At 58.1% G+C, this 461373-nt stretch carries 432 protein-coding genes, 1 tRNA gene and 2 riboswitches (2 of these 435 only partly in view); of the genes, 197 read left to right on the top strand and 236 right to left on the bottom strand.

What is annotated here, in order from left to right; genetic code table 11:
* The 6 genes from speB to AC1MEA_RS13665 form a co-directional block, all read left to right on the top strand.
* A protein-coding gene (gene speB / locus AC1MEA_RS13690; protein WP_480416478.1) for an agmatinase crosses the window boundary here: on the top strand, positions 1–279 show its final stretch. The gene continues 672 nt to the left of window position 1, outside the view; 279 of the gene's 951 nt are visible here — the last part of the coding sequence; its start codon lies off the left edge, out of view; it ends in the stop codon at positions 277–279.
* A gap of 9 nt (positions 280–288) precedes the next feature.
* Positions 289–693 (top strand): YybH family protein, encoded by a 405-nt coding sequence (locus AC1MEA_RS13685; protein ID WP_480416477.1) that lies wholly within the window; start codon positions 289–291, stop codon positions 691–693.
* Positions 694–735: 42 nt separating this feature from the next.
* Positions 736–2247, top strand: a complete 1512-nt coding sequence (locus tag AC1MEA_RS13680) for a purine-cytosine permease family protein (RefSeq protein ID WP_219063909.1) — start codon at positions 736–738, stop codon at positions 2245–2247.
* 100 nt (positions 2248–2347) lie between these two features.
* Positions 2348–3742: a sodium:solute symporter family protein gene (locus tag AC1MEA_RS13675; RefSeq protein ID WP_480416476.1), complete on the top strand. Its 1395-nt coding sequence runs from the start codon at positions 2348–2350 to the stop codon at positions 3740–3742.
* 72 nt (positions 3743–3814) lie between these two features.
* Positions 3815–4546 (top strand): MBL fold metallo-hydrolase, encoded by a 732-nt coding sequence (locus AC1MEA_RS13670; RefSeq protein ID WP_480416475.1) that lies wholly within the window; start codon positions 3815–3817, stop codon positions 4544–4546.
* Positions 4547–4683: 137 nt separating this feature from the next.
* Positions 4684–4944, top strand: a complete 261-nt coding sequence (locus AC1MEA_RS13665) for a hypothetical protein (protein WP_322181047.1) — start codon at positions 4684–4686, stop codon at positions 4942–4944.
* A gap of 129 nt (positions 4945–5073) precedes the next feature.
* Here AC1MEA_RS13665 and AC1MEA_RS13660 read toward each other — a convergent pair whose 3' ends face one another.
* From AC1MEA_RS13660 to AC1MEA_RS13650, 3 genes are all read right to left on the bottom strand, one after another.
* A complete protein-coding gene (locus AC1MEA_RS13660; RefSeq protein ID WP_306823067.1) occupies positions 5074–5196 on the bottom strand; it encodes a PA1414 family protein in 123 nt (40 codons plus the stop codon).
* Between the two features lie 210 nt (positions 5197–5406).
* On the bottom strand, positions 5407–6330 hold the full coding sequence (locus tag AC1MEA_RS13655) for a DMT family transporter (RefSeq protein WP_480416474.1): 924 nt from the start codon (positions 6328–6330) through the stop codon (positions 5407–5409).
* Between the two features lie 168 nt (positions 6331–6498).
* Entirely contained in the window at positions 6499–7863 is a 1365-nt protein-coding gene (locus tag AC1MEA_RS13650; RefSeq protein ID WP_449633781.1) for a DNA recombination protein RmuC, read from the bottom strand.
* A gap of 1129 nt (positions 7864–8992) precedes the next feature.
* On the opposite strand from AC1MEA_RS13650, the gene AC1MEA_RS13645 reads away from it, so the two are divergent.
* The 3 genes from AC1MEA_RS13645 to AC1MEA_RS13635 all read left to right on the top strand — a co-directional run bounded on the left by AC1MEA_RS13645 (position 8993) and on the right by AC1MEA_RS13635 (position 11487).
* The gene (locus AC1MEA_RS13645; RefSeq protein WP_219063914.1) at positions 8993–9217 is read left to right on the top strand and encodes a hypothetical protein; all 225 of its coding nucleotides are present in this window, start codon (positions 8993–8995) and stop codon (positions 9215–9217) included.
* Positions 9218–9578: 361 nt separating this feature from the next.
* Positions 9579–10058 carry a hypothetical protein gene (locus AC1MEA_RS13640; RefSeq protein WP_219063915.1) on the top strand — a complete coding sequence of 160 codons (480 nt, stop codon included), beginning with the start codon at positions 9579–9581 and terminating at the stop codon, positions 10056–10058.
* A 148-nt stretch (positions 10059–10206) separates the two neighbouring features.
* The gene (locus AC1MEA_RS13635) at positions 10207–11487 is read left to right on the top strand and encodes an OmpP1/FadL family transporter (protein WP_219063916.1); all 1281 of its coding nucleotides are present in this window, start codon (positions 10207–10209) and stop codon (positions 11485–11487) included.
* A gap of 108 nt (positions 11488–11595) precedes the next feature.
* On the opposite strand, the gene AC1MEA_RS13630 is transcribed toward AC1MEA_RS13635, so the two are convergent.
* From AC1MEA_RS13630 to cobO, 13 genes are all read right to left on the bottom strand, one after another.
* A complete protein-coding gene (locus AC1MEA_RS13630) occupies positions 11596–12147 on the bottom strand; it encodes a glutathione peroxidase (RefSeq protein ID WP_480416473.1) in 552 nt (183 codons plus the stop codon).
* 71 nt (positions 12148–12218) lie between these two features.
* The gene (locus AC1MEA_RS13625; protein WP_449633638.1) at positions 12219–12341 is read right to left on the bottom strand and encodes a hypothetical protein; all 123 of its coding nucleotides are present in this window, start codon (positions 12339–12341) and stop codon (positions 12219–12221) included.
* The gene (locus AC1MEA_RS13620) at positions 12338–13546 is read right to left on the bottom strand and encodes an MFS transporter (RefSeq protein ID WP_480416472.1); all 1209 of its coding nucleotides are present in this window, start codon (positions 13544–13546) and stop codon (positions 12338–12340) included. Before AC1MEA_RS13620 ends, AC1MEA_RS13625 begins: the two co-directional genes overlap by 4 nt.
* 145 nt (positions 13547–13691) lie before the next feature.
* Entirely contained in the window at positions 13692–14423 is a 732-nt protein-coding gene (locus tag AC1MEA_RS13615) for an adenosylcobinamide-GDP ribazoletransferase (RefSeq protein ID WP_480918141.1), read from the bottom strand.
* 2 nt (positions 14424–14425) lie between these two features.
* A complete protein-coding gene (gene cobC, locus AC1MEA_RS13610) occupies positions 14426–14995 on the bottom strand; it encodes an alpha-ribazole phosphatase family protein (RefSeq protein WP_480416471.1) in 570 nt (189 codons plus the stop codon).
* Positions 14992–16044, bottom strand: a complete 1053-nt coding sequence (gene cobT, locus AC1MEA_RS13605; protein WP_480416470.1) for a nicotinate-nucleotide--dimethylbenzimidazole phosphoribosyltransferase — start codon at positions 16042–16044, stop codon at positions 14992–14994. Before cobT ends, cobC begins: the two co-directional genes overlap by 4 nt.
* Positions 16041–16562, bottom strand: coding sequence for a bifunctional adenosylcobinamide kinase/adenosylcobinamide-phosphate guanylyltransferase (cobU, locus tag AC1MEA_RS13600; RefSeq protein ID WP_219063921.1), 522 nt, complete (start codon positions 16560–16562; stop codon positions 16041–16043). The genes cobT and cobU overlap by 4 nt, the downstream gene beginning before the upstream one ends.
* Position 16563: 1 nt before the next feature.
* On the bottom strand, positions 16564–18039 hold the full coding sequence (locus AC1MEA_RS13595) for a cobyric acid synthase (protein WP_480416469.1): 1476 nt from the start codon (positions 18037–18039) through the stop codon (positions 16564–16566).
* On the bottom strand, positions 18036–19043 hold the full coding sequence (gene cobD / locus AC1MEA_RS13590; RefSeq protein WP_480416468.1) for a threonine-phosphate decarboxylase CobD: 1008 nt from the start codon (positions 19041–19043) through the stop codon (positions 18036–18038). Before cobD ends, AC1MEA_RS13595 begins: the two co-directional genes overlap by 4 nt.
* On the bottom strand, positions 19036–19944 hold the full coding sequence (gene cbiB, locus AC1MEA_RS13585) for an adenosylcobinamide-phosphate synthase CbiB (RefSeq protein WP_480416467.1): 909 nt from the start codon (positions 19942–19944) through the stop codon (positions 19036–19038). Before cbiB ends, cobD begins: the two co-directional genes overlap by 8 nt.
* Positions 19941–20591 carry a 5,6-dimethylbenzimidazole synthase gene (gene bluB, locus AC1MEA_RS13580; protein ID WP_480416466.1) on the bottom strand — a complete coding sequence of 217 codons (651 nt, stop codon included), beginning with the start codon at positions 20589–20591 and terminating at the stop codon, positions 19941–19943. The genes cbiB and bluB overlap by 4 nt, the downstream gene beginning before the upstream one ends.
* Complete coding sequence (locus tag AC1MEA_RS13575; protein ID WP_449633629.1) at positions 20588–21883, bottom strand: cobyrinic acid a,c-diamide synthase CobB; 1296 nt, start codon at positions 21881–21883, stop codon at positions 20588–20590. Before AC1MEA_RS13575 ends, bluB begins: the two co-directional genes overlap by 4 nt.
* A 10-nt stretch (positions 21884–21893) precedes the next feature.
* Positions 21894–22505 (bottom strand): cob(I)yrinic acid a,c-diamide adenosyltransferase, encoded by a 612-nt coding sequence (gene cobO, locus AC1MEA_RS13570; RefSeq protein WP_322217519.1) that lies wholly within the window; start codon positions 22503–22505, stop codon positions 21894–21896.
* Positions 22506–22610: 105 nt separating this feature from the next.
* Positions 22611–22833: riboswitch (cobalamin riboswitch) on the bottom strand.
* Between the two features lie 220 nt (positions 22834–23053).
* Here cobO and AC1MEA_RS13565 point away from each other — a divergent pair.
* Positions 23054–24379 carry a PQQ-dependent sugar dehydrogenase gene (locus AC1MEA_RS13565; RefSeq protein WP_480416465.1) on the top strand — a complete coding sequence of 442 codons (1326 nt, stop codon included), beginning with the start codon at positions 23054–23056 and terminating at the stop codon, positions 24377–24379.
* Between the two features lie 51 nt (positions 24380–24430).
* On the opposite strand, the gene AC1MEA_RS13560 is transcribed toward AC1MEA_RS13565, so the two are convergent.
* From AC1MEA_RS13560 to AC1MEA_RS13535, 6 genes are all read right to left on the bottom strand, one after another.
* On the bottom strand, positions 24431–24976 hold the full coding sequence (locus tag AC1MEA_RS13560) for a C40 family peptidase (RefSeq protein ID WP_480416464.1): 546 nt from the start codon (positions 24974–24976) through the stop codon (positions 24431–24433).
* Between the two features lie 84 nt (positions 24977–25060).
* Positions 25061–25714 (bottom strand): C40 family peptidase, encoded by a 654-nt coding sequence (locus AC1MEA_RS13555; protein ID WP_449633627.1) that lies wholly within the window; start codon positions 25712–25714, stop codon positions 25061–25063.
* Positions 25715–25790: 76 nt separating this feature from the next.
* Complete coding sequence (locus AC1MEA_RS13550; protein ID WP_449633626.1) at positions 25791–26555, bottom strand: NAD-dependent deacylase; 765 nt, start codon at positions 26553–26555, stop codon at positions 25791–25793.
* 7 nt (positions 26556–26562) lie between these two features.
* Entirely contained in the window at positions 26563–27267 is a 705-nt protein-coding gene (hda, locus tag AC1MEA_RS13545; RefSeq protein WP_219063930.1) for a DnaA regulatory inactivator Hda, read from the bottom strand.
* Positions 27268–27419: 152 nt separating this feature from the next.
* Positions 27420–28493: an AI-2E family transporter gene (locus AC1MEA_RS13540; RefSeq protein WP_480416463.1), complete on the bottom strand. Its 1074-nt coding sequence runs from the start codon at positions 28491–28493 to the stop codon at positions 27420–27422.
* Between the two features lie 52 nt (positions 28494–28545).
* A complete protein-coding gene (locus AC1MEA_RS13535) occupies positions 28546–29598 on the bottom strand; it encodes a DUF2066 domain-containing protein (protein ID WP_480416462.1) in 1053 nt (350 codons plus the stop codon).
* A gap of 349 nt (positions 29599–29947) precedes the next feature.
* Here AC1MEA_RS13535 and purM point away from each other — a divergent pair, with 349 nt between their 5' ends.
* The 4 genes from purM to AC1MEA_RS13515 all read left to right on the top strand — a co-directional run bounded on the left by purM (position 29948) and on the right by AC1MEA_RS13515 (position 32851).
* Entirely contained in the window at positions 29948–31006 is a 1059-nt protein-coding gene (purM, locus tag AC1MEA_RS13530; RefSeq protein WP_219063933.1) for a phosphoribosylformylglycinamidine cyclo-ligase, read from the top strand.
* Between the two features lie 11 nt (positions 31007–31017).
* Entirely contained in the window at positions 31018–31668 is a 651-nt protein-coding gene (gene purN / locus AC1MEA_RS13525) for a phosphoribosylglycinamide formyltransferase (protein ID WP_219063974.1), read from the top strand.
* A gap of 8 nt (positions 31669–31676) precedes the next feature.
* The gene (locus tag AC1MEA_RS13520; protein WP_219063934.1) at positions 31677–32390 is read left to right on the top strand and encodes a DUF3108 domain-containing protein; all 714 of its coding nucleotides are present in this window, start codon (positions 31677–31679) and stop codon (positions 32388–32390) included.
* A gap of 281 nt (positions 32391–32671) precedes the next feature.
* On the top strand, positions 32672–32851 hold the full coding sequence (locus AC1MEA_RS13515; RefSeq protein WP_219063935.1) for a hypothetical protein: 180 nt from the start codon (positions 32672–32674) through the stop codon (positions 32849–32851).
* A gap of 69 nt (positions 32852–32920) precedes the next feature.
* Here AC1MEA_RS13515 and AC1MEA_RS13510 read toward each other — a convergent pair whose 3' ends face one another.
* The 5 genes from AC1MEA_RS13510 to cysM all read right to left on the bottom strand — a co-directional run bounded on the left by AC1MEA_RS13510 (position 32921) and on the right by cysM (position 38978).
* A complete protein-coding gene (locus tag AC1MEA_RS13510) occupies positions 32921–33460 on the bottom strand; it encodes a DUF2058 domain-containing protein (RefSeq protein WP_219063936.1) in 540 nt (179 codons plus the stop codon).
* Entirely contained in the window at positions 33457–34281 is an 825-nt protein-coding gene (gene mazG / locus AC1MEA_RS13505; RefSeq protein ID WP_480416461.1) for a nucleoside triphosphate pyrophosphohydrolase, read from the bottom strand. The genes AC1MEA_RS13510 and mazG overlap by 4 nt, the downstream gene beginning before the upstream one ends.
* A 34-nt stretch (positions 34282–34315) precedes the next feature.
* Positions 34316–36559 carry a GTP diphosphokinase gene (gene relA, locus AC1MEA_RS13500; RefSeq protein ID WP_219063938.1) on the bottom strand — a complete coding sequence of 748 codons (2244 nt, stop codon included), beginning with the start codon at positions 36557–36559 and terminating at the stop codon, positions 34316–34318.
* Positions 36560–36720: 161 nt separating this feature from the next.
* Entirely contained in the window at positions 36721–38076 is a 1356-nt protein-coding gene (gene rlmD, locus AC1MEA_RS13495) for a 23S rRNA (uracil(1939)-C(5))-methyltransferase RlmD (protein WP_480416460.1), read from the bottom strand.
* Complete coding sequence (gene cysM, locus AC1MEA_RS13490) at positions 38076–38978, bottom strand: cysteine synthase CysM (protein WP_322181102.1); 903 nt, start codon at positions 38976–38978, stop codon at positions 38076–38078. The genes rlmD and cysM overlap by 1 nt, the downstream gene beginning before the upstream one ends.
* Before the next feature lie 311 nt (positions 38979–39289).
* Here cysM and AC1MEA_RS13485 point away from each other — a divergent pair, with 311 nt between their 5' ends.
* The 4 genes from AC1MEA_RS13485 (at position 39290) to AC1MEA_RS13470 (ending at position 44000) form a co-directional block, all read left to right on the top strand.
* Positions 39290–42043 (top strand): response regulator, encoded by a 2754-nt coding sequence (locus tag AC1MEA_RS13485; protein WP_480416459.1) that lies wholly within the window; start codon positions 39290–39292, stop codon positions 42041–42043.
* Positions 42044–42129: 86 nt separating this feature from the next.
* On the top strand, positions 42130–43119 hold the full coding sequence (locus AC1MEA_RS13480; protein WP_449633620.1) for a 2-hydroxyacid dehydrogenase: 990 nt from the start codon (positions 42130–42132) through the stop codon (positions 43117–43119).
* Between the two features lie 42 nt (positions 43120–43161).
* Positions 43162–43599 (top strand): hypothetical protein, encoded by a 438-nt coding sequence (locus AC1MEA_RS13475; RefSeq protein WP_480416458.1) that lies wholly within the window; start codon positions 43162–43164, stop codon positions 43597–43599.
* Positions 43596–44000, top strand: a complete 405-nt coding sequence (locus AC1MEA_RS13470; RefSeq protein ID WP_219063944.1) for an META domain-containing protein — start codon at positions 43596–43598, stop codon at positions 43998–44000. Before AC1MEA_RS13475 ends, AC1MEA_RS13470 begins: the two co-directional genes overlap by 4 nt.
* Positions 44001–44104: 104 nt before the next feature.
* Here the strand turns inward: AC1MEA_RS13470 and AC1MEA_RS13465 are convergent, their stop codons facing one another.
* Entirely contained in the window at positions 44105–44572 is a 468-nt protein-coding gene (locus AC1MEA_RS13465) for a TlpA disulfide reductase family protein (protein WP_219063945.1), read from the bottom strand.
* A gap of 116 nt (positions 44573–44688) precedes the next feature.
* Between AC1MEA_RS13465 and arsC the strand changes: the two genes are divergently transcribed.
* The 3 genes from arsC to AC1MEA_RS13450 are packed head-to-tail and all read left to right on the top strand — an operon-like array spanning position 44689 to position 46053.
* Complete coding sequence (gene arsC, locus AC1MEA_RS13460; RefSeq protein ID WP_480416457.1) at positions 44689–45042, top strand: arsenate reductase (glutaredoxin); 354 nt, start codon at positions 44689–44691, stop codon at positions 45040–45042.
* Positions 45039–45644: an NAD(P)H:quinone oxidoreductase gene (wrbA, locus tag AC1MEA_RS13455; RefSeq protein WP_219063947.1), complete on the top strand. Its 606-nt coding sequence runs from the start codon at positions 45039–45041 to the stop codon at positions 45642–45644. Before arsC ends, wrbA begins: the two co-directional genes overlap by 4 nt.
* A complete protein-coding gene (locus AC1MEA_RS13450; RefSeq protein WP_480416456.1) occupies positions 45637–46053 on the top strand; it encodes a DUF2069 domain-containing protein in 417 nt (138 codons plus the stop codon). The genes wrbA and AC1MEA_RS13450 overlap by 8 nt, the downstream gene beginning before the upstream one ends.
* A 681-nt stretch (positions 46054–46734) precedes the next feature.
* On the opposite strand, the gene AC1MEA_RS13445 is transcribed toward AC1MEA_RS13450, so the two are convergent.
* On the bottom strand, positions 46735–47406 hold the full coding sequence (locus tag AC1MEA_RS13445; protein WP_480416455.1) for a DNA-3-methyladenine glycosylase I: 672 nt from the start codon (positions 47404–47406) through the stop codon (positions 46735–46737).
* Positions 47407–47493: 87 nt separating this feature from the next.
* Positions 47494–48318, bottom strand: a complete 825-nt coding sequence (ttcA, locus tag AC1MEA_RS13440) for a tRNA 2-thiocytidine(32) synthetase TtcA (protein ID WP_449633615.1) — start codon at positions 48316–48318, stop codon at positions 47494–47496.
* Positions 48319–48603: 285 nt separating this feature from the next.
* Here ttcA and AC1MEA_RS13435 point away from each other — a divergent pair, with 285 nt between their 5' ends.
* Together AC1MEA_RS13435 and AC1MEA_RS13430 are read left to right on the top strand one after the other, a co-directional pair.
* Positions 48604–49206, top strand: coding sequence for a Yip1 family protein (locus AC1MEA_RS13435; RefSeq protein ID WP_219063951.1), 603 nt, complete (start codon positions 48604–48606; stop codon positions 49204–49206).
* Positions 49207–49336: 130 nt separating this feature from the next.
* Positions 49337–49831 carry a SprT family zinc-dependent metalloprotease gene (locus AC1MEA_RS13430; RefSeq protein WP_480416454.1) on the top strand — a complete coding sequence of 165 codons (495 nt, stop codon included), beginning with the start codon at positions 49337–49339 and terminating at the stop codon, positions 49829–49831.
* A gap of 55 nt (positions 49832–49886) precedes the next feature.
* Here AC1MEA_RS13430 and AC1MEA_RS13425 read toward each other — a convergent pair whose 3' ends face one another.
* Positions 49887–51068 (bottom strand): CaiB/BaiF CoA transferase family protein, encoded by a 1182-nt coding sequence (locus AC1MEA_RS13425; RefSeq protein WP_480416453.1) that lies wholly within the window; start codon positions 51066–51068, stop codon positions 49887–49889.
* A 170-nt stretch (positions 51069–51238) separates the two neighbouring features.
* Positions 51239–52594: a dicarboxylate/amino acid:cation symporter gene (locus AC1MEA_RS13420; RefSeq protein ID WP_480416452.1), complete on the bottom strand. Its 1356-nt coding sequence runs from the start codon at positions 52592–52594 to the stop codon at positions 51239–51241.
* A 341-nt stretch (positions 52595–52935) separates the two neighbouring features.
* Here AC1MEA_RS13420 and AC1MEA_RS13415 point away from each other — a divergent pair, with 341 nt between their 5' ends.
* Positions 52936–53934 (top strand): AraC family transcriptional regulator, encoded by a 999-nt coding sequence (locus AC1MEA_RS13415; RefSeq protein ID WP_480416451.1) that lies wholly within the window; start codon positions 52936–52938, stop codon positions 53932–53934.
* Between the two features lie 52 nt (positions 53935–53986).
* Here the strand turns inward: AC1MEA_RS13415 and AC1MEA_RS13410 are convergent, their stop codons facing one another.
* The 3 genes from AC1MEA_RS13410 to AC1MEA_RS13400 all read right to left on the bottom strand — a co-directional run bounded on the left by AC1MEA_RS13410 (position 53987) and on the right by AC1MEA_RS13400 (position 56397).
* Entirely contained in the window at positions 53987–55333 is a 1347-nt protein-coding gene (locus tag AC1MEA_RS13410) for an ATP-binding protein (RefSeq protein ID WP_449633610.1), read from the bottom strand.
* On the bottom strand, positions 55330–56007 hold the full coding sequence (locus AC1MEA_RS13405; protein ID WP_219063957.1) for a response regulator: 678 nt from the start codon (positions 56005–56007) through the stop codon (positions 55330–55332). Before AC1MEA_RS13405 ends, AC1MEA_RS13410 begins: the two co-directional genes overlap by 4 nt.
* 126 nt (positions 56008–56133) lie before the next feature.
* Positions 56134–56397 carry a hypothetical protein gene (locus tag AC1MEA_RS13400; protein WP_480416450.1) on the bottom strand — a complete coding sequence of 88 codons (264 nt, stop codon included), beginning with the start codon at positions 56395–56397 and terminating at the stop codon, positions 56134–56136.
* A 181-nt stretch (positions 56398–56578) separates the two neighbouring features.
* Between AC1MEA_RS13400 and AC1MEA_RS13395 the strand changes: the two genes are divergently transcribed.
* Together AC1MEA_RS13395 and AC1MEA_RS13390 are read left to right on the top strand one after the other, a co-directional pair.
* Entirely contained in the window at positions 56579–57367 is a 789-nt protein-coding gene (locus AC1MEA_RS13395; protein ID WP_219063959.1) for a dienelactone hydrolase family protein, read from the top strand.
* Between the two features lie 191 nt (positions 57368–57558).
* Entirely contained in the window at positions 57559–58287 is a 729-nt protein-coding gene (locus AC1MEA_RS13390; protein WP_480416449.1) for a 4'-phosphopantetheinyl transferase family protein, read from the top strand.
* Between the two features lies 1 nt (position 58288).
* Here AC1MEA_RS13390 and AC1MEA_RS13385 read toward each other — a convergent pair whose 3' ends face one another.
* Positions 58289–59899 carry an ATP-binding protein gene (locus AC1MEA_RS13385; RefSeq protein WP_449633606.1) on the bottom strand — a complete coding sequence of 537 codons (1611 nt, stop codon included), beginning with the start codon at positions 59897–59899 and terminating at the stop codon, positions 58289–58291.
* A gap of 4 nt (positions 59900–59903) precedes the next feature.
* Positions 59904–60644, bottom strand: a complete 741-nt coding sequence (locus tag AC1MEA_RS13380; protein WP_219063962.1) for a response regulator — start codon at positions 60642–60644, stop codon at positions 59904–59906.
* A gap of 723 nt (positions 60645–61367) precedes the next feature.
* Here AC1MEA_RS13380 and AC1MEA_RS13375 point away from each other — a divergent pair.
* The 4 genes from AC1MEA_RS13375 (at position 61368) to AC1MEA_RS13360 (ending at position 67089) form a co-directional block, all read left to right on the top strand.
* The gene (locus AC1MEA_RS13375; protein ID WP_219063963.1) at positions 61368–64256 is read left to right on the top strand and encodes a ribonucleoside-diphosphate reductase subunit alpha; all 2889 of its coding nucleotides are present in this window, start codon (positions 61368–61370) and stop codon (positions 64254–64256) included.
* Positions 64257–64391: 135 nt separating this feature from the next.
* The gene (locus AC1MEA_RS13370; protein WP_480416448.1) at positions 64392–64562 is read left to right on the top strand and encodes a YhfG family protein; all 171 of its coding nucleotides are present in this window, start codon (positions 64392–64394) and stop codon (positions 64560–64562) included.
* Positions 64562–65161 carry a putative adenosine monophosphate-protein transferase Fic gene (locus AC1MEA_RS13365; protein ID WP_480416447.1) on the top strand — a complete coding sequence of 200 codons (600 nt, stop codon included), beginning with the start codon at positions 64562–64564 and terminating at the stop codon, positions 65159–65161. Before AC1MEA_RS13370 ends, AC1MEA_RS13365 begins: the two co-directional genes overlap by 1 nt.
* Positions 65162–65841: 680 nt before the next feature.
* Positions 65842–67089: a ribonucleotide-diphosphate reductase subunit beta gene (locus tag AC1MEA_RS13360; RefSeq protein WP_219063964.1), complete on the top strand. Its 1248-nt coding sequence runs from the start codon at positions 65842–65844 to the stop codon at positions 67087–67089.
* Between the two features lie 216 nt (positions 67090–67305).
* On the opposite strand, the gene AC1MEA_RS13355 is transcribed toward AC1MEA_RS13360, so the two are convergent.
* Positions 67306–68601, bottom strand: coding sequence for an McrC family protein (locus AC1MEA_RS13355; RefSeq protein WP_480416446.1), 1296 nt, complete (start codon positions 68599–68601; stop codon positions 67306–67308).
* A complete protein-coding gene (locus tag AC1MEA_RS13350) occupies positions 68598–69941 on the bottom strand; it encodes an McrB family protein (RefSeq protein ID WP_480416445.1) in 1344 nt (447 codons plus the stop codon). Before AC1MEA_RS13350 ends, AC1MEA_RS13355 begins: the two co-directional genes overlap by 4 nt.
* Before the next feature lie 340 nt (positions 69942–70281).
* Here AC1MEA_RS13350 and AC1MEA_RS13345 point away from each other — a divergent pair, with 340 nt between their 5' ends.
* Positions 70282–71535, top strand: a complete 1254-nt coding sequence (locus AC1MEA_RS13345; RefSeq protein WP_480416444.1) for a ferredoxin reductase family protein — start codon at positions 70282–70284, stop codon at positions 71533–71535.
* 108 nt (positions 71536–71643) lie between these two features.
* Here AC1MEA_RS13345 and AC1MEA_RS13340 read toward each other — a convergent pair whose 3' ends face one another.
* Together AC1MEA_RS13340 and AC1MEA_RS13335 are read right to left on the bottom strand one after the other, a co-directional pair.
* A complete protein-coding gene (locus AC1MEA_RS13340) occupies positions 71644–72087 on the bottom strand; it encodes a DNA-binding protein (protein ID WP_330200366.1) in 444 nt (147 codons plus the stop codon).
* Positions 72087–72677: a nucleotidyltransferase domain-containing protein gene (locus AC1MEA_RS13335; RefSeq protein WP_322181158.1), complete on the bottom strand. Its 591-nt coding sequence runs from the start codon at positions 72675–72677 to the stop codon at positions 72087–72089. The genes AC1MEA_RS13340 and AC1MEA_RS13335 overlap by 1 nt, the downstream gene beginning before the upstream one ends.
* Positions 72678–72827: 150 nt before the next feature.
* Here AC1MEA_RS13335 and AC1MEA_RS13330 point away from each other — a divergent pair, with 150 nt between their 5' ends.
* Positions 72828–73748 carry a restriction endonuclease gene (locus tag AC1MEA_RS13330; RefSeq protein WP_480416443.1) on the top strand — a complete coding sequence of 307 codons (921 nt, stop codon included), beginning with the start codon at positions 72828–72830 and terminating at the stop codon, positions 73746–73748.
* Between the two features lie 498 nt (positions 73749–74246).
* Here AC1MEA_RS13330 and AC1MEA_RS13325 read toward each other — a convergent pair whose 3' ends face one another.
* From AC1MEA_RS13325 to AC1MEA_RS13300, 6 genes are all read right to left on the bottom strand, one after another.
* On the bottom strand, positions 74247–75446 hold the full coding sequence (locus AC1MEA_RS13325) for a hypothetical protein (RefSeq protein WP_219064655.1): 1200 nt from the start codon (positions 75444–75446) through the stop codon (positions 74247–74249).
* Between the two features lie 137 nt (positions 75447–75583).
* A complete protein-coding gene (locus tag AC1MEA_RS13320) occupies positions 75584–75955 on the bottom strand; it encodes a cupin domain-containing protein (RefSeq protein WP_219064654.1) in 372 nt (123 codons plus the stop codon).
* A gap of 200 nt (positions 75956–76155) precedes the next feature.
* Positions 76156–76863 (bottom strand): hypothetical protein, encoded by a 708-nt coding sequence (locus AC1MEA_RS13315; protein ID WP_480416442.1) that lies wholly within the window; start codon positions 76861–76863, stop codon positions 76156–76158.
* Between the two features lie 362 nt (positions 76864–77225).
* On the bottom strand, positions 77226–77420 hold the full coding sequence (locus AC1MEA_RS13310; protein WP_480918140.1) for a LuxR C-terminal-related transcriptional regulator: 195 nt from the start codon (positions 77418–77420) through the stop codon (positions 77226–77228).
* 496 nt (positions 77421–77916) lie between these two features.
* Positions 77917–78387, bottom strand: a complete 471-nt coding sequence (locus AC1MEA_RS13305; protein WP_480416441.1) for a VOC family protein — start codon at positions 78385–78387, stop codon at positions 77917–77919.
* A gap of 209 nt (positions 78388–78596) precedes the next feature.
* Complete coding sequence (locus AC1MEA_RS13300) at positions 78597–79916, bottom strand: MFS transporter (protein WP_480416440.1); 1320 nt, start codon at positions 79914–79916, stop codon at positions 78597–78599.
* Positions 79917–80210: 294 nt separating this feature from the next.
* Here AC1MEA_RS13300 and AC1MEA_RS13295 point away from each other — a divergent pair, with 294 nt between their 5' ends.
* Positions 80211–82403, top strand: a complete 2193-nt coding sequence (locus tag AC1MEA_RS13295) for a methyl-accepting chemotaxis protein (RefSeq protein ID WP_480416439.1) — start codon at positions 80211–80213, stop codon at positions 82401–82403.
* A 45-nt stretch (positions 82404–82448) separates the two neighbouring features.
* Here AC1MEA_RS13295 and AC1MEA_RS13290 read toward each other — a convergent pair whose 3' ends face one another.
* Positions 82449–82943: a GNAT family N-acetyltransferase gene (locus tag AC1MEA_RS13290; RefSeq protein WP_480416438.1), complete on the bottom strand. Its 495-nt coding sequence runs from the start codon at positions 82941–82943 to the stop codon at positions 82449–82451.
* 201 nt (positions 82944–83144) lie between these two features.
* Here AC1MEA_RS13290 and AC1MEA_RS13285 point away from each other — a divergent pair, with 201 nt between their 5' ends.
* Complete coding sequence (locus AC1MEA_RS13285) at positions 83145–83450, top strand: PepSY domain-containing protein (protein ID WP_480416437.1); 306 nt, start codon at positions 83145–83147, stop codon at positions 83448–83450.
* 115 nt (positions 83451–83565) lie between these two features.
* Here the strand turns inward: AC1MEA_RS13285 and AC1MEA_RS13280 are convergent, their stop codons facing one another.
* On the bottom strand, positions 83566–84657 hold the full coding sequence (locus AC1MEA_RS13280) for a PQQ-dependent sugar dehydrogenase (RefSeq protein ID WP_480918139.1): 1092 nt from the start codon (positions 84655–84657) through the stop codon (positions 83566–83568).
* 65 nt (positions 84658–84722) lie between these two features.
* A complete protein-coding gene (locus AC1MEA_RS13275) occupies positions 84723–85094 on the bottom strand; it encodes a hypothetical protein (RefSeq protein WP_449633595.1) in 372 nt (123 codons plus the stop codon).
* Positions 85095–85342: 248 nt separating this feature from the next.
* On the opposite strand from AC1MEA_RS13275, the gene AC1MEA_RS13270 reads away from it, so the two are divergent.
* Positions 85343–86176, top strand: a complete 834-nt coding sequence (locus tag AC1MEA_RS13270) for an AraC family transcriptional regulator (RefSeq protein ID WP_480918138.1) — start codon at positions 85343–85345, stop codon at positions 86174–86176.
* A 6-nt stretch (positions 86177–86182) separates the two neighbouring features.
* Here AC1MEA_RS13270 and AC1MEA_RS13265 read toward each other — a convergent pair whose 3' ends face one another.
* On the bottom strand, positions 86183–86770 hold the full coding sequence (locus AC1MEA_RS13265) for a LysE family translocator (RefSeq protein ID WP_480416436.1): 588 nt from the start codon (positions 86768–86770) through the stop codon (positions 86183–86185).
* A 455-nt stretch (positions 86771–87225) separates the two neighbouring features.
* Here AC1MEA_RS13265 and AC1MEA_RS13260 point away from each other — a divergent pair, with 455 nt between their 5' ends.
* A complete protein-coding gene (locus AC1MEA_RS13260; protein ID WP_480416435.1) occupies positions 87226–88545 on the top strand; it encodes a methyl-accepting chemotaxis protein in 1320 nt (439 codons plus the stop codon).
* 51 nt (positions 88546–88596) lie between these two features.
* Here AC1MEA_RS13260 and AC1MEA_RS13255 read toward each other — a convergent pair whose 3' ends face one another.
* From AC1MEA_RS13255 to AC1MEA_RS13245, 3 genes are all read right to left on the bottom strand, one after another.
* A complete protein-coding gene (locus tag AC1MEA_RS13255; protein ID WP_219064643.1) occupies positions 88597–89034 on the bottom strand; it encodes a nucleoside deaminase in 438 nt (145 codons plus the stop codon).
* A gap of 87 nt (positions 89035–89121) precedes the next feature.
* Entirely contained in the window at positions 89122–89625 is a 504-nt protein-coding gene (locus tag AC1MEA_RS13250; protein ID WP_480416434.1) for a hypothetical protein, read from the bottom strand.
* A complete protein-coding gene (locus AC1MEA_RS13245; RefSeq protein WP_480416433.1) occupies positions 89622–90179 on the bottom strand; it encodes a GNAT family N-acetyltransferase in 558 nt (185 codons plus the stop codon). Before AC1MEA_RS13245 ends, AC1MEA_RS13250 begins: the two co-directional genes overlap by 4 nt.
* 473 nt (positions 90180–90652) lie before the next feature.
* Here AC1MEA_RS13245 and AC1MEA_RS13240 point away from each other — a divergent pair, with 473 nt between their 5' ends.
* Positions 90653–91072 (top strand): GNAT family N-acetyltransferase, encoded by a 420-nt coding sequence (locus AC1MEA_RS13240; protein ID WP_480416432.1) that lies wholly within the window; start codon positions 90653–90655, stop codon positions 91070–91072.
* 109 nt (positions 91073–91181) lie between these two features.
* Complete coding sequence (locus AC1MEA_RS13235) at positions 91182–92051, top strand: class I SAM-dependent methyltransferase (protein WP_480416431.1); 870 nt, start codon at positions 91182–91184, stop codon at positions 92049–92051.
* Positions 92052–92071: 20 nt separating this feature from the next.
* Here the strand turns inward: AC1MEA_RS13235 and def are convergent, their stop codons facing one another.
* From def to AC1MEA_RS13220, 3 genes are all read right to left on the bottom strand, one after another.
* Positions 92072–92611, bottom strand: a complete 540-nt coding sequence (gene def, locus AC1MEA_RS13230; protein ID WP_219064638.1) for a peptide deformylase — start codon at positions 92609–92611, stop codon at positions 92072–92074.
* 47 nt (positions 92612–92658) lie between these two features.
* Positions 92659–93621 (bottom strand): YihY/virulence factor BrkB family protein, encoded by a 963-nt coding sequence (locus AC1MEA_RS13225; protein ID WP_449633588.1) that lies wholly within the window; start codon positions 93619–93621, stop codon positions 92659–92661.
* Between the two features lie 246 nt (positions 93622–93867).
* Positions 93868–94059: a CsbD family protein gene (locus tag AC1MEA_RS13220; protein WP_480416430.1), complete on the bottom strand. Its 192-nt coding sequence runs from the start codon at positions 94057–94059 to the stop codon at positions 93868–93870.
* 257 nt (positions 94060–94316) lie between these two features.
* Here AC1MEA_RS13220 and AC1MEA_RS13215 point away from each other — a divergent pair, with 257 nt between their 5' ends.
* Positions 94317–94697, top strand: coding sequence for a hypothetical protein (locus AC1MEA_RS13215; RefSeq protein ID WP_219064635.1), 381 nt, complete (start codon positions 94317–94319; stop codon positions 94695–94697).
* 50 nt (positions 94698–94747) lie between these two features.
* Here AC1MEA_RS13215 and AC1MEA_RS13210 read toward each other — a convergent pair whose 3' ends face one another.
* The gene (locus tag AC1MEA_RS13210; RefSeq protein ID WP_219064634.1) at positions 94748–95149 is read right to left on the bottom strand and encodes a DUF2177 family protein; all 402 of its coding nucleotides are present in this window, start codon (positions 95147–95149) and stop codon (positions 94748–94750) included.
* Positions 95150–95269: 120 nt separating this feature from the next.
* The gene (locus tag AC1MEA_RS13205) at positions 95270–96106 is read right to left on the bottom strand and encodes a CvfB family protein (RefSeq protein ID WP_219064633.1); all 837 of its coding nucleotides are present in this window, start codon (positions 96104–96106) and stop codon (positions 95270–95272) included.
* 361 nt (positions 96107–96467) lie between these two features.
* Here AC1MEA_RS13205 and AC1MEA_RS13200 point away from each other — a divergent pair, with 361 nt between their 5' ends.
* The 3 genes from AC1MEA_RS13200 to AC1MEA_RS13190 all read left to right on the top strand — a co-directional run bounded on the left by AC1MEA_RS13200 (position 96468) and on the right by AC1MEA_RS13190 (position 98226).
* The gene (locus AC1MEA_RS13200; RefSeq protein WP_219064632.1) at positions 96468–96656 is read left to right on the top strand and encodes a hypothetical protein; all 189 of its coding nucleotides are present in this window, start codon (positions 96468–96470) and stop codon (positions 96654–96656) included.
* Positions 96657–96839: 183 nt separating this feature from the next.
* Positions 96840–97337 (top strand): hypothetical protein, encoded by a 498-nt coding sequence (locus tag AC1MEA_RS13195; protein WP_480416429.1) that lies wholly within the window; start codon positions 96840–96842, stop codon positions 97335–97337.
* Between the two features lie 163 nt (positions 97338–97500).
* Positions 97501–98226 carry a TorF family putative porin gene (locus AC1MEA_RS13190; protein ID WP_480416428.1) on the top strand — a complete coding sequence of 242 codons (726 nt, stop codon included), beginning with the start codon at positions 97501–97503 and terminating at the stop codon, positions 98224–98226.
* 56 nt (positions 98227–98282) lie between these two features.
* Here AC1MEA_RS13190 and AC1MEA_RS13185 read toward each other — a convergent pair whose 3' ends face one another.
* Positions 98283–98675, bottom strand: coding sequence for a transcriptional regulator (locus AC1MEA_RS13185; protein WP_219064629.1), 393 nt, complete (start codon positions 98673–98675; stop codon positions 98283–98285).
* A gap of 167 nt (positions 98676–98842) precedes the next feature.
* Here AC1MEA_RS13185 and AC1MEA_RS13180 point away from each other — a divergent pair, with 167 nt between their 5' ends.
* Positions 98843–99118: a hypothetical protein gene (locus AC1MEA_RS13180; protein ID WP_449633585.1), complete on the top strand. Its 276-nt coding sequence runs from the start codon at positions 98843–98845 to the stop codon at positions 99116–99118.
* Between the two features lie 94 nt (positions 99119–99212).
* On the opposite strand, the gene AC1MEA_RS13175 is transcribed toward AC1MEA_RS13180, so the two are convergent.
* Complete coding sequence (locus AC1MEA_RS13175; RefSeq protein WP_219064628.1) at positions 99213–100559, bottom strand: DEAD/DEAH box helicase; 1347 nt, start codon at positions 100557–100559, stop codon at positions 99213–99215.
* 201 nt (positions 100560–100760) lie between these two features.
* Between AC1MEA_RS13175 and AC1MEA_RS13170 the strand changes: the two genes are divergently transcribed.
* Complete coding sequence (locus AC1MEA_RS13170) at positions 100761–102014, top strand: mechanosensitive ion channel family protein (protein WP_480416427.1); 1254 nt, start codon at positions 100761–100763, stop codon at positions 102012–102014.
* A gap of 80 nt (positions 102015–102094) precedes the next feature.
* Here the strand turns inward: AC1MEA_RS13170 and AC1MEA_RS13165 are convergent, their stop codons facing one another.
* On the bottom strand, positions 102095–102694 hold the full coding sequence (locus AC1MEA_RS13165; protein WP_480416426.1) for an FMN-dependent NADH-azoreductase: 600 nt from the start codon (positions 102692–102694) through the stop codon (positions 102095–102097).
* Between the two features lie 166 nt (positions 102695–102860).
* The gene (locus AC1MEA_RS13160; protein ID WP_219064111.1) at positions 102861–103175 is read right to left on the bottom strand and encodes a 3-phosphoglycerate kinase; all 315 of its coding nucleotides are present in this window, start codon (positions 103173–103175) and stop codon (positions 102861–102863) included.
* Positions 103176–103223: 48 nt separating this feature from the next.
* Here AC1MEA_RS13160 and AC1MEA_RS13155 point away from each other — a divergent pair, with 48 nt between their 5' ends.
* The 4 genes from AC1MEA_RS13155 to AC1MEA_RS13140 all read left to right on the top strand — a co-directional run bounded on the left by AC1MEA_RS13155 (position 103224) and on the right by AC1MEA_RS13140 (position 107636).
* Positions 103224–104147, top strand: coding sequence for a LysR family transcriptional regulator (locus AC1MEA_RS13155; protein WP_480416425.1), 924 nt, complete (start codon positions 103224–103226; stop codon positions 104145–104147).
* A 14-nt stretch (positions 104148–104161) separates the two neighbouring features.
* Complete coding sequence (locus tag AC1MEA_RS13150) at positions 104162–104962, top strand: alpha/beta fold hydrolase (RefSeq protein WP_219064113.1); 801 nt, start codon at positions 104162–104164, stop codon at positions 104960–104962.
* Positions 104963–105119: 157 nt separating this feature from the next.
* A complete protein-coding gene (locus AC1MEA_RS13145; RefSeq protein WP_219064114.1) occupies positions 105120–105689 on the top strand; it encodes a peptidylprolyl isomerase in 570 nt (189 codons plus the stop codon).
* A 114-nt stretch (positions 105690–105803) separates the two neighbouring features.
* A complete protein-coding gene (locus AC1MEA_RS13140) occupies positions 105804–107636 on the top strand; it encodes an ABC transporter ATP-binding protein (protein ID WP_219064115.1) in 1833 nt (610 codons plus the stop codon).
* A 27-nt stretch (positions 107637–107663) separates the two neighbouring features.
* On the opposite strand, the gene AC1MEA_RS13135 is transcribed toward AC1MEA_RS13140, so the two are convergent.
* From AC1MEA_RS13135 to fadD2, 7 genes are all read right to left on the bottom strand, one after another.
* On the bottom strand, positions 107664–108788 hold the full coding sequence (locus AC1MEA_RS13135; RefSeq protein ID WP_480416424.1) for a GNAT family N-acetyltransferase: 1125 nt from the start codon (positions 108786–108788) through the stop codon (positions 107664–107666).
* Positions 108789–108891: 103 nt separating this feature from the next.
* Positions 108892–109131, bottom strand: a complete 240-nt coding sequence (locus tag AC1MEA_RS13130; protein ID WP_480416423.1) for an anti-sigma factor family protein — start codon at positions 109129–109131, stop codon at positions 108892–108894.
* A complete protein-coding gene (locus AC1MEA_RS13125) occupies positions 109125–109736 on the bottom strand; it encodes an RNA polymerase sigma factor (protein ID WP_480416422.1) in 612 nt (203 codons plus the stop codon). The genes AC1MEA_RS13130 and AC1MEA_RS13125 overlap by 7 nt, the downstream gene beginning before the upstream one ends.
* Positions 109737–109742: 6 nt before the next feature.
* Positions 109743–110864, bottom strand: coding sequence for a beta-ketoacyl-ACP synthase III (locus tag AC1MEA_RS13120; protein WP_480416421.1), 1122 nt, complete (start codon positions 110862–110864; stop codon positions 109743–109745).
* Between the two features lie 266 nt (positions 110865–111130).
* A complete protein-coding gene (gene hrpA / locus AC1MEA_RS13115) occupies positions 111131–115042 on the bottom strand; it encodes an ATP-dependent RNA helicase HrpA (protein ID WP_480416420.1) in 3912 nt (1303 codons plus the stop codon).
* 184 nt (positions 115043–115226) lie between these two features.
* Entirely contained in the window at positions 115227–116918 is a 1692-nt protein-coding gene (fadD1, locus tag AC1MEA_RS13110) for a long-chain-fatty-acid--CoA ligase FadD1 (RefSeq protein ID WP_219064121.1), read from the bottom strand.
* 347 nt (positions 116919–117265) lie between these two features.
* Positions 117266–118954, bottom strand: coding sequence for a long-chain-fatty-acid--CoA ligase FadD2 (gene fadD2, locus AC1MEA_RS13105; RefSeq protein ID WP_449633575.1), 1689 nt, complete (start codon positions 118952–118954; stop codon positions 117266–117268).
* A 201-nt stretch (positions 118955–119155) separates the two neighbouring features.
* Here fadD2 and AC1MEA_RS13100 point away from each other — a divergent pair, with 201 nt between their 5' ends.
* Together AC1MEA_RS13100 and AC1MEA_RS13095 are read left to right on the top strand one after the other, a co-directional pair.
* Positions 119156–120100 (top strand): alpha/beta hydrolase, encoded by a 945-nt coding sequence (locus tag AC1MEA_RS13100; protein WP_480416419.1) that lies wholly within the window; start codon positions 119156–119158, stop codon positions 120098–120100.
* A gap of 64 nt (positions 120101–120164) precedes the next feature.
* Positions 120165–120635 (top strand): MaoC family dehydratase, encoded by a 471-nt coding sequence (locus AC1MEA_RS13095; protein WP_219064124.1) that lies wholly within the window; start codon positions 120165–120167, stop codon positions 120633–120635.
* 113 nt (positions 120636–120748) lie between these two features.
* Here AC1MEA_RS13095 and ccoM read toward each other — a convergent pair whose 3' ends face one another.
* The 3 genes from ccoM to AC1MEA_RS13080 form a co-directional block, all read right to left on the bottom strand.
* The gene (ccoM, locus tag AC1MEA_RS13090; protein WP_306823069.1) at positions 120749–120859 is read right to left on the bottom strand and encodes a cytochrome c oxidase subunit CcoM; all 111 of its coding nucleotides are present in this window, start codon (positions 120857–120859) and stop codon (positions 120749–120751) included.
* Between the two features lie 154 nt (positions 120860–121013).
* Positions 121014–121232 carry a hypothetical protein gene (locus tag AC1MEA_RS13085; protein ID WP_449633790.1) on the bottom strand — a complete coding sequence of 73 codons (219 nt, stop codon included), beginning with the start codon at positions 121230–121232 and terminating at the stop codon, positions 121014–121016.
* An 86-nt stretch (positions 121233–121318) separates the two neighbouring features.
* Positions 121319–121657 (bottom strand): aspartate-semialdehyde dehydrogenase, encoded by a 339-nt coding sequence (locus AC1MEA_RS13080; protein WP_480416418.1) that lies wholly within the window; start codon positions 121655–121657, stop codon positions 121319–121321.
* Between the two features lie 218 nt (positions 121658–121875).
* Between AC1MEA_RS13080 and rapA the strand changes: the two genes are divergently transcribed.
* Entirely contained in the window at positions 121876–124722 is a 2847-nt protein-coding gene (rapA, locus tag AC1MEA_RS13075) for an RNA polymerase-associated protein RapA (protein ID WP_480416417.1), read from the top strand.
* 74 nt (positions 124723–124796) lie between these two features.
* Here rapA and AC1MEA_RS13070 read toward each other — a convergent pair whose 3' ends face one another.
* Positions 124797–126143: a spinster family MFS transporter gene (locus AC1MEA_RS13070; RefSeq protein ID WP_480416416.1), complete on the bottom strand. Its 1347-nt coding sequence runs from the start codon at positions 126141–126143 to the stop codon at positions 124797–124799.
* 601 nt (positions 126144–126744) lie between these two features.
* Between AC1MEA_RS13070 and AC1MEA_RS13065 the strand changes: the two genes are divergently transcribed.
* The gene (locus tag AC1MEA_RS13065; protein ID WP_480918137.1) at positions 126745–128826 is read left to right on the top strand and encodes a hypothetical protein; all 2082 of its coding nucleotides are present in this window, start codon (positions 126745–126747) and stop codon (positions 128824–128826) included.
* 228 nt (positions 128827–129054) lie between these two features.
* Here the strand turns inward: AC1MEA_RS13065 and AC1MEA_RS13060 are convergent, their stop codons facing one another.
* The gene (locus AC1MEA_RS13060; protein ID WP_219064129.1) at positions 129055–129360 is read right to left on the bottom strand and encodes a DUF2288 domain-containing protein; all 306 of its coding nucleotides are present in this window, start codon (positions 129358–129360) and stop codon (positions 129055–129057) included.
* A 339-nt stretch (positions 129361–129699) separates the two neighbouring features.
* Between AC1MEA_RS13060 and AC1MEA_RS13055 the strand changes: the two genes are divergently transcribed.
* The 5 genes from AC1MEA_RS13055 (at position 129700) to AC1MEA_RS13035 (ending at position 134701) form a co-directional block, all read left to right on the top strand.
* Positions 129700–130827, top strand: a complete 1128-nt coding sequence (locus tag AC1MEA_RS13055) for a branched-chain amino acid ABC transporter substrate-binding protein (RefSeq protein WP_219064130.1) — start codon at positions 129700–129702, stop codon at positions 130825–130827.
* Positions 130828–131052: 225 nt separating this feature from the next.
* Positions 131053–131982 (top strand): high-affinity branched-chain amino acid ABC transporter permease LivH, encoded by a 930-nt coding sequence (livH, locus tag AC1MEA_RS13050; protein WP_219064131.1) that lies wholly within the window; start codon positions 131053–131055, stop codon positions 131980–131982.
* Positions 131979–133235, top strand: a complete 1257-nt coding sequence (locus tag AC1MEA_RS13045) for a high-affinity branched-chain amino acid ABC transporter permease LivM (protein ID WP_219064132.1) — start codon at positions 131979–131981, stop codon at positions 133233–133235. The genes livH and AC1MEA_RS13045 overlap by 4 nt, the downstream gene beginning before the upstream one ends.
* Complete coding sequence (livG, locus tag AC1MEA_RS13040) at positions 133232–133999, top strand: high-affinity branched-chain amino acid ABC transporter ATP-binding protein LivG (RefSeq protein ID WP_219064133.1); 768 nt, start codon at positions 133232–133234, stop codon at positions 133997–133999. Before AC1MEA_RS13045 ends, livG begins: the two co-directional genes overlap by 4 nt.
* Positions 134000–134701 carry an ABC transporter ATP-binding protein gene (locus AC1MEA_RS13035; protein WP_219064134.1) on the top strand — a complete coding sequence of 234 codons (702 nt, stop codon included), beginning with the start codon at positions 134000–134002 and terminating at the stop codon, positions 134699–134701.
* 83 nt (positions 134702–134784) lie between these two features.
* Here the strand turns inward: AC1MEA_RS13035 and AC1MEA_RS13030 are convergent, their stop codons facing one another.
* Positions 134785–135693 (bottom strand): LysR family transcriptional regulator, encoded by a 909-nt coding sequence (locus tag AC1MEA_RS13030; RefSeq protein ID WP_480416415.1) that lies wholly within the window; start codon positions 135691–135693, stop codon positions 134785–134787.
* Positions 135694–135799: 106 nt separating this feature from the next.
* Between AC1MEA_RS13030 and AC1MEA_RS13025 the strand changes: the two genes are divergently transcribed.
* From AC1MEA_RS13025 to AC1MEA_RS13015, 3 genes are all read left to right on the top strand, one after another.
* On the top strand, positions 135800–136399 hold the full coding sequence (locus tag AC1MEA_RS13025) for a short chain dehydrogenase (protein ID WP_480416414.1): 600 nt from the start codon (positions 135800–135802) through the stop codon (positions 136397–136399).
* Positions 136400–136458: 59 nt separating this feature from the next.
* Positions 136459–137130 carry a COG3650 family protein gene (locus tag AC1MEA_RS13020; RefSeq protein ID WP_480416413.1) on the top strand — a complete coding sequence of 224 codons (672 nt, stop codon included), beginning with the start codon at positions 136459–136461 and terminating at the stop codon, positions 137128–137130.
* A 96-nt stretch (positions 137131–137226) separates the two neighbouring features.
* Positions 137227–138837: an NAD(P)/FAD-dependent oxidoreductase gene (locus tag AC1MEA_RS13015; RefSeq protein WP_480416412.1), complete on the top strand. Its 1611-nt coding sequence runs from the start codon at positions 137227–137229 to the stop codon at positions 138835–138837.
* 26 nt (positions 138838–138863) lie between these two features.
* Here AC1MEA_RS13015 and AC1MEA_RS13010 read toward each other — a convergent pair whose 3' ends face one another.
* Positions 138864–139958 carry a PLP-dependent cysteine synthase family protein gene (locus tag AC1MEA_RS13010; protein ID WP_480416411.1) on the bottom strand — a complete coding sequence of 365 codons (1095 nt, stop codon included), beginning with the start codon at positions 139956–139958 and terminating at the stop codon, positions 138864–138866.
* Positions 139959–140258: 300 nt separating this feature from the next.
* On the opposite strand from AC1MEA_RS13010, the gene nhaA reads away from it, so the two are divergent.
* Entirely contained in the window at positions 140259–141440 is a 1182-nt protein-coding gene (gene nhaA / locus AC1MEA_RS13005; RefSeq protein WP_449634687.1) for a Na+/H+ antiporter NhaA, read from the top strand.
* Between the two features lie 84 nt (positions 141441–141524).
* Here nhaA and AC1MEA_RS13000 read toward each other — a convergent pair whose 3' ends face one another.
* Entirely contained in the window at positions 141525–141989 is a 465-nt protein-coding gene (locus AC1MEA_RS13000; RefSeq protein ID WP_480416410.1) for an outer membrane lipoprotein, read from the bottom strand.
* A gap of 173 nt (positions 141990–142162) precedes the next feature.
* On the opposite strand from AC1MEA_RS13000, the gene AC1MEA_RS12995 reads away from it, so the two are divergent.
* Positions 142163–142429 carry a hypothetical protein gene (locus AC1MEA_RS12995; RefSeq protein ID WP_219064141.1) on the top strand — a complete coding sequence of 89 codons (267 nt, stop codon included), beginning with the start codon at positions 142163–142165 and terminating at the stop codon, positions 142427–142429.
* Here the strand turns inward: AC1MEA_RS12995 and pdxH are convergent.
* The 5 genes from pdxH to dinG all read right to left on the bottom strand — a co-directional run bounded on the left by pdxH (position 142426) and on the right by dinG (position 150232).
* A complete protein-coding gene (pdxH, locus tag AC1MEA_RS12990; RefSeq protein WP_219064142.1) occupies positions 142426–143073 on the bottom strand; it encodes a pyridoxamine 5'-phosphate oxidase in 648 nt (215 codons plus the stop codon). The two genes, AC1MEA_RS12995 and pdxH, sit on opposite strands and share 4 nt — an antisense overlap.
* 39 nt (positions 143074–143112) lie before the next feature.
* On the bottom strand, positions 143113–144231 hold the full coding sequence (locus tag AC1MEA_RS12985) for an OmpA family protein (protein WP_480416409.1): 1119 nt from the start codon (positions 144229–144231) through the stop codon (positions 143113–143115).
* A gap of 126 nt (positions 144232–144357) precedes the next feature.
* Entirely contained in the window at positions 144358–145503 is a 1146-nt protein-coding gene (locus AC1MEA_RS12980; protein ID WP_480416408.1) for a serine hydrolase domain-containing protein, read from the bottom strand.
* Between the two features lie 131 nt (positions 145504–145634).
* Positions 145635–147968 carry a beta-agarase gene (locus AC1MEA_RS12975; protein WP_480416407.1) on the bottom strand — a complete coding sequence of 778 codons (2334 nt, stop codon included), beginning with the start codon at positions 147966–147968 and terminating at the stop codon, positions 145635–145637.
* Positions 147969–148087: 119 nt separating this feature from the next.
* A complete protein-coding gene (gene dinG / locus AC1MEA_RS12970) occupies positions 148088–150232 on the bottom strand; it encodes an ATP-dependent DNA helicase DinG (RefSeq protein ID WP_219064146.1) in 2145 nt (714 codons plus the stop codon).
* A gap of 111 nt (positions 150233–150343) precedes the next feature.
* On the opposite strand from dinG, the gene AC1MEA_RS12965 reads away from it, so the two are divergent.
* Positions 150344–150808, top strand: coding sequence for a DUF2269 family protein (locus tag AC1MEA_RS12965; protein ID WP_449634684.1), 465 nt, complete (start codon positions 150344–150346; stop codon positions 150806–150808).
* A gap of 76 nt (positions 150809–150884) precedes the next feature.
* On the opposite strand, the gene AC1MEA_RS12960 is transcribed toward AC1MEA_RS12965, so the two are convergent.
* From AC1MEA_RS12960 to AC1MEA_RS12950, 3 genes are all read right to left on the bottom strand, one after another.
* On the bottom strand, positions 150885–151643 hold the full coding sequence (locus AC1MEA_RS12960) for a collagen-like protein (RefSeq protein ID WP_480416406.1): 759 nt from the start codon (positions 151641–151643) through the stop codon (positions 150885–150887).
* The gene (locus AC1MEA_RS12955; protein ID WP_480416405.1) at positions 151636–151911 is read right to left on the bottom strand and encodes a DUF1145 domain-containing protein; all 276 of its coding nucleotides are present in this window, start codon (positions 151909–151911) and stop codon (positions 151636–151638) included. The genes AC1MEA_RS12960 and AC1MEA_RS12955 overlap by 8 nt, the downstream gene beginning before the upstream one ends.
* A gap of 162 nt (positions 151912–152073) precedes the next feature.
* Positions 152074–152778, bottom strand: a complete 705-nt coding sequence (locus tag AC1MEA_RS12950; RefSeq protein WP_449634683.1) for a PA1041 family peptidoglycan-binding anchor lipoprotein — start codon at positions 152776–152778, stop codon at positions 152074–152076.
* A 170-nt stretch (positions 152779–152948) separates the two neighbouring features.
* Between AC1MEA_RS12950 and AC1MEA_RS12945 the strand changes: the two genes are divergently transcribed.
* Entirely contained in the window at positions 152949–153446 is a 498-nt protein-coding gene (locus AC1MEA_RS12945) for a DUF6231 family protein (RefSeq protein WP_449634682.1), read from the top strand.
* A gap of 3 nt (positions 153447–153449) precedes the next feature.
* On the top strand, positions 153450–153923 hold the full coding sequence (locus AC1MEA_RS12940) for a YchJ family protein (RefSeq protein ID WP_219064152.1): 474 nt from the start codon (positions 153450–153452) through the stop codon (positions 153921–153923).
* Positions 153924–153930: 7 nt separating this feature from the next.
* Here AC1MEA_RS12940 and AC1MEA_RS12935 read toward each other — a convergent pair whose 3' ends face one another.
* Together AC1MEA_RS12935 and AC1MEA_RS12930 are read right to left on the bottom strand one after the other, a co-directional pair.
* A complete protein-coding gene (locus AC1MEA_RS12935) occupies positions 153931–154467 on the bottom strand; it encodes a hypothetical protein (protein ID WP_480918078.1) in 537 nt (178 codons plus the stop codon).
* Positions 154468–154536: 69 nt separating this feature from the next.
* Positions 154537–155496 (bottom strand): cation diffusion facilitator family transporter, encoded by a 960-nt coding sequence (locus AC1MEA_RS12930; RefSeq protein ID WP_480918077.1) that lies wholly within the window; start codon positions 155494–155496, stop codon positions 154537–154539.
* Between the two features lie 491 nt (positions 155497–155987).
* On the opposite strand from AC1MEA_RS12930, the gene AC1MEA_RS12925 reads away from it, so the two are divergent.
* The 7 genes from AC1MEA_RS12925 (at position 155988) to AC1MEA_RS12895 (ending at position 163404) form a co-directional block, all read left to right on the top strand.
* Entirely contained in the window at positions 155988–156191 is a 204-nt protein-coding gene (locus AC1MEA_RS12925; RefSeq protein ID WP_330200383.1) for an SEC-C metal-binding domain-containing protein, read from the top strand.
* Positions 156192–156421: 230 nt separating this feature from the next.
* Positions 156422–158887 carry a penicillin acylase family protein gene (locus AC1MEA_RS12920; protein WP_480918076.1) on the top strand — a complete coding sequence of 822 codons (2466 nt, stop codon included), beginning with the start codon at positions 156422–156424 and terminating at the stop codon, positions 158885–158887.
* A 311-nt stretch (positions 158888–159198) separates the two neighbouring features.
* Complete coding sequence (locus AC1MEA_RS12915) at positions 159199–159981, top strand: transporter substrate-binding domain-containing protein (protein WP_219064157.1); 783 nt, start codon at positions 159199–159201, stop codon at positions 159979–159981.
* A gap of 81 nt (positions 159982–160062) precedes the next feature.
* On the top strand, positions 160063–160791 hold the full coding sequence (locus tag AC1MEA_RS12910) for an ABC transporter permease (RefSeq protein WP_322181388.1): 729 nt from the start codon (positions 160063–160065) through the stop codon (positions 160789–160791).
* Positions 160788–161498, top strand: a complete 711-nt coding sequence (locus AC1MEA_RS12905; protein WP_219064159.1) for an ABC transporter permease — start codon at positions 160788–160790, stop codon at positions 161496–161498. Before AC1MEA_RS12910 ends, AC1MEA_RS12905 begins: the two co-directional genes overlap by 4 nt.
* A gap of 10 nt (positions 161499–161508) precedes the next feature.
* Positions 161509–162627: a succinylglutamate desuccinylase/aspartoacylase family protein gene (locus tag AC1MEA_RS12900; protein WP_480918075.1), complete on the top strand. Its 1119-nt coding sequence runs from the start codon at positions 161509–161511 to the stop codon at positions 162625–162627.
* Positions 162628–162639: 12 nt separating this feature from the next.
* Entirely contained in the window at positions 162640–163404 is a 765-nt protein-coding gene (locus AC1MEA_RS12895) for an ABC transporter ATP-binding protein (RefSeq protein WP_449634677.1), read from the top strand.
* 70 nt (positions 163405–163474) lie between these two features.
* On the opposite strand, the gene AC1MEA_RS12890 is transcribed toward AC1MEA_RS12895, so the two are convergent.
* Together AC1MEA_RS12890 and dcd are read right to left on the bottom strand one after the other, a co-directional pair.
* Entirely contained in the window at positions 163475–163702 is a 228-nt protein-coding gene (locus tag AC1MEA_RS12890) for a hypothetical protein (RefSeq protein ID WP_219064162.1), read from the bottom strand.
* A gap of 108 nt (positions 163703–163810) precedes the next feature.
* Positions 163811–164377, bottom strand: a complete 567-nt coding sequence (gene dcd, locus AC1MEA_RS12885) for a dCTP deaminase (protein ID WP_219064163.1) — start codon at positions 164375–164377, stop codon at positions 163811–163813.
* 320 nt (positions 164378–164697) lie between these two features.
* Here dcd and AC1MEA_RS12880 point away from each other — a divergent pair, with 320 nt between their 5' ends.
* The gene (locus tag AC1MEA_RS12880) at positions 164698–164907 is read left to right on the top strand and encodes a cold-shock protein (RefSeq protein ID WP_014336857.1); all 210 of its coding nucleotides are present in this window, start codon (positions 164698–164700) and stop codon (positions 164905–164907) included.
* A 124-nt stretch (positions 164908–165031) separates the two neighbouring features.
* Here AC1MEA_RS12880 and apbC read toward each other — a convergent pair whose 3' ends face one another.
* Positions 165032–166126 (bottom strand): iron-sulfur cluster carrier protein ApbC, encoded by a 1095-nt coding sequence (apbC, locus tag AC1MEA_RS12875; protein ID WP_219064164.1) that lies wholly within the window; start codon positions 166124–166126, stop codon positions 165032–165034.
* A gap of 187 nt (positions 166127–166313) precedes the next feature.
* Here apbC and metG point away from each other — a divergent pair, with 187 nt between their 5' ends.
* The 8 genes from metG (at position 166314) to AC1MEA_RS12835 (ending at position 173157) form a co-directional block, all read left to right on the top strand.
* Positions 166314–168356, top strand: a complete 2043-nt coding sequence (gene metG / locus AC1MEA_RS12870; protein ID WP_480918074.1) for a methionine--tRNA ligase — start codon at positions 166314–166316, stop codon at positions 168354–168356.
* 128 nt (positions 168357–168484) lie between these two features.
* Positions 168485–169072, top strand: a complete 588-nt coding sequence (locus AC1MEA_RS12865; RefSeq protein ID WP_480918073.1) for an electron transport complex protein RnfA — start codon at positions 168485–168487, stop codon at positions 169070–169072.
* Positions 169069–169935, top strand: a complete 867-nt coding sequence (gene rsxB / locus AC1MEA_RS12860; RefSeq protein ID WP_480918072.1) for an electron transport complex subunit RsxB — start codon at positions 169069–169071, stop codon at positions 169933–169935. Before AC1MEA_RS12865 ends, rsxB begins: the two co-directional genes overlap by 4 nt.
* Positions 169922–170956 (top strand): RnfABCDGE type electron transport complex subunit D, encoded by a 1035-nt coding sequence (locus AC1MEA_RS12855; RefSeq protein WP_480918071.1) that lies wholly within the window; start codon positions 169922–169924, stop codon positions 170954–170956. The genes rsxB and AC1MEA_RS12855 overlap by 14 nt, the downstream gene beginning before the upstream one ends.
* A complete protein-coding gene (locus AC1MEA_RS12850; protein ID WP_480918070.1) occupies positions 170949–171572 on the top strand; it encodes an RnfABCDGE type electron transport complex subunit G in 624 nt (207 codons plus the stop codon). The genes AC1MEA_RS12855 and AC1MEA_RS12850 overlap by 8 nt, the downstream gene beginning before the upstream one ends.
* Positions 171569–172234 carry an Rnf-Nqr domain containing protein gene (locus AC1MEA_RS12845; protein WP_480918069.1) on the top strand — a complete coding sequence of 222 codons (666 nt, stop codon included), beginning with the start codon at positions 171569–171571 and terminating at the stop codon, positions 172232–172234. The genes AC1MEA_RS12850 and AC1MEA_RS12845 overlap by 4 nt, the downstream gene beginning before the upstream one ends.
* Positions 172231–172869: an endonuclease III gene (gene nth / locus AC1MEA_RS12840; protein WP_219064171.1), complete on the top strand. Its 639-nt coding sequence runs from the start codon at positions 172231–172233 to the stop codon at positions 172867–172869. Before AC1MEA_RS12845 ends, nth begins: the two co-directional genes overlap by 4 nt.
* Before the next feature lie 105 nt (positions 172870–172974).
* Positions 172975–173157, top strand: coding sequence for a PA3496 family putative envelope integrity protein (locus AC1MEA_RS12835; protein WP_219064172.1), 183 nt, complete (start codon positions 172975–172977; stop codon positions 173155–173157).
* Positions 173158–173333: 176 nt separating this feature from the next.
* Here AC1MEA_RS12835 and AC1MEA_RS12830 read toward each other — a convergent pair whose 3' ends face one another.
* Positions 173334–173960: a response regulator transcription factor gene (locus tag AC1MEA_RS12830; RefSeq protein ID WP_322181415.1), complete on the bottom strand. Its 627-nt coding sequence runs from the start codon at positions 173958–173960 to the stop codon at positions 173334–173336.
* A 1343-nt stretch (positions 173961–175303) separates the two neighbouring features.
* On the opposite strand from AC1MEA_RS12830, the gene AC1MEA_RS12825 reads away from it, so the two are divergent.
* From AC1MEA_RS12825 to AC1MEA_RS12815, 3 genes are all read left to right on the top strand, one after another.
* A complete protein-coding gene (locus AC1MEA_RS12825; RefSeq protein WP_480918068.1) occupies positions 175304–175849 on the top strand; it encodes a hypothetical protein in 546 nt (181 codons plus the stop codon).
* A gap of 367 nt (positions 175850–176216) precedes the next feature.
* A complete protein-coding gene (locus tag AC1MEA_RS12820; protein ID WP_480918067.1) occupies positions 176217–176837 on the top strand; it encodes a hypothetical protein in 621 nt (206 codons plus the stop codon).
* A 363-nt stretch (positions 176838–177200) separates the two neighbouring features.
* Complete coding sequence (locus AC1MEA_RS12815) at positions 177201–177479, top strand: hypothetical protein (protein ID WP_480918066.1); 279 nt, start codon at positions 177201–177203, stop codon at positions 177477–177479.
* 220 nt (positions 177480–177699) lie between these two features.
* Here AC1MEA_RS12815 and AC1MEA_RS12810 read toward each other — a convergent pair whose 3' ends face one another.
* Both AC1MEA_RS12810 and AC1MEA_RS12805 read right to left on the bottom strand, forming a co-directional pair.
* A complete protein-coding gene (locus tag AC1MEA_RS12810; protein ID WP_219064177.1) occupies positions 177700–178917 on the bottom strand; it encodes an argininosuccinate synthase in 1218 nt (405 codons plus the stop codon).
* 129 nt (positions 178918–179046) lie between these two features.
* Entirely contained in the window at positions 179047–179952 is a 906-nt protein-coding gene (locus tag AC1MEA_RS12805) for a flagellar protein MotY (RefSeq protein WP_449634670.1), read from the bottom strand.
* A gap of 127 nt (positions 179953–180079) precedes the next feature.
* On the opposite strand from AC1MEA_RS12805, the gene pyrC reads away from it, so the two are divergent.
* The 4 genes from pyrC (at position 180080) to bfr (ending at position 182945) form a co-directional block, all read left to right on the top strand.
* Entirely contained in the window at positions 180080–181126 is a 1047-nt protein-coding gene (gene pyrC / locus AC1MEA_RS12800) for a dihydroorotase (protein WP_480918065.1), read from the top strand.
* The gene (gene rnt, locus AC1MEA_RS12795; RefSeq protein ID WP_219064180.1) at positions 181123–181806 is read left to right on the top strand and encodes a ribonuclease T; all 684 of its coding nucleotides are present in this window, start codon (positions 181123–181125) and stop codon (positions 181804–181806) included. Before pyrC ends, rnt begins: the two co-directional genes overlap by 4 nt.
* Positions 181807–182055: 249 nt before the next feature.
* A complete protein-coding gene (locus tag AC1MEA_RS12790; protein ID WP_219064181.1) occupies positions 182056–182274 on the top strand; it encodes a bacterioferritin-associated ferredoxin in 219 nt (72 codons plus the stop codon).
* A 200-nt stretch (positions 182275–182474) separates the two neighbouring features.
* A complete protein-coding gene (bfr, locus tag AC1MEA_RS12785) occupies positions 182475–182945 on the top strand; it encodes a bacterioferritin (protein WP_219064182.1) in 471 nt (156 codons plus the stop codon).
* A gap of 143 nt (positions 182946–183088) precedes the next feature.
* Here the strand turns inward: bfr and AC1MEA_RS12780 are convergent, their stop codons facing one another.
* From AC1MEA_RS12780 to AC1MEA_RS12610, 35 genes are all read right to left on the bottom strand, one after another.
* Complete coding sequence (locus AC1MEA_RS12780) at positions 183089–183541, bottom strand: hypothetical protein (RefSeq protein WP_480918064.1); 453 nt, start codon at positions 183539–183541, stop codon at positions 183089–183091.
* Entirely contained in the window at positions 183528–184262 is a 735-nt protein-coding gene (locus AC1MEA_RS12775; RefSeq protein ID WP_480918063.1) for an oxygen-regulated invasion protein OrgB, read from the bottom strand. Before AC1MEA_RS12775 ends, AC1MEA_RS12780 begins: the two co-directional genes overlap by 14 nt.
* Positions 184234–184803 (bottom strand): protein OrgA, encoded by a 570-nt coding sequence (locus tag AC1MEA_RS12770; RefSeq protein WP_480918062.1) that lies wholly within the window; start codon positions 184801–184803, stop codon positions 184234–184236. The genes AC1MEA_RS12775 and AC1MEA_RS12770 overlap by 29 nt, the downstream gene beginning before the upstream one ends.
* Positions 184787–185518 carry an EscJ/YscJ/HrcJ family type III secretion inner membrane ring protein gene (locus AC1MEA_RS12765; RefSeq protein WP_480918061.1) on the bottom strand — a complete coding sequence of 244 codons (732 nt, stop codon included), beginning with the start codon at positions 185516–185518 and terminating at the stop codon, positions 184787–184789. Before AC1MEA_RS12765 ends, AC1MEA_RS12770 begins: the two co-directional genes overlap by 17 nt.
* On the bottom strand, positions 185515–185823 hold the full coding sequence (gene sctI / locus AC1MEA_RS12760) for a type III secretion system inner rod subunit SctI (protein WP_480918060.1): 309 nt from the start codon (positions 185821–185823) through the stop codon (positions 185515–185517). The genes AC1MEA_RS12765 and sctI overlap by 4 nt, the downstream gene beginning before the upstream one ends.
* A gap of 73 nt (positions 185824–185896) precedes the next feature.
* Positions 185897–186157: a type III secretion system needle filament subunit SctF gene (sctF, locus tag AC1MEA_RS12755; RefSeq protein ID WP_480918059.1), complete on the bottom strand. Its 261-nt coding sequence runs from the start codon at positions 186155–186157 to the stop codon at positions 185897–185899.
* 10 nt (positions 186158–186167) lie between these two features.
* Positions 186168–187352 carry a PrgH/EprH family type III secretion apparatus protein gene (locus AC1MEA_RS12750; RefSeq protein ID WP_480918058.1) on the bottom strand — a complete coding sequence of 395 codons (1185 nt, stop codon included), beginning with the start codon at positions 187350–187352 and terminating at the stop codon, positions 186168–186170.
* Positions 187353–187450: 98 nt separating this feature from the next.
* Complete coding sequence (locus tag AC1MEA_RS12745) at positions 187451–187915, bottom strand: transglycosylase SLT domain-containing protein (protein WP_480918057.1); 465 nt, start codon at positions 187913–187915, stop codon at positions 187451–187453.
* 47 nt (positions 187916–187962) lie between these two features.
* Complete coding sequence (locus tag AC1MEA_RS12740; RefSeq protein ID WP_480918056.1) at positions 187963–189321, bottom strand: winged helix-turn-helix domain-containing protein; 1359 nt, start codon at positions 189319–189321, stop codon at positions 187963–187965.
* A gap of 467 nt (positions 189322–189788) precedes the next feature.
* Positions 189789–190052, bottom strand: coding sequence for an acyl carrier protein (locus tag AC1MEA_RS12735; protein ID WP_480918055.1), 264 nt, complete (start codon positions 190050–190052; stop codon positions 189789–189791).
* Positions 190049–192343, bottom strand: a complete 2295-nt coding sequence (locus AC1MEA_RS12730; RefSeq protein WP_480918054.1) for a hypothetical protein — start codon at positions 192341–192343, stop codon at positions 190049–190051. Before AC1MEA_RS12730 ends, AC1MEA_RS12735 begins: the two co-directional genes overlap by 4 nt.
* The gene (locus AC1MEA_RS12725) at positions 192340–193140 is read right to left on the bottom strand and encodes a hypothetical protein (protein WP_480918053.1); all 801 of its coding nucleotides are present in this window, start codon (positions 193138–193140) and stop codon (positions 192340–192342) included. The genes AC1MEA_RS12730 and AC1MEA_RS12725 overlap by 4 nt, the downstream gene beginning before the upstream one ends.
* Positions 193141–193144: 4 nt before the next feature.
* Entirely contained in the window at positions 193145–194272 is a 1128-nt protein-coding gene (locus AC1MEA_RS12720; protein ID WP_480918052.1) for an IpaD/SipD/SspD family type III secretion system needle tip protein, read from the bottom strand.
* A gap of 9 nt (positions 194273–194281) precedes the next feature.
* Entirely contained in the window at positions 194282–195394 is a 1113-nt protein-coding gene (locus AC1MEA_RS12715) for a hypothetical protein (RefSeq protein WP_480918051.1), read from the bottom strand.
* A 28-nt stretch (positions 195395–195422) separates the two neighbouring features.
* Positions 195423–197198, bottom strand: a complete 1776-nt coding sequence (gene sctE, locus AC1MEA_RS12710; RefSeq protein WP_480918050.1) for a type III secretion system translocon subunit SseC family protein — start codon at positions 197196–197198, stop codon at positions 195423–195425.
* 5 nt (positions 197199–197203) lie between these two features.
* The gene (gene sicA / locus AC1MEA_RS12705) at positions 197204–197689 is read right to left on the bottom strand and encodes a type III secretion system translocator chaperone SicA (protein ID WP_480918049.1); all 486 of its coding nucleotides are present in this window, start codon (positions 197687–197689) and stop codon (positions 197204–197206) included.
* Between the two features lie 142 nt (positions 197690–197831).
* A complete protein-coding gene (locus AC1MEA_RS12700; protein ID WP_480918048.1) occupies positions 197832–198863 on the bottom strand; it encodes an EscU/YscU/HrcU family type III secretion system export apparatus switch protein in 1032 nt (343 codons plus the stop codon).
* A 1-nt stretch (position 198864) separates the two neighbouring features.
* Positions 198865–199647, bottom strand: coding sequence for a type III secretion system export apparatus subunit SctT (sctT, locus tag AC1MEA_RS12695; protein WP_480918047.1), 783 nt, complete (start codon positions 199645–199647; stop codon positions 198865–198867).
* A 7-nt stretch (positions 199648–199654) separates the two neighbouring features.
* Positions 199655–199909 (bottom strand): EscS/YscS/HrcS family type III secretion system export apparatus protein, encoded by a 255-nt coding sequence (locus tag AC1MEA_RS12690; RefSeq protein WP_480918046.1) that lies wholly within the window; start codon positions 199907–199909, stop codon positions 199655–199657.
* Positions 199910–199919: 10 nt separating this feature from the next.
* Positions 199920–200585 carry an EscR/YscR/HrcR family type III secretion system export apparatus protein gene (locus tag AC1MEA_RS12685; RefSeq protein WP_480918045.1) on the bottom strand — a complete coding sequence of 222 codons (666 nt, stop codon included), beginning with the start codon at positions 200583–200585 and terminating at the stop codon, positions 199920–199922.
* The gene (locus AC1MEA_RS12680) at positions 200582–201511 is read right to left on the bottom strand and encodes a FliM/FliN family flagellar motor switch protein (protein ID WP_480918044.1); all 930 of its coding nucleotides are present in this window, start codon (positions 201509–201511) and stop codon (positions 200582–200584) included. Before AC1MEA_RS12680 ends, AC1MEA_RS12685 begins: the two co-directional genes overlap by 4 nt.
* A complete protein-coding gene (locus tag AC1MEA_RS12675; protein ID WP_480918043.1) occupies positions 201508–202122 on the bottom strand; it encodes a SpaN/EivJ family type III secretion system needle length determinant in 615 nt (204 codons plus the stop codon). The genes AC1MEA_RS12680 and AC1MEA_RS12675 overlap by 4 nt, the downstream gene beginning before the upstream one ends.
* 298 nt (positions 202123–202420) lie before the next feature.
* Positions 202421–202879 (bottom strand): hypothetical protein, encoded by a 459-nt coding sequence (locus AC1MEA_RS12670; protein WP_480918042.1) that lies wholly within the window; start codon positions 202877–202879, stop codon positions 202421–202423.
* The gene (gene sctN / locus AC1MEA_RS12665; protein ID WP_480918041.1) at positions 202863–204152 is read right to left on the bottom strand and encodes a type III secretion system ATPase SctN; all 1290 of its coding nucleotides are present in this window, start codon (positions 204150–204152) and stop codon (positions 202863–202865) included. The genes AC1MEA_RS12670 and sctN overlap by 17 nt, the downstream gene beginning before the upstream one ends.
* Entirely contained in the window at positions 204149–204556 is a 408-nt protein-coding gene (locus AC1MEA_RS12660; RefSeq protein ID WP_480918040.1) for an InvB/SpaK family type III secretion system chaperone, read from the bottom strand. The genes sctN and AC1MEA_RS12660 overlap by 4 nt, the downstream gene beginning before the upstream one ends.
* A gap of 11 nt (positions 204557–204567) precedes the next feature.
* The gene (locus AC1MEA_RS12655; protein ID WP_480918039.1) at positions 204568–206622 is read right to left on the bottom strand and encodes an EscV/YscV/HrcV family type III secretion system export apparatus protein; all 2055 of its coding nucleotides are present in this window, start codon (positions 206620–206622) and stop codon (positions 204568–204570) included.
* 36 nt (positions 206623–206658) lie between these two features.
* On the bottom strand, positions 206659–207750 hold the full coding sequence (gene sctW, locus AC1MEA_RS12650) for a type III secretion system gatekeeper subunit SctW (RefSeq protein WP_480918038.1): 1092 nt from the start codon (positions 207748–207750) through the stop codon (positions 206659–206661).
* Between the two features lies 1 nt (position 207751).
* Positions 207752–209362, bottom strand: coding sequence for a type III secretion system outer membrane ring subunit SctC (gene sctC / locus AC1MEA_RS12645; protein ID WP_480918037.1), 1611 nt, complete (start codon positions 209360–209362; stop codon positions 207752–207754).
* Between the two features lie 64 nt (positions 209363–209426).
* Positions 209427–209987 carry a helix-turn-helix domain-containing protein gene (locus AC1MEA_RS12640; protein WP_480918036.1) on the bottom strand — a complete coding sequence of 187 codons (561 nt, stop codon included), beginning with the start codon at positions 209985–209987 and terminating at the stop codon, positions 209427–209429.
* 331 nt (positions 209988–210318) lie between these two features.
* Positions 210319–210867: a hypothetical protein gene (locus AC1MEA_RS12635; protein WP_480918035.1), complete on the bottom strand. Its 549-nt coding sequence runs from the start codon at positions 210865–210867 to the stop codon at positions 210319–210321.
* Between the two features lie 168 nt (positions 210868–211035).
* Positions 211036–211569 carry a hypothetical protein gene (locus AC1MEA_RS12630; RefSeq protein WP_480918034.1) on the bottom strand — a complete coding sequence of 178 codons (534 nt, stop codon included), beginning with the start codon at positions 211567–211569 and terminating at the stop codon, positions 211036–211038.
* A 171-nt stretch (positions 211570–211740) separates the two neighbouring features.
* Positions 211741–212205: a hypothetical protein gene (locus tag AC1MEA_RS12625; RefSeq protein WP_480918033.1), complete on the bottom strand. Its 465-nt coding sequence runs from the start codon at positions 212203–212205 to the stop codon at positions 211741–211743.
* Positions 212206–212753: 548 nt separating this feature from the next.
* Positions 212754–213095 carry a Grx4 family monothiol glutaredoxin gene (gene grxD, locus AC1MEA_RS12620; protein ID WP_219064183.1) on the bottom strand — a complete coding sequence of 114 codons (342 nt, stop codon included), beginning with the start codon at positions 213093–213095 and terminating at the stop codon, positions 212754–212756.
* 105 nt (positions 213096–213200) lie between these two features.
* The gene (locus AC1MEA_RS12615) at positions 213201–215312 is read right to left on the bottom strand and encodes a molybdopterin oxidoreductase family protein (RefSeq protein ID WP_480918032.1); all 2112 of its coding nucleotides are present in this window, start codon (positions 215310–215312) and stop codon (positions 213201–213203) included.
* A gap of 164 nt (positions 215313–215476) precedes the next feature.
* Positions 215477–215767, bottom strand: coding sequence for a hypothetical protein (locus tag AC1MEA_RS12610; protein ID WP_219064185.1), 291 nt, complete (start codon positions 215765–215767; stop codon positions 215477–215479).
* A 332-nt stretch (positions 215768–216099) separates the two neighbouring features.
* Between AC1MEA_RS12610 and argF the strand changes: the two genes are divergently transcribed.
* On the top strand, positions 216100–217020 hold the full coding sequence (gene argF, locus AC1MEA_RS12605) for an ornithine carbamoyltransferase (protein ID WP_322181438.1): 921 nt from the start codon (positions 216100–216102) through the stop codon (positions 217018–217020).
* Positions 217017–218081: an ABC transporter ATP-binding protein gene (locus tag AC1MEA_RS12600; RefSeq protein WP_480918031.1), complete on the top strand. Its 1065-nt coding sequence runs from the start codon at positions 217017–217019 to the stop codon at positions 218079–218081. Before argF ends, AC1MEA_RS12600 begins: the two co-directional genes overlap by 4 nt.
* A 16-nt stretch (positions 218082–218097) precedes the next feature.
* Here the strand turns inward: AC1MEA_RS12600 and AC1MEA_RS12595 are convergent, their stop codons facing one another.
* Positions 218098–218880, bottom strand: a complete 783-nt coding sequence (locus AC1MEA_RS12595) for a PhzF family phenazine biosynthesis protein (RefSeq protein ID WP_480918030.1) — start codon at positions 218878–218880, stop codon at positions 218098–218100.
* Positions 218881–218975: 95 nt separating this feature from the next.
* The gene (gene ybaK / locus AC1MEA_RS12590; RefSeq protein ID WP_480918029.1) at positions 218976–219446 is read right to left on the bottom strand and encodes a Cys-tRNA(Pro) deacylase; all 471 of its coding nucleotides are present in this window, start codon (positions 219444–219446) and stop codon (positions 218976–218978) included.
* Between the two features lie 386 nt (positions 219447–219832).
* Here ybaK and AC1MEA_RS12585 point away from each other — a divergent pair, with 386 nt between their 5' ends.
* The 13 genes from AC1MEA_RS12585 (at position 219833) to AC1MEA_RS12525 (ending at position 233493) form a co-directional block, all read left to right on the top strand.
* Complete coding sequence (locus AC1MEA_RS12585; protein WP_480918028.1) at positions 219833–220699, top strand: MIP/aquaporin family protein; 867 nt, start codon at positions 219833–219835, stop codon at positions 220697–220699.
* A gap of 30 nt (positions 220700–220729) precedes the next feature.
* Positions 220730–222235: a glycerol kinase GlpK gene (gene glpK, locus AC1MEA_RS12580; protein WP_219062057.1), complete on the top strand. Its 1506-nt coding sequence runs from the start codon at positions 220730–220732 to the stop codon at positions 222233–222235.
* Positions 222236–222348: 113 nt separating this feature from the next.
* Entirely contained in the window at positions 222349–223104 is a 756-nt protein-coding gene (locus AC1MEA_RS12575) for a DeoR/GlpR family transcriptional regulator (protein WP_480918027.1), read from the top strand.
* 292 nt (positions 223105–223396) lie between these two features.
* The gene (gene glpD, locus AC1MEA_RS12570) at positions 223397–224935 is read left to right on the top strand and encodes a glycerol-3-phosphate dehydrogenase (RefSeq protein ID WP_449634662.1); all 1539 of its coding nucleotides are present in this window, start codon (positions 223397–223399) and stop codon (positions 224933–224935) included.
* 320 nt (positions 224936–225255) lie between these two features.
* Positions 225256–226170 carry a glutamate/aspartate ABC transporter substrate-binding protein gene (locus tag AC1MEA_RS12565; protein WP_480918026.1) on the top strand — a complete coding sequence of 305 codons (915 nt, stop codon included), beginning with the start codon at positions 225256–225258 and terminating at the stop codon, positions 226168–226170.
* Positions 226171–226259: 89 nt separating this feature from the next.
* Positions 226260–227006, top strand: a complete 747-nt coding sequence (locus AC1MEA_RS12560; RefSeq protein WP_480918025.1) for an amino acid ABC transporter permease — start codon at positions 226260–226262, stop codon at positions 227004–227006.
* The gene (locus AC1MEA_RS12555; protein ID WP_480918136.1) at positions 227003–227671 is read left to right on the top strand and encodes an amino acid ABC transporter permease; all 669 of its coding nucleotides are present in this window, start codon (positions 227003–227005) and stop codon (positions 227669–227671) included. The genes AC1MEA_RS12560 and AC1MEA_RS12555 overlap by 4 nt, the downstream gene beginning before the upstream one ends.
* Positions 227668–228402, top strand: a complete 735-nt coding sequence (locus AC1MEA_RS12550; protein ID WP_219062062.1) for an amino acid ABC transporter ATP-binding protein — start codon at positions 227668–227670, stop codon at positions 228400–228402. Before AC1MEA_RS12555 ends, AC1MEA_RS12550 begins: the two co-directional genes overlap by 4 nt.
* Before the next feature lie 66 nt (positions 228403–228468).
* The gene (gene aauS, locus AC1MEA_RS12545) at positions 228469–230379 is read left to right on the top strand and encodes a two-component sensor histidine kinase AauS (RefSeq protein WP_480918024.1); all 1911 of its coding nucleotides are present in this window, start codon (positions 228469–228471) and stop codon (positions 230377–230379) included.
* Between the two features lie 24 nt (positions 230380–230403).
* On the top strand, positions 230404–231729 hold the full coding sequence (aauR, locus tag AC1MEA_RS12540; protein ID WP_480918023.1) for a two-component response regulator AauR: 1326 nt from the start codon (positions 230404–230406) through the stop codon (positions 231727–231729).
* Between the two features lie 511 nt (positions 231730–232240).
* A complete protein-coding gene (locus AC1MEA_RS12535) occupies positions 232241–232570 on the top strand; it encodes a GlpM family protein (protein WP_219062347.1) in 330 nt (109 codons plus the stop codon).
* 142 nt (positions 232571–232712) lie between these two features.
* On the top strand, positions 232713–233087 hold the full coding sequence (locus AC1MEA_RS12530) for a DMT family transporter (RefSeq protein ID WP_219062064.1): 375 nt from the start codon (positions 232713–232715) through the stop codon (positions 233085–233087).
* A gap of 7 nt (positions 233088–233094) precedes the next feature.
* Positions 233095–233493: an EamA family transporter gene (locus AC1MEA_RS12525; RefSeq protein ID WP_219062065.1), complete on the top strand. Its 399-nt coding sequence runs from the start codon at positions 233095–233097 to the stop codon at positions 233491–233493.
* 29 nt (positions 233494–233522) lie between these two features.
* Here the strand turns inward: AC1MEA_RS12525 and AC1MEA_RS12520 are convergent, their stop codons facing one another.
* Entirely contained in the window at positions 233523–234308 is a 786-nt protein-coding gene (locus tag AC1MEA_RS12520; RefSeq protein WP_480918022.1) for a MipA/OmpV family protein, read from the bottom strand.
* Between the two features lie 249 nt (positions 234309–234557).
* Here AC1MEA_RS12520 and AC1MEA_RS12515 point away from each other — a divergent pair, with 249 nt between their 5' ends.
* The 5 genes from AC1MEA_RS12515 to AC1MEA_RS12495 all read left to right on the top strand — a co-directional run bounded on the left by AC1MEA_RS12515 (position 234558) and on the right by AC1MEA_RS12495 (position 240826).
* Positions 234558–235256, top strand: a complete 699-nt coding sequence (locus AC1MEA_RS12515) for an MtnX-like HAD-IB family phosphatase (RefSeq protein ID WP_480918021.1) — start codon at positions 234558–234560, stop codon at positions 235254–235256.
* Entirely contained in the window at positions 235249–236643 is a 1395-nt protein-coding gene (locus AC1MEA_RS12510; protein WP_480918020.1) for an aspartate aminotransferase family protein, read from the top strand. The genes AC1MEA_RS12515 and AC1MEA_RS12510 overlap by 8 nt, the downstream gene beginning before the upstream one ends.
* Positions 236640–237515: an alpha/beta hydrolase gene (locus AC1MEA_RS12505; protein WP_480918019.1), complete on the top strand. Its 876-nt coding sequence runs from the start codon at positions 236640–236642 to the stop codon at positions 237513–237515. The genes AC1MEA_RS12510 and AC1MEA_RS12505 overlap by 4 nt, the downstream gene beginning before the upstream one ends.
* A 165-nt stretch (positions 237516–237680) precedes the next feature.
* Entirely contained in the window at positions 237681–239432 is a 1752-nt protein-coding gene (locus AC1MEA_RS12500; RefSeq protein WP_480918018.1) for an ATP-binding protein, read from the top strand.
* Positions 239429–240826 carry a sigma-54-dependent transcriptional regulator gene (locus tag AC1MEA_RS12495; RefSeq protein ID WP_219062071.1) on the top strand — a complete coding sequence of 466 codons (1398 nt, stop codon included), beginning with the start codon at positions 239429–239431 and terminating at the stop codon, positions 240824–240826. Before AC1MEA_RS12500 ends, AC1MEA_RS12495 begins: the two co-directional genes overlap by 4 nt.
* A 5-nt stretch (positions 240827–240831) precedes the next feature.
* Here the strand turns inward: AC1MEA_RS12495 and AC1MEA_RS12490 are convergent, their stop codons facing one another.
* The 3 genes from AC1MEA_RS12490 to metE form a co-directional block, all read right to left on the bottom strand.
* A complete protein-coding gene (locus AC1MEA_RS12490) occupies positions 240832–241488 on the bottom strand; it encodes a DsbA family oxidoreductase (protein WP_480918017.1) in 657 nt (218 codons plus the stop codon).
* A 72-nt stretch (positions 241489–241560) separates the two neighbouring features.
* On the bottom strand, positions 241561–242553 hold the full coding sequence (locus tag AC1MEA_RS12485) for an alpha/beta fold hydrolase (RefSeq protein ID WP_480918016.1): 993 nt from the start codon (positions 242551–242553) through the stop codon (positions 241561–241563).
* Between the two features lie 122 nt (positions 242554–242675).
* Positions 242676–244988: a 5-methyltetrahydropteroyltriglutamate--homocysteine S-methyltransferase gene (metE, locus tag AC1MEA_RS12480; RefSeq protein ID WP_480918015.1), complete on the bottom strand. Its 2313-nt coding sequence runs from the start codon at positions 244986–244988 to the stop codon at positions 242676–242678.
* A 107-nt stretch (positions 244989–245095) separates the two neighbouring features.
* On the opposite strand from metE, the gene metR reads away from it, so the two are divergent.
* Entirely contained in the window at positions 245096–246013 is a 918-nt protein-coding gene (gene metR / locus AC1MEA_RS12475; protein WP_219062348.1) for a transcriptional regulator MetR, read from the top strand.
* Positions 246014–246089: 76 nt separating this feature from the next.
* On the opposite strand, the gene AC1MEA_RS12470 is transcribed toward metR, so the two are convergent.
* Complete coding sequence (locus AC1MEA_RS12470) at positions 246090–247415, bottom strand: APC family permease (protein ID WP_480918014.1); 1326 nt, start codon at positions 247413–247415, stop codon at positions 246090–246092.
* 83 nt (positions 247416–247498) lie between these two features.
* The gene (locus tag AC1MEA_RS12465; protein ID WP_449634652.1) at positions 247499–248317 is read right to left on the bottom strand and encodes a carbon-nitrogen hydrolase family protein; all 819 of its coding nucleotides are present in this window, start codon (positions 248315–248317) and stop codon (positions 247499–247501) included.
* A gap of 136 nt (positions 248318–248453) precedes the next feature.
* Between AC1MEA_RS12465 and AC1MEA_RS12460 the strand changes: the two genes are divergently transcribed.
* Entirely contained in the window at positions 248454–249269 is an 816-nt protein-coding gene (locus tag AC1MEA_RS12460; RefSeq protein ID WP_219062077.1) for a helix-turn-helix transcriptional regulator, read from the top strand.
* A gap of 117 nt (positions 249270–249386) precedes the next feature.
* The gene (locus AC1MEA_RS12455) at positions 249387–251003 is read left to right on the top strand and encodes an FMN-binding glutamate synthase family protein (protein ID WP_480918013.1); all 1617 of its coding nucleotides are present in this window, start codon (positions 249387–249389) and stop codon (positions 251001–251003) included.
* Between the two features lie 66 nt (positions 251004–251069).
* Here AC1MEA_RS12455 and AC1MEA_RS12450 read toward each other — a convergent pair whose 3' ends face one another.
* The gene (locus AC1MEA_RS12450) at positions 251070–252662 is read right to left on the bottom strand and encodes a glycosyltransferase family 39 protein (RefSeq protein ID WP_480918012.1); all 1593 of its coding nucleotides are present in this window, start codon (positions 252660–252662) and stop codon (positions 251070–251072) included.
* A 243-nt stretch (positions 252663–252905) separates the two neighbouring features.
* Between AC1MEA_RS12450 and AC1MEA_RS12445 the strand changes: the two genes are divergently transcribed.
* Together AC1MEA_RS12445 and AC1MEA_RS12440 are read left to right on the top strand one after the other, a co-directional pair.
* Positions 252906–254033: an OpgC domain-containing protein gene (locus AC1MEA_RS12445; RefSeq protein WP_480918011.1), complete on the top strand. Its 1128-nt coding sequence runs from the start codon at positions 252906–252908 to the stop codon at positions 254031–254033.
* Positions 254034–254148: 115 nt separating this feature from the next.
* Positions 254149–254820, top strand: a complete 672-nt coding sequence (locus tag AC1MEA_RS12440) for a hypothetical protein (RefSeq protein WP_480918010.1) — start codon at positions 254149–254151, stop codon at positions 254818–254820.
* 151 nt (positions 254821–254971) lie between these two features.
* Here the strand turns inward: AC1MEA_RS12440 and AC1MEA_RS12435 are convergent, their stop codons facing one another.
* The gene (locus AC1MEA_RS12435) at positions 254972–256390 is read right to left on the bottom strand and encodes an amino acid permease (protein WP_480918009.1); all 1419 of its coding nucleotides are present in this window, start codon (positions 256388–256390) and stop codon (positions 254972–254974) included.
* A 532-nt stretch (positions 256391–256922) separates the two neighbouring features.
* On the opposite strand from AC1MEA_RS12435, the gene AC1MEA_RS12430 reads away from it, so the two are divergent.
* The 3 genes from AC1MEA_RS12430 to AC1MEA_RS12420 all read left to right on the top strand — a co-directional run bounded on the left by AC1MEA_RS12430 (position 256923) and on the right by AC1MEA_RS12420 (position 261484).
* The gene (locus AC1MEA_RS12430; protein WP_480918008.1) at positions 256923–260048 is read left to right on the top strand and encodes a transglycosylase domain-containing protein; all 3126 of its coding nucleotides are present in this window, start codon (positions 256923–256925) and stop codon (positions 260046–260048) included.
* 78 nt (positions 260049–260126) lie between these two features.
* Positions 260127–260714: a PadR family transcriptional regulator gene (locus tag AC1MEA_RS12425; protein ID WP_219062084.1), complete on the top strand. Its 588-nt coding sequence runs from the start codon at positions 260127–260129 to the stop codon at positions 260712–260714.
* On the top strand, positions 260714–261484 hold the full coding sequence (locus AC1MEA_RS12420) for a siderophore-interacting protein (protein ID WP_480918007.1): 771 nt from the start codon (positions 260714–260716) through the stop codon (positions 261482–261484). The genes AC1MEA_RS12425 and AC1MEA_RS12420 overlap by 1 nt, the downstream gene beginning before the upstream one ends.
* Before the next feature lie 55 nt (positions 261485–261539).
* Here the strand turns inward: AC1MEA_RS12420 and AC1MEA_RS12415 are convergent, their stop codons facing one another.
* On the bottom strand, positions 261540–262202 hold the full coding sequence (locus AC1MEA_RS12415; protein WP_449634646.1) for a Pr6Pr family membrane protein: 663 nt from the start codon (positions 262200–262202) through the stop codon (positions 261540–261542).
* Between the two features lie 30 nt (positions 262203–262232).
* On the bottom strand, positions 262233–262460 hold the full coding sequence (locus tag AC1MEA_RS12410; protein ID WP_219062087.1) for a VF530 family protein: 228 nt from the start codon (positions 262458–262460) through the stop codon (positions 262233–262235).
* 492 nt (positions 262461–262952) lie between these two features.
* On the opposite strand from AC1MEA_RS12410, the gene AC1MEA_RS12405 reads away from it, so the two are divergent.
* Positions 262953–265391, top strand: a complete 2439-nt coding sequence (locus tag AC1MEA_RS12405) for a glucose/quinate/shikimate family membrane-bound PQQ-dependent dehydrogenase (protein ID WP_480918006.1) — start codon at positions 262953–262955, stop codon at positions 265389–265391.
* Between the two features lie 69 nt (positions 265392–265460).
* Here the strand turns inward: AC1MEA_RS12405 and AC1MEA_RS12400 are convergent, their stop codons facing one another.
* From AC1MEA_RS12400 to AC1MEA_RS12385, 4 genes are read right to left on the bottom strand one after another with little or no spacing between them, the layout of a single operon-like run.
* A complete protein-coding gene (locus AC1MEA_RS12400) occupies positions 265461–265895 on the bottom strand; it encodes a group I truncated hemoglobin (RefSeq protein WP_449634692.1) in 435 nt (144 codons plus the stop codon).
* Complete coding sequence (locus tag AC1MEA_RS12395; RefSeq protein WP_219062089.1) at positions 265895–266758, bottom strand: DUF3034 family protein; 864 nt, start codon at positions 266756–266758, stop codon at positions 265895–265897. The genes AC1MEA_RS12400 and AC1MEA_RS12395 overlap by 1 nt, the downstream gene beginning before the upstream one ends.
* A 3-nt stretch (positions 266759–266761) precedes the next feature.
* Positions 266762–269116: a bifunctional diguanylate cyclase/phosphodiesterase gene (locus tag AC1MEA_RS12390; protein ID WP_480918005.1), complete on the bottom strand. Its 2355-nt coding sequence runs from the start codon at positions 269114–269116 to the stop codon at positions 266762–266764.
* Positions 269113–269796, bottom strand: coding sequence for a methylamine utilization protein (locus AC1MEA_RS12385; protein ID WP_449634642.1), 684 nt, complete (start codon positions 269794–269796; stop codon positions 269113–269115). The genes AC1MEA_RS12390 and AC1MEA_RS12385 overlap by 4 nt, the downstream gene beginning before the upstream one ends.
* 288 nt (positions 269797–270084) lie before the next feature.
* Between AC1MEA_RS12385 and lon the strand changes: the two genes are divergently transcribed.
* From lon to cmoB, 4 genes are all read left to right on the top strand, one after another.
* Positions 270085–272475 (top strand): endopeptidase La, encoded by a 2391-nt coding sequence (lon, locus tag AC1MEA_RS12380; protein WP_480918135.1) that lies wholly within the window; start codon positions 270085–270087, stop codon positions 272473–272475.
* A gap of 163 nt (positions 272476–272638) precedes the next feature.
* The gene (locus tag AC1MEA_RS12375; protein WP_480918004.1) at positions 272639–273031 is read left to right on the top strand and encodes a protease inhibitor I42 family protein; all 393 of its coding nucleotides are present in this window, start codon (positions 272639–272641) and stop codon (positions 273029–273031) included.
* A 116-nt stretch (positions 273032–273147) separates the two neighbouring features.
* Positions 273148–273891, top strand: a complete 744-nt coding sequence (cmoA, locus tag AC1MEA_RS12370; RefSeq protein WP_480918003.1) for a carboxy-S-adenosyl-L-methionine synthase CmoA — start codon at positions 273148–273150, stop codon at positions 273889–273891.
* Positions 273888–274847 (top strand): tRNA 5-methoxyuridine(34)/uridine 5-oxyacetic acid(34) synthase CmoB, encoded by a 960-nt coding sequence (gene cmoB, locus AC1MEA_RS12365; RefSeq protein WP_219062096.1) that lies wholly within the window; start codon positions 273888–273890, stop codon positions 274845–274847. Before cmoA ends, cmoB begins: the two co-directional genes overlap by 4 nt.
* Positions 274848–275164: 317 nt before the next feature.
* Here the strand turns inward: cmoB and pdxJ are convergent, their stop codons facing one another.
* From pdxJ to rpoE, 11 genes are all read right to left on the bottom strand, one after another.
* A complete protein-coding gene (gene pdxJ, locus AC1MEA_RS12360; protein WP_480435888.1) occupies positions 275165–275911 on the bottom strand; it encodes a pyridoxine 5'-phosphate synthase in 747 nt (248 codons plus the stop codon).
* A gap of 52 nt (positions 275912–275963) precedes the next feature.
* On the bottom strand, positions 275964–276647 hold the full coding sequence (recO, locus tag AC1MEA_RS12355; RefSeq protein ID WP_219062098.1) for a DNA repair protein RecO: 684 nt from the start codon (positions 276645–276647) through the stop codon (positions 275964–275966).
* A 109-nt stretch (positions 276648–276756) separates the two neighbouring features.
* Positions 276757–277659 (bottom strand): GTPase Era, encoded by a 903-nt coding sequence (era, locus tag AC1MEA_RS12350; protein WP_219062099.1) that lies wholly within the window; start codon positions 277657–277659, stop codon positions 276757–276759.
* Positions 277652–278341 carry a ribonuclease III gene (rnc, locus tag AC1MEA_RS12345; protein WP_219062100.1) on the bottom strand — a complete coding sequence of 230 codons (690 nt, stop codon included), beginning with the start codon at positions 278339–278341 and terminating at the stop codon, positions 277652–277654. Before rnc ends, era begins: the two co-directional genes overlap by 8 nt.
* On the bottom strand, positions 278338–278715 hold the full coding sequence (locus tag AC1MEA_RS12340; protein WP_480918002.1) for a DUF4845 domain-containing protein: 378 nt from the start codon (positions 278713–278715) through the stop codon (positions 278338–278340). The genes rnc and AC1MEA_RS12340 overlap by 4 nt, the downstream gene beginning before the upstream one ends.
* A 113-nt stretch (positions 278716–278828) precedes the next feature.
* Positions 278829–279683 (bottom strand): signal peptidase I, encoded by an 855-nt coding sequence (gene lepB, locus AC1MEA_RS12335; protein WP_449634639.1) that lies wholly within the window; start codon positions 279681–279683, stop codon positions 278829–278831.
* A gap of 5 nt (positions 279684–279688) precedes the next feature.
* Positions 279689–281488: a translation elongation factor 4 gene (lepA, locus tag AC1MEA_RS12330; RefSeq protein WP_219062103.1), complete on the bottom strand. Its 1800-nt coding sequence runs from the start codon at positions 281486–281488 to the stop codon at positions 279689–279691.
* Positions 281489–281667: 179 nt separating this feature from the next.
* On the bottom strand, positions 281668–283032 hold the full coding sequence (locus AC1MEA_RS12325) for a DegQ family serine endoprotease (RefSeq protein ID WP_480918134.1): 1365 nt from the start codon (positions 283030–283032) through the stop codon (positions 281668–281670).
* 369 nt (positions 283033–283401) lie between these two features.
* Positions 283402–284370, bottom strand: coding sequence for a MucB/RseB C-terminal domain-containing protein (locus AC1MEA_RS12320; RefSeq protein ID WP_480918001.1), 969 nt, complete (start codon positions 284368–284370; stop codon positions 283402–283404).
* Between the two features lie 8 nt (positions 284371–284378).
* Entirely contained in the window at positions 284379–284972 is a 594-nt protein-coding gene (locus tag AC1MEA_RS12315; protein ID WP_480918000.1) for an anti sigma-E factor RseA C-terminal domain-containing protein, read from the bottom strand.
* A 31-nt stretch (positions 284973–285003) separates the two neighbouring features.
* Entirely contained in the window at positions 285004–285585 is a 582-nt protein-coding gene (gene rpoE / locus AC1MEA_RS12310) for an RNA polymerase sigma factor RpoE/AlgU (RefSeq protein WP_219062107.1), read from the bottom strand.
* A gap of 508 nt (positions 285586–286093) precedes the next feature.
* Here rpoE and nadB point away from each other — a divergent pair.
* Entirely contained in the window at positions 286094–287710 is a 1617-nt protein-coding gene (gene nadB, locus AC1MEA_RS12305) for an L-aspartate oxidase (RefSeq protein ID WP_480917999.1), read from the top strand.
* On the opposite strand, the gene AC1MEA_RS12300 is transcribed toward nadB, so the two are convergent.
* The gene (locus tag AC1MEA_RS12300) at positions 287679–288146 is read right to left on the bottom strand and encodes a protein YgfX (protein ID WP_449634636.1); all 468 of its coding nucleotides are present in this window, start codon (positions 288144–288146) and stop codon (positions 287679–287681) included. The two genes, nadB and AC1MEA_RS12300, sit on opposite strands and share 32 nt — an antisense overlap.
* Positions 288130–288384, bottom strand: coding sequence for an FAD assembly factor SdhE (locus AC1MEA_RS12295; RefSeq protein WP_219062110.1), 255 nt, complete (start codon positions 288382–288384; stop codon positions 288130–288132). Before AC1MEA_RS12295 ends, AC1MEA_RS12300 begins: the two co-directional genes overlap by 17 nt.
* Positions 288385–288543: 159 nt before the next feature.
* Between AC1MEA_RS12295 and ygfZ the strand changes: the two genes are divergently transcribed.
* Both ygfZ and AC1MEA_RS12285 read left to right on the top strand, forming a co-directional pair.
* The gene (gene ygfZ / locus AC1MEA_RS12290) at positions 288544–289485 is read left to right on the top strand and encodes a CAF17-like 4Fe-4S cluster assembly/insertion protein YgfZ (RefSeq protein WP_480917998.1); all 942 of its coding nucleotides are present in this window, start codon (positions 288544–288546) and stop codon (positions 289483–289485) included.
* A gap of 106 nt (positions 289486–289591) precedes the next feature.
* Complete coding sequence (locus tag AC1MEA_RS12285; RefSeq protein ID WP_480917997.1) at positions 289592–290413, top strand: HDOD domain-containing protein; 822 nt, start codon at positions 289592–289594, stop codon at positions 290411–290413.
* On the opposite strand, the gene AC1MEA_RS12280 is transcribed toward AC1MEA_RS12285, so the two are convergent.
* On the bottom strand, positions 290407–291816 hold the full coding sequence (locus tag AC1MEA_RS12280) for a sensor histidine kinase (protein ID WP_480917996.1): 1410 nt from the start codon (positions 291814–291816) through the stop codon (positions 290407–290409). The genes AC1MEA_RS12285 and AC1MEA_RS12280 overlap by 7 nt on opposite strands.
* Positions 291809–292480 (bottom strand): response regulator, encoded by a 672-nt coding sequence (locus AC1MEA_RS12275; protein ID WP_449634634.1) that lies wholly within the window; start codon positions 292478–292480, stop codon positions 291809–291811. Before AC1MEA_RS12275 ends, AC1MEA_RS12280 begins: the two co-directional genes overlap by 8 nt.
* Before the next feature lie 227 nt (positions 292481–292707).
* Between AC1MEA_RS12275 and AC1MEA_RS12270 the strand changes: the two genes are divergently transcribed.
* From AC1MEA_RS12270 to AC1MEA_RS12250, 5 genes are all read left to right on the top strand, one after another.
* Positions 292708–294003 (top strand): OprD family porin, encoded by a 1296-nt coding sequence (locus tag AC1MEA_RS12270; protein ID WP_480917995.1) that lies wholly within the window; start codon positions 292708–292710, stop codon positions 294001–294003.
* Between the two features lie 47 nt (positions 294004–294050).
* Positions 294051–295031 (top strand): Bug family tripartite tricarboxylate transporter substrate binding protein, encoded by a 981-nt coding sequence (locus AC1MEA_RS12265; protein WP_449634632.1) that lies wholly within the window; start codon positions 294051–294053, stop codon positions 295029–295031.
* 64 nt (positions 295032–295095) lie between these two features.
* Positions 295096–295554, top strand: a complete 459-nt coding sequence (locus AC1MEA_RS12260; RefSeq protein WP_480917994.1) for a tripartite tricarboxylate transporter TctB family protein — start codon at positions 295096–295098, stop codon at positions 295552–295554.
* Position 295555: 1 nt separating this feature from the next.
* Positions 295556–297070, top strand: coding sequence for a tripartite tricarboxylate transporter permease (locus AC1MEA_RS12255; protein ID WP_219062118.1), 1515 nt, complete (start codon positions 295556–295558; stop codon positions 297068–297070).
* Positions 297063–298094 (top strand): AbrB family transcriptional regulator, encoded by a 1032-nt coding sequence (locus AC1MEA_RS12250; protein WP_449634630.1) that lies wholly within the window; start codon positions 297063–297065, stop codon positions 298092–298094. Before AC1MEA_RS12255 ends, AC1MEA_RS12250 begins: the two co-directional genes overlap by 8 nt.
* On the opposite strand, the gene AC1MEA_RS12245 is transcribed toward AC1MEA_RS12250, so the two are convergent.
* Positions 298024–298965 (bottom strand): LysR substrate-binding domain-containing protein, encoded by a 942-nt coding sequence (locus AC1MEA_RS12245; RefSeq protein WP_480917993.1) that lies wholly within the window; start codon positions 298963–298965, stop codon positions 298024–298026. The two genes, AC1MEA_RS12250 and AC1MEA_RS12245, sit on opposite strands and share 71 nt — an antisense overlap.
* A 102-nt stretch (positions 298966–299067) precedes the next feature.
* Between AC1MEA_RS12245 and AC1MEA_RS12240 the strand changes: the two genes are divergently transcribed.
* Together AC1MEA_RS12240 and AC1MEA_RS12235 are read left to right on the top strand one after the other, a co-directional pair.
* The gene (locus AC1MEA_RS12240; protein ID WP_480917992.1) at positions 299068–299940 is read left to right on the top strand and encodes an aspartyl/asparaginyl beta-hydroxylase domain-containing protein; all 873 of its coding nucleotides are present in this window, start codon (positions 299068–299070) and stop codon (positions 299938–299940) included.
* Positions 299941–299952: 12 nt separating this feature from the next.
* The gene (locus tag AC1MEA_RS12235) at positions 299953–300846 is read left to right on the top strand and encodes a DMT family transporter (protein WP_480917991.1); all 894 of its coding nucleotides are present in this window, start codon (positions 299953–299955) and stop codon (positions 300844–300846) included.
* A 197-nt stretch (positions 300847–301043) separates the two neighbouring features.
* Here the strand turns inward: AC1MEA_RS12235 and ung are convergent, their stop codons facing one another.
* Positions 301044–301736, bottom strand: a complete 693-nt coding sequence (gene ung, locus AC1MEA_RS12230; RefSeq protein WP_219062123.1) for a uracil-DNA glycosylase — start codon at positions 301734–301736, stop codon at positions 301044–301046.
* Positions 301737–301924: 188 nt separating this feature from the next.
* Between ung and AC1MEA_RS12225 the strand changes: the two genes are divergently transcribed.
* Positions 301925–303037: an enoyl-CoA hydratase/isomerase family protein gene (locus tag AC1MEA_RS12225; RefSeq protein ID WP_219062124.1), complete on the top strand. Its 1113-nt coding sequence runs from the start codon at positions 301925–301927 to the stop codon at positions 303035–303037.
* On the opposite strand, the gene AC1MEA_RS12220 is transcribed toward AC1MEA_RS12225, so the two are convergent.
* Positions 303026–303199, bottom strand: a complete 174-nt coding sequence (locus tag AC1MEA_RS12220) for a hypothetical protein (protein WP_480917990.1) — start codon at positions 303197–303199, stop codon at positions 303026–303028. The genes AC1MEA_RS12225 and AC1MEA_RS12220 overlap by 12 nt on opposite strands.
* 627 nt (positions 303200–303826) lie before the next feature.
* Positions 303827–303928: riboswitch (guanidine-I (ykkC/yxkD leader) on the top strand.
* 62 nt (positions 303929–303990) lie between these two features.
* Between AC1MEA_RS12220 and AC1MEA_RS12215 the strand changes: the two genes are divergently transcribed.
* The 13 genes from AC1MEA_RS12215 (at position 303991) to AC1MEA_RS12155 (ending at position 321395) form a co-directional block, all read left to right on the top strand.
* Positions 303991–305070: a putative urea ABC transporter substrate-binding protein gene (locus AC1MEA_RS12215; protein ID WP_374028641.1), complete on the top strand. Its 1080-nt coding sequence runs from the start codon at positions 303991–303993 to the stop codon at positions 305068–305070.
* A gap of 27 nt (positions 305071–305097) precedes the next feature.
* On the top strand, positions 305098–305913 hold the full coding sequence (locus tag AC1MEA_RS12210; protein ID WP_449634628.1) for an ABC transporter permease: 816 nt from the start codon (positions 305098–305100) through the stop codon (positions 305911–305913).
* A complete protein-coding gene (locus AC1MEA_RS12205; protein WP_480917989.1) occupies positions 305910–306674 on the top strand; it encodes an ABC transporter ATP-binding protein in 765 nt (254 codons plus the stop codon). Before AC1MEA_RS12210 ends, AC1MEA_RS12205 begins: the two co-directional genes overlap by 4 nt.
* A 24-nt stretch (positions 306675–306698) precedes the next feature.
* A complete protein-coding gene (locus AC1MEA_RS12200; RefSeq protein WP_480917988.1) occupies positions 306699–307424 on the top strand; it encodes an urea amidolyase associated protein UAAP1 in 726 nt (241 codons plus the stop codon).
* Positions 307425–307435: 11 nt separating this feature from the next.
* Positions 307436–308065 (top strand): urea amidolyase associated protein UAAP2, encoded by a 630-nt coding sequence (locus AC1MEA_RS12195; RefSeq protein WP_219062129.1) that lies wholly within the window; start codon positions 307436–307438, stop codon positions 308063–308065.
* 286 nt (positions 308066–308351) lie between these two features.
* Positions 308352–312071: an urea carboxylase gene (uca, locus tag AC1MEA_RS12190; protein ID WP_480917987.1), complete on the top strand. Its 3720-nt coding sequence runs from the start codon at positions 308352–308354 to the stop codon at positions 312069–312071.
* Positions 312072–312101: 30 nt separating this feature from the next.
* The gene (gene atzF / locus AC1MEA_RS12185; RefSeq protein ID WP_480917986.1) at positions 312102–313913 is read left to right on the top strand and encodes an allophanate hydrolase; all 1812 of its coding nucleotides are present in this window, start codon (positions 312102–312104) and stop codon (positions 313911–313913) included.
* Positions 313914–314082: 169 nt separating this feature from the next.
* Complete coding sequence (locus tag AC1MEA_RS12180; protein WP_480917985.1) at positions 314083–317433, top strand: dermonecrotic toxin domain-containing protein; 3351 nt, start codon at positions 314083–314085, stop codon at positions 317431–317433.
* A gap of 80 nt (positions 317434–317513) precedes the next feature.
* Complete coding sequence (locus tag AC1MEA_RS12175; RefSeq protein WP_480917984.1) at positions 317514–319001, top strand: sensor domain-containing diguanylate cyclase; 1488 nt, start codon at positions 317514–317516, stop codon at positions 318999–319001.
* Between the two features lie 7 nt (positions 319002–319008).
* Positions 319009–319251, top strand: coding sequence for a cysteine-rich CWC family protein (locus AC1MEA_RS12170; RefSeq protein WP_480917983.1), 243 nt, complete (start codon positions 319009–319011; stop codon positions 319249–319251).
* A 44-nt stretch (positions 319252–319295) separates the two neighbouring features.
* The gene (locus AC1MEA_RS12165) at positions 319296–319988 is read left to right on the top strand and encodes a pseudouridine synthase (RefSeq protein ID WP_480917982.1); all 693 of its coding nucleotides are present in this window, start codon (positions 319296–319298) and stop codon (positions 319986–319988) included.
* Positions 319989–320296: 308 nt separating this feature from the next.
* Entirely contained in the window at positions 320297–321181 is an 885-nt protein-coding gene (locus AC1MEA_RS12160; protein ID WP_480917981.1) for an alpha/beta fold hydrolase, read from the top strand.
* A gap of 140 nt (positions 321182–321321) precedes the next feature.
* Positions 321322–321395: transfer RNA gene (locus AC1MEA_RS12155), tRNA-Gly, on the top strand.
* 190 nt (positions 321396–321585) lie between these two features.
* On the opposite strand, the gene AC1MEA_RS12150 is transcribed toward AC1MEA_RS12155, so the two are convergent.
* The 3 genes from AC1MEA_RS12150 to yiaY all read right to left on the bottom strand — a co-directional run bounded on the left by AC1MEA_RS12150 (position 321586) and on the right by yiaY (position 325632).
* Complete coding sequence (locus AC1MEA_RS12150) at positions 321586–323724, bottom strand: methyl-accepting chemotaxis protein (RefSeq protein WP_480917980.1); 2139 nt, start codon at positions 323722–323724, stop codon at positions 321586–321588.
* A gap of 410 nt (positions 323725–324134) precedes the next feature.
* The gene (locus AC1MEA_RS12145) at positions 324135–324464 is read right to left on the bottom strand and encodes a DUF2025 family protein (RefSeq protein ID WP_219062138.1); all 330 of its coding nucleotides are present in this window, start codon (positions 324462–324464) and stop codon (positions 324135–324137) included.
* A 19-nt stretch (positions 324465–324483) separates the two neighbouring features.
* Positions 324484–325632: an L-threonine dehydrogenase gene (yiaY, locus tag AC1MEA_RS12140; protein WP_449634616.1), complete on the bottom strand. Its 1149-nt coding sequence runs from the start codon at positions 325630–325632 to the stop codon at positions 324484–324486.
* A gap of 182 nt (positions 325633–325814) precedes the next feature.
* On the opposite strand from yiaY, the gene AC1MEA_RS12135 reads away from it, so the two are divergent.
* A complete protein-coding gene (locus AC1MEA_RS12135) occupies positions 325815–326861 on the top strand; it encodes a DUF4917 family protein (RefSeq protein ID WP_480917979.1) in 1047 nt (348 codons plus the stop codon).
* A gap of 133 nt (positions 326862–326994) precedes the next feature.
* Positions 326995–327891 carry a DMT family transporter gene (locus tag AC1MEA_RS12130; RefSeq protein WP_480917978.1) on the top strand — a complete coding sequence of 299 codons (897 nt, stop codon included), beginning with the start codon at positions 326995–326997 and terminating at the stop codon, positions 327889–327891.
* On the opposite strand, the gene AC1MEA_RS12125 is transcribed toward AC1MEA_RS12130, so the two are convergent.
* From AC1MEA_RS12125 to AC1MEA_RS12110, 4 genes are all read right to left on the bottom strand, one after another.
* On the bottom strand, positions 327892–329109 hold the full coding sequence (locus tag AC1MEA_RS12125; protein WP_480917977.1) for a class I SAM-dependent methyltransferase: 1218 nt from the start codon (positions 329107–329109) through the stop codon (positions 327892–327894).
* A gap of 124 nt (positions 329110–329233) precedes the next feature.
* Positions 329234–329851, bottom strand: coding sequence for a TPM domain-containing protein (locus AC1MEA_RS12120; protein WP_219062143.1), 618 nt, complete (start codon positions 329849–329851; stop codon positions 329234–329236).
* 26 nt (positions 329852–329877) lie between these two features.
* Positions 329878–330597: a TPM domain-containing protein gene (locus tag AC1MEA_RS12115; RefSeq protein WP_219062144.1), complete on the bottom strand. Its 720-nt coding sequence runs from the start codon at positions 330595–330597 to the stop codon at positions 329878–329880.
* Positions 330597–331205, bottom strand: coding sequence for a LemA family protein (locus AC1MEA_RS12110; protein WP_219062145.1), 609 nt, complete (start codon positions 331203–331205; stop codon positions 330597–330599). The genes AC1MEA_RS12115 and AC1MEA_RS12110 overlap by 1 nt, the downstream gene beginning before the upstream one ends.
* A 273-nt stretch (positions 331206–331478) precedes the next feature.
* Between AC1MEA_RS12110 and bglX the strand changes: the two genes are divergently transcribed.
* From bglX to AC1MEA_RS12090, 4 genes are all read left to right on the top strand, one after another.
* The gene (gene bglX, locus AC1MEA_RS12105; RefSeq protein ID WP_449634612.1) at positions 331479–333767 is read left to right on the top strand and encodes a beta-glucosidase BglX; all 2289 of its coding nucleotides are present in this window, start codon (positions 331479–331481) and stop codon (positions 333765–333767) included.
* Between the two features lie 179 nt (positions 333768–333946).
* Positions 333947–335725, top strand: coding sequence for an ATP-binding protein (locus AC1MEA_RS12100; protein WP_480917976.1), 1779 nt, complete (start codon positions 333947–333949; stop codon positions 335723–335725).
* A gap of 5 nt (positions 335726–335730) precedes the next feature.
* Positions 335731–337068, top strand: coding sequence for a sigma-54-dependent transcriptional regulator (locus AC1MEA_RS12095; RefSeq protein ID WP_219062148.1), 1338 nt, complete (start codon positions 335731–335733; stop codon positions 337066–337068).
* A 178-nt stretch (positions 337069–337246) separates the two neighbouring features.
* Positions 337247–338569: an MFS transporter gene (locus AC1MEA_RS12090; RefSeq protein ID WP_219062149.1), complete on the top strand. Its 1323-nt coding sequence runs from the start codon at positions 337247–337249 to the stop codon at positions 338567–338569.
* A 122-nt stretch (positions 338570–338691) separates the two neighbouring features.
* On the opposite strand, the gene AC1MEA_RS12085 is transcribed toward AC1MEA_RS12090, so the two are convergent.
* Positions 338692–339447, bottom strand: a complete 756-nt coding sequence (locus AC1MEA_RS12085) for a COG4705 family protein (RefSeq protein ID WP_219062150.1) — start codon at positions 339445–339447, stop codon at positions 338692–338694.
* A 369-nt stretch (positions 339448–339816) separates the two neighbouring features.
* On the opposite strand from AC1MEA_RS12085, the gene AC1MEA_RS12080 reads away from it, so the two are divergent.
* Both AC1MEA_RS12080 and AC1MEA_RS12075 read left to right on the top strand, forming a co-directional pair.
* Positions 339817–340170 (top strand): hypothetical protein, encoded by a 354-nt coding sequence (locus AC1MEA_RS12080; protein WP_480917975.1) that lies wholly within the window; start codon positions 339817–339819, stop codon positions 340168–340170.
* Between the two features lie 135 nt (positions 340171–340305).
* Entirely contained in the window at positions 340306–340929 is a 624-nt protein-coding gene (locus AC1MEA_RS12075) for a flavin reductase family protein (RefSeq protein WP_480917974.1), read from the top strand.
* Positions 340930–340935: 6 nt separating this feature from the next.
* Here the strand turns inward: AC1MEA_RS12075 and AC1MEA_RS12070 are convergent, their stop codons facing one another.
* Entirely contained in the window at positions 340936–341166 is a 231-nt protein-coding gene (locus AC1MEA_RS12070; protein ID WP_480917973.1) for a hypothetical protein, read from the bottom strand.
* A 37-nt stretch (positions 341167–341203) separates the two neighbouring features.
* Positions 341204–341575 (bottom strand): putative quinol monooxygenase, encoded by a 372-nt coding sequence (locus AC1MEA_RS12065; protein ID WP_480917972.1) that lies wholly within the window; start codon positions 341573–341575, stop codon positions 341204–341206.
* Positions 341576–341922: 347 nt separating this feature from the next.
* Between AC1MEA_RS12065 and AC1MEA_RS12060 the strand changes: the two genes are divergently transcribed.
* Positions 341923–342852: an AraC family transcriptional regulator gene (locus AC1MEA_RS12060; protein WP_480917971.1), complete on the top strand. Its 930-nt coding sequence runs from the start codon at positions 341923–341925 to the stop codon at positions 342850–342852.
* Between the two features lie 28 nt (positions 342853–342880).
* Here the strand turns inward: AC1MEA_RS12060 and AC1MEA_RS12055 are convergent, their stop codons facing one another.
* The 6 genes from AC1MEA_RS12055 to AC1MEA_RS12030 all read right to left on the bottom strand — a co-directional run bounded on the left by AC1MEA_RS12055 (position 342881) and on the right by AC1MEA_RS12030 (position 350240).
* Positions 342881–343936 carry an ABC transporter ATP-binding protein gene (locus AC1MEA_RS12055; RefSeq protein WP_480917970.1) on the bottom strand — a complete coding sequence of 352 codons (1056 nt, stop codon included), beginning with the start codon at positions 343934–343936 and terminating at the stop codon, positions 342881–342883.
* Between the two features lie 19 nt (positions 343937–343955).
* Positions 343956–344813: an ABC transporter permease gene (locus tag AC1MEA_RS12050; protein ID WP_219062157.1), complete on the bottom strand. Its 858-nt coding sequence runs from the start codon at positions 344811–344813 to the stop codon at positions 343956–343958.
* Entirely contained in the window at positions 344810–345718 is a 909-nt protein-coding gene (locus tag AC1MEA_RS12045; RefSeq protein WP_219062158.1) for an ABC transporter permease, read from the bottom strand. The genes AC1MEA_RS12050 and AC1MEA_RS12045 overlap by 4 nt, the downstream gene beginning before the upstream one ends.
* Positions 345719–345809: 91 nt before the next feature.
* The gene (locus AC1MEA_RS12040) at positions 345810–346913 is read right to left on the bottom strand and encodes an ABC transporter substrate-binding protein (protein WP_480917969.1); all 1104 of its coding nucleotides are present in this window, start codon (positions 346911–346913) and stop codon (positions 345810–345812) included.
* Between the two features lie 223 nt (positions 346914–347136).
* Positions 347137–348606, bottom strand: coding sequence for an aldehyde dehydrogenase family protein (locus AC1MEA_RS12035; RefSeq protein ID WP_480917968.1), 1470 nt, complete (start codon positions 348604–348606; stop codon positions 347137–347139).
* On the bottom strand, positions 348600–350240 hold the full coding sequence (locus AC1MEA_RS12030) for a 5-guanidino-2-oxopentanoate decarboxylase (RefSeq protein WP_480917967.1): 1641 nt from the start codon (positions 350238–350240) through the stop codon (positions 348600–348602). Before AC1MEA_RS12030 ends, AC1MEA_RS12035 begins: the two co-directional genes overlap by 7 nt.
* A 160-nt stretch (positions 350241–350400) precedes the next feature.
* Here AC1MEA_RS12030 and AC1MEA_RS12025 point away from each other — a divergent pair, with 160 nt between their 5' ends.
* Complete coding sequence (locus AC1MEA_RS12025; RefSeq protein ID WP_219062162.1) at positions 350401–351291, top strand: LysR substrate-binding domain-containing protein; 891 nt, start codon at positions 350401–350403, stop codon at positions 351289–351291.
* Positions 351292–351298: 7 nt separating this feature from the next.
* Here AC1MEA_RS12025 and AC1MEA_RS12020 read toward each other — a convergent pair whose 3' ends face one another.
* Complete coding sequence (locus AC1MEA_RS12020; protein ID WP_480917966.1) at positions 351299–351913, bottom strand: NAD(P)-dependent oxidoreductase; 615 nt, start codon at positions 351911–351913, stop codon at positions 351299–351301.
* A gap of 102 nt (positions 351914–352015) precedes the next feature.
* Here AC1MEA_RS12020 and AC1MEA_RS12015 point away from each other — a divergent pair, with 102 nt between their 5' ends.
* A complete protein-coding gene (locus AC1MEA_RS12015; protein ID WP_480917965.1) occupies positions 352016–352921 on the top strand; it encodes a LysR family transcriptional regulator in 906 nt (301 codons plus the stop codon).
* A 129-nt stretch (positions 352922–353050) separates the two neighbouring features.
* Entirely contained in the window at positions 353051–354559 is a 1509-nt protein-coding gene (locus AC1MEA_RS12010) for an MDR family MFS transporter (RefSeq protein WP_480917964.1), read from the top strand.
* 59 nt (positions 354560–354618) lie between these two features.
* Here the strand turns inward: AC1MEA_RS12010 and AC1MEA_RS12005 are convergent, their stop codons facing one another.
* The 5 genes from AC1MEA_RS12005 to AC1MEA_RS11985 form a co-directional block, all read right to left on the bottom strand.
* Complete coding sequence (locus AC1MEA_RS12005; protein WP_219062166.1) at positions 354619–355467, bottom strand: cache domain-containing protein; 849 nt, start codon at positions 355465–355467, stop codon at positions 354619–354621.
* Positions 355468–355599: 132 nt separating this feature from the next.
* Positions 355600–356232 carry a CoA transferase subunit B gene (locus AC1MEA_RS12000; RefSeq protein WP_480917963.1) on the bottom strand — a complete coding sequence of 211 codons (633 nt, stop codon included), beginning with the start codon at positions 356230–356232 and terminating at the stop codon, positions 355600–355602.
* Positions 356233–356234: 2 nt separating this feature from the next.
* Positions 356235–356933 (bottom strand): CoA transferase subunit A, encoded by a 699-nt coding sequence (locus AC1MEA_RS11995; protein WP_449634600.1) that lies wholly within the window; start codon positions 356931–356933, stop codon positions 356235–356237.
* A gap of 115 nt (positions 356934–357048) precedes the next feature.
* Positions 357049–358179, bottom strand: a complete 1131-nt coding sequence (locus AC1MEA_RS11990) for a DUF3396 domain-containing protein (RefSeq protein WP_480917962.1) — start codon at positions 358177–358179, stop codon at positions 357049–357051.
* 332 nt (positions 358180–358511) lie between these two features.
* Positions 358512–359144 (bottom strand): TetR family transcriptional regulator, encoded by a 633-nt coding sequence (locus AC1MEA_RS11985; RefSeq protein WP_480917961.1) that lies wholly within the window; start codon positions 359142–359144, stop codon positions 358512–358514.
* Between the two features lie 250 nt (positions 359145–359394).
* On the opposite strand from AC1MEA_RS11985, the gene AC1MEA_RS11980 reads away from it, so the two are divergent.
* Genes AC1MEA_RS11980 through adeC form a run of 3 tightly spaced genes read left to right on the top strand, consistent with a single transcriptional unit; the run spans position 359395 to position 365156 of the window.
* On the top strand, positions 359395–360555 hold the full coding sequence (locus AC1MEA_RS11980; RefSeq protein ID WP_219062171.1) for an efflux RND transporter periplasmic adaptor subunit: 1161 nt from the start codon (positions 359395–359397) through the stop codon (positions 360553–360555).
* Between the two features lie 3 nt (positions 360556–360558).
* Complete coding sequence (locus tag AC1MEA_RS11975) at positions 360559–363699, top strand: efflux RND transporter permease subunit (RefSeq protein ID WP_480917959.1); 3141 nt, start codon at positions 360559–360561, stop codon at positions 363697–363699.
* The gene (adeC, locus tag AC1MEA_RS11970; protein WP_480917957.1) at positions 363696–365156 is read left to right on the top strand and encodes an AdeC/AdeK/OprM family multidrug efflux complex outer membrane factor; all 1461 of its coding nucleotides are present in this window, start codon (positions 363696–363698) and stop codon (positions 365154–365156) included. Before AC1MEA_RS11975 ends, adeC begins: the two co-directional genes overlap by 4 nt.
* A 76-nt stretch (positions 365157–365232) precedes the next feature.
* Here the strand turns inward: adeC and pcaD are convergent, their stop codons facing one another.
* From pcaD to pcaR, 6 genes are all read right to left on the bottom strand, one after another.
* Positions 365233–366021: a 3-oxoadipate enol-lactonase gene (gene pcaD, locus AC1MEA_RS11965; protein ID WP_480917955.1), complete on the bottom strand. Its 789-nt coding sequence runs from the start codon at positions 366019–366021 to the stop codon at positions 365233–365235.
* Positions 366022–366096: 75 nt separating this feature from the next.
* Entirely contained in the window at positions 366097–367410 is a 1314-nt protein-coding gene (locus AC1MEA_RS11960; protein ID WP_219062175.1) for an MFS family transporter, read from the bottom strand.
* A gap of 138 nt (positions 367411–367548) precedes the next feature.
* Positions 367549–368754 (bottom strand): 3-oxoadipyl-CoA thiolase, encoded by a 1206-nt coding sequence (gene pcaF / locus AC1MEA_RS11955; RefSeq protein WP_480917953.1) that lies wholly within the window; start codon positions 368752–368754, stop codon positions 367549–367551.
* Positions 368751–369530: a CoA-transferase subunit beta gene (locus tag AC1MEA_RS11950; RefSeq protein WP_480917951.1), complete on the bottom strand. Its 780-nt coding sequence runs from the start codon at positions 369528–369530 to the stop codon at positions 368751–368753. Before AC1MEA_RS11950 ends, pcaF begins: the two co-directional genes overlap by 4 nt.
* Positions 369531–370388 carry a CoA transferase subunit A gene (locus tag AC1MEA_RS11945; protein ID WP_219062178.1) on the bottom strand — a complete coding sequence of 286 codons (858 nt, stop codon included), beginning with the start codon at positions 370386–370388 and terminating at the stop codon, positions 369531–369533.
* A gap of 199 nt (positions 370389–370587) precedes the next feature.
* Positions 370588–371430 (bottom strand): pca regulon transcriptional regulator PcaR, encoded by an 843-nt coding sequence (gene pcaR, locus AC1MEA_RS11940; protein ID WP_219062179.1) that lies wholly within the window; start codon positions 371428–371430, stop codon positions 370588–370590.
* A gap of 901 nt (positions 371431–372331) precedes the next feature.
* Between pcaR and AC1MEA_RS11935 the strand changes: the two genes are divergently transcribed.
* Both AC1MEA_RS11935 and AC1MEA_RS11930 read left to right on the top strand, forming a co-directional pair.
* Positions 372332–372529 carry a hypothetical protein gene (locus AC1MEA_RS11935; RefSeq protein WP_219062180.1) on the top strand — a complete coding sequence of 66 codons (198 nt, stop codon included), beginning with the start codon at positions 372332–372334 and terminating at the stop codon, positions 372527–372529.
* 239 nt (positions 372530–372768) lie between these two features.
* Entirely contained in the window at positions 372769–374241 is a 1473-nt protein-coding gene (locus AC1MEA_RS11930; protein ID WP_219062181.1) for an inorganic phosphate transporter, read from the top strand.
* A gap of 53 nt (positions 374242–374294) precedes the next feature.
* On the opposite strand, the gene AC1MEA_RS11925 is transcribed toward AC1MEA_RS11930, so the two are convergent.
* Positions 374295–375785 (bottom strand): helicase HerA-like domain-containing protein, encoded by a 1491-nt coding sequence (locus AC1MEA_RS11925; protein WP_480917948.1) that lies wholly within the window; start codon positions 375783–375785, stop codon positions 374295–374297.
* Between the two features lie 161 nt (positions 375786–375946).
* Here AC1MEA_RS11925 and gpgS point away from each other — a divergent pair, with 161 nt between their 5' ends.
* From gpgS to gpgF, 3 genes are read left to right on the top strand one after another with little or no spacing between them, the layout of a single operon-like run.
* A complete protein-coding gene (gene gpgS, locus AC1MEA_RS11920; protein ID WP_480917946.1) occupies positions 375947–377059 on the top strand; it encodes an N-acetylglucosaminyl phosphatidylglycerol synthase in 1113 nt (370 codons plus the stop codon).
* On the top strand, positions 377052–377822 hold the full coding sequence (gene gpgD, locus AC1MEA_RS11915) for an N-acetylglucosaminyl phosphatidylglycerol deacetylase (protein WP_480917944.1): 771 nt from the start codon (positions 377052–377054) through the stop codon (positions 377820–377822). The genes gpgS and gpgD overlap by 8 nt, the downstream gene beginning before the upstream one ends.
* Entirely contained in the window at positions 377819–378814 is a 996-nt protein-coding gene (gpgF, locus tag AC1MEA_RS11910) for a glucosaminyl phosphatidylglycerol flippase (protein ID WP_480917942.1), read from the top strand. Before gpgD ends, gpgF begins: the two co-directional genes overlap by 4 nt.
* Here the strand turns inward: gpgF and AC1MEA_RS11905 are convergent, their stop codons facing one another.
* Together AC1MEA_RS11905 and purU are read right to left on the bottom strand one after the other, a co-directional pair.
* Positions 378815–378997: a hypothetical protein gene (locus tag AC1MEA_RS11905; RefSeq protein WP_449634984.1), complete on the bottom strand. Its 183-nt coding sequence runs from the start codon at positions 378995–378997 to the stop codon at positions 378815–378817. It lies immediately after the preceding gene.
* Between the two features lie 102 nt (positions 378998–379099).
* Entirely contained in the window at positions 379100–379951 is an 852-nt protein-coding gene (gene purU, locus AC1MEA_RS11900; protein ID WP_219062187.1) for a formyltetrahydrofolate deformylase, read from the bottom strand.
* Positions 379952–380313: 362 nt separating this feature from the next.
* On the opposite strand from purU, the gene mvaT reads away from it, so the two are divergent.
* Positions 380314–380691, top strand: coding sequence for a histone-like nucleoid-structuring protein MvaT (gene mvaT / locus AC1MEA_RS11895; RefSeq protein ID WP_219062188.1), 378 nt, complete (start codon positions 380314–380316; stop codon positions 380689–380691).
* 124 nt (positions 380692–380815) lie between these two features.
* Here mvaT and sbcB read toward each other — a convergent pair whose 3' ends face one another.
* The gene (sbcB, locus tag AC1MEA_RS11890; RefSeq protein ID WP_480917939.1) at positions 380816–382246 is read right to left on the bottom strand and encodes an exodeoxyribonuclease I; all 1431 of its coding nucleotides are present in this window, start codon (positions 382244–382246) and stop codon (positions 380816–380818) included.
* 191 nt (positions 382247–382437) lie between these two features.
* Between sbcB and AC1MEA_RS11885 the strand changes: the two genes are divergently transcribed.
* Genes AC1MEA_RS11885 through AC1MEA_RS11860 form a run of 6 tightly spaced genes read left to right on the top strand, consistent with a single transcriptional unit; the run spans position 382438 to position 389268 of the window.
* A complete protein-coding gene (locus AC1MEA_RS11885) occupies positions 382438–383163 on the top strand; it encodes an RDD family protein (protein ID WP_219062190.1) in 726 nt (241 codons plus the stop codon).
* Complete coding sequence (locus AC1MEA_RS11880; RefSeq protein ID WP_480917937.1) at positions 383160–384140, top strand: stage II sporulation protein M; 981 nt, start codon at positions 383160–383162, stop codon at positions 384138–384140. Before AC1MEA_RS11885 ends, AC1MEA_RS11880 begins: the two co-directional genes overlap by 4 nt.
* Entirely contained in the window at positions 384127–385716 is a 1590-nt protein-coding gene (locus AC1MEA_RS11875) for a DUF4129 domain-containing protein (protein WP_480917935.1), read from the top strand. Before AC1MEA_RS11880 ends, AC1MEA_RS11875 begins: the two co-directional genes overlap by 14 nt.
* Complete coding sequence (locus tag AC1MEA_RS11870; RefSeq protein WP_480917933.1) at positions 385713–386906, top strand: DUF4350 domain-containing protein; 1194 nt, start codon at positions 385713–385715, stop codon at positions 386904–386906. The genes AC1MEA_RS11875 and AC1MEA_RS11870 overlap by 4 nt, the downstream gene beginning before the upstream one ends.
* A gap of 11 nt (positions 386907–386917) precedes the next feature.
* Positions 386918–387928, top strand: coding sequence for an AAA family ATPase (locus AC1MEA_RS11865; protein WP_480918133.1), 1011 nt, complete (start codon positions 386918–386920; stop codon positions 387926–387928).
* Positions 387925–389268, top strand: a complete 1344-nt coding sequence (locus tag AC1MEA_RS11860) for a DUF58 domain-containing protein (RefSeq protein ID WP_480917932.1) — start codon at positions 387925–387927, stop codon at positions 389266–389268. Before AC1MEA_RS11865 ends, AC1MEA_RS11860 begins: the two co-directional genes overlap by 4 nt.
* Positions 389269–389314: 46 nt before the next feature.
* Here AC1MEA_RS11860 and AC1MEA_RS11855 read toward each other — a convergent pair whose 3' ends face one another.
* Entirely contained in the window at positions 389315–389674 is a 360-nt protein-coding gene (locus AC1MEA_RS11855) for a PilZ domain-containing protein (protein WP_219062195.1), read from the bottom strand.
* Between the two features lie 305 nt (positions 389675–389979).
* Positions 389980–390354 carry a tetratricopeptide repeat protein gene (locus AC1MEA_RS11850; protein ID WP_480917929.1) on the bottom strand — a complete coding sequence of 125 codons (375 nt, stop codon included), beginning with the start codon at positions 390352–390354 and terminating at the stop codon, positions 389980–389982.
* A 157-nt stretch (positions 390355–390511) separates the two neighbouring features.
* Between AC1MEA_RS11850 and pyk the strand changes: the two genes are divergently transcribed.
* Positions 390512–391963 (top strand): pyruvate kinase, encoded by a 1452-nt coding sequence (gene pyk, locus AC1MEA_RS11845; RefSeq protein ID WP_219062197.1) that lies wholly within the window; start codon positions 390512–390514, stop codon positions 391961–391963.
* A gap of 134 nt (positions 391964–392097) precedes the next feature.
* Here pyk and AC1MEA_RS11840 read toward each other — a convergent pair whose 3' ends face one another.
* Entirely contained in the window at positions 392098–393036 is a 939-nt protein-coding gene (locus AC1MEA_RS11840; RefSeq protein WP_480917928.1) for an iron-sulfur-binding ferredoxin reductase, read from the bottom strand.
* Entirely contained in the window at positions 393029–394135 is a 1107-nt protein-coding gene (locus AC1MEA_RS11835; protein ID WP_480918132.1) for a GGDEF domain-containing protein, read from the bottom strand. Before AC1MEA_RS11835 ends, AC1MEA_RS11840 begins: the two co-directional genes overlap by 8 nt.
* 484 nt (positions 394136–394619) lie before the next feature.
* Between AC1MEA_RS11835 and AC1MEA_RS11830 the strand changes: the two genes are divergently transcribed.
* Complete coding sequence (locus AC1MEA_RS11830; protein WP_219062199.1) at positions 394620–396143, top strand: fumarate hydratase; 1524 nt, start codon at positions 394620–394622, stop codon at positions 396141–396143.
* 70 nt (positions 396144–396213) lie between these two features.
* On the opposite strand, the gene AC1MEA_RS11825 is transcribed toward AC1MEA_RS11830, so the two are convergent.
* The 6 genes from AC1MEA_RS11825 to AC1MEA_RS11800 form a co-directional block, all read right to left on the bottom strand.
* On the bottom strand, positions 396214–396519 hold the full coding sequence (locus AC1MEA_RS11825) for a ribbon-helix-helix domain-containing protein (RefSeq protein WP_219062200.1): 306 nt from the start codon (positions 396517–396519) through the stop codon (positions 396214–396216).
* A 9-nt stretch (positions 396520–396528) separates the two neighbouring features.
* Positions 396529–397110, bottom strand: a complete 582-nt coding sequence (locus AC1MEA_RS11820; protein ID WP_219062201.1) for a DJ-1/PfpI family protein — start codon at positions 397108–397110, stop codon at positions 396529–396531.
* A gap of 113 nt (positions 397111–397223) precedes the next feature.
* Entirely contained in the window at positions 397224–398381 is a 1158-nt protein-coding gene (locus AC1MEA_RS11815) for a phospholipase D-like domain-containing protein (RefSeq protein WP_480917925.1), read from the bottom strand.
* A 1-nt stretch (position 398382) separates the two neighbouring features.
* Positions 398383–398976 (bottom strand): YceI family protein, encoded by a 594-nt coding sequence (locus AC1MEA_RS11810; protein WP_480917923.1) that lies wholly within the window; start codon positions 398974–398976, stop codon positions 398383–398385.
* Positions 398977–399066: 90 nt separating this feature from the next.
* A complete protein-coding gene (locus AC1MEA_RS11805; RefSeq protein ID WP_480917921.1) occupies positions 399067–399396 on the bottom strand; it encodes an amidase in 330 nt (109 codons plus the stop codon).
* Positions 399393–400514: a serine hydrolase domain-containing protein gene (locus tag AC1MEA_RS11800; protein WP_480917920.1), complete on the bottom strand. Its 1122-nt coding sequence runs from the start codon at positions 400512–400514 to the stop codon at positions 399393–399395. The genes AC1MEA_RS11805 and AC1MEA_RS11800 overlap by 4 nt, the downstream gene beginning before the upstream one ends.
* A gap of 219 nt (positions 400515–400733) precedes the next feature.
* Between AC1MEA_RS11800 and olsB the strand changes: the two genes are divergently transcribed.
* Together olsB and AC1MEA_RS11790 are read left to right on the top strand one after the other, a co-directional pair.
* Positions 400734–401489 (top strand): L-ornithine N(alpha)-acyltransferase, encoded by a 756-nt coding sequence (gene olsB, locus AC1MEA_RS11795; RefSeq protein WP_480917918.1) that lies wholly within the window; start codon positions 400734–400736, stop codon positions 401487–401489.
* Positions 401489–402274, top strand: a complete 786-nt coding sequence (locus AC1MEA_RS11790; protein ID WP_480917916.1) for a lysophospholipid acyltransferase family protein — start codon at positions 401489–401491, stop codon at positions 402272–402274. Before olsB ends, AC1MEA_RS11790 begins: the two co-directional genes overlap by 1 nt.
* Here AC1MEA_RS11790 and AC1MEA_RS11785 read toward each other — a convergent pair.
* The gene (locus AC1MEA_RS11785) at positions 402238–402831 is read right to left on the bottom strand and encodes an acyl carrier protein phosphodiesterase (RefSeq protein WP_219062208.1); all 594 of its coding nucleotides are present in this window, start codon (positions 402829–402831) and stop codon (positions 402238–402240) included. The genes AC1MEA_RS11790 and AC1MEA_RS11785 overlap by 37 nt on opposite strands.
* A gap of 161 nt (positions 402832–402992) precedes the next feature.
* On the opposite strand from AC1MEA_RS11785, the gene AC1MEA_RS11780 reads away from it, so the two are divergent.
* Genes AC1MEA_RS11780 through AC1MEA_RS11770 form a run of 3 tightly spaced genes read left to right on the top strand, consistent with a single transcriptional unit; the run spans position 402993 to position 405560 of the window.
* Positions 402993–403295 carry an ArsR/SmtB family transcription factor gene (locus tag AC1MEA_RS11780; protein WP_449634996.1) on the top strand — a complete coding sequence of 101 codons (303 nt, stop codon included), beginning with the start codon at positions 402993–402995 and terminating at the stop codon, positions 403293–403295.
* Between the two features lie 28 nt (positions 403296–403323).
* The gene (locus AC1MEA_RS11775; RefSeq protein WP_219062210.1) at positions 403324–404490 is read left to right on the top strand and encodes an MFS transporter; all 1167 of its coding nucleotides are present in this window, start codon (positions 403324–403326) and stop codon (positions 404488–404490) included.
* A 20-nt stretch (positions 404491–404510) separates the two neighbouring features.
* The gene (locus tag AC1MEA_RS11770) at positions 404511–405560 is read left to right on the top strand and encodes an alkene reductase (protein ID WP_480917913.1); all 1050 of its coding nucleotides are present in this window, start codon (positions 404511–404513) and stop codon (positions 405558–405560) included.
* A gap of 127 nt (positions 405561–405687) precedes the next feature.
* Here AC1MEA_RS11770 and AC1MEA_RS11765 read toward each other — a convergent pair whose 3' ends face one another.
* The 4 genes from AC1MEA_RS11765 to AC1MEA_RS11750 all read right to left on the bottom strand — a co-directional run bounded on the left by AC1MEA_RS11765 (position 405688) and on the right by AC1MEA_RS11750 (position 409633).
* Entirely contained in the window at positions 405688–406419 is a 732-nt protein-coding gene (locus AC1MEA_RS11765; RefSeq protein WP_480917911.1) for a hypothetical protein, read from the bottom strand.
* Between the two features lie 319 nt (positions 406420–406738).
* Positions 406739–407593: an ATPase gene (locus AC1MEA_RS11760; protein ID WP_480917909.1), complete on the bottom strand. Its 855-nt coding sequence runs from the start codon at positions 407591–407593 to the stop codon at positions 406739–406741.
* Between the two features lie 80 nt (positions 407594–407673).
* Positions 407674–408666 (bottom strand): NAD-dependent epimerase/dehydratase family protein, encoded by a 993-nt coding sequence (locus AC1MEA_RS11755; protein WP_449634999.1) that lies wholly within the window; start codon positions 408664–408666, stop codon positions 407674–407676.
* A 67-nt stretch (positions 408667–408733) separates the two neighbouring features.
* Positions 408734–409633: a LysR family transcriptional regulator ArgP gene (locus AC1MEA_RS11750; RefSeq protein WP_449635000.1), complete on the bottom strand. Its 900-nt coding sequence runs from the start codon at positions 409631–409633 to the stop codon at positions 408734–408736.
* 156 nt (positions 409634–409789) lie between these two features.
* On the opposite strand from AC1MEA_RS11750, the gene AC1MEA_RS11745 reads away from it, so the two are divergent.
* From AC1MEA_RS11745 to AC1MEA_RS11705, 9 genes are all read left to right on the top strand, one after another.
* Complete coding sequence (locus AC1MEA_RS11745; RefSeq protein WP_219062216.1) at positions 409790–410392, top strand: LysE/ArgO family amino acid transporter; 603 nt, start codon at positions 409790–409792, stop codon at positions 410390–410392.
* A gap of 276 nt (positions 410393–410668) precedes the next feature.
* Complete coding sequence (gene sodB / locus AC1MEA_RS11740) at positions 410669–411265, top strand: superoxide dismutase [Fe] (RefSeq protein WP_219062217.1); 597 nt, start codon at positions 410669–410671, stop codon at positions 411263–411265.
* Positions 411266–411578: 313 nt separating this feature from the next.
* Positions 411579–413630: a putative bifunctional diguanylate cyclase/phosphodiesterase gene (locus AC1MEA_RS11735; protein ID WP_219062218.1), complete on the top strand. Its 2052-nt coding sequence runs from the start codon at positions 411579–411581 to the stop codon at positions 413628–413630.
* A 171-nt stretch (positions 413631–413801) separates the two neighbouring features.
* Positions 413802–415136: an imelysin family protein gene (locus tag AC1MEA_RS11730; protein WP_480917906.1), complete on the top strand. Its 1335-nt coding sequence runs from the start codon at positions 413802–413804 to the stop codon at positions 415134–415136.
* 193 nt (positions 415137–415329) lie between these two features.
* Positions 415330–416715: a di-heme oxidoreductase family protein gene (locus AC1MEA_RS11725; protein ID WP_480918131.1), complete on the top strand. Its 1386-nt coding sequence runs from the start codon at positions 415330–415332 to the stop codon at positions 416713–416715.
* Between the two features lie 36 nt (positions 416716–416751).
* Entirely contained in the window at positions 416752–417816 is a 1065-nt protein-coding gene (locus tag AC1MEA_RS11720) for an imelysin family protein (RefSeq protein WP_480917904.1), read from the top strand.
* A gap of 1 nt (position 417817) precedes the next feature.
* Complete coding sequence (locus AC1MEA_RS11715; protein ID WP_480917902.1) at positions 417818–418930, top strand: DUF1513 domain-containing protein; 1113 nt, start codon at positions 417818–417820, stop codon at positions 418928–418930.
* Between the two features lie 132 nt (positions 418931–419062).
* Positions 419063–420214: an efflux RND transporter periplasmic adaptor subunit gene (locus AC1MEA_RS11710; protein WP_480917901.1), complete on the top strand. Its 1152-nt coding sequence runs from the start codon at positions 419063–419065 to the stop codon at positions 420212–420214.
* Positions 420215–420228: 14 nt separating this feature from the next.
* Positions 420229–423276: a multidrug efflux RND transporter permease subunit gene (locus tag AC1MEA_RS11705; protein WP_480917899.1), complete on the top strand. Its 3048-nt coding sequence runs from the start codon at positions 420229–420231 to the stop codon at positions 423274–423276.
* Between the two features lie 48 nt (positions 423277–423324).
* On the opposite strand, the gene AC1MEA_RS11700 is transcribed toward AC1MEA_RS11705, so the two are convergent.
* From AC1MEA_RS11700 to colR, 4 genes are all read right to left on the bottom strand, one after another.
* A complete protein-coding gene (locus tag AC1MEA_RS11700) occupies positions 423325–423552 on the bottom strand; it encodes a hypothetical protein (RefSeq protein WP_480917897.1) in 228 nt (75 codons plus the stop codon).
* Positions 423552–424268, bottom strand: a complete 717-nt coding sequence (locus AC1MEA_RS11695) for a lipopolysaccharide kinase InaA family protein (RefSeq protein ID WP_449635007.1) — start codon at positions 424266–424268, stop codon at positions 423552–423554. Before AC1MEA_RS11695 ends, AC1MEA_RS11700 begins: the two co-directional genes overlap by 1 nt.
* Positions 424269–424558: 290 nt before the next feature.
* A complete protein-coding gene (locus AC1MEA_RS11690; protein ID WP_449635008.1) occupies positions 424559–425839 on the bottom strand; it encodes a sensor histidine kinase in 1281 nt (426 codons plus the stop codon).
* Entirely contained in the window at positions 425829–426512 is a 684-nt protein-coding gene (colR, locus tag AC1MEA_RS11685; protein ID WP_219062228.1) for a two-component system response regulator ColR, read from the bottom strand. The genes AC1MEA_RS11690 and colR overlap by 11 nt, the downstream gene beginning before the upstream one ends.
* Positions 426513–426725: 213 nt before the next feature.
* Between colR and AC1MEA_RS11680 the strand changes: the two genes are divergently transcribed.
* Positions 426726–428675: an LTA synthase family protein gene (locus tag AC1MEA_RS11680; RefSeq protein ID WP_480917894.1), complete on the top strand. Its 1950-nt coding sequence runs from the start codon at positions 426726–426728 to the stop codon at positions 428673–428675.
* A 54-nt stretch (positions 428676–428729) separates the two neighbouring features.
* The gene (locus AC1MEA_RS11675) at positions 428730–429479 is read left to right on the top strand and encodes a phosphatase PAP2 family protein (protein ID WP_480917892.1); all 750 of its coding nucleotides are present in this window, start codon (positions 428730–428732) and stop codon (positions 429477–429479) included.
* Between the two features lie 134 nt (positions 429480–429613).
* Here AC1MEA_RS11675 and groL read toward each other — a convergent pair whose 3' ends face one another.
* The 4 genes from groL to AC1MEA_RS11655 all read right to left on the bottom strand — a co-directional run bounded on the left by groL (position 429614) and on the right by AC1MEA_RS11655 (position 433145).
* Positions 429614–431257, bottom strand: coding sequence for a chaperonin GroEL (gene groL / locus AC1MEA_RS11670; RefSeq protein WP_219062231.1), 1644 nt, complete (start codon positions 431255–431257; stop codon positions 429614–429616).
* A gap of 50 nt (positions 431258–431307) precedes the next feature.
* Positions 431308–431601 (bottom strand): co-chaperone GroES, encoded by a 294-nt coding sequence (locus AC1MEA_RS11665; protein WP_020292988.1) that lies wholly within the window; start codon positions 431599–431601, stop codon positions 431308–431310.
* A 263-nt stretch (positions 431602–431864) separates the two neighbouring features.
* Positions 431865–432347, bottom strand: a complete 483-nt coding sequence (locus tag AC1MEA_RS11660) for an FxsA family protein (RefSeq protein WP_449635011.1) — start codon at positions 432345–432347, stop codon at positions 431865–431867.
* A gap of 66 nt (positions 432348–432413) precedes the next feature.
* A complete protein-coding gene (locus AC1MEA_RS11655; RefSeq protein WP_219062233.1) occupies positions 432414–433145 on the bottom strand; it encodes a HugZ family pyridoxamine 5'-phosphate oxidase in 732 nt (243 codons plus the stop codon).
* Positions 433146–433288: 143 nt separating this feature from the next.
* On the opposite strand from AC1MEA_RS11655, the gene AC1MEA_RS11650 reads away from it, so the two are divergent.
* Entirely contained in the window at positions 433289–434047 is a 759-nt protein-coding gene (locus AC1MEA_RS11650; protein ID WP_480917889.1) for an SDR family oxidoreductase, read from the top strand.
* A gap of 104 nt (positions 434048–434151) precedes the next feature.
* On the opposite strand, the gene AC1MEA_RS11645 is transcribed toward AC1MEA_RS11650, so the two are convergent.
* Positions 434152–435159, bottom strand: a complete 1008-nt coding sequence (locus AC1MEA_RS11645; protein WP_480917888.1) for a DUF481 domain-containing protein — start codon at positions 435157–435159, stop codon at positions 434152–434154.
* A gap of 135 nt (positions 435160–435294) precedes the next feature.
* On the opposite strand from AC1MEA_RS11645, the gene AC1MEA_RS11640 reads away from it, so the two are divergent.
* A complete protein-coding gene (locus AC1MEA_RS11640) occupies positions 435295–435663 on the top strand; it encodes an MGMT family protein (protein WP_480917886.1) in 369 nt (122 codons plus the stop codon).
* Between the two features lie 42 nt (positions 435664–435705).
* Positions 435706–437265, top strand: a complete 1560-nt coding sequence (locus AC1MEA_RS11635) for an AmpG family muropeptide MFS transporter (protein WP_480917884.1) — start codon at positions 435706–435708, stop codon at positions 437263–437265.
* Positions 437266–437324: 59 nt separating this feature from the next.
* Here the strand turns inward: AC1MEA_RS11635 and AC1MEA_RS11630 are convergent, their stop codons facing one another.
* Complete coding sequence (locus AC1MEA_RS11630; RefSeq protein WP_480917882.1) at positions 437325–438167, bottom strand: mechanosensitive ion channel family protein; 843 nt, start codon at positions 438165–438167, stop codon at positions 437325–437327.
* Between the two features lie 12 nt (positions 438168–438179).
* A complete protein-coding gene (locus tag AC1MEA_RS11625) occupies positions 438180–438659 on the bottom strand; it encodes a YajQ family cyclic di-GMP-binding protein (protein WP_449635018.1) in 480 nt (159 codons plus the stop codon).
* A gap of 175 nt (positions 438660–438834) precedes the next feature.
* Here AC1MEA_RS11625 and AC1MEA_RS11620 point away from each other — a divergent pair, with 175 nt between their 5' ends.
* From AC1MEA_RS11620 to AC1MEA_RS11610, 3 genes are all read left to right on the top strand, one after another.
* A complete protein-coding gene (locus AC1MEA_RS11620; RefSeq protein ID WP_480917880.1) occupies positions 438835–439752 on the top strand; it encodes a putative 2-dehydropantoate 2-reductase in 918 nt (305 codons plus the stop codon).
* A gap of 79 nt (positions 439753–439831) precedes the next feature.
* Positions 439832–441868: a sensor histidine kinase gene (locus AC1MEA_RS11615; protein WP_480918130.1), complete on the top strand. Its 2037-nt coding sequence runs from the start codon at positions 439832–439834 to the stop codon at positions 441866–441868.
* A gap of 2 nt (positions 441869–441870) precedes the next feature.
* A complete protein-coding gene (locus AC1MEA_RS11610; RefSeq protein ID WP_480917878.1) occupies positions 441871–442446 on the top strand; it encodes a cob(I)yrinic acid a,c-diamide adenosyltransferase in 576 nt (191 codons plus the stop codon).
* Between the two features lie 78 nt (positions 442447–442524).
* On the opposite strand, the gene AC1MEA_RS11605 is transcribed toward AC1MEA_RS11610, so the two are convergent.
* The 4 genes from AC1MEA_RS11605 to secA form a co-directional block, all read right to left on the bottom strand.
* The gene (locus tag AC1MEA_RS11605) at positions 442525–443469 is read right to left on the bottom strand and encodes a Nudix family hydrolase (protein ID WP_480917876.1); all 945 of its coding nucleotides are present in this window, start codon (positions 443467–443469) and stop codon (positions 442525–442527) included.
* Positions 443466–444098, bottom strand: a complete 633-nt coding sequence (locus AC1MEA_RS11600; RefSeq protein ID WP_480917874.1) for a glutathione S-transferase family protein — start codon at positions 444096–444098, stop codon at positions 443466–443468. The genes AC1MEA_RS11605 and AC1MEA_RS11600 overlap by 4 nt, the downstream gene beginning before the upstream one ends.
* A 90-nt stretch (positions 444099–444188) precedes the next feature.
* A complete protein-coding gene (gene argJ, locus AC1MEA_RS11595; protein ID WP_219062243.1) occupies positions 444189–445406 on the bottom strand; it encodes a bifunctional glutamate N-acetyltransferase/amino-acid acetyltransferase ArgJ in 1218 nt (405 codons plus the stop codon).
* Between the two features lie 125 nt (positions 445407–445531).
* Complete coding sequence (gene secA / locus AC1MEA_RS11590; protein WP_480917871.1) at positions 445532–448267, bottom strand: preprotein translocase subunit SecA; 2736 nt, start codon at positions 448265–448267, stop codon at positions 445532–445534.
* A 306-nt stretch (positions 448268–448573) separates the two neighbouring features.
* On the opposite strand from secA, the gene AC1MEA_RS11585 reads away from it, so the two are divergent.
* A complete protein-coding gene (locus AC1MEA_RS11585; protein ID WP_219062245.1) occupies positions 448574–449029 on the top strand; it encodes a DUF721 domain-containing protein in 456 nt (151 codons plus the stop codon).
* A 216-nt stretch (positions 449030–449245) separates the two neighbouring features.
* Here AC1MEA_RS11585 and lpxC read toward each other — a convergent pair whose 3' ends face one another.
* The 11 genes from lpxC to AC1MEA_RS11530 all read right to left on the bottom strand — a co-directional run.
* Positions 449246–450157, bottom strand: a complete 912-nt coding sequence (gene lpxC / locus AC1MEA_RS11580; protein ID WP_219062250.1) for a UDP-3-O-acyl-N-acetylglucosamine deacetylase — start codon at positions 450155–450157, stop codon at positions 449246–449248.
* Between the two features lie 112 nt (positions 450158–450269).
* Positions 450270–451460 (bottom strand): cell division protein FtsZ, encoded by a 1191-nt coding sequence (ftsZ, locus tag AC1MEA_RS11575; RefSeq protein ID WP_219062251.1) that lies wholly within the window; start codon positions 451458–451460, stop codon positions 450270–450272.
* A gap of 66 nt (positions 451461–451526) precedes the next feature.
* Positions 451527–452780, bottom strand: coding sequence for a cell division protein FtsA (gene ftsA, locus AC1MEA_RS11570; protein ID WP_219062252.1), 1254 nt, complete (start codon positions 452778–452780; stop codon positions 451527–451529).
* A 14-nt stretch (positions 452781–452794) separates the two neighbouring features.
* Positions 452795–453661 (bottom strand): cell division protein FtsQ/DivIB, encoded by an 867-nt coding sequence (locus tag AC1MEA_RS11565; RefSeq protein ID WP_219062253.1) that lies wholly within the window; start codon positions 453659–453661, stop codon positions 452795–452797.
* Positions 453662–453665: 4 nt separating this feature from the next.
* Positions 453666–454625: a D-alanine--D-alanine ligase gene (locus tag AC1MEA_RS11560; protein ID WP_480917869.1), complete on the bottom strand. Its 960-nt coding sequence runs from the start codon at positions 454623–454625 to the stop codon at positions 453666–453668.
* A complete protein-coding gene (gene murC / locus AC1MEA_RS11555) occupies positions 454622–456082 on the bottom strand; it encodes a UDP-N-acetylmuramate--L-alanine ligase (protein WP_219062255.1) in 1461 nt (486 codons plus the stop codon). The genes AC1MEA_RS11560 and murC overlap by 4 nt, the downstream gene beginning before the upstream one ends.
* Positions 456075–457145, bottom strand: coding sequence for an undecaprenyldiphospho-muramoylpentapeptide beta-N-acetylglucosaminyltransferase (gene murG / locus AC1MEA_RS11550; RefSeq protein ID WP_480917868.1), 1071 nt, complete (start codon positions 457143–457145; stop codon positions 456075–456077). Before murG ends, murC begins: the two co-directional genes overlap by 8 nt.
* Positions 457135–458346 (bottom strand): putative lipid II flippase FtsW, encoded by a 1212-nt coding sequence (gene ftsW, locus AC1MEA_RS11545; RefSeq protein ID WP_219062358.1) that lies wholly within the window; start codon positions 458344–458346, stop codon positions 457135–457137. Before ftsW ends, murG begins: the two co-directional genes overlap by 11 nt.
* Positions 458346–459692 (bottom strand): UDP-N-acetylmuramoyl-L-alanine--D-glutamate ligase, encoded by a 1347-nt coding sequence (gene murD / locus AC1MEA_RS11540; protein ID WP_480917866.1) that lies wholly within the window; start codon positions 459690–459692, stop codon positions 458346–458348. The genes ftsW and murD overlap by 1 nt, the downstream gene beginning before the upstream one ends.
* 5 nt (positions 459693–459697) lie before the next feature.
* Complete coding sequence (gene mraY, locus AC1MEA_RS11535) at positions 459698–460780, bottom strand: phospho-N-acetylmuramoyl-pentapeptide-transferase (protein WP_219062258.1); 1083 nt, start codon at positions 460778–460780, stop codon at positions 459698–459700.
* Positions 460780–461373, bottom strand: partial view of a UDP-N-acetylmuramoyl-tripeptide--D-alanyl-D-alanine ligase gene (locus AC1MEA_RS11530; RefSeq protein WP_480917865.1) — the 3' end only. Its footprint extends 774 nt past the window's final position; only the last 594 of its 1368 coding nucleotides appear in the window; its start codon lies off the right edge, out of view — the gene reads right to left on this strand; its stop codon occupies positions 460780–460782. Before AC1MEA_RS11530 ends, mraY begins: the two co-directional genes overlap by 1 nt.

The raw sequence follows: 461373 nt of genomic DNA, 5'->3' as shown, positions 1-461373 counted from the left end.
GAAGTCCGTGAGAAAGTCGGCGGCGGCCCGGTGTACCTGAGCTTCGATATCGACGGCATCGATCCCGCTTGGGCTCCCGGTACTGGCACCCCTGAAATCGGCGGCCTGACCACGATTCAGGCGATTGAAATCATCCGTGGCTGCCAGGGCCTCGACCTGATCGGTTGCGATCTGGTAGAAATCTCGCCGCCTTACGACACCACCGGTAATACCTCGCTGCTGGGCGCTAACTTGCTGTACGAAATGCTCTGCGTACTCCCCGGAGTTGTGCACCGCTGAGGGATGACCATGAGCGACCGTGATGATGTCCTGCAAGCCGCCGCCGACCTGGTGACGGCGTTTGCCAAAAATGATCGCGAAGCCTACTTCGGTGCCTTCAGCACCGATGCGAGCTTCGTGTTTTACACCCTCGAACAACCGTTGTTGTCGCGCGATGCCTATCAGGCGTTGTGGGACAGCTGGCGGTTGGAGGGGTTTGAAGTACTCCGCTGCGTTTCCAGTAATGCTCACGTCAGCCTGCAAGGCGACGTCGCGATTTTTATCCATGACGTTGCCACCGAGCTGCGCATGCAAGGGGAGCAAAGCCTTAGCCAAGAGCGCGAAACCATTGTGTTCCGCCGACAACAATCCACTGAAAAACAACAAGAAGGCCGTTGGCTGGCCTGCCATGAACATTTGTCCGCACTCCCTTAAGGCTGCCACCTCCTTAGCCCAATGAAATGATCGGAGCAGATCATGAATAACAACAACAACGACCAAAGCATCAACAGCATCGAGACGTTCGGGGTTGAACAGATCCCCGATCACGCACGTACCGCGACACCCCGCGACCTGTTCCGGATGATTTTTGGTGGGTCCAATACCTTTGCGACCGCCGTACTCGGCAGTTTCCCGGTGCTGTTCGGCCTGTCTTTTCAGGCCGGCGTCTGGGCAATTGTGCTGGGCGTACTGGTCGGCTCGATCATCCTGGCACCCATGGGCCTGTTCGGTCCGATCAATGGCACCAACAACGCGGTCTCTTCCGGCGCGCATTTCGGTGTGCACGGGCGAATCGTCGGTTCGTTCCTGTCGCTGTTGACCGCTATCGCGTTCTTCTCGCTGTCGGTATGGAGTTCGGGCGATGCCTTGATCGGCGGCGCCAAGCGCTTGATCGGCCTTCCGGAAAACGACCTGACCCTGGGCCTGGCCTATGGTTTGTTCGCGATTCTGGTGCTGACCGTGTGTATCTACGGCTTCCGCTTCCTGCTGTGGGTCAACAAGATCGCTGTGTGGAGCGCCAGCCTGTTATTCCTGCTGGGCATCTTCGCCTTCGCCGGCCCTTTCGACATCAACTTTGCCGGCAGCGTCAGCCTGGGCAAAGAAGGTTTCTGGGCAGCCTTTATCGGTTCTGCACTGGTCGCCATGAGCAACCCGATTTCTTTCGGCGCGTTCCTCGGAGACTGGTCGCGTTATATCCCGCGCGAGACGTCGAAAACCAGAATCATGCTGGCCGTGATCATCGCTCAGGCTGCCACGCTGATTCCGTTTCTGTTTGGCCTGGCCACGGCGACCATCGTGGCAATCAAAGCACCTGATTACATTGCGGCAAATAACTATGTCGGCGGTCTGCTGGCCGTTTCACCGACCTGGTTCTTCTTGCCGGTGTGCCTGATCGCGGTGATCGGCGGGATGTCGACTGGCACCACTTCGCTGTATGGGACAGGCCTGGACATGTCCAGCGTGTTTCCACGGGCGTTGTCACGAGTCAAAGCCACCTTGCTGATCGGCGTGATGTCGATTGCCTTCATCTTCATTGGCCGCTTCGCTGCCAACCTGGTGCAGAGCGTATCGACCTTCGCCGTGCTGATCATCACCTGCACCACGCCCTGGATGGTGATCATGATCATCGGCCTGCTGGTGCGTCGCGGTTTCTATTGCCCGGACGATCTGCAAGTGTTCACCCGCGGTGAAAAAGGTGGCCGCTACTGGTTCACCCACGGCTGGAACTGGCGCGGCCTGGGCGCCTGGATCCCAAGCGCGCTGGTGGGCCTGTGCTTCGTCAACCTGCCGGGGCAATTCGTAGGCCCGCTGGGCAATCTGGCGCAAGGTATCGACATCAGCCTGCCCGTAACCCTCGGCCTGGCGTCGGTGATGTACTTCCTGCTGCTGAGCCTGTTCCCGGAAACATCGCTGGTGTATGCGCCCACCGACCCACGCCGCCAAGACAACAAAGCCGCTGATACCGCCACACTGCGACAAACCGTCTGATCCATCAACGCTCGCGGCGGGCCTGCCTGTGTGACCCTGCCCGCCGCGACGCCGCGTCAGATTTGCGCTTCAACATAAAAAAAATAATAGGAAACCCTCCATGGCTTTAGATATTTTCGTCGTCCTCATTTATGCCGCTGGCATGCTGGTGCTCGGCTGGTACGGCATGCGCAAAGCAAAAACCCACGAAGACTACCTGGTCGCCGGGCGCAATCTGGGCCCAACCCTGTACATGGGCACCATGGCAGCCACCGTCCTCGGCGGCGCGTCCACCGTCGGCACCGTACGTTTGGGGTATGTGCACGGGATTTCCGGTTTCTGGCTGTGCGCGGCCTTGGGTCTGGGGATCATCGCGCTGAACCTATTCCTCGCCAAACCACTGCTCAAACTGCGCATTTTCACCGTTACCCAAGTGCTGGAAAAACGCTATAACCCGATGGCCCGTCAGGCCAGCGCGGTGATCATGCTGGCGTATGCACTGATGATCGGCGTGACCTCGATCCTCGCCATTGGCACCGTGATGCAAGTGCTGTTCGGTTTACCGTTCTGGGTATCGGTATTGCTCGGCGGCGGTGTCGTGGTGGTGTATTCGGCGATTGGCGGCATGTGGTCGTTGACCCTGACCGACATCGTTCAGTTCGTGATCAAGACCGTTGGCCTGATGTTCATCCTGTTGCCGATCTGCCTGTACCGCGTTGGCGGCTGGGATCAACTGGTCGCCAAGCTGCCAGCGTCGAGTTTCAGCTGGACCACCATCGGCTGGGACACCATCATCACGTACTTCCTGATCTACTTCTTCGGCATCCTGATCGGCCAGGATATCTGGCAGCGTGTGTTCACTGCGCGCACTGACAAGATCGCCAAGTACGCGGGCTCCATCGCCGGGGTTTACTGCATTTTTTACGGTCTGGCCTGCGCGCTGATTGGCATGGCCGCTCATGTATTGCTGCCGGACCTGGACAACGTCAACAACGCTTTCGCCGCCATCGTTAAAGTCTCGTTGCCCGACGGCTTGCGTGGCCTGGTCATCGCCGCTGCCCTGGCCGCCATGATGTCCACCGCCAGCGCCGGTTTGCTCGCCGCATCGACGACCCTGACCGAAGACCTGCTGCCACGCCTGCGCGGCGGCAAACAGTCGAGCCTGGGCATCAACCGCCTGTTTACCCTGCTCACGGGCCTTGTGGTACTCGCCATCGCACTGGTCGTTAATGATGTGATCAGCGCCCTGACCCTGGCCTATAACCTGCTGGTGGGCGGCATGCTGATTCCATTGATCGGCGCAATCTACTGGAAGCGGGCGACCACCTCGGGGGCGATCACCAGCATGGCACTGGGCTTCCTGACTGCACTGGCGTTCATGCTCAAGGACGGTTTCGACGCCAACACCCCGATCTACTACAGCCTGTCGGTCGGTTTGATCAGCTTCGTGGTGGTCAGCCTGTTATCACCCCGCCCCATGACAATGGCTAATACGGTCAAGCCCCGCGCAGCCTGAATCTGGATTACCTTGAGCGGGTGGCACGCATGGCGTTCCACCCGTTTTTTTGGCGCAGAGGAAAAGACCTCGATGAAAATCGTCAGCCGCGACACATGGTTTGAAGTGAAGCCCCTGCATGATGGCGTCAGTCTGATTCATGAGCCCTATATCCGGCCCTTCTATCGCTGCAATCTGTGGCATATCCGGGGGCGCGACAAAGACCTGTTGGTCGACAGCGGCTCCGGACTGGTCAGCTTGCGTGAGCAGTTGCCGTGGCTGACAGAGCGGCCCTTGCTGGCCGTGGCCAGCCACTGCCATTTCGACCACATTGCCGGTCATCATGAGTTCGCTGAACGGCTGGTACACCCTGCCGAAGCGCAGATTCTCGCTGAACCCGATGGCGACAACACCTTGGCCACCGCCTTCGTCGGCGATGACATGTTCGAAGCACACCCCGACTGCCCGCTGTGCTACGCCGAATACCGGGTCAAAGCCGCGCCTGCCACACGTCTGATCGAAGAAGGCGACGTGCTCGATCTGGGCAACCGGGTCTTGCAGGTGCTGCACACGCCAGGCCATTCGCCGGGCGGCATCAGCCTGTGGGAAGCCGCAACGGGCACTCTGTTCAGCGGCGATATCGTCTACGACGGCCCGCTGATCGAAGACGCCTACCATTCCAACCTGGACGACTACGTCACCAGCCTGCAGCGCCTGCGTCAGTTGCCGATCCGCACCGTGCACGGCGGCCACTTCCCGAGCTTTTCAGGGGAGCGCCTGCGGGAGTTGATTGACCAGTGGATGCGTGACCACGCGACCAGGTAAATCTCCGACACCTGATACACCACGGATTGAGCTAGCCTGATGGAGTAGTGGCCTACCCACGCTATAGGCCGCGCACGATTCCCTGGTTTCGGCAGTACCGGGTTAACTCTCTGGACATCGCAGAAACAGGGGCTTTCATGGAGCGGCCAGACATTCAGCAGCGCGTCTACAACACCTTGGGTGTCATGCTGATCGATAAGTCCGAGATACGCGAAAACGCAACGCTCAGGGACTTGGCGCTGGACGATCTCGAGGTAGAGGATTTACTCGACCAGCTGGAATTTGATTTCGACATCATCTTCCCGGCCCGCATCAAAGACCGAATCTACAAAGTACCAGAGCATCTGACCCTGCAAATTCTGGTCGACGTGATCCTGGTGCTAAGCACAAACGACTGAAACTCAAAGGTTTTTTTGCGAGAGACAAGAACGTAGTGGCCTGGTTCTGCGATTGATTTAGTCAACAGCGAAACCGGGCCTTTTTAATGCCAGCAGATGAAGCACTGTAATAATGAAACCGTCGATAACTTACCGACGCGGGCGCCGCCGTTCATCATCAGTGCGGATAGGAATGGGCTGGAGTTTTGGCCGTTCGATCAGGCCCAAGGCAACTCCGAGGTCATGGAGCCATTCTTGCAATTTACTGTTCATCACGCCCCCCTTCAGGGAAATACTCAACGACTGACATCAGATAGCCGCGTCTTATTCATCATAGTGCCGGTATCTACTTTACGCCTGCTACAGAGCGTCGCGGAAAAGAATTTGTGACATATAAACTCATTTTACGTAGCGCTCGTCGTTTCACGGCCCAAGGAGGCTGTCACTGAGAGGTAAGCCCGGATTCTCTGATCATGTGGTCAATCAAGCCCTGGGCTTAAAACGGCGGCGTATCCACTGCTCGCCGCTGACCAGCGTAATCCCCAACAGCACCAATACTGCCCCGATCACGAAGTTGAAGCTCAACGGTTCATTAAGCAGAAGCACGCCGAAGGTCACGCCAAACAGCGGTGTCATGAATGAGAACACCGCCAGATTTGACGCCAGGTAACGGCGCAGCAACCAGAACCAGATCAAATAACTGAAGAAGGAAACAACCAGCGCCTGAAACAGCACGCTGGCGACTGCGACAGGCGTCAGGGTCACGTGGCTGACCTGACCATTGCTGACGGCAATCAGCAACAAGGCGACAAAGCCGACCATCAGTTGATAGAACAAGGTCAGCGTCACCGGCGTTTCAGACAGCCGCGACGCCCGCACCACCACCGTGGTTGCGCCCCACGCCATGCCCGCAAGAACACCCAGTGTGTCGCCGATCAGCATATTGCGGTCCATGCCACTCAATGACAGGCCGCCAACAAAGGCCGTGGTGATGCCTGCGAACGCGAGAAAAATGCCCATCCATTGCAGGGTGCGCAAGCGTTCGCTGGGCAGCAGCCAGTGCAGGCCCAACGCAGTGAATACCGGAGCGGTATAAAGAAAAACCGACATGTGTGCCGCCGAGGTCAATTGCAGGCCCTCGGAGATAAACAGGAACTCGAGTGCAAACAAGGCACCGGCGAGTAGACCGCCGCGCCAGGTACTGCTCATGTGCCGCAGACCACCACGCCAGACCATAAGAATGCCCACCAGCAGCGCGGCAATACCCGAGCGACCAGCAGCCTGCATGATGGGTGCTATATCCGGCGCAGCCCACTTGATCATCACTTGTTGCACGCCCCAGATCAGGCAGAGGCCCAGCATGACTTGCAAGGCAAAAGCATCGGCACTTTTACGCGGCGCACTCATGATTGAACGTGATACAGGCTGAACATGGCAGATCCAGATAGGCAAAATGTTGTGAATTATTGATCAATCGGTCGAAAAATGTGTGGGCAAAAGCGACATTGGTTTATTTAAAAGAATCAATTACGACAGGGAGAGGGTCTTCGCAAATGAATTCGCTTCCACTCAGGATCACTCAGGCAACTGCACCACCCCGTCGTCATCGGTCATCGCCCTTTCAAGCAGGTCCGCTGGCAGGTTTTTACTGGCGCGAGCACCCAGTAGCTTCAGTTGCTCGCTGCGGCTGACCAGGTTGCCGCGCCCTTCGGTGAGTTTGTTGCGGGCGGCCCCATAAGCTTTGTCCAGCTGTTGCAGGCGGTTGCCGACTTCGTCCAGGTCCTGGATGAACAACACGAACTTGTCGTACAGCCAGCCTGCCCGCTCAGCGATTTCCCGCGCGTTCTGGCTCTGACGTTCCTGCTTCCACAGGCTGTCGATCACGCGCAAGGTGGCAAGCAAGGTGGTCGGGCTGACGATCACGATGTTGCGATCGAACGCCTCCTGAAACAGGTTTGGCTCCGCTTGCAACGCGGCGGAAAAGGCCGCTTCGATGGGCACGAACAGCAACACAAAGTCCAGGCTGTGCAAACCTTCGAGTCGCTTGTAATCCTTGCCCGACAGGCCTTTGACATGGTTGCGCAAGGACAGCACATGCTGCTTCAACGCGGCTTGACCAATCACCTCGTCATCGGCGCTGACGTACTGTTGGTAAGCGGTGAGACTGACCTTGGCATCGACTACCACTTGCTTGTCGCCGGGCAACATAATCAGCACATCCGGCTGAAAGCGCTCGCCATCCGGGCCTTTGAGACTGACCTGCGTCTGGTATTCACGCCCTTTTTCCAGCCCTGCATGCTCAAGCACCCGCTCAAGAATCAATTCCCCCCAATTACCCTGGGTCTTCTGGCCCTTGAGTGCGCGCGTCAGGTTGGTGGCTTCATCGCTCAAGCGTTGATTGAGCTGCTGCAGACGCTCCAGCTCTTTGCCCAGCGAGAAACGCTCGCGAGCTTCCTGCTGATAGCTTTCTTCAACGCGTTTTTCGAAGGACTGAATCCGCTCTTTCAACGGATTGAGCAACTGCCCCAACTGCTGCTGGCTGGTCTCGGCGAACCGCTGTTCGCGCTCATCGAAGATCTTCCCGGCCAGCTCGGCAAACTGCGCACGCAATTCATCACGCGACCCTTGCAGATCGCTCAGGCGCTGTTGATGGCTTTCCTGCTGCTCGCGCAATTCGGCGCTCAGCGATGCACAGTGCGCGTCAAGACGGCGCAGCTCGGCTTCTTTGCTGGCACGCTCCAGACTCCAGCCTTGAGCGGTTTCGTGGGCGTTATCGCGCTCCTGACGCAGCAGTTCGACTTCCCGGCGCACCGCCGCGAGGTCAGCCTGTTTGGCCGCATTGGCGTGGCTCAGGTCACTGATTTCGTCACGGCTGGCGTCGAGCTGGGCGCCAAGGCCATCTTGAGCCAACTGCGCAGTACTCAGACGCTCGTCGAGCAGCGCCGCGTCGGCCTGCTGCTGCGCCAGCCGCCGCTGCAACTGCCAAGCCAAGGCCAGCAAGGGCAATGCCGCGCCAGCAAGGCCAAGCAGCAGGCTGGTCAGGTCAAATGCCATAAAAACTCCGGGGGTTATAACGTCTTTGCGCTGAGGGGCAGCGTGCCGGGCATTATGCTTAGAACAGCCCGCCAGGGCGACAGTCGGTGCCCTTATCCGAGCCGATTAATTCCAAAAAGAAATAGCGGGCGCCATTGATAAACGATCATTTCCACGGGGAATTTTGCGAATTTCCCTACGTCACCCATGGCACCCGCGGACTAGAGCAAGCGCTCGGGACAATCCACAGAAGCTGTGGATAACTCAGTGGACAACCCACCGTGAACCTTCGCAAACGCCTATAGAACGTGGCCTGCGTTCAAACTGACGCTTTTTTCACCAATGAAAAAAAACGATGTTTTTCATTGACTTAATAATTCACCACAAGAAATCAAGCGCTTGGGATCGGATGTGACAGTGGCATGACAGGTTGTCGCCCCAGTGTGTACAACTCGATCACTGGCGGTTATAACGCGACCCTCATTTTGACCGAACATTTGCATAGAACTCGGTAGACGGCATTACCCCTACCACAGCCAGCCACGCGCACCTGCAATTAATTTGATTAGCTGGCTTCCAATCCAGGACTCGATCCGCTATCATCGCGGCAGTTAGTACCAAGCTGAAAGTCAATTATGGTCGAAACAGTCCCCCGGTAAGCGCTTTTCCAATGTGAAAGTGTTGCCGACCACACGGGATCGACCACCTCGATGGTTTCCAGGCATGAACTCGACACACGGCCTTCCTCAATGACGGGAAGGGTGTAGCGCAGCTCTCGTGCCCTGACTCAACCAACCTGCAGATTGATCAGGAACTTCACCCCGGGCCTCGAACCTTTGCCCTTGTTGTGTTGCCTGCCCTCCTAAGTACCTACCAGTCAGCCCAAGCGCCATACGATAAAGCGCGCTTCAAACTGTCTGCTTTGTTCCAGTCAGGTTCTTCGCCCCGCCGTGCTTTGCACTGGCCCGCGTTTTACTGGAACGTTTTTATTTTGCACGGTCTTATACCGTGTCGTTTGTAGGAAACACCCATAACTATGACTACTCATATCCAGACTCAGAATGCCATTCGCACTCTAACCAGCGCATTTGCCCCAATGAATTGCCTGATCATGGCCGCTCGCAAAGGCTGCTTCAGCTTCACCATCGTCAACGAACACGGCATCGCTCGTCACAGCGAACGTCTGTACCCCGATCAGTATTCCAGCGCCGAGCCGCTGCAAGCCGTGATCGAGCGTACACGCCAGGCACTGGTTGCCTGACGGAATGCCAGCCGCTGGCTGAAACGCTCCACCAAAAAACCTCGCCCTTGCAAGCGAGGTTTTTTATTGCCTGCGATTTGCCGTGCGGCTGGACTGGCAGTTTCCAACGGCCTGCTTTGCGCCTGGATATTTGTTCCTTTATCACCCGAGCAATAAGCATGAGCTAAGCACAAAGGGATATATGCGCCAGAACCGGCTGGCACAAATATTTTAAAAACAGCCCTTTACGTTCGAAATATGACACTACACTTCAACTCAAGCGGCCTTGGCTGCTTCCGGCGAGCCTGATCCGATTCACCGCTGCCACGCGCCACGGCCTCGCCGGCCCTAATTGTTTTACAAGGGATGTAACGAGGGCTTTATGGGAATCGCCGCCAGTGAACTGTGTCGATATGTGATCCGCCCCACGCTGATCTATCTCGGCCGCTATTGCTCTACTGCCGAATCCTTGCTGCTCGGGGTCGCCGCCAGCCAATCGGCACTCGGCGAAGCACTGGACAGCCGGCGCGCTCATGGGCTGTACCGCATCACCGAAGTTCGTCACCAGCATCTCTGGGATGACTACCTGGCGCTGGACCCGGAACGAGCCAGTCTCGTTCGAGGCCTTGCCAGTCAGCACGCATTTCTCAAGGGGCCGCACTTGGAACTGACCGTTAATCTGCGTTATGCCACCGCCATTGCCTGGCTGTTGATCGAAGCACAAGGTAAACCCTTGCCCGCTGAAGACGACGTGCTGGCCATGGCAAGAATTTGGCGCCAAACCTTCCAGCCACAGGGTCGCTTACGCGATTTCACTGCGGCCTGGCACTCCTGCGTAGCCCCCCTTCATCACGTTGCCTGAGGTTTTTCTCCAGCTGCAAGATCGCTGCAGATCGACGCACTTGGGCAAATTGTCCTACAAGAAGGCTCTATCTCGGGCCATTCAGGCTATGGCGCTTAGGCGAAAATGTTGGTAATTTCCGCCCGGTGATCAACACGGAGTTCTAATAATGAAAAAAGTAATGCTCAAGACCACACTTAGCCTCGCCATCGGCATGGTATCCACTCAAGTTTTTGCCTCAGGCTTCGCGGTCAACGAGCAGAGCGTCAGCGGCATGGGCACTGGTTTCGCCGGTCGCTCCTCCTCTGCCGAAGACGCCAGCACTGTGTTCGGTAACCCTGCCGGTATGTCGCGCATCAAGCGTGAGCAGGTCAGCCTGGGCGCTGTAGTTCTCGACGCAAAAACCGATATCCATGACGGTGTCGGCCGTCCATTCGGCGGCAGCAATGATGGCGATATGGTTCCACTCATCGCCGTACCCATGGGTTACTACGTCAAGCCCATCGATGATCACTGGACCTTCGGTGTCGGCATTTACGCCCCATTCGGCCTGGTCACCCAGTATGAACATGGCTTCGCTGGTCGCTACTACGGTAAAAAGAGTGACGTGAAAGTCGTTACTTTGCAGCCTACCGTCAGCTACGCGTTCAACGACAAAATCTCCATCGGTTTTGGTCCGACCATCAACCGTATCGACGGCGAATTGACCTCGGCCACCCCGACAGTAACCCGTGCTGGCGTAGGCCCTGACGGCCAGGTCAAGATCAAGGGTAACGACACCGCCCTTGGTTACAACATCGGTATCCTCGCTCAAGTCACCGACCACACCCGTGTAGGCCTGACCTACCACTCGATGGTCGACTTCAAACTTGATGGCCACACCGAAATTGATGGCGCAGGCTTTGGTCCGTACAGCGGCAGCAAGTACGACGCTTCGCTCAGCCTCAAGACACCTGAATCCACGGACTTTTCGGTCACTCACGAACTGAACGACGACTGGACCCTCTACGCGGGTACCACCTACACCCGCTGGAGCCGTTTGCAAGACATCACCGTGAAGAACAGCGGTGTCGCAGCGGCATTGGGTGGCAGCGCAGGCCCGATCGGCACGATCACCGAAGAGCAGAACTGGCACGACACCTGGGCGCACGCTATCGGTGCCGCGTACAAGCTCAACAAGCAGTGGACCCTGCGCACCGGCTTCTCGGTTGACCAGTCGCCCACCAACGACACCAACCGCTCACCGCGCATCCCGACTGGCGACCGCAAAATCATCAGCTTCGGCGCTGGCTATAGCCCGACAGACGATCTGACCATCGACGTGGCTTACTCCTACCTCAAGGAAGAAGACACCACCGTCAATCTGGCCAGCCCGACCAAGGGCACCTACAGCTCCACCTACAACAACAGCGCCCACGGTTTCGGTACCTCTGTGACTTACCGCTTCTGATGAGCCCATTCGCGGCGAGCTGAACGGCTCGCCAGCCGAATACGCAAAAGCCCTGCATCTGTGATGGATGCAGGGCTTTTTCATGGTCGCGGCTTGAGGTTCAGGCCTTCAGGGTTTTGACGCGATGGCTTTCTCGACAGCCGCAATAAAAGCGGCATCATCGGGTTTGGTCAGGCTGGAAAAATGGGCGATCACGTTACCTTGACGGTCGATCACGTATTTATAGAAGTTCCAGCGCGGCTCGCTGCTCTGCTCCGCCAGCACTTTGAACAGGTGGGTGGCATTCGGGCCCTTGACCTGCTGAGGATCGGTCATGGTGAAGGTCACGCCGTAATTGACGTAGCAGACCTTGGCGGTTTCCGCATCGTCCTTTGACTCCTGCTTGAAGTCATTGGAGGGCACGCCGATCACTTCCAGACCTTGCCCCTTGTAACGTTGATTCAAGGCCTCAAGGCTTTTGAACTGCGGGGCGAAACCGCAGAAGCTTGCGGTGTTTACCACCACCAGCGGCCTGCCCTCAAAACGCTGACACAAGTCGATAGTCTCTTTGGCGCGCAATTTTGGCAGCTCGCCTTGCAGCAGTGGCGGGCACCCGGCAGCCAACACAGGACCGCCCATCATCAGCAGTAAAACGGGAATCGAACACCAGCGAATTGTCATCACAGCATCCCAAAACTTCGATAGAGGTCAATGTGTCTGAAAGGCAAAATTCGCGTCACCCGTGGTGATACCTAGCAAGTGCTCATGCCCAATTGCAGTGCCCCCAGCCCCATGTGCTGCCAGCCCCACCACACCAGCGCCAGCAGCAAAAACCCGAGGGTTATGCCACCAAGCCAAGGCCAGACGCTGTTCACAACACCACGCCCTGAACCTGCAACCGCGCCACCGGCCGCTCGCGCACCGGCCAGTTCAGGGCGGCAGCCATCAAGCTGAGCAGGATAGACACTTGCCAGATCAAATCGTAATTCCCCGTGCGGTCATACACCACGCCACCCAACCAGCCACCGAGGAAGGCACCCAATTGGTGGAACAGGAAGACGATACCACCGAGCATCGACAAGTTGCGCACCCCGAACAGGGTGGCGACCGTACCGTTGGTCAGCGGCACGGTGGACAGCCATAGCAGGCCCATGGCGACGCCGAACAGGTAAGCGGTGGTCTCACTCAGCGGAACCCACAAGAACAAGCCAATTACCACCGCGCGCATCAGGTACAGGCTGGTCAGCAAGCGCGGCTTGGACATGCGCCCGCCCAGCCAGCCGGCCGTGTAGGTGCCGAAGATATTGAACAGGCCAATCAGGGCCAGCACCGTGGTGCCGACTTTGGCGGGCAGGTGCTGATCAACCAGGTACGCCGGCAGATGCACACCGATGAATACCACCTGAAATCCGCAGACAAAAAATCCCAAGGCCAAGAGCCAGAAACCCGAGTGGGTACAGGCTTCATGCAGGGCTTCACGCAGGGTTTGTTCGCCTCCGGTGAGCGGCGTCGGCACGTCTTTGATCATCGCCACCAGCGGCAGGATCATCGCTACCAGCACGCTCAGCACCAGCAATGCCCCCGACCAGCCAAGCCAGCCAATCAGGCCGAGGGAGCCGGGTAGCATGGCGAATTGACCGAATGAACCGGCAGCACTGGCGATGCCCATGCCCATGCTGCGCTTCTCGGGTGGCAGCGCTCGACCGACCACGCCCAGAATCACCGAAAACGAGGTGCCGGACAAACCGATACCAATCAATACACCGGCGCTCAGGGACAGGGACAACGGCGAATCGGCCATGCCCATGCAGGCCAGGCCCACGGCATAAAAAATCCCACCGACAAACACCACTTTCGCCGCGCCGAAACGATCCGCCAGTGCGCCGGCGAACGGCTGGGCCAGGCCCCAGATCAGATTCTGGAACGCAATCGCAAAGGCAAATACCTCACGCCCCCAACCGAACTGGGCACTCATGGGTGCCAGAAACAATCCGAAGCCATGCCGCACACCCAGGGACAACGCGAGGATCAACGCACTCCCCAGCAAAATCCAACCACTGGTACGCCAGACCGATGTCATTTTTATTCTCCGGCTCGCTCATCAAGCCCTGCAAAGTAGGCGTCTATGCCCGTCATACAAACGAGCAAAACTACGCGCTGGGTGCAACGGGTGTCAATGAGAGGGAATATGGACAATACAAAGGGCCAATACACGCTTTGATACGTCAAACCAACGCCAACACCACCAGCACCGCCACTTCCAGCAATTCCAAAAGCGCGCCGGCGGTGTCGCCGGTAGTGCCCCCGAGTCGGCGCAGCATCAGGTGCCGTAGCCAGAAAAAGCAGACACACGCCACCAACAGAGCGATCAGCCCGCTCATGCCTGCCAGTAGCACGCACCCCACTGCGCTCGCCAGCAAAACCTGCTGGCCCAGCGTACGCGGCAGGTGATCGGCCAGCGCTTGCCCCAGCCCGCCCGCCCGCACATACGGCGTGCCCAGAAACAACGCGAGCATGGCGCTGCGCCCGATCAATGGGGCCAGCAATAAGGCCACGCTCTGCGGGTGTTCGATCACTGCCAGCAGGGCGCAGAATTTAAGCAGCAGCACCAGCACCAGGGTCACGACCGCAATCGGTCCACTGCGCGGGTCTTTCATGATGGTCAGGGTGCGTTCACGGTCACCAAAACCGCCGAGCCACGCATCAGCGCTGTCGGCAAGTCCGTCCAGGTGCATGCCACCGCTGAGCAACACCCAGGCCGTCAGCAGCAAGGCCGCGTGCAACATCGACGGCGTACCACTCAATAGCGCATTGAAGCCCATCAGCAGCAGCCCGAACAGCAGCCCCACCAACGGATAGAACAACAACGACCGCCCTAATGCTTGCGGCTCCGGCATGCCCGGCAGGCGAATGGGCAGGCTGCTGAGAAACTGCAGGGCAATCCAGAAGGGCGACAGGTTCATTCGCTCAACACGCAGCCGCTGCCGACCTGAAGCGTCAGCAGTGCGCCATGCCCGACTTCAACCTGAAGCAACTGCTCACGCGGTAAACCCCGGGCCTGAGCCAGCAACAGGCGCATCACCCCGCCGTGGCTGATCAGCAACACACCCTGACCGGCATAGGCCTGATGCAGTCGCTCGACCGCCGCCAATACCCGCGCGGAAAACGCCGTCAGCGGTTCAGCCTTGGGCGGGGTAAACGCATAAGGATTGGCCCAGAACAGCCCCAGGCTCTCAGCATCGGTCTCCATCAGTTGCGCAGCGCTGCGCCCTTCCCAGTCACCGAAGTGCAGCTCCTGCAGATCAGCGTCCATGTGCATCGGCAATGCCAACTGGTCAGCCAGCTCTTGGGCAAAGCGTGCACAGCGTTGCAGCGGCGAACTGACGATTCGATCCCAAGGGCCGGCCTCCGCCACCGCCGCGCGCATCTGCGCCCAGCCAGCGGCGGTCAGGGCGTCGTCCAGGCTGCCACGCAGGCCACCGCCGAGCTCGGTTTCGCCATGACGCAGCAGATCCAGACGCAAGGTCATGCCGGGCGATCCGCCACTGCTGCTTCGGCAAACGTCGCCATGCCGTTGTGCAGCTCACAGGCCAGACGCAGCAAAGGCACGGCCAACGCTGCGCCGCTGCCTTCACCCAGGCGCAAGCCAAGGTCGAGCAAGGGTTCGGCCTGCAAGGTTTCCAATAAATGCCGGTGACCCGGCTCGGCGCCACGGTGGCCAAACAACAGCCAGTCGCGACACGATGGATTCAAGCGCACTGCAACCAAGGCCGCAACACTGCAAATAAAGCCGTCGACCAGCACCGCGATACCTTCCTGAGCACAGGCCAGGTAGGCACCGACCAACGCTGCAATCTCGAAGCCGCCCAGACAGAACAAAGTGCGCAGCGGATCGCCGGCATGCTCAGCATGCAGCGCCAGCGCGCGCTCGATGACCAACGCTTTGTGCGTGACGCCCGCCGCATTGAGCCCAGTGCCCGGCCCGACCAGCAACTGCGCCCGGCATTCGAGCAAGGCGCACCCCAATGCGCTGGCCGCCGCAGTATTGCCGATGCCCATCTCGCCGCCAATAAACAGCTCCGCGCCCGCCGCCAATGCACGGCGAACACTGTCGCGCCCGGCTTCCAGCGCGAGCAAACCCTGCGCCTCGGTCATTGCCGGCCCTTCGACGAAGTTCGCGGTGCCCGCGCCCAACTGCAAATGCCGGACGCCCGGCAGGTTCAACGGCGATACCGTCCCCAGATCGACCACTTCCAGCTGCGCCGAAAGCTGACGCGCCAGCACGCTGATTGCCGCACCGCCGGTCACGAAGTTATGCAGCATTTGTCCGGTGACTTCCTGCGGAAAAGCCGAAACCCCTTCTGCAACCACGCCATGATCACCCGCAAAAATAGCGATCCACAGGTTATCGACGCAGGGTTTGAGTCGCCCCTGCAACCCGGCGAGTTGCACCGCTACCCGTTCCAGCTGCCCGAGGGAGCCAGCCGGTTTGGTCAACTGCTGCTGACGGGCCAGGGCCTCTTCACGCGCCTGACTATTGATTGCCTGCGCCGGTTTCAGCCACCAGGAATTGCTCATATTGCGGGTCCTTTCAAGGTCAAGGGCAGGCCAGCGACGGTCAACACCACGCGCTGGCAACGTTCGGCCAGGGCTTGATGCAGCCAGCCGGCTTCGTCGACATAACGGCGAGTCAGCTCACCGAGGGGCACGACGCCCATCCCGGTTTCGTTGCTGACAAAAATGATTTCACCGGGCAACCCGGCAAGGCAGTTCAACAACGTCTCGCGCTCGAGGGCCAGACGTTCAGGGTCTTCGAGCATCAGCAGATTGGTCAGCCATAAGGTCAGGCAATCCACTAACAGGCAACGCCCGGCACTGGCCTGCTCGACCAGTACACGGGCCAGTTCGAGCGGTTCTTCAATCAGGCCCCAGCTGTCAGGACGACGTTGGCGATGGATCGCCACGCGCTGGCTCATTTCGCCATCCAGCGGCTGACTGGTGGCGATATAGATGACGTCGAGGCCGCTCTGGGTGGCCAACTGCTCGGCCAATCGACTTTTGCCCGACCGAGCGCCGCCTAGAATCAGTTGCAGCATGTCAGTTGCCCTCCAAACCAGTGCTGTCCAAACCACACAGGGTTCGCAAAAGCACGCCATCCAAGTGGTTCTCCACCAGGTCCGCCAGTCGCTCGATGTCGCGTTCGCGCAGCGCGTGGTAGTCGACGTGCTGCGCGTTCTCCAGGCCCGCCCAGCGCAGCAATGCAGCACACGCTGGCGGCGACTCGAACAGGCCGTGCAGGTAGGTGCCGAGAATTTGCCCGTCGGCACTCTGTGCACCGTCATGGCGACCATCATCAAGGCGCACGGCGGCATACTCCAGCGCCGCGCCAGTGGTCACCCCCGCGTGAATTTCGTAACCGCTCACGGGCGCGTCTTCCAGTGCGAGATGGCCACGCACATTGCGCAGTTGTTTCTGTTCTTCCAGCACGGTATTGATGTCCAGCAAGCCCAGACCGGCACTGGAACCGGGCGCACCTTCGAGCCCCAGCGGGTCATGAAGGTGCTGGCCGAGCATCTGCAAACCGCCACAAATGCCCAGCACCTTGCCGCCATAGCGCAAGTGTCGGGCGATGGCGATATCCCAGCCATGGCTGCGCAAGAATGCCAGATCGCTGCGCACGCTTTTAGAGCCGGGCAGGATAATCAGGTCCGCAGCCGGGATCGGCTGACCGGGGCCGACAAATTGCAGATTCACCTGTGGGTGCAGGCGCAGCGGGTCGAAATCAGTGTGATTGCTGATGCGCGGCAATACCGGCACCACCACATTCAGCACCTGTTCGACCTTGTCGGTCTGGCGCTGATCGAGGCCATCTTCGGCCTCCAGGTGCAAATCCATCACGTACGGCAGCACGCCAACCACCGGTTTGCCGGTGCGCGCTTCCAGCCAGTCGAGGCCCGGTTGCAACAGGGCGATATCGCCACGAAAACGGTTGATGATGAAACCTTTGACCCGCGCCTGCTCACTCGGGGACAGCAGTTCCAGGGTGCCCACCAGATGGGCAAAGACCCCGCCGCGATTGATATCGGCAATCAACAGAACAGGGCAATCCACCGCTTCGGCGAAACCCATGTTGGCGATATCGCCTGCGCGCAGGTTGATTTCGGCAGGCGATCCGGCACCTTCGACCATGACCACCGGGTAGGCCGCACTCAAGCGTTGATGCGAGGCCAGCACCGCCTGCATCGCGATCTTTTTGTAGCCGTGATACGCCACTGCGTTCATGGTGGTCACCGCCCGACCATGGATGATGACCTGCGCGCCCGTGTCGCTGTTGGGTTTGAGCAACACCGGGTTCATGTCAGTGTGCGGTTCGAGGCCGGCGGCCTGGGCCTGCACCGCTTGCGCTCGGCCAATCTCGCCACCGTCCGCCGTCACTGCGCTGTTGAGCGCCATGTTCTGCGGTTTGAAAGGCACCACGCGAACGCCCTGACGGGTCAACCAGCGACAGAGCGCGGTCACCAGCGTGCTTTTACCGGCGTCTGACGTCGTACCCTGCACCATCAAGGTGGTCATGGTATTTCCTTGGTGTATTCGCTGAGGGCTTGTTCGAACCGTTGCCAGTCGACTTCTTCAGCCGGCAGGCCGAAACGCAGGCTGCTGTGATGGGGACTGCTGGTGTTCAGGAACAGCCGCAACAGAATCCCGCGCCGAGCACAGAACTCATAAATCCGAGCGGCGTGTGGGGTCGTCAGCCATTGAAACAGCGCGCAACCACCCTGAGGCTTCAAGCCATACCGGCTCAGCAGTTCAGCCAGGCGCTGGCTGGCGTGCTCGGTACGCAAGCGTTGCAGGCGATGACCTTCGACATCGCTCAAGCACACTTGCCCCAGCACGCGCGTTGGCCCACTGACGGCCCAAGGGCCAATCTGCCGCGCCAGCAATTTGAGCAACTGTGGTTCGGCAATGACAAAGCCCAGACGCACGCCCGCCAGCCCGAAGAACTTGCCGAACGAACGCAACACAATCAGGCCCACGCGCCAGGCTTCGGCGGTCAGGCTCAACTGCGGCGTGTTGTCCATAAAGGCTTCATCGACCACCAACCAGCCACCGCGCTGGGCAAGGTGCGCGTGCCATTCCAGCAAGCGCTCCGGGGCGATGCTCAGCCCGGTGGGGTTGTTCGGGTTGACCACCACCAACACGTCGAGGCTGTCGATGAAAAAATCCACTTCGTGCTCGAACACTTCACGCACCCGAAAACCATTGGCACGCCAGGCTTCGGCATGTTCGGCATAACACGGCGATAACACACCGACCTTGCCCGCACGACGCAAACGCGGTAACGCCTGAATCGCGGCTTGCGAACCGGGCACCGGCAGCACGCGGGGGGCACCGTAGTAAGCACAGGCCGCCAGCTCCAGGCCATCGTCGGTTTCCGGCAATCGCGCCCAGGCCCGCGCCGGGATTTCCGGGATCGGCCAGGGCCAGGGCGAGATACCACTGGACAGGTCCAGCCACTCGGCTTCAGCGATGCCGTAGTGCAACGCTGCACCGCGCAAGCGACCGCCGTGCTCAAGCATACAGTTCAGCCCCCGCGCACAGGACCAGCAACCACAACCAGACACCGCGCTGGACCAATTGCCAGCCACGATCGATCGACTGAGCATCAGCAGGCACGCCTTCGCCCAATTGCGGACGCTGGTGCAGCTCACCGTGATAAATCGCGGCCCCGCCCAACTCCACGCCCAGCGCGCCCGCACCGGCGGCCATTACCGGACCGGCATTCGGGCTGTCCCAGCCGGGCGCTTGAGAACGCCAGCAGCGCAGGGCCAGTCGGGTGTTGCCCAGCAGCGCGTAGGTCAACGCCACCAGCCGTGCCGGAATGTAATTCAAGACATCGTCGATCTTTGCCGCCGCCCAGCCAAACCGTTCGAAACGTTCATTGCGATAGCCCCACATGGCATCCAGGGTATTGCTCAAGCGATACAACACCACCCCCGGCGCCCCCGCGACAACAAACCAGAACAGGGCGGCGAACACTGCATCGCTACCGTTTTCCAGGACTGACTCGGTGGCCGCGCGGGCGACTTCGGTCGAGTCCAGCTCCGCTGTCTGCCGACTGACCAGATAGCCCACGCGACGACGGGCTTCGTCCAGGTCACCGCTGCGCAGGGCCTGCGCCACCGGCTCGACGTGCTCGCCAAGGCTGCGCAGACCCAGCGCGCAATACAGCGCCAGAACCTCCACCCACCCGCCTATATAGGGCAACCAGCTGAAAAGAGTCACCAGCAGCGTCAAGGGGATCACCGCAATGAACCAGGCGGTGACCCCATGACTGCGCCAACCGCGCCCGGCCGAATTGAAGCGCCGCTCAATCCGGTCGGCAAAGCGCCCGAACGCCACCAGCGGGTGCGCCCGTTTCGGCTCGCCCAGCAGCGCATCCAGCGCGACCCCGGCGACGCTCAGCAACGCCACGCTCATCGACTCACTCCCCACTGATTTTCATACAACAATTCGCTCAGCGGACGCGCCTGCGCCCACCCTTCAAGCACCAGCATGGGCGCCGGGTAAAACTCGGCCACCGGCCCCAGGCACAGTATCGCCAAGGGTTTTGCACCCGTCGGCATGCCCAGCAGGTCGGCCAGCGCTTGCGGCTCGAACAGTGAAACCCAGCCCATACCCAACCCTTCGGCACGTGCTGCCAGCCACAAATTCTGAATCGCGCAGGACAAGGACGCCATGTCCATTTCCGGCAAGGTGCGGCGCCCGAAGATATGCCGCTCGCGATCATCCATCAGCGCCGCGACCAGCACTTCCGCGCAATCGTTAATGCCTTCGACTTTGAGCTTCATGAAATCGTCGGAGCGCTCACCCAAGGCTTCTGCGGTCAGAATCCGCTCGGCCTCGACCTGCGCCTTGATGCTCTCGCGCAGCGACCGGTCGCTGATGCGAATAAAGCGCCACGGCTGCATCAACCCGACGCTGGGCGCCTGATGCGCCGCTTCGAGCAATCGCGCCAGCAGCTCTGGCGCCACGCTGCCACCGATGAAGTGGCGCATGTCGCGACGCTCGGCAATCGCTCGATACACCGCCGCACGTTCGTCGGGGCTGAACGCCTGATCATTCATGGTTTGAAAAGCGCCGCAACCGCTTGAGGGTTAGAAGGGAAATAGAAGTGCACGTAAGACGCCGTCATGCGCCCGTCACGATAAACCGCCTCGGCGCCGCGTCCACCGTTAGGGCTCAGGCCTCGGGCGATGGGCTGCAACTCGGTACTGGTCAGCGAGTGGTGATAGGTGTGCCCACGCAGCAAGCCTTCCGGCAGTTCGACCGCTTGCAAAGCCAGCGCGGCCAAACGTTTCTGCATCACGGCTTCGCCCGTCAGCAGCCCTACCAGCTCCGCACGCTGACCGTCGACATCGGTCAAGGCATCAAGCAGGTAAAGCATGCCGCCGCACTCAGCCAGCAGGGGTTTACCCGCGGCATGATGAGCGCGAATGGCGGCCAGCATCGGCAGGTTTTGACCCAGCGCGACGTGGTGCAATTCGGGGTAACCGCCAGGCAGATAAAGGCTGTCGGCATCGGGAATCAAGGTGTCGTGGATCGGCGAGAAGAACGACAACTCGGCGCCCATGGCTCGCAGCAGGTCAAGGCTGGCGCCGTAGGTAAAGGCAAACGCCTCGTCCCGGGCGATGGCAATGCGCACCCCCTCAAGCAAGGGTTCAGTGTTGACGATGTCGGGCGCGTCGAATTCGACTGCGGGCGGCAAGGACACCTCGCACGTGCTGCCCAGAGCGGTGGCGGCTGCGTCGAGGCGTGCATCCAGATCATTCAGTTCGCTGGCCTGCACCAGGCCCAAATGACGGCTGGGCAATTCGATCCCGGTTTCTCGCGACAACGCGCCGTACCAGCGCAAGCCCTCCGTCAGGCTGCCTTCGAGCAGTTGCGCGTGGCGCACGGTGCCGACGCGATTGGCCAAGACCCCGGCAAACGGCAGGTCCGGCTGATAGCGCGCCAGGCCCAGGGCCAGCGCGCCAAAGGTCTGGGCCATGGCGGTGCCGTCGATCACGCCCAGCACCGGTACGCCGAAATGGCGCGCCAGGTCTGCGCTGGACGGCGTACCGTCGAACAAGCCCATGACCCCTTCAATCAGAATCAAGTCGGCTTCGCCCGCCGCTTCCCACAACAGACGGCGGCTTTCATCCGCGCCGACCATCCACAGATCCAGCTGATAGACCGGCGCACCACTGGCGCGCTCGAGAATCATCGGGTCGAGAAAATCCGGGCCGCATTTGAACACCCGAACCTTGCGCCCTTGATTACGGTGCAGTCGGGCCAACGCGGCAGTCACGGTGGTCTTGCCCTGGCCTGAAGCCGGCGCGGCGATCAATACCGCCGGGCAGTGACGCGGCGCTCTCATGAAGGACTGCTCATAGCTCGATGCCTTTCTGCGCACGGATACCGGCCTGGAAGGCATGCTTGACCACAGCGATCTCGGAAACCGTATCGGCCAGATCAATCAGCTCGGGTTTCGCGCCACGCCCCGTCACCAGCACATGCTGCATCGGCGGACGGCTTTGCAGGTCACTGAGAACCTGCTCCAGATCCAGGTAGCCGTGCTTGAGGGCGATGTTCAGTTCATCGAGCACGATCAGGCCGATGCCTGGGTCGCGCAGCATTTCCCGGGACACTTCCCAGGCAGCTTCGGCGGCGGCGATATCGCGCTGGCGGTCCTGGGTTTCCCAGGTGAAGCCCTCGCCCATGACGTGATAACGCACCTGCTCGGGGAAACGACGGAAGAACAGCTCTTCACCGGTGCTGTTGCGACCTTTGATGAACTGCACGACGCCACATTGCATCCCGTGGCCCATGGCGCGGGCGAGCATGCCGAACGCGGAGCTGCTTTTGCCTTTGCCGTTCCCCGTCAGGACCAGCAACAACCCGCATTCATTCGGCGAACTGGCGATACGCTCGTCCATCACGGCTTTTTTACGCAGCATGCGCGCCAGGTGGCGTTCGTCACGTTCGGGGGATTCGTTCATCTCAGCTCTCCGTTTGAGCAGGGCACGCGAAAGCAAACGGAAGGCACAGGAATTGACTGCCAGCACGGTCAAAAAAGACCCTGCGCAGAGCATCGCCCGCCGTGATGCTGTTGGATGGATCAGGCCGGTCTCCGGACTCATGAGCGGGCTTTGCCCTCACTGCGCGCCTTCCCACATCCTTTACGATGCAGTGACTGAATGCGCAGCTTTGACTCATTTACCGTTGCGGGGGCAGCGCCGGAATCGGTCGCTGGACGCGCCCTCACCGGCTTCCCTGTTTCACTCAGCCCATCAGCGATGGCTGAGCACCTGAAACACGTCGCGAAGGGTAGAGGGTTGGGGGTAGAGCGTCAATCGAAGCGCCCTTTCCTTTCGTTTAATAAAGCTGTTTGCCCCGTGCGAGGCATATTGATTGATATTAAACGACAGCCCTCTCGCGCCACCTACTAAGCTTGCTAACTATCAACTCACCTGCAAAAGGTTGAACCTCGACAGCCCACCCTCCTCTACTGCTTTACGCGCACCTTTCGTTTTTCATGGAGATCCTCATGTTCACACTCAGACCTCAGTTGGCAGTACTGCTTGTACTGATGGCCGGCCTTGCTGCTTGCGGCGAGACCGCCCGCCTGCAAATAGCGGAAGGCACCGGCCCGCAACCGAAGCTGCCGGAACCGAACAAAACCCTGATGCCGACCGTGAACATCGCCCCTGCCGTGGGCTGGGCAAAGGGTGCGAAGCCTGTCGCTGCACCGGGCACCCAGGTGGCGGCGTTTGCCGAAGACCTGGATCACCCGCGCTGGCTGTACGTGCTGCCTAACGGCGATGTACTGGTCGCCGAAACCAACTCACCCGCCAAGCCCGATGACAGCAAGGGCATTCGGGGCTGGGTCATGAACAAGGTCATGGGCCGTGCGGGTGCGGGCGTAGCGTCCGCCAACCGAATCACCCTGCTGCGCGACAAAGATCATGACGGCGTTGCTGAAACCCGCACCGTGTTCCTGCAAAACCTCAATTCACCCTTTGGCATGGCCTTGGTCGGCAACGATTTCTATGTCGCTGACACCGATCAACTGCTGCGCTTCCATTATGAAAACGGGCAAACCTCGATTACCGGCGAGCCAAGCAAGGTGACAGACCTGCCCGCAGGGACACTCAATCACCACTGGACCAAGAACGTCATTGCCAGCAAAGACGGTAAAAAGCTGTACGTGACCGTGGGTTCCAACAGCAATGCCGGTGAGAACGGCCTGGACAAGGAGGTAGATCGAGCCGCGATCTGGGAAGTCGATGCCGCGACAGGCGCGCACCGGATCTTTGCCTCCGGCCTGCGCAACCCCAATGGCATGGACTGGGAACCGCAGACGGGCAAGCTGTGGACCGCCGTCAATGAGCGCGACGAAATCGGCAGCGATCTGGTGCCCGATTACATTACGTCAGTGAAGGATGGCGCGTTTTATGGTTGGCCGTTCAGCTACTACGGCCAGCATGTGGATGTGCGTGTCTCACCCCAGAACCCGGCGTTGGTGGCCAAGGCCATTGCACCGGATTACGCCGTCGGACCCCACACGGCGTCTCTGGGCCTGACCTTCAGTGACGGGAAATCGCTGCCGGCACCGTTCACCCAAGGCGTATTCATCGGCCAGCACGGCTCGTGGAACCGCAAACCCCACAGTGGTTACAAGGTGATATTCGTACCGTTCGCCAACGGCAAACCCAGCGGCGCGCCCGTCGACCTGTTGACCGGTTTTCTCAACGCAGACGACAAGGCCCAGGGCCGTCCGGTGGGCGTGATCAATGATCAGCATGGCGGCGTGCTGGTGGCCGATGACGTGGGGAATAAAATCTGGCGGGTGACAGCAGCGAAGGCGCAGTAAGCCCCGCTTTCGACGGGGCAGGATTTCCTGCGCGCTGCGATCACGTCAAAATCAGGGGGTATTACGCGCAAGATGCTCTGGCTGAATGACGCGCTTGGCGTTGAGATAGGTTTTTTGCCAATAGCTGTTGTCGAGGCTGTCCAGGCGCACTGTGCCGCCCGTTGCTGGCGCATGCACAAAGCGCCCTTCCCCCACGTAGATCGCGGCGTGGCTGACCTGCGAACCGCCTGAAGTGGCGAAGAACAACAGATCACCTGACTGCAAAGCGTTACGTCCGACGTCCGGCGCGTGCATCACAATCAACTCACGGGTCGAGCGTGGTAGCGCGATGCCGGCCGCGTCACGGTAGACATAACCAATCAACCCACTGCAATCGAAGCCCGAATCAGGCGTATTGCCGCCCCAGCGATAAGGCGTGCCGACCAGGCCCAGCGCGCGAAACAACACGTCTTCAGCGGCAGGCGAGGAATACTCGGAAGTCATAGGCGCAACAGGTCGAACAACCCGTGGCTTTGAAGGGGGTGGAGCGTGGCTTGCGCAAGCGCCAAGAAGCGCAGCGACCAATGTAATCAACCCTAGGCGTACCGTAATCGACATAAACACAACAACCTGATCTGGATGCGGCTTACTCTGCCGGGAGCCCGAACTGCGTGTAACTTGAGTTACACGCTCCGGTAATGACTAGCGTTGGGTTTGGATTGTAGTCGGCGCCATCGCTAACGCACGTTTAGCTTCGATGAAGGTCTTCTTCCAGTAGCTGTCGTCCAGGCTATCGACCCGAACACCACCGCTGCGGCTGCTGCTGGAATGGATGAATTGATCATCGCCCAAGTAGATGCCGGCATGGCTGACACGACCGCGACCTTTGGTACTGAAGAACAGCAGATCACCCGGCTTCAGGTTGTTGCGAGCAACCAGCGGAGCATTCAGGTTGATCATGTCGCGAGTTGAACGTGGCAACGTCATGCCCGCTTCTTCACGAAAAAGGTAATTGATGAATCCGCTGCAATCGAAACCGGCTTCCGACGTACCGCCTACACGATAACGGGTACCGATCAGGGACATGCCGCGTTCCAGGATGCTGTCGGCAAGGACTGGCATGCGGTAAGGCTTGCTGTCAGAAAACTCGGCCAGTTCTTTTTCAGTGATCAACTCTTCGGACAGCACGGAGTCAGATCCGTCGGCCATCTGGGAGGAGCGTGCAGACTGTGCAGTAATCGAGGTATGAGCCTGATTCTGGACGTGCTGCTGGTTCGAGGCAGGCATGTGAGCCGCGCAACCAAAAAGGAGTGAAACCAGTGCGAGAGGCACGAGGGGTGCGAAGCGATTTAGCATGGGCACGACCGTGGCTGATGATGTAAAGGAGGTGAGACTATGCCTTCTATCACCCTCATTTGCAAATTCAATCGATCTAAATGTGACTTACCAGTTCCTCCATAACTTCTAAGGCTCTACAGCCCAGGAAAACATCCATGCCTGCGCTGTGGTCGGTCGGCGTCGGATTTATCTCGGCGGTAAAGCCTCCCGACACCCGCGTCCGCAGGACCGGCTCGTGAATATACGGGAAGCTGGCGGTGGTGCCGATGCTCAATACAGCGTCGAAACCCTTGGCCATTTCTTCGTACAACGTTTCCAGCGCCCGCTCGGGCAACATTTCCTCGAACAACACCACTGGCGGGCGCAAGACCCCATGGCAGTGCTTGCACAAGGGCGGCAATGGCCGTTGCAGGTGCTCGCTCAGCTCCGGGTCGACCGCGCCACAGGATTGGCAAAACAACGGCGCCAACTGCCCGTGGATTTCGATCAAGCGTTCAGGTGGGCTGCCAGCGGCACGATGATAGCCATCGACGTTCTGCGTCAGAACCCAGCATTCAGGCTTGAGCCGCTGTAACTGAGCGATGGCGTAATGGGCGGCATTGGGTTGCGCACCAAGACAAGCCCTGCCCAACTCGGCGATATATTTCCAGCACAGCGCAGGGTCGCGGCGCAACATCGGACCGGACAGCGCCATTTCGATGGGCAGCCCGTCCGCCGTCTTTGCGTTATACAGCCCGCCAACACCCCGATAAGTCGGGAGGCCCGAGTCGGCCGACAAGCCAGCCCCGGTAATAATCAGAATGCGCCGGGCATGACGCAGCGCCGCCGCTGTTTGCAGCAACAGCTCGCGATCTACCACGGCCGCGCTACCAACCCAACGTTTCCTTCAGGAAAGGAATCGTCAGTTTGCGTTGCGCTTGCAGCGACGCCTGATCGAGACGTTCGAGCAGGTCGAAGAGCGCGCTCATGCTGCGGGTGCCGCGCGTCAGGATGAAATGACCGACTTCATCAGTCAGGTGCAGGCCACGGCGCGAAGCGCGCAGCTGCAAGGCGCGCAGCTTGTCTTCATCGGACAGGCCACGCATCTGGAACACCAGGGCCATGGTCAGCCGTGATTTGAGGTCGAGAAGTTTGACCGGCAATTCCCGTGGAGACTGGGACGCTGCGATCAACAGGCGACGGCCGCTGTCGCGCAGGCGATTGAACAAATGGAACAGCGCCTCTTCCCACTCCGGCTTGCCAACCACCGCTTGCAGGTCATCCAGGCAAACCAGTTCGTACTGTTCGAGATTATCGAGCAGCTCGACGCCTTGATCCATCACCTCTGCCAACGGCAGGTAAACCGCCAGTTCGCCCAACTGCTCGAAGCGCAGGCAGGCGGCTTGCAGCAAGTGCGTACGCCCGACGCCGTCCTTGCCCCAGAGATAAATCAGGCTTTCGGTCCAGCCAGCGTCGGCTTCGCACAGCCGCTCAACATAGCCGAGTGCTGCGGCATTGGCGCCTGGATAGTAATTGATGAAGGTGGCGTCATCACGCAGACGCACACCCAAGGGCAGCTGAATCGGTTTCATGCTGGCTGAACGGCTCAAGCGAGCCGCTAGGGGCCTCTGTGTAAAGTGGGCAAAGTTTATACCGGTGACGCCGGGCGCACAATGCGGCAGACCACAAGCAAAATCAAAGGTTTGCGATTGCTTCGCGTCATGCGGTGTAACAGACGGATCACCTACAGATCAGGATCTCCCATGCCACCGTAAATATCCGACTCTTTATAGAGGTCGTGCACATGGCGCACCAAAACCATGATGACGGCCGCCACCGGCAACGCCAGTAGCACACCCGTGAAACCGAACAGCTCACCGCCCGCCAGAATCGCGAAGATCACCGCCACCGGGTGCAGACCAATCCGGTCACCCACCAGCAACGGGGTGAGAACCATGCCTTCCAGGGCCTGACCGACCATGAACACCGCGACGATACCCATCATTGGGTACAGGTCGCCACCGAACTGGAACAGCCCGGCGATGACGGCAGCACCGATGCCAATTACAAACCCCATGTACGGCACAATCGCAGCAAGACCGGCAATCACGCCGATCAACAAGCCCAACTCCAGACCTACCAGCATCAAGCCGGCGGCATAGATAAAGCCCAGCGCAACCATGACCAATAACTGACCACGAATAAAGGCACCCAGCACTTCATGGCACTCGCCTGCCAGCTTGACGATCTGTCCTTCGCGATGGCGCGGCAACAGGCTGCGGACTTTGGCCATCATCACGTCCCAGTCGCGCAGCAGGTAGAAACACACCACAGGGATCAGCACCAGATTGGTCAGCCAGCCAATCAACGCCAGACTGGATGCGGTCGCCTGGGCCAGCACCACGCTGACAATATCGCCCGTCTGCCCCATGTGTTCGGAAATGGCGGCCTTGACCTTGTCGAACTTCCAGAAACCATCAGCCAGCCCCAGTTTGGCCTGGGTCCATGGCAATGCCGTGTGCTGCAACCAATCGAGTATCTGTGGCGCCAACTCATAAAGGCGGAACAACTGCTTGGCCAGCATCGGCACCAGCACCAGCAGCAGCGCCATGAGAATCATGGTGAACAAGCCGAACACCGCGACCACACCCAAGGTGCGCGACAGCCCGGCAGCTTCCAGCCGATCGACCAAAGGGTCGGCCATATAGGCCAAAAGCAGCGCAATCAGAAAGGGCGTCAGGATCGGATGCAGCAAAAACACAAACACACACAGCAGGACAACCCCGCCAATCCAGAACCAACGACGTGAGTCAGCCATTACCGCCCCTCAAACCCAAGAATAAAAACCAATCCGATGCGCCTTCCAGCCGTTACCAACGAAAGTGCAACTGCGGTGCAGAAGACGGTTGTGTCACGGGGGCAGCACCATCGACCGGAGGTTGCTGCGCCGGAACTGCAGCACTCACCTCGCCCGCAGGGACTTCCTGCAATTTGGCCAGGGACAATTGCGAACGAAGTTGATCGGCACTGCCGTTGACCTCATAGGTGATGCGATCACCGCTCACCGTTTTCAGCTTGGCGCCAAATGGATCGAGCAAGCGACTCAACTGAGCGTAACGTTCAAGGTTCATGCCCTGCACTTCCAGTACCAGCCCGGTCGACGCACCCGGCTTGACCACATAGCGCGGCGCCAGACGCTGGCTGACCGCCAGCAGTACAGCATCGGCCAAGGCTCCGCTGTCCGCGCCGGTGGCCGTGCCCTGCTCACTCTGCTGGCCCAGCCACAAACGCCATTTACCCTGCCATTGACCATTCTCTTCACGGGCATGCACCGCCAGCAAACCATCGGCGCCATATCGCTCGGAAGCGGCCTTCAACGGCGTGGAGTCAGTGCCTTCAAGATTCTTGGCCGTCGCGACGATCTGCTCGCTCAAGTCCGCCAAAGGCAGACGCAACGGCAAACCACGGTGCTGCGCCGCACGACGCAGGGGTTCGGCGGCACTCTGACCGTCACCCACCAGATTGGAGCCGTCAGTGGCGTCGCTCAACCACCAACCGAGAATCGTCGGACGGTTACTGCCCCACACAGGCAAGCCTGCCTGATGCAGCGAGCGCTCGGTGCTGGCGGGATCGAAATCAACCAGCAAGCTCTCTGGCGGACCCGCTTCGTAGCCGAACTGAGTGATAATTTGTTGCGGGTCTTTGCGCACCCCGGCCAGGCCAGCGCTTTGCAGGGCCTTGGGATCACCCGTCAGCCGCAGAATCAGGGTTTCCAACGCGCGTTGCGTGGCCTGAGTGCGCTCATCAGGGGTTTGCCCACTGACGGTTTCACGCACTTGATACAAGTTGCTCACGGTTTCAGCAACGCTGGGCAGGCTGATCAACGAAAGGCAGCCCACAAACAATAATTTAGAAAGACGCATGGAAGGTTCCCGACGGGCAAAAGCGGCATGAAAAAGGCCGCGTGAAAACGACTGACATGGTTCAGACCACACATCGAGCCGAATCATTCATACAAAATCATAGCGACACCTTATACAGCCGCCGACAAACGAGCCAGCTTGAGCGCATGCATCGATTATTTTGGGTTCTAATAAGCCTGCCCGTCGGCCTAAGGATGGCCGCTGCCCTGTAAGCCTGATAAAATCGCGCGCCTTCGCAGACTGGCGATGGCGGTGGCCCCTGAAAACGCAGCATTCCTTGTATGCAGCGTTTTTCGAGAGGCCCTGCCGACTTCGGTCGACCCCCCGAATCCCCTTAAAGGCCTGGATTATGAGCAAGCAACCCTCCCTGAGCTACAAAGACGCCGGTGTAGACATCGACGCCGGTGAAGCATTGGTCGAACGCATCAAGAGCGTGGCCAAGCGCACCAAGCGTCCGGAAGTCATGGGCGGTCTGGGTGGCTTCGGCGCCCTCTGCGAAATCCCGGCCGGCTACAAGCAGCCTGTACTGGTCTCCGGCACCGACGGCGTGGGCACCAAGCTGCGTCTGGCGCTGAACCTGAACAAACACGACACCATCGGCATCGATCTGGTCGCCATGTGCGTCAACGACCTGGTGGTTTGCGGCGCAGAGCCGCTGTTCTTCCTCGACTACTACGCCACCGGCAAACTCAACGTCGAGACCGCGACTCAGGTCGTGACCGGCATCGGCGCTGGCTGTGAGCTGTCCGGTTGCTCGCTGGTAGGCGGCGAAACCGCAGAAATGCCTGGCATGTATGAAGGCGAAGACTATGACCTGGCCGGTTTCTGCGTCGGTGTCGTGGAAAAAGCCGACATTATCGACGGTTCGAAAGTCGCCGCCGGTGATGCCCTGCTCGCCCTGCCGTCTTCCGGCCCGCACTCCAACGGTTACTCGCTGATCCGCAAGATCATCGAAGTGGCCGGTGCCGACATCGAAAACATCCAGCTCGACGGCAAACCGCTGACCGACCTGCTGATGGCGCCCACCCGCATTTATGTCAAACCGTTGCTCAAGCTGATCAAGGACACTGGCGCAGTCAAGGCCATGGCCCACATCACTGGCGGCGGCCTGCTGGACAACATCCCGCGCGTACTGCCAGCAGGCGCTCAGGCGGTGGTCGATGTCGCCAGCTGGCAGCGTCCTGCCGTGTTCGACTGGCTGCAGCAGCAAGGCAATGTCGCTGAAACGGAAATGCACCGCGTCCTGAACTGTGGCGTGGGCATGGTCATCTGCGTCGCTCAGGAACACGTCGAAGTGGCCTTGAACGTGCTGCGTGAAGCTGGCGAGCAACCTTGGGTCATCGGTCAGATCGCCACCGCTGCTGAAGGCGCTGCGCAGGTCGAGCTGAAAAACCTCAAGGTACATTGATGTCAGTGCAGATACCTGCAACGTGTGATGTGGTGGTGCTGCTGTCTGGCACCGGCAGCAACCTGCAAGCCATGATCGACAGCTTCAAGGGTGTCGACAACCCTGTCCGTATCCGCGCGGTGATCTCCAACCGCGCCGATGCGTTCGGTCTGCAGCGCGCCAGGGACGCAGGCATCGAAGCCCGCGTCCTCGATCACAAGGCGTTCGAAGGTCGAGAGGCCTTCGATGCCGCGCTGATCGAGCTGATCGACACCTTTCAGCCGAAGCTGGTGGTGCTCGCCGGATTCATGCGCATATTGAGTGCGACATTCGTCCGTCACTATCAGGGCCGCCTGCTTAATATCCATCCTTCTCTGCTGCCGCTTTATAAGGGCTTGCATACTCACCAGCGAGTGCTTGAAGCTGGTGACAGCGAACACGGCTGCAGCGTGCATTTCGTGACAGAGGAACTCGATGGGGGTCCACTGGTCGTACAGGCAGTAATCCCGGTAGAGTTGAACGACTCGCCAGCCAGCCTGGCACACCGGGTTCATGCTCAGGAACACGAGATTTATCCGCTGGCAATACGATGGTTTGCCGAAGGAAGACTAAGCCTCGGCGAACAGGGCGCATTACTGGATGGCCAGTTACTCCCGGCCAGTGGCCACTTGATTCGAATCTAGGAGATATTATGCGTCGCGCTTTGCTCTTCGCTTTCGCTCTGCTCGCACTGCCTGCTGTTCAGGCAGCAGACCTTCAGCCGTTTTCCGCCAGCTACACCGCTGACTGGAAACAGCTGCCCATGAGCGGCACCGCCGAACGCAGCCTCACGAAAAACGCGAACGACACCTGGACCCTGAGTTTCAAGGCTTCCATGATGATCGCCAGCCTGACCGAGGTCAGCACCCTGCGTGTCGACAAGGGCACCCTGCTGCCACAATCCTATAATTTCGAACGCGGCGGTCTGGGTAAAACCAAAAAAATCGACATGGCGTTCGACTGGAGCAGCAAGGTGGTAAGCGGCACAGATCGCGGTGACGTGATCAACCTGCCCATCAACCCCGGCGTGCTCGACAAGTCGACTTACCAGTTGGCGTTGCAAAAAGACGTGGCTGCCGGCAAGAAGAGCATGAGCTACCAGGTGGTCGACGGTGACTCTGTAGACACCTACGATTTCCGCGTATTGGGTTCGGAAAAAGTCGATACCAAAGCTGGCAAGATCGACGCCATCAAGGTCGAGCGTGTACGCGACCCGACGCAAAACAAACGCATTACCGTGATGTGGTTCGCCAAGGATTGGGATTACCTGCTGGTTCGCCTGCAACAGGTCGAAACCGACGGTAAGGAATACAACATCATGCTGTTGAACGGCACCGTCAATGGCAATGCGGTCAAAGGCAGCTAACAGGCCTGAGTTCGCCAGCAAGACCCAAGCCTCCGCTTTTTAGCGGGGGCTTTTTATTGCGCGCAGGACCAAGGCAAAACTGAACGTAACCTGTCTAAGACGCCAACACCACAAACCCCCAACCTCCGCGACCTCCATACAGCCTGCGCCCTGGAGCCATTCCTCCACTTTCTGCAAAGGTGTGTTACCGCTTTTAGTCATTTACTTAGATAGCTAGCTAACGATATAACAGGGACCTGCGACGTGTTGCCGCAGTTACCCAGAGTCAGGAGCTTACAAAGATGACCGTAAAAGTTACTGAACGCGACGCTTCCCATATCTCCCACGAAAGCAACGCCGCGGGCGTACAGATCTGGGATGTGCACCAGCAGGATTTGCTGGTCGGGATGTTCCATAACGAGACGGACGCTCATCAATACAAAGCAGAACTGGAAACACTGGAAAGCCAGCGCACTGCGTAAGACGTTATTTCGGAATCGCTGTAAAAACAAAACCCGCAGAAGCGGGTTTTGTTTGTCTGGGGCCAGGACTTACCACATCAAGTCGTCAGGCACCTGATAGGCCGCGTACGGATCATCGGCATCCGGTGCTTCGGTCGGTGTGTTAAGCAGCACGACTCGGCGTGGGTCGCGCTCCTGAATCTTCAGCGCCGCTTCACGCGGGATGATCTCGTAACCGCCGCCATGATGAACGATGGCCAGCGAGCCGCTGCTGAGTTTGTTACGCATCAGCGTGTTGACCGAGATGCGCTTGACCTTCTTGTCGTCGACGAAGTTGTAGTAGTCCTCGGTGGTCAGCTTCGGCAGCCGAGAGACTTCGATCAACTGCTTGACCTGAGCGGTGCGGGCTTTGAGCTCGACCTTTTCCTGCTGCTGGCGATTGAGCTCCTGATCACGCTTGGCTTTTTCGGCCATGGCGTCCTGCGCGGCACGCTTTTGCGAGTCATCGGCTTCGATCTGGCCCTTGTGCACCAGGCGTTGTTCTTTTTGCTTGTCTTTGCTGACCTGCTTGGCCTGCTTTTGGTTGACCAGACCTGCTTTGAGCAACTGGTCGCGAAGGGAAATGCTCATGATGCGTTCTTTTCCTGACGTTTGGCTTCGCCCCAGAGAGCGTCCAGTTCTTCGAGGGTGCAATTTTCAATGGGACGATGGGTCTGGCGCAATGCCTGTTCGATAAATCGGAAGCGTCTTTCGAATTTAGTGTTTGCCGCACGCAAGGCGCTTTCAGGATCGACCTTAAGGTGCCGGGCCAGATTCACCACCGCAAACAGCAGGTCACCGACCTCATCCGCGATGGCCGGGACGTCATTGTCCGCCATGGCTTCCAGCACTTCATCGAGCTCTTCACGCACCTTGTCGACCACCGGCAAGGCGTCTGGCCAGTCGAAACCGACCTGCGCCGCGCGCTTCTGCAACTTCGCCGAGCGGGACAAGGCTGGCAGCACGCAGGGGACATCATCAAGCAGGGACAATTGCTCAGGCACGTCAGTCTTGGCCGCTCGCTCTTCGGCTTTGATTTCCTCCCAGCGTTGCTTGACCTGGGCCTCGTCCAACTGCGGCGTTTCCAGCGGCGCATACAGATCGCCAGTAGGGAACACATGCGGGTGACGACGAATCAGTTTTCGGGTGATGCTGTCGACCACGCCATCGAACTCGAAGCGCCCTTCTTCACGGGCCAACTGGCTGTAATAAACCACCTGGAACAACAGATCGCCCAGCTCGCCCTGCAAGTGATCGAAGTCACCGCGCTCAATGGCGTCGGCGACTTCGTAGGCTTCTTCTAGCGTGTGAGGCACGATACTGGCGTAGGTTTGTTTGACATCCCACGGGCACCCGAACTGCGGGTCACGCAGTCGGGCCATCAGGTGCAGCAAGTCTTCGAGTGTGTACATCTATAGGTCTCATTCAAACCAAAGCCGCAGGTACTCAGGGTGTGCGGTTACGCCGCGTCTCGATGATGTTCGGCAACTGGGAGATCCGTCCCAGGAGCCGTCCTAGCGCATCCAGGCCCGGAATTTCGATGGTCAACGACATCAGCGCGGTGTTGTCTTCCTTGTTCGAGCGGGTGTTGACCGCCAGCACGTTGATCCGCTCGTTGAGCAGAACCTGAGAAACGTCACGCAGCAAACCGGAGCGGTCGTAGGCACGGATGACAATGTCCACCGGATAGGTGAGCACCGGCACCGGGCCCCAGTTGACCTGGATGATCCGCTCAGGCTCGCGACTGCCCAACTGCAGCACTGCCGCGCAGTCCTGCCGGTGAATACTCACGCCACGGCCCTGAGTGATGTAGCCCACAATGGCATCACCGGGCAGCGGCTGGCAGCAACCGGCCATTTGCGTCATCAGGTTGCCAACGCCCTGAATCTGGATATCGCCACGCTTGCCTGGCTTGTAGCCGGTGGCTTTGCGCGGGATCAACTCCAGCTGTTCGTTGCCGCGTTCCGGCTCGACCAGTTGTTGCGCGGCATTGACCAACTGCGTCAGACGCAGGTCGCCCGCACCCAGGGCGGCAAACATGTCTTCGGCGGTCTTCAGATTGGCTTTTTCTGCCAATTTGTCGAAATCCACCTGTGGCAATCCCACGCGCGCCAGTTCACGTTCCAGCAGGGTTTTACCGGCCGCGACGTTCTGGTCACGCGCCTGTAATTTGTACCAGTGGACGACCTTCGCCCGCGCCCGCGAGGTGGTGATATAGCCAAGGTTCGAGTTCAGCCAGTCGCGACTCGGCGTACCGTGTTTACTGGTGATGATCTCAACCTGCTCACCGGTCTGCAGGCTGTAGTTGAGCGGTACGATACGCCCGTTGATCTTCGCGCCACGGCAGTTGTGACCGATTTCGGTGTGCACGCGATAAGCGAAGTCCAGCGGCGTCGAGCCTTTGGGCAGGTCGATGGCATGACCATCCGGGGTGAACACGTATACCCGGTCGGGCTCGATATCGACCCGCAGTTGATCCGCCAGCCCGCCAATATCGCCCAGCTCTTCATGCCACTCGAGTACCTGCCGCAGCCAGGAAATTTTCTCTTCGTATTGATTGGAGCCGGATTTGACGTCGGTGCCTTTGTAGCGCCAGTGCGCGCACACGCCCAGCTCTGCCTCTTCGTGCATGGCGTGGGTGCGAATCTGCACTTCCAGCACCTTGCCTTCGGGGCCAATCACCGCAGTGTGCAAAGAGCGATAGCCGTTTTCCTTGGGGTTGGCGATGTAGTCGTCAAACTCCTTGGGGATGTGCCGCCAAAGCGTATGCACGATGCCCAGCGCGGTATAGCAGTCGCGGACTTCAGGCACCAACACGCGCACGGCACGCACATCGTAGATCTGGCTGAATTCCAGACCCTTGCGCTGCATTTTGCGCCAGATCGAATAGATGTGTTTGGCCCGACCGCTGATATCGGCTTTCACCCCAGTGCTCAGCAGTTCGTTTTCCAGTTGGCCCATGACATCGCTGATAAAACGCTCGCGATCGAGGCGGCGCTCATGCAGCAATTTAGCGATCTGTTTGTACTGTTCGGGCTCCAGGTAGCGGAAGGACAAATCCTCCAGCTCCCATTTGATATGCCCGATACCCAACCGGTGCGCCAGTGGCGCATAGATGTCGAACACTTCCCGGGCCACGCGGTTGCGCTTTTCTTCGTCGGCGTTCTTGACCGCACGAATCGCGCAGGTGCGTTCAGCCAGCTTGATCAGCGGGACGCGCACGTCATCGACCATCGCCACGAGCATCTTGCGCAGGTTTTCTACCTGGGCCTGAGACCCCATCACCAACGACTCGCGAGGGCTCAGACTGGCACTGATAGCCGCCATACGAAGCACGCCGTCGATCAGTTTGGTCACCGTCGGACCAAAACGCTGACTAACGTCCGCCAAGGGGATCTTGCCTTCGCGCACGCCCCGGTAGATCACGGCAGCGACCAGTGAGTCCTGATCGAGCTTGAGGTCAGCGAGGATCTCGGCGATTTCCAGGCCAGCCTGAAAACTGGAGGCCCCTTCTGCCCATAAATTCTTTGATGCATTGTCCTGTTGCTCGGCATGGCGGGCAAACTCGCAAGCCTCTTTCAAGGCCTGTCGGTCCAATGCAAGGTCGACGCTGACTATATGATCGAGCCATGCATCAAGATTGATACTGCCATCGGTGTTGATCGGCTGGTGCGCTCTCACCTGTACCATGTTGCTTACCTTCCCTACGGCGCGATAAAAAGCGCCTTCAGTCGCTGGGCTTCTTGGGCAAACGCTCCTTGCTGGGCAGGCAAGGGCTGTGCGTCCGCGGGCCAGTCGGATTAAACGAGATTCCCTGTGAGCGGCTGACTCATTTCCTTAAGCCGTGTCGCTCACTTACTCGCTTCAAATAAAGCCATCGCCTCGACATGAGCCGTTTGCGGGAACATATCGAGGATTCCGGCGCGTTTTAATCTATAGCCCTGCTTGATCAATTCGACCGTGTCGCGCGCCAAAGTTGCAGGGTTGCATGACACATAAAGCAACCTTTTGGCACCTAATGTCGACAGCTTGCGCACCACCTCAAAAGCACCGTCGCGCGGTGGGTCCAAGAGTACCGCAGAAAAGCCGTTTTCGGCCCAGCTCGCGCCTGCCAACGGCTGCATCAAATCGGCCTGAATGAACTGCACATTGTGCAGATCATTGCTCATTGCATTGCCCGTGGCACGTTCGACCATGGTCGCGACGCCTTCTACCGCCACCACTTCGCGGGCCTGTCTGGCCAATGGTAATGCGAAGTTACCCAGCCCGCAGAACAGGTCCAGAATCCGCTCGTCCGCCGTGGGCGCCAGCCAGTCCAGTGCCTGCGCAACCATCGCGGCATTAACCGCGGCGTTGACCTGAATGAAATCCCCAGGCCGGTAGGCCAATTGCAAATTCCACTGCTCCAGTCGATAACCCAATTGCTGACTTGGGTCGACCGGTTGCGGCTCGCCCTCGCCATGCAGCCAAAGCTGGGCGTCATGGGCCTGACAGAAAGCGATCAGAGTCGCCAGATCGGCCTCGGCCAACGGCGCGGTATGGCGCAGCAGCACGGCCGTCGACGAACCACTGAACAACTCGACGTGCCCCACGACCTGCGGCTTGCTGAAACGACGCAGCATGGCCGGCAACTCGGTCATGATCGGTTGCAAGGCCTGTACCAGCACCGGGCATTCGTCGATGGCGACGATGTCCTGACTGGACGCAGCCCGGAAACCCACATCAAGCCGTTTGGCCTTGGCATCCCAGCGCACGGCGATGCGAGCCCGACGTCGGTAGGCGAACTCTGGACCGGTCAAGGGGGCTGCCCACTCCTCGGGCTCGACACCCGCAACCCGGGTCAACTGCTCGGCGAGCATGCGCTGTTTCAGGGCAAGCTGTTCGCTATGGGGCAGATGCTGGACGCTGCAGCCGCCACACCGACCGAAATGCACACAGGGTGCCGGCCGGCGCAGAGGGCTGGGCTGGAATACGCGCTCAGTACGGGCTTCCACGACTTTGCCGTGGGCGTTGAGCACCCGCGCCTCGACCTCTTCACCGGCCAGACTGCCGGCCACAAACCAGGTGCGACCTTCGACGAATGCAATACCGCGTCCGTCATTGGCCAGGCGCTCGATGGTCAACCGCTGTTTCTTGCCTGTCGGCACCTGGGGCACCTTTGTGCCGCCAGTGGGCTGGAAGCGCAGGCCTCTCTCTTGCTTGGCCATCAGTTAGGCACATCGTAGACGCCGGTCGACAAGTAACGGTCGCCTCGGTCACAAATGATCGCGACCATGACTGCATTCTCGACTTCCCGGGACAAGCGCAACATGCCGGCGACGGCACCACCGGACGACACACCACAGAAGATGCCTTCTTCGCGGGCCAGTCGGCGCATGACGTCTTCGGCTTCGGCCTGGGCCATGTCGACGATCCGGTCAACGCGGTCGGCCTGGTAGATCTTCGGCAGATATTCTGTCGGCCAGCGACGGATGCCGGGGATGGAGGCCCCGTCCATCGGTTGCAGACCAATGATCTGCACCTTGGGGTTTTGCTCCTTGAGGTAACGCGAAACACCCATGATGGTGCCCGTGGTGCCCATGGAACTGATGAAGTGGGTGATGGTGCCGCCGGTCTGCTGCCAGATTTCCGGGCCGGTGCTGACGTAATGCGCTTCCGGGTTATCCCCGTTTGCGAATTGATCGAGCACCTTGCCACGGCCTTCGGCCTGCATGCGTTCAGCCAGGTCGCGGGCGCCTTCCATGCCCTCGTCCTTGCTGACCAGAATCAGCTCGGCGCCATACGCGGTCATTGCCGCCTTGCGTTCGGCACTGGAGTTATCCGGCATGATCAGAATCATCCGGTAGCCTTTGATCGCGGCAGCCATGGCCAGCGCGATGCCGGTGTTGCCGGAAGTCGCTTCGATCAGGGTATCGCCCTGATGGATCTGCCCGCGCAACTCGGCGCGAGTGATCATCGACAGCGCCGGGCGGTCCTTGACCGATCCGGCAGGGTTGTTGCCCTCAAGCTTCAACAGCAAGGTATTAGTAGTCTCACCCGGCAGGCGCTGCAAACGGACCAGCGGGGTGTTGCCGACGCAGTCGGCGATGGTTTGATACTGCAGGGTCATGACGTCTTCGCAATCCAGACTGCGGGGGCGCCTATCATAACGGCAAACGCCTAAACCCCATATCACGCAAAGTGCGTTGCATAGGGCGAAAAGATATAAGCAGTCAATCCGGGCTCAACTGCGTTATATAAATAGCCTTCGCGAATGATTTAGCTCACAGCGGGATTGTTGCCTGGAACGTGCCTCCGCTTTGGGCCGACGTAGACATGGGTAATTTGCCGAGATTGCCCGCGAGCAACTCGCTACACTGCCGGAATATCGATCGCTGGATGCGGTCTTGAACAAAGTGGCGTGGCTGCTGGAGAAATAGCGTGCTGAACAAGCTGGGTATCAAAGGCCGTGTGCTGCTGTTGACCATTGTCCCCGCTCTGCTGATGGCAGTGGTGCTGGGCGGTTATTTCACCTGGATGCAACTGTCCGACCTGCAAAGCCAGCTGCTGCAACGCGGTGAAATGATCGCCGAAGAACTCGCACCGCTGGCCGCCCCGGCGCTGGGCCATAGCGACCGCGCGCTGCTCGAACGCATCGCCGGGCAGGCGCTGGAGCAAACGGACGTGCGAGCCGTGTCCTTTCTCGGCCCCGACCGCGACCTGCTGGCCCATGCCGGGCCGAGCATGATCAACCAGTCACCCATCGGCAACAGCACTCACTTGCTGCAGCGCTCCGGGAACGACGCCACCCGCTATCTGCTGCCGGTGTTCGGTCGTCAGCGCCACCTGAGTGGCGATCTGATCCCCGAGGAGGCCGACCGTCTGCTCGGCTGGGTCGAGTTGGAGCTGTCCCATAACGGAACCTTGTTACGCGGTTATCGCAGCCTGTTCGCCAGCCTGCTATTGATCGTTACAGGGTTGGTGTTGACTGCGATTGTGGCGATACGCATGAGCCGCACCATCAACGAGCCGATCAGCCGGATCAAAATGGCGGTGGCGCAACTCAAAGACGGTAATCTTGAAACTCGCCTGCCGCCGCTGGGCAGCCTGGAACTGGATGAGCTCGCTTCCGGCATCAACCGCATGGCCGCGACCTTGCAGAATGCCCAGGAAGAATTGCAGCACAGCATCGATCAGGCCACTGAAGACGTGCGGCAGAATCTGGAAACCATCGAAATCCAGAACATCGAGCTGGACCTGGCGCGCAAAGAAGCGCTTGAGGCCAGCCGGATCAAATCCGAATTCCTCGCCAACATGAGCCACGAGATTCGCACCCCGCTCAATGGCATTCTCGGCTTCACTCATCTGCTGCAAAAAAGCGAGCTGACCCCGCGCCAACTGGATTATCTGGACACCATCGAAAAGTCCGCCGACAACCTGTTGGGCATCATCAACGAAATTCTCGATTTTTCGAAAATCGAAGCCGGCAAGCTGGTGCTGGACAGTGTTCCGTTCAACCTGCGCGACTTGTTGCAGGATGTCCTGACCATTCTTGCCCCGGCCGCCCATGCCAAACAGTTGGAACTGGTCAGCCTGGTGTACCGCGACACGCCGTTGTCGCTGCTCGGCGATCCGTTGCGGCTCAGGCAGATCCTGACCAATCTGGTCAGCAATGCGATCAAGTTCACCCGCGAAGGCACCATCGTCGCCCGCGCGATGCTCGAAGATGAGCAAGAAGACAGCGTGCAACTGCGCATCAGCGTGCAGGACACCGGCATCGGCCTGTCCAGCCAGGACGTGCGGTCGCTGTTTCAGGCGTTCAGTCAGGCGGACAATTCGCTGTCGCGACAACCGGGCGGCACCGGGTTGGGGTTGGTCATTTCCAAACGACTGATCGAGCAAATGGGCGGTGAAATAGGGGTCGACAGTACGCCGGGTGAAGGTTCGGAGTTCTGGATCAGCCTGAACCTGCCCAAAGCCCGCGATGACCTGGAAGACCTGCCATCCCCGCCCCTTCTCGGGCGTCGGGTCGCGGTGCTGGAAAATCATGAACTGGCACGCCAGGCCTTGCAGCACCAGTTGGAAGATTGCGGTCTGGAAGCGGTGGTCTTCAACAACCTGGAAAGCCTGATCAACGGGGTCACGGCGGCGTATCAAACAGCGCAGGCCATCGACTTGACAGTGCTGGGCATCACCGCCCACGAACTGCCGCCCGAACGGCTGCGTCAACATATCTGGGACCTTGAAAACCTCGGCTGCAAGGTGTTGGTGCTGTGCCCGACCACCGAACAGGCGCAGTTCCAGTTGGCCGTACCCAACGCCCACAGCCAGTTACAGGTAAAACCGGCCTGCACGCGCAAGCTGCGGCGCAGCCTGTCCGAACTGATCAGCCCCAAACAACAGCGCATCGATACCTCTACCCCCCTGTCCAGTCGGGCACCGCACTTGCTCTGCGTCGATGACAACCCGGCCAACCTGTTGCTGGTGCAAACACTGCTCGAAGACATGGGCGCCAAAGTGCTGGCCGTCGACAGTGGCTATGCCGCGGTCAAGGCGATACAGAAAGAAACCTTCGACCTGGTGCTGATGGACGTACAGATGCCCGGTATGGACGGGCGTCAAGCCACTGAAGCGATCCGGGCCTGGGAGGTCGAACAGCAACGTACCTCGCTACCCATAGTCGCCCTCACCGCCCATGCGATGGCCAACGAAAAGCGCGCCCTGCTGCACAGCGGCATGGACGACTACCTGACCAAGCCCATCAGTGAGCGGCAATTGGCCCAGGTGGTGCTCAAATGGACCGGTCTGGCACTGCGCAATCATGTGCCAAAACGTCACAGCGACAGCACACGTCACAGTATCGACCAACAGGTGCTCGACCCTGACGAGGGCTTGCGTCTGGCGGCGGGCAAGGCTGATCTGGCAGCGGACATGCTGGCGATGCTCCTGGCCTCGCTGGACACCGACCGTGAAGCCATCCGCTACGCCCGCGAGGCCCACGACAAACTGGCGCTGATCGAAAGGGTCCATCGCCTGCACGGCGCAACCCGTTATTGCGGGGTGCCGCAACTGCGCGCAGCCTGTCAACGCAGTGAAACCTTACTCAAGCAGGATGCACCCGAGGCCAACGCCGCCCTCGACGAGCTGGACATGGCAATCACACGACTGGCCGTCGAAGCACGCGTGAGCGTTTGAAGGGTGATCCCTTTGCATGAACGGCCTTCGGACGTTATCGCGGGCAAGCGGGCTCCTGCCAGGAAACATCGCCACAAGGAGATTTTATGCGGACCCTTTTATTCAGCAGTCAGAACTATGACCGCGACAGCTTTCTTGCGGCCCGCTTACCGGACGGCGTGGATCTGCATTTCCAACCGGCACGCCTGAACCTGGACACCGTTGCACTGGCCAACCACTATCCGGTGGTCTGCGCCTTTATCAATGACGACCTCAGCGCGCCCGTACTCGAACAACTGGCCGCAGGCGGCACGCGTCTGATCGCCTTGCGCTCGGCGGGTTATAACCATGTGAACCTGGCAACTGCGCACGCCCTCGGCCTCAAGGTCGTGCGCGTGCCGGCCTACTCGCCTCACGCCGTGGCCGAACATGCCGTGGCCTTGATTCTGGCCCTTAACCGTCACCTGCACCGCGCATACAACCGCACCCGCGACGGCGACTTCACCCTGCATGGGCTGACCGGCTTCGATCTGGTGGGCAAAACCGTCGGCGTCGTCGGCACCGGGCAGATCGGCGCGACCTTCGCCCGGATCATGTCCGGGTTCGGCTGCACGTTGCTGGCTCACGACCCCTACCCTAATCCGCAAGTCGAAGCTTTGGGCGCGCGTTACCTGAGTTTGCCGGACCTGCTGGCGCAGGCGCAGATCATCAGCCTGCACTGCCCGCTGACCGCGCACAGCAAACACCTGATCAACAGCGCGTCCCTGGCGCAGATGCAACCCGGCGCGATGCTGATCAACACCGGTCGCGGCGCGCTGGTCGACACACCGGCGCTGATCGAAGCACTAAAAAGCGGGCAATTGGGTTATCTGGGACTGGATGTGTATGAAGAAGAAGCGCAATTGTTCTTCGAAGACCGTTCCGACCTGCCACTGCAGGACGATGTGCTGGCCCGCCTGCTGACGTTTCCCAACGTGATCATTACCGCTCATCAGGCTTTTCTGACCCGCGAAGCGCTGGGGGCCATTGCGCAGACCACTCTGGACAATATTGCCGCCTGGGCCGAGGGTTCGCCGCAGAATCTGGTCGAGGGTTAATCACAGGCTGCATGATAGGATGCGCGCAGATTTGGAGGACCCATGGTCGAACACGATTTCCGCTATACCCTGTTTAACCCACAACACACGCTGATCGAATGCCGCGCGCTGGCCCCCGGTCGTTATCAAGTCACCGGCAACGGCGGCTCGATCCACGCTGATGATGTGCTTTTGGTCACGCTCAAAGGGAGCAAGGACTTGTCCATGCGCCTGACCGTGGAAAAAGTCAGGCACCTGATCAACCCTCGCGGCCAATGGGTCGCGGTGGCACAGGGGCCGGTCTTCGCTGAACTGGCGATTCATCAGTGGAAGGCCAATTGCAACGGTTGCGCGACCGAACTGAACGTAGAGTTCGCGGTCGATGCCAAGCTCGGCATCAAAGCGCAAAAGCCGGCTGCTGCCGCTCGCATTGCCGAACTGGGCTGGAAAACCGAGGGCGACAAACACTTCTGTCCGAAATGTCAGGAGAACGCCGCATGATTCGCGCCGTCCTGTTTGGCCTGCTCGGCAGCACCCTGATGGGCTGCGCCGCCAAGCCGGTAGAATTGACACGCGATCGGGGCTACATGCTGGAATGGATCGGTGAAAATCCGCTGGTCGACCGCAGCCACCTGACCATGACCCTTGGTGAGGACGGCCGAGCCTACGGCACTGCAGGCTGCAACCATTGGTTCGCACCGTATACGGTGGAAGACGACACGATCAGCTTCGGCATGGTCGGCAGCACCCGCAAGATGTGCGCGCCAGCGCTGATGGAGCAAGAACAACGCTTCCTCGACGCCCTGACCAAAGTGCAACGCTGGGACATCTCGCCGATCGACCAACTGCGCCTCTGGCCTGTCGAAGGCAAACCGCTACGGTTTTGGCTGGAAGACAGCTGATTTAATGGCGGCTGTACCGCCTTCACGAATGAATTCACTCCCACTGATACGCAATAGAGTGGGAGCGAATTCATTCGCGAATGGCTCGCGGTGACTGACCTGCGCTACCCCTCGCCCCGCAATACCGCCAACCGCTGACTCACACCGGCTGCGGTCTGCTCGCCGAGCAATTGCTCCCGTACCTTGCCCTTGTCATCAATGATGTACGTCACCGGCAGCGCTTCGCTATGGGGCAGGTCGTAACGTTCGGCCGGGTCCAGGGCCAGGACAGTGAACGTGATACCCAACGCGGCAGTGGCGGACTTCAGGTCTTCGCCTTGCAGGCCGTCGAAGTTGACCCCGAACACACTCACCTGCCTGTCTTTGAGCTGATTGGCCAACGCGTTGAGTTCCGGGATCTCCGTACGGCATGGCCCGCACCACTCAGCCCAGTAATTGATCACCAGCCAATGCTTGTCGACCCGCTCGCTGGCAACCTTCTGCCCGTTTTGATCAGGCCCCAGGTCTGCGCCACAACCACTGAGCAGCAAACTGCCGATGAGCGCTGCCATCGCTGCCAATCGCCTTGTCATGTGCCCTTCCTTCATCCAGATATTCACTTTAACTGCGACCAATCACCGCCCAAGGTTCAGGAGCGGACCTCACACAGGTAGAATAGCCGCCACCTTACGCAAGATGCGACCCGCAAATGACCGATCTGACGCTTTATCACAACCCGCGCTGCTCGAAATCTCGCGGTGCGCTGGAACTGCTTGAGGCCCGCGGCCTGACGCCGACCATCATCCGCTACCTGGAAACCCCGCCAGACGCCGCGCAATTGCGCGACCTGCTGGGCAAGCTGGGCATCGGCGCCCGGGAGCTGCTGCGGACCGGTGAAGAGGAATACAAAGCCCTGAACCTGGCGGACGCCAGCCTGAGCGACGAGCAACTGATCGCCGCGATGGCCGCCCACCCCAAGTTGATCGAGCGACCGATTCTGGTGGTGGGCGACAAAGCCATCATTGGCCGTCCACCAGAAAGCGTGCTGGAGATCCTGGCATGAGTGCCCCGTACATCCTGGTCTTGTTCTACAGCCGCAACGGCTCGACCAGCGAGATGGCTCGGCAGATTGCCCGGGGTGTCGAGTTGGGTGGCATGGAAGCGCGACTGCGCACCGTGCCCGCGATTTCGTCCGAAATCGAAGCGGTCGCGCCAAGCATCCCCGAGCAAGGCTGCTTATATGCCAGCCTCGACGACCTGAAAAACTGCTCCGGCCTGGCCTTGGGCAGCCCGACGCGCTTCGGCAACATGGCCGCGCCGCTGAAATACTTCCTCGACGGCACCAGCACCCTGTGGCTGACCGGCGCCCTGGTGGGCAAGCCCGCCAGCGTGTTCACGTCGACTGCGAGCCTTCACGGCGGCCAGGAAACCACGCTGATGTCGATGTTATTGCCGTTGTTGCACCACGGCATGCTGGTCGCAGGCCTGCCCTACAGCGAAGCCGCGTTGCTGGAAACCAGCGGCGGCGGCACGCCTTACGGCGCCAGTCACCATGCCGGTGCCGATGGTAAACGCGCGCTGGATCAACACGAAATCACCCTGTGTCGCGCGCTCGGTCAGCGCCTGGCTAAAACCGCTTTGTTGTTGGAGACGCCTCGTGGCTAAAAAGCCTAAAGTCCTGCCCGCGCTGGAATGGCTGGAGCCGCGAGTGCGCCTGAGCCGGATCGCCAGTCTGATCTGTTTTTTCGGCCTGATCCTGCTGCTGGCCGCGTATTACCTGATCTTCGCCGACCTGCATGGCGCGCGCCCTTGGGTGATCCTGCTCATCGAACTGGTGCCGTTGATCCTGCTCGCTCCGGGCATGATCAGCGGCAGCGCCCGCGGTCATTCGTGGACCTGCTTTGTGATCAACCTGTACTTCATCAAAGGCGCACTGGCCGTTTACGACCCGAACCGCAGCCTGTTCGGCGCCCTGGAGATGCTCGCGAGCCTGGCAGTGTTCGTCAGCGCTTTGCTGTATGTGCGCTGGCGTTTTCAGTACAACCGCAAGCTGGCGGGAGAAGGTCAGGCCTGAGATACCGAAGACATGTAGGAGATTTCGCCGCGTCTTCGACGCCGCGCTGTCTCGCAGCAAACTGGGTCCTGTAGGAGCTGCCGAAGGCTGCGATAAGGTCCGAAGGACCTTCAAGGCCCCTAAGCCAATCGCAGCCTTCGGCAGCACCTATCAAACAGACTTTTAATCTTTTAAAAACGATGTGTTGGCGCTGGTCTTGATGTGTATATCCGGCATTTGGGTGTGCTGGAATTACGGTTTCGCTCTTACAGCGAGGAACCTTTTTCAGACGCCAAAAAGGTACCCCAAAACGCTTGCCCCTCCATACGGATCCTCGCTTAGGCTCGGATTTCCCTCGCTCCGGCGTTGCTCCGGGGGTCGCCACAAGGGGCCGTCCCTGGCCCCGTGCGGCTTACTCGGCATCCTTGCCTCGTTACCCCCTGCGCAACGCCTGCATTCGGCCTCCTGGAAAAGGGGCCTTGCCGTAATTCGGCAGTCAATTCACACAAAATCCCCAAGGCAGATCAAAAACCTGTGTGAGAAGACTTGCAACTACGCGTCCCGCTGCGAAGGCGGCTTGTCTGACACACCACTAAACCATCACACCACGCAAATCAAAACCAGCTTGCTGCACGACAGCGTGGCGTCGAAGACGGGGCGGGCCCTCCTACAATGATTTCTTGATCAGGAACTGATGCGCTGTCAGTGGTTGACCGTATACGCCAGCATCAGCGACAGCTGACACATCGGTCGTCCACTCTCTGCGTGCCACTGATTGAACACACCTTGCACAGTGGCGAGGTCCTTGAGGCTGGTGGGCACTTTGTCGATGATGCCCTGCGCATTGAGCCCGGCGACCACGTCGTAGGTCGGGATGAACGTGTCCTTGCCGACCATGCGCAGAAAGCTCGGCGCTGACATCCCGCCCAATTGGTGCCCGTGTTTGGCCAGGTACTTCCACAGGCCGACGATATCGGTCACGGGCCAATCGGCGATGAAATGACCGAAGCTGCCCTTCTCCTTGCTGATGTCCAGAATCATCTGCGCATTGCGTGGCACACTTTTCAGCTTGCCCAAATGGCGAATGATTCGTGCGTCCTGCATCAGGCGCTCCAGGTGCTCGGCGCCCATCAGCACGACTTTCTCGGGATCGAAGCGAAAGAACACTTCTTCGAACATCGGCCATTTGGCGTCTACCAGGCTGTGCTTGAGGCCTGCGCGAAACACCCGCCGGGCGAGGGCCGACAGGTAACGGTCATTGCTGATTGCGCGAAGTTGCGCCGGGGAATTGGGAACAGGCAGATGCGCTTCGAGCGCCGAGGCCGAGCCAAAGCGGTTCAGGCAATATTCATGAAGCCATTTGTAATCGCGCATGCCCTTTCCTACTGACAATTGATAGAGGTCTGACACTTCGCCGAGGCCAGGTGTCATGCAACAAATAGAACAGAGTGTCGGGATCGATCAGAGGTTCACGACATTGACGAAGCGCGAGGCCGCGGTTTCATCAATACGCAGGTTGGCGAAGTCGAACAGAGTGCGGTCCGCCAGTTGCGACGGTTGCACGTTCTGCAACGCACGGAAGATGCTTTCGGTACGGCCCGGGGTGGTGCGTTCCCACTCCGACAGCATGTCCTTGACCACCTGACGCTGCAGGTTTTGCTGAGAACCGCAGAGGTTGCAGGGAATGATCGGAAACGCTTTCAGATCGGAAAAAGCCTGAATATCACGCTCGTTGCAGTACGCCAGCGGACGAATCACCACATTACGACCGTCGTCAGCCCGCAGTTTGGGCGGCATGGCCTTGAGCGTGCCCGTGAAGAACAGGTTGAGAAAAAAGGTCTCGATGATGTCGTTGCGGTGATGACCCAGCGCCATCTTGGTCGCGCCAATTTCATCGGCAAAGGTATACAGCGTGCCACGGCGCAGGCGCGAACACAGCGAGCACGTGGTCTTGCCTTCCGGGATAAGCTCTTTGACCACCGAATAGGTGTCTTTTTCGACGATGTGGTACTCCACACCCAGCGCTTCGAGGTACGCAGGCAGCACATGCTCGGGGAAGCCTGGCTGTTTCTGGTCCATGTTCACAACGACGATATCGAATTTGATCGGCGCCACTTTCTGCATATGCAGCAGCACATCAAGCAAGGTGTAGCTGTCTTTACCGCCCGACAGACACACCATGATCTTGTCGCCTTCCTCAATCATGTTGAAGTCGGCCACCGCTTCGCCCGCGAGCCGACGCAGACGTTTCTGCAGTTTGTTCTGATTGACTGAAAGGGTGCCCATGGCGCAGATATCCGCTAACGATGACTCGGTAAAAGGCCGGCATTTTACGCGACAAGGGTCATAGGCGTATGCCGATTTATTGCTGGCACTCAAATAGCGCATTGCGATTAACAGCAGTCTCTAGAGCACAATTTACTCTAAAGCGCCGCGTCTTCCCTTCCTATACTGCGTCATAGGGTCGCACCCATTCCTGTAGCGAGGCTGTGGCCTTACACCTGTCGTGGCACTTAGGCCCGACAGGCGCTCCGCTGGGGGGCGACGGTAAAACAAAAAGGAGTGACCGGCATGATCCATCACGTTATCGGACTGTTCACCCATCCTGATCAAGAATGGCAGCAAATACGTGGCGAAAAAGAAGAAAGCATCGGCCACATGTACCTCACGCATACCCTGATTCTTGCGGCGATTCCCGCAGTCTCGGCTTATATCGGCACCACTCAGGTGGGCTGGGTGATTGGCAGCCGAGCGGCGGTCATGCTGACCCCCGTAAGCGCGCTGTGGATGACCATCATGTCCTACCTCGCCATGCTGGCCGGCGTGGCTGTCATGGGAGCATTCATCCACTGGATGGCGCGCACGTACGACGCCAGTCCGAGCCTGGCGCGCTGTGTCGCCTTCGCCACCTACACCGCAACACCGCTGTTCATTGGCGGGCTGGCGGCCCTGTATCCGCATATGTGGCTGGGAATGATGGTCGGCCTCGCGGCCATTTGTTACACGGTCTACCTGCTATACGTCGGCTTGCCGACGTTCATGAACATCCCGTCCGATGAGGGTTTCATGTTCTCAAGCTCCGTATTGGCCGTGGGCCTGGTGGTGCTGGTCGCTATCATGGCGTTCACCGTCGTCCTGTGGGGCGTCGGTGTAGGGCCTGAATACACCAACTGATACGGTTAACCGTTGACCATGAGCCGCCTTTGAGGCGGCTCATGCGTTTTACCATGACCATTGGGCACCTTCAGTTTTCGGCAGGCCAGGGCTTTACGGCATACTGGCCACCTCTGGAGAGCCTTTAAGAATGCCCGAGCAGCTCAATACCCGCGTCGAAGTCTGTTATCAGCAAGCCGAAGCCTTTTTCAAACGCCCCTTCAAACGGCCGGTGGTCAGCCTCAAGCTGCGTGGTCAAAAAGCGGGCGTGGCCCATCTGCAAGAGAATCTGTTGCGCTTCAACCCACAGCTGTACCGGGAAAACAGTGAAGATTTTCTCAAGCAGACGGTCGCCCACGAAGTCGCACACTTGATCGCCCATCAATTGTTTGGCGAACGTATTCAGCCCCACGGCGAAGAATGGCAATTGATTATGCGCGGGGTATACGAACTCCCGCCCAATCGCTGCCACACTTACGCGATCAAACGTCGCCGCATGACCCGCTACATCTACCGTTGCCCCTGCGCCAACAGCGATTTCCCGTTCTCTGCCCAGCGCCACCAACTGGTCGGGAAAGGCCGACGCTATTTATGCCGGCGCTGTCGGGAGACGTTGGTGTTCAGTGGAGAAGTGCGGGTCGAGTGAGGACAGTGTCAGCGACACTGCGTCAAATCTCTCGCCCGCCCAGACAACCCCATAATCAGCCAATAACCCCAGACTTGCGCAACGCCACAATCTGATCAGGACCGTAACCCAGTTCAGTCAGCACTTCCTCGCTGTGCGCACCCAACGTCGCGCCGATATGCCGGGGCTCGGGCAGGCCGTCGGAGAACTTCAGCGGGCAGGCCATCTGCGCCTGTAGGCTGCCGTCTTCACGGGGCACTTGGCAGACCAGCTCACGCGCCTGCAACTGTGGATGCTCGACCGCTTCGGCAACGCTCAGCACCGGTTCGACACAGGCATCCAGACCGGAAAAGCACGCGCACAGCTCTTCGAAAGAGCGTTTCTCGAATTCAATTTTCAGCTCGTCCTTTAACAACGCCTGCACCTCGGGGCTCGACGACAGGCCGAGCGCGGCCAGCTCCGGTCGGCCCAGTGCGGCACATAGAGGTTGCATGAACGCAGGCTCCAGGCTGCCCACGGAGAACCAACGGCCATCGCGACAACAGTAGTAATCATAAAAACTACCGCCGTTGAGCATCTGGCTTTCCCGGGCCGGCTCCACGCCGCACGCCAGATAGCCCGCCCCGGCCATGGCATTCAGGCTGAACACACAGTCGGTCATGCTGACATCGACGTATTGCCCGAGCCCGGTTTGCTGGCGAGCGATCACGGCAGCCAGCAGACCGACCACCCCATGCAGCGACCCTCCCGCCACATCCGCCGCCTGAATGCCCAATGGCACCGGCCCACTGTCATGGCGCCCGGTATAGCTGGCGATGCCCGACAGTGCAAGGTAGTTGATGTCATGCCCGGCGCGATCCCGATAAGGGCCTGTCTGGCCGTAGCCGGTGATCGACACATAAATCAGCTTCGGGTTGATCGCCTTCAACGCCTCGTAGCCCAGCCCCAGCCGCGCCATGACACCCGGTCGAAACTGTTCGAGCACGATGTCGTATTCAGCCACCAGTTGCCGGACCACTTCGAGCGCCTGCGGTTGTTTCAGGTCCAGGGCGAGGCTGCGCTTGTTGCGATTGAGGTAGGCGTGGCTGGCAGACGTCCCGTGATCGTGAGGCGGCAACAGCTTCAGAAGGTCCATGCGCGTCGGCGACTCGATGCGCAACACGTCGGCCCCCATGTCGGCGAGCAGCAACGAAGCGAACGGTCCCGGCAACAAGGTGGAAAAATCGAGAATCTTGAGCGATGACAATGGCCCTTGCATGCTTACTCCCTTAGCAGTCCTGTATCCAGACCTTACACCTGAGGCCTTCAGAGTAAGCAACCCCAGGCCACCCTTCAATGGCCGCACCACTCATCGTCGCTGACTGATTCGATCAATTGACAGGCAAAAAAAAACCCATCCGGAGATGGGTTTTTTATCACTGCGCCGCGTTATGCAGTTTTAGGCGCGGTGCTGGTTACCGTCGCTGGAATCGGGCCTTCATTCACGCCCAGGTCATCTTCCGGGCCTGTGTTGGAGATCCCGCGACCACCGGAAGCCAGTTCGATTTGCAGCTTGTCTTCGTCCAGTTCTTTAACCCACTTGGCCACAACCAGGGTCGCAACAGCGTTACCAACCAGGTTGGTCAGCGCGCGGGCTTCAGACATGAAGCGGTCGATACCCAGGATCAGCGCCAGACCGGCAACCGGCAAGTGGCCAACGGCGGACAGGGTGGCGGCCAACACGATGAAGCCACTGCCGGTCACACCGGCTGCGCCCTTGGAGGACAGCAACAGCACCACCAACAAGGTGATCTGGTGAGTGATGTCCATGTGGGTGTCGGTCGCTTGGGCGATGAACACGGCAGCCATGGTCAGGTAGATTGCAGTACCGTCGAGGTTGAAGGAGTAACCCGTCGGAATAACCAGACCGACAACGGACTTCTGCGCGCCCAGGCGTTCCATCTTGACCAGCATGCGCGGCAAAGCGGATTCCGAGGATGACGTACCCAACACGATCAGCAGCTCTTCACGGATGTAGCGGATCAGCTTGAGTATGCTGAAGCCGTGAGCGCGAGCGATGCCGCCCAGCACAATCAGGACGAAGAGTGCGCAGGTGATGTAGAAGCACAGCATCAATTGACCGAGCTGCACCAGCGAACCGACACCGTAAGCGCCAATGGTGAAGGCCATCGCGCCGAACGCACCCAGCGGAGCCAGCTTCATGATCATGTTGATGATGTTGAACATCACGTGAGCGAAACGATCGATGAAGTCGAGCAGCGGTTTACCGTAGGCACCCAGGCGATGCAGGGCGAAACCGAAGATCACCGAGAACATCAGCACTTGCAGGATATCGCCGGTCGCAAACGCGCCAACGATGGTGCTTGGGATGACGTTGAGCAGGAAGCCGGTGATGCTCTGGTCAGCGCCTGCAGCAACGTAGGCCGCGACCTTGGAAGCATCCAGCGTTGCCACGTCGATGTGCATGCCTGCACCCGGTTGAACGACGTTAACCACGACCAGACCGATCAGCAGTGCGATGGTGGACACGATTTCGAAGTACAGCAGCGCATAACCGCCGGTTTTACCGACTGACTTCATGCTCTGCATGCCAGCGATACCGCTGACGACAGTGCAGAAAATGATCGGGGCGATGATCATTTTGATCAGTTTGATGAACCCGTCACCCAGCGGCTTGAGCGACACACCGGCTTGAGGATAGAAGTGGCCGATCAGAATGCCAATGACAATGGCTACGATGACCTGGAGATACAGGGATTTATACAGCGGCTGACGAGTCGTCATTGCAAGTTCCTCAAGAGCCTCGCCGGTCATCATCCATCTGATGCGAGCGATGCCATAAAGCGCTAACCCTCCTGCACTGGAGGGATTTGTTTTGGCGAGTTGCGCGGGCGGACCCATCGCAAACCTCTGCTGGTGTTATTGCAGGGCGCGTGCCACTTCCGACAAAACCGCTCTAGATCAACAAACTCGCTGACCTTCGCCTGAATTCCGGGGCGTTACCGGCCAGGAATGTGGCGGATTTCCGCCCATTACCGCAAAAATACCCCCTGCATTGGCGGGTATCCGCCTTGTCCGTTGCCCGTGCGATGACTACCATCGGCCGTTCACCGGATGAGCACCCTATGCGCCAACGCACGATCGCCAGTCACTTCGCCCGCGCTGCCCTCGGTGGCGTGCAACGGCGTGGCATCGATTGTTCGAACCTGCTGCAACAATCGGGGATCCAGCCTGAGCTGTTGAGCGAGCCTCGCGCCCGCATCGCTCCGGAACAGTTTGCTCGCCTGATTCAATTGGTCTGGCAGCAACTGGACGATGAATACATGGGCTTCGGCCATGGCCCGAGCACGCGCGGCACGTTCGCCATGATGTGCCATGCGCTGATCCACTGCCGCAGTCTGGAAAAGGCACTCGCACGCGGCCTGTTGTTTTATGGCTTGTTCCCCGACGCGCCGCGCCTGAGCTTGCGTCGCGAGGGGGATTGGGCGCGGCTGAGCCTGGACGACTCGGCGCTGCGGGACCCGGACCATTTTCTCAGCGAGTGCCTGCTGGTGATCTGGCACCGGCTCGGCAGTTGGCTGATCGGCCAGCGCATCCGCCTGGAGCAAGCGACATTCAGTTATGACAGGCCGGAGCACAGCGGCGAATACGACCTGCTGTTCCCGTGCCCGATCCTGTTCAATGCCGAAACCACCAGCCTGCTGTTTCACGCGCGCTACCTGAGCATGCCGCTGCTGCAGGACGAACGCACGCTCAAGCATTTTCTCGAACGCTCCCCCGCCGATCTTCTGGCCCGTCCCGACGATGGCGACAGCCTGAGTAACCAGCTGCGACGCTTGCTCAGCCGCGATTGCAACCGCTGGCCCGATCTGGAAAGCGTCGCCGAGCAGATGCACATCAGCCCGCAGACCCTGCGCCGGCATCTGCGTGAAGAAGGCACGAGTTTTCAGGGATTGAAGGATCAACTGCGCCGCGACATGGCGATTTATCACTTGAGCCGCGCCGAGCTGTCATTGCAACAGATTGCCGAACAGCTCGGTTTTTCCGAGCCGTCGGCCTTTCATCGCGCGTTCAAGAAGTGGACCGGACTGACACCGGGGGCTTACCGGGCTCAGGAGGTCTGACGGCCCCCATGATGGAGGTATGCCGGGTACGCCGCGAACACGACAGGACGCCTCAATTGGCCTGAAAATGAATCCGGAATGCTGCGCCGCCCAATGGAGAGTCCTCCAGGGTCAGGCGCGCGTTGTAACTTTCAATGATGTCTTTGACCACCGCCAGACCAATGCCCTGCCCCGGATTCTGCCGATCCAGCCGCTCACCACGCTCTAGAATCCGCGCCCGCTGACTCTCTGGTACGCCAGGGCCATCGTCTTCGACGCACAACTCGTCACCGGACAACGACGCGTGCAGGCTGATGCGTATTCGGCCCAGACAGAGGCGATAGGCGTTTTCCAGCAGATTGCCGAGCATTTCGAGCAAGGCGCCCTGCTCCATCGCCACTTGGCATCCGTCGGGCAGATCAAGGCAGACGTTGACCTGTTTGTCGCGATAGACCTTGTCCAGGGTATTGCACAGGCTTTCGACCACCGGTCGCAACACCACATGGTGCCGCACCAGTCCACTTTTGCGCAGGCTGGCGCGTTGCAGCTGGTAACTGATCTGCTGACTCATGCGCTCGATCTGCGATTGCAGGAGGCGGGCCTGTTCCAGGTCTTGCGGACGTTTGGCCATGGTTTCGCTGACGCCTTGCAGCACCGCCAGCGGCGTTTTCAAACTGTGGGCCAAGTCGCCCAGGGAATCGCGGTAACGGATGCGCTGCTCGCGTTCGCTGAGCAGCAGTCGGTTCAGTGAGCCGGTCAGGCGCAGCAACTCTAACGGGTGTTCCTCACTCAGGCTTTCCCGCTCGCCGGTTTCGACCTGATCCAGCTCCTGACTCAATCCCCTCAGTGCTTTAAGGCCCCAGGTCAGGCCCATCCAGAGCAAGGCCAGCAAGACCACCAAGGCGGCACCAAAGCCCAGATAGAGTTTCTCGCGCAGCGCGGAGATGATCACCTGATACTCGCGCACCGGCTGCAAGGCGACGATGCTGAACGCTGCGTTTCTGCCGCCCAGCAATTTGATTTCTACGTCATAGACGAAAAACTCTTCGCCATTGGCGTTCTTGATTTTACCGAACTGATTACCCGTCCCGTCATAACGCGGGCGGTAGTCGATACCGGCCAGTTCGGTGGCACGCGAACGCCACACCAGCTCGCCATTACGGTTGTAGATATAACCGAGGAGACGGCTGTCTGACAGATTGAATTGCTCGCCCGGCAACAGCAGGGGCATCAACAAACGATTGTCCTCGACCCGTGCCGCGGAAATCATTGTGGTCACGTCCGAGGCCAGGCGTTGCTCGATGGAGTCCTGCAGGGCCAGGCTGTAGGCGCCCTGCAACGCGGGCAACAGGGCCAGCATGAAGATCAACGCGAGCATCGCGGCAGCCATCATCAACCGCAGCCGCAGCGAACGAATCATCGACAACGCTCAGTGAACAGATACCCCAGGCCCCGCACCGTTTCGATAGGCTTGAAACCCAACGAGCCTTCCAGCTTGCGGCGCAAGCGCCCAACCAGCACCTCGATCACGTTCGGATCGCGCTCGTCATCGTCGGGGTAGAGCTGCTCCATCAAGCGCTCTTTGGCCACCACCTGCTGATGGTGGCGCATCAGGTATTCGAGAATCCGGTACTCATAGGCCGTCAACGCCAGCGGCTGTTCTTCAAGGGACGCCTGTTTGCGGTTCAGATCCAGCAGCAAGGGCCCGGCGGTGATGGTCGACTGGATAAAACCACTGGAGCGGCGCAACAGGGCATTAAGCCGAGCTTCCAGTTCTTCGAACTGAAACGGCTTGACCACATAGTCGTCCGCGCCGGCGGCCAGCCCTTCGACCTTGTCCTGCCAGTTGCCACGGGCCGTGAGGATCAGGATCGGGAATGCCTTGCCCTGGGAGCGCAGCTGGCGAATCAAGTCCAGCCCGCCCATGCCCGGCAAGCCCAGGTCGATCACCGCCAGGTCATGGTTGAACTGCCCCGCCTGATACAGCGCTTCCTCTGCATTGGCCACGGCCTCGACCACATGGCCGCTCTCGGTCAGTCGGGTTTGTAAGTGATGGCGCAACAAGGCCTCATCTTCAACCACCAGCAGTTTCATGAGGCTCTCCCAGGCAAAATCATTCCTCTCAAGATTAAGGCTAATACACCATGACCGGTTGAACAGCGCCCCGCCTGTTGAGTCTGCGGGCTGGGCGGAAAATGTCCAGCGTCAGTCTGTTAACGGTTAAAAAATGTAGTTGGAGCGCAGACCAGGGTCGAAGCTGCCGAGCAAGATGGCCTGGCTCAGTTGAATACCGTTATGCGTACCGGAGACGTTGGGATAACTCGAGTAATAGTGATCCGCGACGGCCCCCAGATAGGCGCCGTAGGCATCGACGCTCTCGCCGGTCTTGCCCTGAACGAGTTTGCTGCTACCGTCAGTGGCCTGCGCGGTGGCGCTGCCGCCGAGAAAAGCCAACGCAAAAAAGAGCTTATTTAAGGTGAGCATGGAAATTTCCTCTTGCGCCGGGCGCTGTTGGGGTACGCCACAAGACTAATCACCCGGCCCTGAACCCCCACTGAACGCGGCCTGAACCTAAGCTGAATGGACCCATCGCCTCAATGCCGAACAATCGTCTAGGCTCTTTTGATTAATCTACGTTCCCTATCAACCACAGGAGAAACCGACCATGCGTTTCTGGACAGCGTTAATCATGATGAGCCTGGCCGGGCTGACTCAGGCCGCGATCAAGACTGAAACCATCGACTATCAAAGTGCTGACGGCACCAAGCTGATCGGCTATTACGCCTACGACGACGCAATCAAGGGCCAACGCCCCGGTGTCCTGGTGGTGCATGAATGGTGGGGCCTGAACGACTACGCCAAACGCCGCGCCCGCGACCTTGCGGCACTGGGTTACAGCGCCATGGCCATCGACATGTACGGCGAAGGCAAGCACACCGAGCACCCAACGGACGCCATGGCGTTCATGCAGGAGGCGACCAAAGACAGTGCAGCCTCGGCCAAGCGTTTCGATGCAGGCCTTGAACAGCTGAAAAAACAAGCGCAAACCAATCCAGCCAAGATCGCTGCCATTGGTTACTGCTTCGGCGGCGCGGTGGTTCTCAATGCGGCGCGGCGTGGCGAACCGCTGGCCGGCGTGGTGTCTTTCCACGGTGCGCTGTCGACCCAGTCACCGGCCACACCTGGCAGCGTCAAGGCGCCACTTCTGATCGAGCACGGCAACAGCGACAGCATGGTCACCCCGGACAGCGTCATCGCCTTCAAAGCGGAAATGGACAAGGCCGGTGCCAACTATAAATTCGTCGGTATCGATGGCGCCAAACACGGTTTCACTAACCCCGATGCCGACCACCTGAGCCACGGCGACCATGCCCCCGACATCGGCTACAACAAAGCCGCCGACGAGAGTTCATGGGCAGACATGCAGGCATTTTTGAAGAAAGTGTTTGGTTAAATACCTGATCCTGCAAGAGATCTATGGCGGGCCTCAATCTGTAGGAGCTGACTTGTCTGCGAATAGCTTAACGCGGTGTATCTGACACACCGCCTTCGCGGACAAGTCCGCTCCTACAATTAATCTGTGCTCGACGCAGCCACAACGACACCCCCTACCCAGCCCGCCTCCGACACTGCAAAATGCCAGGCATGACTCAGCCCCCAGTACTCCCCGCCTGTTGCCCCGTGCTCGACACCCATTGGCCGCTGCCCCAAACCCTGCCCGGCGTGGTGCTGGTCAGTGGCGCGTTCAATCCGCACCATCTGGCTGATGGCGATTTTCAGCGTTGCCTGATCGAATCACCCGACAGCATTCAGCGCTCCGTCGCCAAGCGTCAGGCCGAGTTTCTGGCGGGACGCCTTTGCGCTCGAGAAGCCTTGCAGCAGCTGGACGGCCGGCACTATGTGCCGAGCATCGGCGAAGACCGCGCGCCCGTCTGGCCAACAGATGTCCGGGGCTCGATTACCCACAGCCACGGCTGGGCGGCGGCCATTGTCGGCCACCAGCAGCAATGGCGCGGTCTGGGTCTGGACATGGAGCCCCTGCTAGACCACGAGCGCGCCCAGCGCCTGGCCGGGGAGATTTTGACTGACGACGAATTGCAACGCATGGCCGCCGGCCCGGATGCGCAGATTGCACTGCTGGTCACCCTGACCTTCTCTGTGAAAGAGAGCCTGTTCAAGGCGATCTACCCCCTCGTGCAAAAGCGTTTCTATTTCAAAGACGCGCAAGTGCTGGAGTGGTCAGACAGTGGCCGTGCCCGCCTGCGTTTGCAGATCGACCTGTCCGGCGAGTGGCGCAACGGCACCGAACTGGACGCGCAATTTCGCGTGGACAATGGCAAATTGCTGAGCCTGGTCAGCGTCGCGGCCCTGTGACTCAGGGCTTCTCCTGCTGACGCGGCCACGCCAGACTGAAGCAGGCGCCGCCTAGATTTTTGCTTTTACTGATCAGCGCCCGACCGTTGTGCCAGTAAATGATTCGCCGCACGATCGACAAGCCCAGGCCATGCCCGCCCGACGCCCGGGTGCGACTGTCGTCCAGACGCATGAAGGGCGTGAATATCCGTTCCCAAGCACTTTCCGGGACGCCGGGGCCGTCGTCCTCGATGTCGATGCGACAGCGTAACTGACCGACCTGATAACTGACGCTGACCCTGGATTCGGCGTGACGCATGGCGTTGCTCACCAGATTCTGCAAGGCCCGATGCAAATAGCGCGGCTCAGCCTCGACCCACGCCCCGTCGTTATCGGCCGCAGCCAAGCATTGCCCGCGCGTGACCGTGACATTGGCGCGCAAGGGTGCCAGCTCGGCAATCACCTGATTGACCAGTGCATCCAGATCGACGCGCTGAAAATTAAGGGTTGGCGAACCCTGCTCCAATCGCGCGTACGTCAGCATCTCGTCCACCAACTTGTCGAGGTCCTGAATATCGCTGTCCATGCCGAGCCTGTACTTATCCCGAGCCTCTTGCGTGGAGGCCTGGCCGATCATTTCCAGGCCAAAGCGCAAACGCGCCACCGGCGTGCGCAGTTCATGGGAGACCGCACGTACCAGCTCTCGCTGCATCGCCAGCGAACGTTGCAAATGCTCGGCCATGCCGTTGAACGCTGCCGCCAGCCGCCCAACCGAGTCAGCCCCAGCAGTGGGCACGCGGGTTTCCAGGCTGCCCTTGGCGATGCGGGTGGCGGCCGATTCCAGGCCCAAAAGGCGGCGCTCAAGCCGACGCACCAACAGGTAAACCACCACCCCGATAAAACACAGGCCCAGAAACGCAATCAGCACCAGCAGCTCAGGCGGGTAAGGGTTCATTTGGTAAAGGGGGCCGATCTCCAAGACCCACGGCGTGCCGACCATGCCGGCGAACACGCGGATCGAGTCACCGCCCTTGCCCAGCGCCATCACGGTATCGCCTTCATCGACCCGACGTCGCTGGTCCTCGTCGACATCCGCCTGCTCCAGGCGGATCAGACTGATGTCGAAACCAAAGCCCTTGTCCCGTTTCAGGGCGGCCAGGCGACTGGGCTGTTCATCGATGGGGAAGCGCACCAGTTCGTCGGTCAGCAGATAAATCGTCGCCCGCGCCAATTGCTCACTGATCTGCTGCACCTCCCCGGTCAACACCCACGGTTCCGCGTCGCTGACCAGCCGGAACACCTTGGCCGCATGAGGCCCGGTTTGTTCGACCACCACCTGCCCGCGCAGCAGGCGACTCTGGTCACCGCTGTCGAGATGGGCTTCACCGAGTGTTTGCAGGGTCAACGGAATCCCCAGCAAACGCTCCCAGACCGCCAGCGAACGATTGCGATCAATCGCGTTCATCGGTTGCAGGTTGTCGGCCATCAGAGTGAACGTGCCGTGGGCCAGGCGCTCGCGGTACTGCTCGCCGCGCACCTGGTTGACCAGATGCAGGGCCAGCACGCCGAGCAACGCCACTAGCACCAACACACCAAGCATGCCGCCGTAGATACGCAGGAAGATGGAGTTCATGGCGTCAGGTGTTCAGCACGTAACACGTCAGGTCTTGCGCCGCTTCCGGAACGAACAGGTACCCTTTGCTACGAATGGTCTTGATCAGGCGCGGATGAATCGGATCGTCGCCGATCTTGGGTCGAATCCGTGAGATACGGACATCGATTGAGCGGTCCTGACCGTCATAACCAAAGCCGCGCAAGGCCGTGAAGATCTCTTCGCGGGAAAGAATCCGCCCTGCGTTGGCCACCAGCAGCCATAACAAGTCGAACTCGGCGCTGGTCAATTCGATGCTGTTGCCTTGCAACCAGGCTTCGCGCAGGGCGTTGTCGACCACCAGCGGGCCGAACACCAGGCGCCGCGGGTTCGTCGCCGCCTCAGGCTCAGGCCCTTCGCTGCGCCGTAACAACGCATGAATGCGCGCCAACAACACACGAGGGTGCACCGGCTTGCAGACAAAATCATCGGCACCCATGTCCAGCCCCTGAATTTGATCGGTGTCATCGGTGCGCGCCGTGAGCATCAGAATCGGTCCGTCATAGCGATCGCGCACCTTGCGGCAAATGCTCAGGCCATCTTCACCGGGCAGCATCAGGTCGAGAATCACCAGATCCGGCTGCTCGGCGATGATGCGCTCAGCGGCGCAAGCACCATCACCTTCGAGGGTTACCCGCAGGCCATTACTCTGAAGGTAGTCACGGGTCAGTTCAGCCAGACGCTGATCATCCTCGACAATAAGCACCTGCCAGGCTTCTTGCTCCACGGGTTACCTCTGCTGCCATTGTTCTTATTAATAGAGACATCTTTTGTCGAATCATCGCGCAAAACACCCTGTGTCAGGGCGAGATCGAAGGCGATTGTAGCAACCGCTCGCGCCAAGCACACGACATGCCAAAATACCCTTGTTATCTGTGTTTTTTGTGATAGGGTTCGCGCCCGCAAAAACCCGCGAAAACAGTAAAAAGCAGTGACAAGCGGTGCAGTCCAGCAGCGGCGCGGCCTACAGCCGACTTCCCCGTTTCATACACAATATACCCACAGCTTTATCCACAATGACCACGTTGCAATCCATCCCCAAAACGCTTTATCTTGTATGTCGCGGCGAAAAAAACCCTACATGTAGGGTTTTCGACCAAAAACCAAACACATTTCAATCGAGAAACTCAAGCAGTTTTCTTGTGTCAGTTTGGTTGAACTTAAGCATTTTTCAGTACACCAACCGCTGATGCGGATGGCCGCTGCTCTGCCTCAATCATCGGGGCAAAACGGCACACGTGTTGCAACAAATAGCGAGCATCCTCCAAAAGATTTCCGGTAGCGGGCATTGGCCCGAAACCATCGACTTCAAAGCCAGGGAATGGCGGCAAAAGCCTTCCTTATCCGTTTTGAAGTCTTTCTAGCTGGCGTTTGTCGGCTGACTGCCTCAAGACGGAACGGTGGGCACGTATTCAGTGCCCAAACAAACATAGAGAACGTGGAGACACCCATGCAAACCGACACAACCCGCGAGAACCCGCAGGCCACTGCGCCGCAGGCTGGCGAATCCCATCAGGATCTGTCCGCTACGGCACCTGGTCAGCTGCGCGTGATCAAGCGCAACGGCACTGTCGTTCCTTACACCGATGACAAAATCACCGTCGCCATCACCAAAGCGTTTCTCGCAGTTGAGGGCGGCACCGCTGCCGCCTCGTCGCGTATCCACGATACCGTTGCGCGCCTGACCGAACAGGTCACTGCCACGTTCAAACGTCGCATGCCTTCGGGCGGCACTATCCACATCGAAGAAATCCAGGATCAGGTCGAACTGGCCCTGATGCGTGCCGGCGAACAGAAAGTCGCCCGCGACTACGTGATCTACCGTGATTCACGTGCCAAAGAGCGTGCTGTTCGCTCTATCGACGAACCAGTACAAGCGCACCCGTCGATCCGCATCACCCGCGCCGACGGCAGCCTTGCGCCGCTGGACATGGGTCGCCTGAACACCATCGTCACCGAGGCCTGCGAAGGTCTGGAAGAAGTCGATGCGAACCTGATCCAAAGCGAAACCCTGAAAAACCTCTACGACGGCGTAGCGCTGAAAGACGTCAACACCGCCCTGGTGATGACCGCGCGCACCCTGGTAGAGCGCGAGCCTAACTACTCGTTCGTGACTGCTCGCCTGCTGATGGACACCTTGCGTGCCGAAGGCTTGAGCTTCCTGGAAGTGGCCGACAGCGCCACTCACCACGAAATGGTCGACCTGTACGCCAAGGCTCTGCCGTCCTACATCGCCAAAGGCATTCAGCACGAATTGCTGAACCCGATTCTGGCCACCTTCGACCTGGAAAAACTGGGCAAGGCGATCAACCACGAGCGCGATCAGCAGTTCACCTACCTGGGCCTGCAAACCCTGTACGACCGTTACTTCATCCACAAGGATGGCGTGCGTTTCGAACTGCCACAGATCTTCTTCATGCGCGTGGCCATGGGCCTGGCGATCGAAGAGAAGAACAAAGAAGATCGCGCCATCGAGTTCTACAACCTGTTGTCGTCCTTCGACTACATGTCGTCGACCCCAACCCTGTTCAACGCCGGTACCCTGCGTCCACAGCTGTCCAGCTGCTACCTGACCACCGTACCGGATGACCTGTCGGGCATTTACCACGCCATCCACGACAACGCCATGCTGTCCAAATTCGCAGGCGGCCTGGGTAACGACTGGACGCCGGTTCGCGCGCTGGGCTCTTACATCAAGGGCACCAACGGCAAATCCCAGGGCGTCGTGCCGTTCCTCAAAGTAGTCAACGACACCGCAGTAGCAGTCAACCAGGGCGGCAAGCGCAAAGGCGCGGTCTGTGCTTACCTGGAAACCTGGCACATGGACATCGAAGAGTTCATCGAGCTGCGCAAGAACACCGGTGATGATCGTCGTCGTACCCACGACATGAACACCGCCAACTGGATCCCTGACCTGTTCATGAAGCGCGTCTTCGATGACGGCCAGTGGACCCTGTTCTCGCCCTCGGAAGTGCCAGACCTGCACGACCTGACCGGCAAGGCTTTCGAAGAGCGTTACGAGTACTACGAAGCCCTGTCCCAGTACCCAGGCAAAATCAAACTGTTCAAGACCATCCAGGCCAAAGATCTATGGCGCAAGATGCTCTCGATGCTGTTCGAAACCGGCCACCCATGGTTGACCTTCAAAGACCCGTGCAACCTGCGCAGCCCGCAGCAGCACGTCGGCGTGGTCCACAGCTCGAACCTGTGCACCGAAATCACCTTGAACACCAACAAGGACGAAATCGCCGTTTGCAACCTGGGCTCGATCAACCTGCCGAACCACATCGTCAACGGCAAGCTGGACACCGCCAAGCTTGAGCGCACCGTCAACACCGCCGTGCGCATGCTCGATAACGTGATCGACATCAACTACTACTCGGTGCCGCAAGCGAAGAACTCCAACTTCAAGCACCGTCCAGTCGGCTTGGGCATCATGGGCTTCCAGGACGCGCTGTACCTGCAGCACATCCCGTACGCCTCCGACGCTGCCGTCGAGTTCGCCGACCGCTCGATGGAAGCTGTCAGCTACTTCGCGATCCAGGCTTCCTGCGATCTGGCCGACGAGCGTGGCGCTTACGAGACGTTCCCGGGCTCGCTGTGGTCCAAAGGCATCCTGCCGCTGGATTCGCAACAGATCCTGATCGAACAACGTGGCCAGAAGTACATCGACGTTGACCTGAACGAAACCCTGGACTGGGCGCCTGTCCGTGCCCGTGTACAGAAAGGTATTCGTAACTCCAACATCATGGCCATCGCACCGACCGCGACCATCGCCAACATCACTGGCGTATCGCAGTCGATCGAACCGACGTATCAAAACCTGTACGTGAAATCGAACCTCTCCGGCGAGTTCACCGTGATCAACCCGTACCTGGTTCGCGACCTCAAGGCTCGCGACCTGTGGGACTCGGTCATGATCAACGACCTGAAGTACTACGATGGTTCCGTACAGCAAATCGACCGCATCCCACAGGAACTCAAAGACCTGTACGCCACCGCGTTCGAAGTCGACACCAAGTGGATCGTCGACGCCGCCAGCCGCCGCCAGAAATGGATCGACCAGGCGCAATCGCTGAACCTGTACATCGCCGGCGCATCGGGCAAAAAACTCGACGTGACCTACCGCATGGCTTGGTACCGTGGCCTGAAAACCACTTACTACCTCCGTGCCCTGGCCGCGACCAGCACCGAGAAGTCGACCATCAGCACCAGCAAGCTCAACGCAGTATCAAGCGGCAACCACGGCGACGACTCCGTACTCGCCGCCCCTGCCGGTCCAGCGCCAGTGCCTAAAGCCTGCGCTATTGATGAGCCGGATTGCGAAGCCTGCCAATAAGCTAGACGCCAGTCCGAACGCCCCCTCGCTGGGGGCTTCGGCCCTGCGGACAGCCGAACTCTCCCATTCCGCGCCTCGTCGATAACCTCCCCTTTCAGCTATACTGAGCGCCTTCCGAGCCTGGAGGCAGCGACCATGCCCAACCCCTCCCTTGCAGCCAAAAAAGCCTACTGCGCCAAAACGCGCAAATCCAACTACGCAGCCAGCCTGCGCCTGGAAGGTTTCGATACCACGCCACTCGACGCCGAACGCCCCCTCGCGTCGCGCGAAGAACTGCTGAAAACCTACCGCAACAAACAGGCCTGATGCTCGATAAGTACGGTGTTGGCCAGGATTCCTACTGCTATCCCGGCACAGCGATCCTGCGCAATACTCTTGGCCTAACCCACGAGCAAACGCTGGCAGAAGCAGAGCGCGCCCTTTCTGAAGTCGCCGCAGACGCCATCGAATTTGCACCACCGCCCTACGATCTCTCCTACCTGCAAAGCATCCACCGCCGACTGTTTGCTGACCTTTACGAATGGGCGGGAGAGTTGCGCACGGTCGACATATCCAAAGGCACGACCCATTTCTGCACAACCAGCCGCATCGAGCCCGAAGCTCAAAAGCTTTTCAGTTCGCTGGCCAAATCTAATGGGTTTGAAGGCTTGGACCGTTCAGCGCTCGTATCGGCGACCGCTGAGCTATTTGGCGACTTGAACGTTGTGCACCCCTTCAGAGAAGGCAACGGAAGGGCCCAACGAATCCTGTTCGAGCACATTGTCGTAAATGCCGGATACGAGATTAGCTGGTGGGAAGTAGATGCACAGGAATGGATCCAGGCAAACATTGATGCAGTGGTGTGCGATTACAGAGCGCTGACAGAAATATTTGAGCGGTGTATTGGGCGCCTGATCGAGGGATAATCGGTTTCAAACGAAGACTGCGCATCATGTGTTGATTCGTTATGAAATTTAAATCGCCGCTTACCGTCTGTCAGGTACGTTGACGGCCACATAAAACGCGTCAAGAGCTTCTGATCGAAAAAACCACGTGATATGGGGCTTTTGAGCGGACAGGACTCGGGTAAGAGCGTCTCCAAAAACTGCCCCATGTCATCACGTGCAGTTTTAACCAAATCTGGTGTTGCAACGTCAACCCGAAAAACTATATCGTGTGCCTCAAGATTAGAGCAAGCACTACATATGGGATTTAGACCCTCATTAATCGCCTTTTCGTCAAGTGATGAATGGATGACGTTCATGAGTCAAAACGTTAATCAAAATACAAGACAGATGGGTCGTAAGACACACGGACAATGCAAATTTCCGTATACTTGCGCCCCTCAACGAAGGACAAGAACATGACCACATGCGCTCACCAAGCCGGCGTCATTTACTCGGCCCCAGTACGCACGTTTCGTCAGCATTTTGCTCCTTGCGCGCGCAGTGGCCCTGGCGCTTAAAAGCGGCCGCCACGCCCCTCCGAACAATCAGATTTTCAGAGAGAAACCTCTCGACCGATTTACTGCCTGAGTGTTCTCACATCGGTAACCTATTAATCCAACTGGCCGCCAAGGCGGCCCTCAAGCAGGAGCCTCATCACCATGCTGAGCTGGGACGAATTCGATAAAGAAGACGGCGAAGTAGCCGCCAAAGCAACCAACGCCGGTCACGCCAACGAAGCCAACATGGACCGCCTCGACAGCGCGGGTGGCGCCGCCGCCCTCGCCGCCCGTGCAGTCACAAGCACCGACTCGGCCGCGATCATCCGCGCCAAGGCCGCCCTGGACAGCCTCGACGTCGCCGAAGGTCTGGCTGAACTCGAAGGCGCCAGCGCCCGGGTTGCCGTTGACGAAAAGATGATGATCAACTGCCGCGCCGACCTCAACCAACTGGTCCCGTTCAAATACGACTGGGCCTGGCAGAAGTACCTCGACGGCTGCGCAAACCACTGGATGCCGCAAGAAGTCAACATGACCGCCGACATCGCCGTCTGGCGTGATCCGGAAGGCCTGACCGACGACGAGCGCCGCATCGTCATGCGCAACCTCGGCTTCTTCTCCACCGCCGACTCCCTGGTTGCCAACAACCTGGTACTCGCCGTATACCGCCTGATCACCAACCCGGAGTGCCGCCAGTACATCCTGCGCCAGGCCTTCGAAGAAGCGATCCACACCCACGCCTACCAATACTGCATCGAATCGCTGGGCATGGACGAAGGCGAGATCTTCAACATGTACCACGAGATCCCGTCGGTCGCCAAAAAGGCAGCCTGGGGCCTCAAATACACCCGCTCGATCTCCGATCCGAAGTTCGAAACCGGCACCGTCGACACCGACAAAGAACTGCTACGCAACCTGATCGCCTACTACTGCGTGCTGGAAGGGATCTTCTTCTACTGCGGCTTCACCCAAATCCTCTCCATGGGCCGTCGCAACAAAATGACCGGCGTCGCCGAGCAGTTCCAATACATCCTGCGCGACGAATCCATGCACCTGAACTTCGGCATCGACGTGATCAACCAGATCAAAATCGAAAACCCACACCTGTGGGACGCTGAAATGAAGGAAGAAGCCAGCCAAATGATCCTCCAGGGCACCCAACTGGAAATCGAATACGCCCGCGACACCATGCCTCGCGGCGTACTGGGCATGAACGCGGCAATGATGGAGGACTACCTCAAATTCATCGCCAACCGTCGTTTGAGCCAGATCGGCTTGAAAGAAGAATACCCAGGCACAACCAACCCGTTCCCATGGATGAGCGAGATCATGGACTTGAAGAAAGAGAAAAACTTCTTCGAAACTCGGGTTATTGAATATCAAACGGGTGGGGCATTGAGCTGGGATTGATTGCTCGATTTGCTTAACTGATGTTTGAAGTGGAAAAGCCAGAAGCGGTTGCTTCTGGCTTTTTTGTTTGGGCTGACTCGGCAGTGATACACCCGACGCAAATCCCCTGTAGGAGCGGACTTGTCCGCGAAGACTGAGTGACAAACGCATAAAATTTCAATGACTTGAAACGGATCGAGAACGCCCAACAGCTTGGTATAAAGGGGAAGGAGTTATTTAGGCAGTGTGAGCAATGCACTGCTGAATAGACAAAGGCAATCCCTCTCCCCCAGCAATCAAAACCCCCTGTTCCAAATCAAAAGGCAAGACCCAAAGTTTGAGCTGTGGCGAGAACTCGAAAATCTCCAGCGGTTCGTTGAAAGTCGAACGCCTCGGGTAGATCAATACCAACACACCCTTCCCACCCAGATATTTATGCCCGTAGGCAAATAGCTGATAAAAATCAGATTGGCTTAGCCCGTAATTTTTATCACGAGCGGCGCTGTCCAGACGTTTCCATTTGGTGTCCAGCACCCAAATTTTTCCCTGATGGTGAACTATCAGGTCAGGGCGCAGCTGGAAGAAGTTTTTACCCATGTACTGACATAGGCATTCACTTCGAGCCTGAGTAACCAGCTTGGCATCACTAGGTAATGTCCGCTGCAAGCTTGCTGCAACGTAACGCTCAAATAGTTTTTCCATCGGGAACAGCAAGCTCATACCCTGCCAGTCTCCCGCGACGGCCAAGGGCATTTGCTGGTTGATGATAAGTTCACACCACGGTTTGACAGCCCGGTAGTGGGCCATCAGTCGATCTGAACTCCAGCGTATTAAGTCCTGCGCAACATGACGGCTTGCCGGGACCTCCAACAAGAGCGCTCGCAGCTCGTGAGACAGTCGCCAGTTGCTGGGGTCTTGCGTGGTTTTGCAGACGACGTCCAAGGCCAGTTTCAACAGCCGATTTTCTGGTCGATCCGGCAGGAAGACGTCGTGGCGGATTTGAAAATGGTGCTGACGACCCAGAGGTTGGCGCATCTGTCGAGTGACGTCGAGTTGACCGCGCAGGAAGCGCTGCTCTTCCTCGATGCGTTGGTAGTCGAAACGTATGCCACGTTTGATCAGGTGATCCAGCGCCTCTAGAAAACGGCGCATGACCCATTCGCTCAAGGGCGCATCGAAACGTTGCAGGTCGGCAACGCCCACTTCTCGGGTAGGTAAATCAAGCGACGCCTGAATCATGCGTTGCAACAAGGTACGGCTCCGTGCGATGCAGTCGCCTTGTTCGAAATGTTTGGGGAGGATTTCTATACGCGTGCCGCAAGGGGTTTCCAGCACGCCGACGTAGTTATCGAGTTTGAGATGGCGTCGGTCTTCAAGTAAGACCAGAGCCGCACCCGCTTGGCTGAAAGATGCGCTGAGCCTGCACAACCAATCGAACGCCGAGGTCGAAACTTGGGCCAGGTCGGGTGAAGGATGCTCAACGTGACTGGTGGTCAGTCGAGCATATTCGCGGACCGTAATTGAGTGCTTCACCCGGCAAGGCTGCTCAGCGTCCGAGGAGTCTTCGCAACATGATCGCAATCAATCACGCCTAGGTACGCCTCAACTCGCATAAAAGCGTCCCGATTTAGCACCCAGCGCTCATTCTGCTGACTGATTGCAACTTGGTCGCCAAATAGCCAATCAAGATCCTGACTGGGTTGCAGTAGGAAACGATTCTCAGTGGACTTGCGCTGATCGTTCAGCACCCATTGAATGCGCTGCCAATCCTCAAAGAAGTACTCCTGAAGTAACGGCAGGACTTGCTCACGAAAGATCAGAGCCAAACGCTCTAGCGAATTGTCCTCTTTCAGCGGCATAAAATAGGCATGCCCTAAACAATGATCACGATCCAAAAGCACAGCGATGCGCTCGTTCATGATGTGTAGCAGTTGGGCAATGTCAATGCCCTCTACGCTCACGCCAGCAAGAAGCTCAGGCTCAGGTGGCACCTCGATAAAAGTGAAGCGGCGACGTAGCGCAATGTCTAACGCGGCAAGAGACCGATCAGCAGTGTTCATGGTACCGACTAGATAGACGTTGTCAGGTACGCTGAAGCACTTCTTCGAATACGGCAGCATAACTTCCAGTGCTTCGGCAGCCCCAGCGCGTTTGGATGGTTCAATGAGTGTGATCAGTTCGCCGAATATCCGCGAAATATTCCCTCGGTTGATCTCATCTATGATCAGGACTTTAGCGGGCTTTTTCTGCGATGGACTCGGCTCGAATAAGCCCGACTCTGACTGGCCAACCATGTGCTTAACCATAGAAGGCAAAAAATTCTTGTAACCGTTTACCAAGAACGGATCGAGCGTCGAGTCAGGCACTTTCTTGTCCCACGCGCTATTACCGAGATCCTCAATAGTTAACTTTTCGTCCCGAACATACGTAGCGAGCGCGTTCAGCATGCTCATACCGATGGCCAGATGCTTACCTTGAGGTTTCTCTAGTTCAACCGCGTCGACTGAGGCGTCAATAACGGTGTAGCCCGTCCCGAAACGATCTCCAACTTTGAAAGCTCGATAGCCGCCGTCCGCTGACTCACAAAGACTTTTGAAGACCCCGGAGACGACTTCGTATCGAAGCTGACCGTCCTTACCGCTTTCAGCGCGTAGTCCTTCGACAAAGTCCTCGTAGCTGAAGCTCTGGTGGAAGGTCACGAAACGGACATCACCTACGTTGACCAACTCGTCGAAACGCCTTTTCAGAGCTGCACGGTCAGTTCTATGGGCATCGAGAAATGATAGATCAAGGATCTGCAAAGCCGCTTCGACGGTCGCATAGGTTTTCCCCGTACCGGGTGGGCCGAAGAAAATCTGGTTGAGCGAAGCCATTGCGGACGGTCCTTGTAGGATATGTCCGACAACAGTATCTAGATTGCCATCATGGGTAAAGTCATAGAGGTCCGTTAGCAAAGAAGGACACCCGGCTAGTTGTTACGTAGCAGCCATCCGACTTGTCAAACCATTGAATCCGCCCTTCCACGCCCCATAAAGCCCGTTCCAGAGCCTCGCGCCGATTATGATGCCTGACTAAAGCGATGACCGAGGTCAGGGTCACACAGCACTCAATGCCGTAACATGTCCTACTTCAATTCTGCTTTCTCCCGGTTTTTGCCGGTCAGTATTTATTCAGAATTATCGTTAAAGCCGTAAATGGCTGGAGCATGCGTCCTTGAAAAGCTGGCACTGTATCGTTGGTATTCTGCTGATCACGGCAATGACCCTGCTCATCGAGATTCCCTCCGACACTTGGCTGACCTCGGCGACGCTTAGTCTGATTCTAGGCACTGCGGCGTTGGCCTATATGGCGGTTGCCGCCTTGCTGGCCAGTCGCTCGCGGGCCGTTGAGGTTTTGTTCGGGGGCCTGGATCGGGTCTATGAAACCCATAAATGGTTGGGTATTTGGGCGCTGGTGTTTGCCTCTTACCATTTTGTGTTCAAGGCCAATCTGGACGTCTGGCACAGCGTGCCGATCCTTGAGATGTCTAAATACTGGACGCGCCTGGTGCGCCAACTGAGTTACGTGGCGCTGGGCATGATTGTGTTGCTCGCCTTGAACCGGAATATCCCTTATGGCCTGTGGCGCTGGTGGCACAAGCTGTCGGGCCCGCTGTTTGTGATCGTCATCCTGCATTGGCTGAGCTTCAAGTCGCCTATGACGTTGAGCAATCCTGCCGGCCTCTGGTTGGCGCTGCTGTGTGGCGCGGGTGTACTCGCGGCGTTCTACAAACTGCTGCTTTACCCCTTCATCGCTACCGCTGGCGAATACAAGGTGTCGGCCGTTTCCCTCGGCAAGAATTCCCTGAGCCTGGAGCTTGAGCCGATCCATAGCGGCTTTACGTTCAGGGCTGGGCAGTTTGCGTTCCTGGCCATGAAGGAGAAAGGCTTGCGCGAGCCTCACCCCTTCACTATTGCTGCCGCCCATTCCGAGAGTGGACGTATCAAGTTTGTGATCCGCGCCTTGGGGGACTACACGCAGAAACTGCGCGAGCAGGTCAAGGTTGGGATGCTGGCGGATATCTATGCACCGTACGGACGCTTCAAGCGTCAGCCCGGTGCGCAGCGGGAAATCTGGATCGGCGGAGGTGTCGGTATTTCGCCATTTATCTCTTGGCTGCAGGACACGTCTGCCGGCCACTTCGACAATGCCACTCTGGTCTATTGCTTTAATCCGTCGCGGGCATTCCCGAGCGTCGAGCTTTTGCAAGGTATGGCCGAAAAGCGTGGGGTCCAGTTCGTTAGCAATGGCGGGGGTGCCGATCAGTTGGCTGAAACCGTGCGTCAGGCAGCCACCCAGACAGATCCGGCACAGATCCACGTTAGCTTCTGTGGTCCCAAGGGCTTGATGTCACGCGTCCGTGAACTGATGCGCGAAAGCGGGATTCCTGAAGGCAATCTCCACTACGAATTTTTTGAGTTCCGCTGAAGCGAAGTCATGGCTAAAAACCACCTCACTCGGCGATCTCTTCACCATCGCTGGCGAAGTCCCATGATGGGTGGACACAGTGATTGCTCAATCCATGCAACACGCCACTCACCCAACCAAATGTCGTTTGTTAGCGTTCAGCCAATGCTCAACCTGGACTAGCAAAGCCCGAGCATGAGCGATTGCTTCCAGCGCCATGCTTTCACTAACCGGATCTCCAGAGTAGTCACTGACATTGCGCTGCTTGCGAAGACCATCCAGGACGATCATGGTTTTCGCATCCAGACCAATAGTCAGAGGCAAGCTCTGGATCATCGTCTGATGATGTCCGGGCTTGCTCGTCAACGTTCGATACCCATTGGCCTGCAGAGCCGAGTTGGCAGCTTGCATGATGGCTTTGTACGCCATGTCGAAACGACCTTCGCTACTCATGTTCGTCAACTGAGCATCTGCCAGGCTGCGCCGTGCCGCATCCATCAAGCGGCTGATGCTCGCGGCATCAGGCTCGACCTTCTCCAGTGACAGTCCCAACAAATTCGCCAACGTCATCATTAAGCCTCATCAACCACCAGATCTTGCTGATGCCCAATCACAAATAGCTTTGGCTTGCTCAACACGTCCCGCACAAACGCGCCCTTCTCTTCTATTAGGCGGCGCCATTCACTGATCGAGTACTGCTTGGGATTAATCTCCCTGCCGAGCGCCTCCTGAAGCGGATAGAGGTGGGTAATCAAGTCGCTGAACCTTGCGTCACCGATAACCATCAGATCGATGTCACTGCTTGAACCCGCTTTGCCGCTGGCCATGGAGCCGAATACAAAAGCCACCTTGATAGAATCTGCCAGCGGTTCCAGCGCTTCTGCCAGCGACTGAATCCAACCCTCCGTTTTGCGAAGGATACTGGCTAACTCTTCGAAAACCGGACATTCCAGATTAGCTTTGTATTGCACTTGGTTACCGACACGCATTTTTTCCAGCAAACCCGCTTCCACCATCTTGGCTAGCTCACGACTCAGGGTGCCTGAAATGGTATCGGTGAGACGGGCAATCTCACGTTGGTGATAACGTTCGTCGGGGTGGAGCAACAACAACGCCAGCACCTTTCTGCGGTAATCGGAAAATAGAAACGTACTCAGCGACATGGCAACGCCCTTATATGCTGCTTTTAAGGCAGCAATTGAAGCCTAAAAAGCAGCAATATTCAAGCATTGCAGGACGAGACAGATCGCACTCCGTAGACACCGAATCACCCTGCACGTATCTTCAGATGGCCTTTCAATATCAGCGAAGTCATGGCTAAAAAAACCTCCCCATTCGAAGACCTCTTTTACATCGCCAGCAAACTCCCGTGGTGGATCAGTGCAATGATCGCCATTGCGTCAGGTATGTATCTGCATTCGATCGCCATCGCCTCGACACCGATCTATTCGGACCTGCAACACCTGGATTCAATGATCTTCAACACTGCCTTCAAAACATTCGCCACCTTCGGCCAGTACCTGGTCCCGCTGATTTTTCTCGGCGGTGCTGCGGCGTCGGTGTTCGGTCGACGTAAACGGCGTCGGTTGCTGGCGGCGGTCGCGATGCCGGGTGGCAAGACGCTTGAAGGCATTACCTGGCAGCAGTTCGAGCTGTTGGTGGGTGAGGCGTTGCGGCATCAGGGCTTTAGCGTTCAGGAAACCGGTGGGAACGGGCCGGACGGCGGGGTCGATTTGGTTGCTCGCAAGGACGGCGAAAAGTATCTGGTGCAGTGCAAGCAGTGGCGGTCGCTTCAGGTTGGCGTGCCGACGGTTCGCGAACTGTATGGGGCGATGGCGGCTGAGGGTGCGACGGGCGGATTTGTGATCACCAGTGGCCGCTTTACGGCGCCAGCGAAGCAGTTCGCTTCGGGACGGAACCTGCGGCTGGTCGATGGGGAGCTGCTGAACCAATGGGTCACAGCGACCAAGCGTCCAGGGCCGCGGCCTACTTCGGCTGTCGTAGAGGAACGGGTGGAACCGGTCATTGTTGCTGAGGTTGCAAAAGCGCCACCAGTCGCTGAACCTCCGGCCAAACCATCCCCAGCTAAACCGGTAGCGCCTGCTTGCCCTCATTGCAGGAAGCCGATGGTGATCAGAGTCGCCCGAAGTGGCGCTAATGCGGGGGGTGACTTCTGGGGGTGTTCTTCATATCCGGGTTGTAAGGGCATTCGTCCTATATTCCGGCCTCTGTAAGATGGCTCCTGTTAAACAGCTTATAAGCAATTGAAATGGCTGGATTCACCACCGCAGGAAGGTCCTTCGGACCTTATCGCAGACAAGTCAGCTCCTACCTGAACCGAGTTTGCTGCGCGATAGTCCTATCAAACAATCGATAACCATCTGAAATAAAACATTATTTGTAGGCGCTGACTTGTCTGCGAATAAGCCCGGCACGGGCTTCCGACAGGTTTGGGTTTGCCCCTGCAGCCATGATCAGCTGCTGGCGGGTGTTGGATCGAGTGCGGCAGGTGGTCCTGCGCTGGATGGTCTTCGCAGACAAGTCAGCTCCTACCTGAACCGAGTTTGCTGCGCGACAGTCCTATCAAACAATCGATAACCATCTGAAATAGAACATTATTTGTAGGAGCTGACTTGTCTGCGAATAAGCCCGGCACGGGCTTCCGACAGGTTTGGGCTTGACCCTGCAGCCATGATCACCTGCTGGCGGGTGTTGGATCGAGTGCGCGAGCCTTAGTCTGGTAAATCCAGCGCCATGCCGCCGGGGTGTTGTTTGATTTCGCTGTAAGGCACTACCGACCACTCCGGGCTTTCGCAGGCGCGCATCACGCGGGCGAAGGATGGACCGAAGTACAGGCCGCCGGGTTTGAAGTACCAGGCCGGGAAGCTCCAGATGTTCGGATCGCTAAAGTTGCAGTCCTGGTCTTTTGTTGCCGGTTTTTTCATTTTTTCCGGGGCGGAGATTTTCAGCTGGCTCACGATCCAGGGCGCGAACTGCTTGTTGCGGTAGTTAGAGAAGGTGTCAAAGCTCACGCTGGATGAGTCTTTTCCGTTAGCGTCCTCGCGATCATCGTAATGGAAGGCTTTGCCTTTACCAATCCAGAGCACGTCTTCCAGCGACAGCGATTTGCCCGTGTTCACATCGACGCTGATCGGCGAGTCGCCGAAGTCAGGATGTGCACCGCCACAGTTGTAGCGGGTGAAGATATTCACGCTGACGATGCCGGGCGACAGCAGCTCGGGCGTGACCGTTTGCTGAAAGTCGGCGCCGAAGCGGCTGCCCTGGAGCAGGCAGGCGTGGTAACTGACCACTTCATTCCACAGACGGGCGCGCAGTTGTTGATTGATGCGATCACGCTGCTCCGGTGTGTAGCCCGAGGTGATCTCGAACAACGAGAGCTTGGATTCCGGTTCCGTCCACCATTGCAGGGTGTAGCCCATGAAGGTCTGCATCCTGTCCGGCTGGAGCGGCAAGCCTTGCAGGCGCAGGTAATCGTAGGGTGACTGTTGATAGATCGTCTGCCAACCCGCCTCGGTACCTTCAGGCGGTGGCGGTACTTGTGTTTCGGTCAGTTCAACCATGAGGGTTTTACCCTCCGGGCCTCTCCATTCACCTTGCCAGTCTGATTGTGCGCCTTGATGCAAGAGCAGCTCGGGAAGCACTTTGCCGCTGTTGTCATCCAGACCCTCCTCGAGGGTGAGATCCTTCCCGCTCAAGACGCCGCTGAGTGGCAAGTCATTGTGGTACTCCTCGTAGAAGTACCGACCGCTGACCACCATCGGATCGCTCAGGTCCAGCTCCAGTACAATCGGCATATTGCCCAGTGTGCCTGTGAAGACGTGCAGGGGTTCGCTGGCGTGAAGGGTGAATGGCAGGAGTGCACAGAGGAGGATGGCGTACGCAGGACCGGGGCTGAACAATCCTTTGGTCATGAGGCAATCCTTTAGCAAAGGGATGGACGATCCTCGAACTCTAGATACAAAGCTCATTTCGTGCCCGAACAATTGCAAAAGGGGCTGACTCATTGATCATCAATGAACCGCCCCTTTTACCCTCGTTTCGAACAAGATCAAGCCTTCTTGGCGTAGTTGGTTGCGCCAAACCAGTCGACCAGCACGACCGTTTCGTTGCCAACGACCCAGGCATCATGGCCTTGGGGCAACGAGGTGATGTCTCCGGGTCCGGCGATAAACTCTGTGCCGTCATCCATGCGAATGGCGATTCTGCCCGCGACGTGGTACTGGAAATGCGGCGCCTGGCAGCTGGCTGTTTTGGCCAGAGGCTTGATGTCATTTGACCAGCGCCAACCGGGCTCGAAGGTATATCGGCCCACTTCTGCGTCGCCGATTTTGAGGATTTCAGCTTTGCCGTGACCAAACTCCCGGACTTCATCGGGTTTGGAGTAGGACTTGTGTTCGGTTTTTTGCTCGTGAGTGTGCATGACAGGGTTCCTTGATCGAGTGACTGGATAATCCCAAGCCCCGGAGCCGATGTCCCGACCGCTACAAGGCTTGGGGGGCGCCCCCAATAAAGTACCTAATCAGTCTAGTACCGAATTCTGGTCCCCCCATTGATTGATCTTGAGAACGGTGACGTTCGGTTGGCATTGGATAACGAGCGCTTGGTGTCAGTTGAATGCGTTCACCCGCGTGCACCCAGGCTTACCAGCAGACTTTCGGGTGTTTGTTCAGCAAAAATTTCACTCAGTGGTTTGTCCAGAGTCAGCGTGCCGTAGAGCCGCTCCTCGCGCTCCAGATAGCGTTGTTGCACGTCCCGATAGCCCTCCGGATAAATGCTCTGCTCTACTGGCAGCAAGGCGTCGAAATGTTCAAGCAGGCCTTTAAAGACCACCCTTCGCTCAACCGTTTCATGGGTTGTCGCGATCAAGCGGGCGAAAAACTGGCCATCGAAGGTCCGAAGTTCTTCACTCGCGGCATAACGCTCAGCAAGGTTATAGGGGCCTAAATCGTCATAAACGATGCAGCACAGCGAAGCCCTTGGCAGGTCGGCGAAAGGGTTCTCGCCAGACGCTCGACGCTGCTGGCAACCCAGTGCAAATTCCAGCGCTTTTTCAGCCAGCATCAGCCGCGTTGGGTCAGTGCTTTCAGGCAATATTTGAAGGTAGGGCGCCTGCCGCCCCTGCTCAGCCACCTGAATGGAAAAAGCGGCCAAAATACCTCGCGGACCCACGATTCTCCCTTGCAGGTCCTGCAGTTCAGGTTTCGACAACCTGGCCTGTCGAGCCGCCAACTGCGAACAGTCCATCGGCAAACACTCATCGATATTGCAGAAGTCGATCCATTGCGGGGTATAGACGGTTGCATCAGCCGCGGTCATGGAAACATTCACGAGGGTTACTCCACTTGTTATTAAGAAGACGTCCTGATTTTGTATTTCTTTGCATTCACTCATTGTCCCACTGCTGCCGACCAGCAAGGGAACACCCCCCGACCCTGCGAGCAAATAAGTCAATGCGAGTTCAATACACGCCATTATCGTTAGTCGATAATGTGAGCATTAACGTTTATTCAAGGCAGCCGAATGCCTGCCAAGACAAACACACTCCAAACAGTAAATTGATAACTAATATTGACGATCGTCAATGGCACCGATCCGCATTCAGTCCGTCACAACGCCCGATACGAACTCAGCGATTAGTATTATGAACACCCTGACTTCACACACAATCCTACAGATGTAGGGGGTCATGGTTATTTTGAATCTTGTTTGGACATATACTGCGCCATTAACGCCGCACGGGTCTTGACTCCATTTTTCTTCAACAGAGACGAGACATGGTCACGAGCGGTGTAGCCGCTGATACCCAGGGCCTCAGCGATTTGCTTGTTGGTGTTACCGCACAGCAGAAGGGACAGGACATCACGCTCTCTCCGTGTTACCCGCATAGGTTTCAAGCCTTTTATTATTGAGCATCCGACACACACAGGCAGACAGCTTCTTACTGCCTCCTTTCTTGACCTTAAACAGTAAGTCGGCACATCGGCCCATTTATTTAGAATGTTTTCACGCAAATAAATATCAGGCATTTTTTTACGATTGCTCGCTACAGCACTTGGCACTTAGAGAATATTCCTACAATAAAATAGGACCTAACACGTAGGTCAAACACTAACGCCGCACATAAAATCTGCGCAAAAAAATCCTCATCGATCATTTACCCCACCGGGTAAACCCTCAACGCGCAGAAGCATTTCGATATCAGTTGTATAGACAGGCAGAATAAACTTCAGGAATGATAATTACAATCATCTGTTACAAATAACGCTGTAACAAAACAGCACTTCTGTTGTCGAGCATGGCGGTTTGCCGAGGGATGTCGCAGACCAGCACGCCGAGCTGACGGAGGTCAGACTGGCGACGTGCTGAGTATCGCGGGGACCGTCAGGCCTGCATTTGTTTGAAGGCCACTTCGGCACGCTTGCCGATTTGCTCGGGCGTCAGGTCTTCCTTGTGGGTAGCGATGAACCACAAGTGTCCAAAAGGATCTCTCACCGCGCCAGAACGGTCACCGTAAAACTGATCCTTGACCTCACTCACGACCGTGGCCCCTGCCTCGACGGCGCGCTTGAATTGCGTGTCGACGTCGGGCACATACAGGTACATGCCGAATGAAGTTTTACTCATCGGATCGGCGCTGTTGAACCCGCCTTGATCACACGGATCGGCGAGCATCAGCCTGGAATCACCGATCTGAATGTCGGCGTGCCCGACTTTACCGTCGGGGTTATTGAGGTGGAAATTCTCAGTGGCGCCAAAAGCCTTTTTGTAAAACTCGATGGCCTTGGCTGCATCTTTGACGCCCATGTACACGGTCAGGCTATGGAAGCCCTCCGGGATTGCTTTGACGCTCATGTCCATTCTCCTTTTTACGAAGATAGGTTCGGCTTACAAAGACAGGTACGCCGGTTGGTCAACTGAAGACCAGGTCCGTTCGTTGCGGCAGATCAGACACAGCTGGCCGTCTTTAAGGAGGGCCTGTCGGTCGAGGCGGTTTCTGCCTCCCGACGTCGCTGCTCACTGATGCCTTATTTTATGACGCATTCGGTTGCCTCGAAAGGTCCTCAGCGTGCGGCTCTTACTGCCATGACACCATCAACTTCAACGCCTCGATGCAGGCCGAAAAAAGTCGCCGTCAGCACACCCACGACACCCATGATTGCGCAATAACCTACGCATACCCACGGGCTCCACGGCATCAGTGCGATCAACATCAACGGCGTTGTGCTGGCCCAGAGTGCGTAGGCAATATTGTAGGTGAAGGAAATACCCGACACACGGATATGCGCCGGGAACAGCCCGACCATTACCGACGGCACCACGCCGACGATGCCGCAGGACAACCCCGCGATGGCATAGGCAAGGCCGGGGGAGAGCCAGCCGCCGATCAGGCTGGCATACAACAACGTAATCCCCAGCGGCAACAGCAGGCTGTACAGCACAACGCCGCGCCAGGCGCCGAAACGATCCACTACCAGACCGGCCAGAACGCAGCCGATGTTCAGAAAAACAATCCCCAGAGCGCTCAGGGCGAACGTGTGGCTCGCAGTCATGCCGAATCGTTGCTGCATCACTGTCGGGGTGATCACCACCAGCACCACCACCGCAGAGGTCAGCACGCACGTCAGCAACGCCGCAGGTAATAATGCCTGGCGATGCTCGCGCAGCACCGCTCGCAACGGAAACTCGGGCTGGGCTTCACGCTGGGCCTGCAGGGCCATGAACACCGGGGTTTCGCTCAACCAGCGCCGAAGCCAGACACCCACCACGCCAAACACACCGCCCAGCAGAAACGGAATGCGCCAGGCGTAATCGAGAATTTCCGCAGGGCTGAACACCTGCGCCAGCCAGGTCGCCGTCAGCGCGCCCAGCAAATAGCCAAACGTCAGCCCGGCTTGTAGCACGCCCAGTGCATAGCCACGATGGCCTCTGGGCGCATGCTCGGCGACGAACACCCAGGCGCTCGGGACCTCGCCACCCACTGCGGCGCCTTGCAGGATACGCAGAGCCAACAGAATCAGCGGCGCCCAGTAACCGATCTGGGCATAGGTCGGCATCACCCCGATCAGCAGGCATGGCAGTGCCATCAATAAAATGCTCAGGCTGAACACGCGCTTGCGGCCCAATCGGTCAGCGAAATGCGCCATCAGGATGCCGCCCAGCGGCCGCGCCAGGTAACCGGTGACGAAAATGCCGAAGCTTTGCAGCAAGCGCAGCCATTCAGGCATGTCTGGCGGAAAAAACAGCTGACTCAAGGTCAGCGCGAAGAACACAAAGATGATGAAGTCATAGATTTCCAGCGCCCCACCCAGCGCCGCAAGGCCCAGGGTTGTGTAGTCCGCCCGGGACAGCGGCTGGAGGCGTGGTCGGATAATGGCTGTCATGAGCAATCCAGAACGTGAAGTGATTAAGGCTCGACCGTCACGACAGGCCGCTCCGTTGAAACTGTCACGCGACGCTTTTCGCCCGGACGCAGGACGCGAAGCATAGCAAAGTGCACTTGATGGGCTACGCCCTCTGACGGGCACGCTTATCAGAAAGCGCACTTCAATAGCGCACAAAAACGACATTTAAATAGGGTAAAACGCCAAAAAACGACTGATATGTCTGTATTTTTGTGAAAAAACGCACTTATTTTAGGGCATGGCTCGGTCCTTGCGTGTTCGCTGGCATCTTTGATGCCGTTGTTTAAGGAGTCCGGCATGACCTTGCACAGTGATTCAATGCAGCTATCCACCGCTGAAAAGCATTGGCTGCCCTGGTTCGGCAAGACAGGAAAACTGGCCATGAGGCGCTCCTGTCGCATGAACAAGTCCACTTACTCAGTGATCGAAGGCACGTTCGAATCAATCGCCGAAACCCGCGTCAAATTGCTCCAGCACTGGGCTCAAGAGTATTGGGAACACGTGAGCGAGCTGAGCACCAACGTCGCACGCGACCTCACCCGAATCGACACCACGGTACTGGTAGAGAAGCTCAGCCAGGCGTCGGACTTTTCCGAACTTTTTGTCGTCGATACTCAGGGCGAGGTGCTTGCCTCGACATGGCCGGCGCATTGCAAAGCCAAAGACCTGGACCCTCGCGCACTGGCAGAAGGCCTGAAAAAGCCTTTCTTGCACGGCCCCTACAGCGATCCACTGACCTTGAAGATTGGCCCGTCGTCCTCACGCTTCCATGACGAAGTCACCCTGATGTTCTATCAGCCGCTCTTGCTCGATGGCAAAGTGCTGGGGTGCCTGTGCGGACGGGTGCCGAACGATGTGCTTGGGGATTTGATCCAGCGCGAAGCCGGGCATATCTACCCTGAGTCTGGCGATAACTACCTGTTCATGGTCAAGGCCGGTTTCGACCGTACCTTGCAACCTGGCATCGCACTGTCCCGCTCGCGCTTCGAGGACAACGCATTTACCCACGGGGAAAACCTCAAGACGGGCGTACACACGGCTTGGGGCCCGGTGCAGATCCAGCGTCACACCGAACTCGAATTGCGCTTTATTGATCCCGCCACTCAACAATTGCACCCCGGCGTGCGCGAAACCATTCGCAGCGGTTCTAACCTGTTCGTCACCTATCCCGGTTATTCCGACTACCGGCACATCCCGGTGATTGGCAAAGGCGTGACCTTCCAGTTGCCCGGCTCGGCGGATCGCTGGGGCATGATGTGTGAAGCCGATCTGGAGGAAGTCTATCGGCGCCGCTCTCTGAGCTACGGCCTGATGAAACCCTATCTGGCCACCATGGGCGGCCTGTTCACCTGCAATTATCTGGTCCAGCACTACAGCGGCCTGGGTCAGTTGCAAATCGACGGCATCGAGATATTCAGCATGGCGATCACCGCCCTGCTGTTCTCGTCGTTCGGGCCCAAACGTCTGGCGGTGCGCCTGAGTGACATGACACAAGTGATTCGCACCATTGCAGAAGGCGAAGGCAACCTGCGTCAGCGCCTTGATACCAAGAAGATGGCCAACGACGAAACCGGTGACATGAGCCGCTGGATCAACAGCTTCATCGACAATCTGGATGCGGTGGTCGGCCAGGTGATTCACGCCTCCAAAAGCATGGGCAAAACTAACGCGCTCATGCTCGGCAGCAGCCAGGAAGCCGGTTTTACCTCCACCGAAGTGGCTGAAGCGGTAAACCGCATGATGCTGATCGTCGAGGGGCAACTGGGCGAAATCAACCAGGCGTCATTGACGGCCGAGCAGATGAAGCAGGCCATGGACGACGTGGTACGGCGTGCTCGCGAGCAGTTTGAGGCGGTCCGCGTCGGCACCCAGTCGATTCGCGACGTGGTCGAGCGCTCGGCTTCCAGTGTGCAGTTGCTCGACAGCAGGATGGCGCAGATCAGCAATATCGTCGGTCTGATCACCAACATCACCAATCAGACCAACCTGCTGGCGCTCAATGCCGCCATCGAAGCCGCTCGCGCCGGTGAGCACGGTCGTGGCTTTGCGGTAGTCGCCGATGAAGTACGCAGCCTGGCCATCCGTACCGCCAGTGCCGCCGATGACATTAAACACATGGTCGAGGGGCTGCAAAGCGAAACCCAACAAGCCGTGGCCTTCATGGAGAGCGGCGTGCAGGACGTCGACAACCACCTGCGCACGACCGAGGACGCTTCATCGGAAAACGCTCAGCTGCACCATGAGGTGGAAAGCATGATCAGCATCATCCAGCAACTCAGCGACCGCAGCCTGGATTATGGCAAGACCATCAAGCGTGTCGACTTGGCCTCAGGCGAGATGCGCCAGACCGTGGTTGTCCTGCAAAGCAGCGCGGAAACCGTGCGCCTGAATGCCAACAAACTGCAAAAACTGGTGGGCCAGTTTGAAGTCAGCAGCGCGCGGGAGAGAAGCGCTTTGGCTTCGTAGATACACGGCCTCACAGGCACTTCGACAAGGACGTCGTCCCCTCACTTACTGCCCAGGCGTGACCGCAGACTCTGGCAGCACCTTCTCCATATACAGACTGCGCAAGCTGATGCCGCTGGGGTGGACGTATTCCTCGTCCCTGATCGCGATAAAGCCAGCCGCCTGATAAAACGCAACAGCATTCAGCGAGGCAAACAGGTACAAGCGCCTGAATGCGTATTGCAACGCCAGTGCCTCGATGCCCAGCAGCAATTGTTTGCCGATGCCTTTTCCGCCGTGGTCCGGGTCGACGAAGATGGCATCGACTTCACCGGTTTGCAGGTCGAGGATCGCATAGCCCCGCAGTTGGCCATCCTCTTCGGCGATCAACGCGCCTTGGCTGGCAATCAGTCGGAGGTACGTCTCTGGCGCGGTCGTCGCACTCCAGATGTCGATCTGTGCCGGCGAATAATGGCTGGCGCAACTGACCCGCACCGCGCGGGTTCTGAGCGCCCACAGGCGCGGTATATCGTCGATGAATGCCGGTTTGAGTTCGATCATTGCCTTGTTCACACACCCTATCGAGAAGTCATTCAACTGCGAGCGGCTCGAGTGCGGCCGCTTGCCTTTGCACGGAAATATCCCTGTTACCGTCGTCATGGCAGGAAGGTATTTCCAGCGAACCGGAGACAATTAAGCCTGAATTAAGTCTGGGGGGTTACTCTGGACTCAATCAAACAGTTGAACCCAAAGGAAAATCCAATGAAAACCTTGAATGCCATGTTCGCCACCCTTGCCCTGACGGCTGTAGCGGGCCTCGCACAAGCGGATATCGGTCCCGATGAAATCGTGCGCTTGCACAAGGCTGGCACCGTAATGGACTTCGAAGTGCTGAACAAAGCAGCGCTGGTCAAACACCCTGGCGCAACCCTGCACAGCACCGAACTGGAAAACTCCTACGGTCGCTACATCTACCAAACCGAAATGGTCGACGCTAAAGGCGTCAAATGGGATGTAGACCTGGACGCCAAGACAGGTGAAGTACTGAAAGACAAGCAAGATACCTGAGTGAGCATCATTGCTGCCCGGCCAACTTTCTGCGCCTGACACAATGCTTCGCGAGTGAATTCGCGCCCACAGATTGTTCATAATTCTGTGGAAGCACATTCATTCGCGAAAAGGCTTACTCCAGCCCCACCTTCAACAACGCCCCGTCATCCGAGTCTGTCAGCACATACAGGTACCCATCCGGGCCCATCCGCACGTCGCGGATTCGTGCTTTCAACTCGCCCAACAAACGCTCCTCATGGACGACTTTGTCGCCATCGAATTGCAGGCGAATCAACGTCTCCGCTGCCAACGCACCAATAAACAGGTTGTGGTTCCAAGGCTTGAAGCGATCAGAATCGTAGAACGCCATGCCGCTGATGGCCGGGGATTTTTCCCAGACATGCCTGGGCGGCACGGTGCCTTCGACGGTTTTGCCTTTGGCTTCCGAGATCGGCTGCAAGGTGTAGTCGATGCCGTGGGTTGCTATCGGCCAGCCGTAATTCTTGCCGGCTTCGATGATGTTGATTTCATCCCCGCCTCTTGGCCCGTGCTCATGGGTCCAGAGGGCGCCGGTCCAGGGGTTCAGCGCCGCGCCTTGCGGGTTGCGATGGCCATAGGACCAGATTTCAGGTCGTACCCCTTGCTGCCCGACAAAGGGATTGTCCTCCGGCACTCTGCCGTCGGGGAAGATACGCACGACCTTGCCTTGCAGCTTGTCCAGATCCTGAGCCGTTGGACGGTCGTTGTTTTCGCCCAAAGTGATGAACAGATAGCCGTCGCGGTCAAAGACCATCCGCGAGCCGAAGTGATTGCCCGTCGACAGTTTCGGTTCCTGACGGAAAATCACGTTGAAGTTCTCCAGCCTGCTCATGTCGAGGGAGAGCCGGCCACGACCGACAGCCGTGCCAGCCGTCCCGCCCTCGCCGCCACCCTCGGCATACGAGACGTAAACCAGACGGTCATTGGCGAAGTCGGGGGACAGCACTACATCAAGCAAACCACCCTGCCCTTTCGCCCAGACCTTCGGCACGCCTGACAGCGGTTTCGACAGTTTGCCGTCTGCGGACACGATACGCAGATTGCCTGGCCGCTCGGTCACCAACATGCCCTGCTTGTTCGGCAAGAACGCCAACGCCCAAGGGTGATCCAGACCGTTCACCACCTCACTGACACTGACCGCCCCCAATTCACTGTTGAGCTTTTGCGGCTGAGCAGCGGACGCCATCAAGGGCACGCCGAACAAGACGCTGACGCAGAGTGTCGCGATCAATGTTTTCCGCGGCGTGCGGTTCAATTCAGGTCCCCGCGCTGGATTTTCTTCACGCCCCCGGAGGGTTGCTGGCGGGTCGGGTAACCATTGCCAATGCCGCCGTTCTCCAGGGTAGGAGGTCGCGGGTTGGGGACGGTATTCGGCCCGCGCACCGGAGGAGTACTGGATTCTGTGCCTTGTCGACTATTGGGGTTGGCGCGACGGATGGGGCTGTTGTAGGGGTTATTGTTGCTGTTGTTGAGCATGCCCGGTGAACTGGCACCCGCGAGCATCAGGTCACGATCCAGATCCATAGGGGCTGAAGCGCTTTGGGAGTGGGCCATGCTGGCCATGCCCATTCCCAGAAACCCACTCAGCGTCAGTGTTGCAATACTGCGCACTAGACTATTCATCGCTTACCTTCTGTTCGAAACGGTCACGACACAGGTGTTTGATAACCGTTGCGTCTCTAGGTTCGCCCTCAAACTGCAAACAGATCAACCTGTGCGGGAATCAGTGTGTAACAAAAATAGTCTGCGCCAATGGACGGCTCACATTCCAGTGGCAAAGCGTTTCTGCCACGCGCCGAGCTGACTGAATGCGGTTACAGTGATCGGCACGGATTATGATTCTGTCAGCCCGAGGTGAAGGAGCGGTGGCCATAATGGAAAAAGCAGCCGAACAAGAGGCCGTAGGTCCGCAGTTCTGGCGTGATGAACACCTGCCATTCATCGAAGCCCGGTCGATTCAGGATGGGCGGCAGATCTGCTATGACCGACACGCCCACGAAACTTTTTCCATCGGCGCGGTTACAGGCGGGCACAGCACCTACCTGAACGGACGCTCGCAGGAACGCATCGGAGCCGGTGTGGTAGTGCTCATGAACCCGGACGATGTTCATGCCTGCAATCCACTGGATGATCATCCGTGGTCTTATCGAATGATGTACGTGGATGTTGCCTGGCTGACGCGCCTTCAGCATGAACTGGGTTTTAGCGAAAATCAGGACTTCAGAGCGTTTTCGGCGATCATGAGCACGGAGCCCGCGCTGTATAGGGGGCTCAATCACCTGTACGCGGTGCTCACCGACACCCAAACCGATACGTTGCATAAGCACACTGCCGCTATCGAGTTTTTCACCCATGTACAGCAGACGCTCAACCCTGCTCCGGCCTTGGCCAAAGATGCCAACTTAAAACTCAAACGTGCCGCGGACTTCATCAGCGAGCACTGCACGCGATCATTGAGCCTGGAAGAGATCTGCGCGTCGGCTGATTTGTCGGCGTCCTACCTGATCCGCGCGTTCAAGCAGCACTACGGCATGACACCCCATGCGTACCTGATTAACCGCCGCCTGCAATTCGGCCGCGCACAGCTCAAGCGGGGTCATCGGATTGCGGATGTTGCCCTTGAGGCGGGCTTTGCAGATCAGGCGCATTTTCAGCGGGCATTCAAACGCTTCCATGCCGCCACGCCACGCCAGTACCGAGGCTGACGGGCATCAAGCGACCAGCAGGTACACGGCGCTGCCGGCCAACAACAATGCCATCGCACGATTAAACACGCGAACCCGCGCCGGCACCTGTAGATAACTGCGCAGGCAGGTGCCCGCATAAGCCCAGCAGGCAATCGAGGCGTAGCAAACCACGAAGTACACCCCCGCAAACTGCCAGATCAACAGGTCTGCGCCATTGGCCGCATACGCGCCCATGCCTGCCAGCGATGCCAGCCACGCCTTGGGGTTGAGCCACTGCATCGCGGCCCCGTATAAAAATGACGGACCTTTGACCTGCTTCCCGGCGCCCAACGTGCCGTTATCGACCGCCAGCTTGTAAGCCAGGAACAACAGGAAAGCCACGCCCGCCCACTGGATGACCCGGGTCAGGAACGGCCAATGGCTCGACAATTCATGCAACCCCAACCCAATCATCAACAGCAACACCGTGAAGCCCACCGTCGCACCACTCACGTGCGGCAGACTGGCACGAAAGCCGAACTGCGCGCCGGAGCTCAAGGCCACGATGTTCACTGGCCCCGGCGAAATAGACGACGCCAACGCGAACGCGGCCATGGAAATAAGCATGCTCATTGAGTACCTTCATTTTTTTGCGGCGTTTGAGAGATAGCCAAACGAAGGTAAAGGCTGAGTGGTCTCACTTATTGAACAAAATAACCCTGTGCCGGGACCAATACGGCAGGTGAGCGCGGATCTATCAGCGAAAACACACTCTTTCGGATAGTCACAACACTCGTTTGCATATATTTATTTATCTGCCTATGCTCTGAACAATGCTGACACGGACTGACGCAATAGCCTTATACACAGTTGATGCAGTTGTTTAGGACACGTACAGCATTGACCGCCAAATCAGCGCTCTGACAGCGTTCCCGTTATGCCATATACCGCCTTTTAAGTACCCTCTAAAAATACCTGCTGCCCCTTCAATTCAGGCCAACAACGGGCCATTTGATACGTCACAACACAATAAACAGGTGATTTTAATATCACCTTATTAAGCGACTATTACCTTGGGTGACAGCAACATGTTCAATTCTCAACGGAAAGCGGATAAAGCCAAGCTTGAAATATCCACTGCCGCGTTAGACAGCGCAAACGCCAAAATGGCCGCCATTAGCCGTTCCATGGCCATGATCGAGTTTTCGCCGGACGGCATCATCATCGATGCCAATGAGAATTTCTGTAAAACCATGGGCTATCGCGCCGAGGAAATTCGCGGCAAACATCACCGTATTTTCTGCGAAAAAGAATTTTACAGCAGCGAAACCTACGCCAAAATGTGGCGTGAACTCGGGCGTGGCGAGCCTCTTAGCGAAACGTTTCTACGCCTGGACAAGACAGGTCGTGAGGTCTGGCTGGAGGCCAGCTACATGCCCGTCATCGGCGCCAATAAACACGTCACAAGCGTGATAAAAGTGGCTTCCGATGTCAGCGCGGCCATGCACAAAGAACGGCAAAATCAGAGCATGATCAATGCGATCAGCCGTTCCATGGCGATGATCGAGTTTACGCCAGACGGTAAAATAATTACCGCCAATGAAAACTTCCTGAACAGCATGCATTATCAACTTAATGAAGTTGTCGGGCAGCACCACAGTCTCTTTTGCAAACGCGAGGAAACTGATTCCCCTGGGTATAAAGCATTTTGGGCGTCATTAAACCGAGGGGAATTTCATTCCCATCGATTCGAGCGGGTGGATAAACAGGGGCGCACGGTTTTCCTCGAAGCGTCTTATAACCCGTTGTTCGACGCCAAGGGCCGTCTTTATAAAGTGGTCAAGTTTGCCAGCGATATTACCGCGCAAGTCAGCGTGCAGCAGTCGGCGGCAAAAACAGCTCACGACACGTCCGTGCAAACCGACGCCTGCGCGCAAAAAGGTTCGGCGGTCGTGCAACAGACCGTACAGGTCATCGAGGAAATCTCCAGCGACTTGAGCGAAGCCGCACGCAGCCTCGATGCGGTCAACACCCAATCGGAAATCATCGGCAGCATCGTCCAGACCATCCGTGGCATTGCTGACCAGACCAACCTGCTGGCGCTCAACGCCGCCATCGAAGCCGCTCGCGCAGGGGAACATGGCCGAGGCTTCGCCGTGGTCGCCGATGAAGTCCGGAGCCTGGCGGCGCGTACCAGCAAGGCCACACTGGAGATTGTCGATGTGGTGCGGCAAAACAATGAACTGGCCCGTAACGCAGTGACCAGCATGCAATCCAGCTTGAGCCGGACCGGCGTCGGCGTCGAATTGGCCAACGAAGCCGGGGCGGTCATTCTGGAGATTCAGCAAGGCGCACGGCATGTGGTCGACGCTATCAGTCAGTTCAACTCGACCCTGCAACTTAAGTGATCGACAGCCTGCCCTCTCGCCAAGGGCACGCCGGCTCAATGCATGGCAGGCTTATTCGCCAATATCTTCGTTCCACAGTTCTGGCTTGCTGGCGATAAAGCCGCGCATCAACTCGATGCAGGTGTGATCCTGGACCACGTCGACCTCCACGCCTCTGGAGCGCAACAGTGCTTCCTCCCCCATGAACGTCTGATTTTCGCCCACCACGATTTTTTGAATGCCATACAGCAGGATCGCGCCGCTGCACATCGCACACGGCGACAACGTGGTGTAAAGCACTGACTCCTTATACGTACGCGCCGGCAAACGACCCGCGTTTTCGAACGCGTCCATCTCGCCGTGCTTGATCGCACTGCCCTCCTGCACTCGCCGATTGTGCCCACGGCCAATGATCTGCCCCTTGTGCACAATCACCGAACCAATCGGAATCCCGCCCTCGGCCAACCCCAGTTGAGCCTCTTCAATCGCCGCCTGCATGAATGGGTCCATGATTTCCCCTGCTATTGAACAGATAAAAAGAAAAGGTCCGACCACCGCTGTGCACCGACTATTTGCCTGAGCATGATGGCCTGAACGTTAATGACTGACAGTGTCCTGTGCATCAAGCAGTGCTTTGGAGACGAAGGTGTTAAGCAATTCGTCAGACTTTGCTTTCATGCTCATCCCGACATCCTTCTGTTTGGCGCGGAATTTATTGGCCAGTACAGAGGGGGGGCTTCCTTCATTCAGCTCGCGCAATTCTTCAGGGGTGAAGGACTCCGCATAAGCGGCGGCCATGTTGCTGTTCCACTGTTCCTGATAACGCGGCTGAAGATGCTGTAACGCATCCTGGACCGTGGTTTGCGCCTGGGTCTTGCCCACCTTTTGCACGAGGGTTGCAAAGGTCACGGTGCGCGAGGCGACCTGATAACCGAGCCAGGCCAGGCTGTCGCCCAAGTGGCGCTGCTGAACGAATGCCAAGGCGGCGTCATTGCCCTGCACAGCCAGCGCACCGCGCGGACCGCCCAGCAACACAAGGACCAGTAACCCGAGGATCACATTGCATGCCGACTGCGAAAACGACGTGCGGTATTTCGTCATGTCGCCCTCTTGGCAACAGCACTGGGTGAGTGCCAGTCCGGCAGCGTCATCCGATAGATTTTGACCCCGCGCCGATGGTATTGGCTGTGGATGAACGTGTTGAAGCCTAGCTTCTCAATCACATTCACCGACGCGATATTTTCCGGCTCGACAATCGCGATCACCGAATCAATGCTCAGCGTTTCGAACGCGTAAGTCAGAGTGGCCATGGCCGCCTCAGTCGCCAAACCTCTGCCCCAGAAAGTACGGCCCAGCCGGTAGCCGATTTCCACTTCCTCGGCACCGTCCACGGGTTCGGCATTCAGACCGCAGAACCCGACAAACGCCGACGAACACTTCTCGACCACCGCCCACGGACCGAAGTCATTGGCCTGATATGAAAAGATGCACCCGGCCACGAACTCACGCGTCGCCTTCTCGCTCAACACGCCCCTGACCGAATGCCGCATAACCTGTGCATCACCCAAAATCAACGCGAGCGCGGGCACATCCTCGGCCGTCAACTCGCGGATAATCAGTCTGTCGGTTTCTAAATGCAGTCCTGTCCTGCCCATTTGTGCCTCGTTGTCGCACGCATGGGTTGGATTTACGCACATCATCCAGCCCTTGTGCGAGCGCTTCGCACCGAGTCACCACGAGCCGGGTGCGACGCGACCTAATGGCTGAGCGTCTGGTTGAGGACATCGACGGGGAAATCGACTCTCGGGAAGAGTTGCACATAAAAACGGAGCCTGAGAAGGCTCCGTAGGGTTGGATCAATGACCAAAAGCACCGGCATCGGATTTTTTGGCTTTTTTATCAGCGCGTTTTTCATCGAGGGTTTTAGCCGGTTTCTTCTTTGCGGCTTTCTTTGATTCCATGCCTTTGCTCATGATGCGCTCTCCAGGGTGAGTGATCTGGCCTCAGTTATACACCTAATCGGTTGCCACACTGGTACCGATTGCCGCGCGCTATGATGCGCTGCCCGTAAGGCCGTCTTTATAGATTAGGCCTTCTTTGATTTGCTGCCGCCGCGCTATCGAGCCTCATGTCCGCCACTCAGTTCTACGTGTTGTCCGAGGTGTCCAGACCGCTGCTGGACAAGTTCTATCGAGCACACAAGTCACCGATGCGTGCGGGTAAAGACGCGCAACTGTGGGTGGCGAAACAGGCTGAAATCATCGGTGCAATGTGCCTGACGCCGGTCGCCAACGGGCATTGGCTGACCGGATTGTTTGTCGCCCCCTTATTGCGTGGCCAAGCTATTGCCAGTCGCTTGCTCGGCGAGGCCCTGTCGCACACTCATGGACCGGTCTGGTTGTTTTGCCATCCAGATTTGTTGGGCTTTTATCAGCGCGCGGGGTTCGAGGCGGTGTCGGTCTTGCCAGAACCGTTGTCGGATCGATTCGAACGCTACACACGCACCAAAGCCCTGATAGCGATGAGCCGATCAGACCTCCGGCCTTAGAACCTTTAGTTCAGTGGCGTGCGCAAAATGTGTGGTCGCGAGGGTAAATCTGCGTGGTAGCCTCCGAACTGAATGGGCTCGAGTCGGGCCTGGACGACAAGGACTGGTAATGAAACGTCAGCTTATCGCTTGCTCCCTCGCCACCCTGCTCGGGACCGCTCTGGCCCAGGCCGCCGAAAAGCCTGCAACCACACACCCTGTAACGCCGCCGGCCCTTGCTTCTACCGTCACGGCAGAGCAGTTTTCCAGGGTGTTATCGGGAACATGGCGATCACCGGAAAATCGCGCGAGGGATCAATACCGTCATCCGCAACAAACCCTGCAATTCTTCGGTTTTCGCCCCAATCAGACCCTGATTGAAATTACTCCTGGCAACGGCTGGTACAGCGAGCTGCTGGCGCCATTGCTCAAGGACGAAGGTCATTACATCGCCGCCGTACAGACACCCGCCAGCGGCGATTATTACCGTAAGGCCGCCGACAGTCTGAAGCAGAAGTTCGCCGCCGATCCAGCGCGCTACGGCAAGGCGCAGATCATTGAGTACGACCCGCAAGCACCGATCTTCGGCAAACCGGCATCTGCCGATACCGTGCTGACGTTCCGTAATGTGCATAACTGGGTCATGGCTGACGACGCGCCCGCGATGTTCAAGGCGTTTTACGCGGTACTGAAACCGGGCGGCACCTTGGGTGTGGTCGATCATCGGGCCAAAGAGGGAGCCTCGCTGGAGGCTATCAAACAGAGTGGCTATCTGCCCACCGCGTATGTGGTCAAGCTGGCCACAGACGCCGGGTTCACCCTGGCGGACGAAAGCGAAATCAACGCCAACCCTGCGGACACCAAGGACTACCCACAAGGGGTGTGGACCTTGCCACCGTCCTTGAGATTGGGGGAACAGGACCGGGCCAGGTACCTGGCGATTGGCGAGTCGGACCGAATGACATTGCGCTTCATCAAGCCGGTCCAGATCGCCCACTAAACATTCGCCGACCGGCCGATTCACTCGTCCGCGTCGGGGTCCATGTCCGGAAACAGCACTTCAGTGTAACCAAATTTACTGAAGTCGCTGATCCGCGACGGGTACAACCGACCGATCAGGTGATCGCATTCATGCTGCACCACGCGGGCATGAAAGCCATGAGCAATGCGCTGAATCGGGTTGCCATCCGGGTCGAAACCTTCGTAACGAATATGCTCGTAACGCTCCACCGCGCCGCGCAAACCCGGTACTGACAGACACCCTTCCCAGTCCTCTTCCAGGAATGGGCTGAGGGGTGTGATCAACGGATTGAGCAGGATGGTTTGCGGCACGGCATCCGCTTCAGGGTAACGCTCGCTGTGCTCGAAACCGAAGATCACCAATTGCAGATCGATACCAATTTGCGGTGCCGCCAGGCCGACCCCGCCGACGCTGTCCATGGTCTCGAACATGTCTGCAATCAGGGCCTCAAGTTCGGGCGTACCGAACAGGGCTTCAGGTACCGGGGGCGCGATTCGCAGCAAACGCTCGTCGCCCATTTTCAGAATTTCTCGAATCATAAAAAGCCTTATAGGTCAGCCAAGGGCACAATCGTGCCACATCATGCTCAGGATTCGTCAGCCTTCACAGGCATGGGGATGGAATGATCACGCCCGAGCCCGGAAACGTGATGCTTGTCATCAGGCTGATTGCTACCGTCCTTGAATGCTTTGTCCCCCGGATTCTTGCCCTCGGTGGACATATGTTCGATCACCGCATTCATTTCCGCACCGAGCAACAGCACTGCCGCCGAAATATAGAAATACAGCAACAGCACAATGATCGCGCCGATGCTGCCGTACATGGCGTTGTAATCGGCAAACGTTTTAACGTAATAACCAAAGCCCAGTGAAGCAACGATCCAAACCACCACGGCCAGGACCGAACCGGGAGTAATGAAGCGAAACTTCTGCTCCACATCCGGCATGACGTAGTAAATCAATGCCACCGCCACCATCAACAACATAATGATCAAGGGCCAACGCAGAACGGTCCACAAGGTGACGATAAAGTCTTCCATGCCGATCTGCCCGGCCAGCCAGTTCATCACTTGCGGTCCGGTGACCATGAACGCCGCGGCAGCCAGCAACATCCCGGCAATGCCCACGGTGTAGAGAATCGACAGAGGGAAACGCTTCCAGATTGGCCGCCCTTCCACCACATCGTAGGCAGCGTTCATGGCACTCATCATCAAGCGCACACCTGCTGAGGCGGTCCATAGCGCGATCACGATACCGACCGACAGCAACCCGCCCTTGGACTGCTGCAACTGATCAATCACTGGATTGACCTGCTCAAGCGCCTGTGGCGGCAACACCAGTTCCGATTGCAGGCGCAGCCAGGAGAAAAAGTCCGGCAGGTGCAGAAAGCCGATCAAGGCGATGAGAAACAACAGAAACGGAAAAAGCGAAAACAGCATTTGATACGCCAATGCTGACGCATAGGTCGACATTTCGTCATTAATGAACTCGTTGACGGTATGCACCATCACCTTACCCAATGGAAGCTGGCGCAACTCCGGAAAAATCATCGTATCTCCTTACCCTACAACTCAAGCCGACTTCGTTGATCGATAGGTGGGCGCTTCAACTGCTCAGCCTGTCTGTCCACAGGCAGGCGTTCTACCTTAAGGTAGCCCAATTGGCGACGCTAAAGAGGTCTCAATCCTTTCCCGGTTATTCGGCCCGTTACTCACGCCCTGTAAACAGCATGACCAGATAGAACAACGGCCATCAAAAGATGACCGTTGCGATTCACTGCAAGCCCACTTACACACTCAGATTTTATCGATACCCTTTTTCACCGCATCCTTTGCTTTGCCTACGGCTTCCTGGGTTTTACCTTTGATTTCCTGAGCCTTGCCTTCAGACTTGAGTTTCGAATTATCAGTGGCTTTGCCAATGCCTTGCTTGACGTTACCCACTGCTTCGTTGGTCATGCCTTTGATTTTATCGCCAGTACTGCTCATGGTGTTTCTCCAGAGTAGGAAAATAAGCGTCATAACCTCGACATAAGGATTGACCCACCTTCGTCGCGCAGAGTTTCAAAAATTTTCCCGGTCGGTCTTTCCGTTCGTCGCAGACTCAATCCTCTAAAACCCGGCGATTTCACCGGGTAATGCAGGTTTAACTTTAAGTTTGCGCAACAACCCCCGAGAATGCGCGACGCAGTCAGGCTGTGGTGGTCAAGGCCACCGCGCTGTACACACAGATCCACAGGAACGTTATGAAACTCGATAAAAAGCTGGCCATCGCTCGTAGGAACCAGGAACTCGGCGGTGCCGTGCTCGGTGTCAACAACACTCATTTCACGGTGCTGAACACCAACAAGAACATCTGGTGGTTTGACCTGCCCATGAGCCGCCTGAAGATCGGTCAATACGAATGGGTGCACTTGCTACTGCACACGCCAAGCACCGATGAACTGCTGCATTTGAAAGTGCCAACGGTGTATCTGCGCGATCATATGGAAGGCCTGGTGGTCCGTAACAAGGACAAACGCAACGCGAGCCTCAGCCTGGAGCTGAGCGCCGACAAGGACTCGTTCCTCAAGGATGTTCGCCCAGCGGGTGCCAATGTGCCGTTCGCGTCATTCGTGCAGAAATAGGCTTCCTGCCAAAGCAGATAGGCTGTCCTGGGGACATCACATCCCCAGGCTCACGCAAACCTGCGCGTCCACAGGAAACTTCCTGCCCCCGCCAGGCCCGACACCACGGTGCCCCACGCCAGATCAACCAGCGCCATTTGCGTCGGCCAGCCTTGCAGCGTCGCCCAGTTGGTCAAGTCATACGTACCGTAGGCAATCAACCCGAGCAACGCGCTACGTCCTGCTGCCTGCGCCAACCTCCCCCGCCGCAGGCCCGGCATGACGCCGAACACCACGATCCCCACGCCATACAGCATGTAGAAGGTCACGGCCGGCCCCCACAACGGTTGTTTCAGCATTAACGGCCCTAGCCATGCCTGGTAGGTAGGCCCCATCAACAGGCCAAGCCAGATCCCGTCGCACACAACGAACACCAGAAGGGCGCTGATATAGGCCGTGAGGTATTTTCCCATGAGACATCCCTGCGAGATTGAGCCGGCGGCGTGGGCTTTTTCCTTAAACGGACCGCGGATCGAACGCACTGCGGGGCCACACCCTGGCCTGTCGGCACTGCGTTCGGAAAGGCCGAGCCTTCAGACCAGCTCGATGCGGTCCGCGTGAATCACGATCTGGCCCTGCTTGTACAGCGCACCAATCGCTTTCTTGAAGTTACCTTTGCTGACCCCGAACAAGCCGCTGATCACTTGCGGATCGCTCTTGTCGCTCACCGGCAGCACGCCGTTGTTTTCCCGCAATTTGGTGAGGATCTTCGAGTTAAGACTGCTGGCCGCTTCCTCACCGACAGGCTGCAGGCTCAGGCTGATATTGCCGTCGGCGCGAATTTCTTTGATGAAGCCTTTCTCTTCTTTGCCCGGACGCAAGAATTTGAACACTTCGTTCTTGTGAATCAGGCCCCAATGCTTGTTGTTGATAATGGCCTTGAAGCCCATGTCCGTCGCTTCAGCCACCAGCAAATTGACTTCCTGTCCGACCTTATAATCGGCAGGCGTCTTGTCCAGGTAGCGATCCAGCCGGGCGGTGGCGGTGATCCGGCGCGTGTGTTTGTCCAGATAAACGTGGACCACGCAATAATCGCCGGCCTGCAACGAATGCTTTTCTTCGGAGTAAGGCAGCAACAGATCCTTGGACAAGCCCCAATCAAGGAAAATACCAATGCTGTTCACTTCAAGGACTTTCAAGCTGGCGAACTCACCGACCTGGACCTTTGGTTTTTCAGTGGTGGCAATCAGCTTGTCGTCACTGTCCAGGTAAACGAAGACATTGAGCCAGTCCTCATCTTCACTGGGAATATCTTTCGGGATATAGCGATTGGGCAGCAAAATTTCGCCGTCCTGAGCGCCGTCCAGATACAAACCAAAGTTAGTGTGTTTTACCACTTGCAAGCTGTTGTAGCGCCCGACTAAAGCCATTTCCAAATACCCTCATTGCGTGGGCGGCATTCTACCCGAGTTTGCCATTGTGTTCGCGGCTCCCGCCGACGAGGCGCGAGACCAATCAGAAAGGCTATAAAAATCAAAGATTTGCTCATGGCGCTGAGCGCCCAGCCGCTCCGCTCGTCAGATCAATAGAGGCCCTGGCCCCCAGCCCTATTCCAGAAGAATCCGCGCCTGAAATAACTTCTCAGTTAAAACAGTCAGTTGCGGCCCAATACCGTGACGGCCTGTCCGGCAGGAGAGGCCCAACCCCTATACGTTTCAGGGCTATATTTACCAAGCAATTGTCAAGCATTTCATATACAATTGCTGGCCGTATTGAATTTTACATAGGTTAATGGAAGCCATGCGCGTAAAAGCATCCAACTCGAAACCAAAGGCAGCTCCGGCCGTTGAGACCAGCGACTCGATCAATGCACAGATTGCTACGTTCCTGAAATCTGGCGGTCAGATTCAGGAGATTGCTAAAGGCGTCAGCGGCCAGACTTTCGGCCCGTCCAAGCAAATCACCCTCGGCAAGAAGTAATACCCCCGCCCCAATTGTCGATCTCTATGCGCTTTGTTTTTCAAGGCGCTAGGGCTATCGATCCTTCGTTGCATGATCTTTTTCTCGAGCGTTACCTGGCCCTTTGACACAGCTACGTTGCACAGCCGTAGCGGGACAGGCAGGATGATGACTTGACGGTCAGTTCCTTTCGCGGAATCCACAATGAACAAATGGATGTTTTTCTGCGCACTGCTTTGCCTGGGTGGTTGTGCATCACATCGTTGCGACACCTCAACCCGCTACGACGAACCGTCCGGCGACTCCCTCTGTCGCTCAACGCATCTGCTCTATCAGAACGACATGCTCCAGGCCAAGCTGATGATCAGCGCAGGCGGTAGCGACAATATCGAACTGGCCAAGGCATTGCTCGAGCGTGCTGCCAGCCAGGACAGAAGCGGTGAAGCCGAGTTTTATCAGGCTGTCCTCTTGATACGTGCGAACAGCGATAACGCTGAAGCCATTGACCTGCTCGAACTGGCAGCCAAGCGTAATCATCCACTGGCAATCGCCCTGCTCGCCCAGCAACTGGCCAGCAGCGACGCCAAAAAAGCCGAACAGTACCGCGCCAACTATGCCGACCTGGATGTCGCCAAGAGCGGTTACCCGTCGTTCGAGCAAGCCCTCCATGTCGCCAACGGCTTGATCACTCCGGTGCTCTAACCCCTCGGCAATTCGACCGGATCGACGAACGGTCCGCACCTCCCACATTTCACCGGTATCCTTGCAAGGCTCTATTTCGCGGGTTCTGCGTGATCCTGCGCGCAAATCCAGAGGCGCGCCAACGTCACCCCTGACACTCCGTCGCCTTCTTCAGGAGTGAAGCATGTCCACGTACACCTATCGAGCGCTGGCGCTCAGTGCCTTGCTGGTCTACCAGTCGGCCTCCGCGCAACTGCTGGAGCGCGACCTCGGCGACTTCGACCTCAAGCTCGGTAGCACACCGGCACGTAGCATGGCGCAAGGTTTGGTGCAGCCTACCGGTGTCGGCTCGTTCCATGGCGGGCTGGACCTGACCCACGACAGTGGCTGGTACGCGGGGCAATGGTCACCCAGCGTGGGCGCCACCTCCAGCGCTGCCCTGGAAGTCGATTCGTACCTGGGCTTCAAGAAACCCTTCGACAAAACCCTGGGCTATGAACTGGGGATGATCCGCTACACCTACCCGGACGCCAGCCAGACCGACAGCCACCAGTTCTACGCTGGGCTGACCGTGCTGGGCAGCCGCTTTGGCGCCGCACTCAGCAACGACCCCGGGAATCGCAACAGCACCTTGTTCGTTGACTTGGGCACGCTTCAGCCACTGGGTCTTGGCCTGCGGGTGCAGTACGCCAATCACCAGTTCGATACACCGCAAATGATCAGCGACGGCAGTGCGGTGAGCGCCTTCAATGACTGGTCGCTGAATGTCTCGCGCCCCTGGTTTGGGGTCGACCTCAACCTGACTTACAGCGACTCAAGCCTGAGCGGCAACAGTTGCAGTGCTTACACGGGGCATAACGCCCAGTGCGAAGGGATGTTCACCCTCAAGGCCGTGCGCTCGTTTTTCTGAGGGCGCGGCCGGGACACGTCGTGTTGCCTGCTAATGGCTCAGCGCGCCCTACTCATTCAAGCAATCTGCGCCTTGGCAGCGACTTGATCAAAGGTGTCGGGGTCCAACGCATCGGCCTGTTCGTCCAGTATCTGGCGCGGATGCTCACTGCCCGGAATGCTGCTATCAAGTAGCGCCAACAAGCTCGCGCCGCGCGGGGTCAGGACAAAATTTTCGCCATTGCCACCTTGCTCTTCAGGACGAGTCTCGATAAATCCGCGCTTGAGCAGCAAGGCTTCATAGTCCGCAGCCAACGTTTTGAGATGATCCAGATTGCCGGTGGGCTCGCCATCAGCCGCCTGAGCAGCCGCCTGGTCTTCGGCGTAAGCACGCGGGGCAAAACTTTTGTCTGCGCTATTCTGCACTTCGTGAAGCAGGCGTTCGATAAGGTCCCAGTTGTATTGCGTCATGATCCAACCTCCAGCCAGCATGGGTAATGTCCGTGGCCTCCCGCCATCGGGATTGGCACTCATAGGTTGTGACAGGTTCTCGCAGTGGTCGTTCAGCGTCCGTCAGGCGCAGAACTTTTGCCGGGCCCCACCCTCAATAAAGTAAGCCCATCGCAAAGAGACAGACCATGAAAACCCTGCTGAGCATCACCACCGCCCTGACCTTACTGACCGCCATCCCTACCTGGGCCTGTACCCCGGAAGAAGCCACGGCCAAGCGTGAGCAACTGGCCCAGGAAGTACAGAAAATCACTCAGAAAAATCCGACGAAGGCCAAGGAGATAAATCAGGAGATTAAAGACATGAACCTGGACACCGCCAGCAAGGACTTGCCAGACAAATGCCAGTTGATCGATCAGCGAATCAAGGATCTGGACCGCGCAGCGCAGAAGGCAGATGGCTGATCTGTCGCCTACAAGGCCTGCGCAACACAGATTTCGCCCACAAAAAAGCCCAGCGTCACGGGGGACGCCAGGCTTTTTTTGAATCGCTTACGGCTTATTCAGCAGCAGGCGCTTCTGGCTTGCGTTTTTTCAACGGAGCCTTGCCGTCTGCACTGACCAACGACAACGCGTCGGTTTTTGGCCGATTGGTTATCTTGCGTTTGGTCGGCGCCTTGGCGCTGCCTTTCTTGTCGGTTTTCTTGTCGCCGGTCTTTTTCTTCTTCACGCCGACAGCCTTGCCCGACGCCTTGACCTTTTTCGGCCCGCCGTAGGTGCCTTTGACTTCCTTGATCACACGACGCTCGAAGCTCTGCTTCAAATAGCGCTCGACGCTGGACATCAAGTTCCAGTCGCCATGGCAGATCAACGAAATTGCCAGACCTTCGCCACCGGCACGGCCAGTACGGCCAATACGGTGGACGTAGTCATCGCCACTGCGTGGCATATCGAAGTTGATCACCATGTCGAGACCTTCAACGTCCAGACCACGGGCCGCCACATCAGTGGCTACCAGGATCTTCACGCCGCCCTGCTTCAGACGGTCGATGGCCAGCTTGCGATCTTTCTGGTCCTTGTCGCCGTGCAGAACAAATGCCTTGTACTCCAGCGCGACTAAACGACCATAAAGGCGGTCGGCCATGGCGCGGGTGTTGGTGAAGATAATAGCTTTTTGATACGTCTCGTTGGCCAGCAGCCAATGGACGATCTTCTCTTTATGGCTGTTGTGGTCGGCAGTGATGATCTGCTGACGCGTACCCGCAGCCAGCTCACTCACGCTGTTGACTTGCAGGTGCTGTGGATCCGTCAGGATCTTGCTGATCATTTCGCGCAGGCCGGCACCGCCGGTGGTTGCCGAGAACAGCAGGGTTTGCTCGCGATTCTTGCACTCGCCGGCCAGACGTTCGACGTCTTCGGCAAAGCCCATGTCGAGCATGCGGTCGGCTTCATCAAGCACCAGCACTTCGACCTGCGACAGGTCCAGGTTACCGGCGTTGAGTTGCTCCAGCAGGCGCCCAGGGGTGCCGATCAGGATATCCGGAACCTTGCGCAACATGGCGGCCTGGACCTTGAAGTCCTCACCGCCAGTGATCAGGCCGGATTTGATGAACGTGAACTGGGAGAACCGCTCGACTTCCTTGAGGGTCTGCTGCGCCAGTTCGCGGGTCGGCAGCAGAATCACTGCGCGAATGTCGACGCGAACCTTGGACGGGCCCATCAGGCGATTGAGGATTGGCAGCACGAAAGCCGCAGTTTTGCCGCTGCCGGTTTGGGCAGTCACCCGCAGGTCATGCCCTTCCAGCGCCAGCGGGATGGCTGCTGCTTGCACAGGCGTAGGCTCGACAAATTTAAGCTCGGCCACGGCTTTAAGCAGGCGTTCGTGCAGGGCGAATTGGGAAAACACGGGTGCTACCTCGACGAAAAACAAAAAAACAGTCGCATAGCCTAACGGTTTCGAGCGCCGAGGCCGAGTTTCTTTACGACATAAGGGCTATTTCTTTAGTAAAAGGTGAGTTTTTTGTTACTCGATTTGCACACGACGGACGATTAGGGGGCAGGAATGTTCTAATTGCTGACCCTAATGACAGGACTATCACTCGCACCCATGGACATTCAAACGGTATGGCTACGCACCCAGGAACTCTGGGGCATGCTCGATCAACACCCTGCATTACACGCTGGTTTGGGGTTGGTGCTGCTGTTGGTTGTCGCGCTGGCGTTGGGCCGGGTGGCGCGTTTCGTCATCCTGCACATGGCCAAATTGCTGGGCCGACAACCGGCCATGCACTGGGTTGTCGATTTACTGCACAACAAGCTTTTTCACCGGTTAGCGCAGATGGTGCCTTCTCTGGTCATCCAGTTCGGGCTGAACCTGGTGCCGGAACTGAGCAAGACCAGCAACCACTTCCTCGGGAATGTGGCGCTGGCGTTCACCATCCTGTTCCAGGTGCTGGCCCTCGGCGCCCTGCTCAATGCTCTGCTGGATATCTACGCCCGCACCGCTCACGCCCGCACCCGTTCGATTAAAGGCTACGTACAACTGGCGAAGATGATTCTGTACATCTTTGGCGCAATCATTATCGTCGCGACCCTGATAGACCGGTCGCCGCTGCTGCTGTTGTCGGGCCTGGGCGCAATGTCGGCAGTGATTCTGTTGGTCTACAAAGACACCCTGCTGTCATTCGTCGCCAGCGTGCAGTTGACCAGCAACGACATGCTGCGGGTCGGCGACTGGATCGAAATGCCACAAGTCGGTGCCGACGGTGACGTGGTGGACATCACTCTGCATACGGTCAAAGTGCAGAATTTTGATAAAACCATCGTCTCGATTCCGACCTGGCGAATGATGTCCGAGTCGTTCAAAAACTGGCGCGGCATGCAGCAATCCGGCGGGCGCCGGATCAAACGCAGCCTGTTCATCGATGCCAGCGGCGTGCGTTTCGTGCGCGACGACGAAGAAATAAAACTCACTCAGATTCATCTGCTGACTGATTACATCGGCCGTAAACAGGCTGAACTGAAAAGCTGGAACGAAGCCCAGGGCAATGTCGCCGCACTGTCCGCCAACCGTCGACGCATGACCAATATCGGTACATTCCGCGCCTATGCGCTGGCCTATCTGAACAGCCACCCGGATATCCAGCCAGAGATGACGTGCATGGTCCGGCAGATGCAGGCCACCGCACAGGGCATCCCCCTGGAAATCTACTGCTTCACCCGGACCACCGCCTGGGCCGATTACGAGCGGATTCAGGGCGACATCTTCGATTACTTGCTGGCAGTGATGCCGGAGTTTGGGCTAAGCCAGTATCAGCAGCCCAGCGGTATGGATTTTCGGGCCGGATGGACAGGCAAATAAAAGCCCGATCATCACAAGGATGATCGGGCAGTACACCCAAGGAGCAAAAGGTGCCAAGGGAAGTCGGTGGAGCGCAGGGATCAGGCGACCTGGGCGAGTTTTGCTTTGGCCTGATTCAGGCCTTTCTCGAGGAAATCACCGCCCATGTTCAGGCCTTCGGCGTGAATGAACGTGACGTCGTGGATGCCGACAAAGCCGAGCACTTGACGCAGGTAGGGTTCCTGATGATCGAGGCTGCTGCCCGCGTAGATACCACCGCGAGCTGTCAATACATAGGCACGCTTGCCGATGAGCAGCCCCTGCGGACCTGTCTCGCCGTATTTAAAGGTCACGCCGGCACGCAGCACATGGTCGAACCAGGCTTTGAGGGTGCTGGGGATCGCAAAGTTGTACATGGGCGCGGCCAGCACCAACACATCGGCTGCGACCAGTTCATCCGTCAGTTGATTGGAGCGCTCAAGGGCCAGTTGCTCGATTTCATTGCGTTGCTCGGCCGGTTTCATCCAGCCTCCGAGCAAGGTTGAATCCAGATGCGGCACAGGGTTGATCGCCAGGTCACGCACGGTTATCTGATCCGCCGGATGCGCAGCCTGCCACTGGCTGATGAATTGCTGCGTCAATTGGCGTGAGACCGAGTCTTGCTGGCGGGCGCTGCTTTCAATGATCAGTACGCGGGACATGGGATGTTGCCTCCATCGAAGAGTGTCTTGAATCGATGGAGTTGAGGTTAGACAGGAACGTATCGATTAAAAAGCGTAAAAATCTGCTACAAACCATCTAATAAATTGTTTTATCGAAAACGGGGCACTATTCTCGTTTGAGAGCGAACCCGCCCCGTTCCGTCATTTATTTAGGCTCGCAGGTCAGCTTGATCCGCAGCTTGATGATGCTGCGACTGAACTTGGCGGAGACGTCCACGCTCTTTTTTGCAAGAACGCTGACCCGCCGGGTGCGCGGTGCTTCAGGGCCATTGCTGAACACCACCACGCACTGAGCATCAACGGTGCCGTAGTTGTTCAGCGTGATGGCGCCCATGTCGTAGTCGGTATCGTGGCTGGTGTAGTCGATCTGAACACCGGTGTATTCCTTTTCCACGTCAATCGGATACGCGAACGCACTGACGGGCAACAACGCCAACAACACACAACAGAATTTTTTCATTCGGCAGTCTCCAATTTGGAGTGCCAGCTTAGACAAGAGGAGCGAGTGATGAAAGCGCCCCGCGTGACCCTGGATCAATGGCGGACACTCCAAGCGGTGGTCGACCACGGTGGCTTCGCCCAAGCGGCCGAAGCGTTGCACCGCTCGCAGTCTTCCGTGAGCTACACCGTGGCCCGGATGCAAGACCAGCTTGGCGTGCCGCTATTGCGTATCGATGGGCGTAAAGCGGTGTTGACCGACGCTGGCGGGGTGCTCTTGCGTCGCTCCCGGCAGTTGGTCAAGCAGGCCAGTCAACTGGAGGACCTGGCCCACCATATGGAGCAAGGCTGGGAGGCGGAGGTGCGGCTGGTGGTCGATGCCGCCTACCCTAACGCGCGACTGGTGCGAGCCTTGACCGCGTTCATGCCGCAAAGCCGCGGCTGTCGCGTGCGGTTGCGCGAGGAAGTGTTGTCCGGGGTCGAAGAAGTGCTCCTTGAAGGCGTGGCCGATCTGGCCATTAGCGGCTTCAGCATACCTGGGTATCTGGGGACCGAAATGAGCGCCGTCGAGTTCGTCGCCGTCGCCCACCCGGAGCACCCGCTGCATCAAATGAATCGCGAGTTGAATTTCCAGGACCTGGAAAGTCACCTGCAAGTCGTGATCCGCGACTCCGGCCGTCAACAGCCCCGCGATGTCGGCTGGCTGGGCGCTGAACAACGCTGGACGGTAGGCAGCCTGGCAACCGCCGCGACCTTTGTCAGCAGCGGCCTGGGCTTCGCCTGGCTGCCACGGCACGTGATCGAGCGCGAACTCCAGGAAGGCACACTCAAAGCCCTGCCGCTGGATCAAGGCGGCAGCCGTCATCCGGTGTTCTATCTTTACTCGAGCAAGGACAAATCGCTGGGCCCCGCGACGCAGATTCTGATCGACCTGATCCGCACCTTCGACACGGCCCCGCTGAGCACCGCATTTGCGGCCCCACAACAAGCCTGACAGGGAAATCGACCATGGCCTTTTTTGAGCATGACGGCTGTTCATTGCACTACGAAGAATATGGTCAGGGTTCGCCGCTGCTATTGGTGCACGGCCTGGGTTCAAGCTGCCAGGACTGGGAATACCAGATCCCGACCCTGGCCGCGCACTACCGCGTCATCGCCATGGACATGCGCGGCCACGGTCGCTCCGACAAGCCCAATGAGCGCTACAGCATTCCCGGTTTTGCCGCCGACGTCGAAGCGCTGATTGAACATTTGCAGCTGGGGCCGGTGCACCTGGTCGGGCTGTCGATGGGCGGGATGATCGGCTTTCAATTGGCGGTCGATCACCCGACCTTGCTCAAAAGCCTGTGCATCGTGAACAGCGCGCCACAAGTCAAACTCAAAACCGCCAACGACGGTTTGCAATGGGCTAAACGCTGGGGCCTGGGGCGGCTGTTCAGCATGTCCGCCATCGGCAAGGGCCTGGGCCAGACCCTGTTCCCCAAACCCGAGCAAGCCGACCTGCGCAACAAAATCGCCGAGCGCTGGGGGCAAAACGACAAACGCGCTTATCTCGCCAGTTTCGATGCCATCGTCGGTTGGGGCGTGCAGGAAAAACTGTCACGAATCAGTTGCCCGACCCTGATCGTTAGCGCCGATCACGATTACACCCCGGTGGCCTTGAAAGAAGCTTACGTGGGCCTGATCCGCCAGGCTCGACTGGTCGTGATCAAAGACTCCCGGCACGCGACGCCGCTGGATCAACCTGAAGCATTCAACCGGGAACTGCTGGCATTTGTCGATGACGTTGAAGCGGCTTCAGGCCGATGAATGAATCGTAGGGGGCACCTCCATCCGGGCGCTATCCGTTCGGACAGTGCGCCCGGCACTGTCCAAAAAAACCCAAACGTGCTTACCTTGTGCCCTTGATCGCACCCGCATGAATTGCTTTTTTGCAGTCGAAACCACTACCCAGGATCACTGACCCATGCTGAAAAAAATCGTCCTCGCCGCCTGTTCCGTGCTGTTCGCCGCCAACCTGATGGCCGCACAACCGCCCGCCAAGCCGACCCACGTCCTGCTGACCACCGACATGGGCGAGATCGTCATCGAGCTTGAAGACACCAAGGCGCCGATCAGTACCCAGAACTTCCTGGGCTATGTCGACAGCGGCTTCTACGCCAACACCATCTTTCACCGGGTCATTCCGGGCTTCATGATTCAGGGCGGTGGGTTTAATCAGTACATGGTACAAAAACCGACCAAAGACCCGATCAAAAACGAAGCCAACAATGGCCTGCATAACGTGCGTGGCACCATCGCAATGGCGCGGACGTCGGACGTAAACTCGGCCACTAGCCAGTTCTTCATCAACCACAAAGACAATGACATGCTCGACAACGGCGCTCGCGACTTCGGGTATGCGGTGTTCGGTAAAGTCATCAAAGGCATGGACGTGGTCGACCAGATCGCCCAGACGCCTACCGGCACCCAAAAAGGCATGCAAAACGTACCCTCAACCCCTGTGTTGATTAAGTCAGCCAAACGTATCGACTAAGTCGATGCACATCGGACCGCCTGCAACCGCCGTGAGCAACGTCGGAGACAGGCGGTGTGATGAGGGAAGTTTTTCACCTGCAAGGAGAGCCTGCTGCGGCGGGCGTCAGAACCAATGTTCTATCGTCGTTTTGAACAACTGATCGATATTTTCCGCGACGCCCCCACTGCCGCCCCACCGAACAAAGTCCTGCCGTTTTATATTTATTACCTGCGTCAGGTGTGGCCGAGCTTCGTCGCGTTGCTGGTGGTCGGGCTGATTGGCGCCCTGATCGAAGTCGCGCTGTTCAGTTACCTGAGCCGGATCATCGACCTGGCCCAAGGCACGCCCAATGCCGATTTTTTCAGTGTGCACAGCACTGAGCTGATCTGGATGGCGGTGGTTGCGCTGGTGTTCCGACCGATCTTCGTCGGCCTGCATGACCTGCTCGTGCACCAGACCATCAGCCCCGGCATGACCAGCATGATTCGCTGGCAGAACCACAGCTATGTGCTCAAACAGAGCCTCAATTTTTTCCAGAATGACTTCGCCGGACGCATCGCCCAGCGGATCATGCAGACCGGTAACTCGCTGCGTGATTCAGCGGTGCAGGCGGTGGACGCCTTGTGGCATGTGCTGATCTACGCCATCGGCTCACTGGTGCTGTTCGCCGAAGCCGACTGGCGCCTGATGATCCCGCTGTTGGCCTGGATCGTCTGCTACATCCTCGCCCTGTGCTACTTCGTGCCGCGAGTCAAAGAACGCTCGGTGGTGTCGTCGGAGGCCCGCTCCAAGCTGATGGGTCGTATTGTCGACGGCTACACCAACATCACCACCCTCAAACTGTTCGCTCACACTAATTTCGAGCAGCAATACGCTCGGGAAGCGATCAGCGAACAGACTGAAAAAAGCCAACTGGCCGGTCGCGTGGTCACGGCCATGGACACGGTGATCACCTCCATGAACGGGGTGTTGATCGTCAGCACCACGGGCCTGGCCCTGTGGTTGTGGACCCAATCCTCGATTTCGGTGGGCGCCATCGCCCTGGCGACCGGGCTGGCGATCCGCATCGTCAACATGTCCGGCTGGATCATGTGGGTGGTCAACGGCATCTTCGAGAACATCGGCATGGTCCAGGACGGCCTGCAAACCATTGCTCAACCAGTCAGCGTCACCGACCGCGAGCCAGCGCCTGCATTGAAGGTCGAGCGCGGCGGTGTGAAGTTCGAGCATGTCGATTTCCACTACGGCAAAAGCAGCGGAATCATCCACGGCCTGAATCTGGACATCAAACCCGGCGAAAAAATCGGCTTGATCGGGCCGTCCGGCGCGGGCAAATCAACGTTGGTCAACCTGCTGCTGCGCCTGTATGACCTGCAAGGCGGACAGATTCTGGTCGATGGGCAGGACATTTCTCACGTTGCCCAGGAGAGCCTGCGCGAACGCATCGGCATGATCACCCAGGACACCTCGCTGCTGCACCGTTCGATCCGTGACAACTTGCTCTATGGCAAACCCGACGCCACCGATGCCGAACTGTGGGAAGCGGTACGCAAGGCCCGCGCCGATGAGTTTATTCCGCTGTTGTCCGACGCTGAAGGCCGCACAGGCTTCGACGCGCATGTCGGCGAGCGCGGGGTCAAGCTGTCGGGTGGTCAACGGCAGCGGATCGCTATCGCTCGCGTACTGCTCAAGGACGCGCCCATCCTGATCATGGACGAAGCGACCTCAGCCCTGGATTCGGAGGTTGAAGCGGCGATCCAGGAAAGCCTGGAAACGCTGATGCAAGGCAAAACGGTGATCGCCATCGCCCACCGGCTCTCGACCATCGCCCGCATGGACCGTCTGGTGGTCCTTGAAAAAGGCCAGATCGCCGAGAGCGGCACCCACGCTGAGCTGCTGGCCCATGGCGGCCTGTATGCGCGGCTATGGCAGCATCAGACCGGCGGGTTTGTCGGGATTGATTGAAGATGGCCCGATCAGGTGCCTTAAATCTCAATCCTGCCGATACGGCAACGCGGTCCGCGCCTCTTCGGCGTAGGCCAGGATGCCTTCGCGCTCCTGGTCGAGGAAGTCGCTGACCGCCGCCTTCAACCCTGGATGCGCCAGGTAATGCCAGGAGTGGGTGATGACCGGTTCAAAACCCCGAATCAACTTGTGTTCGCCCTGAGCGCCGGCATCGAAACGCTGCACCCCATGGGCGATCGCGTAATCCATGCCTTGGTAAAAGCAGGTCTCGAAGTGCAACCGGTCGAACTCGGCCAGGCACCCCCAGTAGCGCCCATAGAAACTGTCGCCGCCGATCAGGCTGAACGCCATCGCCACCGGCCTTGAGCCCTGCTTGGCCAAGACCACACGAATCGCTTCAGGCATGCGCTCTGCCAGGAGGCTGAAGAACTCGCGAGTCAGGTACGGCGTTTGTCGGCGTACGGCATAGGTGTTGGCATAACAGGCATACACGAAGTCCCATTGCGCTTCGCTCAGTTGATGGCCTTCCAGCCATTCGAACTCAATGCCCTGCCCCGCCACTTGTTCGCGCTCTTTGCGCATCTGCTTACGCTTGCGCGAACTCAAGGCGTCAAGAAAGTCCTGGAAGTCGCGATAACCGCGATTCTGCCAATGAAACTGGCAACCCAACCGCTGCAACCAACCCGGCTGTTCCGCCAGCAGGGCGTCGGCCACCGGATCGGTGAAGTTGATGTGCGCGCTCGACAGCTTTTCGATGTCGATGTAACCGGGCAGGCACGCCAACAGCTCAATCCCGGCTTCCGGGGTCGCCGACAGTAAACGCGGCCCGCTCACCGGGCTGAACGGCACGGCGACCAACAGCTTCGGGTAATAGTCGATACCGGCGCGTTTGCAGGCATCAGCCCACGCGTGGTCAAACACGTACTCGCCATAGGAATGCCATTTACGGTAGCTGGGCAGCGCCGCAATCAGCTGGCCATTTTCGTAGTGCAGCAGGTGTTCTGCTCGCCAACCTGAATGTGGCCCGAGGCTGCCGCTGTCTTCCAGTGAGCTGAGAAAGGCATGGCGTAAAAAAGGCTGGGCAGTGGGCACCAAGGCGTCCCACAGCTCAGGTGCCAGCGCTGAAAGGCTGTCCAAACGTTGTAGCGGCATCAGCATTCCCCACGCGTTATCGCACACAAGCCTGGCGAGTATCGCGCATCCGCCGAGTAAGCCGAAATAAAAAACCCCGACGAGGCGAGGCCTTTGCCATGTGCTAATCCTTGCCGAACATCTGCTGCTCATGCGCCAGGCGCAGGGCGATCTCATCCAGATCGGCAATCGGCGGTTCGCGCATCGCCCGCAACGTGGCGCGCATCAAGCGCATTTGCTTGATGAAACGTCGGCAATTAGGGCAGAACAGCAGATGATGGCGCGCCTGAAATCGCTCACGAACGCTCAACTGGCCGTCGAGAAAATCGCTGGATCGCGCTACCTGTTCCTTACACGTCAACATTCGCCCGTCTCCTCAAAATGCTCGACGGTCGCAAACACCTTCAAGCGCGCCCGATGCAGCAGGACTCGCGCATTAGAGAGCGATATCTCCAAAAGATTACAGATCTCTTCCACTTCCAGGCCCTGTCGCTCACGCAACAGCAATACGCTGCTCTGCAATTGGGGCAAGGTGAGCAAGGTGTGTTCGAGGCATTCGCGCAATTCGTTTTCGGTCAGCAGCGCTTCGGGCGTGTCCTCATGCCAGGCGAAGGGCGCCACGCGCCAGTGCCCGTCGCTGGCAAAACGCTCATCGCCAAGGGTGCCGTGAGGCGATGGCAGGTCGTCCAGCAGCACTTCGCGGCGGTTGTGTTTGTAGCGGGTTTTTGCCGCATTGGCAGTGATGGTCAGCAACCAGGTTTTCAGGCTAGAGCGCGCCTGAAATTTTGCCAGATTGCGCACCACGGCAAGCCAGGCTTCCTGCACCACCTCATCAGCGTGACGACTGCCGGCAATGGCGTACGCCACGGCCCGCATCGCACTCTGATAGGTGCTGACCAATTCGCGATACGCCCGCTGTTCGCCAGCCAGCAGGCGTTGAATCAGTAACGCGTCGTCAGCAGCAGACATCGTCGATCAATGCTTACGCAGGATTACGCTGCCGATTGAGTAGCCGGCACCGAACGAGCTGAGCACGCCCAGCGCGCCGCTCGGCAAGTCGTCCTGGTACGTGTGCAGCGCGATCACTGAACCGGCCGAACTGGTATTGGCGTACGTGTCGAGAATCACCGGCGCTTCTTCCAGCGAGGCTTCGCGACCCAGCAGTTTCTTCACAATCAAGTGGTTCATGCTGAGGTTGGCTTGATGCAACCAGAAACGCTTGATATCGCTGACGTTCAGGTTGTTTTCCTGCAAATGGGTGCCGATCAGCTCAGCCACCATCGGGCACACGTCACGGAATACTTTGCGGCCTTCCTGCACGAACAGTTTGTCCGGGGCACCGATGCCCTCTTCCCCTGCGCGGTTGAGGAAGCCAAAGTTGTTGCGAATATTGTTGGAGAATTTGGTCAGCAGTTTGGTGCTGACAATGTCGAACTGATGCGGCGAGGTCGCGAGGTCTGCACGCTCGATGACCACGGCCGTAGCGGCATCGCCAAAGATGAAGTGGCTGTCGCGGTCACGGAAATTCAAGTGGCCGGTACAGATTTCCGGGCTTATCACCAATACCGCGCGGGCCTGACCCAACTGAACGGTGTTGCACGCTTGCTGGATACCGAACGTCGCGGACGAACAGGCAACGTTCATGTCAAAGCCGAAACCCTGGACACCCAGCGCGTCCTGAATTTCGATAGAGATCGCCGGATAAGCACGTTGCAGGTTGGAGCAGGCGACAATCACGCCGTCGATGTCGGCAGCGGTTTTGCCTGCGCGTTGCAAGGCTTGTTCGGCGGCAGCGACGCCCATCTGGCAGAGGATCGACCACTCGTCATTGGAACGTTCTGGCAAACGCGGCGCCATGCGCAGCGGATCGAGTATGCCTTCCTTGTCCATGACGAAGCGGCTTTTGATGCCGGAGGCTCTTTCGATAAAAGCAGCGCTCGATTCTGTCAGCGCCTGAACGTCTCCGCGCTCAATCGCTGACGCGTTTTCGGCATTGAACAGGGCGACATAGGCATTGAAAGACTGCACCAGCTCATCGTTGGAAATGCTGTTGGCCGGGGTATACAGGCCAGTGCCACTGATGACGACGTTATACACGGTCGTTCCTCTCTTATTGATCGTTGCAAGCAACGACTTGCTGGGCTTGAAGATTGGCACAAACGTACCAATACGTACGGAAAGTTATCCCGTTAAGGCACGGGTTTCAGGTTGGATCAGTTGGCAGGCGGGCCGATCTCCGGCACCTGGGCTGGCGTCTTCGCGAATTCAATCGCGAAGACGTCGGCGCTGTCAGCGACAGCTCTATCAGACAGTCTGCGAACAATGACGCGAAGTGTGCCATATCGGCCCGATTTTCGCGCTATTCAGCCATCCACCTGGCTCCATTGCTTACTCAGACGCTTGTCCGAGACCGGAATTTTTGTCCCCAACTGCTGGGCAAACAGCGACACGCGATATTCCTCCAGCCACCAGCGATACAGCACCAACTCTGCGTCGCGCTTACCTTCCTGGGCATGCTTGCCGGCGCGGGCCTGATACTGAGCCCACAAGCCCGCCAGTTCGATGCTCCAGACCCGGTCTTTCTGCACTTGGCCGGGCAGTTTTTCCAGGCGCATTTCGATGGATTTCAAATAGCGCGGCAGCTCCTTGAGCCACTGCGCAGGCGTTTCGCGGACGAAGCCCGGATACACCAGATACTTCAGCTGCGACTTGATGTCGTTGAGCGCTACCGCCTGCGCCAGATCAATCTTGCCCTTGAAGCGCTTTTGCAGGCCATGCCACAGGGTAAGGATATCCAGTGTCAGTTTCGCCAGGCGCTCAGCATGCTCGGTCCAGCCGGCACGTTTGCGTTCGGCCAGTGCCGCCAGCCCGGCACCGTCACGCGGCAGGCTGTCTTCGCCATCAAGAATGCAGCTGTCGAGGCTGGCCAACAGAATGTCTTCGATCAACCCATCGACCCGGCCCAGTTCGCGGTGGAGCAACGCCAGTTCGGTCTGCCCCGGCAATTTGCTGCGCAGGAACTTGGCGGGTTCGGCGAGTTGCTGCAACAGCAGGCGCTGCAAGGCCCGACGGTGTTGATACTCCGCTTCAGCAGGCGTAGAGAAGCGCCCTTCCTTGACCGTGCCAGACTCTTCGACCAGCGCCGGGTAAACCGTCATCGACAGGCCCGCGATGTTTTGTTGGGTTTTTTCGGCCACAGGGGCGAAGATTTTGGCCTCGACAGGCAGTTGGCTTTTCGAGGTTTGCGGCGCGGCCAATGCCGCTTGGCTGGCCTCGGCGAAACGCGCCGTCAACTCGGCCAGCTCACGTCCTTCACCGAGGAACTTACCGCTGCCGTCGAGGATTTCCAGGTTCATCTTCAGATGGCCGTCGAGCTGCTGGGCCGCTTCGACCCAGGCTTCGTCCGTCACCCGTGCGCCAGTCATGCGCAGCAGCTCACGCCCCAGCGCATGCGGCAACGAGCCCTCGCCGAAGGTGATGCGCTGCAACGCGGCCTTGATGAAGTCAGGCACCGGCACAAAGTTTTTGCGAACCACCTTGGGCAGGTTGCGCACCAACGCGATGCATTTGGTTTCCAGCAACCCCGGTACCAGCCATTCCAGACGCTCGCCAGGCAATGCCGGCAGCAATGGCGCGGGCACCCGCAGGGTTACACCGTCGCGCGGATGATTGGGCTCGAAGTGATAACTCAGCGCCAGGGTCAGATCGCCCAGGCGCAGGGTGTCCGGGTAATACGCTGCCGTGATTTCGCTGGCTTCGCGGGCCAGCACGTCTTCTTCGCGCATTATCAGAAGCTGCGGATTTTTCTGGCTTTCGACCTTGTACCAACTGTCGAAGGTCGCGGTTTGATGAATCTCCGCCGGGACCCGTGCTTCGTAGAAACTGAACAGCGTGTCTTCGTCGGCCAGAATGTCACGACGGCGGGCCTTGGCCTCGAGCTCGTCGAGTTGTTCCAGCAACTGAGTGTTGGCGGTCAGGCACTTGGCCCGCGAAAGAATCTCGCCACGCACCAGCCCTTCACGGATGAACAGTTCACGGGATACCTGAGGATCGATCGGACCGTAATGCACCGGACGCCGACCGACCACAATCAGGCCGAACAAAGTGATCTGTTCGAACGCCACGACCTGGCCGCGTTTTTTCTCCCAATGCGGCTCGAAATGGTTCTTCTTGATCAGGTGCCCGGCCAACGGCTCGATCCAGTCCGCATCGATCTTGGCCACCATGCGCGCGTAGAGCTTGGTGGTTTCCACCAGCTCGGCGGCCATCAGCCATTGCGGGCGTTTCTTGCCCAGGCCGGACGACGGATGAATCCAGAACCGCCGCTGGCGCGCGCCCAGGTAATCACCGTCTTCGGTCTTCTGCCCGATCTGACTGAGCAAGCCCGACAGCACGGCCTTGTGCAACTTGGTGTAATCGGCCGGTTCCTGGTTGACCGTCAACTGCAGGTCGCGACAGATCAGGCTCAATTGCCGATGGGAATCGCGCCACTCGCGCAGGCGCAGGTAGTTGAGGAAGTTTTTGCGGCACCAGTTGCGCAGCGGGCTGGCAGTCAGGGCCAGGCGTTGCTCTTCAAAACCGCGCCACAGATTGACCAGCCCGGCGAAGTCGGAATCGATGTCCTTCCATTGCGCGTGGGCCTGATCCGCCGCCTGTTGCCGCTCTGGCGGACGTTCGCGAACGTCCTGCACCGACATGGCACTGGCAACGATCAAGACTTCCTGCAAGCTGCCTTGTTTGGCCGCCTCCAGCAACATGCGCCCCATGCGCGGGTCCACCGGCAAGCGCGCCAACTGGCGACCCAGCGGCGTCAGCTGGTTCTCGCGGTTGACCGCCGACAACTCTTGCAACAGGTTGAAACCGTCGCTGATGGCCTTGCCGTCGGGTGGCTCGATAAAGGGGAAGTCAGTGATCTCGCCCAGACGCAAATGCAGCATCTGCAGAATCACGGCCGCCAGGTTGGTCCGCAGGATTTCCGGATCGGTAAACTCCGGTCTGCCGTTGAAATCTTCTTCGCTGTACAGGCGCACGCACAGCCCCGGCTCGACCCGGCCGCAACGACCCTTGCGTTGGTTGGCGCTGGCTTGGGAAACCGCTTCGATGGGCAGACGCTGAACCTTGGCGCGATAGCTGTAACGGCTGATCCGTGCAGTACCGCTGTCAATCACGTAGCGAATGCCGGGCACCGTCAACGAGGTTTCGGCAACGTTGGTCGCCAACACCACACGCCGTCCCGGATGGGACTGAAAAATCCGTTGCTGTTCGGCAGGCGACAGGCGTGCGTACAACGGCAGGATTTCGGTGTGTTTGAGTTGAGCCTTGCGCAGCATCTCTGCGGCATCGCGGATTTCCCGTTCGCCCGGCAAAAACACCAGCACATCGCCGGGGCTCTTGCGTTCACTGCGCTCGAACGCTTCCAGCTCATCAAGGGTCGCCAGAATCGCCTGATCGACCGTCAAATCGTCTTCGACCGCATTGCCCTCCTCGTCCTGCTGGGACGTCAGCGGGCGGTACCAGGTTTCCACCGGGAACGTCCGGCCAGAGACTTCGACAATCGGTGCATCATTGAAGTGCTCAGAGAAGCGCTGCAAGTCGATGGTCGCTGAGGTGATGATGAGTTTCAGGTCAGGGCGACGCGGCAGCAGGGTTTTCAAGTAGCCGAGCAGGAAGTCGATGTTCAGGCTGCGTTCGTGGGCTTCGTCGACGATGATCGTGTCGTAGCGTTCCAGGTAGCGGTCGTGCTGGGTTTCAGCCAGCAGAATACCGTCGGTCATCAGCTTGATCAGGGTGTTGCTGTCACTTTGATCTTCGAAACGCACTTGATAGCCAACCAGCGCACCCAATGGCGTCCCCAGCTCTTCGGCGACCCTGCTTGCCACGCTGCGGGCAGCGATCCGACGCGGCTGGGTGTGGCCGATCAGGCCATGCTGGCCACGACCGATTTCCAGGCAGATCTTCGGCAACTGCGTGGTTTTGCCTGAGCCGGTTTCACCCGCAATAATCAGCACCTGATGCTTGAGCAACGCCGCCTTGATCTCGTCGCGCTTGGCGGCAATCGGCAGGCTGTCGTCGTAGCGAATCACCGGCAGGCTATCGCGCCGGGCCGTGACCTGGGCAAAAGACGCCTGCACGCGCGCCGACCACTGCGCGAGCTTGGCCTCGTCGGGCTTCTTTTGAAGCTCATGCAACTGACGACGAAAGCGATGACGATCAGAAATCATCGCGTGGTCGAGGTTTTTCAGCAGTTGGTCGATGGAGGGCGATTCGTCAGTCATCAGGTGCGCAGAGTCTTTTGATGGGTGCAAAGGCGGGGATTGTCGCACAACACAATCCCTGTAGGCGCTGCCGGAGACTGCGATTGGCCGCGAAGCGGTCATACGGACCTGATCGCGGGCAAGCGCGCCTGCAAAAACAATCAAGCCCCGCATCGGCGGGGCTTGGGGTGTAGCGCTGCTTGGCTTATTTTTTCAGGCCAAGTTTTTTCAGTTCTTCATCACGCAGTTCCCGGCGCAGGATCTTGCCGACGTTGGTCGTCGGCAACGCGTCGCGAAACTCAACCGACTTCGGCACTTTATAGCCGGTGACATTGGCACGCATGTGTTCCATGACCTGGTCTTTGGTCAGGGTCACACCCGGTTTGACGACGATGAACAGCTTGATCGCCTCGCCAGATTTTTCGTCAGGGATACCGATGGCGGCGCACTGCAGGACGCCGGGCAACATCACCAGCACGTCTTCAAGTTCGTTGGGGTAGACGTTGAAACCGGAGATCAGAATCATGTCTTTCTTGCGATCGACAATGCGCAGGTAACCGTCTGGCTGGATGATCGCGATGTCGCCGGTTTTCAACCAGCCCTCGGCGTCGAGCATTTCATCGGTGGCTTCCTGATTGTGCCAGTAGCCCTTCATGACTTGCGGGCCTTTGACACACAACTCACCAACCCCGCCCAATGGCAACTCATTGCCTTCGTCGTCGATCACGCGGCACAACGTGGATGGCACCGGAATACCGATGGTGCCCACCTGAATCTTCTGGATCGGATTGACCGTGGCCACCGGGCTGGTTTCGGTCATGCCGTAACCTTCACAGATCGCGCAACCGGTCACTGCTTCCCAGCGCTCGGCTGCGGCCAATTGCAGGGCCATGCCGCCGGAGAGGGTGACTTTCAAACCAGAGAAGTCGAGCTTGCGGAACGCTTCGTTATTGCACAGCGCCACGAACAAGGTGTTGAGGCCGACAAAGCCACTGAACTTCCACTTCGACAGTTCCTTGACCATCGCCGGCAGGTCACGCGGGTTGCTTATCAGGATGTTGTGGTTGCCGATCAGCATCATCGACATGCAGTGAAAGGTGAAGGCATAGATGTGATACAGCGGCAGTGGCGTGATCAGAATCTCGCACCCTTCATGCAGGTTGGAGCCCATCAGCGCCTTGCATTGCAGCATGTTGGCGATCAGGTTGCGGTGGGTCAGCATGGCGCCCTTGGCCACACCGGTGGTGCCACCGGTGTACTGCAACACCGCGACGTCGCTGCTGACAGGCGAAGCGTCCTTCACCGGCTGACCATGGCCCTTGCTCAGCACGTCATTGAATTTGATCGCCTTGGGCAAGTGATACGCCGGGACCATTTTCTTCACGTACTTGATCACGCTGTTGATCAGCAGACGCTTGAGCGGTGACAGCATATCCGCCACTTCGGTAACGATGACGTACTGAACCTCGGTCTTGGGCACCACTTTTTCGGCCAGATGCGCCATGTTCGCCAGGCACACCAACGCCTTCGCGCCAGAATCGTTGAACTGATGCTCCATCTCCCGCGCGGTGTACAGCGGGTTGGTGTTGACCACGATCAAGCCGGCGCGGATAGCTCCGAACACAGCGATCGGGTATTGCAGCAGATTGGGCAACTGCACGGCGATACGGTCGCCCGGTTGCAGGTTGGTGTGCTGTTGCAGGTAAGCCGCAAACGCACCCGACAATTCATACAGTTCACCGTAAGTGAGGGTCTTGCCCAGGTTGCTGAAAGCCGGTTTGTTGGCGAAACGCTCACAAGACTGCTTCAATACCGCCTGAATATTTGGATACTCGTCAGGATTGATATCGGCAGCAATGCCAGACGGATATTTATCCTTCCAGAAATTTTCGATCATGGAAGCCGACTCCTCAGCGACAGCGAATTCTACACACCGCTTGAATGCGATTATTTTTTTGTGTTTTGTTGCGGGCTTTTTGCTTACCAATGGGGCAAAAAGCGGGCCGAGAGTAGCAGCTTTGCCAGGGGTCGACTAGAGCCAATAGTGGCCCGAACAGTCACAATAGTGACTTATAAACATCTATTGGTCACATTTAGAGTAAAAATACTACTCAGCGAAAAATGGGGTGTCAGTGACTCCGTGTGGAGCCATTCGCAGACACGTCAGCGCCTGAAAATTGATCAAGGAGCTGACGTGTCTGCGAGAGCGGTGTGTCTGGCACAACGCTCTACGGAACTAATGACTCAGGCGATATCACGCAACTCACGACGCAGGATTTTGCCCACCGGGGTCATTGGCAATGAGTCGCGCAGCACGATGTGTTTGGGCACTTTGTAGGCGGTGAAGTTTTCTTTGCAGTAGGCCTTGAGCTCTTCAACACTCACGCCCGACTCCCGCGCCACCACGAACAGCTTCACCGCTTCGCCCGAGCGATCATCCGGCACGCCGATCACCGCGCAACTGGCGACCCGAGGGTGCGCCATGACGACATCTTCGATTTCATTGGGGTACACGTTGAAGCCGGAGACGATGATCATGTCCTTCTTGCGGTCGACGATGCGTACAAAGCCGTCCGGATCAATCACGGCGATGTCGCCGGTCTTCAACCAGCCGTCAGCATCCAACACTTCGGCGGTGGCATCCGGTCGGTGCCAATACCCCTTCATCACCTGTGGGCCCTTGATGCACAGCTCGCCACGCTCTCCAATCGCCAGCTCGACACCGTTGTCATCAATGATTTTCAACGCCGTACCGGGTACAGGAATCCCCACCGTGCCCAGCCGCGCCTGATCGCCGTATGGGTTGGTGCAGGCCACCGGGGAGGTTTCGGTCAGGCCATAACCTTCAACAATTCGGCAACCGGTAAGTTGCTGCCAGCGTTCGGCCGTGGCCTTGACCAGCGCGGTGCCCCCGGAGTTGGTGAGTTTGAGGTTGGAGAAGTCCAGGCTTTTGAAATCCGGGTGCTCCATCAAAGCCACGAACAACGTGTTCAGCCCCAATAACGCAGAGAAGCGCCACTTTTTCAGCTCTTTGATGAAGCCGCCGATGTCCCGTGGGTTGGTGATCAGCACGTTATGGTTGCCGCTGACCATCATGCACATGCAATTCGCGGTGAAGGCATAGATGTGGTAAAGCGGCAACGGCGCGATCATCACTTCGCTGCCCTGCTTGAAGAGTTGGCTACCGTCCGGGCCATGCTGCGACATGCAGGCATAGACCTGCTGCATGTTCGCCACCAGGTTGCCATGGGTGAGCATCGCGCCTTTGGGCAAACCGGTGGTGCCGCCGGTGTATTGCAACACCGCAATATCGTCACTGCCGACCTTGACCCCTTGCAAATGATGGCCGCGACCCAGCTTCAATACGCTCTTGAACGACACGGCCTGTGGCAGGCTGAACGCAGGGACCATCTTTTTGACTTTGTCGACCAGGGTATTGACCAGCCAGCCTTTGGCCGCAGGTTGCATATCGCCCATCTTTACTTCGATCAGGTACTGGATATCGGTGTCGGGCAGAACGTCCTGCACCAGCTTGCCGAAAATATTCAGGTAGACCAGTGCACGGGCACCTGAGTCCTTGAACTGATGGCGCATTTCGCGAGCGGTGTACAGTGGGTTGGTGTTAACCACGATCAGGCCGGCACGCAACGCACCAAACACCGCAATCGGGTATTGCAGCAGGTTGGGCATTTGCACCGCGATGCGATCACCCGGCTGCAAGTCGGTCTGTGTTTGCAGGTAGGCGGTGAACGCCGCCGAGTAACGTTCCAGCTCGGCGTACGTGAGGGTTACCCCCATATTGCTGAAGGCCGGGCGATCAGCGAACGTCTTGCAGCAGCGTTCGAATACCTCGTTCACTGACCTGTAAGCGCCGAGGTCCACCTCAGAGAGCACGCCTGCGGGCCGTTTGTCGTTCCAGAATTCAGGTTGCATTGTTTTTTTGTCCTTTTACCTGAGTGTGTCTGGCCCGCTGCATTAAAAGCGGGGCTTGCCGGACGTTAGCAGCTAACACCCACAAGGCAAATAGCGCGCAGTGCGTCATCAACAACGTGAATCTTACTGCTGGTCGGACTGCAATTTGTCGATGCGCTATACACTGCAAACAGTAGGTCACACAGGGCATAAGGAATCGCCATGAGTCATGATGCTTTCTGGCTTGATACCCACGATCACAGTCGCCTCTACGTCAGCCATTGGCAGCCCTCTGTCACGCCCAGGGCGGTAGTGATGCTGTCACATGGCATGGCCGAGCACAGCGCTCGCTACGAGCGGTTCGGCACAGCCTTGACTGCCGCGGGTTTCGAGCTCTACGTCCCTGATCAGCGGGGGCATGGTAAAACCGCCGCCCACGGCGTGCTCGGGCACTACGCCGATAAAAACGGCTGGAACAAAGTGGTGGGTGATCTGGCCTGTCTGAGGCAGTACATTGCCCAGACGCATCCAGGCCTGCCGGTATTCCTGATGGGCCACAGCATGGGCAGCTATATTGCCCTGGCGTATCTGTTGCTTCACAGCGCCGGCCTGCAAGGCGCAATTCTCAGCGGGTCGAACTTTCAGCCGGTTTCGCTTTATCGCAGCGCCCGCCTGATCGCCCGGCTGGAGTCCTGGCGCCAAGGGCCTACCGGGCGCAGCGCACTGATCGAATGGCTGTCGTTCGGTTCGTTCAACAAAGCGTTCAAACCCATGCGTACCGCGTTCGACTGGCTCAGCCGCGACCCGCAAGAAGTCGACCGCTACGTGAACGATCCGTTATGCGGCTTCCGCTGCACCAACCAATTCTGGCTCGACATGCTGGCCGGATTGCAGTACATCAGCAATCCGGAGAACCTCGAACAGATTGACCCGGGCATGCCGCTGCTGGTGATGGGTGGCGAATGTGATCCAGTCAGCAATGGCACGCGTCTCAAAGACCTTGCCGACGCCTTGATTTCGGCGGGCAATCTAGCGGTAGAGCTGAAAATTTACCCACAGGCGCGGCACGAACTGCTCAATGAAACCAACCGCGATGAAGTCACTCGTGATTTACTCACGTGGCTGGAGCACGCTCTGGCCAATCCACGACCACCGCGCACCGAATGAATGAATCGTTTTTTTCAAAACATCGATACGTAAATCGTCAACCAACACGCCACAGGATTATTCAATGACTCAAGTCACCAATACGCCTTACGAAGCTCTCGAAGTCGGCCAGACCGCCAGCTACAGCAAAACTGTCGAAGAGCGTGATATCCAGTTGTTCGCTGCGATGTCGGGCGATCACAACCCGGTGCACCTTGATCCTGAATTCGCAGCCCAAAGCATGTTCAAGGAGCGTATCGCTCATGGCATGTTCAGCGGCGCACTGATCAGCGCGGCAGTCGCGTGTGAGTTGCCTGGACCGGGCACTATTTATATCGGTCAGCAAATGAGCTTTCAGAAGCCAGTGAAAATTGGCGACACCCTGACCGTACGCCTGGAAATTCTGGAAAAGCTGCCAAAATTCCGCGTGCGCATCGCTACCCGTGTATTCAACCAGCGGGATGAACTGGTGGTAGATGGCGAAGCCGAGATCCTCGCCCCTCGCAAGCAACAGACTGTCACCCTGCCGACCTTGCCGCCTATCAGCATCGGCTGAGATCACCGCGCCCGCACTTTGGTGCGGGCACGACTAAAATCGAAGACGAAAAAAAGGCGACCGAAGTCGCCCAAAGTGCCTTGCGTGCTCATGTACCGAAACAACTCTCAGCCTTACTTGCGCTTGTGCGAGTCCTTCCAGATAAAAACTCCCAGGCCTGCGAAAAACAACACCATCAAGCCCACGGTGACAACACCGGCGATAACCACATTATCGAGAAACATAACCGCCTCCCCTGACCTGCCTTGTTCGATAGGGCTAGGTTAGCCAAGGTGACGGTGGGGGAAATTGACCCAGATCAAGCGCCACCGCGACAGCGCGCGGCAGGTGGCTAATAACTGATCTGTGTCAAATAACGGAAGGGGGGGAAGCGAGCGTTCAGGGCTTTTTCGGTTTGCCCTTGGGCTTTTTCTTGGCTTTGCCCATCGGCAGCGCCTGCTCGAAAGCCTTGCGCACTTCGTTGAGGCGCTTGTCATTGAGGTCATGCGTGCGCTTGGCGCGTTCAGCGCCCAGGTCTATCAATTTGTCGTCTTCGCTCATGGTCTGCACGTCTTGACTACGGGAGTGCTGCCAATAATGCGGGGTGACGGCGGCCATGACCAGTGGTGATCTGCCTTCTTACACGACAAAAACATTCAGCGCGACCAGGCATGCAGAGAACCTGTGAAGGACGCCTGAACAACTCATACCTCGACATCCACCCATAAGCCCTGCCTTGGCTCATCATCCATCAACGCCACCACCGGCACGGTGTTGTCGGCGTTCAATGAGTCGCCTGGAACGGCCAGGGGTTCGTCCTGCACATCCTGATGACCCTTGCCGCGTTGCCGTTCGTGCTGACGCCGCTGCTCTTCACGCAACATGATCGCGGTCTGTTCGGGGTTGCGCTTGCGCAGGTCGATAGTGCTTTCGTTGGAACTCGGCTGTACCGGCACCACAGGCGGGATTTCCGGCCTTTGCTTAACGGGGTCGAGTTGCGAGGTGACTGGCACTGCACTCAGCGGAATCATTGGTGGCAGCATGGTGGTTGTTCTCCTTATCAGCAGGCTGTCGGCTGCCAGTTCGTCGACTTGAGCCGCTTGACGCAGGACTTTCGACTCTGTTCTGGCCAACAAGTGCCTTGCACGGCCCTGTGCGAGGGCCCGTATCCAATGAATACGGGCTGTTTTGACGGGGCCCTTTGGTTTGGGTGCCCTGATCCGTTAATATAGTCGGCTTTTCACGGCGGGAGTCAGGCAGCATGGCGCAGCAGTATCAACCGGGGCAACGCTGGATTAGTGACAGCGAAGCCGAGCTGGGTTTAGGCACCGTTCTGGCGCAAGACGGCCGCTTGTTGACCGTGCTCTACCCGGCCACTGGCGATACACGCCAGTACGCACTGCGCAATGCACCGCTTACACGCGTGCGCTTTTCGCCAGGTGACGTGATTACGCACTTCGAAAGCTGGAAAATGACCGTGCGCGAAGTCGACGACGTCGACGGCTTACTGGTTTACCACGGCCTCAACGCCCAGAATGAACCTGTCACCCTGCCGGAAACCCAGCTGTCGAACTTCATTCAGTTCCGTCTGGCCTCTGACCGCCTGTTCGCCGGGCAGATCGACCCGCTGGCCTGGTTCTCGCTGCGTTACCACACGCTTGAGCACACCAGCCGTCAGTTGCAGTCCTCGCTTTGGGGCCTGGGCGGTGTCCGTGCGCAACCCATTGCTCACCAATTGCACATCGCCCGCGAAGTGGCTGACCGTATCGCGCCACGGGTTCTACTGGCCGACGAAGTAGGCTTGGGTAAAACCATCGAAGCCGGTCTGGTGATCCATCGCCAATTGCTGTCTGGCCGTGCCAACCGGGTGCTGATCCTGGTTCCAGAAAACCTCCAGCACCAATGGCTGGTGGAGATGCGTCGCCGTTTCAACCTGCAAGTGGCGTTGTTCGACGCCGAACGTTTTATCGAAAGCGATGCCAGCAACCCCTTCGAAGACACGCAACTGGCGCTGGTCGCGCTGGAGTGGCTGGTCGACGACGAAAAGGCCCAGGACGCGCTGTTTGCCGCGGGCTGGGATCTGCTGGTGGTCGACGAAGCTCACCACCTGGTCTGGCATGAAGAACAAGCCAGCCCTGAATACTCGCTGGTCGAGCAACTGGCGGAAGTCATACCCGGCGTTCTGCTGCTGACCGCCACCCCGGAACAACTGGGTCAAGACAGCCACTTCGCTCGTCTGCGCCTGCTCGATCCGAATCGTTTCCATGACCTGCACGCATTTCGCGCCGAAAGCGAAAACTATCGCCCGGTGGCCGAAGCCGTGCAGGAATTGCTCGATCAGGGCCGCCTGTCGCCTAAGGCACACGAAACCATCCACGGATTTCTGGGTGCCGAAGGCGAAGCCCTGCTGGGCGCGGTGGCTGATGGCGATACCGAAGCCAGCGCACGCCTGATCCGCGAGTTGCTTGACCGCCATGGCACCGGCCGCGTGCTGTTCCGCAATACCCGGGCTGCCGTGCAAGGCTTCCCGGAGCGCAAACTGCACCCGTATCCGCTGCCCTGCCCGGCCGAATACCTGGAGTTGCCGGTGGGCGAGCATGCCGACCTGTACCCGGAAGTCAGCTTCCAGTCGCAGCCAGACGTCACTGAAGAAGAACGCTGGTGGCGCTTTGACCCGCGCATCGACTGGTTGATCGACACCCTGAAAATGCTCAAACGCGTCAAGGTGCTGGTGATCTGCGCCCACGCCGAAACCGCGATGGACCTCGAAGACGCGCTGCGCGTGCGTTCCGGGATCCCGGCCACCGTGTTCCATGAAGGGATGAACATCCTTGAACGTGACCGCGCCGCTGCGTATTTCGCCGATGAAGAGTTTGGCGCGCAAGTGCTGATCTGTTCGGAAATCGGTAGCGAGGGCCGCAACTTCCAGTTCGCCCACCACCTGGTACTGTTCGATCTGCCGGCGCACCCGGACTTGCTGGAACAGCGGATCGGTCGTCTCGACCGGATCGGCCAGAAGCACATCATCGAGCTGCATGTACCGTATCTGGAAACCAGCCCGCAAGAGCGCCTGTTCCAGTGGTATCACGAAGCGCTGAACGCCTTCCTTAATACCTGCCCGACCGGTAACGCCCTGCAACACCAATTCGGCCCGCGCCTGCTCCCGCTTCTGGAAAGTGGCGATGACGACGAGTGGCAAGCCCTGGTCGACGCGGCACGCGAAGAACGCATCCGCCTGGAAGGTGAACTGCACAGCGGTCGCGACCGTTTGCTGGAACTCAACTCTGGCGGTGCTGGCGAAGGCCAGGCACTGGTTGAGGCGATTCTTGAACAGGACGATCAGTTCACGCTGCCGATCTACATGGAAACCCTGTTCGACGCCTTTGGTATCGACAGTGAGGACCATTCGGAAAACGCGCTGATCCTCAAGCCGAGCGAAAAAATGCTCGACGCCAGCTTCCCGCTGGGCGATGACGAAGGCGTGACCATCACCTACGACCGCAATCAGGCGCTCGCGCGTGAAGACATGCAGTTCATCACCTGGGAGCACCCGATGGTCCAGGGCGGCATGGACCTGGTATTGGCCGGTTCCATGGGCAACACCGCAGTGGCACTGATCAAGAACAAGGCGCTGAAACCCGGCACCGTATTGCTGGAACTGCTCTACGTCAGTGAAGTGGTTGCGCCGCGCTCGTTGCAGCTGGGTCGCTACCTGCCTCCTGCGGCACTGCGCTGCTTGCTCGATGCCAATGGCAACGATCTGTCGGGCCGTGTTTCGTTCGTGACCTTGAACGAGCAGCTGGAAAGCGTGCCGCGTGCCAGCGCCAACAAGTTCATCCAGGCACAGCGCGATGTGCTTAACCCACAGATCAATGCGGGCGAAGCCAAGATCGCACCGAAACACGCCGAGCGCGTGGCTGAGGCGCAACGTCGACTGGCCGCCGAGACCGACGAAGAGCTGGCACGCCTGACCGCTCTGCAAGCGGTCAATCCGACCGTGCGCGACAGCGAACTGGTCGCGCTGCGCAAACAACGCGAACAGGGCCTGGCCATGCTTGAGAAAGCAGCGCTGCGCCTGGAAGCCATTCGGGTGCTGGTAGCCGGTTGATCTGCTGACTGCTTGACCGACAAAGCCCGCTGATGCGGGCTTTGTTGTTTCCAGCGCATCACTAACGGGGGGTGTCAGGCCGTCACCGCAGGCATATCCGGCTCATCCGCCGCCATCCCCACTTTCATCCGCTCGGCATCTCGAGCGAAGCAGCGCGACGCCTGGAGCAGGAACAACAGCGTCAGGAACAGCGCCACCGGAATCAGATACATCGCGTCGTGCAAGCCATCGGCCTTGAACACTTCGCTCATCTGCCCGGCACCCGCCGACAACATCGCCGAATGGGCAAAATAATCGGACAGCAGTCCGACTACCACCGGCCCAAGCCCTCCTCCCAACAGATACAATCCGGCGAAGAACAACGCCATGGCGGTGGCCCGCAGGCGCGGCTCGACCACATCCTGGATCGCCGTGTAGACGCATGTGTAAAAGTTGTAGGAAAACAGCCAGCCCACGCTGAACACGCCGACGAACAGGCCGATTTCAATGCGTCCTGAATGCAGCGCGTACCCCGTAGCGATAGCCGCTACCAGCATGCTGACGGCGGCAAACAGCAGGCGTCCATTGGCGACACGCTGATGAATCTTGTCGGCAACCCAGCCACCAAGGGTCAGGCCGAACAACCCCGTCACACCCACGATCAGCCCGGTCGCCATGGCGGCGTCCTGCAGTGGCAGCAAAAAATAGCGCTGCAACATGGGCACCATGAACGAGTTGCAGGCGTAGGTGGCGAAGTTGAACGTCAGGCCCGCCAATACCAGCCAGCCAAAGGTAGGAATCGATAACACTCGACGAATCGGTTTGTCGATTTTCTCCTCAGAGATTCGCATGCTTTCGGCGGCACCGCGCTTGGGCTCGCGGATAAAAAACATGAATATCGCCAGGAGCAAACCGGGCACTGCCGCGATGAAGAACGGCGCACGCCAACTGCCGAATGCCTGGACCAACGCACCGGTGGTGAAGAACGCCAATACCAGCCCCAGCGGCAGACCGAGCATGAAAACGCCCATGGCCCTCCCGCGACGGTGGGCCGGGAACAGGTCCCCGATCAGCGAGTTGGCCGCCGGTGCGTAGCTGGCTTCACCGATACCGATGCCCATGCGCACCAGCAGGAACGCCCAAAAACTCCCAACCAGACCGTTGGCCGCCGTCAGCCCGCTCCATATTGCCAGGCCCCAGCCCATTAATTTGCGCCGCGAACCGGTGTCGGCGATGCGACCTAACGGCAGCCCGGCAATGGCATAAACCACGGTGAATGCGGTACCGATAATGCCGATCTGAAAATCGCTCAGGTGCCATTCCATACGGATTGGCTCGATGATGATCGCCGGAAGGGTGCGGTCGAAAAAATTGAACAGATTTGCCAGGAACAGCAGGAACAGAATGCGCCAGGCATTCTCCGCTTGGGTTGAGGTCTGCATGTGGGGTCCGTCTCTTTTATTGTTATTCAATTGGCTTTCAACACACCCAACCGACAACGAGCTTGCGAACTTCAAGCCTGCCGCAGCCGAGCGTGGAAGCTCCAATCTAGAACCCGCAAACACACCTGTCTGTAAACATTCGTCACGCTGATAGGGGGTAATGGGCAGAGCACGCAGAACACCCCAGACCTTGGTGGCTGGATGCGAACACCACCGAAAAACTGTTCACCAAGAACCCGAACGACCTCGCTAACGCATCGATTACGCACTCTGCCGACTGATCGTACCCAGTCAATCCCTACTACCCCGCTAAAATCCGCTCCGATTTTATTAAAGACCGCGATCATTCAGCCGACTATTCAGGTGCTTGAAACTACGATAAACCCTTGATTCACTATGGTTAAACCCTATCGCTCAAGCTCAAGACGCACTGTAAAGTCGTAATTTCTTTCTCTGTGATGGCCCGATAACACTAGTCGAGCAGCCATCCTTTCCAGACATATGGCGCACGATGACTAAAAAAAACGATCCGGCCAGCGCGGTATCAGAGTTCCTGTCTACGGCTCCTGTCGCCCCTCGCGGCGCTTACAATCCGCAGCCAATGCCAGCGCACCAGTACCTGTATTTCACCGAGACCGACACCGATCGTATCCTCGATAATCTGGACGGTCTGCGTGACATCGTTTTCCCGCCTTCGATTCACTTTGATGACCAAGACGAATTGCGCCGCGACCAACAGTTCCCGTCGGTATGCCTGATCGGTCTGGGTCGTTGCGGGTCGAACATCGCGCTGGATGTCGCTGAGTTGGTGTACAACGCACGCAAGTTCTACCTCAACCAGTTCAGCAATGAAGATCGTCTGGCAGACGAGAAAGGTTACAGCCCGGCCCGCTGGATTCGTAACAATCTGCGTCTGGTGCAAAACAAATCGGCCAAACCGGTTTTTCTGGTGGAGCCGCTGGTGATGCTGGGAGACCTGGACAAGGACATTGCCGGGCGCATCCGCTTCTCCCGCAAGGGTGAAAAAGGCGGCTTCATCAATGACTACAGCAAAATGAAAATCATGGACCTGTCCGAGGTTCATGCGGGCGGCGCTGGTAACGCGCCGATTCTCGGTCAGTACCTGGCCAAGATCATCCTGAACAAAGACACGCAAAACTTCTCCAGCACCGACTGGAAACTGATTCACTCGTACCTGATTGACTCCTGCGGAATCAAGGCTAACCAGTCGCGCCTGTACTTCTATATTTTCAGCGCCGGCGGTGGCACCGGTTCAGGCATGGCTTCAGAGTTCGGCCTAGCGCAGCAGTACTCGTACATGAACAAGACGTTTGACACCAAACCGATGGGTGAAAACGACGGCAAGCGTGGCCGCTCCTTCGTCTTTGAGCCAATTTTCACCAGCGGCATCTGCATCCTTCCGAACATTTCCGACCACCGCAGTGAAATGTCCGAAGCCCTGCACATCAATGCCGGACGACTGCTGTGCAAGTATCTTGCTGAAGAATGGGACTTCTCCTACAACTTCGAGAACGAAGACAGCAGCGAAGCCAGCGTCATGGGCCGTATCCGTCCGTGGAACGCGATGATGCTGATCTCCAACGACATCATGCGTTACGCCGAAGAAAGCGATGACGGCAATATCGAGAACATCGACGTCAACGCCATGGAGCGGCACGCCAACCAATACATCTCACAGCAGATTTTCAACATTCTGACCGCGCAGGCGGTCACTACCGACTACGATCAGAACTACTTCCGTCGCGCCGGGATCGATATCGGCGAAACCATTCGCCTGGATGCCAACGACCTGTTCATGAGTCTGGCCGGCCCCGTGGCGATTGCCTACGCCGAATCCGTCGTACCGGAAACACCGGCACCGAGCACGGACAAGTTGAAACTGTTCGAAAAAGAACCGGCACGGCTGAACATCGACGACCTGTTCTTCCGCTCCATCGACCTGCCGCACTTCAACAAAGTGACCCAGGCCATCGAAGGCATCAGCCTGCTACCAATCGAGTCCAAGCGTTATCGCGCGGCGCTGGAGCAGTACAAGGCCTCCGGATATGACGCGGCGGCCCTGCACGACCTGCACTTCTTCAAGAATTGCTCGTCGGTGGTCTCAATCGTTTCGTTACCCAAGGACTACAAACTGTCCTACATGGACCTGAACCGGCTCAAGACTCACCTCAACAGCCTGTTTCCCAACACCACGCTCAAGCGTTATGCGTTGGTGATCGGCGCTTCGGCCAACCTGTCGCTGACCACCCTGATCGCGAAAAGCCCGTGCCTGTCTGATGATTTCCTGACGCTGATCGTAGCCTTCATCAAGCGCTGCTTCGCCCGGACCGAATACCGTTTCGACGACACACTGGACAACGCCATTCTCGATTTCATCGTCAGCGACGAGTTTAACGAAGGGAACATCGACGCGTTGCTCAACGAATATGAAAACCCGGCGAAGATCCTCGACACCAACTGGTACGCGATCAAACCGATGTACGAGAAGAAGTACCGCGAGTTGATCGACGACAAATCCAAGTTCGTCTCGATCAACGACATCCGCCTCTCCCGCGATAGCGTAAAGAAAGCGGTCAAATACCTGCGCGAAATTTACCGTCACCGTATCGGAAAAACACGGGTCATTTCGCTTAACCGTCACACGGGCAAAACTGAGCATTGAGCCCAATTCGCCGGCAAACCTGCTCTCCCAAAGGAATGCACGCCCCTGTGCAGACTGTATGGGAGCAGGCTTGCCAGCGAACGGCTTGAGACGGCATGCCAGCCAGATCCCTAAATCAGAAATCAGATGGCAGATGGGATTTTTCGCTACGGCACTTCGCCATACTTTATCGCGCAGTTACCGAGCTACCCACTCGCCAGCCATTACGCACCAATAAAGAGCACTATATCAGGCCTGCGCCCTGTCCTGGATCAACACCCAAGGTGCCACGACAACCGCCCACAGAGGTGGATCTCGTTCAAGAAGATCCAGCGCCCGCGATTCAGCCACCTTGCTGACGTCCCCCGCAGCAAGCCAGGCAGCTACTTTATCGGCCTGATTTTCGGCCACTGCGTGCGCCACTTCGATCAAATCCAAGGGGGCTTCGACCCACAACAGGGCACCCCTCGCAAAGAATGGTTGCAATTCACTCCAGGTGATTGCGGCGGTTTCGCCAAGCAGTTTGGCATAGAGGGTGCTAGCTTCTTTCGTCATGGGTTTCACCAAAGAGAAAATCGGCGCAATCATAACGCCGCAATTTCGACAGACAAACCCAGATTTAAGTGGTTGATTGCACGACAGGTTCAGAAACGATCGGGGGTGCGGACGGACATGTGCAGCTCACATGCTCAAGAAGCCGGTTAGATTCTGTATCTTTCTTTCAATTAAGCGACATCATGCGGTTTTCCCCCCAGTAGCCAGCTTTTCAAGCGACAAACCGGCGCTCTACACTGTACCGGTACAGTTGCCAGGGGGATGACCGGGCGTTTCTAATCCGGTCCTGCAGCTTTGGCCGCCAGGATTATAAAAATTAAAACACAAGAGTGGAGCATCATGACTAAGGGTACTAAGCAGATTTCCAAGCTGTTTGCCGCATTGGTTCTGGCAGGGGTTGCCAGCCATTCGTTCGCTGCCGATACCATCAAGATCGGTATCGCCGGCCCTAAAACAGGTGCTGTTGCCCAATACGGCGATATGCAGTTCAGTGGCGCAAAAATGGCCATCGAGCAAATCAACGCCAAAGGCGGCGTTGACGGCAAGAAACTCGAAGCTATCGAATACGACGATGCCTGTGATCCGAAGCAAGCGGTCGCGGTTGCCAACAAAGTCGTCAACGATGGCGTGAAATTCGTTGTGGGCCACCTGTGCTCCAGCTCGACTCAACCGGCTTCGGACATCTACGAAGACGAAGGCATCATCATGGTGACCCCGGCCGCTACCAGCCCGGAAATCACCGCACGTGGTTATAAAATGGTCTTCCGCACCATTGGTCTGGACAGCGCCCAAGGCCCTGCGGCCGGTAACTACATCGCCGATCACGTCAAACCGAAAGTCGTTGCTGTCATCCATGACAAGCAACAATACGGTGAAGGCATCGCGACCGCAGTGAAGAAAACCCTCGAAAGCAAAGGCGTAAAAGTCGCCCTGTTCGAAGGCATCAACGCTGGCGACAAAGACTTCTCGTCGATGATCGCGAAGATGAAGCAAGCCAATGTCGACTTCGTTTACTACGGCGGCTACCACCCGGAATTGGGTCTGATCCTGCGTCAGGCGAAAGAGAAAGGCCTGAAAGCCGGCTTCATGGGTCCAGAAGGCGTGGGTAACGCGTCGATCTCCCAGATCGCTCAGGATGCGTCCGAAGGCCTGCTGGTGACCTTGCCTAAATCTTTTGACCAGGACCCTTCCAACAAGGCACTGGTAGAAGCATTTGCGGCGAAGAAAGAAGACCCAAGCGGCCCGTTCGTATTCCCGGCTTACGCAGCGGTTGAAGTGATCGCAGACGGCATCAAGAACGCCAAGAGTGAAGACACCGCCAAAGTCGCTGCAGCGATCCGTGCCGGCACCTTCAAGACCCCGACTGGCGACCTGAGCTTTGATGAAAAGGGTGACCTGAAAGACTTCAAATTCGTGGTCTACACCTGGCACAAAGACGGCACAAAAACAGAAGCTCCGCTGAAATAACCGGCACGCTTGTGACTCACCCAAAGCCCACTGCATCCACAGTGGGCTTTGTTTTACAAGGTAACGGGAAGAGCGCTGCGCTATAGCAACTCTTCCCCCCTGAAAATCTTGAAACCGTCACCAGTGATTCACTGGGCTCACGTGAAACGTGGACAAATACCACGACGCGCGGGCGGGAAACGACTTCACCAGTGGAACACTCAGTAGGTTTTTAGGAGCGCTGTAATGCCTGAGATAGATGTCTATCACTTTTTCCAACAGCTGATTAATGGCCTGACCATTGGCAGCACCTATGCCTTGATCGCCATCGGCTACACCATGGTTTACGGGATCATTGGCATGATCAACTTCGCCCACGGCGAGGTGTACATGATCGGTTCGTACGTGGCGTTCATCGCCATCGCCGGCCTGACCATGCTCGGTCTGGACAGCTTGCCGCTGCTGATCACCGCCGCATTCGTCGCAAGCATCGTCGTCACCAGTGCTTACGGCTACGCCATCGAGCGTGTTGCCTACCGCCCTTTGCGCGGCAGCAACCGGTTGATCCCGCTGATCTCGGCCATCGGGATGTCGATCTTTCTGCAAAACACGGTCTTGCTCGCTCAAGACTCGAAAGATAAATCGATCCCCAACCTGATCCCCGGCAACTTCGTGTTCGGCACCGCCAGTACCCATGAGGTGGTGATTTCGTACATGCAGATTCTGATTTTCATCGTCACCCTGGTCGCCATGCTCGCACTGACCTGGTTCATCTCACGCTCTCGTCTGGGCCGCGCCTGCCGGGCCTGTGCCGAAGACATCAAGATGGCCAACCTGCTCGGCATCAACACCAACAACATCATCGCCCTGACCTTCGTCATCGGTGCCGCGCTGGCTGCGGTCGCTGCGGTCTTGCTCAGCATGCAATACGGCGTGATCAACCCCAACGCCGGCTTCCTCGTCGGGATCAAGGCATTTACCGCCGCAGTACTGGGCGGCATCGGCAGTATTCCCGGCGCGATGCTGGGTGGATTGGTATTGGGCGTAGCTGAAGCCTTTGGTGCCGATATTTTCGGCGACCAATACAAGGATGTGGTGGCCTTCGCTCTTCTCGTCTTGGTGCTGTTGGTCCGGCCGACCGGCCTGCTTGGCCGTCCGGAGGTTGAAAAAGTATGACCAGGAATCTTAAATCGGCGTTTTTCAGCGCCTTGCTGGTGCTGGCAGTCGCCTACCCGATTCTCGGCCTCAAGCTGGAAATCGTCGGCGTCAATCTGGCCGTCATTGGCACCAGCAACACAACGTTGTTCGCTATTTTCGCCTGCGCTGTGGCGATGTTCCTGCGGGTGTTGTTCCACGAACCTATCGCCGCGGCCTGGCGTTCGACGCCAAGCATGCCGCTGATTCCAGCCAAAGCCAGCAACTTCCTGACCCTGCCTTCGACTCAGCGCTGGATCATCCTTGGCTTGATTCTGGTGGCACTGGTCTGGCCGTTCTTCGGCTCGCGCGGCGCGGTGGATATCGCCACACTGATCCTGATCTACGTGATGCTCGGCCTCGGCCTGAACATCGTGGTCGGTCTGGCCGGCCTGCTCGATCTGGGTTATGTCGGCTTCTACGCCGTCGGCGCCTACACCTATGCCCTGCTCGCGCATTACTACGGACTCGGTTTCTGGATCTGCTTGCCGATTGCCGGGATGATGTCAGCGCTGTTCGGCTTTCTCCTCGGTTTCCCGGTGTTGCGTCTGCGCGGTGACTACCTGGCGATCGTGACCCTCGGTTTCGGCGAGATCATCCGTCTGTTGCTGCGTAACCTGACAGGCCTTACCGGTGGCCCGAACGGCATCAGTAACATCCCGAAACCAACCCTGTTTGGCCTGACGTTCGAGAAAACGGCGGCTGAAGGCATGCAGACCTTCCACGAGTTCTTCGGCATTGCCTACAGCTCGGTGAACAAGGTGATTTTCCTGTATCTGGTCGCGCTGTTGCTGGCCCTGCTGGCGCTGTTCGTCATCAACCGCTTGCTGCGCATGCCCATTGGTCGTGCCTGGGAAGCGTTGCGTGAAGACGAAATCGCCTGCCGCGCATTGGGTCTGAACCCGACCATCATCAAGCTCTCGGCCTTCACCCTTGGCGCCTGCTTTGCCGGTTTCGCCGGTAGCTTCTTCGCGGCTCGCCAGGGTCTGGTGACCCCGGAATCATTCACCTTCATCGAGTCGGCGATCATCCTCGCCATCGTCGTGCTGGGGGGGATGGGCTCGCAACTGGGGGTAATCCTCGCCGCCGTGGTGCTGATCCTGATGCCTGAATTGATGCGTGATTTCAGTGAGTACCGAATGTTGATGTTCGGCGCCTTGATGGTGCTGATGATGATCTGGCGTCCACAAGGTCTGCTGCCCATGCAACGTCCCCATATGGAGCTGCAGCGATGACCCGTCCGATTCTGCAAGTCAGCGGCCTGTGCATGCGCTTTGGCGGCTTGTTGGCGGTCAATGGCGTCGGCCTGACCGTTAATGAAAAACAAGTGGTGTCGATGATCGGCCCGAACGGTGCCGGCAAAACCACAGTGTTCAACTGCCTGACCGGTTTCTACAAACCCACGGCGGGCAGCATCCTGCTCGACGGCGAAGCGATCGAAGGTCTTGCTGGCCATCAAATCGCCCGAAAAGGCGTGGTACGTACCTTCCAGAACGTGCGGTTGTTCAAGGAAATGACGGCTGTGGAGAACTTGCTGGTTGCCCAGCATCGCCACCTCAACACCAATTTCCTGGCAGGCCTGTTCAAAACCCCGGCGTTCCGCAAGAGCGAGCGCGAGGCGATGGAATACGCAGGGCATTGGCTGGAGCAGGTCAATCTCAAGGAGTTCGCCAACCGCCCTGCCGGCACCCTGGCCTACGGTCAGCAACGCCGTCTGGAAATCGCCCGCTGCATGATGACCCGCCCGCGCATCCTGATGCTCGACGAGCCGGCAGCCGGTCTGAACCCGCGTGAAACCGAAGACTTGAAAGCCCTGATCGGCGTGTTGCGCAACGAGCACAACGCCACGGTGTTGCTGATCGAGCACGACATGAAGCTGGTCATGAGCATCTCCGACCATATCGTTGTGATCAATCAGGGCTGTCCCCTGGCGGACGGCACGCCTGCACAGATCCGTGACAATCCTGAAGTGATCAAAGCCTACCTGGGGGAAGCGTAAATGCTGCAATTCGAAAACGTTTCCACCTTCTACGGCAAGATCCAGGCCCTGCACTCGGTCAACGTCGATATTCGTCAGGGTGAGATTGTCACCCTGATCGGTGCCAACGGTGCCGGCAAATCCACCTTGCTGATGACGTTGTGCGGTTCCCCGCGCGCTCACAGCGGCAGCATTCGCTACATGGGCGAAGAGCTGGTCGGCCTGGACTCATCGCAGATCATGCGTAAAAGCATCGCGGTGGTGCCCGAAGGCCGTCGTGTGTTCGCACGGCTGACCGTGGAAGAGAACCTGGCCATGGGTGGGTTCTTCACCGCAAAAGGCGACTATCAGGAGCAGATGGATAAAGTCTTGCACCTGTTCCCGCGCCTGAAGGAACGGTTCAATCAACGCGGCGGCACCATGTCCGGTGGTGAACAGCAGATGCTTGCCATCGGCCGCGCGCTGATGAGCAAACCCAAGCTGCTGTTGCTCGACGAACCGTCGCTGGGTTTGGCGCCGATCATCATTCAGCAGATTTTCGAGATCGTCGAACAACTGCGCCGTGATGGTGTAACGGTGTTCCTGGTGGAACAGAACGCCAACCAGGCCTTGAAGATCGCTGACCGTGCCTACGTGCTGGAGAACGGCCGTGTGGTCATGCAAGGCACCGGTGAAGAACTGCTGGTCGATCCGAAAGTGCGGGATGCCTATCTGGGCGGTTAACGTGTTGATGCTCTGAAAAACGGCCTGCGGGCCGTTTTTTATGCACGATGAGTTGTTGGGCACCCGCCACTCGGGCGGCTGCTTCAGAGCCGTTCCAATGCAGCGCTGCTGCGCTCGAACCAGCCCATGAGGTAATCCGCCAGTACTTTCGTGCGCCGGGGCAAACCGCCTTCATAGGGGTGTACCAGATACAACGGTGAGCTGCGCGTCTGATAATCGCGCAGCAGCCAGCGCAGGCGCCCGTCATTGATCTCGGCATGCACCATGTAGGAAGGCAGTCGCGCTATTCCTGCACCCACCAGCGCACCCTTCTTCAACAGGCTGTAGTGGTTACTGGCAAAAGGACCCGCCACCTCCACGCGCATCAATTGATGCTCTTGGTGATAAAGCCACTCCTCGCGCCCCCTGTAATGGCTGTTGAGCAGGCAACGGTGCTCGCTCAACGCCATGGGATGAGTCGGCTCCCCGCAACGCTCAAGATAGGCCGGGCTGGCACAGGTCAACTCCTGCATGGCCAGCAGCGGCTTGGCGACCAGCCGCTCATCACTGCCCACGCTGGAGCGAATGGCAAGATCGAATCCGTCCCGGTGCAGGTCGCGAAAACCGTTGTTCAGCTCCAGTTCGACCTGCACCAACGGGTACTCCTGGGAAAACTCCGTCAGCAAACCCTCGAAAAACGTTTCACCCAACGACACCGGCACCGTCATCCGCACTGCACCGGATACTTCATCCTGCAATCGGGCCAGTGCTTGCCGGGCTCGCTCGACCTGTGTGATCAGCGCCCTGGCTTGGGGCAGCAGGGCAGCACCCGCTGCGGTCAGGCTCAAGCGGCGCGTGGTGCGATGCAGCAGCACCACTGAGTAACTGGTTTCCAGGAACTTGATGCGTTTGGACAACTGGCCTTTACTGCACCCAAGCCGTTGTGCGGCCAAAGTGAAACTGCCCGCTTCGATCAGGACTGCAAACGCCGCCAGATCATCCATTTCACTCATTCAATTGTTTCCTTTTGAAAACCAAAGGTTGCCTATTAGCACGCTTATCGACGGGAAAAAGCCACCTTACACTGCAGCTTCATCCACTCACTTAAAGGACTGCACGATGAAAATTCTCTTGATTGGCGCCAACGGAACCATCGGCTCAGCGATCTACCAGGAGCTGGCCTCGCGTCACGAGGTCGTAAAAATCGGCCGTACTAGCGGCGATTTCCAGGTAGATATTAGTGACAGCGACTCAATCAGAAAACTATTCGAACGGACAGGTTCATTCGATGCGCTGGTGTGCGCGGCCGGGAATGTGAACTTCGTGCCATTGGCAAAAATGACTGAAAAAGACTTTGCATTGGGTCTGCAGGACAAATTGATGGGCCAGGTCAATCTGCTGCTGATCGGCCGCGACTTTGCCAACGACTGTGCCTCGTTCACCTTCACCACCGGCATTACCAGCCACGACCCGATCCGTACCGGCGCGTCGGCCAGCCTGGTCAATGCTGCAATCGATGGTTTTGTTCGCGCAGCGGCCATCGAACTGCCTCGCGGCTTGCGGGTGAACTCAGTCAGCCCGAACGTGGTGCTGGAGTCGATGGCGGGTTATGCGCCCTACTTCCGCGGCTTCAAGCCGGTTCCGGTAGCCGATGTGGCGCTGGCTTACGCGAAGAGTGTCGAGGGGTTGCAGACGGGGCAGACCTATCACGTCGGCTGAAGCCCTTGTGATCAGGCAGCAGGGTCAGTACCGTGGCGCAACTTGTCTGGAGACCCGCCATGTTCGCCGCCCGTTCCGTTTTGATGTTTGCCCTGCTGCCAGTCTTTGCCGGGTGCCAGATGTTCAACGCAAAGTCCGAGACACCTAATGCCGGTCTGCCTCGTATGCAAGGCGACCTGATCGGCGAAGGCGGTCAGTTGCTGTTCCAGCCGTGCAATGAACAGCGCCGGTTTGTGGTCAAGGACGGTGGCAATACTGGCGTCCTCCAGGAAGCCGCAGGTCTGGCGGCTCGCAAAGGCAAGCTGTTCGCTGACCTGCGTGGCAGTTTCGTTGCGGGCACAACGCCCGGCACCGATGGGCAACTTAATCTGCAACAACTCTATCGCGTCGAACGTTCGGGCGCGGCCTGTGACGATGCCAACTTCAAACGCCTGACCCTGCACGCCAATGGCAATGGCCCGGCGTGGAACGTCAACGTCAGCGGCAAGGGCATGGTCCTTGAGCGCGAAGGCAAAGAGCCGTTAGCCGTGCCCTTCCTTGAAGAGCAATTGCCGGATGGCCGTTTCAACCTGAGCAGCGAAGCCAATAACCAGCACATAGAGCTGTGGGTTGCGCCCCAGCGTTGCGTCGACCCTGTCGACGGTTCTGTGCAGCATTTAACCGCCGAACTGCGCATCAATGGGCAAATCCAGCGTGGTTGCGCCTATTACGGCGGCTTACGCAACGACTGATTCCGTCGGCCGACCGTTTTTTGCCTGACGGAAACCCCTCGAACCGGCTTATAATTGCCGGTTCGCGTAAAGCTGGCCCGGATACTGGACCCTGTCATGTTACGAATCACCGAATTCAAGCTGCCAATCGATCACCCGGAAGAAGACCTGCGACCTGCACTCTTGCAGCGCCTGGGCATCGACAGCGATGAACTGCTCGACTTCACCCTGTTCAAGCGCAGCTACGACGCGCGGAAAAAATCCTCTGAGCTGTGCTTCATCTACACCGTCGATTTCGCCGTGCGTGATGAAGCCGCTCTGCTGCACACGTTCGCCGATGATCGTCACATCGGTCCGGCGCCGGATGTCAGCTACAAGGTCGTAGGACACGCGCCAGAAGGCTTGAGCGAACGCCCGATCGTGGTCGGCTTTGGCCCCTGCGGGATTTTCGCCGGATTGCTGCTGGCACAGATGGGCTTCAAACCGATCATTCTGGAGCGCGGCACGGAAGTCCGTCAGCGCACCAAGGACACCTGGGGTCTGTGGCGCAAAAATGTGCTCAACCCTGAGTCCAACGTGCAGTTCGGTGAAGGCGGCGCAGGGACATTCTCCGACGGCAAGCTTTACAGCCAGATCAAGGACCCGAAATTTCACGGACGCAAGGTGCTGCACGAGTTCGTCAAAGCCGGTGCCCCCGAGGAAATCCTCTACGTCAGCAAACCGCACATCGGCACCTTCCGTCTGACCGGCGTGGTCGAACACATGCGCCATCAGATCGAAGCACTCGGCGGCGAAGTGCGCTTCCAGCAGCGAGTCACCGACGTCCTGATCGATAACGGACAGTTGCAAGGCGTGGTGCTCGGCAGTGGCGAGCACATCAACTCGCGGCATGTGATTCTCGCCCTGGGGCACAGTGCGCGTGACACCTTCCGGATGCTGCACAGCCGTGGCGTGTACATGGAAGCCAAACCGTTTTCGGTCGGGTTCCGTATCGAGCACCCACAATCGCTCATCGACCGCGCACGCCTGGGCAAATATGCAGGACACCCAAAACTGGGGGCGGCCGACTATAAACTGGTGCACCACGCCAAGAACGGTCGGTCGGTGTACAGCTTTTGCATGTGCCCTGGCGGCACCGTGGTGGCTGCGACTTCCGAGCCCCACCGCGTGGTCACCAACGGCATGAGCCAATACTCACGCAACGAGCGCAACGCCAACTCCGGGATTGTGGTCGGCATCACGCCGGAAGACTATCCAGGCGGCCCGTTGGCAGGGATCGAGTTGCAGGAGCGGCTGGAGTCCCACGCCTACATTCTGGGCGGCAGCACCTATGAGGCACCCGCGCAGCTGGTGGGCGACTTCATTGCCGGCAAGGCCTCCACCGCGCTGGGCAGTGTTGAACCGTCCTACAAACCCGGTGTGAAACTGGTGGACCTGGCCGACGCCCTGCCCGCTTACGCCATCGAAGCAATTCGTGAAGCGCTGCCGGCGTTCGACAAGCAGATCAAAGGTTTCTCGCTGCACGATGCGGTGTTGACCGGGATCGAGACCCGCACCTCGTCGCCACTGCGCATGACCAGAGACGCCACCCTGCAGAGTTTGAACGTCAAAGGCCTGTTCCCGGCCGGTGAAGGCGCCGGGTACGCTGGCGGGATTCTGTCTGCCGGGGTCGACGGTATTCGCATTGCCGAAGCGCTCGCGCGGGATATGTTGGGAATCGTGGAGTAAACACCCATACGGGGGCGGGTCTGGATTCAAATCCCCGCCCGCAACACCCCTTCCGGCAAGGCCTCGCCCCGTTCGGCGCAGGCCTTCACGCTGTCGATCAATCCGGCCAAATCATAGCCCTGAGCCTGCAACCAGTCCTGATCGTAATAGGTCGTTGCGTAGCGTTCTCCGCCATCACACAAAATTGCCACGATAGACCCGGACGCTCCTGCGCTGACCATTTCCCGGGCCGCCAACAGTGCGCCGATCAGGTTGGTCCCACTCGAACCTCCGACCCGTCGGCCTAAACGCTGCGCGAGGTAATGCATGGCCGCCAGTGACAAGGCGTCCGGCACCTTGACCATCGCGTCGATCACCTTGGGCAGGAACGAGGCTTCGACCCGAGGCCGGCCAATACCTTCGATCCGCGAGCCGCAGTCCAGGCGCAAGCTCGCATCACCGCTCTGGTAATAGTCAAAGAACACTGACCGCTCGGCATCCGCGCACAACACCCGCGTGCAGTGCTGGCGATAGCGCACGTAGCGCCCCAGCGTCGCGGTGGTGCCCCCTGTGCCAGGGCTTGATATCAACCAGCTGGGTTCGGGATAACGCTCAAAGCGCAGCTGCTGGAAGATCGACTCGGCGATGTTGTTATTCGCCCGCCAGTCGGTGGCCCGTTCGGCATAGGTGAACTGATCCATGAAGTGCCCGCCGCTTTCATGGGCCAGACGCTCGGACTCGGCATAGATCTGCGTCGGGTCCTGCACCAAGTGGCTTTTGCCCCCATAAAAGGCAATTTGCGCGATCTTTTCCTGAGACGTGCTGGCGGGCATGACCGCAATAAACGGCAAACCCAGCAAGCGCGCAAAGTAGGCCTCGGAAATCGCCGTGGAACCGCTGGACGCCTCGATCACCGGAGCCCCGGCCTTGAGCCAGCCATTGCACAACGCATACAGAAACAACGAACGCGCCAGGCGATGTTTGAGGCTGCCAGTCGGGTGACTGGACTCGTCCTTGAAGTACAGTTCGATGCCGGGCAAGCCGGGCAATTCCAGAGGGATCAAATGGGTGTCGGCGCTGCGCTGAAAATCCGCTTCGATAATGCGGATCGCTTCACGGGCCCAGTGACGGTTATCGCTCATTATCAGGTTCTCTTTGAGTCAAACATGTTCAAGGGCACACCAACACGTTGCACCTTGAGCCACAGAGTAAATGAAGTGGCTGCAGGCTGACTTACAACCTGAATCTGGACACTAATTCTAAGAAAGTTCCTACAAGCGCAACAGGTACAGTCGCGACGCAATTAGTTACATAACTGCTAGGCTTTTTTGACTTCCATTATCACGCACACATATATAACAAAAAAGAATATAACTTTTGTTTTAACAACTAACAGTAAGGGTTAGGGTGTCAGTCCTTTTGAACCATCATGGAGAGTGACCTTGCCTCTGCGTAGCACATTCACGCGTTTCTTTCAGATGGAAGCGGCCAGCGGCCTGTTACTGATCGCTGCGGCGGCGCTGGCCCTGATCATCAACAACTCACCCTTGGCCTGGTTGTACAACGGCCTGCTCGACGTACCCGTGGTTGCACAGGTCGGCGCACTGAAAATCGCCAAACCTCTGCTGCTGTGGATCAACGACGGACTGATGGCCCTGTTCTTCCTGCTGATCGGGCTTGAGGTCAAACGCGAGGTACTGGAAGGCCATCTGTCCAAAGCGTCGCAAATTGTCTTGCCGGGTGCGGCAGCGATCGGCGGCATGGTAGTGCCCGCCCTGATTTTCTGGGCCCTGAACAAGGATGATCCCTCAGCGCTCAGCGGGTGGGCAATCCCGATGGCCACCGACATCGCTTTCGCCCTGGGCGTGCTGGCGTTGCTCGGCAAACGGGTGCCGGTATCGCTCAAGCTGTTCCTGATGACCCTGGCGATCATCGACGACCTGGGGGCGATCATCGTGATCGCGCTGTTCTACTCTGGCGAAATGTCGAGCCTGTCGCTGATGTTGGCAGCGCTGTCCATCGTCGCCCTGATCGCGATGAACAGACTGGGGGTGATCAAGCTCGGGCCGTATCTGATTATCGGATTGCTGCTCTGGATCTGCGTACTCAAGAGCGGCGTGCACGCGACATTGGCCGGTGTGGTACTGGCTTTCTGCATCCCGTTGCGAACCAAAAATGCGGAGTCCTCGCCGCTGCTGACCCTGGAGCATGCGCTGCACCCGTGGGTCGCCTTTGGCATCCTCCCGCTCTTCGCCTTCGCCAATGCGGGCGTACCGCTCAGCGGCGTGACACTCGAGAGTTTCACCCATCACGTGCCAATGGGCATCGCTGCGGGCCTGTTGCTGGGCAAGACGCTGGGCGTGTTCGGCCTGACCTGGCTGGCGGTGAAAACCAGCATGGCCACGCTGCCGACCGGGGCGAACTGGGGGCAAGTGTTCGGCGTGTCGATTCTGTGCGGGATCGGCTTCACCATGAGCCTGTTTGTAGGCTCCCTGGCGTTCGCACCAGGCGCCAGCGAATACGCCGGCATGGACCGCATGGGTATCCTCACCGGCTCGATTCTCGCCGCGTTGATTGGTTACGCGGTAACCGCCATGGCCAGTGGTAAAAACCACAAAGCCTGATACCTGGCGTTCACCCGCTCAAAAAAAGACCCCGGCCAATAGCCGGGGTCTTTTTTTCAGGTCACATTAACAACGCTTCAATGCTTAGTGAGAAACACGGCTCGTGCCATTCACGCTCATGATGCGTACGCGCTCGCCGACCCGGAAAATTTCGTTTTCCGCAACGGCCTGCACATAGGCGCGCATGGTGCCGTCGTCTTCACGCACGGTGATTTCCACACCTTGCGTACGGGTCAGGCCCTCTTCCGAGGCCGCACCCAACAAACCACCGGCTACCGCACCAATGACTGCGGTAATAATACTGCCGCGACCACCACCGACCGCACTCCCTGCCACGCCGCCGACGACTGCGCCAGCACCCGCGCCGATTGGGGTTTTGGTGCCTTCGATTTTCACTGGGCGCAATGATTCAATGGTGCCCATACGCACGGTCTGTACTGTTCGGGCCTCATCGCGAGAGTAGGAATCCCCGGTCAGACTTGAGGAACAGCCGCCCAGTGTCAATGCCAAGGCAGTGAACGAAGCAACCAGCAGAACAGACTTACGCATAAGATCATCTCCAAAAGGACAGATAGCCATTAGACTCCGCGACAAGAACGCTGTCACGACCCCGCAGAGAGAAATTTACGTTCGTTCAGCGGGAATACAGTAACGCGCTGTTCCTGATTGATAGACGGCTGTGCTGACATTTAATTCAACGTACTACCGTGAGAAAGGATGTTATGGACTACTTCATCATCGCAGTCGCCACCGTGTCTGCCCTGTACTTCCATTGGTGGCTGCACAGACGTATCAAGCGCTGGATGGATCGCGATCTGGCGTTATCCCTGGCGGGCAGTGATCCCGAAAAGAGGACGCTTATGCTGCAGCGCCTGGAGCAGGCGCAGCAGCAGAAAATCAAACGCCGCGATTTAGCCGCTTGGCTGCAAGCGGCTGCCGGGCAGGCTCCAGAGGTCCAGGCGGCGCAGAAAACGCCGCAAGGCGATTAAGGGGCCAGTCGCTCGCGGATCCACTGCTGATTATCCAGACGATAATTCAGGCGGTCATGCAGACGGTTTGAACGACCTTGCCAGAACTCGATTCGTTCGGGCAACAAGCGATAGCCACCCCAGTGTTCGGGGCAATGCGGCTGACTGTCGCTGAAGCGTTGTTCGGTGGTCTTGAGCAACGCTTCAAGCTCGGCGCGATCGGCAATGACCCGGCTTTGCGGGGACGCCCAGGCGCCCAGGCGGCTACCCAGCGGGCGAACCTGGTAGTAAGCGTCCGAGTCTTCAGGGCTGACCTTGACCACACGGCCCTCGATGCGGACCTGGCGTTCCAGGGTCGGCCAGAAAAACGTCATCGCGCCAAAAGGACGCGCTGCCAATTGCTGGCCTTTATCACTGTCGTAATTGGTGAAGAAGGTAAAGCCCAGCTCATCCAGCCCCTTGAGCAACAGAACCCGACAATGCGGTCGCCCGTCTTCATCAACGGTGGCCACGGTCATGGCGTTGGCTTCCACCGGCGCCTGCTCGGTTTTCACCGCTTCGTCGAACCATTGGCGGAACAAGGTAAAAGGTTCGTCCGGTGCCTGGGCCTCGGTCAAACCATCACGGACATACTCACGGCGCATATCGGCCAACGCTCGGGTCATGACGTGCATCCTTCGCTAAAAAATCCTGGAACTGGGGCCTTAATTGGCCTTGGCTTGATCAGTCGGCTGAGTTTTCTTAACTGGCGCTACAGCTTTGGCTTTGGCCTTGGCTGGCGCGGCCTTGGCAGCCTTCTTCACCGGTGCTTTCTTGGCAGTCGGGGCTTTCTTCACCGGCACAGCTTTTTTGGCGGGTACATCGGCGTTGGCGACAAGCGCCACAGGCATCGGCTGCACCGTTTTAACCGCGATCCGGGTTGCAGCCGGCGCTGGCATATTGTATTTGCTGAGCAAGGCAAGCATGGTGTTTTGCGGGGTCATGAAGATTTCGACCCGACGGTTCAACGATCGGCCTTCCACGCTGTCATTCGCCGCTCGCGGCATCAACGACCCCATGCCACGCAGGTTCAGACGGTCACGTTCCAGACCACTCAGGCGAAAAATCGACGCCACTGACTGGGCGCGATCCTGACTCAATTTTTCACTCTCAGGCCCAGCGCCTACGGTATCGACATGGCCCAGTACCAGCACTGAGGTTTTAGGATCGCTTTCAATCGCTTTGGCTAGACGAGTAATCGGACCCAAGGTCACCGGCAGCAACATGGTCGGGCGCTTCGGGTTGAAGGAACTGTCCGCCGGTGCGGTAATCACCAGCACGTTGTCACGGCGCTCCAGCTCGAAGGGGCTGTCTTTGATGGCCAAACGCAGGCGTGGCTCGTAATCATCAAGCCAGGCCTGGGTGATTTTCGGGTCTGGCATCGGGATAGGGGCGAGCTTGGCCTCGTCCTTTTTACCTTCGAAAGGCCACCACCAATGGCTAGCGGAATCTGCCTTGGCAACGACGGGCGCAGCGTTCGCCTGGGCACCGGCCTTGGCCGCAGCAACGTCAGGTTTTGGTGCAACGGAGGCCGTCGGTGCGGCGACGCCGGAGGCGAATGGCCACCACCAATGAGTAGCACTGTCAGCCTGGGCTGCAGGTGCACTGGCAACCGCTTTCACGTCTGCTTTCGGTGCGGCGGCCTTGTCAGGGCCGGACTGAGCGACCTTGTCGGAACCAAAGGACCACCAGTGGCCGCCCTCGGCAGAATCATTCTGTGGCGATTGAGCACAGCCGGTGACAGCCAGGCACAGCGCGAAAGCGAGACTTTTGTTAGATGACATTGTTGACCCACAAAAATAATAATTAAGCAGAAATTGAGCTTTCGGAAGCCCGCTTAAACAGACGGTTTGATAACAAATACAGCCTTCAAGTTCCCTGAGCGCGGCCTTAACAGACAGTCGGCCGAGCTACAGGCATTCGCCCAACACGCGCGCCAGCTTCTGCGCACGAGGGTCCATCAATACGTAGGGGCCGAGCGTATTCGTCACGAAGCCGAAGGCCACCTCTAGCTCGGGGTCGGCAAAGCCAACGGAGCCGCCTGCGCCGGGATGGCCAAAGGCTTTAGGGCCCAGGCCAAACGTGGCATTCGGCACGTGCGGTTGGTCAAGCATGCACCCCAGACCGAAACGGGTCTGGGTCAACAAGGTCTTGTCTTGCCCGACACTGTGCTCGCGGGTCAACTCACTCAACAGTTCGGCTTCCAGCAAACGACCATCAAGCAGGCCGCTGTAGAAACCCGCGAGGCTACGGGCATTGCCATGGCCGTTAGCGGCAGGCTGTTGCATACGCCGCCATTCCGGCTTGTTGGTGCTGGTCATGATCGACGGTGGATTGGTGAAGGCCCGTGCGGTCATGGACGTCGGTTCGCGCATCACCGCGTGCAGCAAACGCTGGGCGGCTTCATCGCCTGCGCCGCCCTTGCCGCGAGCGATGTACGCGACACGGTGGAACTCTTCATCCGCCAGCCCGACATGAAAATCCAGACCCAACGGACGCGCAACGCGAGCCACGATCGACTCTCCCGGGCCGCGCCCGTCCGCACGGCGCAGCAACTCGCCCACCAGCCAACCATAGGTGATGGCGGCATAGCCATGGCCGTGGCCAGGTGTCCACCAGGGTTCTTCCGCCGCGAGCGCATCCGTCATGGCTTGCCAGTCGTACAGCGCTTCGGCCGGCATGATGTAGCGCAGCGCTGGCAAACCCGCCTGATGGCAGAGGAACTGGCGCAACGTGATTTTCTCTTTGCCAGCGGCAGCAAACTCGGGCCAGAGTTTGACCACAGGTTCGTCCAGACTCAGCTTGCCTTCGCCCACCAGTTGCAGAGCGGTGACCGCGGTGAATGTCTTGGTGCACGAGAACAGATTGGCGATGGTGTCGCTGTGCCAGGCCTCAGCGCCATCCCTGTCGGCCGTGCCAGCCCAGAGGTCGAGGACGGTTTCCCCGCCGATCTGAATGCACAATGCACCCCCGCGTTCCTGGGGATCATCGAAGAGCGCAGCGAAGGCTTCACGCACTGCTTCGAATTTAAGCTCGAAATGACCCTGAATCTGCACCCGCTCGCTCCCAGACAACTAAATCTACAAAGTGGCGTGCATTGTTCCAGCGATTGAGCGCTTTGGGAACAGACTCAGGCAAGAGGATGGCGTTTAGCAGCTAGCGAGTAGCCTCCTCCCCCCCTTGATCACTATTGCTTGCCGCCGTCGCCTTTATCGGACGCTGCCGGAGCCGAGGGTGTTTTGGCTTTAGCCGCAGCGCTGGCCCGAACCTCTTTCTTCAGGACGTCGGCCACCTGCCCGTTGCTTTTGCGCACCGCCTCGACAAAACCCTGAAACGGCACATCGGTGATGCCGACCAAGCCCACGTGACCATTCTCGCCATCGAGCAAACGGCCCGTGACGGGTTGATCGAGGTACTGGAACCAGTGCACGCCGACGATTGAAGGCTCTGCCAGCGCTTGTTTGAGGAAGTTGGCGTAAGCCGGACCGCGATCTTCTTCTTTGGCAACTTCCATCATGCCGCCCCAGAACGGGCCGCGATCACGCGAGCCAAAATGGAATTCGCCAACCAGCACAGGCTTGCCCAGTTCGCGCAGTTGGGCGAAGTCATAACCGTCTTGAGGTTTTGGCGTGTAGAAGTTGAAGCTCAGCACGTCGCAATACTGGGCGCACGACGCCACGGCTTCCGGGGTGCTGACACCAAAACGCCCGCCCAATAACAGGTGATTGGGCGCGTGCCATTTCAACGCATCGGAAATGGTCTTGAAGTACGTGTCGGCGAATACGCGCTGGAAGTATTTGAAGTCAGCTTCTATCTCGGGGTGTTCAGCGCTTGGCAGCGGCGGCTCGAACCCTGGGTCTTCCATCAGTTCCCAAGCGGGCAGTTCAACACCCCAGGCTTTGGACAGGCCCTGCTGATTGCGGTACTTGTCGCGCAGTTGCTTGAGAAATGCCCGTTTGGCCGGAGCATCGGTGGTCATTTTCAAGGTGCCGTACGCTAAGGCGTAGCGCGATTTCGGGTCATCGCCGGGGCCAGCCCAGGCCAGTTCATTATCGGCAAAATAGCCCACCAGCCACGGATCATCACGATGATCGCGGGCGGCGATGGCCACGGCACGCTCGGTGGCCATGGCGAAACGCGGATCGAACGGATCCGGCATGCCTCCCCACCAGTCCTTGCCGGTGCTGATACTGCTGTAATCGCCCACGATGGACAGCGGCAAGGTATACGGCACGCGTTCATTCACACCCAGTTCCGGAGCACTCCAGTTGCCGATCGTGTTAAAGCCCCAGGCTTGCAGACGATCCAGCGTGTGGTGGGTCCAGCGTTTGGCATCGACGGGCGGCGAAACGCAATCAGCAGGGGTCGCTGCGGCCACTGGCTGATCCTGCGCAACCCCGTGGGCGTCGACCTTGGCGCATTTTTCCTGGCCATACGTGCGTTGCAGGTTAGCGCCATAGAAATCGAACCAACGACCCTGATTGAAACTGCGGTCCTTGTTGGCACCTGTGTTACTGCGGTTGTCGGCCTTGCCATAAAATACGGCCAGGGGATCGGTATCTGCCGGCAAGCTCGAGAACATCCGCTCGCGGCCTTCAACGTAGGTCCGGCTGTCTTCCGCCGTCACGGCGTTCACACCCAGGGAGTAGAACGGATGACCTTCGGGGGTGACCAGGTACCAGCGTCCATCGAGTTTCTCGGTGCGGAAGAAGCCCTTGGCCTCAAAGGCCGGACCACCGAGCCAACCGCCAAACGTATCCTGCTTGGGCCTATCGGCCAGCCAGGTCTTGAGCTGCTGCTGTTCCTTGACCGATGAGGCTTTCAGTTGCTCATCGCTGACAATTTTTTCCGGCCATTTGGCCCGGGTGAACTGACCATAGGCATCGACGATATTGGCGTAGGCCGCTTTCTGAATCGCGTCACCTTCCTGCACGCCGAAACGCTCAAGCAGGATGCTTTGCGCAACGTTGGGGTGGCTCATCGCCACGGTAACCGAGACTACATGGCTGCGGTCCAACTCACCCGCCGCACTGGCCAAGAGCACGCGCTGCCCTTCGTAGGTCCACGGCATCGGCGGGCCGGCGCGCATGCCCTGACTCAGGGGCGAGCTGGTTTGCAGGGGAATGAATAAGGTCTGAGCAGGTCCGGCGGGCAAATCGACGCGACTGGTGATCACTTTGCCATCAGCGCTTTGAATCTGCACATCAAGGGTCAGCGCCCAATCCATAGCGTTCTGGATGCGCAGCGTCATGGCGCTGTCATCGGACCAATCCCACACGCCGGTCTGCGGCGTCAGGCTCAGGCTGGGGCGAGCCACTGGATTGAAGGTAACGCGACGCAACACTTCGCCTTCGGCCGTCTGCTCGGCGTTGGATTGCGGCAGGCTGGCATCCTGCGTTGCAACCTGAACCACATCGGCGGGACGAACGAAGTTGAATAACGTCTGTTGTCCATCCGTGGCCGCAAACAGCGGACCGGAACACAACAGCGCAAAAACCGTGGACAGCGAACGGCGAATCATTTGATTAAGTGCTCCTAAACGACCCGTTGATGGCCAGACTTCAGAGTGACAAACAACGTGGCAAACATGGACCGGACCGGGATAAGACCCGATCCGGTGCAAATGATGCCCAACAGCTGTCAGGAAATTTCGCGGCGGAACGGCGGCAGCGCGTTGAGGATCGCTTTGCCGTAACGCTGGGTGACGACTCGTCGGTCGAGCAGCGTGATGGTGCCTCGGTCTTCTTCAGTCCGCAGCAAACGTCCACAGGCCTGCACCAGACGCAACGACGCGTCAGGCACGGCGATTTCCATGAACGGATTGCCGCCACGGGCTTCGATCCATTCCGCCAGCGCCGCTTCCACCGGATCATCGGGGACCGCGAACGGGATTTTGGCGATGACCACGTGTTCGCAGTACGCGCCGGGCAAATCCACCCCTTCGGCAAAACTGGCCAGGCCAAACAGTACGCTGGACTCACCACTGTCGACCCGCGCCTTGTGCTTGTTCAGGGTTTCCTGCTTGGACAGGTTGCCTTGAATGAAAACCTGCTTACGCCAGTCGCGCTCAAGGCCGTCGAAGACTTCCTGCATCTGTTTACGCGAGGAGAACAGCACCAGGGTGCCGCGCGAGCCCTCTACCAGTTTCGGCAGTTCGCGAATGATGGCAGCGGTGTGCGCCACGGCATCGCGGGGGTCTGCCTTGAGGTCCGGCACGCGCAACACACCCGCATCGGCGTGATGGAACGGGCTTGGCACCACAGCAGTGACTGCGCCTTTGGGCAGGCCTGCACGCATGCGAAAACGATCGAATTTACCCAGTGCGGTCAAGGTCGCCGAGGTCACCAGAGCGCCATAGGCAACGTTCCACAGGTTACGCCGGAGCATTTCCGCCGCGAGAATAGGGCTGGCGTTGACTTCGATATCGAACAACGAACCGCTGTCGGCCAGGGTCAACCAGCGCGCCATGGGCGGGCTGTCTTCCGGGTCTTCAGCGGTAAAGGCCGTCCACAACTCCCAGTTGCCATGTGCGCGGGCCAGCAAGCTGCCGAACAGCGGGTACCACTCTTCGGCCTGATGGCTGGCAATACCAATGTTGACCTCGCCATCCATCCCTTCCTTGAGCAGCTCCGTCAGGCGCGTGAACAGGTCATCCAGGCGGGAAAAGCCCTTCTTCAACTCGATGCCCATGTCGCGCATGTGCTCGGGCACCACGCCACCGATGAAGCGGTGACGTGGGCGCTCGCGGCCTTCCATGTCTTCACCGGCCTTGAAATCGGCCAATTGCTCGCAGGCGGCGAACATGAACTGTTGCTGGGTCTTGATCTCACGGGCCAGCTCCGGCACCTGCTCGATCAACTTGCCCAAGTCGCCCGGCAAAGGGTGCTGGGCCAGCAGTTTGGCGAGGTTCTTGGCGGTCTGCTCCAGCCAGTCCGACGTCGAGCGCAGGCGCGTGTAATGGGCAAAGTGGCCGATGGCTTTATCCGGCAGGTGATGGCCTTCGTCGAATACGTACAGGGTCTCGCGCGGGTCGGGCAACACCGCGCCGCCGCCCAACGCCAGGTCGGCCAGCACCATGTCGTGGTTGGTGACAATGACATCGACTTTACTCATGCCCTCACGGGCCTTATAAAAAGCGCATTGGCCGAAGTTCGGGCAATGGCGATTGGTGCACTGGCTGTGGTCAGTGGTCAGGCGTGCCCAATCCTGGTCTTCCAGCGCTTGCGGCCAGCTGTCACGGTCGCCGTCCCATTTATTGCCGGCGAGCTTTTCGATCATGCTGGTAAACAGCTTCTGACTGGCCTCATCGACTTCGATTTTGAAGCCTTCTTCTTCGAAAAGCTGGGCAGTGGCGTTGGTTGCATCACCTTCCTGCAGCAGCATGTCGAGCTTGGACAGGCACATATAGCGGCCGCGCCCCTTGGCCAGGGCGAAGCTGAAGTTCAATCCACTATTGCGCATCAGGTCCGGCAAGTCTTTGTAGACGATCTGCTCCTGCAGAGCGACGGTGGCCGTGGCGATTACCAGGCGTTTACCCGCCGCCTTGGCAGTCGGAATCGCTGCAATGGCATACGCCACGGTCTTGCCGGTGCCGGTGCCCGCCTCGACGGCGACCACTGCCGGGTCGCCCGAACGCCGGCCTTCCTCGTCAGTGTCGATGTCGCCCAGCACTTTGGCGATCTCGGCGATCATCAAACGCTGGCCATAGCGCGGTTTGAGGCTCTTGGCTTCGAGGAAACGCGAATAGGCGCCCTGGATCTGGGATTTGAGTTCGTTACTGATCATTGGCTTAGGGCGCTACGAGTGCTGGATGAGGGTGCTGGATAAATTTTCAGTGTTTCTGAGAGGCCGCTATCATACCGTGCTAATTCCTCTCGCGCAGAATGGAGTACCCGAATGACCGCTTTCGCCCTTGTCTACACGTTGCACGTGCTGGCCGCCCTGATCTGGGTCGGCGGTATGTTCTTCGCCTGGATGGTCTTGCGCCCGGCAGCCGGTGTCGCTCTGGAAGGTCCTGCGCGCCTGAAATTGTGGGTCCAGGTGTTTCCGCGCTTCTTTCTCTGGGTCTGGGTGGCGGTGGTGGTATTGCCCGTCACCGGCGTAGGCATGATCCATCTGCAGTTCGCCGGTTTTGAACTGGCGCCGCGTTATGTGCAGGTAATGATGGGCTTGTACGTGGTGATGGTGGCGCTGTTTATCCGCATCCAGGCACTGCAATTGCCTGAACTGCGCCGTGCGGTGGCAGCCGAACAATGGCCAGAGGGCGCTGCTGTATTGGGCCGTATTCGCCGCCTGGTGGGGATTAATCTGATCGTGGGGCTGGTGCTGGTGGCCGTGGCTGCGGCTCGGTTCGGGTTTTGACCAGCAATCGGTGAAGCGCGCCTGATCAGAGGCTCAGCCTCGGGCGGTGTATCGGATACACCGCCCGAATACCGGCTTACAAACGCTGCAAGGTCAACGCACCATTGGGACCTGCCGCGCCGGGCTGGCCCGGTTGACCTGGCTTACCGGCTTTTCCGCCGTCAGCACGATAGACCACGCAGCCCTTTGAAGCGCCACCCTTGCCGGGACGGCCGCCCTCTCCTGCCAGACCACCCGCGCCGCCGTTGACCTGCACGTTCACACGCTCTGCCGGAAAGCTTTGTGGCAGTTCGATACGCACCTGCGCACCCGCTGCACCGTCGTGACCGTTGCCCCCATTGTCGCCATCATGCCCGCGACCCGCCTGACCCCAGGTGCAACCCGGAGCCTGACCATTCGCGCCGTCCAGGCCGACAAAACCGGGCGCGCCCGAACCACCACGGGCATCGACCGACAACGCTTCTGCCGTCAGGTTTTCCAGGCGCAAGGTCAGGTTACGGCCGGGCAATGCGGGTTTGAGGAATGTGCCGGGAGCGCCACGGGCAGTGATCTGGCTACCTGACGCCAACTGACCACGGCCTACCACGAGATTGAAGCCCTGTTCGCTGGGCACAATCGCAATCCGCGCTTCGTGGCCCAGTATCAATTCACCGACCTTTACTTCGACCAGGCTGGAGGGAATCAGCAAGGTGCCGTAATCGGCGACTTCCAGACGTTCCAGTTGCAAGACGCTGGTTTTACCGGGCAGACGCATCAGCGAATGCGACTCGACCGTGACCACTTGGGCGATGGCCATCGGGCTGCACAATAAGGCCAACAGGCAAAGCTTACGCATGAGCAACCTCCGCCGATGGGCGGGAAATGGACTGGATGTGAAAAATACCGAACACAAGAATTTGCAGGCGGTCGCGCCATGGATGAACACGCCCGCGCAGGTTGCTATTGAATAGCATCAGTTCAAGCAGGTGGGTCAGCAATGCCAGGCTGCCGGCCAGACTGAGCAACACATCGAAAGGACTTGGCAGCACAGTGACCCTATTGACCAGCACCATCAGCCAGAATCCCAGCGTCATCACCTTCCCCACCCCCCAAAACAGCTTCATACATGCCCCTGGCAATTATTCTTTCGCGCACAGTAACGGCTTCTGCGCGAGATTTGCCAGCGGCCATTTAAAAATGTTCGAGCGCCCCGATTAGAGGTGCTGTCTGCACCGTTAAAAATGTCGAGGCGACACACACGCATCGACCCGACATGTGTAAGCGCATCAACGGTTGATTTTAATTTCCACACGACGGTTCAAGGCGCGCCCTTCAGCCGTTTTGTTATCGGCAACCGGACGACTTTCGCCTTCACCCACTACGGAGACGAAGCTGCTGCGTGCAATGCCCGTACTGACCAGATAGTCAGTGACTGACATCGCCCGTTTTTTCGAGAGCTTATTGTTGTAAGCGTCACTGCCGACACTGTCGGTGTGCCCGCTGACATGCAGTTGAGCGCTCGGCGCTTCTCTTTTCAGTCGCGTACTGATGAGGTCGAGTTTCGATTTATCAGCGGGGGTCAGTTTCGCCGAGTCGAACTTGAAGTACACGTCGTTGATAACAATCGTTTCTTCTTTAGGCACAACCGCTTCTACGACGACCGGCTCAGGCGCCGGGGCCACAACAGGTGGGCAGCCATTGGCATCGACCTGCACGCCTTTAGGCGTACCTGGGCACTTGTCGCGGCTGTCCGGGACACCATCACCATCTTCGTCGCCATCGCCGTGCACCCAGCAATAAGCGGCTGCCACGCCGCCGCCGATCAACACACCATAGCCCGCGAAAGTGGCGTTTTGAATCGCCCCTAATCCCGCACCGGTTACGCCACCGACGGCGGCACACATAGGCCAGTCGGTTTTTTGCAAACCTGCACAACCCGTTAATACACTGGTCAGCAGAATAAGAGGTAACGCTACCCGAAACATGCTCATTGAGTTCATCTCCTATGGGATCGGTCCAGAACCGATGCATTTGGAGTAAAGACCCCACTTTCAGAGTGCGCCAACCCACTGCAATAAAAGCGTCCCGCAAACGTGATACGCATAGGACTAGGCCATCTCGCTACAGCAGGCTAGTCTTGCAACTCAATTGAGGATTTTCGATGACCGAAGGCTTTTCTGTGCGCACGCCCCAACAGGCGCTGGCCGCATTACTTGATCGTTACGCACCCAAGCGTTTGTTGTTGATCGGTGCCGGAAGTTTTCCTGCACTTGAGGCGTTTCAGGCTGCTCACCCGGAAACCGAACTGGCCCATGCCGCACCCGGCGCCTTGCCGGCCGAGCTGGCGGCGCAACGTTTCGATCTGGCACTGGTGGTCGATTGCCTGGAGCATTTGCCCAAACGCATCGGCCTGGAACTGCTGGGCGGGATCCGCAACCTGAACGCCAGCCGCATTGCCGTGCTGGCAGATCTGCACGCGTGCGGCTGGCAGGACACCGACTTTTATTCACTGGCACTGCAAGCCAGTGAACGCTTTGCTCGTGACGAGCAGATTCTGACCTTGTTCACTTACGACCTGCGTGAATACAAACAAGTCCCCGACTGGCTGAACGCCAAGTTCTGGGCCAATCCAGAGAATTTCGGCAAGTACTGGTGGTAGATCATGAGTAGTTCGATCTGCCCGTGTGGCAGCGGCAATTTACTGGACGCCTGCTGCGGGCATTATCACGCGGGCCTCCCCGCCCCGAGCGCGGAAGCCTTGATGCGCTCGCGCTACAGCGCCTATGTACTGGGCTTGATCGACTACCTGCTGGACACCACGCTGCCCGCGCAGAAGGAAGGTCTGGATCGCCAATCGATCAGTGACTGGAGCGCACACAGCACCTGGCTGGGCCTGACCGTCGAAAACGTGGAAGTGTTCGGCGGTAAACCCGAGCATGCGTTTGTAACCTTTGTTGCTCGCTGGCATGACGGCAGTGGCGAACACAGCCATCGTGAGCGCTCGGCGTTCGTGCAGAATGAGGGTCGTTGGTATTTCATCGATCCCACCGTGCAGCTCAAGGCCGGACGCAACGACGCGTGCCCCTGTGGCAGCGGGCAAAAATTCAAGAAATGTTGCGCCGGTTATCTGGGCTGAATCGGGTTCAACTCAACGATAGGTACGACGTGTCTGGCGCAGGCCCTGGCTTGGGCCTCTCTAGCTGGCCCATGTCACTGCCCACTGGCGCCAGGCTGATTTGTGACAAATCCAGACGCGGCGCTGGCGTCTCGGCTTTTGGGTCCTGCATATCGCTACCCACCTCTGCGATCGAGAAATCAGGGGCATCTACCGCCGAAAAAGCCGCCATGTAGGCGTCTCTTGGGACCACTTGTGATCGGTGACCAGGTTGAACCGGGCGGTTAAAGCCAGGCGCATCGGGCGGCGGCGCCAGTTCCACTTCCTCCATATCAACCTGCATGTCGACCTTTTCGACCAGGGCCCCGGCGCGCTCAAGCGTCGAGCGATATTTCTCTGCCGCAGCCTCATCGAGATTGTTCTTGAGCACCAGACGACGTCCGGAAAACAGCAGCTCGATGCGCTGGGCATCCGCTTGAAACAACTTCGCCAGGTTCGCCTCGACCCGCTCGCGCTGGGCGCCGGGGACCAATTGGCCCGTAAAGACAATTTCGTAAAGGTTCATTGGCCATACTCCTACTGCACATGCCCCGAGTATGGCGCAAGCCCACGCTCACAGGTCAAGAGGAAGTGCTCAGAGCCCTGCTGGCTTGGGGAGATCGACGTGATCGAGGTCTGGCTTGCTCCAAGGGTCGACATGCGTCATCAGGTTCAATACTCGATGACGTTGCATCACATTCTGACGCGCCTCAACTGCAATCTCATGCCCCTCTTCAACGGTAATCGAAGCGTCCACCTCTATATGGGCGTCAACAATGATCATGTCGCCCATTTTACGCGTGCGTATATCGTGAACACCCTTGATACCAGGCGTTTCAATGAGCGTATTGCGAATCATGGCGACTTCTTTCTCGTCCGCAGCGCGGTCCATCAGGTCATGCAACGCATCCCAGCTAAACGACCAGCCCATCTTGGAAACCATGCACCCGACAATCAGTGCCGCGATTGGATCAAGGATCGGATAACCCGCAAGGTTACCGACAATGCCAATCCCCACTACCAGCGATGAGGCGGCGTCTGACCGGGCGTGCCAGGCATTCGCAACCAACATGCTTGACTTGACCTTCTTGGCAACAGCCAGCATGAAACGAAACAGCAACTCTTTAGCGACAAGTGCTCCGGCAGCGACCCATAAAGCAATGACATGCACGGTTTGCACGGTCTCGGGTGCTTCGAGCTTACCGACGGCCGACCAAATCATGCCGACACCAACGGCCAGCAACAGTAAACCCAGCACCATTGATGCGGCGGTTTCAAAACGCAAATGCCCATAAGGATGGTCTTCATCCGCGTCCTTCTTACTGTTGTGGCTGGCGAACAGCACAACAAAGTCTGCCACCAGATCCGACAGCGAGTGAATACCATCGGCGACCAGGCCTTGAGACTTTGACAGTATCCCCACCGCAATCTGAGTGAAGGACAGAACAACGTTTACCCCAACACTTACCCATGTGCAGCGAGAGGCAGCCGCTGCCCGTTCAGCAGGGCTATGGAGCTCGTCCTCTGGATCGTCAGCGAACTCTGGATGACTCATGTGTAGCTTCTCCTGTATCGGTAGAGGACGGCGTGCTGCCCACGTTGAGTTCACTGTGAATTCAGGAGTCTCCAAAGCGGATATAACACGCGTTGAACGAACAGCGTGAATGAACAACGCATTCAATACTCAGGGCAGACCATTAAATAGGCATTTAACAGGGTGTACATGCGAACGATTCAAAGTATGCAAACATTCTTATTTAGCAGGGTGCTATTTTAGATGACCCGTTTCTGTTGAGACAAGCGCATTACTTCATACAAAGCTTAAGGTTTCCTGAACACACGTTAATTTTACATTCATAAGAGGGGGCTGTAATAACAGGTGTTGTTTATCAAGTTGCCGTCCCGCCAGGCGGCTCTTTTTACTTCAGCGTCCGGGCCTCTTTGACGCCCGCCTGACGCCACAAGGATGACCGCCCTCCGGGAAAATATGACGCTACGCAGGAATTGGGCGATAATTCCTGCCGATTTTATTCTGGAGCGACCTCGATGAACCAAGAAACCCACGTTCATGGCCCTGACTGCAACCACGACCATGATCACCACCACGACCACCAGCACGCACACGTCCATGGTCCGGACTGCGGCCACGCGCCCCAGGAGCCAGTGCGCAACACCTTGAAGGATGTTGGCCGCAACGACCCATGCCCTTGCGGCAGCGAGAAAAAATTCAAGAAATGCCACGGCGCTTAATGTAACCAGCGCATCGCCAACCGCGCTGCGAGCCAACGTGTGTATGCGTTGGTCTAAAAGGTCAATCCGCTGAAGCCTTGAATGCCCGGCGCCTGAAAGGGCGCCTTCGCAGGCAACGTAGTCCACATCCCTGGATAAATCCGCACATTAGCCGCGATGGCTGCTTGCGTGGCGCGTGCCTGCTCACTAACGTAGCGCCTTTCCACGCCAACCCCCGCAGGAGCTTTGCCATGGCCTCGCCAGCCCTCTCACATTTTCTACCCCGGTTCGGCGTTGCCGCAGCAGTCGCTGGAGCCCTGAGCCTGGCCGGTTGTCAGCTCAACGGCGGCGGTAGCGACACGCTGCCACCGACCTCTGGCGTGTACCCGCTCAAAGGGTTGGCGCAAAACGTTTCGGTACGCCGCAACAACCTCGGCATGCCGCTGATTGAAAGCAACACCTTTCACGATGCGCTCTTCACCCTGGGTTATGTTCACGCCAGTGACCGTATCAGCCAGATGGTCGGCATGCGTTTGTTGGCCCAAGGTCGCCTGTCCGAAATGGCCGGCCCCAGCGCGCTGGAAATCGACCGCCTGATGCGCTCGGTCAACCTGAAGAAAAGCGCCAGCGAGCTGTACAACGGTTCTTCGCCACGCCTGAAACGCTTCTTTGAAGTCTATGCGCGCGGCGTTAACGCCTACCTGTTCCGCTACCGCGACAAGTTGCCGGCGGATTTGGCTGCGTCTGGTTACCATCCTGAGTACTGGAAACCGGAGGACTCTGCGCTGATCTTCAGCCTGCTGAACTTCGGCGTGTCGAAAAACCTCCAGGAAGAACTGTCATCCCTGGTGTTGGCGCAAAAAGTCGGCGCGGACAAACTCGCCTGGCTGATCCCGACCTACCCCGATGAAGAGTTGCCGTTCGCAGAAGCCGACAAGCTCAAGGGTTTGAACCTTGGCCAGGTGTCCGGGCTGAGCGATCTGAATCGAGTCGCCAGCCAACTGTCCGACCTGAACATGCTCGGTGTGGCGGCCTCCAACAACTGGGCGATCTCGCCACAGCGCAGCAGGAGCGGCAAAAGCCTGCTGGCCAACGACATACACCAGAGCGCAAAACTGCCTTCGGCGTGGAACTTCGTGCAGATCCGCGCCCCGAAATATCAGGCTGCCGGCGTCTCCATTGCAGGCCTGCCCTTAGTGATGGCGGGCTTCAACGGCAAGCTGGCGTGGAGCATGACCGGGGTCATGGGCGACAATCAGGACCTGTTCATCGAGAAGCTCAAACGCGAAAACAACACACTGTTCTACATGGCCGATGGCAAATGGCAGCCCGCCATCGTTCGCAATGAAACCTTCTTCGTCAAAGGTGAACGCCCCGTTCGCGAAGCCATCTACGAAACGCGTCACGGGCCGCTGCTCAACAGCGCGCTGGGCGAACGAACAAGCCCGCAACAACCGGTGCAACTGAACAGCGGTTTTGGTTTGGCCCTGCAAACACCAGACTTCAAAGACGACAAAAGCATGGACGCGTTCTTCAGCCTGTCCCGCGCTCAAAGCGTCGAAAAAGCCTCCGATGCCAGCCGCGAAATTCGCGCCATAGCCCTGAACATGGTGTTCGCCGATGCGCAGAACATCGGCTGGCAAGTCACCGGCCGCTTCCCGAATCGCCGTGAAGGGCTTGGCTTGCTGCCGTCTCCGGGCTGGGACAGCCGTTTTGATTGGGACGGTTTCGCCGACCCGATGCTGCACCCCTACGATCAAGACCCGGTACAAGGCTGGATAGGCACCGCCAACCAGCGCACCGTGCCTAAAGGTTATGGCATGCAGCTGTCGAACTCCTGGAACTACCCGGAGCGCGCCGACCGCATCGCCGAAATGGCGGGCAGCGGTAAGCAGGACACCCGCAGCATGATCGCCATGCAGTACGACCAGACCACGACCTTCGCCGCCAAACTGAAAAAGATGTTCGAAACGCCGGGCATGGCTCAATCGCTGAAACAGGCAATCGAAGCTCTGCCTGCTGCTGATCGCGCCAAGGCACACGAAGCGTTCACGCGCCTGATGGCATTCGATGGCAAGCTCTCCGCCAACTCGGCCGATGCGGCGCTGTATGAGCTGTTCCTCCAGGAAAGTGCCAAGCAGATATTCCTCGACGAGCTGGGTTCTGAAACCAGTCCGGCCTGGAAAGCCCTGGTCGAAAGCGCCAACCTCTCCTACTCAGCCCAAGCCGATCACCTGCTGGGACGTGAGGACAGCCCGTATTGGGATGACACCCGAACGCCGCAAAAAGAAGACAAACCGACCATCCTCGCCCGTAGCCTGGCAGCGGCCATCACAGCAGGCGAAAGCCAGCTGGGCAGCGATCACAAGGCTTGGCAATGGGGCAAACTGCACCATTACACCTGGACCTCGGAAGGCAGCCAGCGCAGCCCCGTGCCCGCCGGCGGCGACCACAGCACGCTCAACGAATCGGCTTACAACTGGGGTCAGAACTTCGATACCCGGCTGATTCCGGCCACGCGCATCATCGTCGACTTCGGCCAGCAGGAACCGATGATGGGGCAGAGCACCGGCCAATCCGCCAACCCCGCCAGCTCACATTACGCCGATGGCATCGACCCTTGGCTCAAAGGCCAATACATGAGCATCCCGATGCAGCCGCAGAACTTCGACAAGGTCTATGGCAAGCAACGACTGACGCTGACACCCGGCAAATAATGGGATGCGGCGTGTCTGGCACGCCGCATCGCCCCACGATGGGGCGTCGTCCGCGCGTGTGCTCGACGGACGATTCCAGCGTGCTCGTTTTAGTGGCATATTGGCCCGCGAAGAAACTCGTCTATTCTGTAGCTCGTTCTGAGCTCGCAATGAGCGCGCATCGATCAAAGTCATCATTGCGACAACTCTGTACATTTAAAACGCACGTTCGTCTCTTTGGTTCAAAAATTGCTATCTTCTTCGGGTCTGGCGCTCGCCGGTAGCAAGCCTCGCGTGTTCCCAACGCTCATTTTGGTTTTAAGGACTGATCAATGAAAAAAGCATGGCTGACCCTTTCCGCATTGGCTATTTGTCTGGCCGCTGGTAATGCAATGGCCAAGGAATACAAGGAATTGCGTTTCGGCGTCGATCCTTCTTATGCGCCTTTCGAATCAAAAGCCGCCGATGGCAGCCTGGTGGGCTTCGATATCGATCTGGGCAATGCGATTTGCGCCGAGCTGAAAGTTAAATGCAAATGGGTCGAGAGCGATTTCGACGGCATGATTCCGGGCCTGAAAGCCAACAAATTCGACGGCGTTATCTCGTCGATGACCGTTACAGATGCGCGGATGAAGGTGATCGACTTCTCCAATGAGCTGTTCTCCGGCCCGACTTCGCTGGTGTTCAAGAAAGGCGCTGGCGTAACCGCCGACCCTGCAACACTCAAAGGCAAGAAAGTTGGCTATGAGCAAGGCACCATTCAGGAAGCCTACGCCAAGGCCGTATTGGACAAAGCGGGTGTAACAACCCAGGCCTATGCGAACCAGGACCAGGTTTATGCTGACCTGACTTCTGGCCGTCTCGATGCCGCAGTGCAAGACATGCTGCAAGCTGAACTGGGCTTTTTGAAGTCGCCAGCAGGTGCCGGCTTCGAAGTCAGCGAGGCTATCAACGACCCACTGCTGCCGGCAAAAACGGCAATCGGTATCTCGAAAGGTAACAAAGACCTCAAGGCACTGCTGGATAAAGGTATCAAAGCGTTACACGACGATGGCAAATATGCAGAAATCCAGAAAAAACACTTTGGCGATCTGAACCTGTACAGCGGTAAATAACATCCCAACGCCCGTCGATTTCAGGTGAAAATCTGTCACCCGATTCGATGGGCGTTTTTTTGACCGCAAAAGGTTTGATCCATGTTTGACGAAATGCTGCAAACCCTTGGATTGTCCGCCTTCAGCTTGAAAGGCTTCGGCCCGCTGCTGCTTCAAGGCACCTGGATGACCATCAAATTATCGCTACTGTCGCTACTGGTGAGCATCGTGCTCGGCCTGATCGGCGCCAGCTGCAAACTTTCGAGTCTGCGCATATTGCGCATACCGGCGCAGCTCTACACCACCTTGATCCGTGGCGTGCCCGATCTGGTGTTGATGCTGCTGATTTTCTACAGCCTGCAAACCTGGCTGACCGGTCTCACAGAAGCCATGGACTGGGACTACATCGAAATCGACCCGTTCGCGGCCGGGGTCATCACCCTCGGGTTTATCTATGGCGCCTATTTCACAGAAACGTTCCGTGGCGCGATTCTCTCCGTCCCACGCGGGCAGGTCGAAGCCGCCACCGCGTATGGTTTGAAACGCAGCCAACGCTTCCGTTTCGTGGTGTTCCCGCAAATGATGCGTTTTGCCCTGCCAGGCATCGGCAACAACTGGATGGTGATGCTCAAGGCCACCGCGCTGGTGTCGATCATCGGCCTCGCCGATCTGGTCAAAGCCGCTCAGGATGCAGGCAAAAGCACGTATCAACTGTTTTTCTTTCTGGTCGTGGCCGCACTGATCTACCTTCTGATCACCAGCATTTCCAATGTTGCTTTGCGCTGGGCCGAACGACGCTATGCCGCAGGTAGCCGGGAGGCACAACGATGATCGAACTTCTCCAGGATTACTGGCGGCCCTTCCTTTATAGCGACGGCTACCACATCACCGGCCTGGCCATGACCATGTGGCTGCTCAGCGCTTCGATCGCCATCGGCTTTGTGGTATCGATCCCGCTGTCTATCGCCCGGGTGTCGCGCAAGTTCTGGGTGCGCTTGCCGGTACAGTTCTACACCTACCTGTTTCGTGGAACACCGCTGTATATCCAACTGCTGATTTGCTACACCGGTATCTACAGCATCGCAGCCGTGCGTGCCCAGCCATTGCTGGATGCGTTTTTCCGCGACGCGATGAATTGCACGATTCTGGCGTTCGCCCTGAACACGTGTGCTTACACCACGGAGATTTTCGCAGGAGCGATTCGCAGCATGCACCATGGTGAAGTCGAAGCGGCCAAAGCCTACGGGCTCAGCGGCTGGAAACTCTATGCCTACGTGATCATGCCATCGGCACTACGGCGTTCGCTGCCGTTCTACAGCAACGAAGTCATTCTGATGCTGCACTCGACCACCGTGGCCTTCACCGCGACCGTGCCGGACATTCTCAAGGTGGCGAGGGACGCCAACTCGGCGACCTTCATGACCTTCCAGTCCTTTGGTATCGCCGCCCTGATTTACTTGACGATCACCTTTGCCCTGGTCGGCCTATTCCGATTGGCCGAGCGCCGTTGGCTGGCGTTCCTGGGCCCGGCTCACTAGGACTTTTTTCATGCGCCACCACACGCACGATCTGCTCGCCCCGCTGCCCGGGACCGCGCGGCAGATCCACAGTTTTCATTACGGCCCGGAAAACTCTGGCTGCAAGGTTTATATCCAGGCGTCCCTGCATGCGGACGAATTGCCCGGCATGCTGGTGGCCTGGTACCTGAAGCAGCGTCTGGCCGAGCTGGAAAGCGCCGGCCTGCTGTTGGGCGAAATCGTCATCGTCCCGGTCGCCAACCCCATCGGACTGGAACAAGTGCTGATGGACATCCCGCTGGGTCGCTACGAGCTGGAGAGCGGGCAGAACTTCAATCGCTGGTTTGTCGATTTGAGCCTGCAGGTCGGTGACGATGTCGAAGCGCGGCTCAATGATGACCCGCAGCACAACCTTGAACTGATCCGCAGCAGCCTGCGCGCGGCGCTGTCAGCTCAGGTCGCTGATACGCAGTTGCAATCGCAACGGCTGACCCTGCAACGTCTGGCGTGCGATGCCGACATAGTGCTGGACCTGCATTGTGATTTCGAAGCGGTGGAGCACCTTTACACCACTCCCGAGGCCTGGCCTCAAGTCGAGGCGCTGTCACGCTACCTGGGCGCTCAGGCCAGCCTGTTGGCCACCGATTCTGGCGGGCAATCGTTCGATGAATGCTTCACCCTGCTTTGGTGGCAATTGCAGCAGCGCTTCGGCGCACGCTTTGCAGTCCCCATGGGCAGCTTTTCGGTGACCCTGGAATTGCGCGGCCAAGGCGACGTCAATCACGCCTTGGCCAGCCGCGACTGTCAGGCACTGATCAACTATTTGACGCAGCACGGCGTGATCGCCGGAGATCCGGCCCCCCAGCCAGAGCTGTTGTACCCGGCGACACCGCTAGCCGGTGTCGAGCCGGTCGCAACGCCGGTCGGCGGTCTGCTGGTGTTCTGCGCCCAACCCGGTGAGTTTCTGGAAGCCGGGCAACAAATCGCCGAAATCATCGATCCGATCAGCGATCGGGTAACGCCGATCCACACTCTCAATCCCGGCTTGTTGTATGCCCGCTCCTTGCGGCGCATGGCGACCGCCGGCATGGTCATCGCTCACGTCGCAGGCACCGAAGCCTACCGTAGCGGTTACCTGCTTTCTCCTTAAGGACTGCACGGCATGTACAAACTGACCATCGATGGCCTGCACAAGTGCTATGGCGACAACGAGGTGCTCAAAGGCGTATCGCTCAAAGCAAGCACGGGCGACGTGATCAGCCTGATCGGTGCCAGCGGCTCGGGTAAAAGTACCTTTTTGCGCTGCATCAACTTTCTGGAAACACCCAATAGTGGCTCCATGACCCTGGACGGCCAGCCCGTGCGCATGGTCAGCGACAAGCGCGGCATGCACGTCGCCGACCCCGCCGAACTGCAGCGCATCCGCACTCGCCTGGCAATGGTGTTCCAGCATTTCAATCTATGGAGCCACATGACCGTGCTGGAGAACGTCAGCATGGCCCCGCGCCGTGTGCTGGGTGTTTCCAAACGCGAAGCCGAAGACCGTGCGCGCAAGTACCTGGACAAAGTCGGCCTGCCGGCACGCGTTGCCGAGCAATACCCGGCGTTCCTCTCAGGCGGCCAACAACAGCGAGTGGCGATTGCCCGTGCGCTGGCGATGGAACCGGAAGTGATGCTGTTCGACGAACCTACCTCGGCACTGGACCCTGAACTGGTCGGCGAAGTACTTAAAGTGATTCAAGGCCTGGCTGAAGAAGGCCGCACCATGATCATGGTTACCCACGAAATGAGTTTTGCCCGCAAAGTCTCGAATCAGGTGATGTTCCTGCACCAGGGCCTGGTCGAAGAGCAAGGGCATCCTGACGACGTACTGGGCAACCCGCAAAGCGATCGGCTGCGGCAGTTTTTGAGCGGGAATTTGAAATAGCGGGGGAAGCCCTCTCGCGCGGTAGTACGAACCGAGTACACACGCCACTCGCCACGTTCGGGCGTTGCATTCAAACGACGGGCTTGGGTGGCGCCTCATCTGGAAGGGTTGGCACACCAGGTTCCGTGGGCTCGGTCGGCTCTTCAGGCTGCTCGTTGGGTGAATCGGGGTCTGGTTGGCCGGGAATGCCACCGATCATGTTGATCTGGGGGAAAGCGAGCAATGACCACGCCAGCAGGCCCACATGGTTGTGCTTGCTGTCTGCGGCGGGGGCGATGCGTTTCGAACTTGACGTCATAGGGCACTCCTGAGTGTCGACTCCCCTCGCTCGGCGCGAGAGGGAACAGTCCAGTCAATAGAGTGCCAAAATGGCCACTAATTCCCCGAGCGCCCGATCAACGGCAAATCAAGTACGCGGCAACGTCACGCCGCGCTGACCCTGATACTTGCCGCCACGATCTTTATAAGAAATTTCGCACTCTTCGTCGGATTCCAGAAACAGCATCTGGGCCACACCTTCATTTGCGTAGATTTTCGCCGGCAAGGTGGTGGTGTTGGAGAATTCCAGCGTCACATGACCTTCCCACTCAGGCTCGAGCGGCGTCACGTTAACGATAATTCCGCAACGCGCATAAGTACTTTTGCCCAGACAGATGGTCAGCACATTACGCGGAATGCGGAAATATTCGACCGTGCGCGCCAAGGCAAACGAGTTTGGCGGGATGATGCAGACATCGCTTGTCACGTCGACGAAGCTCTTTTCATCGAAATTTTTCGGGTCCACCGTCGCCGAATTGATGTTGGTAAACACCTTGAACTCAGCGGCACACCGCACATCGTAACCGTAGCTCGACACACCGTAGGAGATCAGCCGGTTAGCGCCTTCACCGCGGACCTGGCGCTCTACAAAGGGCTCGATCATCCCGTGCTCTAGCGCCATGCGGCGAATCCACTTGTCCGATTTGATGCTCATGGCGGTGTCCTGAATAGCGAGGTGGAAAAAGATGTCTGGCATCTTACCGGGCCGGGCCTTCGGGTTCAAAGACTCTAGAGGTCACGGCCATCGATCCGGACCCGTCTTTAGGCGTGATTGAAAATAATCCTGAACAAGGCATTGGCACTTCTCGAAAAACCAGTTAAGGTGACGTCACTGTGTTGCTTGTGTCACTGAGAATCTCTACACGATGTTGAATTTCGATCCAACCATCTCCAAGAATTTTTCCTGCTCTTTGCACTCAGTCTCGGCCAGGGTTCTTCCTGTGTCGCAGTTAACTTTGTCCAAGGAGATACACCATGTCTAATCGCCAAACTGGTACCGTTAAGTGGTTCAACGATGAAAAAGGCTTCGGCTTCATCACTCCACAATCCGGTGACGACTTGTTCGTTCACTTCAAAGCTATCCAATCTGACGGCTTCAAAAGCCTGAAAGAAGGCCAACAGGTTTCTTTCGTCGCTACCCGCGGCCAGAAAGGTATGCAAGCTGAAGAAGTTCAAGTTATCTAACTTGTACTGAATCGCTTAAAAAAAGCCCCGCCCTCAAAAGCGGGGCTTTTTTACGCCCGTAGAAAATGTAAATGCGTTGCTGCGACAGCGTGAGCACCCAGCGGATGCCCACGGCAATACAAAATCAGTCGTCGCTAATGGTGATGTTCGGCATCGCCTGCGCCTGAGCTTCCTGCAAGACGATTCTCGCCCCAACGTGACGGGCCAGTTCCTGATAAACCATGGCAATCGGGCTTTCTGGATCAGCTATCACCGTCGGCTTGCCACCATCGGCCTGCTCGCGAATCACAATCGACAGCGGCAATGACGCCAGCAGCTCGACATCGTATTGCGCAGCGAGCTTCTCGCCGCCACCCTCACCGAACAGATGCTCCGCGTGACCGCAATTGGAGCAGATGTGCACGGCCATGTTTTCCACAACGCCCAACACCGGAATGTTGACCTTACGGAACATTTCGACGCCTTTCTTGGCATCCAGCAACGCCAGATCCTGCGGAGTGGTGACAATCACCGCGCCCGCCACAGGGACTTTCTGCGCCAGCGTGAGCTGAATATCCCCCGTACCAGGCGGCATATCGATGACCAGATAATCCAGGTCATTCCACGCCGTTTGCGTAATCAGTTGCAGCAGCGCACCGGAAACCATCGGTCCGCGCCAGACCATCGGCGTGTTGTCATCGGTCAGGAACGCCATGGACATGACTTCAATACCGTGCGACTCGATGGGCACGAACCACTTCTGATCCTTGATCTTCGGCCGCGTGCCTTCGGGGATGCCGAACATCACACCCTGACTCGGACCATAGATATCTGCATCGAGAATGCCGACCCGTGCGCCTTCGCGAGACAACGCCAGCGCCAGGTTTGCGGCGGTAGTGGATTTGCCCACGCCGCCCTTTCCGGAAGCAACTGCGACGATGTTCTTAACATTGGCCAAGCCCGGGATTTGCCCCTGAGCCTTGTGCGCGGTGATCACACTGCGCACCTCGACCTTGGCCGAGGACACACCCTCCATCCCCTCTATAGCCATTTGCAGCATTTGCGCCCAGCCGTTCTTGAACAGGGCGGCGGCATAACCCAACTCAAGCTGAACGCTGACGCGATCGCCTTGAATATCGATGGCACGCACACAGCCCGCGCTGACAGGGTCTTGATTCAAATAAGGGTCGGTATATTGGCGAAGCACGGCTTCCACCGCTGCGCGATTGACGGCGCTCATGGCTACTCCCGGTAAAAAGACTGAGTAAAACAGACGGCTATCCTACCCCTTCTGAAAGGTGCCGGCATGCTTTCACAGCATGCCGATCTGTTGGCTGATCACGGGCAATGCTCGCCAACGGGGTGAAATATATCGCCCAGACCTTTATAGTGACCGACCTCCGTTTCACTTCAAATAGCCGAGCCCCATGTCCGAGCCACGCAAGATTCTCGTCACCAGCGCCCTGCCCTATGCCAATGGATCGATCCACCTTGGCCATATGCTTGAGTACATCCAGACCGATATGTGGGTGCGCTTCCAGAAGCATCGCGGCAATCAGTGCATCTATGTCTGCGCGGACGACGCCCACGGCTCGGCAATCATGCTGCGTGCTGAAAAAGAAGGGATTACCCCGGAACAGCTGATCGACAACGTCAAGGCTGAACACAGCGCCGACTTTGCCGACTTCCTGGTGGATTTTGATAATTTCCACTCGACCCACTCCGACGAAAACCGTGAGCTGTCGAGCCTGATCTATACCCGCTTGCGCGACGCTGGTCATATCGCTACCCGTTCGATTACCCAGTATTTCGACCCGGAAAAGCAGATGTTCCTGGCCGACCGGTTCATCAAGGGCACCTGCCCTAAATGCGGCACCGAAGATCAGTACGGCGATAACTGCGAAAAGTGCGGCGCGACCTACGCTCCGACCGACCTGAAAGACCCGAAATCGGCGATTTCCGGGGCAACTCCGGTACTGAAAGAGTCCCAGCACTTCTTCTTCAAGCTGCCAGACTTCGATGCCATGCTCAAAAGCTGGACCCGCAGCGGCACATTGCAGGACGCCGTGGCGAACAAAATCGCCGAATGGCTGGATGCAGGCCTGCAACAGTGGGACATTTCACGCGATGCCCCGTATTTCGGTTTCGAGATTCCAGGCGAGCCGGGCAAGTACTTCTATGTCTGGCTGGACGCGCCAATTGGTTACATGGCCAGCTTCAAGAACCTTTGCGCACGCCGTCCTGACCTGGACTTCGATGCTTACTGGGCCAAAGATGCCAAGACCGAGCTGTACCACTTCATTGGCAAGGACATCATCAACTTCCACGCCTTGTTCTGGCCAGCCATGCTCGAAGGTGCAGGTTTCCGTAAGCCAAACGCAATCAACGTCCACGGCTACCTGACCGTCAACGGCCAGAAAATGTCGAAATCGCGCGGCACCTTCATCAAGGCCCGTACGTACCTGGACAACCTGTCGCCGGAATACCTGCGCTATTACTACGCGGCCAAGCTCGGCCGGGGCGTCGACGACCTGGACCTGAACCTGGAAGACTTCGTGCAAAAGGTCAATTCCGACCTGATCGGCAAAGTGGTCAACATTGCCAGCCGTTGCGCCGGTTTCATCCATAAAGGCAACGCCGGCGTGCTGGTCGCAGGCAATGCCGCGCCAGAATTGACCGACGCGTTCCTTGCCACCGCCCCCAGCATCGCCGACGCCTACGAAACGCGCGACTTTGCTCGCGCCATGCGCGAAATCATGGGCCTGGCCGACCGCGCCAACGCCTACATCGCAGAAAAAGCACCCTGGTCGCTGGCCAAACAGGAAGGCAAGCAAGACGAAGTCCAGGCTGTTTGTGCGCTGGGCATCAACCTGTTCCGCCAACTGGTGATTTTCCTCAAACCCGTCTTGCCGCTGCTGGCAGCCGACGCAGAGGCCTTCCTGAACGTCGCGCCGCTGACCTGGAACGACCACCAGACGCTCCTGAACAATCATCAGCTCAATCCGTTCCAGGCGCTGATGACCCGAATCGACCCCGTAAAAGTGCAAGCCATGACCGACGCCTCGAAAGAAGACCTGACCGCCAGCCAGACCTCCCCTGCCCCACAAGGTAATGGCGAACTGGTCAAAGAACCGTTGGCCGCCGAGATCGATTTCGGTGCATTCGAAGCAGTAGACCTTCGCGTGGCCCTGATCCTCAAGGCCGAACACGTTGAAGGCGCCGACAAGCTCCTGCGCCTGACCCTGGATATTGGCGACGAACAGCGCAATGTCTTTTCCGGAATCAAGAGCGCCTATCCGAATCCAGCCGAGCTGGAAGGTCGCCTGACCATGATGATCGCCAACCTCAAACCACGCAAAATGCGCTTTGGCATCTCCGAAGGCATGGTGATGGCGGCGGGTCCTGGTGGCGAAGAAATCTACCTGCTCAGCCCGGACAGCGGCGCCAAGCCTGGTCAACGCATCAAGTAAGCCCGACAAAAAGCCCGCGAACAGTGCTGTTCGTGGGCTTTTTTATGGAAGAAGTACGGCCTGCATCCTTGCCGGGTACTATCTTTCTTAAAGGCTCCCTCGCCTGATCGCTCACTCCCGGCATGACCATGACCGACTTCATCCTCACCCTCATCAGCGCCGCATTGATCAACAATCTCGTATTGCAATTGCCGCTGGGTGTCGACCCGCTACTCAAGGCCTCGCGCCACTCTGACTTCACCCGCTCGCAGGTGCATGCACTGGGTATCGCAACCGCCTGGATAATGCTTTCAGGCACGCTCATCAGTTACCTGCTGTATCGCTATCTGCTGATGCCGCTGGAGCTGACGTACCTGCGTTTGTTTGTATTCCTGCCGGTCAGCGTAGTGTTGATCACGCCCTGCTTATCCATGCTTTCTCGATTCTTGCCGCGATTGCCCTTCGACGGGCTGTGGCCGCTACTGCTGGGTAACGCCGGGATTCTCGGGTTGGCGTTGCTGAGCGCACAGGCCGATAAGGGAATTTTCTTTACGCTGGCGTTGAGCCTTGGGGCCGGACTGGGTTTCTGGTGGGTACTGAGCCTGTTTCACGATCTTCGTCAACGTATTCATACCCAGGATGTTCCACTGCCTTTTCGCGGCATGCCGATCGAACTGATCAGCGCCGGTTTGATGGGACTGGCCTTTCTCGGCTTCAGTGGGCTGGTCAAACCATGAACCTGATTCAACATATCGATGCGCTGCTGCCGCAGACACAGTGTGGCAAATGTGGGCATCCCGGCTGCAAGCCCTATGCAGAAGGAATCGCCAGCGGCGAAGCGATCAATAAGTGCCCGCCCGGCGGCGACGAAACCATCGCCGCACTCGCCCGGCTACTGGAAGTCCCTGTCGTACCACTGGACCTCGAGCGCGGCCCCGCGCCAGCGCAGATCGCCTTCATCCGTGAAGCCGAGTGCATTGGCTGCACCAAATGCATTCAGGCCTGCCCGATAGATGCCATCGTTGGCGCCGCAAAACTGATGCACACCGTCATCATCGATGAGTGCACAGGTTGCGATCTGTGCGTGGCGCCTTGCCCAGTGGATTGCATCGAAATGCACCCGTTGCCACTCAGCGTGATCCCCGTCGTTGGCGGCATGGCGTTTAACAGCGAAGCGCAACAAGCCCGCGCCAGCAAGCGTAACCATGCGCGCCGACGTTTCGAGCTGCGCAATGACCGGCTGCGCCGCGAAGAAGAGCATAAGCAGGCCGAACGGCTGGCCCGCGCTCAACGCCCAGCTCAAACACCCGTAACCGCAGCAACGCCTGCACTCAATCCCGTACAGGCCGCCATCGAGCGCATCCGGGCGCAAAAAGCTGCGGCCAATGACCAGGCCCTGAAAAAAGCCAAGATTGCCTTGGCAATGAGCCGGGCGCAGTTGAACAAGTCGCTCAAGGCTTTCGGCCATCCGCCCACCGCCGAACAGCAAGCGCAACTGGTCGTGTTACAGCGCGAATTCGAAGCCGCCGAACACACCTTGATCACGCTTGAAGCAAACGCCCAGACGCAACCCAAGGTCGACGCTCATGCCACCGCCTGAAGCAGCCGCCAGCCCGACCGAACAGGTCAGCGAGCGCCTGCAAAAGACCATGAGCCTGGTGTTACTGGCCACGGTACCTGGCGCACTGGTGCTCTTGTGGTTTTATGGATGGGGCGTTTTGATCAATTGGCTACTGGCGGCCAGCATGGCCTTGGCAGCCGAAGCCCTGGTGCTCACGTTGCGTCAACAGCCACTCAAGCCCTCGCTGAGCGACGGCAGCGCACTGGTCAGCGCAACGCTGCTGGCATTCGCCTTGCCGCCCTATTCACCGTGGTGGCTGACGCTGCTGGCCAGCGGCTTTGCGCTGCTGTGTGGCAAGCACCTGTTCGGTGGCGTGGGGAAAAACCCATTCAATCCGGCCATGCTTGGGTATGCCTTGGTGCTGGTGTCGTTTCCGCAACAGATGAACCACTGGCCCGCGCCTCACGGCCTGAACCTGATGGGCGGCCTGCAACAGATTTTCGGTTTCAGTCTCGGCTCGACGACGCCACCCGATGCCTGGGCTCAAGCCACTGCGCTGGACGCCTTGCGGATCAACAAAAGCCTGACCATCGACGAACTGTTCGCGGGCAATCTGTCATTCGGCCAATTCGGCGGCAAAGGTGCAGAGTGGGTCAACCTGGCATTTCTCCTGGGAGGTGTGTTTCTGCTGCAACGCCGGGTAATCGCCTGGCATGCGCCAGCGGGAATGCTCGGTAGCCTGTTTATCATCAGCTTGCTCTGCTGGAACGGTTCGGGGTCGGATTCCCATGGCTCGCCGCTGTTCCACCTGCTGACTGGTGCAAGCATGCTCGGCGCGTTCTTTATCGCGACAGAACCGGTGTCCGGCCCCAAAAGCCCGCACGCACGCCTCTTGTTTGGCGCCGGAGTGGGCGTGATCACCTACCTGATTCGCACGTGGGGCGCCTACCCTGACGGGGTCGCTTTCGCGGTGCTGTTGATGAACCTTACAGTGCCTGCGCTGGAGCGCCTGGAGCGAATGCGGCCTTCCGAAGAGAACCCGGAACCGCGTCATGAATAAACCCTCCAGAGCACTCAGCGTGTTGATCATTACCCTCATCGCCTGTGTCGGCGCGGGCCTGACGATCGCTCTGCAACACGGCGCAAGCGCGCGAATCATCGCGGCGCGTGAGGCGGCTCAGGCACAAGCGTTTCTATCGATTCTGCCACCGGACAGTTTCGACAATCACCCCTTGCAGCACCCTTTGACCTTGCCTGAGCGCACGCCTGCAACCCAGACAGTCATCGCCGCGTACCTTGCAACGCTAGGTGATCAGCCCAGCGCCATCCTTTTCCACAGCCAGACACAAGGCTACTCCGGGGCCATCGAGCTGCTGATTGGCGTTTCGACCACTGGCAAACTGATCGGTGTAAAAGTCCTCAAGCAAAGCGAAACACCGGGTCTGGGCGCGCGTATCGCGACCGAACCTGGCTGGCTGGCACGCTTTCTCGGCAAATCAACGAATGACCCGGCAGAGTCGGGTTGGGCATTGAAAAAAGACAACGGCCAATTCGATCAGATCGCGGGGGCGACGATTACGTCTCGAGCCGCCACCGGTGCGATCCATGAAACACTGCAATTCTTCGATGCCTATCGAGCGCAACTCCTGTCGCCATCCACAGGTAACCCGCCATGAGCGAGCGAGCGCAACAGAACAACGACTTCAGTCCCCTTCTTGGCCCGCTGAGCCTGACACCCCTCCTGGGTGTCACTGATTCGCTCGTACGGGCCATGGGGCTCTTGTTGGTCCTATGGATTGTCGGCGGCCTGCACAATGTATTGATCCGGTGGATGCGCCCGCTACTGAACCCCGGCTCGCACCTGCTCGCCAGCGCACTGCTGGCCGCCGCACTGGTCAGTTGCGCTGAACTGGTGTTGCAGGCCCAAGCGCTGGCGCTCTATCAGGGCCTGGGGATCTACCTGGCATTGATCGGCACTCATTGCGTGCTGAGCGAGTGCACAAGCGACGTGACTGACGACCGGACTCAGAATTATCCCACGCTGATCGTTCTGTTCAGCGTATTGATGCTGACCCTCGGGCTGCTGCGCGAGTTACTGGGCAACGGCACCCTGTTCAGCCATGCCCAGTGGCTGTTCGGCGCAAATGCGACACATTGGGAAGTGAATGTATTTTCAGGGGGGCTGCACCTTGCCCTCCTGACGCCAGGAGGGTTTATCCTGCTAGGAGTGCTCCTGGCTGCGAGAAACGTCTGGGCAAGCCGCTCAGGCCCAATTCGAACGCCTGATGCCGAGAACATCGATCGACTCTCCGCCTCCAAGGAAACGCTTCAGCCATGAATGCCGCAAAACGCCTGGAAATTTTCCGTCGCCTGCGCGAAGACAATCCGGAACCTAAAACCGAATTGGCCTACAGCTCACCGTTCGAACTGCTGATCTCCGTGATTCTTTCGGCCCAAGCGACAGATGTCGGGGTAAACAAAGCCACCGCGCGCCTGTATCCGGTGGCCAATACTCCTCAAGCGATTTACGACCTGGGCGTGGCGGGCTTGTCCGAGTACATAAAAACCATCGGCCTCTACAACAGCAAAGCAAAAAACGTCATCGAGACCTGCAGGATGCTGGTCGAACTGCACGGTGGTCAGGTACCGCAGACCCGAGAAGCGCTGGAAGCACTGCCGGGCGTCGGACGCAAAACCGCCAACGTCGTTCTTAACACCGCTTTTCGCCAACTGACCATGGCGGTCGACACCCATATCTTCCGCGTCAGCAATCGCACAGGCATCGCCCCCGGCAAGAATGTAGTCGAGGTGGAGAAGCAATTGATGAAGTTTATTCCGAAGGATTTCCTGCTCGATGCTCATCACTGGCTCATCCTGCATGGCCGTTATGTTTGCCAGGCCCGAAAGCCCCGTTGTGGCAGTTGCAGGATAGAAGACCTCTGCGAATACAAGGACAAGACGTCTGACGATTGAGCGATAGAGGTTCCAGGGGGCAATCGATTGAAAAAATCTTTTTTACCCGGTCAGGAATTGTCGCTATAAGGTGCGCCAATGACAGCCTAAGCCTGGAGTCACTTTATGAGCACTGGCAAAGAGCAACTGGACGCAGAAGACGACTTCGCTACCGTCGAAGCGGATGACGACGAGCAGGCGCCTGTGGAGCAGGCAAAGACCAATTTGAGCAAACGTCGCACCATCGACAATCTTCTGGAAGAGCGGCGCTTGCAGAAGCAACTAGCCGAGTATGACTTCGACCTTTAAAGCATCGAATCTACCCGACCTCAATGCCTGGCAGCCTCTTATTCCAAAGGGCTTGCCCGTATAAAGCCTCTCACTCGCGAGAGGCTTTATCGATGATGAGTTATCCATAACGACCACGGCAAAGCCCGTTCTCTCTCCAATATTCCTGCTATCCCCGAGCATGGCGAAACGATGTCTCAGACCAGCCCATTGCGCTGAGCGAGCTCAATCAAATCAACCAAAGAACGGGCGTTAAGCTTGAGCAACAGGCGCGTCTTGTAGGTACTGACAGTTTTATTGCTCAAAAACATCCCGTCAGCAATTTCTTTGTTGGTTTTACCGCGAGCCAGCTGCTGCAACACCATCATCTCTCGGCCAGACAGCCGATCGACCATATCCGCCTCACTGGCGTTCCCCAGGCTTGAGCGCACGGAATGAAGTGCCTGGTTGGGGAAATAACTGTAGCCCGACAACACTGCCTTGATCGCACTCAGCAGCTCAGTGAGATCCTGTTGTTTACAGACATAGCCGGCAGCACCGGCTTGCATGCAGCGCATGGAAAAATGCCCCGGAGCTTGCGAGGTCAGAATCAGAACCTTGAAAGGCAACGTCATGGCTGTCAGACGGGCGATAACCTCCAGCCCGTCCAGCTTGGGGATACCTATGTCAAGAATAACGATGTCGGGCAAATGCTCGCGAGCCAGTTGCAAGGCGTCCACGCCATTATCCGTTTCCGCGATGACCTCATAGCCATGGCGCTCCATTAGCATGCGTACAGCAAGGCGAATGACGGGGTGATCATCCACGATCAGCACTTTATTCATGGGCAAGTCCAATTTTCGCTGTTCGATTTTTTAGAGTCAGCACAATAGCCTAGTCGTTTAGTGCTTTGCATAGCGCCCCCCCCCCGAGGACCAACAGCCAGAGACCATTCCTACATATACGACAGATACGCCCTACAAAAGACGCCATGCGCGATGTACTTTTTGATCCTTTTGACAATCGGCAACCCTCAGTGGCGGATGAAATGGTTTCAGCTTCATTTGCTGATCTCCAGCATCGTGATTCACGTAATAGAATTATCACCGTTTGGTCAAGCACTGATCCGACACCTCGATAAACTATTCAATCCTGACCTCGATTTCATTTTCGAGCATGCGAGGAGTGAAACCGAGACCTGACACTTTCAGTGATCACTCAGGATCCTGCGCGGCACAAATATAGCCATAAGCCATATTCCCAACGCTTTCAACCCTCAGTCTGCGGTGCCGGAAACTAATCGTTGAACAGGGCATCAGTGAGCAATGAACGCACTGATGAAAGCGCGTGTCGACCCTCTGTTTATTCAGAGATATGTCGGATTGTCGGACACAATACAGAGCAACGGTCATAAATTATTACCGATTATATTGCGTGTGTCTCAGCAAGACCTACAAATATAGAATTTAAAATCCACGCACTTGCACAGCTTTTTTATTATCTTCATCCACTTTAGGAAAAAAGCCACACGGCATTCAGAAAAGTCCTAAAGCCCGCACACCCACTCAACCTGTCACCTACAGGAATACTTAACCCAATCGAACTGAATAGACAGTCCACATCACCGCGCAGGTTATTTTCGCCGCAGTCTTAAAAGCCCATTTAGTAAACAAGGTACGGCTCCGGAGTGCAGACCTGAAAAAGCCATCAACCTTACAACAAAATGCATATCTCCCTATACAAAGAGCTCATCCGACCTAGAGTTAATGCTATTCGTTGAACACTGGCCATACCTGGCGACACGAAGAGGAAACGTACTACATCACATTAAGAATACCGACACCGCCATTGTAAGGAACTCGCACAACTCGCCACGCAATTCATGCAAAGCACTTTTTTCACTTGCAAATTCTATTACCAGTCGTTACTTTTTATCAGCAGCGACTCTATTAGAACGTATACCTGCCCTGCTTATTCGAATCACTGAGTAAAGTTGCTCACCGAGCCTGCACACTATGCCGCCCGTGATTCGGCAATCTCATTGATTGTTGAGCGAACCCATTAAACTCGACAACTTAAAATCCGCCTTTTCAAGAGCCCTTGCTTTTCCGGCATAACCGGATAGAAGCGACTCACACCCTATGGTGTGCCCACTCCCCCAGCAGCATACAAACACAGGCCTATTACCATGAACAATAAAGACCCCCATTCCCGCCCTAAACATGCGCCTCTACTGGATTTGGCGACTGCCGTTGACCAGTTCATTCAGCGAGGAGGCGTTATCAATGTTATCCCGATTGGAGAAACCGCAGAGACTATCCTGGCGTCGGAAATCCCCACCCGCCTTGATATAGATCTGGAGGAAGACACCCATAAAAAGCTGGAACTATTGAAAAGTTTGGTGGCCAAGGGTGCTGGCGTCAATGCCCTCCAATACTCCCTGAGGATGAACAAGAAGGATGTGAGACGCATGGCTGGGGAGCACGGCCTGAAGATATCCTATAGCAGACCTATTCGCGGTATCCGGAATGAAAAGAAGGTAGAGCCTGCTACCGTTGATGACGACATTGCAGGCCACGCCATGCATTATTCCAGCCTGGGGTATACGGCATGGGAGATCGCTCAGAAATTGAACTTGAGCGTGCGTCAGGTATGGAAAATCGGGCAGGACTATCGATTTGAATTCAGACAAGCCCGCGACAGAACCGACTCACGCGACTTGCCTGAGGCGTAACACATTGAGCACCCCGACCTTCATCCGAGCCTGCTCTTGTGGGTAACGCAGCCTACCAAAACCGGTGTAAGCGTGATGACCGCATCACCGTCAGCCTTGATGCCTCGCAAGGACCGGTTTTGGACTTTTCAACCCTTGCCTGCCAGCGCCAGGCAACCTCAAGCCCGTTGCTAACCGACGTCATCGAAAAGCCCCACAGCGTCCCTCTCTAATAACTACAGAACTTAGTTATCTATCGCAATTTACTCTGACCCCGCTGCTACCGTTAAACATGCCCGCTCGGGCTTGCCTATTGCAAAAATTCCAGCAATCCGCTTAAACAATATTACTTACCCCACATCAACTGATGCTACCCCCAGGAACTAACATGAATAAAAACTCCATCACTGGCATGAACCCCGTGCGTATAATTGCGTTGTTCGCCGCGCTCTCCGAAGCCTCCGCCGCCACGGCGCTGCCCTTTTTACACGAGGACAACCAGGCTATTTATGTTTGGTTCCTCATTGCTTTCCCTTGCACCCTGACGTTTATGTTTTTTTTGACATTAAATTTCAACTACAAAGCCCTCTATGCCCCTTCTGATTTTTCCAATGAAAAAAACTTTATAAAAGTTTCAAAAAAAACCGATCCTTCTTCTAAAGACACTCCGCAGCATGCCGCACTCAAAGTGCCTGCCACCGGAAACAAGAAGAAATCATTCTCGAAACTCTTGCTCCACCCTGCCAATAGACTGGACGTTTTTTATGGAGGGCCCCTCTCCTGTCAGCGCGACTTAAAGAATATTCTATCCCTGCTCACTGCCCAGGACGGCCCCTCTCACAGCAGCGCATCTCAATCAACCCGGTGGATTCTAGTGCTCAAAGACTGGGACGAACCAATGCCCCACGATGAGCTCATTGAGTTAATTAACCACTGGACAACAAGCACGCCATATACCGATATTTTCGCCGTATGGGTGATTGAATCAAACACCGTTTCCTTTCTGTGAAAACGCCCAAAACTCTGGAACACAATTCAACTGCCCGCTGCCCACCGTAGGAACAACACGGCGGCCGTCATGGGTAACTCTAAAATTCACAATGCTCTATTTACTTTATTGCGTAGGCGCTCACCTTGAACAGACGCGGCTTTTTCTTCCAGCGCTGTCCGACCAACGATAACAGCCTTACATTCCTTGGATGAATCTGAAAGGAACCGCTTAAATTCAGACTCTTTTTTAGCCGTGTGACGCGGCACGTCTTTCTATAAAAACAGCTAATGTAATGAGAAGCCGAGTACACATATTTCCCGCCTTAAACGCACACGTAACCTACCCCAACAAGTTCGTACCTACGACCGAGAGAACACGACAATGACGCTATTAAAAGACTATCACGACACCCAAAAAGCGCTTGAACAACAACTGCTGTTGCTGGCGTCACTCAAAAAAAATTTATCGTTAACAAAGGAGCTGGAGTTCGAGAAAAAAATCAAAGCGTTGATGACGCGCTACAGCAAAACGCTGAAAGACGTCGTTACACTTTTTGACACCGCTGCACCGCTTACTAGCACGACTGTTCACGAACGTCCTGTCACGTACACAACGGGCGCCAAGAGACTGAAGAAGACACCCGAATCAAAGCGTCAGTGATCCATTTCACGAGCGTACCCGCGACGGCAGAGTTGAATCACAGGGCGACCTGGCAGCCCCTATGCGATGACCTGGCAGCGCTAAAAAGCGTTGCCAGACCAAATTCAACGCTGGCCCTTGACCCGCTTCCATTGGAAAGACGGGTCAAGGGTTCTATCGCTTCCGTGCACAAATACCGCAAAAAAACCCTGGTTTATTCAACGGCACCCGGCACCGGCCATCAGAACAACTTACGGCCTTTGTTTGCAGCGATGCGCATGCGCAGAGCATTCAATTTGATAAAGCCGGCCGCGTCCGCCTGGTTGTAAGCGCCGCCGTCCTCTTCAAACGTCGCAATGTTTGCATCGAACAACGACTCGTCAGATTTACGACCTGTGACGATGACATTGCCTTTATACAGCTTCAGACGCACAACACCGTTCACGTGGGCTTGAGACGCGTCGATCATCTGTTGCAACATCAGACGCTCAGGGCTCCACCAGTAGCCGGTGTAAATCATGCTGGCGTACTTAGGCATCAACTCGTCTTTGAGGTGAGCGACTTCACGGTCCAGGGTGATTGACTCAATGGCGCGGTGGGCGCGCAGCATGATGGTGCCACCTGGGGTCTCATAACAGCCACGAGACTTCATGCCAACATAACGGTTCTCGACGATATCCAGACGTCCGATACCGTTTTCGCCGCCGATGCGGTTCAGGGTGGCCAATACTGTCGCAGGCGTCATATCTACGCCATCCAGCGCCACGATATCGCCATTGCGATACGTCAGCTCAAGATACGTTGCAACGTTCGGCGCGTCCTCTGGGGACTTGGTCCAACGCCACATGTCTTCTTCGTGCTCAGTCCAGGTGTCTTCCAGCACGCCGCCTTCATAGGAGATGTGCAGCAGGTTGGCATCCATGGAGTACGGCGACTTCTTCTTGCCGTGGCGCTCGATCGGGATGGAGTGCTTCTCAGCGTAATCCATCAGTTTTTCGCGCGACAGCAGATCCCATTCACGCCACGGGGCAATCACCTTGACGCCGGGCTTGAGGGCGTAAGCGCCCAGCTCGAAACGAACCTGATCGTTGCCTTTGCCGGTGGCGCCATGGGAAATGGCATCAGCGCCGGTTTCGTTGGCGATTTCGATCAGACGTTTGGCGATCAGCGGACGCGCGATGGAGGTCCCCAGCAGGTACTCGCCTTCGTAGACGGTATTGGCACGGAACATCGGGAACACGAAATCGCGCACGAACTCTTCGCGCAGATCGTCAATGTAGATTTCTTTCACGCCCATGGCTTTTGCCTTGGCACGCGCGGGCTCGACTTCTTCGCCTTGGCCCAAGTCAGCAGTGAAGGTCACTACTTCGCAGTTGTACGTGTCCTGCAGCCACTTGAGGATTACCGAAGTATCCAAGCCACCGGAATACGCGAGAACTACCTTGTTTACGTCCGCCATGCCATCACTCCACCGGGTTGTACGGAAAACCGGTGATTCTACCGCTCAAACCTATCAATTTACAGAGGCGCGACAGCGTGTGACGACGAAGCGACAGTTAGTGTCGAGAGTACGACCGATTCATGCGGTTCAGGACGTGGCAGCCGCATTGCTCGCAGCCGCAACAGGTGCGGGCTCATCAGGCGCGACACGTTCCAGCTGGATGTTGACCCGACGGTTGCGCGCACGGTTGGCGGCATTGGTGTTGGGCACCAGCGGATAGCGCTCGCCATGAAAGCGCAGGGTTATCTGTTTTTCCTGCACGCCTTGAGTCTTGAAGAAGTCCATCACCGCCAACGCCCTGCGCCGCGACATATCGCGATTGGTCAGGCGATTACCGCTGTTATCAGAATGGCCATCGAGTTCGATGTGGTTAACGGTGGGATCGGCTTTGAGGAACTCAGCGATAACTTGCAGCTTTGCCCGCGCTGGCGCATCAAGATCGACGCCGTTACCCGGGAAACCTATTTGCGCCTGCTTGACCTGTTCGAAGTTCATCGGTAGCAATTTGGCGGTACAGGCCTGGTAATCACTGAACGCCTTGTTGAACCTGACCGGTAACAGCCGCACTTCCACGGCACTACCACCCTCTTGGGAGTAATGACGAATAACCGGACTGCGACCTTCAAGCAAGCCTGCCATCAGGCGCCCGGCCTGACCTTGAGAGCTATTGAAGGGAATGCCGCCATTGCTCATTTTGACCGAGCCCAGATTGATATCACCGCGCCCCGGCTGCCAGGGCGCTGCCGCCGCCAACAGGGTCGCAGAACCCGAGCCGAGCATACTGCCGCTAGCCTTGAGACGAAACGTGGCCTGCTCACCCGCGCGGCGCACGAATTCGCCCACACCGAAATCGGTGATAGGTTGGGTCAGGCGACACTCAAATTTGTCGCCTTCGACTTTCCATTCGATACTCTCCAGACGCGTCTGGAAAGTGATAGCCACTGCCGGCAGACTGGCAAACACGCTGAGCAAGGCTAGATAACGCTGGCGCACGGGAGGCTCCACTAGAAAACTGCATACGTCTGGCTATCGGTAACTTCCCGGAAAACTTGATAGCGAGTGCCTGGAAGAGTCTTTTCCGGTAGCATTCCCAGCGAGTTTGACCCGCCTGGAATCCCCAATGTCTGACCGCCTGACCCTTCTGCGTCCCGACGACTGGCACATTCACCTCCGTGATGGAGCTGTTTTGCCTCACACCGTCGCTGACGTAGCGCGTACTTTTGGACGCGCAATCATCATGCCGAACCTGGTGCCTCCCGTGCGTAATGCACAGGAAGCTGACGCCTATCGCCAGCGCATTCTTGCTGCGCGCCCGGCAGGCAGCCACTTCGAACCGCTGATGGTGCTGTACCTGACCGACCTGACCCAGCCGCAGGATATACGCGCGGCCAAGGCCAGCGGATTTGTCCATGCCGCCAAGCTGTACCCGGCCGGGGCAACCACCAACTCCGATTCCGGCGTCACCAGCATCGACAAAATTTTCCCGGCGCTCGAAACCATGGCTGAAGTCGGCCTGCCGCTTCTGGTCCACGGGGAAGTGACCCGTAGCGAAATCGACGTTTTCGACCGTGAAAAAATCTTCATCGATGAGCATTTACGTCGAGTGGTTGAGCGCTTCCCAGCGCTGAAGGTAGTTTTCGAACACATCACCACCCGCGAAGCCGTGCAGTTCGTGAACGACGCTTCGGCGAACGTCGGGGCGACGATCACCGCCCATCACCTGCTTTACAACCGCAACCACATGTTGGTCGGTGGCATTCGCCCACACTTCTATTGCCTGCCGATTCTCAAACGCAACACTCACCAGGAAGCATTGCTCGATGCCGCCACCAGTGGCAGCGCGAAATTCTTCCTCGGTACCGATTCAGCGCCTCACGCCCAGCAGGCCAAAGAAGCGGCGTGCGGCTGTGCCGGTTGCTACACCGCTTACGCTGCCATCGAGCTGTACGCCGAAGCGTTCGAACAACGCAATGCCCTGGACAAACTGGAAGGTTTCGCCAGCGTTCACGGCCCGGCGTTCTATGGCCTGGCACCCAACCGCGACACCATAACGCTGGTCCGTGATGAATGGACCGCACCTACCAGCCTGCCATTTGGCACGCTGTCCGTAATTCCGCTGCGCGCCGGTGAAAAACTGCGCTGGCGCCTGCTAGAGGAACACGCGTGAGCGAAGATCATTTCGACGACGAACAGGACGGTCATGGCGGCGGAGGCGGAGGCGGCTCTCGGCACCCGATGGCTGCCCGTTTCCGCGGCTATCTGCCGGTCGTTATCGACGTAGAAACCGGCGGGTTCAACTCGGCGACCGATGCGCTGCTGGAAATCGCCGCAGTCACGATCGGCATGGACGAAAAAGGCTTCGTGTTCCCTGAGCACACTTACTTCTTCCGTGTTGAGCCGTTCGAAGGCGCCAATATCGAAGCTGCCGCGCTGGAGTTCACCGGCATCAAGCTCGATCACCCGCTGCGCATGGCAGTCAGCGAAGAAACCGCGCTGACCGACATCTTCCGTGGTGTTCGCAAAGCCCTGAAAGCCAATGGCTGCAAACGCGCGATTCTGGTGGGGCATAACGCCAGTTTCGACCTCGGCTTCGTAAACGCTGCCGTCGCGCGCCTCGACATGAAGCGCAACCCTTTCCACCCGTTCTCCAGTTTCGACACCGCGACCCTCGCCGGTTTGGCATACGGTCAAACCGTGCTCGCCAAGGCCTGTCAGACCGCGGACATCGACTTTGATGGCCGTGAAGCACACTCGGCCCGCTACGACACCGAAAAAACCGCAGAGCTGTTCTGCGGCATCGTCAACCGCTGGAAACAAATGGGCGGCTGGGAAGACTTCAACGACTGAAGCCTGACCTGCTCTCTGAGAACCGGCCCACGTGGCCGGTTTTTTTTATGTTTGCTGACCTGCCCGGAACAAGGTCGACACATTCAAACCTGCCTACAGGACAAAACTGGCTTATCCGCCACCTCCCCATCGTTCCCTGCCCGTAGTCGACAGCTCTAATCCGGGCCTCAGATAAACTGCTTTGACAAGCATTCTCATTACCATTAGTATCTCCAGCACTGAGTCATCAACCAGCGACGGTTCTCACTTATGTATGTCTGCCTCTGCCAAGGTGTTACTGATGGGCAAATCCGGGACGCGATCCTTGAGGGTTGCTGCAGTTACCGTGATGTCCGCCAAACATTGGGCGTTGCCAGCCAATGTGGCAAATGCGCCACCGTTGCCAAAGCCGTCGTGCGTGAGACCCTGACTGAGCTGCAAAGCAGCCAGGTGATGCTGGCCTACCCCGCAGAATTTTCAGCTGCCTGAATATCGCCTTGTCAAAGGACCGGACCGTGTGTCCGGTTTTTTTATGTCTTTAATTCAAACGCTTAGCCCATAAATGCAGAACTAAAACGCTCTTATCAGCATTTAATTCGACTTATTATTCAATACCTTAGGTTTGACAGCCCCTATAGTGCGGCTCAGACTCCGAGCTTATCTACATCAGCCATAGACAGGACCTCGACATGAAAGGCGACATCACCGTCATCCAGCATCTCAACAAGATCCTCGGAAACGAGCTGGTCGCAATCAATCAATACTTTCTGCATGCCCGCATGTATGAAGATTGGGGCCTGAAAAAACTCGGCGCGCACGAGTACCACGAATCCATCGACGAGATGAAGCACGCTGACAAGCTGATCAAGCGCATTCTGTTCCTGGAAGGCCTGCCTAACGTACAAGACCTGGGCAAGATCCTGATCGGCGAGCACACCAAGGAAATGCTTGAGTGCGACCTCAAAATCGAAAAAATAGCACTGGCTGACCTCAAAGCGGCCATCGCTCACTTTGAAGTGGTTGGCGACTTCGGTAGCCGTGAGCTGCTCGAGGATATTCTCGAATCCGAAGAAGAGCATATCGACTGGCTTGAAACCCAGTTAGGCTTGATAGATAAAGTCGGGATCGAGAACTACTTGCAGTCGCAGATGGGCGACTGATTTGACGGCTGCGCATCAATAAAAACGCCCCGATTTTTCGGGGCGTTTTGCTAAGAGTGAGTGAATCAAAAAGGCCAGTTTCGCAGGATCCATCCTGTTCTCGCACAAAGAAACAGCCTGCATGCCAATTTTTTATAGCGGGATCACCACTCAATATTTTCCCGGCTATCCTCATCGTCCGAAGGGTTCATAGCGTCACGCATATACGCGGTGAGCATGAAGTTCATGCTAAACGCGCTACCAAATGCTTTCATGGCGCTTTTGTAGGCATTGCTGTCTATCTGCCCCTCTTCCTTGAGTCTGGCCATCGCCAGTTGCAGCACTTCCATCTGCGCAGCCGTAGTTCTGAACGTTTTTTCTCCGTCAGCACCGACATGGTTCTTCAAGAACTCCAACGCGTTGAAATTTTCATCCTGACGCATTAGCGCCGAATAGAAGTTGTCGAAGTCAGGCTGCGAGCGTGCGTCAACGGCATTGGCAGCGTCCTCCCCAGGCGCAATAGCGGTTTTCACGCGCGCCTCAAGGGCCGACACAGATTGCTGCCCGCCAGCACCTGAAAATTGCGTAATAGTTGAAAGCGCATCAATGGTCATCATCGCTGCAAGCTCCTGGTTGAAGGTGGGAAGCATCTAAAGGCGGCTCATCATCTTGATCGGTATAACCCGCAACCAGTTGCTTGAGCACGTGCACAGCCTGCTGATCCAGGCTGCGCACCGCAGCAGGCAAACCCTTAAGCTGCGTTAGTAATCGTGGGGCCAAGCGAGCCTGAATTGACTCAATGTCGAACTCCAGCACTTGGTCGGCCAGACGCAACAAATAACGCTCTTGCGCGTGGTACTCAATGGACACTGGCCCCGACCACAGCTCCCGTAAACGGCTGGCCAGCGACATGTCTTTTGCCCTGCAACGCTGGGGCAGTACCACCTGCAACGTGCACTGCGCGCTTCGGTCCTGGCCGTTCAACCACTGGCTCAGCACATCGTCAAGCCATTCGTCACGCTGAAGCAACGTGCGCAGCAGTTGCGCGGCGCTTTGCCCTAACTCGGTTCGTAACTGCTCGGTCAACGTGCAACTTTGCACCAGCATCCTTGCCATTTCCGTGCTGGCCTGCAGCATCGCCTGGGCATAACCCTCCTGAAACGCAAAGGCGCGAATCAAATCGACTTCGGCATTGGCCTCGGCAATACAGTCGCGAGCGCGTCGTTGAGCCTGTTCGAGCAACAAACGGCGATGGCGGGCAGCTACGATATCCTCACGCGAAAACCTCCCGTCATTGGGAGAGGGAACATCAGTGAGTGTTCGGATGGACTCGAGCATGTTGTACCGCCAATGTTAATAAAGCCGCATCGGGAATCACCGTTGGCATGAGTTGTTGCCATTCGACGACCTGAAGGGAGAATTGCAGGGGCAAGCACTTGACCAAGGCATCGGGCAGTTGTGCTCGCCAAGCCAGCAGCGCATTGAGGCCAATGGCCTGTAGCTGTTCGCCTAGCGCGCCCTGACACGCTACGAATGCCGACAAGCGCGGCGCCACCGAGCACGGAGCAAAGCCACGTTCGCAAGCCGTCAACTGTTGTACCCGCGCGCCCCTGGCAAGGTGCGGCCAAGCCGCTTGTGCGCCGATCAGGCTGGCGACCTGTGGCAACAGCGTCCAGTTATCGATGCACAGATCACCTGCCGCTGAGATCTGAGTCTGCAAACAACGCTCGTTCAGACCCAACCCCCGCCGCAGAATGCCATTGAGCACCTCACGGGCCTTCGGGCTATCCATCAACAGCGGCAGGCTCAGCCGTTGCGCATGAAGGTAGTCCAGAGGGTGGGCGACAATGCCCTGCAACCGCTCAGCGCGCGACGACATCGTCTGTTCCATCGCGTGGGCGATGGCGCTGCCACCAGAACACGCCCGTGCCTGCACTGATCAGTAGCACTAACAGCACCACCGACCAATACCAACCGACGTGGGTGCCACGAGGCTCCAACGAAGGTAACGCATGCTGGATCGCTGAACGTTTGGACAACACCACCGAGATATTATCGTAGGAGACCTCGGCAAAGCTGTTCTTCAAAAAACGCTTGATATCGCTGATCAACAACTGCGGTTCGACATCGGATTCGTAAACTACCAGCGCCGACAGATGAACAGGGGCAGTCTTGCGCCCGCCTTCTCCGGCATCCACGTCATAGCTGACGTGCACGCGCGCGGTGGCAATACTTTCCAGGGTCTTCAGCGACTGCTCAAGACGCTGCTCCAAGGCCGAATACAGCCGGGCTTTTTCGGCACGGGGCGACGCCACCAGTGAGTCTGCCGGAAACATCTGGGCGACTTCCACTCGAGGACTGGAGGGCAGCGAGTACAACGTGAGCAGGTCAACCGCTGCTGCAAAATCAGATGGGCGAACATTTACGCTGAAACCTGTCTTGCCGGTCGCTACCTTGTTGGCCGCAATGTTATTGCGCTGCAACACCGAAACCACTTCATTAGCCTGCAGTTGGTCGAGCCCCTCTAGAAGAGTCGGCTCGCGGCATCCCACCAGCATCAGACACAGCAGCGCCAGCGCTGCAAACTGCTTCATGATGACCGCAGCAAGGTTTCAGCAGTGCTCACGCCTTTACGCACCAAGGTGTTAATCATCGATACATCGACCGTGTACTCACCGATGCGTTGTTGCAATACGGCCAGAACTTCCGGATCAGTGATATCCGAACGCTTGGTCATCGCTTCGACCGTCGAAGCCTTGCGCCCCGTGTCAATCGCAGACTCCGCGAATGCCTGGAGAAGACGATCCTCAAGGTTCACCACTGACGCCTCACCGGGCACCTGCAATTGGGCGACCTGAGTCTGGTCAATACCCGGCGTTGAAATACTTTGAATAGACATAAAAATCTTCTCCGAAACGCTGGCGACGACGAATGTCTGACCGCCAGCCAAAATACCGTTGCCGATCTACCGATCAGCGGGCCGCCTGCACGATCGACATGTCGATGTCTTTAAACGCCTTAACCGTGTTGGTCTGAACGTTCCGGAACACCGTGTACGAACCCAACGCCGCCTGATAGGCAGCCAACAATCCTGGGTCAGAGGAGTTTGCTTGCAGATCTGTCAGGGCAGTGTTGAGCGCATCGTGCAGGTTGACTGCGCCATCCTCGAACGCCTTGGCTTGCTGGCCGAGAAAATCGGTATGAAAACCTGGAGCTGGATCGACTAATGCCATACATCACCTGTTAAATAGGTTTAGGAAAATACCAAGAGGACGGGGCCATCTTGACGTAGCCATTTGGGCCATATTGGAACGATTTGCCCTTGAGCCAGTCATCCTTCAACTCAATAGCGAAATGGACATAGCGATCACCCCACTGCTGATAGAAACCGCTCACATAAGCGCGAACCGCCTCGATTTCCGTGTCTTGCAGGCTGCCTTCAAGCGAAAAGGTCACGCCATCGGGACCAACCTGTCGGTGATACGAGACGGCCAGGCGTTCAAGACCCTGCTCAGCCTGACTGGCCAGCATCCAATCATCGCGACCTTCAACCACCACATCGCGGGCATAGGGCGCAGCTTTAAGCAATGTCTGCGTCAATCGCTGATGCAGCGCAGGCGTCAGCAAGTTACGTTGGTTACTGACTAACAATCGGGGCACGGCCGGATCGGAGAGATCAATACGGTGATAAGCCAGGGCTGGCTCGACGTCGAGCAAGAGCCACTCAAGGCGCTGGCTTTCGTTATTAGGCGTCATCAGCCGGGTGGACGACCCAACGGGATTACGCGCCAGGACCTGTCGCCCCCAGTTGGCATCTCGCTCGGAGGCGGCGAACACGTACACCCGATGATCGCTGCCGCGCAGCACCACATAATCCGCGCCAGCCCCGGCAATCAGTGCCTGGATATCGTCGACCGGATTTGGTCGGGTGAGATACCAGGCACTGGCTATCAAGGCGAAAACTACAACACCGGCCAGGCCCATTCCCCAACGGGGGAAAGCCGCAGGCGACAATATTGCGCCCGGCACAGGCTGAGGCGGCTCCGCTGAATTGAGAACCGATTCATCCCATGTTTCGTCGTCGGCACGTAGCGCAAAGCGCAATCCACCCACAGATTCGAGACATTGGGCCTTGCACACTCGCTCGTCTGCGGCGTCTTCGGCTAAAACTCTTAGAAACACGCCGTTGTCGACGTTATCTTTGATGTGTATTTCGAAGTTGAGCCCGTCGCGTTCCAAGGGAACATAAATCGCGTCTGCGGGTACAGACAGTGGATGTTCCTGATCGCAAAAGCGGCCCTGAGATCCAACCACGAATAAAGTGCGACGCTCGGTCAGCTGGAACTCGCACCCCTGCAATGGCCCGTTGAATATGCGCAGTACCCAAAGCTGGGCAGGCGAGTCCTGCATGCTGATGACCCTTTTCATTTAGTTTGTCTCTAGCGCACGGCGCCGGTTGACAAACATGCTAGGGAAACGCCTGCTCAAGTTCCTGATCGGACGTGACAATTATCACGATCATTCGATCAGATTCGTCCACCCTCGGCAGACTGAGCGACCAACTTGCGATAATGCCCCCACACCTTTCGTGCATAACGCAAACGCGCCTCCTGTTTATTAGCAGCGTTGCCAGCGTTATAGGCACCTACTGCCGTCCAGTTATAGCCATAACGAGACATGAACCCGACAAGAATCGAGGCGCCAACGTCGATCGATAAGCAAGGTTCATCAAGCAACCGCTGCTCGGTAATACCCCGCTTGTACAAGCCAGGCATGTGCATGCTGTTGATCTGCATCAAGCCTAAATCCCGCGATCCATTCTTGTTGGCGTTAGTCGCGTCCGGGCGCAGACCCGACTCGACGATGGCGATGGCATATAGCAACTCTGGCTCGACGGCATACTTGGCCCCGACCAGACTCCAACAGTCGGCACACGCAGAAACCTGCACACCTAACCCAATTACCAGACTCAAGATTGTTCGCACCTTCATGGCTGACATCGCTTACTCGCTGCTACTCGCCTGAACGGGCACACCTTTCAAAAGGGGGCCGTCGTGCAGACGGTTAGCCACTTTCCCAGGCAGACGCTTAATGGCCTCCTTGAAGACGGGACTAGCCAGCACGGGACAGGATCGAATGGCTTGTTCGCTGCGAGGCCCGAGTGGACAAACGCGTCTGTAACGGGATTCATGGCTGTGTTCGACGACAGAATAGCCTCGAACTTCAAAATGACAGGATGACCAGACAAGTCGTCCCGCAGCGCCTGCCGAATCATGATCAGAGCCGCGGCCGGGTCACTATGCCCGACAATGCGCAATTGCAAGATGCGGGCGCAGACCGATTCAGGATCATGCAGCAGCGAGGTCTCGATACTCTCCGCAGCTCGCGCCTCTCGTCCGTGAAACCATTGGTGCCAGGCATAATGGTAGTGAGCGTCGGCACAATCACCGCTGAGCAACGCCCGGTGGAACAAGGCCTCGGCGGCATCGACACTGCCCTGAAAACTTGTCAGTAATGCCAGACGCAGTAAAGCTGCATGATTACCCGGCTCCAGCGCGAGCGCTTTGTTGATCGCGATTTTAGCCTGCTCGATTGCCCGGTCTTCGGCACACAACCCCAGAGCTGACTGCGCCAGCCAGGCTTCTGCCAGCCCCACCCAAGGTGGCGCGTAGCTTTCATCCAGTCGCACGCATTGACGAAAATGCTGCAAAGCCTCAAGCAGACTTTGCGGGGTGTAGGTTTGCAGTCCCATACGGCCGTTCAGATAGGCCAAAGCCTGGGGATAAGAGGAGCAGGACTCGCTTTTGAAGCGTATGCCGGGAATCCGCTGCGCGACCAGATACACGATAATTTCAGCGGCCTCATCGACATCCCTGACAGTCATTGCCCGCGTGTGCATCACGACATGGTCGCTGGTTCGCACCAGCTCGACCGACAGCTCAAGGCTACCCTTGACCCGCGCGCACCGACCGCCCAGATAGAAATCAGGCGCCAACCGCTCGACTACCCCCAACGCATCTGTCACACACGGCTGATCCGCAGTCATACTGGCCGGCATGACTCGCAGAATCTCGGAGAAAGCATGCGTTAGCCGTCGGATCAGTTGATCATGCATGTCTGCGCTGAGGTCGGCTTCTGTGCTACGAAACGGCAAAACCACCAGCGAAGGCGCGAGTGGTTTGGCCTGTGAATCTTTCAACTCGACAACAGAACAGGTTAACCGGTAGCCCTTTCCGTACACGGTCGCGATGTAGTCTTTGTTGTCACCAAGCAACTTTCGTAATGAGTAAATACACCGTGTCAGAGACTCTTCTGCCACATCGCTGCCGGGCCACACGTTATCCAATAATGTATCTTTGCTGATCAGCGCACCATTGGCATCGAGCAACTGACGCAAGACTGCCAGTTCTTTAGGCGGCAGGTGTGCCCCGCGCCCCTCCTGCCCCGATAACCAATCACTGCGCAAGACTCTTGGCCCAAACGCATACGAACGCATCGACGATTTTTCATTGATTCGAACCATATATGGGACTCATCTCCAAATGCGGAACTGACACCTGATTTTTTCGTCAGGCGAACCAGAACGCAGTCAAACCCTTAAAACAAACTTATTGTCAGATAGATACCTGGTAATAGCAGACAGACATTAGTATAAGCGGGGGCGACCTACAGCCGCACCCCGTCAGGTCCTAAAAAACGCGACACATCTTGTAGGATATCTCCTACGAAGTAATTGCAACATCAAATGACAGAAGTACGGCATCAAATTTTCAACCCATTTATTCCAGCACGAGAAAAAAGCCCGGCGCCGAAACGTCGAGCTGTAAATGTATATCGGCTTAACGCCAAATAAAGCCTGTATTATTATTGATGCAATTGTTTCACCAAATGACAGAGGTCACTTACGGTACGAACACGCGCCAACGCCGGCTCGGGAATATCTACATCGAAGTAATCGTTCAGCGCCAATGTAATTTCGAGTATTTCCAGCGAGTCGGTACCCAGGTCTTCGACAAGGCGTGAACCAAGCACGATTTCTTTGCACTCCCGCTGGACGTAATCCGCTATAACCATAATCACGTGCTCGCCGAGAAGGTCCGACATACTTTCAAGCTGCTTTTTGCTCATCTATTCACGAGCGCCAACGAGCTTGGATTGAAGCTCAGATAGTGGTTACGACCTGCCGTTAAATTCACCTCTGGGGAATCAGCACCGTTGCGATCTGCTGAGTCATTACCCCGTTTACTGGCGTAGACCAAGCGATTGAGCCGGTTTTCAAGGGCCGGACTATGCATACACAAAGCTACATAAGCGGGATTCTCCCTCATTTCCACTTGTGATTTTCCCTCTCCGAGATCGGCCCTGATCTGTTCGAACGCAGGATGGACCGTGGCGTGCAATTGAAGCACCGACTTTATCTGCTTATTGAAATTAATAACGGCAGTGTTGTTCCCCTGCGCATCAACGTCGCCATTAAAATTGATTGGAGCCTGCCCAGGCAGGTTATTCAAAACCACACGAACCCCTGCATTGCCTGCATTGAGCATTGTCAGAAACTCCTCTGCCGTCGGCGTTCCTGGAGTTTCAACGATGGCTGGCTGCCCGCTGGCGGCCCCATTCACATAAGGAAGCTGACCCGGTTTAAATGCAGCTGGAATCGCAGCATTGTCGCGAGCATTCAGAAGCAGCGTCATACGTGATGCAAAGCTAGGATTGAATTCTGCCGCAGCTTGATATGCAGGGTCTTTTTGAAGATTCGCCAGGGACATTCCATTATCAAGGCTACTCTTCAAATCAATGAACGCTTGCATCGGATTTAAGCCAAACTGAATAGCTTCGCTCACCGACCTATTAAAGTTTTCATTCCGTTTGGATAAGGGGAGCCCAAAATCAATGACATAAGCAGCGGGCAAATTATTAGTACGGATGGATATATCAGCGCTGCCATTGCGCAACGTGCTGAGCAAGCGCGCTACATCGCTATCTTCTGACTGCGTTTCAGCAGCGGATACAAAAGGCTCAACGTCAATAGGTGAGCTCGCAATTGCGTCATCTATAACCGACGAGCCACTGCCAACGGCAACTTCCCGCACAAACCTCGAGGCAGCCAGCAATGGATTATTCTCTGGCCGGGGTGGTGGCGGCGGGATGCTGGAAGTGCTCGAAGCGCTGGTATTACTGACAGAGGCCAACGCTACTGGTTGCGGTACACAATCGCTATCCGCCACACCTCCCTCTTCGTTAAGCCCGTCACGTCCTTCAGTGTTTGATGACGAATCAGAGCGCTCGACAACATCAGTCTGCGTCGATTGGGACACTGTCTCTTTCACGGCACTTGAGATGAGGGCCGGGGGAATTCCATGACTAATCGTTGCGCGGGGTGTGTTTATGGAACGATCATTGTCAGCGACTGTGACATCCGCATCTTGCGAGTTATTCACCGCGCCGCCGTTATCTTGGCGTTGCATATCACGAATAATATCGCGGACCTGCGCTTCGGTAAGCCCCACGTTAACACCTCCGGTCGACATCGTTGGACTGACCGTAATGTTCGGCACACTCCCATGCCCCCCACAACAGCGTATTAACTGCTCGGGCAACATTGATCGTGGTTGATCGTCAGGGCGGCTGGCTTCGGGATCCGCTGCTCGTCCGGTCCTGTGCAGGTCCATGGTTTTGAGCGTCTGGCGGATAAACTCGCCAAGCGTCCGTCCAGTGCCACCTGCTTTAGCCACTTTCAGTTGCCCGTTCAATACTTTACCGGCGACGGCGGTGAAGTTGCCGTTCTCCATCACGGCGCGCGCATCTTGTGCGGTCAACGGCCCCCAATCGGACTCAACCCGCCCCCGCAAACCATCGACGACATAGGCCGACGTCAGTTGTAGTTGGATATTATCAAATACTTTGTCAGAGCCTCCTGGTGCTTCGCTCAACAACTTATCGATTTTTTGAGTCAGCGCCGCATAGTCGTAATAGCGAGTACGGTGAGAAAGATCAAGCCCCACCATAGACCTCGACGGTCGCTGCTGGAAACGCTCTGCGAGATGCTGAAGAGCCTCTTCAACAGGCTTTAGCGCCTGCGGGCCAACAAGGCCTGACTCTTTTATCAAGTGAACATTGACGGCGCACTCGAGCAATGCCAGAGCACTGGCGTCTTTGTTGCGCATAGAGGTTTTCTGCGCACTATTAAACACAAACTCACTCAGGCCGTCTTTGCTGAAACAGGCATCACTTGCCTGTTTTTGCAAGTTGGAATAAGCGTCCTTCGAGCTGATCAGCACTACACTCGATGCCCCCGCCGCCCGTGATGGCGCATCAGAGTTAGCTGCACGCCGAAGATTTTCAGCCAGGGAGCTTCCTGCAACATCCTGATTGATAGCGCGAGATGCAGATGCACCTGAAATATGAGTGATCGTCATTTCATTACCCCGACGGGGCTGCAACTGGAAAGCGTGGAGCGGATAAAACAGCCAAGCGACCGTCCATTGCCATTTGCTTTATACTGTCTCATTGGCAAGTTCAATACTCTACCGGTGACTTCGGTGAGGTTGCCATTTTCCATCACAAACCGGGCACCCTGTGCGCTCAGTTGCCCCCCATCGGACTCAACCCCCCGCCCTAGCAAACTATCGACGCTGTAGGCCGATATCAGTTGTAGGTTGATATTATCAAATACTTTGTCAGAGCCTCCTGGTGCTTCGCTCAACAACTTATCGATTTTGTCGATCAGGGCCTTATAGTCGTAATAGCGAGTACGGTGATTAAGATCCAACCCCACCATAGACCTCGACGGGCGCTGCTGGAAACGCTCTGCGAGATGCTGAAGAGCCTTTTCAACAGGCTTAAGCGCCTGCTGGCTAACAAGACCCGATGTTCTTATCAACTGAACATTAACGGCGCAGTCGAGCAATGCTAGAGCACTGGAGTTTTTGTCGTCCATAGAGCTCTTCTGCGCATTCCTAAACACAAGCTCACTCAGGCCGTTATTGCTGAAACAGGCTTCACTCGCTCGGCGTTGCAGGTGGGAGTAAGCGTCCTTCGAGCGGACCTCCACTATAGTCGACGCCCCCGCCGCCCGTGTTGGCGCCTCAACGTTAGCTGCACGATGAAGACTTTCAGACAGAGCGCTTCCTGCGACATCCGGATAAATAGAGCGAGGTGCAAATGCAGATGCAGATGCAGATGCAGATGCACCTGAAATATGAGTGATCGGCATTTCATTACCCCAAGGCAGCAGAAAAAGCTTTTAACATCTCAAACAACGCCGACAGCGTGGAGCTGATTACTTTTTGCACGTTGTCGTGGATAGAGTTGGCGTTACTGTATTTTTGCGTGTGTTTTTGCAGGGCGCTTTCCACCTCCTGCTGCTGTGCATTGAACGCTGCTTGCCAGGCCTGGAAAGCCGCAGGCAGTAGCGACGCTTTTCCATTACCGTTGCGCGCTGGCAGGCCGTCGATCATGTGCGACAACGGCGAGAGGTCCATCACGACACAATAAGAACCGTCTGGTAATTGTTTGAGACACGATGAGGGTAAGCCCATTGCCGCCAACCACTTCAACGCATCCTCTTTACTCGCACCCCCGACCGACCCGTCATCGCCCGGAACAGGAAACAAGACACTGTTCGGGTTCGGTAAGGAATATCTGGAAATCAACACTTGCAGCGCTTGCTCAAGTAAGCCGACATCCAAAACAATAGTGCCTTTGTCATCCCCTTGTGGAGAAACCCACTCAGCCAATTTCGCCAGAATATCTGCATTAAACTCTGAATACAGCTTGGCGTACGCTTCAACTAACCGCGCATACACATCAAGGTAATCATCTTTGATGACGCCTATCAGGTCTTGCAGCCCATCGAGAATATCGTCGAAAGAAGCACGCTCCCCTATCGGGTTCTTAATGCCGGAGTCGGACAATGCACCGTCAAGTTTTGGAGCGAGTTTAGGGGCAAGATCCTCGGCAAACTGCTCACAGTGTTCCGGCGAGAGCTTCTGGGCGACTGAACGGGCAAATTCCATTCCGGCGAGAGAGGCCTTGCTTGTCAGTTGCCCGGACAGTTTGCCATTTGAAATACGCTCGAGAAGCGCAAGGGCCGCTTTTACCTTGGGCGACGCATCCGCCGAACTTTCATTAAGCATGGCGCCGAGTTTGGCCGCTACCGTACGCGCCGCGGTCAGATTATCGCTGTGCGCGCGTAGCTTGTTTTCAAGATCATTGAACAGCGTCTCACTGAGATCCGGCAACGCTGCTGAGAGCCCCGCAGCGAGATTGTCGGATTGCGGTTTGACGACACGTTCAGATGGAATGGCGGAACGGCCTTGGCCGGAAATACCTGACGGACTAATCATAATATTTCCTTAAACCTTCATGCCGCTGGCGATAGAGCTGGAGGCGGCGTTGCGCCCTTGCATGATCTGCATAAATACTTCCATCAGCTTTTGCATCAGCGCATTGTCTTGAGCAACTTCCTGCGCCTGCTCCTCGGTCATGCTCCGGGCGATGGTTTGGGTCGACTGGTGTTCGACCTCGTTTTGCCGCTCGGCATATTCTTTCATGCGTACAACAGACGAAACCATGGTGCTCAAGACCATGGCGAGAGCACTAAACGTCTGGCCGACGGTGATGTTTCTGGAGTAGTTTTTTTCAGACAGCGCACTGTCTAAATCCATGTCATTGGCTTTTTTGTTAAGCAGGTCAATATTGTCACTCAGGTCTGCACGATCTTTCGGCGTCATTGTATTAGCACTTGGATCGAGCACGATTTCGCGAGTTTTGCCTCCTGGGTCAGTGACGGTGAAGGCTTTGACTGCCTCACTCGGGTTGGCAACAAAGTTATTCTGGGCAAGGGCGATCTCCTGTTCGGCGGCCGCCTTGCGCGCCTCCATCGCACCGTTTTTGTTGACAGTAATATCCGTGTGTTTCTGGCTTTGACCTTTCAAGCTCAAGGTCATACCACCCAGCGCCATGGTGCCGGCGACGGCCGCGGCGGTAAGCGCGCTATTCATAACCGCTTTGCCAGCCTCGATGATCGACATACCTTGAGCCCTGGCGCCTTCGGCAGCCATCACCGCATAGGTGCCCTTGAGACCTGCGCTGGTCTGGCGGGAAATATTCACCGCCATGATCGCGGCAACCAGAACACCTACATGCTTTTCCCAAGATGCCGGGTCGAATTTAAGCACCGACTCGAGGCCTTCTTTGCCGACGCGTTTCTCGACTTCATTTAATACCTTCTGGTTTTCAGCATCAGTGAAATCCGAGCTATCAGTCAGTTGTTCCAGCTGTTCCAGTGACGGTAACGGCACCCAGACCTTACCCAGCACCTGAGCGTTGACGCTGTTGTTCACAGCGGGCGAAGAGCCCATGTTCTTGAGCGTATCCAGTTTGACGATGCCGGTGGCGAGAGCAGTCTGTTCAGGTGTTTTTTGTACTGCCGTTGGCAAGAACGTAGCACTAGAAATAGTGGTCATTTAAGGACTCCTGTATCAACTCAATTAATTAAATATTGCGAGCGATGCTGAGATTGGTGGTCATGCTGTTTTGCATCTCCACGCCGAGCCGCTCGATCAACTGACTCTGCTTGTTCAGCGACTGACCGAACATCTCAACCGCTTCTGCGATGAAATTGCTCATGGCCTCCACAACGGAAGTGGCGATGACAACCGCAGCCAATTTTTCGGCAGCCCGGGCTTGATGCACACCGGATTTGACCTGGAAGGAGGACTGCGCACCGACTCCAGCGAATTCAGTAACCGCCACCCCGGCGTCAAGGCGTGTGGAGTATTTGGCCATCGAAACCGCATCGTTTTTGAGGCCAACCGAGCGGGCCATTTTGCCTACGAACTGGCTCGTAGCTTTGAAGGCTGCCTGGGAGCTTTGCTTGAGGACATCGGGCACAACCTTCGAGACGACGGAGCCGATCATCTTGCCCATTTGCGGGCCAATACGAGCAGCGGCACCTTTGCCGACGACAGCAACCACAACCATCACGACCACCATCAGCAGTGCGGCGGCAATCGCAGCCCCGATGCTGCCAATCATTTGTGCTTTTTCAGCTGAAACACCCAGTGACTCAAGCGCACTCGAAAGCTTGTCGGCCATGAACTTGATCAGCGGAGAAAGCACTTTATCCATCATTGGCTGCATGGCTTTCTCCATGAAAGAGACGCCTGTGATGGCCTTACCAACTACATCAGCGACCATCAAACCGATACCGATGACACCGATAGCCGCAGCGATAGGGCTGGCAGTGCCCAAGGAAGCGACAGTAATAATGACGCTGGCTACCATCATCAGACCGCCCAGAATTTTGCCAATGCAGCCTGCGGTTTTGGCTGCCGCTTCGGCCTTGGCAACCTGCTTTTCATGTTCGAGGGCTTCGGCCTGTGCCTTGGCCGCTTGCGAATCGCGCACAGCGGTCGCAATTTGTTTGTCGGCTTCCAGGCGAGTGTCGGCGGCGTCACCCATCAGTTCCGCGAACTTGGCCATGATCATGACCATCTGAGCCGCAGCACCCATTTGTTTTTTCTGTGCTTCCTTTAAAGACTCGTTTGCACGAACACCGCCGCTTTCCGCACGGTTGCCCAGCGTCTCCAGCTTGAGGTTGGCGGCTGCCGCCAGATCAACCGCCTTGGTGTGCGCGGTGACAGCCAGACCAAGACCTTGCTGGGCGGTTTGCAGGGTGGTCCTTGCTGCGTCGCGTGCGGTCAGAGCATCGGCGTATTCTGGCGAATCAGGGTCCAGGCCATCCAGCGCAACCTGCGCGGTGTCCAGTTTGCCTTGCGCAGCATTCACCCGCGCCTGGGCTACTTCAAGGGCTTGCTCAGTAATGGTTGCAGAGCCGAGTGCTTTTTCCAGCTCGGCGAGCGCCGCCTCAAACTCGGTTGCCAAGGCCTGATGGCCTTCGATAAGTGATTGAGAAAGAGCACGCATACCCGCCAGCCGGCTTTCCAGGCTGTTGATGCCTGCCTCGCCGATCAATCCCATGATTGTTGCCATGAGCCCAACGAATCGGCTGGCTGAATCTGGCTTTTTTGCATCGCTTTGCACTGTAGGTGGCGCTAAACGGGGACGTCCTGCAAGGCTCTTCGCGCCGGCGTCGCCGTCAGTTTGATAATTCACTTTGCCGATATCGATCAGTGCTTTTTTGGCAGCCAGCTGGAGTGATTCGGTCTTGGCTGCGCTGCGTGCCGCATCAGCGTAGTCGATTTTCAGGTCATTTCCCGGCGCCCGGTTGACCAGTGAAAGGGTATTAAGGGATAGAACGTAACTCATATTTCTCAGTCCTCTGAGCAGTCACTTTCGATATGTGCCAAAGCATCCAGGTAGACGCGCGCCTGCTGGCACAGATCGTCTTCCTGAACATGCTCGATCACATAGTCGAAGCACAATTTGGCTTTGCCGGCCTTGCCTAGCGCGAGCTGGCACTGGCCGGTGTAAAACATCGGACGGTAGTCATCATTGCCTTGGGCGAATGCCACGGCGTAGAGGTCCACGGCCTTCTGATAGTTCTGTTTGAGATGGTGTACAGCGGCCAGGCCCATCCAGTAATCGGCGTTGTAAAAGTCATAGATGCACAGGAAGTGGAAAAACTTTTCCGCGTCGTCCAGTCGGCCCTGCTCATAGAACTCATGAGCGAAGGCATACAGACTGTCCATCTGAGTGGCCGTGATGCCGCGCACGTCCTTGAGAGTGGCGCCATCCGTCACGGCCTGCGCGATTTGCTCGGCAATCCGATCCTCCTCTTTATGTTTTTTACGACTCATTGAACGCACTCCTTAGCATCGCCAGCTTTGCTGACCTGGGCATTTAGCCAAACTACGGATGCACGAACCGTCAAAAAGCGCTCATGCCTCAAGGTTTGGGCGAATTAGACAAATGAGGCGGCCCCGGATTGGCCGCCCGGCGTCAGGCCTGCTCGACCTGTTCGATCCAGATAAGCAAGCGCAGCACCTGCTCGATTTCCTGCTCTTGAATGAAGCTGTAGCGCCGATGCGTGCGCAATATTCTGCGCGCCAGAGCTACGTCGGTGATCACCGGCACACCAACCTTTGCCGCGTAGGCCCGCACGGCCAAAGCCCGCTGGTTGGTTTCCATAAGCGAGATAAATGGCATTACCGTGATTTCCGGGCGGAAATAGATGCCGATGGCGATGTGCGTTGGATTAGCGATAATGACCCGCGACCCCTTGATGTCCGACTTGACCTGCTCGGACAACAGCTCCATATGCAGGTCTCGACGCCGGCCTTTGATTTCCGGGCTACCTTCCTGCTCTTTGTGCTCGCGCTTGACCGACTCTTTGTCCATCTTCAGCTCTTTGATGTAGAGCCAGTACTCGCACAGCGCATCAAGCATCACGATCAATAAAATGCAGCCCAAAAACGTCAGCACCAGCACCAGCAACAAGTGAGCCCAGATCTGAAACAGCTCCAGTGGCTGGGCGAACAGTTGCGCAAACAGCAGTTGCCGCTGGGTCAACCAGACCACCCAGAACGCAAGCGCAAAACTGCACAGATAAAGCACTGCTTTGACGCCGTCCTTGACCGTGCGCAAGCTGAACAATTTCTTGAAGCCGTTGATGGGATTGAGCGCACCGAAGTTCAGCTTGAATGCCTCGCTGGCCAGCGCCAGACCTGTCTGCAACAGCGTCGGCACCGCACTGGCCAGCACGCAGATCAGCAAAATTGGTATGACCGTACGCAGCGCGATCCACATCAAGTCCATCAGATAAGGTTGCATCTGAAGATCAAAACCGCTGGCAATCACTCGTCGGTAAACCACCATGACTTCAATCAGGGTGGAGTTGGTCACCAGGAAGCCGATGCCACAAAGGACCAGGCAACTGGTCACCAGATCCTTGGCTTTGAATGTCTGTCCCTTTTTGGCCGCATCTCGCCGACGCTTGGGCGTCGGCATCTCTGTTTTGGATGAGCTGGACATATCAGTGAATGTCCTCCGTTATGAGCCAGGCACTTAACTGGTTTTGAGCCGTGGCTCCCATTCGTAGGATTTCGTCAGGCAAATAGGTGCCGAAGTACAGCAGCAACACCAACAGCGCGACGGCGCTTTTCACGGTCAGCGACACGGAGAAGGCATTCATTTGCGGCGCGAAACGAGCCAACAGCCCTAACAACGCTTCACTGAGCAACAAGGTGGCAACCACTGGCGCGCTAATAACCAGAATTTTGCTCATTAGCGGATCAAGCATCGTCAGCAAGGGTTGCAACGCCAACGCGCAATCTTGATACGGTGAACATAGCCGATAACTGTTTACGAACGTTTCGACCACGACACGCATCCCGCCGCCTTCAAGGAAGATGACAGCGGCGAATAGATTAAGAAAGTTGGCCAACTCGGAAGTATCGACGCCGTTGGCTGGGTCGATCGTATTACTGAGCATGGCACCGCGTTGGTTATCGATCAGGTTACCCATGCCGTGCAGCACCCAGAAAGGCCAACACAGCAGACAGCCAATGACCACGCCAATACTGATTTCCCGTAGTACCAACCCGTAAAACGCCAACGTATTCAAGGCTGGCAACAGTTGCTCGCCGGCCGGCCATAATGCCAAGGCAACCAGCATGATCACTGCAGCCCGCGGCGCACCACTGAGCACTCCGGTATTGAGAAAAGGCAACATGAAAAACACCGGTGCCAGCCGGGCAAAACCTAACGCGGCCGCCGCCATCCAGCTGTGCAGGTCGAAAAATAGCGCAAAAGGCATCAGGGCATCACTTCAAGGCCAGGCGCATGACTTCGCGACTGAAACCCAGCAGCGTGTCGCCATACCAGCCCGACAGCAAAAACAGGCACAGAGCCACCGAAAGCAGTTTGAAACCGAACGGCAGCGTCTGCTCCTGAAGTTGAGTAACTGTCTGAAACAACCCCACCAACAGCCCGACCACGGTCGCGACAATGATCGGCCAGGCGACCATCAACAGAATCAGGTAGAGCGTTTTATTGCCCGCGTAGACAAGATCATTCATCGACTTTTTCTCATGTGGCAAGGGTCAGGTATTGCTCGACCAGCCCGGTAGAAAGCAGTGCCCAACCATCCAGCGCCACGAACAACACCAGCTTGATGGGCACCGAAATGATCACCGGACTCATCATCATCATGCCCAGCGCCAGCAAAATGCTGGAGATCACCAGATCGACGATGACGAACGGCAAGTAGAGGTAGAAACCGATTTTGAACGCGGCTTTGATTTCGCTCAGGGCGTAAGCCGGCAGCAACGCGAACAACGACGGTTCAAGCTCTTCATCATCGACGACGCGCGGTGCAAAACCGTCCTCGACCTGCGAGGACTGGGCTCGCTCGAAAAACAGTGCCAGCTCGGGGTCGGTGTATTTGCGCAAGTAGTCCTTGTAACCGCCCAAGCCGTTATCCGCGAAGTCGACCACGGACTCAATGCTGGTAAAAGCGATCTGGTGTTCTTTGTAATAGCCATAACCTTGCTGCATCACCGGGGTCATGACGAAAACTGCCAGCATCAACGCCACTGCGTTAAGCGTCATGTTCGAGGGCACCTGCTGGAGCCCCAACGCGTTGCGCACTATCACAAACACGATGGAGAATTTGATGTAGCAGGTTCCGGCAGCGATCAAAAAGGGCAGCAATGAGGCAAAGGCCAGCAGGCCAATCATGGAAATATCGTTCATTCCCAGGCGCCTTGGCAGACCTTATGTAGCTCAACCCCCAAGCACTCGTCCCATTGCACCAACTCACCAAACGCGACCGTCTTGCCATTGGCACGTACTTCGACGCTATGTTGGGCCGCAGGTAATAATGGCAAGACTTGCCCTGTGCTAAATGCCGCCAGTTCGGCCAATGAGCACGTGCTTTGCTGCAGGACAAATTCAAGGCGTACCGGCAGATGACTCAATGCATCAATTGCTGTTGAGAGGTCCCCGTCCCCGGATTGATCGGCGGGGGTTGGCGGCATAGTAATTTCCATATGAAAACCTTCTTTATTCAAGGTAAAGCGGCCAACGTAACGATCAGCCAAAGACACATGCTGGCTGCGCTCGCTAATCGGCAGAACGTCACCACATGCCAGTCGCACAAGCTGGCCGGGGCCTAACAGACTAGTGCCCAGCGTCAAATTCAGGTGCAGCGGCAACTTATTGATCCAGGCCGGCAACGACATATGAGCAGCGCTGGACGCTGGCAATGCGTCCAGCAACCACAAAGGACCCTCTTGCGTGACGAGACAGGGCAGTCGAGCCTCCTGCAACAGGCTGCCATCGATCAATTCAAGCCCTGAAACAGACTGGTAATTCAGCTCGGTAACCGGGATCTGAAACGGCTGGCCATGTGCCTGGAACAAAGGCAGCACATCAACATCTGCACAGGCGGAGGGCAGCAACGTGCTCAATTGGGGCAACACAGCTTGCAACCACTGCTGCGCACCCATAAGCCCCCGCCAAGGACCCCGCGGCCCTTGGGCAACGAACGTCACATAGGCGTAATCCGGCGGCGGTGCGCTGACACAGGCTTCATGCCCCTGCGCTTGCCAACCTTGGGTCAGTTGCCGAGCGGTGCAGGCTCGGGGATCGACACGTCGCAGGACATTCAGGCGCGTCACCCCTTCCCTTCCTGATGTTTGCTCTGCACAACTGGCTCGTCTGGATCTTCGTCGGTATGGCCATTAGAATCACGGCCCTGCTGCTCAGCAGAGTCGCGCGAGTCGGTCAGTCGCCACGTCGGTTCAGCGCTGTGCAGATGCTGCGCCAAGTGTCGGGAAATATCGGAGTTACTGGCTGTCAGATTCAGCTGTGCAGGCAAGTCACCCGCAGGTTTACTCACGTTGACAAAGCCGACCGCGCCGTCCTTGGCGAACGGTAACCGCAGGTAGGCCTCGACGGTTTTGTCCGCCAGATCAGCCGGCGGCATCGGCAATCGCGTAAGCAGCGAAGCCGCTTTTTCCGTCCCGGACGAGAGATCGTGACGCGTGACCGGACCAGGAAGCGGGTTGCCAAAAATCACTTGCAACTGCGACGCCTTTTCTACCCGCTCGCTCGTGGTTGCACGCAGCTGCTCACCACCCGCAAGACGAGTGTCGGGACCCGCGCCGAGTGTCGGTCGTTGTTCGCTGGTGACCCGCTCAGCAACCTGGGTTATTTCGAGTTGTTTACCAACATGAACCGGCGTAGCTACGATCAGATTCCGGGTAATCGTTTCGATGGATAAGCTCACACCACGAGGCTCAGACCGCTCCCTGCTTTCAAGTCGTTCGGTTCGCCGAGCGGGTTGCCTCCCCTCCGGCAAGCGTGGCGCCGGGTCCGGGCCGACGGCATCGTGCCGCCCGCCGGACAAACTTAGCCGGGGGCTGATAAGTGGCAACTTCTGAGGTATCAACTGTTGGAGCAGGGACAACACTCCCTGGGGCATTTCCTCGTTCTCGTCACCGAATTCGCAATGTTTGTCACCTTCACCCAAGCCAACTTCGCTTTCGACCGGGGGAAGCGGAACAGCGCCGGATATTGCCGGGATATTACTCATGTCGGACCCTCGATAATTCTTCGATCTCGGTTTCTTCACGGCGCAGCAAACGTTGTCCATGCTCGCGGGACAGGCGTTGATGCAAGCCAGTGAATTTCACGTGTTTACGCAGTAACAGTTGTCTTGCCTGCTGCTGGACCTGAACCTCACGTTCCATCCGCGAGCGCTGTTCGTTGAGGCGCGCGCGCTCCAGCGCAATGTTGTGCAGCTTGCGTCGCAATAACGCCTGGCGACGCAGCAATGCCATCAGTTCAGGGTGGCTCAACACGCAGGCCGCAGCTCTCTGAGTGAGCATCAACTGCTGTAACTGCTCCTGTTCAATAGCCATCCCAGACAGTTCACCCGCAACCGGCAACAGACGGTTTTGCGCCTGCTGCAACGTCTGTTCGCAACGTTGCTGGCGATGGTTACTCAACCGCAAAAGACGGGCTATATCAGGCAAGGAGTTCATGCAGGCTTTCCAGAGTAAGGGCCGGGTCGGACGGCTCATCCATCGACTGACGAAGCCAATCACTAAGCGCATCGCGGCGCTCCATGGCGTGGTCGTTGGCGCGGTGATTGCCTGGGCTGTATTCGCCCAGATCGACAAACACCTGCAATTCTTCAAGACGTGACATCAACTCACGCGTATCGGAGGCCAAGCGCTGCGCATCCGGCCCAGTAACTTGCCGGGCAACCCGACTAGCACTACGCAAGACGTCGATGGCAGGAAAATGACTTTTGGCTGCAAGTTTGCGGCTCAGGTAAATATGCCCGTCCAGAATCGAGCGTATTTCTTCGGCAATCGGGTCCGGCTCGTCGTCACTTTCCAGCAAGACGGTGTAGAACGCCGTAATGCTGCCGTCGACTGTCACGCCCGGACGCTCAAGCAGCCGCGGCAATGCATCAAATACCGAGGCTGGATAACCGCGCCGCGCAGCAGCCTCTCCGGCGGCCAAGGCCAAATCGCGCCGAGCGCGGGCATAGCGGGTGATGGAGTCGATGAACAGCACCACCTGTTGACCCTGATCGCGAAAGTATTCGGCGATCGAGGTGGCCTGTAGCGCCGCATTGCAGCGGTCTATCGAAGAGAAATCCGCGGTCGCGTAAACCACAACACAGCGCGAGCGCTTGGGCGAACTACGTAACGACTCAACGAACTCGGTAACTTCACGTCCCCGCTCACCAATGAGGCCGATTACGAATACATCGGCCTGCGTGTGGTTGATCAACATATTGATCAACGAGGTTTTGCCCGATCCCGCGGCGGCGAAAATACCCACACGCTGACCAACACCGCAGGTCAGCAAGCCATCGATAGTTCGCACACCGGTGGTCAGCGGCTGATCAACGGGGCGTCGCTGGTGATAACCGGGAGGTGCCGCATCGACCTTGTAGTCTGCACCGCCGACACCCGTCGAAGGCGCCAGGCGCTCGACAGTTTCGCCATGCGGATTGATGACGCTGCCCAACATCGCCGCGCTGCAATGCAGCTCGAGCACCGCCCCGGTGGGCAACAGCAATGACTCCCGTGATAATCCATGAGCGTCACCCAGCAGACTGAGCAGCACCGCACCCGGTTTAAAGCCGATTACCAGGGCCCTGGCGGTGCATTGCGAGTCACGCCAATGCCTGCGAACTTCGCAGACCTCACCAATGACCACATCCGATAACGCAGCCTCGATCAGCGGCCCGCTAACGCGCAATGGGTGTGCCCCGCGTCTTTGCAGGGTAAACATGTTCATTGGCAAACAATGCCTTGTAAGCGCAGTGCATTTTCCAGAAACCCGTCCAGTGCATCCGCGAGAGCTTCTACGCTGGAAACCGCCTGAGCACTGAGCATGACGCGCAACTCGAGCCCGTTATTAGCCTCAGCGATTTGCATTTGCCCAGTGCGAGCAAAGTCGCAGTGCTGCAGCAAAAGTTGCAGTAAATCCGGTGCGCAGTGATGAAGCATCGAGGTACTCGACTGACTCACTGCACTCCACAGCCATATGTCCTCATCTATGTGCTCGACGTTGAGGTTCGGCAGGTCGTTCAGCTCCAGCTCGATGGGACTGTGGCCATCGAAATCCCCCACTTGTTCGCGACTGCAACCCCGGCTCAATAAGGCGCCACGGAGCAAGTCTGCAATATCTATGTGTTGCATCTGCGTCCCTCTTAGAGTGTCTTGATGACATGTACTGAAATGGTTTCGGAGACTTCACCGAACGAAATGACGTCCAACTCGCGGAAGCGGCCTTCGATGAGTTTCTTGATGTAGCGGCGCACATCCACTGACGACAGGATCACGATGTCTTTCTGGGGGATGTACAAACTGTCCATGCCCACGGCCAAACGATCGATGAGTTCTTCGGAATCGGCCGGTTCGAGGTTTAAAAAGTTGCCGCCTGAGGTCTGCCGTATGCCTTTGCGCACCACCTCTTCGAACTCGGCCGAGAGCAGTAACACGCGCAGATCGTTGCCACTGGCAAACTTGTTGCTGATATAGCGTGCCAGGCTGCCCCGGACGTGTTCGACCAAAGCAATTACGTCTTTTTCACGCGAAGCCCAGTGCGCCAGCGACTCAAGGATCAACTTCATATTGCGTACCGAAATCCGCTCGCCCAGTAGACGCTGCAAGACCTCGGCGACTTTTTGCACCGTGGCATGCCGGTAGACTTCTTTGAGCAAGTCGGGATACCGCCCCTCCATCTCGTCGAGCAGTGTTTTGGTTTCCTGCACGCCGAAGAATTCGTGGACGTTGCGCGCCAGCAGTGTCACTAGACAGCGGTAAAATTCGTCGTAGGCCGGGCGCAACTGGTATCCCAGATCCTCCAGCTTTTCCTGGTCGGAGCTACTGCCCCAGTGGCTTTCTTGCTTATTGCTGTCGAGCCCTGAACTGATTTCCAGGCCAATGCCTGCCAGCTCAGCTGCATAGTTGAGAATACGTAAACGACCGAAATGAATGTCGAACTGATCGGCACGCACCTCGTTGATCAGCACTGCAACCTGGTGCTCCGCAAGGGCATCACTACCGCGTAATTGCGGCTCGGGAATGCGAATCCCGTAATCAATAAAAAATTGGCTGCGGAACCGCTCGGCGATGCGTGCGTTGTTCAGCTCTTCGAGACGCGAGGCTGGCACCAGCAACATCAGTGGTACGGTCTCGGTCGCCAGGTCGTCGATATTTTCGATCAAGCCCAGTTCTCCGCTAGCCGGTTCGCCCTCTCCGACCACCAATTGACCATGGCCGCCAGTCCCCGCCTGCTTGGTCTTGGACCGGTGGCGCATGAAAAGCAGCATTCCTAACGATAAGGACAGGATCACGAACGTCATTAAAGGAAAGCCCGGCAGCACGCCGACCGCTAACGCCAATACGGCAGTGACACCTACCACGAAGGGGTTGCCGAGCATCTGAGTGATGATGTTGCGCCCCAGGTTTGCCTCATCGCCGTTGACCCTGGTGACGATGAAACCGGCACCGATTGCAATCAGCAACGCCGGAATCTGTGCCACCAGGCCATCACCAATGGTCAGCATCGTGTAGGTTTGCAACGCTGTGGGCATGTCCATGCCCAACTGGCCGACACCAATTGCGATACCGCCAATAAAGTTGACGAAAATAATGATGATGCCGGCGATTGCATCACCCTTGATGAACTTCATGGCGCCGTCGAACGAGCCATACAATTGGCTTTCACGCTCCAGAGTGCTGCGTCGCTCCCGCGCTTGAGTGGCGTCGATAACGCCGGCCTTGAGGTCGCCGTCGATACTCATCTGCTTGCCTGGCATGCCATCCAGAGAGAAACGCGCGGCGACTTCGGCGACCCGTTCCGAACCTTTGGTGATGACGATGAACTGGACGATGGTCACGATGGAAAAGATCACGAAGCCAACAATCAGGCTGTCGCCGATGACGAAATCACCGAACGACGCAATGATGTCGCCGGCGTCCGCTTGCGTCAGAATCAAACGGCTGGTGCTAATCGACAGCGCTAACCGAAACAAGGTCGTGATGAGCAGCACTGACGGAAATGTCGAGAAGTTCAGGATGCGTTCGATATAGAACGATCCCATAAAGACCAGCAGTGAGATAACGATGTTCAGACCGATCAGAAAGTCTACCAACCAGGTTGGTAACGGAATAATCAGCATGGCGATAATCGTCACCATGAGCGTCAGAATCAGCAGCTCCGGGCGCGACGTCACGTTCCGCAAAAGTGTATTGAACATGGGGTAGTTCCGAATCGGGAAAACGTTAAGGAGCACTCAAGAATCCGGGGTAGCTCGCCGCTCGATGGTCTCGTGCGCGAAAGCGATATCGGCCAACTGCGTGAAGCTCTCAGCCAATCGCTGCAGCGCTTCGAGATCGGGAAACAGCTCCGCAGGCAGGGCCAGGCAAGCCTTGCGCATGACCTGCAACACCCTCGAGCGCTCGCCGTGGGTGATCAGCAGTACGGTTTCACCGAACGTGCCGTGCAACAGCTGGTCAAGCTCATCCGGATAACGCAACAGCCCGAACAAAAACACCAACAGGTCCGATTCCTCGCGGTCGTGGCGACGGATCAGCTCATCAAGCAAAAGTGTCTTGATGAACGATTCATCAGCGGAACGCAGCTGTTTGAGTTGGGTCAACTTGCTCAGCAACTCGCCAAATTCGCTACGTGAACAACTGGGGTCCTGCGCGTCGATATCCGTGAGCAGGGCTGCCTCGATAAATGCCAACACTGTTGCCCGGTGCTGCTGGCCGTAAAGCGACACCCAGTCCGCATAACATTCAACAGGGCCTTCTTCAGCCTCCAGAAATGAGCGGTAGGTTTCACGCATCAACGTTGCGCGCAGGCCGAGGGTCTTGCCGAACAACCGGCTTTTGAGCGCGCTGTTGATTCCAGCTTTCAGGCGTTTGGGCGGCGCTTGGTCGATCACCGTTTGCAGGATTTTTTCCAGACGCTGCCGGGCCGCTTCAGGTAGCTGTTTCTGGCGCAGCAACTCACGCAGGACCAGTACCAGATCGCTATCGTCAGGAAACATCCCGCGGGCCATTTGCAACAACCATTCGACCGAACGATCGCCAGACTTAGCCAGTGCAAGGATCTGTTTCGCTTTGGGCACTGCGTCATCGTCGAGGATCTTTTCAAAGCCGCCGGCGAGGGTCTCGGTGTTAACTTCAAAGTTGCGCCGATTGCGAAACTGAGTCAGTGCGGCGGACATTTCGTCACTGCTCTGGACGAAGCGCTGAAGCGCACCCGCGGGCGATGCATCGTCGCCAGCGTCCTCAACCGCCTGCGGACCAGGATCGACTTTGGAGGTGTCCTGGAGCACTAACATAGGCGGGCGCGTAGTCGGACCGATGATCGCCATATCAGCGCTCGATCGCTTTGAGAACAGCTCGATCAGTCGCATCGTGCATGCCAAAGTCACTGGCCTTGATAGCGAGCGTACGAGCATCCACTTCCATGGGGCTCACGATTTCTCTCGGCTGAATCAGGAATACGCGAACTGTGTTGGCCTTGCGTGTCTGGCGATAGCTGAACAGACGACCCACATAAGGAATGGAACCGAGCAGGGGTATGCGGCCAATTTGTTCGCCGCTTTCGTCGCGGGTAAAACCACCCACCAACAGGCTTTTGCCTTGGGGAACGCGGGCCACAGTGCTGATTCTTGTACGACCTACGGTGGGCAATGTACCGGCTTCATTGTTTGCGCGATCAATAGTGGCTGCATCAACCTCGCTGCCGTCTTCGATACTCAACGACATTTCAATTTGATCGCCCAGGGTAAAGCGCGGCAAAACACTGACCATGGTGCCGTAAGTGACGTGCTGCAAATCGACGGCATGATCGCCAATTAATTGCGCGTAGAACGTGCGGTTGTTATCGAAGATAGCCGGCACGTTTTCCTGAGTCAGGATAATCGGCCGGGAAACCACGTTGGCGCGATTGTTACGTTCCAGCGCCATCACCTGCGCCATAAAAGAAGCACCATCAAGGGTAGTGGCTGACGTCCCGCCATTGAGGGATGCCGAGAACTGGCTACCCACCTTGACAGCCCCCTGCCAATTGACCCCCAATTGGTTGAGGTCGTCTTTTTGCAGATCAATGATCCACAGCGATAATTCGACGTGACGTTTGGCTTCGTCCAGGGCGAAGGCCAGGTTTTCGATGAAGCGCACCTGGTCCGGCAGCCCCTTGACCAGCAAGCTGTTAGTGTCCGGGTAGGCCACAACACGAATGTTGCCGGCACCCAACTCTCGGGCAATCGCTGTTGATTCGTTGCCGGTAGCACCACTCGACGCAGCGCTGAGGCCCTGCAGTGGAAAATCTGGCATCGCCATCGGACTTCCTGACGCCCCCACCCTACTTACGCTCGTGTCGACACTGCGTTTCTCGCCCCGTAGCAACGCCTCGATAACTGTCGCCATGCCCGGCACGGTGACGCTTTCGTCGCGCATTTCATATTTGCGGTCACCGACGAAGGTGTTTTGCAGGCGAATCACGCCGATGCGCTGCTGTCCCAGTTGCAGGTCGGAGCTTTGGTTGTCCATGAATTGCGCTGCTTGCATCACTAGATCGACGTAAATCGGCGGACCCGAGATGTAGAAGGTGCGCAGGCCATCGGTGCGCAACGGATAGCGCGCATCCAGCAATCCTGAACGGCGAAGAAAGCTCTGAAGTTTGTCGACGGTAATGGTGTTCAGCGCAATGACCGTGCTTTTTGCCTCTGCAGCGTCGTACAAGTAGACGGTCTGGCCATCGTCATAACGAATCAACCCCATCTGCCGGGTGATCTGCTCAAGCGTGCGCTGCGGCTGTTGCAGAGAAAAATCTCCAGTAATCGTTTTACGCGCAACAGCCTTGCTAACGACTATCGGTTTGCCTAGTGGGGCGGAAAGAGCGTCGAAGAACGTGCGCAAACTTTCCTGGCGAGCCATATACCCCTGGCCTTTTTGTGCCGGGGCGGCAATCACAGTCATCGGTATAACGCTGCAAACCAACCACAGCGTGAAAGTAGAAAAGCGACTTTTGGAAATCATTGAATCATTTGCTCGAAAGACGAGTGATATCGATCAGGCTGCTGGGTTTCACACCCACCAACTTCCGTATTTCTTTGGAAAAGTGCGAAGAAGAGGCAAAACCGAACTCCAGCGCGACATCTGTCAAAGATTGCTTGCCCTTGGTCATGGCCAGCAGTGCCTGCGCTGTACGCCATTCCCGCATCTCGGATTTGGCAGCGCCGCCAAGAGCGTGGTGGCAGAGACGGCGAAAATGCGAAACTGATACCCCGTAGCGGCGAGCCAAATCACCCAACTTCTCGCTGGAAGCTCCTTGCATCAATAAGAAGTGCACGAGGCGGTAGTTCTCGCCTTGCCGCAGCAGGCCAGCAAAGACCTGAGCATCGGGCTCACCGGATAACGTTCGGGCGATATACCAGTGTTCCAGCGCCTTATCGCAGCTCAGCGAGTCAGGGGGCACCACCAATGACGCCAGCGACTGACACGCCTGAATCACCGAAGACGGCATCGCCTGGTCGATGAACATTTGCAGCTTCACCAGACCAGCCAGCATCAATGGCAGTATTCGCGCGTTGCCTTCGATCACCGTGACACCCGTGCGAAATGCCAACAGGCCCTGCCATCCGGGCGGGTATACCTGTGGCTGCGCCTGATCACGATCAGCCACGCATAACGGCTGGTCGCCCACCGAGATGGCGATAACCTTCGACGTTAGTTGTGACTGACGAGAACAGTATTCCAACGTGAGACCAGGCATTGGCGCTTGATCAATAGGCATATCCGACGCACCCACAATAAGGTTGCTTCAAGGGATACGGATGATGAAGAGTCGGGGAAATACAATCTTGATGAGATACTGACGGCGCACTGCAGATTGTTGCGGCGAGCCGCACAGACGGTGCTGTGCGGCTTGATGTTTATTCCCAGGTACGGCTGTCGCTGGAGTCGCAGTCGGAGTATTGGCCAGAGGCGTAATCGTGTTCATTCACCCCAAGGGTTATGAAGTCGACCGGTTGATTGCGCGTCAAGTCATTTGGACAGTTACCGGAAGCCGGGACCATAGGTAGTGCAAGGCTTGGTATCTGATTTGCTTTACCAATATTAACAAGCGCCTTGGCCAGCCCATCATATTTTACCCACTGGGCGTCCAGGCGATGGAGCGTACGTTTACATTGCATTTGACCCTGCAGCCAATCCACTGACAGAGAAGCGGCTCGGGAGGCGGTAGCGCTTGAGCCCACGCCCCCACCGGCTAAGGTAATTAGCTGGTGCAGCTCGCCCGAGGTCGACTTGTAATATTCCAACGTTGACATCGCCTTGACCAGAGAAGACTCAACCTGAGCATTTTTTGCCAAAATCAGACGGTTGGCGAATGAAAAGTATTTGGCAGGGTTTTTCTCCGCCAGAGAGACTGCCGCCCTAGCACTGCGACAGACCAAGACTCGAATGGCTAGACCGATACTCATGTGTCAACTCCTGCTAATAGGATGCTGCGGGCCGTTAACCTCTTTTTACTGAGGGGCGCGATGCTGATCAATTTCAACAAGTCATTGAGATAAGTGTGCTCTTGAATCAAGCGTGCAGGTTGTTGAGGTTAGCCGCACAGACGACGCTGTGCGGCTAGTGATTAAGAGTTAAGAGTCAAATTTCCAGTTTTTGACGGACATATACTCCTTTTGGTGATTTGCCACGTCCCCCTCGTCCTTCCACGTCACATGCCTTACAACTTCACTGCGGCGCTCTGGCCCCCAAAACTCCGAGGTTTTTACTTGGGCTGATAGACCAAGGCTCCTGCCGCCGACAGCAGCGAGGGACTCAGCCAGACCGCTATATTTTCCCTGTTTAGCATTGAGGCGATTTACCTCGTTCTGACATTCCCAATGATCCTGATACCGGTCCATTAATGAAGACGCGGATCTTGAAGCTCCTGCACTCGAACCCAGGCTTCCCTTTTGTATATTTCCAACCTCACAGAGCTCGCTAGCCCCTAGCTGGCATCGCTTGAACTCAGTATTGGCTCTGCTCAGAGAGGACTCAATGTGGCTGTTTTTCGCCAAGATCAGCTTTTCAGCGAATGGAAAATACTTGGCGGGATTTATCTGCGCCAATTTGACGGCTGCCGTGGCACTGTGACAAATGTAGGCATGAAAGCGTGTACCGATATTCATGTGTTATCTCCTGCTAAATAGAATGACTCAGGGTTGTTATCCTCGCCGGCGAGTAGAACGTCGCTGCGGCAGTAAGAAATAAAACTGCTGAACCCGAGCATCGCCACGTACTTCCTTTATCGAGAGGCATGATTCTCTGATCATTTACAGGAACGCATTTTTATAATTCGCTCAACGATCTGGAGCCGCTGGCACTGGCACTGGCACTGGCACTGGCACTGGCACTGGCGTCAGGATGACGGAGCGGTTACTTTGCTTTGCAAGCGATACGAGTTCCCATTCCAGTTTTATATATCTAGCCTGTTTGTTTGTTAGCCAGTGTATCTTGAGTTCGCATGCCGGCTGATTTTTAAACCGCTCAACGATCAAAGATTCACTTTTTGATAATACGGTGCGCGAGAGTCGGGTTCGCTGGCATGAATCTACATACTTAAGCAGCTCCGGCCCCTTTAACTCGTTAATGATCAACTTATTCACGGCGTTGATCCTGGCAGAACTGACCTGGGAATTTTTGGCCGCGATTAATGCCTTGGCGAATGAAAGGTGTTTGGCGGGATTTTTCGTCGCCAGCGAAACCGCCGCCTCAGAACTGCGAAAAACATGCGCTCGAATGTAGGTACCCGCGTTAACTTTCATGTGGTATCTCCTATGGAATTCAATGGCGCCGGGGCGCTATCCTCGACAGGGAGCGAGTAGAAAGCGACGCCTGAATTTGCGATATTCGGCCTGCCCGTTGGACGCTTGCAGATCGCATGCACATAGCGAGGGGCCAGCTCTTCAGCAATCTGTCGTTGCCACTGGGCTGCGAATGGATAGACCCCTCTCGGTTCCCGATTGCTGACGCAGTAAAGGCATTTCGCGACATAGCCCTCTAGAAACTCCACAGTGGGCGCGGCGGCGACCGCCCCGTCGCAGGGACTATAAGAAATAAAATTGCTAAACAAGAGCATCGCCACGCACTTCCTGTATAGGGGGGGCGTGATTCTCTAATCATTTTCAGACGGTCATTTACACATTTCGCTCAAGGGCCAGGCGCACAGCCCAAAAAAACGAAAAAAGCCCCGCATCTCACGTTGAGAGCGGGGCTTTTTCATGCCTGTTGGTTGAAAACGGCGCATCAGCTACACCGTTTCAAGCCACTCCCAGGCAGACCTGCCGTGAACCGGGCAGGCTGACAACTGCAATCAAGCGTCGGCTTTATCAGCCGCTGCTTTGGCGGTCGCTTCTTTGACCTGCGTTTGCAGCTCACCACTGGCAAACAGCTCAGTGATGATATCGCTGCCGCCGACCAGTTCACCACCGACCCACAGCTGTGGGAACGTCGGCCAATTGGCATATTTAGGCAGGTTGGCGCGAATTTCCGGGTTCTGCAGGATGTCGACGTAAGCGAACTTCTCGCCACACGCCATCAATGCCTGGGAAGCTTTCGCCGAAAAGCCGCACTGCGGGGCATTCGGAGAGCCTTTCATGTAAAGCAGAATGGTGTTGCTGGCAATCTGCTCTTTAATAGTTTCGATGATATCCATGGAGCACCTCGGCTAAACTTTCCGACTCAGATGTCGGCACGGTGGCGCATTGTAACGGAATCCCGAGCACTGCGCTCGGGCTCTACTCAACCGCCGACGGGTTACTTACGCCGCCGCCACATGCACCGGCACCCCGTTCAGTACGGCGTTGCCTGACAGTGCGTCCAGTCGGTGCTCATCCGTCAGGTCGTTGGCGCTAACGCCCGGCTGCTCGCTGGCGATGCTCATGTGCACCCCTGGGCGCGCATGGCCCCACCCATGAGGCAGGCTGACCACTCCCGGCATCATCTCGACACTGCCCAGGACTTGCACCTCGACCACCCCGACCCGCGAACTGACCCGAACCCATTGCCCGTCAGTCAGCCCGCGGCTGGACAGATCATCCGGGTGCATCAGTAACTGATGACGCGGCTTGCCTTTCACCAACCGGTGATAATTATGCATCCATGAATTATTGCTGCGCACATGGCGACGGCCAATCAGCAGCAGCTCTCCTGCTTGTTGAGGCACCTGCATTGCAGAGAACCGCGCCAGATCGGCAAGGATCACAGCGGGTGCCGCCTGGATCCGCTGATTGGCCGTCTTCAGACGCGATTGAAGGTTGGGTTTGAGCGCCCCCAGATCCAACCCATGCGGATGATCGCGCAACGTCTCCAACGAGAGTTTGTGTTCAGTCGCATCGCCGTACAGCCCGGCGCGCAAACCCAGGTCAATCATGCGTGCTGGCGGGATTGTCGGCTTCAACTCGCGCCCAGCCTTTGCGGCAAATGCCTGGGCCAGGCCGACGAAAATCTCCCAATCGTGCAACGCACCTTGGGGCTTTTCGAGAATCGCACGATTGAATCGCGTGACATTGCGCACCGCAAACATATTGAACGTGGTGTCGTAATGATCGTTTTCCAGCGCAGAGGTCGATGGCAGAATCAGGTCGGCATAGCGCGTGGTTTCGTTGATGTACAAGTCGATGCTAAGCATGAATTCCAGGCCGTCCAGCGCCTGCTCCAGCTTGCGCCCGTTAGGGGTCGAGAGCACCGGATTGCCGGCAACCGTGATCAGCGCGCGGACCTGCCCTTCCCCTTCGCTTAATATTTCTTCAGCCAAGGCAGAAACCGGTAGCTCGCCCGCGTATTCCGGCAGACCCGAAACCCGGCTCTGCCAGCGATTGAAATGCCCGCCCGAGGTCGAGCTGACCAGATCTACCGCTGGCTCGGTACACAGCGCGCCACCGACACGGTCCAGGTTGCCTGTGACCAAATTGATCAGTTGCACCAGCCAATGGCAGAGCGTGCCAAAGGACTGTGTGGAAATCCCCATTCGCCCATAACACACCGCTTTATCAGCACCGGCGAAGTCACGCGCCAGCTGGCGAATCTGCTCCGCCGGCACGCCACAACGCGGGCTCATGGCTTCAGCATTCAGCTGCGCGATAGCCTGGCGCACCTCATCCAGCCCATCCACCGGCAGATGACTGTCACGCGTAAGGCACTCTTCGAACAGGGTATTGAGCATGCCAAACAACAACGCCGCATCCCCTCCGGGCCGCACGAAAATATGTTGATCGGCAATCGCCGCCGTTTCGCTGCGACGAGGATCAACCACCACCACCTTGCCGCCGCGTGCCTGAATCGCTTTAAGGCGTTTTTCAACATCGGGGACCGTCATGATGCTGCCGTTCGACGCCAGCGGGTTGCCGCCAAGAATCAACATGAAATCGGTGTGATCAATGTCGGGAATGGGCAGCAACAGACCGTGCCCGTACATCAAATGGCTGCTCAAATGATGAGGCAGCTGGTCCACGGACGTCGCAGAAAATCGATTGCGGGTTTTCAGCAACCCCAGGAAATAGTTGCTGTGGGTCATCAGCCCGTAGTTGTGCACGCTGGGGTTGCCTTGATAGACCGCCACCGCATTTTGCCCATGACGCTGTTGCAGGGCGAACAGACGGTCTGCGACCAGGTCAAACGCGGCTTGCCACTCGATAGGCTGCCATTCGCTGCCCACTCTGAGCATCGGCTGGCGCAGGCGGTCAGGATCGTTCTGGATATCTTGCAGCGCCACCGCCTTTGGGCAGATGTGACCCCGACTGAAGCTGTCCAGAGCATCGCCCTTGATCGACGTGATCCGGGCCCCGGCACCCTCTTGGGTCGTGGTCTCGATGGTCAGCCCGCAAATGGCTTCACACAGGTGGCAGGCACGGTGGTGGAGGGTCTTGGTCATTGCCAGCCTCATTTTGTTTTGGGCCACCTTACGGCAGCGGAAACAAAACTATGGCGGTTGAGGGGCGAGTACGCCAGAGAGGTTCGTCTTGTGAATCGGGGGGCATCAAGCGGGCCGATACGGCCCGCGCAGGTGTGCCGATGCGCGTCAGTTGATCCGCAGCATCAGGTTATCGGCGTGACTGACTTGTGCTGCATTTGCAACTCATCGACGGTTTCGATCTGCTCCTGAGCGACATGAACGCCGGTCAGTTCGCCGATCAGGCGCCAATGATCATCGAGGCCCACGCTGATGGTCGCCATGCGGTCAATCATGCGCCGCCCCGCCGACCGGGTAATCTCATCGTTGCTACGCAGCAACTCGAATGACATGGACGTTATCGACGCGGTGAGGTGCGTCAGAGTACGTGCCGTCAGTCCGAGTAATTCCGTAAGCTGCTGTTCTTTAGAATCCATTCCCCGCGGCTCCTGTGATGAGCAATTGCTATTTATACCTCAGCCTCGACATTTATGAAATGCTCAACCAGCCCGCTCAGGGCCGGGGCAGACAGTAATGTTATGGAACTGTTACATGATCGACATTAATTGCCAAGGTCTTGGACCCCAGTGTACAAATGCTTCTGTCTTTCCAGAAGTCAGCGAGCTATTGGCAATACGCGACATTTGCTTATAACATCGCGCCTTTCCCTATTCGTCGCCCCGTGCGGCTTTCGCCGCAGGTCTCGCCCGTTTTCCTGATAAAACCCGGCTTTGAGTATCTGCGGTCTGTTGCAAAAAGGTAGTTAATGATGAGCGCAAGGCACTTTCTCTCGATGATGGATTACACGCCAGAAGAGCTAGTCAGCGTGATTCGTCGCGGCATAGAGCTGAAGGACCTGCGTAACCGCGGCGTACTCTTCGAGCCACTGAAAAACCGGGTTCTCGGCATGATTTTCGAGAAATCCTCGACGCGCACGCGCATATCGTTCGAAGCCGGAATGATCCAGCTGGGTGGTCAGGCGATCTTTTTGTCGCCCCGCGACACCCAACTGGGTCGAGGCGAACCGATCAGCGACTGCGCCAAAGTCATGTCGCGCATGGTCGATGCGGTGATGATCCGGACGTTCGCCCACAGCAACCTGACGGAGTTTGCCGCCAACTCCCGCGTGCCTGTGATCAACGGCCTTTCCGATGACCTGCACCCCTGCCAGCTGCTGGCGGACATGCAAACCTTTCTCGAACATCGCGGTTCGATTCAGGGCAAAACCGTGGCGTGGATCGGCGATGGCAACAACATGTGTAACAGCTATATAGAAGCCGCGATCCAGTTCGATTTTCAGCTACGTGTCGCCTGCCCAGAAGGTTACGAGCCCAATGCCGAATTCCTCGCACTGGCCGGTGACAGGGTCAGCGTCGTTCGAGACCCTCGGCTAGCCGTGGCGGGCGCACATCTGGTCAGCACCGATGTCTGGACCTCAATGGGCCAGGAAGAGGAAACCGCCAAGCGGTTGGCCTTGTTCGCCCCCTTCCAGGTGACGCGCGAGTTGCTTGATCTGGCCGCCGAAGACGTCCTGTTCATGCATTGTCTGCCCGCTCACCGCGGTGAAGAAATCAGCCTCGATCTGCTCGACGACCCTCGGGCTGTGGCCTGGGATCAAGCCGAAAACCGTCTGCACGCGCAAAAAGCACTGCTTGAATTTCTGGTCGAGCCGGCCTACCACCACGCATGAGCCAGCCTTTACTGCTGAATCTGCGCAATCTGGCGTGTGGCTATCAGGATCAACGGGTGGTGCAGGACCTAAACCTGCACCTCAATACCGGCGATATTGGCTGCTTGCTGGGCTCCTCGGGGTGCGGCAAGACCACCACACTGCGTGCCATCGCCGGGTTTGAGCCGGTGTATGAAGGTGAAATCACGCTGGCCGGCGAAGTGATCTCGCGCCCAGGCTTCACCCTCGCGCCCGAGAAGCGCCGGATCGGCATGGTCTTTCAGGACTACGCGCTGTTTCCGCACCTGAGTGTCGCGGAAAACATCGGCTTCGGCATTCGCAAACACCCCCGCCTCAAGCAGGTCACCGACGAACTGCTCGAACTGGTCAACCTCGGCACGCTGGGCAAACGTTACCCGCATGAGTTGTCAGGCGGCCAACAACAGCGTGTCGCACTGGCTCGAGCCTTGGCACCGGAGCCTCAGCTGCTGTTGCTGGATGAGCCGTTTTCCAACCTCGACGGTGAGCTGCGGCGGCGCCTCAGTCATGAAGTCCGCGAGATCCTCAAGGTACGTGGCACCAGCGCAATTCTGGTGACTCACGATCAGGAAGAAGCCTTTGCTGTCAGCGATCACGTCGGCGTCTTCAAAGAAGGACGCCTTGAGCAGTGGGATACGCCCTACAACCTCTATCACGAACCGCTGACCCCCTTCGTCGCCAGCTTTATCGGTAAGGGCTATTTCATCCGAGGGCAACTCGTCAGTCCGGAATCGGTGCAGACCGAGTTGGGTCTGTTACGTGGCAATCGCGCCTACGTTTGGGCGACCGGCAGCGCCGTGGACGTGCTGCTAAGGCCAGACGACATCGTCTACGCGCCAGACAGCCCGCTCAAGGCGCTCGTTGTGAGCAAAACCTTTCAGGGCGCCTCGACACTGTATCGACTGCAAATGCCAACAGGCAGCCAACTGGAGGCGATTTTCCCCAGTCACGCTGACTATCGCGCGGGCGATGAGGTCGGGATTCGTGTGGCGGCTGATCACCTGGTGCTGTTCCAGGCAGCCGGCAGTCTCAGGCAAATCTAACTCCTCTACCGGGGCATCAACCGAGCAATAGCTTCCCGCTCGCCACCAAGGTTGCATGCCCACCGATTTTGACGCGCTCCCCCTCCAGTCGACAGAACAGCTCGCCGCCACGGGTCGAGCATTGGTAGGCGGTCAGCCCTTGTTTGCCAAGACGCTTCGACCAATAGGGAATCAGGCAGCAGTGGGTCGAGCCGGTCACAGGGTCTTCGGGGATACCGATAGCCGGTGCGAAGTAGCGGGAGACAAAATCATGCTGGGTGCCCATGGCAGTGACGATAACGCCTGGCCACGGTAAACGCGCCAACGCAGCCATATCGGGCGTGCAGTCGCGCACCGCTTGTTCGGACTCCAGAACCACCAGCAACTCGGTCGAGCCCAACACATCGACGATATCGATGCCCAGCGCGCGCTGAAGCTCGACAGTCACTCCCACTTCGTGAGGCACCAGGGCCGGAAAGTCCAGCAACAACCGATCGTTTTCGCGGGTGACGCTCATGACACCGGACTTGCCAATAAAATCTATCCGCTCGACCGGCTCTTTGTAGACCTCGAATAACACGTAAGCGCTGGCCAGGGTGGCGTGACCACACAGCGGGACTTCCATGGTCGGAGTAAACCAGCGGATGTGCCAACCCTGAGCTTCGCGGACCAGAAACGCGGTTTCCGCCAGATTGTGCTCGGCAGCGATTCGCTGCATCAACTCATCCGCTAGCCAGGCATCCAGTCGATAGACCATCGCCGGGTTGCCACTGAACGGGCGGTTACTGAAGGCGTCGACCTGATGAAATTCAAGCTGCATGAGCTGGCCCGTCCCTGACATTATTTGCCCCAGCATGCGCGTCTGCCGGATGCACCGCCAGTCACAGAACGTGTCGTTATCGACAATACAGAGCGCTAAGCGCGACCAATCCCGGAAAACGTTGCCTGGGTGAGCTCCGCCAGTACAGCAGCCGAAAGCTCCACCTCCAGGCCCCGGCGCCCGGCGCTGACGAAGACAGTGGCGAAAGACTGGGCCGATTGATCAATGAAGGTACGCAACCTCTTCTTCTGCCCTAGCGGGCTAATGCCGCCCAATAAATAGCCTGTGGCGCGCTGAGCGGCTGCGGGATCTGCCATTTCGACTTTTTTGGCGCCCGCTGAATGCGCCAACGCTTTTAGATCAAGACTTCCGACGACCGGGACCACCGCCACCAGCAATTCGCCTTTTTCAGTCACCGCCAACAGGGTTTTAAACACCTGTGCAGGCTCCAGACCAAGCTTCTCCGCAGCCTCCAGACCATAAGAGGCCGCCTTCGGGTCGTGTTCATAACTGTGCACACGGTGCTCTGCGCGAACTTTTTTCAACAAATCCAATGCGGGGGTCATGCAGCTCTCCGGGATGTCGCAGGGCGTTGAGATCAAAACGCCTACTTTAGGACATCTCCAGCCAAAACACCTTATTGGCAGCGATATTCAAGCTATGTCGCCGTCATGGCTGATACCAAAAATAAATTTAAGGGCAGCAATAAGACGTTTCCTACATAGAAATGGGCAACGAACTAAAGACTGGCGGTCCGATTATGGCCTACGGTTCACTTTCGACCTTTGACAGCATTCTTTCTTGTCTATATTTTTTCGATAACGAATATTTTCGGTTTGGTGGTGACTAAGGATCGTTGGCTGCTCGGAGACGGGGACTTCTCTGATGTGGAAAAAGATAAGCGCTGATGACTTTCCTTCAGCGCTTCAGAACAACAAAAAAAGAGGCTTCCATGACAACGGCTATACAGCAACCCCTGCAACAACCGACGCTGACGGGTCAATGCCTGGCTGAATTCCTGGGCACCGCGTTGTTGATTTTTTTTGGTACCGGTTGCGTTGCAGCGCTCAAGGTCGCTGGCGCCAGCTTTGGGCTGTGGGAAATCAGCATCATCTGGGGCATTGGCGTCAGCATGGCGATCTACCTGACCGCAGGCGTATCCGGCGCACACCTCAATCCTGCCGTGAGCATTGCGCTGTGCATTTTCGGTGACTTTGAAAAGCGAAAGCTGCCGTTCTATATTCTCGCCCAAGTGGCCGGCGCCTTTTGTGCGGCCGCTTTGGTGTACCTGCTCTACATCAGCCTGTTCTTCGAATTCGAACACGTGCACCACATGGTTCGCGGGACTCAAGCCAGTCTTGAGCTGGCTTCAATCTTTTCCACATACCCCAATCCCGCGATATCCACCGGGCAAGCCTTCTTGGTTGAAGTGGTGATCACCGCCATTCTCATGTGCGTGATCATGTCCTTGACCGACGACAACAACGGCTTACCCCGAGGCCCAATGGCGCCGTTGCTGATCGGCTTGTTGATCGCCGTGATTGGCAGCGCCATGGGCCCGCTGACCGGGTTTGCCATGAACCCTGCACGGGATTTCGGTCCTAAACTGATGACATTCTTCGCGGGGTGGGGTCCGATGGCGTTTACCGGCGGCCGTGAAATCCCCTATTTTCTGATCCCGATTTTCGCGCCAATCCTTGGCGCCTGTCTGGGTGCTGCAAGCTATCGCGGGCTGATCGCTCGCCACCTGCCCAGCGCCCTTGTTGTAGAGCAGAAGGACGCCAGCGTCGTGCGCAGCAAAGCTCAGGCTTCATCTTGAACCTCACCCATCCAGTGCAAGGCAATCGACATGACTGACACACAGAATAAGAACTACATCATTGCCCTTGACCAGGGTACGACCAGTTCACGCGCCATTATTTTCGACCGCGATGCCAACGTGGTCAGTTCCGCGCAAAGCGAGTTCGTCCAGCATTACCCGCAAGCGGGATGGGTCGAACATGACCCTATGGAAATCTTCGCCACCCAGACCGCGTGCATGACCAAGGCGCTCGCCCAGGCTGATCTGCATCATGATCAGATTGCGGCCATTGGCATCACCAATCAGCGTGAAACCACGGTCGTGTGGGAAAAAGAAACCGGCCGCCCTATCTACAACGCGATTGTCTGGCAATGCCGCCGCAGCACCGAGATCTGTCAGCAGCTCAAACGTGATGGCCTGGAAGACTACATCAAGGACACCACAGGACTGGTCACCGACCCTTACTTCTCAGGCACCAAGCTCAAGTGGATTCTCGATCACGTCGAAGGCAGTCGTGAACGCGCACGCAAAGGCGAGCTGCTGTTCGGCACCATTGATACCTGGCTGATCTGGAAATTCACTGGCGGCAAGGTTCACGTCACCGACTACACCAACGCCTCGCGCACCCTGCTCTTCAATATTCATACCCTGGAATGGGATGAAAAGATGCTGAAGGTGCTGGATATTCCACGCGAGATGTTGCCCGAGGTACGTTCCTCCTCAGAGGTTTACGGCCACAGCAAAAGCGGCATTCCTATTGCGGGTATTGCGGGAGACCAGCAAGCGGCCTTGTTCGGCCAGATGTGCGTCGAACCCGGTCAGGCGAAGAACACCTACGGCACCGGCTGCTTCCTGTTGATGAATACCGGAAAAAAAGCCGTGAAGTCGCAACACGGCATGCTGACCACCATCGCCTGCGGCCCACGCGGCGAAGTCGCTTATGCCCTTGAAGGCGCCGTATTCAACGGCGGATCCACCATCCAGTGGCTGCGAGACGAACTGAAACTCATCAATGACGCGCTGGACACCGAGTACTTCGCCGGCAAGGTCAAGGACAGCAATGGCGTCTACCTTGTACCCGCCTTTACCGGGCTGGGCGCGCCGTACTGGGACCCGTATGCCCGTGGCGCATTGTTCGGCCTGACCCGCGGGGTCAAGGTCGACCACATCATTCGTGCCGCGCTTGAGTCGATCGCCTACCAGACACGTGACGTGCTGGACGCCATGCAGCAGGACTCCGGCGAACGCCTCAAAGCCTTGCGCGTGGACGGTGGCGCTGTGGCCAACAACTTTTTGATGCAGTTCCAGGCCGACATTCTCGGGACGATGGTCGAGCGTCCGCAAATGCGTGAAACCACTGCACTGGGCGCCGCTTATCTCGCTGGGCTGGCCATCGGCTTCTGGGGCAGCCTGGACGAGTTGCGCAGCAAAGCGGTGATCGAGCGCGAATTCGAACCGCAGCTTGCCGAAGAGGAAAGAGAAAAACTCTATGCCGGCTGGAAAAAAGCCGTGAGTCGCACCCGCGATTGGGAACCGCACGAAGAAAGCAACTGATCGACGACTGCCCGCAAGGGCGGGGAGCGGTATGAGTTTCCGGCTGACAGCGCTATTGGGCTGCGGCATGATGGTCGCCATTTGTTTGGCAGCCCGATAGGAAAATCAAAACAATGAACCTGCCTCCCCGCCAGCAGCAGATCCTAGAGCTGGTACGCGAACGCGGCTATGTCAGCATCGAAGAAATGGCTCAGCTGTTTGTCGTGACCCCGCAAACCATCCGCCGTGATATCAATCAATTGGCGGAAATGAGCCTGTTGCGCCGCTACCATGGCGGCGCAGCCTATGACTCGAGCATCGAGAACACGGCCTACGCCATGCGTGCGGACCAGATGCGCGATGAGAAACAACGGATCGCCGAGGCCATCGCCGCGCAGATCCCGGACCACGCCTCGCTGTTCATCAATATAGGCACCACCACCGAATCCATTGCCCGTGCGCTGCTCAATCACAGCAACCTGAAAATCATCACCAACAACCTGCATGTTGCCTCGATCCTCAGCGCCAAGGATGACTTCGAAGTCCTGCTGGCTGGTGGCACTGTTCGCCGCGATGGCGGTGTGGTGGGCCAAGCCTGCGTCGACTTCATCAATCAATTCAAAGTCGACTTTGCATTGGTCGGCATCAGCGGCATCGATGAAGACGGCAGCTTGCTGGACTTTGATTATCAGGAAGTACGGGTGTCCCAGGCGATCATCGCCAACGCCCGGAAAGTGCTGCTGGCCGCCGACTCCAGCAAGTTCGGACGCAACGCCATGGTCCGCCTGGGACCGATCAGCCTGATCGACTGCCTGGTCACCGACGAGGCCCCCGTCCCTGCACTGATGCAGTTATTGACCCAGTACAAGATTCGTCTGGAAGTGGTCTGACCTCCCGACATCTATCTATTGCAGCTTTCATCGCGAATAAATTCGCCCCCCCCCCCCCAGAGACCACAAACGTTCTGCGGGAGCGAGTTCATTCGCAAGGAAAGCGACGTGCGCGTGCCTGACACACTGAATTAAAATGTTCGAATTTATTCACTTCCCTCCCATCAGTATTTTCAATGAATGCACGCTGGATGCGCGCTCTTTATTGCGCTATGATTTTCGAAATTGAACATAAATGTTCGGATTCGCCGTTCGAAGCCATGTTTTGAAGATCCAGACAGGAGGCCATCAAATGCCCCACACCACCTTGCCCGTGCCACCGCTTTCCGAAATCTACGACATCGCCGTCATTGGCGGTGGTATCAATGGCGTAGGGATAGCAGCGGACGCAGCCGGTCGCGGTTTATCGGTGTTCCTTTGCGAAAAGGATGACCTGGCTAGCCATACATCATCAGCCAGCAGCAAGCTGATTCATGGTGGACTGCGCTATCTCGAACATTATGAATTTCGCCTGGTACGAGAAGCACTCGCCGAACGTGAAGTGCTGCTGGCCAAAGCGCCCCATATCGTCAAGCCGATGCGCTTCGTGCTTCCTCATCGTCCGCATCTGCGCCCGGCGTGGATGATCCGTGCCGGCCTGTTCTTGTACGACCATCTGGGCAAGCGGGAAAAACTTCCCGCTTCGCGCAGCCTGCGCTTTGGCAGCGACAGCCCGCTAAACGCCACGATAACCCGCGGTTTCGAATACTCCGATTGCTGGGTCGACGACGCTCGCCTGGTAGTGCTCAACGCCATGGCCGCGCGTGAAAACGGCGCGCACGTTCATACCCAGACGCGCTGCATCAACGCCCGCCGCAGCAAGGGCCTGTGGCACATGAACATGGAACGCTCCGACGGCAGTCTGTTTTCCATTCGCGCCAAAGCGCTGGTCAACGCTGCCGGGCCCTGGGTTGCCAAATTCATTCGTGATGACCTGAAACTCGACTCCCCTTACGGCATTCGCCTGATTCAGGGCAGCCACCTGATCGTGCCCAAACTGTACGAGGGCGAAAACGCGTTCATTCTGCAAAACGAAGATCAGCGCATCGTCTTCACGATTCCGTACCTGGAACGCTTCACCATCATCGGCACCACGGACCGTGAATATCAGGGCGACCCGAACAAGGTGACGATTACCGAAGACGAAATCGACTACCTGCTCAAAGTGGTCAATGAACACTTCAAAAAACAACTGAGCCGCAGCGACATCGTGCGCACTTACTCGGGCGTTCGTCCGCTGTGCAATGACGAATCGGACAACCCTTCAGCGGTGACCCGCGATTACACTCTGTCACTCTCGGGCAGCGCTCAAGAAGCCCCGATCCTCTCGGTGTTCGGCGGCAAGTTGACGACTTATCGCAAGCTGGCAGAATCGGCGATGACCCACCTTGCGCCCTTCTTCCCGCACATGAAACCCAGCTGGACCGCCACTGCCAGCCTGCCCGGCGGCGAAGACATGAGCACGCCACAGGCCCTGAGTGGCGAATTGACGAAACGTTTCGACTGGCTGCCCAGCGACGTTGCCCAACGCTGGGCCCGCACCTACGGCAGCCGCAGCTGGCGCCTGCTCGAAGGTGTACAGAGCCTCGCCGATATGGGCGAGCACCTCGGAGGCGGCCTCTACACCCGCGAAGTCGATTATCTGTGCAGCGAGGAATGGGCCCTGAATGCCGAAGACATTCTTTGGCGTCGCAGCAAGTTGGGTCTATTCACCACGCCGAGCGAGCAGGTGCGCGTGCAGGACTACCTCAATACCGTCACGCGCAATAAAAGCAGCATCGAAGCCGCCTGACCCTCCCCACCAATAGCCTCCTCGCAAAGGGGAGGTTGTTGTGCAGCAGCCTCAAGTCATTCGGTTTTCCGAACGCGCCTCCCCGATTAGTTCGGACTGCCGGACGCGGCCAGATTCTCCTGCGCTCTAAATCCAAATAAATACCATACAAATCAATATGTTAATCCTTGTCACCGCTTTGGCATGAGTCATGCTCTACACTCCATGTCGAATGTGCCGACTGTAGCGTGCGCCTGATTGGGCCGCCGCTGAACGCACTCGTTTACCCAGAGGACCTCCACACGGGTCCCCATAAAAAAAACAAAGTCGAGGATTAACTGATGCGCATCGTTCCCCATATTTTGGGCGCAGCAATCGCTGCCGCTCTGATTAGCACTCCAGTTTTCGCTGCCGAACTCACCGGCACACTGAAGAAAATCAAAGAGTCTGGCACCATCACCCTCGGACACCGCGACGCTTCCATTCCGTTTTCCTATATCGCTGACGCTTCCGGGGTTCCGGTCGGCTACTCCCACGACATCCAGCTAAAAGTCGTCGAAGCCATCAAGAAAGACCTGGCCATGCCCGACCTGAAGGTCAAATACAACCTGGTCACGTCGCAAACCCGTATCCCGCTGGTGCAAAACGGCACTGTAGACCTTGAGTGCGGCTCCACCACCAACAACGCCGAACGCGGTCAACAAGTTGACTTCACGGTGGGCATTTTCGAAATCGGTACGCGTCTACTGGCCAAAAAAGACGCTCCGTACAAAGATTTCGCCGACCTGAAAGGCAAGAACGTCGTGACCACCGCGGGCACCACGTCCGAGCGCATCATCAAGTCGATGAACGCCGACAAGCAGATGGGCATGAACGTCATCTCTGCCAAGGACCATGGCGAATCCTTCAACATGCTCGAGTCCGGCCGTGCGGTCGCGTTCATGATGGACGATGCCCTGCTCGCAGGCGAAATGGCCAAAGCCAAGAAGCCTGATGACTGGGCAGTGACCGGCACCGCGCAGTCCTATGAAATCTACGGCTGCATGGTTCGTAAAGACGACGCCCCGTTCAAGAAAGCTGTCGATGACGCAATCAAGGCAACCTTCACCTCGGGCGAGATCAACACGATCTACGCCAAATGGTTCATGACGCCGATCCCGCCGAAGGGTCTGAACCTGAACTTCCCGATGAGTGACGAGCTGAAAAACCTGATCGCCAACCCTACCGATAAGCCAGCTCCCGACAAAGCCATCTAAACACTGGCTAATCTTTCACTTGAGCACGCAAACGCGCGCTCAAGTGAAATAAGGCGCCTGTGAATCGATCAAACTGAGGGGAGACCCTAATGAATTACAACTGGGACTGGGGCGTTTTCCTAAAGTCCACCGGCATAGGCAACGAAATCTATCTGGACTGGTACGTCACCGGTCTGGGCTGGACCATTGCCATCGCCATTGCTGCCTGGATCATCGCACTAACGCTGGGCTCGGTGCTCGGGGTCATGCGTACTGTGCCTAATCGCTGGGTGTCGGGCATTGCCACGGTCTACGTGGAAATCTTCCGCAATGTGCCGCTGCTGGTGCAATTGTTTATCTGGTACTTCCTGATACCTGACCTACTGCCTGACAATCTTCAGCAGTGGTACAAGCAAGACCTCAACCCCACGACATCGGCCTTTCTAAGTGTCGTGGTCTGTCTTGGCCTGTTCACTGCTGCACGGGTTTGCGAACAAGTGCGCACCGGCATACAGGCGCTGCCTGGCGGCCAGGAATCGGCGGCCAGAGCCATGGGCTTCAAACTGCCGCAGATCTACTGGAACGTGCTGCTACCCCAGGCATACCGCATCATCATTCCACCCCTGACCTCGGAATTTCTGAACGTCTTCAAGAACTCGTCCGTAGCCTCGTTGATCGGCCTGATGGAGCTGCTTGCGCAGACCAAACAGACCGCCGAGTTCTCCGCCAACCTGTTCGAAGCCTTCACCTTGGCGACGCTGATCTACTTCACCTTGAACATGAGCCTGATGCTGTTGATGCGCATGATCGAGAAGAAAGTTGCAGTGCCCGGGCTGATTTCCCTGGGAGGTAAATAATGGACTTCAGTGGAATTGTTCCCGCCCTGCCGGGCATGTGGAACGGCATGGTCATGACCCTGCAACTGATGGCGCTGGGCGTCATCGGCGGCATTGCACTTGGCACTGTCCTGGCGTTGATGCGCTTGTCATCTAGCAAGTTGCTGGCAAGGCTTGCCGGCGCTTACGTGAACTACTTTCGCTCGATCCCGCTGCTGCTGGTGATCACCTGGTTCTATCTGGCGGTGCCGTTTGTGCTGCGCTGGATCACTGGCGAAGACACCCCGATCGGAGCGTTCACCTCCTGTCTGGTGGCGTTCATGATGTTCGAGGCCGCGTACTTCTGCGAAATCGTCCGGGCCGGTGTCCAGTCCATCCCCAAAGGCCAGATGGGCGCAGCCCAGGCGTTAGGGATGAACTACGGGCAAATGATGCGTTTGATCATCCTGCCTCAGGCGTTTCGCAAGATGACCCCGCTGCTGCTGCAGCAGAGCATCATTTTGTTCCAGGACACTTCGCTGGTGTATGCCGTCGGCCTGGTGGACTTCCTCAATGCCACGCGCTCCAGTGGCGACATCATTGGCCGTTCCAATGAGTTCCTGATCTTCGCCGGTCTGGTGTATTTCACGATCAGCTTTGCCGCCTCGCTGCTGGTGAAGCGTCTGCAAAAAAGGTTCGCCGTATGATTTCCATCAAGAATATCAACAAGTGGTACGGAGACTTCCAGGTGCTGACTGATTGCAGCACCGAGGTCAAAAAAGGTGAAGTGGTGGTGGTTTGCGGCCCATCCGGCTCTGGCAAATCGACACTGATCAAGTGCGTGAATGCGCTGGAACCCTTCCAGAAGGGCGACATCATTGTCGACGGCACCTCGATCAGCGACCCCAAGACCAACCTGCCCAAACTGCGTTCGCGGGTAGGCATGGTGTTTCAGCATTTCGAACTGTTCCCACACCTGAGCATCGTCGAAAACCTGACCATCGCCCAGATCAAGGTCCTTGGCCGCAGCAAGGCCGAAGCCACCGAAAAAGGCCTCAAGCTGCTTGAGCGTGTCGGCTTGTCCGCGCATGCCAACAAGCACCCGGGGCAACTTTCCGGTGGTCAGCAACAACGTGTGGCGATTGCCCGTGCGTTGGCGATGGACCCAGTGGTCATGCTGTTCGATGAACCGACCTCGGCTCTGGACCCGGAAATGGTCAACGAAGTGCTCGACGTCATGGTGCAACTGGCCCACGAAGGCATGACCATGATGTGCGTGACCCATGAAATGGGCTTCGCCCGTAAAGTGGCGAACCGGGTGATCTTCATGGATCAGGGGCAAATCGTCGAAGATTGCGAGAAAGAAGAGTTCTTTGGTGATGTGACCGCACGCTCCGAGCGCGCCCAGCACTTCCTTGCCAAGATCCTGCAACACTAAGTAAGTCCAGCTGTCTGTGCCCAAGCTTATCGGGCACAGACAGCTGGTCGGTCCTGGACGACTGTGATGAAATGCGATTCCAACCTTTATCGCGCCGCGCCGCCATCACTTGCCGTGAAACCCCGCCTGATACGCCACCTGTTTCTGCCCCCGCTGGTCGTCTTGCTGATGGTCGCGCTGGGCTATGTCAGCTATCTGATCAGCGAGCACAACGGCGTTCAAGCCCTGAGCGAGAACGGTGAACGGCAGCTGGAGCTGCACGCCCGCACCGTAGAAAGCGAGATCAGCAAATACACCTACCTGCCAAGCGTGCTCGAGCTCGAAGCCAACGTCTCGCGTCTATTGAATGACCCTACGCCGGAGCTGCGTCAGGACGTCAACGAATACCTGGAAGGCCTGAATCGCCGCAGTCGCAGCCGGGCGATTTACGTCCTCGACACCACCGGTCGCGTGCTGGCCACCAGCAACTGGCGTGATGCCGACAGTTATCTGGGCGAAGACCTGTCGTTCCGCGCTTACTTTCAGGACGCGGTGCGCGGCCTGCCCGGTCGTTTCTACGGGATTGGCAGCACCACCGGAGAGCCCGGCTATTACCTGGCCCACGGCCTGGAACAGCAAGGCAAGATCATTGGCGTCGCCGTGATCAAAGTGCGCCTCGAAGCCCTGGAAGAGCGCTGGCAACGGGCTCGGCTGGAAGCCTTTGTCAGCGATGAGAATGGCATCATCATTCTGTCCAGCGACCCCTCGCGCCGACTGAAATCGGTTCGCCCGCTGACGCCGGAAACCAAGGAACGGCTCGCACGCAGCCTGCAGTATTACTGGTGGCCACTGAATGAACTGGTGCCACTGGCCCGAGAGCAACTGGCCGAAGGCGTCGAGAAGCTGACCTTCCCCGCCAATACCAGCGTCGATCACGACCCTACCGACGTCAGCTACCTGGCCCAGACCCGACGGCTGAACGATACGCCGTGGCACTTGACCCTGCTGACGCCCTTGCAAGAGTTGCGCAGCGAAGCCGCGCGCCAGGGAATGTTGGTCGCGGTGGCCTGCGCACTGGTCGCGTTTCTGCTGATCGCCTGGAATGAGCGGCGCAAAGTGATCGCCACTCGACTGGCTGCCCGCGAAGCCCTGCAAGAAGCCAACAATGAACTCGAGCGCAAAATTGCCGAGCGCACCGCCGATTTGCGCGCCAGCAACGAACGCCTCAAAGCGCAGATCCGCGAACGGCGCCTCGCCGAAGACACATTGCGTCGCGCTCAGGATGAACTGGTCCAGGCTGGAAAACTCGCCGCCATCGGCCAGATGTCCACCAGCATCGCCCACGAACTCAATCAACCCTTGGCCGCCTTGCGCACCCTGTCCGGCAATACCATACGCTTCATCGAGCGCGGCGCGCTGGACACCGCCAGCACCAACCTGAAAACCATCAATGAGCTGGTCGATCGTATGGGCCGGATCACTGCCAGCCTGCGCGCCTTTGCCCGACGTGGCGATGACAAAGGCCAAGCGTCGTTGCGCAAGGCTGTCGACGCCGCGCTGCAAGTACTCAATGGCCGACTGGAGAACTTCGACCTCACGCTGCATGAGCATTTTGAGGACGTGGCCTTACGAATCGATCAAACGCGCCTGGAGCAAATTCTGGTCAACCTCGTCGGTAATGCCCTGGATGCGATGCAGGCCCAGCCCTTGCCCGAGTTGTGGCTTGAAGGTGAAATCGCCGACGGCCGCTATCGCCTCTATGTGCGTGACAACGGTCACGGCATCGGTCCGGAAGCGCGCAAGCATTTGTTCGAACCGTTCTTCACCACCAAACCCGGTGAACACGGCCTTGGCCTTGGCCTGACCCTTTCTGCCAGCCTCGCTGCCGCAGCCGGGGGCAGTCTCAGCGCCGAGCATCCGTCCAGCGGCGGCACCGCTTTTATCTTGAGCCTGCCACTGCTCGATACACCCGCACCTCCTGAAGCCGAGCCGATATGAGCCGCTATTAATGAGCCGAACAGCATGAACAGCGACCTGACCGTTCTGATCGTCGAAGACGACCCTCATGTCCTCCTGGGTTGCCAGCAAGCCCTGGCCCTGGAAGACATTCCCAGCGAAGGTGTGGGCAGTGCCGAAGAGGCACTGGCGAGGATTGGCGAAGACTTTGCCGGCATCGTCATCAGCGATATACGCTTGCCGGGCATCGACGGGCTGGAACTGCTGACCCGCCTCAAGGCACGAGACCGCAGCCTGCCGGTGGTGCTGATTACCGGTCACGGCGACATCTCCATGGCCGTCAACGCGATGCGCGACGGCGCTTACGACTTCATGGAAAAGCCCTTCTCCCCCGAGCGCCTGGTGGACGTCGCCCGACGCGCTCTGGAGCAACGTGGCCTGGCGCGTGAGGTGTGGTCGCTGCGTCGGCAACTGGCCGAGCGAAACTCACTGGAAGGCCGAATCATCGGGCGCTCGCCAGCCATGCAAAACCTGCGGGCGTTGATTGCCAATGTTGCCGACACCTCAGCCAACGTCCTGATCGAAGGCGAAACCGGCACGGGCAAGGAGCTGGTTGCCCGCTGCCTGCACGACTTCAGTCGCCGCCATTCTCAGCAGTTCGTCGCGCTCAACTGTGGCGGTCTGCCGGAGAGCCTGTTCGAAAGCGAGATCTTCGGCCACGAAGCCAACGCATTTACCGGCGCAGGCAAACGTCGCATCGGCAAGATCGAACACGCCCACAACGGCACGCTGTTTCTCGATGAAGTCGAAAGCATGCCGATAACCCTGCAAATCAAGCTGCTGCGGGTGTTGCAGGAGCGCACGCTGGAACGCCTGGGCTCGAACCAGAGCGTCGCAGTGGACTGCCGCGTGATTGCCGCGACCAAGTCCGATCTGGATGAGTTGAGCAAGGTCGGTCAGTTTCGCAGCGACCTGTATTACCGGCTGAACGTGGTGACCCTGGAACTGCCTCCGTTGCGTGAGCGACGCGAGGACATTCTGCAGTTGTTCGAACACTTCTTGCAGCTCGCGTCGTTACGCTTCGATCGCGAAACCCCGGAGCTGGATCGTCAAACCCTGTCGAACCTGATGAGCCACGACTGGCCAGGCAACGTGCGCGAGCTGCGCAACGTCGCCGAGCGTTACGCCCTCGGCTTGCCGGCGTTCAAGAAGTCCGGCGCGAGCATCGCCGGCAACAGCCTGGACTTTGCCGAAGCGGTGGAAGCATTCGAAAAAAACCTGCTCGGCGATGCCTTGCAACGCAGCGGCGGCAACCTCAGCCAGGCCAGTCAGGAACTGGGCATGGCCAAGACCACGCTGTTCGACAAGGTCAAAAAATACGGGTTGGGTTGATCGATCCAACCCTGTGCCATCTGGACAAAAGGCCCCGCGCTGTCGCGCAGCAAACTAGGTTGCGATTTGCGTGTCGTGTTTGATGGCATATCAGATAAGTCGCCTTCGCGAATAAATTCGCTCCCACCGGGGTCTTGATTTGCCTTTAGTTCTTAAGTGAATTGACTGCCGAATCACGGCAAGGCCCCGTTTCCAGAAGGCCGAGCGCAGGCGTTGCGCAGGGGGTAACGAGGCAAGGACGCCGAGTTAGCCGCACGGGGCCATGGATGGCCCCGTGCGGCGGCCCCCGGAGCAACGCCGGAGCGAGGGAAATCCGAGCCTAGGCGAGGATCCGTATGGAGGGGCAAGCGTTTTCGGTTACCTTTTAGGCGTTTGTAAAAGGTGACCCGCTGTAAGAGCGGAACCGTAATTCCAGCACACGCCGATGCCGGATATACACATCAAAACCAGCGCCAACACATTGTTTTTAAAAAATTAAAAAGCAGTTTGACAGGAGACCATTGTGGACCTGATTTTCAAAGCCCTGCTGGGTGCTGCTGTGGTGGTGATCCTAGCTGCGCTGGCCAAAACCAAAAATTACTACATCGCCGGTCTGGTGCCGCTGTTCCCGACCTTCGCCCTGATCGCCCATTACATCGTCGGTAAGGGGCGTTCACTGGACGATTTGAAGACCACCATCCTGTTTGGCATGTGGTCGATCATTCCCTACTTCATTTACCTGGCAGCGCTGTACCTGATGGTCGACCGCTGGCGCCTGGAAGTCTCCCTTGCCCTGGCGGCACTGGCCTGGCTAGTTGCGGCGACCCTGCTGGTGACGTTCTGGATTCGATTTCACGGGTAACCGCGTCGACACATTCGCAGCGGGACGCGTAGTTGCAAGCCTACTCCCACAATGACTCAGTGGCCGTCGCATCCCTGCACTGGCCCATCCCTTGCATTCACCCGATGCACTTCCCCTCGGCCAATTGGCAGGAGCTGTTCCCTTGACCCCAACCGTGATCCTGCTGATCGCGCTGTGCATCGTGCTCGATGTGATTGGCCAACTCGCCTTCAAGCTCGGCCTGGATCGACTGCCGGAGCACGTCGGCGGCTTTCGCTTGCGCCATTTCTGGCGACAAATCGCCGGAGCCCCCCTGCTGTGGTGTGGGGTTGCCTGTTATTCCGTGCTTTTCGTTGCCTGGCTGGAGGTGCTGTCACTGGCGCCGCTGAGCCTGGTATTTCCAGCGATCAGCCTGAGCTATTGCGGGGTGGTGCTTGGCGGGCGTCTTGTGTTGGGCGAAACCGTCAGTCGCCGACGCTGGCTGGGCACTGTCGTCATCACTACCGGCGTCATGCTGGTTTGCGCCACGGGCGTTTGAGGCCTCTATGACAAAGAGTTGGATCGAAGGGCGCGGCGCAAGCATCGGCCTCTGGGCACTGTTGATCGCCTTTGAAAGCGGCGCGCAAATCTCGCTGAAAGTGGGCGGAGACGGGTTGGCCTCCATTCCGTTCGGTGTGGGCTGGCTACTGGCTGCGGTGAGCAATCTGGCGGTCATGGTCGCGATTGTCTGCTATATCGGCTCGTTCCTCAGCTGGATGCTGATCCTGCGCCGCAGCAACCTGTCGCTGGCTTTTCCCTTGAGTTCACTGGTGTTCGTGGTGGTATTGCTCGGCTCATGGCTGGGCCTGGGTGAAACCATCAGCCCGCTGCACTGGCTGGGGGTGTGCGTGATCATTGGCGGGATTGTGCTGCTGGCGGAAGGGCAACAACCAGCGGCCACGTAAAGGTCGGTGCTCGCTTCCAGCCGACGCTTCTAGAGGCCGTTGAAATGATAAGCCACGGCGACACTGACTTCGCCCTGATTATCATTGCCCCGTTGTTTGACGATTGAACTGTCTGCGGCTGAACCGACCAGATGCGTCCAGCTCGCGCTGGTCAGCAGCGACCAGCCTGGAGCCAGGGGAAACTGCGCGCTCTGGGTCAACGTGACGTTCTGCAGGCCGCCACTGGCGTCGTATTGGCGGATGCCCGAAGCCTGTGCCTCTTGTGCGCTGACGCCATAAAAGGTTTGAGCCTGCCGACCATCCGCATAGTTCGCCGTCACCGACGTATCGCCGATGATGCCCAGCCCCAATGGGTAACCCAGCTCGCCACCGATCCGTCCCAGCACCCCGCCCTGGCCGTCACTCCCCCCCGCCACACGACCCGCCTCGGCAAACACACGCCAGAAATCTTCAGGGCTGTATTGCACGAAGCCTCCCGCCTCGCCCATGCCCGACACATCACGCAAACCGCGCAATGAGCCATTGGAATTGCGGCCCGGAACATAGTTAAGGAACGGCCCGGCGCTCCAGCCGCCACCCTTCAGCACCTTCCAGGACAAGCCATCGTCCGAACTGAGACTGAGGTCACCCCAGGTCAGATCCATATAGGGCAAGGGTCGGACTTCGTAACGGCTGCCGCTGGGGTCATGGGGTTCATAACTGAGCGCCATACCAAGGTCGCCAACGATTGGCTCAGCCTGTCCAGGCGTGCTGAAACCGACAGCACACGCAAAACTTGCGAACAGAGCACAGCGATTGAACCTGGAAAGGGGCATTAAAACCATATCGAACAATGAAACATGCGCGCATCAACCCCCAAACAGGGGCTCCTGCGCAAGCACTGATGTTGTTTGTAGCAACCTACAAAAATTGTAGCTTGCAGGTCCGTTTTTTTTGACCGCCACCGCCAAGACCCACTGCCAGAAGGGTTCCGGCACTTTGGCACAGTCCATGCTCAACCCCACCGCAAGCGCAAAACGCGCTCTCTATTTACCTGATCGACCTTATCAAATAGGCACCTGCAGATGATGCACTGGCATATCGTGTGTGATTTCGATGGGACCGTCACCCGGACCGACGCTGTGGATAACATCCTCGAGCGTTTTGCCGATCCAAGCTGGGAGGCCATCGAAGACGAATGGCTCTCTGGCAAGATCGGCTCGCGAGAATGCCTGGGTCGGCAGCTCGCGCTGGTGAAAGCCTCACCCTCCCAGCTCCTCGACTATTTCGACAGCGTCGATATAGACCCGGCGTTTTCTGACTTCGTCGAACTTGTCCTGAGTCGCGGCGCGACGCTGGACATCGTCAGCGACGGCATCGAACAAGGCATCGCCCGCGTTCTTTCGCGGCATGAATGCCCGCTGCTGCCGATCATTGCCAATCGCCTGCGCCAGGTCGATCAGGACAGCTGGCGCATCGAGTTCCCGCATTCCAGCGATGCCTGCCGCGCAGCCTCCGGCAACTGCAAATGCAAGTCCGCCCCCAAAGGCAAGCGCATCCTGGTGATCGGTGACGGTCAATCAGACATGTGCGTGGCCGGGACCGCCGACTTCGTATTCGCCAAAGATCGCCTGGCCGAACATTGCGAACGCAGTGGCATTCCGTATGCCCGCTTCGACTCTTTCGCCGACTTACCCGCTTTGCTCGCCCGCTTGCCTCACAGCGATCCGGCCCACGCAATCAGCCTCCCTCTTGAACAGCAGGAACTCTTCCACCATGTCTGACATTCGTATCGCGAGCCCAGAAGACCAGATTCTTCTGGAGAAAGAAGCCAAGTATTGCTCGTTTGGCGACACCGTTCACTACATCGACCCGCCACGCATCTTCAATCGTTGCGAAGGTTCGTACGTCTACGACACCAGTGACCAGGCGTACCTCGACCTGCAAATGTGGTACTCGGCGGTCAACTTCGGTTACGCCAACCCACGCTTGAACAACGCACTCAAGCAACAGATCGACTCCATGCCGCAGATTGCCAGCCAATACCTGCACCGTGGCAAAATCGAACTGTCAGAAATGATCGCCGTAGACGCCAAGAAAAAATTCGGTCTCGACGGCCGCGTTCACTTCAACGTCGGCGGTTCGCAGTCCATCGAAGACTCCTTGAAAGTGGTACGCAACGCCAGCAACGGCAAAAGCCTGATGTTCGCGTTCGAAGGCGGCTACCACGGCCGTACCCTCGGCGCGTCGTCGATCACTTCCAGCTATCGCTATCGCCGCCGCTACGGCCATTTTGGCGAGCGCGCGCAGTTCATTCCTTTCCCTTACCACTTCCGTGGCCCGAAAGGCATGACCAAAGAAGAATATGGCAGCTACTGCGTCCAGCAGTTCGCCCGCCTGTTCGAGACTGAATACAACGGTGTCTGGGACCCGAAAACCAACCAGTGCGAATACGCGGCCTTCTACGTCGAGCCGATTCAAGGCACCGGCGGCTACGTTATCCCGCCAATGAACTTCTACAGCGAGCTCAAGCACGTACTGGATCAGCACGGCATCTTGATGGTGGTCGACGAAATCCAGATGGGCTTCTACCGCACCGGCAAGCTGTGGTCCATTGAGCACTTCGACGTCAAACCCGATGTGATCGTGTTTGGTAAAGCGCTGACCAACGGCCTCAACCCATTGGGCGGCATCTGGGCTCGCGAAGAACTGATCAATCCAAAAATCTTCCCGCCAGGCTCGACTCACTCCACCTTCGCCTCCAACCCACTGGGTACTGCGGTAGGTCTGGAAATGTTCAAAATGACCTCCGAAGTCGACTACGGCGCGATGGTCATGGAAAAGGGCAAATACTTCCTGGCTGGCCTGCAAGACCTGCAAAAACGCTATCCGATCATTGGCGACGTCGACGGCCTGGGTCTGGCACTGCGCGCAGAAATCTGCGGCCCGGATGGCTTCACCCCGGACAAGGCCACACTCGACTTCATGGTTGATGAAGGCATGAAAGGCGACATCGAAATCGACGGCAAGCGCCTGGGCCTGATCCTCGACGTGGGCGGCTACTACAAGAACGTCATCACCCTGGCTCCGTCGCTGGAAATCAGCTACGCAGAAATCGACTTGGGCATTGCCCTGCTCGACCGCCTGCTGCATCGAGCCATGAAGCGGTGAACCTGCCTGAGATCGATATGGGCGAAGGTAACGCCAGTTTCGTTCTCGGCAGTGGTCCGGTCGCGGTGTTGTTAATCCACGGCCTGACCGGCACCCCGACGGAGTTACGTCGGGTTGCCCAAGGCTTGGCCAAGCGGGGGTACACCGTGTACGTACCCACGCTTGCCGGGCACTGCGGCGATAACGCCGACCTGCAAGCCACGGGTTGGAAAGACTGGTACGAGAGCGCGCGCAAAGCCTTTGTCGGCATCCGCCAACGCCATGCACAGGTGTTCGTCGGCGGGCTGTCGATGGGCGCTGTGATGTCCATGCACATGGCTGCCGAGCATCCGGGGCAAATCGCCGGTTTGCTGCTGTATTCGACGACCTTGCGCTACGACGGCTGGAACATGCCGAAAGTAGCGAAATTGAGCCACTTGGTCATGGCGATCCCGTTTGGTGTGCACCTGTGCCGCTTCAACGAGACCTCGCCTTATGGCATCAAAGACAAGCGCTTGCGGGCTATCGTCGAACGCCAGATGAAAGCAGGCGAAAGCAGCAGCGCCGGGTTGCTGACCATGTCGGGAGTCAACGTTCGCGAGCTGCATCGATTGGTTGCGGTCGTGAAACGAGAAATGCCTTCGGTCACCACGCCTGCGTTGGTGTTGCACTCCATCGAAGACGACATCACCAGCCGCTGGAATGCTGACTATGTCGAGAAACACCTCGGCGGCAAGGTGACTAAAGTGCTGCTCGACAACTGCTACCACATGATCACCGTGGACCTGCAGTACCGTAAGGTGATCACGCTGAGCGCAGACTTTATCGACAACCTGACCGAGCAACTGCCCCTCCAGGCTGTTCCTCTGAATGATCGTCGGCAACTGGCCTGACCTCACCATGCTCATCCCACCTCCCTTCTTAGGCCTTTGGGTAAGCAGCGCCGCCTGCAATAATTGTTTTCCCGGGGCGCTGGAGGACTGTATTGAAACGGGGCAAACTCGCTGTACACCGGAGCGGTTCGACCCAGGCACGGCTGCTGCAATAAGCGAGCGTTGATGAGCGAAGAAAAAAGCCGCACCCGAAAAACGTTTACCCTTTCGCGCTGGACCGTACAGCGCAAGCTGGTCCTCGCGTTCTGGCTGGTCAGCGTCATTCCGACAATGATCGCCGCCGAACTGGCGGCGACCACCGTGTCGCAGATTTTTGAAAGTAACGTCAGTACTTGGCTCCAGGAATCGACCCGGATCGTCCAGGACGAAATCAGCGAAATCCTGCGGGTTAACACCAGGGTGTCCCGGCTGTTCCTGCAAAATACCCGCCCCTCGACACCCTCCACCGCCCGGCACAACAAGTTGACCTCCGATCTCGCCAATGCCATGGGCATCGACGTCGTCGCGCTGATCCGCAGCAGTGACCACAAAGTGGTGTTTTCCACCGTTGCCGACAACATCATCGAGCAGATCAGCATCGCGCCCAACGCCGTGCTGCAAACCATCCATAACGGCAGCGTGTTCACGGGCGTCGTTGTGTCGACCTATCAGTCAACTCAGGATGGCGTCGATTATGAGTTACTAGTCGGGACCTTTCTGGACAGCAGTTTCCTCACCAGCGTGGCTGATGTGCACTCCCTCGACCTGCGGCTGTATATGAAAGACACTGCTGGCTTCAGCGAGATTTTTTCAACACAGCGCTTCATGAACCACCCGGCGATCGTGCCGCCCGAAATCGAGCAGACATTGCGCGATACCAAAGAGCCCAGCGAGCAGTTCACCAGCAGCTACGCCGGTCTGTATACCCCGGTATTCAATGACACCGGAGAGCTTCAAGGTATCATTTTCAGTGGCCTGCTACGGCATGCCTCCCTGGTTGGACTGGTCAATCAGACCAACTTATTCCTGCTGATTCTGCTGCTGGGCTCAGCCCTGTCACTGAGCGTCGGCTGGTTGATTTCCCAACGCCTGACCAAACCGCTGCGCGGTTTGTCCGAAGGCGTACGGGCTGTGACCGCTGGCGATTACCGTCAGCACGTCGAGGTCATCGGCAACGACGAGCTGGCTGAGCTCAGCGTAACCTTCAACGACATGACCGAGCGCCTCAAAGAGCTTCAGCACCTGGAAGCACAACTGCGCCGCCGTGACCGCCTGCATACCTTGGGCGAAGTGGCCATGGGGTTGGCCCACGAGATCCGCAACCCGCTGGGCATCATCAAAACGGCCACCCAACTGCTGCACCGCCGTGCGCAGTTGCCGGAAACCGACATGCGCCACCTGGAGTACGTGATTTCCGAGGTTACCCGGATCAACGACCTGATCACGGAGTTCCTCGACTTCGCTAAACCCAGCCCTCCGATCCGCTCCACGCAACGGGTCAGACCCCTGCTGGATGACTTGCTGGGGTTTTGTGCCCCGGAATTGTCGACCCACAACATCGATGCGGTGATCATCGAGCACACCCCCAATGCCACGGTGTATGCCGACGCCCGGCAGTTGACCCAAGCCTGTCTGAATCTGGTCCTCAATGCGATCGACGCGATGCCCACCGGCGGGCGCTTGACGATGGGCATTGCAATTGTTCAAGACACCACGATCATCAGTATTTCCGACACCGGCCATGGCATTGAATCTGACATGACAGAACGCATTTTCAGCCCATTTGTCACGACCAAGGCATCCGGCACCGGGCTAGGCCTGGCGAAAGTATTTTCGATCATGGAGAACCACGATGGCCGGGTTGAATGCGTCAGCCAGCCGGGGGCCGGGGCGACGTTCAATCTGTACGTGCCCGCTTATGGAGGAGAGCGGTCATGAGCCATAACGTACTGGTCGTCGATGATGAACCCAAGCTCTGCGATCTGCTGGCTTCAGCCCTGAGCCAGAATGACATCCAGGTGTTCACCGCAGGCAACGGCCTGCATGCCCTGGCGGTGCTCGAGCGCGAAGAGATTGATCTGGTGATCACTGACTGGCGCATGCCAGGCATGGATGGTCCGCAATTGCTGGCTGAAATAAAACTCCGCTTCCCACTGCTGCCGGTGATCGTCATGACCGCCTACAGCACGGTGAAAAATGCCGTGCAGTCGATGCGCAACGGCGCGTATGACTACATCAGCAAGCCCTTTGATATCGATGAGCTCGACATCACGGTCAACAAGGCCCTGCAATTTCGCGACATCCTGCGTGACAACGCACGCCTGCGCGCCGAACTCGATCAGCATCAGCAGATCGACAGCCTGGTGGGCGAGAGTCCGGCCTTTCGTCGGGTGTTGCAGGCAGTGGATTCAGTGCGCGAAAGCAACGCCACCATCCTGCTGACCGGCGAAAGCGGGACCGGCAAAGAGATGGTCGCCCGGGCGATCCACAAACACGGCAACCGCGCGGACCAGCCCTTTATTGCGGTCAACTGCGCGGCAATCCCCGAAGGCTTGCTTGAGAGCGAAATGTTCGGCCACCGCAAGGGCGCCTTCACTGGCGCCGTGGCTGATCGCGTCGGACGGTTCATGCAGGCCGACAAGGGCACGCTGTTTCTTGATGAAGTCGGCGACATGCCACTGGCGCTGCAGGCGAAAATCCTGCGCGCCTTGCAGGAACGGGTAATCGAGCCCGTGGGTGATTCACGTGAGCGCAAGGTTGATGTGCGGGTGATTGCCGCGACCAACAAAGACCTGCTTGAAGCCGTGGCGAAAAAGGAGTTCCGCGAGGACCTTTACTACCGCCTGAATGTGTTCCCGATCCCCCTGCCCCCCCTGCGCGAGCGGGCCGAGGACGTCGCACCGTTGGCCATGCATTTTGCCCACACCCTGGGCGCCGCAGCGGGCAAGCGCATCACCGGTTTCAGCCCGGAAGCCATGCTGGCGATGGCCAATTACCCATGGCCGGGCAATATTCGCGAGCTACAAAACTGTGTAGAACGCGCCACCATCGTCGCCTCCAGCCACACCATTGAAGAAAGCGATCTACCGGCCTACCTGTTTGGCTCGCGCCCGGTAGACAGCAGCGTCATCAACCTGGTCAGCGAAGGGACAGCGATCCCGAAAGACCTGGAGGCGGCCCTCGCCGAAGTGGAGAAAGCCTACATCCTCGCCGCCCTGCATGAAACCCACGGCGTCCAGGCCGCTGCCGCGCACTTGATCGGGGTCTCCGAGCGCAGCCTGTGGTATCGCCTGAAAAAACTGGCCATCCACGTCGACAAAATTGTCCGGTAGACGTGTTATTGCTGCTCCGCAGCCTCAGTAATGATCTGACGAATGGCGTCGGCGAACGCTTCCACCGGTTGCCCGCCAGACACCGCATAACGGTCGTTGAAGACGATGGTCGGCACTGAGCTGACCCCGCGCGAAACCCACAGCTGTTCCAGTTCACGGACCTCCGCGGCGTACTCGCCTGACGCCAGAATTGCTTCGGCACGCTGGCGGTCCAAACCCACCTGTTCAGCCACGGCTGCCAGTACTTTATGATCCGAAGGGTTGGCGTGATCCGTGAAGTACGCGGCGAACAAGGCTTCTTTCAACGCTTGCTGCTTGCCTTCCAGCTCAGCCCAATGCAACAGGCGGTGGGCGTCGAAGGTGTTGTAGATGCGTCGGTCACCCTGCGAGAAGGTAAACCCCAGCTCGGCACCTCGCTGGCGAATCACTTCGCGACTCTGCCGGGACTGTTCGGGCGTCGAACCGTATTTCTCGAAGATATGCTCGTTGATGTCCTGACCTTCAGCGGGCATGTTCGGGTTGAGCTCGAACGGCTGGAAATGGATCTCGGCCTTGACCTCATCGCCCAGCCCGTCCAGCGCCTGGGTCAAGGCCCGCAGGCCGATCACACACCAGGGGCAGGACACATCGGAAACGAAATCGATTTTCAGGGGTGTGCTCATGGAACCCTCGCTCACGTATTGCAGTGGGAAAGCTCGCACCTTACACCTTCGTCGGCGTCCTTTTCACCTGAGCTACAACTGCGCGACGTGACTGCCATCGCGTTGATGCGCTTTCAGATACGGCAGAACCGCCGCCAGGAGCGGCGCCTTGAACGCCTCCTGAAAACGATGGGCCAGCCCCGGAATCAAGCGCAACTGACTGCCCTGAATATGCGCGGCCACATGAACGCCGTGCATCACCGGCAACAACGGATCGGCCGTGCCGTGCACCACCAGCGTCGGCAGGCGCAGACGATCAAGCAGTTCCACACGGCTGGACTCGGCCAGAATCGCCAGGATCTGGCGCTTTACGCCATCGGGATTGAAGGCGCGGTCATAAGAAGTCGCCGCCTGCTGCAACAGCACCTTGCGATCATCCAACACCTGCGGGCTGCCCAGTGCGGCAAGCAAGTCGGCCTGCTGTTCAATGGCCACCTCGCGACTCGGCGCACTGCGTCGGGCCAGCAGTTGCAGCAATGCCGGGCTCGGTGCAGGCAACCCCTGCGCGCCGGAACTGGTCATGATCAGGGTCAGGCTTTCTACGCGATCCGGCGCAATGTCCGCCAGGTGCTGAGCGATCATCCCGCCCATACTCGCGCCCAGCACATGGAATTGCCGAACGTGCAGCGCGTCCATCAAGCCCAGGGCGTCGTCGGCCATATCGGTCAGGCTGTAAGGTGCAGAAACCGGTAAGCCAAGCTTGTAGCGCAGGACTTCATACGTGAGGTTGGGACTGGCTGGCGCCTGTGTCCAGGTGGACAACCCCACGTCGCGGTTGTCGTAACGGATGACCCGAAAACCTTGCTGACAGAGCGCGACCACTACCTCGTCAGGCCAGTGAATCAACTGGCCACCCAGCCCCATCACCAAAACCAGAGCCGGATCGGAGTTACGCCCGATGCTCTGATACGCCAGGTGCACCTCTTTGAGATCGGCCACTTGCGTGGGGACGTTGACGTCGCATCGAGAAGCCGCAAAAGACGGCAGGCCGCATAGAAGTGCGACCCAAAAAATTAACACCCGCATGAAAAACACCAAGCCGCCTATCCCCAGTAGGTGCGAAGTTTGATGATGTTTTTCAAAGCGCGCTGCCACAGTTGCATGACAATTTGATGAATGCTGCCCGGTGGTCGGGGTTCAGTCCGCTCTCACGCCAATTCGCGCCGCAGTTGCCGCGCCGCCGCCACCATGTTTGCCAACGCGGCTTCTGTCTCGACCCAGCCACGGGTTTTCAGGCCGCAATCCGGGTTGACCCACAACCGTTCAGCAGGGATGTGCCGGACCGCCTTGGTCATCAGCTTGACCATCTCGGTGGTGTCTGGCACGCGTGGCGAGTGAATGTCGTAGACGCCCGGACCGATGTCGTTCGGGTAATCGAACGCGTCGAAGGCCTCCAGCAATTCCATATCCGAGCGAGACGTTTCAATGGTGATCACGTCGGCGTCCATCGCGGCAATGGATTCGATCACATCGTTGAATTCGCTGTAACACATGTGAGTGTGGATCTGGGTTTCGTCACGCACGCCAGAAGCACACAAGCGAAAAGCCTCCACCGCCCACTCCAGATACGCCTGCCACTGCGACCGACGTAGCGGCAAGCCTTCACGAAAAGCGGCTTCGTCGATCTGCACGATTTTAATCCCGGCCCGCTCCAGATCCAGCACTTCGTCACGGATTGCCAGCGCCAGTTGTTGCGCCTGAACCTTGCGTGAAACATCTTCACGCGGGAACGACCACGTCAGCATGGTCACCGGGCCGGTGAGCATGCCCTTCATGACCTTGTCGGTCAGGCTCTGCGCGTAGCACGTCCATTCAACCGTCATCGCCTGCGGACGGCTTATGTCACCGAATATCACCGCAGGCTTCACGCACCGCGAACCGTAGCTCTGGACCCAGCCAAACCGGCTAAACGCATACCCGTCCAACTGCTCGGCGAAGTACTCGACCATGTCGTTACGCTCAGCCTCGCCATGCACCAGCACGTCCAGGCCCAGACGCTCCTGAGTCTCCACCGCATGGCGAATTTCGCCGTGCATGGCTTCGGTGTAATCAGTGGCCGACAAGGTGCCCTGTTTGAACGCCTGCCGCGCCAGACGAATAGACGCTGTCTGTGGAAACGAGCCAATGGTGGTGGTCGGAAACGGCGGCAGATTCAGCCGCGCACGCTGCTGTTCAATGCGTTCGGCAAAAGCGGACTGACGTTGACTGTCAGCCGCAGTGATCGCCGCCAGACGTGCCTGGACCTGCGGTTTATGGATACGCGACGATTGCTCGCGGCTGAGCTGTATGGCCCGGCTCTCGGCCAGCGCGGCGTGCACTGTCGCCGCGTGCGGATCGTTCAACGCCGTACTGAGCACCGCGATTTCTTCGCACTTCTGCACCGCAAAGGCCAGCCAGCTTTTCAGTTCAGCATCGAGCGTGTCTTCGCGCTCGAGATTCACCGGGCTGTGCAACAGCGAGGACGAAGCGGACACCCACAGATTGTCGCCAAAGCGGACGTGCGCGTGTTGCAGTTGCTCCAGTGCGTTGTCCAGATCGCAGCGCCAGACGTTACGCCCGTTGACCACGCCCAGCGACAGCACTTTATAGGTCGGCAGGCGATCAAGTACCGCCGCCAGCTGTTCCGGCGCGCGCACCAGATCGATGTGCAAACCCGCCACCGGCAGCGCCACCGCCAGCCCAAGGTTGTCTTCCAGACCGCCGAAGTAAGTGGCCACCAGCTTTTTCAGCGGCGAGTATTGCAGGCTGTGATACGCCCGTTCGAACGCGTTTTTCCAGTCTTGTGGCAGGTCGAGGGTCAGGATCGGTTCATCGATCTGCACCCATTCAACGCCCTGAGCCGCCAGACGCCCGAGGATCTCACCGTACAACGGCAGCAGGCGTTCCAGCAGGTCAAGTTTGTCGAAGCTGTCACCCTTGGCTTTGCCCTGCCACAGATACGTCAAAGGACCGATCAATACCGGCTTGACCGCATAACCCAGCGCCAGGGCTTCGTCGACTTCCTCGAACAACTGCTCCCAGCTCAGTTGAAAACGCTGATCCTCAGTAAACTCAGGGACCAGATAGTGGTAGTTGGTGTCGAACCACTTGGTCAGCTCTTGAGCGTGTTGCGCCTTGCCGTGGCTATCGCCGCAGCAGTGATCGCTGGCGCCACGGGCCATGGCGAACAAGGTATCGAGGGTTGGCAATCCAGCGTCATTTTTAGCACCCGCGAAGCGCTCAGGGATCACGCCGAAGGTCAGCGAATGCGTCAGCACCTGGTCGTACCAGGCAAAGTCGCCGACTGGCAGCAGGTCAATCCCGGCATCTTTCTGTAGCCGCCAGTGAGTAGCGCGCAACTCACGACCGACTGCACGCAGACCCGCTTGATCAAGCTCGCCTTTCCAGTACGCTTCAAGCGCTTTTTTCAATTCACGGTCTGCGCCGATGCGCGGAAATCCAAGCGTGTGGGCCAAGGCCATGACAACGTCCTCCCAATAAAAGATGGCCCTATTGTCGACAGCCTGACCAACATGAGACAAACTCATTGTATTCGTGTTGATCACAAAATTTACTCATGGAGCTCTCTGTGCTGGAAATCCGCCACCTGAAAACCCTCCACGCCTTGCGCGAGGCCGACAGCCTTGTGGAAGCAGCCGAGCGCCTGCACCTGACGCAATCTGCCTTGTCCCATCAGTTCAAGGAGCTGGAAGAGCGGATGGGCATGTCGCTGTTCACACGCAAGACCAAACCCGTGCGCTTCACCAGTGCAGGGCTGCGCCTGTTGCAACTGGCGGATTCAGTCCTCCCGCAATTGCGGGGTGCCGAACGTGACATCGCCCGTCTGGCGGGCGGAACTGCGGGGCGCCTGCACATGGCTATCGAGTGTCACAGCTGCTTCCAGTGGTTGATGCCGACCATCGACCAGTTCCGCGACGCGTGGCCGGAGGTCGAGCTGGACCTGGCCTCTGGATTCTCATTCGCCCCTCTGCCGGCGCTGGCCCGTGGCGATCTGGACCTGGTGGTGACCTCCGACCCACTGGAGCTGGTGGGTATCACTTACGTGCCGTTGTTCACTTACGAAGCCATGCTGGCGGTCGCCAATCAGCATCCGCTGGCGAACAAGCCGTATATCGTCCCGGAAGACCTGCTCAAGGAAACCCTGATTACCTACCCGGTAGAACGTGACCGCCTGGACATCTTCACCCGCTTCCTGGAACCCGCCGATGTTGAACCGGCGCAAGTACGGACCTCGGAGTTGACGGTGATGATGATGCAACTGGTCGCCAGCGGACGCGGCGTTTGCGGCATGCCCCATTGGGCGCTGCATGAATACAGCTCGCGGGGCTATGTGAAGGCCAAGCGGCTAGGCGAAAAGGGCTTGTTCGCCACGCTGTACGCCGGTATTCGCGCCGACATGCTCGACGCGCCGTACATGCGTGACTTCCTGCTGACCGCCAAAGACACCTCGTTTTCCACGCTGGATGGGGTGAGTGCCGTTCGATAAGACCGGGCCGCCTGATTCGACCCGAGGCTTACGCAGCAAGCGAAGCGGTCTGTCTGGCAGACCGCATGCGTGTGGATCAGGCAGCTTCCTGAAAGTCGATTTCCGGTGGCTGACGACGGAAACCACCGGTAAGCCATGCCAGGTAGACGCAACCAATCGCCAACCAGCTCAGGCCCAGGATGATCGCCAGCTTGTCGAGGCTGACCATCAACCACAGGTCAGCGACCAGGCCGATCAACGGGAAGATCAGGAACAGCACCAGCTCGCGCAGGCCACGCTTTTCACCACCGATCCAGTAATGGAAGATCACTGACAGGTTAACCAGACTGAAGGCCAGGAACGCGCCGAAGTTGATGAAAGACGTCGAGGTAGTGACGTCCAGTTTCAACGCCAGCAGGGCCACCACTCCGCACAGCACAATGCTGTTAACAGGTGTACCGAAGCGCTCGTTCAGACGACCGAAGAAAGATTTCGACAAAACCCCGTCCCTGCCCATGGCGAATAACAGCCGCGAACCGCTGGCCTGTGCCGACAAACCTGAGGCGAACTGACCGACGATCAAACCGATGAGGAAGATCGACACAAACAGGTCGCCGCCAATGTTGCGGGCGATTTCATAAGCAGCCGAGTCGACATTTTCGAACACGAACGAGGGATGCGCCAACTGCACAAAGTACGACACGCCGACAAAGATCAAGCCACCGATCAGGGTAATCAACATAATCGCCCGAGGAATGGTGCGGCGTGGATCTTTGGTTTCTTCAGTCAGGGTACTGACTGCATCGAACCCGAGGAACGAATAACAGGCAATCGCCGCGCCGCTCATGATCAGCGGCATCTGCATGTCGCCACTGAAGAAAGGGGCCAATGTCCACAGAGGTTTGCTCGCATCACCGCCGATGTAATGAATGCTTAGCGCGACGAACGCCGCCAGCACCAGGAATTGCACGATCATCAGCAACGCGTTGATCGTATTGGCAAGCTTCAAACCAACCACGTTGATCACGCTGGTAATGACAATGAACGCCAAGACCCAGATCGGTTGCGGGATCGCCGGAAAGGCCGAACCGAGGTAGGCCGCGCCGATCAGCCAGATGGCCATGGGCAGAAACAAGTAATCCAGCAGCACCGCCCAACCGGCGATAAAGCCCAGTTTCGGGCTAATGGCTTTGCGCACGTAGCTGTAAGCCGACCCTGCGACCGGGAACGCCGAGGCCATGCGCCCGTAACTCATGGCGGTGAAAAACATCGCCACCAGAGCCGCCAGATACGCCGCCGGCACCATGCCTTGGGTAGATTGCGCGAGGATGCCGAAAGTGCCGAGAACGATGATCGGTGTCATATAGGCGATGCCAAACAGCACCACCGACCCCAGTGAAAGGGTGCGTTGCAAACGAGCCATGAGCGACTACTCCGGATTTATTGGTTTTATGGCAGAGAAAAGTTCGGCAGAACAAAAGCAGTTATTGTTATGAACATCTGTACTTATCGAGGAATCAACAGCTCACGCAGACCATCGGCGTGTTCGAGGACTTCGCCTGGTAAACGCAAGCGCTGGTCGTTCAAATAACGGTAATCGCGGCGCGCGGCAGCCAGTTGGCTGAGGTCCAGCTCGACGCTGAACTGGCTTTCTTCGCGCCCCGCTTCGTACAGCAGACTGCCAAACGGGTCGACCAACGCACTGCCTCCCGCAAACAGCAGGCCGCCATCGCCTTCGCCGACACGGTTAACCATCAGCGCAAACGCCTGGTTCTCCTGGGCTCTGGCCATGATTGCGGTGCGGTGCGTAGGGCCGTACGGGTCCATGTTGCCGTTGGTGACGATGATCAGATCAGCCCCCAACTGCGCGAGGGCACGGGCCGTTTCCGGAAACTCGATGTCGTAACAGATCAGCAGACCGACCCGTATGCCGTTCCACTCACAGGTGGCGAAGCGGTCGCCGGGGCTGAACACACCACGGTCCGACGCCCACAGGTGCGTCTTGCGATAGCGCAGGGCAATACCTTCAGGGGTGATCAGCAGCGTGGTGTTGAAATACTGGCCGTTATCATTTTCGGCGACGCCGATCACCACGGCTACATTGCGCTCGCGGGCCGCCTGTTGCACCGCTTGCACCGTCGGCCCATCCAGCGGTTCGGCGATCCGGGCCACGGTTTCGGCCGACGGAAAGCCCATCAGATGGGTTTCCGGAAAGACGATCAACCGGGTGTCGCTGGCGCAGGCGGCAATCGCTGCCAAGGCACGCCGCAGATTGTAGTCGGTGCCGTTATCCTGGCCTGCCAGTTGGGCGAGTTCGACCTTCATGGGTTCTCCTTATTCATTGTCGTGGCCGATCCGGCACAATAAATGCTGGCCTGGTCATCGGCTCTGCGGGCAGTATGCGCATCAGCAGCGTGCGCGGGGAATTACGCAGCTGTGGTAACCCAATAGGGGTAGAAGGATGACAATCGCATTACAGGACATCGCCTGGCATCGCTCGGTCGCGCAATTGATAGACGCGTTGGACAAGCCGAATTTCTGGGCGCAACTGGTCCGCATGCTCAATCAATACGTGAATTTCGATAGTTGGGTCGCGCTGCAGTTCAGCTCAGGGCAACGCCCGCTGGTGTTCGCCGAATGCCCCGGTGAAGATGGCTCGCCCGACCCGTTGTTCCAGGATTACCTCAAGGGTCTGTACCTGCTTGACCCGTTCTACATCGCCAGTCGCGAGCAGTCGCAGACCGGATTGTTTCGTTTGGCGCAAGTCGCCCCGGAACACTTCGAGCTGACGGAGTATTATCAGCGCTACTTTCGCCTGAACGTAGTGGCCGATGAGATTCAGTTCAACTGCCAACTCGATGCGGATCGCACTGTGTGCCTGTCACTGGGCTCGACCCAACGTTTCAGCACCGAACACATTGCCCTGCTTTCAATGATTCAACCCTGGGTGGTGGCCTTGCTCCGGCAACGCATGCCGTTCGAGCTGCTTGAGCCGGACGCCCAATCCGAGCAGCACGTACAGCCGCTGCAACCCGTCAATGATTGGCGTACCCAGCTGGAAGCATCGGTACAGCAAAGTAGAGGTGCACAATTAACCGCCCGTGAGCTGGATGTCGGGCGGCTGATGCTCAGCGGTTGCTCAAGCAAGGAGATCGCCCGCAAACTGGAAATCTCCGCCGAAACCGTGCGGGTGCACAAGAAACACATCTACAGCAAGCTCGGCATCAAGTCGCAATCTGAGCTGTTTTCGATTTTTCTTCAGGCGCAAAGCGCCTGAATCGAGGGAAGGTCTCATTACCGGTCCACAGAGACACGGAGTGAAACCACTGATTGATAGGCGCGGAACAGCGCCAGCGTTTTCGTCATTAACCGTCATAAAGCCCCAGGATTCCGCATGAGCCTGTCCCTCCTCAGTCGTTACGCTTTTTTTGTGTTTTGCGTATGTTTCACCTTCGCCAGCATTCCGTTCTGGCACCACGAGTGGCTCTGGCCATTCACCTTGGTCGCCGGCGTACTCAGCCTGATTGGTATCGGCGATCTGCTGCAGACCCCGCACGCGATACGCCGCAATTACCCGATCCTGGGCAACATCCGTTACCTGGTTGAAGGCATCCGCCCGGAGATCCGCCAGTACCTGCTGGAGTCCGACAGCGACGCCCTGCCCTTCTCTCGGGCCCAGCGTTCATTGGTGTATTCGCGCGCCAAAAATGAAACGGCGGACAAGCCTTTCGGCACGCTGATCGATGTCTACCAGACCGGTTTCGAATTCATCGGTCACTCGATGCGCCCGGCACCGTTGAGCGACCCCCATGCCTTTCGCGTGCTGGTCGGCGGTCCGCAGTGCAAACAACCGTACTCGGCCTCGGTCTTCAACATCTCGGCGATGAGCTTCGGTTCGCTTAGCGCCAATGCGATTCGTGCGCTGAATCAGGGCGCCAAACTCGGTAACTTCGCCCACGACACCGGCGAAGGCAGCATCAGCCCGTATCACCGGGAAAACGGCGGCGATTTGACATGGGAACTGGGCAGCGGTTACTTCGGCTGCCGGACATCGGATGGGCGTTTCGACCCGGTGCGTTTCGCCGCGCAGGCAAAGGATCCGCAGGTGCGGATGATTGAAATCAAGATGAGCCAAGGCGCCAAACCGGGGCACGGCGGCATCTTGCCCAAAGGCAAAGTGACCAAGGAAATCGCTGAAACCCGCGGCATCATGATGGGCGAAGATTGCATCTCACCCTCCCGGCACAGCGCATTTTCGACTCCTTGCGAACTGATGCACTTCATTGCTCAACTGCGCGAGCTGTCCGGTGGCAAACCCGTGGGCTTCAAGTTTTGCCTGGGCCATCCGTGGGAGTTCATGGGCATTGCCAAAGCCATGCTCGAGACCGGTATCCTTCCGGACTTCATCGTGATCGACGGCAAAGAGGGCGGCACTGGCGCCGCGCCGGTGGAGTTCACCGACCACATGGGCGTGCCGATGCGTGAAGGCCTGCTGTTCGTGCACAACACCCTGGTCGGCCTGAACCTGCGGGACAAAATCAAGCTGGGCGCCAGCGGCAAAATTGTCAGCGCGTTCGACATCGCCAGCGTGCTGGCGATTGGCGCCGACTGGGCCAACTCGGCACGCGGCTTCATGTTTGCGATTGGCTGCATTCAATCGCAAAGCTGCCACACCAACAAATGCCCGACCGGCGTTGCCACCCAGGACGCATTACGTCAACGGGCACTGGTGGTGCCAGACAAAGCGCAGCGGGTGTTCAACTTCCACCGCAGCACGCTTAAGGCATTGGCCGAAATGCTGGCTGCCGCCGGCCTTGATCATCCTTCGCAGCTTGAGGCCAAGCATCTGGTTCGACGGATGTCCGCCACAGAGATCAAACTGTTCTCCCAGTCCCACGTATTCCTCAAACCCGGCGAATTGCTGACGGGCGAAGTGGATGGCGAGTTCTACTCGAACATGTGGCAGATGGCGCGAGCCGACAGTTTTGAGCCCAACACTGCCGCAGCCTGAGGCAGACTAATGCGTTGAGCCCCGACGAGGAACGATGGTCGGGGCTCAACGTTACTAACACTGCACTTAGTTACTGGCTGCTCTCAACGGCCCACACACGGCCGTTGTGCAGACGGCATAAAGCCAGACTTGCGTGTCGCCCGTGGTCAATGCACTGACGGGCAGCCAGTTTTTCGGGACGGTCATGGCTTCGTCCGGCTCACTGCCCTGCACGACCCACACCCGCTTTGTCTCGGAAGGCAGTGAGCCGAGGTTGTCGACATACAGCGCGTCTGCATCTTGATACAGCAAAGCACCTTCGGCCTGTTCGCCCGGACGTCCGGACTCCCCCGTTGACAACGGCGGGGTGTAGAGCAACGGATTCGTCCCGGTTTTGTTGTAGTAGGCAACACTCAAGTACCAGTAAATATCGTTTACCACGATGCGGTCACCTGTAGCGAAGTGTTGATTAATGTAATCGGTCGTCCTGTCGATCTGATTGTTTGGCTGATTGACCGTGTCATTCAATTTATTCGTCTGGGTATAAACGTTGTAGAGCCCTACCCCCTCTCCACCGACTAAAACTGTCAGGCATACGATGGCAAGCGTTCGATACCGATGCGCCAGCCGATCAAGTGCGATGGCCAACATCAGCGGCAACCCAATCACAGCGAACATGAAATAACGGGGCACAAAGAATGAGTGTTTAAACGAAATTAAAAACACCACTCCTATTGGTACAAAGGTGTAGATGGCCAGTAATGCATGAAGTTTGTAGGTCCCCTTGTCGCGCAGGACACTCCATCCGGAAGCCAGCAACATCCACACAGGAAGGGCAATAAATATCGGCCAGGGCAGGTCCCTCCCATCATTGAGCGTTAACGATTCCCAGATAATGGAAGGCACGCTGAAGACCGTGACAGGTGGTATCCAGCCCACTTCCCCGGTCAGCGACAATTGATTGATTAAATGAGGGACCCAAGGCAAGTAAAGAACCACCACGGCAGCGTTGGCGATCCACCAGGCAGGTCGTGTAATAAGGTGGCATGTACGTGAGGGCTGGAAACGTAGCAACAGCAGATAGAGCCAATGCGAGACCACACACAGACCCGCGAAATAGTGGGTATAAAGCCCCGCGGTCATTAACAACGTGTAGACGATCAGGTATCGATGCTGCTGCGGATGTTTAATCCAGTAAATCAGGGCAATTGTCGCCCCCATCAGCCAGGCCCCCTGAAGTGCGTACATCCGCACCTCTTGGCTGTAACGCACGGCAATAGGCAGAAGTGCCAGAAGCAGCCCGGCCAACATTGCGGCTCGACGCGTTGCAATCAACCTCACCAGCCAGACACCCAACCCAACGGTCACCCCACCCGCCAACACACTCATGGCCCGAAGCGCAAAAACCCCGTTGCCAAATGCAGCCGTCCACCCATGCAGCAGCAGGTAGTACAGAGGCGGATGGACATCGTATGTGGTGTGAGACCAAATGAGAGGGAGCGAAAACTCACTCATCAGCACGCTGGCGGCTTCGTCGTACCAGATGGCCGGCCCGGTCATGTCATAAAAGCGCACCAAGGCCGCAAGGGCCAGGATGGGCAGCAGCACCCAGCGCTCCCGAAAAAACCATGCAACACGTTCAGCACTCGTCCTTTTTTGGGGCTGAAGTAGCTCCATCATGCGAATTTCCCCCGACTTGCGCTTAAGCTTCCAGACTGATCCTGAGCACTGCATACCCTGCAGACTGTGACCATTGCCTAAGGTTCCACCGCTGCAGCCCCCATGCTCCCGAGACATTAAGTAATAGCCTGTTTTTGCATTTATTCACCAATGACGCCACCCTGCGCGCGGCCGATGTGCGGCATGGAACCTCTAAGGCCGCGCACACCTCCTTATTGAATACCCGCTCAAGAGCCCGCCGGCATGACTAACGGACGCGATCCTCGAATCGACTTCTTTCGAGGTCTGGCGCTGATCTTCATTTTCTGGGATCACGTGCCTGGCAACCCCTTCGCCCAACTCACGGTGCGCAACTTCGGCTTCAGCGACGCGGCGGAGATCTTCGTGTTCCTCGCCGGTTACGCGGCAGTACTGGCCTATGGGCGCATCGCCCTGCGCGACGGGTTTGTCGTCGCCTGCGTCCGCATTCTGCGGCGGGCGTGGGTACTGTATGTGGTGCATATTTTCCTGTTGACCCTGCTGATGGGCATCGTGTTCGTCGCCAACAATCATGTCGAAACCCGCGACATGATCCAGGAGATGGGCTTGGGCTACTTCGTCAGAAACCCGCAACAAGCCTTGGCCGATGAGCTACTGCTGCGCTTCAAACCCAACCTGACTGACCCGTTGCCGCTCTACATTCTGCTGTTGCTGGCCTTGCCACTGATCCTGCCCTGGATGCTGCGCCGGACCGAATACGTGGTCGGCCTGTCCGTTGCGTTGTACCTGATGGTGCCGCTGTCTGGCTGGAATCTGTCGGCGTATGAAGGCGGCGTCTGGTACTTCAACCCCGTGGCCTGGCAACTGCTGTTCGTCCTCGGCGGCGCCTGCGCGATTCGTGGGCAACGACCGAGCGTCCAGCAACCACGCCCGCTGAAGCAGCAACCGTTGTTCATCATCTGCGCGACCTACGTGGTGATCTCCGGGCTGATTACCCTGTCGTGGAAATGGCCGGGGCTGCACGACATGTTGGTACCCAAAGCCATCTCCAACCTGCTGTACCCGATCAGCAAAACCGACCTCTCGCCGGTGCGCCTGGTGCACTTCCTGGCGCTGGCCTACTGCACCGCAAAATGCCTGCCGACGGGGCACGCATGGCTAAACAACTGGCCTGCCCAGCAAACCTGCCGCATGGGCCGCTATTCCCTGGAAGTCTTCTGCCTCAGCGTCCTGCTCGCGCCGCTGGCCGACATGGCCAACGCACTCGCTGGCGATACCTGGCCGATGCAAGTGTCTACCGCGCTGCTGGGTTTGGCCTTGATGATGCTCATGGCGAGCGGGTTGGAATTGAATAAACGGCTGGGGACGCCGGGCCGGGTGGCGGCAGTTTGAGAACGCCGTCTCACTGAAACGCACTCTCGGAAGTTTCCTACGGGTTTATCAGGCCAAGTTTTTTGAAGGTGGGTCGTTATGCAAGGAGAGTGAACGAATCAGAGAGGGAAGGATGATGGAAATCAAAGGTACTGGCGTTTGGGTGGGGGGATATCAGGCGGTTGAGGAACCACTGCAACCGCTGCCTGAAAATTGGAGTTGTCCGGAAGATCTAGCGGCAATGAAGCGCCCCAGGATGTATAGCCTAGAGGCGCTTTGGCCGAAAAGCTGTTTCCCTGTCACCGTGTCGGAAGACCAACTTTCAGAGGTCTACACGAGGGGGACCGATCCTTGGGGAACCCATATGGTCCCACTGACAGAAAAAGAATGCTGCTGGACATGCCGCGCGTTCGACACATGGAATGTGAGATGGAATGCCGAGCTGGAGCTGGAAAGCGTCAGATCCGAACTCCTCGCGTTCAGAAAAACACTCAGCTTATCGAATCCTGAGTTATCGAAAAAAGAGTTCAGTTTCACGCTGGACAAAGAAACCAGACTCCAAATTATCGACTTTAAAGAAACGCTCACATCGCAAGAAAAACCCCAGCTTTTAGAAGCCATAAATTTATTCAAACCCTTAGTCTCGGCTATCAACAGACACGCTAACTCGCTAGTGACGCTCGCCAGTTACTATAAAGACAAGGACGGCGCAGGCAAGCTGACAAAAGAAAACTTCAGCGCACTTATCAACTATCAAGAGTTACTGTCCAGCTCAAAGAAAAAAAAACACATACCCATCAACAACTGACTCATTGGCTGTTACCCCTTCGCAGCAAAAACTTATCAGCATCAAAGCCTAGACATCCTCGCGCCTCATAATAGGGGAGACCGTGAGGCGTATAAAAAAGCCCTGATCATAATGTGAACTGACCAGGGCTCTTGCGTTTCAAGCTGTATTATTACGCCGTACGTGCAGCACCCACTGCTTCGTTTTTCGGCGCCAGTTTGAATACGTAGAACAGTACCGTCAGCAGTATCAGGAACGCTGGCCCGACATACAACGCGATGCGGGTTTCTTCGAAGTAAGCCATCAGGCCTACCACCAGGATCAGGAACGCCAGCGCCAGATAGGAGCTGAGCGGCCATAGCCACATGCGGAATTTCAGTTGGTCGCGCTCGGTTTTGCTCAGGCCACGGCGGAACTTGAGTTGCGCCAGCAGGATCATGGTCCAGGTCCAGATCGCACCGAAGGTCGCGATGGCCGTTACCCAGACGAAGACTTTTTCCGGCACCAGGTAATTGAGGAATACGCCGATCAACAAGGCGAAAATCGACAGCAGCAGTGCACGACGCGGTACGCCGTTGCTCGAGGTTTGGGCGAAGCCACGCGGTGCCTGGCCGTTCTGCGCCAGGCTGTAGAGCATGCGTCCGGTGCTGAAGATACCGCCGTTGCAGGACGACAGTGCCGCAGTGATGACCACGAAGTTGATGATGCCGGCGGCGGTCTTGATTCCCAGACGCTCGAAGGTCATCACGAAAGGGCTGCCCTGGGTGCCGATTTCGTTCCACGGGTAGATCGACAGGATCACAAACAGCGCGCCAACGTAGAACAACAGAATCCGCCAGAATACCGAGCCGATGGCGCTGGGAATGGTTTTCTGCGGGTTCTTCGCTTCACCGGCGGTCAGACCGATCATTTCAACGCCGAGGTAGGCGAACATCACCATTTGCAGTGACATCAGGATGCCTTGCACGCCGTGGGGCATGAAGCCGCCGTGGCTCCACAGGTTGGCAACGCCCAGCGCGACACCGTCATTGCCGAAACCAAAGGCGATGACACCGATACCGCCGACGACCATGGCGATGATGGTGACGATTTTGATCAGGGCGAACCAGAACTCGAATTCACCGAAGGCTTTGACGGCGATCAGGTTGATGGAGCCCATGCTGATCAGTGCCGCCAACGCCCAGATCCAGCGCGGGACCTCGGGAAACCAGACGCCCATGTAAACGGCCACAGCGGTGATTTCCGCAACGCAGGTTACCAGCCACAAGAACCAGTAGTTCCAACCGGTAAGGAAGCCCGCCAAGGGGCCGAGATAGTCTTGTGCGTAGCGGCTGAAGGAGCCGGCGACCGGGTTGTGCACGGCCATTTCGCCGAGGGCGCGCATGATCACCAGGATGGCCAGGCCGCCGATGATGTACGACAGCATGATCGCGGGCCCGGCCATCTCGATGGCTTTGGCAGAACCGAGAAACAGACCGACACCAATACAGGCACCTAGAGCCATCAGGCGGATGTGGCGCTCGCCCAACTCTCGTTTCAGAGGCCCGCCTTGAGCGGTCTCTGTGTGCAAAGTGTGTTTGCCGACTGGCATAAATTTACAACCTCGTATTGTTATTGGATATGGAGTCAGTCGACGATTCAAAGCACTGGCGGGTAAGCCTGCGCGTCGCATTATCAGGTTCATCCTTATGAGTGAGCCCGTCATGCGCGAATAGTCCTACTGAAATCGGAGGCGAACCTCGCACAAAAAACGTGCGCACTGCGCCTCAAAAAAGAGCATCCATCGAAAAGGGTCAGGCACACACTCTCGCAATGGTCGCGCAGTATAAAAACCCACAGCTAGTGGCTTTCACTATATAAACACTTTTATTTGGCGATAATTCACGGCCAAAACGGCTTTAGAAGAGGGAAATATTCTGCCATAGGGTTTTAATCCATCAGGTACGCAAAGAGGGTTTCCATCGCCCACCCGCCCCGACCTGACGCACTGCTGGCGCCTCGATATCGAGCAGTGGGTTTTAAGGGATTTTTCCTACATGCGTCTTACAAAGTTTTCATCAATCGCGACCAGCGTCTAAGCTTGTGACAGGTGCGATTAACACGCTTAACCGGGCCAATCGACTATGGGCGCTTTGTGGCATTCCGATTCAAAGAAGACCGTGGTTCCTGCTGACGGTCCTGATGACGCTCCCCTGCCTAAACGTCCACGCCGTAAACGGTATGGCTGGCGTCTGTTCTGGTTGCTGTCGCTGATAGGGTTGGCCGCTCTAGGGCTTGCCATATCTGCCGAAACCCGCAGTTCCAAACTGCAAGCCCGGGAGTTCAGCCGCTTTGCCGCCACGCTCAGTTATTCGATGCAGCCCGGTCCCAGCAACTCGATCATGTACCCCGGCGAGGGCCCGTTTGATCGACGTCTGGGGTATTCGGCGCTGGATGAGTTTCTGCCGCGCCTGCTCAAGCGCGATTATCTAGTGACCCAGCAAACCCGGTTCTCTCCCGACCTGCTCGCCTATAGCCAGCGCGGTTTCTTCGTGCCCTATCAAGAGAAAATTCAGGCCGGGTTGTCGATTACTGATTGCCAGGGAGCTCCGCTCTATCAGTTCCGTTATCCGCAGCAGCTCTACCCCAGCTTTGCGGCGATCCCGCCCATGGTGGTGCACAGTTTGCTGTTTATCGAGAACCGCGACCTGCTTGACCCGCAACAACCCTTGGCCAACCCTGCGGTCGACTGGCCGCGCTTTGCCAAGGCCGCGTTCTCCCAGGTCGCCAAGCTTTTCGCCCTGCCCGGCCAATCCGCGGGCGGCAGTACCCTCGCCACGCAACTGGAAAAGTATCGCCATTCACCCGATGGCTTGACCCAGTCCGGTGCCGAGAAGCTGCGGCAGATGATTTCCGCCAGCGTCCGTGCCTATCAAGATGGCCCGCAGACATTGGAGGCACGGCAACGCGTGGTTCGTGATTACCTCAACAGTGTCCCGCTGTCCGCCGTGCCTGGGCATGGTGAAGTGCATGGCCTGGCTGAGGGGTTACGCGTCTGGTATGGCGCGGACTTCGACAAGGTCAATCAACAACTGACTGACACTGCCAGCGACCCAAAAAGCCTCGCTGAACGCGGTCTGGCGTTGCGTCAGGCGTTGTCACTGGTGATCGCCCAACGTCGGCCTTCGCATTATCTGGCCCGAGGTCGCGAAGAGTTGGCGCAACTGACTGACAGCCATATCCGCCTGCTGGCGCAGAACAATGTCATTGACCAGGCGCTGTCGAATGCGGCGTTGGCCAGCGCTGTGACTTATCGTGACTGGGCCCAGCAACCGACCCTTCAGCCCATCGAAACCAACAAGGGCATCAGTGTCGCCCGCAGTCGCCTGTCGACTCTGCTCAATCGCCCTCTGTATGACCTCGACCGTCTGGATCTGGCGGCGACCAGTACCTTGCAAGGCGAGTTGCAAACCAGCGTCAGTCAATACCTGCGGAACCTGGCAGACCCGGCCTTCGCCACAAAAATGGGCTTGATCGGCGAGCATTTGCTGACGCCGACCAGCACCCAGGAGGTGCGTTACAGCTTCACCTTGTTCGAACGCGACCCGGAGGGTTCTCGGGTGCGGGTGCAGACCGACAGCACCGACCAACCGTTCGACATCAACGAGGGCAGCAAGCTGGAACTGGGCTCAACTGCAAAAATGCGGGTGCTGACCACCTACCTGGAAATCATGTCTGAGCTGCATCAACGCTACGCCGGAAAAATGCCCTCCGAACTGAAAAAAGTCCCGGTCGAAGACCAGGATCGGCTAACCCGCTGGGCCCTCGATTACCTGATGCAGAACAAGGATCAAGACCTGTCGAAGATGCTCGCCGCAGCGCTGGATCGGCAGTACTCCGCCAGCCCCGGCGAAAGTTTTTTCACCGGCGGCGGGATGCATCACTTCAATAACTTTCGCAAAGAGGACAATGGCCGGAGCCCAAGCTTGCGCGATGCGATACGTGAGTCCATCAACCTGCCGTTCATACGTTTGATGCGCGACGTGGTGCGTTACAGCATCTACCAGTCGGCCAACAGCAGCGCCCTGTTGCTCAAGGATGACAATGACCCCAGACGTCAGGAATACCTGAGCCAGTTTGCCGACCGCGAGGGCACGGTGTTTCTTCTGCGCTTCTGGAAGCGCTACAAGAACAAGTCCACCCAGGACCGGCTGGATACTTTCCTCGACGGCATGCACCCCACGGCGATTCGCCTGGCTGCCGTGCACCGTTACTTATTGCCCAATGCCGATCAGAGCGCGTTTAACGCTTTCGTTCGCGCGCACCTGGCCGATGACAAAGCGGCGGTCGACAAGTTGACCGAAAAGCGCCTCGGCGAGCTGTATCAAAACTACGGGCCGGGCGCGTACAACCTGCCCGATCAAGGGTATATCGCCAAGGTTCACCCACTGGATATGTGGCTGGTGGGCTACTTGCTGCAACACCCGCAGGCGAAGTTCAACGAGGCACTTGTTGCCAGTCAAAACGAGCGTCAAGAGGTGTATAGCTGGCTGTTCAAAAGTCGGCACAAAAGCGCTCGTGACAGCCGGATTCGCACGATGATGGAGATCGAAGCGTTCCTCGATATTCACAGCCGCTGGCAACGACTGGGTTATCCGTTCGATCACCTGGTGCCGTCACTGGCGACCGCCATTGGCAGTTCGGGGGACCGTCCGGCAGCATTGGCCGAGTTGATCGGGATCATTCAGAACGACGGTATCCGCCTGCCCGTACTGCGTGTCGACAGCCTGCACTTTGCTGCCGGGACACCCTACGAAACGCAGTTGGCGAATAACCCCAATCTGGGTAAGCGTGTGCTCCCGGTCGAGGTCGCGACGGCCATGCGTGAAGCGCTGTCGCAAGTGGTGGATGCCGGCACGGCGCGGCGTGTGCAGGGCAGCTTCAAACTCGAAGACGGCACCGTGCTGGCCATGGGCGGCAAAACCGGGACCGGTGACAACCGGATCGAGAGCATTGGCGCCAGAGGCCGAATCCTCGGGTCGCGGTCAATCAACCGCACGGCGACGTTTGTGTTCTACATCGGAGCCAATCACTTCGGGACGCTGACGGCATTCGTACCTGGTCGCGCGTCTGAAGCCTTCAAGTTCACGTCAGCGTTGCCCGTGCAGGTACTCAAAGGCATGGCGCCGATCCTTAACCCCTATCTCGTGCCGGGCAGCCACACCGCCTGTAACGCACCGCCCGTACCATTGCAGGCCAGCACTCAATAAGAATAGTTCTCTTTTATCTCTTGCACTCAAAGTTAGATATATCTTAAGGTATATCTAACTTACGCAGGAGAGAGAGAAATGAGTGAACCCAGTGACCCCACTCACCATGCCCATCGAGACCACCGCGATCACGGTGACGGTCGCGACGGTTTCGAAAAACGTCCCGGCCGTGAGCGCGGAGGACGCGGCCCGCGTGTCTTTGCCCCCGGCGACCTGAAATTACTGCTGCTCGCGTTGATCGCCGAACAACCCAGCCACGGCTATGACTTGATCCGCCAGATCGAAGGCATGTTTGACGGTGCCTACAGCCCAAGCCCGGGGGTGATCTACCCGACGCTGACCTTTCTTGAAGAAAGCGAAATGATCCTCGGCGACGCTCAGGGCGGGAAAAAACACTACGTCGTGACCCGGATCGGCGAGCAGTCGCTGACGGAACAGGCCATCGCGCTGGAGGGTGTGCGCACGCGCATCGACGTCAGTAAGCGCGCCTTGCGCGGACATGATCGGCCACCGCAAATCCATGAAGCCGTGCACAACCTGCGGCATGCACTGCAACTGCATCACGGGCGCTGGAATGCTGCAGAAATCCTGCGCGTGAGCACCCTGCTGAACGACACCGCCAAAGCCATCGTTGATGGCCCTGTCCGCCCCCCGGAGAAGTCTTGATGAGTTCGCAACAGACCATTCACCGCGTCAGCCATGACATCAAACGCCGCAAGCTGGAGGTGCTGCGCGTCATCGACCTGACACCCCGGATGCGCCGCATCACCTTGGGCGGGCCGCAACTGCAGGGCTTTGTCAGCCAAGGCACCGACGACCACGTCAAACTGATCTTCGCGCAAACGGCCGAAGAGCAGGCAGCACTCGAGACCTTTGTCCCCGGCGCCCCAAGCGATGGCCCAAGCCCGGCGATGCGCGACTACACGCCCCGCCGCTATGACGCAGAGGCCGGCGAGCTGGACATCGATTTCGTCCTCCACGGCGAGGGTCCTGCCGCCACGTGGGCAGCGCAGGCCAAACCGGGGCAATCGCTGTACATCGCCGGCCCACGGGGCTCGATGATCGTCCCGGACATTTTCGACAGCTACTTGCTGATCGGCGATGAAACCGCCCTCCCCGCCATTGCCCGCCGTGTAGAAAGCCTGCCGGCCAACCGCAGTGCGCTGGTGGTGGTCGAGATCGCCGACTCGTCCGAACAGCAGACGTTGCACAGCCAGGCTCAGGTCGACGTGATCTGGATTGTGCGGGGCGAGCAGGATCTGGTGGAGGTCACCCGCAGGCTGGAAATGCCGGAAGGCAAGCTATACGCCTGGGTGGCAACTGAAGCGGCATTGTCACGCAAGGTTCGTCGTGTATTGCTGAATGAGTTTGGCCTGGACGAAAGCCTGGTAAAAACGGTCGGTTACTGGCGCCTGAATGAGGCCGACAACGGTTGAAGGTGCTTCGCAACAGGAGGTACCGGCGATGCGGTCTTGAACAGACCGCATTCCTTCATCCTCTGGCGTTGCGGCCCTTGACCCTGTCCAGCCCGACCAGCACCAACGAGACCATGACAAACCCTGCCAACACGCCACCTGCATTGATAAAGGCCTTGGCATAACCGAGGGTGCCGATATCAATAAAGGGGTACATGTAGTCGCCAATCAAATCCCCCCGCAACAGCACGTAAGCGAAATACACCAGCGGGTAAATCGCCCACAGCAGCACGTGGCTCAAGCGCAATACCCCTTTCTGGACGTATAGCCACCAATACACCAGAAACAGCAGCGGCATGATGTCGTGCAGCAATTCGTCCGCGATCCATTGCCAGCCCTGGGGCTGCCACAAATGGCGCAGGAGCACGTTGTAAGCAAGGCCCACCAGCACAATGCTGGCGGCAATGCCGCTGCACACCCAAGGGGTTCGGAAAAAGCGATGAACACCATCGCTTCTCCTAACGACCGCGCAGGTCAGGGCACTCGCCACCAAGGTGTTCGTGAGTATGGTAAAAAAACTGAAGAACCTCACCAGCCCACCGAGCAGACTCGCTTGATCCGCCCACCGCGCGAAAAAAATCAGATACAACTGGATAGCCAATGCCGACCATCCCAGCAGTGCTGCAATGATGATGAAGCTGCGCTGTCCTTGCGACTGTTGCGAGTGTTCGCTGTGCATCGTTTTAATCATCCTTGGGTGTCGGCAACCTCACCAGCCTTTGCTGCGTGCCAGCTTCACGTACAAACCTTCGACCTTCTCCCGCGCCCACGGGGTCTTGCGCAGAAACGTCAGGCTGGACTTGATGCTCGGATCGCTTTTGAAACAACGAATATCAATACGCTCCGCCAATCCCGACCATTCGTAGTGCGCCACCAGCGCGGTGAGGATCTGCTCCAGCGTTACGCCATGCAGAGGATTGTTGTTGGATGTCGTCATACCAGGCCTTCGAGCTGATTTAAGCGGGGTTTGCCCCGTAAGGTGCGCACCTTAGCCGAGCCTCCCCGTAGCGGGAAGAGCTTAGCGTGCCGAGGCATCAGATTGGCATCAGACAAACACCGATAGAAGTTGTAGGAAATAACCCCTTCACCTGCGCTGCGCTGCCTGCCTTTCACTGTTGCTGAATCCGCAACAAGCCTTGGCGCATCCTTTCCTTTCGCTTATGGGCTCAGGTCTCTATCATTACAAATCATTGCTGAATCGATTCATCAACGAATACATCTCATGTTGGGCACAGAGGCCTGAACTCTGAGCATCGATAGCTGCCTATGAAATAACCCCGTCAAATCCTGACTGCGCCCCCCGCCGACGGAACGCATCCAGTCGCCAAAATCAGTGGTTTCAATGCGCATGCATGTGACTGGACTAGGCTCACAAACAGACGTTACGCACCAAGCGACACCCCCCTTAATCGTCCTGGAGAAACACATTATGAGCACTGATGGTGCTTTAAGCAGAACACGCCTGTTACCGACATTGCTCGGTCTGGTGTTGCTGCTGATGGGCCTGGTCATGTTGGCAGGAGGTATCAAGCTGACGCTGCTGGGCGGCTCGCTGTACTACCTGCTGGCCGGTATCGGCTTTGCCCTGACTGGCGTGTTGCTCATCGCCGCACGCCGTGCCGCGCTAGGCCTGTACGCGCTGCTTCTGCTCGCCAGCACGCTCTGGGCACTGTGGGAAGTGGGCCTGGATTGGTGGCAACTGGTGCCGCGTCTGGCGCTGTGGTTCGCGTTGGGCATCGTGCTTTTGCTGCCGTGGTTTCGTCGTCCGCTGCTGCGTGGGCAACCCGCACCCATGGCCACCGGCGCATTAAGCATCGCTGTGGTGCTGGCCGGTCTTACAGCGTTGGCCAGCCAGTTCACCCACCCTGGTGAGATCAAAGGCCAACTGGACCGCGAGACCGCAGGCACCACCAACACCGCCCCGGCCATGCCCGACGGTGATTGGCAATCCTATGGGCGCACCGCGTTCGGTGATCGCTATTCGCCGCTGGCGCAGATCACCCCTGAAAACGCGGGCAAGCTGGTGCCTGCCTGGACCTATCGCACAGGGGATATCCCTGGGCCGAACGATCCGGGGGAAACCACGGCCGAGAACACCCCGCTCAAGGTCAACGGGTTGCTCTACGTGTGCACGCCGCATAGCCAGGTGATCGCGCTGGACCCGGACACCGGCAAGGAAATCTGGCGTTTCGACCCAAAGATCAGCACGCAGAAAGCGGCAAACTTCAAGGGTTGGGCGCACATGACCTGCCGTGGCGTGTCGTATCACGATGATGCCGCTTACGCTGCGACCCCCGCTCCGGCGCCGTCGGCAGTGCCTGCGCGAAGCCCTGCGCCAGCAGCAACAGCGGCGACCAGCACCAACGCGTGCCCACGTCGCCTGTTACTGCCAACCGCGGACACCCGTCTGATCGCGCTGAACGCCGACACCGGCAAGCCGTGCGAAGACTTCGGTGTTAACGGCTCGATTGATCTGGGCGCCAACATCGGTGCCTTCACGCCAGGTGGCTACTACTCCACCTCGCCGCCTGCCGTGACCCAAAATCTGGTTGTCATCGGTGGTCACGTCACTGACAACCTCTCCACCGATGAGCCGTCCGGGGTGATTCGCGCGTTCGACGTGCACACCGGTCGTCTGGTCTGGAATTGGGACAGCGGCAATCCGAACGACACCACACCGATTGCTCCGGGCAAAACCTACACCCGCAACTCTCCCAACATGTGGTCGATGTTCAGCGTCGACGAAAAGCTCGGCATGCTTTATCTGCCGATGGGTAACCAGATGCCTGACCAGTGGGGCGGCAATCGCACCCCTGAATCAGAGAAGTACAGCGCCGGCCTCGTCGCGCTGGACATCGCTACCGGCCACGTACGCTGGAACTTCCAGTTCACCCATCACGATTTGTGGGACATGGACGTCGGCGGTCAGCCGACGCTGATGGACATGAAAACCGCGGATGGCATGAAACAAGCTGTCCTGGCATCGACCAAGCAGGGCAGCATCTACGTGCTGGACCGCAGCAACGGTCAACCGATCGTGCCCATCAACGAAATCCCGGTACCACAAGGCGCGGTTGCCGGCGATCACACATCGCCGACCCAGCCCAAGTCTGACCTGAACTTCATGCCGCCGCCCCTGAAAGAGCGCGACATGTGGGGCGTGACGCCGTTCGATCAGATGCTGTGCCGGATCGACTTCAAATCCCTGCGCTATGACGGCCCTTTCACTCCGCCATCGCTGCAAGGTTCGATCGTCTATCCAGGCAATTTCGGCGTGTTCGACTGGGGGGGCATCTCGGTTGATCCGGTGCGTCAGATCGCGTTCGTAAACCCAAGCTACATGGCCTTCAAATCCAAACTGGTTCCCGCAGCAGAAGTTGAAGGTGGCCCGGGCCGTAAAAGCGAAACCCAAGGCGTACAACCCAACAAAGGCGCGCCTTATGGGGTGATCCTCGAAGCGATGCTGTCGCCGATGGGCCTGCCTTGCCAAGCGCCAGCCTGGGGTTACGTCGCAGCCGTGGACCTGACCAATCACACCACGATCTGGAAACACCAGAACGGCACTGTGCGTGACAGTGCGCCAGTGCCAATCCCGTTGACCATGGGCGTACCTAGCCTGGGCGGCACGTTTGTCACCAAGGGTGGCGTGGCGTTCCTGAGCGGCACCCTCGACCAGTACCTGCGCGCCTACGATGTTCGTAACGGCAAGCAGCTGTGGGAAGGTCGCCTGCCAGCAGGCGCCCAGACCACACCGATGACCTACACCGGCAAGGACGGAAAACAGTACGTGCTGGTCATGGCGGGCGGTCACGGTTCACTGGGCACCAAACAAGGCGATTACATCCTGGCGTTCAAACTGCCGGACTGATAATGCAATGACCCAATGAAAAAGGCGGCTACCGAAAGGTAGCCGCCTTTTTTGCAGCGCTGATCAGCCTTACTTCTCGATCACATCCCCACGCAGGGGCGCTAACGTTGCGATCAAGCGATTCTGCGTCGGGACTGAAATGCCCTGTGCGTCCATGGCGTCGATCAAGTCTTCAACCAGCGCGTTGAAATCACTGCGGGACACATGCTGACCTTTGTGGACCTCTGGCATGGGGTCGCCGGTGTAGCGGCAAGGGCCGCCCGCTTTGACACAGAACTGTTCAACCAGTTTGTCGCGCAAGCGCACGATATCGACCTTTTTGAAATGCTCGACGATGCGCTTGTCATGAGCGACGTTGATCAGCATGCCTTCCACGATCTGCTGAATGCCTGCGCGCTGCCCCAGCGCGTTGTACAGGCTCGGGTCATTCTCGACTGGCGGGGCGGAGTGTTGCGCACAGCCAGCCAGAGCGGTGATCAAAATCCACGGTAACAGGCGCATGATCAAAAGCTCCCCTGTACCGACAGGTAAGTACCGTTCTGATTGTCCAGCGTAGCAATCTCGCCGAGCCGCGCATAAGCCAGCACGACCGACAGGTGTTTGTTCGGAAAATAACCGATGAACAGGTCCGACCAATCGCTCTCGCCGGAGAACGACAGGTTGTCCGGCTTCTCGCGGTACTCCATGCCCAACGCCCAACGCGGGTTGAACAGCACGGCCACCGAGCCCTCCTTAAGCACGCTGCGGGTGTCGCGTCGATCACCACCGAAGCCAAGCAGCCCCAGCTCGTTGGCCCGGCTGTAGCGCAACCCTCCGTTGATCAGCAGGTTGTAGCCAAAGGCCCCGCCCATGAACAAACGACTGGCGGTCAAGTAACCCTCGGTGTCCTGATCACGCTTGGCGCCGACCAGGCTGGGGATCAGGAAATCGTTCTGGTGCTTGTATTCCAGCCCCAGGGACACCTGCGGCAGACGGTCGTAGATCACGTCACCGAACAGCCTGACTTTCACTCCGACAATGTCCTGACTTAGGCTGTCCTCGGGCAGGTGAAACTTGCTGACCAGCGAACCCAGGTCCAGACGCTGGCGTGCAAAAGACACCTCGACGCGATTATCGAACGCAACGGCCAGGCCCACTACATCCAGCCTGTAGTCCGGCAGATCGACATGCGTGGCGAACACATTACCGCCCCACTCGCCTTGCTCGCCATAACCCGCCAGCACCGCCCACGGGGTAATCCCTCCACCGGACGCGCCCTCAAGACTGCTGGCACCTCCGGTGGCGATCAACCGGCCCTGATCAGCCAGAACAGTTTGTTCGAATAACCCCAGTAAACACCCCAGTAACAGGAAAAAACGACGCGGCATAAATCAATGGACCATCAGGCTGGAGGAAGGTAGGGGTTGGGCGATCCAGGCTTCAAACGCAGCGGCCGTCAATGGCCGGCTGATCAGATAACCCTGCGCCGTGTCGCACTGCCAGCGCTCAAGCAGGCGCAGGCTGCGCGCGTACTCGACGCCTTCGGCGACCACTTTCAGGCCAAGGTTATGGCTCATCTCAATGGTGGAACGCACGATCACGGCGTCTTCACTGGTTTCATCGAGGTCGCGCACAAACGACTGGTCGATTTTCAATTCCTGAACCGGCAACCGCTTGAGGTGCGCCAGCGACGAATAACCCGTCCCGAAGTCATCAATTGAAAGGCTGATGCCGCATTCGCGCAGACGGTGCAGAACGTCAAGCGCATGTTCCGGTTCACGCATGACCGCGCTTTCCGTGATCTCGAAGATCAGTTGTTCGGCAGGGACACGGTATTGCTTGAGCAACACAGACACACGGTCAACCAAATCATGGCTGAGCAGGTCTTCGGCCGAAATGTTCAGCGACACCTGTAGCTGCAACCCACGCCCGGACCACTCGGCAATCTGGCGCATGGTGTCTTCAATGACCCAGTTGGTCAGCAACTGAATGCTGCCGGTGCGCTCGGCCAACTCGATGAATTCTGCGGGCGAAACCAGACCCAACTGAGGATGCTGCCAACGTAACAGCGCTTCGGCCTGACGTACCCGCCCCAGACGAATATCCAGCTTGGGCTGATAATGCAGAACCAACTCGTTATTGGCCGCTGCATGGCGCAGGTCACGAATCAAACGAATCTGGCGCTGGTGAGCCACGTCGCGACCCTGCTGATAAACCTGCAAACGCCCAGGCAATTGCGCGGCATCTTGCCTGGCGATAGCGGCGCGACTGAGCAATTCCTGCGGCGCGTCGCCGTCGGTGGGATACGCCGCGATGCCGACGCAGCAGTCCAGCGTAATCTCGTGGCCGCCTATCTTCTGTGGTTCGATCAACAACTGTTGCAGGGTATCGGCCATGGCCACCGCGCCATCGCTGCCGGTATTTTCCAACAACAGCAAAAATTCGTTGGCCGTCAGCCGAGCCACGGTATCGCCCGGACGCAACGCCGCCTGCAACCGTGCACCGGCCTGTTGCAGCATCTGATCGACACCTTCAACACCACAGCTTTCGTTGATGGCCCGATAGTTATCGATGCCCAGGTACAACAGCGCCACCGAACGCTCTGCCGCAATTGCACTGCCCAGGCGCTCCATCGCCAGCGCCCTGTTGGGCAAACCGGTGAGGGCGTCATGCAGCGCGTTGTGCGCCAATTGCTGCTCGCGTTCGGCGATGCCGCTCTGCATCGAGTTGAATGCACTGGCCAGCAACCCCAATTCATCGCTGCGCTTCAGGGCCACGGGGGTCTGATAATCACCCTCGCCAATGCGCTCGGCCGCCCGTGCCAAGGCACGCACCGGCAACGAGACACTTCGCGCCAGCAACAGCGCGCCAACCAATGAAGCCAGCAACGCCGCAAGGGCGATCCAGAAGAGTTTCTCGTCGAGCGGAGCAAAGGCCTGCATGGCCTTATCGAGCGGGCTTTGCAGCAAAGCAATCACTTGCCCGTCACTGCCATCCCCGGTGTTGACCAACAATGACTGACTGAGGAAACGCGCGCTCTGGTGTTCCGTCATGCGCATATGCCGATCCTGAGAGGGATCAAGCATGAGCGCGTTCAGGCTGGCATACAGCGAATCCGGCTGAGTACTGACCATTTTCCCCGGCTGCTGATTTTCAACCGCGAGGAAGGACACTTCCAGCCCGCTCAGCGAGCGTAGTTCCTGGGCAAAACCACTGTCCATCGCAAAACCCATGACCACGCGACCGATCGGCAACGGCGCTAGCACGGTGCTTTCCACCAGAAGATGCGGTTTGCCTTGCGCCGGGACGATCAACATCGTTTGATTCTTGCGCCGGGCCTCGCGCAGCGCTGTGTCGTAGCGGAACTGGCTGCCCTCAGGCACTTGGGCCACGGTACTGGCCATGACCTTGCCATCCATGCTGAGCAGGAACATGTCACTGGCATTGATCCGCGCGCCATGGTTGCGCAACACCGAGCGAATGGTCGCAGATTCACCGCTGGCCACCGCATCGCGAAAGCCGAAATCCGCCGCCAGCAGTTGCACGCCGTCACGCAACTGCCGACCACGGATCTCCAGCAGCCGCTCGAACACCCGTGTGCCGACTTTCAATTGTTCCTCAGCCTGAGTGTGTACCGCGCCGTTCGTTGCAGCTTTAACCGAAAAATACACAGCGCCCACTACCACAAGGGGCAGGAGGATCAGCACGCAGGCGATGCGCGCCTGAAAACTACCGCGCAGTTTCATTCGTACGCTGCTTTATGAAAGGCCTCGCCGAACTCACTGGGCACCGGAGAAGGCATGTCCCGCGCTTTGGGTCGCACGATCAGGCTGAAACGCTGTTGAATGCCTGTGGCCTGCACGTCGATTTCACCACCGGATTGTGGCTGCATATCAACAGATTGCGGATGCCACAGGGTCACTCTGTAGCGCCCGACGGGCAATTGGTCGAGTTTCAGGCTGCCATCATCATCGCTGACCGCGAACCACGGGTCATCAGTGACATAGACGTAACCCAGCATCCAGTCATGGATATTGCAGCCGAGCACCACCACGCCGGGCTTGTCGAACAACACCGGCTGCGAGGGCGTGCCTTCGTATAAACGCAATTCAAAACGTTTAGTGGGGGAGAAAGAGTAAACCTGATGGCGAATGTTATCGCTGTTGGGGAAAGCAATCTGGGTACCGGTATGGACTGCCAACACATACGGCGCGAACTGTTTGTCACGCTGGTCCATATCTGCTTTTGGTGCAACAAATGGCTTACCCAAGGGCCCTTGCAGGGTCAGCACCGCATCGTCCAACGGTTTGCCCTGTTGGTCGACGATAACGGCGTCAAGAGTCGCCGCCGACGCCCATACACTGAAAAATACCGACAGCCCCGCAAGAGCACTCGCTAGAACAGCCGAAGGTAGAACGTTAGACATACTGTCTCCCACTTGTAACGGTAGAGCCGATTAAAGTGCGCCAGCCTTGGCAACAACATGCGGCGTACCCTTATTAGTTGGCGACAGGGAGAAAGTCGCGCGCAACGAAGGCCCTTGGCCATCATTCTGACAGGATTACCCAAGATTATCGACACATGGCACGGCAACCCAAGCTCGACCGAATCTATTTGTACTCGCCATTGAAACCCTTGCTGCTGCGCCCCATCTAAACCCCATGTTCAATTGTGCAGGTGCCCCATGAGCGACCAGCAAGCAGACTCACAAAATTTGTCAGATGACGTTACTGCCGAGCACAACATAAACCAGGGATCGACCAACACCAGCCTGGCCCTTCCGGGGCAAAACCTCCCGGACAAGGTCTACATCATCCCGATCCACAACCGCCCGTTCTTCCCGGCTCAAGTGCTGCCAGTGATTGTCAACGAAGAGCCCTGGGCCGAGACTCTGGAGTTGGTCAGCAAGTCGGACCATCATTCACTGGCGCTGTTTTTCATGGACACGCCCCCCGACGACCCCCGCCATTTCGACACCAATGCCCTGCCTGAATACGGCACGCTGGTAAAGGTCCACCACGCCAGCCGCGAGAACGGCAAACTGCAATTCGTGGCCCAGGGTCTGAGTCGGGTACGTATTCGTACCTGGCTCAAGCACCATCGCCCGCCGTATCTGGTGGAAGTCGAGTACCCGCATCAACCCAATGAGACGACCGACGAGGTCAAGGCCTATGGCATGGCCCTGATCAACGCGATCAAGGAACTGCTGCCGCTCAACCCCCTGTACAGCGAAGAGCTGAAAAACTATCTGAACCGCTTCAGCCCTAACGATCCGTCGCCGCTCACCGATTTCGCTGCGGCGCTGACCTCGGCCACCGGCGTCGAACTGCAAGAAGTCCTCGATTGCGTCCCCATGCTCAAACGCATGGGCAAAGTCCTGCCTATGCTGCGCAAGGAAGTCGAAGTCGCACGTCTGCAGAAAGAAATCTCCGCTGAAGTGAACCGCAAGATCGGTGAACACCAACGCGAATTCTTCCTTAAAGAGCAGCTCAAAGTGATCCAGCAAGAGCTGGGGTTGAGCAAGGATGATCGCAGCGCTGACATCGAGCAGTTCGAGCAGCGCCTGGAGGGCAAAACCCTGCCGCCTCAGGCTCGCAAACGAATTGACGAAGAAATCAACAAGCTCTCGATACTGGAAACCGGCTCACCGGAATACGCGGTGACGCGCAACTATCTGGATTGGGCCAGTTCGGTGCCGTGGGGCGTTTACGGCAAGGACAAGCTCGACCTGAAGCACGCGCGCAAAGTGCTGGATCAGCACCATGCGGGCCTGGATGACATCAAGAGCCGGATCCTCGAGTTCCTCGCGGTTGGCGCTTACAAGGGTGAGATCAGCGGCTCCATCGTCTTACTGGTCGGTCCGCCGGGCGTGGGCAAAACCAGCGTGGGCCGCTCGATTGCCGAATCACTGGGTCGGCCGTTCTATCGGTTCAGCGTCGGCGGTATGCGCGACGAGGCTGAGATCAAGGGCCACCGTCGCACGTACATCGGCGCGCAACCGGGCAAACTGGTCCAGGCGCTCAAAGACGTCGAAGTGATGAACCCGGTGATCATGCTCGATGAGATCGACAAGATGGGCCAGAGCTACCAGGGCGACCCCGCCTCGGCGCTGCTGGAAACCCTCGACCCGGAACAGAACGTAGAATTCCTCGATCACTACCTGGACCTGCGTCTGGACCTGTCGAAAGTCCTGTTCATCTGCACCGCCAACACCCTGGATTCAATCCCTGGCCCATTGATCGACCGAATGGAAGTGATTCGCCTGTCTGGCTATATCACCGAAGAAAAGGTCGCCATCGCCAAACGCCACCTGTGGCCTAAGCAGTTGGAAAAGGCGGGTGTGGCCAAGAGCAGCCTGTCCATCAGTGACACTGCGCTGCGGGCCGTCATCGATGGATATGCCCGTGAAGCCGGGGTCCGGCAGTTGGAGAAACAACTGGGCAAGCTGGTGCGCAAGTCCGTGGTCAAGCTGCTGGATGAGCCGAAAGCGGTGATCAAGATCGCGCCCAAAGACCTGGAAGCCTCGCTGGGCATGCCGGTATTTCGTAACGAACAAGTGCTGTCAGGCACCGGCGTCATTACCGGTCTGGCGTGGACCAGCATGGGCGGCGCCACATTGCCGATCGAGGCGACCCGAATCCACACGCTTAACCGCGGCTTCAAACTCACCGGGCAACTGGGGGACGTGATGAAAGAGTCGGCGGAAATCGCCTACAGCTACATCAGCGCGAACCTGGCGCAATTCGGTGGCGATCCGCGTTTCTTCGACGAGGCTTTCGTGCACGTGCATGTGCCCGAAGGCGCGACGCCTAAAGACGGCCCAAGCGCCGGGGTGACCATGGCCAGCGCCTTGCTGTCCCTGGCCCGCAATCAAGCGCCGAAAAAAGGCGTGGCCATGACCGGAGAACTGACACTGACCGGGCATGTACTGCCGATTGGTGGCGTGCGGGAAAAGGTCATCGCGGCGCGTCGACAGAAGATCCACGAACTGATTTTGCCTGAGCCAAACCGTGGCAACTTCGAAGAACTGCCCGACTACCTCAAGGAAGGCATCACCGTACACTTCGCCAAACGCTTTGCCGACGTGGCGAAGGTGTTGTTCTAAGAGACCGCGTCACACCTTTCGCCAACACGTGGGTTCCTACAGAGAATCGTGACCCTCTGTAGGAACCCACGTGTTGGCGAGGCGGCGTCATGAACGCCCCTGCCTTAGCATCTCCCCCATCTTCAGTTATGCTCCTTGTTCGTTGTATACGACTGGAGCCTCCATGACTGCTGTCCGCCTGCTCGTCCCGCTGAGCCTTGTCCTGCTTGCTGCCTGTGCGCAACAACCACGGCAAATCGTCTCCGTTGAAAAGCAAAGCCAGTGCCCGTTGAAGCTGAAAACCGGGCAAACCTTGATCCTGACCCTGCCCAGCACACCCACTACAGGTTATCGCTGGAAGGTGCAGTCCCCTGCGCCGGGCGTGCTGCGCAGCCTGGGGCCGGAGGTTTATAGCAACCCGGAAGAGGTAGGGCTTGTGGGGAGCGCCGGGCAATCGGTATGGCGCTATCAGGCTGCCAACGCCGGAGATGGGCAGCTATTGATGATGTATCAACAGCCGTGGGCGCCTGAAGTGGCGCCTGTTGAGACGTTCAATTGTGCGATCTCGGTTAACTGAGGGTCAGCGCCGACATTAGCGAAGGCCCTGATGCGACCCGTCTGACAGGACACATCGCATCCTGAGCGCAAACTGGCTAAAATGCCGGCCTTTTCGCCCTCTCCGCTGGAACCGCCGTGAGCAAAGAACCCGACCGCATTTTCGCCCAGCCCCTGGCCCAAGTGCCGGACTTCGCCTTTAACGAGGACGTGGTGCGGGTGTTTCCGGACATGATCAAGCGTTCGGTACCGGGCTACCCGACTATTGTCGAGAACCTGGGTGTGCTTGCGGCGCAATTCGCCCAGCCCCATAGCGTGTTGTATGACCTGGGCAGTTCGCTCGGTGCCGTCACCCAATCATTACGCCGCCACGTGCGCAGTGAAGGCTGTCGCGTGATCGCTGTGGATAACTCGAGCGCGATGGTTGAACGCTGCCGCGAATACCTGAAAGCTCAAGACTCGATGTTCCAGGAGTTGCTGCCGGTCGAGGTCATTGAGGGCGATATTCTTGCCCTGCAGTTCCAGCCCGCGTCGGTGGTGGCGCTGAACTTCACCCTGCAATTCATTGCCCCGGAACAACGGTTGGCTTTGCTCGGTCGCATCCGCCAGGCGCTGGTGCCCGGTGGTGCGCTGATCCTGTCGGAAAAACTGCGCTTCGACGATGAGCAGGAACACGCGCTGTTGACTGATCTACACGTCGCGTTCAAGCGCGCCAATGGCTACAGCGATCTGGAAATTGCCCAAAAACGTAGCGCTATCGAAAACGTAATGAAGCCCGATAGCCTCGAAGAACACCGCGAACGTTTGCTGGCCGCCGGCTTCTCCAAGGTGGTCCCATGGTTTCAATGCCTTAACTTTGCCTCGTTGATTGCCCTGCCATGATTGATCTCGCTCCTCTGGCCCGCCGCTTGGCGGGCACCCCTCTGGCTGAATGGGCCAATGGCCTGCAAGCGCAACTCGATGCCAAAATGACCAAGAGTCACGGCGACCTGCAACGCTGGCAAAGCGCGCTGGAGGCCCTGCCTGAACTGGTGCCGACACGCATCGACCTGGTTGAAAGCTTCACCCTTGATAACGACTGCGATGCCGAAACGCGGGTGCAGTTGCACAAAGCGCTGATGGGCCTGTCGCCTTGGCGCAAAGGGCCGTTCGATGTATTTGGTGTGCATGTCGACACCGAATGGCGCTCGGACTGGAAATGGTCGCGGGTATCGCCGCACCTCGATTTAAAGGGCAAGCGCGTACTGGATGTCGGTTGCGGCAACGGCTATTACCAATGGCGGATGCTCGGCGCCGGGGCCGACAGTGTGATCGGTGTAGACCCGAACTGGCTGTTCTTCTGCCAGTTCCAGGCGATCCAGCGCTACCTGCCCGATCTGCCCGCCTGGCACCTGCCATTCGCCCTGGAAGACCTGCCGGCTAATCTCGAAGGCTTCGATACTGTATTTTCCATGGGTGTGCTCTATCACCGGCGCTCGCCCATCGACCATTTGCTGGCGTTGAAAGACTGCCTGGTCAAAGGCGGAGAGCTGGTGCTGGAAACCTTGGTGGTGGAAGGCGACGTGCAGCAAGTGCTGGTGCCCGAAGACCGTTACGCGCAAATGCGCAACGTCTGGTTCCTGCCGTCGGTACCGGCCCTTGAGTTATGGCTGCGACGTGCCGGATTTGTTGACGTGCGTTGTGTGGACGTCAGCATCACCACCGTCGAGGAACAGCGCGGCACCGACTGGATGCGCTTTCAGTCACTGAGCGACTACCTCGACCCGGCCGACCACAGCCGCACGGTGGAAGGCCTGCCCGCCCCGATGCGTGCAGTGATCGTGGCGCGCAAGCCCTAACAGCTTCGCAGGCAGGCCTGCTCTCATCAAACAACAGATAGTCATTTGAAATAGAACAGCATTTGTAGGAGCGCGCTTGCCCGCGATGGAGCGCGAAGCGGTCCCAAAACGCTGAATACGGTTTTCACTGGTAGAGTCGAGCGAGCTGATTTACGACTGCTGCGGTCGAGCGCGACTCAGAAGCGATCGCGGCGGAACGCGTAGTTGCAAGCGCGCTCCTACAGCTTGCTACGCGACAGCTTGCTACGCGACAGCGCAGCGTCGAAGACACAAGCAGGCTTGCAACTACGCGTCCCGCTGCGAATGGCTTGACGCGGTCAACCCTTGGCAGCCGCCGCTAATATCAACGCCTTCATCTCCGCTACAGCCGATTTGAAACCGACGAACAGGGCATGAGCCACCAACGCGTGGCCGATGTTCAGTTCGTTGATGCCCTTGATCGCCGCCACCGCCTCAACGTTGTGGTAGTGCAAGCCATGACCGGCATTGACGATCAAGCCTTGGGCCAGACCAAACGCCACGCCGTCAGCGATGCGTTTCAGTTCTTCCGCGACTTCGCTCGGTGTTTGCGCGTCGGCATAACGGCCGGTGTGCAGTTCGATGGCGGGCGCACCTATGCGTTTCGATGCCGCTATCTGCCGCTCATCAGGATCGATGAACAGCGATACTTCACAGCCGACTTTCGCCAGACGGTCCACCGCAGCCTTGATCCGCGCTTCCTGACCGGCAACGTCCAGACCGCCTTCGGTGGTCAGTTCCTGCCGTGTTTCCGGGACCAGACAGATATGTGCCGGACGCAGACGCTCGGCGAACGCGAGCATTTCTTCGGTGACGCCCATTTCGAAGTTCATGCGCGTTTGCAGCACATCCTTGAGCAACAGTACGTCGCGCTCCTGAATATGCCGACGGTCTTCACGCAAGTGCACGGTGATGCCATCGGCACCCGCCTCTTCAGCATCCAGCGCTGCTTTCACCGGGTCCGGGTAGCGAGTACCACGGGCCTGACGCAGGGTGGCGACATGGTCGATGTTCACGCCAAGAAGAATGCGAGTGCTATGGGTCACGGATCTCTCCTAGAAATTTGATCAAAACAGACCGCGCAAGCATAAAGCTTGCTCACGGCTTGCGAAACAGTTCACGGCTGACTAACGGGCGACCGCCAAGGTGCACGGCCAACGCCTGGCGCATCAATCGCTTGGCTGCTGCCAAGGCCCCTGTGGCGCTCCAGTCGGCTTCAGCCATGGCCAACAGCTCAGCCCCCTGAAACAGCCCCGGCTGCAACAACCATACTCGCTCCAGGCCCGCATCCACTTGCAAGCGATACAAGCCGTCGGCTTCCACCGGATCGCCGTTGATGTCGGCGTCCAGATCGAAGCCGTAGCCCAGATCATCGAGCAGCCGCCATTCAAAGGAGCGCAACAGGGGTTCGAGTGGCCGACCTTCAGCCAGTGCCAGCAAAGTGGCGGCGTAGTGATCGAAAACAGCAGGGTGAGGATCTTCGGCGGGCAGCAGGCGGATCAGCAACTCATTCAGATAAAGACCGCTGAACAACGCTTCACCCACCAGCCAGGTGGAAAGGCCTGCGCTTTCCATGCGCCCGACGTTTTTCAGTTCGCCGCGCCCACGAAACTCGATTTCAAGCGGGACAAAGGGACGCGCCAGGGTGCCTGCCTTGCCGCGAGCGCTGCGTAACACGGCTCGCAATCGGCCTTGCGGGGTAAGGAAATCGACCAATGCGCTGCTTTCGCGGTACGCCCGGCTGTGCAGCACATAAGCAAGTTGGCCGGTGGGCGTGCTCATCGTTCAGGCAGGCTCGCAGATCGCAGCAGTAGGAAGGGCATAGCGAGGAAAAGGTGCAGCGTTGCCCGGTGATCGGCGGCGAGGCGGCCAATCACCAGGCTTATGAGGCTTACAGGTCGCCGTAGCCCAACGAACGCAGGGCGCGCTCGTCATCGGACCAGCCGCCTTTGACCTTGACCCACAGGTTGAGCATGACCTTGGAGTCAAACAGCAACTCCATGTCCCGGCGTGCGTCCGTGCCGATACGTTTGATCCGCTCACCCTTGTCGCCAATGATGATTTTTTTCTGGCCGTCACGCTCGACCAGAATCAGCGCGTGGATGTGCAGGGTCTTGCCCTGCTGCTTGAACTCTTCGATTTCCACGGTGATCTGGTACGGCAACTCGGCACCGAGCTGACGCATGATCTTCTCGCGGACCAGCTCGGCGGCCAGGAAACGGCTGCTGCGGTCGGTGATTTGATCTTCCGGGAAGAAGTGATCGTTTTCCGGCAAATGGGCGGCGATCAGGCCTTCAAGCGCTTCGAGGTTATGACCCTGCTGAGCAGAGATCGGCACGATCTGCGCGTTCGGCAACTGGCCTTGCAGCCACTCCAGATGCGGCATCAGCGCGGCTTTGTCTTCGAGGCGGTCAGTCTTGTTGATCGCGAGAATCACTGGGCCCTGCACGTATTGCACGCGTTCGAGGACCATCTGGTCTTCATCGGTCCAACGGGTACGGTCAACCACGAAAATCACCACGTCGACGTCTTTCAACGCGGCCGAAGCAGTCTTGTTCATGTAACGGTTGAGCGCTTTCTCGCCGTTCTTGTGCATGCCGGGGGTATCGACGTAGACCGCCTGTACCGTGCCTTCGGTCTTGATACCGAGCATGTTATGGCGAGTGGTCTGCGGCTTGCGCGACGTGATCGCCAGTTTTTGCCCAAGGATGTGGTTCAGCAGCGTGGACTTGCCCACGTTGGGCCGGCCAACAATGGCAACATAGCCACAGCGTGTTGCAGTTGAATCAGTCATGGCCGTTCTCCACGCCAAGGGCAATGAGTGCTGCGGCCGCTGCTACCTGTTCGGCAATACGACGGCTGACACCCTGACCCCGGCTTTTTTCATTCAATAAGTTGATCTCGCACTCGACGAAAAACGTTCGGCAGTGCGGCTCGCCCTGGATATCCACCACTTCGTAACGCGGCAGGTCACAGGCACGCGACTGGAGAAACTCCTGCAGTCGGGTTTTAGGATCTTTGTTGGTGTCGACGAGGGTCAGGCTGTCGAACTCGGTGGTCAGCCAGGCCAACACACGCTCACGCGCCATGTCCATACCGGCATCCAGGTAGATCGCACCGATCAGCGCTTCCAGGGCATCGGCCAGAATCGATTCGCGGCGAAAACCACCGCTTTTCAATTCGCCGGAGCCAAGGCGCAAGTACTCGCCCAAGTCGAAACCACGGGCCAGCAGGGCCAGTGTCTCACCCTTCACCAACCGCGCCCGCAAGCGCGACAACTGGCCTTCGCGCGCCAGAGGGAAGCGGTCGAACAAGGCTTCCCCGGCGACGAAGTTCAGAATGGCATCACCGAGGAATTCCAGACGCTCGTTATTGCGCCCGGCAAAACTACGGTGAGTCAGGGCCAGAATCATCAGTTCCTGGTCTTTAAAGGTATAGCCGAGCTGACGCTCCAGGCGACTCAAGGAAACGCTCACGGTTTGCTCACGCTGAATTCGTGGTCGAACTTGACCACCACATCGATGTTCTGGATCAGTGGTTCACGATTTTCGTATTTCAAATGGGCGAGAAACTTGTTGTTCTCCACCGTCACACTTAACGCCTTGTTCAAATCCAAATCCCGAATGCTGTTGACCTGCATGCCTTTACTGACATGGCTGTAAAATTCGCTGACCGTTGTAATTTCCAGCGTTTTGTCGGTTTCGACCGAGCTAATGATTTTCTTCATCGACATGTAGTCGAGGTAATGCGGAATCAGTTTAAAGGCCGAGCTTGCCGCAAACGCGACCAAAGCCAAAGCCAGCAACCACCCCACGAACGACAAGCCTTTCTGCGAACCGGCAGGTGTCATGTTCGACCTCAAGCGTAGCTGTTCTATGGTGCCGGCAAGGTTGGTGTTCCATTGCCATCGTTTCAACGCAGCCCAAATGACGTACGGCGCTGTTGAGTACAGCGCCGCATTGGCTACTTGATCAGACCAACCCGCGAGAAGTTCGGCAGGTGGCTCAGTTTCGGCTCAGGCCAGCTCATCCAGACAGCAAAGGCCTTGCCGACGATGTTCTTGTCGGGAACCATGCCCAGCTCATCCTTGGGAATGTTTGGATCATCCCAGAAACGGCTGTCGTTCGAGTTGTCCCGGTTGTCACCCATCATGAAGTAGTGCCCGGCCGGCACAGTCCATTCATGATCTGGCGGCGCACGGTAGCGGCTCATCTCCTGGCGAATCTGGTGTTCAACGGCGCCAAGCTTCTCAAGATAAAGATCCGCGCTGCCCAAGGTCCCCGGCTCGGAGCCAATCAGCTGCTTGGCCACCAAATCACCGTTGACGAACAGACGCTTGTCGCTGGTGTAACGGATCTGATCACCTGGCAAACCGACCACACGCTTGATGTAGTTGACGGTCGGGTCGCTTGGGTAACGGAACACCATCACATCGCCGCGTTGAGGATCACCGATCCGAATCACTTTCTGATCCAACACTGGCAGGCGAATACCGTAGGAGAACTTGTTCACCAGGATGAAGTCACCCACATCCAGCGTTGGCTTCATCGACCCCGAAGGGATCTGGAAGGGCTCGACCAGAAATGAGCGCAGCACCAGCACGATAAACAGCACCGGAAAGAACGATTTGCCGTATTCAACCAGCAAAGGCTCTTTGTCCAGGCGTTCCAATACCGCGACATCCGGCTGGCTGACGCTGCCCTGATAAGTCGCGATGGCCGTCCGCCGGCGTGGTGCCAGAATGAGCAGATCGAGCAATGCAAGTGAACCGCATACGACGACAGCGATGACCAACAACAGCGGGAAATTTAGTGACATAGGACCTAACTATCCAACCTGAGCACTGCAAGGAAGGCTTCCTGTGGAATTTCCACGTTGCCCACTTGCTTCATGCGTTTTTTACCGGCCTTTTGCTTCTCGAGCAGTTTACGCTTACGGCTGGCATCGCCGCCGTAACATTTGGCCAGTACGTTCTTTCTGAGCGCCTTGACGGATGTACGTGCGATAACCTGACCACCAATGGCGGCCTGGATTGCCACGTCGAACATCTGCCGCGGGATCAGTTCTTTCATCTTTTCGGTCAACGCACGACCTTTAGAGTTCGCGGTATCGCGGTGCACGATCAACGCCAGAGCGTCGACTTTTTCACCGTTGATCAATACATCGAGCTTGACCAGATTTGCTGACTGATAACGGTTGAAATGGTAGTCCAGAGACGCATAACCACGGCTCACCGACTTGAGACGGTCGAAGAAGTCCAGGACCACTTCGTTCATCGGCAGGTCATAGGTCACCTGTACCTGAGTCCCCAGGAACAACATGTCGTGCTGCACACCACGTTTTTCGATGCACAGTGTAATGACGTTGCCCAGGTGCTCTTGCGGCACAAGAATATTGGCCCGCACGATCGGCTCGCGCATGTCTTCGATCACGGACTGATCTGGAAGCTTGGACGGGTTGTCGACGTGAATCGTTTCACCGTTCTTCAACAGTAATTCAAAAATTACCGTTGGCGCGGTGGTGATCAGGTCCAGATCGTACTCGCGTTCCAGACGCTCCTGGATGATCTCCATGTGGAGCATGCCCAGGAATCCGCAACGGAAGCCGAAACCCAGTGCGTCGGAGCTTTCTGGCGAGTATTGCAGGGACGAGTCGTTGAGCGTCAGCTTTTGCAGCGCTTCGCGGAAGTCTTCGAAGTCATCCGAGCTGACCGGGAACAGACCGGCATACACCTGCGGCTGAACACGCTTGAAGCCTGGCAGTACGTCCACGTCGGGCGTAGTGTTCAGGGTCAGGGTGTCGCCGACAGGGGCGCCGTGAATATCCTTGATACCCGCGATGATGAAGCCTACTTCACCGGCTTTCAGGTCAACAGTCTGCGTGTGCTTGGGAGAGAAAACACCCACGCTGTCGACCAAATGCACCTTGCCGGTGGACTTGACCAGGATTTTGTCGCCCTTGCGTACGCAACCGTGGCGTACACGCACCAGCGAGACAACGCCCAGGTAGTTGTCGAACCAGGAATCGATGATCAACGCTTGCAGCGGGTCTTCGATGTTGCCGGTCGGCGCAGGAATCGTGTGAACCAGACGCTCAAGCACTTCGTCGACGCCCAGACCGGTCTTGGCCGAGCATGCAACCGCGTCGGTGGCATCGATACCGATGATTTTCTCGATCTCTTCCTTGACGCGGTCCGGGTCGGCCTGCGGCAAGTCGATCTTGTTGAGTACCGGCATGACCTCAAGGCCCTGCTCGATAGCGGTGTAGCAGTTGGCGACGGACTGAGCCTCGACCCCTTGACCCGCATCGACAACCAACAGCGCGCCTTCGCAGGCGGCCAGAGACCGGCTGACTTCATAGGTGAAGTCTACGTGGCCTGGGGTGTCGATGAAGTTCAACTGGTAGGTTTTGCCGTCCAGCGCTTTGTAATACAGGGTAACGCTATGGGCCTTGATGGTGATGCCGCGTTCGCGTTCCAGGTCCATGGAATCGAGGACTTGAGCTTCCATTTCGCGCTCGGACAAGCCACCGCACATCTGAATGAAGCGGTCGGCCAGCGTCGACTTGCCATGGTCAATGTGGGCGATGATGGAGAAATTGCGGATATGACTCAAATCACTCACGGATCAACACTCAAAAAGGTTGCAGGCAGATTGCCCGCCGAAAAATAGCCGGGAATTGTACCTGATGGAAGACTGGGGCGTCACGTTCGCAGGCCACACCAGCGGTCAGTAACCGCATTCTCTGGACGACAGGCGCAAAAAAGGGCGGTGATCACCGCCCTTTTCGTCACGCCAATCTGTTAATCGGCCAATTTGAAGGTGATGAAGCTCGCTCGACCCTGACGCAGAACGCGCATGGACACGGAACGATTCTTCGGCAACTCCTTGGCAACCTCAGTGAAGTTCTTGGCCGACGTGATCGCCTGATTGTTCAGGTGCGTGATCACATCGCCCGGTTGCAAGCCGATCAAGGCCGCAGGACCGTCCTGCACTTCCTTGATGACCACGCCACCCTTGAGGTCGTAGCTTTTTTTCTGTTCAGCGGTCAGTTCGACCACCGACACACCCAGACGATTGCTGCTGCGCTCGACGCCAGAATCCGGAACATCCATTTCCTGGCCTTCTTCGGGCAGCGCGCCGATGGTCACGGTCAAGTTTTTACGCTTGCCATCACGGATCACTTCCAGATCGGCCTTGCTGCCGTCTTTCAGATTGCCGACCAGATGCGGCAAATCGGCAGACATCACAATCGGCTGACCATTGGCACTGAGGATAACGTCACCCACCTGCACGCCGCCTTTCGCGGCCGGACCGTTTTCCAACACCTGAGCCACCAGCGCACCGGCCGGCTTATCAAGACCGAAGGACTCAGCCAGGTCTTTGTTGACCTCCTGAATCACCACGCCCAGCCAGCCACGATTGACCTTGCCGCCCGCTTTCAACTGGTTCGCGACATCCATCGCGACGTCGATCGGGATGGCAAACGACAAGCCCATGAAACCACCGGAGCGGGTGAATATCTGGGAGTTGATCCCGACCACTTCGCCAGACATGTTAAACAGCGGGCCGCCGGAGTTACCCGGGTTGATCGCCACGTCGGTCTGGATAAACGGTACATAAGTATCGTTCGGCAGGCTGCGGCCCTTGGCGCTGACGATACCCTTGGTTACCGAGTGATCGAAGCCGAAGGGCGAACCGATGGCCAGCACCCACTCACCGACTTTCAGTTTTTCGGAGTTGCCAATCTTGACGATCGGCAGGTCTTTGCCTTCGATCTTCAGGACCGCGACATCCGTGCGAGGATCTGTGCCGATCAATTTGGCCTTCAACTCGCTGCGGTCGGAAAGACGCACGAGAATCTCATCCGCGCCGTCGATGACATGGTTGTTGGTCAACACATAACCGTCGGCAGAAATAATAAAGCCGGAGCCCAGAGACTGGGTTTCGCGCTGGCGATCACCTTTGGGCGTGCGTTGCCCCTTGGGTATGTTGCGCTCAAAAAACTCGCGAAGCTGCGGTGGCAGCCCTTCCAGGTCCGGCATTTGATTGCTCACGGTGGAGCGCTCAGGCATTTTCTGGCGGGTACTGATGTTCACCACGGCGGGCGAGGCTTGCACAACCAGATCGGTGAAGTCAGGCAAGGCTTCCGCTTGCGCGGCGGCCATCTGGCCCAGTATCAGGACTGCGGTGACAATTGACAGATAAGACTTCAAGCGTGGAATCAACATACGGCTCCCGTTCACAACGAGCATGGTTAAACAGTACGGACCAAGTGGCCCGAGGAGCATGGGCACATCACAAGCAACCGCTGCGCGTCTCCTCGGGGCATTTTTTTACCCCAGAAACGACGAAGGCCAAAGCTGCCAAGCCATGACCTATAAAAAAAATCGAAGTTTTTTGCAACCTGGAAGTATCACCAAACATGTCAGCATCTCGGCCGCAAGACAAGCACAGGCTTGCCTCGCAGAGAAAACAGCCGGGCATGAACGTCTCTCATTCCAGGCACCGCCTCCTGCTCTCGCTTACCCAGCCGTTCACTTGGTGACCTGCCTGGTTTGGTCATCCACGCTGCGCATCGAGAGCGCAATCCGCTCTGCGGTACCTATCGGTATCTCTCCCACCACCGTGACCATGGCGTCTCCGACAGCTGTCGTCACCCGACGCGATACTGCCACTGTCGGACCGAGCTGGGTTCGGATATCAGTAACAGCAGCCCCGTTCAATGGCTCGATAAAAACCGAGAATCGTGCAAGACCGTCGTCGTACATCAAGCTGGTCACCAAAGCCTTGGTAACGGGGTCCTTGCGCGCTGCGCTGCTGCTCAACTCGAAGCCGTCCGGCAACCAGTCAGAGCGCCACGTGGAAGGCGTATTGGGGGCGTCATCCTTGGTTTTGACCATCTGTACCGGCTTGCAATCAGAACTGACTTCAAGCATTTGATCGGTTGGGACGTCCCGGGTATCAAGCTCGGTAAACTGGAAGCGCTCGAGCAATTGACCTTTGTCGTTCAACAGCAACGATTTCAAAGGCAATGCTGTTTCGCTGTCCAGGTGCAATTCGACGCCGTAGCGGTGTTGATCTCGAGGCGTCATCGAAACGATGATCGCATTACGACCCGCGACCCGCGATTTCCCGACGACTTTCATGTCATACCAGGCAGACAGTTTTTTCGAGTCAAGAGCCCGTGCCGACGAATCGCGCACATTGGCCACACCCGGTACAAGCGTGCCGCTGACGCATTGGGTAACCCCATCGACCCGCAGCACTTCCTGTGCAGAACCATCCAGCTGGAGCAGATGCTCACGAACTTTGCCATCAATCACACGATGCCAAATACGATGGGTAGAGAAACTACCGTTACGCTCGTAAACGAAAGTGCCTTGGAAACTTTGTGTTTGCTCAGCCTGCGCAAGACGCTTGAGCATGTCTTGCGCGTCATCGGCATGCGCTGGAAGAACCAGCCATCCACCGAGTAGAAGCGGTAATAGAGGGATGGCGCGCATGATCCTCCTTAACGGTTTTCCAGGCTGGCAGCACGAGCATATGGCAGGGCGCTTTCAGTGCCCTTCAAAGCGGCTTGCTGAGCATGTTGACGCAGATAGCCTGGCAGACGCTGATCATGCCAGCCAGCCTGACCTTGCAAAACACCACTGGCCATCGGACCCGGGGCTTGCTCGGCGCTTTCATTATAGCCGGCCAATACTGCTGGGCCTTTTACTTGTGGGACCGACAGATTCGCTGGCTGAGCGGCTTGCTGAGCCAATTCGACACCCGCGATATTGTCCTGATTGTACAAACGTACACCGGCCAATACAGCAACGGTTACCGATGCGGCAACTGCCAGGCGACCCAAGCTGCGCCAAGGGCTACGGCTTGCTTTCAGCGGAGTGACTTCGTCGGCAATCGCAGCAGAAACAGCCGCCGAGATATCCAGATGAGGCAGTAACAAGTCTTTGTGCATGGCTGCACGGGCAACTTGATAACGCGACCATGTGGCACGTGTATCCGCATCGCCGAAGGCATTCAATACCCGGCGCAATTCCAATTCGTCCGCTTCGTTATCCATCACCGCGGACAGCGATTCCTGCAGGGCTTCACGACTCATGGCGGTTCCTCTCTTGGCTATCGCCGCTGTCTCAGGAGTCCTGCAACAAGGGTTGCAGGGCTTTGTCTATGGCTTCCCGAGCGCGGAAAATGCGAGAGCGCACGGTACCCACCGGACACTGCATGACGCTCGCAATGTCCTCGTAACTCAGACCATCGAATTCACGTAAAGTTAGGGCTGTCCGCAAATCTTCTGGAAGTAACTGGATAGTTCGATGGACAGTGCCCTCGATCTCATCCCTCAACAATGCGCGCTCTGGCGACTCGATATCCTTGAGGCCATGATCGCCATCGTAGAACTCCGCGTCTTCAGACCTTACATCGCTATCGGGTGGTCGCCGACCGCGCGACACCAAATAGTTTTTTGCCGTATTAATAGCGATGCGGTACAGCCATGTATAAAAGGCGCTGTCGCCGCGGAAATTACCCAGTGCACGATAAGCCTTGATAAAGGCCTCCTGTGCAACATCCTGCGCTTCATGGGTGTCGTGCACGAATCGCACGATCAAACCAAGAATCTTGTGCTGGTATTTCAGCACGAGCAGATCAAAAGCTCGCTTGTCGCCGCGTTGTACGCGCTCGACCAGCTGCTGATCTTCTTCCTGGGTCAACATGAACGCTCCTCATTGAAGCTGAAGGAGTGTTGCATCAACCCTTGAACAGGCTTGCAAACATAGACTCGGGCTTTGCGCAAAAGTTCTCCCCTCTCAGCAAGTTTCCTGCGGGCAGTCATTAGACCCGCACGAAAAACGCAGCCCGGACATGGCCGGCTGCGTGAATAATCTTGTCGTCGAATACGCGCGTGGTGGAAGCTGCTTTTGACCCCCCGCAAATACCCAACATGTTCCTTTATGGGCAACCTGCTATTGAGCCCGGGCGTGCATGAAAAGTTCCCTGGTTTCGCGCTCAGGTGTAAGAAGCTCACGGCGGCTCTCGAGTAAACGCTGATTCCGCCCTGAAACAATCGCAACACCGACCCTTTCGCAGGGAAAACGGTATGCATCATCGTTCCGACTGGAGCACAATCCCAGCCCGCCGTGGTTTCACAATGCCATAAAGGCGAGGCTATTGTGCCGATCCACCCCTCTATATACTAGTGGCCGCCAAGCTCGGAATTCAGACATGAGCCAACATTTTCAACACGACGTCCTGGTGATTGGCAGCGGTGCCGCAGGGCTGAGCCTTGCGCTAACTTTACCGAGCCATTTACGTGTTGCCGTTTTGAGCAAGGGCGACCTGGCCAGCGGCTCGACATTCTGGGCCCAGGGCGGTGTTGCGGCCGTGCTGGACGACACCGACACCGTGCAATCCCACGTCGAAGACACCCTCAATGCAGGCGGTGGCCTGTGCCATGAAGACGCCGTGCGCTTCACCGTCGAGCACAGCCGCGAGGCCATTCAGTGGCTGATCGACCAAGGCGTGCCGTTTACTCGCGATGACCAGTCAACCACGGAAGACGGCGGTTTCGAGTTTCACCTGACCCGAGAAGGTGGCCACAGCCATCGGCGCATCATCCACGCTGCCGATGCGACAGGCGCTGCGATTTTCAAAACCCTGCTCGCGCAAGCCCGGCTCAGGCCCAACATTGAGCTACTGGAACAGCGCGTCGCGGTCGACCTGATCACCGAACGTCGTTTGGGTCTGGACGGTCAACGCTGCCTGGGCGCCTACGTGCTCAATCGCGCCACCGGCGAAGTCGACACCTACGGCGCGCGCTTTACCGCACTGGCGTCCGGTGGCGCGGCAAAGGTTTACCTGTACACCAGCAACCCCGACGGGGCCTGCGGTGACGGCATCGCGATGGCTTGGCGCTCCGGTTGCCGGGTGGCAAATCTGGAATTCAACCAGTTCCACCCGACCTGCCTGTATCACCCACAAGCCAAAAGCTTTCTGGTAACCGAAGCCCTGCGCGGAGAAGGCGCCTGGCTAAAACTGCCGAACGGCGAGCGCTTCATGCAACGCTTCGATCCTCGGGCCGAACTGGCGCCGCGAGACATCGTAGCCCGCGCTATCGACCATGAAATGAAGCGTCTGGGCGTTGATTGCGTCTACCTGGACATCAGCCATAAACCGGCAGAATTCATCAAGACCCATTTCCCGACGGTCTACGAGCGCTGCCTTGAGTTTTCCATCGACATCACCAAGCAGCCGATCCCGGTGGTGCCGGCCGCGCATTACACGTGTGGCGGCGTGATGGTCAACGAACAGAGCCGCACCGACGTGCCGGGCCTTTATGCCATCGGCGAAACCAGTTTCACCGGCCTGCACGGCGCCAACCGCATGGCCAGTAATTCGTTGCTGGAATGCTTCGTCTATGCCCGCTCTGCCGCAGCCGACATCATCGAGCAACTGCCCAATGTGCCCCTCCCTGAAGGACTGCCTACCTGGGATGCCAGCCAGGTCACCGACTCCGACGAAGACGTGATCATCGCCCACAACTGGGATGAGTTGCGGCGGTTCATGTGGGACTACGTGGGTATCGTGCGCACCAATAAGCGCTTGCAGCGCGCCCAGCATCGGGTTCGCTTGCTGCTGGACGAGATCGACGAGTTCTACAGCAACTACCGAGTGAGCAGAGACTTGATTGAATTGAGGAACCTTGCTCAGGTAGCCGAACTGATGATCAGATCAGCGATAGAACGCAAGGAGTCTCGGGGTCTGCACTACACGCTGGACTATCCAGAGATGCTGCCAGAGGCCCTGGACACTATTCTGGTGCCGCCCACCTACGTCGGCTGAACTTCAACCGCACGCGCAAACGCCGGTGTACTTCCGGCGCCAGCGCGTCGTGTGGAATGCACACACTGCGCACTCGCCGTCCGGCGACGCCTGACGCTCCTGCCAGACGAAAACGCAGCACCACCGCCAAGGGCAGCGCCAGGCTGTCTCGACGCAACTGCACCGCCTTCCAGCCTGAACGAGCACTCCACAGCTGCCAGCCGTCGGCATCACGGCGTAAACCGGTAAACGCCGACGAGCTGCTCAGCAAAATGAAGCGCGGCAGCGCCCAGCCCCCATGAATCAGGCACAGCAATACACCGAGCGCGCCTGCCCAGTCGGGGACATCAAGAAAATATAACGAAACCAGGGCCAACGCCTGAGCGATCAGATAAGCCGTCAGCAGGAGCCGTGAGGCCTGCCAACGGCATTCGAAACGATCACTTCGGCTGGACACGATCCAGAATCATGCGAACCATGCGCTGCAGCTCCGGATCTTCAGATTCGGCGCGCTGCATGAACCAGCCGAACATATCCTGATCTTCACACGTCAGCAATTTGCGATAAAGATCGCGATCTTCGGCGTTAAGGGTGGGATAAACCTCCCTTACAAAAGGTACCAGCAACACGTCCAGCTCAAGCATGCCACGACGGCTGTGCCAATAAAGCCGGTTGAGTTCAACGTCATCGACCATGGAGCGCTCCTCAAATAGGCGGCAAGTATACAGGCGCAGTTCCAGAAGACGCACTGCGCTTTGGTCGCAGCAGTTTTCAACGACGTGTGATCACGCCTGTACCCATTCTGCGGACACGGCACTATCATGGGGCCCAGACTTTTTACTCTGCGATGACCAATGGCCGACTCAGCTTTTTTCTGCACGCTGTCCCACGAGGGCATTCTCGCCGTCCGCGGCCCTGACGCCAGCAAATTCCTACAGGGCCAATTGAGCTGCAATCTCAATTACCTGAACGACACCACCGCGACCCTGGGTGCACGCTGCACGCAGAAAGGCCGCATGCAATCGAGCTTTCGCATTCTGCTTGAAGGCGATGGTTGCCTGCTGGCAATGGCGTCTGAACTGATTGAGCCGCAGTTGGCTGATTTAAAGAAATATGCGGTGTTCTCCAAATCAAAACTGACCGACGAAAGCCCTGCCTGGGTCCGTTTCGGCCTCAGCAACGGCGACGACGCACTGAAGAGCCTGGGTCTGGACGTACCACACGCGTCAGACAGCGTGGCACGGGCCGATAGCCTGATCGCCATTCGCGTATCCCCGGCCCGCGCCGAACTGTGGGTGCCAGCCGATCAGGCCGAAAACGTCCAGGCTCGTCTTGCCACGCAACTGCCTCAGGGCACATTGAATGACTGGCTGCTGGGTCAGATTCGCGCCGGTATCGGTCAAGTGCTGGGCGGTACTCGGGAAACCTTCATTCCGCAGATGATCAACCTGCAAGCCGTGGGCGGCGTGAGCTTCAAGAAAGGCTGCTACACCGGCCAGGAAATCGTCGCGCGCATGCAGTACCTGGGCAAACTCAAGCGACGGCTGTATCGCTTGACCCTGACTGGCGCTGAAATCCCCGAGCCTGGCACGCCACTGTTCTCGCCGGTTCATGCCAGCGCCGTAGGCGAAGTCGTGATTGCCGCGCAGGCAACCCACGGCATCGAACTGTTGGCGGTATTGCAGGCCGATGCAGTGGAGGACGGCAATATCCGACTCGGCGCCCTGGAAGGCCCGGCGCTGCTGTTGACCGACCTGCCTTATACATTGGACGCCAAGCTCGAAACCCAGCGCTGATCGCGGCGAGTACTCTCTTCCCCGCTCAAACCAAAAACCCGGAAAATCCCCCCAAGCGCTGATAGAGCGCTTGGGGCTCGGATCACGCAATACCAAGAGATTCGACATGAGCGACATGGCTGACAACGTGCAAGCGGACTTGATCAAGGCGATCAATAACGATGCGCTGTTTCTGCCAACACTGCCGGAAGTTGCGCTGAAAATTCGTCTCGCCGCCGAAAATCCTGACATCAGCGTCAGCGAACTGAGCAAGGTGATCGGCGGCGACACCGCGCTTTCAGCACGCCTGATCAAAGTAGTGAACAGCCCGCAGATGCGCGCCAGTATCGAGGTCAGCGACCTGCACACCGCCATCACCCGGCTGGGGATCAATTACAGCTGCAATCTGGCGATCGGACTGGTAGTGGAGCAGATGTTCCAGGCCAAATCCAAGGTGGTAGAGCGCAAGATGCGCGATATCTGGAAACAAAGCCTGCAAGTGGCGGGTATCAGCTACAAGCTGTGCCGCACCTACTCGAAGCTTAAACCGGATCAAGCGACCTTGGCGGGCATGGTGCACCTGATTGGCGTACTGCCAATCCTGACGTACGCCGAAGACCATTACGAGCTGCTCTCGGACTCCGTCAGCCTCAACCATGTGATCGAGCATATTCACCCGATTATCGGCGAAAAACTGCTCATCAGCTGGGAGTTCCCGGAGCCGCTCGCCAAGGTGCCGGGGCAATTCCAGGATTTCACCCGCCAATCGGAGTGTGCCGATTACGTCGATCTGGTGCAGATTGCAACGGTGCACAGCTACCACGGCACCAGCCATCCTTACGCTGAAATTGAACTGAGCAGCTTGCCTGCCTTCGCCCGGCTGGGTCTGGACCTTGGTGATGGCCGCCTTGTTTCCGAAATGAATGAAGCCATGAACATGCTCTATTGAGCGCCGTTTTGAACGGGGACAAAACTCACCCGCACCTTCAAACCGCCTTCGGCACCGTCATGCAGGCTGATCTGCGCCAGATGTGCGCGACAGATCTCGCCGACAATCGCCAAACCCAAGCCTGACCCCGCACCCTGTTGATGACGCCGATAGAAGCGTTCAAACACCCGCTCACGCTCTGCTTCGGGGATCCCGGGGCCGTCGTCCTCGACTTCAAGGATGCAGGGCGCCCTCACCCGCAGAATCACGTTGCCACCTGACGGCGTATGCGCCAGGGCGTTATCCACCAGATTACTCAGCAATTCGTTGAGCAATGTCGGCTCGCCGCGCAGCCACACAGGGTCTTCGGCCTCCAGCGCCAACGCAACACCACGCGCATGGGCCAGCGGCGCCATCGCCATGCCCAACTCGCGAGCCAGTTGGCTCAAGTCGAGCAACTGGGCGCCCCCTTCAGCAATCGCCCGCGCACCGTTTTCGATACGCGCCAGAGACAGTAATTGATTGGCCAGATGCGTCAGACGATCAGTGCCCTGCGCAGCTGATTCCAGGGTGGTGCGCCAGTTTGCCGGATCGGTATCACGCAACCCCAGCTCGATGCGCGCCTTGAGCGCGGCTAACGGTGTGCGTAACTCATGGGCGGCATCCGCGATGAATTGCGCCTGACGCTCAAACTGCACGCGCAGGCGTTCGGTGAAGTGATTGAGCGCACCCACCAGCGGGCGCAACTCACGCTGGACTTCCACCAGCGGCAACGCGCTAAGATCGTCCGGCTGGCGCTCTTCGACCGCAGTGCGCAAACGCTCCAGCGGGCGCAACGCGGCACTGACGGTGAACCATACCAACACCAATGCGCCCATGCCGAGCATGCCCAGACGCAATAACGTGTCAGCCATCAGGCTGCGCGCCATACGCACCCGGGCTTCCTCCGTCTCGGCCACGCGAATTTCGGCCATGCCGTTCATGTTAGGTTCGCTGACGGGCTTGAGCAGGCTGACCACCCGTACGTCCTGCCCCTGATACCGCCCATTGTAAAAGCTCGCCAGCGCCGGATAGTCATCCGTGCGCAGGGTGCCCGGCGGCGGCGCGGGAAGGTTTTCATAGCCAGAGATCAGCTTCTTGTTGATGTCGTTGACCTGGTAATAGATCCGCCCCGCACTGTCATACGCAAAGGTGTCCAGCGCGACATAGGGCACATCGGCGCTCAAACCGCCGTCGCGCTGCGAAAGCCCGGCAGCAATGGTTCGCGCCGACGCCAGCAAGGTTCGGTCATAGGCGGTGTCGGCCACTTCGCGACCATTCCAGTAAGCGCTCAAGCCGCTGGCCAGCATCAATACGGTGAGCAGCAGACCCAGGTTCCACAACAACCGCCAGCGCAGGCTGCTGTGGGCGAGCAGCCTAAGCATCACGGCTTTCCAGCAAGTAACCAAGACCGCGGAACGTGACGATGCCGACAGGCTGACCATCAAGCTTTTTGCGCAGGCGGTGCACGTAGATTTCAATGGCATCGGGGCTGGCGTCTTCATCAAGGCCGAACACTTGCGACGCCAATTGTTCTTTACTCATCACCCGGCCAGGTCGGGCGATCAGCGCCTCAAGCACTGCCTGCTCACGAGACGTGAGGGCCAACAGCTCCTCGCCAAGGGTGAAGCGCCGAGTGTCGAGGTCATAGACCAGCACCCCGCAACGCTGCTGGCGTTCGCCGCCGAGCACGCTACGGCGGAGCAACGCCTTGACCCGTGCTTCCAGCTCGGTAAGTTCAAAGGGTTTGGCCAAATAGTCATCGGCACCCAGATTGAGGCCATGCACACGGTCTTTGACATCGCTACGCGCGGTCAGCATCAGCACCGGCAGATTCTTGCCTCGGGCACGCAAGCGGCCCAACACGTCAAAACCGTCCATGCGTGGCAAGCCCACGTCCAGAATCGCGACCGCGTATTCCTCAGTGCTCAAGGCCAGATCGGCGGCCACTCCATCGTGCAGAACGTCCACGGTCAACCCCATATTTTTAAGGGCTTGAGCCACGCTTTCAGCTAATTGCAGATGGTCTTCGACGAGAAGAACACGCATCGACTTCTCCAGATTCTTGGGCTTATAGGGCCCGGAGTTTACAGCCGCATCGCTGACTGTGAAGCACAGAAAAAAATCAACGGCGGCTGAAAGACCGCTGAAAGGTTAGTGAAAGCTTCACCTTCTAGCATCGAACTGCGGTGGGTAATGCCTGCCGAAAACTGAAAAGCGCCTCGAAGCGTTTTCAGAGGCTTTATTAAAAAATAATAACAACAACGGAGTATTTCATGACGCTGTCCTTGCAGCCTCAGGCCGCCTCGCCTGCTCGTTCCCTTCGCCTAAACCCCTCCGCTCTTGCCAGCGCCGTTGCCCTTGCCGGTTTCAGCCCGCTCAGTTACGCCGATTTTATCGACGACAGCAGCGCCAGCCTGGAAACCCGCAACATGTACTTCAACCGCGATTTCCGCGACGGCACCAGCGCCCAGCAATCCAAGCGCGACGAGTGGGCCCAGGGCTTTATCCTCAACGTCCAGTCGGGCTACACCGCAGGCACCGTTGGGTTCGGCCTGGACGCCATTGGCATGCTGGGGGTCAAGCTCGACTCAAGCCCGGATCGCACTGGCACCGGCCTGCTACCGACCCACGACAACGGCCGCGCCGCCGACGAATATTCCAAGTGGGGCCTGACGGGCAAGATGAAAATCTCGGCCACCGAACTGAAAGTCGGCACGCTGATCCCTGAGCTGCAAACGTTGAAGCCCAATGACGGGCGCATCCTGCCGCAGACCTTCGAAGGCGGCATGCTCACCTCCAAAGAGTTCAAGAACCTGACTTTTACCGGCGGTCGCCTGGAGAAGGTCAAGGACCGCGATGACACCAGCAGCGAAGACATCGCGCTGAACAACAAGAACAAACGCTTCACCGGCACAGTGATGGGTGATCACTTCGACATGGCCGGGTTTGATTACAAACTCACCGACAAAATCACTGCCAGCTATCACTTTGCTCAACTTGATCAGGTCTACGACCAGCACTTTGTCGGCCTTGTCGCCTCGCAACCCGTGGGCCCCGGCACCCTGGCCACTGATGTGCGTCTCGCGGTCAGCGGCGACCAGGGTTCGGCTCGCGGCGGTAACATCGATAACAAATCGCTCAACGGCATCGTCAGCTATGCCCTCAGCGGCCACAAATTCAGCGCCGGTTATCAACACATGTCCGGTGATAACGCCTTTCCGTACATCGATGGCAGCGATCCCTTCCTGGTCAACTTTGTACAAATCGGTGATTTCGCCGAAGCCAACGAGCATTCCTGGCAAGCGCGTTACGACTATGACTTCGCCAAGCTGGGCGTCCCCGGCCTGACATTCATGAGCCGCTACGTCAGTGGTGACAACGCCAAAGTTGCGAGCCATGACGGCGAAGGCAAAGAATGGGAACGCAACAGCGAAATCAAATACGTGGTACAGAGCGGCGCGCTGAAAAACGTCGCCGTGCGCCTGCGCAACGCGACATACCGGTCGAACTTCGCTCGGGACGCCGATGAAGTGCGCCTGCTGGTCAGTTACACGGTCGCGATCTGGTAACCGTTAGAACAGCTGAGCCCAAAATAACAACTCCCCTGGAGACAACCATGACTTTATCTTTGCGTCGTTTCGCCCTCGCCGCCAGCTGCATGTTAGTGGCGACCCAACTGGTCGCGGCTGAACCCAAGCGCCCGGAATGCATCGCGCCGGCCTCGCCGGGGGGCGGATTTGACCTGACCTGCAAGCTGGCACAGAGCGCGTTGGTCAACGAAAAGCTGCTGAGCAAACCGATGCGCGTGACCTACATGCCCGGCGGTGTCGGCGCAGTGGCCTACAACGCAGTGGTTGCCCAGCGACCGGCCGACGCCGGCACGCTGGTGGCCTGGTCCAGCGGCTCGCTGCTGAACCTGGCGCAGGGCAAATTCGGCCGCTTCGATGAGAACGCCGTGCGCTGGCTCGCGGCGGTCGGCACCAGCTATGGCGCCATCGCGGTGAAAAGCGACTCGCCCTACAAGAACCTCAACGACCTGGTCGAAGCGCTGAAAAAAGACCCGAGCAAAGTGGTGATTGGCTCTGGAGGCACCGTCGGCAGCCAAGACTGGATGCAGACCGCCCTGATCGCCAAGGCCGCTGGCATCAACCCGCGCGACCTGCGCTATGTCGCCCTTGAAGGCGGCGGTGAAATCGCCACTGCGTTGCTCGGCGGCCACATTCAAGTGGGCAGCACCGACATCTCCGACTCCATGCCGCACATCCTCAGCGGAGACATGCGCCTGCTCGCCGTGTTCTCCGAAAAACGCCTGGACGAGCCGGAAATGAAAGACATCCCGACCGCCAAGGAACAAGGCTACGACATCGTCTGGCCGGTGGTTCGCGGCTTCTACCTCGGGCCAAAAGTCAGCGACGAAGACTACGCGTGGTGGAAAGCGGCTTTCGACAAGCTGCTGGCCTCCGATGATTTCGCCAAGCTGCGTGACCAGCGCGAATTGTTCCCCTTTGCCATGACCGGCCCAGAGCTGGACGCGTACGTGAAAAAACAGGTCGCCGACTACAAGATCCTGGCCAAGGAATTCGGCCTGATTCAGTGATTGAACTCAATTGATATCAGTGGTTGCGTCGCCCATTCGCGGCGATGCAACACAGGAGTTACCCATGCTCTTACAACGAATTTTCGCCTCGGCGTTGCTGCTGGCGTGCGTCGGCCTTGCGCTGATGGCCTGGCCTTATCAGGCCGCATTTTCCTATGAACCTGTAGGGCCTCGGGCGTTTCCCCTGCTGATGTTGGGACTGATGGGCTTGGGCTTGCTGTACATGCTGTTTCGCCCGACACCCCTCGTCCACAGCGAAGAAGACCCTCAACTGGACCGCCCTACCCTGATCAAAATCGCCGCCTGCACGGTGTTGCTCCTTATTTTCGCCGGCCTGTTCGAACCCTTGGGCTTCATCCTCAGCAGCATCCTGATCGGCATCCCCATGGCCCGCCTGTACGGCGGTCGCTGGAAGCTGAGCGTGGTGGTCGTGACCTTGATCAGCATCGGCCTTTACCTGTTGTTCGATAAAGCCATGGACGTTCCGTTGCCGTTGGGCCTGCTCGACGTTCTGGAGAATTAATGTGGACACTTTTAGCTACCTGAGCCAAGGCTTCGGCGTTGCGCTGACCCCTTACAACTTGATCACCGCCCTGTGTGGCACCCTGATTGGCACCGTTGTCGGCCTACTGCCCGGCCTTGGCCCGATCAATGGCGTGGCGCTGTTGATCCCTATCGCGTTCGCCCTCGGGTTACCCCCTGAGTCGGCGTTGATCCTGCTGGCCGCGGTGTACCTGGGCTGCGAATACGGCGGCCGGATCAGCTCGATCCTGCTGAACATTCCAGGCGAGGCGTCCACCGTGATGACCACCCTCGATGGTTACCCGATGGCTCGCCAGGGCCTGGCCGGTGTCGCCTTGTCGCTGTCGGCGTGGAGCTCGTTTATCGGTGCGTTCATTGCCACCTGCGGCATGGTGCTGTTCGCCCCTTTGCTGGCGAAGTGGGCGATTGCCTTCGGACCGGCGGAATATTTCGTACTGATGGTGTTCGCGATCGTCTGCCTCGGCGGCATGGCCGGTGATCGTCCGCTGAAGACCTTTATCGCAGCGCTGATCGGGCTGTTTCTGTCCACGGTCGGCATCGACGCCAACAGCGGTGTGTACCGTTTTACCGGCGACAATATCCACCTGACTGACGGGATTCAGTTCGTGGTGTTGGTTCTGGGGCTGTTCTCGATCAGCGAAATTCTATTGCTGCTGGAAAAAACCCATCGCGGGCAAGAGGCGGTCAAAGCCACCGGCCGCATGATGTTCAACTTCAAAGAGGCCAGCTCGGTGTTCGTGGTGAACCTGCGTTGCGGTGTACTAGGTTTTATCATGGGCGTGCTGCCGGGTGCCGGCGCGACACTGGCCAGCGCCGTGGCCTACATGACCGAGAAGCGTCTGGCGGGCAAGTCCGGCAAATTCGGACAGGGTGACATACGCGGCCTCGCGGCCCCGGAAACCGCCATCGGCGGTGCGGCATGTGGCGCGCTGGTGCCGATGCTGACCCTCGGCGTTCCAGGCTCGGGCACTACGGCAGTGATGATCGGCGCGTTGTCGCTGTACAACATCACACCCGGCCCATTGCTGTTTCAACAGCAGCCCGACATCGTCTGGGGCCTGATCGCCTCGTTGTTCGTCGCCAACGTCATGCTGGTGATCCTCAACATCCCGATGATCCGCATCTTCACCCGCATCCTCGCCGTGCCGAACTGGGCACTGGTGCCGGTGATCGCGATCATCACTGCGATTGGCGTCTACGCCGTGCATGCCACCACCTTCGACCTGTTCTTGATGGTCGGCATCGGTATCTTCGGTTACATCCTGCGCAAGATGGACTTCCCTCTGTCGCCGGTACTGCTGGGCTTTATCCTCGGTGGTTTGATGGAGCAGAACCTGCGCCGTGCGCTGTCGATCTCGAACGGTGCGCTGGAGATCCTTTGGTCCAGCCCGATCACATTCGGGATATGGGTGCTGACGGCCATCATGCTGTTGATGCCTATCGTGCGGATCTGGCGCAAGCGCTCCCTGCAGCGGCGTGCCGTGGCTAATGTCTGATCGCCCCTTAAACACGTGGTGGGGAACCCCGCTGGTCGGCCTGCTGGGCGGTTACCTCGCCAGCCAGGTCGGCTGGCCGCTGCCGTGGATGGTGGGCTCGCTGCTGGCGATCATCCTGGTGCGCTGCCTGACGCCCTGGCAACTGGCGGAAATCCCCGGAGGACGTAAAGGCGGGCAGTGGATTGTCGGGATTGGCATCGGCCTGCACTTCACGCCGGTTGTCATCGAACAGGTCATGTCGCATTTCGGCCTGATCTTCTTTGGTGCACTGGTCACCAGTGTTTCCAGCGTGGTCGGAGTCTGGCTGATGCGACGTAGCGGCGAAGATCGCGCAACGGCGTTCTTCTCCAGCATGCCGGGCGGCTCTGGCGAAATGGTCAACCTCGGGGCGCGCAACGGCGCGATCCTCAGCAGCGTCGCGGCGGGACAGAGTTTGCGGGTACTGATGGTGGTGCTGTGCGTGCCAGCACTGTTCAAGTACCTGCTCGGCGACGGTGCGCCCGCATCGAATCCGGCAGCCGTCGACTGGCCCTGGCTGCTGGTGCTGTTTCCCGCAGGCGGATTGCTGGCGTGGCTCTGGCAACGGCTGAAGCAACCCAATCCATGGTTGTTCGGGCCGCTATTGCTCAGTGCGGCCGTGAGCATCACTTGGGACTTGCACATCGGCTTACCCCAAGGCGGCAGCCAGATCGGCCAATGGCTGATCGGCAGCGGCCTGGGCTGCCATTTCAATCGCTCGTTCTTTCGGCGGGCGCCGTCGTTTATTGGCCGAACGTTGCTGGGCACCGCACTGACCATGCTGATCGCCGCCCTCGCCGCGTTAGGCCTGAGTGCGCTGACCCATCTGGATCTGCGCTCATTGACCCTGGGCATGATGCCCGGCGGCATCGCCGAAATGAGCCTGACAGCAGAAGTCTTGCAACTGTCGGTGCCGCTGGTCACGGCAATGCAGGTCATGCGCCTGCTGTTTGTGCTGTTCCTCGCCGAGCCGCTGTTTCGGCATTGGGATAAGCGGGCTGAGTAGAGATTACTTGATCACTAATCGACATCAAACTGAAATATGAGCGAACTATTTCAGCAAAGCAAGAAGCCAAAGAAGACTCGCCATGGTCATGGTAGGCCATTGAAATTTCGAGACTATCTAATAATGGAAACCCATCGGAGCGACTCAATGTGCGCAAATCCGGTGCAGCCGTGCTAGCAAGGAGAGCCGACACTGAACATCCAGAACGGACAGCGGCTAATATCCCCGCATGGCTAGTGCTGTGAAAGTTTATGCAGTAATCTTTGTGGACGCCAGCCAGTGCCTTAATTGCAATATTTCTGTCAGCACAACCCTCCGTAAACAAGGCAAGGGGGACTGGATTATTTTGATAAACATTACTATCTTTTGCACACACCCATCGCAGAGGCTCAATATGTACCCGCTCTGATTCATAACCGGAAGGGCAACACTGTGTAAGAGCCAGATCTAACTGACGCTGCTCGTATTGAGTCCATATATCCCGACTGTAACCACAATGAACCTCGATTTCCAAACCAGGATAAACTCGAGAACATTCGCGCAAAATGCCAGAAAGAAAACATGTCGCGTAAGTATCGGAGGTACCGATCCTAAGACGTCCGACTGGTACCTCACGAAGTAGAGAGAGTACCGCCTGGTCATTTATAGCAAGCATTTTCAAAGCGAACGCAAGCAAAGCCTCACCTTTTACGGTGATCCGCAGTCCCTTTCGGTCTCGGATGAAAAGCTCAAAACCGACCTGATTCTCTAGCCTCTGAATCTGCTGACTTATTGCAGACTGAACCCGAAAAAGACGCTCTGACGCCTTTGTGAAGCTTCTAAGCTCCGCCACGGTGGCAAAGATCCTGAGTTGCGCGGTGTCAAGATTCATGTCTTTCTCGATCACAAAATATGATGCAAAGCATCATATTTATGATCTTTAGTGATGTAAAGCATGTCTGTACACTTTCTCCATCATTCAAAGGAGAAGCACATGCCATCACACATCATTGGTGCCATCAACATGGATGGATACAATGTCACTTCTGACCTCGCTTATTTAAATTCAATTACAAAGTTATCCGAAGAATACGACGAGTTCGCACAAGGTTACTGGAAGAATTTATCTCTATTCAACAGTTCTGGCAACAAAGATGATTCACAATACAAAAACTGCGCAACCTCTTTGCCTACTGAATACATGGCACACTGCCCTAATATCATGAGGATGCTCAACGATAACTTTAACTTCGCGAACGTAAAGATGGTTCGCGCAAGAAATCTTATTGAGGGCATGGTCATTCCTCATCGTGACTTCGTAGAGTTTGATTCAAACGTTACCTACTTTCGGGTCTTTGTGCCCATAGAATACAACGCAGACTCATTTCATTCGGATGAGCACGCTGTATTCCAGATGCGGCCTGGAGAGGTATGGTTTTTGGACGCAGCCATAAACCATGCCGCTATAAATTTCTCCAACAAAAGCAGAATGTTCATTTGTTTGGACTTCGTTTTTGACAAAGCCTTTAAAGACACAGATATTTTCCATCCCGCAGCAAATATATCCAAAGGAAGCCGCCACATACACATTGATCGCCCGGACATGCCGAAAGAAAAAAGCAATGAAATCATTGCAGCCATAGGGGAAACAATCTCAAAAGAGAACTTCAAAAATTATCTTTTTGAGTATTCAAAATATCATTTCAAACACAACATATCGGTTACAGCATGCTATGACTGGTTGATCCAAGGCGCTACCGTCGCTAAAAACCAGGCGGTAGTGGAAAAGTCCAAAGCACTCAAAAAGTATCTCACTGAGCACCGAGAGATAGGTGAGCGATTCACTATTGAACGCTGGGAAAACTGAGGAGTAACTTCAATGACGCTCCTCATGAGAGGCGTACCACTTGTATTCCTGTTGATGTGGAGCAGTGGAGCAATTTTTGTAAAACTTGGACTTCAAGAGGCATCCGTATGGTCGTTTCTTGCCGTCCGGGCCATCGGCACGCTTTTGGTTTTGTCTTTCATATGCGCACTCATATTTAAGCGAGCAGTATTTTCTGAACTTATCAAGCTGCCAGCTTTATTGATAATGAAAATGCTGTTTACAGGCATCCTTCTACAAGTGGCGTACCAAAGTTTCTTTTTTCTAGCCATCGATAATAAATTATCACCTGGTGTACTTTCAATCATCCTCGGCCTACAGCCGATTCTCACCCCAATAATTGCGAGAGAAGAGGTTGGAGCAAAAGGCTATCTGATATTACTGTTGGGATTTTTAGGACTGGGAATCGCAGTCTCAGGCGCTCGTGAAATCAGCGAATTAACATACGTGGGTATTACATTTGGCATCGCGTCTGTATGTGCGATGAGTGTCGGCACCGTTTGTCAAAAAAAGGTCGCCGCTCACCCTCTTGTCTCAGCTTTTTATCAAAACTTGGCGGCTTCTATCATATTTTTTATTGTAGCCTTGTGCACAGACTGGCAGGCCACGATAAACGCGAAATTCATTATAGCCTCGGCATGGATGATTCTTGTCGTTTCAACAGGCGCAGTATTGTTGCTATTTTACATGCTATCAAAAAACGCAGCCAGCAATGTCAGTGTGCTTTTCTACATGGTCCCGATTATAACAATAGCATTGGATTACTGGGTCTTTGACAACACCGTCACCCCTTTAACGGTGGCGGGCGCCATTTTAGTTATTATGGCCATCCTCTTCTATCGAAGCCTTTCCGAGAAAAGAGCATGTCCAAAAAAAGTACCCTCTTGAAATTCACTGATTGAACCCGCCTGCTCAACAGTTTGAGCGCTATCGCAGGCGTTTCTCTAGTTCCCTCCTGCCGATATGCCAGGGTGCATTTTCTACATCGCCGACCTCCCACAAAGACCATAAAGCGCGTCCACACGCATGCCTCATCAATCAACTAAAGCCCACTCTATGTCCCGCAGGCTATCAGCCATACCGCGTTAAACCGGCGGCAATCTCCAGTCAATCGGCGTCAATCCATTCTGCTGCAAGAACTTGTTGGCCCGGCCGAAGTGCCCGTTGCCGAGAAAGCCTTTGTAGGCGGACAGCGGCGAGGGGTGTACTGAGGTCAGTACCAAGTGTTTGCTGGCGTCGATCAGTTTCTGTTTGCTTTGGGCATGAGCCCCCCACAGCATAAACACCAGATGCGGCTGGTGTTCGCTGACCACCTCGATCACCTTATCGGTGAAGATCTGCCAACCTTTTTTCGCGTGTGAAGCGGCGTTCGCGCGCTCTACGGTCATGGTGGTGTTGAGCAGCAGCACGCCCTGATCAGCCCAGGACTGCAAGCAGCCGTGATTGGCGATGTCGATGTTCAGGTCGCGCTTGAGTTCTTTATAGATGTTGACCAACGACGGCGGCGTCGGCACGCCTGGCTGCACCGAGAAGCACAAGCCGTGGGCCTGACCGGGGCCGTGATACGGGTCCTGGCCCAGGATCACCACCTTGACCTTGTCCAGCGGCGTCGAATTCAAGGCATTGAAGATCATCGGGCCCGGTGGATAGATTTCCTTGCCTGCGGTGTGCTCTTGGCGCAGGAACTCACGCAGTTCGTTCATATACGGCTTTTCGAATTCCTCACGCAACGCGTGCTTCCAGCCGGATTCGAGTTTGATACGGTCGTCGTTTGTCATGGCACACCTGCAAAAATCAATGCGCGGACACTAGGAAAGCTGGCCGCCGATGTCAATCGACCAATGTCATTGCACCACGCCGCTCTCGCCTCTTTCCTACACTCCCTGCAATCACCGTTTGCAACTTACCCCCGCATAGGGGTATCACAGACTCAATGGACAGTTGCCCCGCCCCCCGAGAGGTCATGATGAATCTGCAATTTGAAGAACTCCACGCCCAAGACGGCGCGCGCATTGGTGTTGCCAGCCTGGATGCGGAAAAGTCTCTGAACGCATTGTCGCTGCCGATGATCCAGGCGCTGATGGATCGTCTTGAAAAATGGGCCGATGACCCGCAAATCGTTTGCGTACTGCTGCGCGGCAATGGCTCGAAATCTTTTTGCGCGGGCGGCGATGTACGAACATTGGTCGACGCTTGCCGTGCCCATCCCGGCGAAGTCCCACCACTGGCCGCACATTTTTTCGCGGCGGAATACCGGCTCGATTACCGTCTGCACACGTACCCCAAGCCCTTGATCTGCTGGGGCCATGGTTACGTGCTGGGCGGTGGCATGGGCTTGCTGCAGGGCGCAGGCATTCGCATCGTCACCCCGACCAGTCGCCTGGCAATGCCGGAAGTCAGCATTGGCTTATACCCTGATGTCGGCGCCAGTTGGTTCCTTTCCCGACTGCCCGGCAAACTGGGGCTGTTCCTCGGATTGACCGGCGCACACATCAACGGACGCGACGCGCTGGATCTGGACCTGGCTGACCGCTTTCTGCTGGATGAACAGCAAGAAGAATTGGTCGAGGGGCTGCTGCAACTGAACTGGCAGGAACAAAGCTCGGTGCAACTCAACAGCCTGCTCAAGGCGCTGCAACAGGAGGCCATTGGGCAATTGCCCGATGCGCAATGGCTGCCGCGTCGAGCGCAGATCGATGAGTTGCTGGACGTCGCGACCCTGCCGTGCGCCTGGCGCGCCATCAGTCAATGGAACACGCACGGCGATGCCCTGCTCAGCCGTGCGGCGAAAAATCTGACTGAAGGTTGCCCGCTGACTGCCCATCTGGTGTGGGAACAAATCGTCCGTGCCCGACACATGTCGCTGGCTCAGGTATTCCAGATGGAATACACCCTGAGCCTGAACTGCTGTCGTCATCCCGAGTTCAGCGAAGGCGTCCGGGCGCGACTGATCGATAAGGATCAAAAGCCTCATTGGCATTGGCAAGACGTCGCCAACATCCCGGACGCCGTGATCGATGCGCACTTCGCCAAGGTCTGGGAGGGACGGCACCCCCTGGCGGACCTTTCAGACTACTAAGCCCTTGAAGCAGGTGAAGCGCCGCCGAAACGACTCGTCACCTGTTTCCACCCCGACCATCGCCGCCACGGCCGTCGCCTCCGCGATTACCGTGATCACCCCGGCCGCCTGAACCATTATCGTGACCGCGACCGCCACCACCGTGGCCACGGTCACCGTCATTCCGGCCTTCATTCCATGAAGGGTTGGCGTGTCCGCCACGACCGTCGTGGTCACCCTGACCACCGCGGTAGTAACCCCGCCCGGCGTAGGGCATAGGTCTAGGACCATAATCAGGCCGAGGGGCGTAGTAAGGCGCCGGACGTGGCCCGTAATAGCGGGGAGGCGCTACGTAATAGCTCGGACGGTAGGATCGATCGTAACTGCCGTAGTAAGCGCCACCGTAAACGGGCTGTGTATAGACATCGGATTCGTAATAACCGGGACCTGCATAACAACCAGAGAGGGCTAAACCCAGCACAACTATAAGCAAGGGTCGTCGATACATGGCGGCCTCCTGGACCGCTAGAGAGCACAAACCAGCGACGCTGGTCGGCATCGGTCAAAACCGCTGACTGACGAAAAATCAGACCGCAAATAATCCACCGAGTGCCCTGCCGCAAAAACTATATCCGCTTGAACCGCGCCCCGAACCGGTGCGCACCCGCACCACGATAAAGCGCCAACGCCCATATTCACTCCCCCCTCAACGGCGCAACCCACCTGCCGCAAGGCTTGGTGAAACTTGGCACGCCTCTCGCTTATGACTTGATGTGCAGGAGTCAAAACAGGTTCGCGGCACCACAATTTGCAATAGCTGACTAGGGTTCCGATTCGCTTGACGCGAGTGGCTGGTCCGAGAGTTGGCGACCTCCAGTAGAGGTTACACGGCGGGATAAAAGCCCGGGAGACAGGACACCAGTGGTGTCGCGTGACTCCTGACCGCTCGTTTTTTTCCTACTGGAGGTTCTTACATGCAGAACAACATTAAAAAACCCCGTCTGTTCGCCATGCTCGCTGCTGGCCTCGTCGCGGCATTGAGCCTCTCGGCACACGCCGCCCCGAAAGAACACTTCAACGTTTGCTGGACCATCTATGCCGGCTGGATGCCCTGGGAATACGCAGGCACCCAAGGCATCGTCGACAAATGGGCGAAGAAATACGGCATCACCATCGATGTCACCCAGATCAACGACTACGTCGAATCGATCAACCAATACACCGCAGGCCAATTCGATGGCTGCTCCATGACCAACATGGATGCCCTGACCATCCCGGCCGCAGGTGGCGTCGACAGCACCGCGCTGATCGTCAGCGATTTCTCCAACGGCAACGACGGCGTCGTGATCAAGGGTGAAGGCAAGAAAGTCGCCGACCTCAAAGGCATGAAGGTCAATCTGGTCGAGCTGTCGGTGTCTCACTACTTGCTGGCCCGTGCCCTGGACAGCGTTGACCTTACCGAGAAAGACCTCAAGGTCGTCAACACCTCCGACGCGGACATTTCTGCGGCATTCAACACCGATGACTCCAAAGCCGTGACCACCTGGAACCCAATGCTTTCGGACATCAAGGCCAAGCCCGGTGTGACCGAGGTGTTCGATTCGAGCAAGATCCCTGGCGAAATCATGGACATGATGGTGGTCAACACCCAGACCCTGAAAGACAACCCGGCACTGGGCAAGGCCCTGACCGGCGCCTGGTTCGAAGTGGTCGCGCTGATGAACAGCAAGTCCGCCGCCAGCACCGCCGCGCTGGAGCACATGGCCAAAGCCTCGGGCACCGACCTGGCTGGCTTCCAGTCGCAACTGGACACCACCAAGCTGTTCGCGACCCCCAAGGAAGCGCTCGACTTCGCCACCAGCGCTCAACTGCCACAGACCATGCGCAAGGTCGCCGAGTTCTCCTTTCAACATGGGCTGCTCGGTGAAGGCGCCAAGGACACCAGTGCAATCGGCATGTCTTTCGCCAACGGCGTGACCAGCGGCGACAAGAACAACCTCAAGCTGCGCTTCGACCCGAGCTACGTACAGATGGCTGCCGAAGGCAAATTGTAATCGCGTCCCAGCCCAAAGGTTATTGCCATGCGCTTGATAAACCGCCGCCCGGATCGCGCCAGCCGTCTGATTTTGGTGATCCTGCCGTTCGCCTTGTTGCTGTTCGCCTATTTCATGGGCTCAGCCACCCGGCTGACGGAAAACCCCAACGACAAACTGCTGCCCAGCGCGGTGCAGATGACCGATGCGGTCAAGCGCATGGCCTTTACCGAAGACCAACGCAGCGGCGGCTACCTGCTGTGGCAAGACACCGCCTCCAGCCTGAAACGCCTGGCGATTGGTCTTGGCATTAGCGCTCTGCTCGGCCTGTGTCTGGGTATCGCATCGGGGATTCTGCCGCTGTTCGGCGCACCGTTGTCGCCGCTGCTGACGGTGTTGTCGATGGTCCCGCCGCTGGCGATTCTGCCGATCCTGTTCATCGTGTTTGGCTTGGGTGAGCTGTCGAAAGTCATGCTGATCGTGATTGGCATTACACCGATCCTGGCGCGGGATCTGGAGCAGCGCGCCCGGGAGATTCCGGTCGAGCTGCTGATCAAGGCGCAAACCCTTGGCGCCTCGACCTGGACCTTGATCCTGCGGGTGGTCTTGCCGCAACTGCTGCCACGTCTGCTGATTGCCTTGCGTCTAGTGCTGGGTTCGGCCTGGTTATTCCTGATCGCGGCCGAAGCCATCGCGTCTACCGACGGGTTGGGGTATCGGATTTTTCTGGTACGGCGCTACCTGGCCATGGACGTGATCCTGCCCTACGTGGTCTGGATCACCCTGCTCGCCTGGCTAATGGATTGGGGGCTCAAGGCCCTGACCCGGCGTGCATTCCCCTGGTATGAAGGGGCACGCGGATGAGCTTTATTTCGGTGAAAAACGTCTGGCAACAGTACGACGATCAAGTGGTGCTCGAAGGCCTGAACCTGAGCGTCAACGAAGGTGAGTTCTGCACCTTGGTCGGCGCCTCGGGCTGCGGCAAATCCACGTTCTTGCGCTTGTTGCTCGGCCAGGAAGTGCCCAGTCGCGGCCAGATCCATCTCGACTGCAAGCCGCTTGCCGGCGAACCGGACGCCAGCCGTGGCGTGGTGTTTCAGCGCTACTCGGTGTTTCCGCATCTGTCAGTCCTGGACAACGTTGCTCTGGGTCTGGAGCTGCCTCGCTCGCCCCTGCTTGGACGCCTGTTCGGCACGGCCAAACGCGAGGCTCGGGAACAGGCCGCAGCACTGCTGAGCAAAGTGGGCCTGGCCCATGCGCAGGACAAGTACCCGACGCAACTGTCGGGCGGCATGCAGCAACGGCTGGCCATCGCTCAAGCGCTGATCATGAAACCGCGTGTGTTGCTGCTGGACGAACCTTTCGGCGCGCTCGATCCGGGTATCCGCAAGGACATGCATGTCCTGTTGCTGGAGCTGTGGCGCGAGACCCGCCTGACTGTGTTCATGGTCACCCACGACCTGTCCGAGGGCTTCAACCTCGGCACCCGTCTGCTGGTGTTCGACAAGGTTCGCCATGACCCCCACGCGCCCGGCGCTTATGGCGCCCGCATCACCTACGACATTCCCTTGAACAGCGATCGCCACGCCGCACGCGCCGCTATTGATTCGCTGCAAACGGTTTAGAGGATCATTTTTATGAACGCGCACATGACCGATTCAACCTCCCTGTTCCCCGTCTTTGCTGAAGAAATCTTGCCCGGCGGCGGCCACCGTTCGTTCGTGCTCAAGCGCGGCCAACTGCTGCGCCTGACCGACATCCGTGGCGGTGCCAACGTCAGCCTGACCCTGCTTAACGCCAACGAGAAAACCGAGCGACTGAACCTGCCGGACAGCCTCAAATGCCAACACACCGCCAAGCTCACCCGCGGCCATTGCCTGTACTCGGACATGGGCCGGGTGCTGGCAGCGATAACGGCGGACACCTGCGGCTGGAGCGACAGCTTCGGTGGAGTGCTGTGCGCTGAAGAGGTCGCGGAAAAGTATGGTCAAGGCCGCTATCAGGAGCTGCGCAACGGCTTCTTTCGCAACGGCACCGATAACCTATTGGTGGAACTGGGCAAATGGGGCCTGGGCCTGTCCGACCTGTTGATGACCCTGAACCTGTTCAGCAAAGTCAGCGTCGACGAAGACGGACACTTTCACTTCGTTGCGAACAACGCCAAAGCCGGTGACTACATCGAGCTGTACGCGCCGATGGACACCCTGGTGGTGCTGACGGCCCTGCAGCACCCGATGGACCCTGATCCACAGTACGCGCCCCAACCGCTCAAGCTCAGCTGGATGAACGCCGACCCCGGCGTCGCCGAACACTGCCGCACCTCGCGCCCGGAAAACGAGCGCGGCTTTATCAACACTGATCGCCTGTTCGCCTGAGGATCGCTGCCATGACCACACTCTCCAAACAGCCGGAAGCGGCGATCTACAACGCGACCATCCCCGCAGGCGAGCCCTGGCTGACCGAAGTCAAGGCCGGGCAAACCCTGCGCATCCTCGACCTGGAAGGCAATCAAGCGGTCGATACGCTGTTCTACAGCCTGGCCAACCCCCGCGAACGGTATGACGTGCAGCGCACCTTGCGGCGGCAGAACAGCGTGTACCTGACCACCGGCAGCGTGCTGTATTCCAACCTCGGCAAACCGATGCTGACCATCGTCGAAGACACTTGCGGACGCCATGACACCCTCGGCGGCGCCTGCGCGCAGGAGAGCAACACCGTGCGCTACGCCCTGGAAAAGCGCCACATGCACAGTTGCCGCGACAACTACCTGCGCGCCTGTGCCCATGACGGTCGCCTGAGCAAAGGTGACATCGGGCCGAACATCAATTTCTTCATGAACGTGCCGGTCACCGCAGACGGCGGCCTGACCTTCGAAGATGGCATCTCGGCGCCCGGCAAATACGTCGAACTGCGCGCGGAAATGGACGTGATCGTACTGATTTCCAACTGCCCGCAACTGAACAACCCGTGCAACGCCTACAACCCGACACCTGCGCAGCTGCTGATATGGAACTGAATCTTTTGAAACTGCGCCGCTGGTTATTCAGCCTGTGCCAAAGCCGCTCTGGACAGTGCATGCCGCCAGAACACCACCCCTTTCTGTAGGAGCTGCCGCAGGCTGCGATCTGTCGCCTTGGCGGCAGCGCTCCAGCAGAGCTTCGGGCCTTATCGCAGCCTGCGGCAGCTTCTACAAGAGCACCGGGTTTAGCCATCGAGGACGGCCTCGAGGCACTACGAAAACAGCGGGACGGCCCGCTTCCCAGCACGAAACCGATCAGCCATCGGTTTCTGGGGTTTATGCCATGTTCAACACACTGCTGATCGCCAACCGTGGCGCCATTGCCTGCCGCATCCTGCGTACCCTTCGCGCCTTGCAGGTCAAGGGCGTGGCGGTCTATTCCGAAGCCGATGCCGCCAGCCTGCATATTCTTCAAGCCGATGAAGCCCACAGCCTGGGTGAAGGTGGCGCAGCCGGGACCTATTTGGCGGTGGATAAAATACTCGCCATCGCCAAGGCCAGCGGCGCCACGGCGATCCATCCCGGTTATGGCTTCCTCTCCGAAAACGCCGCGTTCGCCCAAGCCTGCGAAGACGCTGGCATCGCCTTCGTCGGCCCGACACCCGAACAACTTCGGGTGTTCGGCCTCAAGCACACTGCGCGCGCTCTGGCCAAGCAACACGGCGTGCCAATGCTCGAGGGCACCGAACTGCTCGACAGCCTCGACGATGCCCTCAACGCGGGCGAGCTGATCGGCTACCCGGTGATGCTGAAAAGCACGGCCGGCGGTGGCGGGATCGGCATGCGCGTGTGCCGCAGCGCGGTCGAGCTGAGCGAATCGTTCGACGCGGTGAAACGTCTGGGGCAGAACAACTTCAGCGACGCCGGGGTCTTTATCGAGAAGTACATCCAGCGCGCCCGGCACCTGGAAGTGCAGGTGTTCGGCGACGGCCAGGGCGACGTTATCGCCCTCGGCGTGCGTGACTGCTCGGTACAACGACGCAACCAGAAAGTCCTCGAAGAAACCCCCGCACCGAACCTGCCAGACGGCATGGCCGACGAACTGTGTGCGGCAGCAATCAAGCTGGCCAAAGCGGTCAATTACCGCAGCGCCGGGACCGTGGAGTTCGTGTTCGACAGCGAGGACCAGCGTTTCTATTTCCTCGAAGTGAACACCCGCTTGCAGGTCGAGCACGGAGTCACCGAACAAGTGTGGGGCGTCGATCTGGTCAGCTGGATGGTCCAGCTGGCGGCGGGTGATTTGGCGCCACTCAGCCAGTTAAGCGAGGGCTTGCAGGCGAACGGTCATGCGATTCAGGCGCGGCTGTATGCCGAAGACCCGGGCCGGGATTTCCAGCCCTGCCCCGGTTTGCTGACTGCGGTGAATTTCCCTGCGGCCGATGGCAAAACCTTGCGCATCGACACCTGGGTCGAAGCCGGTTGCGAGATTCCGCCGTTCTTCGATCCCATGATTGCCAAGCTGATCAGTTGGGCGCCAACCCGTGAGCAGGCCAGCGCCGGACTTGCTCAAGCGCTGAGCGACAGCCACTTGTATGGCGTAGAAACCAACCGCGATTACCTGCGGCAGATTCTACTCGACGCGCCCTTCGCCAGCGGCCAGCCATGGACCCGCTGCCTGGAAGGTCTGGTGTATCACGCCAACACCTTTGAAGTGCTGAGCGGTGGCACCCAGACCAGCGTGCAGGACTATCCAGGGCGTCTCGGTTATTGGGCGGTCGGTGTGCCGCCGTCCGGGCCAATGGACAGTCGCGCGTTACGTCTGGGCAACCGCTTGCTGGGCAACGCCGAAGGCTGTGCCGCGCTGGAAATCACCATGAGCGGCCCGCTGCTGCGCTTCAACACCGACGCAGTGGTGGCCATCACCGGCGCGCCGATTCCGCTGACCCTGGACGGTCAACCCCAGGCGCTGAATACCGCGTTGCTGGTACCCGCCGGCTCGACGCTGGCGCTGGGCACCATCGCTGGCGTCGGTGCGCGCAGTTACCTCTGCGTGCGTGGTGGGCTAGAGCTGCCGGACTATCTGGGCAGCAAAAGCACGTTCACCCTGGGTCAGTTTGGCGGGCATGGCGGCCGCGCTTTGCGTGCTGGCGACGTGCTGCACATTCCAGCCCTGAGTGATCGCAGCGCCGGTCAGTGCGTACCGGACAATCAGCTTCAGGCCTTGCCGGCAGTGCGCCAGATCCGGGTCATTTACGGCCCGCATGGCGCGCCGGAATATTTCACCGAGCGCTACATCGAGACCTTCTTCACCACCCAATGGGAAGTGCATTTCAACTCCAGCCGTACCGGCGTCCGCCTGATCGGTCCCAAGCCGGAATGGGTCCGCGCCGACGGTGGCGAAGCGGGCTTGCACCCCTCAAACATCCACGACAACCCGTACGCCATCGGTGCCGTGGATTTCACTGGCGACATGCCGGTCATCCTTGGCCCGGATGGCCCGAGCCTGGGCGGTTTCGTCTGCCCGGTGACCATCATCGAAGCCGACCTCTGGCAGTTGGGGCAACTCAAGGCCGGGGACAAAGTGCAATTTCATCCGGTCAGTATCGAGACTGCACGCGCGATCTTCTGTAGGAGCGAACGTGTTCGCGAGGAAGGCGACGCGGTGCCAGATCGGGCCTCATCGCGGGCAAGCGCGCTCCTACAGGATGAAGGTATCGCCGCTCAGGACTGTGGGAGCGAATTCATTCGCGAAGCAGACGATGCGGTGTCTGATCTGGCCTCATCGCGAATGAATTCGCTCGCACAAGGGTTAATTTCACCTGTTGTATTGGACATCGGCCAGGACGACACGCGGCTGGTGGCGCGCCTGTCTGGCGACACTCATTTGCTCCTGGAAATCGGCGCACCTGAGCTGGACCTGGTATTACGCTTTCGCGGCCATGCGCTGATGCAGGCCCTTGAAGCCAAAGCGCTACAGGGCGTAATCGACCTGACACCGGGCATTCGTTCCCTGCAAGTGCACTACCAGCCCGAGCAACTGCCGCTTGCGGATTTACTGGATATCGTCGTCGGCGAATGGGACGCCGTGTGCGCCGCCAAAGACCTGCAAGTGCCGTCGCGAATCGTGCACTTGCCGCTGTCCTGGGATGACCCGGCGTGCCAGTTGGCCATCGAGAAGTACATGACCACCGTGCGCAAGGACGCCCCGTGGTGCCCAAGCAATCTGGAGTTCATCCGCCGCATCAACGACCTGCCCAACCTCGACCAAGTGCAGCGCACGGTGTTCGACGCCAGTTACCTGGTGATGGGCCTGGGCGACGTGTACCTCGGCGCGCCTGTCGCCACCCCGCTCGACCCACGGCACCGGCTGGTTACCACCAAATACAACCCGGCACGGACCTGGACGGCAGAGAACTCGGTCGGCATCGGTGGCGCCTACATGTGCGTGTACGGCATGGAAGGCCCCGGTGGTTACCAGTTTGTCGGGCGCACATTGCAGATGTGGAACCGCTACCGCGAAGTCGCGGCGTTCGATGGCAAACCGTGGCTGTTGCGCTTCTTCGATCAGATTCGTTTTTACCCGGTCAGCGCTGAAGAACTGCTGCGCATCCGCCGCGATTTCCCCTTGGGCCGGTACCCGCTGAGCATCGAGCACAGCACCTTGAACCTGGCTGACTATCAGGCCTTTCTCGCCCGTGAAGCCGAGGGCATCGCCGCATTTCGTGCGCAGCAGCAAGGGGCCTTCAACGCCGAACGCGAACGCTGGATCGCCAGCGGCCAGGCACATTTCGAAAGCGACGAAGCCGCTATGCCAGCCACCGACGATACGCCCCTTGACGCAGGTCAGCATGGCGTCGACAGCCATATCGCCGGCAACCTGTGGCAGGTGCAGGTCGAGGTCGGCCATCGGGTTGAAGTGGGCGATGTGCTGGTGATTCTGGAGTCGATGAAGATGGAGATTCCGCTACTGGCAACCCTGGCCGGCACCGTGCTTGAAGTGCGGGTGCAACCCGGCTCGGCAGTGCGCGCCGGGCAGCGGGTCGTGGTGCTTGAAGCTGACTGAACCTACTTATTTTTTTGACGGAATTACGCCATGAGCCATGACCTGCATTCAAGCGACCTGCGCCTCGACAGCGTTCGCGCCGCGTATCAAGACGGTCGCCAGACACCGCGGCAACTGATCCTCGCCCTGCGCGAAAAAGCCGCTGCGTTGAACCCGGACTATCACCTGTTCATCCATCTACTGAGTGCTGCCGAGCTGGAACCGTATCTGGCCGCGCTGGAACACCGCGACCTCAACGACTTGCCGCTGTATGGCGTGCCGTTTGCGATCAAGGACAACATCGACCTGGCCGGCATCCCCACGACCGCCGCCTGCCCGGCATTCGCCTATACCCCTGAGCGCTCGGCGACCATCGTCGAGCAGTTGATCGGCCTCGGCGCAATTCCGTTGGGCAAAACCAACCTCGACCAGTTTGCCACCGGGCTGAATGGCAGCCGCTCACCCTATGGAGCCTGCCCAAACAGTGTGCTGGCCGGGTACCCGTCAGGCGGTTCCAGCGCAGGATCATCCTTGGCCGTGGCCCTTGGCGTTGCCAGCTTCGCCCTCGGCACCGACACCGCTGGCTCTGGACGCGTGCCCGCCGCACTGAACAATCTGGTGGGACTCAAAGCCAGCAAGGGCCTGATCTCCACTGCAGGAGTGGTGCCGGCCTGCCGCACCCTCGATTGCGTAACCACCTTCACCGCTACTGCGCGCGAAGCCAGCCAGTTGCTCGGTCTGGTAGCCCGACTCGATCCGCATGACGAATACAGCCGCAGCAACCCGCTGTGGAACGATGCCTCTGCGTTCGGCGCGCCCCGCCCGTTTCGTTTCGGCGTGCCCCGTGCGCAAGACCTGGCGTTCTTCGGCTGCGAGCAAGGGCCCCTGCTGTTTGGCGATGCCATCGACCGTCTGACCGCGATGGGCGGCGAAGCCGTGACGCTGGACCTGTCGCCCTTCCTCGAAGCTGCGCGCCTGCTGTACGACGGTCCATGGGTTGCCGAACGCTACAGCGTTGCGGGCGAACTGATGGAGCAGAACCCGGAAGCGGTATTGCCGGTGATCCGCGCAGTACTGTCGAAAGCACCGGCCGTGACCGGCGTGCAAACGTTCCGTGCACACTACCGTCTGCAAGTGCTCAAAACCTTGTGCGACAAAACCCTTGAAGGCCTCGACTGCGTAGTGACGCCCTCCATCGGTCGCCCGGTGACCCTCGCCGAACTGGAGGCTGAACCGGTGCTGCGCAACTCGGAACTGGGTTACTACACCAATTTCATGAACCTGCTGGACTATGCCGCCGTCGCCGTGCCGAGTGCCTTCATGGACAACGGCCTGCCGTGGGGCGTGACCCTGTTCGGTCGGGTCTTCACCGATCACTACCTGCTCAGCCTGGCCGACGCTCTGCAACGCCATACCGGCCTGCCGGTGATCGGCGGCCATGCACCCAACCTGTCAGCACCGGCCACTGTCGCCCGCAGCGACATGGCACGCTTGGTGGTGTGCGGCGCGCACCTGGATGGCCTGGCGCTGAACGGGCAACTCAAGCAGCGCGGTGGCCGCTTGCTGGAGGTCACCCAAAGCTCGGCGGATTACCAGCTTTACGCATTGGCCGGCGGACCACCGTTTCGGCCCGGCATGCTGCGGGTCGCGCAAGGCGGCGTAGCGATAGCCGTGGAAGTCTGGGAACTGCCCAGCCGCGAACTGGGCTCATTCCTCACCGGCATTCCAGCGCCCTTGGGCCTGGGCAAGGTTCAGTTGGCCGACGGGCGCTGGGAAAGCGGTTTCATCTGCGAACCTTATGGCCTGGAGGGCGCGACAGATATCAGCCACCTGGGCGGATGGCGCGCCTATTTGAGTGCCTGACCCAACCGTTGAATAGCCCGACGGCGAACGTGGCAGCGCACGTTTTAGTGCGCAGCCATAGCGTCCTGCATACCCCTGTTTACCCGCGCCCCGTCGTTACATAGATGTACGACGTGAAGAGATCCCTGATGACACAGTGACGCGCCCCTCCTCACGTTCAGCCATGCACATGAATGACAACGAAAACTCAGTCCCCCCTGCTCCAGCACGCATTGCATCCGCCTCAACGCACAACCTCGAACACCCTGCGCTTACGCACCTGACCGGCAAGCACAGCGAACAGAGCGATACCCTACCCTCCTCTGGAGCCTTCGCGCTGTCGCCGTTTTATTACGCAACGCCCGACGATCATCTGGAGGGACTGTCGCACGAGCCGCCACCCGCCACAGCGCTAAACCACAAACAACTCGCCACGCTCAGAAAGAGTCGCGCCGCCAGACTGCTCGCCATGTCGACCTTGAGTTTGAAGGCCTGGCAGATGGACATGGACTGCCCGCCGGGAGTGCACGCCTATGTCAACGAACAACTGACCCGACTTCTATTTGAGCAGACCGGCAAGCCCTTCCTGCCGGATCAGATGTACGTGGACTTCACGACCGATACGCGTCCGGCCGTCTTTGTCGATGGGCAAGAGCTTTACACACGGCGTCTGTCCCTCACCGACGTGGCGGTTACCTCTTTCGATGCTGCCAGTTTTTATGCCCTGATGCAGAGTGCTGAACCTGAGCGCCCGCTTGATGAGGGAACACCTTCGCTGACCACGACCCTGGTCCTCACGCTGATCGACAAGGCGGACTGGCCTCGACACTACGAGCCCCTGCTTACCGCCTTCTGGGCCAGGCATGAATTGACGTATCGCACCCTCGCCAAACTCTCATTTCTCGACACGCTGGGCCGGTACCACACACGTAAAATGATCAGCCTGGACGGCTATAACCTGACGCTTGAAGCCATGGGGCTCGACCGGTTCCCCACCACCGTTGAAGCCCTGGAAACATCAGCCAAAGGCGAGCACACGGTCGTCCGTGTGGTGCTGCTAAATGAGCAAATCCTGCCGGGCATTTTTCAGCTGACCTCAAAAAATACATCGCACAGTTTTATTCACATCACCGGTCAGAGACCCGCCGTTTTCGAATACATCAGCGACAACCCTGAGTTGATGAGACAAAAACTCCTCAACGCCTTGAACACGTCGCCCTGGCTCGCGTCGTATCTGGACGTTGCCGATAAACAAGGAAGTGCGCCCTTCACTCTCGATATAAAAGTTCTCGATGAGGATATTTTTTCCGCGCTCACCCGCGCCCAAAAAGCCTTTTCATTCGAGTTGCACTCACAACACACCCACGCGGACGCCTTGTTCATGTTGGTCGAACGCGGCCTGACCCTGGTAAGCGCCCTTGATCGCTGGGAACTTCAACCGGATATCGTGAAACGGATACCCAACCCATTGAAGGCCGCCAACCAATTGATGCGCGGCTACCTGAAAAACAAACATCAACTGGATATGAATCCGGATCATGTCTTCATTCGCTATGTTCGAGGCACATCGACCAGCCCCTTGGGCAGCGCACACTCGCCCATCACGTATGTTCAACCCCCCGACGAAACCCCGATCAGCCTGAGCAACGCCCTGTTGAGTAACTACCGGGTCGAGCGGCCGGTGGGTTATATCGATAACGACGCTCGTACGACGGTTTACACCGACCCTACAGGTAAGGGGCAATGGTCCGAGGGCGCTGCACTTGAGATCTCCCCGGAGGTCATCGAAAGCCACATCAGGAGCATTAACTTTCTTGACCTGATGTCGACACAACTCAACCGGTTTTGGGAGGAGCAGGGAACCGCTATCGAGCAGTCGTTCAAGACAACCTTTATGGCGCAGGCAGTGATCAGCCTCAAACAGAAGCAGTTAACACGCGCTGGATTCGATCTCATCGTCGAGATGCTGGACACGACGTCTACCAGCATCCGCTGCAAAGCGTTGGGTTTTTACCTGAAACCCTCGCTGATAGAAGGCACGCAATGCCAACCCTGTGCCGGTCTGCTGGTATTCACTCACACCGACACACCCTTGACGGTGCTCTACCAGGCCGGTCAGTCCGTGGCATTTGTCGAATTCAGTAGCGACATTGAACTTGCGCGGTATATACAAACCGCCGCCAAGGATAAGCAATGGCAACGCATGCTGTTGAGCTATATACCGATCAGACTCCACGAGAAGTTTATGTATCTTCTTGATATCTGGAGCGGCAATAAAATCCCCGACCCGGCCTCCTCCCTGCTTCGGCCTTGGACAGACGTGGTTTACGCCAACGACCTGCATAAAGCCAAAGCCCGCGCCCTCTGCGAACAGCCCATTACTTCGTCGCCGTTCGTCTTTATGCGCGAGACGCTTGAGCGCAACTATCAAGATGATGCGAATGAACACATCGTGACCTCGAAAGAAGTTTCGCTGCGCTATTGGACGCGTCAACTCAACCATCTACAGCTGTTGCTGGCGCCCATGTCGCTGCTCTTGACGCCCGTGGCGCTGGCCTCTCTGGCGACTCACGCCGGCTCCATTTACCTGGGCATCGCGACAGCAGCATTACCGGGAAACCGGGACACCGAAAAAACCCAGACAGCGCTCAACGTGCTGTCTCTAGGGCTGTTGCAACTCGCGCCCTACACCCCCCGATTGCTGCGTTTGTTCAACACATTCAACGTTCTGGGGAAAACAGCCATTGCGGTGACCGGCGCGACACCCACCGCCACAAAAAACTTCGGTTCCTGGCTTGGCCGATCAATGAATGCCCGTAAAACCCGCCTGGAAACATTTTTCAATACCAACAGCCTGCTCAAGACCTGGAACATTCCCGGTCATCGCGCCTTCGGCACCTCACCCGCCAAAGCCTGGAAGCTTGATCGCAAATTCATGCTCTGGACCTCGGACACGGCGCAAGCCAGAACCCTGGTTGTGAGTACACACGGGCATTACTTGCCGTGGACTAAAACTGCACGGATACCCAATGGCACCGAACTTAGAACCTACGCACCCCATGGTTATGAGCTGGTCGACCCGACGCTTCACCGAGTCGTGAGCCAGAGGGTCAAACCGTTTTCTATTTTAAATAACGCAAACAACAGCCTCGCGCTTCCTCCAGGCCCGCTGCCGCCGTATGCCATCACTGATAAAGTACTGGCCGGAACATCCCTTCCGGGCAGTATCAAGAATTATTCGCTGATGAAATTCCAGAGTATTCACGGCGAAACGTATCAAGAGATCAGTCATGTGGTGCGTCATTCGAATCTATCGCCTTTAAACGGACTGCCCGCTACGCCCATGGATGTACTGACTGTCAGAAATCGCTTCGGCATGACTTATCCGAACCTGCAGGATCTTTTCAAATCATTGTCTGAACAGGGTATTCACTACGACAAGATTTTATTGGTGCACTGCCGTTGTTCTGCCATCAACTCCTTGATGGGCCGCTCACCCGCTTATATAGCACCGACCGCGAGCCTGCCGATTACACCGTGAACTTGAATAGGCCATAGCGCAGAACAGTAGCAACACGCTAGCATGCGGCCACTCTTGATCTTCTCCTCACCGGACTCGTCATGCCACTTCGCTCTCCTCTCAATTCCCAACGTTCATTGATCCTGACGTTGGTGGTCCTGTTGGGGAGCGGTTTTCTGGCGACATCTCTGCTCAGTTACTACGCCTCGCGGGCGTCGATTCGCGACAGCATCGTCAACACCGAGCTGCCATTGACCTCGGACACGGTGTATTCGGAGATCCAGAAAGACCTGGTCCGGCCGATTCTGATTTCCTCAATGATGGCCCGCGACACCTTCATGCGTGACTGGGTGGTGGCTGGCGAGCACGACCCTGAGCAAATGACCCGTTACCTCAACGAAGTCATGAGTCACTACAGCGCCTATACGGCCTTTTTTGTCTCCAACACCAGCCTCAAGTATTACCAGGCCAAAGGCGTCTTGAAGAAAATCGACGCCAACGAGCCACGCGACACCTGGTACTACCGGGTACGCGACATGGCGGCGCCCTACGAAATCAACGTCGATCCAGACATGGCCAACAAGGACAACCTGACCTTCTTCATCAACTACAAGGTGTTCGATTACAAAGACAACTTCATTGGCGCCACGGGTGTGGGCCTGACCGTGGATGCGGTGATCAAGCTGATCGATCGTTATCAGCAGCGGTATCAGCGAAGCGTGTACTTCGTCGACGCCTTCGGCCGGATTGTGCTCACCGGCGCTCAAGGTGGACCACTGGGAGCCGTCATTGGCCAGTCCCTCAAGGACCAGCCGGGCCTGAGCGACTTGCACGACAAACTGCCCAAGCCACAGACCGGCAGTTTCGAATACCAGGCGCAAGGCCAGAGCCACTTCCTCAACGTGCGTTTCATTCCAGAACTGAACTGGTACCTGTTCGTCGACAAGCAGGAAGACGGCGCCCTCACCGATATCCGCAAGTCGCTGTACCTGAACCTGTTCATCTGCCTGGTAGTGACGCTGGTGGTCCTGTTCCTGCTGCACCGGGTCATCGGCCGCTATCAGCGCAAGATCGAAACTCTGGCCACCCTCGACAGCCTGACGGGCCTGCCCAATCGCCGCGGCTTCGATTTGATGGCGCTCAAGGCGATGCAGGAAGCGCAACGCGAGCCAAAACCCTTGGCGACGCTACTGATCGACATCGACCACTTCAAGCGTCTCAATGATGACCATGGCCACCTGGCGGGCGATGAAGTGCTCGTAGGCTTCGCCCAGGACCTGCAAAGCTGCCTGCGTCAGTCGGATATCATTTGTCGCTGGGGCGGCGAAGAGTTCATCATCCTGCTCAAGGACACCACCAGCGCCAGTGCTCAGCAAGTCGCGGAAAAAATCCGTCTGCTGGCAGAGCAGCACCCCTACACCTTTTCCGGCACGTCGTTGCAGATCACCGTCAGCGTTGGCCTGACTGAACTGCAGCCTGACGACACCCTGCACAGCCTGATTGCCCGCGCCGACCACGCGTTGTATCGCGCCAAACACACCGGGCGCAATCGGGTGTGCATGGAGATGGCCCGGTCTCAGTTTGAATAGGCGCGTCATGAACAGCAGCCACACGATGGAAAAAAGCTCAATCGATCCTGACCGCTGCCCGGTCTGCGGCGCCAGCAACCGCTGCACTCTCGCCGACCCACGTACGGCGGCGCAACCCTGCTGGTGTTTTTCAGTCAGTATCGACCCGACGGTACTCAAAGCGCTGCCGCTGGAGGTGCGCAATGCCGCCTGCCTGTGCCCGCGTTGCGCTCAGATCGAAACCGACGTTCAGTCGAAGCCCAACGACTAGATCGCGTACCATGCCCGCCCCTTTCCCGGTCGTCTGTCACTGCCATGCGTCTTGATCGATTCCTCAGCAACCTGCCGCGCTTCAGCCGCAAAGACGTGCGATTTGCGTTGGCGGCCAAGCGCATCAAGGTCGACGGTCAGACCGTCAGCGATCCCCTTCATGAGGTGCGTGAGTTCACCCGTGTGGAATGCGACGACGACGTATTACAGGCCGGCAAACCGGCACGCTATTTCATGCTGCACAAACCACCGGGCTGCGTCAGCGCGACGCTCGACCCACAGCATCCGACGGTGCTCGACTTGCTGGATGAGCCGGACAAAGAAGACCTGCACATCGCCGGTCGACTTGATTTCAACACCACGGGCCTGATGCTGATCACCAATGACGGTGTGTGGTCGCGACGATTGACCCAGCCGCAGACCAAGCTGGCAAAGATTTACTACGTAGAAACCGAGCAAGCGATCAGCGACGACTACGTACAAAAATTCGCTGAAGGGTTTTATTTCGCGTTTGAAGACCTCACCACTCAGCCCGCCGAACTGACCGTGTTGGGGCCTCACTGCGCGCGGCTGAGCATCGTCGAGGGCCGCTACCATCAGGTCAAACGCATGTTCGGCCACTTCAACAATAAAGTCCTGCGCCTGCATCGCGAGCGCATGGGCCCCCTGCAACTGGACGCCGGTTTGGCGCCTGGGCAATACCGCGCCTTGAGCACCGAAGAAATCCTCGCGGTCTGATCAAACCGACCACTCAGCAGAAGTTGTCGAACAATTTACCAACGGCACTTGCGGGTTGTCCCCGAGCCTGCTTGAATCCAATCGTCAGTCTCCATGTGACTGATTGGTCACTAACTCATTCTAAGAAACTTTTTGCCGTCTCGAGAACCTCAGGTTCCGTGCCGACAAACCGCCCGCCAATAACAATACCTGTCGAACAGATCGTTTCGGATCGACATGGGGCCCCCTTTCCAGGCGCATGCCTACCTGTCACGAAACTCGTGCAACCTCTTTTGCGCGCATACCTGTTTTCGCCAGGAGTCTATGTTATGAGGCCAGAAATCGCTGTGCTTGATATACAAGGTCAGTTCCGGGTTTACACGGAGTTCTACCGCGCAGATGCCGCAGAAAAGACCATTATTTTGGTCAACGGCTCGATGGCCACTACTGCGTCCTTTGCTCAGACCGTTCGCAACCTGCACCCGCAATTCAACGTGGTGCTGTACGACCAACCCTACGCGGGCAAATCCAAAGCCCACAACCTGCATCGGCAGCCGCTGACCAAAGAGCTCGAAGGTCAGATCCTGCTTGAGCTGATCGACCACTTCGCCGCCGAGCATGTGCTGTCCTTTTCCTGGGGCGGCGCGGCAGCCTTGATCGCCCTCGCGCAGAAACCACGACGCATTGAAAAAGCCGTCATCAGCTCGTTCTCACCCGTGGTCAACGAACACATGCGCGACTACCTCGAACGCGGCGTCAGGCACCTCGGTGCGTTTGATCGCCACGAGGTCGGCCATCTGGTGAACAACACCATCGGTAAACACTTGCCGTCGTTGTTCAAGCGCTTCAACTATCGGCATGTCAGCAGCCTGGATATCCATGAATACGTGCAAATGCACTTTCATATCAGCCAAGTACTGACCATCGACCAACTGTGCTACCTCGACGCCGCGAAAAGCATCGACGTGCCCGTGTTGTTCCTCAACGGCGAGTGGGACGAATACACCGCAGCAGACGACGCCCAACTCTTCGGCGACCACGTGCGTCATAGCGAGTTCTGCACCCTTCGGGCCACCGGGCACTTTCTGGACATGGAACACAAAGCCGCCTGCCGCGACTCGCAAGAGGCCTTGTTGAGTTTCCTCAAGCCCGCCCCCGTTGCAAAACGACCACGCCACACCCAGGTACAGAGCCACCATGCATTTGCACTGTGAACGGAAAGCACGACTCCCTGTAGACGCTAGCGTGTGCAGGGAGTGTGTGATTCACCTGATCCGCAACACAAAAAAACCACGTGAAGAAAAATAGCGCTTCAGTTCAGCGCCGACATCTGGTACAAAGTCAGCCGCTCAAAGCGGGTGTCGTATAATGGTATTACTCCAGCTTCCCAAGCTGATCACGCGGGTTCGATTCCCGCCACCCGCTCCACTTTCCTGATTTCACATGTTCCCGCGTATAGCGGAGAGCAGTGAAAACCAAAAAACCGGCCTCTTAGCCGGTTTTTTTGCGCCTGTCTATTTTCGTATAGCGGACGGCGATGGGGAAATAACGGCTTAACGCGCAAGCCGCTGCCGTGAGTCAAATCGCCTATAGGCATTTGACTCACGGCGCAGGACCTTCAAACGCGAAATTGATCCATCAGTTTCATCTGGTGAGTCGCCAAGGCGTTGAGTTGGTGGCTGACCTGCGCCGACTCGGTGGCCTGACCGGCAAGGGTCTCGGTGACGGTGCGAATGGCCGAGACGTTGCGGTTGACCTCTTCGGCGACGGCGCTTTGCTGTTCGGCGGCGCTGGCGATCTGCAGGTTCATGTCGCTGATCACAGTGACGGCGTCACTGATTTTGCCCAGTGCCTGAACCGCTTGATGAATGTGTTCAGCGTTCTCCTGAGCCTTGCTGTGGCTTGAATGCATGGTCTGCACGACACCGCGGGTGCCGCTTTGGATGCGTTCGATCACGTGGCGAATCTCTTCCACGGAATCCTGGGTGCGCTTGGCGAGATTGCGTACCTCGTCGGCAACCACCGCAAAACCGCGCCCGCTTTCGCCGGCGCGCGCAGCCTCGATGGCGGCATTGAGGGCCAACAGGTTGGTTTGCCCGGCAATGCTGCGGATCACTTCCAGCACCGAACCCACCTGTTCACTATTGACCGCCAACGCTTCGACTTCGGTCACGGCATTGCTGACTTCTTCGGCCAGCAAGGTGATATCGCGGGTGCTGCGCTCAATGATCGTCAAACCGTCCTTGACCGACTGGTCGGCACCACGAGCAGCATTGGCCGCACTTGAGGCATTGCTGGCAACGTCCTGGGCGGTGGCGCTCATCTCGTTGGAAGCGGTTGCCACCTGATCGATTTCGCGAAACTGCACCTGCATGCCATCACTGGTACGGCGGGCGATGCCTGAAGACTGATCGGCGGTTGCACGGGCTTCGGTGACGCTTTGCTTGATCTGGGCGATGGTCGGTTGCAGTTTGTCGAGGAAACGGTTGAACCAGATGACCAGTTCGCCGAGCTCATCGCGCTTGGCGTATTTCAGGCGTTGGGTCAGGTCGCCGTCTCCGCTGGCGATGGCCTTGAGCATGCTCGCCACACTGTTGATCGGCCGGGTCACGCCCGAGGCCGTCAGCCAGATCAGCAGCAGGCCAAGTAGACCTGCGAGGGCTGCGACCAGCAGGGCCTTGACTGTGCCACTGGTTTGCGCGGCATCGAGCACGGCCTGCAATTTGACCGCGTCGGCCAGGAGCACCTGTTCTGGCAAGTCGATAACCACACCCCAAGGCTTGGCATCAGCGATCGGTGTCACCGGAAGAATCGCCCGGATCACGTCACCCTGTTTGACCACGCTGACCTTGTTGGCACCAATCGCCCGGAGGATTTCCTTACCGTCGCCGCCCAAGACCTGCTCGATGCCCTTGCCCAATGTGCCGGCGTCGACGCTGTTGGCGGTCAGCAACCCGCTGCTGGAGACAATCAGCATGTGCCCGGCGCCGTCGAACAGTTCTTTCTGGGAGCTGACCGCTTCTGCCTGTAGCGAACTCAGGGCCAGGTCCACACCTACTACACCGATGACATTGCCGTCGACACGAACGGGCACGGCGATGGTTGTCATCAACACCAGTTTGCCGCCGACCGTGTCAGCGTAAGGCTCAAGCAGGCAGGTCTTGCCACTACGGAGCGGGCAGGTGTACCAGGTGTTGTAGGGCGTGCCGCTGAGGTTGAGTTCAGTTTTGTTCATGTCGCTTTCGAGAATGACGGTGTTCAAGCCAGTGCCATCTGCACGGCTCCAGTAAGAGGAAAACCGTCCCACTTCATTGGCGCCGTGCTTGGCGTCATTGGCAAACTCGGCGTCTCGACCATCCAGTGCGTTGGGTTCGAAGGATAGCCAGACACCCAGCACGCCGGTATTGCGTTCGAAGACGGTGCCCAGGCTGTGGTTGAGTTCTTCGCGCAGCGCGGCGGCGTCCAGTGAGCGGTGGTTGGCCATGGTGCGCATGTCGATGACCTGGTCGGCCATTGCATTGACGATCAGCAGGCTTTCACCGAATGTCTTTTGTACCAGCAACGCTTTTTCCGTCGCCTTTGCCTGCAACAGGTTCTGCACACTGTCGGTGAGCATTTTCTTGCTTGAGGCGCCGACCAGTTGGTCATTCTGGTTAGTCTGGTAAAGATTCATCCCGACGATCAATCCAACCACACCCAGCAGGCAAAGTCCTGAGAGCAATACAATCTTCAGGCGGATAGAAAAGTTATCGAACATAGGTGTTCTCATAGTGGACCGGCCGGGAGGATGGCGAGAGCCGCATACGGTGTTACCCGCCATATTCTTGTAGTTATATATCTGTAACGGCCTTGGGTCTCGTAACTTGAGATCGAAAAAAACTTAACGTCGCAACAGTCCTGATACCCGCTCAGTCACACCTTTCGAACATTCACTTCCCGATGATGGTGCCAGCGCAGTCGTCAGCCTGCGCACACAGACTTTATTTTCTCCGGAGGCGCGCTCCCCTCTTGGCTAATACACGCGGTGCCTTGCTACGAAGGTCATCGGCCGAGGATTTCCGTGGCGTTCAACTTTGCTATTTGAGCCGACGTTATTGCAGTGCCATCAAGGACAGACACCTGTTTCCTGTTCTGGAAACACGGGTCTGTCCTGACGCTCAAGCCTCTTCACGCCCCTCCCTTCAACCTCCGCACCGCCGTGATCTCCGGCAAATCCACGCGCCTCACATAAATCCGCAACGGCTCGGTGATGTTCAGCCGATCATCGATATTCTGTTCCAGCAACAATGCCAACAGATCGCGCTTGAGTGTCATGACCTGATTGTCGCCGGCTTTCCAGACAAACTCGTGAGTGGGGGTGATGGTGTGGTCGGGGACGTCCATGCCGAAGGCGTCTTCGCTGAAGCGGACAATGTACCGGTCCGCTTTGTGGTGGTAGCCGACAAAGCCTTTAAGCAGGTCGGAAGCGTCACAAATGACGCTCGAGGTAATGCTCATGGTTAACCTCTGGGACGTATTAAAGTGCGCTGCGGAAAATCGCTTCGATCTGGTGCTGCTCAGCCGGGCGCGGGTTGGTCAGACCGCAGGCGTCTTTCAAGGCGTTGGCAGCCAGGGTCGGAATGTCTTCCTCCTTGACGCCCAGTTCCCTGAGGCCTGCAGGGATGTCGACGGCGTGAGACAGGTTGCGAATCGCGGCGATGGCCGCCCGGCTGCCGTCTTCAGGGGAGAGGCCGCGCGTGTCTTCGCCCATGGCGTGGGCAATGTCGGTCAGCCGTGACGGGCAGACGCTGGCGTTGAAGCTTTCGACATGGGGCAGCAAAATTGCGTTGCACACGCCGTGGGGCAAGTTATAGAAGCCGCCCAATTGGTGAGCCATCGCGTGCACGTAACCCAAGGAGGCGTTGTTGAACGCCATGCCTGCGAGAAACTGCGCATACGCCATGTTTTCCCGCGCGACCATGTCGCTGCCATTGGCCACGGCCTGGCGCAGGTTATCGGCGATCAGCGCCATGGCTTTCAGGGCGCAGGCATCGGTGATGGGGGTAGCGGCCGTTGATACATAGGCTTCAATGGCGTGGGTCAGTGCGTCCATACCCGTGGCCGCCGTGAGCCCTTTAGGCATCGCGACCATCAGTCCGGGATCGTTGACGGAGAGCACGGGGGTGACGTTGCGGTCGACGATGGCCATTTTGATGTGGCGGACTTCGTCAGTGATGATGCAAAACCGCGTCATCTCGCTGGCGGTGCCTGCCGTGGTGTTGATCGCAACCACAGGCAGTTGCGGCTTGGCCGACTGATCGACACCTTCGTAGTCACTGATGTGCCCGCCGTTGGTTGCGCAGAGTGCGATACCTTTTGCGCAATCGTGGGGCGAGCCGCCGCCGAGGGAGATCACGAAATCGCAGCCGCTGTTCTTGAGCAGCGCCAGGCCCTTCTCGACATTACCCACGGTAGGGTTGGGTTGCGCGCCGTCGAACACCAAGGCATCGATGTCCTCTTCGGCCAACAACCCGACGATTTTCGCCGCGACACCGGCCTTGGCCAGCCCGACGTCGGTCACGATCAACGCTTTGCGAAATCCGAAGTTGCGGATGGCGGTCATCGCCTCGGCCATGCAGCCGATGCCCATGATGTTCACCGCGGGGATGAAGAAAGTGCTGCTCATGGCAAGTCTCCTGTAACCAAGCCAAGCCAGTCGATCCGGTTTGGCGAATGCGTGCAGCATCTTCTGATTGCAAACATTTCGCATTGATCTGGCTCAATACCGGCATCAACATCGGGATCAGCCGACAGGCGTGATAAAGTCCCGGCGCTGCCTTTCCCGACCTGAGACGACGAACAGAGACTATGGACTTCACGGATTTTGACGCTGAGCTTGCAGACTGGAATGAGCTGCGGGCGACCACCCCATTTTCCGGTTTGCTGGTCGGCAACGGCGCGAGCATGGCGGTATGGAAGAACTTTTCTTACGACTCGCTCTTCGAAAAAGCCGAGACCACCCGCAACAAACCGTTAAGCCATACCGAACTCGCCGTGTTCAAGGCCATGAACACCAGCAATTTCGAACCCATCCTGAGTGCGCTGAAAACCGCCATGAGGGTCAACGCCGCACTGACCATCAGTTCTTCATCGCCACGTAATCGTTACTTCGCGATTAAAGAAGCGCTGATCCACGCCGTGCGTTCAGTCCACATTCCATGGCGTCTGGTAGAAGAAGGCACCCTGGCCCGTATCAATCAAGAACTCAGCCAGTACCGTACTGTTTATTCGACCAACTACGATTTGCTCTGCTATTGGGCCGTGATGCAGTCGCCGCAGGCCTTCAACGACCTGTTCAACGATGACGCCACTTTCGACCTCAGCAATACACCGACCCGCGCCACGCGCATGCTGTATCTGCACGGCGGCTTGCACCTGGTGAAAAACCTCGACGGCAGCGTTCGCAAGCTGCTGTCATCGGAAAGCACCCTGCTGGGCAGCTTCGCCATCAATGCCCTGGACGACGTGCCGATATTCATCAGCGAAGACAACAGCGCGAACAAGCTGAAGATGATCCGTCACTCGGATTACCTCTCTTTTTGTTATTCGCAACTCGCGACTCATGAAGACGCTTTGTGCATCTTCGGCCACGCCCTTGGCACCCAGGACAAACACATCGTCGACGCGATCAGGCACGCCGGGGTCAAGACCATCGCCCTCTCCATTTACCCGCGTAGCGCTGCCTTTATCCAGCACCAGAAGCGGCACTACAGCAGCGTCTTCGCAGGACAGGATGTGACCTTGAAGTTCTTCGATGCCAAGACCCACCCGCTGGGCAGCCCTGAATTGTCGGTGCCGGTCGAACGTCTGAATACGGCTGCGAGCGCACCGAAGCCTGCGGGCGCAAAACCCTGAAAGCGATTCACGCCTGAAGCAGCACCCGAACTGTACGGATAAATCTCTCGGTAGCTGTGAGGGCGCGCGCGAGTCGGTTTGTGGCTAGATGAGATGCTCTTGTATCCCATAACAACAAGGCCACGTTTCGATCATGTCCTCTCGCGAAAACACCGGTATGGCCTTGGGCCTGATCGGGGTGATTATCTTCAGTCTGACGCTGCCCATGACCCGCATCGTGGTCCAGGAAATCCACCCACTCCTCAATGGCCTGGGCCGCGCATTACTGGCAGCGATTCCAGCTGCGGCGCTGTTGCTGTGGCAGCGCGAAAAGTGGCCGACCTGGGCGCAGGTCAAAGGCCTGAGTCTGGTAGCGCTTGGGGTGATCGTAGGCTTTCCGGTGCTGTCCGCCTGGGCGATGAAAACTCTGCCTGCGTCCCACGGCGCGCTGGTCAATGGCCTGCAACCCTTGTGCGTGGCGATCTATGCGGCGTGGCTCTCACATGAGCGCCCATCGAAAGCTTTCTGGGCCTGCGCGGCGTTGGGCAGTGCGCTGGTACTCGGCTATGCCTTGATCAGCGGCGCCGGGAATATTCAGGCGGGAGACCTGTGGATGCTGGCGGCGGTGGCCATCGGGGGGCTGGGTTATGCCGAAGGCGGTCGTCTGGCCAAACAGATGGGGGGCTGGCAGGTGATCTGTTGGGCCTTGGTCCTGTCCAGCCCGCTGCTGCTCGGCCCAGTGATTTATCTGGCAATGCAGCATCAAGGACCGATCTCCACAAGCACGTGGTGGGCATTTGGTTATGTGTCGATTTTCTCGCAGTTCATTGGTTTCTTCGCCTGGTATGCCGGCCTGGCCATGGGCGGCATCTCGCGAGTCAGTCAGGTACAACTGCTGCAGATTTTCTTCACCATCGCCTTTTCAGCGCTGTTTTTCGGTGAGCGCATCGAGCCGATTACCTGGGTGTTTGCCGCGGGCGTGATCGCGACTGTGATGCTGGGACGCAAGACCACAGTCATTGCGCCCAAGCCGATCACCACCCGAGTCTAATCAGCTGATGTAGCCGTCTGCCTGGAGCAAGGTTTCCAGGCAGTGCTCCTGAATACCGTAGAACGCTTTCAATTCCTGGATTTTGACCAACAACTCCGGCTGCTTGAGCGGCTCGGCGCGTTTGACCGCCAGAATCATCTTGTTCTTGTTGGTGTGCTCCAGCGAGATGAACTCGAACACCTTGGTCTCGTAACCGCAGGCTTCAAGGAACAGGGCACGCAAGCTGTCGGTGACCATTTCTGCCTGCTGGCCCATGTGCAAACCGTATTGCAGCATCGGCCGCAGCAGCGTCGGGCTTTGAATCTGCAAGCGGATCTGTTTATGGCAGCACGGCGAACACATGATGATCGACGCCCCGGAACGAATGCCCATGTGGATCGCGTAATCGGTGGCGATGTCGCAGGCGTGCAAGGCAATCATCACATCAATGGCACTCGGCGCCACAGTGCGCACATCGCCATGCTGGAACACCAGGCCCGGGTGCTCCAGACGCGCAGCGGCGTTGTTGCACAGCGTGATCATGTCCTCACGTAACTCGACCCCGGTGACATGGCCTTCGGCGTGCAAGGTGTTGCGCAAGTAATCGTGAATCGCGAAGGTCAGGTAGCCCTTGCCCGAGCCAAAGTCCGCGACCTTGATCGGCTGATCCAGCGCCAGCGGCGAGGTGCTCAATGCGTGGGAAAACACCTCGATGAACTTGTTGATCTGCTTCCATTTACGCGACATGGACGGGATCAGTTCGTGCTGCTTATTGGTCACGCCCAGGTCGGTCAAAAACGGTCGATTCAGTTCCAAAAAGCGCTTTTTCTCACGATCATGTTCGACCGAGGGCGCTTCACGTTGCTGCTGGGCCTTGCTGGTGAACAGCGTACTTTTACCTTTTTTGCTGTACTCCAGCTGCACTTCGTCAGTCAGCGATAGCAAGTGCGCGTTCTTGAACAATTCGGGCAATAAGCCCGCGATCACCTCGACGCCTTCGGCCAGCGGGAAATTCTTGGTGATGTCGCGGGTTTTATAGCGATACACGAACGACAGGCGCGGCAGTTCCTTGATCGTCGTCAGCTTGATAATGATGCGCTGCAACTCCACCTCAGCGCCGACGTACTTGGCCAGCACCAGCTTGATAAAGGAGTTCTGCGACAGACTGGTGTCCAGCAGACTCAAAAACTGCGCACGATGATCCGGCACAGACTGGGTGGGCGTTGCAGTGGCTGACATTGGAAAGCGCCTCGGACGGGCTAAAAATAACGAGGCGGCCATTTTAGGTGGGTTGAGGGGTTAGGGTTAATTTAATTACGGGTTGGCGATTGGCGGCGTCAGCTCGGACCACTGAAATGCGCCGTCACCCCAACACCACCAACCGATTCGGCAACTCATTGCGCGTTTGCGTCACGGGCACATGGGTCGCCAGCAATTCGCCGCAGGCTTCGATGCAACCCAGGAACCCTTGCAAGGTCTTACCGTCGCTGACCTGTTGAGTGAACACCTCGATCAGCGCCTTCCAGACAGTGTCGTCCACACGGCTGCTGATGCCTCGGTCTACGAGAATTTCTACGTAACGCTCAGCTTCCGAGACAAAGATCAGGACGCCAGTGCCGCCGAGAGTGCGGTGCAGATTTTGTTCGAGGAATTGGCGGCGAGCCAGGTTGCCAGCGCGCCAATGGCGTACGGATTTAGGGATCAAGCGGGTTGTCACCGCCGGAATACGCATGATCAGCGCGGCAACGATAAAGGTCCCGATCTGGCTCAGCAACAATCCATTGGCGCCCAGCCAGCCTGGGTAATAGTTGATCAACCCCGGCAGCAACAGCGCCACCAGCCCGGCCCAGACCAGGGGCACGTACGCATAATCATCCGACCGCGCGGTCAACACCGTGACCAGTTCGGCATCGGTTCGCCGTTCGACCCGGGCGATGGCCTCGGCGACCTGAAGTTGCTCGTGTTTATTCAGTAAAGCCATGTTTGCATTACCCATTGAGCCATCGTTTACCAACTGCCGGACGCGCCGCCGCCGCCGAAGCTGCCACCGCCGCCACTGAAGCCGCCGCCACCGGAGCGTGAGCCTCCAGAGCCAAAACCGCCCATGCCGCCGATGAAGCCACCGCCACCGCCTCGTCCTCTGCCCCAGAGCATGTTCATAAAGATAAAGATCAAGAACAGCGCCAGGTACACCATGTTCTGCACAGCGTCACCGGAGCCATTATCGGCGGCGGGCTCAGCCAGCGGATTGCCCCCGAGCACCTGAATCATGGCCTGCACGGCCTGGCTGATGCCGCCGGCGAAATTACCGGCCTTGAACGCCGGGGTGAGTATCTGGTTGATGATCACCGAAGACTGAGCATCGGTCAGGCGCTCTTCAAGACCGTAGCCCACCTCAATCCGCACTTTATGATCATCGCGGGCGACAATCAGCAACGCGCCGTTGTCTTTGCCCTTTTGCCCGACGCCCCAGAAACGGCCCAGTTGATAACCGTAATCCTCAATGCTGGTGCCTTGCAGGTTGGGCAGCGTGACCACCACAACCTGCTCGCCGGTCGCCTGCTCATGAGCCTCAAGCATCTGCGACAGTTGCGCTGCGGTTTGCGCATCGATCAGTTGCGCGGTGTCGACCACGCGTCCGGTCATGGTTGGAAATACAAGCGCGGCCAGCGCTACCGTGGCGCCAGCCAACAGTAAGCCCACCATCACAAGCCGCAGGGCGCGCATCAGAATTTCACTTCCGGGGCTTTCTCGGAATCTGGCGACGTGGCTTCAAAGTTTGGCCGGATCGGCAGATCGCTGTACATCACGGTGTGCCAGAGGCGACCGGGAAAGGTACGAATTTCGGTGTTGTAGCGCTCGACCGAGGCGATGAAATCCTTACGTGCCACGGCAATGCGGTTTTCCGTACCCTCGAGCTGCGATTGCAGGGCAAGGAAGTTCTGGTTGGATTTCAGATCCGGGTAACGCTCTGAGACCACCATCAGGCGACTCAGCGCGCCAGTGAGCTGACTCTGGGCTTGCTGGAATTGCTTGAGCTTTTCCGGATCGTTCAAGGTGCTGGCGTCAACCTGAATCGACGTGGCCTTGGCCCGTGCTTCAATGACAGCGGTCAGGGTGGTCTGTTCCTGTTTGGCGTAACCACGCACAGTCTCGACCAGGTTGGGGATCAGGTCGGCCCGACGCTGATACTGGTTCTGCACCTGCGCCCAGGCAGCCTTCACCTGTTCGTCATAGGTCGGAATGTTGTTGATGCCACAACCGGCCAATAACGTGCTCAGCAGCATCAGCGCCGTCATGGACCAACTGAAACGAAAGCCCCGTTGTGTTTGCATGTTTTTTTCTCCCTGTTTGAAATGCTTTTTCATTCTGACCCGACAGACTGACTTTAGCCAAACCAGACGATCCGCTGCATAATCCGCGGCCAGGACTGGATTGCTAACGCGCAATACGCTAAAACTCGCTGCGCTAAAGATGCTCTGCGCGACAAAGAGTTCAGTGGCGGCCCCTTCGCCCTGATCGACAATAAGCGCAACAGGCTCAATACCCAACATTTGGCTGACCAGTACTTAACGTAAGTTGCTGAAGAACGCCTTGAGAAAATATTCATGAATAAGCTGTGTTTGCTGGGCCTTGTCGTCGGCCTGGCCAGTCACTCGGTAATGGCCGAGACCAATGACACCACCTTGCAGACTAAAAACCTCTTCATTTCCGACCTGATGAAACAAATGACCCTCGATGAAAAAATCGGGCAGTTGCGACTCATCAGTATCGGCCCTGAAATGCCGCAGCCGAATATTCTCAAGGAAATTGCCGCTGGCAGAATCGGCGGCACGTTCAACTCGATCACTCGTTCCGAAAACCGTCCTCTGCAGGAAGCGGCTGTTGCGAAGAGTCGACTGAAGATTCCCATGTTTTTCGCCTACGACGTGGTCCACGGCCACCGTACGACCTTTCCGATCAGCTTGGGTCTTGCGGCCAGCTGGGACATGGACGCGATAGCCTTGAGTGGTCGCATGTCGGCCATCGAAGCCAGCGCCGATGGTCTGGACATGACCTTCGCACCGATGGTCGATATCTCCCGCGATCCCCGTTGGGGCCGCAGCTCGGAAGGGTTTGGCGAGGACACCTATCTGGTGTCGCGCATTGCCAAGGTGATGGTCAACGCTTATCGCGGCGAGCATCCCGGTGGCGCTGACAGCCTGATGCCCAGCGTCAAACACTTTGCGCTGTATGGCGCTGTCGAAGGCGGTCGTGACTACAACACCGTCGACATGAGTCCGGTGCGCATGTACCAGGACTATCTGCCGCCTTACCGCGCCGCCATCGATGCCGGTGCTGGCGGGGTAATGGTCGCCCTCAACTCAGTCAACGGCGTACCGGCCACGTCCAATACCTGGTTGATGCAGGACCTGTTGCGCAAGGAGTGGGGCTTCAAGGGCGTGACCGTCAGCGACCACGGCGCCATCAAGGAACTGATCCGCCACGGTGTGGCCAGCGACGAGCGTGAAGCCGCCAAGCTGGCGATCAAGAACGGCATTGACCTGAGCATGAATGACTCGGCCTATGGCAAACACTTGCCTGGCCTGCTCAAGGACGGCGAGATTTCCCAGAAAGATATTGATAACGCCGTTCGCGAAGTGTTGGGCGCCAAGTACGACATGGGCCTGTTCGCCGACCCGTACCGTCGCATCGGCAATGCCGCTCATGACCCAGTGGACACCAACGCCGAAAGCCGTTTGCACCGCAAAGAAGCGCGTGAGGTGGCACGCAAGACCATGGTGTTGCTGAAAAACGATAACCAGACGTTGCCGCTGAAGAAGCAAGGCACCATCGCGGTGATCGGCTCTCTGGCGACAAGCCAGATGGACATGCTGGGCAGTTGGTCCGCTGCAGGCGTGCCGAAACAATCGGTCACTATTTTTGACGGTCTGGCCAACGCAGTCGGCGACAAGGCCAAGCTGGTCTATGCCCGCGGCGCCAATGTCTCTGACAACCCGAAAGTCATCAACTATCTGAACTTCATGGTCACCGAAGTCGAGATCGACCCGCGCCCGGCCGAAGAAATGATTGCCGAGGCGGTCAAGGTCGCCCAGCAGGCTGATGTGGTGGTGGCGGTGGTTGGCGAGTCGCGGGGCATGTCCCACGAATCGGCGAGCCGCACTGACCTTAATATCCCCGGCAGACAGCGCGACCTGATCAAGGCACTCAAAGCCACCGGCAAACCCCTGGTACTGGTGCTGATGAACGGCCGTCCGCTGACTCTGGTCGAGGAACAGAAACAGGCTGACGCGATGCTGGAAACCTGGTTCACCGGCACCGAAGGCGGTAACGCAGTGGCGGACGTGCTCTTTGGTGACTACAACCCGTCAGGCAAATTGCCGATGTCCTTCCCTCGTTCGGTGGGGCAGATTCCGGTTTACTACAACCACCTCCGCACCGGCCGTCCTTTCACGCTCGGTTCGCCGCCTAACTACACGTCAAACTACTTCGAAGAAGAAGTCACTGGCCCGCTCTTTCCATTCGGTTATGGCTTGAGCTACACCCAGTTCAGCCTGTCGGACGTCACGCTGTCCAATAAACACATGAAGCGCGGCAGCCAGTTAACCGCCAGCATCGCGGTAAAAAACACCGGCAAGGTTGCTGGCGAAACGGTGGTGCAGCTTTATCTGCACGATGTTGCTGCCTCCATCAGTCGCCCGGTCAAAGAGCTGAAGAACTTTCAGAAAGTCATGCTCCAGCCGAAAGAAGAGAAAGTCATCAACTTCGTCATCACCGAAGACGACCTGAAGTTCTACAACCCTGCGCTGAAATACGCGGCTGAGCCGGGCGAGTTCAACGTGATGATTGGTCTCGACTCTGAAGACGTGAAAACAGAGAGCTTTGAGTTGTTATAAGCGGTCCTGCATCAGGCGCGGTCCAGCCCCAGGACCGCGCTGCGTCCTTCGCCAATAAATTCGCTCACTCGATTCGTGAAGTCTGAACATCAGGCGACATAAAATCTCGACTTTCGCCCAGCGTTCTCGGTCCTGTCGCATGCTAAGGTGCCTGCCGACTCACTTCCGTCTCCGCCACCATGCCTTTCACCTCCCGCACCTTTCGCCTGCCTCTTTATGTGCTGCTGATCCTGGCGGGCGCGGTGTTGGCTGCCGGACTGGCGATGCGGCAGACCGAACGTCACGCCCTGGCCGACGATGCCGAGCGAGCCCATGGGCAACTGGCGTTGTATGGCAATACGCTGCACACCCTGATCGAACGCTATCGCGCCCTGCCTGCTGTGCTGGCGCTGGACCCTGAACTGCGTTCGGCCTTAAGCGGACCGGTCAGCGCAACGACTCAGGACACGTTGAACCGCAAGCTGGAGCAGATCAACAGCGCGGCGCAGTCATCCACCCTGGAGCTGCTCGACCGCAACGGTTTAGCGGTTGGCGCCAGTAACTGGCGGTTACCGAGCAGCTATGTTGGCCATAACTACGCGTTTCGCCCCTACTTTCAGCAGACCAGGGCCCAGGGCGTGGGGCGCTTTTATGCGGTTGGCGTGACCAGCGGTATTCCCGGTTATTTTTTATCGAACGCCGTCACCAGCGACGCGGGCGAATTTCTCGGGGCCATGGTGGTGAAACTGGAGTTTCCCGAGCTGGAACACGAATGGAGCCAAGGCAGCGACCTGCTGCTGGTCAGCGACGCCAAGGGCATTGTGTTCATCGCCAATCAGCCCGGCTGGCGTTATCGCGAGTTGCAGCCGATTTCCGCCAGTGACCGCGCGGAACTGGCCGCCACCCGCCAGTACGACAAACAACCGCTGTCGGCCCTGCATCGCCAAGTGATCCACACGTTCGACGACAGCGGTCAACTCGCCCGGGTCGAAGGCCCCGACGGTGCGGTGGATTATCTGTGGGAATCTTTGCCACTCACCGCCGAAGGCTGGACCTTGCATCTTTTGCGCAAGCCGCAGGTGGCGGCCGAAGACATGCGCAACGCAGCTCTGGCAGCGGCGGGCACCTGGCTGACGTTGGTGTTTCTGAGCCTGTTTCTTTATCAGCGCTGGCGTTTGGCGCGTTTGCATCAGCGCAACCGTGAAGAGCTGGAGCAACTGGTCGAAGAACGCACCCGCGACCTGCGCACCGCTCAGGACGGGCTGGTGCAGTCAGCCAAGCTCGCGGCGTTGGGGCAGATGTCCGCAGCGCTGGCCCACGAGATCAATCAGCCGCTCACCGCCCAACGCATGCAACTGGCCAGCCTGCGTCTGCTGCTCGATCACGGCCGCATCGACGACGCCTATCAGGCCCTGACCCCGCTGGATCAACAACTGACGCGGATGGCGGCGCTGACCGGGCATTTGAAAACCTTTGCCCGCAAAAGCCCCAGTGGCTTGCGTGAACAGCTGGATCTGGCGGCGGTGGTCGATCAGGCGTTGCTGTTGCTCGAACCCCGGCTGCGCGATGAGCGCGTCAGTTGCGTCTTGCACCTGACCCGGCCCGCGTACGTGCGCGGTGATGCGATTCGCCTGGAGCAGGTGCTGATCAACCTGCTGCGCAATGCACTGGATGCCATGCGCGATAAACCGCTCAAACGTCTGGAGGTGCGGATTGAGGCTGAACAGCCGCCACACGATTCCACTAAGCCCAGGCAGTGGCGCCTGACCGTGGCCGACAGCGGAGGGGGTATTGCCCAGGATCATCTGGCAAATGTCTTCGATCCGTTTTTCACTACCAAACCAGTGGGCGATGGGTTGGGGCTGGGCCTGGCGGTGTCTTATGCCATCGTCCATGAGTCCGGCGGCACGCTGTGCGTGGACAATCATGACGACGGCGCGCGATTCACACTGACTCTACCCACTGACCCGGAGGCCTGATCTGCATGCTGAATTCTGTAATTGTGGTCGATGACGAAGCCAGCATCCGCGATGCGGTACAACAATGGCTGTCGCTGTCCGGGTTCAATGTGCAGGTGCACAGCCGCGCTGAAGATTGCCTGGCCGCCCTCCCCGATCATTTCCCCGGCGTGATCCTCAGCGATGTACGCATGCCAGGGATGAGCGGCCTGGAGTTTCTGGCCCGCCTGCAACGCTTCGACCCGGACTTGCCGGTGATCCTGCTGACCGGCCATGGCGATGTGCCCATGGCGGTGGATGCCATGCGCGACGGCGCCTATGACTTTCTGGAGAAACCCTTCAGCCCGGAAACGCTGATGAGTAGCCTGCGTCGGGCGCTGGAGAAGCGGCAGTTGGTCCTGGAAAACCGACGCCTGCATGAACAGGCCGATGCCAAGGCCAAACTGGACGAAACCCTGCTGGGCATTGCGCCCAGTCTGCACACCCTGCGCCGTCAAGTGCTGGAGCTGTCGCAACTGCCCGTCAACGTGGTCATTCGCGGCGAAACCGGCAGCGGCAAGGAGCTGGTCGCGCGCTGCCTGCATGACTTCGGCCCCCGGGCGGGCAAACCCTTTGTCGCGCTCAATTGCGCGGCGATCCCGGAGCAGTTGTTCGAAGCCGAATTGTTCGGCCACGAAAGCGGCGCCTTTACGGGGGCGCAGGGCAAGCGCATTGGCAAGCTGGAGTACGCCGACGGCGGTACGTTGTTTCTCGATGAAATTGAAAGTATGCCGCTGGCCCAGCAGGTCAAATTGCTGCGCGTCCTTCAGGAGCAGCGCCTTGAACGGCTGGGCTCTAACCGGAGCATCTCCGTCGACATCCGGATTATCGCCGCGACCAAACCGGATCTGCTGGAAGAGGCACGGGCCGGGCGTTTTCGCGAAGACCTGGCGTACCGCCTGAACGTCGCCGAACTGCGTTTGCCGCCGTTGCGCGAGCGCCGCGAAGACATTCCACTGCTGTTCGGCCATTTCGCCCGCACCGCCGCCGAACGCCTGGGCCGCAAGGCGCCGGTATTGAGCGGCGCGCAATTGAGCCATCTGCTCAGCCATGACTGGCCGGGCAATGTCCGCGAACTGGCCAACGCGGCGGAGCGTCAGGTCCTCGGGCTGGGCCAGATCGAGCCTGCGGTCATCGGATCGGGACAGTCACTGGCCGCACAGCAAGAAGCATTTGAAGCCCATTGCCTGCGCGCAGCCCTGACCCGGCACAAAGGTGACATCAAGGCCGTCCTCCACGAACTGCAACTGCCACGCCGTACCCTCAACGAGAAAATGCAGCGCCACGGCCTGCAACGGGAAATGTTTCTGCAGGGCGCTGAATAAGCCGCTCTATCGGCAATTTTCCGCTCATGGGAATCACGCCAATGAGCGGATTCCCGCCTAAAAAATCACCAAAACCCCTCTAGAACGGCCATCACAGGCCTGGCACAGCTCCTGCTATAGGACTGCCAGGCTGCGCGTGCGCGTGCTCCACTAAAAACAATGACTTAAAGGATCCGTGATGGACATCCCCAACTCCCTGTCTAAAGGGTCGGCTGACGCGTCGACCAAAGAAAAAACCACAGGCAGTCGCCTGAAATCGATTTTCAGCGGTTCGGTCGGCAACCTGGTCGAGTGGTACGACTGGTACGTCTACGCCGCTTTCTCACTGTACTTCGCCAAATCGTTCTTCCCTCAGGGCGACACCACTGCACAACTGCTTAACACCGCTGCGATCTTCGCCGTGGGCTTTTTGATGCGCCCGATCGGCGGCTGGCTGATGGGCATTTACGCCGACCGCAAGGGACGCAAAGCCGCACTGATGATATCCGTGCTGTTGATGTGCTTCGGCTCGCTGATCATTGCCTTGACCCCGAGTTACGAGATCATCGGCGTCGGCGCACCGATTCTGCTGATATTCGCCCGCCTGCTGCAGGGCTTGTCAGTGGGTGGCGAGTACGGCACTTCGGCGACGTACCTGAGCGAGATGGCCACTAAAGAGCGTCGCGGCTTCTTCTCCAGCTTCCAGTACGTCACGCTGATCTCCGGTCAGCTCATCGCGCTGGCGGTACTGATCATCCTTCAGCAAACCCTGACCACTGAGCAGCTGTATGCATGGGGCTGGCGTATTCCGTTCGTGATTGGTGCGCTGTGTGCGGTGGTCGCGCTGTACCTGCGGCGCGGGATGGAAGAGACCGAGTCGTTCACCAAGAAAAAAGAGAAGCCAAAAGAAAGCCTGATGCGCACCTTGATGCGTCATCCGAAGGAACTGATGACCGTGGTCGGCCTGACCATGGGCGGCACCTTGGCCTTCTACACCTACACCACCTACATGCAGAAGTATCTGGTGAACACCGTCGGCATGAGCATCTCCGACTCCACCACCGTTTCTGCGGCGACCCTGTTTCTGTTCATGTGCATCCAGCCCCTGGTCGGTGCACTGTCGGACAAAATCGGTCGGCGTCCGATCCTGATTGCGTTCGGCGTGCTGGGTACGCTGTTCACGGTGCCGATCCTGACCACCCTGCACACCGTCCAGAGCTGGTGGGGCGCGTTCTTCCTGATCATGGCGGCGCTGATTATTGTCAGCGGCTACACCTCGATCAATGCCGTGGTGAAGGCCGAGCTGTTTCCTACCGAGATTCGCGCCCTGGGCGTGGGCCTGCCTTACGCCTTGACCGTTTCGGTCTTCGGCGGCACCGCTGAATACATCGCGCTGTGGTTCAAAAGCATCGGTATGGAGACGGGCTACTACTGGTACGTCACCGCCTGCATTGCCGTTTCGCTGCTGGTCTACGTGTTCATGAAGGACACCCGCAAGCACTCACGGATCGATGCCGACTGAGGGTGAACGCCGATATTTGATCGGGACACGAAATAAAAAAAGGGGCGACCACTTGAAGTGGTCGCCCCTTTTTACTGCGCGCGTTTCTGCGCGCGTATACCAGGCCTGATTTTTTATGGAGGTTATGAAGGCTCGGCAGAGACCTGACGCATATCCCGGTTCTTATAGACGGACGCCGCCACGATCATCGCCAGCAGAATGCCTGCCAATACCAATGATGAGCCCACGGTGCCGAAATCCAGGCCACCCTTTTCGTGAGATTTGGTGAGGAAGTCCCCCACCGTTGCACCAAAAGGACGAGTCAATACAAACGCGACCCAGAACAGCAGGACGGACGAGAGCTTTGTATAGAACTTGAGCAACACCACCAACGCGATGGTCGAACCAATCAACAAAGCTCCCCCGGCAAAGCCCAACCCTGAGTCGTCTGCCAGAAAATCACCCAGCGCCGTGCCCAGGGTGTTGGAGAACAGGATGGCCATCCAATAGAACATCTCGCCCCGAAATGTCCGGATCTTGTTGACGTTCAACGAGTCGCCGCTCAAACGCCAGGCGGCAAAGATCGCTATCAATATGGCGATCAGGATCATCGAGCCGGAGGCATACCCCAGCCCCAATGTCCGGTCCATGAAATCGGACATGGTTGTGCCGGCAGTACTGGTGGACAGAATCACGATCCAATACAGCGCCGGGTTATAGGTTTTCGATCGCAACTGCGTGATCAACGTCAGCAAAAAAACGCTGATCAAAATCATTGAACTGACGGCGTAACCGACATTGAGCGTCATCGACAACAGGTCGCCAGCGGTTTCCCCCAGGGTGGTTGCACATATTTTCATGACCCAAAACGCGAGCGTGATTTGAGGAAGTTTATTCATGGAGTTGAGTAGCCTTTATAGGGAGTGACATCCAAACAAGGCACAAATTGTACTGTTGCACGGGTGAAAAATAAGTGATCACGGTATGAAAAATGCGTACTTCGCCCCGCCAGAATAATAATTCCACGCTCAGTCTAACGCTGCCTGTTTTCCGCCTGATGTCGCCGAGAAATCGCGCCTGAAGCGCACTGAAAGCAGCCGAAAAAAAACGCCAACTATCATCTCAATACAATGATTTTATTGAGTTTTTTTGTACTATCAATTTCAACGATAGTCTCTAGCATCCTTAATGACTTCTTAATGAAACCGAGCGGCGTAACATTCACGCCATAGCAACTTACAACCCACGAACATCGCAGAGCAAACATCATGAAAACTTCAAAATTTATCTTTGGCCTGGCGTTCTCGGTATTGGCCAGCAGTGCTTTCGCTCTTCCCGCTTTTGCAGAAAATGGTTCGGCTCACACTAGCGCTACTCATGTTGCTGCTGACGGTGCTGACCACGTCGGTGCAAACCGTGTCGCTGCTGATGGTGCTGATCACGTCGGTGCAAACCGCGTCGCCGCTGATGGCGCTGACCACGTCGGTGTAAACCGTGTCGCCGCTGATGGCGCTGACCACGTCGGTGCAAACCGCGTCGCCGCTGATGGCGCTGACCACGTCGGTGCGAACCGTGTCGCCGCTGATGGCGCTGATCACGTCGGTGCAAACCGTGTGAGCTAACAGCTCACACTGCTCCTTCCAGCCCGGCTTATGCCGGGCTTAATTTTGCGCGGCATGAAAGTCTGGAAACGCTGGTCGATGCCTTGCACTATGGCAGTCTTCCCCGAAGCAGCTGTTGTCATCAGGAATCCAGCCATGCCAGACGATATACATTTCTACGAACCTTCCCAAGGGCATCGCCTGCCCCACGACCCGTTCAATGCCATCGTCGGCCCGCGTCCTATCGGCTGGATTTCATCTCAGGATGCTCAGGGCAATCTGAACCTGGCGCCTTACAGTTTCTTCAACGCCTTCAACTACATTCCGCCAATCATTGGCTTTTGCAGTGTCGGTCGTAAGGACAGCCTGAATAACATCGAGCAGACGGGTGAGTTCGCCTGGAATCTGGCGACCCGACCATTGGCCGAAGCAATGAACAAGAGCTGCGCAGCCGTCCCGCCGGGGACTGATGAATTTGAGTTGGCGAACCTGACCACCGTGGCATCGCGCATCATCAAGGTGCCGCGCGTGCTGGAGACGCCGGTATCGTTCGAATGCAAGGTCACGCAGATCGTGCAGTTGCAACGCGCAAACAGAGAGTTGGTGCCGAGCTGGCTGATTCTTGGCGAAGTGGTGGCGGTGCATATTGCCAAGTCGCTGTTGAAAGACGGCATCTACGATACTGCGGCCGCAGAGCCCATTTTGCGCGGAGGCGGCCCTGCCGATTACTTCCAGCTGGGCCCTGAATCACTGTTCAAGATGTACCGGCCTACCGTTTAAACCGGGTTAAAACACCAACTCGCCGTCCACATCGACATCGACCAGACGGGCCAATACCTCGGTCGCGGCCTGGTCGGCTTCATGCGCAGTTTTGAATTTTTGCCCGTCCAGCACACGATGAAAACGTGGCGCGCCACCCGCACCATGGGCTTTGACGGCAATCGCCGCATCGTAACCGCCCTCACCGGGCATGACTGCGGAAACCGCTTCGACGTCTTTGAATTCTTTACGTGCCATGCCGCTTATCCTGCCTGTTGATGGAAACGCGGCAATTCTAAACCGTTTGCAGGCCGGGCCGAAGGGCGATGGTCGTGTCCACACTGTGCATCTGGCTAGCCTGCGCCGCGCTCACAGTGGCAAAGGTATGAAAATCCAGACTGCTGACCACCAGTTCCTGCACCAGGTCAGCGAAAACGCTTAATTCAGGTGTCGAGAAATAAGCGTTCATTGCCTGCTCGCTGGACCATAGGCCGGACACCAACCACAAATCCGGGTCGCACATTGATTGCTGCAACGCAAAGTGCAGGCAGCCCGGAGCCTTCAACGTCGGGTCTATCAGGCTACTCAATCGCACGCCCAGGTGTGCACTGCATCCGGTTCGGGCACGGGCAAAGGCAAGGTGACTCACGGGGCCTGGATTGGGCATGATCTGCACTCCTGAGGTGGACAGCTTTTATGGGGCGCGGCGCAACTCGCTACAGCACCAGAGATTAGGCCCGGAGGGGAATTTGCCGTTAGCCGGTTTCTGCCCGGTTATTGCCTATTACTGCATCAGGGTGTTTGCTGCCTGTTGCACCTGACCCTGAGCGCGACAATTTCGCGCCTGTCGAGCAACGGAGCATCAAGCAAGTTCAGGCCTTGATAGGCGGGAGTTGCTACCTCTCTGCGTACATGCCGACAGAATCAGGCAAGCATTGAGCAGAATCCAGGTAGCGCTTTTGTTTGCACAAAAATAGGCTGTGCTCATCGGTGAACCATCAGAGGATCAGAGGCATGTTGCAGAGTCAGCCCCCCAGCGTTCAGGTAGACGATGATATGGAAAAGCAGCGTGCCGAGCTGGCCGATATCATTCGACGCTTTGCGCCTGAAGACGGCATTTTCACCACTGCCATCGCGCCGCTGTACATGGTTCGCTACGATCATCCGGTCCAATCGTTTCCGACCTTGGTGCAACCGGCCCTGTGCATCCTCGCCCAAGGCAGCAAGGACGTGCGCCTGGGTGACGAAAGCTACACCTATGACCCGCTGAATTATCTGGTGCTCTCGGTGGCGATGCCGCTCAGTGGCCGTATTCAGCATGCCACGCCCGAGCACCCGAACCTGGCGCTGCGTCTGGACATCGACCCCGCGCACATCAATGCCCTGATCGCCGAAGCTGGCCCCATGAGCGTACCGACCCGCCCGACCGGACGCGGGCTGTATATCGAGCGCATTGATTCGCAACTGCTTGATGCAGTGCTGCGTCTGACACGCTTGCTGTCCACCCCAAAAGACATCGCCATGCTCGCGCCGCTAATTCAGCGCGAGATCCTTTACCGCCTGTTACGGAGTCAGCAGGGCTATCAGCTGTATGAAATCGCGATCTCCAACAGCCAGACGCATCGCGTCACGCAGGCGATAAAATGGCTCAACAGCAACTACGAGCAACCCTTGCGGATCGAGGATCTGGCGCGTGAAGTGAACCTCAGCGTGTCAACGCTGCACCACCGCTTCAAGTCGGTGACGGCCATGAGCCCCTTGCAGTACCAAAAGCAGCTGCGTTTGCAGGAGGCCCGACGGTTGATGCTGGCCGACGGGCTGGACGCCTCGGCAGCCGGTTATCGGGTCGGCTATGAAAGCCCTTCGCAGTTCAGTCGCGAATACAGCCGCCTGTTTGGCGCGCCGCCCTTGCGCGACCTGGCTCGGCTGCGCAAGCGTGTTTAACCGGCCGCCAGCGGTCAGTCATACACGTTCAGGCCGTCAGTACCCGGCAGGCCTCGGCAGGAATAGTGATCGACACCGGATTGCCGATGCTCAGACCGAAGCCCTGGCACGGGGTACTCAGTGCGGTCAGCGAAACACCGGCGCAGTCGATAGTGGTTTCGATGGTCGCGCCGATATCGCGAACGAAGGTCACGGTGCCCAACAGACGATTGCCGGCGGTCGGCAGCGGCAACGACAGTTGCAGATCCTCCGGGCGCACCAACATTTTGATCTTGGCACCTGCTTCAATGCTCGCGCAGATCGGCACGTCCAGCGCTTCACCGCCGGGCAAGCCGACGCGCCCGTTGCCGAGTGCGGTCGCAGGAAAGATATTGCCCGAGCCGATAAAGTCGGCGACGAACTCGTTGGCCGGGTTGCGATAGATCTCAATTGGCGTGCCGACCTGCTGCACACGATTCTGCCCCAGTACCACCACGATGTCGGCCATGGTCATGGCTTCGCGCTGATCGTGAGTCACCAGAATAGTGGTGATATTCAGCCGTTGTTGCAGCTGGCGGATCTCCACCTGCATCGACTCGCGTAGCTTGGCATCGAGTGCCGATAAGGGCTCATCCAGCAGCAAAAGCTTGGGGTGCGATGCAATCGCCCGCGCAATGGCCACGCGCTGACGCTGACCGCCCGAGAGCTTGGCCACTGGCCGATCAACCATTTGCTGCAACTGGATCAACTCGAGCAATTCTTTGACCCGCGCTTGCTGATCGGCCTTGCTCACGCCCCGCAGCTTCAACGGGTATGCGATGTTTTCCCCCACCGTCATGTGCGGAAACAGCGCCAGCGACTGGAACACCATGCCGAAATTGCGCTGGTGCGCCGGGGTATGGCTCACGTCCTCGCCATCAAGACGAATCTCGCCGCTGCTCAAGGTTTCCAGGCCCGCGATCATGCGCAACAAGGTGGTCTTGCCGCAGCCGGAGGGGCCGAGAAAGCACACCAGTTTGCCTTCGGGCAGGTGCAGATTGACGTCCGTTACCGCGCAGGCCGAGCCGTAGAATTTCTCGACGTTTTCCAGGATTAATCCGGTCATTTACCTAAACCTCAAAAAATTAGAACGAAACGCCACCTTCACCGACCAGCTTCTCCAACGCCCAAATCAGGACGAAGTCGATCAGCACGATCAGCACGGCAAACGAAAAGACGGTCGGGTCCAGCGAAGACACGGTGCGGCTGTACATCCAGATCGGCACGGTCATCACGTCAATGTTGTAGAGGAAGTAGGTCACGGTGAATTCGTTGAACGAGACGATAAACGCCAGCAGCATCCCGGCGAGAATCCCTGATTTCATCAACGGGACGACCACGTCGACAATGGCCCGCAACGGTGAGGCACCGAGCATTTGCGCAGCCTCCTCGACTTCGCTGCCGATTGACATCATCGCCGCCGTGCAGTTTTTCACCACGAACGGCAGCGCCAGAATCACGTGCGCAATAACCAGCCGCGAGGTGTTCATCTGAAACGGCAGGCTGTCGAATATCAGCAGCAACGCCAAGCCGAGCACCACCATGGGGAACACCAGCGGCAGCGACATCAGTTGCAGCGCCACACCCTTGCCGCGAAATTCGCAGCGTGTCAGTGCGTAGGACGCAGGCACCGCGACCAGGGTTGCCAGGACCATGGTCAGGCACGCGACCCACAGGCTGGTGGTCATGGCTTTGCCAAGGCTCAACACATCACTGGCATCGGGGGAAACAAAGGTATTCCAGGCGGCCTTGTACCACTGCAGGCTGTAGCTGCTGGGCGGAAAGTCCAGGTTCGAGGCACCACTGAACGACATGACGATCATGGTCAGAATCGGCAGCACGGCCAGCAACAGAATGAAGCCTGAGAGAACACCCGCCAAGCGGCCGGTGTCTCCGGGCAAGATCGGTTGAAAGCGCAAGCGGCTTTTCGAGGGGCTGCTCATTGCGAAGCCTCCAGCAGACGGCGGCGACGGCCGGTGATGTATTCAGAGAGGGTCATGATCGCCAGGGTGGTGACAATCAACACCACACCGGCAGCTGAGGCTGCTGGCCAGTTCATCAGGGGCGCGATCTGGTCGTGGACCATCACCGCCAGCATCGGCACCCGCCGACCGCCGAGCAGTAACGGCACAACGAAACTGCTGGCGTTGTAGGCGAACACCAGCGTGGCGCCGGTGATGATGCCGGGTAGGCTCATCGGCAACACCACTTGGCGAAACACTTGAAAACGGCTGGCGCCCAAAGTGGCGGCGGCTTCCTCATAGCTGCGCGAAACACCACGCATGGCGCTGGCAATCGGCAATACCGCCAATGGGAAAGCGGTTTGCACCAGGCCCATCAGCACGCCATTCTGGTTGTAGAGCATCATCACCGGACGGGTGATGATGCCCAGCCCCATCAACGCCTGATTGAGCATGCCGCCCGGGCCGAGAATCACCAGCCAGCCGTAGCTTTGCAGCAACAGGTTGACCAGCAGCGGCAAGAGGACGGCAGCGAGAAACACCCGACGCAACAATGGCGACTGCAAGCGCGACATGGTGTACGCCACCGGAATCGCCAGCACCACCGCGATCACCGCACTGAACAACGCCAGGCGCAACGTCAGCAGTAATGACTTCAGGTAATACGGCTCAGCCAGTTGTGCGTAGCTGGCAAGGCTGAAGCCGGTCCATTCGGCGCCCTTGGTGCCGACGCTCATGCGCAACACCAGGAGGCTGGCGGCAATCAGCACGGCGAGAAACAGCATCGACGGCGAGAGGAAAAGCCAGGCGCGTGCCGTGGGGGAAAACGTTTTAGCCCGGCGTACCGGGGGCGCGGCGGCCGAGCTGATCAAAGGAGGGTGTTCCATGGCGATGATCTCGTTGGAGATGGATTCAGCATCGCGGGCAAGCCCGCTCCTACAGGAGCATGTAGGCGCTTGCTTGCCCGCGATTCGCAACTCAGGAAGAGAAGATTTCCGTGTAACGACGAATCCACTGATCGTGAACGGTGGCCAGGAAAGCGTTGTCGTGCATGATCGCTTTGTCGGCAATCTGCTCTGGCGTGAGGATGTACGGGCTCTTGCGCGCTTCTGCCGAGATGATTGCCTTGGCGTTGACCGGGCCGTTGAAGATGTCTTCAGCCATCTTGCCCTGGACCAGCGGGTCGAGAGAGTGGTTGATGAAGGCGTAGGCGAGATCAGTGTCGCCCGGACGATTTTTCGGCATGACCGACTGCATCAAGTCGGTGTAGAAGCCTTCTTTCATACCGAAGGTAGCGCCCAGACCGTAGGCCGGATCGCGAATCTGTTTCGGAAAGAACGCCGGGGCATACAGGCCACCCATGTCCAGCGAACCCGTGCGGAATAGCTCTGCAATCTGGTTCGGGTTCTCGCCCAGGGTCACTACGCGATCCTTGAGCTCTGCCAGTTTCTTGAAGCCGGGTTCGATGTTGTGCTCATCGCCACCGGCCAGTTTGGCGGCGATGATGATCAGGTCCATGGCCTCGGTCCAGTTCGGCGGCGGCAGGAAAATGTTCGGTGCCAGATCCCGATCCCACAGTGCGGCGTAGCTGTCCGGTGCTTCTTTTACCGTGCGGGTGCTGTAGATCAGGCTGTTGCACCACAGTAGATAGCCGATGCCGTGACCGTTGGCGCCTGTGCGGTACTTTTCAGGCACGTCGACAATATTGGGGATGCGATTGAGGTCTGGTTTTTCCAGCAGGCCCGCAGCGGCCAAGCCTTCAGCACCGACACCGGCGAGGGTGATGACGTCGTATTGCGGACGATCACCACCGGCCTTGAGCTTGGCGACCATTTCCGAGGTGCTGCCAGTACGGTCGGCAATAACCTTGGCACCGGTTTTGGCTTCGAAGGTGGCCGCGATATTGCGCAGTGCCGCCAGGCCAGTGTCGTCGGACCAGGTGAGCAAGCGCAGGGTTTTCCCCTGAAACCGGGTGTCACTGGCACTGGCCCGGATGAAGGGCATCGACATCGCAGCCGCGGCGACCGATGCAACGCCCACCGTCTTGATGAATTGCCTTCTGTTCAGATCATGCTCGCCCATGACGGACTCCTTTTGTTTTTCTAAAAGTGAGGATTGATCGCAGCTTCGCCCCAGGCTGAGTGCGCCAGTTGATCCCGCTACAGCTCCCGTGCTCCGGGGGCCGTGGCTGATTCGACACGGTCATCCTGAAGCGGGGCTTGAGACGCAACAATCGAAAATTTGTCATTGAAGCCATGTGTCAAACGCATGCCTCCACAGGAGGCATGCGTGAGCTGCTTTGGTGCTAAAAGGCGGCGCGGATGACGTGTTTGATTTCCTGAAAAGCCTGCAACCCCCACGGCCCCAGCTCGCGACCGATGCTGCTCTGCTTGTAACCGCCCCACGCAGCCTGCGGAAAAATCACCTGGGGCGCGTTGATCCATACCAGGCCTGCTTGCAGTGCATTGGCGACACGATCAGCCGTGCCCGGATCGCGACTGACCACGCTGGCCACCAGACCGAATTCGCTGTCGTTAGCCAAGGCGATGGCCTCGTCTTCCGTGGCGAAACGGCGCACGCACAGCACCGGGCCGAAAATCTCTTCGCGCCATAACGCACTGTCCAGGGGCACATCGGTGAACACCGTGGGCTGTATAAAATATCCGCGAGGCAGATCCGCAGGCCGCTTACCGCCGCACACCAGGCGTGCGCCGTCGTTCATACCGCGTGCGATATGCCCGAGCACCCGTTGGTATTGCGCCTGATTGACCAGTGCGCCCATCTCGACTTCAGGCTCGAAGGGATCGGCCACGCGGATGGCTTCGGCGCGTGCCTTGAGTCTTTCGAGGAATGCATCGGCCAATTCATCGGCCACCAGCACACGACTGGTGGCTGAACACATCTGCCCGGCATTGAAGAATCCACCACCGCTGGCCAGTTCCACTGCCAGATCAAGATCGGCATCGGCCAGCACCAACAGCGAGGACTTGCCGCCCAGCTCCAGGCTCACGCCCTTGATCGTTTCAGCGGCGCGCTGCATGACCTGAACCCCCACCGCAGTGCTGCCGGTGAAGGAGATTTTCGCGACGTTCGGATGTGCCGCCAGTGGCGCACCGACTGCCAGCCCGGTCCCGCAGACCAGGTTGAACACCCCGGCGGGCAGACCGCTTTGAGCAATGATGTCGGCCAGTTCGAGCTCCGGCAGCGGCGTGACTTCCGACGGTTTCAATACCACGCAACAGCCAGCAGCCAAGGCGGGGGCCAGCTTCCAGGCGGTGGTGACCATCGGGAAGTTCCACGGCACGATCAACCCGACGACGCCACAGGGTTCACGCCGCAGACGCGCCGCGAAGTCTTCGCTGGGTAGCGTCACGGTGCTGTCTTGCTGCCCGTCCAGCGCTTCGGCCAGGCTGGCGTAATAGTCGAATGTGGCGATGACATCATCGACATCGATTGCGGCCTCAAACAGCGGCTTACCGTTGTTGCGCGATTGCAGCTCAATCAGTCGCTCGCGTCGTTCCTGCACCCCGCTGACGATTTTGCGCAACAGCACACCACGGGCCGCTCCGGAGGTCTTTGACCAAGCCGGGAATGCCTGACGCGCTGCTTGCACGGCGTATTCGACGTCCTTGGCATCGCCACCAGCCACCGTCGCCAGCGGCGCTTCGGTGGCCGGGTTGATCACCGTCAGTTGCTCACTGCCAGACAACCATTGGCCGTCAATGTAGAGGCCTGCAAGGGGGGTGTGATTCAGGTTCGCTTGAGCGTTCAGCATGCTTTCATTCCGTTCATCCAGAGGGTCTGGTCGATTTCGATCAGGGTCGGGCCTTGGAGGTCGCCCGCTTTTCGCAATGCCGCTTTCAGTTCCTCGACACCCGACACGGGCTCCGCCGCACAGCCCAGGGCTTTGGCAACACCGATAAAGTCAGGGGTATAAATGTCGACGCCCACCGGCTCAATCGAGCGGTTGACCATGTATTTTTTGATTTCCTCATAGCCCTGGTTATTCCAGAGCAGGACGATGATCGGCGTGCGCGCTTCCACGGCGCTGGCCAGTTCCGAGAGGGTGAATTGCAAACCGCCATCACCGATCAGGCACACCACGGCGCCACGGCCGCTGGCTTCAGAGGCGCGTCCCAGGCAAGCGCCAATCGCGGCAGGCAAGGCGTAACCGAGGGTGCCGTAACCGGTCGATGAGTTGAACCAGCGACGCGGCTGCTCCAGGTTCAGGGTCAAATTGCCGGTGTAGACGGGTTGAGTCGAGTCGCCGACCAGCACCGCATCGGGTAACACGTCGAGCACCGTCTGTAAAAAGACGGTCTGCCCGCGAGTGGCGTCGTCCCAGGTGGTCGCCAGGGTTTCGCGCAACGCAGCGGCGCGCGTGTGGCCCCAGTCCGCTCGGCGTGGAGCCAGTTCTTTGTTGCAAAGCCCGGCCAACAAGGCTTGCACGGCCGTGTCGGCATCGGAGACCAGCGCCACTTGCGGCGCATAGTTGCGTACGGTCTGGTCAGGATCGATATCAATGCGCAGCAACGCACCTGGGATCTCGAAACCACCGGCGAAGGTGATGTCGTAATCGGTTTCGGCCAGTTCAGTGCCGATGGCCAACACCACATCGGCCTCGGCCACCAGCGCGCGCGTCGCCACCAGCGATTGGGTTGAGCCGATCAACAGCGGGTGACGCGATGGCAGCATGCCCTTGGCATTGATGGTCAGCGCTACCGGGGCTTCCAACTGTTCAGCAAGCCGTGCCAACGCAGGCGCGGCATCGATGGCGCCGCCACCGGCCAGAATCAGTGGCCGTTTGGCCGCCGCCAGCAGACTGACCATTTGCGCGATGGCCTCGGGCGCCGCACCGGCACGGCTGACACTCACAGGTTCGCTGGCGAGCAACGCATCGGCATTTTCTACCAGTACATCGAGGGGGATTTCGATGTGCACCGGCCGTGGACGACCGGCCTGAAACAACGCAAACGCGCGAGCCAGCACCGCCGGCAACTCCGACGCCGACATCAACGTGTGGGAGAACGCGGCAACGCCCGCGACCAGATTGCTCTGCGATGGCAGCTCATGCAACTTGCCGCGCCCGCCGCCCAACTGGCTGCGCGACTGCACACTGGAAATCACCAACATCGGAATCGAGTCAGCGTAGGCCTGGCCCATGGCCGTGGTGATGTTGGTCATGCCAGGACCGGTGATGATGAAACACACACCCGGCTTGCCGCTGGTGCGGGCATAACCGTCGGCCATGAAGCCGGCGCCTTGTTCATGACGCGGCGTAACATGGTTGATCGACGAACCCGCGAGCCCGCGATAGAGCTCGACGGTGTGCACACCCGGGATGCCGAAGACCTGCTCGACGCCGTAGCCCTCGAGCAATTTGACCAATACTTCGCCGCACGTTGCCATGTTCGTCTGCCTTTCTTTTATTCGGGAACTGCACGTTGTCGCGGCGCTCAGGCCTGCCAGACACGCTACAGATGAGGCTCAATTGGACCCGTCATGCCGTAGCTGTGACAACGCAAAAAATGTCATGCTAGGCATGTCCTCTATTCATGCCTGAGCCCCGATGAAACGCCTGCCGCCCTTACCTGCCCTGCATACTTTTCTGATTACAGCCCAGTGCTGCAACTTCACGCGGGCCGCAGAACTGCTGCACATCACCCAAGGCGCGGTGAGCCGGCAGATCTCGGGGCTGGAAAGTCATCTGGGCTATACGTTGTTCCAGCGCCAGGCGCGCGGACTGAGCCTGACCGCCCAAGGGCGCGAGCTGTTTCCACGGATTCAGAAAGTGTTTTCGCTGATCGACGAAGCGGTCGAACACGTCGGCGCGAAACGCGAAACCCTGCGACTCAAGGCCCCGACGTGCATGATGCGTTGGCTGCTGCCGCGTTTGTTGCAGTGGCAGAAAGAGCGCCCGGATGTGCCCGTCGAGCTGACCACCACCGTGCAGCATGCCGTGGACTTCCGTCGCGAAGAGTTCGATGCCGCCGTGGTGTACGGGGCGCCGCCGGCCAATTCGGTGGCGGCACATCATCTGTTCGATGAGCAATTGACCCCGGTCTGTTCTCAGCAACTGCTGGCCGGGCCGATACCGCTCAAGACCCTGGCCGATCTGGAGCAGCACATGCTGCTGCACCCGACTCGCGACCAGCGTGATTGGGAAAGCTGGCTCAAGGTCGCCGGAGCAACCGTCAGCAATATCGCCAAGGGCCAGCATTTCGACACACTGGACCTCGCCATGTCGGTCGCATCACAAGGGACAGGCGTGGCCATCGGCGATTGGGCCTTGATCGGCGAGGACCTCAGCGCCGGACGACTGGTGGCGCCCTTCGACCTCAAAGTGCGCACCGGTGCAGCGTATTACCTGGTCTATCCCGAACGCTCCGACCCATCGCCCGAGCTACGCGAACTGATCGACTGGCTGCTCGTCCAGGCGGCCGAGCGCGCCAGTCAATAACTGACGCTCAATAGCCGACTGTAAAACGCTGGCGCGGGTGCGCGTGCTGCTCAACTTCATCGAGCATGGCGATGGCGTAGTCGGCAAAACTGATCGAGCTTTTACCGGCGGCACTGACCAGCAAATCGTCCTTGCCCAAGCGGAATGAGCCCGTACGCTCGCCTTCGAAGAACTCCGCCGACGGCGAAAGAAAGGTCCAGTCCAGCGACTTTTCCTGACTCAGCGTCTCCAGAAACGCCACACCCGCGCCGGCTTCGGCTTTGTACTCTTCAGGGAAGTTTGGCGTATCGATCACCCGCAGACCCGGCGCGACGAACAGACTGCCTGCCCCGCCGACCACCAACAGACGGGGAACCCCAGCCTGCTTCACCGGTTCAATGGTGGCGCTGGCCGACACGCTGGAAAAATGCGTCGCACTGATCACCACGTCATGCCCGGCGACTGCATCGGCATAGGCCTTGGCATCGCTGACATCCAGGTTTTTGCAGACCACGCCCGCACGTCCGGCAAGAGAGGAAGTGTCCCGAGCAATAGCCGTCACGCTGTGACCACGGCGCAGGGCTTCTTCTAACAACTGACTTCCGGCACGGCCGGTGGCACCGATAATTGCGATTTTGCTCATGGTGATTCTCCGAAGGTAAGGTACTGAACAGAGCTTAGTTGCGCGACTCAGTACAAAAAATGCGATGCTTGAGCATAGTTTGTTTCTAAAATCGGGCAAATCATGGATCGGCTAATCGCAATGCGGGTGTTTGTGACGGTGGTGGACAGGGGCAGCCAGTCGGCAGCGGCGGACCATCTGGACATGTCGAGGCCAGTGATTTCACGCTACCTGGCCGAGCTGGAAGACTGGATCGGCGCACGCCTGATGCACCGGACCACACGCAAACTGAGCCTCACCGCCGCAGGCAACGAAACCCTGCCTCGCTGCCGACAGTTATTAGAGCTGTCGGCCGATATGCAGGCGGCTGTCAGCGTTCCGGCCGATACGCTGCGCGGCGCTTTGCGCATCAGCGTCAGCACGTCTTTCGGTCACGCACAAATGGCCGATGCGGTCAGCGACTTCGTTAAACGGCACCCCCGCGTGAACATCGACATGCAGGCCCTGGACCGCACGGTGAATCTGATCGACGAGCGCATTGATCTGGCCATTCGAGCCAGCAATGACCTGGACCCGAATCTGATTGCGCGACGCCTGACGGTCTGTCGCTCGGTGATCTGCGCGTCACCGGGCTACTTGCGCGAGCATCCCTCGCCTCTGCGGGTAGAAGACCTCAGCGAGCATAATTGCCTGACACATTCCTATTTCGGTAAAAGCCTGTGGCATTTCGAGCAGGATGGCGAGCAGGTTGCTGTGCCCATCCACGGCAATATCAGCGGCAACGAAGCCACCGCCCTGATGCGTGCAACCATGGCTGGAGCCGGCGTGGCAATGCTGCCGTCGTACCTGGCCAGCCCGTTTCTGCGCAACGGTGAGCTGATCCGGCTATTACCCGAGGCACGGCCCCTGGACCTGACCCTGTATGCGGTGTACGCCTCACGCAAGCACATGCCCACCCCCTTGCGCAGCTTGTTGGATTTCCTCGTCGACCGGTTCAAGGCAGAGCCGGATTGGGATGAAAACCTCTGATCCTGAGTTGCAGTTTGTTATTCAGTCCAGCATGCATATGACCCTATCGAGTAGCCTGCTATCGGTCTAGACTAGCCTACCCTGTCCTGCCGACTTTTACGGCGAGGTCACTGCTAGTTGAGCCCCTACTTGACCAGTCTCAACCAACCTAAACCTGCAATCCGAGGCGTGTTATTCGCGCTGATGATGGCGGTCTTTCTCAGCGCACTGGATCAGACCATTGTTGCGGTCTCGATGCCGGCGATCTCTGCACAATTCAACGATTTCGACCTGCTCGCGTGGGTGATCTCCGCCTATATGGTGGCGATGACTGTTGCGGTGCCGATTTATGGCAAGCTCGGCGATCTGTATGGACGGCGACGCCTGATGCTGTTTGGTCTGGGGATGTTCACCCTGGCCTCATTATTCTGCGGCGTGGCCCAAAACATGGAACAACTGGTGCTGGCGCGGGTCCTTCAGGGCATCGGCGCGGGCGGCATGGTTTCGGTCAGTCAGGCGATCATTGGCGACATCATCCCGCCTCGCGAACGCGGGCGTTATCAAGGTTACTTCAGCGGCATGTACGCGCTGGCGAGCGTGGCCGGGCCGGTACTTGGCGGTTTCATGACCCAATACCTGTCGTGGCGCTGGGTATTCCTGATCAATCTGCCCCTGGGCATCAGTGCCTTGTGGATCGCCCACCACAGGCTGGTCGGGCTGCCTATTCCACAACGCAAGCCGATCATCGACTACCTCGGCACGCTGCTGATGATCATCGGCCTGAGTGCGCTGTTGCTGGGCATTACCGAAATCGGCCAGGGCCATGACTGGCGCGACAGCCAGGTACTCATGTTGCTGGGGATCGCGCTCTTGGCCCTGATCACGTTTGTCGGGTACGAGCATCGCACCCAGGAACCCCTGCTGCCGATGCACCTGTTTGCCAATCGCAACGCGGTGCTGTGCTGGTGCACGATGTTCTTCACCAGCTTCCAGGCCATCTCCCTGATCGTGCTGCTGCCGCTGCGCTTCCAGACCGTGACCGGCGGCGGTGCCGACAGCGCAGCCCTGCACCTGATGCCATTGGCCATCGGCATGCCCATCGGCGCGTATTTCGCCGGCCGGCGCACCTCAATGACCGGGCGCTACAAACCGATGATTCTCATCGGAGCACTGTTGATGCCCCTTGCCATCCTGGGCATGGCCTACACCCCGCCGCAAGCAGCGCTGCTCAGCAGTGTATTCATGCTGCTGACCGGTTTTGCCAGCGGCCTGCAGTTCCCCACGTCGCTGGTCGGCACTCAAAATTCGGTGGCGCAGCAAGACATGGGCGTCGCCACCAGCACCACCAACCTGTTCCGCTCACTGGGTGGCGCAGTCGGTGTGGCGCTGATGTCGGCGTTGCTCCTGGCAATGCTGCAACGGTCCGGCCTCGCACAGCTCAGCGGCACGGCCATGGGGGCCGAAGGCAGTTCGGGCAACGTATTGATGGACGGCCTGAATGCCGCCAGCGGACCGGCGCAACAACACTTGCGGGGGGAATTGCTCCTGACATTCCGGCATTTGCTGATGGTCAGCGCGGGGATTTCGCTGTTAGGTCTGGCCGCGGCACTGGCGATGCCTGACAACCTGCTGCGCGGACGCGGGGACAAAGACGTCTGAAACGGCTGCGTCAGGTCGCTGACTCGCGGCGGCCTGACGAAGCGATGGGGTCGATGAGGTTATAGGCTGTAATAACCTACCGCGACCAGATAGTGGCCGACCTTGCGAACATACGCGTGCTTGTTCTCTACCTTGTTGGTCACCGGGTTGCGCCAGCGGTAGGCGTATTCGCCTTCATCCTGTTTTTTGATCAACGCCAGAATCGGCTCACCCACGGGCTTGCCTTCAGGGTCTTTGACCTTGCTGAAGTCCGTATTGATCAGCCGCAGATTGGTGCCGTGGGCTGCATAACGCTGGTTATTCAGATCGACCACGAACACATAGAGATCATCGTGAAGGAACCCGCCTTTCAAGCTGTTGATAGCGCTGAGGGTGCCCTGTTCATCCTTGGCCAGTTCAGCGGAGGCTTTGTCCAGCAGGGCTTTGGCCTGCTCGGACGATGCGCGTGGCAGGTAATAACCGACTGCGAGAATCCGGTCGCCCACGCGCTGGTAGTACACGTGCTTGCGCTCGACCTTGCCATCGCTCCAGTTCTGCCAGCGGTATTCGGTCTGCTGGATGCCCTCGGTTTGCGGTGCCGCCAGGCCTTGCTTGAAGGCTTTTTGCAAATCCGGCCCCAGTAAATCGGACACGTCACGCCCGATCAATGCCACGGAAGGTCCGCCACTGGCCAACATCACGCCGTTGGTATCGACCACATAGACATAGAGTTCCCCCTTGACGAACTCCCCCTGACGGCTGAACTCGGCAAATGCCTTATCGCCCTGATCGTGGTATCGAGCCAGCGCCTTAACCAGCAAGGCCTTGGCCGCCTGCCCATCATCGGCCGTTTCAGCTGCCGCCCAGGCATGGCTGAAGCACAGGCATAACAACCCGCCCATTACAGCTTGTTTCAGCAAACCCCTCATTGCGCATTCCCCAATCTTATTAGTGTCGTCATAGCTTAGACGGCTGGTGGGGATAGGGAATTATTCACAAAGACAAGGTTCGCCGGACCGACCTTTTAAGCCGAGCGTGCTTGACCGGCCTCGCCGAATGTTTCAATCGGAAATCACCTGACACCCCGTGGCATCCTGCAGCGCGTGCAGGCTCACCCCCGGGGCAATTTCCACCAGTTTCAAACCGGCCTCGGTGACATCCAGCACGGCCAGGTCGGTAATGATCCGGTCGACCACGCCAACGCCGGTCAACGGCAGGTCGCAACTCTTCAACAGTTTATGGGCGCCGCCCTTGGCCGTGTGTTCCATCAATACGACGACACGTTTGACCCCAGCCACCAGGTCCATGGCGCCGCCCATGCCCTTGACCATCTTGCCGGGGATCATCCAGTTAGCCAGGTCACCTTTTTCAGAAACCTGCATGGCGCCAAGAATCGACAGGTTGATATGGCCGCCCCGGATCATCGCAAACGAGTCGGCGCTGTTGAAAAAACTGCTGCCGGGCAAGGTAGTGATGGTCTGTTTACCCGCATTGATCAGGTCAGGGTCGACTTCGTTGTCACGCGGAAACGGGCCGATACCGAGCAGGCCATTTTCACTTTGCAGCCAAACGTCCATGCCTTCGGGAATGTAGTTGGCGACCAACGTCGGCAAGCCGATACCGAGATTAACGTAGAAGCCGTCCTGCAATTCTTGGGCAGCGCGCTGCGCCATTTCTTCACGAGTCCAGGCCATGATCAGGCGCTCCGCACAGTGCGTTGTTCGATACGTTTTTCCGGCGTGGCGTTGAGCACCAGACGCTGCACGTAAATGCCCGGCAAGTGAATCTGATCCGGGTCCAGCTCGCCGAGCTCGACGATTTCTTCGACTTCGACCACACAGACTTTCGCGGCCATGGCTGCCAGCGGGTTGAAGTTGCGCGCGGTCTTGTTGAACACCAGATTGCCGGACTTGTCCGCCTTCCAGGCTTTGACCAAGGCAACGTCGGCGCGCAGGGAGCGCTCCATCACGAACCACTCGCCATCGAACTCACGGGTTTCCTTGCCCTCGGCGACCAGGGTGCCGTAACCGGTTTTGGTGAAAAACGCCGGAATGCCCGCGCCGCCGGCACGCAGCTTTTCGGCCAATGTTCCTTGGGGGGTGAACTCAAGCTCCAGCTCGCCTGCCAGATACTGACGCTCGAACTCTTTGTTCTCGCCCACGTAGGACGAGATCATTTTGCGGATCTGCCGGGTGGTGAGCAGTTGACCCAAGCCAAAGCCGTCAACGCCAGCGTTGTTGCTGATGACGGTCAAGTCACGCTTGCCGCTGTCTCGTAGCGCGGCGATCAAGGCTTCCGGAATACCACACAGGCCAAAGCCGCCAACCGCCAGGGTCATGCCATCTTCGACGAGACCGTGCAGGGCTGATTCGGCGGTCGAGTAGATTTTATTCAATTGTTATTCCTCGAAGATCACCACGCCCAAGATTATCGCGGGGCAGCGGCGCAGGTTTCGGGTCAGGGCTTTACCGTGTCGTCTGAGCGTAGACGGCTGATGGGGAAGTGCACTATTACTCAGCCCCTTCCACCCAAAACCATTGAGCCCGCCCGGCTTTCAAGTGCGGGAAAGCCGGCATGATTTCACCTTCGGTAAACAATCGCCGCGAGCGCGCCGTGGCGTTGCTGAACCAGTAACCGGTGTGCGTGCAGGAGTCACCCGCATTAAGCGCAGGCTTGGGCTGTTCGTCGAAGCGCGCATACCACCGCGCGGTGGACGCTTCGCTAAAGCCTCCATGCACGGGATAAGGGTGCAGGCAGCCGGTGTCCTGAACCCGTATCGATTTGAGCGCCGTGTTCACATCAACGTAAGCCGCTGGCGACGCCTCACCCTGGCCGCCCAGGTCCGGCAAGGCGCCGGCGCGGATGATCAAGCCATCGTTATAGGCATGAAAAACGACGTTACTGCAACGGCTGAGCTGTCGGCGCAATGCATCGCTGCCGCCCAACCGCGCGACAAAGCGGCGACCAATAATCGTGTACCAATTCACCCCTTTGATGTGGTCGAGCAAGCGCAAGCTGTCTATATGCGGCAAGGGATCGACCATCAGGCCGGTGTATTTCTGCGCCAGTTGGTATTCCAACGGGAAGTAGTGATGGCCGTCATCAGGAAACACGCACGCCAGACCGCCATAGCCATGCTCTGCATGCACCTGATCACACAGGTATTTAAGCCAGCATTCATAGCGTTGAGCGCCTTCGGGCTCAAGCAGCATCGACAACGGCAAGACCATTTTCAGACAGGAGCGATCAATGTCGGCGTGGCTTTGGGGCGTGTTCATGACAAACAACCGATATTCGGCAGTGTCTTGCAGCGTGCCACTGCCAATCGACCAGATAAATTGCTCGTCAGGCGAACTGTCGAGAATCTTGCGTCGACAAACGGCAAAGCTGCTGGACGTCATTTTGCGCAGGTGCTTGTAGAACTGCCATTTGAGCCTGGCTTTGAACTGCTGACGAAACCAGACGAAACATTCGTCTATCCGCTGCTTGGTTTCCAGTGTGTGGCCGTGCCTGAAGTAGAGCGTGGTAATCAGCCCCAGGCGAAAGACTGGATCGCCTTCAGCAGAGTTGATCGCCAGACTCGCAGCCTGATACCTGAGCCGACCCAACGGGCTTACGTCATCAGAGACAATTTCTGACATGCCCTGTCCTCTCAATCTGAAGTTTTCTGACTGCGGAGACTGAAGGCTCTTTCGGAGAGGGGCAATACGCGGAAATTACTTTGGGAAATCAGCCACACATATCAAGAAGTGTCCTACTCATTTCCTACAAGAACAGCGACTTTCTCATCATTTCCGAGACATGGCAGCGCAGGCCCAAGGGCAGCAGGATGTTCTGCATGCCCACGCACGCAGGCAAAAAAGGTAGGTAAATACTTAGTAAGCTAACTGTCCAGACAAGGTGCAGGAAGATATAAATACAGGCCAAGCGCCATCCGGTTATATTCGTTCGGATAGCGCTGCCTTGGCACCGTTCAATGACGTAACGCGGGGCTCAAGCGAAGCATGTCCAGAACGGTATCGACCAGTTGCTCGGCCTCTTTACAGAGCGCAAAGCTGTCCGGGATCAGCAACCACTGGCCAAGAATGCCATCTATATAGGCATGCAGACAGATCGAGGCGCGTGCGGTGTTCAGATCAGCAGGCAATTGGCCTTTACGCACGGCATTGTTCAGGGCCAGCCCGATACGGTCATTGCAGTCGAGGGCTGCAGCTTGACGCTGTCGCCGCATGTCACACATTTCATCGGTGAATTCGCATTTATGAAACAGAATTTCATTGATGCGACGGGTTTTAGGGTCCAGTGCAACTTGATGAAACAAATGAATCAGCAATTTTCGCATGCAGCCCAGCGGGTCGACTTCGTCTTCACTTTCGCTGGCTTTGGCCATTTCATCGAGCGGCTCATGCAGGCTGTCGAGCATCGCCTGAACCAGATCCGCCTTATTGCTGAAGTGCCAATAAATAGCGCCACGAGTCACACCCGCAAGCTTGGCGATGTCCGCGAGCGTGGTGCGGGCCACCCCCCGCTCATAGAACGCGTTCTCGGCAGCTTCCAGAATCTGGCTTCGGGTTTCCTGAGCTTCCTCTTTGGTGCGACGAACCATGGCAGTAAAACCTCAATCAAAATGTCGCAGACTGATGACGTCTATCGGCCTGCGACTGCACCGGGCAGCCTTTGTATTGCCTTGTCCCGGACCTACTTTCATGCCTTGCCGTGCTGGAGTGTCGCAGGACAGGGTATTTACAAACAACCATGAACGTAAGTATATTCCTTAGCATGCTACTTATCTAGTCACCCCTTTTTTCACCTTTTTACTTTCTTGAGCAACTCAAGCTCCTGAGCCGAGGATCTTCATGCAATTCAAGCCAGCTGTTACCGTTCTGGTCACTGCCGTCGCCCTGGCAACACTGCTCAGCGGATGCAATAAAAAGCAAGAGGCTGCGCCTGCGCCGCCCCCTCCTCAGGTCGGTGTAGTGACCCTGCAAACGCAAGCTTATACCCTGACCACTGAGCTGCCGGGCCGTACCACGGCGTACCGCATTGCTGAAGTGCGTCCTCAGGTCAACGGCATCATTCTCAAGCGGTTGTTCACTGAAGGCGGTGACGTCAAGGCTGGCGAGCAGCTTTACCAGATCGACCCGGCGCTTTACGAAGCGACGGCCAACAGTGCCAAGGCGACCCTGCAGTCGGCAAAATCGCTGGCTGATCGTTATAAGCAGTTGGTTAACGAGCAGGCGGTGAGCCGCCAGGAATACGACACGGCACAAGCTTCCGCCCTGGAAGCACAGGCAGCCCTGCAGACCGCTCAGATCAACTTGCGCTACACCAAAGTGCTCGCCCCGATCTCCGGGCGTATCGGCCGCTCTGCCGTCACCGAAGGCGCACTGGTCAATAACGCCCAGACCAACGCCATGGCAGTGATTCAGCAACTGGACCCGATCTACGTCGACGTTGTCCAGTCTTCGACCGACATGCTCAAGCTGCGGCATGAACTTGAAGGCGGCCAACTGCAAAAAGCCGGAGAAAACGCGGCCAAGGTCAAATTGACCCTGGAAGACAACAGCCCCTATCCGCTCGAAGGCAAGCTGGAGTTCTCGGAAGTCTCGGTCGACCAGACCACAGGCTCCGTCACCCTGCGCGCCAAGTTCCCGAACCCGGCTCACACCTTGCTGCCAGGCATGTTCGTGCATGCTCAGCTGCAGTCTGGCGTGAACAAAGCCGCGATTCTGGTTCCGCAACAGGGCGTCACACGCGACCTGAAAGGCACGCCGACCTCGCTGATCGTGAACAAGGACAACAAGGTCGAACTGCGCACCCTTGTGGCCTCGCGCACCGTTGGCAACGACTGGCTGGTCGAAAGCGGCCTGAACCCGGGTGACCGTGTCATTACCGAAGGTCTGCAGTACGTCAAACCAGGCGCTGAAGTGAAGGTCGCCGAAGCGACCAACGTCAAGGCAGCAAACCCGGCACCTGCACCGGCCACTGAAAAAGCCGCGAGCAGTAAAGGGGAGTAATTCATGTCGAAATTTTTTATCGACCGTCCAATCTTTGCCTGGGTAGTTGCCCTGATCATCATGTTGGTCGGGGCACTCTCGATCCTCAAACTGCCGATCAACCAATACCCGGCCATTGCACCGCCCGCTATCGCGATCCAGGTGACCTACCCAGGCGCGTCTGCACAGACCGTGCAGGACACCGTGGTTCAGGTCATCGAACAACAACTCAACGGTATCGACAACCTGCGTTATGTCGGTTCTGAAAGTAACTCCGATGGCAGCATGACCATCACTGCGACGTTCAATCAGGGCACCAACCCTGATATCGCGCAGGTTCAGGTCCAGAACAAACTGAACCTGGCAACACCCCTGCTGCCGCAAGAAGTGCAGCAGCAAGGTATTCGCGTGACCAAGGCGGTGAAAAACTTCCTGATGGTCATCGGTTTGGTGTCCGAAGACGGCAGCATGACCAAGGACGACCTGGCCAACTACATCGTGTCGAACATGCAAGACCCTATCTCACGGACCTCCGGTGTCGGTGACTTCCAGGTCTTCGGCGCCCAGTACGCCATGCGTATCTGGCTGGATCCGGCCAAGCTGAACAACTTCCAGCTGACCCCGGTGGACGTTAAAGCCGCTATCACGGCACAGAACGTTCAGGTTTCATCGGGTCAGATCGGTGGTCTGCCTGCGCTTCCCGGCCAACAACTGAACGCCACCATCATCGGCAAAACCCGTCTGCAAACAGCCGAACAATTCGAAAAAATCCTGCTCAAGGTCAACCTTGATGGCTCCCAGGTACGGCTGAAAGATGTCGCCAGCGTCGGCCTGGGGGGCGAGAACTACAGCGTCAGTGCCCAGTTCAACGGCAAAGCGGCTTCCGGCCTTGCCATTAAGCTGGCCACCGGTGCCAACGCACTGGACACCGCGAAAGCGATCCGCACCACGATTGCCCAACTGGAACCTTTCTTTCCGCCTGGCATGAAAGCGGTGTATCCGTATGACACCACGCCAGTCGTCACCGAATCGATCTCGGGTGTAATCCACACGCTGGTCGAAGCCATCGTTCTGGTGTTCCTGGTGATGTACCTGTTCCTGCAGAACTTGCGGGCCACGATCATCACCACGATGACAGTGCCCGTGGTATTGCTCGGTACGTTCGGTGTCCTCGCGGCGGCGGGCTTTACCATCAACACCCTGACCATGTTCGGCATGGTGCTGGCCATCGGCTTGCTGGTGGACGATGCGATTGTGGTGGTGGAGAACGTCGAACGGGTAATGGCCGAAGAAAAACTGTCGCCCAGAGACGCCACGCGAAAATCCATGGGTCAGATTCAAGGGGCTCTGGTCGGTATTGCCTTGGTACTGTCGGCGGTTCTGCTGCCAATGGCGTTCTTCGGCGGCTCCACAGGGGTGATTTACAAACAGTTCTCGATCACCATCGTTTCAGCCATGGCGCTCTCGGTGCTGGTTGCCCTGATCTTCACGCCAGCGTTGTGTGCAACCCTGCTCAAACCGATCGACCACGAAAAACACGGCCAACCCAAGCGTGGCTTTTTCGGCTGGTTCAACCGCACCTTCGACCGCAGCGTACTGAGTTACGAGCGTGGCGTCGGCAACATGATCAAGCACAAAACTCCCGCTTATCTGGCCTATGCGCTGATCTTTGCCGGGATGGTCTGGATGTTCAACAGCATCCCGAGCGCGTTCCTGCCAGAAGAAGACCAGGGCGTGATCTTCGCCCAAGTGCAGACACCTGCGGGCTCATCCTCAGAGCGTACGCAAACCGTACTCGACAACATGCGTAGCTACCTGCTAGATGAGGAAGGCGCAGGGGTCAAGTCGGTGTTCACCGTGAACGGCTTCAACTTCGCCGGTCGCGGCCAAAGTTCGGGCCTCGCGTTTATCATGCTCAAACCCTGGGGCGAGCGCACGGCCGAGAACAGCGTGTTCGCGTTGGCCAAGCGTGCACAGGCACACTTCTTCAGCTTCCGCGACTCGATGACATTCGCTGTCGTTCCACCCTCGGTACTGGAACTGGGTAACGCCACAGGTTTCGACCTTTACTTGCAGGATCAGGCAGGGCTCGGTCATGCCAAGCTGATGGAGGCCCGTAACCAGTTCCTCGGTCTGGCCGCCCAAAGCAAGATTCTTGCAGGCGTGCGCCCCAACGGTCTGAACGATGAACCGCAGTACCAACTGGTTATCGATGACGAACGTGCCAACGCCTTGGGCGTGACGATGTCAGACATCAACACCACGCTGTCGATTGCGCTGGGTGGCAGCTACGTCAACGACTTCATCGACCGAGGTCGAGTCAAGAAGGTCTACGTTCAGGGCGAAGCCGGCAGCCGGATGTCACCTGAAGACTTGAAGAAGTGGTATGTGCGCAACGTTACCGGCGAGATGGTGCCCTTCGCCTCCTTTGCCAGCGGCAAGTGGGTGTATGGCTCGCCGAAACTGTCGCGTTACAACGGCGTAACGGCTGAAGAGATATTGGGTGTACCAGCGCCGGGTTATAGCACCGGGCAGGCCATGGACGAAGTCGAGTCCATCATCAAAAAACTCCCGGCCGGTATCGGTTACTCATGGACCGGTCTGTCCTATGAAGAACGCCTGTCCGGCTCTCAGGCGCCAGCGCTGTACGCCCTTTCGCTCTTGGTGGTGTTCCTCTGTCTGGCAGCCTTGTATGAAAGCTGGTCGATTCCTATCTCGGTCATGCTGGTGGTGCCGCTGGGGGTTATCGGTGCGTTGATAGCCACCAGCATGCGCGGCCTGTCCAACGACGTATTCTTCCAGGTAGGCCTGTTGGTGACCGTTGGTCTATCGGCGAAAAACGCCATTCTGATCGTCGAGTTCGCCAAGGAACTGCATGAGCAGGGGAAAAGCTATACCGAAGCGGCGATTGAAGCCTGCCGCATGCGGTTGAGGCCAATCGTGATGACGTCCATGGCGTTCATCCTCGGCGTGGTCCCGTTGGCGATTTCCACGGGCGCAGGCTCGGGCAGCCAGCACTCGATCGGTACCGGGGTAATCGGCGGTATGATTACGGCCACGGTCCTGGCGATTTTCTGGGTGCCATTGTTCTTTGTTTCGATATCCTCGCTGTTCAAAAGCAAGGTAAAACCGACAGAAACTCCACACGATGAGGCTGGCCAATGAGCAAGTCCCTGATCGCTCTGGCAGTCACCGCGTTCATTCTTGGCGGCTGCTCGTTGATCCCCGATTACAATCAGCCAGCAGCGCCGGTGCCGGCGCAATGGCCGCAAGGTCCGGCTTATTCGCCAACTGAATCGGCCGCGGTCGCCGCTGCCGAACAAGGCTGGCGTCAGTTTTTCCAAGACCCTGCCCTGCAACAGCTGATCGAGACCGCGCTGGTCAACAACCGTGACCTGCGTGTCGCGGCCCTGAACATCGACGCCTACCGTGCGCAATATCGCATCCAGCGCGCTGACCTGTTCCCGGCCGTTTCGGCCGATGGCAGCGGCAGCCGTCAACGCGTTCCGGCCGACCTGTCCACCAGCGGCAAAGCGGGCATCACCAGTCAATATTCGGCGACCCTGGGCATCAGCGCCTATGAGCTGGATCTGTTCGGCCGCGTACGCAGCCTCAGCGAGCAAGCGCTGGAGACTTACTTCTCCAGCGAGGAAGCTCGCCGCAGCACGCAGATCAGTCTGGTGGCCAGCGTCGCCAATGCCTACCTGGTCTGGGAAGCTGACAAGGAGCAGTTCAAGCTGACTCAGGACACGCTTAAAGCGTTCGAAGAAAGCTACCGGCTCACCGCGCGCAGCAATGAAGTCGGCGTGGCTTCTGCGCTGGACGTGAGCCAGTCGCGGACATCGGTAGAAGGTGCCCGGGTCAAACTGGCGCAGTACCAACGGCTGGTCGCTCAAGACCAGAACAACCTGACGCTGCTGCTGGGCACCGGCCTACCGGCCAACTTGCCTGCAAGCCAGCCGCTCAGTGCCGACCTGCTAAGCAAAATGCCGGCGGGCTTGCCGTCGGACTTGCTGCAACGGCGCCCGGACATCCTTGAAGCCGAGCATCAGCTCAAGGCCTCCAACGCCAACATCGGCGCAGCGCGCGCCGCGTTCTTCCCGAGCATCACCCTGACAGCCAATGCCGGTACCGCCAGCCCTGACCTGTCCGGGCTGTTCAATGGCGGCTCGGGCACCTGGTTGTTCTCGCCGAAAATCAATCTGCCGATTTTCAATGCTGGCAGCCTGCGGGCCAGCCTGGATTACTCGAAAATCCAGAAAGACATCGGCGTCGCCAAGTACGAAAAGACCATTCAGACCGCGTTCCAGGAAGTCTCCGACGGGCTGGCCTCACGCCAGACCTACAACGACCAGCTCAAGGCCCAGCGTGATCTGGTTGCCGCCAACCAGGACTACTACCGTCTGGCCGAGCGTCGTTACCGGATCGGGATCGACAGCAACCTGACATTCCTCGACGCCCAGCGCTCGTTGTTCAGTGCGCAGCAGTCATTGATCACTGATCGCCTCTCGCAACTGGTCAGCGAGGTCAATCTGTACAAAGCCTTGGGTGGCGGTTGGTACGAACAGACCGGACAGGCCAAACCTGCGACCGGCGATGTGCCTGAAACCAGACTGTTCTAGTTTCAGCAGCGCATAAAAAACCCACCGTCTGGTGGGTTTTTTATGGGGTGTGATACCCCGTTGCCTCGATCCTGCCTCAGCTCAACAAAAACGCCAACACCCGACTGGTAAACACCTCGCCCGCCTCTACGTTGGACAGGTGCGCCGCGTGGACTTCTTCGTACTCGGCGCCATCGATATGGTCGTGGATAAAACGCCCACCCACAGGCGGCGTCACCGGGTCGTGGATACCGGAAATGATCAGTGTCGGCGCGCTGATCGACCCCAGGTCCTCACGGAAGTCCGCATCGCGCACGGCGGCGCAGTTTGCGGCATAACCTTCGGGCGAAGTTGCCGCGAGCATATCGGTAATGCGCTTGGCCTGATCCGGGTTAGCGGCGGCGTACTCAGGCGTGAACCAGCGTGCGATTGACGCATCACGCAACGCGACCATAGCCGCCGGACCATCGCGCAGCACCGTTTCAATTCGCGGATCCCAGGTCTCGGGACCGCCGATTTTAGCCGCGGTGTTGCACAGCACCAGCTTGTGCAGCCGCTCATTGGCATGAATGCCCAGCCATTGGCCAATCAAACCGCCCATGGACAAACCGCAGAAATGCGCCTGTTCAATATTCAATCCATCGAGCAACGCCAGCACATCCTGACCCAACTGCTCGATGCTGTAAGGGCCTGGCGTCACCAGCGAGCGACCATGCCCGCGGGTGTCATAGCGCAGAACACGGAAATATTTGCCGAAGGTCGGTAGCTGGGTATCCCACATATGCAGGTCGGTGCCCAACGAGTTGGACAAAACCAGTACCGGCGCATCTTTCGGACCATCAAGTTGATAGTGCAGTTGACCATCGGCAAGTTGTACAAATCCCACAGCAGCCTCCTTCGGGCGCGTTACATAAACGCATAATCTGAATGACGCGCGCCCTTCCGGACGCGCGCGGATGGATCAATGATCGTGGTGCAAATACGCCGGCTGTTTCGGCAGGCGCAGGCTGAACAGGAAAGCGATCGCCATCATGACGGTCACGTACCAGTAGAAGTTGCTCTCCATGCCCATGTTCTTCAGGTTCAGCGCGACGTATTCAGCCGAGCCACCGAAGATCGCGTTGGCCACGGCATACGCCACGCCGACACCCAACGCACGCACTTGAGGCGGGAACATCTCGGCTTTTACCAGACCGCTGATCGAGGTGTAGAAGCTGACAATCGCCAACGCCAAGGTGATCAGGAGAAACGCCATGAACGGATTGGTCGTGGTTTTCAGCGTCATCAGAATCGGCACCGTGCACAGGGTGCCCAGCGCGCCGAACCAGAGCATCGAGTTACGGCGACCTATCTTGTCCGCCAACATGCCGAACAGTGGTTGCATGCACATATAAAGGAACAGCGCGCCGGTCATGATGTAACTGGCGGTCTTGGCTTCCATGCCCCCGGTGTTCACCAGGTATTTCTGCATGTAGGTGGTAAACGTGTAGAAAATCAGCGAACCGCCGGCGGTGTAACCGAGCACGGTGATAAAGGCCGTTTTGTGATCCCTGAACAACGCCCTCATGCTCCCGGCGTCTTTGTCCTTACGCGTTTCTGCCGTCGTGGTTTCTTTGAGCGAGCGACGCAGGAACAGGGAAATCACCGCAGCAATGGCGCCAACCACGAACGGGATGCGCCAGCCATATGCACGCAGCTCTTCAGTGCTGAGGAACTGCTGCAGGATGACCACCGTCAACACGGCCAGCAACTGGCCGCCGATCAGGGTCACGTACTGGAACGAAGCGAAGAAGCCACGCTGCCCTTTGAGCGCAACCTCGCTCATGTAAGTCGCCGTGGTGCCGTATTCGCCACCCACGGACAAACCCTGGAACAGCCTGGCGACCAATAGCAAGGCCGGTGCCCACGCGCCAATCGTGCCGTAGGTCGGCAGGCAGGCGATGACCAGTGAGCCACCGCACATCATCAGCACCGAGATCATCATGGAGTTCTTGCGGCCGTGCTTGTCGGCCACCCGGCCAAACAGCCAGCCACCGATCGGACGCATCAGAAAACCGGCAGCGAACACGCCCGCCGTGTTAAGCAACTGCACGGTCGGATCGTCGGAAGGGAAAAAGGCCGGCGCGAAATAAATGGCACAGAAGGCATAGACGTAGAAGTCGAACCACTCCACCAAGTTGCCCGAAGAGGCACCGACGATGGCAAAAATCCGCTTGCGACGCTCCTCCCCGGTGTAATGCACGGGCTCGGAGACGGTGGTACTTGTTATTGTCATTGGGAGTTCACTCTGAGGGGTAACCACCCCATTCTAGACACATTCTGTAATCGACTGACCTCTCAAAACGCAATCATCCAGAAGAGGGTCCGCCTGTCGTGAAGGCGGTCCTTTCCTGGATGCTTGAAAACGTTGTGATCAGACTCTTTCGATGGCTAACGCCAAGCCTTGCCCGACCCCCACGCACATCGTCGCCAGCCCTTTCCGGCCACCGGTTTTTTCCAGCTGATGCAAGGCTGTCAGGATCAGACGCGCGCCACTCATGCCCAAAGGATGACCCAACGCAATCGCCCCGCCGTTGGGATTGACCTGCGGCGCATCGTCGGCGAGACCCAGTTCACGCAACACAGCCAGGCCCTGACTGGCGAAGGCTTCGTTGAGTTCGATCACATCGAAATCAGTCACGGCCAGGCCAAGACGCTCGACCAGTTTGCGAACTGCCGGCACCGGACCAATACCCATGACGCGCGGAGCGACTGCCGCGCTGGCCATCCCCAGCACCCGAGCCCGTGCGGTCAAACCATGCTTTTTCACGGCATCGGCAGAGGCCAGAATCAAGGCTGCCGCGCCATCATTGACGCCTGAAGCATTGCCGGCGGTGACGGTCTTGTCCGCTCCGTTGACTGGTTTGAGCTTGCTCAGGGTTTCCAGGCTGGTATCGGCACGAGGGTGTTCATCGTGCGCGACAATGGTTTCGCCTTTTTTGTGCGTAACACGCACCGGCACGATTTCTTCAGCGAAATAGCCTGCGGCCTGAGCCACGGCCGTGCGCTGCTGGCTGCGCAGAGCAAAAGCATCCTGATCAGCACGCGAAATTTTATAGTCATCAGCGACGTTGTCGCCGGTCTGCGGCATGGCATCGACGCCGTACTGGGCCTTCATCAACGGGTTGATAAAGCGCCAGCCAATGGTGGTGTCTTCCAGTTTCATGTTGCGCGAGAACGCGGCATCAGCCTTGCCCATGACGAAAGGCGCGCGGGACATCGATTCAACACCGCCAGCAATGGCCAGCTCCATCTCGCCGCTGGCGATGGCGCGGAAGGCTGTACCGACCGCGTCCATGCCCGAGGCGCAAAGACGGTTGAGGGTCACCCCTGGAATGCTCTGCGGCAGGCCAGCCAACAAGGCAGCCATACGCGCTACGTTGCGGTTGTCTTCGCCGGCCTGGTTGGCGCAGCCGAAAAACACTTCATCGACCTCGTCCCAGTTCACCGACGGGTTACGCTCCATCAGCGCCTTGATCGGCAGCGCAGCCAGGTCATCGGCACGTACCGTCGACAGACCACCGCCAAAACGGCCAATCGGTGTACGAATCGCATCACAGATATAAACGTCACGCATCATGCTTCTCCCGGTGTCTGACCATGAGCGATGGCGGTACGCGCTTCCAGATCACGCAAAGCAGTCAATTCGGTTTCAGTAGGTTCAGCCGAATACACGACATTCTCGGCGAAGCGCACTTCCCAACCGGTGGCGGCAATGACTTGCTCGCGAGTCACGCCCGGGTGCAGGGTCGTAACCACGAACTCATGGGTGCCTGCCTCGGGTTCCATGATGCACAGGTCGGTGATGATCCCCACAGGACCGGCACCGGGCAAGCCCAGTCTCTTGCGCGAATCCCCGCCTTCGCCGTGACCGACGGACGTGATGAAGTCGAGTTTGTTGACGAACGCCCGCGCCGATTGCTTGAGGATGATCAACACCTGCTTCGCGGAACCGGCAATCTCCGGCGCACCGCCGGCCCCTGGCAAGCGGACCTTCGGATTGTCATAGCTCCCCACCACTGTGGTGTTGATGTTGCCGAAGCGGTCAACCTGAGCGGCGCCCAGGAAACCTACGTCGACCCGGCCACCTTGCAGCCAGTAGCGAAAAATTTCACTGGTAGAGACGACGGTGTCGGCGGTTTCCGCCAGTTCGCCGTCGCCAATCGACAGCGGCAGCACGTTCGGCTTGGCGCCGATCGGGCCGGATTCGTAAATCAGCACCACATCCGGCGAGGACGTCAGGCGGGCCAGGTTAGCGGCCTTGGAAGGCAGACCGATGCCGACAAAGCAGACCGAACCGTTCTTCAAACGACGGGCTGCCGCGACTGTCATCATTTCATTGGTGGTGTAAGTCATTTATTGAGCCTCCGAAACGCTAGCCAACCGGGCTTTGAATTCATTGAAATCAGCGGTGCCGTGAATATATTCGGCAATCCACGCAGTGAAGCTGTCACGGTCGCGGGCAATAGCGTCCCAGGCTTGATAGAAGCGGTTATCACGCTCGTAGTAACCATGGGCATAGGATGGATGTGCACCACCCGGTACCAGGCAGACGGCGCTCAGGGCCCAAGTCGGCAGTACGCAGGCGTTCATCGGGGCCTTGAGGTCGTCAACGATCTCTTCAACCGTGACGATGCAGCGCTTGGCCGCCAGTGCCGCTTCTTTCTGCACACCCAGAATGCCCCACAGCAGCACGTTGCCTTTACGGTCGGCCTTCTGCGCATGGATCACCGTGATGTCAGGGCGCACAGCCGGGACCGCCGCCAGCACTTCACCGGTGAAGGGGCAGGTGACGGTTTTGATCATCGGGTTGACCTTGGGCAGGTCGGAACCGGCGTAAGCACGCAGCACCGCGAAAGGCAGCCCGGACGCACCTGCAACATAGGCGTTGGCGAGGTCCGCGTGGCTGTGTTCTTCGATTTCCATCGCATGCGGCCACTGTTTCTCGACCGCGTCACGCAGGCGATGCAAGGAGCCAACACCAGGGTTGCCGCCCCACGAGAAAATCAGTTTTTTCGCACAGCCGGCACCGATCAATTGGTCATAGATCAAGTCGGGGGTCATGCGCACCAGGGTCAGGTCTTTTTTACCCTGACGAATGATTTCGTGGCCCGCAGCAGTGGGAATCAGATGGGTGAAGCCTTCCAGTGCAACGATGTCGCCATCGTTGACGAATTGCTTCACGGCATCGTGCAGAGAAAGAATTTCAGCCATGGAGTTGCTCCCGATCTCGCATCACAATCAATAAATAGCGCAAGTGAGCTGCGCTGGAATGCGAATCAGGTTATGCCTGAGCGGAGGGGCAAACAATCCGATAATCGACTAACTGTTCGTTAATCGCACAAATTAAAGGGGGCTACTAAAGTGGTCGCCCTTAGCGAAGGGATCAAACAGGCGCCCTGTATTCAAAGCATCAGGTAAACAGCTGCGTACTCAGATCACGGCTGGCATCGAGCATGATCGGCAGAAAGCGCTGTTCCAGTTCACTGCGGGCCACGCGTCCAGCACTGGTGCTGACGTTGAGTGCAGCCAACACCTGACCGGAGGCGTCATAGACAGGGACGGCAATCGAGCGCAGGCCTTGCTCGAGTTCCTGGTCAACGATGCACCACCCCTGCTGGCGAACCTGTTGCAGGCATTCCAGCAAATCCTCGGGTGTTGATAACGTGCGACTGGTTTTAGGTTGCAGGTCGACGTGATCGAGGTATTCACCGAGCGAAACATCGTCCAGCGCGGCCAGCAGTATTCGCCCCATGGACGTGCAATAGGCAGGCAACCGTCCGCCCACCGACAGGTCCACCGAGATCAATCGCTGGGTCGTGGCCGAGCGAGCGATATACAGAATATCGTCGCCTTCGAGGGTCGCCATGTTGCAGGCCTCATGCAATTGATCGCTCATGCGATCCAGATAAGGCTGGGCCGAGATCGCAAGCGGCGTCGATGACAGATAGGCATGCCCCAACGTCAGCACTTTAGGCAGCAGCGAGTAGGTCCGGCCATCACTGGTGGCGTAGCCCAGCTTGATCAATGTATGCAGGCAACGGCGTACCGCTGCGCGGGGGATTTCCGTGCGGTGGCTGATCTGGGCAATGGTCAATTGACGCTTACGTTCCTGAAAGGCATGGATCACCGCCAGGCCTCTGGCCAGGGACGTCATGAAATCCGGGTCGCCGGTCAGCGCCTGAATCCGCTTGGCCGGTGACGCCACAATCGGCGGCGCCAGCGAGGCAAATGAGTTGCGCAGTTGATCGTTCATCCCAAACACCGCCTATCGACGCCTTTTCAGGCCGGATACAAAGCCCTTCACAACGCTTCACTAAGGAATTCATCGGGCCCGTCCCGGGCGATTATCGAACCAATGACCGATAATCGCAATTGACCCGTCGCCTTTATCCTTATACCTTTCACTCGCCGCTTAAGTGGCTTCTTGGAAATACTGGTCAGGTACCCACGAGAAGTCCATCGGTACGGCCTTGCCCACGAAGCGAGGCCGTTTTCTTTCAGCGCCGTACACGAGCGCAACGCTATCCGATACGCAGCCTCTTCCGGCACCACGGAAGAACCGCTGCGCTATTGTTTCTGATGAGCCCAATCTGCCCCTGCGCTCCGAGCCGCGAAAACCGTGGTTTATACCCGTGCCCCTACTGATCATCCTCAATTGGAAACAGTCTGCGGCCCGGGCATGAAGTTGTAGTGGTATTCAATCGCCGTCTAAACTTCAGAACTGTCGTACAGAAAAGAGTACCGATGGAAGACGTGTCGTAACAAACACGCACATAAAGTTGACGGCACCGAACATCTTGGAGATAGTGTTCTTCGGTCGACTGGCTATAATGCCCCGCAGTGATTGAAACTCCAGCGCGCTAAGCGTGGATCCAGTCACATGGACCCTGCACTGACCCAGTGCACGATCCAGACAGTCCGCGGATGAGATGCCGAGCCATTGATAGCCACCGCGCTTGTAATCCATATCTGTTGCTACGACAGCTGTTTTTTCTGGTGCCCGTAGCCGCGAGCAGCAAGAAGGTATTTACACGTAGTGTGTAAAGGAATGTCCGACTGTTTAAACAGCCCGACAGACTGGACATAGACGGTGTAAACACTTCCAGCGCTCTGCGCTGTCACCGGAATTAATCTCGACTTTATTAGGTAACACTGTGACGAAAGATGAACTGCGCGTGGAACTTGAGCGCCAGGAACAACGTTACAAGGATGTATACGGCGGGGAAGTCACCACCTACGCCGCACAACCAGAGCCCGAACGTAAGCCTTGGCGCAAAAGAGCCAGCCTTCTCGATCAGGCTTTCAAGCAAGAACTGCAAAAAATGGAAAAAGACCTCAAGGAAGAACCTTAGCCTTTGCGGCTAAAATCAGTCGCGGTTTGCGGTGCGCCCCTTTCTTGATGGGCGCAGAGCCCGTTTTTACTGAGGTTTGAGGCAACGATGAACGCAGGGCTGTCTTCCCGACAGCCTTGAGGGCGGTAGCTGTGGCCACCCATTTCGTTTAATGATGTAACCGATGAGCAGCAAGTGCATCGATTTATAGGGTTTTCTGGCATAATCGCGCCCCCTTACGACCGGGTCAGAAGATTTTCATGATCGATTTATTCAGCGGGCTAGATGCTTGGGTACTTGTGAGCTTGCTGCTTGCCCTGGCCTTCGTTCTCACGTTCGAGTTCATCAACGGCTTTCATGACACCGCTAACGCGGTAGCTACTGTCATTTACACCAAAGCCATGCCGCCCAACCTGGCCGTATTCTTTTCCGGTTTGTTCAATTTTCTCGGTGTATTGCTGGGCGGTGTAGGCGTGGCCTACGCCATCGTCCACCTGCTGCCTGTCGAACTGCTGATCAACGTGAACACCGGCCATGGCCTGGCCATGGTGTTCTCGCTGCTCGCGGCGGCGATTACCTGGAACCTCGGCACCTGGTATTTCGGGATTCCGGCGTCCAGTTCGCACACCCTGATCGGCTCTATTCTGGGTGTCGGACTCGCCAACGCATTGATTACCGGTATTCCGCTGGCCGACGGCGTCAACTGGCAAAAAGCGATCGACATCGGCGCGTCGCTGATCTTTTCGCCGCTGGCAGGCTTCATCGTTGCAGGTCTGTTGCTGCTCATTCTGAAATGGTGGCGCCCGCTGTCCAAGATGCACAAGACGCCGGAGCAGCGCCGCAAGATCGATGACAAGAAACACCCGCCTTTCTGGAACCGTCTGGTATTGGTGGTTTCCGCCATGACCGTGAGTTTCGTGCACGGCTCCAACGACGGTCAGAAAGGTATCGGCCTGATCATGCTGGTGTTGATTGGTATCGTGCCAAGCCAGTTCGTTCTCGACCTGAGCAGCACCACCTACCAGATCGAACGTACCCGGGATGCAACCCTGCACCTGAGCCAGTTCTATCAGCGCAATACCGATACCCTGAGTGAGTTCCTGGCCTTGGGCAAATCGAAGGATGGCGACTTGCCGGAGCGCTTCAGTTGCAACCCGACGCAAACCGAGCCGACCATCAACGCCCTGCTCAACACGCTTAAAGGTGTCGTCGATTACCACGCCCTGTCGACTGAAAGCCGCATCGAAGTGCGTCGCTACCTGCTCTGCATGGATGACACAGCCCGAAAAGTCGGCAAGCTTTCCACCTTGGCGCCTCGTGAAAAATCCGACCTTGAGAAGCTGCGCAAAGACCTGACGGCCACCACTGAATATGCGCCGTTCTGGGTCATTCTCGCCGTCGCCCTGGCGTTGGGCCTGGGCACCATGATTGGCTGGAAGCGCGTGGTACTGACCATCGGCGAAAAAATCGGCAAGCAAGGCATGACCTATGCCCAAGGCATGTCGGCACAGATCACCACCACCTGCGCCATCGGCCTGGCTAACGTTTTCAGCCTGCCGGTTTCGACCACCCACATCCTGTCCTCTGGCGTCGCCGGGACCATGGTCGCAAACAAAAGCGGTTTGCAGAGTGGCACTGTGCGCACGATTATCCTGGCGTGGGTCTTGACCCTGCCTGCGACCATCGCGCTGTCGGCTGGTTTGTTCTGGTTGGCGTCAAAAGCACTGGCTTAAACAGTAAGTCTCAAAACAAGCGCCCTGTTGGGCGCTTTTTTTTGAGCCAGGAATTACGGGCGTTTCTTCGTCCCGCCCAGCAACGACCCCATCAAGCCCCGCACCAATTGCCGGCCGATCTGATTGGCGGCCTGGCGCATTGCCGTTTTCATCGCCTGCCCCGCCAGACCGCCGAGGAACGCCCCCGCCTGATCGCCAAAGCTGGATTCCTCCTTTGCGCCTTTGACAGGCACGTCTGAATCAGCTGGCACCGCGACCCTGCGCGCCATCAGCATCTCGTACGCAGACTCACGATCAATCGGTTTATCGTAGCGCCCGGCCAACGGCGATTGCGCGATCAAATTGGCGCGCTCAGCCTCACTCAATGGCCCGATACGCGACTGTGGCGGGGCGATCAACACACGCTGAACCATGGCCGGCGTGCCTTTGTCTTGCAAGGTGCCGACCAGCGCCTCACCGATACCCAGCTCGGTCAGCACCGCCAAGGTGTCGAAATCAGGGTTGGGCCTGAAGCCGTCAGCCACGGCGCGCAGTGATTTTTGCTCTTTGGTGGTAAACGCGCGCAACCCGTGCTGAATGCGCAAACCCAATTGAGCCAGCACATCGTCGGGCAAATCGCTGGGCGACTGAGTGAAGAAATACACCCCAACCCCTTTCGAGCGGATCAAACGGACCACTTGCTCCAGCCGCTCCTGCAAGGCTTTAGGGGTGTCGGCGAAGAGCAAATGGGCCTCATCGAAAAACAACGCCAGCAGCGGTTTATCACTGTCCCCACGCTCCGGCAGCTGTTCAAACAGTTCCGCCAACAACCACAGCAGGAAAGTCGCATACACCTTGGGTGCTTCATGCACCAAGCGGCTGGCGTCCAGCAGATGGATGCGCCCACGACCATCGCTGGCCGGGTGCAGGATGTCCTCGAGTTGCAGCGCGGGTTCACCGAACAACGCCTCTGCACCTTGCTGTTCCAGCACCGCCAGGCGCCTTAATAACGCTTGGCTGGAGCCGGTCGTCAGCAGCGCGCTGTCCTCGCCCAACAGCTCAGGCTGCTCCCTCAAATGATTGAGCAGCGCCTTCAGGTCCTTGATATCCAGCAACAACAGACCTTCGCGGTCGGCCACCTTGAATGCCGCGTAAAGCGCTGACTGCTGACTGTCGGTCAACTCCAGCAAACTGCCCAGCAGCAATGGCCCCATTTCAGTGAGGGTGGTGCGCAACGGATGGCCTGTCAGGCCATGGATATCCCATAGGGTCACCGGATAAGCCTGTGGCCGATGATTGAGCCACGGCATGCTGGCGATTCGTTCCGCGATTTTGCCCTCAGGGTTGCCTGCCGCACCCAAGCCGCAGAGATCACCTTTGATGTCCGCGGCAAACACCGCAACGCCAGCATCGCTGAACGCTTCGGCCAGGCGCTGCAAGGTGACAGTTTTCCCCGTTCCGGTAGCGCCCGCCACCAAGCCATGACGATTGGTCAGGCGCATGGCCTGGGTGATCGGCCGCCCGTTCAGATCGCTGCCGAGAAAGAATTGCTGAGAGTCAGGCATGTATTCACCCCTGGTTAAATCTGGATAGGCAACCGTCATACAAGTAGAGCAGAAAGTTTAAGTTCGGCGCGGCCGTCCAGCGCCCTGCTTTTGTGCACCGAACATCTATTCTTGTCAGTGGTCAACCTTAGGAAGGCTTCCACACTGGGGGGATTATTACTGTGCATATCGCTGACATGACCATGTTCTACGCCCCTGCCAGCGGTGGCGTGCGTACTTATCTAGATGCCAAACATCGTCGCCTGGGGCGTTATCCGGGCGTTCGTCACAGTCTGTTGATCCCCGGCGCCAGCTTGAGCCACAAAGACGGGATTTATAAGGTGCCGGCTCCGGCCCTGCCCTTCAGCAACGGTTATCGCTTCCCCTTGCGCCTCGCACCCTGGCGCAATGTCCTGCACGACCTGCATCCCGACGTGATCGAAGTCGGCGATCCTTATCTGACGGCGTGGGCCGCGCTGGATGCACGCCGCGAACTGGATGTGCCGGTCATTGGCTTCTATCACTCCGACTTACCGCTGCTGGTGAGCAATCGTATCGGCAACTGGCTTGGCACCAACGTCGAAACCTACGTCAGCAAGTTGTATAACAATTTCGACAGGGTCTTGGCGCCCAGCACCATCATGGCCGACAAGTTGATCCGGTTGGGCGTCGAGAATGTGCACGTGCAACCGCTGGGCGTGGACCTTGTGACGTTTACACCCACCCTTCGCGATCCGGGCCTTAAAGCCGAGCTAGGCCTCAACGAAGCCACCCGCCTACTGATTTTTGCAGGACGCGGATCGCGTGAAAAAAACCTGCCCGTGCTGCTCGACTGCATGAAACGGCTGGGCGCCGACTATCACCTGTTGCTGGTCGGCTCGCACATGCCCGATGCGGTTCCGGACAATGTGTCGGTCATCGGTCACTTCTGCCCGGCCAGCGAGATAGCGCGCTTATTGGCCAGTGCCGACGCCTTGCTGCATGCCGGCGATCAGGAAACCTTCGGCCTGGTGATTCTCGAAGCCATGGCCAGTGGCATTCCGGTAATTGCCGTGGCAGCCGGCGCGTTTACTGAAATCGTGCCTGAAACATGCGGCTTGCTCTGCGCACCGAACAATCCGTTGGCCATGGCCAGCGCCGTGCGGGAGTTGTTCAGCCACGACAGCGCGCAAAAAGGCTATCAGGCCCGGCACTACGTCGAACAGCGATATGCCTGGGACACCGTGGTCGAGGGTCTGCTCGAACATTATCAAGCCGTCCTGGGCAGTCGCTTACCGGTGCTCGCTCATGGCTGACATCAAACGTAGCGTATTGCTGGTGCTGCATGATGTAGCGCCCGAAACCTGGGCCGACTACCAGCCGTTTATCCAGGCGGTGGACGCGCTGGGCAATATCCCCATGACATTGCTGGTGGTTCCCGACTTTCATAAACGCAATCCGGTGAGTGCCGATATTCACTTTCAGCGAGTGCTGGAAAATCGCCTGGCCTGCGGCGATGAACTGGCACTGCATGGCTACTACCATTGCGACGACGGCCCGCCGCCGCGCACTCCGCACGACTATTTCATGCGGCGTATTCTCACGTGGGAAGCTGAGTTCTATGCCCTCGACCGCGAGCAGGCGTTGACCCGCCTGCTCGCAGGTATCGAATTATTTCAACGTATGGGTTGGCCGCTCCATGGGTTCATTGCCCCTGCCTGGCTGATGAGCGAGGGCACGCGAGACGCCTTGCGCAGCCTGCCTCTGCACTACACCAGCGATGCTCAGCATCTGTATCGGCTGCCGGATTTTACCCGGATTGAAGCGCCGGGCATTGTCTGGAGTGCGCGCAGCGCTTGGCGTCGCGGCGTGTCGAAAATCCTCAGCGACCGCCTCGAACACAGATTCAAGGCGGCATCCACCATCCGACTGGGCTTACACCCGGTTGACATGCGCCATGAGTATGCCCGTCACTACTGGCTACAAATCCTGAAAAGACTGATCGAGAGCGGCCGCACGCCCATGACCAAGGCACACTGGCTTGCCGCACAGCATCCAGCCATGAGGTCAGCCGCGTGAAACGACTCGCCTGGTTATTGGCAGGGCTGCTCACCGCCCTCCTGATTCCGCTTGTGTTGGGCGGCAGTGAGATGTTCCTGCGCCTGAGCAGTTTCCCCCTTGACCTGTTGCTGGGGATGCTCGGCATGATCGTGGCGTGCTGGGGCTTGAACGCACTGCGCTTGCGTCTATTGCTGGGGGACAGCGTGGGCGGGTTAAGCCTGCTGAAAAGCCTTGGGGTGGTCATGGCCACCGAGTTCGCGATTTGCGCGACGCCGGGCGGCAGTGGCGGGCCACTGACATTGATGACCGTGCTGTCGCGCAATGGCGTACGCCCGGCTAAAAGCAGCGCGGTCTTCGCCACTGACCAGCTCAGTGATCTGCTGTTCTTCCTGTGCGCCCTGCTCGGCATTCTGCTGTATGCGCTGTTTCACGAACTCAGTCAGAAGCTGGAGTGGATGCTCAGCCTGAGTGCGATTCTGATGCTTGGCGGATTGTGCCTGGGCATTGGCTTCGCCCGCTATCATCGGCAGATCATCAAACTCAACGGGGGCCTGCTCAAACGCCTCAACACCACCGCCACGACTCGTCGGCACTGGGCACGCAAACTGCTGCACTTTCGTGATGCGTTTGTCGACACGCTGAAGATGCCTCGGCAAAAACTGGCGCAGGTGTTCGTGCTGACGTGCCTGCATTGGGGCTTGCGTTACAGCGTGCTGTATCTGGCCTTGCGCGGTTTGGGCGTGGACATCCAGTGGGCCTGGAGTTTTCTGATTCAAATGCTGTCGCTGAGCGCGGGACAACTGAGCCTGTTGCCGGGTGGCGCAGGCGCTGCAGAGCTGACATCGGCGGCACTGCTGGCCCCCATTGTGGGTAAGTCCACGGCCGCTGCGGCGATCCTGATCTGGCGGGCGGTGACGTACTACTTTTACTTGATCGCCGGTGGGCCGGTGTTTTTGCTGCTGGTCGGACGACCGTTGCTGAACAAGCTGATGCGCCTCAAACACGCCTGATTATTTTTTCGGCGTGTCCGTTGGCGCCTCAGGTGTTTGTTGCAATTGCTGCCAAAGCTCGACGGCGCCGTCGAAGTCCGCACCGTCCTCTGGCCCCAGGGCGTCCGGGTCATAACGACTCAGGCAGCCCTCGCCAAGCGTGGGTGGTGCGTTTGATGTGGCTTTGTCGAGTGGATCGGTCATCTTCGCCTCCATCGCTACGCCTTCGCGAATACATTCACCCCCACGGTAAACCTGTGTGGGCGCGGATTTATTCGCGAATGGCGGTCAGTCAGGTGCTTGAGACTAGTCGAATACAACCGTCTTGTTCTGATGCACCAGCACCCGATCTTCCAGGTGGTAACGAAGCCCGCGGGCCAACACCATCTTTTCCACGTCGCGACCGAAGCGCACCATGTTTTCGATGCTGTCACGGTGGCTGACGCGCACCACGTCCTGTTCGATGATCGGACCCGCGTCGAGTTCTTCAGTCACGTAGTGACAGGTCGCGCCAATCAGCTTCACGCCACGCAGCGAAGCCTGGTGGTACGGCTTGGCCCCCACGAACGACGGCAGGAAGCTGTGGTGGATGTTGATCACCCGATGCGCATACTCACGGCACAATTGCGGCGGCAGAATCTGCATGTAGCGCGCCAGCACGACTACGTCCGCCTCATGGTGCTTGACCAGACGCGAGACTTCGGCGAACGCCGGCTCCTTGTCCTTCGAGTCCACCGGAACATGGTAATAGGGGATGTTGTGCCACTCGACCATGCTGCGCAGGTCTTCATGGTTGGAAATCACGCAGGCGATTTCGCAGTCCAGCTCATCGGTGTGCCAGCGGTGTAGAAGATCCGCCAGGCAGTGCGATTCACGACTGGCCATCAACACCACGCGTTTTTTCTGCGCCGAGTCCGTGACGCGCCAGTCCATGGAGAACTCTTCGGCAATCGGCGCGAACGCCTTGCGAAATTCTTCAAGTTCCAGGGGGACTGTATCGGCACGAATCTCGTGACGCATAAAGAACCAACCACTGAGATTGTCCGAGTGATGGCTCGCCTCGGTAATCCAGCCATTATAGGCGGCCAAAAAGTTACTGACTTTAGCAACGATGCCGACGCGGTCCGGGCAAGCAATCACCAGCCGAAAAGTGCGCATGAGGGAAAAACTCCAGAACTTCGCAAAGGCCGCCATTCTAGCGATTACGCAGGAAAACTGCAGTACTCCTCTCGCCGAGCCTGAAACCGCCGTGGCCATTGAGGCATCGCGTCCCCAGGCAACACCGTTTCCCCTGATAGCTGTCCCGTCAGTGCCGATAGAGGCCTTGCATTAAAAAGGGCCATTATGGCGATATCCTTTAGCGCCCACGGTGCAATATCTAATGTTGTCGCGCTGTTGCGCAGGGCCGATTTTATAAATAATTGCCCTAAAACTTTTCTTTAATGTTTACTTGATCAAACTGTCTGACTATTATTGCGTCACTGTGTCCCTGCCACCCTCTGAACATAAGGTACCCCTTCATGTCCCTGATCAACGAATACCGTGCCACGGAAGAAGCCATCAAAGAACTGCAAGCCCGTTTGAAAAGTCTGTCGCAAGACGACAAACTGCAAACTGAGCTGGAATTCGAAGGCAAACTGCGCACCCTGATGGGCGAATATCAAAAATCGCTGCGCGACATCATCGCGTTGCTTGATCCAGAATCCAAAGTTAACAAGACTCCTCGCGGCGCCGTGAAGACTACCGGCACCAAGCGTGCACGCAAGGTCAAGCAGTACAAGAACCCGCACAACGGCGAAGTCATTGAAACCAAAGGCGGCAACCACAAGACTCTGAAAGAGTGGAAAGCCAAGTGGGGCGGCGACGTAGTTGAAGGCTGGGCAACTCTGCTGGGCTAAGTGAATACCGGTCGTCAGCAATGACGGCTCATAAAAAACGCCAGCTTGCTGGCGTTTTTTATTACCTGTCGTTTAGGACCCGCCGTGTATTACAAAAAATGTCTCCCCCCAGCCAGGCGGCCCTTCAGAGGCTGAAGCGCACGCGCAGTTGCTGGGCATAATCCTGCCATTGGCTCAATACCTTAAGCTGAGCCGGTGTAGCACTAAGGGATAACTCAACCAGGGATTTTGTAAAACTTTGTAATGTATTAGGCGCTCCGCTCTCAGCCCGCGATAAGCGCTGCTGACAAAAGGCATGCCAGCGCTGTTGCTCCTCGACAGTCAAGGTCTCGGCAAAGTTCCTCGCGCGGTATCTGAATAATAATTCAGGCAGACGCTCATCATCAAAAGGCCATTCGTCGCGGGCCAATTGTTCTGGCTCGGCAGTGCGTACTTGCTCACACAACCGTCGATCACGATCACCGAGGAACCCGTCATATAACTGCTGCTCCGGGTCTTCACTGGGCGTAAAATTTTCACGGCCATAAACGGCTTTCACTTTATCCTGCCAAAGTTCCTGCGCGTCTGTTAACTGCTGCGCGCGCGCCTGATAGTGGGCCATGTCCAATTGCAAACGCTGCTGATCTTCGGCACGCAGCACGTTGAGCGGCGCGACCACCGGGCAGCGGTTTATATGCAAGAGCTTGAGCGGCACCGGCAATTCACCGTCGGCAAGATCATCTCGCCGGGTATATAAGCGCTGACGCAATGTATCGGCGTCCTGCTCAAGCAATGGCGCAGGGTCCTGGTGTAAATCACAGACAATCAGCGCATTGCGATTGTGCGGATGCCACGCCAGCGGCAATACCACGCCCAAGTAACTGCGCGCAGCGGAGAAGCGTCCGGAGATGTGAACCAGCGGCTGCATCAAACGGATCTGATCCTGCACTCGCTGTTTGCTGCGCAGCTGAAACAAGTAGTCATACAGTTTCGGCTGCTTCTCACGAATCAAACGCGCCAAGGCGATCGTAGCGCGCACATCGGACAAGGCATCATGAGCCTGACCGTGATCAATGCCATTGGCCGCAGTCAGACGTTCAAGCTTCAAGGTCACTCGCCCCTCTTCCTCGGGCCAGACGATCCCTTCAGGGCGCAACGCATACGCCGTTCGCACGACATCGATCAAATCCCAACGGCTGTTACCGCCCTGCCATTCGCGCGCATAGGGATCGAAGAAATTGCGATACAGGCTGTAACGGGTCACTTCGTCATCGAAGCGCAACGTGTTGTAGCCTGCGCCACAGGTGCCTGGCGCCGACAATTCAGCATGCACCCGGGTCATGAAGTCGGCTTCACTCAACCCCTGTTCGGCCAGGCGGTCGGGGGTGATACCGGTGATCAGGCACGCTGCCGGGTGCGGCAGGATGTCCTCGCTCGGCTGACAGTAGAGGTTAATCGGCGCAGCGATCTCATTGAGCTCAGCGTCCGTGCGGATACCGGCAACCTGAAGCGCACGATCATTGCGCGGGTTGATGCCAGTGGTTTCATAGTCGTACCAAAAGATGCTGGAGGTCACGGGCTATTCCTGAACAGAAGACCGGCAAAGTGTAGGGGGTGCGCAGCATAAATGGCCAATCGGCTGATTCAGGTACGCGGCGGATACGCGTGTTCACACTGCTTGCGCCTGTCCGTTTAGAGAGTCTGGTTGCTTCGAGGGCCCGTGCTGGCTAGCATCGGGCTTTGTCTTCAGGCGTGCACCACTCGATAATGTCCTTCCCCCCAGCTTTGCCCAGGAGTGCTGCGCCGCACACGCCACTGGATACTCGCGCCCGCATCGAAACCCCGGAAGGCATCGATCTGATCCTGCGCCCTGCAGGCCTGGTGCCACGTACGCTGGCGTTTACCCTCGACCTGTTGGTTCGTGTGCTAGTCATGGGCGGGTTATTCATCTTCCTCCGCCTGTTCGATAAGTTCGGCATGGGCCTGAGCGCGCTGGTGCTGTTTCTGGGGACGTGGGGGTACATGGTCCTGTTCGAGGTGCTGAATCAAGGGCGTACTGTCGGCAAGCAGATCATGGGCCTGCGCGTGGTTCACGACGACGGCACGCCGATTGGCTGGTCGGCGTCATTGACCCGCAACCTGCTGCGTTTCGTCGACATGCTGCCCTTCGGTTACTTTCTGGGTGCCGTGAGCTGTCTGCAGCATCCCACCTTCAAACGTCTGGGCGATCTGGCCGCAGGCACACTGGTGGTCTATTGCGACCCGCCCAGCGTGCGCCCGACGCTGCCCCACGCATTGCCGCTGATTGCCCCATTCGCCCTGACCCTGGATGAACAGCGCGCGCTGCTGGGCTTCGCTGAGCGGCAGGCCAGCCTGTCCGCCGAGCGCACGCAGGAGTTGGCCGCGATTCTTGCGCAGCCCTTGCAAGTCCCCGCAGATCAAGCCGTCGCGCACCTCAATGGGATCGCTCGCGGCCTGCTGGGGCCGACATGAAGCAATCCCTGTTTGAAAGTCGCCATCAACCCGACTGGCAGCGCTTCGCCGAACTGCTGGACGCGCTGGAGCACGGCAAAGCCGAGAGCAAGGCCTGCGAGGCATTCGCCAGCGATTACCGCCGAATCTGCCAGCAATTAGCCTTGGCGCAAGAGCGCGGCTACAGCAGTCATCTGGTCGACCCGCTGCAACACTTGGCGATGCGCGGCCATCAACAGTTGTACCGGCACCGCAGCCAGCTGGGTGCGCATCTGTTGAGTTTCGTCCTCGCCGACTTTCCGAGACTGGTCAGGACGCAATGGCGTTTCGTGCTGGTCGCCAGCCTACTGTTTTTCGGCAGCCTGCTCGGCATCGGCCTGTTGGTGTATTTCTTTCCGGACCTGGTCTACAGCGTCGTCAGCCCCGCGCAGGTGACCGAGATGGAAAGCATGTACGACCCGACGGCGCGGCGCATCGGCGAGGCAGCGACGCGGGGCTCCAGCGAAGACTGGATGATGTTCGGTTACTACATCATGCATAACATCGGGATCGCCTTTCAGACCTTCGCCACCGGATTGCTGTTCGGCGTAGGCAGCCTGTTTTTTCTGTTCTTCAATGGCCTGATGATCGGCGCGGTGGCTGGCCATCTCAGCGGAATCGGTTATGGGCAGACCTTCTGGTCATTCGTCATCGGCCATGGTGCTTTTGAGCTCAGCGCCATTGCCCTCGCCGGTACCGCAGGCCTCAAGCTGGGCTGGGCCTTGCTCGCGCCCGGGCCTCTACCGCGCAGTGAGGCGTTGCGGCTGGCGGCAAAAGTGAGCGTGCGGTTGATGTGCGGGGTGATGCTGTTTCTGCTGATCGCGGCCTTTATCGAGGCCTACTGGTCATCGATGACGTCTTTTCAACCGCTGACCAAATACCTGGTCGGCGCCTGCCTATGGGGGCTCGTCGGGGCGTACCTGATCTTCGCTGGACGGAGTGGTCATGCGCCTGACTGACGCCAGTGTCGTGATTCGCCCGCGCAATCCCTGGGAAGCTATCGACCTTGGCGTGCTGCTGGCTCGCGAGCATCGCGGCTTGTTGATGGGCAGTTGGGCCGCCGTCACGCTGCCGATCTTCGCCCTGCTCAGCCTGGTGTTCTGGAACTCTCCGACGATTGCGATCCTGGTGTTCTGGTGGCTCAAACCGGCCTTTGAGCGCCTGCCGTTGCTGATTCTTTCGCAAGCGATTTTTGGCTCGACGCCCAGCCTCAAGCAAGCCCTGAAGGCCTGGCCAAAAGCACTCAAGCCGCAGTTGCTGGCCAGCCTGACCTGGCGCCGATTGAGCCTCAGCCGCAGCTTCAAACTGCCGGTGCAACAACTTGAACACTTATCCGGCCCGGCACGCCAGCAGCGAATCGGCATTCTCAGCCAACACAACCTGCGCGCCGCACGCTGGCTGACCTCGGTCGGCAGCGCACTGGAAATGACCTTGTGGCTCGGGCTGATGAGCGTCTTCTATTTGCTGATCCCGCAACAGGTCGAACTGAACTGGAGTTGGAACAGCCTGCTCGACATCGAAGGCAACTGGCACTGGCTCGAACACCTGAGCAATGCTTTTTATGCCTTGATCCTGATTTTCTGGGAACCGGTTTATGTGGCCAGCGGCTTCACCTTGTACCTGAACAGGCGCACCGCGCTGGAGGCTTGGGATATCGAACTGGTGCTGCGCCGTTTGCGCCAACGCCTGATCGGCAGCGCCTATGTCATGTTGATCGGCCTGGGCCTGGTGTTTTCAACGGTCACCCCGTCCGCCTGGGCCGCAGAGCAAAGCTACAGCTGCCCATTGCCACCGCTTGATCCTGCATCACCCGAGCATGCTCCAGCCGGGCCAGACAGCCCGCGCCTGACTCATCAAGCACTGACCAGCAACGCTGCGCGTGACAGCATCAAGGCGCAACTGGCACTCCCGCCGTTCAAGAACCCGAAGACTGTGACGGGATGGCGCCTGATCGAAGACAAAGTGGCTACCAAAGCGGAAAAACCTGCTGATTCAGCACAGTGGCTGCTGCGTTTGATCAACTGGCTGGCGCGTATCGCCAACATGCTTGCCCATGTGTTTGAAGTGCTGCTGTGGGCAGGGGCGATCATCCTGGTCAGCGTATTGATCTGGCGATACCGGGCCTGGATCAGTACCTTCGTCAGCCGTCGCCAAGGCCCGGAAAAAATTCAACGCAACGTCCCCCGGCAATTATTCGGTTTGCAGGTCAACGCCCAAAGCCTGCCCGATGATGTGGCTGGCACAGCCGAACGCCTGTGGGCCACTCAACCTCGCAAGGCGCTGGGCCTGTTGTATCGAGCGCTGCTCAGCCGCCTGCTGACCGACTACCAACTGCCGCTGAAGAATGCCGACACCGAGGGCGAGGTGTTGCAGCAGGTTGCGCAGCTCAAACTGCTGGCATTACACGAGTACAGCCAACGCCTGACTGAACACTGGCAGAACCTCGCCTACGGCCATAACCTGCCCCCGGCGCACCTACAGCAGGAACTGTGTGACGGCTGGCGACAACTGTTCGGTTCGGGGGCTCCCCGATGACCCGACGCAACGCACTGCTGATCGGCCTACTATTGATAGTCGCGCTCGGGGTGGCCGGCCGTTATCTGTACACGCACATGGAGCGCTACACCGAGGTCATCGACCAAGGTCCGTCACCTGAAGTGCGCGGCAACCCCTACCTGGCGGCCGAAAACTTCCTGCGCCAACGCTCGGTGCCGGTTCAGGTCACTGATGCACTCCAGAACTTGCCCGACGCGCGTCAGGAGTCGCAGACCCTGATGCTCCTCGCCAGTCGCGAAAACATGACGCCCCGGCAAGTCGAGCGACTGCTGGACTGGGCCAAATCCGGCGGTCATCTACTGTTCGTCGCCGAGCAACTCTGGGATGAACAGAAAGGCCGCAGCGGCGACCTGCTGCTGGACCGGGTGCAGATTCACCAATTCCTCAGCGCGGACCTGCAAACACAGGACCGGGCAAAAGTCATCGTGCCCAGGCAGCCTACCCCCTTGGCACCGACGGACTACCCCGGCCTGACCAAGCTGTACCTGGAAAACGAAGACGAACCGGCCTATTTCAGTTTCGATACCGACTTTCACCTGGACGACCCCAGGGACCGTGCTCAGTCCTGGGCCAACAGCGGCTTGGCCACGCACATGATGCAATTGGCCTATGGCAACGGTTTGATCACCGTTTTGAGCGACAGCGACCTGTGGAAAAACAGAACCATCGCCCGCTACGACAATGCCTGGCTGCTGTGGTATCTGACCCAGGACAGCTCGGTGACGATGCTGCTGCAAACCGAGCACGCTGATCTGTTCAGCCTGTTGCTGCGGTATTTCCCTGAGGCGTTGACCGCACTGGCATTGCTGACCGGTTTGCTCCTGTGGCACGTCGGCCTGCGTCACGGCCCGCTGCAGGCTCCGGCCTCACGTGCGCGCCGGCAATTGACCGAGCACCTGCGTGCCAGTGCCGACTTCCTGCTCAGACGCAGCGGTCAACAGGTCCTGTTGCGTGCATTGCAGCAAGACATCTTGCGTCGCGCCCGACAGCGTCATCCCGGTTTCGAACACCTCGGCGTCGCCGACCAATGGCAGGTGCTTGGGCGCCTGACGCGCCAACCCACCAGCGCTGTCAGTCAGGCCCTGCGCCCACGCCCCGCTCAGCGACTGTCCAGCGCAGAATTCACCCGCCAGGTTGCCCACCTGCAAACTCTCAGGAATGCCCTATGAGCGACTACCCGATGGACCCGCAAAGCAGCGCCGAGACAACGGCAGCGCCCGGCAACCAGGCCCAGCAACGCCAACGTGCCAGCCATCTGGCTCAGACCCTGCGCCAGGAGCTGCAAAAAGTCGTGATCGGCCAGAATACGGTGATCGACGATGTGCTGACTGCGCTGATCGCTGGCGGCCACGTGTTGATCGAGGGTGTTCCGGGGCTGGGCAAAACGTTACTGGTCCGCGCCCTCGCCCGCTGCTTCGCCGGGGACTTCGCCAGGATTCAGTTCACCCCCGACCTGATGCCCAGCGATGTCACCGGCCACGCGGTGTACGACCTCCAGACCGAACAGTTCAAACTGCGCAAAGGTCCGCTGTTCACCAACCTGCTGCTGGCCGATGAAATCAACCGTGCTCCGGCGAAGACCCAGGCCGCGCTGCTCGAAGCCATGCAGGAACGACAGGTCACCCTGGAGGGGCGCGCCCTGCCGATCGCACAACCGTTCATGGTGCTGGCCACGCAAAACCCTATCGAGCAGGAAGGTACTTATCCTCTGCCCGAAGCTGAACTCGACCGCTTCATGCTCAAGTTGCGCATGGACTACCCGGACTCCGCCGAAGAACTGAGCATGGTCCGTCAGGTCACGCGCTCGACCAAAGCCGACATGCTCGATGTACAGCCGCTGCGCACCGTCCTGCAAGCCAAGGACGTGCTGGCCCTGCAACGCATTGCCAGTGAGTTGCCGCTGGACGAACAGGTACTCGATTACGCCGTGCGCCTGGCGCGCGCAACCCGTAGCTGGCCGGGCCTGACCTTGGGTGCAGGGCCACGGGCGTCGATAGCACTGGTTCGCGGGGCACGGGCACGGGCCCTGCTGCGCGGTGGCGAGTTCGTGATCCCGGACGACATCAAAGGCTGCGCGCTTGCGGTATTGCGCCATCGGGTCAGGCTCTCGCCCGAGCTGGACATCGAAGGGCTGTCGGTGGATCAAGTGCTCAAACAACTGCTCGATCAGGTTCCGGCGCCACGTCTATGAAGCAGGCGCTAAAGCCCTCTCGCTTATTGCTCGGCTGGCTCGGCGCACTGATGGGCCTGGCGGTGGTCCTTGGCACTTTGGACGCGTTGGGCATCGACCTTCCCGCGAAACTTTCGGCGGTAGGTTGGGGGTTGTTGATGGCGCTGATACTGCTCAGCCTGCTTGATGCCTGGCGGCTCACGCGCCAACCCTCGCCGCGCCTGCAACGTCAACTGCCGGGCAGTCTGGCGCTGGGACGCTGGAGCGAAGTGCGCATCACGGTCGAGCACGATTTCAGCCAGCCGCTGACACTGAGCGTGTTCGATCATGCGCCCGAGGGCCTGACCGTTGAAAACCTGCCGCAAAACATCACCCTGCGCCCCGGTGAACATAGCCAGCTTGGCTACCGTCTGCGCCCGCTGAGTCGCGGCCATTTCGGCTTCGAACGCTGCGAAATCAGCCTGCCCAGCACCTTGCGTTTATGGACCACGCGCCGCTATCTGCCGCTGGTCGATGCCACCCGCGTTTACCCCGACTTTGCTCGTGTGTATGGCGGCCAGCTAATCGCGGTGGATAACTGGATCAGCCAACTGGGCGTGCGCCAGCGTCAGCGTCGCGGCCTGGGACTGGAGTTTCATCAACTGCGCGAATTTCGCGAAGGCGACAGCCTGCGCCAGATCGACTGGAAAGCTACCGCACGCCAACGCACACCCATCGCCCGCGAATATCAGGATGAACGTGATCAGCAGATCGTATTCATGCTCGATTGCGGCCGACGCATGCGCAGTCAGGATGGAGATCTGGCGCACTTCGACCATGCGCTCAATGCCTGCCTCCTGCTCAGTTACGTCGCGCTGCGCCAGGGCGATGCGGTGGGGATTACCACCTTTGCTGGCGAAAAGGACCACTACCTGGCACCGGTCAAAGGCTCGGGACAGCTGAATGTGCTGCTCAATAGTGTCTATGACTTGAAGAGCACGCAACGTCCCGCCGACTACGGCGTCGCCGTGCGCCAATTGCTCGCCCGGCAGAAACGCCGCGCACTGGTGGTGCTGGTCACCAACCTGCGGGATGAAGACGATGAGCAATTGCTCGGCGCGGTCAAACAGCTGAGCCGCCAGCATCGGGTATTGGTCGCCAGTTTACGTGAGGAAGTGCTGGACAGCCTGCGTCAGACACCCGTGCAAACCTGGCAGGACGCCCTCGCCTACTGCGGCACCATTGATTTCTTCAACGCACGCGCAACTCTGCACGAACGTTTGATCGCCCACGGTGTGCCAGTACTGGATGCGCGCCCCGGAGAACTCGGGGCGCAATTGGTCAGCCGTTATCTAAGCTGGAAAAAGGCCGGCACACTTTGAGTCAAGGCAAGTTGAATGCAGTGCCCGCGCCAAACAGACCCAGTGCTCAGACCGGGGCTTCCAGAGAATGAAAGCTGAAGTAACGCTGCAACGCACGAATCAACTGTGCGTACTCGATGGGTGAAGCCTGCAGCATGAACCCTGAATCGTAGTTCCTTGGCGTTTCGTCTTCGTGACACCAGAGGCAACGACCATCGATATCGATGGTTCTCTGTTCGCCATTTTCATCCGGTATCTTCAAACGCAGCTCAAAATCCGCGCCTACCAGAATCGGCAGATCGCTGATCAACATCAAACCGTCTTGTGACACATTGCCGAGACACCCCAGCGGTTTATCGGTATATCGATTAAAAACCTGCAAAAAATAAGGCAGTTGATGACGTTCGATTCGTCGTTCGATAAGCATGTTTGACGGTCGCTATGAATGAACCATTAAGCATGGTTGCGCTAGTGCTTTTCGAGTTCGCGGGGGCGTGGCGATAATCGCTGCCGAGGCAAATTCTCCCTTGATACCTGCACGCCATCAAACACTTCCACAACCTGAGCCCTTTAAGCAGAGCCTCGGAATAGAGCGATTTTTGCGTGATGTACGCCGGTCCATGGCCACGTGTGCGACTATTTTTACGTATTTTTACTCCCTGCACCTAGAGACTAGCTCAACACAGCCGTATGAGCACTCCCAAATATGACCGCCCATCCAATCGGGTGTAATTAAAGTGAGGCAGGGCTCGGCTGTGCCGGCTCACCGCGACGGTAGTGGCCGAGTTGCTGCAGGGTATCAAGACGTGCGTGCGCTCGAAACGCATACTCGCTGGAGGGGTACTGGGTAATGATGAACTGGTAGGTCTGCGCCGCATCGACGAACAGGTTTTGGCGCTCCAGGCATTGCCCACGCAGCATCGACACCTCCGGCTGGATGTATCGACGCGAACGGCTTTCACGCTCGACCTGGGACAATTCGAGCATCACGCTGTCGCAATTACCCTCGGCATACGAGCGGTAAGCGCTGTTCAAATGCTGGTCCATCGACCAACGCGTGCAGCCGCCGACACTGGCCATCAAGGCTAAAACGATCAAAATTCGCATGAGTCTCTCCTGTGCTCTGCAATGTATCGACCCGACCAGGGATTTCTTCAGGGTGTTTTTTGCCCATAAAAGACGGGCCGAGGTAGTGCAAAGGAACAATGACTACAGGACTGGACAGTAGTAGCCTCTCGCTGCGCCTCAGCAAAGGAGTCTGTAAATGACCGTTCGTCGTACCAAAATCGTCGCTACCCTTGGCCCTGCCAGCAACTCGCCGGAAGTTCTCGAACAACTGATCCTGGCAGGTCTGGACGTCGCTCGTCTGAACTTCTCCCACGGCACGCCGGACGAGCACAAAGCTCGCGCCCGCCTGGTCCGCGAGATTGCCGCCAAGCACGGGCGCTTCGTCGCACTGCTCGGTGACCTGCAAGGCCCGAAAATTCGTATCGCCAAATTCGCCAACAAGCGGATCGACCTCAAGATCGGTGATCAATTCACCTTCTCTACCGTTCATCCACTGACTGAAGGCACCCAGGACGTCGTCGGCATCGACTACCCGGATTTGGTCAAAGACTGCGGCGTAGGCGACGAGCTGCTGCTCGACGACGGACGTGTCGTCATGCGCGTTGATACCGCCACCGCCGATGCCTTGCATTGCACGGTGTTGATCGGTGGTCCGCTGTCCGACCACAAAGGCATCAACCGTCGCGGCGGTGGCCTGACGGCGCCAGCCCTGACTGAGAAAGACAAGGTCGACATCAAGCTGGCAGCAGAAATGGAGCTGGATTATCTGGCCGTTTCGTTCCCACGCGATGCCGCCGACATGGAATACGCTCGCAAACTGCGCGACGAAGCTGGCGGCACTGCCTGGCTGGTGGCGAAGATCGAACGCGCAGAAGCGGTCGCAGACGACGAAACCCTTGATGCGCTGATTCGCGCCAGTGACGCCGTCATGGTTGCCCGTGGCGACCTGGGTGTGGAAATCGGTGACGCGGAACTGGTCGGCATCCAGAAAAAAATCATCCTGCACGCACGCCGCCACAACAAGGCAGTGATCGTGGCTACGCAGATGATGGAGTCGATGATCCAGAACCCGATGCCGACTCGCGCTGAAGTGTCCGACATCGCCAACGCCGTGCTCGACTACACCGACGCAGTGATGCTCTCGGCAGAAAGTGCTGCGGGCGCGTACCCGATCGAAGCAGTCCAGGCCATGGCACGGATTTGCGTCGGCGCTGAAAAGCACCCGACCAGCAAAACATCCAGCCACCGCATCGGCAAGAAATTCGAACGTTGCGACGAAAGCATTGCGCTGGCGGCCATGTACACCGCCAACCACTTCCCCGGTGTGAAGGCGATCATCGCCTTGACCGAAAGTGGTTACACGCCGTTGATCATGTCGCGGATTCGTTCTTCCGTGCCGATCTACGCGTTCTCTCCGCACCGCGAAACCCAGGCACGCGCCGCGATGTTCCGTGGCGTCTATACCGTACCGTTCGACCCGTCGGTTCTGCCACCGGGTCAGGTCAGCCAGGCGGCAGTGGATGAGTTGGTCAAACGTGGCCTCGTCAAGCAAGGCGATTGGGTAATCCTGACCAAGGGTGATAGCTATCACACCATTGGCGGTACCAACGGCATGAAGATTCTGCACGTCGGCGATCCAATGGTTTAAGGCTATTCAGGCAGTATCAAAAGGCCCCGCAGTTCACGTTGAACTGCGGGGCCTTTTTTGCGCCTTGAATATATCCCGTGTCTGAACGGGCATCTTCGAGAGTGGCTTGGCGCGTTGTATCGGGAGATCAGCGCTCAACCGCGACTGAGAAACACATCGGCCAACAGTTGACTGCGCGGCAAGCCCGCAAGATAGAGGCGCTTGGCGAAAATCTCGACACTGGCAGGGTGCCCGCAAAGCAAGGCGATGGTCTGTCGGGAAACAAGCCGCAGTTCCGCCAACGCGGCCGGAAGCTCGGCTACGGTGAGTAATTGGATCTGCAGGTGTGGATAAGCCGCCGCCCGTTCAGCCAGGGCTGTGGATAAGTAATGCTCGCTGGCGTCGTGGGCCACATGGATCACGCGAATGGTCGCCTGATGCTCCTGACGCAGCGCCTCGCGCAACACGCCCCACAGCGGACCAAGACCCGTGCCAGCCGCCAGGAGCAATAGCGGGCGACTGGACCAGTCCGGATCATAGTGCAGAGCGCCACCGCGCAGTTCGCCCAGGCGCATCGGGTCGCCCGCTTTCAACTGTCGTGCGGCATCACTGAAGGCGCCGGGGTGACGGCAATCAAGATGAAATTCAAGGAAGCGATCTTCTTCCGGCAAGCTTGCCAGCGAGTACGGGCGAGCGATGCCGTTGGCGGTCCACAACACCAGATGTTGCCCGGCGCGGTAGCGAAATGGACGCTCGGGTGTCAGACGCAAACGCAATACCGTCGGGCTTAGCCAGTCGCAACTGGCAACCTTGGCCGGCAAGCCATCGCGGCTGGGGTCGAAGACTTCCACGGTCAGGTCTTCGACGACCCGACACTGACAGGCCAGTCGCCAGCCCTGCTGACGCTTGTCGGCGTCCAGCGCCTCTGGCTGAGCATCTGCGGGTTCGCCTTGCAGGCAACGAACCAGACAGGCATGGCAACTGCCCGCCCGACAGCTGTAGGGCACGGCGATCCCGGCGTTATTCAGGGCATCGAGCAGATTGCTCGCTGCCGCGACCGGCCATTGCCGGTCACCGACACGGATGTCAGGCATCGGCGTTTTCCCACGCTGCGGCGCAACGATTTCGCCCGCCGCGCTTCGCGCGATACAGCGCCTGATCGGCACGCTGCAAGGCTTCGTCAAGATCGTCGCCCACTTCCAGCAAGGTCATCCCCACTGACAGGCTCAATTCAGTCACGTCCAGGCCGACCAGCTCGACATGGGTAAACGCTTCGCGCAGCCGCTCGCAACAACCGGTCAGGTGTGCAGCGGTGCAATGCGGTAACAACAGCACGAATTCCTCCCCGCCGTAGCGAGCCAATACGTCGCCCACGCGCAGACAGGCAGTGGCAACAGCGGCGAAAGCCTGCAATACCTGATCACCGGCGGCATGGCCGTGGACATCGTTGATGCGTTTGAAGTGATCCAGGTCGATCAGCGCCAAACCGTGAGAATAACTGTTGTCCATGGTTCCCAGTTCCCGGGACGCCATGCGCAGAAAGTGTCGACGATTATATAAGCCGGTCAGTTCGTCAGTCGCCACCAGATCTTCAAGCTGACGCATCATTCCGCGCAAGGTGTCCTGATGCGCCTGAAGCGCAAAGCGGCGCTGACGCATGCGCTGCCGTGAGGCCTGGACATAACGAGCGTACAGACATAGCCAAAGCAATACGATGAACAGCGCGAAGACTTGTAACGCGGCCAAGCCTGGATCTGCCAGTTTCAACTGGAAGGCTTCCCACAGATTCAATCCGGCGAAGCACAAGAACACGAACGCCACGCAGCGCACAAACACCTTGGGCGTCAGATGGAACAGGCCAAACAGCATGATCAGCACATACATGACCAGGAATGTGCCCCGGGCGCTATCGAGATGGGCCAGCAGGTACGTTTGCCACCCCAGCGCCAACAACACTTGAAGCTCGGTCAGGCTCGGGTCTTTGAAACGCAGGTTGAAGCCGCCGAGGAACATCCCAAGCAACAGCAACTGGCAAAGCACCACCAGACAGCTGCCAATGACCGCCGTGCGCAGGGGAGCCTGATAATAGTCAGTAAAAATCGCCACCCAGACGAGTGCCAGCACCAGCGCATACGTGCTGGCAGCCAAAGCAAATCGTTTCAGCAACAAATGCTGTATGGCTTTAGGGGTCACTCGTTGACTCACCGTGCTCAAAGGGACTCCTTCCCGAACTGGCACAAACGGCCTATGTGGCTAATTCCATTAGTCAGCGTTCTGCCTGGACACCCGGTGCTCGCTGCCGCTACCCCTGCCGGCCTGCGACGCCTTGCAGCGCATGAATCAAGAATTCGGACTATTAAAACCGTCGAGCGGACAAGGTCCAGCATAGAGGCCATTTGCTACTTTAGTGCGACTACTCAAAAATGACTATTCAATTCTCGTCCCCCATTACGGCAACGTTTTTCTAGCCACGCAAAAACAGTGCCCACCCTTTGCCCGACCTTCGTTTGCACGCAAGCGGATGTGCCCGGGCCAACCCCACGCTATACTGCGGCGCCTTTTTTGCGTCGGCGTTGTGAGTCGGCGCGCTTACTTAAAGATGTTTTTCAGCAGAGCACGGCGGTACTGTTGGAAACAGCTAATCGAATGTTCCCGTCCTAGCAGAGGAGCGTGCCACATGACCGTGATCAAGCAAGACGACCTGATACAGAGCGTCGCCGACGCCTTACAGTTCATTTCTTACTACCACCCCGTAGACTTTATTCAGGCCATGCATGAGGCCTACCTTCGCGAAGAGTCGCCTGCGGCCCGTGACGCCATCGCCCAGATCCTGATCAACTCGCGCATGTGCGCGACCGGCCATCGGCCGATCTGCCAGGACACCGGCATCGTGACCGTATTCGTTCGTGTGGGCATGGACGTGCGCTGGGACGGTGCCACCATGAGCCTGGACGACATGATCAACGAAGGCGTGCGTCGCGCTTACAACCTGCCGGAAAACGTCCTGCGGGCTTCGATCCTGGCCGACCCGGCTGGCGCTCGTAAAAACACCAAGGACAACACCCCGGCAGTCATCCACTACTCCATCGTCCCGGGTAACACCGTGGAAGTGGACGTGGCAGCCAAAGGCGGCGGCTCGGAAAACAAGTCGAAGATGGCGATGCTCAACCCGTCCGATTCGATCGTCGACTGGGTGCTGAAAACCGTACCGACCATGGGCGCTGGCTGGTGCCCTCCTGGCATGCTCGGCATTGGTATCGGCGGCACCGCCGAGAAAGCTGCAGTGATGGCCAAGCAAGTGCTGATGGAGTCCATCGACATTCACGAGCTGAAACTGCGCGGCCCGTCCAACCGTATCGAAGAGATCCGTCTGGAGCTGTTCGAGAAGGTCAACCAACTGGGCATCGGTGCTCAGGGCCTTGGCGGTCTGACCACCGTGCTCGACGTGAAGATCATGGACTACCCGACCCACGCGGCTTCGTTGCCGGTGTGCATGATTCCTAACTGTGCGGCGACCCGTCACGCGCACTTCGTGCTCGATGGCAGTGGCCCGGCCTCGCTGGAAGCGCCACCGCTGGACGCCTACCCGGAAATCGTCTGGGAAGCTGGCCCGTCCGCGCGCCGCGTCAACCTCGACACCCTGAAACCGGAAGACGTGCTGAGCTGGAAAACCGGCGAAACCATCCTGCTCAGCGGCAAGATGCTCACCGGTCGCGACGCCGCGCACAAACGCATGGTCGAGATGCTGAACAAAGGTGAAACCCTGCCTTTCGACCTCAAGGGTCGCTTCATCTACTACGTTGGCCCGGTCGACCCGGTGCGTGACGAAGTGGTTGGCCCTGCTGGCCCGACGACCGCAACGCGGATGGATAAATTCACCCGCCAGATCCTCGACCAGACCGGCCTGCTGGGCATGATCGGTAAATCCGAACGTGGCCCGACTGCCATCGAAGCGATCAAGGACTACAAAGCCGTGTATTTGATGGCTGTCGGCGGCGCGGCTTATCTGGTTGCCCAGGCGATCAAGAAATCCCGTGTCGTGGCCTTCCCCGAAATGGGCATGGAAGCGATCTACGAGTTCGACGTCAAAGACATGCCGGTCACCGTTGCAGTTGATAGCAAAGGCGAATCGGTACACATCACTGGGCCGGCTATCTGGCAGAAAAAAATCAGTGAAAGTCTGGCGGTAGAAGTTCAGTAAAAGCGTCGCATCAAATACGCCAATCGCATAAAAAACCCACCGCCTGGTGGGTTTTTTTATGCCTTGCGCATTACTTGGCGGCGGAGCGCACCACGCTCAACTCAGGCGCCACCACACGGCGTTGACTCAAATACCGCGTGCAACTGACTCGCAGGAACGAGGCAAAATTGACCACCTCACCGCGATAGTCCATGACCTCTTCATACAGTTTGCCAATCAGTTGATTGGTGGTCATGCCGTCGAGCTGAGCGATCTCGGCGAGGATGTCCCAGAACTGATTTTCCAGGCGTAGCGTCGTCACCACGCCGCAAATGCGCAGCGACCGTGAGCGCGACTCGTAGAGAATCGGATCAGCTTTGACATACAGCTCGCACATACGCCCTCCTTACAGAATGATTTCGGTTCCGAGCAGTTTCAGGAAGCCATTCAACCAGCTCGGATGCGCAGGCCAGGCTGGCGCGGTGACCAGATTACCTTCGGTGTGCGCAGCGGTAACCGCGATGTCGATGAACTCGCCACCGGCCAGACGCACTTCTGGCGCGCACGCAGGATACGCACTGCATTGGCGGCCTTCGAGGATACCCGCTGCGGCGAGCAGTTGCGCGCCATGACAGACCGCCGCGATGGGTTTATCGGCCTTGTCGAACGCACGTACCCACTCCAGCACGGTTTCGTTCAAACGCAGGTACTCCGGCGCACGACCACCTGGCACCAGCAGCGCGTCGTAGTCCTCAACCTTGACCTGGTCAAAATCGAAGTTAAGGGCAAAGTTGTGCCCGGGTTTTTCGCTGTAGGTTTGATCGCCTTCAAAATCGTGAATCGCCGTACGCACGGATTGGCCATTGGTTTTGCCCGGACAGACCGCGTGGACGGTGTGCCCGACCATCTGCAGCGCCTGGAACGGCACCATCACTTCGTAGTCTTCGACGTAATCGCCAACCAGCATGAGAATTTTTTTAGCGGCCATTTGAAGCTCTCCTTGGATGTGGGGCTTGGGCAATAAGCGTAGTCAAGCTACGGCCGATAGGGACGATGCAGGTAATAGGCAACTACTACGACGATGAAAAGCTGCGGGAAGGCTCAGTCACGTCGGTCGAGGACATTGACAACCAAACGGTCAATCCAGCCCCAGACACGCTGCTTGACCCGACGCCAGAATGGCCGAGCCTCCCAGGCTTCGAGACTGACCTGTGAGCTGAGCGCAAAGTCGTGTTCGAAACTGGCAGCGACTGCGAGTGTCAGGTCGGGGTCGAGGGCTTCGAGATTGGCTTCCAGGTTGAAGCGCAGGTTCCAGTGATCGAAGTTGCACGAACCGATACTGACCCAGTCGTCGATCAAGACCATCTTCAAATGCAAAAAGCACGGCTGGTATTCAAATATCTGCACGCCCGCCTTGAGCAATCGAGGGTAATAGCGATGGCCTGCATAACGCACCGACGGATGATCGGTACGCGGACCGGTCAGCAGCAGGCGCACATCGACACCCCGCATAGCGGCTCTACGCAGGGATCGACGGACTTTCCAGGTCGGCAGAAAATACGGGGTTGCCAGCCAGATTCGGCGCTTGCCGCTATTTATCGCACGCACCAGCGATTGCAGAATGTCGCGGTGCTGGCGGGCGTCGGCGTAAGCCACGCGGCCCAACCCCTGACTGGCGGCTGGCACCGTGGGCAAGTGCGGCAACCCGAAGCGAAGCGTCGGCCGCCATGCGAACGGGCGATGATTAGCGTGAAATTGTCGGTCGAACAGCGCTTGCCAGTCAGCAACCATCGGCCCCGTGATTTCCACCATCACTTCATGCCATAGGCAGGTGTTCTGCTCCGGCAACCAGAATTCATCGGTCACGCCCGTCCCCCCCACCACCGCCAGACGCTTGTCCACCAACAGCAACTTGCGGTGATCGCGGTAGAGGTTATGAAAACCACGGCGCCAATGCACCGGATTGTAAAAACGCAGCACAACACCGGCTTCGATCAAGCGATTGCGCAGGTCCAGGGTGAATGCCTGGGCGCCGTAGTCGTCGAACAGGCAGCGCACAGCAACCCCGCGTGACGCCGCGTGGACCAGCGCTTGAACCACCGCATCGGCACAGGCCCCGGCTTCGACCAGATAAAGTTCCAGTTCAACCTGATGTTGCGCCTGTTCGATAGCCTCGATCATGCGCGGGAAAAACGCCGGACCGTCGACCAGCAAACTGAATTTATTGCTGCTGCGCCAGGCAAAGATCGCTCGACTCATGTCAGCGCGCCGTGAAAATCAGCACCGCACCCACCGGTACCGACAAGCTGATTGCCGACAACCCGGCGACCTTACGCAACGCGCTCAGGCCAGGCACCAGATCGAAATCCTCGGCATTTACCACTAAAGGCTCCAGGGTGACCACCTGAAAACGTCGATCATCGAGCCGGGTGGCGAGCAGTTCGGCACTGTAGCGGTGGGAGGCGCCGTGCAGGGTGACGGTCAGCGGCAGGCGCAGTTCCAGTTGAGCACCGGGCGCCAGGTCGTTGATCGGCTGCAGGTCGAGCTGCGCGGCAATCTGCGCCGAAGGAAACTGTTTAACCTCAAACAGCTGATCACGCATGCGTTCGTCGCGCAGGGGAATACCACTGCTAACGGAGTCGAGTTCGACCTGAAGTTCGGCCATGCCTTTCAGATCGACCTTACCGTGCAAGGTGAGGAAGCGGTGCACTTCAGACGTGTCAGCATTTTTGGTAGAAATAAACGACAGTCGCGATGACTCGTTATCCAGATACCAACTGGCGTGGGCCGGCAAGGCCAGGAGCCCGAGCAGGGCCTGCACGCCAAGGAGGGCCAGGCGGGTCATCGTGTGCATGCAAGCTCCAGGTGCGCATTTGGCGCCAACCTTAACCGGCTGTCAGGGAGCTGGCAAACGCTAAGCGGCGGCGGACAACGCCTCAGCCAGTCATGGATCCAGCTGACAGCCCTGACGCGGGTTCTGCCACGCCGCGCTGCTGCTACGGCCCAAACCACTGGCGATCACGCGCTTATGCGCAACGTCATCAAGCAGGCTGCTGGGCAAGTATTGCTTTACGTAGGCTGCGCAATAGTCAGAAGGGTTGTCCATCACGTATCGGCACGAACAATATTCCTTGGCCGTATAGGCGCTGATGATGCTGGGGAAAACCCACAATGCAACGCGGTTCTGCCAAGCCAGCACGGTGATCATCAGGGCCACCAGCAACAGCAGGCTGCTGAACGGCCGGCGCAGGATAAACCAGCGGTGACTGTTCACTGGCCACCCTCCCCGGCAAATGCAGCCAGTGCCCGCTTGAGCAGTTGATCGTCGTTGTAACGCTCATCACGGTCATCGGCGTAACGCACGATCACCAGATTGGCGCTGGGCACTACATACAAGGCCTGCCCCCAATGCCCGAGCGCGGCGAAGGCATCCGGAGGGGCATCGGGCCAAGGCCTTATTGAGGTGTCGGACCCGCCATCGGGCAGGCGATTCAACCACCACTGTCCGCCCGGCACTTCATTTTCTGACACAGACTGATTGTGAGCGAATGGCGTCAGGCTGAAATCGATCCAGGCCTTGGGCAGTAACTGCTTATCCTGCCAGCGACCGCCGCGCTGCATCAGCAGGCCGATGCGCGCCAGATCCCGTGCGCTCATGTAGGCATAAGACGAGCCGACGAAGATGCCGCTGCCATCGGTTTCCCACACCGCGCTGCGAATGCCCAGCGGCTCGAACAGCGCGGTCCAGGGGTAGTCCGGGTAGGCCTTGTCACCGACCATGCCTCTCAAGGCTGCAGACAATACGTTGCTGTCACCGCTGGAATAACGGTAGACAGCTCCCGGCGCGCTGGCCACGCCATGCCCGGCGGTGAACCGGGCCATGTCGCCGTGCCCTCGGGTATAAAGCATCGCCACCACTGACGAATTGAGCGGCGCGTATTCGTAGTCTTCCTGCCAGTCCAGACCCGAAGCCCAATGCAGTAAATCCTGCACACGGATGTCCGGATGGGCCTTGAACGGGGGATAGAATGTGCTCACTGAATCGCCCAGCTGGAAACGCCCTTCACCAAACGCGACACCGAGTACGCTGGCCATCACGCTTTTGCTGACTGACCAGGTCAAATGCGCGGTGTTGGCCGTGGTCGCGGCCGCATAGCGCTCGTAAACCAGTTGCCCGTCGCGGATCACCAACAGCGCATCGGTGCGAATGCCTTTGCGGGTGGTGTCATCACGTGCAGGGAAAGCGTAATCCTCCAACGCTCGCACTGCGGGGCTCTGTACCGCCGGTGCGCTTGACCATTGTTCGCCAGGCCAGTTTTGCGCCAACGCCGAATGGGCGCAGAGGCCAAACACCACGGCCTGGCACAGACGCGAAAAAAGCCGAAGATTCATGGCGTGATCTCTTGCGAAGTCTCTATAACCCTAGCAGCGATTCGTGACAAACCAGAGAGGACCGCGACGGCAATCTGCCAGGCAGCGATGACCCTCCGGCGGCCCTGTCATACAAGCATCACCAAAGCTTAATGGTGGTGACATCGGCTCTCCCTAGCCTAACTCCGTACCACACAGTCGACCGGCCGCAAACCCATGGCTGGCTTACGGAGACGACCCATGACCCAGATCGCCCGCAGTCGTGACACAGGTGCCGAACGCCGCCTTCAGGCCGAACGCCTGATTGGCGCACAGGCACTGCATGAAGCCCAGTCTTTACGCTTCAGCGTGTTCAGTGGCGAGTTCAACGCCAAGCTCAAAGGCGCCGAACTTGGCCTGGATAGGGATGACTACGATGTGCACTGCTCGCACATCGGCGTACGCGACCTCGCCACGGGCCGTCTGGTGGCGACTACCCGTTTGCTCGACCATAAAGCCGCCAACACCCTGGGACGTTTTTACAGCGAAGAGGAATTCAGCCTGCACGGCCTCGGTCATCTGCAAGGCCCGATCCTGGAGCTGGGGCGTACCTGCGTCGATCCGGCGTACCGCAACGGTGGCACCATCGCGGTGTTGTGGAGTGAGCTGGCGGAAATCCTCAATGAAGGCGGCTACAGCTACCTGATGGGCTGCGCCAGCATTCCGATGCAAGACGGCGGCATCCAGGCTCACGCGATCATGCAACGCTTGCGCGAACGCTATCTAAGCACTGAACACCTGCGCGCCGAGCCGAAAAATCCGCTGCCGGTCTTTGACCTGCCCAACAACGTCATCTGTGAAATGCCGCCACTGCTCAAGGCCTACATGCGGCTAGGGGCGAAGATCTGCGGCGAGCCGTGCTGGGATGAAGACTTCCAGGTGGCCGACGTTTTCATTCTGCTCAAACGCGACGAGCTGTGCCCCCGTTACGCCCGCCACTTCAAGGCGGCCGTGTGATGAGCCGGCTACGCGGCTATGCCCGTGTCGCACGGGTGCTGTGGGTCATTGCGCTGGGCTTGACGATTGCCGGCGCGTTCGGTGTGCTTGAACGCTTGCGCATCGGCAACTCCATGGCGCGTCGGCAACGCTGGGCCAGTTGGTTCATGACCCACCTGAGTGGCGCCCTGCCCTTTCGCGTGACCGTCAGCGGCGAGCTGCCGCGTGAGCCGATGCTGTGGGTCAGCAATCATGTGTCGTGGACCGATATCCCTTTACTGGGGATGCTCGCCCCTCTGTCCTTTCTGTCCAAAGCTGAAGTGCGGACCTGGCCGGTAGCCGGTTGGCTGGCGTTGAAAGCGGGCACCTTGTTTATTCGTCGAGGTTCGGGCGATAGCCGATTGATCCAGCGACAAATGACCCGGCACTTGCAAGAAAATGATGCGCTGATGATTTTCCCCGAGGGCACCACCACCGACGGCCGCAGCCTGCGTACCTTCCACGGTCGCCTGCTGTCCAGCGCAATCGATGCAGGCGTACCGTTGCAACCGGTTGCCATTCGTTATCTGCGTGACGGCAAGCCTGACCCTATCGCGCCGTTCATCGGCGACGACGACCTGCTTTCACACCTGCGCCGCTTGTTCGCCAACGAGCAGGGCGATGTGCATATCCAGTTGCTCCCGCCGATTGCCAGCCAACATCAGGAACGCGCATCGCTGGCGTTTCAGGCTCAGCAAGCCGTGCACCTGGCCCTGTTTGGCGAGGTCGCTCAACCAAGGGAATTGCGCTCGGCCAAAGCCGCCTGAGCAAAATCCTGCAACAGCGGGTAGAACGTCGCGAAATCCGCACTCAATGGCTGATACAGCGCCTGCAATTCATGCATGGCGCCGGCCAATCCCTGCGGTCGCGACAAGCGTCGGGAAATCCCGCTCAGCACCTGCTCCAGCACCTCGAACTCCCGATAAGAACCCAGCCAATCCTGAGCCGCCATGCGCGGCGCGATCAAGGCCAGACGCTCCGGTAACGCCGGTTCGGCGGCCAGCACCCTATAAACCCTGGAGGTGAATGCATCCAGCGGTTGTTCGGCATACACCGCCCAGTCCCGCGCCAGGCAATGATCGAAAAACACATCCAGCACAATGCCAGCAAAACGCCGTCGCTCCAGCGGGAAGCGGGCGATGGATTGCTTGATCAGCGGGTGCGTATCGGTGAACGAATCAATGCGGCGATGCAGCTGGATCGCCGCTTCGAGTTCGGGGGTAAAACGCCCCGGCAGCGGTCCTTTGACGAAATCGCCGTACAGACTGCCGAGCAATTGCGCCGAGCGCTGACCGCCCAAGTGGAGGTGTGCGAGATAATTCATGAGCTCAGCGTACGCCTATTCCGCACCGAGGCCTATATCGATATAACCCGATATAGCGTTTTATGCGATGCTTAGCACCCCTTCATATTTGTATATCGCGAAATATAGATATAAAGTTCGCCACATCGCGATATACCGCTATACACGGATTTGAGAACGACATGCCTATCGACCTCGACGAAATAATAAAAGCGCTTGCCCACCCTGTTCGCCGCGAAATACTCGCGTGGCTCAAAGACCCTCACGCCTGCTTTCCCAATCAGGATCACTCGCTGGACAACGGCGTTTGCGCCGGACAGATCGACCAACGTGCCGGCCTCTCCCAGTCCACCGTTTCTGCGCACTTGGCGGTCCTGCAACGTGCCGGTCTGATCACCAACAAAAAGGTCGGTCAATGGCACTTTTTCAAACGCAACGAAGACGCCATCCAGGCGTTCCTGCAAGAAATGAACAAGCAGCTCTGATTTCTTCCCACTTTTCAGGAGACGCTTCGTGCCTCTTTCGCTACTGATGCTGGCCTTGAGCGCCTTCGCTATTGGCACCACGGAATTCGTGATCATGGGGCTGTTGCCCGATGTCGCGGCTGACCTCGGTGTCTCGATCCCTGGCGCTGGCTGGCTGGTGACCGGTTACGCCCTGGGCGTGGCCATCGGCGCACCGTTCATGGCCCTGGTCACCGCCAAGCTGCCGCGTAAGGCCGCGCTGGTTTCGCTGATGGTGATTTTCATCATTGGCAACCTGCTCTGCGCCCTCGCCAGCGACTACAACGTGCTGATGTTCGCCCGGATCGTCACCGCCCTGTGTCACGGTGCATTTTTTGGTATCGGCTCGGTAGTGGCTGCAAACCTGGTCGCGCCCAATCGCCGCGCTTCGGCCGTCGCCTTGATGTTCACCGGTTTGACCCTGGCCAACGTGTTGGGTGTGCCACTGGGCACCGCGCTGGGTCAGTTGGCTGGCTGGCGCTCGACCTTCTGGGCGGTGACGGTGCTCGGTGTGGTCTCGTTGATCGGTTTGATGCGCTTCCTGCCGGCCAAACATGACGAGGAAAAACTCGACATGCGTGCCGAACTGGCCGCCCTCACAGGCGCCGGAATCTGGCTATCACTGAGCATGACCGTGTTGTTCGCCGCGTCCGTGTTCACCCTGTTCACCTACATCGCTCCGTTGCTCGGCGACGTCACCGGGGTATCACCCAGCGGTGTGACTTGGACCCTGCTGCTGATCGGCCTGGGTTTGACCTTGGGCAATGTGATTGGCGGCAAGCTGGCCGACCGCAACATGTCGCTGACCCTGATCGGCGTGTTCACCGTCATGGCGGTGGTCTCTACCGTACTGACCTGGACCAGCACTGCGTTGATTCCAGCTGAAATAACCCTGTTCCTCTGGGCCACCGCAAGCTTCGCCGCCGTGCCCGCCCTGCAAGTGAACGTGATGACCTTCGGCAAGGCCGCGCCCAACCTGATTTCGACCCTGAACATTGGCGCCTTTAACGTCGGCAACGCCCTGGGCGCCTGGGTGGGTGGGAGCGTGATCGCACACGGCTTCGGCTTGACCAGCGTGCCTGTGGCCGCTGCAGCGCTGGCGGTGCTCGCACTGCTGGTGACCCTGATTACTTTTCGTCAGAGCGTTAACCCCGACCTGGCACCCGCTACCAACTGATCCTTAGAGGGTTCTACACCATGACCACTATTTTTGACCCGATCACACTGGGCGATCTGAAATTGCCGAACCGCATCATCATGGCGCCGCTGACCCGCTGCCGCGCCGATGAAGGTCGCGTCCCCAATGCACTGATGGCTGAGTACTACGTTCAGCGCGCCTCGGCGGGCCTGATCATCAGCGAAGCGACCTCGGTCACGCCAATGGGCGTCGGCTACCCTGACACGCCCGGCATTTGGTCCAACGACCAGGTACGGGGCTGGAGCAACATCACCAAAGCCGTGCACGCTGCGGGCGGCCGTATCGTTCTGCAACTGTGGCACGTTGGCCGGATTTCCCATCCGTCGTACCTCAACGGCGAAACGCCGGTCGCTCCGAGCGCGATTGCCCCTGCGGGCCACGTCAGCCTGGTTCGTCCGCGGTCCGACTACCCGGTGCCACGCGCCCTGGAAACCGCTGAAATCGCCGAGATCGTCGATGCTTACCGCGTGGGCGCAGAGAACGCCAAGGCCGCCGGTTTCGACGGTGTCGAAGTCCACGGTGCAAACGGCTATCTGCTCGACCAGTTCCTGCAAAGCAGCACCAACCACCGCACCGACGAATACGGCGGCTCGCTGGAAAATCGTGCACGCCTGATGCTGGAAGTGACCGATGCGGTCATCGAAGTATGGGGCGCGGGCCGTGTCGGCGTGCACCTGGCGCCACGCGCCGACTCCCATGACATGGGCGACGAGAACCTGTCCGAAACCTTCACCTACGTAGCCCGTGAACTGGGCAAGCGCGGGATTGCGTTTATCTGCTCCCGTGAAAAAGAAGCCGGCGACAGCCTTGGCCCACAACTGAAAAAAGCCTTCGGCGGCCAGTACATCGCCAACGAACGCTTCACCAAAGACAGCGCCAACGCCTGGCTGGCCAGTGGCAAAGCCGATGCAATTGCGTTCGGCGTGCCCTTCATCGCCAACCCGGATCTGCCGGAGCGCCTGCAACACGATGCACCGTTGAACCCCGCACATCCGGAAACTTTCTACAGCAAGGGCCCGGTAGGTTATATCGATTACCCACGCATGTAAGACGTTCACGTTAAACTAAAAAAGCCCCGACTCTGAGAGCCGGGGCTTTTTTGTCTAACGAACTAGATAAACAACTAGCGCTCGTTATAAACAGTGCCCGCACAGTAAAATTTTATTCCTGCGCTTCCTACGCACGCTTGCCGACGGGTTTACCGTCTGCGTCGATGACAGTGCCATCATCATATTCAAAAGTGCCGTCGACATGACGCATCACTTTGTCTGCCGAGTAATACCACCTTCCATCCGGGTATTTGATATCACCGGCGGGGTCTTTGATTGACCCATCCGGATATTCGGTCGTTCCATCTGCGTATTGTTTGCTTCCGTCTGGATGAGTCACGGTCTTTTTAGCGTCATCAATGACTTTCCCATCGGGAAGTGTAACCGTCGACGTTTCGTTATTGACCACGGTTCCGTCCGCCAGCTTAGCGATGGGGACGGGTTGGCCGGTGGACAGGTCTTTGATGGAGGACGCGATCGAAAACGCGTTGGCGGCTATATCAAAGGCCGTACTGACGCTTTCCAGGGTACTGCGGGCCGCCGGTTTTTCCGGAAGTTCTCGGGTGGGCAAGCCCGCCTGATCCACTTGAGGCTTGGCCGGCGGAGCTTTTGGCTTGTCCGAGACCATCGGAGGCCTGGCGGGTGGACCTTTTGGCTTGTCCGGGGAAACCGATGGCCTGGCTGGCGGGCCCTTGGGCTTATTCTTGGAGATCGACGCGCGGCCTTCAGAAGTATCTTTTCTGGCGGGAGGCTTAATCTTCGAGACTTTTGGCGGCACTGCAACGGGCATGACCAACGCCTCAGGGTCATTAAAATAGTTTTCGATAGCCGGGTTATTCGAATCAACAGGTCCATTCATAATATCGTCCTTTACCTGAACACGCACACCGTGCATGACCCGGTATTAATTAGTTATCGCAGAAGTGTTTATTTAACGGGAATAAACCATTTTTATAACCCGCCTCGACCAGGAGCAACTCAGCCGCTAACGACACCTTACAAAACAACTAACAAAAGACAAGCCCCTCCGCCCCTCATTATCAAGAAACCGCAATAAACAGAAAAGCCCCACACACAACCGACCTGATTCCAATCACTGTAAATACTTCGGGCCACGCTACGCATCGGTTTTATCGATACACCGATGCGTGCGCGCGCCTTTATGTGTTCACTGCTGACTAACGAGCGTTAATCTGCTGTTGCAGATTCTGAATCTGGCTCTGCAAGGTGCTGATGTTGCGCGTGACTTGCCCACGGAACGCATCAAACTCAGCGGTACTGCCACCTTGAGCCGCTGCAGCCGGACGATTGTCCTGCTCGCTTTTGAGCACCAATACCTCTTGCTCGAGACGGTCGAGGGCCACACTTGGATTGCCCTGCTTTTTCAGCGCTGCCACATCAGCGTTCAGGCTTTTCATCTGAGCATCAAGCTGAGCTTGAATAGACTGCGTGGCCTTCATGTCAGGCTGTGCACCTTTCAATGCCGCCAGTTCGGTGCCCAGGCTTTTCACTTGCTCTTGTAGCTGAGTATTAGCGGTCTGCAACTGGGCAGTCTGCGCAGACATCTGTTCCAGGCGCTTGCCCAAGCCACTTTGTTGGCCGACGACGCCCTCTTGCTGTTTGTCCTGATCGTCCAGTTTGCTTTCCAGCTTCTGAATTTGCAGTTTCAACGCTTCGCTGCCATTGCTGGCGACCGACTGGGTCGCCACCACTTTCCCGGAGATGTCCTGTAACCGCCCTGCCGCTTCCTCGCTGATGCGCGCAAAGCTTTCCTGAGTCGCAACCAGTTGCTGCTCCATCAACGAAACCTGCTGAAAACTCCACCAGGCCAGCCCAGCGAAGGCAATGAACAATGCACCGACCAACGCCCAGATAGGCCCGGTATTGGCGCGTTTGACCCTCACCACAGGCGTGCTGCGCGAATACACCGTCGTGCGATCACGAGCACCGGCAGTCGGTGCGAAATCGTCATCGTCGTCTTTGGCACTGAGGTTCGGCACATCATGGAAGTCATCGTGCGGGTCGTTACGCATGGTTAAACCTTTTGGAAGCTGCTGAAGACTGAAAAGGATTGCAGTATAACCACTCGCCTCGCCGGCCAAGAGGTCCTGCGTCAAATCGACTGTTGCGCTTTCCACCAGCCGCAAAACTCGTCCAGTGCCGTCCACAGGCTGACCCGTGGCTGATAGTCCAGATAATGCTGAGCCCGGCTGATGTCCAACGTGAAATCCTTGCTCATCATCTGCACGCCCAGCCGCGACAATGTCGGTTCAGGGCGCCCAGGCCACAACAGGCAGGCGCCTTCGTTCAGGGCGGCGGCGCTGTAAGCCAGCGCATAGGAACGGTAGCGGGTGACTTGCGGCAGTTCCATCTGACGCATCACATAGTTCACCACATCCCACAGTGGAACTGGCGTGCCGTTGCTGATGTTGTAGGCCTTGCCCAAGGCGGAACCGGCCGCCAGCAGACTGCTGAGCAGTGCGTCATTGAGGTTCTGGATGCTGGTGAAGTCGACCTTGTTCAGGCCATTGCCGACAATCGACAGGCGCTTTTTGCGCTGCATGTTCAACAGCCGCGGGAAGATGCTGTTATCGCCTGCGCCCGTGACAAAGCGCGGGCGCAGGGCGATGACTTCCAGCCCGAACTCCTCGGCACCGAAGACCTTTTGCTCTGCCAGGTATTTGGTCGCCGCGTAGTGATTGATGAAGCGCTTGGGCACCTGTTCTTCCTTGATCCCCAGATGCGAATGACCGTCGAAGTAAATCGACGGTGAGGACAGATGCACCAACCGCCGCACCTGCTGCTTGAGGCAGCCTTCGACGATGTTTTCCGTCACTTGCACGTTGCCTTGCTGAAAGTCCTGACGACGACCCCAAACCCCCACGGCTCCGGCGCAATGCACCACTGCTTCGACGTCATGGCATAGCCGCTGTACCAGTTCGGGATCGGACAAATCACCCTGAATGAATTCCGCACCACGGCGCACCAGATGCTCGACGCCCTCGGCACGACGGCCGTTGACCCGCACGGTAAAGCCCTGCTCTAACGCGAAACGCGCAAAGCGTCCGCCGATGAAGCCGCTTGCACCGGTGACCAGAATCTTCATTTACCGCTCCGTTAACTGTGTGTTCATTACGTGTGTTGTTTATTGCGTGGCTCGAAGCAGGTGACGCTCACGGAATGTTAAGCGGCACTAGCCATTGGCCTGCCCGGTGGGTCAGGTGCTCCGTCAACTGCGTCAGCAACTGACCACCATTGCGCCAATGATGCCAATACAACGGGACATCGATGGGGTGATCAGCCAACAGTTCCACCAGCAGGCCGCGTTGCATCTGATCGCGCACCTGCTCCTGCGGCACCAGCCCCCAACCGAGCCCTGCCTCGGCCATGCGCAGAAACCCTTCGGACGACGGACACAAATGATGCTCGAAGCCCCCCTCCACGCCCAGCGATGCCAGGTAACGGTGCTGAAGAAAGTCATCGGGACCAAACACCAGCGCGGGTGAGCGCGCCAGTTGCACGGCGGTCACGCCCTGCGGAAAGTGCCGGGCGATAAAGCCGGGACTGGCCACTGCACGATAGCGCATGGCGCCCAGCAGCACGCTGCGCGCGCCAGCCACCGGCCGCTCGGTGCCGCACACGCAGGCGGCCACTTCGCCGGCACGCATCCGCTTAAGACCCACGTCCTGGTCTTCGACCACCAGGTCCAGCAATAGATGCTGCTCGGCGCAAAAATCGCCGACTGCGGCTGCCCACCATGTCGCCAGGCTGTCGGCGTTAAGCGCAATACGCAGGCGTTCGGGCATGCCTTCTTCGTCCAGCGCCGGCACCTGGCTTTGCAGATCACGTTCAAGCAGGCGCACCTGCTGCACATGGTTGAGCAAGCGTCGGCCAATCTCTGTCGGGCTCGGCGGGGTGGCACGGATCAACACGGGTTGACCGACCCGCGCCTCGAGCAATTTGATCCGCTGCGATACCGCTGATTGGGACAGGCCCAGGACCTGAGCGCCACGCTCGAAACCTGCCTGCTCGACGACGGCCGCCAAGGCAGAGAGCAATTTGTAGTCGAACATCATTTTCTCTAATGAGTGATGAGCATTATTGGTTTTTCTTATACAGCCAAGCACCCCACACTCGCCACACAAACTGCATGAATCAAGCAATTACGCCTCCATTTTTGACGCTGATGGCCGCGCAAACATGAGTAGCTTTAAAGAGGAATGACGGATATGTGGCAAAGCTATCTCAATGGCCTGTTGGTGGCCGCGGGGCTGATTATGGCGATCGGCACGCAAAACGCGTTCGTCCTCGCACAAAGCCTGCGCCGCGAACATCACCTGCCCGTGGCGGCATTGTGCGTCGTATGTGATGCCCTGCTGGTGGCCGCCGGGGTTTTCGGGCTGGCGAATGTGCTGGCTCAAAACCCACTGCTATTGTCGATTGCCCGCTGGGGCGGGGCGGGATTTCTGCTGTGGTACGGCAGCCTGGCGCTGCGTCGCGCATGCTCCCGGCAAAGCCTGCAACTCAATGAAAAACCCGGGCTGCGCTCACGGCGTGCCGTGCTGCTCAGTGCTTTGGCGGTAACGCTGCTCAACCCCCACGTGTATCTGGACACCGTGCTGTTGATCGGTTCGCTTGGCGCGCAGCAAAGTGTGCCCGGCGCTTATGTGGTCGGTGCCGCCAGTGCCTCATTGTTGTGGTTCACCACCCTGGCCGTGGGTGCGGCGTGGCTCTCCCCGTGGCTGGCGCGGCCAGCGACCTGGCGCATGCTGGATCTGCTGGTGGCGGTGATGATGTTCAGTGTGGCGGCGCAATTGATTCGAGCGAGCTGAGTCCGGAGTGTTGGGGCAACGCATAAAACCCGTGGGGCAGCCCCCCATCTGCGGTTGTTATCAGGTCTCGTTGGCTGATCAATATTTATCATCAGGTTTACGACAAGGCTCTGGAACCTCTATCCCACACAGTTGTTGCGTGGTTATGGCGCAGGCCGGGTGCTATGATCCAGCCCCTGCGTCGCAAAGAGTACAAACTCCCCGACGCATGTTTATGTCTGGCCGCCCGTGATCGGCCTTGCGCTCACCGCAACTGACCTGATTAGGAGATTAACCATGGCTTTTGAATTGCCAGCGCTGCCCTACGCACACGATGCCCTGCAGCCGCACATTTCCCGTGAAACCCTGGAATACCACCACGACAAGCACCACAACACCTACGTCGTGAACCTGAACAACCTGGTGCCAGGCACCGAGTTCGAAGGCAAAACCCTGGAAGAGATCATCAAGACTTCTTCGGGCGGTATCTTCAACAACGCCGCTCAGGTCTGGAACCACACGTTCTACTGGAACTGCATGGCGCCAAATGCTGGCGGCGAACCTACCGGTGCTCTGGCTGACGCGATCAACGCTGCGTTCGGCTCCTTCGCCAAGTTCAAAGAAGAGTTCAGCAAAACCTCCATCGGCACCTTCGGTTCCGGCTGGGGCTGGCTGGTGAAAAAGGCTGACGGTTCCCTGGCTCTGGCCAGCACCATCGGCGCCGGCAACCCGCTGACCAGCGGCGAAACCCCGCTGCTGACCTGCGATGTGTGGGAACACGCTTACTACATCGACTACCGCAACGTGCGGCCGAAGTACGTAGAAGCGTTCTGGAATCTGGTTAACTGGAAGTTCGTCGCTGAGCAATTTGAAGGCAAAACCTTCAAAGCCTAAGCGCTGATCCAGACAAAAAACCCGGCATTGCCGGGTTTTTTTTCGTCTGTGCTTCGCTCTTTTCTGTATTGTCACCGTGCAATAGCAGACTAATATCAGTTTCTTGACAGCTTTACAGGTCAGCGCTCAAGTTCCACGTGTATTCGACCGACATAAATAAATAGAGACAGCCTTACCTCGGTCTCTAGAACAGCGTTAACGGCAGGCACACGCAACTGACCTCCAGATGCGATTGCCCCTTTGACGAGCCGCTTGTGTTTACCAATACTCGCACACGGTCACACGCTCCCAGCACGGATTAAGGAATAACCATTTGAAGCTGGAACTCAAAAACAGCTTGTCGGTAAAGCTGCTGCGCGTGGTGCTGCTCTCGGCGCTGATCGTAGGGGTGGTCTTGAGTTGTGCGCAGATCGTCTTCGACGCCTACAAGACCCGACAAGCCGTCGCCAGTGATGCCGGACGCATCCTCGATATGTTCCGCGACCCTTCGACCCAGGCGGTCTACAGCCTGGACCGGGAGATGGGCATGCAGGTCATCGAAGGCCTGTTTCAGGACAATGCAGTGCGCATGGCGTCCATCGGGCATCCGAACGAAGCCATGCTCGCGGAAAAATCCCGTGAACTGAAACAGACGCCCACCCGCTGGCTGACCGACCTGATCCTCGGACAGGAGCGCAGCTTCAACACTCAACTGGTCGGTCACGGCCCGTACAGTGAGTATTACGGCGACCTGCGCATTACCCTCGACACCGCCACCTATGGCGAAAGTTTTATCGTCAGCTCAGTGATCATCTTCATTTCCGGCGTGCTGCGAGCCTTGGCCATGGGCCTGGTGCTGTACCTGGTCTATCACTGGCTGCTGACCAAACCGCTGTCGAAAATCATTGAACACCTGACCAGTATCAACCCCGACCGCCCCAGCGAGCATCAACTGCCGCTGCTCAAGGGCCATGAAAAAAACGAATTGGGCATCTGGGTCACCACCGCCAACCAGTTGCTGGCCTCGATTGAACGCAACACGCATCTGCGCCACGAAGCCGAGAACAGCCTGCTGCGCATGTCCCAGTACGACTTCCTCACCGGCCTGCCCAACCGCCAGCAATTTCAACAACAACTGGACAAGATTCTGGTCGATGCCGGCCGCCTGCAACGCCGGGTGGCGGTGCTGTGTGTCGGGCTTGATGACTTTAAAGGCATCAACGAACAGTTCAGCTACCAGACTGGCGACCAACTGCTGCTGGCGCTGGCTGATCGCCTGCGTGGTCACAGCGGCCGATTGGGTGCCCTCGCCCGCTTGGGCGGCGATCAGTTTGCGTTGGTACAAGCCGATATCGAACAGCCCTACGAGGCCGCCGAGCTGGCGCAGAGCATCCTCGACGATCTGGAAGCGCCCTTTGCGCTGGACCAGCAGGAAATCCGTCTGCGCGCGACCATTGGCATCACCTTGTTTCCAGAAGATGGCGACAGCACCGAGAAACTGCTGCAAAAAGCCGAACAGACCATGACCCTGGCCAAGTCCCGGTCGCGAAACCGTTATCAGTTCTACATCGCCAGCGTCGACAGCGAAATGCGTCGACGTCGCGAGCTTGAAAAAGACCTGCGTGAAGCCTTGCCACGCAATCAGCTGTACCTGGTCTATCAGCCACAGATCAGTTACCGCGATCACCGCGTCGTCGGGGTTGAAGCCTTGATACGCTGGCAGCACCCCGAACACGGCCTGGTACCGCCGGACCTGTTCATTCCGCTGGCCGAGCAGAACGGCACGATCATCGCGATTGGCGAGTGGGTACTCGATCAGGCCTGTCGGCAGTTACGCGAATGGCACGACCAGGGGTTCAGTGACCTGCGCATGGCCGTCAACCTGTCGACCGTACAACTGCACCACGCCGAATTGCCGCGCGTGGTAAACAACCTGCTGCAGATTTACCGCCTGCCGCCGCGCAGCCTGGAACTGGAAGTCACCGAAACCGGCCTGATGGAAGACATCAGCACCGCAGCCCAGCACCTGCTGAGCCTGCGCCGCTCCGGCGCGTTGATCGCCATTGATGACTTCGGCACCGGTTATTCTTCCTTGAGTTACCTCAAGAGCTTGCCGCTGGACAAAATCAAGATCGACAAGAGCTTCGTCCAGGACCTGATCGATGACGACGATGACGCCACCATCGTGCGCGCTATCATCCAACTGGGTAAAAGTCTCGGCATGCAGGTGATTGCCGAAGGCGTAGAAACCGCCGAACAAGAGGCTTACATCATTTCTGAAGGCTGTCACGAAGGCCAGGGCTACCTCTACAGCAAGCCCCTGCCTGCCCGCGAACTGCTGGCTTTTTTGAAGCACGCCCAGCGCTCCAACGCGGAAATCCTGTAACCCGGAACGGCCCCGCCCCACCGTTCCTTCCCCCGTGGTTACATGCCGAAATGGTGTGTAACCAAGTTTTTCTGCGCTGCCCCTTTACATAGAATGCATATCTTTCGCATTATGACGCAGTTTTTCCAATTGCTAACGCGTGTTATTCACTTCTCGACGCAGGATTTCGTCATGATTCGTATGCCTCTCGCAACCGCTAGTCTGTTGGCCATCGCTATCTCGCTCGCTGGCTGCGGCGAAGGCAAGGACAAAGCCGCTGCGCCGCAAGCACCGGTTGCCGCTGCTGCTGCCACAGCCCCCGTTACCGCAGGCCAGCTTGACGACGTCGCGGCCAAGGCAGTGGTCGCCAACTACACCAACATGGTCTTTGCCGTGTTCAGCGATGCCGAATCCACCGCGAAAACCTTGCGCACCGCAGTGAACGACTTCCTCGCCAACCCCAACGACGCATCCCTCAAGAAAGCCCGTGCTGCCTGGGTTGCCGCTCGCGTGCCTTACATGCAGAGTGAAGTCTTCCGCTTCGGCAACACCCTCATCGACGACTGGGAAGGTCAGGTTAACGCCTGGCCCCTGGACGAAGGCCTGATCGACTACGTCGCTGGCGATTACCAGCACGCGCTGGGCAACCCGGGCGCGACCGCCAACATCATCGCCAACACCGAAATCCAGGTCGGCGAAGACAAAGTCGACGTCAAGCAAATCACCGGCGAGAAACTGGCCAGCCTCAACGAGCTGGGCGGTTCCGAAGCCAACGTCGCTACTGGATACCACGCCATCGAGTTTCTGCTCTGGGGTCAGGACCTGCATGGCAACGGTCCAGGTGCCGGCGAGCGCCCGGCCACTGATTACGTCGAAGGCGCAGCAGGCACTGGCGGCCACAATGATCGTCGTCGCGCCTACCTCAAAGCAGTGACCGACCTGCTGGTCAGCGACCTGGAAAAAATGGTCGACAACTGGAAACCGGGTGTTGCGGACAACTACCGCGCCACCCTGGAAGCCGAGTCCGGCGAAAGCGGTCTGCGCAAAATGCTCTTCGGCATGGGCAGCCTGTCCCTCGGCGAACTGGCTGGCGAACGCATGAAAGTCGCGCTGGAAGCCAACTCCAGCGAAGACGAACACGACTGCTTCAGCGACAACACGCACAACTCGCACTTCTACAACGGTCTGGGCATCCGCAACGTCTACCTGGGTGAATACACCCGTGTGGACGGCAACAAAATCAGCGGCCCGAGCCTGTCCTCGCTGGTCGCCAAAGCAGACGCCACCGCCGACGCCACGCTCAAGGCCGACCTGAACGCCACGCAGGCCAAGCTGCAAGTGCTCGTCGACCACGCCAACAAGGGCGAGCACTTCGATCAACTGATCGCTGCCGGCAACACCCTGGGCAACCAGATCGTGCGCGACGCCATCGCATCACTGGTCACCCAGACCGGCGCCATCGAACAAGCGGCGACCAAGCTCGGCATCACCGACCTGAACCCGGACAACGCTGATCACGAGTTCTGATTCAAGGTTCACACCCATTACATGTGTAAATGTGATGGCCTCTTCGTGAATGAATTCACGCCCACAGGGAGACGCATGTTTTCTGTGGGCGTGAATGCATTTGCGAAGGCGGTATGTCAGGCCAAAACCGCACTATCAGGATGCTCCAGTGATTCCCTTGCTATCCCGCCTATCCCTTCCCCTGCTCCTGGTCATGACCATGAGTGCGTGCGATCACGCGCCGCGCTTCACTAAAGCCGAGCCGGGTGAAGCGTTGTCAGGGGGAAGCGCGACGGTGAACAAGACGGACCGGAATGCTTTTTCTCTGCCCTCAGCCAATCTTTCGCCGGTGCGGCGTCTGGATTTCAGCGTCGGCAATAGCTTTTTTCGCAGCCCGTGGGTGATCGCGCCGTCGACCACCACCGCTCGTGACGGCCTGGGCCCGCTGTTCAATACCAACGCCTGCCAGAACTGCCACATCAAGGACGGCCGCGGTCATCCACCCGCGCCAGGCGACAGCAATGCGGTGTCGATGCTGGTGCGCCTGTCGATCCCCAATGACCCCGCCTACGCCACGCTCATTGAGCAATCGGGCGTGCTGCCCGAGCCCGTGTATGGTGGGCAATTGCAGGACATGGCGATCCCCGGCGTGGTACCGGAAGGTAAAGTGCGGGTCGACTATGACCTGCTGCCAGTCACCTTCAAGGACGGCACGCGGATCGAATTACGCCAGCCCAAACTGCAGATTACCCAGCTCGGCTATGGCCCGATGCACCCCGACACCCTTTTCTCCGCGCGGGTCGCACCGCCGATGATTGGGTTAGGTCTGTTGGAGGCGATCCCGGAGGCGGCAATTCTGGCCAACGCCGATGCTCAACACAAACAGAACAATGGCATTGCCGGACGCGCCAACCGGGTCTGGGACGATGCACAACAGAAAATTGTGCTGGGGCGATTTGGCTGGAAAGCCGGGCAGCCGGCTCTTAACCAACAAAATGCGCACGCCTTCTCGGGTGATATGGGCCTGACCACTCGCCTCAAAACCGTCGATGACTGCACCGCGACCCAAGTCGACTGTCTCAATGCGCCAACCGGTAAAGGTCCTGAGGGCGAACCGGAGGTCAGCGACAACATTCTGCGTCTGGTACTGTTCTACAGCCGCAACCTGGGAGTGCCCGCGCGACGGGATGTCGACAACCAACAGGTGCTGGCCGGCAAGACTCTGTTTTATCAAACAGGCTGTCAGCAGTGTCATACGCCACAGTTCACCACCGGTGCCGACGCCGCAGAACCCGAACAGGCCAATCAAGTGATCCGCCCTTACAGCGATTTGTTGCTGCATGATATGGGCGAAGGGCTGGCCGACCATCGCAGCGAATTTCAAGCCACTGGCCGCGACTGGCGCACTCCGCCGTTGTGGGGCATTGGCCTGACCGAAGCCGTCAGTGGTCACACACAGTTTTTACACGACGGTCGTGCTCGAAACCTGCTTGAAGCAGTGCTCTGGCACGGCGGCGAAGCGCACGCCGCGCAGCAACAGGTATTGGCGTTTAACGCCGAACAACGCGCGGCGTTATTGGCGTTTTTGAACTCTCTTTAACGATTTACTCCCTATTGATGAGAAGAGGAGCCGGACATGTTCCGCCCCAAACTGTTATTCACCAGCCTGGCAGCCTTTGCCATCGCCGCCTGCTCGCCACAAGACCCACAGGCCGTGACGTCTGCCGCCATCGCCAAGCAGGTGATTCTGCCGACCTACAGTCGCTGGGTCGATGCCGACCGTCAGTTGTCGATCAGCGCCTTGGCGTTCTGTCAGGGCACATCAGACCTGGACACCGCCCGCGCCGACTTTCTGCACGCGCAAAAAGCCTGGGCTGAATTACAGCCATTGCTGATTGGTCCATTGGCCGAAGGCAACCGCGCCTGGCAAGTCCAGTTCTGGCCTGACAAAAAGAACCTGGTGGGGCGCCAGGTCGAGCAATTGGTCAGCGCACAACCGCAGATCAATGCCGACGCACTGAGCAAGTCCAGCGTCGTGGTGCAGGGCCTTTCGGCGTATGAATACATCCTGTTCGACGCCAATGTCGACATGGCCAACGCCGAGCAAAAAACCCGTTATTGCCCCCTGCTGATCGCTATCGGTGAACGCCAGAAAGCGTTGGCCGAGGAGATCCTGACCGGCTGGAACAGCACTGATGGCATGCTCGCGCAACTGAGCAAGTTTCCCAATCCGCGTTATGCCGACGCCCACGAAGCCATCGCTGAATTGCTTCGGGTGCAGGTCACTGCGCTGGACAGCCTGAAGAAAAAGCTCGGCACGCCATTGGGTCGTCAGACCAAGGGCATTCCGCAGCCGTTCCAGGCCGACGCCTGGCGCAGCAAGGCATCGCTCAGTAGCCTGGAAGCCAGCTTGATCAGCGCCGAGACGGTGTGGTCTGGCGTCGACAACCAAGGCCTGCGTGGCCTGCTGCCCGCCGAACAAAAACCACTGGCCGACAAAATCGATGCTGCATATGCCGCTAGCCGTCATCTGCTTTCAGCGTTGAAACCTCCGTTGACCGACCTGCTCGCCACCGACGCGGGTCGTCAGCAGCTCAATGCCTTCTACGACAGCCTCAACGCCCTCCATCGCTTGCATGAAGGCGAACTCGCCAAGGCGCTGGGTATCCAGCTTGGCTTCAACGCTAATGATGGTGACTGATATGTTGCGACGTCAGGCCCTGGCCCTTGGAAGTCTGCTACTCGGCGCCTGTACCCTGGGCGGCTGGACACTTTTTCAGCAAAAGGGGCTTCGGCAAAAAGGGGTGAACCCTCTGGTGCTTTCCGCTCGGGACGATGGCAACGGCCAGCACTATGCCGTGGGTTATCGTCTGGACGGCAGCCAGGTCTTCGCCACTCAGGTCGGCCAACGTTGCCATGACATCATCAATCACCCGGACCTGCCCTTGGCGCTGTTCGTCGCGCGCAGGCCCGGGACGCAAAGCTACCTGATCGACTTGCGTGACGGTCGTTTGCTCCAGACCATTACGTCCCGGCCCAACCGGCACTTCTACGGCCACGCCGTCATTCACAAAAGTGGCGAATGGCTGTACGCCACTGAAAACGACACCACCGACCCGGGACGCGGGGTGCTGGGCGTCTATCAGTTCGTCAACGAACGCCTGGTGTACAGCGGCGAAATCCCCACCCACGGCGTCGGCCCTCATCAGGTGTCGTGGATGCCCGACGGCGAAACCCTGGTGGTCGCCAACGGCGGGATTCGCACCGAAGCCGAAAGCCGGGTCGAGATGAACCTAAATGCCATGCAGCCCAGCCTGGTGCTGATGCAGCGCGATGGCACCTTGTTGAGCAAAGAAACCCTCAGCCAGTCGATGAACAGCATCCGCCATCTGGCCATCGCCAGCGACGGCACGATTGTCGCGGGGCAGCAGTTCATGGGCGAGGCACACGAGTCGTCTGAACTGCTGGCGATCAAACGCCCCGGCCAGCCCTTCGTGGCGTTCCCGGTGGCCGACAGCCAATTGCAGGCGATGAATCACTACACCGCCAGCGTTGCCGTGCACAGCGAACTGCGTCTGGCGGCCCTCACCGCGCCGCGCGGCAACCGCTTTTTTATCTGGGACCTGGACAGCGGCGAAGTGCGTCTCGACGCGCCACTGCCCGACTGCGCAGGCGTCGGCGCAGTGGCGGATGGTTTCGTCGTCACCTCAGGCCAGGGACGCTGCCGATTCTACGATTGTCGGCAAACAGAGCTGCTGGCACAGCCTCTTGAATTGCCAGCGGGGCTCTGGGATAACCATCTGCATCTGGTTTGATGCAGGGCCAGCGAAGCTGGCTTATCCTGCATCAGCACACCCGTAACTCCGGCAGTATCGCCCCGAGGCAACACCGGGGCAGCGGGACTCATGTGCTCACCCGATTCAACGGTCTTTCCAAGGAAGTGGAATATGCTGCGTCGCCGGATGCTGATCATGCTGGGGGTTGTGCTGCTCGTGGTGCTGAGCCTCGGGGGCTATAAAGCCTTTTCCGTCTATCGGCAGATCCAGGTATTCGCCACGCCCAAACCGCCCATCAATGTTGCCGTCGTGACCGCCAACGAACAACCGTGGCAGAGTCAGCTACCGGCTATTGGCACCCTCAAGGCCTTGCAAGGGGTCGATCTGAGCCTGGAGATTGCAGGGACGGTCAAGGCCCTGCAGTTCGAGTCCGGGCAAAAGGTCACTGCTGGCCAGCTGCTCCTGCAACTGGACAGCGATGTTGAAAAGGCGCTGTTGGGCACCGCTGAAGCTGAATTGGGCCTGGCGAAGATTGAGCACGGACGTGGCAGCCAATTGGTCGGCAGCCAGGCGATCTCCAAAGGTGATTTCGACCGGCTCGCCGCGCAGTTGAAAAAAGCCTATGCCTCGGTCGCCCAATTAAATGCCGCGTTGGCGAAAAAAAGCATCCTCGCCCCCTTCAGCGGCACCATCGGCATTCGTCAGGTGGATGTCGGTGATTACCTCGCGAGCGGCACGATGATCGCTACGTTGCAGAACTTGAGCAGCTTGTACGTCGACTTCTATGTGCCTGAGCAAGCGGTGCCGAAACTGGCGGTAGGCCAGATAGCGCAGGTCACCGTAGCGGCCTATCCGGCACAGACTTTTGAAGCGAAAATCAGCGCAATCAACCCGAAAGTCGATGATGCCACGCGCAACATCCTGGTCCGCGCCACGCTGCCAAACCCTGGCGGCGAGCTGCTACCGGGGATGTTCGCCAGTCTGCACGTATTGCTACCCGGCGCCAACACCCGCGTGGTAGTCCCGGAAAGCGCGATCAGCTATACCCTCTACGGCAACTCGGTGTATGTCGTGGTGCCGAAAAAAACCGCCGGGGGCGAACCCGAAAAAGACGCCAAAGGCGAGCCGCAATGGACCGTGGAGCGGCGCTTCGTCGAGACTGGCGAGCACCGCAATGGTCGAGTGGTTGTCAGCAAGGGCCTGAGCGCCGGTGAGCGGGTGGTCAGCGCCGGCCAGCTCAAACTGGACACTGGAGCCCATGTCGCCATCAGTGCCGACAAGACACTGCAAGCCGAACAGAACAGCCAGCCACGCGTTGACTGATCAAGGAATTCTTCATGGCGTTTACAGATCCGTTCATCCGTCGTCCGGTGCTGGCCACCGTCATCAGCCTGCTGATTGTGCTCTTGGGCTTCCAGGCGTTCAGCAAGCTGACCATTCGCCAATACCCGCAGATGGAAAATGCCCTGATCACCGTGACCACGGCTTACCCCGGGGCCAACGCCGAGACTATCCAGGGCTATATCACCCAGCCGTTGCAACAAAGTCTGGCCAGCGCCGAAGGCATCGATTACATGACCTCGGTCAGTCGTCAGAATTTTTCGGTGGTGTCGATTTATGCACACATCGGTGCGGACAGCGACCGGCTCTTCACCGAGCTGCTGGCCAAGGCCAACGAGGTCAAGAACAAGCTGCCGCAAGACGCTGAAGACCCGGTATTGAACAAGCAGGCGGCCGATTCAACCGCCCTGATGTACATCAGCTTCTACAGCAGCGAATTGAGCAACCCGCAGATCACCGACTACCTGTCACGGGTGATTCAACCCAAGCTTGCGACCCTGCCAGGCATGGCCGAAGCAGAGATTATCGGCAATCAGGTCTTTGCCATGCGCCTGTGGCTCGACCCGGTGCGCCTCGCCGGTTACGGCCTGACCGCCAGTGATGTCACTGCTGCCGTACGCCGTTACAACTACCTTTCCGCAGCCGGCGAAGTACGAGGCGAATACGTGGTTACCAGCATCAATGCTGCCACCGAATTGAAGTCTGCCGAAGCCTTTGCCGCCATCCCGCTGAAAATATCGGGTGACCGTCGCGTGCTGCTCGGCGATGTCGCCCGCGTGGAAATGGGGGCGGAAAACTACAACGCGATCAGTTCTTTCGATGGCACGCCGTCGGTCTATATCGCTATCCGCGGCACGCCCAGTTCCAACCCGCTGGACGTGATCAAAGAAGTGCGCAAGATCTTGCCGGAGCTGGAAACCCAGTTGCCGCCCACCCTGAAAATTTCCATTGCCTATGACGCTACCCTGTTTATTCAGGCATCGATTCATGAAGTGGTGAAAACCCTGATCGAAGCGGTGCTGATCGTAATTGTCGTGGTGTTCCTGTTCCTCGGCGCCCTGCGTTCGGTGCTGATTCCGGTGATTACCATTCCGTTGTCGATGATCGGCGTGTTGTTTTTCATGCAGCTGATGGGCTACTCGATCAACTTGCTGACCTTGCTTGCGATGGTGCTGGCGATCGGGCTGGTGGTGGACGATGCAATTGTGGTGGTGGAGAACATCCATCGGCATATCGAGGAGGGAAAGACGCCGTTCAACGCGGCCATCGAAGGCGCCCGGGAAATCGCGATGCCGGTGGTGTCGATGACGCTCACCCTGGCAGCCGTCTATGCGCCTATTGGTTTTCTTCAAGGCCTGAGCGGGGCGCTGTTCAAGGAGTTCGCCCTGACCCTGGCGGGCGCGGTGGTTATTTCGGGGGTGGTCGCGCTCACGTTGTCGCCGATGATGTGCGCCCTGCTGTTACGTCACAACGAGAATCCTCGCGGCCTGTCGCACAAACTTGATCAGACCTTCGGGCGCCTCAAGGCCCGCTACCAACGCATGCTGCACGGCACGCTGAATACCCGGCCCGTGGTGCTGGTGCTTGCCTTGATCGTGTTATGCCTGATTCCGGTGCTGCTCAAGTTCACCAAGTCGGAATTGGCGCCCGATGAAGACCAGGGCATTATTTTCATGATGGCCACGTCGCCACAACCGACCAATCTCGACTACATGAACGCCTACACCGATGAATTCATCGAGATCTTCAGGACGTTTCCCGAGTATTACTCATCGTTCCAGATCAACGGTTTTGACGGGGTGCAGACCGGCATCGGTGGTTTCCTGCTCAAGCCGTGGAACGAGCGCAGTCGCACGCAGATGCAGCTTCTGCCTGAGCTGCAGGCCAAGGTGGCGAAGATCGCGGGCTTGCAAGTGTTTGGTTTCAACCTGCCGTCGCTGCCAGGCACGGGCGAAGGCCTGCCCTTCCAGTTCGTGATCAATACGCCGAACGACTATGAGTCGCTGCTGCAAGTGGCCACCCGGATAAAGACGCGCGCGACCGAGTCAGGCAAGTTTGCCTTTCTCGATATTGATCTGGCCTTCGACAAGCCCGAGGTGGTGGTCGATATCGATCGGGCCAAGGCGGCGCAGATGGGTGTGTCCATGCTGGATCTGGGCGGCACGCTGGCGACATTGCTCGGTGAAGCGGAGATTAACCGTTTCACCCTTGATGGCCGCAGCTACAAGGTCATCGCGCAAGTCGAGCGGCCGTATCGGGACAACCCTGACTGGCTGAATAATTACTATGTGAAGAACAACAAAGGCGAACTCCTGGCACTGTCGACGCTGATCAAGGTCAGTGACCGGGCCAAACCGCGCCAGTTGAATCAGTTTCAGCAGCTGAATTCGGCGATTATTCAAGGCGTACCTATTGTCAGCATGGGCGAGGCCATCGAGACCGTCCGCCAGATCGCAGCAGAAGAAGCCCCACACGGTTACGCCTACGACTATGCGGGCGCTGCGCGGCAGTTCGTGCAGGAAGGCAATGCCTTGTGGATGACCTTCGCCCTGGCCCTGGCGATTATTTTTTTGGTGCTGGCGGCGCAGTTCGAAAGCTTCCGAGACCCATTGGTCATTCTTGTGACGGTCCCGCTATCGATCTGTGGGGCGCTGATTCCGTTGTTTCTGGGGCTGTCGAGCATGAACATCTATACCCAGGTGGGACTGGTGACGCTGATAGGGCTGATCAGCAAGCACGGCATCCTGATCGTTGAGTTCGCCAACCAATTACGCCGGGACAAGGGCCTGAGCGCCCGCGAAGCGATCGAAGAGGCCGCTGCAATTCGTCTGCGCCCGGTATTGATGACCACGGCTGCGATGGTATTTGGCATGGTGCCGCTGATTCTTGCTACCGGCGCCGGGGCCGTCAGCCGTTTCGACATCGGCACCGTGATTGCCACGGGAATGTCGATTGGCACGCTGTTCACGTTGTTCGTGCTGCCATGCGTGTACACGCTGCTGGCGGCGCCTGACAAGAAGGCTGATCTGGCCCTCAATCTGTAGAAACCAAAAGGCTCCGTAAAAACGGAGCCTTTTAGTTGACGAAGGTTTTCAATTTTCTTGTTTCATCCCTTGAGCCAAGCCATATATCAACAGTAATAGATCATGATCGGGCCTCATCGACTCCTGCACCTTGGCCACACGTGGCAAGAGGCATCGATCCTCACCATGTTGTGCACTCAATATCCTGGGCCCAGGTTGCTCCCACAGCGTCAGCGCCAAGGATGCGATCCCTAAAGCCCCCACCAAAAACAAACCTCGGGCTATTTCGAGCTTCATTAGTGTAAGCCTTTGATAGCGCTGCCAAACGCTGTCTCGTAAAAGTAGACGAGTTTCTGCCAATCCGTTGCACTGAACGACGAATGGCGACGCAGTTGTTTCATGTCATGTTGCGCGGCACTGTTGGCGGTCCAGCGACGTCGGCACTTCTCGAGATCCAGCAGCGCGACCTCGACATTAGCGTCAGCCCCCTCACCCGTGACCCGCACAAAAACATGCTTGCTGTACAAGCAGCTGTGCTGCCAGCGTCCCAGATGCATGCGCGCCAGATTGAGCGCAATCTCTTGAAGCATCCGTTCGTGCAACGCTTCGCCGTATCGCTCGCGTCCACCGGCGGCATACCAGTTATCGATTTCATCAAAACCGTCGAGCGCCGCTGTCACCAGCAAGGCGCGCCACTGCTTGTTCGAGTCGCGCTCGGCGCCTGCGTAAACCAACGCCGGCACGCCCACATTGAGCTGCCGCAACCCGTCCAGTGCATCGCGCTCACGCAACACTGTGGGCCGACCAAAAGGGTGTAACCAACTGCGATAGATATGGCCGGTCTGACGTTTGATGTAGAGCAGCTCTCCGTTGGCAGACATCACACGTTGCACACCACTTTCGCCACCGCGACGAAGATTGGGTTCTTCAACCCACTCACCTCGCAAGCTCCAGAAGTACGCGAAACGATCCTGAGCTGCAACATTCGGTTCTGCTACAAAGTCCACCGCCATCCTGTTACCTCTTGCGCAATAAAAAACTCAGCCTCACCCGCTGGGCTCACACAGACAGCAAAGCCAACGTGGGACAGTCTGCGGGCGAAACTGTTCCCGTGTTTTTGCAAATATGTTCGAGCATGCTTGATTAATCCAGCGCTGCGGCCTCAAGCCGATGCAGGCAACGTTAGCGCGTACCCTGTCATCTTCAGGTCGTGCTCATGTGAAATTTTCGTCCCTTGACGGGCGAAAATATTACAAGGCATTGCGAGCACCCAATGGTGGCATTGGGCCGCAGCCTGCAGAACTCAGCGTGGCGCCATCTTCAGATCAACGCGAAAACGACAGCCATTGGGCTCCATGTTGCTCAGACTGACGCTCCAGCCCTGGTTTTCACAGATCCGCTGGACCAGTGAAAGCCCCAAGCCCAAGCCTTCGCCTCGTTGCTCGTTGCCGCGCACGAACGGCTGGAACATGGCTTCACGTTTTTCCTCGGGAATCCCGACGCCGCTGTCCTCAACCACAAAGCCTTCAGCTTCCAGCGTAAGCCGGATAAACCCTTGGTCGGTGTAATGCAATGCGTTGCGCAGCAAGTTGCCCATCACCGCATGAAGGAAGGTAGCGTTGTAGCAGGTCGTCGAAGGCTGACCCGGCTCGAATAGCAGCGTCAGCCCCTTACTTTCAATGGGCTCGCGCCACAAAGAGATCAATTGCTCAGCCACGGCATCAAGGGAGACCTTCGGCGCCATACCAGCATCCTCACGCTGAGTACGCGCCAACATGAGGAAGGTCTGCACCAGATCGCGCATTTCCTCACAGGCCCGGGCAATGCGCTCGACCTGAGCACGCGCGCGCTGATCGAGGGCCGGGTTTTCCAGGAGCAGCTCGCAGGAGCTCGCGAGCACCATCAACGGCGTACGCAGCTCATGGCTGACGTCACTGGTGAACAAGCGCTCACGCGTAAGGGCCTGACGCAAACGCCCCAACGTCGCATCGAAGGCCACTGCCAGCTCGCCCACTTCATCGGCGGCATAGTCTGGCGCCAGGGGCGGTGCCAGCCCCAGCAGTTGGTCGCGGTGCCGAACCTGCCGGGCCAGCCTGACCACAGGCGCCATTACTTTACGTGCCAATATCCAGCCCAGGAACACCGCCAGCGCCAGCGCCAGCACGAACCCCACCAGCGCCACGGCGAACAGCACCCGTTCACGCTCTTCAAAATCGCTCTGATCCTGCAACAGCACGTAACGGCGCCCGTCGACGATTTCCACCATGGCGTGGTAAGAAAGGTCATTGCGAAACACTTCGTGAAACCCTGGGTCCAGATGCCGTAAATCTTTGGGCAACTCGAAATCGCCACGACCGTTGCTGAAATAGAACAACTGGTCTGGCTCAGGGCGATGGCTCCAGTCGCTGACGCTGTCCATCAACAGCAAGCGGTTGAGGTCGCCCCCAAGGCCTGCGGAGATCAGCTTTTCTTCGACCACATGGACGGTCGCCACGATCCCCAGGGCGAACGACCCCGCCACCAATGCGCTCATCAGCGCAAAGGCGATGATGATCCGCTGGGCAAGGCTCTGTTTAAACTCCATCACGGCCCTCGGCCAATCGGTACCCCACGCCATGCACCGTTTGCAGCAGCGGCTTGGCAAACGGCTTGTCGATCACCTGGCGCAATTGATGCACATGGCTGCGCAGGCTGTCGCTGTCCGGGCAATCGTCGCCCCACAAAGCCTCTTCAAGAATCTCCCGACGCAGCACATGCGGGCTTTTCTGCATCAGCACCGCTAGCAGTTTGAGGCCGACAGGGTTGAGTTTGAGCAGGCGCCCTTCACGCGTCACTTCCAGGGTGTCTAGGTCGTAAATCAGGTCGGCGACCTGCAAGGTGCGACGGCCGCCACCTTGGGTCCGACGCAATACCGCTTCGATTCGCGCGGCGAGTTCGGACAGGGCGAAGGGCTTGAGCAGGTAATCGTCGGCACCGGAGCGGAAGCCCTGTAGCCGGTCGTCCAGTTGATCGCGCGCAGTCAGCATAATCACCGGGGTATCGCGTCGGGCATCCTCGCGCAGACGCTTGCACAAGGTATAGCCATCAATGCCGGGCAGCATGATATCCAGCACGATCAGGTCATAATGCTCGGTGGCCGCCAGGTGCAAACCGGAAAGCCCATCCTGCGCGCAGTCGACGGTATAGCCCTTCAAACCCAGGTAATCCGCCAGGTTCGCCAGGATGTCGCGGTTGTCTTCAACCAGCAGAATTCGCATGAAGCACTCTCTCTGTATGCTGTTAAGGCCTTTGAAACTGGCGCAGCTTAAGGCGAAGTGACGCGCTCGACCAGATCTAACAGTCAGCCGGGCCGAGCCAGAAAAGAGACATGGTCGCAGGTTCACACCTACTTAACGATTTTTTCACTATCGGTTCACAACCGCATTACAGTGTCGCGGTCAAACTTTGGCCATTGCTACAAGGAATTAACAATGCGGTTTACCCTATCGGCGCCACTGCGCTATTTGCTTCTACTCACCACTACCTGGTTTGCGGTCTTCCTGTTAACACGGTCCGTTTTGCTGATCAGCCATCTGAATGAGGCCGGTAGCAACCCGTTGTCGATCTTTGGGATCGGCCTGCTCTATGACCTGAGCTTTCTCGCCTACGCCGCGCTGCCTCTGGGCCTGTACCTGTTGTTCTGCCCTCCCGCGCTCTGGCGGTCACGTGGACACCGCTGGTTTCTCCAGGGCGTACTGAGCGTCAGTATTTTCATCATGCTCTTTACCGCCGTTGCAGAATGGCTGTTCTGGGACGAGTTTGGTGTGCGCTTCAACTTCATCGCGGTCGACTATCTGGTGTACTCCGATGAAGTGTTGAACAACCTGCTTGAGTCTTACCCTATTGGCACGTTACTGGGCATCCTCGCGCTGATTGCCATTGGCCTGAGCGTTGCCCTGCACACGCCACTCAAACGTGCGCTCAATGCTCCATTACCGACAATGCGCAAGCGTCTGGTCGGGGCCTTTTGCCTGATCGCAGTCGCCGGCCTGAGCCTGCAACTGGTCGATCAGGACAGCCCTCGAGGTCAAGGTGGCAACGCCTACCAGCACGAGTTGGCCAGTAACGGTCCGTACCAGTTCTTCGCCGCATTCAGGAACAACGATCTGGATTATCAGCAGTTCTACAGCAGCTTGCCGGTCGATCAGATCGCCAAACAGATGCGGGCCGAACTCAGCGAACCGAATGCGCAGTTTATCGGCACCGACCCACTGGATATCCGACGCATGATCGTCAATCCAGGCACGCCGCGTCAGCCCAATATCATTCTGGTCACGATCGAAAGCCTGAGCGCCAAATACCTGGGCAGCAATGGCGATAAGCGCAACCTCACGCCCAACCTCGATCAACTGCGCAAGCAAAGCCTGTACTTCAATAACTTCTACGCCACCGGCACCCGAACTGACCGGGGACTGGAAGCCATTACCCTGTCGATTCCGCCGACGCCGGGGCGCTCGATCGTCAAACGTGTGGGCCGTGAAAGCGGCTTCGCAAGCCTCGGGCAACAGCTCTCGGCCATTGGCTACGACAGCGTGTTCGTCTACGGGGGGCGCGGTTACTTCGACAACATGAATGCGTTCTTCAGCGGTAACGGCTATCGAGTTGTCGATCAGAGCAGTGTCGATGAGGCGCAGATCCACTTCAAGAACGCATGGGGCATGGCCGATGAGGACCTGTACCGACAAACGCTGAACCTGGCTGATGCCGACTTCGCCAAGCAGAAGCCCTTTTTGCTGCAACTGATGACCACCTCCAATCATCGCCCTTATACCTACCCTGAAGGCCGGATCGATATCAAATCGGGCAACGGTCGCGACGGTGCGGTGAAGTACACCGATTACGCCATCGGTCAGTTCCTCAGTGAAGCCCGGCAAAAGCCGTGGTTTGATAACACCATCTTCGTATTTGTCGCGGACCACACTGCTGGGAGCGCGGGCATCGAAGACCTGCCGATCACCAATTATCAGATTCCGCTGTTTATCTATTCGCCCAAGCTGATAGAAGCCCGCGAGTCGTCGCAACTGGCCAGCCAGATCGACCTGGCCCCCACGTTGCTAGGGCTGTTGAATCAGGGTTACCAATCGACGTTCTTTGGTCGTAACTTGCTCCAGGAAAATTCACTCCCCGCCCGAGTCGTGGTCGGAAATTATCAACACCTGGGCTTGTTTGATGGCAAGGATCTGGCCATTCTCAGCCCGCGCAAAGGGATGCGCCGCCATGATCAGGCGCTGCAGGAGAGTCGTGAGTCCAGTGCAACCGCTACCGACCCGCTGATACTGCGAGGTATTACCTATTACCAAACCGCAAGCTATGGCTTCAAACATCAATTGTTGGGGTGGAAACCGTCTCAGGACTCGTCCGCGGTGAGTACCCAGCAATAACCACGCTCCAGGCTGATGGGTCTGGGGCTTTTATCTACACGCTCAGGATCTGTCATGCCGTCTCTTTCTGCCCGACCTTACTCTCGCCCACTCAATCTTTGGGTGGGTTTGGGTATTCCACTGATTACAGCGGTCGTTCTAATTCTGCTGGAACTGACCTCCCTGGATATGGATATCGCCAAACTAGCCTATAACCCGGAAACGGGGGGCTTTATAGGTCGGCACAGTTACTTTCTCGAAGACATCCTTCACGATCGCGCCAAGCAGGCCGTGATTCTGCTCAGTCTTTGTGCCCTCGCGGCCTTTGCAGGCGCTTTTTTTGTGCAGCGCCTGAAGCCGTGGCGTCGTGAACTGGGTTGTCTGGTGCTGTCCATGGCGCTGTCCACCAGCTTCGTGACACCCATCAAAGTCGTCACCTCGGTGCAATGCCCATGGAGCCTGACTGAGTTCGGCGGCCAGGAAACCTACAGCGAGTTGCTAAGCCCTCGTCCTGCGACCGACAAACCTGGGCGCTGCTGGCCCGGCGGTCATGCTGCGACCGGCTTTACCCTGTTCGCACTGTTCTTCGCCTTGCGTGATCGCCGTCCTCGCATGGCACGAGCCGCACTGGTATTTGCCTTCAGCCTGGGCACGATTTTCTCGATTGGCCGAATGTTGCAGGGCGCGCACTTCTTCTCTCACAACGTCTGGACAGCGGTGTTCTGCTGGCTGATTTGCCTGGGCTCGTATTACGCCGTGCTGTACCGGGCCCCGAAAAAGGTCGCGGTGAGTCAACCGCTAGTGGCTGAGGCCGGTCAAGCCTGATTCTGTAAGGTGGATCAGGTTCGCCGGTTTACCCGGCAAGCCTGATCCCGCAAGACCTTGGTAACCGTCAGGTTCGACAGACATAAAAAAACCCCGCACAAGGCGGGGTTTTTTATGGGAGGGGTAAAGCTGGCTTACATCATGCCGCCCATACCACCCATGCCGCCCATGTCCGGCATGCCGCCGCCAGCAGCCTTGTCGTCAACTACTTCAGCGATCATCGCTTCGGTAGTGATCATCAGGCTGGCGATGGAGGACGCCGCTTGCAGAGCAGAGCGAGTCACTTTAGCCGGGTCAAGGATGCCCATTTCGATCATGTCGCCGTATTCGCCAGTAGCAGCGTTGTAACCGAAGTTACCCGAACCCTGCTTGACCTTGTCGACAACTACGCTTGGCTCGTCGCCGGAGTTGGAAACGATCTGACGCAGTGGAGCTTCTACAGCGCGACGCAGCAGAGCGATACCGACGTCCTGATCAGCGTTGTCGCCTTTCAGGCCAGCGATTGCTTGCAGGGAGCGAACCAGTGCCACGCCACCGCCAGGTACCACGCCTTCTTCAACGGCTGCACGGGTTGCGTGCAGGGCGTCTTCAACGCGGGCTTTCTTCTCTTTCATTTCAACTTCGGAACCGGCGCCGACTTTGATTACTGCAACGCCGCCGGACAACTTGGCCAGACGCTCTTGCAGTTTTTCTTTGTCGTAGTCAGACGTGGTGTCTGCTACTTGCGTGCGGATCTGAGCGATACGCGAGTCGATATCGGCACGAACGCCAGCACCATCAATGATGGTGGTGTTTTCTTTGTTCAGCACAACGCGCTTGGCATTACCCAGGTGTTCCAGGGTAGTGGTTTCCAGGCTCAGGCCGATCTCTTCGGAGATAACGGTACCGCCAGTCAGAACAGCGATGTCCTGCAGCATGGCCTTGCGACGATCACCAAAGCCAGGGGCTTTGACGGCTGCAACTTTCACGATACCGCGCATGTTGTTCACAACCAGAGTCGCCAGGGCTTCGCCTTCAACGTCTTCAGCAACGATCAACAGCGGACGGCCAGCTTTGGCCACTGCTTCCAGAACTGGCAGCATTTCGCGGATGTTGGAGATTTTTTTGTCGACCAGCAGGATCAGCGGACCGTCCAGCTCGGCAACCATGGTGTCTGGCTTGTTGATGAAGTACGGGGACAGGTAGCCACGGTCGAACTGCATGCCTTCAACAACAGACAATTCGTTTTCCAGGCCAGTGCCTTCTTCAACGGTGATAACGCCGTCTTTGGTCACTTTTTCCATAGCTTCGGCAATGATGTCGCCGATGGAGCTATCGGAGTTGGCGGAGATGGTACCCACCTGAGCAATGGCCTTGGTGTCGGTGCAAGGCTTGGACAGCAGCTTGAGCTGAGCAACGATAGCGATGGTCGCTTTGTCGATGCCGCGCTTCAGGTCCATCGGGTTCATGCCGGCAGCGACGGCTTTCAGGCCTTCGTTGACGATCGATTGAGCCAGAACGGTAGCGGTGGTGGTGCCGTCGCCTGCGTCATCGTTTGCACGGGAAGCAACGTCTTTAACCAGCTGCGCGCCCATGTTTTCGAAACGGTCTTTCAGTTCGATTTCTTTTGCAACGGAAACGCCGTCTTTGGTGATCAGCGGAGCGCCAAAGCTTTTTTCGATAATGACGTTACGGCCTTTAGGCCCGAGAGTCGCTTTAACTGCGTCAGCCAGGACGTTGACACCGGTGAGCATTTTTTTACGGGCGGAGTCGCCGAATTTAACTTCTTTTGCAGCCATGATCGTTATTCCTTAAATACTGGGTAGTAACGGAAATTCGCGGGAAATACTCAGGCTTCGACGACTGCGAGAATTTCGTTCTCGCTCATCACCAGCAGGTCTTCGCCGTCTACTTTCACAGTGTTGCTGCCGGAGTAAGGGCCGAACACCACTTTGTCGCCTACTTTTACGGCCAGCGCACGCACTTCACCGTTGTCCAGCACGCGGCCGGTACCCACAGCGAGGATCTCGCCACGGTTTGGCTTTTCAGCAGCCGAACCCGGCAGAACGATACCGCCAGCAGTTTTCGATTCTTCTTCGCTGCGACGGATTACGACGCGGTCATGCAGAGGACGAAGCTTCATTGTCGATCTCCTAATTATGGTTTTGAACGTCCGGTGACTGCACCGGCGGGTTAGAACATCCGGCGTTGCCGGTTACGGTTCGACGAGCGAACCGCAGAATACGGTCTGGCGAATCCACCAGAAACCTTGCGGTGACCCTTACATAAGGGCGAGCAAGGTGATTACAAGGCTTGGCGTGTAATTTTTTTGCAGAGAGGTACAGCCTTTTGAAACGTATGCGGCACCGAACGGTCCCGCACAGGCCGTTGCGTACAGGCTAGAGCTTACTGATCGCGATGCTCGAACTCACCTTCGATCACGTTAGGCTGACGGTTGCCGGGGTGTGCGGCACCGGGACGGTCCGGGCCACCCGCGGCTCGCACGTCATCGGCAAACGCACGCTGGCGGATCGCTTGCTCTTCAGCGCGCTTGCGCAGCGTGTTGACCAGCACCTTACGGGTGAACGGCAGCAGGCAGATCAGCCCCAGTACGTCACTGATAAAGCCGGGCAGCAGCAGTAACCCACCGCCGACGGCGACCATCAGACCTTCCAGCATCTGCTGGGCAGGCAACTCGCCGCGTGCCAGGCTCTCGCGGGCACGCAGCGCCGTGGCAAAGCCTGCGAGCCGGATTATGAATACACCGAGCATGGAGCTGGCGACCACCAACAAGAAGGTCGGTAAAAAGCCAATGGCCATACCCACCTTGACCAGAACAAACAGCTCCAGCACTGGAAACAGTAGAAAGAGCAACAGAAAAACGCGCATCAAATGAGTTCCTCAACGGAAGAATGACTTCCAATAAACCCTATGTGACGTCGCCAAATCGTGAATTCAAGCCTCTTGGGCTTCATTCGCCGGCCATTTTTCAGCATGGGCCAGCTGGACCAAGGCTTCGCGGACTTGTTTCGGAGTGTTACAGGGGTGAGCAAAGGCCAGCCAGTATAAACCCTGCCCTATGCGTAAATGCATACCTTCGCTGTCGATACCGACCATCTGAGCGGGCTGCGTCTGCGGCAGACCGGACAGCGCTACGTAATGGGCGATGGCTGTGGTGTGGTCATTATTCATGTGTTCGACCATTGCGGTTTCCGTTGCGCCAGCAAACGGATTGGCCAGGGCGACCTCATCGAGCCAGTGAATCGCGCCAAAACCGCCGATATAACGATATCGCACCGGGACCAGCACCCAGAAGTCAAAGTCGTGGGCACTGTGATAGCTCTGCGATTCGGGGAAATACCGGTAATAGCGCTCGGCCGCTGCTTCAATGGCAGCGCTGTCAGTCAGTTTCTCGGCCTCGGCCAGCAAGGTGACACGGCCCACCGCCTGTACATCTTCAGCACTGCGCTCACCCACCAGCAACGAGCACTTGGGGTCCTTTTGCAGGTTATGCGTGTGCTGGGCGATGCGGCTGATCAGGATCAGTGGCCTGCCCTGATCATCCAGGCAATAAGGCACCACAGAGCCGAACGGGAAGCCGGGCATGGACTTGGAGTGCGTGGACAGCGCACCCCGGTATTCCTTGAGCAGCAATTCTCGGGCATGCTTAGCGGCTTTAACGCTCATCTTATGACTCCTTATATAGAATCCGTCGAAAACGGACGGGCGCTCGGCATTTTTGCAGCGCCACCAGGGCGACTCCAAACGCGGACTCCGCGAGTGTGGGTCATCTGGTAAGGATAACCACCGACTGTTTATTGGGCACGCGCATGCATTTGAAAGACAAGATAATTATTATCACTGGCGGTTGCCAGGGTTTGGGCCGTTCGATGGCCGAATATCTCGCGGCCAAAGGCGCGAAGCTGGCCTTGGTGGACTTGAACCAGGAAAAGCTTGATCTAGCGGTCGCCGCTTGCAAGGCATTGGGCGTGGAAGCACGGTCTTACCTGTGCAACGTCGCTAACGAAGAACAAGTGACGCAGATGGTTGCTCAAGTGGCTGAGGACTTCGGCGCGATTCACGGCCTGATCAACAACGCCGGGATTCTTCGTGACGGCCTGCTGCTAAGGGTCAAGGACGGCGAGATGACCAAGATGTCCCTCGCCCAGTGGCAAGCTGTCATCGACGTCAACTTGACCGGCGTGTTCCTGTGCACCCGTGAAGTAGCGGCAAAGATGATCGAACTGAAGAATCAGGGCGCGATCATCAATATTTCCTCGATCTCCCGCGCTGGCAATGTCGGTCAGACCAACTACTCGGCAGCCAAAGCCGGTGTCGCTGCCGCCACCGTGACCTGGGCCAAGGAACTGGCGCGCTATGGCATACGCGTCGCAGGCATTGCGCCAGGCTTCATCGAAACCGAAATGACCTTGGGCATGAAGCCTGAAGCGCTGGAAAAAATGACCTCAGGTATCCCGCTCAAGCGCATGGGCAAACCTGAAGAGATCGCCCATTCGGCAGCGTATATTCTGGAGAACGACTACTACAGCGGTCGTATCCTGGAGTTGGACGGCGGGTTGCGGATCTAGGTTTTATTGCTGATCAGGGAGATCGCGTCAGTCATACGCGACCCTGATCCGTTCGCAGGGGAACGCCTGGTTGCAAGCGCCCCTGCGATAGCCTCATCGGAGGCTTACCACGTCACCCCAAAGCCAGCCGTATAGCGGGTCTTGTCGAGATCCCCGTCGGAAGAACCGCTAATGAGGTTTTTCTCAGCCTTCAGGTTGAGCGAGGCCCACTCGGTGACCTTGTAACGCAGCCCAATCTCACTGTCCAGACTGTAATTGGCAACGCCCGTGAGTGATTTGTTCAATTCACCATTGGTGAAGAATTCAACTTTCTTGCCAATCAAGAAACGGTTGTAATCCCACTTCATACCCGCGGAATAGAAATTGGCTTTCTGACCGTCGGCGTATTCGTAGTCGGTGCGGTTAAGCAACGAACCCAGCGAGAATGCACCCAGCTCGTCATCCCAGAATTGATAGCCCGGACCGGTACCGATTGTACGTTGGCGGGTCAAATTTTCTATATCGTCGCGTTTGTAGGTAACACGACCATCCCAGAACCATTTTTCGGTGAAGAAACGGTCAATGGAGTACTCGGCGCTCCAGTTATCCGTACTGACGAGGCCGTCCTGAGTTTCGCGGTTGTACTCGCCTTTGGCGTTATGCCGCCAATCGCCGTGACGCGCCGAGGTCTTGAAGGCGATGTTGTAATCGTCGGTGTTCTTTTCCGCCCGCTGAAAATCCAGCGCTGCATCAACGCTGCCTTTCCAGACCAGATCCGTGATCACCGGTTTGGGCTTCATGATCTGTTGGATGCTGGCCAGCTCGACAGTCTTGGGCGCCTCACCATTAGCCAGCGTCACCTTGCCATCCTCGGCCGGCTGCAACGACTTGGCGATTTCGCCAGGGTACTTGTCCTGTTTGACCAGAAGCTTCTGATCACTCTCCAGGGTTTTGATCTGTTTCCAGTCCAGCGGGATCGCTCCGGCATACTCGGTCTGGAGCAACAACTTACCGCCATCGAAGACTCTAATGGTCCCCGTCAGCCGATCACCATTTTTCAACCAGACGGTATCGGCGAGTACAGGCACGGAGGTGCTGATGATAGCAATGCACAGCAAGGTTCTAGACAGCATAAGCAACGTCAAGGCTCAGGTTTACAGGGAAATCGGGCATCATCTCCAGGACGACAACGAGCAACAAAAGACCCATGAAACGGGCTGTAGTTCCGCAAACCCTGCCTTAAAGCGCCTTTCAACAGGAATAAACGCGTGACCGATCACCCGCCAAAACAGGACGACACCGCTCAATTAACGCCGGCCGAAGTCCGGCGTAGAGCGCTCTACGTGACCCTCCATCAAGTCCCGGAAGGCAAGGTCGTGAGTTATGGACAATTGGCTGAATTTGCCGGATTGGGTCGTGCCGCACGCTGGGTTGGACGCACGTTGAGTCAATTGCCTCAGGGCACCTCCCTGCCCTGGCACCGGGTGCTGGGGGCCGGCGGTAAAATCAGTTTGCCCGTCGGAACCGCCTCAGGCGACGAACAGCGTGCACGTCTAAGGGCTGAAGGCGTCACTATCGAGAATAATCGGGTAGATATGCGGTGCCATGGCTGGCGCCCGATAGAGCACTGCGGTTAGAGTGCGCCCTTTGTTTTCGTAACCTGAGGCAGACTTCAGCCCATGCCCCGTAAATCCTGGCGCGCCGCGCTCGCCGCTTATGCCAGTCCCTCGACACTCGTGCTATTGCTGCTCGGATTCGCTGCGGGCATGCCTTACATGCTCGTGTTTTCCACGCTGTCGGTCTGGCTTCGCGAAGCGGGTGTTGCCCGTGAAACCATCGGTTATGCCAGCCTCATCGGCTTGGCTTATGCCTTCAAGTGGGTGTGGTCGCCCCTGCTCGACCAGTGGCGCCTGCCATTCCTGGGCAAGCTTGGCCGGCGGCGATCGTGGCTGATATTGTCCCAATCGCTGGTCGTGCTTGGCTTGATCGGCATGGGTTTTTGCGACCCGCAAAAACACCTGTCCTGGTTGATCGCCATTGCCGTACTGGTGGCATTCTCGTCCGCGACGCAAGACATCGCGATCGACGCCTATCGCCTGGAGATTGCTGAAGACAGCCGTCAGGCTGCACTGGCGGCGAGCTACATGTCCGGGTACCGCGTTGCCGCCCTGCTTTCAACCGCGGGAGCACTGTACTTTGCCGAAGGCTTTGGCTCGACCGGCTTCAGTTACAAACACTCGGCGTGGGCAGGCACTTACATTCTGTTTGCTCTTTTGATGCTGCCCGCACTGGTCACCACCATGGTCATGCGGGAGCCACCGGTACCGCTGCGCACCCAACTGTCTGCGGCGCGCTACGGATTCAACCACCAACTGGCGTCAGTCTTCGTGCTGATCATTTTGCTGGTTTCGGTCCCCGCGATGTTCACCCAGCTGTACTACACGGACTTCGCCAGCGTGCTGTTCAACGGCACCAGCTGGGTCACGTTGCTGCTCGAAGACCGAGCATTTTTACGCGCCATCCTGTACATCACCCTGACCACCCTGTGCCTGTCATCCATTGGACGACGCGGGCTGGCACCGGTACTGACCCCGATCAACGACTTCATCAGGCGCTATCGCTGGCAGGCATTTTTGCTGCTCGGCCTCATCGCCACCTATCGAATGTCGGACACCGTAATGGGGGTGATGGCCAATGTGTTTTATATCGACCAGGGCTTCACCAAAGACCAGATCGCCAGCGTCAGCAAAATATTCGGATTGATCATGACCCTGTTGGGCGCGGGCTTTGGCGGCCTGTTGATCGTGCGTTTCGGCATCTTGCCGATCCTGTTTATTGGCGGGGCGGCTTCTGCGGCCACCAACCTGCTGTTCCTGTTGCTCGCCGACATGGGCCCGAATCTGCAGATGCTGGTCGTGACCATCTCTCTGGACAACTTCAGCGCCGGGTTGGCTACGTCTGCTTTCGTCGCCTATCTGTCGAGTCTGACCAACCTGAAGTTCTCGGCGACACAATACGCCCTGCTCAGCTCGATCATGCTCCTGTTGCCACGCCTGATCGGTGGCTATTCCGGGGTGATGGTAGAACGGTTCGGCTACCACACCTTCTTCCTGATCACCGCCGTACTCGGCCTGCCAACCTTGGTGATGATTGCCCTGCAATGGTCTCAGGAGGCGCGACGGGCCAAAGCCGTGCAGGTGTCGGAAGCGATTGAAACGCCGGTCAGCGAACAGCCTTAGACCGCCCTGCAAGCAAAAGCCCCGACTCGCGGGGCTTTTTGTTTTTCAGCAGAATCAGTTTATTGTGCGGCCGTCTCCTGCACCACGCGAACCATCCGCTGTGGCGCAGGGATATTGATGTTGGCGGCCTTCAAACGATCCCGCGCTTCGATGTTGAAATGGGCGACGACATCGGCATAGTCGCCGGTCTTGGCCCATGCACGCAGCGACAGGGTAATAGCATTTTCACCCAACGTTGCGACCACGGCCTGAGGCGCCGGATCCTGTAACACGCGAGGATCCTGAGCCATCTCCAGCAGCACCTGCAGGGCTTGCCGCAGATCAGCGTCATGCTCCACACCAATGTCGAACACCACCTTACGGGTTGGCTGACGGTTGGTGTTGGTGATGATGCCATTCGACAGGATGCCGTTAGGCACGATCACTGTCTTGTTATCACCTGTGCGCAGAACCGTATGGAAGATCAGGATGTTGTCGACCGTGCCGCTGACGCTTTGGGCTTCGATCCAGTCGCCAATGCGGAACGGGCGAAACAGCAAAATCAGCACGCCGCCAGCAAAGTTCGCCAGGCTGCCCTGCAACGCCAGACCGATGGCCAGACCCGCGGCACCGATGGCGGCCACGAACGAGGTCGTTTCGACACCGATCATCGACGCGACGCTGACGATCAGTAGTACCTTGAGAATGATGTTAGCCAGGCTGCCGATGAAGCCCTGCAAGGCCAGATCGGCATTGCGCAGCGCCAAGAGCCCACCCAACTTACGGGTCACTGTGTTGATCACCCACCAGCCGATGCCAAGGGTGACCACTGCCAGTAGCACGCGGCTGCCGTATTGCAAGAACAATGGAATCCAGGCTTCAGAGAGCTTCTGCAGATGACTGACTTGAGCATTCAAATCCATTTACGCCTCCTTTTAATCGCGGAAATTGTTGAACTGTAAGGGCATGCCAAACTCATGACCACGCAGTACTGCCATCGCGTCTTGCAGGTCATCACGTTTCTTGCCCGTCACTCGAACTTGCTCGCCCTGAATGGCAGCCTGTACTTTTAGCTTGGCGTCTTTGATATGAGCGACGATTTTCTTCGCCATCTCTTTATCAATGCCTTCCTTGAGTGTGGCTTCCTGCTTCATCAATTTGCCGGACGCATAAGCATCCTTGAGCTCAAGGCATTGCACATCAATCTTGCGTTTGACCAGGCACAGCTTGAGGATTTCGACCATCGCCTCGAGCTGAAAGTCTGCCTCGGCGGTGAGGTTCACGGTCAATTCCTTGAACTCGAATGTGCCTTTGCCTTTAAGGTCGTACCGACGATCCAGCTCTTTGATGGCATTGTCGACGGCGTTAGTGACTTCGTGTTTATCCAGTTCGGACACTACGTCGAACGAGGGCATGTAATTTCTCCAGATAAACGGCGCGGCTCAATATGAAGATGGAGCACGCCTGACTTGACGGTATGAATGCGCCGTCATTATAACGGGACTTTCCCCACCGTCGCTGCGAGCCTGCCATGTTGAATTCCAATTCCTTCATTCAACGCCTCGTCATACCTTCGCCAGTGAATGGCTGATGGCTGTTATCTGGCATGTTTTAGGCGTCGGCAGCCTCGGTAGCTTGTGGGCGACCCGCCTGGCACGCGCCGGATTGCCGGTACGCCTGATTTTGCGCGACCCGGCGCGTCTGGCGGCTTACGAGGCCGCCGGCGGTCTGACTCTGGTCGAGCAAGGCCACAGCCATACCTTGGCCATCCCCGCGCAAACATTCGACGCAGCAGAACCCATCGAGCGACTGCTGGTGGCGTGCAAAGCCTATGACGCCGAAGCCGCCGTCGCCCGCCTGACTCCGCGATTGAGCGCCACCGCCGAATTGATCCTGTTGCAAAATGGCCTCGGCAGTCAGGATGCGGTCGCGGCAAAGGTGCCTCAGGCCCGCTGTATATTTGCGTCGAGTACCGAGGGTGCTTTTCGCGACGGCGACTGGCGTGTGGTATTTGCCGGCCACGGCTACACCTGGCTGGGCGACGCCAAGGACCCGACGCCGCCCACATGGCTGAGCGAGCTACAGACCAGCGGTATCCCTCATGAGTGGACCCCGGACATCCTCACCCGGCTCTGGCGCAAGCTGGCGCTGAACTGCGCGATCAACCCACTGACCGTGCTCCATGACTGCCGCAACGGTGGGCTGGCAACCCACCACTGCGAAGTCGCGACACTGTGCGCTGAATTGACCGAACTGCTCGGTTGCTGCGGCCAGCCCGCTGCAGCCGAGGACTTGCACAGCGAGGTCGAGCGGGTGATTCAGGCGACGGCAGCCAACTATTCGTCGATGTATCAGGACGTCGCCCACGGCCGCCGCACCGAAATCAGTTATCTGTTGGGCCACGCCTGCGCGGTAGCGGCGCGTCATCAGTGCTCGCTGCCACACCTGACTCAACTGCAAGCGCGACTGATCACCCATTTGCAGTCACGCGGGTTGCGCACCGACTAGATTACGGCGTGGCCAATATTGCTCAGTGCCTGAACCGCGCGTTACCCTGCGGGTTCATCAATCGCCAGTGATTCGCCCGATGCCATTGCGCCAGCGCCTAGAAAATCTACCGGTAGGACAGAAGCTTCTGGCCGCCTTGCTGGTCTTGCTGACCACAGTATTGTTGGTGGCCAACCTGACCTTCATCAGCGCCGCCTATTACATTTCCCAGGAAAGCATGGCCCCGCAGGCCTTGCAGACCATTGGCCGGCTGCTCAGCAACCCCGCTCTCAGCCAGGACGCGTTAACGTCGGAGAGCAACGCCAAAGCCTTGCTCAAGGAGCTCAAGAGCTATAGCCCATTGCGTGCGGCAGCGCTGTACGACAATAACGGCGAGCGCTTGGCGCAGGTGCAGCAGGGCGAGAAACTCAACTTGCCCGAACACTACAAGAACATAGAAGGCTGGCGCCTGACCGAGTTTCGCAGCACCCAACTGATTCCCATCCCCAAGGCAGGCGAAGCACCAGGCTATTTATTGCTGGTGGCCAGCAGTGAGCTGCCGATGGCGTTTTACACCGGCACGTTCACCGCCAGTCTGGGGATTCTGGTGTTCAGCGTGTTGCTGTGGCTGATCATCGCCCGGCAGATTCGGCGCCTGATCACCGAGCCGATCTATCAGCTCGAAGAGCTGTCGCGCCAGGTGACCCGCGAGGAAAACTACGCGCTGCGGGCCAAACGGGGCAACGACGATGAAATCGGCAGCCTGGCTGAAGCCTTCAACACCATGCTTTCGCGTATCGAAGCCCGGGAGCAGCAGCTCAAACGTGCGCGGGACGACTCTCAAGAGGCCTACGACCAAGCGCAGGGCCTGGCAGAAGAAACCCGCCACACCAACCGTAAACTCGAACTCGAAGTGCAGGTGCGCAGCAAGATCGAGAAGAAACTCACCGGTTTCCAGAACTACCTCAACAGCATCATCGACTCGATGCCGTCAGCGCTGATCGCGCTCGACGAACAGCTGTATGTCACGCAATGGAACCAGGAGGCCAGCGCCCTCTCCGGCACGCCACTGGATGAAGCCCTCAATCAGCCGATCTTCCTCGCCTTTGAGCCGATGAAGGCTTTCCTGCCGAAGATCAAACACACGGTCGAGCGGCACACGGTCACCAAGATCGAGCGGGTCACCTGGATCAAAGATGAGGTCCCTCACCACTACGCACTGACCTTTTATCCGCTGACGGGCGGCGCAGGACGTGGCGTGGTGATCCGCATCGATGACATCACCCAACGACTGTCGCTGGAGGACATGATGGTGCAGTCGGAGAAGATGCTGTCCGTCGGCGGGCTTGCGGCCGGCATGGCCCACGAAATCAACAACCCCTTAGGCGCGATCCTGCATAACGTGCAGAACATTCGCCGACGCCTGTCGCCGGATCTGGCGAAAAACATCGAACAGGCCGATCAAAACGGCATTGATCTGGCGTTGGTCAACCTGTACCTGGAAAGCCGGGAAGTGCCTAAATTACTCGAAGGCATCCAGCAGGCTGGCGCCCGAGCCGCCAAAATCGTCAGCCACATGCTCAGTTTCAGCCGACTCAGCAACCGACAGATGGCGCCCTGCGACTTGCCCGCCTTGATCGATCAGGCCGTAGAGATCGCCAGTAACGACTTCGACCTGACCATCGGCTTCGACTTCAAGGGCCAGGCCATTATTCGTCAGTTCGACCCTAACCTGGGCCCCGTACCCGGCACGGCTAACGAGCTGGAACAGGTGCTGCTCAATTTGCTGAAGAACGCCGCGCAGGCCATCCACCAACGTGAAAATGACAGCGAACCGGGACGCATCATCCTGCGCACCCGACTGAACCCGCCATGGGCCGAAATTCAGGTGGAGGACAATGGCGTCGGGATGCCCGAGAATGTACGAAAACGCACCTTCGAGCCGTTTTTCACCACCAAGGAAATCGGCCAGGGCACAGGGCTCGGTTTGTCCGTGTCGTACTTCATCATCACCAACAACCACAAAGGCCAGATGGAAGTGCAATCGACCCCAGGCCAGGGCACCTGCTTTACCCTGCGCCTGCCGCTGGCCGGCAGCGCGATCAACGTTCAGGAACAGTCCCTTTCGGAGTTATAACCATGGGCTTTCGCCTGTCGAAAATTTACACGCGTACGGGCGATAAAGGCGAAACCGGCCTTGGTGATGGCCGCCGCGTACCCAAGGACCACCCGCGTATCGAGGCCATTGGCGAGGTCGATACATTGAACAGCCAAGTGGGCGTATTGCTCGCGGGGTTGGCTGAACAGGTCGAGCGTTATCCGGGCTTGAGCGAGCTGATCGAGGTACTGACGCCTTGCCAGCACCGGTTGTTCGATCTGGGTGGCGAGTTGGCGATGCCTGCGTATCAAGCGCTCGACCACGCTGATATCGAGCGTTTGGAGGCAGCCATCGATCTGTGGAACGGGACGCTGGGACCGCTGGAAAACTTCATTTTGCCGGGCGGCTCGGCGCTGATCGCCCAGGCCCACGTGTGCCGCAGCCTGGCCCGTAGCGCCGAACGCCGTTGCCAACACCTGAATGCCCTCGAGCCACTGGCAGGGGTTGGCCTGGCCTACATCAACCGACTGTCGGACCTGCTGTTCGTGGCGGCGCGCTTGATTGCCAAGCGTCAGGGCGTTGCCGAGATTCTTTGGCAGGCGGCGCCTAAACCGTAGGAGCGTGCTTGCCCGCGATAGCGGTGTGTCAGGCAAATCGTTATCGCGGGCAAGCGCGCCTGCAAGAGATCGCGGCGGTCAGACCTCAGGCCAAAACGCCCGAATCCCTGCTACGCCTTGCGCGCCACTTTCCCAGGCGCGCTGACGATCATCGACACCGACACCGCCTAGCAAAAACACGGGTTTGCTGAAGCCGGCGATCAACTGCGTCGCCTGCTCCCACCCCATCGGCAGCGCGTCTGGATGGGTTTGTGTGGCCTGCACCGGAGACAACGTGACGAAATCCACCCCCATCTGCTCGGCCAGCGCCAATTCCTCAGCGTTGTGACAGGACGCCGCCAACCAGCGCGTCGCAGGGAACGGTCGGCCTGCGCTGGCGAGTTTGCGCAACTGCGCCGCCGTCAGGTGCCAACCAGCAGCGGGAAAGTCACCCAGCCACTCCAGCGGTCCTTTGAGCATCAACTGCGCCTTGCCTGCGCACAGTCCAACGGCATCCACCGCCAGGTCGCGATATTTCGGGTCGTACCCGTTCGGCGAACGCAGCTGTACCAGCTTGATTCCTCCGGCAATCGCCTTCTGCAAACCGCGCAGTAATTCAGGCGTTTCCAGCCCCTCGGGGGTAATCAGGTATTCGCCGGGCAAGCGTGCTGCCGCGACGACAGGCTGATTCGCCGCCGGAAAGTCGTAGTCCGCCAGCTCGCGCGCAGACACCCACGCCAATGGCTGGCCTTCGGCGCCATGCGGCTCGCCCGTGAACACCGACACTTCCCAGACATCCAGCAACACCTGTTTGTCCGGATAGTCGTGCTGAACCTTGATCAGCGGGCGAGCGGTGACAACCACGATACCCAGCTCTTCCAGCAGCTCACGTCCCAGCGCCGTCTCGACCGTTTCACCGGTCTCGACCTTACCGCCGGGAAACTCCCACAAACCGCCCTGATGCTGAGTATCGGCACGCCGCGCGATAAGGATTTTGCCGTCGTTACCACGAATCACTGCCGCTGCTACATGAACTCGTTTCACCGCACCACTTCCTCTAAACCTGCTTTCTGCCAGCGCTGAAAAGCAGGCCACTGGTAAATTGTTTCAACATACGCCTCAGCCTCGGCGGGCAATGCCACGCGATAGGTCCGCAGGCGTACGGCAACCGGAGCGAAAAACGCATCCGCCGCGCTTAGTTTGCCGAACAGGTAAGGGCCGCTCTCAACGGCCGCTGCACGACACTCAGCCCACAACGCAACGATACGGTCGATGTCGGCCTGAGCGTCGACAGGGATCACGTCCAGCGCCGCATCACGCCGAAGGTCGAACCCCATGTGCGTGCGCAAGCCCATGAACCCGCTGTGCATCTGTGCGCAGGCGGAACGCGCCTGGGCCCGAGCGGCGATATCCTGCGGCCAGAGACCGGCCTCAGGAAAACGCTCGGCCAGGTACTCGATAATCGCCAAAGAGTCAGCAATGGTCCCGTGTTCGGTTTTCAGGAGAGGCACTTTGCCGGTTGGCGAATGCTCAAGCGCCCGCTGTCGGCTATCTGGCTGATTCAGCCAGATCACTTGCTCGGTATAGGGCACGCCGATCATATCCAGCGCCAGCGCAGGACGCAGCGACCAGGAAGAAAAGCGTTTGTCGCCGATAATCAGGTGCAAGCTCATGTTCGGGACTCTCCAGGAGGGCGGATCGATCACGTCAGGTGGGAGCAAATACATTCGCGCCCACCTGTTCAGCTAAAATGCGCGTCCAGATTACGTACGGTATTCCGCGTTGATCTTCACGTACTCGTGCGACAGGTCAGTGGTCCAGATGGTTTCGCGGCATTCACCACGGCCCAGCTCGATGCGGATGGTGATTTCAGCTTCGGCCATGACCGCCGAGCCTTGAGCTTCGGTGTAGGTGGTTGCACGGCAGCCCTGGCTGGCGATGCACACAGCACCGAGGAAGACGTCGATCTTGCTGACGTCCAGGTCCGGCACACCCGCACGACCCACCGCCGCAAGGATCCGGCCCCAGTTGGGATCGGAGGCGAACAACGCGGTTTTGATCAACGGGGAATGCGCCACGGCGTAAGCCACGTCCAGGCATTCCTGATGATTGCCGCCGCCATTCACTTCAACGGTGACGAACTTGGTTGCACCCTCGCCATCACGGACGATAGCCTGAGCCACGTCCATGCACACTTCGAATACGGCTTGTTTGAGCGCGGCGAACAATGGGCCTTTAGCCTCAGTGATCTCCGGCAGTGCGGCCTTGCCCGTCGCGATCAGCATGCAGCAGTCGTTGGTCGAGGTGTCGCCGTCGATGGTGATGCGGTTGAACGATTTGTTAGCCCCATCACGCAGCAGGTCCTGCAACACGCTCTGAGCGACCTTGGCGTCAGTGGCAATGTAGCCCAGCATGGTCGCCATATTAGGACGAATCATGCCAGCGCCTTTGCTGATACCGGTGACGGTAATGGTCACGCCTTCATGCTGGAACTGACGGCTCGCACCCTTGGGCAAAGTGTCAGTGGTCATGATCCCGGTCGCCGCAGCGGCCCAGTTATCCACAGACAGATCGTCGAGGGCGGCTTGCAGCGCACCTTCGATTTTCTCCACAGGCAACGGCTCACCGATCACCCCGGTGGAATAGGGCAGCACAGTATTGGCGTCGACACCCGCCAGCTCCGCAAGCTTGGCGCAGGTACGCGCAGCTGCGGCCAGCCCCGGCGCGCCGGTGCCCGCGTTGGCGTTACCGGTGTTGGTCAGCAAATAACGCACAGGGCCTTGTACACGCTGTTTGGCCAGAATCACCGGCGCGGCGCAGAACGCGTTCAGCGTGAACACGCCCGCCACGCTGGAACCTTCAGCGCAGCGCATGACCACCACGTCTTTGCGCCCTGGGCGCTTGATTCCGGCAGAGGCAATGCCAAGTTCAAAACCAGGAACCGGGTGCAACGTCGGCAAAGGACCAAGACCAACAGCCATGAAGTGCGCTCCTTGAAAGCTATCTGCGCCGCCCGCATCGGTACGGCTCAATCGATGGAAAAACGCCGCGACGGCTGGGCCGGTCGCGGCGCGGGGTATTTCAGGTTAACAACGCCAGGCTGAACTTAGTTGATCTGGCCGTGGCAGTGCTTGAACTTTTTGCCCGAACCACACCAGCACACTTCGTTGCGACCCAGTTTCTGATCATTGCGAACCGGTGCAGCTGCGACGGCAACATCGCCCTCCTCCAACAGCGCTTCGGGCTGATCCAGACCTGGAGCCTCGGCGTGTTCGAACTGCATACGTTGAGCCAGCTCCTCGGCGTCGCGACGCAGACGAGCTTCTTCTTCGGCCGGGTCTTCGCGGCGGACCTGAACGTGAGACAGCACACGGATAGTGTCGCGCTTGATCGAGTCGAGCAGTTCCTGGAACAGCGCGAAGGACTCGCGTTTGTATTCCTGTTTCGGGTTCTTCTGTGCATAGCCACGCAGGTGGATACCGTGACGCAGGTGGTCCATGGTCGACAGGTGGTCTTTCCACAGGTCGTCGAGGACACGCAGCAGAATCTGCTTCTCGAACGTGCGCAGCGCTTCGGCACTGGCTTGCTCTTCTTTATCGTTGTACGCGGCCAGGAGCTCTTGCAGGAGCTTCTCGCGCAGGGTTTCTTCGTACAGATGATCGTCTTCGTCGAGCCACTGCTGGATCGGTAGCTGAACACCGAAATCGCTGTTCAGCGCCGCTTCCAGGCCCACGACATCCCACTGCTCTGGCAGCGACTGTGGCGGAATGTGCTGGCTGACAAGGCTGTTAAGCACGTCCAGACGGAAGTCAGCGATGGTGTCACCAATGTTGGTCGCAGCCAGCAGGCTGTTACGCATGTGGTAAATCACTTTACGCTGTTCGTTGGAGACGTCATCGAACTCGAGCAGTTGCTTGCGAATGTCGAAGTTACGGCCTTCGACTTTACGCTGCGCCTTTTCGATCGCATTGGTCACCATGCGGTGCTCGATCGCTTCGCCGGACTGCATGCCCAGCGCTTTCATGAAGTTTTTCACCCGATCAGAGGCGAAAATGCGCATCAAGCTGTCTTCCAGCGACAGGTAGAAACGGCTGGAACCTGTATCGCCCTGACGACCGGCACGACCGCGCAGTTGGTTATCGATACGGCGCGATTCATGACGCTCGGAAGCAATCACATGCAGGCCACCCGCTTCGATCACTTGCTGATGGCGTTTCTGCCAGTCGGCTTTGATCTGAGCGATCTGCTCAGGGGTCGGCTCTTCCAGGGCCGCGACTTCCACTTCCCAGTTGCCGCCCAACAGAATGTCGGTGCCACGACCGGCCATGTTGGTGGCGATGGTCAGCGCACCCGGACGACCGGCCTGGGCGATGATTTCGGCTTCTTTTTCGTGGTACTTGGCGTTCAGAACCTTGTGATCGATGCCTTCCTTGATCAACAGGCTGGACATGTGCTCGGAGGTTTCGATGGTTGCCGTACCCACCAGTACCGGACGCCCCTGGGCCAGGCACTCTTTGATATCGGTGACAATGGCGGCGTATTTTTCTTCGGCTGTCAGGTAGACCAGGTCGTTGAAGTCTTTACGCGCCAGTGGCTTGTTCGGCGGAATAACCGTTACCGACAAGCTGTAGATCTGATGGAACTCGAACGCCTCGGTGTCCGCTGTACCGGTCATGCCGGACAGCTTGTTGTACAGGCGGAAGTAGTTCTGGAAGGTGGTCGATGCCAGGGTCTGGCTCTCGGCCTGAATGTTCAGAACCTCCTTCGCTTCGATGGCCTGATGCAGGCCTTCGGACAGACGACGACCCGGCATGGTACGACCGGTGTGTTCGTCGACCAGCAGGATCTGACCGTCCTGGACGATGTACTCGACGTTGCGATGGAACAGTTTGTGCGCACGCAGACCGGCGTAAACGTGGGTCAAGAGGCCCAGGTTGTGCGCCGAGTACAGGCTTTCGCCCACCGCCAGCAGGCCGACTTCAGTCAGCATCTCTTCGATGAACTGGTGACCGGCTTCGTTCAGTTCGACCTGACGGGTTTTCTCGTCAACGGTGAAATGCCCGGCCTTGGTAACAACACCCTCCACTTCCTCGATGTGCTGCTCGAGTCGCGGGATCAGTTTATTGATTTCGGTGTACAGCTTGGAGCTGTCTTCAGCCTGACCGGAAATGATCAGCGGCGTACGCGCTTCGTCGATCAGGATCGAGTCGACTTCGTCGATTACAGCGAAGTTAAGCTCGCGCTGGAATTTTTCTTCCATGCTGAAAGCCATGTTGTCGCGCAGGTAATCGAAACCGAATTCGTTGTTGGTACCGTAGGTGATATCCGCCGCATAAGCAGCGCGTTTCTCTTCCGGCGGCTGGAAAGGCGTGACAACGCCGACGGTCAGACCGAGGAATTCGTACAGCGGACGCATCCAGTTGGCGTCACGACGAGCCAGATAGTCGTTCACGGTAATAACGTGCACGCCCTTACCGGACAGCGCGTTCAGGTAAACCGCCAGTGTTGCCACCAGGGTCTTGCCTTCACCGGTACGCATTTCAGCGATCATGCCTTCGTGCAGGGCCGTGCCGCCAATCAACTGGACGTCGAAGTGGCGCATACCCATGACACGCTTGCCGGCTTCGCGGGCAACCGCAAAAGCTTCAGGCAGCAGTTGATCGAGGGTCTCACCTTTGGCTAAACGGGCCTTGAACTCTTCGGTCTTGGCACGCAATTGCTCGTCCGAAAGGGCCACCATTTGCTCTTCGAAGGCATTGACGGTGACGACCGTCTTGAGCATGCGTTTGACTTCACGCTCGTTCTTGCTTCCAAAAAGTTTCTTTAACAAAGGCGCAAACATATCGACAGGATCTTCCACACATAGGGATGGAGGGCGGCCCCGTGAGTCGCCCGTGCAGCCCTCATGGCCGCATGCGAACGAGCATTCTACCCGGAAACGGTGGTGAGGAAAGTGGCGTTATTCCACGATACCGGCACAACGCTCTAATGGGGCAGCTTTACAATTGGGTCGTTTTTTCCGACTTCAACCCATTGAGGGAAGAAGTGGCGCACTTTATGTGTCCATAAAAGCACGAAAAACCCATCTAACAAGGCCGTACGGGCGCTTTCTGCTACCATGGCCGCTCTGTAACTCAAGGTGTCCCACATGGCATTTCGTCCCCTTTCGGCAAGGGCGCCGGCCGTCTTGCTCCGCGAGGCGAAGCCGCTTAAAGCCATATTCCACCACGCGCAGCGCCTGGCCCATTTACAGCGCCTGCTCGAAACCCAGCTGCAACCGGCTGCTCGTGAACACTGCCACGTCGCGTCCTGGCGTGAAGGCAGCCTGTTGCTGATCGTGACCGACGGTCATTGGGCCACGCGCCTGCGCTATCAACAGAAACGCCTGCAACGACAGCTGGTCGCTTTTGAAGAATTCGCCAGCCTGACGCGCATTCTGTTCAAAGTACAACCGCCTACCGTCCAGCAGGGCGCAACAGGACACACCATCCACCTGTCGGCCTGCGCCGCAGAAAGCATCCAGGCCACGGCAGAGGGTATTACCGACCCTAATCTGCGTGCCGCGCTGGAGCGGTTGGCGAGTCATGGCAAGCCCAAGGGTTGAGGTTTTCTGTTCCGCACAATGATAAGTAAGGTTAAAGCGCGGCACACCGGCCAACGGGCGCGAGGCGCCGTTTATGTAACGTCCGGACCTGGGCGCTCGCGCGCAGCAAGTCAGCACTGGGCTTGGCCCATTACTTTTTGGGCAACCATCAAAATCCCATAAAAAAAGGCCACCCGAAGGCAGCCTTAAAAAATAAAAGGAAAGAGAGAGTACTAATTACACGGCCGCAACAGGACGCATGTAAGAGATCGGAGCGGTGCTGGCGTCTTCGAAGGTCACGATTTCCCAAGCATCTTTCTGCGCAATCAATGCGCGAAGAAGGACGTTGTTCAGTGCGTGCCCAGACTTGAAGCCTCGGAACTCGCCTATCAGGCTATTGCCCAGCAGGTAAAGGTCGCCGATTGCATCCAGGATTTTGTGTTTGACGAATTCGTCCTCGTACCGCAGACCGTCTTCGTTAAGCACGCCGTCCTTGTCGACCACGATGGCATTTTCTACGCTACCGCCAAGTGCGAGGTTGTGCTTGCGCAGGTACTCGATATCACTCATGAACCCAAAGGTACGGGCGCGGCTGACTTCTTTAACAAAAGAAGTGCTGGAAAAATCCACGGTTGCACTTTGGGTACGGTTACGGAAAACAGGGTGGTCGAAGTCGATCTCGAAACTCACCTTGAACCCTTCGAAAGGCAGGAAAGTGGCGGTTTTGCCGTCCTCTTCCACGGTGACTTCTTTCAGGATACGAATGAATTTCTTGGCTGCGTCCTGTTCTTCCAGGCCGGCAGATTGAATCAGGAATACGAAGGGTCCCGCGCTGCCGTCCATGATTGGAACTTCGGAGGCAGAGAGTTCGACGTAGGCGTTATCGATGCCAAGGCCAGCCATGGCCGAAAGCAAGTGCTCTACCGTGTCCACCTTGGTGTCCCCGCTGACCAAAGTGGTCGACAGGGTGGTGTCACCGACGTTTTCCGCACGGGCAGGGATCTGCACCACAGGGTCGAGGTCGGCACGACAAAACACGATGCCGGTATTCACAGGTGCGGGCTTGAGGGTCAGGTAAACCTTTTCCCCCGAGTGCAGGCCTACACCTGTGGCACGGATAATATTTTTCAGGGTGCGTTGTTTAATCATGGCATTGGCCGCTTCAGCGCAAGTTGCGAACTGGTATCAACAAAGGCTGGCGATAATAGCAGACCCGGCCTTTGCTGAACACCAATCACCCTAATACCCCTGATACATTTCATCAATCGGCCTGGCGACGCAGGAAAGCCGGGATATCCAGATAATCCAGGTCATCGTGCGGATTCATCTTCGCAGCAGCGGCAGCACCGGCGTGAGCCTGGTTGCGCATCACAGTCGGACGGTCCAGATCGCGGTAATTCACCGACGGCAGCTCCTGACGTGCAGAAGGTTGCACCGCTGCATGTTGTTGCGAGGTCTGCAGGGTGTTGTCGATCACCTTCACAGGTTTCTCGATTTTCGCGCCCAGGCCAGTGGCAACCACAGTCACGTGCAACTCGTCGCGCATGTCCGGATCGATAACCGTACCGACCTTGACCATCGCGTGCTCGGAGGCGAACGCTTCAATGATGCTACCCACGTCCGAATACTCACCCAGAGACAGGTCAGGACCGGCAGTGATGTTGACCAGGATGCCGCGAGCACCTTGCAGGTTGACGTCTTCGAGCAGCGGGTTGCGGATGGCTGCTTCAGTCGCTTCACGTGCACGGTTCGGACCGCTGGCGCAGCCAGTGCCCATCATCGCCATCCCCATTTCGCTCATCACGGTGCGTACGTCAGCGAAGTCGACGTTGATCATGCCCGGACGTTTGATGATGTCGGAGATACCGCGAACGGCACCGGCCAGTACATCGTCAGCCTTGGCGAAAGCCGACAGCAGGCTGGCGTCCTTACCGAGGATGGTCAGCAGCTTCTCGTTAGGAATGGTGATCAACGAGTCAACGCTTTCCGACAGCAGACGGATGCCTTCATCGGCGATCTGCATGCGCTTGCGGCCTTCGAACGGGAACGGACGAGTCACCACTGCAACGGTGAGGATCCCCATTTCCTTGGCCACTTCGGCAATGATCGGTGCAGCACCGGTACCGGTACCGCCGCCCATGCCAGTGGTAATGAACACCATGTTGGTGCCCTGTAGCACTTCAGCAATGCGCTCACGGTCTTCCAGTGCAGCCTGACGACCTACTTCAGGGTTGGCACCAGCACCCAAACCCTTGGTCACACCAGTGCCCAATTGCAGGATGGTCCGTGCGCCGATGCTTTTCAGCGCTTGCGCGTCAGTGTTGGCGCAGATGAATTCCACACCTTCGATGTTGCTCTTAACCATATGGTTAACAGCATTACCACCACCACCACCGACACCGATAACTTTGATTACCGGGCTTTGCGGGACGTTGTCTACGAGTTCGAACATTTTCCCTCTCCTTTCATTTTCTCTAGTTTTTTCGCCTACTGCCTACCACTACTACTGCTTTGAAACTTAGAAATTGCCTTGCACCCAGCGCTTGAGGCGCTCGAATACCGGTGTTTTAGGTTCATCGCTATAGCTGCTGCTACTGATGCCGGACAATGAAATACCGTCGGATTGCTTTTGCAGTCCGTACAGCAACAGCCCCACACCAGTGGAATAGATTGGGTTGCGGACGACGTCCGAGAGCCCTTTGACACTGTGCGGCACGCCGAGGCGTACCGGCATATGGAAGATTTCCTCGGCCAGTTCGACCGCGCCTTCCATTTTTGAGGTACCACCGGTCAGCACGATGCCGGCCGGGATCAAATCCTCATACCCACTGCGGCGCAGTTCGGCCTGAATCAATGTGAACAACTCGTCGTAACGCGGCTCGACCACTTCAGCCAGCGCCTGACGGGACAGCTCACGTGGTGGACGGTCGCCGACGCTTGGTACTTTGATCGTTTCACCGGCGCCAGCCAGTTTGGCCAGGGCACAGGCGTAGCGAATCTTGATCTCTTCGGCGTATTGGGTCGGTGTGCGCAACGCCATCGCGATGTCGTTGGTGACCTGGTCGCCCGCAATCGGGATGACCGCGGTATGACGAATCGCGCCTTCGGTGAAGATGGCGATGTCAGTGGTGCCGCCGCCGATATCAACCAGGCAAACGCCCAGTTCTTTCTCGTCATCCGTCAGCACCGAATACGCGGAGGCCAACTGCTCGAGAATGATGTCGTCGATTTCCAGCCCGCAACGACGCACGCATTTTTCGATGTTCTGTGCGGCATTGACGGCGCAAGTCACCACATGAACCTTGGCTTCCAGACGTACGCCCGACATCCCCAAAGGCTCACGTACGCCTTCCTGGTTGTCGATCACGTAGTCCTGCGGCAGGGTGTGAAGCACCCGCTGATCCGCTGGAATCGCCACGGCCTGGGCGGCATCGAGTACACGCTCCAGATCCGCCATGCTGACTTCACGATCACGGATCGCCACGATGCCGTGGGAGTTCAGGCTGCGAATGTGGTTGCCCGCTACACCGACGAAAGCCGAGTGGATACGGCAACCGGCCATCAGCTGAGCTTCTTCAACGGCGCGCTGGATCGATTGCACGGTGGACTCGATGTTCACCACCACGCCCTTCTTCAGGCCGCGGGAAGGATGCGTGCCGATACCGACGATTTCCAGGGTGCCATCCGCCCCGACTTCGCCCACCAGCGCCACCACTTTGGAGGTGCCGATATCCAAGCCGACGATCATTTTCCCGCTTTGCACGTTTGCCATGGTCCTGCCTCTTATCAATTCTTCGCGACGGCGGGTTTGTCCGTCGTAGGCGCAACCTGCTCACGCCATCCCACGGCAAGGCCGTTGGAGTAACGCAGGTCGATGCGCGCAATATTCGTGATCTGTTCTTTAAGCGTTTTTTCATAAATGGCAATAAATCGGCGCATTTTTTCCACCAGGTGGTCGCGTCCCAGTAACAGCTCGATACCCGGGCCCGCACTGCCTGCACCAGTGGTCAAAAACCAACTGCCACGTTCACGTAATTCCAGACGTACGATGGAAAAACCCAACGGCCGTAACATCTGACTCAACACCTGATACTGCTGCATCACCTGCTGCTGGGCTCGCTGAGGGCCGAACAGTTGAGGCAGATGCTCGTAATTGGCCAGCTCGCGCGGGGTAAACGCCTGACCCTGGTTGTTCAGCAGCGCCTCTTCACCCCAGCGCGCCACCGGCAATTGTTCTTCCAGACGAATGACCACCTGATCGGGCCAGACACGCCTGACTTCGGCGTGGGCGATCCATGGCATTTGTTCCAGTTCGGTGCGCATCCCTGTGAGGTCGATGGTGAAGAAGCTCGCCGCCACATACGGGGCAATCCGCTGCTGCACCGCTTGCTGGCTGATGTAGCTCAGATCACCCTGCACATTGATCCGGGTAATTGGCCGGTCGGCATACGGCAACAGCCGCTGTGCGGCTTCGTAAGTGCCGAAGCCCAGAACGACCAACATCACAGGCCAGAACAGACGCTTGAAGAATCCGAAGTTTGCTTTAGGCAGGCGCATCGACAGCGGCTCTTTGGCCACCATCCGACTGGCACCACGCGGCACCGGCTTGCGGCCGGGAACGGGTTGCTGATGACGTAGCATCGCGCCTTGCATGGGATTAACCTCGCGCCTCGACACTGTCAGCCAGAATCGCTAACACCAACTGTTGAAAGTCCAGACCCGCCGCTCGTGCCGCCATAGGGACCAGACTGTGGTCGGTCATGCCTGGGACGGTGTTCACTTCCAACAACCAGAACTTGCCGTCAGCATCCTGCATAACGTCCGCACGCGCCCAACCTGCAATGCCAACGGCCTCGCAAGCACGCGCAGTAAGATCTTTAAGCTCTTGTTCTTTTGCACTGTCGAGCCCGCAAGGAATCCGATACTGAGTATCGGAAGCCAGGTACTTGGCGTCGTAGTCGTAGAAACTGTGGGGAGTGCCCAGACCGATGGGCGGTAATATCTGGTCACGCAGAGTCGCGATAGTGAACTCCGGACCCTGGATCCATTGCTCGACCAATACTTGTGAATCGTAGGTGCTGGCAGCTTTCCACGCGGCGATCAATTCATCGACGCTGGTCACCTTGGCCATACCAATACTCGAACCTTCATGGGCGGGTTTGACGATTAAAGGGAAGCCCAGTTCCGTTGCCGCAGAAATACAATCAGCTTCAGTGCTCAATGCGGCATGCCGAGGTGTCGACAAGCCCAGACTTTGCCAGATCTGCTTGGTCCGCAACTTGTCCATGGCCAGCGCAGAAGCCAGCACACCGCTGCCGGTGTAGGGGATGTCCAGACATTCCAGCAAGCCTTGCATGCTGCCGTCTTCGCCGCCACGACCGTGCAAGACGATAAAAGCACGGTCAATTTTTTCGCTGACCAGGCGCTGCAGGAAGTCGTCACCGACGTCGATGCCGAACGCGTCGACACCTGCGCCTTGCAGGGCCTCGAGCACTGCCTGGCCGGATTTCAGCGACACTTCACGCTCAGCGCTTTTACCGCCGAACAGCACGGCGACACGGCCGAAAGCCTTGGGTTCGAGCGTGGACAACAAGGCGGATTGCAGGGTCGAAGTCATTTCAGTTTCCCCTCGGTCGGGGCCACGACAGCACCTGCAAACAGCGGGCTTCGAAGCAGTTGCGGCGCGAAGCCACCAATGTCACCGGCGCCCTGGCACAGCAAAATATCGCCAGCACGCAACAGTGGTTTGACCAGCGGTGCCAACTCGACGCCACGCTCGATGTAGATCGGGTCCAGCTGACCCCGTTGACGGATGCTGTGGCACAGGTTGCGGCTGTCGGCACCAGGAATCGGTTCTTCCCCGGCTGGATAGACTTCCATCAGCAACAACACGTTGGCTTCGGCCAGTACTTGCACGAAGTCATCGTAAAGGTCGCGGGTGCGGCTGAAGCGATGAGGCTGGTAAACCATGACCAGACGACGATCAGGCCAGCCGCCACGAACAGCATTGATTACCGCAGCCACTTCACGCGGGTGATGGCCATAGTCGTCGACCAGCATCACATTGCCGCCTTCCACCGGCAGCTCGCCATAGATCTGGAAGCGTCGACCGACGCCCTGGAAGCCCGACAGCCCCTGAACGATGGCCTCGTCGCTGACACCTTCATCGGTAGAGATAGCGATGGTCGCCAACGAGTTGAGAACGTTGTGGTTGCCCGGCATATTTACCGAGACATCCAGCGGCGCGCGGTCACGACGCAGCACGGTGAAGTAAGTCAGCATGCCTGCCTGACGCACGTTGATGGCCCGTACGTCGGCTTCTTCGCTGAAGCCGTAAGTCAGCGTCGGACGCTTGATCAGCGGCAGAATTTCACGCACCACCGGGTCATCGATGCACACCACGGCCAGCCCATAGAACGGCAGGTTGTGCAGGAACTCGACGAAGGTTTTCTTCAGTTTATTGAAGTCGCCCTCGTAGGTCGCCATGTGGTCGGCGTCGATGTTAGTGACCACGGCCACCAACGGCTGCAAGTGCAGGAAGCTGGCGTCGCTTTCATCCGCTTCAGCGATAAGGTAACGACTGGTGCCTAACTGAGCGTTGGTTCCGGCAGCATTCAGGCGACCACCGATAACGAACGTCGGGTCCAGGCCACCGGCCGCGAACACCGAAGCGATCAAACTGGTGGTGGTGGTTTTGCCATGCGTGCCAGCGACTGCGATGCCGTGGCGATAGCGCATCAGTTCGGCCAGCATTTCGGCACGCGGGACCACAGGAATGCGACGCTCCAGAGCAGTAGCGACTTCCGGGTTGGCGGTATTGACTGCACTGGAGACCACCAGTACGTCAGCCGTCGCGATGTTCTCGGCGCGATGGCCGATAAACACTTTAGCGCCGAACGATTCAAGACGTTCAGTCACCGGTGAAGACTTCAAGTCGGAGCCGGACACTTCGTAGCCCAGGTTAAGCAGCACCTCGGCAATACCGCACATGCCCACACCGCCGATACCGACGAAGTGGATGCGACGGATGCGGCGCATTTCCGGCTGGGGCATCGCCCTCTTGTTCTCAACCATGAGCCACCTCCAGACAGATATCGACCACAGTGCGCGTTGCATCAGGTTTGGCCAGGTCGCGAGCCGTGCGGGCCATGCTGTTCAATTGTTCGGGTTGCATCAAAACCTCTTTCAGGCGTGCGGCCATTTCGGCTGCGCCAGTTGTCGCTTGTGGCATGACGAAGGCTGCACCTTCGCGGGCCAGATAGTCGGCATTACGGGACTGGTGGTCGTCGATCGCGTGGGGCAACGGCACCAACAACGACGGCAGACCAGCCGCCGCCAGTTCACTGACGGTCAGCGCGCCTGCGCGACAAACCACCAGGTCGGCCCAGCCATAGGCTTGGGCCATGTCTTTGATGAAGGGCGCCACTTGCGCCTCGACATCGGCAGTGCGATAGCGCTCTGCGGTGATCTGGTCATGATTCTTGCCGGCCTGATGAAACACTTCAGGTCGCAACTCCAGCGGCACCAGTGCCAATGCGGCGGGCAGCAGTTTGTTCAGTGGCTCAGCGCCCAGGCTTCCGCCAAGAATCAGCAAACGGGCTTTACGTCCGGCCAACGCCTGACGCGGCGTTTCGAGAAACAGCTCGGTGCGTACCGGATTGCCGGTGGTACGGCGTTTTGCCGAAGCCGAAAATGTGTTCGGGAAGGCTTCGCACACGCGAGTGGCAAACGGCGCCAGGCTGCGATTGGCTGTACCGGCGACAGCGTTCTGTTCATGAATGATCAGCGGTACACCCGCCAATTTCGCTGCCAGGCCGCCAGGGCCGGTGACGAAACCACCCATTCCCAGTACGCACACTGGCTGCAATTGACGAACAATCTTGCGCGCTTGCAACAAAGCCTTAAGCACCACAAACGGCGCCTTCAACAGCGTAAGCACGCCCTTGCCCCGCAGGCCGGTCACGTTGATCAAGTGCAGCGGCAAGCCCGCTTGCGGGACCAGTTCGTTTTCGATACCGCGCGGTGTGCCGAGCCAGTGCACGCTGTAGCCGCGTGCCTGAAACTCGCGTGCGCAGGCCAGCGCCGGGAAGACGTGCCCGCCCGTGCCGCCCGCCATGATCAGCACGTTAGCGCCCATGGGTCGGCTCCTCGGTGAAGTCGCTTTCATTGAATTCCGTTTCTTCGCTGCCGGTATTGGTCCGCGCTTCCCACTCGATGCGCAGCAGCAAGCCCAGGCTTGCGCAGCAGATCACCAACGAACTGCCGCCATAACTGAGGAAGGGCAAGGTCAGGCCTTTGGTCGGCAACAGTCCGACGTTTACGCCGATGTTGATCAGGAACTGACCAATCCACAGGAACGCCAGACCGTAAGCCACATAGGCTGCGAAATATTGCTTGGCCCTCTCGGCCCACATGCCGATGTACATGGCCCGGATACTGACGAATACGAACAAGCCCACAGTGATCAGCGAGCCGACCACGCCCAATTCTTCCGCGAGCACGGCAAACACGAAGTCGGTGTGCGCTTCAGGTAAATAGAACTGCTTCTGAACGCTATTACCCAGACCGACGCCGAACCATTCGCCACGGCCAAAGGCAATCAGGGCCTGGGTCAACTGATAACCGGAACCAAACTGATCGGACCAGGGGTCGGTGAAGGTGATCAGACGCGCCATACGATAGGGCTGCGCTTGAACCAGCACGAACACCGCGCCCACCGCCAACACCACCATCAGGGTGAAGCGGAACAGTCCTACGCCACCGAGGAACAGCATCGCTGCCGCAGCCCCCATCATTACGACGGTGGCACCGAAGTCCGGTTCCATCAGCAGCAAACCTGCCATCGGCAGCAAAACGATGAATGGCTTGAAGAAGCCCATCCAGCTTTCGCGAACTTCCTGCTGGCGCCGTACCAGGTAACCGGCAAGAAAGATCACCACGAACACCTTGGCGATTTCCGAAGGCTGGACGTTGAACATCCCGAAACCGATCCAGCGCATCGAACCGTTAACCTCACGGCCCAGCCCCGGCACCAATACCATCACCAGCAAACCGAAGGCGCCAATCAACATCAGCCAGCCCAGGCGCTGCCAGGTCGAAACAGGAATCATCATGGTCACGCCACAGGCGCCCAAACCGATGACCAGATACACCAGGTGACGCATCATCATGTACAGCGGGTTGCCGGACTGCACGGCGGCCACTTCTGACGAGGCAGAAGTGATCATCACCAGCCCCAGGCCCAGCAGCGCAAGGCAACCGGCCAACATCGGGAAGTCGACATCAATGCCGCGACCGCTGATCAGCGGCGATGGATAAGGCTTGATCACACCCAGAATCATGACAAGGCCTCCACGGCGTGAGCGAACAAACGCCCACGCTCTTCAAAGTTCTTGAACATGTCCAGGCTGGCGCAGGCGGGAGACAGCAGTACCGCATCCCCGTCCTGAGCCCATTCGGCAGCACGTTGCACAGCTTCTTCCAGGGTTTTGACGCGGACTAAAGGCACCGCATCGCCGAAGGTCTTGGCCAGCAATTCAGCATCGCGGCCCAACAACACGACCACGCGGCAATAGGCGACGACAGGGGCACGCAAGGCGCTGAAATCAGCACCCTTGCCATCTCCGCCTGCGATCAACACCAGCTTGCCCGTGATATCCACGCCCAGGCCTTCGATGGCAGCCAGCGCGGCGCCAACGTTGGTGGCTTTGGAGTCGTCGTAATAGCTGACACCTGCACGCTCACGCAGCCATTGGCAGCGATGCGCGAGGCCGGTGAAGGTGCGCAAGGCGCTGAGCATGGCGTCAAACGGCAAGCCCACTGCATGCCCGAGCGCCAACGCAGCCAAGGCATTGGATTGATTGTGTGCGCCGCGAATTTTCAGCTCGCGGACCGGCATCAGGGTGTCGAACTGGAAGGCGAGGTATTTTTCGCCGTTCTCTTCGCGCAGACCGAAACCGTGGAAATCTGGTGTGTTCAGACCGAAGGTCCAGCACGGCAAGCCTTCACCGATCAGCGGCCGCGACAGTGCGTCCTGCCGATTGACCACCACTTGCCGGGCACCACGGAAAATCCGGTGCTTGGCCAAGTGATACGCCGGCAGGCCGCTGTAACGGTCCATGTGATCTTCGCTGACGTTCAACACAGTCGCCACTTCAGCGCCGAGTTGGTCAGTGGTTTCAAGCTGGAAGCTGGAGAGCTCAAGCACGTACAACTCGACCGAGTCATCGAGCAGGTCCAGCGCCGGGGTGCCGAGGTTGCCGCCGACTGCAACACGTTTACCCGCTGCGGCCGCCATTTCACCCACCAGCGTGGTGACCGTGCTTTTCGCATTCGAACCGCTGATTGCAACGATGGGCGCCTTCGCGTTACGCGCGAACAACTCGATATCACCCGACAATTTCACGCCACGGGCCGCCGCTTGCTGCAATGCAGGGGTCGCCAATGCCAGGCCGGGGCTGACGTACAGCTCGTCGGCACGGCAGAGAAACTCCACATCCAGCTCGCCGCAACGTACTTCCACCTGCGGGTAGTCCTGACGCAACGTCGCCAACTCAGGCGGATTGTCCCGCGTATCAGCCACAGCAAACGACACGCCCTGCTTCGCCAGGAAGCGAACCAGGGACATGCCGCTCTTGCCGAGACCGACAACGATGCGGAAGTGGTCAGAAACGATCAGAGACACTCGTTCTACCTCAGTTTCAGGGTGGCAAGGCCGATCAGCACCAGAATCACGGTGATGATCCAGAAACGGACAATCACGCGCGGCTCGGGCCAGCCTTTGAGTTCAAAGTGGTGGTGAATCGGTGCCATGCGGAACACACGGCGACCGGTCAACTTGAAGGACGCGACCTGGATGACGACTGAAAGGGTTTCCATCACGAATACACCGCCCATGATGAACAGGACGATTTCCTGACGAACGATCACGGCAATGGTGCCCAGTGCGGCGCCGAGTGCCAAGGCACCGACGTCGCCCATGAAAACTTGCGCCGGGTACGTGTTGAACCAGAGAAAGCCCAGACCTGCGCCAATCAACGCGCCGCAGAACACAATCAGTTCACCCGCGCCCGGTACATAAGGGATCAGCAGGTATTCAGCGAATTTCACGTTACCCGACAGGTAGCAGAAGATACCCAGCGCACCGCCAACCATCACCGTCGGCAGGATCGCCAGACCGTCGAGACCATCCGTCAGGTTGACTGCGTTGCTCGATCCGACGATGACGAAATAGGTCAGCACCATGAAGCCGGCACCGAGCGGGATGCTGGCATCCTTGAGCATCGGCAGGATCAGGGTGGTTTCTACCGCGGACGGCGCAGTCGCATAAAGGAAAATCGCGGCGCCAAGGCCGAACACTGACTGCCAGAAGTATTTCCAGCGGCTAGGCAGCCCCTTGGAGTTCTTCTCGATCACTTTGCGGTAATCGTCGACCCAACCAATGCCACCGAACAGCAACGTGACGATCAACACGACCCAGACATAACGGTTGCTCAGATCAGCCCACAGCAGGGTGCTGACGGTAATCGCCGAGAGGATCAACGCGCCGCCCATGGTCGGTGTGCCCGACTTGGAGAGGTGAGACTGCGGACCGTCATTACGTACCGATTGGCCGATCTGGCGATTCTGCAGGGTGCGAATCATCCATGGACCCAGGCACAGCGAGAGCGACAACGCAGTGAGCACGCCGAGAATCCCGCGCAGAGTCAGGTATTGAAAGACCGCGAAGCCTTTGTAGAACTGTTGCAGATATTCCGCCAGCAGCAGCAGCATTAGTGTTTCTCCCGGCTAGAACCACACAAAGCCGCGACGATGTTTTCCATCGCAGCGCTGCGTGAACCCTTGATCAAAATAGTGGTATTAGTGTCCTGCTCGGCGCCAAGCGCCGCGATCAGGTCGGTCTGGTTGGTGAAGTGGCGAGCGTGCTGGCCAAAAGCGTTCACGGCATGGGTCATAAAAGGCCCCACCGCATATAACGCCGACACCTTGCCCGCAGCGTATGCGCCGACCTGACGATGGCCTTCTTCCGCCCACTCGCCCAACTCGCCAATATCCCCGAGCACCAGAACGGTGCGCCCAGAAAAGCCGGCGAGTATATCAACGGCAGCGCACATTGAGGTGGGGTTAGCGTTATACGTGTCGTCGATTACGCGAATACCATTAGTGGCCAATTGCGCAACCGCACGACCTTTGACTGGCTGTACCGCATTAACCCCTGCAACGATGCCTTCCAGCGAAACACCCAAGGCATGCGCCGCCGCAGCAGCAGCCAGGGCGTTGGTGACGTTGTGCGTGCCCAGCAGATTGAGCTGGACAGACGCCGCGCCGGACGGACCGTGCAATGTGAAACTCGGGCACCCGCGAAC

It is taken from the genome of Pseudomonas sp. ASL8, assembly GCF_056680355.1.
This window is presented reverse-complemented; position numbering and strand designations above follow the sequence as displayed.

Coding starts and splice junctions, on each gene's coding strand:
- AC1MEA_RS13685 (WP_480416477.1), top strand. CDS start 289: ATGAGCGACCGTGATGATGTCCTGCAAGCCGCCGCCGACCTGGTGACG.
- AC1MEA_RS13680 (WP_219063909.1), top strand. CDS start 736: ATGAATAACAACAACAACGACCAAAGCATCAACAGCATCGAGACGTTC.
- AC1MEA_RS13675 (WP_480416476.1), top strand. CDS start 2,348: ATGGCTTTAGATATTTTCGTCGTCCTCATTTATGCCGCTGGCATGCTG.
- AC1MEA_RS13670 (WP_480416475.1), top strand. CDS start 3,815: ATGAAAATCGTCAGCCGCGACACATGGTTTGAAGTGAAGCCCCTGCAT.
- AC1MEA_RS13665 (WP_322181047.1), top strand. CDS start 4,684: ATGGAGCGGCCAGACATTCAGCAGCGCGTCTACAACACCTTGGGTGTC.
- AC1MEA_RS13660 (WP_306823067.1), bottom strand. CDS start 5,196: ATGAACAGTAAATTGCAAGAATGGCTCCATGACCTCGGAGTTGCCTTG.
- AC1MEA_RS13655 (WP_480416474.1), bottom strand. CDS start 6,330: ATGAGTGCGCCGCGTAAAAGTGCCGATGCTTTTGCCTTGCAAGTCATG.
- AC1MEA_RS13645 (WP_219063914.1), top strand. CDS start 8,993: ATGACTACTCATATCCAGACTCAGAATGCCATTCGCACTCTAACCAGC.
- AC1MEA_RS13640 (WP_219063915.1), top strand. CDS start 9,579: ATGGGAATCGCCGCCAGTGAACTGTGTCGATATGTGATCCGCCCCACG.
- AC1MEA_RS13635 (WP_219063916.1), top strand. CDS start 10,207: ATGAAAAAAGTAATGCTCAAGACCACACTTAGCCTCGCCATCGGCATG.
- AC1MEA_RS13630 (WP_480416473.1), bottom strand. CDS start 12,147: ATGACAATTCGCTGGTGTTCGATTCCCGTTTTACTGCTGATGATGGGC.
- AC1MEA_RS13620 (WP_480416472.1), bottom strand. CDS start 13,546: ATGACATCGGTCTGGCGTACCAGTGGTTGGATTTTGCTGGGGAGTGCG.
- cobC (WP_480416471.1), bottom strand. CDS start 14,995: ATGACCTTGCGTCTGGATCTGCTGCGTCATGGCGAAACCGAGCTCGGC.
- cobT (WP_480416470.1), bottom strand. CDS start 16,044: ATGAGCAATTCCTGGTGGCTGAAACCGGCGCAGGCAATCAATAGTCAG.
- cobU (WP_219063921.1), bottom strand. CDS start 16,562: ATGCTGCAACTGATTCTAGGCGGCGCTCGGTCGGGCAAAAGTCGATTG.
- AC1MEA_RS13595 (WP_480416469.1), bottom strand. CDS start 18,039: ATGACCACCTTGATGGTGCAGGGTACGACGTCAGACGCCGGTAAAAGC.
- cobD (WP_480416468.1), bottom strand. CDS start 19,043: ATGCTTGAGCACGGCGGTCGCTTGCGCGGTGCAGCGTTGCACTACGGC.
- cbiB (WP_480416467.1), bottom strand. CDS start 19,944: ATGAGCGTGGCGTTGCTGAGCGTCGCCGGGGTCGCGCTGGATGCGCTG.
- bluB (WP_480416466.1), bottom strand. CDS start 20,591: ATGAATGATCAGGCGTTCAGCCCCGACGAACGTGCGGCGGTGTATCGA.
- AC1MEA_RS13575 (WP_449633629.1), bottom strand. CDS start 21,883: ATGAGAGCGCCGCGTCACTGCCCGGCGGTATTGATCGCCGCGCCGGCT.
- cobO (WP_322217519.1), bottom strand. CDS start 22,505: ATGAACGAATCCCCCGAACGTGACGAACGCCACCTGGCGCGCATGCTG.
- AC1MEA_RS13565 (WP_480416465.1), top strand. CDS start 23,054: ATGTTCACACTCAGACCTCAGTTGGCAGTACTGCTTGTACTGATGGCC.
- AC1MEA_RS13560 (WP_480416464.1), bottom strand. CDS start 24,976: ATGTCGATTACGGTACGCCTAGGGTTGATTACATTGGTCGCTGCGCTT.
- AC1MEA_RS13555 (WP_449633627.1), bottom strand. CDS start 25,714: ATGCTAAATCGCTTCGCACCCCTCGTGCCTCTCGCACTGGTTTCACTC.
- hda (WP_219063930.1), bottom strand. CDS start 27,267: ATGAAACCGATTCAGCTGCCCTTGGGTGTGCGTCTGCGTGATGACGCC.
- AC1MEA_RS13540 (WP_480416463.1), bottom strand. CDS start 28,493: ATGGCTGACTCACGTCGTTGGTTCTGGATTGGCGGGGTTGTCCTGCTG.
- AC1MEA_RS13535 (WP_480416462.1), bottom strand. CDS start 29,598: ATGCGTCTTTCTAAATTATTGTTTGTGGGCTGCCTTTCGTTGATCAGC.
- purM (WP_219063933.1), top strand. CDS start 29,948: ATGAGCAAGCAACCCTCCCTGAGCTACAAAGACGCCGGTGTAGACATC.
- AC1MEA_RS13520 (WP_219063934.1), top strand. CDS start 31,677: ATGCGTCGCGCTTTGCTCTTCGCTTTCGCTCTGCTCGCACTGCCTGCT.
- AC1MEA_RS13515 (WP_219063935.1), top strand. CDS start 32,672: ATGACCGTAAAAGTTACTGAACGCGACGCTTCCCATATCTCCCACGAA.
- AC1MEA_RS13510 (WP_219063936.1), bottom strand. CDS start 33,460: ATGAGCATTTCCCTTCGCGACCAGTTGCTCAAAGCAGGTCTGGTCAAC.
- mazG (WP_480416461.1), bottom strand. CDS start 34,281: ATGTACACACTCGAAGACTTGCTGCACCTGATGGCCCGACTGCGTGAC.
- relA (WP_219063938.1), bottom strand. CDS start 36,559: ATGGTACAGGTGAGAGCGCACCAGCCGATCAACACCGATGGCAGTATC.
- rlmD (WP_480416460.1), bottom strand. CDS start 38,076: ATGGCCAAGCAAGAGAGAGGCCTGCGCTTCCAGCCCACTGGCGGCACA.
- cysM (WP_322181102.1), bottom strand. CDS start 38,978: ATGACCCTGCAGTATCAAACCATCGCCGACTGCGTCGGCAACACCCCG.
- AC1MEA_RS13480 (WP_449633620.1), top strand. CDS start 42,130: ATGCGGACCCTTTTATTCAGCAGTCAGAACTATGACCGCGACAGCTTT.
- AC1MEA_RS13475 (WP_480416458.1), top strand. CDS start 43,162: ATGGTCGAACACGATTTCCGCTATACCCTGTTTAACCCACAACACACG.
- AC1MEA_RS13470 (WP_219063944.1), top strand. CDS start 43,596: ATGATTCGCGCCGTCCTGTTTGGCCTGCTCGGCAGCACCCTGATGGGC.
- AC1MEA_RS13465 (WP_219063945.1), bottom strand. CDS start 44,572: ATGACAAGGCGATTGGCAGCGATGGCAGCGCTCATCGGCAGTTTGCTG.
- arsC (WP_480416457.1), top strand. CDS start 44,689: ATGACCGATCTGACGCTTTATCACAACCCGCGCTGCTCGAAATCTCGC.
- wrbA (WP_219063947.1), top strand. CDS start 45,039: ATGAGTGCCCCGTACATCCTGGTCTTGTTCTACAGCCGCAACGGCTCG.
- AC1MEA_RS13445 (WP_480416455.1), bottom strand. CDS start 47,406: ATGCGCGATTACAAATGGCTTCATGAATATTGCCTGAACCGCTTTGGC.
- ttcA (WP_449633615.1), bottom strand. CDS start 48,318: ATGGGCACCCTTTCAGTCAATCAGAACAAACTGCAGAAACGTCTGCGT.
- AC1MEA_RS13435 (WP_219063951.1), top strand. CDS start 48,604: ATGATCCATCACGTTATCGGACTGTTCACCCATCCTGATCAAGAATGG.
- AC1MEA_RS13430 (WP_480416454.1), top strand. CDS start 49,337: ATGCCCGAGCAGCTCAATACCCGCGTCGAAGTCTGTTATCAGCAAGCC.
- AC1MEA_RS13425 (WP_480416453.1), bottom strand. CDS start 51,068: ATGCAAGGGCCATTGTCATCGCTCAAGATTCTCGATTTTTCCACCTTG.
- AC1MEA_RS13420 (WP_480416452.1), bottom strand. CDS start 52,594: ATGACGACTCGTCAGCCGCTGTATAAATCCCTGTATCTCCAGGTCATC.
- AC1MEA_RS13415 (WP_480416451.1), top strand. CDS start 52,936: ATGCGCCAACGCACGATCGCCAGTCACTTCGCCCGCGCTGCCCTCGGT.
- AC1MEA_RS13410 (WP_449633610.1), bottom strand. CDS start 55,333: ATGATTCGTTCGCTGCGGCTGCGGTTGATGATGGCTGCCGCGATGCTC.
- AC1MEA_RS13405 (WP_219063957.1), bottom strand. CDS start 56,007: ATGAAACTGCTGGTGGTTGAAGATGAGGCCTTGTTGCGCCATCACTTA.
- AC1MEA_RS13400 (WP_480416450.1), bottom strand. CDS start 56,397: ATGCTCACCTTAAATAAGCTCTTTTTTGCGTTGGCTTTTCTCGGCGGC.
- AC1MEA_RS13395 (WP_219063959.1), top strand. CDS start 56,579: ATGCGTTTCTGGACAGCGTTAATCATGATGAGCCTGGCCGGGCTGACT.
- AC1MEA_RS13390 (WP_480416449.1), top strand. CDS start 57,559: ATGACTCAGCCCCCAGTACTCCCCGCCTGTTGCCCCGTGCTCGACACC.
- AC1MEA_RS13385 (WP_449633606.1), bottom strand. CDS start 59,899: ATGAACTCCATCTTCCTGCGTATCTACGGCGGCATGCTTGGTGTGTTG.
- AC1MEA_RS13375 (WP_219063963.1), top strand. CDS start 61,368: ATGCAAACCGACACAACCCGCGAGAACCCGCAGGCCACTGCGCCGCAG.
- AC1MEA_RS13370 (WP_480416448.1), top strand. CDS start 64,392: ATGCCCAACCCCTCCCTTGCAGCCAAAAAAGCCTACTGCGCCAAAACG.
- AC1MEA_RS13365 (WP_480416447.1), top strand. CDS start 64,562: ATGCTCGATAAGTACGGTGTTGGCCAGGATTCCTACTGCTATCCCGGC.
- AC1MEA_RS13360 (WP_219063964.1), top strand. CDS start 65,842: ATGCTGAGCTGGGACGAATTCGATAAAGAAGACGGCGAAGTAGCCGCC.
- AC1MEA_RS13350 (WP_480416445.1), bottom strand. CDS start 69,941: ATGGCTTCGCTCAACCAGATTTTCTTCGGCCCACCCGGTACGGGGAAA.
- AC1MEA_RS13340 (WP_330200366.1), bottom strand. CDS start 72,087: ATGATGACGTTGGCGAATTTGTTGGGACTGTCACTGGAGAAGGTCGAG.
- AC1MEA_RS13335 (WP_322181158.1), bottom strand. CDS start 72,677: ATGTCGCTGAGTACGTTTCTATTTTCCGATTACCGCAGAAAGGTGCTG.
- AC1MEA_RS13330 (WP_480416443.1), top strand. CDS start 72,828: ATGGCTAAAAAAACCTCCCCATTCGAAGACCTCTTTTACATCGCCAGC.
- AC1MEA_RS13325 (WP_219064655.1), bottom strand. CDS start 75,446: ATGACCAAAGGATTGTTCAGCCCCGGTCCTGCGTACGCCATCCTCCTC.
- AC1MEA_RS13320 (WP_219064654.1), bottom strand. CDS start 75,955: ATGCACACTCACGAGCAAAAAACCGAACACAAGTCCTACTCCAAACCC.
- AC1MEA_RS13310 (WP_480918140.1), bottom strand. CDS start 77,420: ATGCGGGTAACACGGAGAGAGCGTGATGTCCTGTCCCTTCTGCTGTGC.
- AC1MEA_RS13305 (WP_480416441.1), bottom strand. CDS start 78,387: ATGAGCGTCAAAGCAATCCCGGAGGGCTTCCATAGCCTGACCGTGTAC.
- AC1MEA_RS13300 (WP_480416440.1), bottom strand. CDS start 79,916: ATGACAGCCATTATCCGACCACGCCTCCAGCCGCTGTCCCGGGCGGAC.
- AC1MEA_RS13295 (WP_480416439.1), top strand. CDS start 80,211: ATGCCGTTGTTTAAGGAGTCCGGCATGACCTTGCACAGTGATTCAATG.
- AC1MEA_RS13290 (WP_480416438.1), bottom strand. CDS start 82,943: ATGATCGAACTCAAACCGGCATTCATCGACGATATACCGCGCCTGTGG.
- AC1MEA_RS13285 (WP_480416437.1), top strand. CDS start 83,145: ATGAAAACCTTGAATGCCATGTTCGCCACCCTTGCCCTGACGGCTGTA.
- AC1MEA_RS13280 (WP_480918139.1), bottom strand. CDS start 84,657: ATGGCGTCCGCTGCTCAGCCGCAAAAGCTCAACAGTGAATTGGGGGCG.
- AC1MEA_RS13275 (WP_449633595.1), bottom strand. CDS start 85,094: ATGAATAGTCTAGTGCGCAGTATTGCAACACTGACGCTGAGTGGGTTT.
- AC1MEA_RS13265 (WP_480416436.1), bottom strand. CDS start 86,770: ATGAGCATGCTTATTTCCATGGCCGCGTTCGCGTTGGCGTCGTCTATT.
- AC1MEA_RS13260 (WP_480416435.1), top strand. CDS start 87,226: ATGTTCAATTCTCAACGGAAAGCGGATAAAGCCAAGCTTGAAATATCC.
- AC1MEA_RS13255 (WP_219064643.1), bottom strand. CDS start 89,034: ATGGACCCATTCATGCAGGCGGCGATTGAAGAGGCTCAACTGGGGTTG.
- AC1MEA_RS13250 (WP_480416434.1), bottom strand. CDS start 89,625: ATGACGAAATACCGCACGTCGTTTTCGCAGTCGGCATGCAATGTGATC.
- AC1MEA_RS13245 (WP_480416433.1), bottom strand. CDS start 90,179: ATGGGCAGGACAGGACTGCATTTAGAAACCGACAGACTGATTATCCGC.
- AC1MEA_RS13240 (WP_480416432.1), top strand. CDS start 90,653: ATGTCCGCCACTCAGTTCTACGTGTTGTCCGAGGTGTCCAGACCGCTG.
- AC1MEA_RS13235 (WP_480416431.1), top strand. CDS start 91,182: ATGAAACGTCAGCTTATCGCTTGCTCCCTCGCCACCCTGCTCGGGACC.
- def (WP_219064638.1), bottom strand. CDS start 92,611: ATGATTCGAGAAATTCTGAAAATGGGCGACGAGCGTTTGCTGCGAATC.
- AC1MEA_RS13225 (WP_449633588.1), bottom strand. CDS start 93,621: ATGATTTTTCCGGAGTTGCGCCAGCTTCCATTGGGTAAGGTGATGGTG.
- AC1MEA_RS13220 (WP_480416430.1), bottom strand. CDS start 94,059: ATGAGCAGTACTGGCGATAAAATCAAAGGCATGACCAACGAAGCAGTG.
- AC1MEA_RS13215 (WP_219064635.1), top strand. CDS start 94,317: ATGAAACTCGATAAAAAGCTGGCCATCGCTCGTAGGAACCAGGAACTC.
- AC1MEA_RS13210 (WP_219064634.1), bottom strand. CDS start 95,149: ATGGGAAAATACCTCACGGCCTATATCAGCGCCCTTCTGGTGTTCGTT.
- AC1MEA_RS13205 (WP_219064633.1), bottom strand. CDS start 96,106: ATGGCTTTAGTCGGGCGCTACAACAGCTTGCAAGTGGTAAAACACACT.
- AC1MEA_RS13200 (WP_219064632.1), top strand. CDS start 96,468: ATGGAAGCCATGCGCGTAAAAGCATCCAACTCGAAACCAAAGGCAGCT.
- AC1MEA_RS13195 (WP_480416429.1), top strand. CDS start 96,840: ATGAACAAATGGATGTTTTTCTGCGCACTGCTTTGCCTGGGTGGTTGT.
- AC1MEA_RS13190 (WP_480416428.1), top strand. CDS start 97,501: ATGTCCACGTACACCTATCGAGCGCTGGCGCTCAGTGCCTTGCTGGTC.
- AC1MEA_RS13185 (WP_219064629.1), bottom strand. CDS start 98,675: ATGACGCAATACAACTGGGACCTTATCGAACGCCTGCTTCACGAAGTG.
- AC1MEA_RS13180 (WP_449633585.1), top strand. CDS start 98,843: ATGAAAACCCTGCTGAGCATCACCACCGCCCTGACCTTACTGACCGCC.
- AC1MEA_RS13170 (WP_480416427.1), top strand. CDS start 100,761: ATGGACATTCAAACGGTATGGCTACGCACCCAGGAACTCTGGGGCATG.
- AC1MEA_RS13165 (WP_480416426.1), bottom strand. CDS start 102,694: ATGTCCCGCGTACTGATCATTGAAAGCAGCGCCCGCCAGCAAGACTCG.
- AC1MEA_RS13160 (WP_219064111.1), bottom strand. CDS start 103,175: ATGAAAAAATTCTGTTGTGTGTTGTTGGCGTTGTTGCCCGTCAGTGCG.
- AC1MEA_RS13155 (WP_480416425.1), top strand. CDS start 103,224: ATGAAAGCGCCCCGCGTGACCCTGGATCAATGGCGGACACTCCAAGCG.
- AC1MEA_RS13150 (WP_219064113.1), top strand. CDS start 104,162: ATGGCCTTTTTTGAGCATGACGGCTGTTCATTGCACTACGAAGAATAT.
- AC1MEA_RS13145 (WP_219064114.1), top strand. CDS start 105,120: ATGCTGAAAAAAATCGTCCTCGCCGCCTGTTCCGTGCTGTTCGCCGCC.
- AC1MEA_RS13140 (WP_219064115.1), top strand. CDS start 105,804: ATGTTCTATCGTCGTTTTGAACAACTGATCGATATTTTCCGCGACGCC.
- AC1MEA_RS13135 (WP_480416424.1), bottom strand. CDS start 108,788: ATGCCGCTACAACGTTTGGACAGCCTTTCAGCGCTGGCACCTGAGCTG.
- AC1MEA_RS13130 (WP_480416423.1), bottom strand. CDS start 109,131: ATGTTGACGTGTAAGGAACAGGTAGCGCGATCCAGCGATTTTCTCGAC.
- AC1MEA_RS13125 (WP_480416422.1), bottom strand. CDS start 109,736: ATGTCTGCTGCTGACGACGCGTTACTGATTCAACGCCTGCTGGCTGGC.
- hrpA (WP_480416420.1), bottom strand. CDS start 115,042: ATGACTGACGAATCGCCCTCCATCGACCAACTGCTGAAAAACCTCGAC.
- fadD1 (WP_219064121.1), bottom strand. CDS start 116,918: ATGATCGAAAATTTCTGGAAGGATAAATATCCGTCTGGCATTGCTGCC.
- fadD2 (WP_449633575.1), bottom strand. CDS start 118,954: ATGCAACCTGAATTCTGGAACGACAAACGGCCCGCAGGCGTGCTCTCT.
- AC1MEA_RS13100 (WP_480416419.1), top strand. CDS start 119,156: ATGAGTCATGATGCTTTCTGGCTTGATACCCACGATCACAGTCGCCTC.
- AC1MEA_RS13095 (WP_219064124.1), top strand. CDS start 120,165: ATGACTCAAGTCACCAATACGCCTTACGAAGCTCTCGAAGTCGGCCAG.
- ccoM (WP_306823069.1), bottom strand. CDS start 120,859: ATGTTTCTCGATAATGTGGTTATCGCCGGTGTTGTCACCGTGGGCTTG.
- AC1MEA_RS13085 (WP_449633790.1), bottom strand. CDS start 121,232: ATGGCCGCCGTCACCCCGCATTATTGGCAGCACTCCCGTAGTCAAGAC.
- AC1MEA_RS13080 (WP_480416418.1), bottom strand. CDS start 121,657: ATGCTGCCACCAATGATTCCGCTGAGTGCAGTGCCAGTCACCTCGCAA.
- rapA (WP_480416417.1), top strand. CDS start 121,876: ATGGCGCAGCAGTATCAACCGGGGCAACGCTGGATTAGTGACAGCGAA.
- AC1MEA_RS13070 (WP_480416416.1), bottom strand. CDS start 126,143: ATGCAGACCTCAACCCAAGCGGAGAATGCCTGGCGCATTCTGTTCCTG.
- AC1MEA_RS13065 (WP_480918137.1), top strand. CDS start 126,745: ATGCCAGCGCACCAGTACCTGTATTTCACCGAGACCGACACCGATCGT.
- AC1MEA_RS13060 (WP_219064129.1), bottom strand. CDS start 129,360: ATGACGAAAGAAGCTAGCACCCTCTATGCCAAACTGCTTGGCGAAACC.
- AC1MEA_RS13055 (WP_219064130.1), top strand. CDS start 129,700: ATGACTAAGGGTACTAAGCAGATTTCCAAGCTGTTTGCCGCATTGGTT.
- livH (WP_219064131.1), top strand. CDS start 131,053: ATGCCTGAGATAGATGTCTATCACTTTTTCCAACAGCTGATTAATGGC.
- AC1MEA_RS13045 (WP_219064132.1), top strand. CDS start 131,979: ATGACCAGGAATCTTAAATCGGCGTTTTTCAGCGCCTTGCTGGTGCTG.
- livG (WP_219064133.1), top strand. CDS start 133,232: ATGACCCGTCCGATTCTGCAAGTCAGCGGCCTGTGCATGCGCTTTGGC.
- AC1MEA_RS13035 (WP_219064134.1), top strand. CDS start 134,000: ATGCTGCAATTCGAAAACGTTTCCACCTTCTACGGCAAGATCCAGGCC.
- AC1MEA_RS13030 (WP_480416415.1), bottom strand. CDS start 135,693: ATGAGTGAAATGGATGATCTGGCGGCGTTTGCAGTCCTGATCGAAGCG.
- AC1MEA_RS13025 (WP_480416414.1), top strand. CDS start 135,800: ATGAAAATTCTCTTGATTGGCGCCAACGGAACCATCGGCTCAGCGATC.
- AC1MEA_RS13020 (WP_480416413.1), top strand. CDS start 136,459: ATGTTCGCCGCCCGTTCCGTTTTGATGTTTGCCCTGCTGCCAGTCTTT.
- AC1MEA_RS13015 (WP_480416412.1), top strand. CDS start 137,227: ATGTTACGAATCACCGAATTCAAGCTGCCAATCGATCACCCGGAAGAA.
- AC1MEA_RS13010 (WP_480416411.1), bottom strand. CDS start 139,958: ATGAGCGATAACCGTCACTGGGCCCGTGAAGCGATCCGCATTATCGAA.
- AC1MEA_RS13000 (WP_480416410.1), bottom strand. CDS start 141,989: ATGCGTAAGTCTGTTCTGCTGGTTGCTTCGTTCACTGCCTTGGCATTG.
- AC1MEA_RS12995 (WP_219064141.1), top strand. CDS start 142,163: ATGGACTACTTCATCATCGCAGTCGCCACCGTGTCTGCCCTGTACTTC.
- pdxH (WP_219064142.1), bottom strand. CDS start 143,073: ATGACCCGAGCGTTGGCCGATATGCGCCGTGAGTATGTCCGTGATGGT.
- AC1MEA_RS12985 (WP_480416409.1), bottom strand. CDS start 144,231: ATGTCATCTAACAAAAGTCTCGCTTTCGCGCTGTGCCTGGCTGTCACC.
- AC1MEA_RS12975 (WP_480416407.1), bottom strand. CDS start 147,968: ATGATTCGCCGTTCGCTGTCCACGGTTTTTGCGCTGTTGTGTTCCGGT.
- dinG (WP_219064146.1), bottom strand. CDS start 150,232: ATGATCAGTAACGAACTCAAATCCCAGATCCAGGGCGCCTATTCGCGT.
- AC1MEA_RS12965 (WP_449634684.1), top strand. CDS start 150,344: ATGACCGCTTTCGCCCTTGTCTACACGTTGCACGTGCTGGCCGCCCTG.
- AC1MEA_RS12960 (WP_480416406.1), bottom strand. CDS start 151,643: ATGCGTAAGCTTTGCCTGTTGGCCTTATTGTGCAGCCCGATGGCCATC.
- AC1MEA_RS12955 (WP_480416405.1), bottom strand. CDS start 151,911: ATGAAGCTGTTTTGGGGGGTGGGGAAGGTGATGACGCTGGGATTCTGG.
- AC1MEA_RS12950 (WP_449634683.1), bottom strand. CDS start 152,778: ATGAGCATGTTTCGGGTAGCGTTACCTCTTATTCTGCTGACCAGTGTA.
- AC1MEA_RS12945 (WP_449634682.1), top strand. CDS start 152,949: ATGACCGAAGGCTTTTCTGTGCGCACGCCCCAACAGGCGCTGGCCGCA.
- AC1MEA_RS12940 (WP_219064152.1), top strand. CDS start 153,450: ATGAGTAGTTCGATCTGCCCGTGTGGCAGCGGCAATTTACTGGACGCC.
- AC1MEA_RS12935 (WP_480918078.1), bottom strand. CDS start 154,467: ATGAACCTTTACGAAATTGTCTTTACGGGCCAATTGGTCCCCGGCGCC.
- AC1MEA_RS12930 (WP_480918077.1), bottom strand. CDS start 155,496: ATGAGTCATCCAGAGTTCGCTGACGATCCAGAGGACGAGCTCCATAGC.
- AC1MEA_RS12925 (WP_330200383.1), top strand. CDS start 155,988: ATGAACCAAGAAACCCACGTTCATGGCCCTGACTGCAACCACGACCAT.
- AC1MEA_RS12920 (WP_480918076.1), top strand. CDS start 156,422: ATGGCCTCGCCAGCCCTCTCACATTTTCTACCCCGGTTCGGCGTTGCC.
- AC1MEA_RS12915 (WP_219064157.1), top strand. CDS start 159,199: ATGAAAAAAGCATGGCTGACCCTTTCCGCATTGGCTATTTGTCTGGCC.
- AC1MEA_RS12910 (WP_322181388.1), top strand. CDS start 160,063: ATGTTTGACGAAATGCTGCAAACCCTTGGATTGTCCGCCTTCAGCTTG.
- AC1MEA_RS12905 (WP_219064159.1), top strand. CDS start 160,788: ATGATCGAACTTCTCCAGGATTACTGGCGGCCCTTCCTTTATAGCGAC.
- AC1MEA_RS12900 (WP_480918075.1), top strand. CDS start 161,509: ATGCGCCACCACACGCACGATCTGCTCGCCCCGCTGCCCGGGACCGCG.
- AC1MEA_RS12895 (WP_449634677.1), top strand. CDS start 162,640: ATGTACAAACTGACCATCGATGGCCTGCACAAGTGCTATGGCGACAAC.
- AC1MEA_RS12890 (WP_219064162.1), bottom strand. CDS start 163,702: ATGACGTCAAGTTCGAAACGCATCGCCCCCGCCGCAGACAGCAAGCAC.
- dcd (WP_219064163.1), bottom strand. CDS start 164,377: ATGAGCATCAAATCGGACAAGTGGATTCGCCGCATGGCGCTAGAGCAC.
- AC1MEA_RS12880 (WP_014336857.1), top strand. CDS start 164,698: ATGTCTAATCGCCAAACTGGTACCGTTAAGTGGTTCAACGATGAAAAA.
- apbC (WP_219064164.1), bottom strand. CDS start 166,126: ATGAGCGCCGTCAATCGCGCAGCGGTGGAAGCCGTGCTTCGCCAATAT.
- metG (WP_480918074.1), top strand. CDS start 166,314: ATGTCCGAGCCACGCAAGATTCTCGTCACCAGCGCCCTGCCCTATGCC.
- AC1MEA_RS12865 (WP_480918073.1), top strand. CDS start 168,485: ATGACCGACTTCATCCTCACCCTCATCAGCGCCGCATTGATCAACAAT.
- rsxB (WP_480918072.1), top strand. CDS start 169,069: ATGAACCTGATTCAACATATCGATGCGCTGCTGCCGCAGACACAGTGT.
- AC1MEA_RS12855 (WP_480918071.1), top strand. CDS start 169,922: ATGCCACCGCCTGAAGCAGCCGCCAGCCCGACCGAACAGGTCAGCGAG.
- AC1MEA_RS12850 (WP_480918070.1), top strand. CDS start 170,949: ATGAATAAACCCTCCAGAGCACTCAGCGTGTTGATCATTACCCTCATC.
- AC1MEA_RS12845 (WP_480918069.1), top strand. CDS start 171,569: ATGAGCGAGCGAGCGCAACAGAACAACGACTTCAGTCCCCTTCTTGGC.
- nth (WP_219064171.1), top strand. CDS start 172,231: ATGAATGCCGCAAAACGCCTGGAAATTTTCCGTCGCCTGCGCGAAGAC.
- AC1MEA_RS12835 (WP_219064172.1), top strand. CDS start 172,975: ATGAGCACTGGCAAAGAGCAACTGGACGCAGAAGACGACTTCGCTACC.
- AC1MEA_RS12830 (WP_322181415.1), bottom strand. CDS start 173,960: ATGAATAAAGTGCTGATCGTGGATGATCACCCCGTCATTCGCCTTGCT.
- AC1MEA_RS12825 (WP_480918068.1), top strand. CDS start 175,304: ATGAACAATAAAGACCCCCATTCCCGCCCTAAACATGCGCCTCTACTG.
- AC1MEA_RS12820 (WP_480918067.1), top strand. CDS start 176,217: ATGAATAAAAACTCCATCACTGGCATGAACCCCGTGCGTATAATTGCG.
- AC1MEA_RS12815 (WP_480918066.1), top strand. CDS start 177,201: ATGACGCTATTAAAAGACTATCACGACACCCAAAAAGCGCTTGAACAA.
- AC1MEA_RS12810 (WP_219064177.1), bottom strand. CDS start 178,917: ATGGCGGACGTAAACAAGGTAGTTCTCGCGTATTCCGGTGGCTTGGAT.
- pyrC (WP_480918065.1), top strand. CDS start 180,080: ATGTCTGACCGCCTGACCCTTCTGCGTCCCGACGACTGGCACATTCAC.
- AC1MEA_RS12790 (WP_219064181.1), top strand. CDS start 182,056: ATGTATGTCTGCCTCTGCCAAGGTGTTACTGATGGGCAAATCCGGGAC.
- bfr (WP_219064182.1), top strand. CDS start 182,475: ATGAAAGGCGACATCACCGTCATCCAGCATCTCAACAAGATCCTCGGA.
- AC1MEA_RS12780 (WP_480918064.1), bottom strand. CDS start 183,541: ATGATGACCATTGATGCGCTTTCAACTATTACGCAATTTTCAGGTGCT.
- AC1MEA_RS12775 (WP_480918063.1), bottom strand. CDS start 184,262: ATGCTCGAGTCCATCCGAACACTCACTGATGTTCCCTCTCCCAATGAC.
- AC1MEA_RS12770 (WP_480918062.1), bottom strand. CDS start 184,803: ATGTCGTCGCGCGCTGAGCGGTTGCAGGGCATTGTCGCCCACCCTCTG.
- AC1MEA_RS12765 (WP_480918061.1), bottom strand. CDS start 185,518: ATGAAGCAGTTTGCAGCGCTGGCGCTGCTGTGTCTGATGCTGGTGGGA.
- sctI (WP_480918060.1), bottom strand. CDS start 185,823: ATGTCTATTCAAAGTATTTCAACGCCGGGTATTGACCAGACTCAGGTC.
- sctF (WP_480918059.1), bottom strand. CDS start 186,157: ATGGCATTAGTCGATCCAGCTCCAGGTTTTCATACCGATTTTCTCGGC.
- AC1MEA_RS12750 (WP_480918058.1), bottom strand. CDS start 187,352: ATGAAAAGGGTCATCAGCATGCAGGACTCGCCTGCCCAGCTTTGGGTA.
- AC1MEA_RS12745 (WP_480918057.1), bottom strand. CDS start 187,915: ATGAAGGTGCGAACAATCTTGAGTCTGGTAATTGGGTTAGGTGTGCAG.
- AC1MEA_RS12735 (WP_480918055.1), bottom strand. CDS start 190,052: ATGAGCAAAAAGCAGCTTGAAAGTATGTCGGACCTTCTCGGCGAGCAC.
- AC1MEA_RS12730 (WP_480918054.1), bottom strand. CDS start 192,343: ATGACGATCACTCATATTTCAGGTGCATCTGCATCTCGCGCTATCAAT.
- AC1MEA_RS12725 (WP_480918053.1), bottom strand. CDS start 193,140: ATGCCGATCACTCATATTTCAGGTGCATCTGCATCTGCATCTGCATCT.
- AC1MEA_RS12720 (WP_480918052.1), bottom strand. CDS start 194,272: ATGATTAGTCCGTCAGGTATTTCCGGCCAAGGCCGTTCCGCCATTCCA.
- AC1MEA_RS12715 (WP_480918051.1), bottom strand. CDS start 195,394: ATGACCACTATTTCTAGTGCTACGTTCTTGCCAACGGCAGTACAAAAA.
- sctE (WP_480918050.1), bottom strand. CDS start 197,198: ATGAGTTACGTTCTATCCCTTAATACCCTTTCACTGGTCAACCGGGCG.
- sicA (WP_480918049.1), bottom strand. CDS start 197,689: ATGAGTCGTAAAAAACATAAAGAGGAGGATCGGATTGCCGAGCAAATC.
- AC1MEA_RS12700 (WP_480918048.1), bottom strand. CDS start 198,863: ATGTCCAGCTCATCCAAAACAGAGATGCCGACGCCCAAGCGTCGGCGA.
- sctT (WP_480918047.1), bottom strand. CDS start 199,647: ATGCCTTTTGCGCTATTTTTCGACCTGCACAGCTGGATGGCGGCGGCC.
- AC1MEA_RS12690 (WP_480918046.1), bottom strand. CDS start 199,909: ATGAATGATCTTGTCTACGCGGGCAATAAAACGCTCTACCTGATTCTG.
- AC1MEA_RS12685 (WP_480918045.1), bottom strand. CDS start 200,585: ATGAACGATATTTCCATGATTGGCCTGCTGGCCTTTGCCTCATTGCTG.
- AC1MEA_RS12670 (WP_480918042.1), bottom strand. CDS start 202,879: ATGAACTCCTTGCCTGATATAGCCCGTCTTTTGCGGTTGAGTAACCAT.
- sctN (WP_480918041.1), bottom strand. CDS start 204,152: ATGAACATGTTTACCCTGCAAAGACGCGGGGCACACCCATTGCGCGTT.
- AC1MEA_RS12660 (WP_480918040.1), bottom strand. CDS start 204,556: ATGCAACACATAGATATTGCAGACTTGCTCCGTGGCGCCTTATTGAGC.
- AC1MEA_RS12655 (WP_480918039.1), bottom strand. CDS start 206,622: ATGTTCAATACACTTTTGCGGAACGTGACGTCGCGCCCGGAGCTGCTG.
- sctW (WP_480918038.1), bottom strand. CDS start 207,750: ATGGCGATCATCGGTCCGACTACGCGCCCGCCTATGTTAGTGCTCCAG.
- sctC (WP_480918037.1), bottom strand. CDS start 209,362: ATGACTGTGATTGCCGCCCCGGCACAAAAAGGCCAGGGGTATATGGCT.
- AC1MEA_RS12635 (WP_480918035.1), bottom strand. CDS start 210,867: ATGAGTATCGGTCTAGCCATTCGAGTCTTGGTCTGTCGCAGTGCTAGG.
- AC1MEA_RS12630 (WP_480918034.1), bottom strand. CDS start 211,569: ATGAATATCGGTACACGCTTTCATGCCTACATTTGTCACAGTGCCACG.
- AC1MEA_RS12625 (WP_480918033.1), bottom strand. CDS start 212,205: ATGAAAGTTAACGCGGGTACCTACATTCGAGCGCATGTTTTTCGCAGT.
- grxD (WP_219064183.1), bottom strand. CDS start 213,095: ATGGATATCATCGAAACTATTAAAGAGCAGATTGCCAGCAACACCATT.
- AC1MEA_RS12615 (WP_480918032.1), bottom strand. CDS start 215,312: ATGACCAAGACCCTCCACCACCGTGCCTGCCACCTGTGTGAAGCCATT.
- AC1MEA_RS12610 (WP_219064185.1), bottom strand. CDS start 215,767: ATGGATTCTAAAGAACAGCAGCTTACGGAATTACTCGGACTGACGGCA.
- argF (WP_322181438.1), top strand. CDS start 216,100: ATGAGCGCAAGGCACTTTCTCTCGATGATGGATTACACGCCAGAAGAG.
- AC1MEA_RS12600 (WP_480918031.1), top strand. CDS start 217,017: ATGAGCCAGCCTTTACTGCTGAATCTGCGCAATCTGGCGTGTGGCTAT.
- AC1MEA_RS12595 (WP_480918030.1), bottom strand. CDS start 218,880: ATGCAGCTTGAATTTCATCAGGTCGACGCCTTCAGTAACCGCCCGTTC.
- ybaK (WP_480918029.1), bottom strand. CDS start 219,446: ATGACCCCCGCATTGGATTTGTTGAAAAAAGTTCGCGCAGAGCACCGT.
- AC1MEA_RS12585 (WP_480918028.1), top strand. CDS start 219,833: ATGACAACGGCTATACAGCAACCCCTGCAACAACCGACGCTGACGGGT.
- glpK (WP_219062057.1), top strand. CDS start 220,730: ATGACTGACACACAGAATAAGAACTACATCATTGCCCTTGACCAGGGT.
- AC1MEA_RS12575 (WP_480918027.1), top strand. CDS start 222,349: ATGAACCTGCCTCCCCGCCAGCAGCAGATCCTAGAGCTGGTACGCGAA.
- glpD (WP_449634662.1), top strand. CDS start 223,397: ATGCCCCACACCACCTTGCCCGTGCCACCGCTTTCCGAAATCTACGAC.
- AC1MEA_RS12565 (WP_480918026.1), top strand. CDS start 225,256: ATGCGCATCGTTCCCCATATTTTGGGCGCAGCAATCGCTGCCGCTCTG.
- AC1MEA_RS12560 (WP_480918025.1), top strand. CDS start 226,260: ATGAATTACAACTGGGACTGGGGCGTTTTCCTAAAGTCCACCGGCATA.
- AC1MEA_RS12550 (WP_219062062.1), top strand. CDS start 227,668: ATGATTTCCATCAAGAATATCAACAAGTGGTACGGAGACTTCCAGGTG.
- aauS (WP_480918024.1), top strand. CDS start 228,469: ATGAAATGCGATTCCAACCTTTATCGCGCCGCGCCGCCATCACTTGCC.
- aauR (WP_480918023.1), top strand. CDS start 230,404: ATGAACAGCGACCTGACCGTTCTGATCGTCGAAGACGACCCTCATGTC.
- AC1MEA_RS12525 (WP_219062065.1), top strand. CDS start 233,095: ATGACAAAGAGTTGGATCGAAGGGCGCGGCGCAAGCATCGGCCTCTGG.
- AC1MEA_RS12520 (WP_480918022.1), bottom strand. CDS start 234,308: ATGCCCCTTTCCAGGTTCAATCGCTGTGCTCTGTTCGCAAGTTTTGCG.
- AC1MEA_RS12515 (WP_480918021.1), top strand. CDS start 234,558: ATGATGCACTGGCATATCGTGTGTGATTTCGATGGGACCGTCACCCGG.
- AC1MEA_RS12510 (WP_480918020.1), top strand. CDS start 235,249: ATGTCTGACATTCGTATCGCGAGCCCAGAAGACCAGATTCTTCTGGAG.
- AC1MEA_RS12500 (WP_480918018.1), top strand. CDS start 237,681: ATGAGCGAAGAAAAAAGCCGCACCCGAAAAACGTTTACCCTTTCGCGC.
- AC1MEA_RS12495 (WP_219062071.1), top strand. CDS start 239,429: ATGAGCCATAACGTACTGGTCGTCGATGATGAACCCAAGCTCTGCGAT.
- AC1MEA_RS12490 (WP_480918017.1), bottom strand. CDS start 241,488: ATGAGCACACCCCTGAAAATCGATTTCGTTTCCGATGTGTCCTGCCCC.
- AC1MEA_RS12485 (WP_480918016.1), bottom strand. CDS start 242,553: ATGCGGGTGTTAATTTTTTGGGTCGCACTTCTATGCGGCCTGCCGTCT.
- metE (WP_480918015.1), bottom strand. CDS start 244,988: ATGGCCTTGGCCCACACGCTTGGATTTCCGCGCATCGGCGCAGACCGT.
- AC1MEA_RS12470 (WP_480918014.1), bottom strand. CDS start 247,415: ATGGCTCGTTTGCAACGCACCCTTTCACTGGGGTCGGTGGTGCTGTTT.
- AC1MEA_RS12465 (WP_449634652.1), bottom strand. CDS start 248,317: ATGAAGGTCGAACTCGCCCAACTGGCAGGCCAGGATAACGGCACCGAC.
- AC1MEA_RS12460 (WP_219062077.1), top strand. CDS start 248,454: ATGACAATCGCATTACAGGACATCGCCTGGCATCGCTCGGTCGCGCAA.
- AC1MEA_RS12455 (WP_480918013.1), top strand. CDS start 249,387: ATGAGCCTGTCCCTCCTCAGTCGTTACGCTTTTTTTGTGTTTTGCGTA.
- AC1MEA_RS12450 (WP_480918012.1), bottom strand. CDS start 252,662: ATGATGGAGCTACTTCAGCCCCAAAAAAGGACGAGTGCTGAACGTGTT.
- AC1MEA_RS12445 (WP_480918011.1), top strand. CDS start 252,906: ATGACTAACGGACGCGATCCTCGAATCGACTTCTTTCGAGGTCTGGCG.
- AC1MEA_RS12440 (WP_480918010.1), top strand. CDS start 254,149: ATGGAAATCAAAGGTACTGGCGTTTGGGTGGGGGGATATCAGGCGGTT.
- AC1MEA_RS12435 (WP_480918009.1), bottom strand. CDS start 256,390: ATGCCAGTCGGCAAACACACTTTGCACACAGAGACCGCTCAAGGCGGG.
- AC1MEA_RS12430 (WP_480918008.1), top strand. CDS start 256,923: ATGGGCGCTTTGTGGCATTCCGATTCAAAGAAGACCGTGGTTCCTGCT.
- AC1MEA_RS12425 (WP_219062084.1), top strand. CDS start 260,127: ATGAGTGAACCCAGTGACCCCACTCACCATGCCCATCGAGACCACCGC.
- AC1MEA_RS12420 (WP_480918007.1), top strand. CDS start 260,714: ATGAGTTCGCAACAGACCATTCACCGCGTCAGCCATGACATCAAACGC.
- AC1MEA_RS12415 (WP_449634646.1), bottom strand. CDS start 262,202: ATGCACAGCGAACACTCGCAACAGTCGCAAGGACAGCGCAGCTTCATC.
- AC1MEA_RS12410 (WP_219062087.1), bottom strand. CDS start 262,460: ATGACGACATCCAACAACAATCCTCTGCATGGCGTAACGCTGGAGCAG.
- AC1MEA_RS12405 (WP_480918006.1), top strand. CDS start 262,953: ATGAGCACTGATGGTGCTTTAAGCAGAACACGCCTGTTACCGACATTG.
- AC1MEA_RS12395 (WP_219062089.1), bottom strand. CDS start 266,758: ATGCCGCGTCGTTTTTTCCTGTTACTGGGGTGTTTACTGGGGTTATTC.
- AC1MEA_RS12390 (WP_480918005.1), bottom strand. CDS start 269,116: ATGAAACTGCGCGGTAGTTTTCAGGCGCGCATCGCCTGCGTGCTGATC.
- AC1MEA_RS12385 (WP_449634642.1), bottom strand. CDS start 269,796: ATGTCTAACGTTCTACCTTCGGCTGTTCTAGCGAGTGCTCTTGCGGGG.
- AC1MEA_RS12375 (WP_480918004.1), top strand. CDS start 272,639: ATGACTGCTGTCCGCCTGCTCGTCCCGCTGAGCCTTGTCCTGCTTGCT.
- cmoB (WP_219062096.1), top strand. CDS start 273,888: ATGATTGATCTCGCTCCTCTGGCCCGCCGCTTGGCGGGCACCCCTCTG.
- recO (WP_219062098.1), bottom strand. CDS start 276,647: ATGAGCACGCCCACCGGCCAACTTGCTTATGTGCTGCACAGCCGGGCG.
- era (WP_219062099.1), bottom strand. CDS start 277,659: ATGACTGATTCAACTGCAACACGCTGTGGCTATGTTGCCATTGTTGGC.
- AC1MEA_RS12340 (WP_480918002.1), bottom strand. CDS start 278,715: ATGACACCTGCCGGTTCGCAGAAAGGCTTGTCGTTCGTGGGGTGGTTG.
- lepB (WP_449634639.1), bottom strand. CDS start 279,683: ATGTCACTAAATTTCCCGCTGTTGTTGGTCATCGCTGTCGTCGTATGC.
- AC1MEA_RS12325 (WP_480918134.1), bottom strand. CDS start 283,032: ATGGCCGCCGCGCAAGCGGAAGCCTTGCCTGACTTCACCGATCTGGTT.
- AC1MEA_RS12320 (WP_480918001.1), bottom strand. CDS start 284,370: ATGCGCGCCATCCCTCTATTACCGCTTCTACTCGGTGGATGGCTGGTT.
- AC1MEA_RS12315 (WP_480918000.1), bottom strand. CDS start 284,972: ATGAGTCGTGAAGCCCTGCAGGAATCGCTGTCCGCGGTGATGGATAAC.
- rpoE (WP_219062107.1), bottom strand. CDS start 285,585: ATGTTGACCCAGGAAGAAGATCAGCAGCTGGTCGAGCGCGTACAACGC.
- nadB (WP_480917999.1), top strand. CDS start 286,094: ATGAGCCAACATTTTCAACACGACGTCCTGGTGATTGGCAGCGGTGCC.
- AC1MEA_RS12295 (WP_219062110.1), bottom strand. CDS start 288,384: ATGGTCGATGACGTTGAACTCAACCGGCTTTATTGGCACAGCCGTCGT.
- ygfZ (WP_480917998.1), top strand. CDS start 288,544: ATGGCCGACTCAGCTTTTTTCTGCACGCTGTCCCACGAGGGCATTCTC.
- AC1MEA_RS12285 (WP_480917997.1), top strand. CDS start 289,592: ATGAGCGACATGGCTGACAACGTGCAAGCGGACTTGATCAAGGCGATC.
- AC1MEA_RS12280 (WP_480917996.1), bottom strand. CDS start 291,816: ATGCTTAGGCTGCTCGCCCACAGCAGCCTGCGCTGGCGGTTGTTGTGG.
- AC1MEA_RS12275 (WP_449634634.1), bottom strand. CDS start 292,480: ATGCGTGTTCTTCTCGTCGAAGACCATCTGCAATTAGCTGAAAGCGTG.
- AC1MEA_RS12270 (WP_480917995.1), top strand. CDS start 292,708: ATGACGCTGTCCTTGCAGCCTCAGGCCGCCTCGCCTGCTCGTTCCCTT.
- AC1MEA_RS12265 (WP_449634632.1), top strand. CDS start 294,051: ATGACTTTATCTTTGCGTCGTTTCGCCCTCGCCGCCAGCTGCATGTTA.
- AC1MEA_RS12260 (WP_480917994.1), top strand. CDS start 295,096: ATGCTCTTACAACGAATTTTCGCCTCGGCGTTGCTGCTGGCGTGCGTC.
- AC1MEA_RS12250 (WP_449634630.1), top strand. CDS start 297,063: ATGTCTGATCGCCCCTTAAACACGTGGTGGGGAACCCCGCTGGTCGGC.
- AC1MEA_RS12245 (WP_480917993.1), bottom strand. CDS start 298,965: ATGAATCTTGACACCGCGCAACTCAGGATCTTTGCCACCGTGGCGGAG.
- AC1MEA_RS12240 (WP_480917992.1), top strand. CDS start 299,068: ATGCCATCACACATCATTGGTGCCATCAACATGGATGGATACAATGTC.
- AC1MEA_RS12235 (WP_480917991.1), top strand. CDS start 299,953: ATGACGCTCCTCATGAGAGGCGTACCACTTGTATTCCTGTTGATGTGG.
- ung (WP_219062123.1), bottom strand. CDS start 301,736: ATGACAAACGACGACCGTATCAAACTCGAATCCGGCTGGAAGCACGCG.
- AC1MEA_RS12225 (WP_219062124.1), top strand. CDS start 301,925: ATGAATCTGCAATTTGAAGAACTCCACGCCCAAGACGGCGCGCGCATT.
- AC1MEA_RS12220 (WP_480917990.1), bottom strand. CDS start 303,199: ATGACGGTGACCGTGGCCACGGTGGTGGCGGTCGCGGTCACGATAATG.
- AC1MEA_RS12215 (WP_374028641.1), top strand. CDS start 303,991: ATGCAGAACAACATTAAAAAACCCCGTCTGTTCGCCATGCTCGCTGCT.
- AC1MEA_RS12210 (WP_449634628.1), top strand. CDS start 305,098: ATGCGCTTGATAAACCGCCGCCCGGATCGCGCCAGCCGTCTGATTTTG.
- AC1MEA_RS12205 (WP_480917989.1), top strand. CDS start 305,910: ATGAGCTTTATTTCGGTGAAAAACGTCTGGCAACAGTACGACGATCAA.
- AC1MEA_RS12200 (WP_480917988.1), top strand. CDS start 306,699: ATGACCGATTCAACCTCCCTGTTCCCCGTCTTTGCTGAAGAAATCTTG.
- AC1MEA_RS12195 (WP_219062129.1), top strand. CDS start 307,436: ATGACCACACTCTCCAAACAGCCGGAAGCGGCGATCTACAACGCGACC.
- uca (WP_480917987.1), top strand. CDS start 308,352: ATGTTCAACACACTGCTGATCGCCAACCGTGGCGCCATTGCCTGCCGC.
- atzF (WP_480917986.1), top strand. CDS start 312,102: ATGAGCCATGACCTGCATTCAAGCGACCTGCGCCTCGACAGCGTTCGC.
- AC1MEA_RS12180 (WP_480917985.1), top strand. CDS start 314,083: ATGAATGACAACGAAAACTCAGTCCCCCCTGCTCCAGCACGCATTGCA.
- AC1MEA_RS12175 (WP_480917984.1), top strand. CDS start 317,514: ATGCCACTTCGCTCTCCTCTCAATTCCCAACGTTCATTGATCCTGACG.
- AC1MEA_RS12170 (WP_480917983.1), top strand. CDS start 319,009: ATGAACAGCAGCCACACGATGGAAAAAAGCTCAATCGATCCTGACCGC.
- AC1MEA_RS12165 (WP_480917982.1), top strand. CDS start 319,296: ATGCGTCTTGATCGATTCCTCAGCAACCTGCCGCGCTTCAGCCGCAAA.
- AC1MEA_RS12160 (WP_480917981.1), top strand. CDS start 320,297: ATGAGGCCAGAAATCGCTGTGCTTGATATACAAGGTCAGTTCCGGGTT.
- AC1MEA_RS12150 (WP_480917980.1), bottom strand. CDS start 323,724: ATGTTCGATAACTTTTCTATCCGCCTGAAGATTGTATTGCTCTCAGGA.
- AC1MEA_RS12145 (WP_219062138.1), bottom strand. CDS start 324,464: ATGAGCATTACCTCGAGCGTCATTTGTGACGCTTCCGACCTGCTTAAA.
- yiaY (WP_449634616.1), bottom strand. CDS start 325,632: ATGAGCAGCACTTTCTTCATCCCCGCGGTGAACATCATGGGCATCGGC.
- AC1MEA_RS12135 (WP_480917979.1), top strand. CDS start 325,815: ATGGACTTCACGGATTTTGACGCTGAGCTTGCAGACTGGAATGAGCTG.
- AC1MEA_RS12130 (WP_480917978.1), top strand. CDS start 326,995: ATGTCCTCTCGCGAAAACACCGGTATGGCCTTGGGCCTGATCGGGGTG.
- AC1MEA_RS12125 (WP_480917977.1), bottom strand. CDS start 329,109: ATGTCAGCCACTGCAACGCCCACCCAGTCTGTGCCGGATCATCGTGCG.
- AC1MEA_RS12120 (WP_219062143.1), bottom strand. CDS start 329,851: ATGGCTTTACTGAATAAACACGAGCAACTTCAGGTCGCCGAGGCCATC.
- AC1MEA_RS12115 (WP_219062144.1), bottom strand. CDS start 330,597: ATGCGCGCCCTGCGGCTTGTGATGGTGGGCTTACTGTTGGCTGGCGCC.
- AC1MEA_RS12110 (WP_219062145.1), bottom strand. CDS start 331,205: ATGCAAACACAACGGGGCTTTCGTTTCAGTTGGTCCATGACGGCGCTG.
- bglX (WP_449634612.1), top strand. CDS start 331,479: ATGAATAAGCTGTGTTTGCTGGGCCTTGTCGTCGGCCTGGCCAGTCAC.
- AC1MEA_RS12100 (WP_480917976.1), top strand. CDS start 333,947: ATGCCTTTCACCTCCCGCACCTTTCGCCTGCCTCTTTATGTGCTGCTG.
- AC1MEA_RS12095 (WP_219062148.1), top strand. CDS start 335,731: ATGCTGAATTCTGTAATTGTGGTCGATGACGAAGCCAGCATCCGCGAT.
- AC1MEA_RS12090 (WP_219062149.1), top strand. CDS start 337,247: ATGGACATCCCCAACTCCCTGTCTAAAGGGTCGGCTGACGCGTCGACC.
- AC1MEA_RS12085 (WP_219062150.1), bottom strand. CDS start 339,447: ATGAATAAACTTCCTCAAATCACGCTCGCGTTTTGGGTCATGAAAATA.
- AC1MEA_RS12080 (WP_480917975.1), top strand. CDS start 339,817: ATGAAAACTTCAAAATTTATCTTTGGCCTGGCGTTCTCGGTATTGGCC.
- AC1MEA_RS12075 (WP_480917974.1), top strand. CDS start 340,306: ATGCCAGACGATATACATTTCTACGAACCTTCCCAAGGGCATCGCCTG.
- AC1MEA_RS12070 (WP_480917973.1), bottom strand. CDS start 341,166: ATGGCACGTAAAGAATTCAAAGACGTCGAAGCGGTTTCCGCAGTCATG.
- AC1MEA_RS12065 (WP_480917972.1), bottom strand. CDS start 341,575: ATGCCCAATCCAGGCCCCGTGAGTCACCTTGCCTTTGCCCGTGCCCGA.
- AC1MEA_RS12060 (WP_480917971.1), top strand. CDS start 341,923: ATGTTGCAGAGTCAGCCCCCCAGCGTTCAGGTAGACGATGATATGGAA.
- AC1MEA_RS12055 (WP_480917970.1), bottom strand. CDS start 343,936: ATGACCGGATTAATCCTGGAAAACGTCGAGAAATTCTACGGCTCGGCC.
- AC1MEA_RS12050 (WP_219062157.1), bottom strand. CDS start 344,813: ATGAGCAGCCCCTCGAAAAGCCGCTTGCGCTTTCAACCGATCTTGCCC.
- AC1MEA_RS12045 (WP_219062158.1), bottom strand. CDS start 345,718: ATGGAACACCCTCCTTTGATCAGCTCGGCCGCCGCGCCCCCGGTACGC.
- AC1MEA_RS12040 (WP_480917969.1), bottom strand. CDS start 346,913: ATGGGCGAGCATGATCTGAACAGAAGGCAATTCATCAAGACGGTGGGC.
- AC1MEA_RS12035 (WP_480917968.1), bottom strand. CDS start 348,606: ATGCTGAACGCTCAAGCGAACCTGAATCACACCCCCCTTGCAGGCCTC.
- AC1MEA_RS12030 (WP_480917967.1), bottom strand. CDS start 350,240: ATGGCAACGTGCGGCGAAGTATTGGTCAAATTGCTCGAGGGCTACGGC.
- AC1MEA_RS12025 (WP_219062162.1), top strand. CDS start 350,401: ATGAAACGCCTGCCGCCCTTACCTGCCCTGCATACTTTTCTGATTACA.
- AC1MEA_RS12020 (WP_480917966.1), bottom strand. CDS start 351,913: ATGAGCAAAATCGCAATTATCGGTGCCACCGGCCGTGCCGGAAGTCAG.
- AC1MEA_RS12015 (WP_480917965.1), top strand. CDS start 352,016: ATGGATCGGCTAATCGCAATGCGGGTGTTTGTGACGGTGGTGGACAGG.
- AC1MEA_RS12005 (WP_219062166.1), bottom strand. CDS start 355,467: ATGAGGGGTTTGCTGAAACAAGCTGTAATGGGCGGGTTGTTATGCCTG.
- AC1MEA_RS12000 (WP_480917963.1), bottom strand. CDS start 356,232: ATGGCCTGGACTCGTGAAGAAATGGCGCAGCGCGCTGCCCAAGAATTG.
- AC1MEA_RS11990 (WP_480917962.1), bottom strand. CDS start 358,179: ATGTCAGAAATTGTCTCTGATGACGTAAGCCCGTTGGGTCGGCTCAGG.
- AC1MEA_RS11985 (WP_480917961.1), bottom strand. CDS start 359,144: ATGGTTCGTCGCACCAAAGAGGAAGCTCAGGAAACCCGAAGCCAGATT.
- AC1MEA_RS11980 (WP_219062171.1), top strand. CDS start 359,395: ATGCAATTCAAGCCAGCTGTTACCGTTCTGGTCACTGCCGTCGCCCTG.
- AC1MEA_RS11975 (WP_480917959.1), top strand. CDS start 360,559: ATGTCGAAATTTTTTATCGACCGTCCAATCTTTGCCTGGGTAGTTGCC.
- adeC (WP_480917957.1), top strand. CDS start 363,696: ATGAGCAAGTCCCTGATCGCTCTGGCAGTCACCGCGTTCATTCTTGGC.
- AC1MEA_RS11960 (WP_219062175.1), bottom strand. CDS start 367,410: ATGACAATAACAAGTACCACCGTCTCCGAGCCCGTGCATTACACCGGG.
- pcaF (WP_480917953.1), bottom strand. CDS start 368,754: ATGATGCGTGACGTTTATATCTGTGATGCGATTCGTACACCGATTGGC.
- AC1MEA_RS11950 (WP_480917951.1), bottom strand. CDS start 369,530: ATGACTTACACCACCAATGAAATGATGACAGTCGCGGCAGCCCGTCGT.
- AC1MEA_RS11945 (WP_219062178.1), bottom strand. CDS start 370,388: ATGGCTGAAATTCTTTCTCTGCACGATGCCGTGAAGCAATTCGTCAAC.
- pcaR (WP_219062179.1), bottom strand. CDS start 371,430: ATGAACGATCAACTGCGCAACTCATTTGCCTCGCTGGCGCCGCCGATT.
- AC1MEA_RS11930 (WP_219062181.1), top strand. CDS start 372,769: ATGATCGATTTATTCAGCGGGCTAGATGCTTGGGTACTTGTGAGCTTG.
- AC1MEA_RS11925 (WP_480917948.1), bottom strand. CDS start 375,785: ATGCCTGACTCTCAGCAATTCTTTCTCGGCAGCGATCTGAACGGGCGG.
- gpgD (WP_480917944.1), top strand. CDS start 377,052: ATGGCTGACATCAAACGTAGCGTATTGCTGGTGCTGCATGATGTAGCG.
- AC1MEA_RS11905 (WP_449634984.1), bottom strand. CDS start 378,997: ATGACCGATCCACTCGACAAAGCCACATCAAACGCACCACCCACGCTT.
- purU (WP_219062187.1), bottom strand. CDS start 379,951: ATGCGCACTTTTCGGCTGGTGATTGCTTGCCCGGACCGCGTCGGCATC.
- mvaT (WP_219062188.1), top strand. CDS start 380,314: ATGTCCCTGATCAACGAATACCGTGCCACGGAAGAAGCCATCAAAGAA.
- AC1MEA_RS11885 (WP_219062190.1), top strand. CDS start 382,438: ATGTCCTTCCCCCCAGCTTTGCCCAGGAGTGCTGCGCCGCACACGCCA.
- AC1MEA_RS11880 (WP_480917937.1), top strand. CDS start 383,160: ATGAAGCAATCCCTGTTTGAAAGTCGCCATCAACCCGACTGGCAGCGC.
- AC1MEA_RS11875 (WP_480917935.1), top strand. CDS start 384,127: ATGCGCCTGACTGACGCCAGTGTCGTGATTCGCCCGCGCAATCCCTGG.
- AC1MEA_RS11870 (WP_480917933.1), top strand. CDS start 385,713: ATGACCCGACGCAACGCACTGCTGATCGGCCTACTATTGATAGTCGCG.
- AC1MEA_RS11865 (WP_480918133.1), top strand. CDS start 386,918: ATGGACCCGCAAAGCAGCGCCGAGACAACGGCAGCGCCCGGCAACCAG.
- AC1MEA_RS11860 (WP_480917932.1), top strand. CDS start 387,925: ATGAAGCAGGCGCTAAAGCCCTCTCGCTTATTGCTCGGCTGGCTCGGC.
- AC1MEA_RS11855 (WP_219062195.1), bottom strand. CDS start 389,674: ATGCTTATCGAACGACGAATCGAACGTCATCAACTGCCTTATTTTTTG.
- AC1MEA_RS11850 (WP_480917929.1), bottom strand. CDS start 390,354: ATGCGAATTTTGATCGTTTTAGCCTTGATGGCCAGTGTCGGCGGCTGC.
- pyk (WP_219062197.1), top strand. CDS start 390,512: ATGACCGTTCGTCGTACCAAAATCGTCGCTACCCTTGGCCCTGCCAGC.
- AC1MEA_RS11840 (WP_480917928.1), bottom strand. CDS start 393,036: ATGCCTGACATCCGTGTCGGTGACCGGCAATGGCCGGTCGCGGCAGCG.
- AC1MEA_RS11830 (WP_219062199.1), top strand. CDS start 394,620: ATGACCGTGATCAAGCAAGACGACCTGATACAGAGCGTCGCCGACGCC.
- AC1MEA_RS11825 (WP_219062200.1), bottom strand. CDS start 396,519: ATGTGCGAGCTGTATGTCAAAGCTGATCCGATTCTCTACGAGTCGCGC.
- AC1MEA_RS11820 (WP_219062201.1), bottom strand. CDS start 397,110: ATGGCCGCTAAAAAAATTCTCATGCTGGTTGGCGATTACGTCGAAGAC.
- AC1MEA_RS11815 (WP_480917925.1), bottom strand. CDS start 398,381: ATGAGTCGAGCGATCTTTGCCTGGCGCAGCAGCAATAAATTCAGTTTG.
- AC1MEA_RS11810 (WP_480917923.1), bottom strand. CDS start 398,976: ATGCACACGATGACCCGCCTGGCCCTCCTTGGCGTGCAGGCCCTGCTC.
- AC1MEA_RS11800 (WP_480917920.1), bottom strand. CDS start 400,514: ATGAATCTTCGGCTTTTTTCGCGTCTGTGCCAGGCCGTGGTGTTTGGC.
- olsB (WP_480917918.1), top strand. CDS start 400,734: ATGACCCAGATCGCCCGCAGTCGTGACACAGGTGCCGAACGCCGCCTT.
- AC1MEA_RS11790 (WP_480917916.1), top strand. CDS start 401,489: ATGAGCCGGCTACGCGGCTATGCCCGTGTCGCACGGGTGCTGTGGGTC.
- AC1MEA_RS11785 (WP_219062208.1), bottom strand. CDS start 402,831: ATGAATTATCTCGCACACCTCCACTTGGGCGGTCAGCGCTCGGCGCAA.
- AC1MEA_RS11780 (WP_449634996.1), top strand. CDS start 402,993: ATGCCTATCGACCTCGACGAAATAATAAAAGCGCTTGCCCACCCTGTT.
- AC1MEA_RS11770 (WP_480917913.1), top strand. CDS start 404,511: ATGACCACTATTTTTGACCCGATCACACTGGGCGATCTGAAATTGCCG.
- AC1MEA_RS11765 (WP_480917911.1), bottom strand. CDS start 406,419: ATGAATGGACCTGTTGATTCGAATAACCCGGCTATCGAAAACTATTTT.
- AC1MEA_RS11760 (WP_480917909.1), bottom strand. CDS start 407,593: ATGCGTAACGACCCGCACGATGACTTCCATGATGTGCCGAACCTCAGT.
- AC1MEA_RS11755 (WP_449634999.1), bottom strand. CDS start 408,666: ATGAAGATTCTGGTCACCGGTGCAAGCGGCTTCATCGGCGGACGCTTT.
- AC1MEA_RS11750 (WP_449635000.1), bottom strand. CDS start 409,633: ATGTTCGACTACAAATTGCTCTCTGCCTTGGCGGCCGTCGTCGAGCAG.
- AC1MEA_RS11745 (WP_219062216.1), top strand. CDS start 409,790: ATGTGGCAAAGCTATCTCAATGGCCTGTTGGTGGCCGCGGGGCTGATT.
- sodB (WP_219062217.1), top strand. CDS start 410,669: ATGGCTTTTGAATTGCCAGCGCTGCCCTACGCACACGATGCCCTGCAG.
- AC1MEA_RS11730 (WP_480917906.1), top strand. CDS start 413,802: ATGATTCGTATGCCTCTCGCAACCGCTAGTCTGTTGGCCATCGCTATC.
- AC1MEA_RS11725 (WP_480918131.1), top strand. CDS start 415,330: ATGACCATGAGTGCGTGCGATCACGCGCCGCGCTTCACTAAAGCCGAG.
- AC1MEA_RS11720 (WP_480917904.1), top strand. CDS start 416,752: ATGTTCCGCCCCAAACTGTTATTCACCAGCCTGGCAGCCTTTGCCATC.
- AC1MEA_RS11715 (WP_480917902.1), top strand. CDS start 417,818: ATGTTGCGACGTCAGGCCCTGGCCCTTGGAAGTCTGCTACTCGGCGCC.
- AC1MEA_RS11710 (WP_480917901.1), top strand. CDS start 419,063: ATGCTGCGTCGCCGGATGCTGATCATGCTGGGGGTTGTGCTGCTCGTG.
- AC1MEA_RS11705 (WP_480917899.1), top strand. CDS start 420,229: ATGGCGTTTACAGATCCGTTCATCCGTCGTCCGGTGCTGGCCACCGTC.
- AC1MEA_RS11700 (WP_480917897.1), bottom strand. CDS start 423,552: ATGAAGCTCGAAATAGCCCGAGGTTTGTTTTTGGTGGGGGCTTTAGGG.
- AC1MEA_RS11695 (WP_449635007.1), bottom strand. CDS start 424,268: ATGGCGGTGGACTTTGTAGCAGAACCGAATGTTGCAGCTCAGGATCGT.
- AC1MEA_RS11690 (WP_449635008.1), bottom strand. CDS start 425,839: ATGGAGTTTAAACAGAGCCTTGCCCAGCGGATCATCATCGCCTTTGCG.
- colR (WP_219062228.1), bottom strand. CDS start 426,512: ATGCGAATTCTGCTGGTTGAAGACAACCGCGACATCCTGGCGAACCTG.
- AC1MEA_RS11680 (WP_480917894.1), top strand. CDS start 426,726: ATGCGGTTTACCCTATCGGCGCCACTGCGCTATTTGCTTCTACTCACC.
- AC1MEA_RS11675 (WP_480917892.1), top strand. CDS start 428,730: ATGCCGTCTCTTTCTGCCCGACCTTACTCTCGCCCACTCAATCTTTGG.
- groL (WP_219062231.1), bottom strand. CDS start 431,257: ATGGCTGCAAAAGAAGTTAAATTCGGCGACTCCGCCCGTAAAAAAATG.
- AC1MEA_RS11665 (WP_020292988.1), bottom strand. CDS start 431,601: ATGAAGCTTCGTCCTCTGCATGACCGCGTCGTAATCCGTCGCAGCGAA.
- AC1MEA_RS11660 (WP_449635011.1), bottom strand. CDS start 432,347: ATGCGCGTTTTTCTGTTGCTCTTTCTACTGTTTCCAGTGCTGGAGCTG.
- AC1MEA_RS11655 (WP_219062233.1), bottom strand. CDS start 433,145: ATGAGCGTTAAAGCCGCTAAGCATGCCCGAGAATTGCTGCTCAAGGAA.
- AC1MEA_RS11650 (WP_480917889.1), top strand. CDS start 433,289: ATGCATTTGAAAGACAAGATAATTATTATCACTGGCGGTTGCCAGGGT.
- AC1MEA_RS11645 (WP_480917888.1), bottom strand. CDS start 435,159: ATGCTGTCTAGAACCTTGCTGTGCATTGCTATCATCAGCACCTCCGTG.
- AC1MEA_RS11635 (WP_480917884.1), top strand. CDS start 435,706: ATGCCCCGTAAATCCTGGCGCGCCGCGCTCGCCGCTTATGCCAGTCCC.
- AC1MEA_RS11630 (WP_480917882.1), bottom strand. CDS start 438,167: ATGGATTTGAATGCTCAAGTCAGTCATCTGCAGAAGCTCTCTGAAGCC.
- AC1MEA_RS11625 (WP_449635018.1), bottom strand. CDS start 438,659: ATGCCCTCGTTCGACGTAGTGTCCGAACTGGATAAACACGAAGTCACT.
- AC1MEA_RS11620 (WP_480917880.1), top strand. CDS start 438,835: ATGGCTGTTATCTGGCATGTTTTAGGCGTCGGCAGCCTCGGTAGCTTG.
- AC1MEA_RS11615 (WP_480918130.1), top strand. CDS start 439,832: ATGCCATTGCGCCAGCGCCTAGAAAATCTACCGGTAGGACAGAAGCTT.
- AC1MEA_RS11610 (WP_480917878.1), top strand. CDS start 441,871: ATGGGCTTTCGCCTGTCGAAAATTTACACGCGTACGGGCGATAAAGGC.
- AC1MEA_RS11600 (WP_480917874.1), bottom strand. CDS start 444,098: ATGAGCTTGCACCTGATTATCGGCGACAAACGCTTTTCTTCCTGGTCG.
- argJ (WP_219062243.1), bottom strand. CDS start 445,406: ATGGCTGTTGGTCTTGGTCCTTTGCCGACGTTGCACCCGGTTCCTGGT.
- secA (WP_480917871.1), bottom strand. CDS start 448,267: ATGTTTGCGCCTTTGTTAAAGAAACTTTTTGGAAGCAAGAACGAGCGT.
- AC1MEA_RS11585 (WP_219062245.1), top strand. CDS start 448,574: ATGGCATTTCGTCCCCTTTCGGCAAGGGCGCCGGCCGTCTTGCTCCGC.
- lpxC (WP_219062250.1), bottom strand. CDS start 450,157: ATGATTAAACAACGCACCCTGAAAAATATTATCCGTGCCACAGGTGTA.
- ftsZ (WP_219062251.1), bottom strand. CDS start 451,460: ATGTTCGAACTCGTAGACAACGTCCCGCAAAGCCCGGTAATCAAAGTT.
- ftsA (WP_219062252.1), bottom strand. CDS start 452,780: ATGGCAAACGTGCAAAGCGGGAAAATGATCGTCGGCTTGGATATCGGC.
- AC1MEA_RS11565 (WP_219062253.1), bottom strand. CDS start 453,661: ATGCAAGGCGCGATGCTACGTCATCAGCAACCCGTTCCCGGCCGCAAG.
- AC1MEA_RS11560 (WP_480917869.1), bottom strand. CDS start 454,625: ATGACTTCGACCCTGCAATCCGCCTTGTTGTCCACGCTCGAACCCAAG.
- murC (WP_219062255.1), bottom strand. CDS start 456,082: ATGGTTGAGAACAAGAGGGCGATGCCCCAGCCGGAAATGCGCCGCATC.
- murG (WP_480917868.1), bottom strand. CDS start 457,145: ATGGGCGCTAACGTGCTGATCATGGCGGGCGGCACGGGCGGGCACGTC.
- mraY (WP_219062258.1), bottom strand. CDS start 460,780: ATGCTGCTGCTGCTGGCGGAATATCTGCAACAGTTCTACAAAGGCTTC.